The following is a 447542-nucleotide window of genomic DNA, read 5'->3' on the forward strand; positions in this document are numbered from 1 at the left end:
CGCTCGCCGCGACCCGCCCCGAGGACCGCATCTGGCTCTTCCCCACCGTCGGGGAGCCGGTCGCCGCGGGCGTCGGCGCGGCCCGTGCCGCGGCGGCCCTCGCGCAGATCGAACCGACGGACGGCGCGGCCGACCTCGCCGAAGTCGTGGCGCGGGCCGCCGCGGCGCTCCCCGCGGACGGCGACCGGCGGCGCGAAGTCCAGCTTCTCTCGGACCTCCAGGCGTCGGCGCTGCGCACATCCCCCACGGCGCGCGGTGACGCCACCCCGCTCGTGGCCTACGCGCCGCGCCCGCCGGCCGAACCGAACGGCGCGCTCGTCGGCGTCGAACTGACGGGCGGCACGACGGCGCCATCGGGAATCGGACACGGGGTCGTCGTGCGGAGTGCCCGCGCCGGGGGCGGAGTGGAGGAGGCGGCGGATTCGCTCGAGGGCGGCGAAGCGGACATCCGGCTCGAACTCGACGGAAGGCTCAGCGGGGCGGCCCGGGCGCCGTGGGGCACGAGCGCGGTCCTGGGGCTTCCCGAACTCGGGGTCGGGCTCCACGAAGGGCGGCTGGAAGTGAACCCGGCCGGGGCGCGCGCCGACGATCTCCGCTACTTCGCGATCCGCGTCGTGCCGCCCCCGGCGGTTCGTTTCCACGGCGACGAGACGAGCTTCGCCGGGCTCGGGATCGAGACGCTCCGCGAGGCCGGCCGCCTGGGTTCCGGAGCGGAAGGGGCGGTGGCGGTCGTGGACGGCGACGCGGCGCGCGGCGCCCCCTGGGCCGGGGCCTCGACCGTCGTGTTCGTTCCGCCGGGGGACCCGGTCGACCTCGCGGCGTTCAACCAGGGGCTGGCCGCGCTCGGGATCGGTTGGCAGGCGCGCATCGACCCGGCATTGGGAGACCTCGCCCTTGAGGAACCGCGGGCGGCGTTCTCGCTCTCGGGCGTTCGCGTTCGACAGCGATACCTGTTCCGTCCGGTGGGAGGCGGGTCGCCCGCCGACACGGCGCTGATCCGGACGGAGGACGGCGAACCCTGGCTCGTCCGCACCGAATCGGGCGACCGCATGGCCCTGATCCTCGCGTCGCCGCTGACCGCGGCGGCGAGCGACCTCCCGGCCCACCCGGCCATGATCCCGTTCCTCGAGGCGGTGCTGGTGCACTGGTCGCACCTCGCCACATGGCCGTTCTCCGATTTCGGCGCCGGAGAGCCGCTGTCGCTCCCGGAGTGGGCGAGCGAGGTGGTGTCGCCGGACGGGTCCGTGCGGAGCGTGGAAGGCGGATCGCCCTTCACGCCAGTGAGGGCCGGCGTATACACCGTCCGCGGCAACGGAGGCGATCCCGGACCGGCCGAGACCCAGTTCGCGGCGAACGTGCCGGAGCCCGAGGCCGACCCCACACCGATCGCGCGGGAGGATCTGGAGGAACTGTTCGCCGGCCGGCCGGTATTCACTGCGGGTCCGGAGGCGGCGGCCTGGGAGGAGGGTGTCTTCCGCGCGCGGCGAGGCCGCGACATCGCGCCCCTGGCTCATCGCGCTCGCGCTCGTTCTGATCGGGCTCGAGCTGTTCCTGGCGACGCCGGGCCGGTCGCGCCGCCCGAGACCGGACCGCGAGAGGAGCGAGGCCAAATCGGGCGTTTCGAGCTGATTCGAACGTCTTTCAGTCAGATCGTGCGAGCCGCCGGAATCCCCGGCGCGCTCTCGCGAAGTGGTGCGCGTGCGTCCATCCGCCACCTGCCGGGCGCGGCGCCGGCCGCGCTCGCCCTGGCGCTTGAAGACCTCGCGGTGGGCGCGCCGGTCGTCCTCGTGGCCGACACCCCCGAGAGAGCCGACGCGCTCCACGACGACTTGAGTACCCTCGGCGCTACGGGCGTCCGCTGCTACCCGCAGCGCGAGACGCTCCCGTACGAGGACGAGGACCCGCACGTCGAGATCGCGGCGCAGCGTGTCGACGCGCTGGGCGCCCTGCTGGCCGGGCGCTGCCGAATCCTCGTGACGACGGCCCGGGCGCTCGCTGAACGCGCCCCCATCCCGGTCGGCGCCGGGGCCACGCTGGCCCTGACGATCGCGAACGGGGACACGCACCCGCTGGCCGCGCTTGGCGACCGGCTCGAGGAGATGGGATTCACCCGCACCCCCACCGTGAGCGAGGTCGGCGACTACGCCGTCCGCGGCGGGATCGTCGACCTGTTTCCCTTCGGCCATCCGGCGCCGCTCCGGCTCGAACTCTGGGGCGACGAGGTCGCATCGCTGCGCCGCTTCGACGCGCTCACCCAGCGCTCGACGGAGACGCTGGAAGCCGTGGAGGTGCTGCCGGTCGCCCTGCGCGCGCCGGATGCGGCGGGCGACGTGGAGCGCCGTGCGCTGATCGAAACGCTGCCGCCGACCGCCGCGGCGCTCGTCCTCGACCCGCGCGCCGGCGTCGGGGCCCGCGCGCGCCTGTGGGAAGAAGTCCGGGACGCGCGGCGCAAGGCGGGTTCCCGGGCCGAGCCCGTCGAGTGGCTCGTCGTCCCGCCTGCCGAGGCGGAAGCGCGTCTGGCCGGACTCCGCCGCCTCGCGTTCGTGGACGGAGACGAAGGCGACCCGGCGCCGGGGGAGCCCGGAGAGCCGGGGGAGCCCGGAGAGCCCGGCGTGATCCGGCTCCCCGTGCAGCCCCCGCCCGCCATCGACCGCGACATGAAGCGCCTCGTGGCCGAGATCGGGACGGCCCGCGCGCGCGGCGAACGGATCCTCATCCTGTGCGACAACGACGGCCAGATCGAGCGGCTCGAGGAGATCCTCGAGGAACGCGGCGGGGCGGCGCTGCGCCGCGATGCGACCCTCGCGGTGGGTTCGCTCAGCGGCGGGTTCAGGGTGGGCATCCCCGGCACGCTGCTCGTGCTCACCGACCACGAGGTGTTCCGCCGGAGGTATCGCCGGCACCGCGTCCGCATGCGCGGCGCCGCCACGATCGAATCGATCGCGTCCGTCGAACCGGGCGACTACGTGGTCCACATGGACCACGGAATCGGCCGTTACGTGGGCATGGATCGGGTCGAAATCCAGGGGGAGACGATCGAGACGCTGGAGATCCGGTACGCCGATGGGGAGGTCCTTCGCCTCCCCCATTACCGGCTCGACCTCATCGAACGATGGAGCGCCGCCGGCTCGAACGCCCGTCCACCGGCGGTCCACAAGCTGGGGCGCCGGAAGTGGAAGCAACTGAAGAAGCGGACGGTCGCGGCGATCGAGGCCACCACCGTCGAACTCCTGCAGTTGTACGCCCGGCGGCAGATGGCCCCGGGCCGCGCCTTCCCGCTCGAGACGGCGTGGCAGCGAGAGATGGAGTCCGCCTTCCTGTACGAGGAGACGCCGGACCAGCTGAGCGCCTGGGAAGCCGTGCGAAACGACCTCGAGGCACCCGTCCCGATGGACCGTCTCGTGTGCGGCGATGTCGGGTTCGGGAAGACGGAGGTCGCGATCCGCGCCGCGTTCAAGGTCGTGCAGGAGAGCGCGCAGGTGGCCGTCCTGGCGCCCACGACGATCCTCGCCGACCAGCATCTCGGCACCTTCCGCGAGCGTCTGGCCGGTTTTCCCGTCCACATCGAGGCGTTGTCGCGCTTCCGCACGCCGAAGGAGCAGCGCGAGGTCGTCTCGGGCCTCCTCGACGGGACGATCGACATCGTCATCGGCACCCACCGGCTCCTGTCCCGGGACGTCCGCTTCAAGGATCTGGGGCTCCTCATGGTGGACGAGGAGCAGCGCTTCGGCGTCCGCCAGAAGGAGCGGCTCAAGGAGTATCGCGAATCGGTCGACGTGCTCACGCTCACGGCCACCCCGATCCCGCGCACCCTCCACCTCGCGCTCGGCGGTCTGCGCGACCTGTCGACGATCCGCACGGCGCCCCGCAACCGCATGCCGATCATCACCCACGTGTTGTCGTGGGAGGACGGGATTCTCGAGGAGGCGCTGCGGCGGGAGTTCGATCGCGGGGGGCAGGTCTTCTTCGTCCACGACCGGGTGGAGACGATCGAGGCGCTCGCGAGGCGGGTCCGGAAGCTGATGCCGGAGGCCCGGGCCGAGATCGCGCACGGCCAGATGCCGGAGCGCGAACTCGAGGACGTGATGCACCGCTTCGTCCGGGCCGAGGTCGACCTCCTCATCTGCACGTCGATCATCGAGAACGGTCTCGACGTGCCCTCCGCGAACACGATGGTCGTGCACGGGGCGCACAACTTCGGTCTCGCGCAGCTCTACCAGCTGCGGGGACGGGTCGGTCGCTCGCACCGCCGCGCCTACTGCTATCTCGTCGTCCCGGAGAACGTCGCCCCGGAGGCCGCCCAGAGGCTGCGCGTCCTCGAACATCACACCGATCTCGGGTCCGGCTACCAGGTGGCGCTCAGGGACCTCGAGCTGAGGGGCGCCGGGAACCTCCTGGGCGGAGAACAGAGCGGCTTCGCGACGGCGGTCGGGATCGAGACGTACCAGCGGCTCGTCGAGAGCACCCTCCGGAGGCTGAAGGGCGAGGCGGACGACGCCGGGCCGAGCGTGCGGGTCTCCGTGGACGGCGAGTCGTTCCTGCCCGACGCCTACGTCTCCGGATCGCAGCTGAAGATGCATCTCTATCGGCGGCTCGCGCGTCTCACGACGTGGGAAGAGGTGAAGGAATTCCGGGCGGAACTCGAGGACCGCTTCGGACGGCTGCCGGCGCCGGCGGAACGACTTCTGGGCGCGGCCGAACTCCGCATCCTGGGCGCGATGGTCGAGGCCGCGTGGATCCGGGTCTCGGGCGACGACGCGCGCATCTCGTTCGAAGCGAGCGCGGCGCCGAGGCTGGGTCTGCTCACGAACGCACTCGGAGACCGCCAGCTGAACGTTGAAGTGCGGCGGCTCGAGCCGTTATCCTTGGTCCTGCGACGGGCGGGAACCGAACCCCTCCTGCCGACGTTGGTGGAAGCCCTGGGGATCCTCGCGACCCCGGGTGGATCGGAGGCGGAGGGCGAGGGCGTGTCCGTGACCGCGGGAGGAGTCTTCAGGTGACCGAGATTCGTGGAGGAGGGAAGGCCGGGTGGGGTGCGGTTCCGCGGCGCGTGGCGAAGCGCCGGTTCGTTCGGACCTGCCTGCTGCCCGTCGCGATCGTCACGGCCGCCGCGCCGGCCTCCGGACTCCAGGAGGAGGCCGAGGCTCCGCCGGACACGACCGTGTCCATGGCGTTCCCCGAGGGCGTGGAGGAACTGGACCGCATCATTGCCGTGGTCGGCGACACGGCGATCCTCATGTCCGACCTCCGGGTCACGCTCTACCAGCTCCAGGCCCGGGGCGCGGGCATCCCGGCCGAGGGGTCGCCGGAGTGGACCCGGTTCGGGGGCGAGGTGCTCACCGCGATGGTCGATGACCTGATCTTCCTGCAGCAGGCGAAGATCGCGGGGATCACGGCCAGCGAGGACCGCGTGGAGGAGATGGCAGACCAGTACTTCGAGCAGACCCGGTCCAGGTTCTCGTCCGACGAGGAGATGATGCTCGCGGTGGAGGAGACGGGCATGAACATGCTCCAGTACCGCAACATGATCCGCGCCGATGCGCAGGCCGAGGCACTGCGGCAGACGTATCGAGTCCAACTCGAGGAACGCTCCGACCTGCCGCCGGTCATCGTCTCGGAGGAGGAGATCGTGGCGGCGTTCGACGAGTACGCGCAGAGCCAGCCGCCCCGCCCCGCGCTCGTCTCCTTCAACCGGCTCGTCGTCACGCCGTCCCCCAGCGGCGAGGCGCGCGACAGCGCCATCGCCCGCACGTTCGTGATCCAGAACGAGTTGGCGAATGGCCAGGAGTTCTCGGTCATCGCGCGCCGCCACTCCGACGACGACGGCACACGGGAGCAGGGTGGCGAACTGGGCTGGATGAGCCGCGACCTGCTCGTGAAACCGTTCGGCGATGCGGCCTGGGGAGCGGGGCCCGGCGCGACGGTCGGACCCGTGCAGACCCAGTTCGGCTTCCACTTCGTCAAGATCGAGCGCCAGCGCGGGAGCGAGCGTTTTCTGCGACACGTCCTCCTTCGCCCCGAGATCAAGCCGGAAGACCTCGAGGAAGCCCGGACGCTCGCGACCCAGATCGGCGACAGCCTGCGTGCCGGCGTCGACCCTGAACGAGTCGCGGCGTGGTTCCGGGGAGAAGTGGCCGACGAAGCCATCCGCTTCGACGAAGTGCCCCTCACCAATCTCCTGACCCAGTTCTCGGACACGGGCGACTCCGGTATCGGCAATCCGGTGCCGGGGACCGTTTACGGGCCGCTCCCGATGGAGCGCGGCGGCCCCACGGAGTTCGGTGTCGTGCACGTCCTCTCCTTCCGGTCCGAGGGTCCGGTCGAACTCGACGACGTGCGCGACGCGATCCGTCAGAGTGTTCGGACCCGCAAGCAGATCGACATCCTCCTCGAAGAAGTGCGGGCGAACACCTACATAGATGTAAGATTCGGATCGTGAGGCGCTGATCCGGTTGCGGTGGCGGGGAGTGGGAGGGCGATGAACAGGCCGCGCGTCGGGATAACGCTGGGAGACCCGCGCGGGATCGGGCCGGAGGTGACCGCGGCGGCGCTCGCCTCGGGCGAAGGCGTCGCGGACGGGGTCGAGGCCGTGCTCGTCGGCCCCCGGGGACTCGGCGAGATCGAGCGCCGGCTGGGACACCTCGCCCGGGAGACGGTGGGCGACTGGGATCCGGCGGGGGGCGAGAAGCTCGCGGGCGAGTTGTCGGGACGAGCCATCGAGCGGGCAGTCGAACTGGCGCGGGCCGGGGAGGTGGACGGGATCGTCACCGCTCCGATCAGCAAGGCCGCGTTGCGGGCGGGCGGCTACCCACACCCCGGGCACACCGAGTTCCTGCAGACGCTCACGGGCGTGGATGAGGTCACGATGATGATGGCCGCGGAGCGGACCCCGCTCGGCGGCCCGCTGCGACTCGCCCTCCTGACGGCCCACCTGCCGCTGCGGGAGGTCCCGTCGACCCTCGACGTCAGGCTCTTCACCCGGAGGACCTCGATCGCGATCGAGGCGCTGCGCACCTGGTGGGGCATCGGGCGGCCCCGCGTCGCCTTTGCCGGGCTCAACCCGCACGCGGGCGAAGGCGGGCTCTTCGGCACGGAGGAGATCGAGGTGTTCGGGCCGGCGCTCGAGCGCCTCGGCGCCGACCCCGACCTGGAACTCCTCGGCGTCTTCCCCGGAGATACGGTCTTCCTGAAGGCGCTCGGCGGGCAGGCGGACCTGATCGTGACCCCCTATCACGACGTCGGTCTCGCGGTGCTGAAGACGATCGCCATGAACGAGGGGGTCAACGTGACGGCGGGGCTTCCCTTCCCGCGCACCTCCCCGGACCACGGCACGGCCATGGACATCGCCGGCCGCGGGAAGGCCGATCCGGGCGCCATGCGGGCGGCGATCGACCTCTGCGCGCGCTTCTGCGCGGCCCGCGTCGCCGCATCATGATCCGGTTCCGGGACGTCTCGAAGGTGTACCCTCGGGGAGCCGCGGTGCGCGGGGTCTCGTTTCGCCTCCGGCGAGGGGAGTTCGCCTTCCTTACCGGGCCATCGGGGGCGGGCAAGTCGACGATCCTCGAACTCATCCACTTCCAGACGCTCCCGAGCGAAGGCGAAGTCCAGGTCTCGCGCTACAACTCGAGGCGGATTCGGAGGAGGGACGTACCCGCCCTGCGGCGGCGCGTGGGGTTCGTGTTCCAGGACTTCAAGTTGCTGGAACGGCTGACGGCCGCGGAGAACGTGGCGTTCGCGCTCGAGGTGATCCGGACGCCGCGGCGCGAGATCGACGGCCGGGTCCAGCGTCTCCTGAGCCACGTCGGGCTCGCCTCCCGGGCGCGGGCGCTGCCTTCGGAGCTGTCCGGCGGGGAACGCCAGCGGGTCGCGGTGGCGCGGGCGCTGGCCACGGAGCCGCTGATCCTCCTCGCCGACGAACCGACCGGCAACCTCGACCCGCGCGCGGCGCACGGGGTGTTCGAGCTGTTCCGGACGGTGAACGGGCTCGGTACGGCGGTCCTCATGGCCACCCATGACGCCGATTTCGTGCGGAATCACCCTGCGATCCGCGTGCTCGAACTCGAAGGGGGCCGGCTCGTCCGGGACTCGGCCGCCGACCTCGCGGTCGCGGGCGTGGCGGACGGCGCGGGCGTGGCGGACGCCTCCACCACGGGCGGCGCCGCGTGAGGCCGCTACGAGAGGCGCTGGCCAGCTATCGGCGCCACCCGCTGCTGTGCGGGCTGTCGATCGGCGCCGTCGGGCTCAGCCTCGTGATCCTCGGCCTGTTCGGTCTCGTCGCCTACAACATGGGCGCGGCGATCGGCGACGTGGAACGGGGGGTGGAGGTCGTCGGCTACCTGCTCGACGACGCGAGCCCGGAGCAGATCCGGGTCGCGAGGCGGGAGCTGACCGCGCTTCCCGCGGTGGAAGCAGTGCGCTACGTGTCGAAGGACGAAGCGCTCGCCAACGCGCGGCGCGATCTCGTGGAGTTCTCGAACGTGTACGGAGACCTCCGCGTGAACCCGCTTCCCGCCTCCCTGCACCTGAGGCTGCGGGAGGGGTTCCGCACGCCGGAAGCGGTGTCGGAGATCGCCGGGGGCCTCGAGGCGTATCCGTTCATCGAGGAGGCGCGCTTCGGCGAGGAGTGGGTCGAGCGCCTGTTCGCGCTGCGCCGGCTCGCGGCCGGCACCGCCGCCCTGGTGGGCGGGGGGTTCGCCCTCGTCGCCGTACTTCTGGTCGGGACGGCGGTTCGCACGGCGATCCTCGCGCGCGGCGAAGAGATCGAGATCATGCAGATCGTGGGCGCCCGGGAGGGCTACATCCAGCGCCCGTTCCTGCTCGAAGGCGCGATCACGGGGCTCACGGGCGGCCTGATCGCACTCGGCGTCACCAGGCTCGCGTACGCGCTCGTCCGGACGCGGTTCGACGGGTTGGGGTCGCTCGCCTGGCTGCCGGAGCGCTGGGTCATCGCGGGCGTACTGGCGGCCTCCATCCTCGGGCTGCTCGCCGCCGTCCACTCGGTGCACCGCGAGGTGGGACGCGCCTATGGCCCCTGGTAGCCGGGCCCGGGCGGCGATCCTGGGGGGTGTCGCGATCCTGGCGTCGGGCGCCGCCGGGCCGGCCTCGGCGCAGGAGCCGGCGGACATTCGCCGTCAGCTCGACGAGAGCCAGAGCCGCCTGGAACTCATCCGCGGGGAGCGCGAGCGGCTGCGGCGGGAACTCGAGGGGATCGCCGGCCGGGTGAGCGGCGATTCGGCGGAACTCGTGAACGTCGAGCGGCAGATCGACGCCTCCGCCAGCCTGCTGGCCGAACTCGATGTCCAGCTGGGCGTGCTGACGGGGCAGGTCACGGCCATGACGCGCGACGTGCTGCTGACCCGTGACGAACTCACGGCGCGTCGGGTCGTTCTCCACGAGCGGCTGCGCGACATCTACAAGCGGGGCCCCCTTCAGACGGTCCAGGTGCTCCTCACGTCGCGGTCGTTCTCGGATCTGCTCAACCGGTACAAGTACCTGCACGCGATCGCCCTCTTCGACCGCCTGCTCGTCGAGGAAGTCGAGGGTCTGGAGCGCCGGCTCGCCGGGCAGCGAGAGGCGCTGGGTCGCGAGACCGAGCGCATCGCGCGCGTGCGGGCCGAGAAGCTCGTCGAACACGACGAACTCGAGCGGCTCGAGCGACAGCGGCAGGAACGGCTGCTCGTGTTCTCCGATCAGCGCGCCGAGGCCCGGTCCGAGTTGGCGCGTCTCGCGACCGAGGAAGCGCAGTTGCGGGCCCTGATCGGGGGCCTCGAGGAGCGGCGCCGCGCGGCCGAGCGCGAGGCCGGCGCCGCGACGGTATCTTCGCTCACCACGTCGGACCTGGGCCGCCTCGCGTGGCCGGTGGAGGGCCGGATCCTCTGGGGCTTCGGACCCCAGCGGGAGGGCCGCACGACGATCCCGCGCGAGGGAATCGGGATCGGCGCGGGGCGTGGGACCCCGGTGAGCGCGGTGGATCGGGGCATCGTCGCATCCGTGGTCGCGCGGGCCTCCGGGCAGACCGTGATCGTCGACCACGGGGGCGGGTTCTACTCCTCCTATCAGAAACTGAGGGATGTGATCGTCGACGAGAGGCAGCGGATCGAGGCCGGCCAGGTCATCGGACAGGTGGGGGGAGACGCGACGAATCCTCACATCGAGTTCCAGATCTACGAGCCGGGCGCGGCGGGGCCGCGTGCCGTGGATCCGGTGCGCTGGCTGAGGGAGCGGCCGTGAGCGCGGAGGGCCGCGAAGCCGACGCCGGCCTCGCGGAGCCGTGGGGCCAGGAAGCACTGCTGCGGCACCTCGGGGGGGCGATCGCGGGGAGACGGCTCCCGCAGTCGCTGCTGCTCCACGGACCGGAAGGCGTCGGCAAACGGGCGCTGGCCCTGTGGACCGCCCGCGCGCTCCAGTGCGACGGCTCGGGGAGCGACGCGCAGGGAGACGGGGCCGGAGATGCGCCCTGTGGCACCTGCCGAAGCTGCCGCATGGCGGCCCGTCTCGAGCACCCGGACATCCACGTCCATTTCCCCATGCCGCGGCCGAAGGCGACCGCCTCGCGGGCGAAACTCCGGGAGGCGATCGAGGCCCAGCGGCACGAACGTCTGGCGCTCCTGCGCGAGGACCTGCACGCGCGGCTGGACCCGGAGGCGGTGACGGGACTCTACGTCGCGGCCGTGGAGAACATCCGCGAGCAGGCCTCGCGGCGCCCCTCGATGTCCCGGAAATCGGTGTTCGTGGTCGAGGAGGCGGACCGCATGGTGCCGCAGAGCGCGAGCCCGGAGGCCGCGAACGCGTTCCTCAAGCTGCTCGAGGAACCCCCGGCGTTCGCCTGGATCGTGCTCACGAGCAGCCGCCCCGCCGCGCTCCTCCCGACGATCCGGTCCCGCAGCGTGCCGCTCCGCGTCGCGCCTCTGCCGACGGACCGGGTGGCAGCGTACCTGACCGAGCGACTCGGCGCGGCACCGGACCGCGCCCTCGCCGTGGCCCGGCGCGCCGACGGCGCCGTGTACCGGGGCCGGCGCCTGCTCGACGAAGGCGCGCGGGAGTCCGAGACGGCCGCCGATGAACTGCTGGCGGCGGCACTCGACGGGACGCCCGGGGCGCGGTATCGCGCGGCGATCCGCTACACGGCACGGGGCGCGAGGGGCGAGCTGCAGCCCGCCCTCGAGGATCTGCGCGTGCGTTTGCGGGACCTCCTCTGCGTCGCCGCCGAAGCCGCCGGAGAGGCGCTCGATGCCCATGGCGTGGAGACGCTCGCGAGGGGACGCGGCGTGACGGATCTGGCGGTCCTCGACGCCCTCGCGTCCCTCGATGCGGCGCTGGAAGGGGTCGGCCGCAACATGAACCCGCAGGCCACGATCGCCCTTCTGCTCGAGGAGATGAGCGCCGCGTTCGCGGGCCGGCGGCCGGGAACCCCATCATTGGAGCCGACCGGGACTCCGAAGCGGGAGGCAGCTTCGTGGATCGATTAACACATCTGGACACGGACGGGCGGGTGCGCATGGTCGACGTCGGGGAGAAGCCGTTGACGCGCCGGGTGGCGGTCGCCGAGGGCAGGATCCGGATGCGGCGCGCGACGCTCGACGCGATCCGCGGGGGGGAGATCGAGAAGGGGGAGGCGCTCGCGGTCGCCCGCATCGCGGCGATCCAGGGGGCCAAGGCCGCGTCGACGCTCGTCCCGCTCTGCCACCCGATCCCGCTCGATGCGGTGGACATCGAGATCGAGGCCGTCGAGTCGCTGCCGGGCTACCGCCTCGGCGTCCGGGCAGCGGCTGAATGGCGGACCGGGGTCGAGATGGAGGCGCTGGCCGGCGTCGCGGCCGGTCTGCTCGCGCTGTACGACATGTGCAAGGCGATCGACCGCGGCATGTCGCTGGGCCCGATCCGGCTGCTCGAGAAGCGCGGCGGCCGCTCGGGCACATGGGCGGCCGAGCCGGAGTGAGGCGATGGCCCCGGTGAGTCGGCGAGAGGCGCTGCTCGAACGGATCGAGTCCGGCGCGGCCCGCGTGGGCGTGCTCGGGCTCGGGTACGTCGGCCTCCCGGTCGTCACGGCCTTTGCCGAGGCGGGTTTCAGGACGCTCGGTTTCGACATCGACGAGCGCGTCGTGCGCCGGGTGCGACGGGGCGAATCGCACGTCGGGGACGTCGCCCCGGAGACCGTGGCCGCCGTCGTCGGCGCGGGCCTGCTCGACGCGACGAGCGACTTCGGCCGTCTCGGCGAGGTGGACGCGGTCATCATCTGCGTCCCGACCCCGCTCGGGAAGACCGGGGACCCCGACGTCTCCCACATCCTCGACGCGCTCTCGCAGATCGGCGACGGGCTCCGGGCCGGGCAGCTCATCGTCCTCGAGTCGACCACGTACCCGGGGACGACCCGCGAGCTTCTGCAGCCGGAACTCGAGCGCGGCGGGCTCCGGGCCGGAGAGGATTTCTTCCTCGCCTTCAGTCCCGAGCGCGTCGACCCCGGCAACGCGACCTACACCTTCACCAACACCGCCAAGGTCGTGGGCGGGCTGACGGAGACCTGCGGGGAGCTCGCGGTCGCACTCTACGGACGGGTCATCGAGCAGGTCGTGCGCGTCGCTTCGCCGGAGGCCGCCGAACTGACCAAGCTGCTGGAGAACACCTTTCGCGCGGTGAACATCGGTCTGGTGAACGAGATGGCCGTCATCGCGGACCGCCTCGGTATCGACATCTGGGAGGTCGTCGAAGCCGCGGCGACCAAGCCGTACGGGTTCATGCGCTTCACGCCCGGTCCGGGCCTCGGCGGCCACTGCCTCCCCGTCGACCCGCACTATCTCGCGTGGAAGATGCGCACGCTGCAGTACCGGACGCGCTTCATCGAACTCGCGGCGGAGGTCAACGCGGAGATGCCGCGCTACGTCGTGGACCGCATCGCCCAGGCGCTGAACCGGCGCCGTCTCCCGGTCAACGGCAGCCGCGTCCTGCTGCTCGGCGTCGCCTACAAGCCGGATGTCGGCGATGTTCGCGAGAGTCCGGCACTCGACATCATCGAACTCCTGCGTCGCCGCGGCGCCGAGGTCGGCTACCACGACCCCTTCGTCCCGCGCCTCGCGCTGGAGGGGGGAGACCTCGCGTCCGTGCCGCTCGACGAACCACTCGTCGAAGCCGCCGACGCGGTCGTCGTCGTGACGGACCATCGGGAGGTGGATTACGACCTCGTGCTGGAGAAGGCGACCCTCGTGATCGATACGCGGAACGGCCTGCGGGGCCGGACGGGGGGCGGGGCCTTCTATCCCCTCGCCGGACCGCCGCGGAGCGGATCAGCGCCGAATCTCGAGCCGGTCTCCGGGGCGGATGAGGCTGGACGAGAGCCGGTTCCACTCGATGATCTGCCGCGTCGATACCGAGTATCGGCGGGCGATCAGCCATAGCGAGTCGCCCTCCCGGACGACGACCGTCATCGGTCCTGAGGGCATGTCGGCGCCGGGGATCACCAGTCGCTGACCGATCTGCAGGCGCCGCGGGTTCACGTTGCCGTTCGCGGCCCTGAGCGCCGCCACCGACACGCCGTACTGCTGCCCGATCACATCCAGCGTCTGGCCTCGCTGCACGGTGACCACCCGGGTCCCGTCGGCGTTCGTCCGGACCGCGGGGCGCGGGGCCGCGGGCGCCGGGCTCGGCGCGTTCGCGGTCCGGCTGGCGGACGTCCCCCCGGCCCTGGGGATCACGAGTTGCTGTCCGATCTGCAGGCGCCGCGGGTTGATGTTGCCGTTCGCGGCCTGGAGCGCCGCCACCGACACGCCGTACTGCTGTCCGATCCAGCCCAGCGTGTGGCCGTTCTGCACGGTGTGAAAGGTCCACGTCACCCGCTCGTCGGCGGGGACCGCGGCATAGCGAACCGCGAACTGCGCCGCGCCCCCGACCGGAACCCGGATCTCCACCTCCCGGTGCGGCGGGGTCACGCTGCGCGGGAACTGCGGGTTGAGCAGGTCGATCGTCTCCTCGTCCGTGCCCGCGACCTCTGCGAGCACATCGAAGCTCGTCGCGTCCGGCACCCGCACCGTCTCGTACTCCGGAAGCATCTCCCGTTCCGGGTACTCGAACCCGTAGCGGTCCGGATCGTGTCCGATCATGGCGGCCGCGATGATCTTCGGCACGTAGTCACGCGTCTCCCGGCGCAGCAGGCGACGTTCGGCGAGATCCCAGAAGGTCCCGTCCGGCACCGTTCGAAGGCCGCGGCGAACGCGATTCGGCCCCCCGTTGTAGGCGGCCGCCGCCAGATACCACGAGCCGAATTCCTCGTACAGGTCCTTGAGGTGGGCGACCGCCGCATCGGTGGCTTTCTCGGGGTCGCGCCGCTCGTCGAGCCAGTAGGAGATCTCGAGCCCGTAGCGCCGTCCCGTACCCGAGATGAACTGCCACAGGCCGACCGCGTGCGCCCGGCTGTAGGCATTCGGGTTCATGCCGCTCTCGATGACCGAGAGATAGATCAGGTCCTGCGGCAGGCCCGCCTCGCGCAGCTTCCGCCGGATCATGGGCTCGTAGCGGGTCTTGCGCGCGAGGTAGATCTCGAAACGCTCCTGGAGCTGGCTCTGGAAGTAATGGATCCAGGACTGGACGCGCTCGTTCATATCGAGCCGGAAGACGCGCGGATCCTCTCCTTCGTGGACCAGCCCCATCGGATCGCCGCCGAGCGTCTCTCGAAGCGCCCGGTCGATCTCCTCGGGGGTCGGCCCGTGGAATGCCTCGCCGGCCGGCTCCGGCACGCGGGGATCCTCCGGCATCAGGTCGTCGTCCGGGAGCGGCGCCTCCGCCGGCTCCCCCCCGGCGTCGGAGGGCGGGACCGGGGTCGTCCCGGGCGGACTCTCGGCGGGCATATCCGCTGCGGCCGGTCCGGATGCGGGCGGCTCGGGCGAGGGATCGGTACCGACGGCGCGCTGGACGAGGACACAGCCGGAAAGGAAAAAGGCCCCGAGCGCCGCCAGCGCCGCGAGCGGCGGACCCGGCCCGAACAGGCGTGTATGCGATCGTTCAGCGAAAAACGGCTCGGTCATTCGCGGCACCTCCCCCCTTCTGCAACCGATACTCCACACTCCACTCGCCGCTCCATCACCGCGTCGCGCCGGGCCCCGGAGGGGTCAGCGCACATGGATCGTACCGAACCATACGGAGGCTGTCGAGAATGGAGGCTGTCGAGACGTCAGCGCCCAGGGCTAGACGTGGTAGTTGGGGGACTCGCGCGTGATCACCACATCGTGCGGATGGGACTCGCGCAAGCCGCCGGAGGTGATGCGGAGGAAGCGGGCCTCGCGCCGCAGTTCGTCGATCGTGGCTGCGCCGCAGTAGCCCATCCCGCTCCGGAGCCCGCCCACGAGCTGGAACACTGTGTCCGCCACCGGCCCCTTGTAGGGGACGCGGCCCTCGATCCCCTCCGGCACCAGCTTCTGGACGGCCGAACCCTCCTGGAAATAGCGGTCCGCCGACCCCGCCTTCATGGCCGCGAGCGAACCCATCCCGCGGATGATCTTGAACCGGCGGCCCTCGAGGAGGAAGGTCTCGCCCGGGCTCTCATCCGTGCCGGCGAACATGGAACCGAGCATGCACGTCTCGGCGCCCGCCGCGATCGCCTTGACGAGATCTCCGGAGTACTTGATGCCGCCATCCCCGATCACGGGCACGCGGCCCGCCACGCCGGCCACGCTGTCTTCGATCGCGGTGATCTGCGGCACCCCGACCCCCGTCACGACGCGCGTCGTGCAGATGGAACCCGGGCCCACGCCCACCTTGACCGCGTTCACCCCGCGCGCGACCAGCGCCGCCGCCCCCTCGCGCGTGGCGACGTTGCCCGCGATGAGGTCGATGTCCGGGAGCGCCTCCCGCACCCGGGCCACGGCCTCGAGCACGCCCTCTGAGTGTCCGTGCGCCGTGTCCACGACGATGACGTCCGCACCCGCCCCGGCGAGTTCGCGCGCCCGATCGAGCTCCACCGGGCTCGCACCCACCGCCGCACCCACGCGCAGGCGACCGTGGTCGTCCTTGGTCGCGTTCGGAAACCGCCGTCGCTTGAAGATGTCCTTGACCGTGATGAGCCCGGCCAGCCGTCCGTCCTCCCCCACCACCGGGAGCTTCTCGATCTTGTGACGGCGGAGCAGTTCCTCGGCTTCCTCGAGAGAGGTTCCGACGGGGGCCGTGATCAGGTTCTCGCTCGTCATCGCCTCCCGCACCGGCCGCGAGAGATCGCTCTCGAACACGAGGTCCCGGTTCGTGAGGATGCCGATGAGCGCGCCGCCTTCGTCCACGATCGGAACGCCGCTGATCGAGAACTCGCGCATGCGGTACCGCGCCTCCCCGAGCGTGGCCTCGGGTCCGAGCGTGATCGGGTCCAGGATCATCCCGCTCTCGGATCGCTTGACTCGGTCGACCTGCTGGGCCTGGGCCTCGATCGACATGTTCTTGTGGATGATCCCGAGGCCGCCTTCGCGGGCGACCGCGATGGCCATCCGGGACTCCGTGACCGTGTCCATGGCCGCGGAAAGCAGCGGGATCTGGAGCCGGATCCGTTCGGTGAGACGGGTCGAGACATCGACGTCCGCCGGATGCACCAGCGCGTGGCCGGGAGCGAGCAGTACGTCGTCGAAGGTGAGCGCTTCGCGCGCCGAGCGGGCTGTTCGAGGTTCCATGCGCCATCGTAGGCGCCTTGCGGGATCGCGTCAACGAATGCGGCGGCGTTCGGCCGCTCGGACTAGTCGACGACGATCTCGCGCGTCTCGGGCGGCGGGCGATCGTCCTTCGGCGGCGGCTCCGGGGTACCGGCCTCGAGTTCGGCCAGGAACCCGCGCCCCGCTTCACGAAACGACTCGATCACGCGGTCGGCGGCGCCGAGAACCTTCATCGTCCCCTTCACGGCCGTCGTCGAGGCCTTCGTGCGCCGTAACCCTCGATGCACGGACTCGGCGAAATGCTGGAAGGGATCGGCGCCCGGGGCCGGCCGCGAGGCGTACTTCGACGACAGGTAGTCGACGAAATCGGCGACCTCGTACTGCTTCTCCTCGGGAAGCGCCTGGAGCTTCCTCCAGATCTTCTTCCTGAGAATCTCGTTCATGCCTTCTTCGGTCATATTCTCTTCGGCCATCGTGCTCGTCCGTCCTCGGTTGCCGCCGGGGCCACCGGCGTCGTCCTCCCCATACTCCGTTCGGCGGGAGACAGGTTTCAGGGTCCGGGCCCTGGAGGGGTTCCGCCGTCCGGCCCCGGAAGCATAACATGTACGCTCGTGGAAACAGAGTACGATCGCGCCTGCGCGAAGCTGCGGGCGGACCCCCGGCGCTGGCTGGTCACCGGGGCCGCCGGCTTCATCGGATCCAACCTCGTCGAACGACTCCTGGCTCTCGGTCAGGAGGTCGTGGCGCTCGACAACCTTGCGACCGGACGCCGGCGCAACGTCTTGGAGGCGGTGGCCGCGTCGGGCGCTCCCGCGGACCGGTGCCGTTTCATCGAGGCGGACGTCGCCGACCGCGAGGCGGCCGCGTCGGCGTGCCGGGACGTGGATGTCGTCCTGCACCAGGCCGCGCTGGCCTCGGTGCCCCGCTCGATCAAGGAGCCGCGCGCGACCTACGCCTGCAACGTCAACGGCTTCATCAGCGTACTGGACGCGGCCCGCGACGCCGGCGGCCGCCGTCTCGTCTACGCCTCGTCGAGCTCGGTGTACGGAGATTCTCCCGAACTTCCCAAGGTGGAGGCCCGCATCGGGATCCCGTTGTCGCCCTACGCGGCGACCAAGCGCGTGAACGAACTGTACGCCGCCATGTATCGCCGCAGCTACGGCATCGAGATCGTCGGTCTCCGCTATTTCAACGTGTTCGGGCGGCGTCAGGACCCCGACGGACCGTACGCCGCCGTCATCCCCCGCTGGATCGGCCTCCTGCTTGAGGGCGAGCCGTGCCGGATCTACGGGGACGGCCGGACGAGCCGCGACTTCTGTTACATCGAGAACGTGGTCCAGGCCAACCTGCTCGCCGCGACGGCGGAGGCGGGGGCGACGGGGAGGGTCTACAACGTGGCCTCCGGGGATCGGACGACGCTGAGCCGGCTGTTCGAGATGATCCGTGACGGGCTGGCGGAAACGCGACCTGGGCTCGAGGGCGTGGAGCCGGTGTACGAGGACTTTCGGGCGGGGGATATCCGGCATTCCTACGCGGACATCTCCCTGGCGTGCGAGCGGCTCGGTTACGCGCCCACCCACACCCTCGTCCCGGGTCTCGGGGAGACTCTCGACTGGTACGCGACCCTCTGAACGCGCGGGAATGGCCCCGGGCGCCCCACCACGCGGGGCCTCCGGGGGCGGACCTTCACGTATGGCGAGTCGACCTCGCCGCCTGCGACGAGGGGGACGGGGTCGCGCTCCTGAGTCCCGGCGAGCGTGCGCGAGCCGCGCGACTCGTCTCGGCCGGCGCCCGGACCCGCTTCAGCCGCGCCCGCATCGCGATGCGGCAGCTCCTGGCCGAGTACGTCCGACTCTCCCCCGGGGAACTCGCACTCGAGTACGGAGAACACGGGAAGCCGCGCCTCGCCGGGGAGACGGAACGCGATCGGACGCCGCTCTTCTTCAATCTCAGCCACTCCGGCGACCTGGCCCTTTTCGCGGTGGGCGAGGCGGGCGAGATCGGCGTCGACATCGAGCGCATACGGCCGCTGCGCCATCCGGAGGGACTCGCCCGCGACCATCTCTCGGCGGGGGAACGGGAGCTGCGTCCGGACTGGAGCGCCATCGAGGCGAGGCCGGAGTTCTTCCGGGTCTGGACCCGGAAGGAAGCCATGCTGAAGGCCGCCGGGCTGGGGCTGTCACGCCCGCTCAGTCGCGTTGACACGATCCGCGGCCTCCTCGAAGGTCGGCCCTACTGGCTCCTCGATCTCCTTCCCGGAGACGGGTTTGCCGGCGCAGTGGCGTGCAGGCACGCGCCCGCTGACGTGCGCCGGTGGAGTTGGCCTTGATCCGGCGGAGCCGCGCGCAGGTCCGCGCCCCCCTGAAAGAGGTTGACGATAGCGTACCTGCTCCCGATAATGCCCCGCGACATTGCGGGTCGTGCTCGACCGCCCGGCGCGGAACCGAACGTACGGACCCCCCCCTGCAGCCTGCCCAAATGACCCGGAGGTCGCACCATGTCCGACGCCGTTTTTGCGGCACCCAGTGAGCACTCCTCGCAGGTCCGATACGACGACTACGGGAGCACCGTCGCCTCGGCCGACCGCGACGCGCTCCTGAGACTCTGCGAAGAGCGGAACGTCCGCTTCCTTCGCCTCGTCTTCATCGACATCAACGGCTTTCCGAAGAACGTCGAAGTCCCGGCGAGCAAGTTCGGCGAAGCGTTCGACGCGAAGATCATGTTCGACGGCTCTTCGATCGCGGGCTACGTCCGCATCGAGGAGAGCGACATGCTCCTGAGACCGGATCTGGACACGTTTCGGATCTTCCCGTGGGGGAATCCGGAGGCCCGCGTGGCCCAGATGTACTGCGAGGTGCGCCGGCCCTACAACAAGCCGTTCGGCGGCTGCCCGCGCGCGGCGCTCAAGCGCGTCGTCGGCAGGGCCGAGTCGATGGGCTTCAAGATGTACGCCGGCGTGGAGGCCGAGTTCTTCCTCTTCAACAAGAACGAGGACGGAAGCTGCAACATGGTCACGCACGACAACGGGGCGTATTTCGACCTCACGCCGTCGGACCTCGCGGAGCGCGCGCGACGCGAGATGGTCACCGGCATGGAGGCGATGGGCATCGATATCGAGGCCGCGCACCATGAGGTCGCCGAGGGCCAGCACGAGATCGACTACAAGTACGGCGAGGCGCTGCGGACGGCCGACGACCTGATCACGTTCAAGTTCGTCGTCAAGAACATCGCGCTCGCGCACGGGCTCCACGCGACGTTCATGCCGAAGCCCATTTTCGGCGCCAACGGGTCGGGCATGCACACGCACCAGTCGCTGTTCAGGGACGGGAGGAACGTCTTCCACGACCCAGACGCCGACTACGAGCTGGCGGACGTGATGCTCCACTACATCGGCGGACTCAAGAAGCACGCGCGGGCGATCGCGGCCGTCTCGAACCCGATCGTGAACAGCTACAAGCGGCTCGTGCCGGGCTACGAGGCGCCCATCTCGATCGCATGGTCACAGCGCAACCGGTCGCCGCTGATCCGCATTCCGGACCAGCGGGGCATGGGGACGCGGGCGGAGTTCCGGATGCCGGATCCTGCGTGCAACGGCTACCTGGCGCTCGCCTGCCAGCTCGCCGCCGGCCTCGACGGGATCGAGAACGAGATCGATCCGGGCCCGCCGCTCGACACGAACGTGTGGAAGCTGTCGGACGAGGAGCGCGAGCGGATCGGGCTCGAGGTGCTGCCCGCGAACCTCGGCGAGGCGGTGGAGCAACTGGAGGCGAGCGAGGTCATGCATGATGCCCTCGGCGACCACATCTTCGAGCAGTTCGTCAGCCGCAAGAAGGCGGAGTGGAGCGACTACGTGGCGTCGGTCTCCGAGTGGGAAATCGAGCAGTACATCGACTACTAACTAGTCGCGGCCCGGGGCGAACGCCGCCCCGCCGCCTGAGCCGGTCAGCGGTCCGGGGGTCCCAGGATCCCCGGATCGTTGACGGCGTCGACGGCCACCACGAGGCCGGCGAGGTGCGTCTCCCCGGCGCTCCGCATGTCGGAGATCACGTTACGGATGCGGCTCAGCCCGACGGCGTGCCGGCGCCGGAAGGCCCGCATCGCCCGGTTGACCGTCGAGTCTTCCGCATCCGCGATGACCTGCGCCGCCATCCGCGAGCGCGCCCGTTCGAGCCGCGTGACGAGGATGCGCGAGGCGCGCTGGTCCCACGGATCATCCGTGGCCAATTCGTAGATGCTGCTCCTCAGCCACGGGAAGTCGATGTCGTCGGCGAGCCCGAAGTAGACCTCTCCCACCCGCATCGTGTCCGCCCCGGTCTCGCGGACCAGGCGGGCGACCGGCAACAACTCTTCCACGTAGCGGAAGGTCGCCAGCGACAGCGCGGCCTCGGGATCGAGCCCGTCCATCTCGTACAATGAACAGGTGGACCGGAAGCGCTCGAGCCGCTCGGCCCTGAGGAACTCCGGCAGGGTGGCGCGGATCGCGTCCACGGGCTCGTGGAGCCACTCGATCGCGTCCGAGATCGGCTGCGCCGGATCCACATGCTGGAGGAGCCAGCGCGTCGCGCGCGTGAGCGCGTCGCCCATCGCCAGGTAGCACTGGGACTGGGCTCCGCTCCGCATCGTGACGTCGGCCACGCGGAGTCGCTCGTACAGGTCCTCGGCATCCGCGATGCGTGAGGCGACGTACCAGGTGCGCGCCACCGTCGCGGCGGCCCGCCCCGTCTCGTCCATGAGCTGGATGTGGCTCGTGGCCCCCATGCGGTCGACGTAGCGGTTCGTCAGCAGCATGCTCGAGATGTGCGCCCGCAGCCGGTGCCCCTCGAGATCCGCGTCCTCGACCTCCTTCAGCGCGCCGAAGGGGAAGTAGTCCTCCACCAGCTCCATCATCGCGGGGTCCCTGGACGACGCTCGACCCGGTGATCGAGTGCTTGAGGTGGAGCTTGGAGTAGGCGAGGAGCGTCGCGAGTTCCGGTCTCGTGAGATGCGCACCGATGTTCTCCCGCTCGAGGAGTTCGTCGCCGGTGGGCAGGTATTCGAGCGCCGCGTCCAGGATCCCTTCCCGCTCGAAGCGCTGGATCACCTCCCGGAACACGGCCGGCTTCCGCCTGGCGCGGATGTAGTCGAGGCTGAGCGCCATGCTCTGGCTGTAACAGTTGCGGAGAACCTTGTACGAGACCTCGTTCGTGCACTCCCTGAGGAGGTCGTTCCGTGCCGTCGGGTCGATGGCTCCGCGCGAGAGCGGCGCCCCGAGCAGGATCTTGAGGTTGACCTCGTGGTCGGACATGTCGACGCCGGCGGAGTTGTCGACCGCGTCCGTGTTGATCCGCCCGCCGGCGAGCGCGAACTGCACCCGCGCGCGCTGGGTAAAGCCGAGGTTGCCCCCTTCGCCGACCACCCGGGCCCGGACCTCCGTGGCGTCCACCCGGGCCGCGTCGCCGCTCGGATCGCCCACGTCGGCGTCGCGCTCCGAGCCGGCCTTCACGTAGGTGCCGATGCCGCCGTTCCAGAGCAGATCGACCGGCGCGGTGAGGATGGCGCGGATGAGTTCGTTCCCGTTCACCGTCTCGCGGTCGATGCCCAGCCGCTCGCGAACCGGCGGGGAGAGGTGGATCTGCTTCTCCGTGCGCTCGTGGACGCCGCCCCCCTCGCTCAGGAGAGCCGCGTCGTAGTCCGCCCACGACGAGGCCGGCAGGTCGAACAGCCGCTTGCGCTCGGTCCACGACGTCTCGGGGTCCGGGTCGGGATCCAGGAAGACGTGCCGGTGATCGAACGCCGCCACGAGCTTGACCTGCTTGCTCAGCAGTATCCCGTTGCCGAACACGTCGCCGCTCATGTCGCCGACGCCGACCGCCGTGAAGGGCTCGTTCTCGTAGTCGATGTCCGCCTCGCGGAAGTGGCGCTTCACGCACTCCCAGGCGCCGCGGGCCGTGATCCCCTCCTTCTTGTGGTCGTACCCCTGCGATCCGCCGGAGGCGAAGGCGTCGCCGAGCCAGAACCCCGCTTCCGCGGCGAGTTCGTTGGCCGTGTCGGAGTTCTTCGCCGTGCCCTTGTCCGCCGCGACGACCAGGTAGGGATCGGGCTCGTCGTGGATGACGACCCCGGCGGTGCGCGTCACCTCGCCGTCGACCACGTTGTCGGAGATCTCGAGCAGCCCGCGGATGAAGTCCCGGTAGCTGTCGAGTCCCGCGGCGAGCCGCGCCTCCCGGTCGTCCGGCAGCCTCTTCACGATGAAGGCGCCCTTCGCGCCCCCCGGCACGATGACCGCGTTCTTGACCCGCTGCGTCTTGACGAGCCCCAGCACCTCGACCCGGAAGTCCCCGTAACGGTCGCTCCAGCGGATCCCGCCGCGCGCCACGTCGTCCATGCGCAGGTGGGTGGCTTCCGTGCGGGGCCCTCGCAGGTAGACCTCGTGCTTCGGCTTCGGTTCCGGGATGAAGTCGACCGAACGGCTCGCGATCTTGAGGGCGAGGAGCGGAGAACGGCGCAGTTCGCCCCGGTAATGGTTCGTGCGCACCGTCGCGTGGACGAGTTCCATCATGCGCCGCAGGGTGCGGTCGTCCTCGATTCCCCGCACCGAGGCCAGCCCCCGGTTGAACTCGCGCCCGAGACGCCGCAGGGTCCCGTCGGAGTCCTCGCGCGCGGCCGGATCGAAGCGCGCCTCGAAGACCTTGAACAGGCAGCGCGCGATGGCGGGGTACAGGGCGAGGGGGAACTGGCCGCCCGTCGGACTCGCGACGGCCCCGACCCGGAAGGTGTAGCCGGCGTAGGCGCGGAGGACCGCGACTTCTTCCCACGAGAGCCCGGCGGTCACGATGAGTTCGTTCAGGCGGTCGTCCTCGGCGGCCCCCTGCTGGATCGCCCGCAGCGCGTCCGAGATTCGGTCTTCCACCGCCTCGATGTCGAGGTCGTAATCGCGTCGCGCCTCGGCCTCGAAGATCTGGAGCTTCGCGGGGAGCGTCTCGTCGCGGGCGGCGAGCGCCTCGTCCTGCAGGTCCACCGTGAAGCGGACCGAATCAAGGACCCTCAGCCCCAGGTTCTCGAGCGTGGGAATCACGTCGCTGAGCACGTACTGGCCCTGCTCGGCGTACAGGCGGAGCTGGTAACGGCGGCTCGTCTCCAAGGTCGACAGCCTGAGCCGAAGCTGGCTCTCGCGCGTCTCGGCCAGCCGTGCGAGCCGGGCGACGTCCTCGACCGCCGTGTCGATGTCCATCGCCGCCTGGTATCCCGACGAGAACTGCACGAGGTGCGTCGCGAGGTGATGGCCGCGTGTGGGGCCGTGCACCGTGGAGAGGGCGTCCTCCAGCCGCTCCTCCCACGTGCGGACGATCGAGCGGACCTGCTTCTCGACCGCGTCGAGGTCGACCGGACCCGCTTCGTCCGGGTCGTGCTCCAGATAGAAGTGCAGCCGCGCCTGGTCGCCCTGCCCGAGGGCAAGGTGGTAGTTGAGGAGACCTCCCTGATACGCCTCGATCAGCGCCGCCTGCAGCTTCCTCCGCACCTGCCCCGAGAAGTGGCTCTTGGGAAGGATGACCATGATCTGCACGCCGCGCCCGAGCTGGTCCGGGCGCGCCGTGACCCGGACGTCGTCCGCCCCGGCCGTCGTCATCACCGCGTCGATGACCGAGCGGATCTCCTCCACCGAGGCGAGGAACAACTCCTCCTTCGGCATCGAGTTGAACGTCTGGAGGATGACGTTGTAGTCGTGCGATCCCGGAGGCGCGGCCTCGAGCTGGAGGATCTCGCGCAGCTTGCGGCGCAGGATCGGGATCGAGGAGGCTTCCTGCGAGAACGCCTTCGCGGTGAAGAGTCCCAGGAACCGGTGTTCGCCCCGCACCGTCCCGTCCGGGCGGAGCCGTTTGATGCCGACGTAGTCCATGCGAACGTAGCGCCGGATCGGGCTCTCGGCGTTGGTCTTGGAGATGATGAGCAGGGGCCCGCCCAGCACCCGCGCGCGGAGGTCGGCCGGGAGTCCGTCGAGCGGCCTGGGTTCGCGATACCTGGACCTGGTGTCGTCCCGCAGGATCCCGAGCCCGCTCCCTTCGTCCACATGGATCCAGTCGCGCCCCGCCTCGTCCTCCTCGATGCGATACGCGCGGTAGCCGAGGAAGACGAAACCCGGATCCACCAGCCACCGCAGCAACTCCTGGATCTCCTCCAGTTCGCCGGAGCGCCAGGGAATCTCGAGCCGCTTCGCTTCGAGTTCGCCGACGAGCGTCCCGGCCTGCTCGATCATGGCCGGGAAGTCCTCCGTGACGGCCTTCACCAGCTCGAGACGCTGCCGGATCTCGGCCTCGAGCGTCTCCCGGGTCGGCGCGTGGTGCGCCCCGTCGAGCACCATGTGGGTGACGGAGGCTCGAGGGCCATCGGCGGAACGGTCGCGGATGTCGACCACGCGCCCCGACGCGTCGCGGTCGACGACGACCACCGGGTGCAGGAGATGGGGGACCTCGAGTCCCACCGAATGCAGATATTCGCGCAGCGTATCGACGATGAAGGGCCGGTCCTCCATCACCGTCTGGAGCACCCCGCGGGAGGCGTCCTCCGGGTCCCAGTCGATCCGGATCGCGATGGTGCCGCCGGTGGCGCTCTCTACGAGCCGGTAAAGGGCGGCGACGTCGTGCGCGAGGCCGCCGTTCGGGCGTCCGTCCGCGATGGCCGCGTAGCCGCGGCTGAACAGGCGCCGCGAGAGTCCGCGCACCGCCGACGCGGGCGCTTCGGGGACGCGCGCCTCGACCTCGCGGATCAGCGGGGCCAGGTCCGGCTGCTGCCCAGGCTTGTGTCTCATGCCCGTAGATACCCCCTTGTTCCCGCGTGGGTCAACGGCGAACGTGCCGGACCCCGGATCGCGCCCCGCGGCGGGCGCGCCACGCACCGATGGAACCGCGACAAGGACGATAACGATGCACATATCGATCGAGTACTGCACGGCCTGAAACTACGAACCGAAGGCCGTCAGTCTGGCGGCTACCCTCAGAGGACGGTTCGACAACCTCGATATCGAGATGATCCCGTCCGGCGGCGGCCGGTTCGAGGTCGTAGCCGATGGGAAGCTCATCTACTCGAAGGTCGCCACGGGCCGACACCCGTCCCATTCGGAGATCCTCGACGCGCTGGGCTAGCGGCTGACGCGTGTGACGTTCCCGCGGGAGCGGTGGGGTTTGGATATGGTTGTGATCGTTTTGTTTAGGGGGTTCGGCGGGCCCGGATTACCGCCGATTGATTCCCGCTGATCGGGACTTGAGGTGCGAACCCTCCGCCGACTCTCCAGCGCCTTCCTGAGCTGTCCCTCATCGGCCTTCTGATAGCATCTGAGCACCGTTTGCGCGTTCTTCCAGCCGCCGAGTTCGCACAGGACCTTGAGCGGCAGGTCCATGAGGTCGGTTGCGAACTTGCGCCTGAGCGAGTGCCAACCACGGCCCCGCTTCGGCTCCAGTCCGGCGATCGCCTCGGCCCGCACCCACCAGTCGCGCGCCAGAGAGCGGCTTACGCACACTGACGGCTCCCTCCGCGCGGGGAGCAGCGGGGCGTCCCCGGTCCCCTGGCTTATCCTCCGCGCCTCTTCCAAGCCAGCGAGCGCCTCGGCGGTCAGCGGCGTGGTGTGTTCGTAGCCCGTCTTCTCGTGCCTCGCGCGCCACCGCACCACTCCGGATTCGAGGTCGATATCCGACCACCGGAGCTGGCGGATAGCGTCGATGCGGTGTCCGGTCTCGTGCGCGAGCACGAGCGCGACGCGGAACCGCCGGTTGACTCGTCGGGACACGCGGAGCAGCGCCTGGTACTCTTCTTCGTCGAGGACGATCCGGTATTGGCCCAGCGAGCGATTTGATTAAGGTTGTTCCCGATGCGCGCCGCCTCCCGGGTGCGCTCGCGCTCGACCTGGGCCGCCGGAGCAGTCCATGTCCGCGTGCGCGCCATGGCCCGCCGGATCAGCGCCGACAGGGGCACGCCCGCGGCTGCGGCCTTGGCCCGCCAAGCGGCGAACTCGGCCGCCGATACGCGGGCGGTGACGACGGCGGTGCGGCGCTCAGGAACACGAGGCGAAATCAACAACAGAGGGAGATGGAGTAGCGTGGAACGCGGAGCTGCAGTCACCCAACACAAGGAGCGGTTAGAATGAAGATTCGCGGCAAGCTGGTCACCGGGGCGCTCGCCATCGTGGCGCTGATGGCGGTGTATTTGGGCGCTGCTCCCTTCGCGGCCAAGGCGCAGGACGAGCCCCAGGGGCTACTCAGCTTCGAGGACTTCGAGTGCCCCGACGAGTGCGCACCCAGCGCGCCCGTCTGCTGCTTTCATGCGCCCCCCATCATCGTCATCATTGATTGACGGTTAGGGGGGCAGTAGTGGGCTGGTCCCGTCGTGTCGGCGTCGCGTTGTTCGCCGGCGGGATGTTCCTAATCCCAGGCTGCGGCTCCGAGTCCGGCGAACCCGTGGCCGCAGACACGGCGGGGCCGACTCTCACTCCCGTCGACAGTATTCTACTGCCGGAAGCCGACACGCTGTACATCGGCAATCCATACGCTCTGGTCGTCGACCCCTTCGACGGGTCCTTCTACATATCGGACATCTTTTCGGGACGGCTCCTCAGGTTCCGTAGAGACGGCAGTCTGATGCTGGTGTACGGACGGCCGGGAGAGGGGCCGGGAGAGTTTCGCGGCGGGCCCGGAGCTCCGATGGTGCTCGACGATTCGACCGTAGCCGCACAGACCACAAGGTCGCGGCGAGTGAACATCTTCGACCGAAACACCGCAGAGACCATTCGGGTCGTGAACTTCCCCGCGCTGGCCGGAATCACTCCCCCGGTGGTGATCGGCCAAGAGGTTTGGATGACCGATTTCGAGATCCGGCGCGAAACATCACTGACTCGTTGGCACCCATCCACAGACGAATTCAGGAGCATGGGCAGACTCCCTGAGGAATACGTCGCGTCGCTCAGCAGTGACAACTGGTCTTATGCGAGTCTCTTTCGGATCGGTTCTCTTGCGTACGCCGACGGACGGTTCGTGCAGGGCTGGTCCGGACTGGACGAGATGTTCGTCTTGAACCTGCGAGGCGAGGTGGTGGACACGGCGAACATCCCGGTGGCGAGGAGAAAGGGCGTCCCGGCCGACCTCCGGGAACGCATCGACATCGAGAATATCCCGTTCCGCGAGCAGTTGGAGGGCAGTTCGCGACTCCGTCAACTATTCCCACTTCCGGGCGGCGGGTTCGTGTTCACCCACCACGATCAGACGGCCCTCCAGCTGCAGCCGATGCCAGTGCTCACCGCCAAAGTGTGGCTCGGAGTCCTTTCGCCAGACCTCTCACAAGCGTGTGTGGACACCCTCGTGCCGCACGACTTCGAGATCCGACCGATGGAGACCTTCCGGGGCGATACGCTATTCGTCCTGGACCGGCGAATCGACGATTTGCAGAAACTTCAGACTTGGGTTTTGATGTACCTGGTCTCGGACGAGGAGTGCGACTGGATGAGCACACGGCCCGGAGCTTAAGGATACGGACTTCGAAAAGCGGTTGATTCTCTCTGCCATTCTTGGGTAAACGCCAGCTTGGCTTTTGGGACTCCGTCACTGCGATCTGGACCGGAGCGGGTGCCCGCGACGAGACGCGGGATTCCCGCCGATTCACACTGATTCTCCCGCTTTCGGGACACGGTCCAGCAGGGTCCAGCCCAACGGCAGAAAACGCAGATCGTGCAGTCCTGTATGACTTTAGACGATTTCCTGCCGGGATTCACGCTGCGGACGGCGTGCCGTTCCCGCAGGAACGTTCGGGTGCGGCGCAAGGGCTCACGGTCCGCGACGTGCGCACGGCTCAGGGGGCCCGCCCGTAGCGGTCCTCGAGACGCACGAGGTCGTCGAGTTCCGGCGTGCTCACCTCCAGGATGACGCTGTCCTCGAGCGCTTCCATGCGGTGCACGTTCCCCGGCGGGATCGAGATGACCTCGCCCGGCGCCCACTCGAACACCTCGTCGTTGAGCGTGAAACGCATGCGCCCCGACTGGAGCAGCATCGTCTCGTGCTTCACGAGATGCTTCTGCAGCGAGAGGACGTGCCCCTTCTCGACCTCGAGGATCTTCCCCGCGTAGCGGCCGGTGTGCGCGTACCACACCTCGCGCCCCCAGGGCTTGTCCACGATCGTGGGTTCGCCGCGGCCCGCCTGCTCCCGCCCGCCTGCCTGCTCGGTGTGCCGTTCCATGGTGGCACATGATACACCGGGGGGGGCCGGGACGCCGGGCCCGGAATCAGACAGGAATCAATTGAGCGTCCGGGCCACACGGAACCCGTAGTAGATGTCCCGGCTGTCCGGGACATTCCTGAACCGGTTGGCGGAGCGGAGGAACCACGCGCTGATGTTCCAGGAACCGCCGCGGAGCACGCGACGGCTACAGTCTCCCGACTCCCGGGCGCGTCCATCCGTCGGGGCGCCCGAGTAGCTGTCGTTCCAGCAGTCCTGAGTCCACTCCGACACGTTCCCCAGCATGTCGTACAACCCGAACGGGTTCGGCGCGCCGTCATGGTGTCGGCCCGCGCCACGTATTCCCACTCCGCCTCGCTCAGGAGCCGGTACCGTTGTCCCGTCACCCCGGAAAGCCAGGACACGTACGCCTGCGCGTCCTCCCAGCCGACATTGATCACCGGACGGCGCCCCCGGCCCCAGCGGCGATCGGCCGGCGTGTAGCCGCAGCCGCCCATCCGCACGCACGCGTCCCACTCCACGAACGTGACCTCGTACACCCCCACCGCGAACGGGGCCCCGATCGACACCGAGCGTTGCGGGCCTTCGACCTCTCCCCGGAACTCCTCCGACTCCGGGGAGCCCATCGTGAACGTCCCCGGCGGTACCACGACCATCTGCGGACAAAACGCGCAGTCGCGGAACACCTCAAACACCTCGAGCACCTCTTCCGGCCGGTCCGCCGTCCCGGGCGCCACACCGCTTTCCCCGGCGCCCCAGCTCTCGCGGGCGAGGACTTCGTAGCCGCCCCCGTCGTAGTAGCTCGCAAACCGGTCGTTGCCGGTCGTCGCGTTCGTCTCGGCCGCCTCCGCGCTTGCCCCGAACCCCACGGCGAAACGCTGGAACGCCGAGATGTCCGGATCCGACGCCGGGGCGAGACGGATCGTCGACGTGTACCTGATGATCACGGCATGATGGTCCCCCCGGTTCGACCAGACACACGAAACTTCCGCGTGGCCGCCGAGTTCCGAGCGCACGGCCCGTTCCACGTCTTGCCGGTCATCGAGCGGGACGCCGACCCGGTAGGCCACCGCTACATCCGACCGGTGGACCACCGTGATGCCCTCCCAGCCGAAGCGGCGGCCGGGATCCGGGGTTCGCGGCGTGCCCAGTTCGCTCCCCACGCACACCACCGCCCCCACCCCGGACTGCGCGGCGGCCGGAACACCCCCCGAGAGTAGCATGAGGCCCGCTGACGCGTGCGCGACGGTCGCGCTAACGAAGCTTCGGTGTGGCAGACCCATTTTCAGCGTCTCCGTATGTGCAGCGGCATCCGGCAGTCCCGCACTTCAAGGGCTACGTACACGCGTCCGTCACATGAGTTTCCGACTGCCTGACGGCAGCCCCTGCGGGAGCGGACGTGCGGGAGGTGGTGGGACCTTCGGGGGGCCGATGGGTACGTTTCGGAGTAGAGCCATCCGAGCCTGTTGCGATGCAAAGCGGGACGCGGGGTGGCGGCGGCAGCCGTACCGAAGGAGAACTCCAGTGCGCACCAGAAGCTCCGCTCCCTTTTTCCTGCTGACCCTGGTCTTTGCCGGCTGTGGCCGCTCGATGGAGCCGGACACGTCCGCATACCTCGAGATACGGGAGGTGATCGTCGGCCCCACCCTGGCCAAGTGCTACGGCGTGGGCCCGCAGTCGTGCATGGTGGTCAACGGCGGACTCTTCTACGACGGAATCGAAGGATTCGAATACGAGGCCGGCTACGACTATCTCCTGCGGATCGGAGAGTACGATCCCTGGGATGGGAGGGAACCGCCGCAGGATGCCGGCCGGTATGCGTACCGTCTGCTGGAGCAACTGGAGAAGACCCTGGCGCCATCCACGCGGGCAACCCTGTCGGTGGGTCCGGCGCGGGTCATATGCCACCGGAGTGACGACTTCTGCCCGGTGGTGGACCGCGCGCCGTACGACGACCTGATCGCCAGCTTCGAATACGAGGCCGGCTACCACTACAGCCTCGGAGCCAACAGGTATAGGGATGGCCGGTACGTGTTGAGTGAAGTCGTCTCGAAAATCAGGGCCGCGGGCACGGAAGAGGAGATCACCATCGATCGCCACAGGGTCGAGTGCGACGATGGCTATCCCGGGTACTGCAAGCTCGTCAACGATGCCCCCTTCCGTGGCGAGATCGTGGGCTTCCAGCCCGCCCACGACTACGACTACCGCCTGCGCGTCGAGCGGTTCGACATGTTTCCCGACGGGTTGACCGGGGCACCCCGGGTCCCGGCCTACGGTTTTCGGTGGCTAGAGACGCTCGAGCGTACTCAAAGCGGTTAATTCCCTCCTGACGAAGGGTCGTGGACCGCTACCGGCGGCCCTCGCCGCGGCCCCGGCTCGACCTCTCCACGCTGGAAGCCGAAGCCCTGCCGCTGCGATCGTATCGCATCGCCTGACGTTGTGCCGTAGCGCGACGTGTGCGGGTCTGCGCGCGCGTTCTACCTACAGCGAGGCCAGCCGGTCGAGCGTGTCGGGGTATTTCCGGGCCATCAGAATGAGCGCCGCGGCGGCGTGAGGTGGTCTGGACCTCCCCTGCTCCCAACCCTCGAGGGTCCGAACAGGCACGCGGAGCAATCGTGCGAATACCGCCCTCGACACGTTGAACTCCTCGCGAACCTCCCTGATCTGTTTGGCCGAAAGTCCGGGCAACGGCGCCGGGAGCCGTATGGTCCGAAGACTGAGCTTTCGCGCCCGGTGCTCGCGGACCTCCCGGAGCCCCTCGAGGACTTCGGCTGCGATATTCCGTTCATTCATGATTTCCTCCACGGCACGGCGCCAGACGGCCCGGCCGGCCGGAGTCACGTCGTCACGTACTCCCTTGCTGTACAAGTGAGCAAGTAGATCCGGCCTTCTGGAGCGCGCCAGTAGTAGATGACCCCCCCCGATCCGCGAATGACCGGCCCGGCGTGCGGCCGTACGGCGAGCAACACCTGTAGGGCGGCGTAGTTGTCGTCATCGAGATGCGCTGGCAGGTGCTTCGTGAACACCGATGTCTCAACGAACAGCATTCGCAAAACTATACGTGATCCGCGTTGTCATGTGAAGGTGTCTCCCCATCCGGCGATCCGCGCGAGCTGCGACGAGACCGATCACGACGTGGCATTCCTGATAGACATCGGGTTTCGCGATCGAGTTCGTGGACCCGGATTCCTCCTCCATAGCGCTAGCGGCAGCCCCCGCCGCGGCCCCAGCTCATAGCGGGGGGCGGGTCGCGTCTGAGCGCTTCCAGATACGCGAACGGATCGGGACCGGCGAGCCGATTGGCTGCGGCGGCGATCCGGTTCGGGCTACGGTCGGCCGGGGGGGCCGGGTCCGGGGACGACGCTTCGGGGACGTCCAGCTGGACCGGGACGGCCGCGGTGTCCGCTTCTCCCTCGACCGGGGGGACCGTCTCGTGGCCCAGCCGGAGTTCGGGGCTCAGGCGCAGCGGATACACGCCCTCGGCGATCACATTGTGCGTCGCGCCGTCCTTCTGGAGCGTGCCGTCGATATAGAGGAAGGGCTCCAGCCGGATCGCGACGCGGCATTCCTGATAGACGTCGGGCTTCACGATCGCGTTGATGGGCCCGGACTCGTCCTCCATGAGGATGAAGATGTATCCCTTCGCCGTGTGCGGGCGCTGGCGGGCCACCACGATCCCCGCCACCCGCACCTCGCTCCCGTTCGGGAGATCGGGGAAGCGCGCCGAGGAGACCGTGCGCTCCGGCAGGTGGTCGCCCACGAGCGCGAACGGATGGTGCTGTGAGGCGGCGAAGGAGAGGATGCGGTACTCCGCGATCATCTTCTCCATGTCGTGCGTGCCCCCGAAGCGGAGATCGGCATAGGGATCGTCGAGCGCGAGTTCGATCTGGCCCCGGTCCGAGCGGTCGGTACTCCGCCGGCCCCGCACCGGCGGCGCGTCTCCGCCCAGCCCCGCGGCGCTCGTCGCGAGTTCCCGGCGGCGGCGCTCCGTTTCCGTCTCGGCCTCCGGGCCCAGCCACAGCCCCGTCTGCCACAGCAGGTCGCGGCGCTCGATCCCCAGCGAATCGAGCCCGCCGACCCAGATCAGGTTCTCGATCGCGGCCCGCTTGAGCGCGGCCGGGGTCCGGCGCAGAAAATCGGGCAGTGACGTGAACGGACCGCCGCGCGCTCGCTCGGCCACGACGAGTTCGGCCACCTCGGTCCCCAGATCGCGGACCATGCCGAGCCCGATGCGGACATCGTCCCCCTCGGCGGTGCACGCGACCTCGCTCGCGTTCAGGTCCGGTAGCCGGACGCCGACCCCGTGCCGGCGCGCGTCGCGGCCGATCGCGTCGAGCGAGTAGAACCCCATCGGCTGGTTGTTGAACAGCCCCACGTAGTACTCGGTCGGATAGCGGTCGCGGAGCCACGCGGACTGGAAGGCGAGGAGCCCGAACGCCACCGCGTGCGACTTCGGGAACCCGAACTCCGAGAAGGCGACGACCTGCTCGAACACCTTCTTCGCGGTCGGGCCGTCGACCCCCTTCCCCATCGCGCCGTCGCGGAACGCCTCCCAGTACTCGAGCAACGCCTCGCGCGAGCGCTTGCGGCTCATGGCGCGGCGCAGACCCTCCGCCTGCCCGTCGCTGAAGCCCGCCAGCGCCCTGCACACCTGGAGCACCTGGTCCTGGAAGATGATCACGCCCAGCGTCTCCCCGAGCGCCTCCTCGAGCAGCGGATGGTCGTAGGGGACGACGTAGCCCGGGTCCGCCCGCAGCTTCTCGCGCCGCCGGACGTAGGGGTTCACCGCCCCGCCGACGATCGGGCCCGGCCGGACGATCGCGACCTGGACGGCGAGGTCGGCCAGATTCCGGGGCCGCACCCGCCGCAGCATCTGGATCTGGGCACGACTTTCGACCTGAAAGAGGCCCACCGTATCTCCCGAACAGATGCGGTCGTAGATCTTCCCGTCCTCATAGTCGATGCGGGAGAGATCCGGGATCTCGCCGTGGCGCACGTGAATCGTCTCCACCGCCTCCTCGACGAGCGACATCATCCCCAGCGCGAGAAAGTCGATCTTGATGAAGCGCGCGTCGTCGCAGGAGTCCTTGTCCCACTGGCAGAGGACGCGCCCCTCCCAGGCGGCGGGTTCGAGCGGGACGATCTCCACCAGCGGCCGGCTCGAGATGATCATCCCGCCCACATGCTGGGAGATGTGCCGCGGCAGCCCCTTGATCTCCTCGGCCAGTTCGGCGAATACCTGCCAGATCCTCGCGTTCGCGCGCGCTTCGAGACCCGGAATTCGCTCGAGTTCGGCCATGAACCCGTCCGGGCCCGGCTCGGCGAGCTTGGCCAGCTTCTCGATGTCGCCGGCCGGGAGGCTGAGCGCCTTGCCGAGTTCGCGCACGATCGAGCGCGTGCGGTAGGTGGGAAAAGTGCACACGAGCCCGACGTGATCGTACCCGTAGCGTTCATAGACCGCGAGGATCAGTTCCTCACGAATATCGCGCGCAAAGTCGATGTCTATATCCGGGACACTCTCCATGGCGTCATTCAGGAACCGGCCCAGAAAAAGGTTCGTCTGTACCGGGTCCACATGGGAGAGCCCGATCAGATAACAGATGATGGAGGAGACGGAAGACCCCCGTCCGCGACCGGGCGGGAGCAACTGGCGCGGCATCGAGTCGCCCCGTACGCGGCGGGCGACCTCACGGGCCAGTTCGAGGATGTCGTGGTAGACGAGAAAAAATCCGGCCAGTCCGTGGCGGTCGACGAGCGCGAGTTCGGTGGCGAGCCGCTCTTCGGCTTCTTTCCGGTATCTGCTGCCGGGAGGATATCGGGTTTCGAATGCCCTGTGGCACACATGGTGGAGCACGCGCATGGCGGGAGCGAAGCCGCTCCCCTTGAAGTCGGGGAACCGGTAGCCGAGGTCGGCCGTGAGATCGAACGCCCGGCAGCGCTCGGCGATCGCCCGCGTGTTCCGGAGCGCGTCGGGCCGCGACGCGAAGCGCCACTGCATCTCCCGCGGCGAGGCGAGGTGGAAGCAGGCGTTGGGACGGCGGAGCGCGTGCGAATCGTCGACCGTCGTCCGGTTCCGGATCGCGACCAGGATGTCCTGGAGACGGTGCCGGTCCGCGATGTGATAGTGGACGTTGCCCGTGGCCACGACGGGGATGCGGAGGCGGTCGGCCAGCGCGCCCAGCGCCCGGCCGCGCGCGAGGTCGCCGTGGACCGCGTTGTGCTGCAGTTCGACGAAGAGGTTGCCGGGGCCGAACGCGTTGCGCAGGCGCCCAGCCAGCCGCTCGGCCTCGTCCCTCCCCCGCTCGAGCGCCGCCAGAAGCGGACTCCGGCGGCACCCGGTGAGGAGGATGAGCCCCTCGGACCGCTCGAGAAGCGCGTCGAGGTCGAGCCGGGGCTCCCCGCGCGGGTTCTCCATGTGCGCCTGCGTGATGAGCCGGCACAGGTTCGCGTATCCCCGCGCGTTCTCCGCCAGCACCGTGACGTGGCAGTCGCCCGTTTCCACCGCCCGTTCAGCCATCGCGCGGCCTCTGGACGTTCCCGCGGGAACGTCTCCGGCGCCTCCACCATGTCCTTCGGTACGTTCGGCGGCGGCGAACGGCGGGGCGAGGGTGAGTTCGGCGCCCGTGATCGGCTGCAGTCCGTGGGCCCGGGCGAAGCGCGCGAACTCCATCGAGCCGTACAGCCCGTCATGGTCGGTGAGCGCCAGCGCGGGATATCCCAGTTCGAGCGCGCGCGCCGCGAGTTCTTCGGGCCGCGACGCCCCATCGAGAAAGGAGTAGGCCGAGTGCGCATGCAGTTCGACGTAGTCGACGGTGCGCCGGGGAGCCGCGGGCGGCAGCGAGGCCAAGCGCGATGAGGCGTCCAGGGGCGGCCGGGCGTCCACGGACGACTATTCCGGCTGCAGGAACCAGCGATCCAGCATCAGATCGTGGTAGGCCGTGAGCTGCGCGCCGGTCTCGAGCACGATCGAGAAGTAGGCGCGCGAGATCGGTTCCCTCCACCACTCGTCATCGATCCGCCACTGGTCGAGTACCGCGCCGATCCGACGCCAGCGACCCCGGATCTCGAGGCTCACGGGCACGCCGGCGCCGCCGAGCCGGACCCGCACCGGACGCGGCCGGTTGAGCGGACGCAGCTTCCCCGCGGGCGGCTTCGGCTTCGTCGGTCGCGGGTTGGCCACGGGCTGCTCAGGCCAGTTCCATGAGCGCGTGACGCCGCTCGGGCAGACGTGACTCCGGCTCGAGTTCGAGCACCCGGTACAGCGCCGCGCCCCCCAGCCGCAGCCGCAGCAGGCGCGCCGCGTGCCGAAGGGGTGGCAGAAGCTCGCCGCTCCGCGTCTCCAGCGAACCGAGGGCACGGGGAGCGCCTTCCCTCGGGTCGAAGAGCCCGGTCTGCGTGCTCGCCGGGCCGAAGCGGAAGAACTCGAGCCGCAGCGTCTCGACCGCGCGGCGGGGCCGGTCGAGCGCGATCCGCGAGCGCAGAAACGCCCCGAGCCGCTCAGGCTCGCTCGTGGGTTCCCGGGCAATCGCGCGAATCGACCAGGAGCCGCCATCCTCGAGGCTCGCCGACACCCTGAGCCCGCGGACGCTCTTGCCCCGCCGCCGCGGATGCTCGAGCGCGCGGGCGATGAGCCGATCGAGCGCGGCGTGCAGCAGTTCGACCTGCCCGATCGGGCTCGGGAAGTCGAGCGCGACGCGGATCGGCCGGGCCGGCGCCTCCGGCCGCACATGGTCGATGCGCAACCCCCGCGCCCAGGCGAGCGCCCGGCGCCCATCGGCCCCGAACTGCGACACGAGCGCCGGCTCGGGCATGCGGACCAGCTGCCCGAGCCGCTTGACCCCGAGCCGCTTCAGCCGCTCGACCATGCGCGGCGACACCGGCAGCACCTCGACTGGCTGCGGCCCGAGAAACGCGGCGAGATCGGTCGACGCCGCGCAAGCGATCGCAGCCGGCCGCGCGGAACTCGCCGACTCTGCGAGCCCTGCAGATCGGGCCGCGACCCAAGCCGCGAACTTCCCCGGCGCGTAGCCGATCCGGGCGCTCGACGCGAGCCACGGCGACAGCGCTTCGAGCCTCGCCCGGAGCCCCGCGATCTGACGCTCCGGCGGACCGTACAACCGTTCGAGTCCGTCGACCCCCACGAAGAACCGCCCCCGATCCACCGACCGCTCGACGACCGGACTCCACATGCGGAGAATCTCCAGAAACCGGTCGCACACCGCGTCATGGAAATCCGGGTCCGGCTCGCAGAGGACGAGCGAGGGGCAGAGCGCGATCGCCTGCGAGACGATCATCCCCGGCTCGACTCCGAATGAGGCCGCGAGCGCGCACCCCATCTCGATGCGGCGGCGGTTCCCCACCGTCGGCAGCGCGAGCGGCTGGTCCGCGAGCGACGGCGTCCGGACCCGCTCCAGTTCCAGCTCGAACCCCGGCCACCAGAGGCAGAGCGCCATCCGGCTCCCGCGACCTGCGTCCATGCGATCCTTTCCAAACCCAAAAACCGAAGAAAAACCGAAAATCGAACCGGCCAATCTAGGCGGTGCGAAACGAGATGCAAGAGGAGTGAAGCTGCTCTCAACCGTCGAATCCGAGCTGCGGGATAGTGCCGGTCGCGCGACACGCTGTCCGACATCATTCTTGTTGCTCGATCCCGAGTGGGAGAAAGGCAACGCATGGACGACATCGAGCACGGCGTAAACGACGGCGGGCTGGAGGAGCTTCTCCTCTCGATCGACCGCCCCGGCGACTACTGCGTCGGCGGGCGGCTTTACGCGTCGATGCCGAAACTCACCGTGGAAGGCGTCGGTGACCTGTCGTTTCCGGTCCCCGAATCGCAGATGGCGGCGTTGATCGCCGCCGCGCAGACCGCGCCGTACGGCAAGGGAACGAAGACGTTGGTGGACAGATCGGTCCGGGACTGTCGGCAGATCGATGCGGAGCGGGTCCGTTTGGCCGGCCGCGGATGGCCGGACTCGTTTGACGAGATCATGGACCGCGTCGCGCGCGGCCTCGGGCTCTCCCGCGATCTCCTCGACGTGGAGCTCTACAAGCTGCTCGTCTACGAGCCGGGAGGCTTCTTTTCGGCGCACCGCGACACGGAGAAGAGCGACGGCATGGTCGCGACGCTGTCGGTCGCGCTGCCGGCGCAGGGCGCGGGGGGCGAGCTGGTCGTACGCCACGGCGACCGCGAAACCGTCTTCGACATGACCGCGGAGGAGCCGTCGGAGGTGGCCTTCGCGGCGTTCTACGCCGACTGCCCGCACGAGGTGCGGCCCGTGACCGACGGATACCGGGTGTCGCTCGTCTTCAACCTGTGTCTCCGTTCTCCCGGCGAGACGCCGCCTGCGGCGCCCGACTACGCCGTGCTGGCGGACCGGGTCGCCGAAAGTCTGTCGGCCTGGCGGAGGGAGGGAGCGACCGAGAAGCTCGCGTGGGTCCTCGACCACCAGTACAGCGAGGAGGGGCTGTCCTTCGGCGCGCTGAAGGGGATCGACGCGGCCCGGGCGCGCGTTCTGTCGTCCGCCGCAGACCGCGCGGGCTGCGAGCTGCACGCGGCGATCCTTCACATCGAGGAGTACGGCATGCCGACACTGGAGGTATACGACGGCGGGTGGGGCAGCTCATGGGATGCCGAATACAGCGACTCGGAATTCGAGGAGGTGATCGACGGCTGGCGGTGGCTGGACGGCTGGGCGAGTCGCGACGCCGGGCGGGCGGGTCGCGACGCCGGGCGGCCACCCTTCGGACGCGTGCCGCTCAACGACCGCGAACTCCATCCGCGTGGGGCGCTCGACGACGCCGAGCCGGATGAGCGGCGGCTGGAGGAGTCGACCGGCAACGAGGGGGCCACGCTTGCGCTTTCATACCGTCTGGCCGCGTTCGTCGTTTGGCCACGCTCCAAGACGGTGGACATCGTGGCGAGCGGCCACCTCGATGGGGCCGGGCGGGCCGAAATGCTCCGCTTCCTCTCGGCGGCGGGCGATGAGGAGGGTCTCGCGCGCTTCGTGCGCCGCGTCATCGTTCCGGAGTACGACGGAAGCGAGAACGAGGCGCTGGCCGGCGTCATCGACATGCTCGGATCCGATGTCGCCGCCGAGGTGGTGTCCGCCCTCGTGCGGGAACACCTCGCCCGCCGGCCGAAGGCGATCCCGTCGCTCCTCACCTTGATCGGCGAGACGCCGGCCGAGGCTTCGGCGGCGGCGTGGCGAGAGGTGGCGCGGGAAGGCGCCAGGGCGGCGCTGCTTGGTCTGTCCGCGGTGCTGGATTCCCCCGTCCCGGACGTTCGGCTGCAGCTGGATTTCGACGAACCGCCCGACGAGTCGCTCGACCACGAGGCCGTGCGCGATTTGTTGATCATGGCCTATCGCTTCGGGCTCACGGACGAAGCCGAAGCCGCGGCGCGGGAGATCGCCGGCCATCCGGAGTGGGTAGCCCCCGAGCGCGTGCTCCCGGCGGCGCTGGCCGACCTGCGCGGGCACGAAGGCGTGGCCGGGGCCGGCGCCTGCGCATACCTGTGGCGCGTGTCGGCGGACGCCCTCGTGGCGCGCAGTTCCGCACCGCCCGAGGCGCCCGCGGACTGGACGATCGCCGCGAACCTTCCGTGCGATTGCGAGCACTGCGCGGCCGTGCGGGCCTTCTGCCGCGACCCGGCCGCCCGCTCGGCGCGCTTCCCGCTGCGGAAGGATCTGCGCCGACACCTGCACCGGGAGATCGACCGCTACGGTCTCGACCTGACCCACGTGACCGAGCGCCGCGGCAGGCCCTTTACTCTGATCTGCACCAAAACCCGGGCCAGCCACGACCGGCGCCTCGCCGAGTACGCCGAAGACGTGGCCTGCATGAGCTCCCTGCTGCGGTCGGCGCCGGACGGCGAGCGGGATGAGGCGCCCTCCTCCCGCGCCGCGCGGCTGGCGGCGGCGGTCGCGGCGGCCCCGGACAAGGCGAGATGACCCCGCGCCGGTCTCCACCCGAGCCGCCCCTCGAGGCCGGAGCGAGCGGCGAACCCGAAACCGGCGCGCTCACCCCGAGGGCTTGGGCGGCGTTCGTGTCCCGCACGATCCTCGGCCTCATCTTCTTCATGGCCGGGTTCTGGAAGGTGTTCGAACTCGGGCCCCTCCAGCACGCGCGCGGCATGTTCGTCGAGTCCTACGCCGACACGCTCCTCCCGGACTGGTCGCTATGGGCCACCGGAGTCGCGGTCCCGTTCGTCGAACTGGTCGCAGGCGCGCTGATGCTGGCCGGCTGGCAGCGGCGGATCGCCGCGCTGGCGCTGGGCAGCGTCCTTATCCTCGTCACCTTCGGCCACCTGCTCGCCGAACCGCTCTACGCCTTCGACGCGCACGTGATCCCGCGGGCGCTGCTCCTCGTCCTCGTCCTCATCCTGTTCGAGGACGACCGCCTGAGCCTCGACGACTGGCTCGCGCGCCGCATTGTTCCCCGCTGATCGACCCCGGCCGGTGAGCACCGTGCGGCACCGTTACCTTATCTTGGATGCGTTGACCAAGCCCGTGTGCTTCCGGGTGGCCCGGGAGAGGTGAGGATGCCCGACGCAAACGAATCGACAGGGACGCGCGGTTCAGTACTCGATGAGACGACGCTGGACGACATCGTGCGGCGAGTGGTTGCGGCCTCCCGACCGGAGAAAGTCATCCTCTTCGGCTCCGCCGCCCGCGGCGAGATGGGCCGTCACAGCGATGTCGATCTTCTCGTCGTCAAGCAGTGCGACAACAACTGGGATGTGCTGGAAGAGATCTACGACGAGTTGTACGGCGTCCCGGCCGCGGTCGACGTCATCGTGGTGACTCCGGGCGACGTGGAGCGCTACCGAGACGCGCACGCCCTCGTCATCAAGCCGGCGCTGCAAGAGGGCCGGGTGGTCTATGACGCCGCCTGAGCATCTTCCCGCGAATGACCCCCGCGAGTGGCTGAACCGCGCGCGGAGCAATCTGACGCGAGCTGAAAACCGCCTCCCGGGCGTCTACCTTGAGGATCTTTGCTTCGACGCGCACCAGGCGGCCGAGAAAGCCATCAAGGCCGTGTTGATCCTGCGCGGCATCGAGTTTCCGTACGTGCATGACCTGGCGCGTCTGCTGTTGTCCCTCGAATCGCATGGAGAACGTATTCCAAGCGACGTTCACCGCGCGCGCAGTCTCACCCGATATGCCGTGGCGACCCGCTATCCCGGGCCGGGAGCGGCCGTCTCCGAGGCGCAATACACCGAAGCTGCCGAGATCGCCGGGATCGTCGTGAGCTGGGCCGACAAGTTATTGCGGGGCACCGGCACCAACCTTTAGAACGGTCCGCGTTGGGCGGAGTGAGATGCTCGTTGATACGGCGTTGACACGACGCAACACCGTGGGGCATGATCAAGCTCCGGAGGCACCCGAAGAAGGATATCGAGAAGGCGCTGGCCGTCGCGCGAAAAAGCCGGGTGGACGGTCATCCCGAAATCCTCCGGGCATAGCTGGGGCGTGATGTACTGCCCGGCGATCTGGACTCGCGCCTGCAGCAAATCCATTGCGTCCACGCCGCGCAACCCCGGCGATCATGCCAGAAGACTCCGACAGGTTGTGCGCCGATGTCATCGCGGAGAGAGACGAGAAGTCGAGAAATGACGACCCACAGCTTCACGTTGATCGTTGAAGGGGTGGACATCGACGATCCACAGGTCTTCGATGCCCTCTGCGAAGCCGGGTGCGATGACGCGACCATAGGAATCACAAACGGTATCCCGGTCATGGATTTCGACCGCGAAGCTGCGAGCTTCTGCGAAGCAATCTCCTCCGCGATCGCCAATGCCGAATCGGTCGACGGTCTCCGGGTGGTTCGGATCGCGGATCTCGATCTCGTGTCGATGTCCGAGATCGCGGCCCGCATCGGGCGCTCGCGCGAGTGCATCCGGCTGTGGGTGAACGGAAAGCGCGGGCCGGGCGGATTTCCGGCGCCCCTCAACAGTCCTCACCACCGGTACCGGTTCTGGCGCTGGCCCGACGTGGAGGGCTGGCTGAGGGGAGTTCTCGGAGGCGAACCCTGGTCATCCCAAGATCACCTGCGGGCGGCGATCAACGCGACGCTCGAACTCCGCCACCACCTCCGCCAACTCGATCCGCGGGACCGTCCCGACCTGCGCACACTGGTCGGCCCCGTCCTCGGCGGCTGACCCGTTCGGCCTCCGGTCGAAGAGGGTCGGTTCACAACCCGTACCGTCGGCGCATCACATGCCATGCGTTGATATGGTGTTGACACGACGCAACACCGTGGAGCATGATCAGGCTCCGGAGGCATCCGAAGAAGGATATCGAGAAAGCGCTGGCCATCGCCCGCAAAGCCGGGTGGACGGTCATACCGAAATCCTCCGGGCACAACTGGGGCGTGATGTACTGCTCGGCGACCCGGACGCGCCGCTGCCGGATGTCTATCGCGTCGACACCACGCAATCCAGGCGATCTTGTCAGCAGGATCCGGAGAATTGTGCGCCAGTGTCCTCACGGAAAGCAACAAGAAGTCGAGCGATGAAGATTCAAAGTTTCACCTTGATCATCGAAGGCGTGGACATCCATGAGCCGGACGTGTTCGACGCTCTCTACGAAGCCGGCTGCGATGACGCCCTGATTGCAACAACGAACGGAGTCCAGGTCATGGACTTCGGACGCGAAGCGGCGAGCCTCTACGAGGCGATCTCCTCGGCGATCGCCGATGCCGAATCGGTCGTTGGTCTCCGGGTGGTCCGGATCGCGGACCCCGACCTCGTATCGATGTCCGAAATCGCGGCCCGCATCGGACGCTCGCGCGAGTGCGTCCGGCTGTGGGTGAACGGAAAGCGCGGGCCGGGCGGATTTCCGGCGCCCCTCAACGACCCTCACGACCGGTACCGGTTCTGGCGCTGGTCGGACGTGGAGGGCTGGCTGAGCGGAGTCCTCGGAGGCGAACCGTGGTCTTCCCAGGATCACCTTCGGGCGGCGATCAACGCGGCGCTCGAACTGCGGCACCACCTCCGCCAACTCGATCCGCAGGACCGCCCCGACCTGCGCACACTGGCCGGCCCCGTCCTCGGCGGCTGACCCGCTCCGTCCCCGGCGCCTGACCCGCCTTCTTGCCTCCTTCGTGCTATCCCGTTGATACGGCGTTGACACGACGCAACACCGTGAGGCATGATCAGGCTTCGGAGGCATCCGAAGAAGGATATCGAGAAAGCGCTGGCCATCGCCCGCAAAACCGGGTGGACGGTCATACCGAAATCCTCCGGGCACAACTGGGGCGTGATGTACTGCCCGGCGACCGGCAGGAGTGTCTGTCGGAGGTCTATCGCTTCCACGCCACGGAACCCCGGCGATCATGCCCGCGACGTCCTGCAGGCCGTGCGCCGATGCACTCATCGAAGGACAGGAGAGGTCGATCAATGACGACCCACAGATTCACGTTGATCGTCGACGGAGTGGACATCAACGACCCGGACGTTTTCGACGCCCTCTACGAAGCGGGCTGCGACGATGCGACCATCGGCACCACGGACGGAATCCAGGTCATGGATTTTGCCCGCGAGGCGCCGAGGCTCGACGCGGCGATTCTATCCGCGATCCTGCATGCCGAGTCGGTTGAAGGCCTCCGGGTAGTTCGGGTCGACGATCTGGATCTGCTCTCGATGTCCGAGATCGCGGCGCGTATCGGGCGGTCCCGCGAGTGTGTCCGGCTGTGGGTGACCGGCGCCCGCGGACCGGGCGGGTTTCCGCCGCCGGTGAATGACCCCGGCAGCCGGTACAGGTTCTGGCGCTGGTCCGATGTGAAAGACTGGCTCAGCGCGGCGCTGAACGGGACCACCTGGTCTTCCGACGGCCATGTACGGGGGGCGATAAACGCAACGCTCGAGCTCCGCCAGCATCTCCGCCAACTTGATCCGCAGCACCGTCAGGACCTGCGCGCACTGGCCGGCCCCGTCTTCGGCGTCTGATCCCCCGTCCCAAGCGCCTGACCCGCCTTTCCCGGGCCCACGCGGGGAACCAAAACGCGGCTCGTCGGTCATACTTTCCGAGACCCTCACCGAGGAGCGGGGGATTGGCCGGAACGGCACGGAGAACGAGAAGAATCCGGAACGCGCTGGTGTCGGCCGCGACCGCGGGCCTGACGCTCGTCGCGACCGCCTGCGAGCAACAGCGACCCACGAGTATCGGCCGGGCCGCGACCAGAGAGACGTTGCCCTCGGGCATCGAGCGCGTCACGAACACGCTTCCCGACGATCCGACGCCGACCTGGACGCTCATCGAAGAGCTTCGGGTCGGATCCGCGGACGGAGACGGCCCCGACGTCTTCGGCGAACTGAGGGGACTGGTCGTGCTGCCCGATGGCGGATTCGCGGTGCTGGACTCGCAGGCGCAGGAAGTCCGCGTGTTCGCGGAGGACGGCTCGCATCGCGCCACCTACGGCGGTGAGGGAGAAGGCCCCGGCGAACTCCGCGGCGCCCACGGGCTCATGCTCGATCCGCACGGCCGCCTCTGGATCACGGACCCGGCCAACGGCCGCCTGTCGGTGTTCGATCCGGAGACCGGGTTCGTGGAGTCCTTCCGCCACAACTTCGCCTTCTACGCCTACATCTGGCAGGGTACCATGACGGCGGATGGCAGGATCGTGCGTCCTACCCTGCGCCCGCAGGGCTTTGAGATCTACGACCTGAACATGGAACTCGTGGAGTCGTTCTCCCAGCCCGACGACGGAAGCAGGGGGCTCTCGGCCCGGGAGGCCGCACAGCAGGGGGAAGACGCCACTCCCTCCAGTTTCGCCTGGCAGTCCCGCGACGGGAGCCGTTCCGGCTTCATGGGTGTCCCCTACTATCCCCGAAGCGTCCGGTACTACGATCGCGAGGGGACGGTCTGGATCGGCGCTCACGAGACTGACCCGGCCGGCTACCGCATCGCGCGGCGGCACCTCGCCGGGGACACGGCGCTGATCGTGGAAATTCGGAAACCTCACATCCCCGTCTCGCGCGAAGAGCGGGACGCGGCGATCGAGGGGATCCGGGAACGCCTCCGGGAGCAGGGTGCCGACACCGACCGCGACTGGTCGAAGATCCCCGACGTCAAGCCCTCCATCGTCAACCTCTTCACCTCGGCGGAAGGCGATATCTGGGTCCGCGTCCCTTCGACGGGCGAGGAGGCGACCTGGGATGTCTTCTCGGCGGACGGGACCTATGCCGGGACGGCGACCTCTACGGCACTCAATGCCCTGCCCTTCCTGCCGCCCTTAGTGCGCGACGACAAGTTCTGGGCCATCGTCACCGACGCGTTCGGTGTCCAGTACGTCGCACGGGCGATGATCACGCCCTCCGGCTGAAACGGGCCGCGCGTCGCCGGCTTCCGATTGGGGGTGGTCTCCGTCCCCCCGACATGCCTCATGCGACGAACGACATCGTCCTTCATCGAGGTAAACCCAGATAACTTTGACATAAATGGGCCGTATCTCTCTCCCTCAACAGGCGGTGCCGCTTCCCGGGAGTTGCAAGGAGACAGGCATGGTTCACAGACTCCGGCGTCGCACGCGGGCCAAGCGGACCACGCTGAACGATCCGCGACGACACGAATAGAGTGTGGGGACACATATGCTATTTCGCGACGTAGAGCAGATCCCGGATGGCCACGACGCCTACATCCGTCCGGGCGAGACCACGTTCCGGTGGATCGAATCCCACGAGCGCGCGGCGAGTGTCCGCGAGGAGCTGGAGATGCTCTTTGCGCTATTCCCGCCCCGGGGACAAGAAGCGTTGCGCGGCCGCCTTCGCAGCAAGCACCGAGGACAGTTCGAGGGTGCCCGGTTCGAGATGCAGATGTTCGGAATGCTGCACCGCATGGGACTGGAGCCACGCTACGAGGCCCCGGAGGGTGGGGCCGACTTCCTGTGCGAACGCTTCCAGGTGGAGGCCACCCATGTCCGGGGTTACGATTCCGGGAAGACCGACGCCGAGGAGGACGTCATTCTGCGGCTTCGGCTACACTTCGACACCAGCGAGACTCCCCTGGGCCTGTGGATCGGGCTGGAATCGCGCGGCAAGCTGGGCGACACACCGTCCGTCAAACGTCTGGTGCCGGGGATACACGACGCAATCAGTCATTTTCGTGCTGCCGGCATCCGCTCGCACTATTTCGATATCCATGGCATACGGGGCCTGTACGGGTTGCAAGATCGGCGACCAAACTGGGATGAGAATGGCTACGGATTGCCCGTATACCGACACCCAACGGAGGATTGGACGCTGTTCGTGAGCAGCATCCGCCACGCCTCGGAGGGCCATCGAGGAGGCATCCGCAGCTTCCCCTCATCCGCGATCCGCGACGACACAGCCGACCGAGTGCTGAACGCGCTCCGCGGCAAGGCGAAACAGATCCGCCAAACGTTCTCGCCGCTATACGTCGCGGTGCAGGTCGGTGGCTTGGGCTGGGATACGCGGGACACCGAGCGCGTCCATGCCTATCTCTCGCGCGACCAGTCCGTTGCAGGTGTGCTGTTGGTCCTGCACAACGCGCTCGGGGGACACGGCATGGTACAGCTCGTATCCCCCTTGCGGACGGATTCGCCATTCGAGGCGCTGCGCGAACCCCATTCCCTGGAACAGCTCCTCTCATTTTGAGGGACGCCCTCAGGTGATCGCGTTACCGCGCCAAGGCGGGCCGATCGTGACCTCGCGCGCGGGGCCTCAAGAGGCCATCGGCGTACACCACGCGCAGGACGGCACCGATTCGTAGCGGTTCTCCGCCGTTCCAGCGACGCGAACCCGTAGACCCGGCCCCGCGGAAGAGGCGCGCCGCACCGCCGTTCAACCCCAGCACGAAATCGAGCCAGCCGTCGCCATCGATGTTCCGCGGCCGCCGCGCCGCGCTGGTCTCCGTAGGCGGCGACCCCCGACTTCTGTCCCGAGACCGGGCGGCATCCGCCGCGGCCGTCCCCCTCCAGCCACAGCCCGCGGCCCGCGTCGTAGCGCGGCGCTTCCTCGTCCGTGGCGTAGAAGTTCTGGGACAGGAACAGATCCTCCCGTCCGTCTCCGTCGGCATCGGCCACGAGAAGCTCAAGGGAAGGCGCACGCACTGGTCGCGCGGAACGCTTACCTTGTTGCGACAAGCAAGGCAATACTGCACAATGTAAGGTAGGTGGATGTATCGTAAGGTAAATAGAGGTGCGGCCATGCTCGAATCCGCGGTAACGAAAAAGGGACAGACCACGCTCCCCAAGCCCGTCCGGGACACCCTGGGCGTACAGGCCGGTGACCGCGTGCGTTACATCGTTCTTGACGGCGAGGTGCGCATACTGCCCGTACGGCCTATTCATCGGCTGTTCGGCGTACTGAAGCACGATGGCCCACCCGTCACCGTGGAGGAAATGGAGCAAGCCGTAGCCGACGGAGCGTCTGAGGAATGATCGCCCTCGACACCAACGTCCTCGCCCGCTACCTGGTGCGCGACGACCCGCGGCAGGCGGAGTCCGCTCGCTCGTTGTTGGAATCGCTCACGACCGAACGCCCAGGCTATGCCTGCCGCGAGGTTGTCCTCGAACTCGTCTGGGTCTTGGAACGGGCCTACGGGGTTTCCCGCGAACGCATTGCGACGATCCTGCAGGAACTCGTGGCGACGCAGAATCTCGTTATCGAGGCCGCGGACGATGTGGCCCGAGCCGCCTTTCGCTACCAAGCGGGTGGCCCGGGATTCTCGGATCTGATGATCCTTGCCGCGGCGGAGCGGTCCGGAGCGCGGCCGCTCTATACTTTCGATCGGAAGGCGGCGCGACTAGAGGGTGTCGAATTGCTGCGATGAGGACCGACAGCGTCCAACTCGACGCTGGCCCCTCCCCGCCGACGCCGCATAACGTGTCGCCCCTCAACCGGCGCGGTCCGGGCAACTTGGATGGCACTGCGATGTCGCGAGCCATGCTCGGATCATTGGTAGGCAGCCCGTCGGACAGATCACCGTGCATGCGCCAAGACCCGAGACCGCGCAACAACAGAGCTTCACCGGTGATAGGCCAAGTCGTTAAGCGATTGCCCCGTCACGGCGGGCCGATCCTGACCTCGCGCGCGCCGGGGGGAATCTCGACGCGTTCGACCGCGCCGCCCGGCCACCGGACCTCCACGGCCACCGGATCGCCCGAGAGGCCCATGATCTGCACCGGGTCGTCGTGCGAGCCCGTCCCGGACCCCGCCCTCACCTCGCGGGCCGGGCCCAACCCGTCGGCGTACACCACGCGCAGGACGGCCCCGATTCCGTAGCGGTTCTCTCCGCTTCCAGCAACGCGGACCCGTAGTCCCGGCGAGTTGCCGCGGCCGCGGAAGAGGCGCGCCGCTCCGCCGTTGATTCCCAGCACGAAATCGACGCGGCCGTCGCTATCGATGTCCGCCGACGCAACACCCCGCTGGTCCCCGTAGGCGGCGACCCCTGACTCCTGCCCCGGCACGGGACGGAAGCCGCCGTGCCCGTCGCCCTCGAGCCACAGCCCCCGGCCCGCGTCGTAGCGCGGCGTGTCCTCGTCTGTGGCGTAGAAGTTCTGGGACAGGAAGAGGTCCTCGCGTCCGTCCCCATTGGCATCGGCCACGAGAAGCCCCAGGGACGGCGCGCGCTGCGCCTCGCGCGGGAGCGGCAATGCCTCGAAGCCGTCGCCTCGGTTCAGGAACAGCATGTGCCGGAGTTCCGTCGCCTCCAGCCGTCCCTCCGGCCGGGAGCCCAGCGCCTCCTCCAGATCCGCCTCCGCGTAGAGGGCGCGGGTCGGCATCCGCTCGGCGACGGGCGGGATGTGTTCGGCGAGGCGGCCCAGCGAGGCCAGCGGCGCCACCGCGCCGAGACGGTCGTCGCGCTGTGCCTCGATCAGGTCCAGGGTGCCGTTCAGATCCACGTCTCCGAAGTGGAGTTCGAGCGGCGCCCCAGGTGTCGGGCGGTATTCCGTGTTGTCCCCCCAGGCGATGGCCACGAGGTCCGGCCGGCCGTCCCCGTCGAAGTCGCCGGTCGAGATCCCGTTCCAGCGGCCGACATGCTCCCCGAGCCCGACCTCCGAGGTCACCTCCGTGAACCGCCCCCGGTCGTTCCGGAGCAGCCGGACGGGGCCCCAGTCGATGGAGAGTGCGAGATCCGGATCCCCGTCGATGTCGTAGTCCGTGAACACGGCCCCGGTCACCATGCCCAGGCGCTCGAAGACGGCGGCGTCTCGCCGGTCCGCCTCGAAGCCGCCTCCCGGACGGCCCCGGAAGACCCGCGAGGGGCCGGAGAGCGGATATCCGCCGGGCACGACTCGCGCGCCCGTGAAGAGATCCAGCCGCCCGTCCAGGTCATAGTCGGCGACCGCCAGGGCCCCCACGGACGCCGAGCCTCCCGGCACCACGCCGCGGTTGACCGGGGTCACGGCCACGCCACGCATGGCATCGGCGGGCCATTCGATCGACACCACGCCGGGCACGGCGGTCACTTCGGCGGGCGGAGCCTCGTAGCTCGACAGACCCAGCAGCACCCTCGCGACGCTCTCGCCCGGCAGCGGCACGAGCCCGGTCTGGTCCACGGGCGCCCGCGGCCCGGCCAGCGTCACGCGGGCCAGCGCTCCGCCGTCGTTCCGGAACAGCACGGGGGGCGCGCCCGCCCCCGAGCCCAGCAGCAGGTCGGGATCGCCGTCGCCGTCCAGGTCGTGCCACGCGACGCTCGGCCCCATGCGCGCCAAACGCAGGGGGAGCAGCGGCTGCCGCGTCACCTCGGGGAACGGCGGCTCGTCGTGGAGCGGGCCGAAGCTCTCGTCCAACTCGAACCACGGCGCCGCGCCGGCTGCCTCGGCCGACCCGGCTTCCCCCGCGACCGGCGCCACGGACGCCTCCGTCTGGAACACTTCGTACAGCCGGTCGGCGCCATCCACGCGGACGACCGACCGGCCGCCCCCGGGCCAGTCCACGCCGAGCGTGCCTTCGGCCGCCTCGGCCATCGCGAAGGAGACCAGTTCCTCCGACCCCGAGAGATATCCGCCCCCGGCCGCGATCTCCTTCGTTTGTCGCGGAAGTCCGAGCGTTTCCAGCCACACCGTGGCCCCGACCCCGGCCGTATTGGGCGGTGCCCCGACGAGACGGACAGCCAGCCGGGGCGCGGAGGCGTCGTTTCGGAGCAGCAGTGCCGGTCGGTCGAGGCGGTTGATGACCGCGTCCAGATCCCCGTCACCGTCCAGGTCCGCCAGAGCCGCGCCGTGCGAGACATCCGCTTCGGGCGCCACGCCCCACTCGCGCCCCACCTCCTCGAACCCCGCACCGGCCAGGTTCCGGAACGCCACGTTCGCCAGCGGGAGCGGACGGTAGAGGAGCGTCGACTCGCGCTGGCCGGAGAGGCCGGCCTCCCGGATCCGGATCTGCGTGTCCGCGTCCATCAAATCCCGGATGTGGCCGTTCGGGATCAGGAGGTCCTCGAAGCCGTCCAGATCCACGTCCAGAAACAGGGCCGACCACGACCATCCGGAAGCCTCGACCCCCGCCTGGCGCCCGATCTCCGCCCACGTCCCGTCCCCGCGGTTCGCGAGCAGGGTGTTCCGGTTCACCTGCTGGGCGTGGGAGGCCTCGCCCGGCGGCGTCTGCTCCACCCTCGACACCGGATCCTGTGTCTTCCGCGACCTCGAGTCCCGGGCCAGCATGTCGAGCACGAACACGTCGGCGTCCCCGTCCCTGTCGAAGTCGGAGAAGTCCACGGCCATCGAGGACGCACTCGTGGTCGGGAGCGCGTGGGAAGCCGGCAGCCGGAAGGTCCCATCTCCCCGGTTGATCCACAGTCGATCAGGACTGTGGAGATCGTTCGCCACGTAGAGGTCGGGGTCTCCGTCCGCATCCAGATCTCCGAAGCGGGCCGCCAACCCCCACTCCGCCGGGGCCTCCGCCAGCGGCTTGCCGTCCGCGTCGAGGAAGGCGCCGGAGGTGAACGGGACGTGCCGGAAAGCTCCGCCGCCCTCGTTCAGTTCGTTGAGGTAGAGTTCGTCCGGCTCACCCCGCTCGAGCCGGGCGACGCCGTCCGCCCGCCAGAAGAGGTCGTAGTGCTCGGTGAAGGGCTCCACGACTTCGAATCCCGTCTCCGTGCGCCGCACCGTATTGGGGAAGGCGACCTCCTCCGGGGTGAAGCGGTCGAGGACCGAGCGGCTCTTGTACCGGGTGAGATAGAGATCCAGATCTCCGTCGCCGTCGATGTCCGCCAACGCGGTGGACATGCCCCCGGGCGAGTCCAGCAACCCCGCGCCGGCGACCTCCGTGAAGCTTCCCGTTCCGTCGTTCACGAACAGGGACTTCGGACCCTCGATCGAAGTGAGGATGAGATCGCGGTCTTCGTCGCCGTCCACATCGACGAGCGTCACGCCGGTCGAGAACCGGTCCGCGGCCGCCATTCCGCCTGCGGCGGCCGCCTCCCGGAACCGCCAGTCCCCGAGATTGAGGTACAGGGCGTTGGGGCCCTCGAGCCGAGCCAGGTAAAGGTCGGGGCGTCCGTCCCCGTTTACGTCTCCCGTCGCGACCCCGGCGCCGTTCCCCCGCATCTGGTTCTCGATGAAGCTCGCGTCCAAAAGCCCGTTGGCGAAGTCCACGCCGGACCAGGAGAAAGGCACTGCGGTGAACCCGGCAGCGCCTCCCTCCACCGCGAGATCCCGCCACCGCGCGCCGGGCACCTCGCTCCACTCCGCAGGCTGTGCGGGGGCGGAGAAGTCGGCCGGCCCGCAGGCGGCGAAACCGGCCAGCGTCGTCATTGCGCGCAGATTTCGTCGGCTCACGAGGCGGGGAGGTCCCTCAGAAGCCGGAGAGGATGGCATCCGCGCGGCCCACGAGGGCGCGGTTCAGTGAGAGCCAACTCTCCACGGTGGCGGGATCGGTCCACGGCGAGGCGCCGGCCGGCGCGAGGCCCGAACCCTCGGGCCAGGGGTGGCGCCCGGCGAACTCCATGACGGCTTCGAAGGCGGCGAGCACAGTGGGGTCCACCTCGGCGCCGATGGAAGCGAGCCGCTCCGAGACGGCCCGCCACTCGCGCCGCGTCGCCGCGTCGACGGCCAACTGGGGCAGGCGGATCGCGCCCGCGAGCGAACCCGAGAGCGGACTCGTGCCCGCTTCGGCGGAAGCCCCGGGGACGACCCAGGTCACGATCTGGCCTTCAAGCCCGAAGCGCCGGAATTCCTGCAGACGGTAGAAGAGCGCCAGCGCGAGTTCGCGCTGCAGCTGGGCCGACTGGTCCGCGACCTGTGTGAGCCGCTCCAACTCTTCGTCGTGCCGCTCGGCCATGCCCGCGAGGATGTCCGCGGCCTCGCCATCCGCGCCCGGAGACCGCGCGTCGCCGCCCCACAGCAGGAATCCCGCGGCGGCGCCGACGAGAAGACCCGGAAGGAGGCCAAGACCCGCGGCCTGGACCGATTTCATATCTCGCAAGCCAAATCCACTCACAAGGGTTCAACCGCCACGAGATCACCGCGTCGCCGGCGGCCGGCGTCAGCGGCTTCGGGCACAACGTAACCGCCGTCTATGGCGGCGGCCATCTGAATTGTCTCACCTTCCCCGGCAGTTCCGACGCAGATTGCAACGCCGGCTCTCACGGCAGGAGGTACCCGATGTTCAGCCCCGTCCGTCCCGCCGCCGCGGTCGCGTGCCTCATCACCCTCTCCTTCCCGCCGAGCGCGTGGGCCCAGGACGGGACGCCGGCACGGGAAACCGCCCCCGCCATCGAATCCATCGCGGCGGCCGACCTCCGCGCGGACCTCTTCTTCCTGGCGGGAGACGAGATGCGGGGCCGCCTCGCCGGCTCGCCCGAAGGACGCCTCGCGAGCGCCTTCATCAAGTCGCGCTTCGAGCGGCTGGGGCTCACGCCGGCCGCTCCGGGCGGGTCGTACTACCACAACTTCAACGTCGTCCAGACCGAGGTCGGCGAAGACAACGGCCTCGTCGTCCAGTACGCCGATGGCCTCAGGATCTCGAAGGAGCGCGGCCAGGAGTTCTACCCCCTGCGCGAGAGCGGGAGCGGCGCGGCCGGGGGCCAGGTCGTGTTCGCCGGTTTCGGGATCTCCGCGCCTGAGCTGGGCCACGATGACTACGGCGGCGGGGTCGCAGGCAAGGTCGTGCTCATCCTCGATCACGAACCGGAAGAGACGGACCCCGAGAGCGCCTTCGACGGCCTCGTCACTTCGGAGGCCTCCGCCGCCTACCGGAAGCTCACCGCCGCGCAGAAGGCCGGGGCGGTCGCCGCCCTTCTGGTGACGGACGTCCACAACCACCCCGACCCCGGCAATTTCACCGCCGACGCCGCCGGATACTGGCCGGAGACCCCGCGCCGCGGGGGGCGCTACACGCTCGAGAGCCGCCTGAACCGGATCCGGATCCCCGCTGTCCGCATCTCGACGGCGCTGGCGGAGAACCTCGTCGCGGGCACCGGCCGCACGCTGGCGGAGTTGGCGCGTGGCGCGGAGGCCGAGGGCGGCACCGCACCCGTTTCCCTCCCCGGTCTCGAGGTGATGGTCTCGGCGGACGTGCGACGGGAGGTCCATACTGCCCGTAACGTGGTCGGCCTCATCGAAGGCTCGGACCCCGAGCTGAAAGACGAGTGGGTCATCATCTGCGCGCACTTCGACCACGACGGCGCCGAGGGCGGCGTGATCTACAACGGCGCGGACGACGACGGCTCCGGCACCGTGGCGCTGATCGAGATCGCGGAAGCCTACGTCGAGGCCGCGCGCATGGGTCGCGGACCCCGCCGCTCCGTCCTGCTCGCGGCGTGGGATTTCGAGGAGAAGGGACTGCTGGGCGCGTGGGCCTACGCCGAGAACCCGCTCCAGCCTCTCGAACAGACCGTGGCCGTCCTCAACATGGACATGATCGGGCGCAACGAGGAGGTCGTCGTGGGAGGCGGCCGCCGCTTCCGGGGGCTCGACATCCAGTCCTCCGAATCCAACGACAACGCGATCAACATCCTCGGGACCACCCGGAGCGACGACCTGCTGTCCGAGGTCCAGCGGGCGAACGGGGAGATCGGACTCGATCTGCGCTTCCGCTACGACAACCACCCGATCCAGCTCCTGCGCCGCAGCGACCACTGGCCATTCATGCAGGTGGGCGTCCCCGCGCTCTTCTATCACACGGGGCTGCACCCGGACTACCACCGCCAGGACGATATCCCCGAGCGCATCAACTACGAGAAGCTGGAGAGGGTGGTCCGGCTCGTGTACCAGACGAGCTGGAGCCTGGCCCAGCGCCCAAGCGGGCCGGCGACGATCAGCATGCGGTAGCGACAGGTGCCTGCGCGGAGTCAGGCGCCCCGCAGTCACGGCGACAGGCCAAGCAGGAACAGGAGAGGAAAAATGGTACGGAGAATCGGAGTCCGCGTCATGTTGTTCGCGACGTTGGCATGCCTTCCACGGGCCCTCGCCGCGCAGGGGACGCTGGAAGGGACGGTGCGGGACGGCGCCGGCCAGCCCGTGGCGGGGGTCGGCATCACGCTCTCGGCGCTAGACCTCACGGGCGTCACCGGGGCTGGCGGTGCGTACCGGATCGCCGGGGTTCCAGCGGGTGCCCGCGAGGTGCGGTTCGCCCGCATCGGCTACGAGACCCAGACGCTCGAGGTCGTGATGCGCGCGGAGGGGACGCTACGTGTCAACGTGACGCTGATCGAAGCGGCGATAGCGCTGGAAAGGCTCGTCGTCATCGGCTCGCGCGCCCGGCCCCGGACCGCGACGCAGTCGATGGTGCCGCTCGACGTCGTCCCGGTATCCGAACTCGCCAGCCAGGGGACGCCCGATCTCAGCTCGCAGCTGAGGAGGGTCCTGCCCTCCTACAACGTGGCCGATGAACCAATCAGCGATGCGGCCACGATCGCGCGCCCGGTACACATCCGGAACCTCGCGCCGGACCAGACGCTGGTGATGGTCGACGGCAAGCGCCGCCACCGCTCCGCCGTCATCGTCCTCTGGAATGGCAACGGCGTCGCGGACGGCGCCCAGGGGCCCGACATCTCTACGCTTCCGAGCATCGCGATGAGCCGGGTCGAGGTCCTCCGGGACGGCGCCTCCGCGCAGTACGGTTCGGACGCCATCGCGGGCGTGATCAACGTCGTGCCGAAGAACAACCGTTCAGGCGGCAGCGTGGAGGTGCGGGGCGGTCGTTACCAGGAGGGCGACGGCGACATGTTCACGACTGCCGCCAACGTCGGCCTCCCTCTGGGCGAGACCGGATTCCTCAGCTTGAGCGGCGAATTCGGCCAGTCCGATCCCACCAGCCGCAGCATTCAGCGGAATGATGCCGCCGCCCTGGCGGCTGCGGGCTTCCCCGTGCGCGACCCGGCCCAGATCTGGGGATCCCCGGAGGTGGACGACAACGTCAAGCTGTTCGCGAATACGGGCTACACCTTCGGCGGCGGCGTGGAACTGTACGGATTCGGCAGCTACCACACGAAAAGGGTCGAGGGTGGCTTCTACTTCCGGAACCCCAACACCCGCGATGCCGTGTTCAGTATCGACGGCGGAGAGACTCTCCTCATCGGCGATGTCCTCGACGCGCAGGATGGGGTCGTCGACGGCTCGGCGAACTGCCCCGTCGTGCGCATCGTGAACCACGTGCCGGACCCCGTGGCGATGGAGCGCGTCCGCAGCGACCCCAACTGCTTCTCCTTCCAGGAGCGGTTCCCGGGCGGCTTCACGCCGCAGTTCGGCGGGGACGCGTTCGACGCTTCCGCGGTCGGTGGGATCAAGGGCACGACCGCGGGCGTGGAGTGGGACCTGAGCGCCGGCTGGGGCACGCACAGGATCGACTTCTTCATGATGAACACGGTCAACGCCTCCCTCGGCCCGGACACGCCCACGGACTTCAAGCCCGGCATCAACCAGCAGCGGGAGTTCAACCTCAACCTCGACCTGCACTACGCGCTCGGCGAGCGGACCCACGTCGCCGGTGGCTTCGAACGCCGCGTGGAGAGCTTCGAGATCGTGCCGGGGGACACGGCGTCATGGGAACTGGGACCCTATCTGGAGCAGGGGTTCAGCGCCGCGTCCAACGGGTTCCCGGGGTTCGGCCCGCTCTCCGAGGGACGCTGGGACCGGCGCAACGTGGCGGTCTACGGGGATGCGCACCACGACGGAGCGGACGACCGGTGGCAGGCCGGCCTGGCGCTCCGCCTCGAAGATTTCGAGGACTTCGGGACGACGTTCAACGGCAAGCTGTCGGGACGTCTGCGGGTCGCGGAAGGGTTCGCGCTCCGCTCCAGCGCGAGCACGGGGTTCCGGGCCCCGACTCCAGGGCAACAGAACCTCCAGCACATCGGGACGATCTACGACATCACACTCATGGATCTGGTGAACAGCGGCACGATCCCGCCGACATCGGCCGTCGCGCAGCGCCGGGGCGGCATGCAGCTGCAACCCGAGACCTCGGTGAACCTGGCGCTGGGCGCCGCGCTGACCCAGGGGCCGCTGATCGTGACGGCAGATTACTTCCGGGTCTCGGTCTCCGACCGGATCAACCTGAGCCCCGACTACACACTCGAGCCGCATGAGATCGAGGAACTCATCGCCGAGGGCGTGGAGGGCGCGCGCAACCTGGCCAGGTTCCGCTACTACAACAACGACTTCTCCACCCGCAGCCAGGGCATAGACGTGGTCGCCAGCTACTCGCCGCCGGCCCTGAACGGGAATACGACCTTCAGCCTGCTGTTCAACTACACCGGCACGGAAGTCACGGAATACGCCGGAGAGGATCCGAACCGGCTGTCCGCCGGGGAGCTTCCGCTGCGCGTCCGGCAGCTGCGGGAGGCTCTTCCCACGACGCGGGGCAGCCTCTCAGCGACCCACCGGGCGGGCCGCCTGCGTTTCTTCGGCAAGGTGGGCTACTTCTCGGGCTGGTACGACTGGCTCGACGACCACACCTACGGGGGCAAGGCCCTCGTGGACGCCGAAGTGGCGTACACGCTCGCCAATTCCGTGACCCTCACGGTGGGCGCCGAGAACCTCTTCAACACGTTCACGGACATGAATCCGGGCGCCGCGGCGAACGTGGGGAATCTGTACAGCCAGCAGTCGCCGTTCGGGTTCAACGGCGGTCTGTACTACGTCCGCGCCAGCTACGCCTTCGACTGGTGATCCCGCGCGCTACGGCCTCGAATCCCCCTCCGACGTGGCGCGGGGTTCGGGGCCTGTCCCCCTTCACGTAGCGGTCGAACCAGTCGATCCAGCGCGCCCACATGTCGAGGTTGTTCTCGATCGCGCGCGGCGTGTGCGACTCGAACGGATACTCGAACAGGGCGGCGGTCTTCCCGAGCCCGGTAAGAGCCTGGATCATTCGCCTCGACTGTATGGGATACGTGCCCGAGTTGTTGTCATCCGCCCCGTGGTACATGAGCAGCGGCGTGTTGATCTGGTCCGCCTTGAAGAACGGGGACATCTCCATGTACACGTGCGGCGCCGCCCAGATGTCGCGCGGCTCGGCCTGGAACCCCATCGGCGTGAGCGACCGGTTGTAGGCGCCGTCCCCCGCGATCCCCGCCTTGAAGAAGGGCGTGTGCGCGAGGAAGTTCGCCGTCGCGAAGGCGCCGTAGCTGTGGCCCCCGTGCCCGATCCGGTCCATGTCGATCACCTCGAGCGCATCGACGGCGCGGATCGCGGCGTACATCCCGTCGACCATGTTCGAGATGTAGTAGTCGTTGTAGTTCTCCCCGACGATCGGGATGTCGGGATAGACCAGCGCGTACCCCTGGGTCAGCCAGATGTCGGACCAGCGCAGCCAGGTCAGGTGCGTGTGCGCGTTGTAATTGCGCGCGCGGATCGTCGCGTTCTCGAAATCGTCCTCGCTCCGGTACTCGCGTGGATAGGTCCAGAAGATGGCGGGCACCCGCGTGCCCTCGACGTAGTCGGCAGGCAGCGACACCCGCCCCTGAATCTCCAGGCCGTCGCGACGCGCGAACTCGAAGTCGATGCGGCGCGCGGCGGTCAACCGAGGGAACGGATCCACGTTCCGGGTCAGATTCTCCATCCCGCCGTCTCGCGTCCACATGTAGCTGTCCGGGAAGGTGTTCCTCCCCTCCCGGCCCACGATCATGCGCTCCAGATCGGCGTCGAGCGGCACCAGCGGCTGGTCGAAGCTGTCGCGCGAACCCTCGAACAACCGCTCCGTGGCCCCATCCGCGATGGACAGGCGGTCGACGAAAGGCTGCGGCCGGAAGTCCTCCTTCCACCCGTCCCCGCGCAGGTAGACGCTCCCCCCGCCGGAGGACATCCACGCGTACTCGATCCCGTTCCCGGTCCGGGCCGTGAGGAGGTCGCCCGGCAGTTCGACCGCGTCGCCGGGGTCGTGGAACGGGACGAGGGCGCTTCCCTCCGCGTCCCCGACTCCCAGCGCGTAGTGCACCAGCGCGGCCTCGTCGTCCCGGCGCACCGAGGCGAAGGCGTGGCCGCCGTCCGCGGAATAGGTGACGCCCGAGATCCGGTCGTTGCTCGTCGCCACCATCTCCGAATCTCCGTCGCCGAACGGGGCGCGCAGCAGCATGATGCGGTCGGGGCGTTCGTCCTCCCCCTCGTCGCCGTCCTCGCCGTCCTCGGCTTCCGCGCGGTGCAGGTAGGAGATCCCGCTTCCGTCCGGACGCCACGCCCGGTCTCGCGGTCCGTTGTCCGGGCCGCCGCCGGAGCCTTCCCGCAGTTCGCGCTCCTCGAGCGTGGCGAGTACGTCACCGCTGCCCACCTCCATCACCTCGGTCACGCGCGGGAATCCGGTGTAGCTCGCGATGTAGGAGAAGGGACGCGCGAGGCGCAGCGCCATCACGTGACGTCCGTCGGGACTCAGCGACAGCGACTCGTACATGCCCGGCTCGCCGATCGTCCGCGCGGGCCGGCCGGGCGCCAGCTCGACGATCCGGCTCCGCGTGTAGTACTCGAACAGATCGCCGCCGTGCTCGTCCTCGAGCAGAAAGGGCATCGTGCGCGTCGGCGTGGCCGTCCCGCGCGTGTGACGGATGGTGGGCCCCGAGGGCAGCGCCGGAGCCGGCGGGGCGGCTCCGCGGTCCGCCGGCGCCGCGAGCGCGAGGATCGAGCCCGAGGGCGTCCACTGCAGCATGCGCGATGGCCCTGATCCCTGTCCCCGCGACGATGTCCCGATCGTCGCGATCACGCGCGCGTCGCCGGCCGGCGTCACGCTGCCGTCGCTCGTGTCGGCGATCCAGACTTCGGTGCGTTCCTCGAGGTGCGCGAGGAATGCGAGCCGGGAGCCGTCCGGCGACCACATGAGGTCGCTCACGAAGCTGCCTTCGGGCAGTTGCACGTCGGTGAAGGCGCGCTCGCTCAGCGAGTAGAAGCGAAAGCCGTACAGGCCGTAGATGTCGAGGTGCCATGGGCGGTCGGTGCGCGCCCGGATCTCCAGCATCCCGAGGCGCAGCGTCTCCTCCCCCACCTCCGCGAGCGTCGAGAGTTCCGTCGAGAGCGGGACGACGAAGTGGTCGCCGTCCGGACTGATGTGGTCCAGCGTGGCGTGATTGGGGTCGGTCGCGAACAGATCCTGCACGGTCTGGTCCGGGAGGATGTACCCGGACGGAATGTCCAGCTCCTGCACCTCGTCGGGCGCATTCTGGGCGGCGAGCGGGGGCGCCGATGACACTGCGATCGTCAGGGAGAGCGCCGGCAGGGCGCAACGAAGACGACGGAAGACCCTCATGGTCTGGCTCCTGGGCGGGGTGGGAGGCCTGTAAGCCCAAGCTGGACCGCCCGAACGACCCTCCGCAAGCGGCTGCGGCCCGATGTCGATGGCGTCGTGGGCAAGCCGCAGGTGTCAGCGGTCTTCGGCTTCCTGATGCGCACGCTGGAGGATCGCCCGGTCGAGCACCGACTGGACCGATGGGCCCACACCTCGCAGGCGGATCGCGCTCATGAATCGCAGGGCCCCTATTCGTACGAAGAGTTTGCCCAGGAACTCATCGGCAAAGCTGCTCGAAACCACGGATATGCCGTCGAAATCAACGTTGGCCGGGTATCCCGGGTACATCGACATGAGGTTCTCGAGCTTGGCCCGGGCCAGTCTCCCGGCGGACCTCGACCCGACCGAACCGGCTTCGTGCCTCACGACGAAGTTGAGCACGTCGTCTGTCTTGTCTTCGTAGCGATTCTCCACATAATCGCCTGTGTCCAGCCGATCACCTGCCCCAAGAGCGCGCCATAGCGCTTCCGGATCCGAGTAGTCCAGCCGGACAACCACGAGCGTGCCGACGACGGGGATCGTCTCCTCACGGGTGCCGAAATCGGAACCGATACTCGCGTAACCGGAGTGGATCGCGAAGCGCCCGGTACCCACCCGTGACACCTGATGAGTGCCGAACAGGCCGTTCCCCTGCCCGAGATCCTTGTCTCTTGTGATACCGCGCTCGATGGAGAGGTCGAGAGCCTCCGCGTCGGACATCCCGGCCCTCGTCGTCCTCATGGTTTCGGGGATTCCTTGCCCCGCATCGGCGACAACGAACTCCACCTGCTGCTTCTTGGGGTACTGGCTCAGTTGCACAACTCCGCCCTGCGCCGAGTCGGCATGCTGAAGCACGTTGTCGGTGATCTCGTTCACCGTCCACTCGAACGCTGCCAGATTCGGACGCGTCAGGTCCGCGGGAGAGGAGAGCACCGCATCAACGATTCGGTTCACGATGTCGTCCTGCTCGGCAGGCGAGGTAAACCGCCGCGCCGGCATGACGTGGGTCGGTTCCCACGTCGATCTCTCGAACTTCTGCGGAGCCGCCATGTGCGCCCAGTTGGCGTTGAAGAACAGCCGTCGCAAGCGACGATCCGCCGGGCGAATCAGAGAGAAATTCGCGTCCTGTTCGTCCCGCAGGCGGGCACACGCCGCCAGCACTGCGAGCATCGGACCGGGGAAAGCGCTGGTCGTCCCGGAAAAATCCAGCGTGATGTCCGTGAACCCCTTGTCGCTCGTAACCTGGTGTACCGCCGCGAGAACGCGCCGGAACGAACCCAGGTTCAGGTCGCCCGCGATCCGAACCCGGCCGCCGTCACGATCCACCTGTAGACTGCTCGGATTCATGGCACCAATGTGGGAGGATGACCGGTCAACCCTGTGGCGGATTGGAACCGGCTGCGAATTTTGGGATTACCCGGGCCCGGGTCAACCTGCTGAGTCGAACTATGACAGGACGGACATGAAGAACCTGGTGAAGCTCTGCGCATCTCTCGGCGTCTGGTTGTGCCTCGGGTGCCAGCCGGAGGCTGCGCCGCTCACTGAAACGCATGCCTCGGCAATCCGCGACAGCGTGGCGGGCGCGCTGGATCGTTTCCGGGACCTCGGGGCGGCGGCGGACTGGGAAGCCGTCGGTGACTTCTATTCGGAGTCGCCGGCGTTCCGCTTCCATGAGAACGGGGAGTTGCGCTACCCGACATCCGCCGACGTGCGCGCGGCCCTCGCCGAATTTCCGCCGGGGATGCGCGCGGAGACGACGTACCGGGACACGGAGATCGAGGCGCTGGCGCCGGGACTCGCCCTCGTTCACGCCCTGTTCGAGAGCACTTTTTCGGGGGACGGCGGGTTCGGATTCAGTTTCGGCGGGGCCGTGACGATGCTGTGGGCGCACGAAACCGGTGGGTGGCGGATCCTCAACGGCCACTCTTCGGCGCCCGTGCCCCGCGAGGGGTGGTAACTGGTGGCGAGCCGCTAGACATGGTCGCTGCCGAAGCGACCGATGGTCCCCGGGAAGCCGTCGAGTCGCTGGTCCAGCGGGGGATGGCCGCACGGCGAACGCGCCGTCCCGGTGAGGCGATGCGGCACATGAAGACGGCGGTCGCGCTGGCCCGGCGGCACGACGATCCCGTGGCGCTCGCCCGCGCCCTGCACGGCCGGGCAAACGTCGAACGCGACCGGGGACGGCGCGACATCGCCCTCCGGCTCTACCGGGAGGCGGTCCCCCTCTGCCGGCGGGGGGACGACCCGCTCGTCCTCGCCCACACCGTGCGCCATCTGGGCGACGTGTTGCGGGAGATGGGCGATCTCGAGGGGGCGGAGCCGTGTTACACCGAGGCACTGGTCCTTTACCGGGCGCACCCATCGCCCCCGTTGCTCGACGTCGCCAATGCGATCCGACGTATGGCCATCCTCAGGGAGACGCGCGACGAGCGCGAGCAAGCGCGGGCACTGTGGCGGGAGGCCCGCGACCTGTACCGCAAGGTCGGCATCGAGGCCGGCGTGTCGGAGAGCTCGGCCCACCTCGAGCATCTCGGCTGAGCCGCGCCGGCGTCCGCCCCCCCGCCGCCTTGCCAGATCGGCACGTTTCGCCCACCCTGATTCGGAAACAATCGGGACAACGGGTCGCAACGCCGCCACCGGGAAAGTCGAAGGAGGACTCGCAAATGCTGCGGAATCACGGGCTGAACCGTCGGGCGTTTCTGAGGAGCACCGGAGCCACCGCCGTACTGGGCGCCGTCGGCGCGCGTTCGGCGCTCGCGAGCGAGGTGGCCGCGACCGCTGTCGCCCCGACCGGGCTCGGCGCCGCCCGCGAGGACTTCGACTTCGACGAGATCTACGACCGCCGCGGCAGCGACTGCGTCAAGTGGGACCGCGCGATCGAGCAGTACGGCCCGGAGATCGAGGTCGGCATGGGCATCGCCGACATGGACTTTCGCGCCGCGCCGTGCATCACGCAGGCGATCGCCGAGCGCTGCAGCCATGAGAACTGGGGCTACCAGCACCGCGACAGTTCCTTCACGGACGCGGTCGTGGCCTGGAACCAGCGCCGCTACGACCTCGACATCGACCCCTCGACCATCGTCTGGACGTCGGGCGTCCACCCCGGGATCATCGCCGGACTTCACACCTTCGCCCCTCCCGGCAGCCGGGTCCTCCTGACGACCCCCACCTACAACGGCTTCTACTCGGACCTGCGCTTCACGCGCACGATCGCCGAAGACAGCGAGATGAAGGTGGTCGGCGGCCGCTACGAGATCGACTGGGAGGACTTCGAGCGCCGGGTGCAGCGGGTGCACGCCTTCATCCTCTGCAATCCCCAGAACCCGACGGGGAACTGCTGGTCGGCGGAAGACATGACGCGGATGGGCGAGATCTGTCTCGAGCACCGCGTGCCGGTGCTCTCCGACGAAATCCACTGCGATTTCGTGACGAAGGGACAGAAATACACGCCGTTCGCCAGCCTCGACCGGAGGATCGCCGACAACAGCGTCACCTTCAAATCCAACAGCAAGACCTTCAGCCTCGCCGCCAACAAGGTCGCCTGGTACTTCTCGACGAACCCCGCCTTCATGGAGCGCCTGCGCCCGTACACGCGAGCGGATCTGAGCACGATCGGGATGGTGGCCGCCCGCGCCGCCAACAACGAGGGCGAGGAATGGCTCGACCAGCTCCTCGTCTACCTCGACGGCAACCACGACCTCACGGAGTCCTACATCGGCGAGAAGATCCCCGGCGTAGAGTACACGAAGGCGCAGGGCACCTTCCTCGCGTGGCTCGACATGAGCGGGCTGATGGACCGCATCGACGCGCAGGGGCAGGCGGACTACGAGAATCGCACCGCCGCGCAGCCGGTCGATCCCGAGACGATCCTCCAGCGCTGGCTGGCCGGGAACGCCCGCATCTATCTCAACAACGGGCCCAGCTACGGGACCGGCGGCGAGGGGCACATGCGGATGAACATCGCGACCTCGCGGCAACTCGTGCAGCGCGCCCTCGACAACCTGTCCGGCGCCATCGCGGCTCTGTAGACCGCGGCGCCATAGACGGGTTCGGAGCCTGACATGACGCGCGCCGCCGCCTCGTTCGACGTCACGGGCTGGGACCAGGGCGAACCCGAGTCGGAAGCCGGAGGTCCCACCCTCTCGAGTGCGGTGGTCCGCAAGCACTTCGACGGGGACCTGGTCGCCGAGAGCGAAGCCCGGCTGATGATGTGCCAGGCCGACACGAGCGACATTTCGGCGGGCGCGGGCTACATCGCGAGCGAAGTCGTGCGGGGGTCGCTCGCGGGGAAACAGGGCACGTTCGTGATGCAGCACTGGGGCCTGAGCGCGGGCGGGCGCGAGCAGACGGGCGGGCACGTCGTGCCCGGCTCCGGAACCGGCGATCTGAAGGGGCTGACGGGCTCCGTGGAGATCTCGGTCGACGGCGCCGGCGCGCACACGCTGACGATTGACTACGAACTCCCGGACGGATGAACGGCATGTCGAGCGCCATGCGCGACGCCTTGCCGACGGCTCCGGGTTTCGGCACCGTAACTTCCATGCCGGTCGAGGTGGGCCGGCGTTTCTTCCTGAGAGGGATAGTACGATGAAAAGATGGTCCATGGTCCTGACGGCGTTCCTCCTCGTGGCGACGCTTTCGATCGTTCCCGGGAGTGTCGAAGCGCAGTTCGACGAGGTCGGGTCGATCGATTTTCCAACCTCCGCCACCGGCGAGGCGCAGCAGCACTTTCTCCGCGGCGTGGCCATCCTCCACAGCTTCGGGTGGAAGCAGGCGAGGGAGCAGTTCCACGCGGCGCAGGAACTGGATCCCGACTTCGCGATGGCCTACTGGGGCGAGTCGCTGGCGTACAACCACCCGCTCGTCTCGCAGATGGACGCGACGGATCCGCGCAAGGCGCTGCAGCGGTTGGGGGCGACCCCGGAGGAGCGCATGACGAAGGCGCCGACGGATCGCGAAAAAGGGTTCCTGAAGGCAGTCGAGATCCTGTGGGGCGAGGCGGACCACACGGAGCGGCGCGTCGGCTACATGGAGGCGATGCGCGATCTGTACGAGGCCTATCCCGAGGACTCGGAGATCGCGGCCTTCTACGCGCTGTCCCTGCTCGGGGCGACCGCGGCGACGCGCGATCTGAGCCAGCGCTGGAACGTCATGGCGGGCACGATCGCGCTCAAGCTGTTCAACAGGAACCCGATGCACCCGGGCGCGGCGCACTACACGATTCACTCGTTCGACAACCCGATCATGGCGCCGCTGGCGCTGGACGCGGCCTACGCGTTCGCGGACATCGCGCCCGCCGTCTCGCACGCGCGGCACATGCCGACACACATCTTCATCCAGCACGGGATGTGGGATCGCGTGTCCGGCAACAACCAGTCGGCCTATGGCGTCGCGCAGGAGCTGTGGCAGCCGGGCGACCCGGTGGGTGATGCCGTGCACGCGCTCGACTGGGGCCAGTACGGCGATCTGCAGCGCGGTGACTACGAGAAGGCGCAGCTCTGGATGGACCGTCTCGGCGACATGGTCGACAACGAGGGGTTCGGGACGGCAAGCGGGGCGCGGGGCGCGGCGGGGATCGCGCGAGCGCAGGGCGCGGTCTCGCTCCTCAAGGCACGCTACATCGTCGACACCGAGGAGTGGGAGGTGCAGCCGGTCACGGAGGACTCGCCGGCGCACGAACTCCTGGCGACCGGGCTCAGCGCCGCCCGCACGGGTGACCAGTTGATCGTCGCCGACGCGGAAGCCGCGCTGGCCGAGCTGTCGGACGGCAGCGGCTATACGCACGTCATGCACAAGCAGATCGGGGCGCTTCGCCACGCCGCGATGGGCCACCCGGACGTGGCGACCGGCCTCATGGATGAAGCCGAAGCCGAGGTCATGACCATGGCGCCGCCGCGGGGCTCGGCGAGTCCGGTCAAGCCGTTGCATGAATTGTACGGCGAGCTGCTGCTCGACCTCGACATGCCCGACAAGGCGGTCGAGAAGTTCGAGACCTCGCTGCTGCGCATGCCGAACCGTCCGCGTTCCCTGCTCGGTCTGGCCCGGGCGCACGCCGCCAACGGTGATGCGGCGATGGCCGCCGAAGCCTACGCGAAGGTCGCCGATCTGTGGCAGGGTCGGGCACACGCCGGCCTGCAGGAGGCGGAGGACTTCCTGGAGCAGTCCATGAACGAGGGCGAGGGGAACCGCTAGCCGCTCCCCGCCGCCAGCGACGGCGAATACACGGCCCCGGGACGCGAGCTGCGGCTGCGCGTCCCGGGGCCGCGTTCATTAGAAGATCGCGAGCAGATCCAGCACCGGGACGCCCATCAGGGCCGAACGACCCGTCCTGACCTGTACCAGGATGTCGAGGGCCTGGAGGGGCCGGAGTTCCCCGGCCGCCGCCAGGAGTTGTGCGGGGACCGCCACGTAGACGAGACCATCCCCGGGATCGGGCGCCCTCGCGAGCAGGAACGGTTCCCCCTCGTAGAAATCGATTCGCTCCGGCTCGGCCCGCTCCAGAGACAGAAACTGGACCGCCCAGCGGAGCCTCGCTCCCGCGTAGTCATCCGGGTTCGCGCGCAGGGCGGCGGCCGAGACCCCGGCCACGACCGAGTCCGGATCCGCCGTCACCAACTGCTCGGAGGGGACCCAGCCTTCGACGCGCACCCGCGTCCAGCCGCTCCGGCGCTCCACGACCGTGACGGGAGTGCCCGTCTCCACCGTCACGATCGTCCGTCCCTCCGGCGCCGCGTACAGGACGAGCGCGGCTTCGCCCGCCGTGAGTTCGCTCCCGGGGGCGACGAGGGGGGACGCTCGGCCGGCCTCGCTCTCCGGAGGAGCGAAGGATGTCGCCGGGGCCCCGAGCGCGGCGTCCCGCACCCAGCCCGTTCGACGGACGCGGCTCCATTCCTCCCGGTCTTCCACGCGGTCCACCAGGAAACCCTCGAGGAGCAGCCCGGTCACCGGCCCGGCAGGCTCGGCCCTGAGCGGTTCGCCGCCCCGCGTGGCGATGACCCCGTTGTGACCCTCGCGCGTGGACGCGGCGATCGCGGCGGATGGAACCCAGCCTTCGACGTCGACTTCCGCCCAGGACCCGTCGGTGCGGCGGACCACGACCCGCGTGCCCCGATTCAGCTCGGCGAGCCGCAGGCCGTCGGCCGTCTTCCGGAACGTCTCGCCCTCGAGGACAACCTCACGCACCTGCCCGGACATCTGAAACGGCAGGCAGAGCAGCGCCGCCGGGAGGAGGATTCCCGGCCGCAAGCGATTGCGATGAGACGTTTTTCTGGTAAGGACCCTGTCCGCCACCTACATTCCCCGCGCCGCGACCCCGTCGTGAGATCGAGATCTCTTTGATCCAGGAAACTGCTCCTCGAATATATGGAAGCCGCGTCAAACCAGTGTCAAACAGACTGAACCCTCGCCGGCGCGGCTGCCCGGTCGCGAGCCTCTTCGTCATCGGACTGGCAGCGCTCGCCTCGTACCCCGCGGCCCTGGAAGCTCAGGCCGAACGCATCGACTCGCCGTTCCGCTGGCGCGAGAAGGGCTTCCGCGTCGGTCTCTTCGGGGGCTACCACGCCGCGAACCGGGGTCGGCTCGAATTCGCGCAGGGGCCCACGAGCGTGGCCGGCGCCAAGATGCGCGTGCGCGCATCGAGCCCTCTGTCGCTCGAACTCGGCGCCACCTACGGCGCCGCGAGCCGCTGGACGCTGGACGTCAGCGGGGAGGGCGGGCCCGCGATCGTGGACACGGTCGCGGCGGGGTGGCTGCGGGCCGACGCCGGGGCGCAGATCGGCCTCACCGGAGCACGGACCTGGAACGGCATCCACCCCTACGGGATGATCGGAGGGGGGTTCGTGTTCGGCATCAACGAGGGCGCTTCGGAGGCCCTCGCCGATCAGGCACTCGAGCCGTTCCGCTACGACATCTCCACGGCGCCCCACATCTACGTCGGGCTCGGGTTCGAGATCTTTCCCTCGGAAAAGATCGGCATCGGGTTCGAGATCCGGGACTACCTCGTCCGCGTCGCCGCCCCGGACGGGTATCTCTTCCCCGCGACCCTCGATCTGTTCGAGGCGTCGGGCGCCCCCGCACCGGAGGGGACGGTGTGGGGCCACAACCCGGAGTTCGGCATCTCCATCTGGTACTACTTCTAACCTTCCGGCGCCGAGGCCCGGCGGGAAGGCACCCGCCGTCGAGACGCGTCGGACCCGGGAGCGGGCGAGCATGAGCGACGCGGACTGGATCTCGTTCGAAGAGGCGCGTGGTCGCGTCCTCGCGGCCGTCTCGCCTCTCGGGACCGAGCGCGTGACGCTGCCCGATGCGTTGGGCCGCGCCCTCGGCCGTCGCGTCTCCGCCCTCGTCGCGCATCCTCCGTGGGACAACAGCGCCATGGACGGGTTCGCCGTGCGATCGGGCGACGTCCGGGGCGCGAGTTCGGAGCGGCCGGTCGTCCTCCCCATCTCCGACGATATCCCGGCCGGGGCCTTCCCTCGAGGGCCGCTCGAGCCCGGCTCGGCCGCGCGGGTGATGACGGGCGCACCGGTCCCCGCCGGCGCGACGGGAGTGGTTCGTGTCGAGCACACGGATGGAGGCCCCGGACGGAGCGTGCGGATCTTCGACGACGCGGACGCTGCGCGGCACATCCGCTTGCTCGGTGAGGATGTGGAGGCGGGCGACACGCTCGTGGATCGGGGCGAAGAGGTCGGACCGGCGGCGCTCGCGCTACTGGCCACGGCCGGTCTTCGAGAGGTTGAAGTGGGACGCCGCCCCCGCGTCGCGGTGCTCGCCAACGGAGACGAACTGGCGGACCTGGACGAATTCGAGGAGGTACTCGCCAGCCGCCGGATCCTGAACTCGAACAGCTACGCGCTGGCGGCCCAACTCGCAGCCTCGGGGGCCGAACCGGTATCACTCGGCATCGCGCGCGACGATCCTGCTGACCTGCGGCGATGCCTGGAGCGGGCCGGCGATTGCGACGGGATCGTCTCCGCCGCGGGAGTAAGCGTCGGTGACCACGATTACGTGAAGCAGGTGCTCGACGAACTGGGCTTCGAGCGCTCGTTCTGGCGCCTCCGGATGCGGCCCGGCAGCGCGATGGTCTTCGGGACGCTGGGCGGGCGGCCCTTCTGGGGGGTCCCGGGCAACCCGGCCTCCGCGCTCGTCACCTTCGAGACGCTGGTGCGTCCGGCCGTGCGGAAGATGGCCGGGTTCGCGCGGCCCTGCCGCCGGCCGATCGCGTGCGTCGCGGCGCGGGACGTCCGCGGCCCGAGAGATGTGGTCTCGTTCCTGCGCGTGCTCGTCGAGGCGACCCCGTCCGGCGACCTCGTCGCTCGCCCGAGCGGACCGCAGGGGTCGGGCAACCTGAGTTCGATGCTGGCCGACGGACTGCTAGCGCTGCCGCTCGGAACGGACGTGGTCCGAGCAGGCGAACGGGCGCTGGTGATTCCCCTGCGGGAGTGGGCGAGCCCGCCCGGCTGAGGCGGTCTGTAGCGGGGCCGTCGGGGCGCCGGGTCAGACCCGGATGACCGCCGCCGCCATCGTGTAGCCTCCACCGATCGACGTGAGCAGAATCGTGGCCGGATCGGGCACAGGCCCGTGCTTGCCGCGGAGGACCTCGTCGAGCGTGATGGCCACGGTCGAAGCCGACATGTTGCCGTAATCGGCGATGTTGTGGACGACCCGCCCCTTCGGAAGTTCGAGCTTCTGCTCGAGCCCGCGTGTGATCCGCATGTTCGCCTGGTGCGGAATCACGAAGTCCACGGCCGACCAGTCCAGGCCCGCCCTCTCGAGCGCCTGCTCGCCGACTTCGGCCATCTTCATGATCGCGTTTCTCACGATGCGAGGACCGCCGTCCATATGGAGGATCGGGATCCGGTCATCGTCCCGCCGCCAGCCCTGTCCCGCGAGATACAGCGGATCGCGGGCGAACTCGCCCGCTGAGGCCGGAGGCCCGAGGACGCCCCGGTCGCCTTCGCAGCGCTCGAGCACGGCCGCCCCCGCCCCATCGCCGAAGAGCACCGCAGTTCGCACGTCGGTGTAATTCACGAGGCGGGTGAGGGCATCGCCCGAAATGACGAGAACCCGCTCCGCCATGCCGCTCACGATGGCCGACCAGCCCGCGCCGACGCCGTACACGAAGCCGGCGCAGGCGGCATTGATCGTGAACCCGCCCAACTGCGGGTTCCCCATCTTCGTCGCCACCGTGCACGCCATGTTCGGCACCTCGTCGGACGGCGACACGGTCGCGACGTACAGCAGGTCGATCTCGTCCGGTTCGCGTCCAGCCGCCTCCAGCGCGGCGAGTCCCGCGCGGGCGCACATGTCTTCGGTTGTCACGTCGCTCTCCGGCGGGATCCACCGGCGTGACCTGATTCCGGTCACCTGGCGCGCCCACTGATCGAACACCTCGGGAGCCGAGAGCCCGTTGGCCCCTTCGATGCCTCGGAGCGCGGATCGGGCCTGCTCGACATCGAACGACGCGCACAGGGTTCCCATCTCGAAGAGCTGGAAGTTGTTCACGGCGTCGGGCGGCAGGTAACTCCCGGTCCCCGTTACCGCGGCAGTGACTCTGGCTGCCAAGGGCACACCTTCAACATTGGATTGGAGAGTCCGGGAGTATAGGCGGGGACGGGGAGCGTTGCCAAGCCGCCCGGCCGGCCCCCGAGTTGCCAGGGGACGGACCCGGCCATGAGGAATCGTTCGGCTGCCGAGCGGGCGGCCTCGGTCAGCGCTTCCGTCGGGCACCGGCGGGCCGGCAGCGCCCGCGCGCACTCGCGGACGGCCGCGCGGGACCAGCAATCCGCCGGCTGGCCGCCGCCGCACTCTCGCACGAGGAGCTTCACGCTGGCAGGCAGGCGGAGCACCGCGTCGCTGTCCAGTTCCTCCGACAGGGCGTAACGGACCAGGTCCTCGGCGGGGCCCAGTTCGACCCCGGCGTCGAGCATCTCCTCGAGAGAGACGACGACGATCGCGAAGTCGTCCGGGCGATCGCGCCCGAGCGTGGTCAGGAGCCCGCGCGCCACCCCGCGGCGCAGCGCATCGGCCGCCTTCTCGAGCGCGATCGGCTCGGCGCCGGGACCCACGACTGCCGCCGCGGCCCGTAGTTCTTCGGCGAAGGTGTCCACCGCGGCGAGGACGACCTCCGGGGCCATCCGCTTGGCGACGCCCTCCATGGCCTTGTCGATGAGGAGGCTGCGGGGGAGCCCGTCGCGCACGCCGGCCTCGATGACGGAGAGGGTACGGGCCGCGTAGACCGCGCCGAGGTGCTGGCTGAAGCGGGCTCGCGCGTCCTGCCCCGCCAGCGGGCCCGCCACCAGCATCGCCGCGACGAGGAGCAGGGCCCTGGCCACGAGCTGCTAGGGAGCCAGCGAGCGGGCGCCCGCGCCGCCCGTGATGGCGATGACGGCGTTCTGGTTGCCGTATCCGTCTTCCACATAGCGTTCCGCGTGTGGATCGGTCATCCAGGTCTCGCCGTCCACGAGGAACATGTACTTGTGCACCCCCGGCGGAAGCCGGACACGGCCGGACCACACGCCGGTCCCGTAGGGGTCGGCCAGCGCGATCTCGGGCTGCCATTCGTTGAAATCACCGGCCACGTAAACCGACTTCGCCCCCGGCGCCTCGAGGCGGAACTGCACGTAGTGCACCTCTTCGCTGACGAGCGTCGCGGCCGCGCCCGCGGGCTCCGAGAGCACGTTCTCGCGCGGCAGGAAGAGGAAGGTGGCCAGCGCGGCGGCAGCCGCGAGCCCGAGCCACGGTCGCACCCGTACGGAACGGGGATGGACCCACCAGTCGACGAGACCGGACCAGGGACGCCGGTCCTCGGCCCGGATCGCGTCGAGCACCCTCGACTCGAGCCCGACCGGGGCACCTTCAACTCCCGAATCGCGGACGTCCGAGAGGAAGAGGTCCCAGCGCTCGGCCTCCCGCGCAACATCGGGCGGGAGTTCCGAACGCTCCATTTCCCCGTCCAGATACAGATTCAGATCGTCTCTCATCGGTAATCCTCTAACAGCACCTGTAACTGATCCCGCGCCCGGTGCACGCGCATCTTCAGCGCGGACACGGAGACTTCCAGTTTCTCAGCCATCTCATCGTACGACCAGCCCTCGACGTGCTTCAGGACGAAGGCTTCGCGCTGTTCATCGCTCAGCGACTGCAACGCCCGGTAGATCTGTTCCCGGATCTCCGCCCGTTCGGCTCTCGCCTCCGGGAGACCCCGCGTCGCGGTCAGGGGACCGACCGATTCCAGGGAGACTTCCCTCTTCGCCCGACCCTTCAACTGATCCTTGCACAGGTTCACGGTGATTCGAAACAGCCAGCCTCCCACGCGCTCCGGATCCCGGCACCGGTCGAGCCGACGGAAGCCCCGGATGAAAGTGCGCTGCACGACATCCGCGGCGTCGTCCGCACGGCCGGTCATCCGCTCCGCGTAGCGGTACAACACATCCTTGTACCGCCGGACGAGAATCCCGTAGGCCTCGCGGTCGCCTGCCAGGACGGCCGACACCGTTTCCGCGTCGCTCGGCTCCTCGCGGACAATCCGACCCTCCGGCCCGACCCGAAAGATCTTCTCTTCGGGAATAAGACGACCTCTACCTCGTTACGGTCACTCGCTTCGATCATCGGCCCCGGGGCAGCATCCCCTCGAGACCCTGAACCTGTAGCGAGAACTTAGCGGAAGCGGGGTTCCCCAACTACCTTGCGCGCGTGAACGCCGGGAACCATGCCACCCACGAGAGCCGCGATGCCGCGACGCGGGCGGCACCGCATCTTTCCGGTCTCCCCACCCCGGCGCTCGTCCTCGACCTCGATGTTCTCGAGAACAATCTCCGGGTCATGCAGGAGCGGGCGGACGCACTCGGCGTCCGGCTTCGCCCCCATGTGAAGACGCACAAGTGCGTGGAGATCGCCGAACGGCAGCGCGGCGGGGGGGCGAGGGGAATCACCGTGTCCACGCTGGCGGAGGCCCGGGTCTTCGCGGAGGCGGGGTTCGACGACATCCTCTGGGCCTTCCCGCTCAACCTGTCCCGGGTCGGCGAGGCGGCGGAACTCTCCCGTGAGATCGAACTGGGCGTCACGGTGGACTCGCACGCGGCGGTGGCCGCGCTCGAGACGGCCGCCGCGCGCTTCTCCGTCTGGCTCGAGATCGACTGCGGCTACGGCCGTTCGGGAGTCCCCCACGACAGCGACCGGGTCGTGGAGGTGGCGGCACGGATCGCGCGCGCGAACAGGCTCACGCTGCGCGGTTGCCTGACCCACGCGGGCCACACGTACGCGGCGGACTCACCCGCCGCGATCGCGGCGGTGGCGGAAGAGGAGCGGCAAACCATGGTCGACGCGGGCCGGGTACTCCGCGCGGCGGGGATCGAACCCGGCACGCTGTCGCTCGGATCCACGCCCGGGATGAGCCGGGTCGAGACGCTGGCGGGGGTCGACGAGGCACGGCCGGGCAACTACGCCCTCTACGACTATTCGCAGACGCGCCTGGGCTCGTGCTCGGTGCGGGACTGCGCGGTCACGATACTGTCGACCGTCGTCTCCGCCGGGGACGGAGCGATCGGAGCGATCGCCGACTGCGGGGCGCTCGCGCTCTCGAAGGATCTCGGACCCGACGACCCGCCGCACTACGGGCGGCTCTTTCCCGACCTCGCGGGAGGCGAACTCGGGGACGACCGCGTGACGTCGGTGAGCCAGGAACACGGGCGCATCTCCGGCCGGTACGCGGTGGGGGAGAAGATCCGGGTGCTGCCGAATCACGCCTGCCTGACCGTCGCGCAATTCGATCACTTCGAGGTCGTGCTCGGGCGTCGGGTGGTCGACCGCTGGAAGATCAGGCGAACGCGCGACTGAGCGCGTCGGGCCGGGATCGCGGGTGGAGGGGGTCCGGATCAGGGCGCGCGGCCAAGCGCGATGAGCTGCGCGAGGATCGAGACCGCGATCTGCTCGGGTGTGCGGGCACCGATGTCCAGCCCCACGGGGCCATGTATGCGGTCGCACGCGGGCTCGTCCAGCCCGCGCGCGCGCAGCGCTTCCCGGCGCTTGCGCTGGGTCCGTCGTCCCCCGAGCAGACCGACGTAGCCGCAGCGCGAGGCGAGCGCGGCCTCGAGCGCGGGCTCGTCCAGCTTGTCGTCGTGCGTGATGACGACCACGCTGGTGCGGGGGTCGAGATCGAGCGCCTCCAGCGCCTCGTCCGGCCAGCGGGCGTCGAGCGCGGCGGCCCCGGGGAAGCGCTCCGGCCGCAGGAACGCCTCACGCGGGTCGACCACCAGGACCTGGAAGCCGGTTCGGGCGGCCATGGCGCAGAGCGCGTGAGCGATGGGCGTCGCCCCCACGATGACGAGGCGCGGCGGCGGGACGAAGGACTCCACGAAGACGGCGCTCTCCGGGTCGCCGCGGACGAGTTCGACGACCTGCGCGTCCGACCGGTCGAGCCATTCGTCGACGCGGGAGCGGGCCCGTCGGTCCAACTCCGCGGACCCCAGCGTTCCCAGCGACCTGTCGGCTTCGAGGAGGAGGTGCCGCGAGCGCGTCGACGCCGCGGCGCCGCTGAGGAGGACGCTCGGCGCGCCGGCCTCCTGGAGCTGCCACAGCCGGTGCCAGACGGGGTCACCGGGATCGTACGGGTCGAGGAGCACGTCGATCTCCCCGCCGCAGGAGAGGCCGACGCCCGCGGCCATCTCGTCGGTGATCCCGTAGGTGACGGTGGCCGGCGCGCCGCCGCCCAGCAGCGCGGTGAGCCGTTCGTGAAGGTCGCCCTCGACACAGCCGCTGGAGATCGAGCCGGCGAGTTCCCCCGTCCCGGAGATGGCGAACCGCGCGCCCGGTGGCCGCGGGGCCGACCGGCGCACCGCGATCAGCGTCGCGATGGCGATCGGATCGCCCCGCCCGGCCCAGCGCGTGATGTCCTCGCGTACGTCCCGTAGACTCATGACGACCGAAGGCGGGTGGCTACCCGCCCCGACGGACCTCGCGAACCGCCTCGGTGAGCGCGGGCAGAACCTCGAACACGTCGCCCACCAATCCGTAGTCGGCCACGCCGAAGATGGGGGCGTCGGCATCGCGATTGATCGCGACGATGATCTTCGCGGTGCGCATGCCCGCGAGGTGCTGGATCGCCCCGCTGATCCCGACCGCGAAATAGAGATTGGGGGAGACGGTCTTCCCGGTCTGCCCCACCTGCTCGCCGTGCGGCCGCCACCCCGCGTCCACGACCGCCCGGCTGGCTCCGAGCGCCGCCTCGTCGCCCAGCGCGTCCACGAGTCCCTCGAGGAGCGGCCAGTTCTCGGGGCCCTGCATGCCGCGCCCGCCCGAGACGATGATCGTCGCTTCGCTCACATCGAGGCGGTCGCGATCGCCCTGCTCAGCGGCGACGGTGCGCACGCGCCCCTCGATCCCGACGAGATCGAGCGTGGAGATCTCCCCCGCCGCAGCCTGCTCGGCGGGGGGGAATACGTTGGCCCGAATCGTCATCACGGCCGGTCCCTCGCCGAACCTGAGGGTGGCGATCGCCTTCCCCGCGTACATCGGGCGCCGGACGACGATCTCGCCGCCTTCCAGCCGACAGTCGATGACCTCCGACGCGACCCCCCGCCCGAGGCGGGCGCCGACCCGGGGAGCGACATCCTTTCCCTGGGCGGTGGCGGCGAAGATGACCGCCCCGTAGCTACCGGCCTCCACGAGGCACGCCACGACCTTCGCGGCGACGTCCGGCTGGCAGAGCGCGAGATCGTCCGATTCCCCGACGAAGATGCGGTCGGCGCCCAAGCCGGCGAGCGGCGCCGCCGCCGCCGCCGTGCCCTCGGGGCCGAGAGCGACCGCGTGCGCTTCACCGCCGAGTTCGTCGGCGAGCCTGCGTGCCAGCGCCACCGCCTCCTGCGACGGGCGGCCGGCCGCCCCTTCCCGGATCTCGGCGTAGGCGAGCACATCCGACATCAGAGCACCCCGGCTTCCTCGCGCAGCGCGCGCACGAGTTCGGGCACCGCGTCCGCCCCTTCGCCCACGATGCGGCCGGCCGCCGGGGCCGGCGGCTCCTCCAGACGCACGAAGTCGATCGTGGGCGCGCAGAGCGTGACCTCCCGCTCATCGAGCGGCTTCCGCTTCGCCGCCATGATCCCCTTGAGGCTCGGATAGCGCGGCTCGTTCAGCCCCTTCTGCGTCGACACGACGGCGGGCAGCGTGAACTCGAGGACCTCGTGTCCGCCCTCGACCTCGCGGCGGGCCCTCGCCTCCCGTCCCTCGATCTCGAGACCGACGACGACGGTCGCGCACGGGAGTTCGAGGAATTCGGCCACCATCTGGGGGACCTGCATGTTGTCGTCGTCGATCGCCTGCTTCCCGAACAGGACCAGATCGTACTCGCGGCCGTGGATCTCGTCGGCCAGCGCGCGCGCCACCGGCAGCGCGTCGTGCGAGCCCTCGCAGGTCAGGAGCACCCCTTCATCGGCTCCCATGGCGAGCGCCTGTCGGATCGACTCGGCGCTCCGCGGCGGCCCGAGCGCGATGACGGTCACCCTGCCCTCCCCCGCCTCTTCCCTGCGACGGATGGCATCCTCGAGCGCGAACTCATCGTAGGGGTTCACGACGTACTTGACGGCGGCGGGGTCCAGCCCCGCCCCATCCGGGGTCACGCGCACCCGGGTGGCCGAATCCGGGACGCGCTTCATGCAGACGATCGTGTTCATCGCGTCTCTGTCGTTTCGCGTCAGGCGCTCTGGTAGGTCTCGATTTCTTCGTTGCGGAGGGAACAGACGCGAAACGCGATGATGTCGACGAGGGCGTCGGTGACGTCCCGCTGGCGGCGGATCCTGGCCCGTTCGTGCTCCGACTCCGGCCGCGCCTCGCGAAGCTTCACGAGCCGCGTACCCAGCCAGTCGAGGAAGTCGTGCGCCACGTCGCGGCGTTCACGGTCGCGATCCGGTTCCCCGTTCGGGGCCCTCGGAAGGAAGGCGTCGATGAGTGCGAGCAGTCCGGGAAAGATCATCTCGGTGAGTTCCTCGTCTCCGACGAGTTCCTCCTCGGTGATCTCCTCCCAGCTCATCTCGTTCCAGTACAGCTCGCAGGCTTCCTCGAACAGATGCCGGCGCACCTCGGGGGCCGTTCTTCGCAGGACGAGGTCGCCCGGCCCGAGCCTTCGGCCGACGACCTTGCGAATCCCGCGGATGCGTTCCCGGACGAGGGTCCGGCCGGCCAGGGCGAGGGCGTCGTCCCCTGGATCCTCGGGCGAGGTTCGGGCTTGCGTTGCGTTGTTCACGGGGCCGAAGATGCGATGGCCACGGTGAAGGAACAAGCGCCGCGCCGAACGATGCGGGGGGCGGTTGCAACGGCCGGTATCGAGGGAGTGTTACCCAAGCGATGGTGACGCCTTTGGCGGAGGACACGCGAACGCGGACACAGCGACCGGCCACCGCGACCCGCTCCGGCTCCGGGCCCGATGAGCAGACGGACCCCGGGGCGGACGAGCCCGGCCTCGTTGAGGCCGTGCAGGCGGGCGATGTGGAGGCGTTCTCGCGGTTCGTGACGCGGTATATGGACCCGGCGTACGCCGTGGCGCTTTCGATCCTGCGTCAGGAACAGGACGCGGAAGACGCGGTGCAGGCCGCGTTCATCCGCGCGCTGGAGAGAATCGGGCAGTTGCGGCCGGGGAGTCGCTTCGGCCCGTGGTTTTATCGTGTGCTGCGGAGTACGTGTCTTAATCTCCGGCGGCGCGAGTTGCTGCGGACGCACTCGGAACTCACGGACACCGCGGCGTCGCGGGACGATCCGCACCGGGAGTTCGAACGAAGTCACGCCCGGGGCCGAGTGCTCGGGGCGCTGGAACGGCTTCCGGAGCGGCAGCGGACGGCGGTCATGATGTACGACCTGGAGGGATACGATCACGCCGAGATCGCCGGGATCCTCGGGATCGCGGTGGGCACGTCGAGGGCGAACCTTCATCACGGGAGGCACGCGCTGCGCCGAATTCTGGTCGAGAGTGCGGAGTCTCCCACCGAAGGAGCAGAAGATGAGTAGCACGAATCACGGGCGATCCGGCGGGCGGCGACCCGCCTGGCCCGAATACCTCGGGCCGCTGCGGCCCGACCAGCTCACGCGGCGCCGGCTGCGCCGGAACGTGATGGCCGCGGCGGGGGCACTGCTGGAGCGACGGCCGCTCTCGTGGATCGACGTCACCGCCAGTTGGTCGGCGGCGCTGACTCCGATCGCGGCGGGGCTGCTGGTCGCCGCCGGGGTGCTGGTCTATCGCCTCTCGGGGCCGGCCGCGCCCGATCTTGCCGTAGAGCCGGAGACGGAGCCGGTCGAACTCGTGCGCTCTCTCGCGCCGGACGTGGAGGCTCCGCCGGCGCTGCTCATCGACCTCGTCGAGCCGAGCCGGGACGCGGTGCTCACGGCCGCGCTCGTCAACCCTCCAGCACGCTGAAACGCGATCACGGCCGGGTGCGTATGGACACATCAAGATTCCGGGCGATGCTGCTGCTGGGCGTCATCTTCGCGGCGGGCGCCGTGGTCGGTGTCGCGGTCGACCGGCTCGATCTCTTCGCTGGCGTGGCCGCAGTCGACGAGCCGACGGACACCACCGATTCCGAGTCGGAGGACCGTGACGGGGAGCGGCGCGGACGGCAGACGACGATCGAGGCGTTCGCGGACGAACTCGGCCTCACGGCCGATCAGCGGACGCAGATCGAGGCTTACCTGGACCATTTCCGGGGGGGTGCGAGGATGCTGCAGCAGGAGGTCCGCCCGCGGTACCGCGCGCTCATGGATTCGGTCCGGACGGAGATCGAGTCGGTGCTCACCGACGAGCAGGTCGAGGGGTACCGGGAACTGCTGAGGGAGCGCTACGGCGGTGGACGGGAGCGAGAGTCAGGTCGGTCGGGCAACAACAACCCGGAGTCGGACAACTGAGAGACGGCTGACACTGCGAAAACCAGCCCTCCGGGGGCGAGGAAAACGATGATCACTCTACATAGATCGGGACGCGAAGGCCGGCTCTGCGCCGGTCTTCGTCGATGGGGGTTCGCCCTCCTGCCGGGGATTCTGTTCGCCTCGGCCATGCCAACCGGGACGGCCGTCGCGCAGGTACAGGCGACCGACGACGTCCGCGCGATCACGGTCGACGAGGCCGTGGAGATCGCGCTCCGCCGCAACCCCACGCTGCTTCAGGCCTACTCGTCGATCGAGATGGCGGAGCACAACCGGCTGAGCGCCTTTGGTTCGTTGCTGCCGTCGCTCAACATGAGCTTCGGCTATCAGAATTCGTCCACGGGCCGCCTCGATCCGCTCGGCGAGGGGATCGTGGCGACGAGCTACTCCACGCGGCTCAACGCCTCCTACAACCTGTTCAACGGCTGGAGCCGTTTCACGGACCTCAAGGGCGCGCGGCTCGGCGTCGTCGAGCAGAACGCCCGCTACCGCGAGGTCGAGTTTCAGGTCATCCAGCAGGTAAAGCAGGAATACGCGGCGACCGTGGCCGCGCGCGAACTCGTCGCGGTCGAGGAGCGCCGGGTCCAGCGGGCCGCCGACCAGCTCGAATTCGTGCGACAGCAGCTGGAACTGGGACGGGCGACGCGCTCGGACTCCCTTCGCTCTCAAGTCGATCTCAACAACGCGCGACTCGCGCTCCTCAACGCGGAGAACGACGTGCGCACGACGACCTTCCGGCTCACGGGGGTCGTGGGGTCGGAGACCCTGATCGGACCGACCGCCGAGGCGGAACTCGCCGTGACCCCGATCCCCTACACGCGCGACGAGCTGTTCGCGATGGCGGATGTGACGGCGCCCGCGCTGCAGGCCGCCTCCGCGGCCGTCGAGGCGGCCGAGGCCGCGGTGTCCAGCGCGCGCTCGAGCTACCTGCCCTCGATCTCCGTCGGCGGCGGCTGGGGGTGGTCGAACCAGGAGTTCCCCCCGAGCAACCGATCGTGGCAGTTCTCGTTGAGCGGCTCCTACCCGCTCTTCAACGGCTTCCAGCGCGAGACCCAGGTCTTCCGGGCGCGGTCGCAGGCGGACCAGGCCCAACAGTCGGAGCGGGCGGCCCGGCTCAACCTGAGTTCGCAGCTCGACGGGGCGTACGCGACAGGCCAGTCCGCACTCGCGGGCGTGGACCTCGCGGTACAGAACGTCGAACTCAGCGAGGAGAGCCTGCGGGTGGTCCAGGAACGGTACCGGCTCGGTCTCGCCACCATCCTCGAACTGCAGGATGCGCAGATCACGCTCACGCAGTCCGAGGTCGACCTCGTCACGCGGCGCTTCGAGTATGAGGTCGCGGTCTCGGCGATCGAAGCCCTTCTCGGCCGGAGACTCGACCAGCCGTAACGAGCGGTCCGGCCGAACGGACCGCGGACGGCCGAACTGTTCAACGTCCCGGTGGCTCCGGGTGTCGTGTCAAGCGTGTTCGCCGGCACCCGCAGCCGCCGGATTGTCTTGAAGTTTACCTGACGCGAGACGAGATCCCGATGTCCATAACGCAACGCTGCTTCCGGCGCTCCGCGCCCCTTGCCGCGGTCTTCGGCGCCCTGGCCGTGGTGGCCTCGGGTTGCGCGATCGGCGAGGCCAACGAGCCCGAGCAGACGCTCCAGACGCTGACCGCGGCCCGCCAGACCATCGTGTCGAGCGTCGAGGCGACGGGCACGATCGAGCCGATCCGCGTGATCGAGGTCAAGTCGCAGGCGGGTGGCGAGGTGCTCGAACTTCCCGTCGAACTTGGTGACAACGTCGAGCAGGGGACGCTCCTCGTGCGGATCGATCCACGCGACGTGAACAACGCGTTCGCCCAGGCGGAAGCGGACCTCGACGTGGCTCTGGCGCAGAACGAGGTCGCGCAGCTGCAGCTGGGACGCATCACCACGCTGCACGATTCGGACATCGTCACGGCGGAGGAACTCGAGAACGCGACGCTCTCGGCGGCCAACGCGAGAGCCTCGCTCGTGCGCGCCCGGACGAACCTCGAGCTCGCGGAGGACAAGCTCGACGACGTCACGCTGCGGGCACCGATCACCGGGACGATCGTGGAACGGACGCTCGAAGAGGGTCAGGTCATCACGGGGACGCGTGATCTGACGGGTGGCACGGTGCTCATGCGCATGGCCGACCTCAACGAGGTGCAGGTGCGCACGCTCGTGGATGAGACGGACATCGGGCGCCTCGATCAGGGACTCCCGGCCAACATCACGGTCGAAGCCTACCCCAACCGGACGTTCCGGGGGTCGGTCCTCAAGATCGAGCCGCAAGCCGTCGTCGAGCAGAACGTGACCATGTTCGCGGTGTTGACGCGGATCTCGAACGATGAGGATCTGCTGCGGCCGGGGATGAACGCGGATGTCGAGGTCGTGATCGGGCGCCAGGAAGATGTGCTGGCCGTCGCGAACAGCGGGATCAAGTCGCAGCAGGAAGCGGCCCAGATCGTCCGCGCCCTCGAGATCGACGCCGATGTGAACGCCCTCATCAGCGATCTCCGCGAGCGGAATCGGCCGCCGGAGCCCCTGACGGCGGACGGAACGACGGCCGAGGCGGGCGGCGAGGCCGAGGAGGAACCCGAGATCGGCGGCGTGCCGATGTCCGAGTTCCAGTCGATGTCGCAGCAGGAGCGGATGCGGGTGATCCAGAACCTGTCCGCGGAAGAGCGCGGCCGCCTCATGCAGCAGTTCCGCGGCGGCGGGCGCGGCGGGGCCGGCGGCGGGGCCGGCGGCCCACGGCGACGGCCGGATGAGCCGCGGCCCGCGTTCGTGTTCAGGTACGACGAGATGGGCGCCCTCGGCGTCAAGGCCGTCATGATCGGGCTCAGCGACTTCGACCACACGCAGATCGTGCAGGGGCTCGAGGAGGGCGAGGAGATCGTGGCGGTTCCCCTCTCCCTCATCCAGCAGCAGGAGTTCCTGAACCGGATCCGCAGCAGGTCGGCGCTGCCGGGCGTCGGCGGAAGGTGACGAGGACCGCATGATCTTCTTCGAGGTGCTTCGCGTGGCCATGGACGCGATCCGGGCCAACAAGCTCCGCTCGTTCCTGACGATGCTCGGGATCGTCATCGGCGTGGGGGCCGTCATCACGATGGTGGCGCTCGGCGAGGGCGCGCAGCGGCAGGTCGAGCAGCAGATCGCCTCCCTGGGGACGAATGTGCTCACGGTTCGCGCCGGACAGGGGATGTTCCGCGGCGTACGGGGCGGCTCGAGCTCGCGCCTCACGGTCGATGACGTGGACGCGGTGCGCAACGGGGCCCCCGCGCTGGTCCAGATCGCGCCCGAGATGCAGGGGCAGCTGCAGGTTCAATTCGGGCGCAACAACGCGAACGTCCGCATCCTCGGGACGACGCCGAACTATGCCGAAGTCGGAAACTATACGGTCGCCGTGGGCAGGTTCTTCAACGAATCGGAGAACCAGGGACGGCGGAGGGTCGCGGTGCTCGGGGGGGCGGTTCCGGCAGTCCTGGGCACGGACCCGGCCGAACTCGTCGGCCGCTCGATCTCGATCCGGAACATCACGTTCGAGGTCGTGGGCGTCCTGGAGGAGAAGGGCGGGCAGAGCTGGTTCAACGAAGACGAGCAGATCTTCGTCCCGCTCCAGACGGCGCAGTTCCGGCTCCTCGGGACGGACAGGGTGAACCAGTTCAAGGTCGTCGTCGAGAGCGAGACCGCGATTCCCATCGCGATGGTGCAGATCGAGGACGTCCTCCGGCGGGAACACCGCCTTCCCCTCGGGCGGGAGAACGACTTCTGGATCTCCGACAGCGCGCAGTTCCTGCAGACGGCGCAGGAGACGACGCAGACCTTCACCATGCTGCTGGCGGGTATCGCGGCGGTGAGCCTCCTCGTCGGCGGGATCGGGATCATGAACATCATGCTGGTGTCGGTCACCGAGCGGACGAAGGAGATCGGCGTCCGCAAGGCGCTCGGCGCCACGCGGAGCGCGGTCATGCTCCAGTTCCTGTTCGAAGCCACCACGCTCTGCGTGACGGGCGGGATCCTTGGCGTCGGCTTCGCATACGGCGCGGCGGAGATCCTCTCGCGCTCGGCCGGCTGGACGATGGCGATCGCTCCGGAGGCGATCGGGCTCGCGGTGGTGTTCGCGGCCGTGGTCGGCGTGTTCTTCGGCATCTGGCCGGCTCGCCGCGCCGCGCGACTCGATCCGATCGTGGCGCTGCGGTACGAATAGCCCGCTTCTCGCGCCGCTTCTCCCGGCAACCTCTCCCCGGGGCGGGATTGGCGGTACGTTGCGGGCGGACGTATGGTCCCGGCGTGAGCCCTGACACCCGCGCGGGCCTTGCCCCGGGGTGTTTATTCAACCCGGTCCCGGACGCGATCGAATGAGCGTTCCGCTGAGAGAACTGCCCGACACCGCCCGTCTCTGGATCTACGGGACGGACCGTCCGCTGTCGGACGGGGAGCGCGAAGCGCTCGTGGGCGACCTGCGCGCGTTCGTCGACGCGTGGACGGCCCACGGGGCGGCGCTCCGCGCCGGCGTGGAGTGGGTCGAGGGGCGCTTCGCGGTCATCGCCGTGGACGAGGCTTCGGCGCCGGCCTCGGGGTGCTCGATCGATGCCATGGTGCGCCGGCTCGCCGCGCTCGAGGCGCGGCTCGGCTGCTCGCTGCTCGACGGCACGCGCGTGTTTTATCGCGGCGAGTCCGGCGAGATCGTGGGCTGCGCCCGGGCCGCGTTCCGGGCCCGGGCGGCGGCCGGCCAGGTCGACGATTCGACCGCGGTCTTCGATCCCACCATCGAGACGCTCGCGGAACTGCGGGCGGGCGACCTGGAGCGGCCGGCCTCCCGCTCCTGGCACCGACGGCTCGTGGCCCGGCCGGCCGGACGGTCCTGATCCGGGGACCGGTGTGACGGGAGGTCCGGGGGGGGGCGCATCGGGCTCGGCGGAGGGGAAGCTGGCCTTCGCCCTCTCCGGGGGGGGCGCCCGGGCCGCCTACCAGACCGGAGTCCTGTGCCACATCGGCGAGCGGCTGCCGAAGCTCCGGATCCCCCTGCTCACAGGTGTCTCTGCGGGCGCGATCAACGTGGGGTTCCTCGCCTCCTATCGTGGCGACTTCCGGCAGGCGACGCGGGCCCTGAGGCGGCGCTGGCTGTCGCTGACGACCGAGGAAGTACTGCGGACGAACCCGACTTCGCTCCTGAAGGTGGGGGTCCGGCTCGGCGGTTCGCTTCTCGGGGGCGGGGTCGGACTGAGTCCGCAGTTCCGGAGCCTCGTGGACACCGCGCCGCTGCGCGAGTTCATCGACCGCAACCTCGGCGTCGGAGCCATCGGGGAGCGGATCGAGGCGGGCTACCTCGAGGCGATCGGTCTCACGGCGATGTCCTACCAGACGGGGCGTACCGTGCTCTTCCTCCAAGGGGAATCGAGCGCGCGGCCGTGGCCCGCCACGGCGCGCAACCGGCTGGTGCGGACCGACATCTCGGTCGACCACATCCTCGCCTCCGCGTCGATCCCGCTCGTGTTCCCGGCCGTCAAACTGGGGCAGCAGCACTACGGGGACGGCAGCTTTCGCACCGCGGCGCCGCTGGCGCCCGCGATCCACATGGGCGCGGATCGCATCTTCACGATTTCGGCCCGTTATCGGCGCTCCGAACTGGAGGCGAGGCGACCGGACACGGCCGGCTACCCGCCCCCGGCACGCGTGCTCGGCCTGCTTCTCAACTCGGTCTTTCTCGACACGCTCGACTGGGACGCGGCGTCGTTGCGGAGGATCAACCATCTCATCGACAGCCTCCCGCCCGAAGTGGCGTCGGAGCAGGGTCTGCGCCACGTCGACCTGCTCATCCTCAGACCCTCCCGCGACATCGGGAGACTCGCACGCGAGTTCGAAATCGAACTGCCTCCGGCGCTGAGGTTCCTGGTGCGCGGTCTCGGCACGCCGGGGGTCAGGAACGCGGATTTCCTCAGCTATCTCCTCTTCGAGAGCGAATACGTGCGGACGCTCGTCGAACTCGGGGAAGCCGACGCGGAATCGAACTGGGACCGTATCGCGTCGTTTCTCACCTGACCGTGCACGTGAAGATCGTCCATTTCGCCGACCTTCACCTCGACTCTCCCTTCGCCTGGTGCGAGGCGAGCGGAGACGTGGCCCGTCGCCGGCGCGAGGCGCTGCGCGAGACGCTCCTCGCGATCACGGCTCTTGCGAGGGATACGGATGCGGACGCGCTCCTCTGCGGCGGCGATCTCTACGAGCACGACCGCGTGACCCTGGACACGGAGAAATTCCTCCGGCAGACGTTCGCCGGTCTCGACCCGATGCCCGTCTACATCGCTCCGGGCAATCACGACTGGTACGGGCCGACGAGCCTCTATGCGACGGAGGAGTGGAGCAGCAACGTCCACATCTTCCGCGAAGCGGTTCTGCGCCCCGTCCCGGTCGCATCCGGGATCACGCTCTGGGGCGGCGCGCACTGCGCGCCCGCGAATACGGACAACTTTCTCGGCGGCGGCGTCCGGGTGGAGGGCCCGGGCGTCCATCTCGCGCTCTTCCACGGCGCGGAACAGTCGTGGCTCGCCGCGCAGGGAGAGGGGAAGGTGCCGCACGCCCCCTTCGACACGGCGGACATCCGGACGGCGGGCCTCGACCACGCGTTCCTCGGCCACTATCACCGGCCCGCGGACGGCGCTCACCACACCTATCCGGGCAATCCCGATCCCCTGCAGTTCGGAGAGGACGGGGAGCGCGGGGCCGTCGTGGCGACGATCACGGCGGAGGGCGCGGTGGAGTGCGAACGTCGTGTCGTCGCGGTGACGCAGGTCCACGACCTCACACTCGACGTCACGGAGTTCACGAGCCGACAGCAGATTCGAGACACCCTGCGCGAGGTCGCCGAGGGCCGCAGCGGTCTCGCGCGCCTTACGGTGACCGGGGACCTCGAACCCTCGCTCGATCTTCAGGAGGAAACGATCCGGGAACAGTTGCTTGACACTTTCGAGGCCGTCCAGATCCGGAAATCGGGTCTTCACCTGGCGTACGACCTCGATCGGATCCGCGAGGAACCCACCGTGCGGGGCCAGTTCGCGAGAGACGTGATGGGGGCGGATCTGCCGGAGGACGAACGACGCCGCGTGTTGAGGATGGGACTCCGAGCCCTCGACGGGCGGGACGATCTGGAGGTGCTCTGAGCCGTGCGTTTCGAGTCTGTCGTAGCGTACGCCTTCGGCCCCCTGCGGGACGAGAGCCTCGAGTTCGCACCGGGCATGAACGTCGTCTACGGTCCCAACGAGGCGGGGAAATCCTCCTGGCACGCCGCGGTCTACGCCGGCCTGTGCGGGATGCGCCGCCGCCGGGGAATGCCGCGCAAGGACGAGAAGGTCTTCGCGGAACGGCACAGGCCCTGGGGGAGCGACGAATGGGAGGTGGGGGCCGTCATCGCGCTGGAGGACGGACGGCGCGTCGAGTTGCGGCACGATCTCGCGGGCAGGGTCGACAGCAGCGCGCGGGATGCGGGCGTCGCGGGTCGCGACTACTCGAGCGAGATCATCCACGAGGGCGCGCCCGATGGCTCGCACTGGCTGGGACTCAACCGCCGCTCGTTCCTTCACACGGCCTGTGTACGGCAGGCGAACATCCTCAGGGTGCGGGACGACCCCCTGTCCCTTCAGGAGGACATGCAGCGCGCCGCTGCCACGGCCGGGGCGGATGCGACGGCCGCCGCGGCGCTTCAGCGGCTCGATGACTACCTGAGGGACCGGGTCGGCTCGACACGGGCGCCGACGAAGCCGCTGGTGAGGACCGAACGGGAAACCGACGACGCGCGCGCGGCGCTCGAGACCGCGCAAGAAGCCCACCGCGACTACCTGCGGCGGCGTGTGCAGGTGGAGGATCAGGAGCAAGCGGCCAGGGAGGCGGAGCTGCGGGTCGATGCCATGCAAGCCGCGCTCGCCGATGTTGAAGCGAACGCGCTCGCCGAACGGCTGGGAGACGCGCGAGCGCTCGTTGAACAGTTTCCGGAAGGCGCGCCTCACCCGCTGCCCGATGGCGGCGAACTGCACAGGAAAGTCATTGAAACGCTGACGACGTGGAGCAACCGGCCGGTATTGCAGGAGTTGACGGGGCCCTCGGCGCAGGAACTGGCGGAGAGGATCGACCGGGCCCACCGCGGGGTCCTCGCAGCACGCGCCGTCGTGGCGGAAGCCGGGGCGCTCGACGTCGAACGCCGCGTCGCGCGGGCACGCGAGCTGGGGGCTCTCTTCCCGGCGGGCGCTCCGCGCACCTCCGCCGCCGAGGAAGCGCACGCGAGCCAGGTTCGGGACGCTCTCAACGCCTGGGAGTCGCTCCCACCCCTCCGGGAGCCGGACGGGCCGGACGTCGAGCAACTCGAACTGCGTCTGGCGGATTTTGACAGGAAGCGTCGGGGGGGCCGCGCCGCATCGGGGACGCGACGATCCGGATCACATCTCCTCGCCTGCGGTGTCGCTGTAGTGGCGGGGATCGCCGCTGCCCTGCTGCTGCCCGATTTGCGGGTCGTGGGTCTGACCGTGGCCGCCACCGGGGCCGCGGCGTTCCTCTGGCTTCGGTTCATGGACTCGCGGCCCGGCGGGGCGGACATCGCTCTCGTGCTCGAGACGCAACGCGACGCCATGGCTCGCAGCCTCGCGGTGCGCCGCACCGAACAGGCTCGCTACGAAGCCGCACTCGAGCGCAGAGCCGCGCTGATCGAGCAACTGGTCGACCTCGCCGCGCTCGACAACGGCGCGGGATCGGAGCCGGAGACGGTCCTCCGAAGGCTGCGCGAGTGGGAGGCGTCGTGGCGCGATGCGAAGCTGGCGCGTGCCCAGTTGGGCCTCGAATGGGACGAGCTTCAGGGACTGCTGGGCGGGTCGTCGCTGGAGGAACTCGTCGCGGAGGCCGGACGACTCCGGGAAGAAGCCGCTGGCCTCGGCGCATCCGCGGACGAATCCCGGCTGGACGAACTGCGGGCACGAAGCGTATCCGCGCGTGAACTCGCCGAGATGGAGCAGCACGTCGACGACGAACTCCGCGGGTGGCAGGAAGAACGAGCCGAGCGCCTCGCGGCGGAAGCCCGGCACCGCCTGGACACCGAGCGGATCGCCGCCGCCACGGAGACGCTGCGAGCGACGGCCGCGCGGATCGACGTGACCGGCGACGACGGGGAAGAGCTGGCCGAGGCGCTCGAGGCGTGGCGGGCGGGCCGGGAACGAGCCCTCGGGGAAGCCGGACGGCGCAGCGAATCGTGGGACCGGCTACAGCAGCTGCTCGGCGACCGAACGCTGGATGAGTTCGCCGCGGAGGCGGAGCGGCTCCGCGCCCGCGCGGACCGGCTGGCGCACGAGGTGGGGCCGCGCGCGCTTGCGATGGCCCGCGACAGCGGGCCCACGGCCGAGAGACTGGAAGCTCTTCGCTCGACAGCGGAGTCCGCGCGCTCGGAGGTGGACAGGGCGCACGGCCAGCTCACGGAACGCGAGCAGAACCTCCCCCGCGTGGCGGACGCCGAAGACGCTCTGGCGGCGGCCGAGCGCGAACAGGCCCGCGTTGGGCGACTCAAGCGCACACTGGACAGCACGATCGCCTTCCTGCGGGAGGCGGAGGAACGCGTCCTCCGTGACATCGCGCCGATCCTCACGAGCACGATTCTCGAATGGCTTCCCGGGGTGATGGACGGACGCTATACGGGCTGTCGCATCGACCCCGAGTCCCTGCTCGTGGAAGTCCGCACGAACCGGGGACGCTGGCGTGCCGCCGAGCTGCTGTCGCACGGGACGGCCGAGCAGATCTATCTGCTCCTCAGGTTCGCACTCTCCCGCCATCTCACCGGGAAGGGTGAGACCTGTCCTCTGATCCTCGACGATGTCGTGGGCGCGTCGGACGCGGAACGCAAGGAGGCGATGCTCCGGACGCTGCGCGCGGTCGGGGAATCGACCCAGGTCATCCTCTTCACCCATGAGGACGATGTCCGGGACTGGGCCAGGCGGAACCTCCACGCCCCCCGCAACCGTCTGATCGAACTCGCGGGACCCCGGCCGCACGCCGAGGAGCGGCCGGCTACCTGAACGCTTCGGAGCTCGTGGAGTGGCCCGGGTCCACCTTCGCACTCGGGTCCATGTAGTGCACCGCGTTGTTGACGGCGATGGCGGCCTCGCCGAAGCCGGTGGAGATCAGTTCCAGCTTGCCCTCGTAGGTGGCGATGTCTCCCGCCGCGTACACCCCCGGGATGTTCGTCCGCATGCGCGAGTCGACCAGGATCGCATTCTTTTCGAGTTCGAGTCCCCATTCGGCGATCGGACCGATGTTGGGAACGAACCCGATGAGGGCGATGATCTCGTCCACCTCGAGCCGGACCGTTTCCTTCGTCTTCGTGTGCTGGAGCGTCGCGGCCTCGACCCGGCCGCTCCCGTGGATCTCCGTGACGGTGTGGAAGGTCCGGAGCTCCAGCTCGCCCCTCTCGTGCGCGCCCTCGACCTGCGCCACTGTACGCTCGTGCGCGCGATACCGGTCCGAGCGGTGAATGTGGGTCAGCTCGCCGGCGATCTCGCGCAACGCCCAACTCCAGTCGAAGGCGGAATCGCCCCCGCCCACGAGGAGGACCCTCTTCCCGCGGCATGATTCGGGGTCCTTCACGTGGGTGGTCAGCCCCCGCTTCCAGAACTCGTCCCAGCCCGGCGCGGCCAGGGTCCGGCTCTTGAAGGCGCCCTTCCCCCCGGCGATCACGACGGTCCGCGTTGGACGCGGTCCTTCATCCGTGCGAAGGTCGAACGATTCGTTTCCGGGATTCAGGGTGAGCACGCGTTCTTCGAGGCAGACTTCCGCGTTGAACTGCGTCGCCTGCGTCACGAGATCCCGCGCCAGATCCTTGGCCAGGATCCGTGGGAACCCGGCCACGTCGAAGACGTTCTTCTCGGGATAGAGAGCGGTCAACTGGCCGCCGAGTTCGGGCAGAACGTCGATGATACGGGCCGACACACCCCGCATTCCGGCGTAGAACAACCCGTAGAGACCGGTCGGGCCCCCTCCGATGATTGTGATATCGACCGTTTCGTTGCGCACGCCGTCGTTGTCCCCGCCATCCGGAACCGGTCACGCCACGCTCTTCCATTTGCGGCGCAGACAGTGCGTCCCGTAATCGATGATCGCCCACACGGAGGTGACCCCGACGAGGAGCACGAGTGCCGGAACATATCGGGGGTCGAAGATCAGAGCGAGAAGCGTAAGGAACTGCAGTCCCGTGGCGATCTTGCCCGGCCAGCGCGGTCTGAAGGGGATGATGAGAGACACCAGGCGAGCGAGAAAGTACGACCCGGCGGTGTACAGGTCCCTCAGGATCAGGATGAGGAACGACGCCCCGTCGAGTCCGCCCGAGGCGAGGAAACCGGCAAGCGCGAGGAGGACGAACAGCTTGTCGCAGAGCGGATCGAGCAGGCGTCCGATCTGCGAGCGCGTCCCGCTGACGCGGGCGATGAACCCATCCAGGACATCGGTCGCGCCGGCCGTGCCCACGAGCACGGCCATGAGCCCGGGGTCCGCCACCACGGTGAACGCGAGTCCGAGCGGAATGCGACTCAGCGACAGGAGATTGGAGAGGGTCAGGAACCCCGGGTCGTGCGTCTGTATCGGATCCTCCGCTTCCGTCTGGTCTCCAAGCCTTCCGGGTCACCGGGAAGATGCACGTTGCGGGAGCGCGTCTCCAGTACTCGCGCAACTGTACCCGCCACCTCCCCGGGCACCCGGCGGCGAATTCGATTACGCCGGGAGTTCCGCGTTCTCGGCCTCGAGTTCCGACCCGACCGGTCGCGGGTCGAGCATGACGAGATCCTCGACGACGACGTCCACGGTCGGAATCGCGATCCCGTCTCGTTCGAAGGATCCGTATTCGAGGTGGCCTTCGACGTACAGCCGCGATCCCTTGCGAACGTATTCCCCGACCGTCTCCGCCTGCTTGCGCCAGAAGGTGAGACGGTGCCAGTCGGTGCGACGCCGGGTCTCCCCGTTCGTTCGAAAGACACGGTTCGTCGCGAGTGAGAGGTGTGCGACCGGGGTGCCGGAGGTCGTCTCGCGGACATCGGGGTCGCTCCCGGCGTTGCCTACCAGGATGACCCGGTTCACGGTTCTCGACATGCCTGCCTTCTCCCTTCGTGTTCATGGACGGGTGTTGGGGGACGTGCCAGTATCCGGTCTGGACGACGGGCTCCCAAGGCCGACCCCTCCACCGGACGAGGTGGCGGATCGGATCTTGACGTCATCGTCGCAAGTGGATCTGCTCAGGGATGGTCGACATCGATTCTCGTTCCAGATTGGCGCGGGGCCGGGCCCGGACGGGCTTCCTCCTGATCGCCGGCGGCGCGCTGCTGGCGGGAGCCGTCTTCTCCAGCGACCTCATCGTTCGCTGGAGTCTCGAAGGGTCGCGCATCACCGTGCTGGCGCACTCGGCGGCGGGACTCTCGCCAGGTTCGACCGTCTGGGTGGCGGGGCGACCGGTGGGGCGGGTCTCATCCATCTCCTTCCGCCCGCTCGACGCGAGCCCCCGTGAGCCGACGCAGGCGCACGTCGTGGTCGAGGCCGTGATCGCACGGGTGGCCGAGCCGATCCTTCGAGAGGACGCCACGGCCGAGGTGCGGACGTCCGACCCTCTCGCGGCGGCGATCGTGGCCATCGATCCGGGAAGCGGATCCGCGCCGCCCTGGAACTTCTCCGATACGCTCCGCGCGGCGGGACCGCCGCTCGACCCCGAAGCCGTCCTCGCACGCGCGGACACGCTGGCGATGGCGGTGCGATCGCTCGAGGCTCTCGCGGCGGAGGCCGGTAAAGCGATCACGTCGGGTCGCGGCTCACTCGCGCGCCTGCGCGAGGAGCCCGAGACGCTGGAGGGGCTGAGGCGCGAGTTCGGAACGCTGCGAGAACTTCTCGAAGGCGACCTCTCGCGGTCTTCTCTGGCTCGGTTCGTGACGGACACGCTCGTGGGGGCGGCAGCCGACCGGGTCGCCGAACGGTTCGCGGCGTTGGACGCGTCCCCGGAGCGTCGGGCTTCGCGCCGCAGCATGGAGACGGCCACGGCGGCCGTCGAGGCGATGGGAACCCGTCTTGCGTCGCTCGCTCAGCGGATCGAGCGGGGGGAAGGCACGGTGGGTCGCGCGCTGATGGACGGCGAAATCCATCGGCAGCTCGACGCCCTGCGCGTCACGGTCGCCGCCCTCGCCGAGGAGTTGAAGTACAGCCCGTCGCGGTGGCTGCGCGTCCGGGTCTTCTAGCTCTAGCGGCCCGTCAGCTTCTCCGGCTCGGCAGCGCGCCGTGCACGGCGAACTTCAGGAGTTCGGTCGTACGGCCACGCCTTCGCCGGACGGCTATGACGATGTGATCGACGACCTGGTCGCGGTCCTCGAGCGACACGGCGACATCGACGGATCCATCCGCCGCCGTGATCCGCGTACGGATGGCGCGACCCGGCTCGGCGTCCGCCGCGCGGGCCGGGTTCCGGCACAGCGTGCGGGAGGAGCGGCGTCCCCCCGGTACCGGGCACGACAACTTCAACAGCCGGAACCAGTCCGGCTGATAGCTTATACGCCACAGATTGCCGAGCTGGTCGAGTCCTCTTCCCTCGCGATTGTGTCTGGCCATCGGGCGCTCGACGGTGAGAGTTGACTTGCGGGCGGTCGCTTGACCCTGTCGGGCGGCCCCATTATGGTCGTCGGGTCCGCCCCGGACCACATCCCCCGGCTGTAGCTGCTGGCATTACCTCACGACCGCAACCCGGCTCACTCACGCTCCCACTCCCTCTTCCGGAGGATGGCGTTGGATATCGCCGAACTCAAATCGAAGTCGATCGGCGAGCTTCATGACCTGGCCGAAGAACTCGACATTCTCAACTTCTCGGGTCTTCGCAAGCAGGACCTGATCTTCCGAATCGAGCAGAACCTGCTCGATTCCGACGTGGTCCTCCGCGGCGAGGGCGTACTCGAGATCCTGCCGGAAGGCTACGGATTCCTCCGGAGCCAGGACTGGAACTATCTGTACGGGCCCGATGACATCTACGTCTCCCCCTCGCAGATCAAGCGTTTCGACATGCGGACGGGAGACACGATCCAGGGCCGGGTCCGGCCGCCGAAGGAGGGGGAGAGGTATCTCGCCCTCCTCAAGGTCGAGACCCTGAACGGCGTGGACCCGGACAAGGCGAAACACCGCATCGCATTCGACAACCTGCGGCCCCGCTATCCGGAGGAGAGGCTCGTTCTCGAGAGCGAGGACGGCGATGTGTCGATGCGGATTCTCGATCTCATCGCGCCCATCGGGAGGGGGCAGCGGAGCCTGATCGTGTCTCCGCCGAAGGCCGGGAAAACGATCCTCCTCCAGAAGATCGCGAACGCCATAGTCGAGAACCAGCCGGACGCGAAGGTGATCGTGCTTCTCATCGACGAGAGGCCCGAAGAGGTCACGGACATGGAGGAAAACGTCCCGGCCGAGATCATCTCCTCGACCTTCGACGAGCCGGCCGACCGCCATACGCAGGTCGCGGAGATGGTGATCGAGAAGGCCAAGCGGCTGGTCGAGTACCAGCACGACGTCGTGATCCTGCTCGATTCGATCACGCGGCTGGCCCGCGCCTACAACACGACGGTACCCCACTCCGGGAAGATCCTCTCGGGCGGCGTGGACGCGAACGCGCTCCACAAACCGAAGCGCTTCTTCGGAGCGGCACGGAACATCGAGGAAGGCGGGAGCCTCACGATCATCGCGACCGCCCTCATCGAGACGGGCAGCCGGATGGACGAGGTCATCTTCGAGGAGTTCAAGGGCACCGGCAACAGCGAGGTGCTGCTGGACCGTCAGATATCGGACAAGCGCATCTATCCGGCCATCGACCTCAACCGCTCGAGCACCCGCAAGGAGGAACTCCTCCTCAACGAGGTCGAACTCAATCGCATGTACCTGCTGCGGAACTTCCTGTCGGACATGCCGCCGGCCGAGGCGATTCAGTTCATGATCGAACGGATGCGGCGCACGGAGACGAACCAGGAGTTCCTCGACTCGATGGCCGCCGGCAGCTAGTGTCGCGTCCCAGAAATATCTCGGCTATTCGAGCACCGATGCATCCGTCCCTGCGGCGTTACGGGGCCCTCAGCCAGCGGTCCTCCAGCACCTCGACGAGGACGGTGTGTGTCGCACCTCCCGCCGTCAGCGTCACCCGGTAGGTGCCGGGATCGACCGGCGGTCCGAGCGTCTGCACCGGGCTCTCGGGGGCCGGGTTCGTGCGCAGGTTCCATTGCACGCGGTTGAGGCCGGCGTTTCCGGTCCCCGCGAGTTCCCGCACGACCTCTCCCGACGTGACTTCCGAGATCTCGATCGAGACGTCGGCCGGTGCGGACAGGTAGTACTGGATCGCCGTTCCGGCCGGTGCGTTCTCTCCCACCCAGTTCTTGTTACCCGTGACCGAGCGGCTGCGCTGGATCTCGTTCTTCCAGCGCACGGCCGGGCGCGGCTCGAAGAGGTGCGCGTCCTTCGCCAGCACGTCGTCGCCCAGCGCCTGCAGGGCCGTGACATCATCGAGCACATGGATGCTGCGGCCGTGCGTCGCGAGGACGAGGTCGTTCTCCCGCGGGTGGACGAGCACGTCATCGATCCGCACCACCGGCAGGTCGGGCATGAAGTCGTGCCACGTCCCGCCTTCATCCAGAGAGACGAAGAAGCCGAACTCCGTCCCGGCGTAGAGCAGCCGCGGGTTGCGCGGATCCTGCCGGATCGTGTTCACGTTGCCGAACGACGGCAGGTTGGAGCTGATGCTGGTCCACGAGCGGCCGTAGTCCCGCGTCACGTAGACATGGGGACGGAGGTCGTCGTTCTTGTGTCCGTCGATCGAGACGTAGGCGGTCGCGGGATCCACATGCGAGGCCTCGACGCGGGATACGTAGTGGCGCGTCGTCCCGCCGGGGAGGTTCCGGCTCACCTCGGTCCAGGTCGCGCCGCCGTCCCGGCTCACCTGGATGTTCCCGTCATCGCCCCCGGCCCAGAGAATTCCCGGCACGATCGGCGACTCGGTGATCGACGTGAGGCTGCTCCACATGGAGACGCCGTCGTTCCGCGACGGATTGCATTCCACCCCTCGGTCGAACTGCGAGCAGCGGGGGACCGTGTTCGCCACGCCCATCACGACCTCGGCGTCCCGGTCGATGTCCTTCGTGAGGTCCGGGCTCATCGTCCACGTCTCGCCGCGGTCGCGTGAGGTGAAGAAGCGGTTGCCTCCGGCGTGCAGGGTCCGCGGGTTGTGCGGTGAGAGGAGGAACGGAGTGTTCCAGTTCCAGCGAATTTCGGTGTCCACCGGCGGCGCAGGGACGATGTTCGTGTTGTCCGGATTTTCTTCGCTGGGGGCGCGCGGCGTGATCGACCGGGACTCCCCGGTGCGCAGGTCGACCCGTCGGATACGGCCGTTCTGCGATTCCGCGAACACGATCGCGGCGTCGGTCGGGTCAACCTGGGTGTAGAATCCGTCTCCGCCCCCGACGCGATACCAGTCCTGCGCCAGGATCGGCCCCGAGCGCACCGAACTCGGTCCGCACCAGCTTCCGTTGTCCTGCAGACCCGTGCATACGTGGTAGGGCCGACGCATGTCGACCGAAGCGTGGTAGGGCTGGCCGACGGCCCACGGACGCAGCGACTCCCACGTCTCCCCCTGGTCCCGGCTCACGTCGACGGAGCCGTCGTTGCCGATGAGGAGATGATCGTGGTCGTCGGGATTGACCCAGACCGCGTGCTGGTCGACGTGCCCGAACCCGCTCAGCGTCTCCCACGTTCGGCCGCCGTCGCGCGACTTCGCCACCCGCTGGTCCACTGTATAGACGATGTCCGGGTCCTCGGTCGAGACGCGGATCTGGCTGAAATACATGGGGCGCCCGTTCTCGTTGCTGCGGAACTCCCATGAGCGGCCATTGTCCCCGGAGCGCCATACCCCCGACCACTGCGGGTCGGGCGGCAGCGAGTCCGCTCTCGCGAGCCGCTGCCACTCTTCGCGCTCCTCCTCGGCGAGCGGCGTCTCCCGGTCGGCGGCCACTTCGATCTGCGCGTAGACGACATCCGGGTCGGCCGGCGTCATGGCGAGCGCGATGCGCCCCATGATCCCGTTGGGGAGCCCCGAGCCCTCGACGCGCGACCAGTTCTCACCGCCGTCCTCCGACCGCCAGATCCCGCTGCCCGCCCCGCCTCCGACGAAGCAGCAGACGGTGCGCCGGCGCTCATAGGTCGCGGCCAGCAGGAGGTCGGGGTTCGTCGGGTCCATGACGAGGTCCGTGGCGCCGGTGTCCTCGTCGACCGCGAGGACGTGCCGCCACGTCCCGCCGCCATCCGTCGACTTGAAGACGCCCCGCTCGGGGTTCGGCCCGAACAGACGGCCGACCGCGGCCACCCACACGATGTCCGGATTCGACGGGTGCACGAGCACCCGCGCGATGGTCTGGGTCTCGCGCAGCCCGACGTGGGTGAACGAGGCGCCGCCGTCGCTGCTCCTGTACACCCCGTCCCCGAACGAAGAACTCTGCCGGTTGTTGGGCTCGCCCGTTCCGAGGTAGAGGATGTCGGGATCGGACGGCGCGATCGCGATATCCCCGACCGAGTGCGTCCCGTAGCTGTCGAAGACGGACTCGAACGTGGTTCCGTTGTTCGTGGTCTTCCACAGGCCGCCGGTCGCGAACCCCACGTAGAAGATCCGGGTGTCCGTGGGATGGACCGCGAGATCGTCGACGCGGCCGCCCTGCCCCGTGGGGCCGATCGATCTCCAGCGGAAGCCCTGGAGGAGCGGGTGCGCGGGGGCGTTGCTGACAGCCTCGGCGGCACCTTCCTGCGCGTGGGCGGGCGACGCGGGGATTGAGGGCGCGGTGAGCGCCAGCGTGATCGTTACAAGGAGGCGCGTGCCGAAGGCGTCGGGCATGTGATCCTTCTCTCTGTCCGTGATCGATTGGCAGTCCGCCATTATCCCACGCGGGATCGGACTCTGTCAAAACGAGACCGGCTCGCGCGGGGCGACTTGCCCGGGGGGAGCCGGAAGAGCATGCTGCTTTCGTCGGCTGAACCGGAGGATGCATGCCCATATACGAGTACAGGTGCCGCGGCTGTATGCGTGAGTTCGAGCTCCTCGTCCTGGGGCGGCGGACGCCGGCCTGTACGTCGTGCGAGAGCGAGGATCTCGAGAAGCTCATCTCCCTGCCGCGGGTCCACTCCGAGTCCCGGAAGGGGAGATCGCTCGCGGCCGCGAAGAAGCGCGATGCGAAACTCGGGAGCGAGCGCACGCGTGCCCAGCGGGAGTACGAGCTCAGCCACAACGATTGAAGACCCGGCCCAACGACGCGAGCGTCAAGGATTTCCTCGCGAAGGCAGGGAACGAGCGAAGGCGAGGGGACGCGCTCGCGCTGCTCGAGTTGATGAAGGGGGTGACCGGCGAGGAGCCGGTGATGTGGGGGGATTCGATCGTCGGTTTCGGCAGCTACCACTACCGGTACGCCAGCGGGCGGGAGGGCGACTGGCCGCTCGCCGGATTCTCGCCGCGGAAGCACGCGCTCACGCTCTACATCATGTCGGGGTTCGCGAAGCACGGTGAACTGCTGTCGCGGCTGGGCCGGCACAGGACCGGCAAGTCCTGCCTCTACATCAAGCGACTCGAGGATGTCGATCTGAACGTGCTCCGCGAACTCGTGGAGCGTTCGGTGGAAGAGGTCTCGACTCGCTACGCCGGCGGCGGTTCGTGAGCGTGGGGGGGAGGGGATGACGAATTCCTACACCGAGGCGCTGGCCGCTCACGGGCTGGAGGATGTGCAGCCCCGGTACCGGCGGCTTCTCCTCGAGCTGAAGGCGCGGGACGCCGCGGCCTACGAACGCGCCGTCGCGCGATACCGTTCGGAGGTCGAAGGGGTGACCCCGGGAGCCGACGCGCTGACGGCCTGGCTTTCCTACGGGGCGTGGCTGGCTTCCCGGATCGAACCCGGCAGACTCGTCAGTATTTCGTCCGAGGGACTCGCGACCCCGGCTCCGGATCCGGCCCCGTCGGATCCCATGCTGATCCATCTGCCCGAGGCGCCGAACCGAAAAGCGCTGGTGGTCGCGATGCCCGCCGACCCAACGGACGCACAGCGCGCCACGGCCGACCTGTTGTGCGAGTAGAGGCCGCCCCGGCCCATGGATGAGGTGGAAGAGGAGGAACGGCGGTGACATCAGGCACCCTGCGGCACGAGCGGATCGAGCCGCGCGCCCTCGAACAGGAGATGCGCGAGTCCTTCATCGACTACTCGATGAGCGTCATCGTGCAGCGAGCGCTCCCCGATGCGCGCGACGGTCTCAAACCGGTCCATCGCCGGATCCTCTACGCGATGCGGGAAGAGGGACTGCACCCGTCGCGCCCGCACAAGAAGAGCGCGACGGTCGTGGGCGACGTACTCGGCCGGTACCACCCGCACGGAGACGGCGCTGTCTACGATACGATGGTGCGGATGGTGCAGGACTTCTCGCTGCGCTACCCGCTCATCGACGGGCAGGGCAATTTCGGCTCGATCGATGGCGATTCGGCCGCCGCCTACCGCTACACGGAAGTACGGCTGACGCCTCTGGCCGTCGATCTGCTCGAGGACATCGATCGCGACACGGTCGACATGCGGCCCAATTTCGACGGGCGCCTGACAGAGCCCAAGGTACTCCCCTGCCGGTTGCCTCACCTCCTGATCAACGGAAGCGATGGGATCGCGGTCGGGATGGCGACCAAGATTCCGCCGCACAACGCGGTGGAACTCCTCGACGCGGTCGACCACCTCATCGCGAACCCGAAGTGCAGCGTGGACGAACTGCTCGCCCGCGTGCCCGGGCCCGACTTCCCGACCGGCGGCTACATCCGGGGCCGGGCCGGCATCGAGTCCGCCTACCGGACGGGGCGCGGTCGGATCGACATGCGCGCCCGGATCCATATTGAGGAGGGGAGGTTCGGAAAGAACTCGCTCATCGTCACCGAACTCCCCTACCAGGTGAACAAGACGCGCGTCATCGAACAGATCACGCGGCTGGTACGGGCCGGGCAGACCGACGCGATCACGGACCTCCGAGACGAGTCCGACCGGGACGGCATCCGGCTCGTGATCGAGCTCAAGCGTGACGCGGAACCGGACAAGGTCGTCGCCACCCTGTTCAAGAAGACACAGCTCCGATACACGTTCGGCGTCATCATCCTCGCCCTCGTCGACGGCCGGCCCGAGGAACTGGATCTCCAGACGGCCCTCGGGATCTGGATCGAACACCGGCTCTCCGTGATCCGCCGCGGCGCGGCGCACGATCTCGGCCGCGCCCGCGATCGCGCGCACGTCGTTGAAGGCCTTCGAGTGGCGCTGGACGACATCGACCGCGTGATCGAGATCATCCGCGGATCGAAGACCGCGGAGTCCGCGCGAAGCGGGCTGCTGGCGGAGTTCGCGCTGAGTGAGCGGCAGGCCGACGCGATCCTGGCCATGCGACTCGTCCAGCTGACCGGCCTCGAACGCACGAAGCTGGCGGAAGAGCTCCTGGCGCTGCAGGAGGAGATCGTGCGCCTCTCCGCGCTCGTGGAGGATGAGGACACGCGGCGGAGCTTTCTGCGCGAGGAGCTTCGGGAGCTCGCGAGACGCTACCAGGACCCCAGGCGGACCGAGATCCTCGACGATGGGACGACTTTCCGAGTCTCCCGGGGCGGCGGCGGCGAGATGAAACTCGTGCTCGTCAGCCGGGGCGGCTACGTGAAAGCCCAGCCGGCGGCGACGGGCGGGGGGCTGGCGGGGGCCGAGGCCCTGTCGAACCGGGCGGGCGATTTCGCGCGCCACGCGTTCCTGGCCGGCGGAGGGCAAACCATCCTGCCGGTCACGGCGCGCGGGCACGCGCACGCCCTGCCCGTCTCCGCGCTGCCGCGGGGCACCCGAAGCTCTCGTGGCAGGCACCTGTCGGAGTTCCTGGACCTTGAGCTGGGCGACGAGATCGTCGTCGTCCTGCCGGTCGAAGACTTCGCTCAGGACCGGTTTCTTGTCGTCGTCACGCGACAGGGGCAGGTCAAGCGCTCCGCCCTGTCCGACTATGCCAATGCGCGCGCCGCAGGCATCATCGGGGTCCGGATCGCACGCGGCGACGAGGTCGTGGCGGCCTTCATCACCGAGGGCGGCGGCGACCTCCTCCTGGCGACCCGGTCCGGCCAGGCGATCCGCTTTCCGGAGTCCACGATCCGCGTCATGGGCCGCACGACCCGTGGCGTGAAGGCGATCGAACTCACCCGCGGCGACGTCGTCGTGGCCGCCGCGGCCCCGCGGCCGGACGCCGATCTGCTGGTCGCCACGTCGGCGGGCTACGCCAAGCGGATCCCCTTCACCGAGTTCCGGGTGCAAGGGCGGGCGGGGAAGGGATTCACGATTCTCCCGGAACGGAAACGGACCGGCCATCTGGTGGGATTCCTCGAGGCGCACGCCGCGGACGAGGTCGCGTGGGAGCTGTCGGATGGCTCGGTGGCGACGACCTCGGCGAGGGCCGCGATCCGGCGCGCCCCGCGGGAGGCGGGCCGTCCGGCGGTCAGCCTGCGCCCGGGCGTCGCGGTCGAAGCCGTGCACCCAATGCACTCCGGCCGGCGGGGGCAGACCGATTCCCCGCCCGCGGACGAGCCGCGGACGCCGCCCTCCCCTGAAGGGACAGCGCCGGATGGCGCGCCACAGGCGGAGTTCGAGTTCTGAACACATCTCGGGTGCGTTATCGACACCCGTTTTCGGCGCGCGTACGTTCCGGTCGCGTCGACGCACCACGGCGGGAGGGACGGATGGACAGACCTGTTGAGGCGGTTCGCGCGCGGCCCTTCCTCGGGCTCGCGTGGCTGGCGATCGCGTCGCCGTTGCTGGGCGGCTGCGACGGAGCGTCGTCCGGCGGCGGTCCCCGGAGCGAGGCGGCACCCGGCGACACGGCCGCCATGTATGCCGCGCAGCTGACGGAAAGTCTCGGTGGACGGGACGCGTGGGATCGAACGCGCTATCTCTCGTTCCGCTGGATCGTCGAGCGGGACGGACAGGTGGTGGCCAACCGGGAACACGCCTGGGACCGGTACGACGGGAGATATCGCGTCGCCTACGAACAGGAAGGCGCCGCGTACGTCCTGCTGTTCAACGTCACCGAGGTCGAGGAGCACCCCGAACTCGGCAAGGTTCCCGCCGGCCGCGCCTGGGTCGGCGGTACGGAGTTGACCGGTGTCGCGCGCGACTCCGCTCTGCGGCGGGGGTACGGAGCCTTCATCAACGATACGTACTGGGCCGTGATGCCCTTCAAGTGGGAGGACCCCGGCGTGCACCTCGCTTATGAGGGGACCCGGACGCTCTCCGATGGAGGCGAATACGCGGCGGTCCACCTCAGCTTCGATCAGGGCCTGGGCACCACCGAGGATCGGTACTGGGGCTTTCTCGACGAGTCCGGGCGCATGGCGGCCTGGCAGTATCACCTCGGACGGTCCGAAGCCCCCGGCGACGTCATCTGGTGGTCCGATTGGCGTCAGGTGGGCGACATCCAGTTCGCCATGACGCGAGCCAGGGGCGACGGAGAGCGCTTCATCTACTTCGAAGATGTCGCCGCGAGCGAGGCGGTACCCGAAGGACGCTTCGACCCGCCGACGCCTTGAACGAACCCGGTTCCGGTTCCGCACCGCCCGATTCGATCGCGTCCAGCGAAGACGAGGGACGCCGCTACAGGGAGGGCGTCTACGAACCGCTCGACGAGAGCAAGCTGCCGGACGCACCCGACGGCGGGGCCTTCCCGCGGCGGGGCCACGGGCCGCCCTTCAAGCTCGTGCGGGAGATGTCCCGGGTTCCCCGTCTCAGGTACATCATCGGTCCCTCCGTCATCGCGCTCGGCATGGGGCTCGGCAGCGGAGAATTTCTGCTGTGGCCCAACCTTGTGGCCGCGAACGGATTCTCCATCTGGTGGCTGTTCTGGATCGGGGTGGTCACGCAGTTCGTCGTCATCGGCGAGATCGAGCGCTGGACGATCGCCACGGGCGAGTCGACCTTCAACGGGATGGCGCGGCTCGACCGGCTCGGGTTCTGGCCGTGGCTGTTCCTTGTCGCGACGCTGGTGAGCTTCTTCTGGCCCGGCTGGGCGTCGCAGTCCGCCGAGTTCGTGGGCCAGATCGTCGTGATCAGCGGCGGGCCGGACATTGCGTGGCAGCCGATGGCGCTCCTCATGCTCGCCTGTATCTGGTTCGGGCTCGCGGTCTCCCGGATCGTGTACAACGTGCTCGAGCGCCTGGAGATCGCGCTCGTGGCGGGGTTCTTTCCGCTGCTCCTGATCACGCTGCTCGTCGTCGGCCTCGTCCCGTCGCACCTGCTCGAACTCGCGGTCGGCGCGGTCTCGTTCGGGCGCGCACCGGCGGAACTGTTCACGGGGGACCAGTTTCCGACGCTGATTCTCGCGGTGGCGTACGCGGGAACGGGAGGCACGCTGCTCCTCGCCCAGTCGCTGTGGCTGCGCGACAAGGGCTTCGGGATGGCGAGGTTCCAGGGGCGGATCGCCGGAATACGGGGCCGGAACGAGGAGATCAGCACGACCGGTTTCGTCTTCGACGCGGCCGATCCGACCGCCCTCGGGCGCTTCCGGGGGTGGATGAGGACCGTACATCACGAACTGCTCGTCTCGTTCGTGCTCCTCACGCTCCTGAGCGTCGTCATCACGTGCATGCTGGTCGTCGCCACGCTAGGTACGGACAATCCCGGTCTGGCGGGAGACCTGACCGGGATGGTGACGCTTCAGGGGGAGGCGATCCAGCGCGTCGGAGGGCTGTGGCTGAGGGTCGCGTTCCTGTTGGGAGGGTCGCTCGTCATCTTCTCGACACAGCTCGCGATCCTCGACACGGTGACCCGGATCACGGGCTGCATCTTCTACGAACGCTTCGGGCATCGCACGCGCTTCTTCACCCAGAAGCGCACCTTCCTCGTATTCCTGACGATCTTCGTGCTGGCCGCGATGGGGATCATCACCGCGTCGTGGATCGGCGGCGAGGGGCTGGACGTGCTTCAGCCCGATTTCCTGCTCCTCATTGCCGGGCCGTTCACGATGACCAGCATGTTCCTGTTCACGCTCGTGGTCGGCTACATGAACGTGCGGCGCCTGCCGGCCCAACTGGGCCCACCGGCCTGGAAGCGGTGGAGCCTGCTGTGGGCCGCCGTCCTCTGGGGGTGGTTCACCGCCGAACAGCTATCCCGGACGGCGATGTCCGTCGCGGCCGTCGACCCGCGATTCATGGAGTCGCTGGCCCTGCACCCGATCCGGATCCTGTTCTACGCGTTGTGGCTGGCGGCCCTGGGCTGGTTCGCGGTCCGTACGCTCCCGAGTGGGGAGAAACGGGGGTCTCGAGCGTAGGACCCGGCGCCGAAGGGCGCGGACTCAGGGCACGGGATCAGGTCGCGGGATCAGGCGTAGCCTCGGCCATTCTCCGGGCCATTTGCTCCGCGGTGTGCATCCGTGACAGGTCGAGCGAGAAGTCGGGCCGCTCCACCGGCGACAGCTTGTCCATGAGTTCGCGGATTTCCCGCGGGGCAAGACCCGCCGCCTTGAGGTCGTCGCGGGTCGCCATCCCGCCGGCATGGATGGACCCCGCTTCGGCATCCGCGCGAAGCAGGTGGCGCAGGATCGAGAGTTCTCCCGCGCTCAGGCGCGCGCCCATGACTTCGTAGTCGATCCAGGCTTCGTAGCTGAGCGGCGCGACCCGCTCGAGCATCCCCGCCATCACCCGGCCGTACTCCTGGATCTCCCACTGCGCATGGGCGTCCACCCTGAGCCGAAGGAAGTGAAGCAGGTTGTGCAGGTCGATCTTCCAGTACCACTGCGTGTACGTGGAGAGCGGCAAGTCGATGCGCGCCAGCTCCCGGGCGACATCTTCGGAGAGCAGCCACCCGTACGCGTCGGCCGCTTCGGTCCGCAGCCGCTCCCACCGATCGATCGCGCCTCGGTACAGGGCCCGAGGGGCGGGATCTCCCTGCCGCCCCTGGTTGTTCAGACTGCTCTGATAGGCGAACTGCGCCTGGTCCGGCTCGTAGAAGAGCAGCGGCAGGAGGCTGTACCGGGCACTGAGTTCATTGACGGAGGCGGTGCGGTGCCGGATCCACTGGCGCGCCACGAAGATCGGCATCGAGCAGTGGAACTTGAACTCGACCATCTCGCTCGGCGTCGTATGGGCGTGCCTGCGCAGGTAGCGGACGAGGCCGCGCGTCTGGCTGACCCGGCGGGTGCCGGCACCGTAGCTCACGCGGGCGGCTGCCTCTACGTCGGCGTCCGAACCCATGTAGTCGACAAGCGCGACGAACCCGTGGTCGAGCACGGGGAAGTACCAGCCGAGGATCTCCTCGGCCGCGGCGACCGTCGGTCTCTTCGTCTCCATGGGGCTACCCCGCGCGCCTCGAACCAGGTGGTTTCCGGCAGAATATCAGTTCGGCAGCACACGGGCGACCGCGCGCTGCCAGCCGGCATACAGCCCTTCGCGCACCCCGGGTTCCATGGCCGGGGTCCAGGCGCGGTCGTGCCGCCACAGAGCGGCGACCTCCGGCAGGTCCGCGAACAGGCCGGCGCCGAGCCCGGCCAGCATCGCCGCTCCGAGCGCGGTCGTCTCCGTGACGGGCGGGCGGACGATCTCGAGGTCGAGCATGTCGGCCAGGAACTGCATGGCCCAGGCGTTCCGGGTGAAGCCTCCGTCCACGCGCAGCCTCCGCGGGCGTGGCGCCCCGTCCGCCCGCATTGCATCGATCAGCTCCCGCGACTGGTAGGCCACCGCTTCGAGGGCCGCGCGGGCGATCTCGGCCCTGCCCGTATCGCGCGTCATGCCGAGCAGCGCCGCGCGCGCCCCGGGGTCCCAGTGGATGCCGCCCAGTCCGACGAAGGCCGGCACGAGCACCACCCCCCCGGTCGAGTCGGCGGAGCGGGCGAGCGCCTCCGTCTCCGCCGCATCGGAGATGATGCCCAGCCCATCCCGCAGCCACTGAACCGAGGCGCCCGCAACGAAGATGCTCCCCTCCAGCGCGTAGGTGCGCTTACCCCCGAGTTGCCAGGCCACCGTGGTCAGCAGGCCGTGCTGCGAGGTCAGCCGCTCGGACCCGGTGTTGAGGAGCGCGAAGGCCCCCGTGCCGTACGTGAACTTCATTCCGCCCGGTTCGAACGCGGCTTGGCCGAACGTCGCCGCCTGCTGGTCTCCGGCGATACCCCGCACCGGGATCGGACGGCCGAACAGGTCGGCGCGCGTCTCGCCGAAATCGCCCGCGGAGTCCCGAACCTCGGGCAGTACCGCGGCGGGCACTCGCAACAGTTCGAGCAGTTCGCCGCGCCACTCACCTTCGCCAATGTCGTACAGGAGCGTGCGCGACGCGTTCGTCGCGTCCGTCGCGTGCACTCGCCCTCCGGTAAGGCACCAAAGCAGCCAGCTGTCGATCGTTCCGAACGCGAGTTCGCCCCGCCCCGCCGCCTCGCGCGCTCCGGGGATCCGGTCCAGGATCCACGCGAGCTTCGTCCCGGAGAAGTACGGATCGAGTCGCAGCCCGGTGTGGCGCGCGACCCACCCCTCATGACCCGCCTCGCGCAGTTCGGCGCAGGCGTCCGCCGTCCGCCGGTCCTGCCACACGATCGCGGGGTGGATCGGCCTCCCGCTCGCGCGCTCCCACACCACCGTCGTTTCGCGCTGGTTGGTGAGGCCGATCGTTTCCACATGGTACCCGAGCGCCTCGGCCTCCCCGATGACCTCCCGCGTCACGTCGATCGCGTCGTCCCGGATGCGCTCGGGATCGTGCTCCACCCAGCCCGGCGCGGGATAGCTCTGCGGGAGCTCGCGTTGCGCGGTCGCGACCGGCTTCCCCGCGAGGTCGAACGCGATGGCGCGGCTCGAGGTCGTGCCCTGGTCGATCGCGACGAGCGCGGACGCGGCGTTCACGGCGGCGAGAACCGCTCGGATTCCACCCGGTCCAGCTCGTAGAACCGAACTTCGGTCTCACACAGAACCACGAGCCGTTCGCCGAGGACGGCGACGTCCATCAGACAGTCGATCGCCGTCTCGGGTGGCAGCACGATCGAAGCCGAATCACCCTCGACGAGCGGGATCGAAGCGGCGAGGACATCATCGATGAGCCCGGTGACGAGCCACAACTCGTCGTCAACGACGCGAACGCTGTTGAACGGCACCATCTCGGAGATCCGGGTGCGCTCGCCCTGTTGTTCGACCTCGATCACCCCTCCCCGGGACTCGGTCTCGGCGACGATCCAGTCAGGAAGCGGCCACGTGGCCACCTCCGTGACCCGCGTTCCCGGCGGATCGAGCTCGATGCGCCAGGCCCCGAACAACTCCGCGTTCCTGTTCTGGAACATGAGCACGGTGTTTGGTTCGAGGGGGAAGAATTGCAGGGCACCGCTCATCAGTCGCTCCATCGGATGAGCACTGATTCCATCGGGGATGACCGCTGGGTCGATTTCCATCTCCCGGTGCTCTGCACCCGACTGGACCGCCAGAAGCGTAGTCTGCTCCACCGTGGGATAGATCGACACGCCATCCCGCAGGATTCCAAAGTTCGTAACGGGCCACGGCGTGGACAACTCATCCCGGAGGTCACCGCCGGCGCCAAAGCGCGACAACCGGCTCAGTCGTGCATCGGAAACCCACACATCACCCCCAGGATCGAGCTGTATCGAAACGGGCGCTTCGAACTCTCCGGGCCCTCCGCCGGGGCGGCCGAACGCGGCGCGGAGGTTCGCATCCCGGTCGAGATGGAACACCCGCCTGCCTCGCCGGTCAAGCACGAACACACCGTCCTGCTCCGGTCCGACCGCCATGCCGTAGGCTCCTTCGATCAGGATCTCGGCTTCCGGGTCGAACGGGTTGGGGGGGAAGCGCCCGACGAACGCCCCGGGTACCGACAAGCGGTACCCGGGGGCGTCAGCGCGATCGGTTGCTGAACAGGCGGCAAGGAGGACCGCCAGAGACAGACCTGCCACCGCGCGGGGCATCACTACGCCCTCACGCCGAGGGCCCGGGAGCCGCAGTCCCACCAACTGGAGCGCCAGAGGAAACCGTCCTCGACCCAGGTGCATTCGCAGAGATCACAGTATACCCTGATTCCGATCCCGGTGAACGGAATCGTGGCCGAGACATCCAGGACGGTGACGCAGAACCCGGCGCCCCCGCAGATCTGGACGGCCGAGGCGGCCGCCGTAGCGTTTGTCGCGGCCGAGGCCGTCGCGACCGGCTCGACTCCGAACTCGACCGGATCGGCCATGTGCGTTCCTGTCGCGGGCGGGTTCGGGGGCTCGGCTCCCAGCGGATCCGCGACACCGCCGGCGATGGCCCACCCCGCGACGAGCACCCATGCCACGCCGCGTCTGCTTCTTCTCGTCCTCATCATCCTCCACCTCCCCGGATTGAGTTGCGAGGGCGACGCCCTGCCGCCCTCTCTGAACCGAGGATCGGGAGGGGTATCAACGGGGCGTCAACCGGGGAGATGTCGGTGAGACGAGAGATCCTGCGAATCAGACTCAGACGTCGAGGTTGCGGACGTATCGGGCGTGCCGTTCGATGAATTCGCGGCGCGGTTCCACGTTCTCGCCCATGAGCGTGTCGAACAGCCTGTCGGCGTCGACGGCCTCCTCGATCCTGACCTGAAGCAGCGTCCGCCGGTCGGGGTTCATCGTCGTCTGCCACAGCTGGTCGGCGTTCATCTCGCCGAGACCCTTGTACCGCTGCAGCGAAGCCCTGCCCCTGCCGTTGTCCAGCCTCGTCTGGGCGGCGACGCGCTCCGCCTCGTCGTAGCAGTAGAACTCCGTCTTTCCCTTCCACACGCGGTAGAGGGGAGGCTGGGCGATGTAGATGTAGCCGGCGTTGATGAGTTCCCTCATCTGACGGAAGAAGAAGGTCAGGAGCAGCGTCCGAATGTGGGCGCCGTCGACATCCGCGTCCGTCATGATCACGACCTTGCGGTATCGTGCCCGGGAGAGATCGAACTCGTCGCCGATCCCCGTGCCGATCGCCGTGATCATGGCCCGGATTTCCTCGTTCGAGAGGATCCTGTCGATCCGCGCCTTCTCGACGTTGAGGATCTTCCCGCGCAGGGGGAGGATCGCCTGGTAGTTCCGGTCGCGCCCCATCTTCGCGCTCCCGCCCGCGCTGTCTCCCTCCACGAGATACAACTCCGCAATCTCCGGGTCCGTGATCGAGCAGTCCGCCAGCTTGCCGGGCAGGATGCCGGTCTCGAGCGCCGATTTCTTGCGGGTCAGGTCCCGCGCCTTGCGCGCCGCTTCCCGCGCCCGCGACGCCTGGAGGGCCTTCTCGATGATCTTCTTCGACGGGCCGGGATTCTCCTCCATCCACGTCCCGAGCCCCTCGTTCACGAGGCTCTCGACGATCCCGCGCACCTCGCTGTTCCCCAGCTTCGTCTTGGTCTGCCCCTCGAACTGCGGCTCCATGACCTTGACCGAGAGGACGGCCACGAGCCCCTCGCGCACGTCGTCGCCGCTCAGTGCCGCATCCGCCTTCTTGAGGATGTTGTTCCGCTGCGCGTAGCTGTTGATCGTGCGGGTGAGGGCGCCCTTGAACCCCGAGAGGTGGGTGCCGCCCTCGTGCGTGCTGATGTTGTTGACGAAGGTGAACGTGTTCTCGCTGTAGGCGTCCGTGTACTGCATGGCGAGTTCGATTTCCGTGTCGTCCTGGTCGCCGGACACGAAGATCACGTCGGAATGAAGCGGCTGCCTGTTCCCCAGAAGATACTTCACGAACTGGGCGATCCCGCCCTCGAAGTGGAAGTCGCGCCGAAGTCCCTCCTTACGCTCGTCGACGAGGGTGATCCGTACGCCCCGGTTCAGATACGCGAGTTCGCGGAGCCGGTTGGCGAGCGTCTCGAAGCTGTATTCGAGATTCGCGCCGAGTCCGGTGAAGATGTCGGGGTCCGGCCGGAAGGTGACCGTGGTCCCCGTCTCCTTCGTCTTCCGCCCCTTCCCGAGCTTGCCCTGGCTGACACCCCGTTCGTATCGCTGCGACCACACATGGCCGTCGCGGCGGACCTCGACCTCCAGCCATTCGGAGAGCGCGTTCACGACGGAGACCCCCACGCCGTGCAGCCCGCCCGAGACCTTGTAGCTCGACTTGTCGAACTTCCCGCCGGCGTGAAGCGTCGTCAGCGCGAGTTCGACGCCGGGCACCTTCTCGGTCGGGTGAAGGTCGACCGGGATGCCGCGCCCGTCGTCCGCCACGCGGATCGACTGGTCCTCGCCGATCCTTACGTCGATCCCGGAGCAGTAGCCCGCCATCGCCTCGTCGATCGAGTTGTCGACGACCTCGTAGACGAGATGATGCAGTCCGCGCCCCGACGTGGACCCGATGTACATGCCGGGGCGCTTGCGGACGGCGTCCAGCCCCTTGAGGACATGGATCTTTCGCGCCGTGTAGTCCGAGTTGCCCTGGTCGTTGCCCGCGGGTTTCCTCCCGGTCTTCGACTCCGTCATCAACCCCTCCCGCTCCTGTTTCGGCCGCGTCGCGCGGCGACCGTCGGCGATTCGCCGGACTGCACGAACATGATCTGGTCGATCCTGCCGCGGTCCCGGCCCTCGTTCAGGCGGGCCAGCAGCGTCCGCCGCATCATGCTCAACTCCGTCATCCAGGCCGCACCCGAGACCTCGATGAACAACGTCCCGGCTCTCAGCCCGCCGACCCTCGTCACGCGGGCGATATGCGGCCCCACGACGCGCTCCCAGCGCGCGGCGGTGGCGCTGCGCTCCACCCGTTCGCGGATGCCCATCCGGTCGAGCATCTCCGTGAGCACGCCGCCCACGCGTTGTGGGCGCCGCCGGGCGGCCGCGGTGTCACCGGGGCGGCGGGCGACCCGATCCGCCCCGCTCATGCGATCAGCCGTCCATTCCGGAGATGCCAGCGCGCCAGTTCCCCGCCCCGCAGGCCGACATCGCCGGGCTTGGGCGCGGTGAGGATCACCTGCCCATCCCGTTCGGCTTCGAAGAGCCGCAACAGCCGGCCCGAGCGGTCCTCGTCGAGTTCCGCGAACACATCATCCAGCAGATACACGGGCTCCCTGCCGAGGCGCTCTCTGAGCCGGTCGGCCTCGAGCAGACGCAGCGCGAGAGCCGCGGTCCGCTGCTGACCGCTCGATCCGTAGTTCCGCAGGTCGCGGACGCCCTCCGGCGCCTCGACGTCGAACCGGATCTCGTCGCGGTGCGGACCGATCACCGTCATGCCCCGCCGTCGCTCGCGTTCCCGGGTCGCCTCCAGCGCCCTCCGGAACCGCTCCGTCCATGCCCCGTCTCCGCCGGACTCTCCCCCCGGATCGCCGGAAACGATGGAAGCGGCATAGCGCAGCCGCGCCGCGTCACCTCCCGAGATCCGCGCATGGAAGTCGCCGTATCGCTCCGCCCCCTCCGACACCCACGTCGCCCGCCTCTCCGCGAGGAATGCCCCGACCTCGATCAACCCGCCCGTCCAGGCGTCGATCTCCCGACTCGACCAGCCGCGCCTGAGCGCCTCGTTCCGCTGCGCCAGGAGACCCCGGTAGCGCTGCAGCGCCGCGAGGTAGCCCGGCACACCCACGGAGAGCGCCACGTCGAGGAACCGACGCCGCAGCGCCGGCCCCCCCCGCACGATCTCGGCGTCTTCGAGCCGGAAGGCGACGACCCCGACCGAACCGACCCCGGCCGAAACGCGGTCCACTTCAAGCGCATCGACCTCGACCTTCTTGATCCGCCGGGACCGGTCGTAGGCCGCGGCCACGGAAGTCGCCCCCTCGACCACGCCCTCCACCCGGAACACCGTCTGCCCGAACCGCACGAGTTCACGATCCCGGACTCCGCGGAAGGACCGGAACACCTCGAGGTAATGGATCGCCTCGAGCAGGTTCGTCTTGCCCGATCCGTTGGGCCCGATGATCGCGACGCCCTCCTCCGGGAACTCGCACTCGAGTCGCTCGAAGTTGCGATAATCACTCAGGGTCAGGCGCCTGAGGAAAGGCGCAGAGGACGCCTCGGGCCGACGGACGGACGGTGCCTCCGGTGTCTTCATCACGTATCCCGAAAATACCGCGAAAACCCTTATGCCGCAAGGAAATCTAGGGATTCGCGGTCGCGTCCTCCGTCTCCCGCAAACGGTTGCCCGGCAGGTCTCGCGAGGTCAGCTTCGAGAACGTTCATGACGCCATTCCGCCACCGCGGCCGACGCCGCCCGATCGTGCGAACGAAACGCTCCCGAGGGGCCGTGCTGCCGCTCGGAGCCGTGCTGTCGCTCGCACCGCTTCACGCCGTCGCCCAGGCCGGGGAGATGATCCCGGACGCGGAGGCGGTCGCGGACCGGACGGGTCGGATGTGGCGGGATGTCGCACTCGGAGCGGGCGTCCTGGGCGCGGCGTTCCTCCTCGATGAGCCCGGGCGCGACATCGCCAGGGAACTGCAGGGCACTCCGGGGGACGACCTGGCCGGGATCGGCCATGACTACGGCGACTGGAAGCGGACGGCCCCCTTCCTCGCGGGAGGCGGACTTCTTCTCGGAGTGACGCTGGATGGAAGCCGGGGAGTTCGGAAGGCGACATCGGCGTTCTTCGGCGTATTCGCCGGATCGATGTCCAACACCCTCCTCAACTGGACGCTGGGCCGAAGCCGCCCACGGGAGGAGAGGGGGTCGCTGCACTTCGACCCGTTTCGGGACAACGCCTCGCTGGGGTCGGGCCACACCGCCTACGCGTTCGCGATCGCGGCCGCGGTCGACGAAGTGACCGACGGCGGATGGGCGATCCCCTTCTACGCCGTGGCCGCCGGCACCGGCCTCGCCCGGATCTACGGAGACCGGCACTGGCTGTCCGACGTCGTGGCGGGGGGCTTCGTAGGGCTGTGGGTCGGGCGTCGAGCGACCCGCGCCGCCGCAGGGTGGCTGCGCGTGGCCGGTGCACCCCGCGACGACGACGAGGGGCCCGCTTCCGGGGTTCGGATCGAACCACTCGTTCTCGTGGACGGCGTCGGGGTCCGGCTGCGCTTCTAGCTCGCGCTACGCTGCAGGCGGCAGCCACCGGGGCGGGTCCGGCCCTCCCCGGAGCGCCCTGGATTCGCGCCCCGTATGTTGGGGTCCGGCCTCACGTTTCGCGGCGAGCGGGTGCCGCGGATCCCCCGGACGCTTCGTACAGCAGGGAGTCGCAAAATGGTTCACGTGCCCAGCCTCTGGATCCCGATCCTCCTGGCCGCCGCGCTCGTGTTCGTCGCGAGTTCGGCGATCCACATGGTTCTCGGCTACCATCGGAAGGACTTCAAGGGGGTTGCCGACGAGGATGGCCTCATGGATGCGCTGCGCGGCTTCGGGATCCCGCCCGGGGACTACTCCTTCCCCCACGCGGTCGGCAAGGAGGTCATGGGTAGCGAGGAATTCCGGGAGAAGTGGACGCGGGGACCGACCGGGTTCATGACGCTGCTGCCCTCGCGAGGCCCTTCCGATATGGGCACGCAGCTCGTGCAGTGGCTCGTCTACTGCCTCGTCGTGAGCGCGTTCGCAGGGTACGTGACCGGTCTCGCCCTCGGACCGGGCACCGGCTACATGGAGGTCTTCCGCATGTCGTCCACGGTGGCCTTCGGGGGATACGGGCTCGCGCACCTGCAGAGGTCGATCTGGTACTCCCAGGCGTGGGGGACGACCGCCCGCAACGTGTTCGACAGCCTCGTCTACGGCCTGCTCACGGGCGGCGCCTTCGGGTGGCTGTGGCCGACCTGACCGGTGGGTCCGCGCAGGTAGACGTCACGTGAGGTCCTTCATCCGAAGGGTTGTGCGCCAAGCCGCCACGTGAACTCTCGGTATGACGACCTGCCGCTGGCCGGTGATGGCATTCCAGCACCCGGTGTCGACCGCTTCGATAACGATCATGGTGTCCACGAGGATGATACCGGGCCGGGCGACCGTGAATACGTCAGGCCTCGAAGTATGTCTCGTGGCCATAGTCCCGGAGGAGAGAAGCCAGGTCCGGCACCGCCAGATCGAGCAGGGAAGCCGTCCGCCTCACCGAGAGACGACCAGTATCGAGAGCTGTGGCGATTCGATCGATGAACGGCTGGCTGAACGGAGTCGCCTCTCGAGCGGCCGGCGGTATTCGTCCGTTTGTGGCGAAGCGCCGGTCTTCGATGCGGTCCAGTTCGGCCCTCGAGAGCCAGGCGAGGTTATGGAGACGCCACTTGCACGCGGTGCCGGAAACTCGCAGGGCGTCGGCGACTTCGTCGATGCGCTCGTGTACGTCTGCCTGCGTCGACTGCCGCTCCCAATGCTCCCTGAGGATACTCTCCGGCATGAGGAGCGCGGCGGCGAAGTTCTCCGCCAAGCGCTCGACACGCCAGCCGTTCCCGTTCCTGGGAACATCGACAACGTCCGTCCGGTCCGGCGGCATCGCGTCCCATGTGAACAGATGAAACAGTTCGTGTGCCAGGTCGAAGTGCCGATGTCGCTCGGAATCGTGCCGATTCACCAGAACGCAATTCAATCCCGATACGCGAGATGCCGCCCCTGAGATGCCAGGTGGAGTATCGACGTTCAGAACCAGTATTGAAGCGTGGTTCTCCATCGCCGATCGCAACGACTCGGCAGGGGGCTCCCCCAGTTGCCACCGGTCGGCTACCCACTCGCCCGCCGCCTGCGCGTCCTCGAAGGACGACTGGGGCGTCAACGGGAGCCTGGACTGGAGCCACGGTTGTTCTCGACCCTGCTCGATCGACAACTCGCGATACAGCGCAAGCCAGCGTCCGGCGCTGTACTCGAAGTCGTCAAGAACCGCATTTCCTACATCCGCGGTCGTCCGAAATGAGAACTCGCCTTCGCCGGCGAGCTGGAAGGGATCCGTGAAGTAGTCGAGGTCGACACGGAGAATCTTCATCGCCTCAATGAGTTCCTGGGCGCTAAAGCCACGCTGCCCCGATTCGATGCGGGCGAGCGTCTGTCGATGCGCCATACCCAAGGCGTCGGCGAGTTGTTGCTGGGTCAGCCGGGCGCGTTTTCGAGCAACCTTCAGCCGCAGCCCCATGCGTACTTCCTGATTCATTAGCATGAATGCATGCTATCGTTGCATCTATTGGTTTGCAATGCGCTCTTTCCGGCCAAGCGGCGGTTCAGCCGACGCACCGCCTGGGAGGCAGGGGGCCTGCCGGACGGAGGGCGAGCATGACGCGGACACTCGCGCCCGGGACGAGTTCCACGTCCTGCGCGATGGACTCGAAACCCTCACAGATGGCGCGGAGGCGGTAGGCACCCGGCGGGAGCCCCTCGACGGAGAAACGCCCCGCGGTGTTCGTCACGGCGCGGAAGTCAGTGCCCACGAGCACCACCGGCACGTTCCGGAAGGGGCGCCCCGTACCCTCGTTGACGACCAGGCCGCTGATCACTCCCGGGACCGTCACCTGGACGGTGAGCCGTACCTCCTCGCCGGACGCGGCCTCGACAACATCCCGCCGACCCGTCTCCGGGCCGTAGGCGGCCTCCAGTTCCACCGCCGCTCCGGCCGGCACGTCGCACAGACGATACCGCCCGAGCGAATCCGTCCGGACCGCGAGATCGCGGCGTACGGCGCCGTCCGACGTCGGGTAGGAGCCGAAGACGTGCGCCGCCGGCAGTCGCACCTCGGTGATTTCGTCCTCCACGAACCCCTCCAGGGCCACCTCGCCCGGACGGCCGGCGGGCTCGCACAGCTTCACCTCGATCTGCGGGATCTCCGCCGTTCGAGCCATCCAGTCGGACCACAGGATGATCGCGCCGCAGGCGGCCGTGGTGTCGTTGAGCGCGAAGAGGGGGATCGGTGCGGGGGGCGTGTACAGTTCGGCCGCGCCGAGATCCGTCACGGACAGTGCGTCGAGGATCCGGGGGGCCGGCCCGACCGCGGATCTGTGCAGGCCCGCCGCGTTGATGGACACCGGCTTGCTCGTCCCCCACCCCGCCGCGTGGCCGATGAACCTCTCGTCGTAGTAGACCCGGACCTGGGAACAGCGCGACAGCGGCGCGCGACGCTGGAGGTTCGACACGAAGTGCGACAGTCGGATGAAGCCCGCGCTTCGCGTCCGGATCCATTCGGGTTCGAAATACGTGCCCCAGCCTTCCTCGAGCCGGTCGTAGAAGCCCGTTTCCGCCAGGCGGGGGGCCCGCCCCTCGACGACGACGTTCAGCGGCTCCAGCGGGATCGCCCGCGGCGTCAGCCGCAGGTTCAGCGTCGCCTGCGCGCCGGGGCCGATCTCGAGCGGCGTGCTCAGACCCTCGTAGCCGATGCGCCGCACGCCGAGTACGTACTCGCCCGGCGCGACGCCGTCAAAGGCGAAGCCGCCCGCCGAGCCGCTGAGCGCCTCCCGGACCGAACCGGCCAAGTCGGCGAGACGGACCAACGCGCCCTCGACCGGTTGGCCCGTCGTCTCGTCCGTCACGGTGCCCGCCACCCGAACCGCCTCCTGGGCCGCCAGCGCCCGAGACCCGGGAACAATCCACACAACGGCCGCCAATGCCAGCAGCAGCGGTGCGCGCGCTGTCGCGATCATCTTCCTCCGTAATCGGGCGGCACGAGTACTGTTCCGCAGACGTCACGAAGCGAGCGCACGTCAGACCCGGCGCGCTGTCCGCGAGGGGCGGCTACTTCACGAAATCCGACACCACGGGCTCGGGGCCGCTGTAGTCGTAGAACCCCTTCCCCGTCTTCCGGCCGTGGTAGCCAGCCAGGAACATGCGGCGCAGCAGCGGCGGGGAGGCGAAGCGCGCCTCCTTGTACTCGTCGTACATGATCTCCGTGACGTGGTACAGCGTGTCGAGGCCCACGAAGTCGCCCAGCGTGAAGGGGCCCATGGGATACCCGCAGCCCAGGCGAAGCCCCTTGTCGATGTCCGGGATCGATGCGATGCCGGACTCGTAGGCGCGAATCGCGTCGAGCATGTACGGGACGAGCAGCCGGTTCACGACGAACCCCGTGTTGTCCCCGCACGCGATCGGGCTCTTGCCGACCGACTTCGCGAATGCGAAGGCGACGTCGAACGTCTCCTCCGATGTCTGCCCGCAGCGGACGACCTCGACCAGCGGCATCACCGGGACGGGGTTGAAGAAGTGGAGGCCGACGAAGCGGTCCGGTCGATCGGTCCCGGCCGCCAGTTCCGTGATCGAGAGACTCGACGTATTCGAGGCGAAGATCGCGCCAGGCCCACACGCGCCGCCGAGGGCGCCGAACAGTTCGTGCTTCGCCTCGAGGCTCTCCGTGATCGCCTCGATGACGAGGTCGCAGCCGGCGAGATCCGCCAGATCCACGGTCGGGTGCAGGCGACCCGCGATCGCGTCCCGTTCCCCGGGCCCCAGCTTTTCCTTCGCCACCGCGCGGTCGAGATTCTTCGCGATGCGGGCCATGCCGTGGTCGAGGAACCCCTGCTCCACCTCGCGCACCACCGTCTCGTAGCCGGCCGCCGCGCTGACCTGCGCGATCCCGCTCCCCATCAGCCCGGCGCCCACCACCCCGACCTTCCGAATCTCAGTCAATGTCGACTCCCCTTCCGAATATTCCCTTGAAGAAATGCCCCCCTCACCAGGGGAGTTTCTGGTGCCACGGCTCTCGGGCGCCGGCGAGATCCTCGCCGCTCTCGAGGCGATCGAGGAGACCCTGGAGCGAGAGTTCCATCCGCTGCCTGAACTTCGCCATCGTCGACCGGGCAGAGACCGTCGCCACCCCGATGCAGCCCGAGAAGATCGCGACCCCCCCGAGGATGGGCAGGATCCCGCCGCCGGTCGCCAACGTCAGTCCGAGCCCGCCGGCGATGCCGCCAACGGTCATCCCCCCGAACCATCCCCCGAGGTGTTCCGTGCGGACGTTCGTCATATCGGCCGTCAGGGTGACCAGCGACCAGCCGTTCTCCAGAGGTTCGGTCACGACCTGGAGGCTGCGTGCCTTGGCGAGGGTGTAACCCCGGCCGCCGAAATCCAGCCCGCGGCGCATCTGGGGGACGAGCCCGGCTGCCGGCTCCCACAGCGACCGACCCGGTCGCGAACGAACCCGCCGCAGGAGTTCCTTCTCCGAGAGGTACGGCTCGAGATTCACGTCGATGTCGTCCGGACTCCCGGGCGCGACCCGACTCGCGCTCACGATCGCCGGCCCGCACAGTCTGCGCGCGAGACCGGTGTCCGCCGGGGTCGCGGGAAGGAGCGAGGCAGCCTCCACCTCGGCCAGCGCCTGCCGGACGTGGCGTTCCTCGAGACCGACCTCCGCCCCGATCTGGACCACGTCGCGCGAGCCGATCGAGCCGTCTACCGCCGTCGAACTCCTGAACTGGAGGTCCGAGGCCCGGCGGATCACGCGTTCGAGTTGCTCCCGCGTGATCGTGGCGGGGACGGAGGGACGGCTTTCCGCGGGAGCGGGCGGCCTGCCTTCCGCGGGAGCGGGCGGCCTGCCTTCCGCGGGACCGGAGTCAGCCGGCGGCATCGCGTTCTCCGGCCACGCCCTCCGGCTGGCCGGCAGCCTCCTCGGCCTCGCCGGCCGCCTTGGCGCCGGGCAGTCTCGGCGCGCCTTCCGCGCTTTCGAGCGCCCGTTCCGCATCCTCCGCCGTCTCCGGAGCCGAGAAAGCACGCTCCGCGGCCCGCGGCCGGGCCTTGAACAGACCGGAGAGCGACCCGAGGTCGACCGGGAGCGGGAAGATCGTCGTCGAGTTGTTCTCCGCCGCGATCTCGGTCGCCGTCTGCAGGAAGCGCAGCTGCAGCGAGGCCGGGTATTCGCTCAGCTGCCGCGCCGCGTCCCGAAGGTTCGCCGCCGCCTGCAGTTCGCCCTTCGCGTTGATCACCTTGGCGCGGCGTTCCCGTTCCGCCTCGGCCTGGCGCGCGATGGCCCGCTTCATCTCGTTCGGCAGATCTACATCCTTGACCTCGACGCCGGTGACGTCGATCCCCCACGCGTCGGTACCCTGGTCGATGATGTCGCGCAGGATCTGGTTGAACTTCTCCCGCTCCGCGAGGACCTCGTCCAGTTCGGCCTGGCCGATGACCGACCGCAGCGTCGTCTGGGCGAGTTGAGAGGTGGCGAAGAGGAAGTCCTCGATCTCGAGGATGGCGCGCTCCGGGAGCCTGACGCGGAAGTAGAGCACCGCGTTGACCTTAACGGACACGTTGTCGCGGGTGATGACGTCCTGAGGCGGGATGTCCATCGCGATGATGCGCAGGCTCACCCGTTCCATGCGCTCGACCCCGAACGGGACGAGAAAGATCAGCCCGGGTCCACGGGTCGGACGCACACGACCGAGCCGGAAGACGACGGCCCGCTCGTATTCCTTGAGGATCCTGAGACTCGTGGCCAGCGCCAGCGCTCCCGCGCCGGCGAGTATGAAGAAGAGGGGATCCATGTTCAGCACCTCCAACAGCTGGGGAGAGCCGGGGTCAGGCGTCGACCTCCACGATCACGGCCGCCCCCTGTCCACCGCCGATGCAGGCCGCCCCGAGTCCGAGCCCGCCGCCCCGGCGGCGCAACTCGTGGAGGAGGTGGCCTGTGATTCGCGCCCCGGTCATGCCGAGCGGATGGCTGAGCGCGATCGCTCCGCCGTCCACGTTGACCTTCTCCCGGTCGAGGCCCAGTTCGCGCTCGACGGCCAGGTATTGCGGGGCGAAGGCCTCGTTCACCTCGACGAGATCCATGTCCTCCAGCGACAGGCCGGCCTTGTCGAGGGCGATGCGGGACGCCGGCGCGGGTCCGATGCCCATGATGTGGGGCGGCACCCCGGCCACGGCGTACGAGACGAGGCGCCCGAGCGGCTCGAGGCCGTGCGCGGCCGCATACTCGGCCCCGGCGAGAACGAGCGCCGCGGCTCCATCACCGATTCCGCTCGCGTTGCCGGCGGTCACGAGGCCGTCCTGCTTGAAGTACGGCCGCAGCTTCGCCAGTCCCTCGGTCGTCGTCTCCGGGCGCAGGTGTTCGTCCCGCTCGAAGGTCGTCTCCCTTCCCTTCCGCCCGACCGTCATCGGAACGACCTCGTCCGCGTATCGGCCCGCCTCCCAGGCCTCCGCCGCAAGCCGCTGGCTCCGCACGGCCACCTCGTCGGCCTCCGAGCGCGAGATCCCGTATTCCTCGGCCAGATTCTCCGCCGTCTGAGCCATGGAGAAGCCGCAGTAGGGGTCCGTGAGCGCCTCCCACAGCGAGTCCTCCAACTTCGGCGCCGGGCCCAGGCGCAGGCCCCAGCGCGCGCCGCGCACGATGTGCGGCGCCTGGCTCATCGACTCCGCGCCCCCCACGAGGCACACGTCGCTCTCGCCGAGTTCGATCTCCTGCGATCCGTCGATGACCGCCTGGAACCCCGACCCGCAGAGGCGGTTTACCGACACGGCCGGCGTCTCGATCGGCAGTCCCGCGCGCAGCCCCACATGCCGCGCGAGGTAGATCGCGTCGGCCGAGGTCTGCATCACGTTGCCCATCACCACATGGCCGAACTCGGCGGCTTCGACGCCCGAGCGTTCGACCGCCGCGGTCGACGCGACAACGCCGAGATCGACCGCCGAGTACTCCTTCAGGCTGCCGCCGAAAGCCCCCATGGCCGTCCTGGCCGCGGAGAGAAAGACCGTCCCGTTTCCGTTCGTGCCGCTCATCTCTGCTTCCCCCTGGTCGATGTCCGCGGCGGGTCGGGCTCCGTCCATCCGGTGAAGACGCACCGCCCCGCGGGTGCAACGTAGCGAAGGAGATCAGGCCGCGCCCGAGGCCACCCGTCCCGCGATCCAGGCACCCACCTCGGCGGTCGTAGCGGCGCCTCCGATGTCCGGCGTGCGGACCCCGCGCGCCAGAGCCGCGTCGACCGCCCCCTCGAGTGCATCCGCCGCCTCTTCGGCCCCATGATCGCGCAGGAGGAGCGCCGCGCTGAGCACGGCCGCCATCGGATTGGCCCGTCCGGTCCCGACGATGTCGGGCGCGCTGCCGTGCACGGGCTCGTACAGGCCGTGCACGCCCGGGTTCACGTTGGCCGAGGGCGCGAGCCCCGGGCCCCCGACGATCTCGGCCCCCAGATCCGACAGGATGTCCCCCAGGAGGTTCGAGGTGACGATGACGCCGAACCTGGCGGGCACCCGAATCATCTCCATCGCCAGCGCATCCACATAGCGCATCTCGGACGCCACGCGGGGGTACTCGGCGGCGACCTCCGAGAAGACCCGGCGCCAGAGGCCGAACATGTGCGGGACCGCGTTCGCCTTGTCGGCGAGCGTCACCCGGAGCCCCCGGGGGGCCGCGTGCTCGAACGCCCGGCGCACGATGCGCTCGACCGCGAAGCGGCTCGCGACCGACTCCGACACGGCGGTCTCCTCCGGCGTCCCCGCGTTCTCGATCCGGCCCACGCCCACGTAGAGACCTTCGGTGTTCTCGCGGAAGATCTCGAAGTCGATCGGCGCGGCAGCCGCCGACTTCAGGGGCGACAGTTCCGGGGCGCGCAGTCGCAGGGGTCGCCGGTTGATGAACAGGTCCAGCCGCACCCGCAGGCCGAGCAGGAGCTCTCGCGCGTGCTCCCCGTCCGGCACGCGGGGGTCGCCGACCGCGCCGAACAGGATCGCGTCGAAGTCGTCCCTCAGCGTCGCGAAGGTCGCCGGGGCAAGGGTCTCGCCCGTGGAGAGGTAGTGATCCGCCCCGTGCGGGAATTCCGTCAATTCGAGATCGGCGAGGCCGGCGGAAGCCGCGGCGTTCAGCGCGCGACACGCCTCGCGGGTGACCTCCGGACCGATCCCGTCCCCGCCGATGACCGCGATTCTCAGCGCCGGGGGGCCGACCGCTCTCGCCACGAGTTGCTAGCGTTCGATCTCGAGCGCGCCGACTCGGGCCGAATCCTCCAGAAAGGCGCGCGCCGTCTGCCACGACACGGGGAGGCCGGTCAGGGCCTGCAGCCGCATCGCTTCGTCCCTCATGAAGTCGGAGAGCGATGCGCCCGGCCGGTCCGAGCCGTTCCGCATGGCCCGGACGATGCCGTCCCAGTCGCCCTCGTACACGATCCCGTTGGCCACTCGCACACGGTGCACTTCCCCTTCCGCGGCCGCGGGGGGGCGCCCGAACAGATCGAGCTGACCCGCGCCCGGCCAGGGCGACAGTCCGTTCGCGCCCGCCTCCATCTCGGCCAGCAGGCGCTCCTCCGGCGTCGGGTCGGGCGTGAGTTCCTCCAGCGCCAGCAGGTAGGGACCCAGTTCCTCGGCGTCTGCGGGAAGGTCCCGGAGTCGGCGCTTGAGTTCGATGATCCGCCAGGCCACCGCCGGGTCCGCGACGTCCGGTGCCGGGATCGTCTCGAGTTGCGCGAGGGCGGCACGGAAGTCGCCGCGCTCGTAAAGGACGTTTCCGAAGAGTGCGCGGGCTTCGCCGAACCCGGGATCGCGCCGGACGGCTTCGCGGCTCCAGTACAACGCCCCCTCCGAGTCCCCTTCCCGGTAGAAGGTGAACGCGAGATCGAGCGCCGCGTCGGCGCTCTCCGGGTCCGCCGCGAGCGCGAGCCGGAAGAAACGTTCGGCCCGCCGCAGGAGGCCCTCGCGCAGGAGGCTTCGCCCCACGCAGAGCATGAGTTCGACGTCCCGGTCGTATCCGAGTTCGACCAGCGCCTCGAAGAGCAGAAAGGCGGACGCCCGCTCTCCCAGCTTGAGGAGGACATCGCCCTGCCCGGCCAACGCCTCCTCGTGCTCGGGGTCGAGCCGGAGGACTTCCTCGAACGCGGCCCGCGCCCACGCGTACTCCTCGCGCGCCAGCCTCGTATATCCGAGGGAAACGAGGAGTTCGATCGAGGCCGGATAGCGGGCGAGCGCCTCCTTGAGGAGGCCGAGGGCCTGGTCGAAGTCGCCTGCCTCGTACAGCCGTTGCGCTTCGGCGTCGAAGTGTTCGTAGTTCCAGGAATCGGGCTGGTTCAAGCGAAGAACCTCAAGCCTGGTACCTTCTTGACGTTGGTTCGGCGTTCCGGAGCGGAGCCTTTCGTCGGGGGGCCATGCTGAATCTCGGGCTCGTCTGGCCGCCTGGCAAGTTGCTTCCGCTCCGTCACGGTCCGAACGCCTCGCGCAGTTCACGGACCCCCGCCTCGTCGATGCCGTGCAGGGTGAGCCGCGTGATCCGGCGGTCTGCCAGCTCCGCGACCTCCAGCTCGGCGTCTCCCAGCGGGACGCGGTCCCCCGGCTCCGGAATCCGCCCCAGCGCAGCGATCACGAAGCCCGCCACCGTATCGTATTCCTCCGCGTCCTCGAGGTCGTCGATCCGGAGGCCGGAGAGGAGATCGGCGAAAGAGACGCCACCCCCCACCGCGACGGCCCCATCGGCGCCCACCTCCAGCCCCTCCTCCGCCTCGTCGTGCTCATCGTAGATCTCCCCCACGATCTCCTCGAGCAGATCCTCGAGCGTCGCGATGCCGTCGGTCCCGCCGAACTCGTCGACCACGACGGCCATGTGCGTCTTGCGGGCCCGCATCTCCGCCAGCAGATCGTCGATCGGCTTCGACTCCGGCACGAACAGGGCTTCGCGCATCATATCCCGCGCGCGGAGCCCCGATGGCCGTTCGGCGACCACTTCGGCGAGCAGATCCTTCAGCACGACGACGCCCACGATCTCATCGAGGGAATCTTCCGCTACGGGGAGCCGCGAGAAGCCCGATTCGGCCGCGACTTCGAGGATGACCTTCGTCGGGTCGGCGGCGCTGACGGAGACGATGTCGAGCCTGGGCGTCATCACCTCGCGCACGACCGTGTGCGTGAGGTCGAACACGCCCTCGATCATCGCCTGCTCGTCCTTCTCCACCACGCCCTCGCGAAGACTCTGCCGGAGGAGCAACTCGATCTCGCCGGGGCTGTGGGCGTGCTCGAGGCCGTGCATGTCGCCGACCGGGGCCCGGATCAACCGCAGGAAGAGCCTCGCTGATCCGTCGAGCAGCCGGATCGCGGGTGACATGACCCGGTTGAAGGTGAGGAGCGGACCCGCGAGGTGGCGGCTCACGCTTTCCGGACGGAGCAGCGCCACCGTCTTCGGCGCCAGTTCACCGAGCACGATATGGAGATACGTGATGAGGATGAAGGCGACGGCGATCGCACTCGCGTGGACCGCGGCGGGGCTGGCGGCGAAGCCCAGCGCGGCGAACACCGGTTCGAGCGAACGGGCGAGGGCGGGCTCTCCGATCCAGCCCAGGCCGAGGGAGGCGAGCGTGATCCCGAGTTGCGTGCCGGAGATCGCTCGGTCGAGATCGTCCTGCGCCCTCCGGACCACTCCGGCTCGTCGGTCGCCAGCGTCCGCAAGCTCGCCGATCCGGGTTCGGCGGGCGCTGACGAGGGCAAACTCCGCGGCTACGAAGAAGGCGTTCGCCGCCACCAGCGCGAGGACCGCGCCGAGCCTCAGAACGAGTCCGAGGTCCATTCAGCGGCTGGTGCTGCTAGACCCCGGCCTCCTCCACCTTCCGGCCCGCACCGCCATGCGGAATCGCCGGGGCGCAGTACCTCTCGCCGATCTCGCGCAGGGTCGACAGTTCGACCGGCGTCAATTCGGGGTATCGCTCCCCCAGGTATTCGATCGTGTCGTCGAACCACTCCTGGCGTTGATCGTCCGCGGCGTCGAGCACGCCGCAGCGTCGGATGTGGCTGAAGAGTTCGTCGCGGGCCCGGTCACTCGACTTCGGCACGTAGCTTCCTTTGCTCAAGGCACCTCCTGGCTGGTCGTCCGTCGCTACGCCGGCTTCGACACTAACCTAGGATGAAGCAGCGCAGAAAGGGAGACCGCCGGATCCGGCCGGCACGTCAGCGGTCGGCATCCTCGGCGCCGGAGGCGAAGTCGCGGAGGTACATGTTGACTGCCCCTCTTCGCATGCGGCTCTTGATCTGCACCACGAGCCGCCGGTCGTCATCGGAGATGAAGACCTCCGCCTCCCCATCTTCCGCGAACAGGCCGTCGGTCTGAATGATCGGACGGACGACGATCGTCTCGAACGTGCCGGCGGGAACGCGGATCCGCTCTCGCCGGAGAACCTCGACGATGACCGGATTGCCGTCCTCCTCGAAGTGACGGTTGAACTCGTAGGTCCGGCCGACCTCGAGGGGCAGCGCCCGGATCAGGAAGAGGTAGGAGATCTCGTCCAGCGCTCCGGGCGGCATCGGGAGGTCGCGCTGCCGCCGGTGCGGACGGTAGGCTCCCGCCTCCTCATTCCAGTCCTCTCGCGTCGCGGTCAGGCTCTCGTGATCCAGTTCCCAGCGGCGGTGCCGACGATAGCTGCCCTGCCGGAGGACTTCCTCGAATCGGAGTGACCGATACGGCTCGGTGGCGAGCCAGCTCACGGTGCGGTCGTCCACCCGATAGAGGGGTACGCCCCCCTTCATTTCCATCGTGAGCCGATAGGCGGGCGTACTCCGGATCGTGTCCTGCGCCTCGACGCGCAGGTACATGCGGCCGAAGCTGACGGGACCCAACAGCATGCTGTACTCGGCCTCGTCTCCGATCCGGAACGGCACCGCCTCGGGAAACCCACCGTCGTCCACCATTCCCTCTCCCGCCTGACCCGAGAGCGGGGGTGCTCCGGCGGCGGAGGCGACCAGGACCGCGAGCAAGACGGCCGCGCGACGGAAGAAGGGTCCCGACATGTCAGGCTGCCTCGTCGGTCCGGCGGCCGAGTTCGCGCAGTGAACGGTCACGGCCGGCGGCGAACAGCTGGCGGAGTTCCTCTCCAGCCCGAAAACGGGGCGCGCGATAGCGGCGAACGGGGTGCGGTGCATGGGACATCTCCTCGAATCGGCGAACAAAGGGCCGGACTTGCAGCAACAGGCCGGCGTTGGCGGCCCAGCCCTCGAAGCGAAGCAGCTTCCCGTCCGCGGCGGCGACGGCGCGTTCGAGGGTGAACAATCGATACAGGCGGAAGGTGGCGTAGGGGTCTGTCACTTCCGGGGACACCCGCAGGCCGCGCGCGAACAGACGCCCGCCGCAGCGCGTGAGCCGCCGCCCGTACGGCTCGTCGTCCGCGCGCGCGACGGTCACGAGATCGGCCCCGCTCTCGAAGTGACGCAGCATCTCCGGCAGACGCTCGGGAGGATCGGAGAAGTCGCCCTGCATCGAGACGAAGGCATCCCGCCGCGGGTACGCCGAACGCCGCAGCGTGGCGCGCACCAGCCGGTCGAGGCTCGCGGCGTAGCCGCGGCGCGTCTCGTTCCGGAGCACGGTCAGGGGGACTACCCGCGGATACCGCTCCAGCGCCTCGAGGGTACCGTCGTCCGAGGCATCGTCGCAGACGAATACGTGGAACTGTCGCCGCCCTTCGTGGAGCAATTCGCGGATCCGCCACAGGAGCGGACCGATCGTGTCGCGCTCGTTGCGAACGGGTATGCCGATGTGGATCACGCGTCCTCACCCCCGGGCGCTGCCCGCTTCCACCGTCTGTGGAACCAGAAGTATTGCTCCGGCCGCGCCTCGATCTGCTTCTCGAGGGCGCGGACCCAGCGTTTCGTGATCTCGGCCGCGCCGGTGCCGGTTCGGGACCGGCCGCGGTCGATCTCTTCATGGACGATCCTATACCCGGATCGGTCTCGCACCAACGCGGCGAAGAAGAGAGGGACATCGGCGGCGAGACACAAACGCGCGGGTCCGAGCGACATCCAGGCGGTACGGCGGAGGAACTCGACGGGTGCGCTCCCGCGTCCCGCGTGCTGATCGGCCACAAGGGCCAGGGTACGGCCCGAGTGCAGCGCGCCGAGGGCGGGCCGGGCCGCGGCGTCCCGGTACAGCACATCCAGACCCAGGCGCGAGCGCATGTCGTGGAGGCGTCGGCCGAAGGCGCCCCTCTGCCGCTGTACGATGGCCGTGACGCCGACCCCGGAAGCCCGGACCGCGGCGGCACCCAACTCCCAGTTGCCGAGGTGCCCGGAGACGATCACGGCGCCACCGTGCTCCGCCACCGCGGTGCGGAGCCGCGGGCCGAGCCCCGCCTCGTCGACGACGCGCGCGAGCATCCGCTCGATCCGCGGCGGGCCGCCCATGAGCAGCGCGACCTCCTGGCCGAAATGTCGGTAGCAGGCGCGGGCGGTGGCCCGGACCCAACGCGGCCCGGCACCCGGGAAGCTGGCCGCGAGCTGGGCCTCCACGACGCGGCGGCGCACGCGAAGGGGCGCGCGGGAGAGCGTTCCGAGCGCGCGGCCCGCCGCCAGCGCCAGCGGCTCCGGAGCCGCCCGCAGCCCGAGATGCAGCCCGGTCAGCGCGCCGTCCGCGAGCGCGCCGCCCAGCCGCGCGCCGGCGCTCCGCCGGCCCGGGTCCGCCACGCCGGCCGCGGGCGTCACGGCCGGGCCGCCATGGCGGGCCCCATCTGGTGGCCGAACAGGCGGCGATAGGGCCCATCGCGCGACACCAGCTCCTCGTGGTGCCCCGCGTCGACGAGCCGCCCGCGCTCGAGGACGAAGATGCGATCCGCCTCGCGCACCGTGGAGAGCCGGTGGGCGACGACGATGACCGTCCGGTCCCGGAGCAGGTCGGCCGCGGCCTCCCTGATCACGGACTCCGTCCCGGCGTCGACGGCCGACGTCGCCTCGTCGAGGATGAGGATCGGCGGATCCCGAAGCACCGCCCGGGCGATCCCGATCCTCTGCCGCTGCCCCGCCGACAGGCGCACGCCCCGGTCGCCGAGCACGGTGTCGTAGCCACCCGGCAGGCGTTCGATGAACTCGTGCGCGTGCGCCGCCCGCGCCGCCGCCTCCACGTCCGCGAAGGCCGCCGCGTCCTCCCCGTAGGCGATGTTCGCCGCGACCGTGTCGTGAAACAGAAACGCCTCCTGGCCGACGAAACCGATGAGGCGGCGCAGCGCGTCGAGCGGGAACTCGCGGATGTCCGTCCCGTCCATCGTGACCCGTCCGCTCTGCGGATCCGCGAACCGTGGCAGGAGGTCGACGAGCGTGCTCTTCCCGCTACCGGACGGTCCGACGAGGGCGACGACCGACCCGCACGGGATGAAGAAGTCGACGTCCCGGAGGACGGCCCGTCCGGGCTCATACGCGAAACTCACGCCCCCGTAGCGGATCCCGGTCTCCGGCGCCGCCGCCCTCCGCGAGCCGCCGGCGGGCTCGGGCTCCTGGTCGAGGATCTCCAGGAAGCGGTCCGCAGCGGCGAGTCCCTGCGCGGCGACGGCCGGATACTGCGCGAGACCCTTCACGGGCGAGACGGCGCGCAGCGCGATGGTCACGAAGGCGACGAACTGCTCGGGCGCCAGCGACCCGTCGCCCGCGACGAAGCCGGCTCCGATCCACACGAGGCCCAGAGCCACGATCGAAGCGAGCACCTCCGACAGCGGCGAGGCCAGGTATCGGGTCGTAGCCGCGGCGATCCGCTTGCGGCTGAAGGCGTCGGACCTGCGCTGGAAGCGACGCTCCTCGAAGCGTTCCGCGGCCCGCGACTTCACGAGCCTCACCGCGCCGAGCGACTCCTGCAGCGCGGCGACGAGTTCTCCCTGGTCATGCCAGGTGCGCCGGAACCTGTCGCGGAGCCGGCGGAGCAGCGGCCGCAGGCCGAGCATCACGAGCGGCACCAGGACGACGGCGAGCAGCGCCAGCCGCCAGGAGAGCGCGAACAGCGCCAGCGCGTAGGCGGCGAGCGTCGCCAGTTGGCGCACGGCCAGCGCGAGCGCGTCCGTCACGACCGGCTTCGCCTCCCCGGTGTCCGAGATCACCCGGGCGATCATCTGCCCGACCTTCCCCCGCTCGAAGAAGGCGAGCGGCAGACGCTGCAGGTGGGCGTGCACCGCGTCCCGCGCGTCCCGGACCAGGAACTCCTGCGTGCGGATCGACAGGGCCCGCCCCCCGAAGCTGCACAGATTCTTGAGGAGGAGCGCCGCCAGCACCACGACGCACACCGCGCGCAGGGCGTCGAGCCCCTCTCCCGCGCCGAGCCACCCGCCCGCGACATTGTCGATGAAGCGTTCCGCCGCGTTGCGCCCGCCGCCGGGAAGGAGCGGGCCCATGCCGAACAGCGAGCGGAGGAACGGGATGAGCAGGAGGAGACTGAACGCCTCGAGTCCCGCCGCGAGTACCCCGAGCGCCAGGCTGGCGACGAACATCGAGCGGTACGGTCGCAGAAACCCCAGCAGGCGCCGGTACGACGATCCGCCCCCGCTCCCGGGCCGCGGCGTCAACGCGGCGTCAGCAGGGCCACGGGAAGCACCATCTCGTCGGGGCTCACCCCACCGTGCAGGAAGCTGTCCCGGTAGCGGTTCTGGTATTCGCGCAGCCGGGTCGGATAGACGAAGAAATAGTCCTCGCGGCAGAGCGCGTAGGTCCGGTTCAATCCGCCGGGCGGCAGGCGCCACTCGTCGGCATCCGATGTCGTCATGACGGCGCCGGGGTTCTCCACCTTCATGTCGTGGCCGAACTTGTAGCGCAGGTTCGTCGACGCGTCGCGCCCCGCGTAGATCGTCGCCGAGCGCCGGCAGTGGATCGAGCCGTGGTCCGTCGTGAGGAGGACGCGCACGCCCCGTTGCGCCGCCAGCTGCAGCGCCTTCAGGGCCGGCGAACGCTCGAACCAGGTAACCGTGAGCGAGCGCAGCGCACTCGTGTCCTGCGCCATCTCCCAGATGAGGCGCGACCGGGCGCGGCCGTGCGTGAGCATGTCCACGAAACCGAACACGAGCGCCGTAGCCGACGGACTCGAGAGGTAGCCGCCCAGCCGCGTCAGGAGCGGGTCCCCCTCCTGCGCCGTGAAGATCTTCTCGTAGTGAACGGGGATTCGTGAGGCGGTCAACCGGTGGATCTGACGCTCGAACAGCTCGTCCTCGAACGAGTTGTACCCGATCTCGTCTCCCCGCTCCCACCACGCGGGGCGGAACTCGGCCAGTTCATCCGGAAAGAGGCCACCGAAGAGGGCGTTGCGGGCGAACGGGGTCGCCGTCGGCAGGATCCCGGCGTAGAGCGCCTCCTCGATCTCGAAGTGCTCGCTGATGATCGGGAGGATGGCTCGCCACTGGTCGAGTCGCATGCAATCCATGATGACGAGGAGGGCGGCGGGATCCTCGTCGAGGATGGGACGGAAGAAGCGCGGCAGCACATCCACCGACAGCGTAGGACCGGTCTCGCCGCCTTCGTGCACCCAGTCCGCGTAGCGGTCGGCTACGAGATCGCAGAAGCCGCGGTTGAGATCGCTCATCAGACCCTTGAGGATCTCTCCCAGACCCGCCTCGCCCGCCTCTTCGAGCTTGAGTTCCCAGTCGACAAGCTCCGAGTACAGCTCGGCCCAGTCCCGCCACGAGGCCGCGATCGAGAGCTGTTCCTGGAGTTCGCCGAAGCGGCGGGAGAAGTCCCGCGTGATGTGTTCGTGGCGCAGCGCGGGGCCCGCGAGGAGGCGGGTCACGACGGACAGCACCTGCCGGGGGCTCGTCGGCTTGACGATGTAGTCGTCGGCTCGCCGCCCGATCGCCTCGTGCATGGTCGATTCCTCCTCGCTCTTCGTGATCATGACCACGGGGAGGCGCGGCGCGGAGCTCCGGATGCGGTCGAGCACCTCGATGCCGCGGAGCCCCGGCATGCGTTCGTCGAGCAACACGAGGTCGTAGGAGGAACCGGTCAGCAGTTCGAGGGCGTCCTGGCCGTTCATCACCGCGTCGACGTGGTAGCCGGAGGACCGCAGCAGCATGAGGTGCGGCCGCAGGAAGTCGACCTCGTCGTCCACCCACAGGACCCGGCCCGCCACGGTCTTGGTCGCCTCCGTCATGCGCTGCCTTTCACAGATACCGGTCCATGGCTCGTTCCAGCTTCCGTACCACCTCTTCCACGCGGATCTTCGCCATGCGGCCGGGACGGGTGCGCCGCGACGGCCGCCGCTCGCCGTCGCGGCTGTGGCGATCCACGATGAGATCGAGAAAACGGTCGTACGGACCGCTCCGCTTCGGGTCCGTGTAACCATAAAGTCCGATCGTCGGCGTCCCCAGCGCCACCGCCATGTGAAGGGGACCCGTGTCGGGCGCCAGCACCACGTCGCTCGCCTGGAGGCGGCCCGCGAGTTGCCGCAGCGTCCCGCCCAGTTCCTCGCGCGGCGGAATGGAACAGAGTTCCCGGAGACGGCGTCCGTCCCGCAGTTCGGCTTCCGAGTCGCCGCCGACCAGGACCGGCTGCAGGCCGAAGTCACCGCCCGCCACGTCGATTACCCGGGCGATCCCCTCCAGGGTCCAGTTCCTCCGGGGGTTCGAACTCCGCGGGACGACGGCGAGCACCGGACGGGAGAACCTCTCCCGCCACCGCCTGTGCTCCCGGCGCTCCTCGTCCGTGAAGTGGAAGTCCCACTCATGGCGCCGGGGCACCTCGATGTGGTCGAGGAACTCGAACAGTTCATCCTGAACGTGCGCCACCGGACGGGGCGGGATTCGGTGATTCGTCGCGAGCCAGCTCAGGTCGCGGGCGCGCCGGCGATCGTAGCCGAGCCGCGCCGGGGCCGGAAGGAGGCGCGTCACCATCCCGCCCTTGAAGTTCGGCTGCAGGCAGATGACGAGGTCGAACGCTTCGGACGAGACCTCGCGGCGGAAGCGGAGGTAGGCGCGGGCGCCCAGTCCGCGGTGAAACGGGAGGAAGCGGTCGACGTCCGGGTGCCCGGCCATGAGCGCCGCGGGGCCGGGTTGCACGACCCAGGTGATGTGCGCCCGCGGCCAGGCTCTCCGCAGCGAGGCGACGACCGGCAACCCCTGAACCGTGCTCCCCACCGCACTCATGAGCACGATGGCCACGCGGCGCGGCGCGCCGGAGTCGAGGGGCAGCGTCAAGCGGCGCCTCCCCGCGAACCAAGGCGGATGGACCTCCGGGCCGCCTTTTCGGTACACGACTCTGTGCGTCCGGGCTGACAACGGCCGCGAAACACCGTAATCTCGGGGCGATGCGAACTCTTACCCGCTACATTCTGCGCCTTCACTTGGCGCCGTTTCTGTTCGCCGCCAGCGGCCTCACGGTTCTGCTCCTCCTCGACCAGGTGAGCAAGCGGTTCGAAAGGCTCATAGGCAAGGGTCTCCACTGGTCGGTCATCGTCGAGGTCTTCGTCTATTCGATCCCCTTCATCATCGCCCAGACGCTGCCCATGGCCGTGCTCATCGCCGTGCTCTACGTCTTCAGCCGGCTGGAGGGCGATTTCGAGGTGACGGCCATCAAGGCCAGCGGCATCCCGCTCACGCGCGTGATGGCGCCGCTCCTCGTCTGTGCGGTCATTCTGGCAGGTGCGATGACGTGGTTCAACAACGCCATCCTGCCACAGTCGAACCACCACCTTCAGGTGCTCCTCACCGGCATCGGCCGCAAGAAGCCGACGTTCAACCTGCGCGAACAGACGATCAACGAGGTCATCCCCTCCCGGCTCTACGTGCATCCGGGCACCATCGATCAGGAGCGGAGCGAGATCGAGGATGTCCGAATCTACGACGAACGGGACGGACAGCAGAGCCACACCATCTACGCGGCCCGCGGGAAGATGGCCTTCGAGGAAGGGGGCGAGGACCTCTACTTCGACCTCGAGGACGGCGTCATGCAGATCCGGCCCAACCAGCGGCCGTACGCCTTTCGCCGCGTCGCCTTCGAGCACATGACGCTGAGAATCCCCGACGTGGGGAACGCCCTCGAGCGCGACACCATGGGGGCCGTGCGCGGAGACCGCGAGATGAACATCGCCGAAATGCGCGAGGAGGCGCATCGGGGCTTCCTGATGGCGGACGCGGCGCGGGCGGAGAGCGAGACCTACGCCCGCGCGATCACGCGCCAGCTCCTCGATTTCCGGCAACCGGTGGAGGACGGATCGCCTCCGGGGACGGCGACGGGAGCAACGGCCGGACCGGAGGTCGAAGCCCCGGGGGAGCCGGGATCGAGCCTGGAACCCGCAACGGAAAAGGGGTCGCGCGCGGTGGACGAGATCCAACTGGATTCGGGAGGTGACCCCGACTCCAAGGCTGCCGCGACCGGAGAAGATGCGGCACCCGATTCCGCGGCGCTCGTCGCGGAGAGTGCGGCGCGCCGTTTCTACACCGCCTTCGATGCCGCGAATCAGTTCGAGCAGTACGCCGACCGCGAACTCACCGGCCTCCGGAGGGTCAACCAGTTCTGGGTCGAGATTCACAAGAAGGGGACGATCCCCGCCGCGTGCATCGTGTTCGTCCTCATCGGCGCGACCATCGCGGTCCGCTTCCCGCGAGGGGGCGTCGCCCTCGTCGTGGGCGTGAGCCTCGTCTGCTTCGGGGCGTATTACGTCTTCCTCATCGTTGGCGAGGACCTCTCCGACCGCCTGTGGGTTTCGCCCCTGTGGGCCATGTGGGCTCCGAACATCCTGTTCGGGCTCTTCGGCATGGCGGCGCTGTGGCGTTCCACGCGGGTCACGCGCTGACCCGATGAGGCTGCTCGACCGCTACGTGGCGCTGCAGTTCCTCAGGATCTTCCTGGTCTGCGTGCTCGGCGTGCCGCTGATCTTCATGCTCATCGATCTCGCCGACAACATCAACGTCTTCGTGGATCAGGATGTGACCCGCCTTCAGGTGGCTCTCCATTACATCTTTCAGTTCCCCTACCAGTCGCTCCTCGGGTTTCCGATCGCCGCCCTCCTCGGCTCCGTGTTCACCGTGGCGGCCATGACGCGGCATTCCGAGGTCACGGCGATGAAGGCGGGAGGGGTGTCGTTCTACAGGCTCAGCGTCCCGATTCTGATCTCCGCCTCCCTCCTCAGCTTCGTCGCGCTCGGTCTGACCGAGGTGGTCGCGGTGACGAACCGGAAATCGATCGAGGCCCTCGAACCCGAGGAGGCGCGGAGCGAGACGATCCGGCAGTTCTTCGTCTACCGCGGAGACGACGGGTTCGTGTACAAGGCGCGCCAACTCGATACCCGGGCCGGGCAGATGGAGGACGTACAGATCGAGCGGTTGGGTACCGGCCCCGACTTCCCCACCATGCATGTGACGGCGAACACCGCCCGGTACGACTCGATCTCGTCGCGCTGGCTGCTCCGGGACGGATGGGCCCGGCGCTTCTACGGGCCGGACCGGGAGCGCGCCTACGAGTTCCGCGAGATGTTGATCCCGCACCTGGATGAATCTCCCGAGGAACTGCAGGCCCGGCCCAAGGAGCCGGATGAGATGCGCTACTCGGAACTCGGCCGCCTCATCGAGGCGACGGAGAGATCGGGCGGCAACACGAACCAGCTGCGGACACAGCGCGCCTTCCGGGTCGCGTTCCCCTTCGCCTGCGTGGTGATCGTCATCTTCGGGATGCCGCTGGCGCACAGCAACCGGCGCGGTGGCGCGCCGACCTCGATCGGGATCGCGCTCGGCACCACCATTCTCCTGCTGATTTTCACGCGCATCACGGAGGCGATGGGCGCCGGCGGCGCGCTCTCTCCGGCCATGGCGGCCTGGCTGCCGAATGCCGTCTTCCTGGCGGCCGCGCTTCTCCTCTTCGCGCGTCTCCGCACCTGATCCCGAGCCAGGCTCAGGCCCTCGTTCCTCTCCCCACTCGTTCGATGTCGGCGCGGACCATGAGGCGGATCAACTCCTCGAACGACATGCGCGGGCGCCAGCCCAGCTGTCGGCGCGCCTTCGACGGATCGGCGCAGAGCCGTTCGACCTCGGCGGGCCGGAGGAACGCGGGGTCCTGCTCCACGTAGTCGCGCCAGTCGCGCCCGATCTCATCGAAGGCGATCTCGATCAGCCGCTGGACGGAGTGCGTCACGCCGGTCCCGATCACGTAGTCCTCCGGCGTCTCCGTCTGCAGCATGAGCCACATCGCCTCGACGTAGTCGCCCGCGAACCCCCAGTCGCGCTCCGCCGCCAGGTTGCCCATCGGGAGCCGGTCGGCGAGCCCGTGGTGGATGCGCGCCGTCTCCCAGCTCACCTTCCGCGTGACGAACTCCCGCCCCCGCCGGGGACTCTCGTGGTTGAAGAGGATGCCGCTCGCCGCGAACAGGTCGTAGCTCTCCCGGTAGTTCACCGTGATGAAGTGTCCGTACACCTTCGCGACGCCGTACGGGCTGCGGGGATAAAACGGCGTGTCCTCGGTCTGCGGCGTCTCCCGCACCTTCCCGAACATCTCCGAGGACGAGGCCTGGTAGAAGCGCATCGTGTCGTCGACGGCGCGTATCCCCTCGAGCATGCGCGCGACGCCCAGCGCCGTGAACTCGCCCGTGAGCAGCGGCTGCTCCCAGGAGGTGGGGACGAACGACTGCGCGGCGAGGTTGTACACCTCGCGCGGGCCGACCCGTTCGAGCACCCGGATGAGCGACAACTGGTCGAGCAGGTCCGCCTGGTGAAGCGTGACCCGATCCTTGAGGTGCGAGATGCGGTCGAACTTCTCCACGGAGGAGCGACGGACGACGCCGTGCACATCGTACCCCTTCTCGAGTAGCGCCTCCGCGAGATAGGAGCCGTCCTGTCCCGTGATTCCGGTGATGAGTGCGATCATGCCGCGAATATGCGCGGCCGCCCCGCCCCGGCCAAATCGAGACTCTCGCCGGGACTTGACCGAATACAACCCGAAGCAGACATTCTCGCTCCCGCTGCCCGTCAGGTCCCGGAGGGAGAGGAGGCTTCGCGATTCCCCGCGCCACGCCGGTTCCGCAATGGGTACCCGATCTCCCGGCGAGCCCCGGCGTCTACGTGTTCGTGGACGCGTACGGCCACCCGCTGTACGTGGGCAAGAGCGTCAACCTGCGGCGGCGCGTGCGCGGCTATTTCTACTCCGGCGGCCCCTCGAACGAGCGGCTCGCCGAGATGCTGCGGATCGCCCGGGGCGTCGAAGCGCATCCCGCGGGGAGCGACCTCGAGGCGCGCCTGGTGGAGGCGGAACGGATCCTGGGCCAGCGCCCGCCCTACAACAAGGCCCTCAAGCGCCGCGGCGCCGGCTGGTACCTCGAACTGCACTGGAACGAGCCCTTCCCCCGGTTGCGGGTGGTCCGTCGCCCGCGCCGCGCCGGGGCCCGGTACGTCGGCCCCTTCTGGAGCCGGCAGTTGCCCGAACGCATTCGCCGTCTCGTCGAGAAGGTCTTCCGGCTGCGGAACTGCGCCGAACCGGTCCGCCCCGACTTGGGCCGGAGCCCCTGCATGCAGTTCGACATGGGACTCTGCAGCGCCCCGTGCGCGCGCCGCGTGGGACTCAACGCGTACCGCCGGCAGGCGGGTGCGGCGGGCCGCCTGCTGGTGGACCGCGAGTTCGCGTGGGACCTCATGGACCGCTTCACGGCCGCACGCGACGCCGCCTCGGAGAGGCTGGAGTTCGAGCGGGCCGCCGAAGCCCAGTTGCGGCTCGACTGGCTGGAGGAACTCGAGAACCTGCGGTTCGCACTGGAACCGGAGGGGGAGCCGCACTCGTGGTTGATCGTGCTCCCCGGGGTCGACGACACGCACCGGACGCTCCAGCCGGTGGCGCGCGGCCAGGTGCTCCGGCGGCGGCGCGTGACGTGGGTCGACGGCGTGTGGCAGGAGGCCGTCGAGGACGCGTGCTACGCGGTGCGCGTGGCCGAGTTGCGGGCGCCGGTCGTGCTTTCGCCGCGAGAATCCGTGCCCAGCGCGATGGTCGGCCGCTGGCTGGAGGAGGGGGGCGCGGACAGACACGCGATCGACCTCACCCGTCTCGACGCCGCCGGCGCTATCGACCGACTACAGCGACTCAGTTCCTGATCTCATCCGATATCGACCGGCCGCGCGCCCTCGTGCCGCGGCTATTCTCATCCCTCGTCATGCAGGAGTTCGTACACCGTGACGGTCTGGACATCCATGGCGTCCGGGAGGACGCCCAGCAGACGCCCCCCAGCTACGTCGAGCAGGCGAAAGCCGGCGGGAACCTCGACGACGCCGAGTGGTCCCCCATCCCGGGATAGCACCGTATACCGGGGGACGCTCACGGCTCCTTTCATGGTGTATTCGCCCAACCATACGCGCCCCGCGCGGTCTCCGAAGAGCAGCCTGTACAGCGGCAGCGGTTCATCAGGCACATGTTCGTACCGGGCCAGATCCATGCGCACGTATTCCTCGACCGAGGATCGCTCCAGATGGGCGTTGTACCGCAGGAACCGCGCACGGGCGTAGGCCTCGAATCGCGCCCAGTACTCATCCGTGGGCCACGTCCGCTGGGGCACCCACCGCACGATCTGGCTCACCGCTCCATCGGGTCGCCGCCATACGAGTTCCGGTGTATCCGAACGGCCGTAGACGAATACTCCACCTGCAACCGTCACGTCCCCTTGCGGCTCGAAGGGGTTGCCGCGATCCGGCGATGGGCCTCCGGGCGGGATCCAGTCGTAGGATGCGATCGTGTCGACCGCGCCCGTATCCGGATCCAGGCGGGTCATATGACCCGGTTGCCAAGGCGTATTCACACCCGTCCTCAGACGGGCGCTTGAAGCGAGGAGTTGCCCCATCGAGTCAACCCCCTTGATTGCGAGGCGGCCGGCGTGTTCGCGAAGATCCACCGTTCGGACAAGAGAGCCACCTCTGAGCAGCAACAGTCGACTCCGATCAGGATCATCCACGAGAACCGTGTCCTGCCCGAGTACCAGCAGCCGCCTGACATCGCCCAGTTCCGCCGGTCCGGGACCGGATGCCGCGAGGACAGCGCGGAATGAGCCGTTGGGCCCGAGCAGGACGATTTCCCCCGAACCTCCGTCCGCGATGGCCGCGCTTCCATCGGAGAGGAGAACGCCGCTGTGCGGGTAGGTGAACGGATACTCGCCGTCGCGTGTGCCGTGCTGATAGAGTGGGGATGGCGAGAGCGTGAGAACGCCGGTCGAGACGGGGGTTCCCGGGTATTCGACGATCCAGACGCCAGCGCTGTCCCGAACCGCGATGTCCGCAGGCGGGCTCGCCTGCTCGACACAACCGCCGGAGCCCAGCGCCAGGAGGAACAGCCCAAATCGCTTCACGCGAGGCCAACCCGCCACGGAGGAGCATCGGCAAGATCCGGAACCCGTTTCGGGCAGAGGTGTTCGAAAGATCGTTGCGTCCACTGGGCTCCCGGCCTTGTCTTCTTCCCGCCGCCATGGAGGAAGATCTACCGCCTAAACTGAGCGGTGGCCACGTCCTCCCGATCCGCCACCCGTAGCCGGGGTCTCGGCTCCATGCTCGCTTCCTGTGACATCCTCGCCGCGCGCGAACGCATCCGGGCCGGGGTGGTGGAGACCGGGTGTCCGCCGTCCTTCGCCCTCGCGGCGCGGGCCAGCGGCCGGTTCCACCTCAAGGCCGAGTTCCGGCAGCGGACCGGTTCGTTCAAGGACCGCGGCTCGCTCAACAAGCTCCTGCGCCTCGACCCGGCGGCGCGCGAGGCGGGCGTCGTCGCGGCCAGCGCCGGGAATCACGCCCAGGCGCTCGCCTACCACGCGGCCCGGCTGGGGATCTCCTGCACGATCGTGATGCCCAACCACGCCCCCCTGGTCAAGGTCGCGAACACGCGCGGCTACGGCGCCCGTGTCATCCAGACCGGCGAGACCATGTCCGACGGGATGGCGCTCGTCGACCGCCTGGCCGCCGAGGAAGGGTTGACGCCGGTTCACGCCTTCGACGACCTCGACGTGATGGCGGGCCAGGGGACGATCGGGCTGGAGATCCTCGAACAGGTGCCCGACCTCACGACGGTCATCGTCCCGATCGGGGGCGGGGGCATGATCTCCGGCATCGCGACCGCCGTGAAGGCGCGCCGGCCCGGCGTGCGGGTGATCGGCGCGGAGGCCGCCGCCTCACCCGGCGCCCGTGAGTCGCTGGCGGCGGGAAAACCCGTTCACCTCGAGCGCTCCGACACGCTTGCCGACGGGATCGCGGTCAAGCGGATCGGCGACCTCACCTTCCCTCACCTCCAGGCGCTGGTCGACGATGTCGTCCTCATCGACGAGGAACAGATCACCCGCGCGATCTTCTTCCTGCTCGAATCGGAGAAGGTGGTGGTCGAAGGCGGAGGAGTGGTCTCCGTCGCGGCCGTCCTCGAGGGGCAGGTCGACCTCCGCCCCTCCGATGTCACCGTCTGCATCCTGTCGGGCGGCAACATCGACATGAACCTGGTGTCGCGCGTCATCGACCGTGCGCTGTGGGCCGACGGCCGCCTCGCCCGCCTCGCGGTCGTGGTCCGCGACCGGCCGGGCTACCTGAACGAGGTGACGGCCCTCGTCGCGATCGAGGGCGCGAACGTCCTCCACATCGAACACACGCGCGCCTTCGGGGACATCTCGGTGGGCAAGGTGGGGATCGAACTCACGATCGAGACGCGCGGCCCCGAGCACATCGCGACGATCGTGGCCCGGCTCCGGGAACTCGGCCACCGGGTGGACGAGTTGTCCTGACGCCGGCCGGGCGCTCCCCAAGGGTCAAGCGGTCTTCGGGTCCTTCCGCCGACGAACGAATCCCTCGAACAGCCCTTCCATGCGGGCCAGACGTGAATCCGGCGCGCGGGCGCCACTCTCACGGACTCGCCAACACCACCCTCATCGAAGGGGAGGAACTCGAACGGGCCGGGATCGAGTACGTGGCCGACGCCCTCCGCTTCGCCTCGGGACTGATGGTCGCCCGCAACGGATCGTTCGGCGCCATCACCTCCCTGTTCCTGCGCGGCGGCGAGTCGGACTACGTGCAGGTGCTCGTGGACGGCGGGCGCGTGAACCAGCCCGGAGGGTCGTTCGACTTCTCCTCCCTGACCACCGACAACGTGGAGCGGATCGAGATCGTCAGGGGGCCCGCTTCCGCGCTTTACGGCTCCGACGCGGTGAGCGGCGTGATTCAGGTCTTCACGCGGCGCGGCGAGGGCCGACCCCGCGGGAGCCTCTCCTTCCAGGGCGGGAGCTTCGGGACGAGCCGGTGGCAGGGCGACCTCTCCGGCGGCACCGGCGGGCTCTCCTACGCGTTCTCCCTGGATGGGAACACCACCGACGGGACGGACCCTCGCCTTCAACAACGAGTACCGGCAGACGACGGCCTCGGGACGCGTCCAAGGCTATCTGGACGCCGATACCGACGCGGCGCTCGCCATGCGCTACAACGACTCTCGTTGCCATTATCCCACGGACGGCACGGGTGCGGTGGCGGACCGAAACGCGTACTCGTTCGGCGACGCGCTCACCGTCACATCGACGCGGGGCGCCGCTGGACGGATGCGCTCGAGACGCGGCTCTTCGTCAACGTGTGGGAGGCGGACAGCGGCACGGACGACCAGCCGGACAGCCCGGCGGACAGCCTCGGCTTCTTCGGCTTCAAGAGCCTGACCGACACGCGGCGGGTGACGGCCGGGGGCGGTGGACGTCCGGGCCTCACGCTGACGGTGCGCGCCGAGAACCTCCTCGATTCCGCGTACGAGGAGGTGTGGGGGTTCGCGGCGCCCGGCCGCGGGCTCTACGTCGGCGGCCGCGTCGTCCTCGGCGGATAGCGTCGTCCCGGGCGCCGTTTCTTCGGTGCGATGCCTGCTACGGCGCCGTCGAGTCGGGGGCGGTCTCGGTCTCCACCTCCGCGAGGGCCTTCTCGAGTTCGCGGCGGGCGACGCGCGTGACGAGGACGACCACGGCGGCCGTCGCGAGCAGCCCCGCCACGAGCAGGGTCGTCTGCCCCCAGCTCGCGGCGCCGCCGGAAGCCTCCGCCACTTCCGCCCCGGCCGCCCCGATGTAGACGTAGAGGATCGTCCCGGGGAGCATGCCGACCAGAGAAGCCGCGACGTACTGGTAGAACGTCACGCCGGTGAGGCCGTAGAAGCAGTTCTGCGCGCTGAACGGAAACACGGGGGAGAGGCGGGTCAGGAAGACGATCCGCCAGCCCTGTGTTTCCACCGCGCGATCGATCGCCCGTAGCGCCGGGCGGCCGGCGAGCAGCTTCTCCACGCGATCTCGAAGCACGTAGCGGGCGATCAGGAAGGAGAGCGCGGCCCCGATGTTCGCGCCGACGAACACGGTGAGCGTTCCAAGCCCAAGTCCGAACGTGATGCCCGCCGCGATGGTCAGCGCCGAACCCGGCACGAACAGCACGACGGCGAGCGCGTACACGAGCCCGTAGAAGAAGGGGCCCAGCCACCCCAGGCCCGCGGCGGTATCCCGCAGCCACGTGACGAGCCGCGCCACGAAGCCCAGCTCCTCCTCCGAATCCGGCTGCGGGACGAGCGAGGCCGCCACGAAGACATGTTCCGCGGAGTGGTCGAAGCTCCCCGCCCCGCTGTCCAGTGCCCGTTCGACGGCCTCCGCCACGGCGCCCGTCGCGCGCTGGGCCGATGGCGCCGCGCCCGTCGCCGCCCCCAGCGCCGCGGCCCCCAGCAGGACCGCGGCCACGGGGCCCGAAGTTCGCGTCACGCTGCGCCCGAAAGCCATCAGCGGCTCTCCAGTCGGTTGTGGGCCGCGAGGATCCGCCGCACTTCGTCGTGCGGCAGCCCCGGCACCATGTTCCCGTCGCGGCCCACCATCGTGCGGCCCGCGACCATCGCGTTCGTGATCGCCTCCTCCGTGGCCTGGGCCGTCGCGAGGAGGAGCGGCGATATGGCGTCGTTCGGCATCATCTCTACTGTCGAGTTCCCACCCCGGTTCCACGCCCCGCTGTTGGCCGTCGAGAAGGCGATGAAGATGTCGCCCGAGCTGTTGGACCCGTATCCGCCCATGCGCCCGATCCCGATCGGGGCGCGCCGCGCCAGGCGCTTGAGCTGGTGCGGCAGCAGGGGTGCGTCGGTGGCGACGACGACGATGATCGAACCGAGGCCGTCGAATTCGGACCCGCCCGCCGATCCTCCGGCGGCGCCCGCCGGGGTCCCGTCGAGGAGTTCCCGCCCCACCGGCACGCCGGCGATGAGCAGTTCGGGACGGCGACCGTAGTTGCACTGCACGAGCACGCCGACCGTGTAGTCGCCCACGAGCCGGGAGGAGGTCCCGATCCCGCCCTTGAACGAGTTGCACACCATCCCCGTCCCGCCCCCCACCGAGCCTTCGGTGACGGGGCCGGACGACGCGCTCTCGATGGCGGCGAAGACGTGCTCCTTCCGCACGTGGAAGCCGTTGATGTCGTTGAGACGCCCGTCCCACGTCTCCGCGACGACGGGAAGACTCCACCAGATGCCGGGCGCGATGGGGTGGTTCGCCTCCGCGTCCCGCGACCACTCGATGACGGCCTGGTGCACGTCCCCCACGCTGTGCGTATTCGTGATCATCACCGGACCTTCGAGGAACCCCGATTCCTCGACCCAGGTCGTCCCCGTCATCTCCCCGTTTCCGTTCAGCGAGTACCAGCCGGCGAAGACCGGCTCATATCCCCCGGTGCGAGGGATCACGGCCGTGACTCCGGTGCGCACCGGGCCCTCGCCGACGACGAGTTCGCCTTCGCCTTCGATGATCGTCGTGTGCCCGACCCGGACGCCGGCTACATCCGTGATCGCATTCAGGCTGCCGGGGTCGCCGGGAAAGGGGATCCCGAGATCCCGGGCCCTCGGCGCCTCCTGGGCGACGAGCGGACTCCCGGCCAGGCTCACGGCAAGGAGCAGGAGTGACGAGAAACGCATGGGCATCTCCGCGTGAGGGAACTGCACTACCTGAACGTGCCCTGAAGCCCGACAGTGAATATGGCGTCCGGCCGCAGACCGAAGCCCTGGATCGGGAGAAGGGCGCTCGCGGCCAGGACCATGTCGTTGCGGACCTGATACCTGATCCCCATGGCGAGGTCCAGGAGGTAGCGACCCGGCTCCGGGATGGACGACGCCTCGACGGTGAGGGGTGCGGCGCCCACGAAGGTGACGGGGCCGGGCAACGGGGGGTCCGGATCCGCCAGTTCCAATTGCGCGATCATCTCCGCGGCCACGGTGACCTCGTCCGTCACCATGACGTCGAAGCCGACCGAACCGAGCACCGCGTCGCGGTCGAAGTTCCCCTCGCGCGCATTCTGCTCCCGCAGGAGATATCCCCCGTTCACGTGGGAAGAAAAGTCGCCCCACCTCCGGGTGATGACCGCCAGCGCGCGCCCGCGGCCTTCGCCCGTGCCGAGCAGGTCTTCTTCCTGCCCGGTCGGGAAGGTGTAGTCGGCCAGCAGGGCGATCCCGAGTTCGGGCGGCGCGACGCCCACCTCGGTCCCCCCGGAGAGGTTCACCTTGACCCGGGCCGTGACGTCGCCGACACCCGTCGCCGAACCCCTCACCGACTTCCGCGCCTGGAGGACCGGGACCGTCTCGCTTCCGCCCAACCGGTGCGAGGAGGACGGGTCGAACGGAAGGATCTGGGCATCGGCCGTGCCCTCCAGCCTCGCCCGCACGACCGGAATGAGAAAGCCGACGTCCATGAACGGCGTCAGCCCGGCGCTCACGACGCCGGTCGCGACGACGTAGTCCACGGCCAGGTTCGTGCGCACCTGGAGCACGTCCCGCTCGAACGCGGGCACCCCGAGCCCGGGATTCCGGCCCAGAGCGGGGCTGGTGTCATGGTGGAAGAAGTTGAGGAGGAGGGCGTCGGTCGGCGCCCCCCCGAAGTTCGTGGTCCGGAAGGCGGTCGCCTCGAGACCCATGAAGAAACGGCCCATCCCGAGCGTCTCGGCCCGCTCGGCGAAGACCGGCCCCAGCGAGGCGCTGCGTTCACCGTCGGACCAGATGCGCCCCGCCGCCATGGGGGTCCTTGGAAGGCCGCCGACGATCCCGGCGATCCCGTCCTCGAGGAAGAGGAGCAGCGCGTCGTTCCGGGGCACCAGGCCGCGGCGGAAATGGACGCCGTGCGTGGCGCCCGTCTGCCCGGCCGACATGGCCGCCGGGTCCATGCAGAGGGGGACGCCGCACTCGCCGAACACGAACAGGTCCGACAGGAGTTCGGTCAACGTCTGCGCCGCGACCGGCCGGGCCGTGATCAACGTCAGCGCCAGGACAGCCAGCGCTCGCGCAGCGGCTCGTCTGTGCATCTCGCCTCCCCTGAAGTTCCCATGGAGTTCCCATGGTGGACCGGCTGAAGGTTCGCCGCCTCGTCGGGCGCGGCAAGGAGAGCGGCGCGCAACGATCCGTCGGGCGTGGCGATTGCCATCCCGGGGGATTGACCACCGGTGGCCCTCGCGCCCATCGTCGCCCATGTCCTCAGCCCATCGCACCATCGGAACGCCCCGCGCCGCGCCGACGTTGACCCGACAGAGCAGCGACGCGCGCGACGTGATCGTCGTGGGCTCCGGCGCCGGGGGCGGCATGGCCGCCTACGTACTCGCGTGTCACGGCGTCCGCGTACTGCTCCTCGAAGCGGGGCGGGACTACGATCCCGTGTCGGAGACCCCGATGTTCCAGACCCCCGCGGACGCGCCGCTGCGGGCCGCGGGGACCGCCGACAAGCCGTTCGGCTTCTACGACGCGACGGTCGACGGCGGCTGGCGCGTGCCCGGCGAGCCCTACACCAGCGCCGAGGGCGTGAACTTCATGTGGTGGCGGTCACGCATGCTCGGGGGGCGGACGAACCACTGGGGCCGGATCTCTCTCCGCATGGGCCCCTACGACTTCAAGCCCTACAGCCGGGACGGGCTCGGCCTCGACTGGCCGATGACGTACGAGGACCTCTCGCCGTGGTACGACCGCACCGAGGCGCTGGTCGGCGTCTACGGCTCCAACGAGGGGCTCGAGAACACGCCCGACTCCTCCGACGGGATCCTCCAGCCCGCGCCCGCGCCGCGTGCCTACGAACTGCTCACGAAGAAGACGTGCGACGGGCTCGGGATCCCCGTCATCCCCGCGCACCTCGCGATCCTCACGCAGCCGCAGGACGCGGACCGGCTGTCGAGCATGCTGTGGCCGAACAACGCGACCGCCCGCCGGGTGACGCGCGACTCCATGCGAAGCCGGGCGGCCTGCTACTGGGCGACCCCGTGCGGGCGCGGCTGCTCGATCAAGGCCAACTTCCAGTCGACGACCGTCTGCCTGCCGCCGGCTCAGGCGACCGGCAACCTTACGACGATCACCGACGCGATGGTGCGCGAGGTGACGATCGATGAGCGAGGCCGGGCCACGGGCGTCCATTACATCGACAAGAAGCTGCGCGCCGACCGCCACGTCTCGGCACCCGTGGTCGTACTCGCCGCCAGCGCCTGCGAGTCGGCGCGGATTCTCCTCAACTCCCGCACCTCCCTCTTCCCCGATGGCCTCGCCAACGGGAGCGGGCTCGTCGGCAAGTACGTGATGGACACGGTGGGCGCGGGCGTCTCCGGGCAGATCCCGGCGCTCGAGAACCTGCCTCGCCACGCCGAGGAGGGGGCCTCGGCCATGCACATGTACATGCCGTGGTGGCTGTACGGCGACCAGGCGGCCGGACGCCTGGATTTCGCCCGCGGCTACCACGTCGAGTTCGGGGGAGGGCAACGGATGCCGGGCTACGGCGCCTTCAGCGGCATCGAGCCGCTCACGGCGGGAGCCTACGGCCAGCGCTTCAAGGAGGAGTGCCGTCGCTACTACGGGTCGTTCATGAACTTCGACGGCCGCGGGGAGATGATCCCCAACGAGGACAGCTACTGCGAGATCGATCCCGACATCGTGGATCAGTGGGGCATCCCCGTGCTCCGGTTCCATTGGAAGTGGTCGGACCACGAACTCAATCAGGCCCTGCACATGCAGCGGACGTTCGCCGGGATCATCGAGGAGATGGGCGGGCGCGTGCTGTCGACCGTGCAGACCGACGGGGCCCGCGCCATCGCGGCGCCCGGACAGATCATTCACGAGGTGGGCGGGGTCCGCATGGGAGACCGGCCGGAAAATTCCGTGCTCAACCAGTACTGCCAGGCGTGGGAGGTCCCCAACCTGTTCGTGATGGACGGCGGGCCGTTCGTCTCCAACGCGGACAAGAACCCGACGCTCTCCATCATGGCGGTCGCGTGGAGGTCGTCGGAGTACCTCGTGGAGCAGCTCCGGCAGGGAAGCCTCTGATGTCCGGGCGCGTGGACGAGCGAGACCGGGACGCGACCGAGGGGCTGACCCGCCGCCGGGCGCTTCAGGTACTGGCCGCGGGGGCGGCGGGCGCGGCCGCGCTCCCGGCCGTGGCGTGCCGGGACGGCAGCGAGTCCGGATCGCCCTCCGCGCAGGATGCGGCCGCTCTCACCGGCGCTACTAGCGGCGGCAACCCCCGGGCCGCCGGCACGCCCACGGACCCGGATCTCGTCTCGCCCGCGGTGTGGTGGGATCTCCTGCTCACCGAGGAGGAACTCGCGACGCTCGCGGCGCTGTCCGACATCATCATCCCCGAGGATGAGCGCTCCCCCGGCGCGTCGACGCTCGGCGCCCACGACTTCATCGACGAGTGGGTGAGCGCGCCTTACGATGGGAACCGGAACGATCTCACGCTCGTGCGCGGCGGGCTCGTGTGGCTTGACGTCGAGTCCGCCGGGCGCTTCGGCGGACGGTTCACCGACCTGACGCTCGATCAGAAGCACGCCATCTGCGACGACATCTGCTGGGTGGAGAACGCGGCCCCGGAATACCGGGTCGCGGCGCGTTTCTTCGATCGGGTGCGAGACCTGACGTCGACCGCCTTCTGGACCACGGCGGAAGGGATGGCCGACCTCGGCTTCGTGGGCAATCGCCCTATGCCCCGCTTTGACGGCCCACCCCCGGAGGTTCTCGAACGCCTGGGGCTGGCCTAGCCGTCGCCGGCGCGAGACCATTCAGTAGTTTGCCAGGTTCCCCCGCACCAAGGTTTCCCCGGAGGCGCAGCATGACGTCGAAGACCAACTTCTCGCGACGTGACTTCGTTCGGGCGTCGGGCACGGCCGGCCTCGGTCTGTCCATCGTTCCCCGCCACGTCCTCGGCGGCCCCCGTCATCGCGCCCCCAGCGACACGTTGAACGTCGCGCACATCGGCGTCGGAGGCATGGGCGGCGGCGATGTTCGGGGCATGGCGGGTGTCGGCGAGAACATCTACGCCCTCTGCGATGTCGACGAGCGGCAGGCGTCCGGCTCCTGGAGCGCCTTCCCGCGCGCGAAGCGGTACCGCGACTTCCGAACCATGCTCCGGGACGAGGCCGGGAACATCGACGCGGTCGTGATCTCGACGCCGGACCATACGCATACCGCGGCGGGCATGATGTCGCTCTCGCTGGGGAAACCGACCCGCATCCAGAAGCCTCTCGCGACCACCATCTGGGAGGTGCGCCAGCTGATGGAGGCCGCCGAGCGGGCGAGGGTCGCGACCCAGATGGGAAACCAGGGCCACGCCCAGGATGGCACGCGCCAGGTCCGCGAATGGTACGAGGCCGGCGCCATCGGCGAGATCCGGCGCGTCGAGTACTGGACCAACCGCCCCATCTGGCCGCAGGCCATTCGCCGGCCGACGGAAGCCCATCACGCGCCCCCGACGCTGGACTGGGATCTCTGGCTCGGGCCCGCCGCCGACCGCCCCTACCACCCGGCCTACGCTCCGTTCAACTGGCGCGGCTGGTGGGACTTCGGGACCGGCGCGCTGGGCGACATCGCGTGTCACGCCATGGACGCCGCATTCTGGACCTTCGACCTCGGCACGCCCGAGCGGATCTCTGCGGAATCGACGCCGCTCTTCCCCGAGACGGCGCCGGCCGCGTCGCGGATCGAATACGATTTTCCGGCGCGTGGCGACCGACCCGCCGTGAAGGTCGTGTGGCGCGATGGCAACCTCTCGCCGCCGCGGCCGGAGGAAGTACCGGACGACGCGAGGTGGCCGTTCGAGGCGAGCGGGCAGCTGTGGATCGGGACGGACGGCACGCTGTTCGCAGGCATCTACGGCGAGAACCCGCGGCTCCTGGACGCTGCTCGGGATGCCGAGATCCGGGCCGACCCGCCGGCGGAGAAGTACCCGCGGACGGACGGGGTGTACGCGGAGTTCGCGGCCGCCTGCAAGGACGGGCCGCCCGCCGGGTCGAACTTCGTCGAGCACGCGGGGCCGCTCACCGAGATGGTGCTGTTCGGCAACCTCTCCGTGCGCAGCGGCCGGGAGATCCGCATCGACCCCGACACGGGCGAGATCCTCGACGGCGTGTCGATCCCAGAGCGCTATGTGAAGGCCAACTACCGTTCGGGTTGGGGGTGGTAGGACTCTCGTGCAGCTGAACGGTCTCGACTGGATCGTTCTCGCGGCCTACGGCGCCGTGGCCCTCGCGGTCGGGCTCTGGTTCGCCCGCCGCGCCGGCGCGGGCACCGACGAGTTCTTCCTCGCGGGCCGCAACCTCCCCTGGTGGCTCCTCGGGACATCGATGGTCGCCACCACCTTCTCGACGGATACCCCCAACCTCGTCGCGGACCTCGTCCGTAACGGAGGCGTGAGCGGGAACTGGGTCTGGTGGGCGTTCCTGATCACCGCGATGTGCACGACGTTCTTCTACGCCAAACTGTGGCGGCGGTCGGGCGTCTTCACCGACGTCGGCTTCTACGAACTCCGCTATTCGGGGCGCCCCGCCTCGTTCCTGCGCGGCTTCCGGGCCCTCTATCTGGGCGTCTTCTTCAACGTCGTCATCATGGCCACGGTCACGCTGGCGGCGATCAAGATCTCCGGCGTGCTGCTGGGGGCCGACAAATACACGACCGTCCTCGTCGCGGGCACCGTGGCCGCCCTCTACTCGGCCACTTCCGGTTTGTGGGGCGTCGTCGTCACCGACCTCCTGCTCTTCGCGATCGCGATGACGGGGGCCGTCGCCGCGGCGTACTACGCGCTGTCGCAGCCCGCGGTCGGAGGTCTGGCGGGACTCGTCACACACCCCGGGATCGCGCCCAACCTGTCGATGCTGCCCGACTTCTCCGACTGGCGGACGGCGGCGATGGTGTTCGTCATCCCGATCGCCGTGCAGTGGTGGGCGAGCTGGTATCCCGGCGCCGAACCCGGCGGCGGCGGGTATGCCGCGCAGCGGATGCTCGCGGCCCGCGACGAGCGCGATGCCATGCGCGCCACGCTGTGGTTCAACATCGCGCACTACGCGCTCAGGCCGTGGCCGTGGATTCTCGTCGGCCTTGCCTCGATCGCCGTGTATCCCACGCTCGAATCGATCGGCGCGGCCTTCCCCAACCTCGATCCGAGCATCATCGGTCACGACCTCGCCTACCCGGCGATGCTCGTCTTCCTGCCGCACGGCCTGCTCGGGCTGGTCGTCGCCTCCCTCGCGGCGGCCTATATGTCGACCATCTCCACGCACCTGAACTGGGGCTCGTCCTATATCGTCGACGATTTCTACCGCCGGTTCGTGGCCCGCGACCGGGACGAGGCCCACTACGTCCGCGTGGGCCGGATCTCCACAGGGGCGCTCATCGCCCTCTCCGCCGCCCTCGCCCTCTTCCTCGACAGCGCGAAGCAGGCGTTCGAGTTGATCCTGCTGCTGCACGCCGGGAGCGGGCTGATCTTCCTGCTCCGCTGGTTCTGGTGGCGGGTGAACGCGTGGTCGGAGATCTCGGGCATGGCGGTGTCTGCGGCCATCGCGCTCTGGTTCCCGCTCGTCCACGAGCGGGTGGGGCTCCCGGCGCTGGAGCCCTCCGTGCGCCTGCTGCTCGGCGTCGGGGTGACGACGGCGGTGTGGCTGCTCGTGACGTTCCTCACCCGACCCACGGAGACCCGGACGCTCCAGGCGTTCTACGACCGAATCCGCCCATTCCCCCGTGGGTGGCGGAAGGCCGTTGACACCCGTCCCGGCACGCCCGGGAGCCTCGCAGCGGGGGTCGCGGCGTGGGGTCTGGGCTGCGCGACGGTGTATGCGGCTCTCTTCGCCACCGGGATGGCCTTGTATGGCCAGACCGCCGAGGCGATCGGTTTCGGCCTTGTCGCCGTCGCCGCCGGCGTGGGCCTGTTTCGAACCCTGCCCCGCGTCGGCTTCGACTGACCGGACTCGGGGAACGCCCCACCTTCCGCGTCCCCCATGAGCCGTCCCCGCGCGTCACGGACCGCGCACCTGGTTCGTCTATGGGACAGGTGCAGGTCCAACTCCCGGGAGGCAGAGATGACGGCGAACCGGCTCAGGCGCTTGGCTGTGGGCACCATCCTGGCGGCTTGCCCCGCCTTCGCGGGACAGGCGGCGGCACAGCTGATTCCGATCCGCACCGTACCGGTCGCAACCGGGGACCAGTTCCTGACGACGCCTGCGGCGAACTTCGGGATGGCCGGGCTCACCTACGCGGTGGACGACTCCATCGCCGACGGATGGTCGAACCCGGCCAAGGGCGCGCTCCTCTCCGAGTCCTCGCTCCTCAGCGCTCCCGTCTACTACGGGATTTCCGACGGGGGCGGAGGCGGGTTCACCTTCCCGATCGCGGGATTGATCAAGGGCGACAGGTGGTTCGGCGGGGCCACGGCCGCACTCCAGGAGATCGACAACGCCACGAACTTCCGGGGGTGGCCGGGCGACGGCGAAAGGCTGTCCGATGCGTCGACGCGCAATCTGTACGCGGGCGGCTTCGTCGGCCGGCGGCTTGGATCGGGCGGCTGGTCTCTCGGAATCGGCGTGCGCACCGCGCGTCTCCAAGCCCTGGATGGCGTGGACCTGCTCTACGCCGGCGCGGACCGCATAGATCAGTCCGGCTCGATACACGACCTCAGGCTCGGCGTTTACCGCGAGTCAGGCCGCGATCGCGCTTCGGCAGTCCTCGTTCGCAACTCGGTCTCGATGACGCATGACGTAACCTACGCCGACGTGGCGTGGGTACAGCCGAACCTTTTTTCCCCTCCCGAGCGCGTGGTCTCCCTGACCACCGAGACGAACCTGGACCGCACCCGCACGTGGGGGCTGCAGCTGGCCTGGGACCGCCGCCTGCGCGCGCCCGGCTGGCGCATCGGCACTTCCCTGACGGCCAACCGCAAGTCGCACCCCAAGATCCCCAACTACAACATCCAGAACATTCCGCGGGACCCGGGCAACAGCACGGCCTGGGAGCTGGGCTTCGGCATCGCCCGCTCACTGGACGGTACCACGGCGGGGCTGGACGTGGCGCTTCAGCCGATCCGGAGCGACACCTGGCAGGAGGCGGAGGACCCGGTCGAGACGACGAACGGGACCACGATCCCGTCGGGCGGCAGGACGATCGAGAACGACTTCTCGTTCCTGAACGTGCGGCTGCGGGTCGGAGTGGCGCACGAGTTCGAGAAGGTGGGAGTGAGGTTGGGGCTCGAGGGCCGGTCCTACGACTACACGCTCGAGCAGACGAACAACGTGAACGGCGAATACAGGACGCAGGACGAGTCCTGGATCGAGTGGACTCCCGCGGTGGCGGCGGTCTTCCGGCTGCGGGGCGTGGATCTGCATTACGGGGTGCGTCTGACCACGGGCACCGGCCACCCGGGCGTGGATCGCGGAATCGTGGTGAACTCCCCGGACAGCGGAGGCGACTTCGTCGTCGCCCCGGAGGGGCCGCTGACGCTGGCGGACGCCACCGTGCATACACACCAGTTCTGGGTGCGCATCCCGATCCGCTGAGTCAGGGGACGATCTCGAGGTGGTCCACGAGGAGGACGTGACCCGGCGGACCCCAACCGTCGAGGGAGATGCGCTCGATCCCTGCGGCGACCTCCACCACGACGCGTTCGGCCCGGAAACGGGCGCGCCCGCCCGGGCTGTACGTCGCCTTGCCCGACCCGGAACGCCCTTCCATCGCGTACCTCATGTCGGGTGAGTGCGCCGCGGCGCCCGCCGGCAGGCGCTCGCCCCCACTCCAGACGATCACCAGGAAGCTCTCGATGAGGTCGGGGCCGAACAGGGTGAAGGCCACCCTTCGCGGACGCCCGGGGAAGTCGAGATGCGTCATCCCGACTTCGAGTCCCTGCTCTCCGGACAGCGGGGGACCGAGCGCGCGCATCGAAGCGGTCGGCGGGAGGTATCCGCGGGCGTCGAGCACATGGGGTCTGGTGGCGTCGGCCGTGTACGATTGGAAGGAGAGCACGAGACCCTGCTCGCGCCACTCCTCCGCCACCGCGGAGTTGGATTCCACCGGACGGCCATCGCCGTAGGTCTCGAACTCGATCCGCGCGGGCTCGTAAGGAGCGGCCCGACCGCCCTCCGAAGGCGACGGGTCGCCTTCCCCGCCCGCTCCGGGCCCGTCCGGGGCGACGCCTTGCGGTGAAAGCGGCGGGGGCATGCGGCTCTCAAGCTCCGGCGGCGGGCTCGCGGCCGGAGCCGCAACCTCCCAGCGGGGGCGCAACCCCAGGGACCGCAACCCCATGTACGCGGCCGCGACGGCCAGCCCGGTCAGGGTGAGGGCGGCCACGCCGCGCAGCGCGCGCACGACGAGAGGCCGGCGGCGGCGGCGCGCAATCAGGCCTCGACCACGCCGAGCTGCGGCCACGTCTCCCACCGTCCGCGGGTGAAGTCCGGGAAGTCCACCGGCCGGCTCCGGTCCGACACGGACGACTCGCTCACGGCGCAAACCGCCGACAGCGCCGCCGCGTCGTACACGTTCATGTCCGTGGGCAGGCCCTCGCGCAAACACTTGATGAGCCGGTAGTCCTCAAGGTAGTCCATGCTCCCGTGCCCTCGCCCCTCGCCCACCCCCGCCATCTCTCGCCACAGCGGGTGCTCGAACTCCTCCAGGTAGTCCTCCGCGGCGTCCCACCGGTGCCCTTCGCTGCGGCCCTCGATGTACACGCGCTCGGGATAGCCCTGGAAGATGCCTTGCGTGCCCTGCACGAGGTGGATCCGCGAGTACGGGCGCGGGAGGTTCGTGTCGTGCGAGACGTAGATCGTTCGCCCGAGGGCAGTCTTGATCAGCGTGACGTTCACGTCTCCGAGCACGAAGGTCTCCCGGCGTTCCGGCGCATCCTCCGGGAAGTGCTCGCGCGCGAAATCATGCAGCCCGCGCGAGGGGCCGCTCATCGAGACCGCGTAGTCGAAGCGGTCTCCGCGGTTGATGTCCATGCAGTTCGCGATCGGCCCCAGGCCGTGCGTCGGATAGAGGTTCCCGTTCCTCGTCTTCGAGTGCTCGCGCCGCCACAGCCCCTCACCGCTGTCGGCGAACTTGATCCCGCGCAGATCGTGCAGGTAGCCGCCCTCCCCGTGCAGGATCTCACCGAAGAGGCCCCGCCGCACCATGTGGAAGACCAACATCTCCCAGCGACCGTAGTTCACGTTCTCCATCATCACGCAGTGGCGCGCGGTGTTCTCGGCGGTCTCCACGAGCCGCCAGCAGTCCTCCATCGTGTACGCCGCCGGGACCTCGGTCGCCGCGTGCTTCCCGTGTTCCATCGCCGCCACGCAGACGGGGACGTGCCACCGCCACGGCGTCGCCGTATAGACGAGGTCGAGATCCTCGGCCTCGCACATGCGGATGAAGTCCGTCTCCCCGCGCGTATACAGCGTGGGCTCGGGCCCTCCGGCCTCGACCACCCAGTCGCGCGCGCGCTCCGCGTGCTCGGGGCGGACGTCGCAGAGCGCCGTCAACTCGACGCCCTCGATGTCGAGGAGGTTCCGGACGTGGACCGAACCCATGCCGCCGATCCCGACGAAGCCGATGCGGACCGTTTCCATCGGCGGCGCCGCGAAGAGCGCCTCCGGGGCCGGGTCACCGTCGTAGGAGCCCCGCGGCGTCGATTTGCCGTCACCACGCCCCCGGCACCCGGACAGGATGGCCGCACCGGCACCCAGGGCGCCCAGCTTGAGGAGCGTACGCCGGTCCACAGCCGCGGACGGCGATCCGCGGCCGCCAGTCTTCTCATCTCTCATCGTGACCCCCGTGGCGGGCGGCCTCCAACGGCACAGACGTTCCCCGGCGTCGCCTCCGGGCTTCGGATCACGTTCCACCCGGGCCGCAGCCGCAGCCAGCCGCCGGCATCCCGCACCCCCGGCGGTTGTAGGAGACGCTGCAGCAGTACGCCTCGGAGGTACTCGCGGTGCCACGCCGTGGGCGGATGCAGGCAGACCACGCGTATCGCCACCTCGTCCCCCCGCTTCCGCTCGTGTTCGAACACCTCCGGCGGCTCGGCCGGCGGGGTCGGCCCGGAGGGGAACTCCACCCGGAGCGGCACCGGCGTATAGTCGTCCGACCACGCGCGGGCGAAGTGCGCCAAGCACTCGCCGCTCTCCAATTCCTCGGCCACATCGACGACCGAGGGCAGAGCCTCGCTCACCTGCAAGATCGGATCGTCCCTGCCGGCCGAAGGCAGCTGCTCGGTATAGGCCGCGGAACGCAGGGCCGGGGCGTAAGGCCGCGGATCCGGCGGTTTGCCCCCGAGAAGGTCCGTCGCCAGCGTCTGCAGGTTCCCGGAGGACCCCTCGGGCAGATCCTCCGTTACGCCCAGCTGCCGCGCCGCCACGACGTCCGACGCGATCTGCTCCATGCGCGCCCGCAGCCCCGGGTCGTCGAGCACCGCCGCCAGGCCCAGGGCCCTGCGCACCACCATGCCGTTGCGCCAGGTCGCGCTCGACGTCACTCTCGGGTATCGTTCCCCCGGCCCGTCCAGATACAGCGTCGCCGCGTCCACGAGGAGCGCGTACACTTCCGGGGGGAGGGCCGCCGCTCCGCCCCACAGTTCGACCATGATGCGGAGCGCAAACAGACCGTTCGGCGTTCGATCTCCGCCCCATGTGGCCATCTCCAGTGCCGCCTCCAGCGCTGCCACCTGCCCCCCGCAGCCGATTTCGGCCACCGCCACGGCCTCGAGGCTGCCGAAGTCCGGAGACCACAGGAGCGCCGGGATCGCCGCCGGATCCTCCATCGCGCGCACTTCCTCCAAGAGGACATTCACATGATCGGCCAGCGCCTCGTAGCCCGGGGCTGGCTGCGCCCCTTCGTCCGGTCGCCGTCCGTGCGCCGCCAGCGCCTCCACCAGCGCGCTCCTGAGCTCCGCGCCGCGTTCCTGCCGAGAAATCCGCAGCGCCGCCCGCAGGGCAACCACCGCGGTCGCCCCGTCTTCACTCGCCATATCCGCCGCGAGCGCTGCCTGCGCCGCCGCCGCGGGGCGCTGCGCTGCCGACGACGATGGCCACCCTGCGAGGACCAGAACCACCAACCCCACGGCGCGCGCGGTTCTCCTGCTCATGGTAGCCACCTCCCCTGTCGTTACACGCGACCGTGCCACAGACCGACGAGTCTCGGTACGGATGTACGGACATGTGTATCCTGATTGCCGGCGACCCGCGGCAAAAGCCCCGTTGCGTTCGAGCGGTCACCCGCGCCGGCGGCATGCTCGTTCCCGCCTTCCCCCTCCACTATCTTCGGCCCGTGGTTGGGAAGACGGAATCCTGCATGCCGGGGCGCGGGGGCCGCTCGGACCGGAGCGGCGAGGAGAAGATCGCAATCATGATGTCCTGTAACCTGTGGCGTGCGCGGAAGATCATGGTCGCGGGCATTGCGGTGACGCTGTGCGCCGCCTGCGCGGAGGTGCCGACGGCGCGGGACCGACTGCTCGCCTCCGCCGAGGCCATCCAGCGGCTCGAGAGCCTCATCTACGACTACTCGTACGAGGGGTCGGGGAGCGCCGCCGGCTCCTTCACCGGCCTGGTCCGGCTCGTGCGCCCTGCGCGCGGGCCGTCGCTCTACCGGGCCGAACTTCGGCCCTCGCCGTCGTGGGACCCCGCCGAGGCCGGGGACGACCCCGCGCCCGCCCTGATCCTGTCGGGAGGCGGCGATCCTGTCGCCGCACGCGACGAAGCGCTGGCGCGTTTCAGCTACGGCACAATCTCGGGCGGCTCCGGACATCTCGTCGCGAACGCCGCCTTCGCGGTGCTCGCCGAGTTCACGGAAGCAACCCCCTTCGAGGCGGAACTCGCGGGCGAGTTCGAACTCGTCAGCCAGGAGACGGTCGGCGGCGTCCTCTGCGACGTCCTGCGGGGCACGAGCGACGAGTTCGGGCCTGCGCGCGTGTGGTGGCACATCGGGGTCGTGGGCGACCTGCCCCGCGCCTTCCGCTGGGAGTCGGAGGACGGGAGCGGGGCCCTCGCGTTCGAGATTCGGCGACTGGAGATCGATCCGCCCACCTCGCCCGAGCAACTCGCGATCCAGGTGGACCTGACGGGTCCCGACGCCGAGCAAGTCTTCGAGGAGGACGAGCGGGCGCTCGTCCCCGGCGTACCGGCGCCCGACTGGCGTCTCCCCGCGGCGGAAGGCGCGTCGCTTCGCCTCTCGGAACTCCGGGGAGAGATCGTGGTGCTGAACTTCTGGTCGAGTTGGTGCATCCCCTGCCGAGACCTCGCGACCGAGTACGGCGCCGTGTCACAGCGGTTCGCCGACGCCGGGGTTCGTTTCCTGGCTCTCAACGGGTGGGAGAGCGCGGAAGCCGACGCGTCCCGGACGCTGCGGGAATGGGGACTCGACGTCCCGATCCTGCTCCACGCGGAGCGGATCGCCGCCGACTACAAGCTGATCTCGCCGCCCGCGCTGTATGTCGTCGACGCCCGCGGCGACCTGGCGCTGGTCGGGAACCCCGCGCAGGACGATCCGGCATCCGAGGCGCGTGAGCTGGAACGGGTGATCCGGTCGCTTCTCGACGGGGGCGGCTGACCTCGGGAGCCGCCGCCGAAAGCCGACCCGCCCGGCGCCCGGCTATCTGTCAATGGGCAGCCCGCTCGGGACGCTGGCGGGCGCGAGGTGCGAGAGGTCGCGCGCCGCCTCATCCGTCAGCGACTCCAGGAAGGCGACGAGATCGTCCGCCCCCGCGTCGTCGAAGGCGATGGGGATCAGGATCGTGTCCCGCGTGGCCAGAATCTCGTCAAAGTTGTTGAGCAGCGTGGGCTGGAGAGCGGGCTCCACCTGCGACACGTCGTAGTCCTTGAGGCGGTTGTCGATGCTGTCGTAGTGCACGACGATCGCCCTCAGCGTGGCGAACTGTCCCCCATGCCCGTAGGGCGCGGTCAACTCGACGTTGCGCATGGGGGGCGTCTTGAAGAGTCGCCGGTGCGCGGGATCTCCCGTGACCCGCTCGCGCCCGAAGTCGTCGTTCCCGCCCGGCCCGTCTCCCAGCCCCGGCCCGATCTGCGGGATGGCCGCGTTGTGGTGCTCGTTGTTCCGGTCGTCGAACTGGTCCGTGTCGTGACACTGCATGCAGCGGATCGTCATGAAGCTCTTGGCGCCGCGCAGCGCCGAGTCGCCGAGTCGGTCGTCGTCCCCCTTCAGGAAACGGTCCCAGGGCGTGTCGATGAACGTGAGGTCGGAGACGTAGAAGCCCGCGATCGCGTTGGCCGCGTGCGCGAACGTCATGTCGTCGAAGGGGGTGCCGGGATAGGCGGCCTCGAACATGTCCCGGTATGCCTCGATCTCCCCCAGCCGCGCCATGAGCCCCGCCCACACACCGGTGAAATCGTCGTCGTCCAGCGCGGACAGTTCGTTCCCGCCGCCCGAGCCCCGCATCTCCTTGCGCCGCAGCACCGGGATCATGGGCTGCGCCGAGAGCGCGCCGAACTCGAACACCGCCCGCATCTCCGGCGTCATCTGGTCTCCGGCCTCCGTCGAGATCGATCCATCCTCCAACTCCTCCACGAACCCGTCCCAGAAGAACTGCGTCGAGAGGTGAAGGTTGAAGAGGGCGGGCGAGTTCCGGGGGATGAACTCGCCGTCGGGGTGGGTTCGGCCGGGTCCCAGCCCGCTCCCGCCGACCCCGATGGAGAGGGACCGGCCATCCCCGGTGGCGAAGCTCGGCAGGTGACACGTCATGCACGAGAGGTCGCGATTCCCGCTCAGGATCCGGTCGAACGCCAGGTTCCGTCCGAGTTCCACGAGTTCGGGGCGCACGGGCGGCGGCGGTTCGAGCGGATCGAGGTTCCGGTGATCCACGAGGAGGCGCACGGTGTCGATGAGCATGGCGCGCACCTCCGCGGGAGAGGGCGGCGGCGGCTCCGGCGGGGGCCCGGGGGGCGGGTTCGGCGGGCCGACGGAATTGTCGCCGCAGGCGCCGATCCCGAGGAGGATTCCCGCGACCGCAATCGCCAGTGACAGCCGGGTGCGATTCAGCACGTGAGCGACTCCCCGCAAGGCCTGGACGAAGCTCCGGTCAGGGCGTTGCCACGGTGATTCGCGCATCCATCATGTATTCGTGATAGCGGCAGAAGAAGACGTACTCTCCCTCGACCTTGGGACGGAACTCCCAGATCTGTCCCGGCCGCAGGTCGGTGCTGTCGGGCGACTTCGAACCCTTGGGGACCTTGCTGAACTCCACGCGGTGGATGTTGCCCCCGTTCTGCGTCCATGTGATCGTCGCGTTCCGCTTCACCTCCACATGGCCTTCCTGGTCGTGATTCCCATCGGGATCGACGAACGTGTCGTCCTGGATGTCGAAGTTGGCGTCCGAGCCGAACGGCGGCTCGACGCGCGACGGCGGAGGTGGGGGCGGGGTCGGAGGCCTGGGAGCCGGCGCCGGACCCGGCGGCGGCGGATCAACGGGCGTAGCGACGATATCGGCGCCGGAGCCCCCGCCTCCGCAGTTGAGGGCAACGACCGTCGCGAACAACAGGACTGGCCAACGACCCTTCATCCGAGTCCCTCCTGGGGTACAGCCACTTCTCACATGACGCCGCGCCGGACCCTGGGGCGCGGTCCGACCTGAAAAAATGAGGCCGCCTGCGTGCCTGAGGCAAGCTCTCGCCGCGTGCAGGGGTTACACGTCCCCCGCGACGGAGGTTGCGAGACGCGGGCGCACGGGCGCCCTGGCCGGTCACGTTGCTGTCGCGGGACCGGTGCCCGAGATTCGCCGATATGCGAACGACGCCCACCATCCGTCCCGTCACGCCGGTGATCGGCGCCGAAGTCGAAGGCGTGGACCTGGGAGCCCTCGACGACGCCGGGTTCGAGGCGATCCGCGACGCGCTCATGGCGCACTGCGTCCTCTTCTTCCGGGACCAGGACATCTCGATCGAGAGCCAGAAGGCGCTGGGGGCGCGCTTCGGGGAACTCGTCGTCCACCCCAACGATCCGGGGCTGGAGGGACACCCCGAAGTGATGCGGATCCATGCCGACGAGCACTCCGTGCGCGCGACCGGCGAGCGCTGGCATTCGGACGTGTCGTGCGATCCCACGCCGCCCATGGGCTCGATCCTGCGCATGCACACCGTGCCCGAGGCCGGGGGCGATACGCTGTTCGCGAACATGTACGCCGCGCATGAGGCGCTGTCCGACCGCATGAAGGCGTTGCTGGACGGCCTCACCGCGATCCACGACGGCGGCCCCTACTACCGGGAAGTGAACCGGTTGATCGGGCGTGATGACGGAGGCCGGGAGTATCCGTCGTCGGAGCATCCCGTCGTCCGGACTCACCCCGTGACGGGGCGGAAGGCGCTGTTCGTGAACCAGATGTTCACGGTCCGCATCGCGGGCCTCCCGCCGGGCGAGAGCGAGGCGGTGCTCGATTTCCTCTTCCGCCACGTGCAGCGCCCGGACTTCCACTGCCGGTTCCGGTGGCGCGAGAACTCCATCGCGTTCTGGGACAACCGCTGCACGCAGCACCACGCGATCTGGGACTACTTCCCCCACGTGCGCTCCGGCTACCGCGTCACGATCCGGGGCGAACCCGCCGCGTAGACGACGGTTCTGTTTCTCCGGGCGCATGGAGAGATCTATCTGCCTCTGTAGTGAGGGCTACCGTGCCCAGAGTTCGCTGAAGGGAACGGCCAGCATCCTCTCCTCCGCGAGCGGAAGGATATCGTTGCCGTTGTAGACTACGATGCCGGCCTCGAAGTCATCCCCACAGAGAGCGGCGAGGCGTCTCAGTCCCGGCCCGGCCGACCGTCCCGGAGTGCTCGTCGCCTTCACCTCGACGCCCCAGGTCCGCGACCCGAGCGTGACCACCAGGTCCACCTCGTGTCCATCTCTGTCCCGGTAGTGCCGGAAACGGACATCGGGATGCGTCCAGCCGGCCTGCGCCACGAACTGCTCCACGACGAAGGACTCAAGGAGGTGCCCCATACGCTGCCGTTTCGTGAGCCAGTCAGACGCGGACAACTGGGCCAGCGTGGCGGCGAGACCGCTGTCGATGAGATGAATCTTCGGTGCCTTGACGAGTCGTTTTCCGAGGTTCCGGTGCCACGCACGCAATCGGCGAACGAGAAAGACCCGCTCGAGCACCGAGACGTACTCGGCCACCGTGTCGCGGTTCAGGCCCAGGTCGCGCGCCAGGCCGCTTGCGTTGAACAGTTCGCCGTTTCGGACGGCGAGTAGCTCCAGGAGATGGCCGACCTGATCGGCAACCCGGACCTTCGACACTTCGAGGACATCCCGATCCACGATGCTTCGCACATACTGACGGTGCCACTGGCGGGCGCGCGTCGGAGTTCGCGTGAGAGGCTCGGGGTAGCCGCCTGCGACCAGCCGCGCAGCGAGTTCTGGTGCGGCCGGCGCCGCCCGGGTGCGAAGCGAAGACCTTCACACGTTCGCAGGTTTACCTTACGATGATGGTCCCGCCCGGCGAGGCGCAGCGAGCAACCGCCAGAGGAGTTTGGACCATGTCGAAGTCGACCCCGTTGCCGGCAATCCTGCTTCTCGTGACGGGCACCGTTGCGGCCTGTGGCACCGGTGCCGAGGAGACCTCGGTGTTGGACGCGGGGACGCCGGCCTTCGCGATCGTCGGCGCGACCGTCATCGACGGCTCGGGTGCTGAACCCGTCTCCGACGCGACCGTGGTGGTCCGCGACGGGCGGATCGAGTCCGTCGGGGCTTCGGCGGAGGTCGAGATCCCGGTCGACGCCGAGGTTCTCGACGCGGCCGGGAAGTACGTCGTCCCCGGCCTCATCAACGCACACGGCCACGTCGGCGCCACGCTCGGCCTCGAGGGCGGACACTACTCGCGGGAGAACGTCCTCCGTCACCTTCAGTTGTACGCGAGCTACGGCGTGACGACCGTCGTGAGCCTCGGAGGGGACGAGCCGGCCGGAGTCGAGGTGCGGGACGAGCAGGACACCTCGTCCCTCGACCGCGCGCGGCTCTTCGTGGCGGGGGCGGTGGTGACAGGGGACACGCCGGGGGCCGCGATCGAGATGGTGAACGGAAACGCGGCCATGGGCGTCGACTTCATCAAGATCCGGGTCGACGACAATCTCGGCGCGACGCGCAAGATGCCGCCGGACGTGTACGGGGCCGTGATCGAGCGGGCGCACGAACTCGAACTCCCGGTGGCGGCGCACCTGTTCTACCTGGAGGACGCCCACGGGCTGCTCGACGCGGGTGCCGACTTCATCGTGCACAGCGTCCGCGACCGGGATGTGGACGAGGGGCTCGCCGAACGGCTGGTCGAGGCCGATGTCTGCTACTCGCCGACGCTCACGCGCGAGGTCTCGACCTTCGTGTACGAGAGCGAGCCGGAGTTCTTCGCGGACGAATTCTTCCTCGCGTCGGCGGAGCCGGGGGTGCTGGAGGCACTGCGCGCCCCGGAGAGCATGGCGCGCTATCGCGAGAGCGAGTCGGCCCAGCGCTACAAGGAGGCCCTCGTGCAGGCGCAACGGAACCTCGGCGCGCTATCCGACGCGGGCGTCACGATCGCCATGGGGACGGACACGGGTCCGCCGGCGCGCTTCCAGGGCTACTTCGAACACATGGAACTCGCCCTCATGGCGGAGTCGGGCATGTCGCCGATGGAGATCCTCGTGGCCGCCACCGGCGACGCGGCGCGCTGCGCGGGGCTCGCGGGCGTCGGCACGATCGAGGCCGGCAACTGGGCCGACCTTATCTTCCTCTCCGCGGACCCGCTGGAGGGCGTCGAGAACCTGCGCGCGATCGAGTCCGTGTGGATCGCCGGAAACGAAGTCCCCCCGGTCTCCGATATCCCATGACACTCATTCCGGCCCGGCACGCCCCCGGAAGTCCAATACTGTACTGCCGCCGTTGACTCGCCTTGGTCGACGCCCCTACCCTCTGCGCCGAGATTCACGCTCCTCCGCGACGACGCGACTATCCGTCGTGCTGACACGCCAAAGCCAATCTCCATGACCGCCACTCTCGTCGACAAGGGCGACAGCTTCGAGGCAAACATCGTCGACACGGAACTCGAGCCAGCTGAAATCAATCGGATCCCTATCCCCGCCACCTTCGTAACCGCCGACACTGGCTATGAAGTTGATCTGATCTTGGAAGTCGTTGTTGCCAAGAAAGCTGACCGATTGGTCGAGTATCTTCGCCTCGTCAACCCTCGTGTCCACCAGATTACAGCGGCTGACAATATTGCTTATGTCGACATTGGGTTGGAACGAATGCTGCCGCTCAACATGTTCGGGCGCGGCATGGTTCGAGCGGCGCAACTACTGGCTGTTTGTATCGCCGAGAACCACCGGATTCTGTTATCCCGGATCCTGCGTTGGCGCATAGTCGGGCGGCCTGAGGGCGATTATGACCGGCGGTTGTGGCGACTTGGCGCGGGCGGTGGCGTTTTCGGGGCCGGACCGGGCCTCGGCGGAGGGCCGGCGGGGCTCGGGAGGGGTCCCGAACGGCTCGCGGAGACACGGGGAGTGGGCGCCGCCGCGCGGCGCCTTCGGAAAGCCGGGGTTCGGACCGGTCAGGCGGGCGCGGGCGGCGGGAGACCCCGCTCGATGGCCCGGAGCGCCCGCCGCGGGAGGCCGAGGGCCGGTTCGGCGCGCGCGAACCCGAGCGAGGTTCGGCGGGCGCGGGAGGTGATCCTCGCGGGCGCAGCAGGCGCAGCCGGATGCCGCGCGGCTGCACGGCGCGCCAGCGGCCGCCGAGGCCGAGGAAGTTCGCGCGCGGGATGTGGACGACGATTGGGAACAATGTTGGAAGATATTGCAACCCTCCGCATACGGCAGCACGACCGACCGGCCGGGGCCAACTGTTTGGTCTTATCGAGCCCGCGCACGTTGGCAACTATACGTACATGATGTGCCTGGTCATGGCATCCCAACTGGCTGCTAGCCGAGGGAGATCGAACAATGAGGATGACGCGATCATTGATCCTCGCGCTGATCTGGTTTTCTGTTCCGCTATCGCTGAACGGCCAGCAACGTGAGGTCCGGTCGATTGAAGAACGACAGAGCGAGAAGCCGCCTCAGATAGGTTTAGTAATGGACGCGGCTGGCGGCTGGCGCACACCTACCATGGATGAAGTACTCGCCGTGCTGCGCGGCGAGTCGACGAATCTGCTGGGGAGCAGTTTCCCATCGGACGCTGGTGTTGCATTCATTCGCCAGATACATGAGACACGCACGCAATCTGAGCTGGAGGAATTCTCTAGTGTAGTGCCGCTAAAGAGCGATGTACATAACGTTGAGGGGGTGCTATCTTTCATGCATGCCCAAGATACGAAGGATCCGATTGCGACCCGGGGACCGCAAGGAGCTCGAGAGCTGGGTTCGGGCCCGCACGACCCCGCAGCGGCGCGTCGAGCGCGCCCGGATCATCCTCGGCTCGGCCGACGGCCTGTCGGCCCGGGCTCTACGCCGGGAGGTGGGCGTCTCGCCGCCGACGGTGAAGCGCTGGCTGGACCGGTATGAGGCGGACGGTCCGGCGGGACTGGAGGACCGGCCCCGCGCGGGGCGTCCGCGAACGAGCATCACGCCGGAGGTGGAGGCTGAGATCGTGCGCCGGACGCTGGAGGAGAAGCCTCCGCGGGGGACGCACTGGAGCACGCGCCTGATGGCGGAGGCGGCCGGGGTGCACCACAGCCAGGTGGGGCGGGTGTGGCGCGCGCACGGGCTGAAGCCCCACCTCACGCGCACCTTCAAGCTCTCGACCGACCCGGAGTTCGTGGAGAAGCTCCGCGACGTGGTGGGGCTGTACGTGGACCCGCCGGAGCGGGCGGTCGTGTTCGCCTTCGACGAGAAGAGCCAAATCCAGGCGCTGGACCGCACGCAGCCGGGGCTTCCGTGGAAGAAGGGCCGGTGCGGCACGATGACGCACGACTACAAGCGCCACGGGACGACGACCCTGTTCGCGGCGCTGGACGTGGCGACCGGGGAGGTGATCCACAAGTGCATGCCCCGCCACCGGCACCGGGAGTTCCTCCGCTTCATGGCCGAGGTGGAGACGCGGGTCGATCCGGAGCTGGACCTTCACGTCATCCTCGACAACTACTCGACGCACAAGCACGGGAAGGTGGAGGCGTGGCTGGAGAAGCACCCCCGGGTGAAGTTCCACTTCATCCCCACGTCGTCCTCGTGGCTCAACCTCGTCGAGCGCTTCTTCTCGGAGCTGACGCAGCGCCGGCTCAAGCGGCTCGCCGTGACCAGCGTGAAGCAGCTGACCGACACGATCACGGCCTACATCGACGACCGGAACCGGGACCCGGCGCCGTTCAAGTGGACCGCCGCCGCGGAGGACATCCTGGCGAAAGTGAGCCGTGCGAACGCCACTTTAGCGGCACTACACTAGCAAGCTGGGCGATATCCTGCTGGTGAACTCGGAATACCTTTCGCCGGAAAACGAAACCCAGGTCCGTGCAGTTGGAGTGCTGACGGCCGCAATGAATCGTCGCGAGAATGGAACACCGTATCCCCAGGCATTCGACGTGTTCACGCGGGTCTTCGAAGCACGTGTGCGGGAAATACTGGGCGATGGTAGCGGAGATCCCGTACACGAGGCATACCAACAGAGTAAGCGTCTCCATGATCTCCTGACTAGCGCACTATCGCGCATCTACCGAGCAGAGCCAGGCGGTCGCGGTCGCGAGTACGTGGCCGAAGTAGCGCAATCAAGCACGCAGCCGGCGGTGGAGTGCCGATCTCGCGCCCTGCATATCTATCCGCCGGGAGAAGGACCAGATTTGTCGAAGCCATTGTGCCCGACCAAATCAATGTGGTGCAGTGCCTGGGGTATGCTCATGTTCCGCGAAGTGGGTCGGTCATTCGGTAGTCCTATACGCCAGCTCGATATACGTGACGCACCCGAACCGGAAACATTCATGCGGTTGTGTGAAGGTCGATGAATCGGTGGGGTCAGCGCTTCAGGCTGCGGTCTGCATCTCCTTTTTCGCTGACTTCTTCCGGCTCCTGGGCTCGCGGATCCCTTTCATGCAGACCTGATACGGCGTTCGCCCCTCCAAGCCGCGGCCCGCGATGGGGACGGTTCCGGTTGTAGGTCTCGATGTACGCGTCAAGATCCTTCTGTATCTGCTTCACGGACTCGTACCAGGTGGCGCGCCCCTTCACCCTCAGGTGCTCGTCCAGGAGCATGCGGTGGAAGCGCCCTGGTGTCCTGTATCACTAACGCGTGTACAGTAGCCCTTCAGTGATTCCAGGATGTCGTCCGCGGACTTCGTCCAGATGAAGGGCTTGGGGTTCTCGTTGTAGACGGCCAGGTAGTCCTCGATGGCTTGCTCGAGTTCCCGGGTGCTTCGGTGGCTTCCGCGCCGGATCCGCTTGTTCGTGATCTCGGCGAACCAGCGTTCGACCTGATTGATCCATGATGCGCTGGTCGGGGTGAAGTGCAGGTGGTAGCGAGGGTGCCTGAGAAGCCATTTGTGGATCATCGCGGTCTTGTGGGTGCCGTAGTTGTCGAGAACCACATGGACATCCAGTTCCTTGGGGACCGCCTTCTCGATGACCGTGAGGAACTTCCTGAATTCGGTGGACCGGTGGCGCGGGTAGCATCTCCCGATGACTTCGCCCGCGGCGATGTCGAGGGCGGCGAAGGGCGAGGTCACGCCGTTGCGCTTGTAGTCATGGGTCTGCCGGGCCGGTGTCCCCGGACGCGGCGGGAGCATCGGCTGGGCGCGGTCGAGCGCCTGGATCTGCGACTTCTCGTCCACGCAGAGCACGACCGCCCGCTCCGGCGGGGCCATGTAGAGCCCGACGATGTCACGCACCTTCTCGATGAACACGGGGTCGGCCGAGAGCTTGAAGGTCTCCGTGCGGTGCGGCTGCAGGCCGAAGGCCCGCCAGATCCGGTTCACCGTCGCGGAACTCAGCCCGCACGCCCTCGCCATCGAGCGGGTGCTCCACTGCGTGGCTCCCCGCGGCATCGACTCGAGCGTGGTCGTCACCACCCGTTCGACATCCGCGTCGCCGACCGTGCGCGGGGCACCCGGCCTCGGCTCGTCCAGAAGGCCATCGCATCCCTTCTCGATGAACCGCCGGCGCCACTTGCCGACCGTCGCGCGGGTCGTGCCCAGGCGGGCCGCCACGCTCACGTCGCTCCCGCCCTCGGCGGACGCCAGTACAATCCGGGCACGCAGAGCAAGGGCCTGCCCGGTCCTGGACCGCCGAAGCCAGCGCTCCAGCTCCTCTCGTTGTCCGTCGTCGATCTCCGGTACCACTCGCGTGTGGTGGTTCGCCATGGCGTCGCAGTCTCCCCCTTGGAGTGTCCCCTGAAAGCCTGCGGGGGAAGGATACCACGCGGCCATCCACTGGGCAATAACTTATGATACAGAACACTAGCGCAAGTCGACCAGCGGGGGGGCGTCTTCGGCGATCGTCCCCGGTTCCACGGCCCGCACCGCGGGGCGGAGCCGGGTCGCCTCTCGCAGACGGGCATCGAGTCCGTCCAGATCGAGCTCCCGACCGGGCTCGGCTTCGACCAGGACCGTCAGAATATCCCGATAGCCCGTTGCGGTGACCGCGACCTGATACCGCGCCACGCCGGGCTGGCCGGCGAGCGCTTCGGCGAGTTGGCGCGGGTGGACGAACATGCCGCGCACCTTCACGCCCTCGCCCACCCGCCCGAGGAAGCCCGCGAGGCGCGCCGAGGTCCGTCCGCAGTCGCACGCATCCGGCATGAACGCGGACAGGTCTCCGGTGCCGAAGCGGACGAGCGGATAGACCGGGTTGGGGCTCGTGACGACGATCTGGCCCGGGGTGCCCGGGCCACACGGCTCGCGGGTGCCGGGGTCCAACACCTCCACAACCACGCCGGGCGCCACGTGCCACCCGTCCCTGGCGGCACACTCGTAGCCGATCGCGCCCGCGTCGGCGATCCCGTACGCCTGGAACACTGAGACGCCGTGCCGCCCTTCCAGCTCCTTGCGCAGTTCCGGCGGCAGGGGCGCCCCGCTGACCAGCGCGCGGCGGAAGCTCAGCGGCACGCCCTCCGCCGCCGCCCGCTCGAGCAGAGCGAGGAGGAACTGCGGCGTTCCCACGTAGCCGGTCGCCTCGATCTGCGACGCAAAGGCGGCCTGGCCCGAGGTGTTTCCCACCCCGCCGGAGACGACTACGCAGCCCACCTCGCGCAGTCCGGCGTCCATCATGTGCCCGCCCGGCGTCAGGTGGTACGAGAAGGTGTTGAGCACGATGTCGCGGGCGCGGAAACCGGCGGCCGCGAACGCGGCGGCCATGCGCCAGAAGTCCGCCCTCCGGCCCTCGGGGTCATTGATCGGGCCGGGCGACCGATGAAGACGGCGCAGCGCGCTCACATCCACACCCAGCATGCCGGCGAAGGGCGGGTCGCCCGCCTGGAGGTCCGGCAGATCGTCCTTCGCGAGGACCGCGACCCGACGCAGCCCCGCCACGCCCCGTGGCTCCGGCCGCAAGATACCGGCCTCCCCCAGCCGTCCGCTCGCTTCACGGCTGCGTTCGAGCGCGAGGCGGACGGCCCGGTCGGCGAGCGCGTCCTGCGCGGCACCCCAATCCGCCGGCGCTTCCGCGGCGGGGTCCCAGAGGCGCGGCTTCGGAGCCTCCGGATTCATGACAGCCACCGCTTGCGACGTCGGTAATGCTTCACGTCCCGATACGAACGGCGGCCGATCTCGCTCAGCCCGAGGTAGAACTCGCGAACGTCCTCGTTTTCTCTCAGAACTTCGGCCGACCCTTCGAGCACTACACGCCCCCCCTCCATGACGTAGCCGTAGTCGGCGATCGAGAGTGCGATGCGCGCGTTCTGTTCGACGAGCAGGATCGTCGTCCCCTCTTCCTCGTTGATCCGCCGGATGATCTCGAAGATCTCCCGCACGAGGAGCGGCGCGAGCCCGAGCGAGGGTTCGTCGAGCAGCATGAGCCGCGGGCGCGCCATCAGCGCGCGCCCCAGGGCCAGCATCTGCTGCTCGCCCCCGGACAGGTATCCCGCCTGCTGCTGCCGGCGCTCCCCGAGCCGGGAAAAGTACTCGTACACGCGGTCGAGATCCGCCGGCACCCGGCCACGCTCCGAACGCGTGTGCGCCCCCGCGAGGAGGTTCTCGTGCACCGTGAGGTGCTCGAACACGCGCCGGCCCTCCAGGACCTGGAAGATCCCCTCACGGACGATTCGGTCGGGGGACCGGCCGTGTATCTCGTGCCCGTCGAAACGAATCGAGCCGTCGGTCACTTCGCCGTCCTCGACATCGAGCAGCCCCGAGATCGCCTTCAGCGTCGTCGTCTTGCCGGCTCCGTTGGAGCCGAGCAACGCGACGATGTGTCCCTCGCCCACTTCGAGCGAGAGCCCTCGCAGCACGAGGATGACGTCGTCGTAGAGGACCTCGACGCTGTTGAGTTCCAGCAGAGGGCTCAAGGGCGTCTCCGGGGCTAGTTCGGCGCGGTGAGGAACTCGGTCAGCGGCGACCAGACGCCGTCCTCGACGCGGAAGAGTCGGAGTCCCTTCGAACCCCGGTGATCCGTGGCGGTGAAGGTGAGCGGGGGACCCGCGCCGCCCGTGTCGAACCCGTCCAGCGTCTCCAGGGCCCGCTTGATGTTCTCCCCGTTCAATTCCTGTCCCGCTTCGACGACGCGGCGCAGGCCCTCCACGAACACGCCCAGCGTCCACCACCCCTGCGTGTACGCGTTCGTCTTCTCCCGGTAGTCCTCGCCCCGCGACTCCAAGTAGGCGCGAATGTCCTCGACCCCCGGGATGTCGTCCGTCAGAGGGGCGTACGGGATCGCCCCGATCACGCCTTCCGCGTCGACCCCGGCCAGCCTCATCAGCAGGGCGTTGGCGCACCAGTTGAGACATACGAAGGTCGCGTCGACTCCCAGGCTGCGGCCGTTCCGAAGGGCGACCGCCGCCGGGGCCGAGGTGTTCTGGAACACGACGTAGCCCGCGCCCGACTGGCTGATCCGGGAGAACTCCGCCGTATAGTCGGTCGCGGCCCGCGGCATCTCGTAGGGAGTGACGTCGACCCCGATTTCGCGCGCGTAGTCCTCGCCACCCTGCGCCCACGGAGAATAGCCGAACGCGCTCGCGCTGTGCATGAAGGCGACGCGGGCGTTCCCCTCCCCGCCCTTCGCCCGGTGGTCTGCGGCGATCCAGCGGAGCACGATCTTGAACTGATCGCTGTAGCTCGTCGCCACGAGAAAGTTGTAGGGCGACGCCCCGGCGTCTCCCAGCACATGGGAGAGGGAGGCCGACGCGAACGGGATGCGATCCTCCGCGATCTTCAGCTGCAGGGCCTCGGTGTCGCCGGTACCCCAGCCCATGAAGATGAGGGCGCCCTCCTGCACGAACTGGGTGTACAGCTGCTCCGCGCGAGGGACCTGGTAGCCGTAGTCCTGATAGATGAGGCGCACAGGCCGGCCGCCGATGCCCCCCTGCTCGTTCAGCCACTGTACGTGCCCCTGCACCGCCGCGGCGTAGTCGAGGCCGACGTCGGCCGTCGGACCCGTGAGGTCGAAGATCGCGCCGATCACGATCGCGTCATCCGCGATGCCCCCCGTGCCTCCGCACGCGGAGAGCGCGAAGGCGAGGGCCAGGATCGGGGATCGGGTGGAACGCATGTCCGGGCACCCCCCCTGCTTCGTGTTCAGCGGCCCTCCCCGCGACGATACGCGAACGGCCACACGGAGAAGTAGTCTTTCACGTTACGCCACAATTTGGACAGACCCTCGGGCTCGAAGATGAGGAAGAGGATGATGACGAGCCCGAAGGCGGCCTGCTGAACGTTGGGCAGCTGGGCGGCGATGGCGGGCGTGGAATCCTGCAGCCCCCGGCCGAGGGTCGTGATCATCGCGGGCAGGAGCGTGATGAGCGCCGCCCCGAACAGCGACCCGCGAATCGTCCCCAGGCCTCCGACGATGATCATGGCCAGATACAGGATGCTCGTCTCGAGCGTGAACCGTTCCCAGGAGAGGATGTTGCGGTAGTACGCGGTCAGGGCCCCGGCCAGCCCGACGAAGAACGAGGAGGTGGCGAACGCGAGGAGTTTCGTCCGGAACACGTTGACCCCGATGACGCTCGCCGCGATGTCCTGGTCGCGCACCGCGACGAAGGAGCGACCGATGCGCGAGCGGAAGAGGTTCGCGGTGAAGAGGGCGGTCCCGCCCGCCAGCACGATGCCGAGCCAGTAGAAGCCGAAGTCGGTGTTCAACCGCTGGCCGAAGAGCCGCGGTGCGGGGACCACGAGCGCCTCGACGCCGCCCGTGAGCCCCGGCCAGTGCGTGACCACCCACTCCACGATCTCCTGCGCCGCCAGCGTCGAGATCGCCAGGTAGAGCCCCTTCAGCCGCAGCGAGGGGAGTCCGAAGAAGACGCCCACGGCCGCCGTCGCGAAGCATGCGGCGACGATGCTAGCGCCCCACGGCAGACCCAGTCTGAGCGTGAGCAGCGCGGACGTGTACGCCCCCACGGCCATGAAGGCGCCCTGCCCGAGCGAGATCTGCCCCGTATAGCCGACGAGGATGTTCAGCCCCAGCGCGCCGATCGTCGCGATCGCGATCTGGTTCGCGAGGTTCAGCCAGTACGGCGAGGCGAGGAACGGGAACACGAGCAGCGCCCCCACGAACAGGCCGAGCCGGACGCGTTCCGTCGGCCGGCGCCGGAGCCCCATGTCGCTCCGGTAGTCCGTGTGAAAGACACCGCACTCGGTGCTCAACATCGCGGCCGCCCGCAGCGGGGTTCCGTCGGGGGGCCGCTCATACCCGTTCGATGATTTCCTTGCCGAACAGTCCGTACGGACGGACCATCAGCACCACGATCAATGCGACGTAGGGGACGATGAGGCTGAGGCCGTGGCCGATGTAGCCCCCGGCGTAGATCTCCAGGAGCCCGATGATCGCCCCGCCCACGACCGCGCCCCGGATCGAGTCGAGGCCGCCCAGGATGACGACGGGGAAGACGCGCAGGCCGATCTGGGCCACGTTCGAACTCACCCCGACGATGCTGCCGAGCATCATCCCCCCGATCGCGGCGGTCACCGCCGCCAGGGCCCAGGCCGTCGCGAACACCCGCGGGATACTGATCCCCATGCTGAGCGCGGCCTGCTGGTCATCGGCGATCGCGCGCATCGCGATCCCGCCCCGCGTGCGGCGGAAGAAGATCGCCAGTCCCCCCAGCATGGCGAGCGCGAGCGGGATCGCCACGAGCCGGTCCGCGCTCACGATGGCGGGGCCGAGCATGATCTCGCCCTGCGGGAGGAACGACGGGAAGGTGCGGGGCTGCGGACCCCAGATCGCCCCCACGACGGCGCGCAGGACGCTCGAGAGCCCGATCGTCACCATGATCATCGAGATCACCGGTTCGCCGATGAGAGGCCGGAGGACGAGACGCTCGACGACGAGGCCGATCCCCGCCGCGATCAGCACCGTCAGGAGAACACCCAGCGTCCACGGCAGCCCCAGTTGGACGAGCGCGAAGAAGATCAGGTACGTTCCGAACAGGAGGAGGTCCCCCTGCGAGAAGTTGATCACGTCGCTCGCCTTGTAGATGATGACGAAGCCGACGGCCGCGAGGGCGTAGATCATCCCCGTCCCCAGGCCCGTGACCGTGAGCTGCAGGAACTGGTCCACGGCTACGCGGCCCCGTCCAGACGCTCGATCCTCAGATCGTGTTTCACCTTCGCCGTGCGTCCATCCTGATAGGTGATCTCCATGTCCACCGTCACCGCCTCGGCGTTCCCGTACAGCGCCTCGATCAGACTCCTGAAGCGGTCGGCGATGAAACGACGGCGGACCTTCCTCGTGCGCGTAAGCTCGGCGTCGTCGGCGTGCAGTTCCCTGTGGAGGAGGAGGAAACGGCGAATCCGGGCCGCCTCCGGCACATCCTCGTTGACCGACTTCACATGGGCCCGGATCAGCTCGTACACCTCCGGCTTCTGCGACAGATCCGTGAAGGTCGTGTAGGCGAGCTGGCGGCGCTCCGCCCACTGGCCCGCGTTCTCGAAGTCGATCGCGATGATCCCCGCCACGTACGGGTGCTCCCCGCCGAAGACCACCGCCTCGCTCACGTAGGGGCTGAACTTGAGCAGGTTCTCGATGAACTGGGGCGAGAAGCTGGTCCCGTCCGCGAGCAACATCACGTCCTTCAGGCGATCGATGACGACGAGATGGCCCTCGTCATCGAAGTACCCGGCGTCACCGGAGTGCAGCCAGCCCCCCTCCAGCGTCTCGCTCGTCGCGTCGGCGTTCCGGAAGTAGCCCTGGAACACGGCCGGGCCGCGGGTGAGGATCTCCCCGTCCTCGGCGACGCGGACCTCCATCCCGCGTAGCGGCCGGCCGACGGTCTGGTATCGGATATCTCCGTCGCGGTGGAGCACCGAGATGCCCGCGACTTCGGTCTGTCCGTAGATCTGCTTGAGGTTGACCCCGAGGGCGTGGAAGAAGCGGAACACGTCCGGTCCGAGCGCGGCACCTCCCGTATACGCGTCGCGCAGGCGCCTGAGTCCGAGCTGGTCCTTGATCGCACGCAGCGCGATCCACTCCGCGATTCGGCGGCGGGTGCGCTGCGCCGCCGTCGGCGGGTGTCCCCCGAACCGGGCGTCCGCGAGTTCGCGACCCACGCCCATCGCCCAGCCGTAGGCGCGACGCTTGAGCGGGGTCGTGTCCTCGACCATGACCTGGACCTCGGAGACGAGATTCTCCCAGATCCGCGGCGGCGAGAACATCACGCGCGGTCCGATCTCGCGCAGGTCCTGCCGCACCGTACCCGGCTCCTCCGGGAAGTTCAGGGGGAAGCCGACGATGAGCTGGCGCGAGAGCGTCATCATCTGCTCGCCGATCCAGGCCAGCGGGAGGAATGACACGAACTCGTCAGCGGCGGACATCGGGTCGACGTCCTGCAGCTGCTCGGCCATGCTGAGGAGGTTCTCGTGCGAGAGCATGGCGAGCTTGGGCTTGCTCGTCGTCCCCGAGGTCGTGCACAGGAGCGCGGTGTCTTCGGGCCGGATGGCCGCGAGGACGCTGTCGTACTCGTGCGGCAGCGCGCGCTCGATGTCGGTTCCGCGCCGTTCCACCTCGTGGAACGAGAGCAGCCCCGCCGCCTCGTAGCCGCCCAGGCCGCGCGGATCGTAGTACACGATGTGCTCGAGGTCGGGGAGCGCACCCCGGATCTCGAGCACCTTGTCGACCTGTTCCTGGTCCTCGGCGACCACGAGGCGCGCCCTGGAAGCGGCGAGCAGATACTCGATTTCGGTGGCGACGGCATCCTGGTACAGACCGAGCGGCAGCGCCCCCAGCGACTGGGCTGCGAGTTCGGCGATGACCCATTCGGGCCGGTTGTCTCCGACGATCGCGATGCGGTCGCCCTTCGCGAGGCCACGATCGCGCAGTCCCAGCGTGAATCGGCGTACGCGACGCGCGTACTCGAACCATGTGATGCTCTGCCAGATCCCGTATTCCTTCTCGCGCAGGGCGACGCGTTCCCCGCGCCTTACGGCCTGAAGGTGCAGGCGGCCGGGCAGGCTGCCTTCGAGGAATCCGACCTTCACCGGAGACTCACCGGATCGTGCCGGCCGCGGCGTCATGCCGGCCGAGGTAGGCCTCGACCACCCGGGGATCGTCGCGCACCTCGGCCGGAGAACCCTGAGCGATCACCCGCCCGAAGTCGAGGGCGACGACGCGCTCCGAGATGTCCATGATCACGTCCATGTCGTGGTCGATCACGACCTGCGTGACGCCCCACTCCTCGTGCACATCGAGGATGAAGCGGGCCATCGATTCCTTCTCCTCCGAATTCATCCCCGCCATCGGTTCGTCGAGGAGCAGGATCTCCGGGTCGAGCGCCAGCGCGCGGCCCAGTTCCACCAGCTTCTGCCGTCCGTAGGGCAGGTTGCCGACGGTCGCGTGCCGGATCGGCTCCAGGTTCAGGAAGTCGATCACTTCCTCGACCCGGATGCGGTTCTCGATCTCTTCCCGGCGCTGGCGCCCCCGGAACAGTCCGCCCGAGAGCACGCCGCCGCGCATGTGGACGTGACGGCCCAGCATCATGTTCTCGAGCGCGGTCATGTGCTTGAACAGTTCGATGCCCTGGAACGTGCGCGCGACCCCGAGCCGGGCGATCCGGTGCGGCGGGAGGCGATGGAGCGGGTGCGTCCTGCCGGAGGCCTCCACGAGGGTGATGGTGCCCACCCCGGGACGGTACAGCCCGGAGATGCAGTTGAGGATGCTCGTCTTTCCCGCGCCGTTGGGGCCGATGAGCGCAAGCAGTTCACCGCCGCGGATGTCGAGACACACGTCGGTCAGCGCCGTCACGCCCCCGAACCTGAGGGTGACGCCGTCCACACGTACGCTGGGTCGGCCGTCGGGGTCGCTCATTCCGGAGCACTTCTTGCTGGGTCGGGAAAGGGGGGGAGGAGTGTACGCCCGCACCCGCAGCCGGGAAAGTCGGCCCCCCGGCGGAAGTCGGCCCCCGGTGGGGCGGCGGTGTTGACGAACGGCCGCCGGGCGATCCTTATCAGCGTATGACTCGTCCTCGTCTGGCAGCCGCCTCCGCCGTCGTCTCCGTGCTGGCCGCGATCGCGGTGGCGGGAGCGACCGGGTCGCTGGCCCCCGACCGGAGCGGAGTCGGGCCGCGCGACGCGCTGCTCGAGCGCGAGCCGGCGCTGGCCCAGGCGTTGGCCGAATGGGGCCGCGACTTCTACTTCACGCGCGCCATCTACTCGGGGTCGAGAGGCTACTGGCGCGGTCGCGGGAGCTGGTCGACCGATTTTCCGAAGGCGGACCGCCAGTTCCTCTTCATCCTCCATCGCCTGCTCACGCTGCTGGACCTGTACGAATGGGAGAATCCGGTGTCGCTGGCCGACCCCGAACTGCGCCGCTTCCCGTTCCTGTACATGCTCGAGGTCGGCCGCATGCGGCTCACCGAGCCGGAGATCCTCGGGCTCAGGAACTACCTGGAGGCGGGCGGGTTCCTCGTGGTGGACGATTTCTGGGGACCCGACGAGTGGGCCAACTTCGCGTATCACATGTCCATCGTCCTGCCCAACCGCGAGATCCGGCCGATCCCGGACGACCACCCGATCTTCCACCAGTTCTACGACATCGAGCAGATCCTGACCGTCCCGAGCATCAACAACGCCATGAGGGGCCGGTACGAGGAATGCCGGGGCCCATGCGAACCCAGGATCTACGGGATCCTCGATGATCGGGGCGAGGTCATGGTCGTGATCAACCACAACACGGACCTCGGTGACGCGTGGGAGTGGTCGGAGAACCCGTACTACCCGATCGACCGCTCGACGTACGCGTACGAACTCGCGATCAACTACATCATCTACGGCCTGAGCCACTGAGCCGCATGGCCGGTAGCCCGAGGCGACCCGGGAGCCCAGCGGGACCCGGGAGCCCGGCGGGACCCATCTCCCGGCGGCGGTTCGGGACGCTCGCCCTCGGCGCCCTGGGCGCGGCGGCCACCCCCTGGCCCGTCAGTGGCGCAGCGCGTGGCAGCCCGGGCCGCGTCGCGCCCCAGCCTCTGCTCGTGGACGGCGACCGGATCAACCGCCGCATGGGCGAACTCGCCCGCTTCAGCGCCGCCGCGGAAGGCACGACGCGGCTCGCGTACAGCGACGAGGACCGGGCGGCCCGCGACTGGCTCTCGGACATCGCGTCCGGACTCGGACTCGACGTGCACATCGACCGGGCCGCCAACCTCATCGGCCGGCGGCCCGGAACCGACCCCTCGCTCCCGCCGATCCTCGTCGGCTCCCACATCGACTCCGTTCCGGCGGGCGGGAGCTACGACGGCCAGGTGGGCTCGATGGGCGCGCTCGAAGCGCTCGCGACGCTGTCCGACGCGGGCCATGAGACGCGGCACCCGCTGGAACTCGTCATCTGGGCCAACGAGGAAGGCGGCAAGACCGGCAGCCGCGCCATCGCGGGCGAGGTTCGGCCGGAGGAACTCGACATCGTCACCGCGAGCGGGTTCTCGATCGGCGAGGGCACGCGGCGGCTCGGGGGCGACCTCGGCGATCTGGCCGCGGCCCGGCGGGGGGCCGGCAGCCTGACGGCCTACCTCGAACTGCACATCGAGCAGGGGTTCGTGCTCGACCGGGGCGCGATCGACATCGGTGTCGTGCGGGGGATCGTCGGGATCCGCCGCTGGACGGCGACGGTCGACGGGTTCGCGAACCACGCCGGTACGACGCCCATGGACCTCCGGCAGGACGCCATGGTGACGGCGGCGAGGATCGTCGACGCGGTGCAGGTGATCGCGCTCGAACTGCCCGGGCGGCACGTGGCCACCGTGGGCCGGCTGACCGCCGAACCGGGCGCGCCGAACGTCATCCCGGGGCGGGTCACCTTCAGCCTCGAGATCCGCGACCTCGCCATGGACGGGATCGACGCCGTGTTTCGGACGATCCGCGGGCGGGCGGAGGAGATCGCGGCGGCGGACGGCACGACGGTGTCCCTCGAGCAGTTCTACGAGAGCCGCGCCGCGCCCACCGACCCGCGACTCAGGGACCGGATCGAAGCGGAGGCGCGGGACCTCGGGCTCACGACCCTCCGCATGCCGAGCGGCGCGGGGCACGACGCGCAGAGCGTCGCGCTCCTGGGACCGGTGGGGATGATCTTCGTGCCGAGCCGCGATGGCATCAGCCACTCGCCGCTCGAATTCACGGCGCCCGATCAGATCACGGCGGGTGCCAACGTCCTCCTGCGCACCCTGCTCGCGATCGACGAACAGGGGCTCTAGCTCTGCTTTGCCTCGGCGCTTGCCTCGGCCCCGTGAGGGTCACAACGGGCATGGTCGCCGCGGCCCGTCCGAGCAACGGCGCCAGATCCGGAGCGATCATGGGAGGAGCCGACGCCCCTGCATCGGATTAAGCCAATTGAAAGTTTGATTTTGGATTGGCATAAGGCTTCACAGGGACGTCCAACAACAACCATCGGGCTGGAACCTCGGGTCGCGCACCCTCGGGTGGCCCCTCGCGATGGCCATCGGACTCTGTACTCCCTTCCAGCGCCGCGTGGTGCCACGGGTCACCAACGTCCTCGTTACGCACAGCTGGCGGCTCCGGCACTACCCGGCCCTACCCGGCCCTAGTTGCCGAACACGTCCTTCGAGATGCGCATGGCGACGAGCATGTTCGGCACGTCGACCACCTCGGAGATCTTCAGGTCCCCCGCCATCGAGGCCAGCGCGTAGGCGTCCGCGCGCGACAGGTCCCGCGAGTTCACGAGATAGTCGATCATCGCTTCCACGGCGTTCCGCGCCGCCTCGTCGATCGTGGGCGCGAACCCGGTCACGGCGTAGAACTCGTCCGTCTCGTAGTGGGGCGACGGGATGGGCCCGGCGCCCTTGATGACCTCGAGTTCATACACGACGCGGAGCGGACCCTCGATCGCTGTCCCGCCCACCTCGCCGTCCCCCTGCGCGATGTGCGGGTCGCCGAGCGAGAAGAGGGCACCCTCGACCAGCACCGGGAAGTACACCGTCGTCCCCTCGACCAAGTCCCGGTCGTCCATGTTGCCGCCGTTCTGGCGGGGAGGGATCGTCACCAGCATCGAGTCGGTGTCCGGCGCGACGCCCATGACGCCGGGGAACGGGCGGAGCGGGATGCGGATGCCCGGCGCGAAGCCCACGCTCGTATCCCCCGGTTCGAACTCGAAGATCCGGAGGTAGGGATCGGGGAAGCGGTCGGCGAGGAACCCGAACCCGGGGACGTTCGCCACCCAGCCCCAGTCGCCGAGTTCGATCTCGTGCAGCGTGACCGCCAGGAGGTCGCCCGGCTCGGCGCCCTCCACGTACACCGGTCCGGTCAGGGGATGGATCGGGTCGAAGCTCAGCGTGGCGAGATCCTCGACCGTGGATTCGCGGGTCAGCTGCTGATCCGACGCTTCCTCGAGCCAAGCCTCGATCACGGCGCCGGACTGTACCGTGCGGATCGGCGGGATCGCGCGGCTCCAGCGGTTGTGCGTCTGGTCGGCGGTCAGCGTGTGCTGCGGCGCCGGGGTCTCCGAACCACTCTCGCCCGCGGCGTCCGCCGTCGCCGGGTCACCCCCGCCGCCCGGTGCGTCGCCGGGGGTGCAGCCTGTCGTGAAGGCGAGCGTCGTGAAGGCGAGCGCGAGGACGGGGATCCCGCCGACCGTCCCGGCCGCCGCCCTCATTGCTGGTTCGCGACGGTGAAGTGGAGCGTGTCGACGATCGGCGGATCGATCGGGATGTGCGCCGGGTTGGCCACGACCGCGATGATTCGATGCTCTCCGGGCGCGAGTCCCTCGAGCATGATCTCGCTGCTCCCGTCCCCCTTGTGGATGATCCGGGGGTCGTTCTGCGGGATCATCTCGTTGAGCGGCGTGAGATCCACATCCACATACAGGTGATGGTGGCCGGTGCCGACGACCGGCGGCGTGATCGAGACGATCTCGACCCCCTCGGTCTCGAGGAGGACCATTACGTCCGGGCCCACCGTCGCACCCTCCTCCGGCTGAACGATCCGTACCGTGGGCATCGGCTCCGGGGCGATCTCGGGTGCGGCGTCCGCCTCGGCCTGCTCTCCACCCCCGCACGCGACGGCGAGGAAGGCGAGGGCGAGAGGGGCGGCGGCAATGCGACTCGGGAGCGGGAAACGCATGGGACCTCCATCGGCGAGCGATCCTTCGGTGCGACACGGCTTCTACGGCAGATTACGCAAACCCGTTGGTCGGCGCGAGATGTGCCGCCGGATACAACGTTTCGACCGGACGGATGTTCTGAAAAAGCGTGAATATCGCGCCGACCCCACCCCCGAGAGCCCCTTTAGCCGGCGACCCCTGGCCGGCGCGCCGCATCCCCGCGCGGACGCTGGCGTTGGGCGCCCTGCTGCTCTCTCCGGACGAGGGCGGCGCACAGGACTCGCGGACGCCGACGTTTCCGGAAATGCCGCCCTCCGGCGCGGCGTGCGTGGTTCCGGACTCGATCGGCGAAGGGCTCCGGCGCATCTCCCGGCGCGTGGGTGGCGAGGTGGGCGTCTCCGCGCTTCACGTGGAATCGGGAGCGCGAGTGTCGTTCAACGGCGACCGCCGCTTCCCCGGCTAGAGTACCGGGACCGCGGGGCCGCGGTCGCCGTCGCGAGGCGCTTCGGCTCCGCGTGCGTCGTCTGACGGCGCCGGGTCAGGGGGTCAGGCGTCGCTTCCGCCGCCGTTCGCGCAGATCCGGTACACCGCCGCCCAGCCCACCGCGAGGTACACGATGCGGGCGAGGGGTCCGAGCGTCGCGGCCACCAGATTGAAACCGAAGAGGCCGATCAGCCCCCAGTTCAGGGCGCCAACCAGCAGCAGCGCATTGGCCCACATGCTCCACTTCTTGCCGTTCATCGTCTTCCTCCCGAAATCTCTCTCTCGGAATGTCCATCCGCCGGTATTGTACCGGCGGCGATCACATGGAACCTTCTTCTCGAACGGGACATAGTACGGACGACCCGCGTCCGGGTTTCGGGCGGCCCCGGCGGGGGCCCAATCAGGCAACGGGAGGAGTGTGATGCATGAGACGTCGTGAGTTCCTGACCGCCGTGCCCGCCTTGCTGGCCCTGGCATCCTGCGGCGACAGCGGCGGACCGGCCGCGGCGCCTCCTCCGCCGCCGCCGCCTCCTCCTCCATCGCCCACCGATGTGCCGGGCGCCAACGTGACGGTCCTGATCGAAGACAACGCCTTCGTCGACCCGGACGGGCGCCGCAACGCCGACGCCGAAGTCACGATCCGCAGCGGCGAGACCGTTGGCTGGCGGCACGTGGGCGCCAATCCGCACACCGTGACCTCGACCAGCGTGCCGTCCGGCGCGCGGGCCTTCGACAGCCCGACGATGAGCAGCGACGACACGTTCACGGTGACGCCGACGACGGCGGGCACCTACACGTACCACTGCGCCACCCACCCCGGCATCATGTTGGACGCCCGCGTGATCGTGACCTAGCAGTCCGGATTCGGCAGCCCGGATTCAACTCTCCCTGAGCGCCGGTTGTCTGTATTTCTGGCGTCGCCCGCGTCGGGCGCCCGTCCATCGCCGGCCCGGAGAGAGGACTCGGCCATCACGCTGATATCTGTGGGATGTCTGCGTCCCCACCGGCTCGTCCGCGTCGCCGGTGCTCTCGCGCTCCTTCTTCTGTCCGGGTCCCCGGAGAGTGCGCGGGCCCAGGAGGGTACCGGCCCGCCCATCCGGGCGATGCTCCTGGCGGAAGACGAGCGCATCGACCTCGACGGCCGCGTGGAGGAGTCCGCCTGGGAGCGGGCCACGGCGATCCGCGACTTCACCCAGCAGGAGCCCGTCGAGGGCGGCCCCCCGTCGCGGGAGACCGAGGTCCGGGTAGCCTACGACCGGAACAACCTCTACATCGCGGCGATCCTGTTCGACGATCCCGACCGGATCCTCGCGCGGCAGCGGGCGCGCGACGCCTTCCTGTTCACGGACGACCGTTTCGCCTGGGTGCTCGACACGTTCCGCGACGGCCGCACCGGCTACTACTTCGAGACGAACGCGGCCGGCGTGCTCAGCGACGGCCTCGTATCGGGTGGGGGCAGGGGCGGCGGAGGCGGGGGCGGCGGTTTCGGCGGCTTCAACCGCTCCTGGGACGGGATCTGGGACGTAAGGACCGCCCGCCGGGACGACGGCTGGTCGGCGGAGATCCGGATCCCCTTTCGGACGCTGAACTTCAACCCGGAAGACAGCAGCTGGGGGATCAACTTCCAGCGCTCCATCCGGCGCAACAACGAGGAAGTCCTGTGGCGCGGCTACCGCCGGAATGAAGGCCTCAACCGTCTCGTGTTCGCCGGAGAGCTGGCGGGACTCGAGGGCCTGTCCCAGGGGATCGGCCTCGAAGCGGTGGCCTCCGGGATCGGCAGCTGGCGCCATACCCCCGGCGACGCCGACCCCACCACCTTCCCGCGCGACCTCAGCCTGGACCTCAACTACAGCGTGACACCCAGCCTGCGCGCCTCCTTCAGCGTGAACACGGACTTCGCCGAGGTCGAGAGCGACCAGAGGCGGGTCAACCTGACGCGGTTCCCGCTCCGTTTCCCCGAGCGACGGGACTTCTTCCTCGAAGGGTCCAGCGTGTTCACGTTCGCGCCGCGGAGCGGTCCGCAGCCCTTCTTCTCGCGACGCATCGGAATCGAGGGCGGCCAGCAGGTTCCCATCGACTACGGACTGCGCCTCACCGGCCAGTTCGCCGGCGTCGACCTCGGCTTCTACCGGATGGGTACGGGCACTCACTCCTACCTCTCCGAGACTGAACTCGAGGATCCGGCCTCGCCGCGGCCGGAGGATTTCCTTCGGTTCGAGCGCGAGTCCTTCACGGTGGCCCGGGCCCGGGTCCCGCTCCTCGAGCAGTCCTCGATCGGAGCGATCTACAGCCAGCGCACGACCGCCGCCGATTCGCTGGGCTTCGCGCCCGTGGACCGGCACACGCTCGGCGCGGACCTCGACTACCGGACCCGGAGTTTCCTGGGGCGGAACAACTTCGAGGTCGAGGCCTTCGTCGTCTGGAACTCGAACCCCGACCCGACGACGACCCGGTCGTTTCAGGATCTCTCCGCCTGGGGCGGCCGGATCAATTTCCCGAACGACATCTGGTCGGGACACGTCTCCTACCGCGAGTTCGGCGACGACTACAGTCCCGCCGTGGGGTTCGTGCAGCGGAACGATTTCCGCCGGGTAGAGCCCCGGATCGGCTGGTCTCCGCGGCCCGCCATCGACTGGATCCGGCAACTGCAGTTCTCCGTCCAGCTCCGAAACCTGTGGGAACTCGGGACCGGGATCCTCGAAGAGCAGGAAATCCAGCTCAACGCGCTGGACATCGACTTCGAGAGCGGCGACAACCTCAGCCTCGAGGCGGTGCGGACGTACGAGTTTCTCGACAGGAGCTTCGAGATCAGCGACGGCATCGACATCGCCGCCGGTGATTACACGAACTGGGAGTACCGTTTCCGCGGGCGCACGACGAGCCGCCGCCCCGTGTCGGTGCGCGGCGGTGTGAACTACGGCGGGTTCTGGAGCGGGGAGCGCGCGCGGGTCGACGTGAACGCGAACTTCCGGCCGAACCCCGGCATCAACTTCGAGACCGGCTTCGAGCGCAACGCGGTCGCCCTGCCTGAAGGGACCTTCGTCACCAACCTCTACCGCCTCGAGGGAAACTGGGACCCGACGCCGTGGATCGGCTTCACGAACCAGTTCCAGTACGACGATGTGAGCCGCGTGCTGGGCCTGTTCATGCGGTTTCGCTGGATCCTCAAGCCCGGCAACGATCTCTTCCTCGTCTATACGCACAACTGGCGGAATCTCGAGTCGGGGCTGCTCGACCGGCCGACCGACCCGGAGTGGCTGCAGCTGCAGACGCTTTCACGCGGGGGCGCCGTGAAGCTGAACTACACCTACCGCTTCTGACGGCGGCGCTCCCGGCGGCGGCCGCTTCCGGCATCTTGGTACGCCGGTTTGGTCGGGGCGCTCAAGTCGCTGCCCAGGGATCCACGATTTCGATACCCATGCCCTCGAAATCACGAACGTTGCGCGTCGCCACCGTCATGCGGCGAGATGCCGCGATCGCCGCGATCTGGCAGTCCGCCGGCGAAACAGGACGCCCGGAGGAGCGGCGCTTGGCCGCAATGTGGCCGTACGCGCGAGCGGCATCGCTGTCGAAGGGGAGCACCCGGTCCTCGAAAGCGTCCCGGAGCATGGCCTCGATCTCGAACAACAGCGTGTCGCGGCGGCGGCCCAGCGGGAGGATCGCCACGCCGTAGCGCAACTCCGCCTCGCTCACCGCCGAAAAGAACAAGTCCTCCACGAGATGGCCCGAGGCCCAAGCCGCGACGGCGGGCTCGGGCAACCTGCGGATCAGTTCGGAGACGACGTTCGTGTCGAGCAGCGTGGCCATGGCCCGCGAACTCACTCGAAGGAAGGCGGCTCGCGCCCTGACTCCCGCGGCGGCAACTCCAGGTCCACTCCGTTCGCCGGCCCGAAGTGGGAGCGGATGATGCTCGTGAGATCTCGGGACCTCCCCGCGCGCCCCACGGCCTTGCGAAGGATCTGCCTCACTTCCTCCTCCATCGAATGGCCGTTGCCCGCCGCCCGCACTCGCAGGCGGGTTCGAATATCGTCGTCGAGGTTGCGGATCGTGATGTTCGCCATGCGTCATGCCTCCTGGTTGCGACAAGAGTAATGACTTGCTAGCGTTGCTAGCAAGCCGAGGAATGAGCGGCGAGAACCTTCGGGCCTCTAACCCGAACTTCCGCAGCCCGGAACGCGGCAAGTTGTTGCGACGTGGTCACATGACTCGATTTCGGGGGTGGGTGCTACTGGGTACGGGTCACGGTTTGACGCCGAGGAGCCGGAAGGCCTCGGCCTGAAGGGGGGTGGGACGGGCGAGGATGTCGGCGGCCGGGGCTCCGGGCGCGACGGGTCGGACGCGGTTTTTGGTGAGGGTGGCGAGGTCGGCCAGGAGTGTCCGGAAGCTGTGGACGGGCAGCCCCTCGGGAGTGCGCTTGCGGGCGGCCTTGGCGCGCGCGGCGGGCGAGGGTCTCGCGGGCGCGACGGGCGAGGCGCGTTGGGCCTCGGCGGCGTCGGGGTCGTCGTCGTCGAAGAGCAGCGGGGCGAGGGCGCGTCTCATGTGCCACTCGACGTAATAGGCGAGCATGCAGAGGAAGACGTGGGCCCGCACGCGCCCCTCGAGGCGGTGGTGGACGGGACGGACCTTGAGGTCGACGCTCTTGAAGCTTCGGAAGGCGCGCTCCACGCGGCTGAGGCTCTTGTAGGAGCGGACCACGTCCCCGGCCGGCAGTTCGTCGGCGGGCACGTTGGTGCGGATGACGTAGATGCCGTCCAGGGCCGCCTCGGCGGCGATGCGCTCCTCGTTGCGCGCGTACGCGAAGCGGCCGTCCCCGGCGACCTCGGTGTCGAAGTGCTTGCCGACCTTGCGGGATCGCAGGGCGCGGTCGGCGCGCACGGCGATCTTCTCGGGGTCGGTGAGCGGGCTCCGCTCGCGCCGCGTGGCCGCGGCGACCTTCTCCAGCTCGCGTTCGGTGGCCTCGAGGAGTTCCTCGCGCTTGCGGGCGCGCTCGGCGGCCAGGAGCGGGTTGCGGCACGCGACCAGCCGCTCCCCGGGATAGTCGGGCGACTCGATCTCGGCGAGGTTCCGCTCGTCGAAGAGCGACAGCTGGAGGTCGCCGCCGCCGGCGAGCTTGCGGATCGCGTCGGCGCGCAGGGCGGTGATCCACCCCAGCCCCGCGGGCCGCAGCTCCTCCCGGATGCGGGCGCCGGTGATGAGCCCCCGGTCGCCGACCAAGACGATCCGGGACAGGGAGAAGCGCTCGCGCAGCTTCGCCACCTGCGCGCCGACGACACCCGGATCGGCGGTGTTGCCCTCGAACACCTCGACGGCCACCGGACACCCCTCTCCGTCGCACAGCAGCGCGAACACGATCTGGAGCTTGCCGCGTTTGCCGTCGCGGGAGTAGCCCCGCCTGGCGAGCGGACACTTGCGGCCCTCGAAGTAGGTCGAGGTCACGTCGCACAGCACCAGCGAGCCGTCCGCCAGGCGTCTCCCCGCCAGATGCCGCTCGATGCGGTCCCGGCGCCTCAGCAGCCAGTCCATGGCCCGGTACAGCTCGTCCGCGTCCGCGTCCCCGACGCCGAGCTCCCCGCCCAGCGTGTGGCTCATGGTCTCCCCGCCAAGCGAGCGCGCGGTGGCCAGCTTCGAGCGGGGGTCGAGGACGCGGGCGACGATCATGGCGACGGCGAGCGCCCGCTCCCGGGACGGACGGCGGTCCAGCAGCTTCTCGAGCCCCAGGGCGCGAAGGGTGCCCAGGACGGCGGCGACGTGGCCGTGGGGCCGGGAGCGAAGGATCTCGAACGCGTCGTCCATCGAGGGAAGCGCGACGCCCCCCTTCAGGAGGATGCGGAGCCCCTCGACGAGTTCGTCGGGCCACTTCGAGAGGTTGGCCAGCGTGCGCTTCCTGACCTTGCCGCCCTCGCGGTAGGACTCGCGCAGAAGGACGGCGGGCGGGGAGTTCCGGTTGGGGACGCGCTCGACGTACATGGACATAAACATAACGCATACAACACATCGTGGCAACGCTATGCATCTTACGCTACATGGGTACCGAGAACCGCGCATGAAGCCGCGTATGCGGTTCCCCGTTAACGAGTTACGGCCTGCAGCGGCCCCGATTCACGCGGAAGTTCGGTCTAACCGTCGGCGAAGGCCTCGAAGAAGGCGAGTTCGTGGCGCATCGCCTCGGCGTAGGCGGCCTCGGCCGGCGCGGGGATGTCGGCGGCCAGTTCGTCCAGCAGTCCCTCGAGTTCCGCGGCGAGGACCTCGAACTCGTCGGAAGCGTAGGTCTCGATCCACTCCCGGTACGGATTCCCCTCGTGGTCGCCCCGCGAGAGGCGCCGCCCGAGCCAGGCGTACAGCCGCATGCAGGGGGTCATGGCGGCGAGGATCTCGCCCACCCCCGCATGCCACGCCGTCCTCGCGAGGAAGTCCGTGTAGCCCTTCGCGGCGGCGTTCGGCGTCACGTCCTCGAGGTCGATCTCCAGACGCTCGGCGTACGCGCGGTGAAGCTCGAGTTCATCGAGCACGCCCTGCATGAGGGCGTGCAGGCGGCGGGCGACCTCGATGCGTTCGGAGGCGCGGGCGGCGGCCAGCGCATAAGCGCTGAAGAAGGCGCGCAGGAAGAAGGCGTCCTGTGCCACGTAGCGCCTGAACGCCTCGGGGGCGAGCGTCCCATCGGCGAGGCCGCGCACGAATCGGGAGCGGAGGCAGGCCTCGGCGAGGCCGGCGTTCCGGGCCCAGAGCGCCCGGTGCATCGGTTCTGCCATGCGCCTCGGCGCCCTCGCTAGCTGAACAGGGTGCCCACGGCCTCGGGGGGCGCGTGGAAGTGGAAGCGCGGGATCGGGGCGCGAAACTCGGACCCGTCGCGCCGCCGGAAGTGGTAGAACCCCTCCATGTGACCCGTCGGGCCGCGCAGGACGCAGAAGCTGTGGTACCGGTGCGAGTCGCCCGGCCCAAGCACCGGGGACTCGCCGACGACGCCTTCCCCCTCGACTTCGTGGTCACCCGCGACGAGGTCGTGGATCAGCCAGTGACGCCAGAACAGTTGCGCGGTATCGCCGCCCACGTTCTCGATCGTGACGTGGTACACGAAGACGTACTGCCAGACGCGGGGATCGGAGTGCTCGCTCGCGTAAACCGGCTCTACCGCAATTGCCATCGCGTCCGGTTCGATCGGCGGACCGCCCGCGTCGGGCTTTGTGTGATTGGAGGACATGCCGTCTTTCCGGTGAAGTGGGGCAACCGCCATGGCGGAGGAGGTGTAAACCTAGGAATCACAAGACGCTTCGGGCCACCCCGACGACGCGGGGTTCGCCGCTCCGCCGGGTGCCGGGCCCGGCACCGGACGCAGGGCCGATGCGCGGCCGCCGTTGCGTCCACCCCGTCCCGTGTCCCACAGTATGCATGGCGCGGTTCGTCCGGGTCGCGCACACGCTCGGTGACACGCAGGGACACGAAACGGAGGCAGCGATGAAACCAGAGTCTACCGTATCACGCCGACACTTCATGGGCGGCACCGCCGCGGCGCTGGGCGTCCTCGGCCTGAGCCCGCGAACGGCGCTGGGGAGCGGGCTGCGGCCTCCCCCGAAGGGTCTGGCCCCGCTCGATCCCTACGACGACCTCGCCAAGCTCTCCTCCAACGAGAACCCGTACGGGCCCTCGGAGAAGATGATGGAGGCGATGCAGGGGGCCTGGAAGTACTCGAACCGGTACGGCTACCCCGATGGCGACATCCTCGAGAAGATCGCGGAGCACCACGGGGTCCCGACCGATCACGTCATGATCAACGCCGGCTCCGGCGAGACGCTGCGCGTGGCGGGCCTCGCGTTCCTGCGCCACGAGGAGAAGGTCGTCGGCGTGTCCCCGACCTATCTCACGGTCTACCGGGTCGCCTCCGGGATCGACGCGGACGTGATCGAGCGCCCGCTCCTGCCCGACTACACCCAGGACATCGACGACCTCATCAAGGTCACGAACCGCAACTATCGCGACGTGGGGATGGTGTATATCTGCAACCCCAACAACCCCACCGGCGTCATCGTGCCCGCGGACGACATCCGCCGGCTGCTGGACGGAATTCCGGAGGACATCCCGGTCCTCATCGACGAGGCGTACCACCACTTCATCGAGGATCCCGCATACGCCACGGCCATCCCCTACATCAAGGAAGGCCGCAAGGTGCTGGTGACGCGCACCTTCTCGAAGATCTACGGGATGGCGGGCATGCGCCTCGGCTACGGGGTCGCCCCGCCCGACATGATCGACCAGATGCGCAACTACGCGACGGGCAGCGTGAACGCACTCGTGAAGTGGGGCGGCGTCGCGGCGCTCGAGGACAAGGAGTCGGAAGCCTGGGTCAAGGAGACCTCGAACACGCTTCGGAACCAGACCACGGACGCCCTCAAGGCGCAGGGGTTCGACATACTCCCGTCGGAGACGAACTTCTTCATGGTCCACACCGGGCGTCCGTCGTCGGAGGTCAGGGCCGCGTTCCGCGAGCACGACGTCGCCGTGGGCCGCGACTTTCCGCCCATGCTCGACTGGCTGCGGGTCTCGGTAGGGACGGAAGACGAGATGAAGCGCTTCATGACGGCGTGGAACCAAATCTTCCCCGACGGCATGACCGCAGCGGACAGCAACAGCCGCTCGTAGCGTTCAGCATTGGGAGCCGCCGGCCGGCGTCGAGCCGGCCGGAAGCCGTAGCGACTCGGGGGGCGCGACCGAAGGGTCGCCCCCCCGTCTGCCGTTCCCCCTGAAGTTTCGCTAGGGGACGAGGACGCGCTCCCGCTTTCTGAGCAGGAAGAGGCCCTCGTTCCAGCTCGAGATCGCGATCACGCCGCTCTCGAAGTACGGGTAGTTGCTCCAGGTACCGCCGAAGGCGGTCGCGTCATCGTCCGTGGGGACGGTGTCGAAGAAGGCCACCTCGACGGGATTCTCCGGGTCGCCGACGTCGAGGATGCGAAGTCCGCCCAGCAGGTTCGACTGGTAGAGGAAGTCGCCGCGCACGTACTGGTTGTGGTCGATCGAGCGCGTCTCCGCAAAGTACTCCGTCGCCAGCACCGGATCGTCGAGTTCCACCACGTCCCACACGAGCGTCCGCGTGTTCGGAACCGTGCCCGACTCCTCGTCCAGTTCGTCGCCGAGGAAGAAGTAGCGGTGGTCCTCCGTGAGCCACCCCTGGTGGGCGGCCACCGCGCCGGGGTAGCCGGCGTTCGCCAGCGCGACGGGATTCTCCTTGTCGGTGATGTCGGAGATCCCGAGCGCGTCGATGGAGGCGTGGAAGCAGATCTCCCGTCCGACGTATTCCTCGTCGGGTCCCTCGTAGATCACGCACTGGGCGTCGTGCGTGTATCCGGCGCCCAGGGTGCCGCCGATGTTCGGGTCGGCGAAGCAGCCGGCGAAGCGGGGATTCCCGGGATCGCGGATGTCGATCATGTGGAGCCCGCCGCCGCACGCCTCGCCGCCGCCGCTGCTCCCGACGGCGTGCGCAAATCCCGTCTCCTCGTTGATCACGATGTTGTGCGAGCTGAACACGCCGTCGTAGACCGCCGTCTCCTCGAATATCGCCGGGGGATCGCGAACGTCCCTGAGCTGCGTGAGGTCGAAGATCTGGACGCCGTGCGCGTCGGCGTTGTCCGCCACGATGAAGGCGTGGTCGGCGTAGGTCTTGATGTCGCGCCACAGGTTCTCCACGCCCCCCTGGGTGAGCGGGAGTTCGCCCACGTAGACCGGCGCGTTGGGGTCGGTGATGTCGACGAAGGAGGTGCCGTTGGACTTCCCGAGGAGGACGTATTCGCGTCCCGTCTGCGGGTCGGTCCAGCCCCAGATGTCGTTCGCGATCGACGTGGGGCCGGCGCCGAGTTCGGCGAGCGGTAGGAAGGCCACGAGATCCACGTCCGTGCAGGCGTAGTCGAGGGCGGTTCCCTCCTCGCAACTCACGGTCTCGCCCGACACGGCGGTCATGCTCGGTCGCTCCGGATCGCGCAGCGTGGACGACATCTCCCAGTCGGCGGCCGGGGAGGAACGCTCGAACACCGCGGCCGCACCGAGCCGGAGGTCCGCCTGTCCCGCCCCGATGACGGCGAGGTCGCCAGCCACGGCAAGGCTGGAGCCGAACGACGCGCCCGGACCGAAGGGCGGCTCGTCGAAGGTCTGGACGAGTTGAAACGACGCGGCATCGAAGGCGTAGGCGGCTCCGGCGGCCGAGGCCGTGCGAGGCGCACCGACCCACAGTGTCCCGTCGGCCACGGTTAGCGCGGCCCCGAAGCCCGCGGCCTCCGATCCCGCCGGGGGGGTCAGAACTCGGGCCGGGGACGACGTGCCATCGGGGTCGAACACGGCCACCGCGCCACCGCCGGCGCGACCAGACGCGCCCACGAAGAGCGTCGTCCCGTCGAACGCGAGCGAGGCACCCAGCCGATCGCCCGGGAGGCCGTCGTCCAACGTGAAGGGTCCGGTATGCCGCCAGTCGTCGCCCGCCTCTTCGTAGAGATGGACGGCGCCCCGGTTTTCGTTCGTACCGGGGGCCCCCACGAACAGCCTGCCCTCGGCGGCGGCCAGAGCGGCACCGAATCTGTCGGAACCTTCCGCTTCAGGAGCTGTCGACACGCCCCGAAACAGCCGCGCTTCGGCCCGCACCGTCGAAGAGATATGGACGCCGCCGGGCTGCGGCGGCGCGGGCTGACCGAAGCGCGTCAGGTCGCCCAGTCCGCCGGGAGCGCCGATAAAGACGGTTTCGCCGGCGATCGCGATCGCGCTTCCAGCACCCGCACGTTGTCCCTCCGCGATGAAGAACCTGCTTCGCTCGACCCAGGAGTCGGAATAACGTTGGAAGAAGTGGGCTGCGCCCTGCATGCCGATCGCGCCAGGCGCCCCGATGACCAACCAGTCGCCGGACCAGGCGATGCTGGCCCCGAACTGGTCACCCACTTCGCTGACCATCGGCCTCAGGACGTTCGCGATGCTCCAGTCCCCCGCTTCGTCGCGGCGGTAGACGTACACACCGCCCGGCTCGGGGTAGGTGGCGAGCCGGAGTTCGGCGCCGGTGCGCGACACGAGAACGTCCTCGCCGACGAGGGCGATCGAAGCCGCGAAGCCCGAGGCCGGAAGTGCCGCCGCGCCCGCTGCCGGCGGCAACGTCTGCGCCGGGACAACCTGGGGTGCGGCAAGCAAACCGCAGATCAAGAGCGGGAGCCTTCTCTTACGCATCGTTACCTCCAAGGAATGATCGGCGATCAACCGGCGCGGGCGCCCGCCAGCGGGTTCACGCCGGCCAGCGCCGCCCCGGCGAAGGGGAGCGCCAGCACCCACAGTCTGAGGCCGAGCGGCCCGGCGCCCTCCGCCGCGATGCCGCCGAGGGCGAGTAGCGCCAGCCCGGCGCACGCCACGACCGCGCCGCCCGCGAGGAGCCAGCCCGGACGGGACCGTCCCGCGCTCCCGCTGCGCTCCAGGCGCCCGAAGGCGAGCACGCACGGGATCAGTGCCAGCGCGTACACGGCGAGCCACAGCGGCCGGACGGTCCACCAGCCTCCGGTGGCGGGGTCGACGCCGAGACCCACGTCCCCCAGCAGCAACGCGACCCCGATGACCAGCGTCGCCGCCGTGAGGTGCCACAGGAAGATCGTCATGATCATCCCGTTGACGAGCACGGTCGCCGTCCACGGCACGGCCCGGTCGAGCCAGCGCCGCATCGGACCCTCGATCGAGAGCAGGAGTCCGGTGTGCACGAGCGCCAGCGCCAACATGGGCAGCTTCGGCGGCAGCGAGTTGCTGATCTCGTCGCCGGGGACGCTCACCATGCTGACCGGATACGGGCCGAGCGTCACCATCGCCACCAGCGCCGCGCCTCCGAGGGCGGCCCACGCCGCACCCCTGCGCAGGCCCGCCGTGTACCCGTCGCGCCACGCGTAGCCCAGTTGATGGACGGCGACCCAGATGAAGGCGTAGTTGGCCCAGCCCACAACGGTGAGGTCGGCGGCCAGGAAGAGGACGTCATCGATGATCGCCGCGGCGACGAGCGCCCAGAACGACCACAGCCCAAAGCGCCGCCAGGCCGCGTACGTCAGAGGCACGACGAGCACGACCATGATGTAGACGGCGAGGAACCACGTCGGGATCAGCGCCATCCGCGACAGCCCGCCCACGAGCCCCGCGTCGACACCGCCCAGTCCCATGCCGGCGCCGAGCAGCACCCACACAGCGAGCAGCGCGAGCACCGGACCGAGCAGGCGCCGGAGCCGCGCCTCCAGCCACTCCGCGTAACTCTTCCCTTTCTGGCTGGCCGACTGCCACGACACGCCGTTCGAGTAGCCGCCGACGAGGAAGAAGACCGGCATCACCTGAAAGACCCACGTGAGCCAGCGCGTCCACGGCTGGTACTCGAGCGCGTTCGAGAGCGTGATTTCCGCACCGCCCGTATACGGCGCCGCCTGTATCCAGTGGCCGAGCACCACGGCCCCGATCGAGAGGGCGCGCAGGAAGTCCACGTAGCGGTTGCGCGAGGCCGGCGTCTGCGCCGCCACCGCCGCCGCCCGCGACCACAGGCCGGTCACGGCACGCACACCCCGGCGCGGCCCACGACTCGGCTCACGGCAGACCCAGCGCGACGTACTCGGCGGGATGCTCGCTGCCCCCGACCGCGACCACGATGTACTGCTTCCCCTCGTGCAGGTACGTCATGGGCCCGCCCGTCGTCCCCGACGGGAGTTCCGTCTCCCACACCACCTCGCCCGTCGCCTTGTCGTAGGCGCGGAAGGTCGTCCCCCAGTGCGTGCCCGGCGTCCCGATCACGGCGTCGCTCCCTTCACCGATGAAGAGCAGCGACCCCGTGACGAGCGGCGCCGGCCGGTTCGCGTTCCCGAGCGGGGGAAGATCCAGACCCTCCAAGAGCGGATGGTCGTTGGGACCGTCACCGTTGGCCGCCATCCAGAGGTGCTCGCCCCGGTTCATGTCGATCGCCGTGATCCGCCCCCACGGAGGCTTCACCAGCGGCAGGCCCTCGATCTCGGCCCTCGGCCACCCTCCCTGCGTCCCGTACTCCATCTCATCGGGTTCCGAGATCTCGGACAGACTCCAGACGTTCGGCAGCGTATGGGACACCGCGTAGTAGACGCCCGACTCGGGGTCGAAGGCGCCGGTGTTCCAGTTCCCCGCCCCCCACGCGCCCGGGATGACGTAGGTCCCGATCTTCCCGTCCATCGTCCCCTTCTGGACCGGAGGCGTGAACAGCGGCCCCATGACCAGCGAGTCCGCCAGCGCGAGCGCCCGCTCGCGGATCTCCGGCGTGAAATCGATGAGGTCTTCCGGCGTGACTCCCTGGCGGTCGAACGCGGGCGGCCGGGCCGGAATCGGCTGCGTCGGCGAGGTGGCCTCACCGGGCACGGTCGACTGCGGCACCTCCATCTCCTCGATCGGCCACACCGGCTCCCCCGTCCGGCGGTCGAAGGTGTAGAGGAAAGCCGTCTTGCTCGCCTGCATCACCGCGTCGATCGGGCGCCCGTCTACGTGGATCCGGCCCAGCACGGGCGGACCCACCGTGTCGTACTCCCAGATGTCGTGGTGCACCATCTGGTAGTGCCACACGCGCTCGCCCGTCGCCGCGTCCAGCGCCACCAGACTGTTCGAGAACAGGTTGTCGCCGGGCCGGTGTCCCCCGTAGTAGGCGGAGGTCGGCGCCGAGAGCGGCACGTAGACGTAGCCGAGATCATCGTCCGCGCTGAGACAGCACCACGAGCCGAGGTCGCCGGATTCCGCGAGCGACCCGTCGCCCCAGGTGTCCGCCCCGAACTCCCCCTCTTCCGGAATCACGTGGAAGGTCCAGACGAGCCGGCCGGTCCTGGCGTCGAACCCGCGCACGTCCTCCCGAACGCTCCCCCGCCACTCCGTCCCCCCGTCCCCCGCCCCGTCCACGGTCCCCGCCACGACGATGACGTCCCCGACCACGATCGGGCCCGGAACTCCAGCCGAACCGCCCCCCGGCCGGAAGCTGCAGGTCCACCCGTCCTCCGTCTCCGAACGACGCGATGGGTTCCCCGGTCCGCGCATCGAGCGCGTACATCGAGGGCCCGCGCACCGAGATGATCCGCCCGGCGGATTCACCGTCTCCGCCATCGGCGCCACCGTCCCCGCCGCCCGGGCCGGAGCCGCCCCAGTAGACGACGCCGCGGAAGCTCCGTCCGCGCGCGTCCTCCTCCGACTCCGGCCGCTGGATCCAGCGCGTCTCGCCCGTCCCGGGATCGAAGGCCTCCACGAGACCGATGGCATTGGGCGCGTACAGCGTCCCGTCGACGAGGACGGGCGTCCCGCGCAGGTAGCTGTTGACGTTCAGGTCCGGGAACTCGGCCGTCAGCGCCGCGTCGACGGCCGGCCGCCGCCACAGGATCTGCACCGCATCGACGTTCTCGCGGTCGATCTGCGTGAGGGGGAATACCGGTTGAAGGAGTTCTGCCCCCCGTAGTACGTCCACTCATCGCTCGGCGGCGGCAGCCAGTCGGAGCCCCCGTCATCGCCGACGCAAGCCACGAGCGCGAACGCCGCAGCCAACCCCACGAACGCCAACGGCCGGAAGGCGACGTTCCTCACATGAAGCGCGCTTGCCGGGTCGTCTGGCCGTCGCCGTGCGTTCATGGACTCCTCCGTATTCCGCGCGCCCCGATCCCCGGCCCTCACTCGCTCCTGTGCGTACGTGTCTTTCAAGATTGTCCCGGAACTCGCCCGGCGGGAGGGGTCGCGTGAGCACGACGCACAATGCCCCCGTAGTCTTCACGTGAGGAAGCGGCCATCGTCGAAGTTTGACCTCCCATCCGTCCTCCGGGTATTCTTGGGGCATGGACCCCTTGGATCGCATCACGCTCGAACCGGGCAAGAGAGGCGGGAAGCCGTGCATTCGGGGACTCCGGATCACGGTGCACGATGTTCTTGAATACCTGGCCTCCGGGATGACGGAAGCGGAGATCCTGGCGGATTTTCCGGACTTGGAACCCGAAGACATCCGGGCAGCGCTGGCGTTCGCGGCGGCGCGTGAGCGCAGTTTCGTGTCGATCCCGCCCGGGTGAAGCTCCTCTTCGACGAGAACATCTCTCCGCGTCTCGTCGCCGCCCTCTCGGACGTGTTTCCCGGGTCCGTCCACGTTCGCGATGTCGGTTTGGCCCGAGCGACCGACGCCGCGATCTGGGCTTACGCCCGGGACCGAGGTCTCACGATTCTCTCGAAGGACTCGGACTTCCACCAGGTGAGCTTCCTGCGGGGTCCGCCTCCAAAGGTCATCTGGATTCGCCGGGGCAACTGCTCCACGGTGGACATCGAGGCATTGCTGCGATCCAACCGAACCGAGATCCTCGCCTTCGGGGCCGATGAGGAAGCAGCGTTCCTGGCGCTTTCCTAGCAGCACAGGAGGAACCGGGCGGGCACGGCGCCCGACACTCCCGTAGTCTTCCCTTGAATGCTGCGGATGCCACCATGAAATGATGAGGTCGGACCAGATGAGGGAGATCAGCTATTCCAAGGCACGCCGTAACCTCGCGGCGTTGATGGACGAGGTCGTCGACGATTGCGAGCCGATTCTGATACGTCGGCGCGGCAAGGAACCGGTCGCCCTGGTCGCGGCCGACGAACTCACGTCATGGATGGAGACGGCCTACGTTCTCCGCTCCCCGGCGAACGCCCGGCACCTTCGCGAGTCCATCGCCTCCGTTGAACATGGTGAGGGCGAAGTCATCGATGTCGACGAACTCGCCAAGCGACTCGGCCTGGAGTGATGGCCGGCTGAACGACGTTCCCGCGGGAACGCTCACACTCGTGAAAGAAGGAGAGTCTGCGACCGGTCAGGGCTTACCATCGCGAGATGCGGTATCGGTAGAGACCGGGTGTCCCGAACTCGCCTTCTCGAACACCCCACACGTATTCCCTGCCAACGTAGCGTAAGCTCAAGTCTTCCGGCGCACCCACCTTGGCCAGTTCCTGCGTCATTGGATCGAAGACTCGCCATCTCATTCCATCAGAGTCCTGCTGCGCGACCCACGTCGTTCCGTCTGCAGCCATCAGGACCCCTCCGCCCGACCAGTTGCGGGCGTCGGATCTGACGCCTGGAAGGTACTCGGGCGTGTACAAGGCGTCCGCAATCGTTCTTCTCACGGACTCTGCATCTCCCCTGGACCTTGCGGCGAATCCTTCGCTCACTCCATCAAGAAACGACTTGATTTCGCTCTTCCGCAGGTCGGCCGCGACAAACTCAACCGATCTGGCACCCTTTGTCCTGCCATCCGTATCGAACCACTGGAGCAGGTAGCGCCCTGCCCGGCGCTCCGTCCCACGACCCCTGACGACGACGAACCCATCACCGTTCGGTGAGACCGCCAACAGGTCAATCGTTGACCACGGTTGCGGCGTCGCGGCGACGATCCCGCCGGGCAGCTCGAATTGGAGCCACAGGGTTGAGGCATCCAGTGCGACAACGTCGACGACCCCGCCGGTCTCCGCCAAGAGCAGCGCGAGCTCTCGCTCGAACCGCCCCTCGGGTTCCGCTTCGGCCACTTGGGTGCTCCCCGCCGATTCCAGCAACAGGAACCGTTCACCATCCAGGAGCGCGATCGGCATCATCCCCAGATCCCGCGCCGATGAGGCGTCGGGAACGCGCCTTGCACCGACGATACGCCCTGCCAGGTGGAAGTAGTGTACGAGCCGCTGTGCGCTGTCTATCGCCCATAGGGTGTCGTTCCGGATGCCGATCGATGGTGTTGTCCTGAATTCACCGGGCCCGTCACCCTCCCGGCCGACTGTTCCTCTGTAATCTCCATCTGGTCCCAAGAGGTGGACTGCCACGTCGCCTGTCCCCGTGACGAACACGGATCGGTCCGGTCCGATGGCCACCGAGAGAATCCTGCCGAACGGCAACGAGTCCGATCCCGACAATCGCATCTCATCGACCAGACTCCAGGACTCAACCTGCCCGTTCAGTGCCTTGGCTGGCATGCCCCACATCAGACTCAGGAAGCTGCTCAGGACCCCAAGGCGAGTCCATCGTCCCCTCCGAAACGTCGGCCGAGTCACGGTCTCACCCTCCTGCGGATCGGGTATCATGCCATCGGATGTCCGTGGCGCTCCGCTGCCGTCGCGGGTTGCCTACGGGCCGTGCGGGCATCGTGGCGACAAGCGCTGCGATGTAACCGGCTACCGCTATCAACTAAATATATAGTAGAACATCCGACCGCGCGAACCTGAGCAGAATCGAGATCCCGAGTGAAGGCTGATGACCGGCCTCTAGAACCAGGCGTCCCCGCGGAAGTGCAGCTTCAGGACGGGATCGGCGCCGTCCCTTCCGTTCGACCCCAGGCCCCGGGCCACATCCACCCGCAGGATGCCGTCCATGAAGACGAGTCCCGCGCCCACGGCGTAGAAGTCCTCGCCTCCGGCGGACGCCCAGTCGCCGAACACGGAGAGGCGGAGGAAGCGGATCGGTCGCTGCAGATCGATTCTGGCCATGTGGACTCGCGCCCCCCGGACCGATTCCGCGTGGCCCCGGAGCCAGCGCCCGCTCGCACCGATGCGCCACAGGTCGTGCGGGGCCGGATCCCCCCAGACCCGGGCCGTTCCGGCCTGCAGCCCGAGGAACAGCCGGGAAAACAGGGGGATCACCAGCGTTCCCTCGACCACGGCCCGCACGTGGGGATTGTCTCCCGCCGATGCACGGACGCTCGCTCGACCGCCCCCGCCGAACGATCCAGGCTTCAGGGTGCCCCACCAGGGCGCCCATGCGACGGCGGCCCCGGCCCGGTTCCGTTTGGCGTCGCTCGGGATGGCGGCGTCCTGCTCGGCGAACAGGCGGAGAGAGAGCCAACTCCTTTCGCCGAGGGGTGGCAGGAATCGAACCGCGGCGCCGTGCGACCAATGGAAGTCCTCTGTGTCCCCGGTCACGTAGATGCCGGGCGTGCTGCCGCCTTCGCCCGGCTCGCCGTCCCGCAACGACCGGTAGAAGGAGACGAGCATCGTGTGACCGGGATGGTTGCGCTGCAGGGTAAGGTCGATGTCCGGCGCCACGCGCGCAGTCCCGACCCTCGCCGTCAACGCGGCGCGCCCCCATCCAAGGTCACGTTGCAGGCGGGTTCCCAGGGACACGCGTTCCACGGGATTGTAGCGCAGCAGCCTCAGCGTCTTGCCGGGGGCGTCGAAGAGCCAGGGGCTCGGGGCCTCGGCCCGGTCGCCTCCTTCGCCCGTACCGATACCCGCGAGTTCCGCCGCGATCCGCTCGATGATAGCGTCGTCGACTCCGCCCTCCTCCTCCCACACGGTCGGGGGCAGCAGGTCGCTCGCGACCAGGGCCTGCCGGTCCGCAGGCGTGATCGTGACCGTCTCGCCGGGTTCCGCCTCCGCCAGCGCCCCGCTGATGATGTCCCCTTCCTGGCGCCAGAGCCGAAGCGCCGCTGCGGCCGTGGCCGGCGTCCCCGCAGTGGCCTCCGCGCCGCGTTCACGGATGTCCTCGATTTCAAGGGTCCAGTCGATCATCGCCGGAACGGCGAGAGGCGCGAGGCCGGCGGCGGTGACACCCTCCATCGCGCTCATGTCCCCCCTCCATGTCACGCTGCGGGGCAACCAGTGGCGCATCTCCCAGAGTTCGTACTCCGCGACCACCGTCGAGATGTCCAGCCGAAGGCGTGGAAACACGCTGTTGAACGCTCCGTTGACGAGCCGGTCGAAGAAGCCGGGCCGATCGGGAGTTGAATCGGGTGCGGGTGCCCTGTCGGCGGGATCAGGGGGACTGATGTCGATATGCAGTCCCGGACTCCAGCGCCCGCCGCTCTGGAGCCGCCAGGTCATCTCACGGTCGACCGGTTTGGCCAGTCGGTAGGCGACGCGCGCGAGCCCGAAAGACTCCGCGTCGATCCACATGATCGCGGAGACGAGGCGGATGCTGGAGTAGCGAGGGATCACCGTGACGGCGACCGCCCGCAGGGTGCTCCCGTTGCTCAACCGAACGGCGATCGTGTCCCCGGAACGGAACTGGTAGTAGCGCTCGGAAACCGGCCCCAGTGGGCTGCGAGTGGTGATCTCGGCCTCCGTGGACGGCGCGAAGACCGTGAAGCCGAACGTGAAGGGGTCGCCCAGCGGGTCGGCCGCGAATCGTTCCGTCCGCAGCCCGGTGAAGAACTCCGAATCTTCGGGATCGACGAGTGCAACCCGGAACCGTGCCGCGCGAACATGCACGACGGCGGGCTCGTCACGTGACACCGCACGCGGGCCGTGCGTTCGCCGTGTACCCAGGGCCGATTGCGCCGCGGTGAGGGCCACTCGAAACCCAGCCGCTCGCGGATCAGCGCCGTGTAGGTGTCGATGGTCAGGCGCGCGGTGTCGCGGGCGGCCTTCAGCCCGAGCACGAGTCGGCGTGCGGTGTCGTCCAGGTAGGCGTCCCCATCAAGATCGGGACGAAGGGTGCCCGTGGGGACGGAGTTGCGTGTTTGAGCGGCGACCGTTCCTTGCACCGTAGCGGCCAGCAGGATGGCCAAGGTGGCAGCGACCCTCAATGGCGGGCTCGGCCACTCTCGTTCACGCATCAGGGGCCCTGTGGTTCAGAGCTTCCCGCATTGGTCCAGCAAGTGCTCGGCGTCGGAGATCGTTTCACGGGCTGGCGCGCTGTCTCGATGCTCCCCGACCTTCGCGACCTTCACCTGGATCACGTTGTCCAAGCTGTCGTCCACTGTACCCGTGCTGATGTAGTTCACGACCAGCACATCGGTGATCAGATGACCAGTCGGGAACGCTTCGCGCGTACGCATGCGTTCCGCTCTCACGAACCCGAGTGAACGATCACCGGCGGTGATCATGTATCCGAGACGCTGCACCGTCACGCGAACGCAGTCGAGCCCACCAGCTTGCACACTTGCCGGACGTGTCATGATAAGGGGTTGTACTGCACAGGCCATCGTTGCCGTCACGGCCATGAACAGCGCGGCAAAGCGTCTCATCGATGCCCTCCAGGAGTCAGGAGCCCGGTTTTCTCCGAAGCCGGAGGCCTGTCCGTCATGCGGATGACGCGAGAAAGTCCTGCACGGTCACATCCTTGGGAGCATTGAAGACGTCGGCCGTGCGCGAATTCGATCCGCTTCCCGCGGACCGTGGCCGTTGCCGTTGCCGGCCAGATCATCTGGATGCCGGAGTCCCTGTCGCGTCGGCTAGATGATCGACCAGCCGTTATACTCTGAGGAGTTCATCGGCTAGTTCGGCGTTGGTGAAGGTATGGTGCACGACATCTCCCGAAGGCAAGGTATTGAATCGGTCGATATAGCCGGTGCGAGCAAGGTCGGTGGTCCACCGCTCGCCCTCACGCGCGTCCCAAAAATGAAGGGCACGATAGTCCGAGGGCGTGAGAGGAGCGTCGGGCGTGCCGACGTAGATCAAGAGAAACGGGCCGACCAGGTGGGGTTGTGAACTGTCTCCATCCCGATGGAAGCAGACTGCGATCTCCCTGTCTTCGGAACACAGGCTGAAACCTCGTGCGGGCACCCTAGCGGGACATTCAACTTCCTCAAGCCGAACGGCGTCAGATCTGATCCGTCTGCGAGTCTCCTCGACGAGAGCCTCAAAGCACTTGGTTGCCAGTTCCCTGTCCATGGTCTCGGGTCTCCTCCGGTTAGCGAACGCCGCGTGGTGTTTGAACCGTCACGGGTCGGCGCGGCAGCACGACGTTGATGAACAAGGTATCACTACGGAGCAGCACATTCGCCTGCGGATCAGGAAAACCGTGGACGTGGATCCGCATGCTGTCGATTCGAGACGGACTGCAGTCTGGATCCCTCGGGTGGCAGGAACTCGTTCGGCTCTCGGTCAAAGCTGCCGGGTGGCGATGAAGGGGCGGGCGCGGCTTCGGGGGAAGATGTTGCAGTGCGCGGGTGCGGAGTGCGAACCTTCGTCCGCCACCGCGACTGATCGGAGTTAGTTTACGAGGTATTCGGCGAAACCACGGATGACGAACGGCGGACCGAGGAAAATCGGGTGACCGACTCGAAGAACGGGAGCGACCGGAGAAGAGACGACGATGCCGGGGCGGACGACGCCTCCTCGGTAGAGCGGTTCTTCGAGCGGCCGATCCTTAACTCGCCGTACGAATACCCCTCGCAGCACTGGGAGTTGGACGCGGCCGGACAGCCCACGCACAAGATACTCGGATACCGGCGGCCCGCTTCGTTCATCTCGCCGATTCCCAAGCCGAAGCAGCGAAAGGCGAAGAAGGGTCCGAAGGTCGAACAGGTCGGGATGGTGCTCGACGAGGGCAAGGGGCTCTCGACGGAGGAGCAGCAATACCTGGCCGCGATCATCAACCGCGTGCGCGAGCGGGTGGACGAGTGGCGCCTCATCCCGGATTCCGCGAAGTGGCGCGTGACCCCCGAGACGGCGCGCCTCCTCAAGCACTGGCGGTCGCACCGGTTCTCCAGCATCCGGCCCTTCTTCTGCCAGGTCGAAGCGGTGGAGACCGCCATCTGGCTCACGGAGGTCGCGACCCACTCGAAGGCCGGCCGAGATCTGCTGAAGCACATGGAGGATGTGAGCGAGGGTGCCAACCCCGGTCTCTCGCGGCTGGCGCTCAAGATGGCGACGGGCACCGGCAAGACCACCGTCATGGCCATGCTCATCGCGTGGCAGACGATCAACGCGGTGCGCCGGCCCCGGAGCCAGCGGTTCACGAAGGGCTTCCTCGTCGTGACGCCGGGTATCACGATTCGGGACCGGCTACGGGTGCTTCAGCCGAACGATCCCGACAGCTACTACAAGGATCGCGAGCTGGTCCCCGGGGACATGCTGCCCGACCTGGGGCAGGCGAGGATCGTCATCAGCAACTACCACGCCTTCAAGCACCGCGAGCGCGTGAAGCTCGCCAAGGGCAGCCGGGCCCTACTCCAGGGGCGAGGCCCCGCGCCGGACACCACGGAGAGCACCGGCCAGATGCTGCGGCGGGTCATGCCCGAACTCATAGGCATGAAGCGGATCATGGTGCTGAACGACGAGGCGCACCATTGCTACCGGGAGAACCCTGGCGAGGACGACGAGGGATCGCTCAAGGGCGACGACCGAAAGGAGGCCAAGGAGAACGCGGAGGCGGCGCGGCTCTGGATCTCCGGCCTCGAATCCGTGCAGAGGAAGCTCGGCATCAACCGGGTGATCGACCTCTCGGCCACACCGTTCTTCCTGCGCGGGTCCGGCTACGCCGAGGGTACCCTGTTTCCGTGGACGATGAGCGACTTCTCGCTCATGGATGCGATCGAGTGCGGGATCGTGAAGCTGCCCCGGGTTCCGGTGGCGGACAACATCCCCGGCGCCGAGATGCCCCGGTTCCGCAACCTGTGGAAGCACATTCGTCCCAAGATGCCGAAGAAGGGCCGAGGCAAGGCCGGGACGCTGGATCCGCTGAGTCTTCCGCTCGATCTGAAGTCGGCGCTCGATGCCCTCTACGGACATTACGCGAGAACGTTCGAGGAATGGGAGAAGGCGGGCATCAGCGTGCCGCCGTGCTTCATCATCGTGTGCAACAACACCTCCACGTCGAAGCTCGTCTACGACTATGTCTCCGGTTTCGAGCGCGCGGCGGAGAATGGCGGACGGGGTGTGGAAAACGGACGGCTGGCCCTGTTCCGGAACTTTGACGAAAACCACGAGCGGATTCCGCGGCCCCGCACCCTCCTCATCGACAGCCGCCAGCTCGAATCCGGGGACGCCCTCGATCGGAAGTTCCGCAAGATGGCGGCCGCCGAGATCGACCGCTTTCGGCGCGAGAGGATCGCCCGCACGGGCGATCGGCACGCGGGCGAGAACATCACGGACCAGGATCTACTCCGCGAGGTGATGAACACCGTCGGGAAACGCGACCGGCTCGGTGGTTCGATCCGCTGCGTCGTCTCCGTCTCGATGCTGACGGAGGGCTGGGACGCGAACACGGTGACGCACGTGCTCGGGGTGCGGGCGTTCGGCACCCAGCTCTTGTGCGAGCAGGCGGTGGGTCGCGCGCTACGCCGACAATCCTACGATTTGAACGAGGATGGCCGGTTCGACGTTGAGTACGCCGACGTGCTCGGGATCCCGTTCGACTTCACCGCCAAGCCCGTCGTCGTGCGCCCGACGCCGCCCAAGGAGACGATCACGGTGCGCGCGATGCGGCCGGAGCGCGACAAGCTTGAGATCCGCTTCCCGCGCGTCATCGGATACCGGGTGGAACTACCGGAGGAGCGGCTGACAGCGAACTTCAACGAGGACTCCCGCCTCGAGCTGACGCCAGACCTCGTGGGACCGTCGCTCACGAAGAACGAAGGAATCGTGGGCGAGGGCGTCGACCTCACCATTGAACACCTCAACGGGCGTTTGAACACCGTCAACTATCACCTCACGAAGCACCTTCTCTACACGAAATGGCGGGATGCTTGGGCGGCTCCCCCGCTTCACCTGTTCGGGCAGGTCAAGCAGATCTCACGGCGGTGGCTCGATTCGTGCCTCGTATGCAAGGGCGGAACGCATCCCGGCCAGCTTCTGTACCGCGAACTCGCGGACATCGCGTGCGACCGCATCACGGCAGCGATTCTGCGATCGGAGGGAGGGCGGCATGTGAGAGCCCTGCTCGACCCCTACAATCCGGAGGGCTCCACCGCACACGTCCGCTTCGAGACGACGAAGACGCACCGCCACGAGACGGACCCGCGCCGCTGCCATGTCAACTGGGCCATCCTCGACAGCTCGTGGGAGGGAGAGTTCTGCCGGGTAGTAGAGGCGCATTCGCAGGTTCTCTCCTACGTGAAGAACCACAACCTTGGACTCGAGGTGCCGTACCGTCACAAGTCGGAGCACCGAACCTACATACCCGATTTCATCGTGTTGATCGACGATGGACGGGGCGCGAACGATCCGCTACGCCTCGTCGTCGAGATCAAGGGTTTCCGAAAGGAAGACGCGAAGGACAAGAAGGTGACGATGGAGAACTACTGAGGTGGTCTTACTTCGTTGGACAGTCCGAGGGCAAAGTTAAGGTGGATTCCGAGTGGTTGTGAGAGCCCTCGGGAGCCTTCTCCGTGTGTTCTCTCGGGGTGGATGCTCCACCCATGGGTCCTCCCCCGGCAGGGGAGGGACAGGTTCCAAAATGAACCCCGGCCGGCGGGAGGGGAACCCGGTCGGCGACGGGGGCTTGGCCGCGGGCGGAACGAGGTGCGCGGCATGGGGAGATCCCAGGCTTCTCCCGCGCCCCGCTGCTGCTTTGCGAAGGCGACCGTCGGCGCACGCCGAGATCCGCCGTTCACACCGCCCCCGTGCCGTTGCGGTAGGCCTCGCCCGGCGTCCGTCCGCCGAGGGACGAATGCGGACGCACCTCGTTGTAGAAGTCGAACCACGAGCCGATGATCCGTTCGGCGTCCAGCCCGTCGCGGAGTTCGTGAAGGTACACCGCCTCGTACTTCAGCGACCGCCACAGCCGCTCGATGAAGATGTTGTCGAGGAAGCGGCCCCGGCCGTCCATCGAGAATGCCACGCCCGCGCCCAGCACCCGGTCGGCGAACGCCTCGCTGGTGAACTGGGCGCCTTGATCCGTGTTCAGGATCTCCGGAGCCCTCCAGCCCAGCGCGTGGTCCAGGGCTTCGACGCAGAACGACGCGTCCATCGTGTTCGACAGCCGCCACGCGAGCACGTGCCGGGTCGCCCAGTCCATCACGGCCACGAGGTAGAAAAAGCCTTGCGTCACCGGAACATAGGTGATGTCCGCGCACCACACGTGGTCCGCCCGCGAGATCGTGAGGCCGCGCAGCAGATAGGGGAAGACCCGGTGCTCCGGACCCGCCACGCTAGTGCGCGGCCGCCGGTAGGTTGCCTCCACCCCCATCAGGCGCATGAGCCGCCGGATCCGGTGCCGGCCCGCGGCAACGCCCTCGCGACGCAGATGCCGCACCAGCTGCCGGCTTCCGTAGAACGGATACGCCATGTGCAGCTCGTCAATGCGACGCATGAGCGCCAGGTTCTCCGCGCTCTCCCCCCTCGGCCGGTAGTACAGCGACGACCGGCTCACGCCCACCAGCGCGCACTGCCTCGAAAGACTCAGCGGTCCGTCCCGCTCGATCATCCGCCCCCGCTCCGCCCGGCTCAGCGCTTGAGCCCGCGCCGAAAAAAATCCCGCTCGACCGTGAGCTCCCCGATCTTGGCGTGCAGCTCCCGGACCTTCGCCTCGTGCTCCTTGGCGAGCTTGCGGCCCGCGCCCCCGGCGAACACCTCCGGCAGCCCCTCGAGCAGCTGCCGCTTCCATGTGCTCACCTGGTTCGGATGAAGCTCGTGCCGCCTCGCGATCGCCTGCACGCTGTCGTGCTCGCGCAGCGCCTCCAGCGCCACCCGCGCCTTGAACTCCGGCGTGAACCGCCGTCTCTTCCCAGCCATCTCGGTGCCTCCCGTTCCGTCCTGGAATCCACCTTAACGACCTGTCCAAAAAACTGGGACCACCTCACTACTGGGTCCCCGGCGTCAACCGTCACGCCCGCTACGGACGCTGGGCCTTCGCGGAGTTCAGGGAGGTGCTCGAACTCGAAGCGGACCTCGATGCCGTGATTGAGAACCGGTTCAGCCACGTCGTCCGCGTCGCCACGGGAGATCCCGTCGCCATCGCGGGCGAGGCCTTAATCCAAGCGGGCGGCTCCGACCCGGACGCGAGGGCCGGCCCGCGGCGACGGCCCTGGGAATAATCCAGGAGAAGGTCCAACCCAAGGTTCTCATCGACGATCTGGCCCGGCACTCCAAGGCGGCCGCCCCGCCCGACGAAGTCATCGATCTTTTCGCCGACTTCAACGGTCTGCCCGAGGAAGCGACCGAGACGGAGTTCTACGAGCACGACGCCAACTGGTCCAACCGGATGATCCTGGGAGACAGCCTCCAGGTGATGGCTTCGCTCGCCGAGCGGGAGGATCTGCGCGGGAAAGTCCAGTGCATATACTTGGACCCACCGTACGGAATCAAGTTCAACTCCAACTTCCAGTGGTCCACCACCAGCCGTGACGTCAGGGACGGCAGCCGCAACCACATGACACGCGAGCCGGAGCAGGTCAAAGCGTTCCGCGACACCTGGCGCGACGGCATTCACTCCTACCTGGCGCACCTTCGGGACCGCCTCACGGCCGTCCGCGACCTCCTGTCCCAGAGCGGGTCCATCTTCGTGCAGATCGGCGACGAGAACGTGTGAGGTGGTCTTACTTCGTTGGACAGTCCGAGGGCAAAGTTAAGGTGGATTCCGAGTGGTTGTGAGAGCCCTCGGGAGCCTTCTCCGTGTGTTCTCTCGGGGTGGATGCTCCACCCATGGGTCCTCCCCCGGCAGGGGAGGGACAGGTTCCAAAATGAACCCCGGCCGGCGGGAGGGGAACCCGGTCGGCGACGGGGGCTTGGCCGCGGGCGGAACGAGGTGCGCGGCATGGGGAGATCCCAGGCTTCTCCCGCGCCCCGCTGCTGCTTTGCGAAGGCGACCGTCGGCGCACGCCGAGATCCGCCGTTCACACCGCCCCCGTGCCGTTGCGGTAGGCCTCGCCCGGCGTCCGTCCGCCGAGGGACGAATGCGGGCGCACCTCGTTGTAGAAGTCGATCCACGAGCCGATGATGCGTTCGGCGTCCAGACCGTTCCGGAGCTCGTGGAGGTACACCGCCTCGTACTTCAGCGACCGCCACAGCCGCTCGATGAAGATGTTGTCGAGGAAGCGGCCCCGGCCGTCCATCGAGAACGCCACGCCCGCGCCCAGCACCCGGTCGGCGAACGCCTCGCTGGTGAACTGGGCGCCTTGATCCGTGTTCAGGATCTCCGGAGCCCTCCAGCCCAGAGCGTGGTCCAAGGCTTCAACGCAGAACGACGCGTCCATCGTGTTCGACAGCCGCCACGCGAGCACGTGCCGGCTCGCCCAGTCCATCACGGCCACGAGGTAGAAAAACCCTTGCGTCACCGGGACATAGGTGATGTCCGCGCACCACACGTGGTCCGCCCGCGAGATCGCCAGGCCGCGCAGCAGATAGGGGAAGACCCGGTGCTCCGGACCCGCCACGCTCGTGCGCGGCCGCCGGTACGTCGCCTCCACCCCCATCAGGCGCATGAGCCGCCGGATCCGGTGCCGGCCCGCGGCAACGCCCTCGCGACGCAGATGCCGCACCATCTGCCGGCTCCCGTAGAACGGGTACGCCATGTGCAGCTCGTCCATGCGCCGCATGAGCGCCAGGTTCTCCGCGCTCTCCCCCCTCGGCCGGTAGTACAGCGACGACCGGCTCACGCCCACCAGCGCGCACTGCCTCGAAAGACTCAGCGGTCCGTCCCGCTCGATCATCCGCCCCCGCTCCGACCGGCTCAGCGCTTGAGCCCGCGCCGAAAAAAATCCCGCTCGACCGTGAGCTCCCCGATCTTGGCGTGCAGCTCCCGGACCTTCGCCTCGTGCTCCTTGGCGAGCTTGCGCCCCGCACCCCCGGCGAACACCTTCGGCAGCCCCTCGAGCAGCTGCCGCTTCCACGTGCTCACCTGGTTGGGATGAAGCTCGTGCCGCCTGGCGATCGCCTGCACGCTGTCGTGCTCGCGCAGCGCCTCCAGCGCTACCCGCGCCTTGAACTCCGGCGTGAACCGCCGTCTCTTCCTGGCCATCTCGGTGCCTCCCGTTCCTTCCTGGAATCCACCTTAACGACCTGTCCAAAAAACTGGGACCACCTCAGTGCACCGGGTGAGGGCGTTGATGGACGAGGTGTTCGGGGAGGACAATTATGTGGCGTTGATCTCGTTCAAGAAAACCACCTCTCTAACGTCCGAATTCCTGTCCAACAACTATGATTACCTGGTGTGGTATGCAAAGTCCCGTAAGGACTTGAAGTACCGATCCCCGTTGGTAGCTAAGGGCTACGAGAGTGATCTGTCGTTCTATGGTTACTGGGAAGACGATGCGGGTGTCCGAAGGAGGATCACGAATGGGGACGATGTGCCATTCGATCGACGGTACTCGGTTGGCGACCTCACGAGCAGCCACGAGTACAGCGAAGGCAAAACTCCCGTTCCGTTTCACGGACGGCGGTTTGAGCCAGGTCGTCGCTTCTGGACTACTTCGCCGGATGGTATGCGACGGCTGAATCGCGCCAATCGACTGCATGAGAGTCGAGCATCGATTAGGTACGTACGGTTTTTTGACGACTACCCCGTACAACCGCTGGGTTCGACGTGGGTGGACACCGTCACAGGCCAGTACAGCGATCCGCGCCTTTACGTTGTACAAACCGCTACGAAGGTCATCCAACGTTGTCTCCTCATGACCACCGATCCCGGCGACCTCGTCCTCGATCCGACCTGCGGATCCGGGACCACCGCTTACGTCTCGGAACTGTGGGGCCGACGCTGGATCACCATCGACACCTCCCGGGTGGCCCTTGCCCTTGCACGAGCCCGCGTCATGGGTGCCCGCTACCCCTACTACCTCCTCGCCGACAGCCCGGAGGGCCAGCGCAAGGAAGCCCAGATCACGCGCAAGGCACCGTCCGACCATCCCACCTACGGGCGCGTCCGGCAGGGATTCGTCTACGAACGGGTTCCACACATCACCTTGAAGCAGATCGCAAACAACGCCGAGATCGACGTCATCTGGGAACAATACCAGGAGACACTTGAACCCCTTCGCGAGAAGCTGAACGCCCTGGTCGGCACCGAGTGGGAAGAATGGGAGATTCCCCGCCGCCCGAATGACTCCTGGGATCCCGAGACCCACAAGGTCCACGCTGAGTGGTGGAAGGCTCGCATCGCCCGGCAGAAGGAAATCGACGCGTCCATCGCCGCGAACGCGCCGTTCGAGAACCTGTACGACAAACCTTACGAGGACAAGAAGATCGTGCGCGTCGCCGGCCCATTCACGGTCGAGAGCCTGTCGCCGCATCGTGTGCTCGGAGTGGACGCGGAGAATCAGCTACTCGACCGGGCGGCGGAGAGACCGCCCTCCGACTACGGCGACCGGCAGGACTTCGCGAGCATGATTCTCGACCAACTGCGCACGGCGGGCGTCCAGCAGGCTCACAAGGAGGATCGGATCGACTTCACGTCAGTGACGGGGTGGCCGGGGGATTACGTGTGCGCGATGGGACAGTACATGGAGGCGGGTCGCGCCCGGCGGGCGGGCATCCTGATCGGGCCCGAGTTCGGGACGGTGTCACGTCCCGACTTGGTGGCGGCGGCGAAGGAGGCCGCGGAGGCCGGCTTCGACTCCGTGATCGCCTGCGCGTTCAACTACGACGCCCGCTCTGCGGATTTTGTCAAAGTCGGCCGCGTGCCCATCCTCAAGGCCCGCATGAACGCCGACCTTCATATGGCCGATGAACTCAAGAACACGGGTGCGGGCAACCTGTTCGTGATCTTCGGGGAGCCGGATATCGACATTCAGAGCGTGGACGACGAGCAGATTCAGGTGGAGATCAAGGGCGTCGATGTCTTCCACCCCGGTACCGGAGAGCTTCGCTCCGACGACACCGACGGCATCGCCTGCTGGTTCATCGATACGGACTACAACGAGGAGAGCTTCTTCGTACGCCACGCATACTTCCTCGGCGCGAACGATCCCTACAAGGCGCTCAAGACCACGCTCAAGGCCGAGATCGACCCGGACGCCTGGAGCACGCTGCGGAGCAACGTTTCCCGCCCGTTCCCCAAGCCCGAATCCGGCCGCATCGCAGTCAAGGTGATCAACCACCTCGGCGACGAAGTCATGAAGGTCTTTCGGGTGTGACGAATCGTCGCAACCGAGAACTTCTGGAATCCAATGGACATCTTCGTTAGCTGGGCGGGGCGTGACAGTCATGCCGCCGCTCGGATCCTTCGAGAGTGGCTACCCGAGGTTCTGCCGTTCGTCAGGCCTTGGGTGTCATCGGAGGACATCCGGAAGGGCACGCGGTGGAGCGATGAACTGTGGGGTCGCTTACAGCGGACATCATACTGCATCGTCTGCTTGACGCCCAGCGCTATCCGCAGCCCCTGGGTGAACTTCGAGGCCGGCGCAGTCGCGAGAGCGGTTCGCGGGCCGTCCTACGTCAGTCCCCTTTTGTTGGGCATATCACCTACCGACTTAGCTGGCTCTCCGCTGGCGATGTTTCAATGCACGGAATTCACCGAACGAGACGTTGAACGGCTCCTCAAAGCCGTAAACACCCTGGCGACGGCGCCGATACCGGAGTCGCAGGTCTCCGTGGGCTTGGGTCGAACTTGGGCGAGTCTTCGCGACGAGATTGGGCGGATCGACCTCCACAACACTGAGGATTCGGAGGAAGAGGAGGACGCTATCGACGACGACACTTTAGACGGCTGGTTGCACGAAACCGAGGAGAAGATACTTGCGTGCGTCGCATGGTCAGGTGATGATCGGCCCTTGACCGCGAAGTTGATCGCGCATTTGGTCAACCAAAACCACGTCGTCACGCGGCATTACGTAGATCAGCTCGTCCACCGCGGGTTCCTGCATGAACAACGGATCGTGGGCCACCACTCGACCTACGTTATAACTTCGGAGGGCCGCGCCTACGCAGTCGAGGAGGACCTAACATGAAGGACTGGACTTACCCCGTTTTGCCACCTCGTGGACACGTGCAACGTCGCCAGCACCAGCGAGCCGTCCGCCAGGCGTCTCCCCGCCAGATGCCGCTCGATGCGGTCCCGGCGCCTCAGCAGCCAGTCCATGGCCCGGTACAGCTCGTCCGCGTCCGCGTCCCCGACGCCGAGCTCCCCGCCCAGCGTGTGGCTCATGGTCTCCCCGCCAAGCGAGCGCGCGGTGGCCAGCTTCGAGCGGGGGTCGAGGACGCGGGCGACGATCATGGCGACGGCGAGTGGTGGTTTCCTCCTTTCTCGCCACCTCGCGGGAGAGCAGAGCGGTCGCCGCGCCGAAGGCGTGGCGGACCGTGGGAGAGGGACGCGGGCCCGGGGGTCGACGACGAACGCGAGTTCCGCCAACAACTGGAGGTCGCGGGGAGGGTACACTGCGAGGCGCGTTGCCCACCTGCCCGGTGACTCGTCAACAGCCGTTCGGGCATCTCTCCCAAAATGGCGATCCGCCTGGACAAGGCGTTTGGAGGTGGGGCTGAGACCTGGTATCGCTTTCAATCGGCCTACGACCTTGCGCAGGCCATGAAGCATGCCAGCCGGATCGACGTGGAGCGGATGCCGACTCTCGCCTGATGCTCAATTCCGACACCAGGCAGCTGGGCCGGGGTTCGGGACCAGGGGCTGGAGGCGGCCGAACTCGTACTCCGGGGGCGGCTCGGCGCCGGGGAAGTGGCGGACGAAGTAATCCCAGCGGCGGCGCATCATGTAGGGCTCGTTGCCGAAGCCCTGGCCGCGGGTTCAAAGAGTAAGATCGGATCGCTGCTCGAGTTGGCGAGGTTACTCCGTGCCTACGTAAACGAACGCGTCTAAGAGCCCAGCCCTAAGGCCCCATGCCTCCTTGAGGTCATCCGCGACCGGTTCTTCGTCCGCATACCACGGTTGGTCGTAGAGCCATTCCAGCAACTTGCCGTATTTGGCTGGTTTCCTCAGCGTCGTTGGTGCCAGTCCCGATAGAGTAGCTAGTCCTCTTACCGAGCCTTGTTCGGCCCCTGGCGTGGACTCGCCATTCACCGAGAGCAGTCGATCTGGACGCGTTAACATTAGGAGTAATGTCGCGGTTCCGCCGCGACGCAAACCCTTACCGAGGCCGCGTATCTCGTCGAGACCCCAAACGCCGATTGCTGGGAAATCCTCGGGACTGGCGTCTCGAACTCTCTTGAGGATGTCCCGTATCGCCATCTCGTGCTTCTCGACTGCGTACCAGTTTCGACTCATGCGTCCACCCAGCCCCCACCAAGCGCCCGCTCGGGCTCGCGTACTGCCCTTCAAAGCTTCTAACCGATGCGGGGGGAGCTCACGCCAAGGCGGAGGACACGACAGCAGCTTGCGGCGCTCGGTCAACGCTCTCACATAACCCTTGCGGCTGAAGACCCTCCATCCTCTCGTTGCCAGCATTTGGTCGCAGGTCTTCAAAGCGTCAAAATAAGCCTCGAAGTTCGGCGGCTGGCTTTCCCTGAGGAGTTCGACGCGAGTGGACACCCCTGAAGCCAGCCTCATGATACCTCTGCGAGGCGGATTTCGTTTCCATCTTTCGCGATAGCGCTTGATTTCTGCCGACACTGGGGTCTGAGTAGAACACTGGTTCCACCGATCTTCGAACCAACTTGCCAACTCCTCAAATTCCTTCTCACCCCCCAATTCAAGCATGACTTCTTCGTTGCGCCAGAATCCTCCGTCTGTGAAGTTCGCGCTCCCGATCCATGCACGGCCGGCAACTCGTCTCTCTCCGTAGTGGAAGACATAGACCTTCGGGTGGAAGAGTCGCCCCTCGTCGCGGACGATCCTTAGGTGGCCGATCTCAAACAGTTCGTCGAGGGCATCCGGGTGGGTTGCGTTACCCGATATTCCCACGATCGCCCTGATCTTGACGTTCCGGCCAGCCGCACTCTCCAGCAGCCTCAGGTGCTCTCCGCCGGTAGTCCAAGCCGTGGCTATGTCTACATGCGTCGCCGACTTCAGCATCGTCGCGAGTTTACGGTTGAACTCGCCGGGCTTGATTATCATTTCGTACTCTCGCGTTGGCGGTATCGGCGGGGCACCATCATACCCCCTCTCAACAGGCCAAATACTACGGCACTTCCTACGAAGCGGGCCCGCCGCAGTTGATCGCCAGATAACCGAGGACCGGAGTGTCGGCACATCACGGCACGAGCGGCTGGAGCCGGCCGAACTCGTACTCGGGGGGCGGCTCGGCGCCGAGGAGGTGGCGGACGAAGTAGTCCCAGCGGCGGCGCATCATGTAGGGCTCGTTGCCGAAGCCGTGGCCGCGGTTCGGGAAGAGCAGCAGGTCGAAGTCCTTGTTCGCGGCGATGAGGGCGTCCACGACGAGCATCGTGTTCGAGTGCGGGACGTTCGTGTCCATCGTGCCGTGCGCGATGAGGAGCCTGCCCCTGAGGTTCTCCGCCACGATCTGGTTCGCCTGGTTGTCGTAGCTCGTGGCGCCGTCGGCGTACGTCTCGAGCAGCCCCTGGTACTTCTCGCCCCAGTCGTCCTCGTAGTTGCGGTTGTCGTGGTTCCCCGCCTGGGAGACGGCGACCTTGTAGAAGTCGGGGTAGCGCAGGATCCCGGACGTGGAGGCGAAGCCGCCGCCGGAGTGGCCGTAGATCCCCACCCGGTCGATGTCGATCCACGGATGGCGCTCGGCGAGTTGGCGGATGCCGGCGATCTGATCCGGGAGCCCGTTGTCGCCCATGTTCCCGTAGTAGGCGTCCTGGAACGTCTTCGAGCGCCTCGGCGTGCCCATCGCGTCGAGTTCGATGACGACGAACCCGAGTTCGGCGAGCGACTGCAGGTCGCGGTGCGCGGCACGGAAGCTCCGGCTCCCCACGCTCCCGCTCTGCGGCCCCGGATACAGGTAGTTGATCACGGGATACGTCGCGTCCGGATCGAAGTTCGAGGGACGGAACATCAGTCCGTACAGATCGGTCTCGCCTTCCCGCGCCTTCACCGTGAAGGGGATGGGCGGCTGCCAGCCGCTGCGTTCCAGACGCGAGATGTCGGCCTGTTCGACCGTCTGCAGAAGTTCGCCGTCCATGTCCCGGACGACGGTCACGGGCGGGATCGCGGGCGTGGAGTACTGGTCGACGAACGTCTCGCCGTCGGGCGCCAGCCACACCGCGTGGTTCGCGCTGTCCGGCGTGAGCAGCGCGACATCGCCCCCGGCCAGCGGCGCGCGGTAGAGATACGCGAAATAGGGATCGCCCGGCTCACGCCCGTTCCCCATGAAGAGGATGTCCCCCGCCTCCTCGTCGACGCGGAGAACGCGTTCCACGTTCCAGGCGCCCGAGGTCATCTGGCGTTTCAGTTCCCCGGTGTCGGCGTCGTAGAGGTAGAGGTGCCCCCAGTCGTCGCGTTGCGAGTACCAGAGGATCTCGTCGGAGGCGGAGAGGTAGCGCCAGTTGCCGTGCGACTCGAAGAACGTCTCGACCACCTCCTCGAACAGGTCGCGCACTTCGCCCGTGGCCGCGTCGGCGATGCGGACCAAAGCCCGCTTGTGGTCGCGTGAACTCGACACGAAGGCGAGACGTGTGCCGTCAGCGCTCCACTCGACGTCGGAGAAGCCCCCGCGGCACGCTACGTGGTCGCACACGGTCGAGCGGTGCTGGTCCGGGGGCATGTCCAGGCGGACGACGCGGCTTCCCGCCGGCGCCTCCGTATCGATCACCAGCCGGTGGATCCGGAAGATGACGGAGTCCTCCGGGAGCGGGTAGCGCCACGCCTCGAGTTCGGGGTGCCCGACCTCGGTCGTGACCATGTACATCATCCCCACGCCGCGCGCGTCGTGCTGGAAGGTCGCGATGCGGCGCGAGTCGGGAGACCACTTGAGCACGGGACGGTCGCTCTTCACCCAGCCCGCGTTGTTCGTCGCATAGCCGAAGTCCTCGACCCCGTCCTCGGTGAGCTGCGTCGTCTCGCCCGTCGCCAGGTCGCGCAGCCACAGGTTGTGTTCGCGAATGAACGCCGCCTTCGTCCCATCGGGCGACACGATGTCGAAGCGACCGGCCGGCGTGGCGTCGGGCGATGTGACCGCCCCGCAGCGGTCGGGGTCGAGCCCGCAGGAGTACGTCTCCCCTTCTACCTCGACCTCGAAGCGGACCGTCACGGCCTCCGGAGCGAGATCTCCCAATGGGAGCGCGAAGGCGGTGTGCTCCTCGCCGCTCGCCGCGGTGAGCGCGGCGGCCATGCGCGCATGGTCGAAGGCGCGCTCCCGCGTCCCCGCGGCCGGATCGGTGATGACGTACTCGGTGCCACCCTCGAACCGGTTCCGATACCAGAACCGTCCATCGTCCAGCCACACGGGGAGGACGGAAGCCCCGAGCACGAGCGGGTTCGTGTGGTTCCCGAGCCGCCCTTCCGCCCGTTCGTAGTCCGCCTCCGTCAGCGCGTCGGGAACCTCCTGGGATGCCCCGGGCGAGGCAAAGGCAATGAGCACGAGCGAGGCGGCGAGGCCGGGAGCTAGCGAAGGGAGGAAGGAACGCGGCTTCGTTTCGAAACGCAAACTTGAGATGTTGGGCATGGTTCCGTGGACGAAGATCGGAGTTTACGGCCGGAGTCGGTCGCGGTCGCCGTGATCGTAGCGAATGCCCGGGCGTCATGGTAGAAAGGAGGGTGCACAGCGTAGGTAGGACTTGGTCAGCTCGAGGTCGTGCCATGGACAACGCACCAAACAAGCCCCCAGGACCGCATCCAGCGCGCGGCTCGGATCGGGACGCGCTTCCGCTTCGCGCGGCAGACGAAGTGATCCGCCGATATCAGGAACTCGCCAAGCGCAAGAAGCGAACCGCAGGAAGCGTAGTGGATTCCTTCATCGCGGCTCGGCGAACCGAGGACCCGGAAGATGGTTGATCGGCGAGCACAGGGGCTGCGCCTGAGAAGCGGATGCGAGCCATTCCGCTCGGTCGACACCGCAACGGACTTCACGTTGCGGGACCTACTGGAGCTGGTCCGGTTCCGACCTACTCAGCAACACGCAGAGGGGCGTCATGGCCGAGTTCCTGGTCGCCCGCGCACTCGGAACAGCGGAGACACCCCGGCTCGAATGGGGCGCCTACGACGTCAGGACGCGCGAAGGTCACGGGGTCGAGGTGAAGAGCGCGGCCTACTGGCAGAGCTGGCCACAAACGAAGCCATCGGTCATCGAGTTCGACATCGCGCCGCGCAAGGAGGTATGGGATCCGTTGACCAACGAGACGGAGAACTATGACCCGCCACGTCGTACGGCGAGCGCATACGTCTTCAGTCTCCTTGGTGATCCCGCCCGCCGGGATCCCGATCCCCTCGACATTGACCAGTGGCGGTTTCTTGTCCTCGCCACCTTCAGGCTCGACTCCGAGAGACCTGCGCAGAAGACCATCAGGCTCAACCCCCTCCTGTCACTCGACCCTGGGGACGTGTCCTACGCCGGTCTGCGCGGGGCTATCGAGACAGTGATCAGACTCGGCTCGTAGGCCCTCCCGTATCCCCGGTTTCCTCTCGCACGCTGGCCACCGCCCTGCCGCGAGGTGTCCCGTGGCGCGCCGGGCGGGTATTTTCAGGGGTAATCTCCGGCCGGATCGGCGTACGGCTGGCCGTGCGTGGACGAGGGAAGGAAGGCGGGAGGAGGGCATGTGTTGCAGCCTCGACTAGACGCTCTTCCGCCGCCGCAGCGGCAACTGTGGCCCGAGTTGCGCTCGACGCCCTCCGGGTTCGTCCTCTACGGCGGCACGGCGCTGGCATTGCGGCTGGCGCATCGCGAGTCGGAGGACTTCGACTTCTTTTCATCGGACCCGCTGGACGCTGAGCGTCTGCTCGCCGACGTATCCTACCTCGACCCGGCCGAGGTGGTGCGAAGAGCGGAGAACACGCTGACGTGCCTGGTCGATCGTGGCGGACCGGTCCGCGTGTCCTTCTTCGGCGGTCTCGCGTTGAGTCGCGTCCGCGATCCCGAGCGGGCGGCCGGTGCGGGGATCCTCGTCGCCTCTCTTCTCGATCTCGCGGCGACCAAGGTACAGGTCGTGCAGAGTCGGGCGAGCGCGAGGGACTACCTGGATGTGGATGCGCTGGTTCACCTCTCGGGCATCGGCCTGAGCCAGGCGCTGGGCGCCGCTGCGGCGGTCCACGGCGAGCGTTTCAACCCAGTCCTGACGCTCAAGGCGCTGACCTTCTTCGGCGACGGCGATCTCGCGGCGGTCCCGGGCGCGGTCCGCGCGCGCTTGGCCGATGTCGTCCGGGAAGTCGACTTGGAGAGCGTCCCGAATCTCTCCGCTCAGCCGGGTCTTCAGGCGTCCGGGGCGTCGTCGTGATGAACCCGCTCCACTCCCCCGACCTTCTTCGCGTGGCCAAACGGATGGTCTGGTTCAAGCCGCCAGAGGAGACGCTGCGCGATCCCGTGCTCTTCCTCAACCACATCATGACCTGGGGTACGGCGGACGACATCGGGATCGCCCGGTCGCATTTCCACGAGGACGATTTCCGCGCCGCGCTGAGGCAGGCTCATCCGGGGATTTTCGATCCTCGCTCGTGGGCGTATTGGCATCTGGTGCTGGGGATCGACCCCGCGCCGCCGCTGCCGGAGCGCCGCCTGTCCGAATAGGGGACCGCCGCCATGACGGAAGAGGCGAACGGCCCGCCGGGCGGAAGCGGGGCCTATCTCCTCTCCTCACCGAGCGCGCGATAGGTCACGACGTCGAGACCGCCGACCCGCCCAAGCGCCGCCGGAAGATCACCGTTCCAGTCGTCCAGGATGCTCCGAACTCGTCCACTCGACGGATCGCGAACGACCGAAACCGTACGTTGATCGTCCACACCGATCGTGGCCGTCCCCTCCGGTCCCGTAAACGTGATCCGATCCGGGGCTTCGGCCGAGATCATGAAGAAGAAATACTTGTTTCCGAACTGATCCTCCTCCGGCCTGAACGAGATGGAGAATTCCGGGACACCGTCCTCGAACCCTTCGAGGCGGTATGGACCGGGCCCGTCCGGAAGACGCTCCGTGGCCGGCACCCGGAATGCCGGCTCGATCCGCAGCTCCCCATCAACGACACCGCCCCACAGAACGAGCACCTCGGATCTCGGCTGCGGCGCCGCGGGCCGGGCGTCAGCCTCGACGCTATCCCGGTGGCTGATCACCTTCTCGAAGTTGTAATCGCTGAGCCAACCCTGCGCGTAGCAGTATCCCATTATGTCTCGGCGGGTCTCGGGAACGACGACGCTGCCGTCTCGGAAGTCGTACCCCCACCCTCCGATGCCCCCGTCCCGGTGCGGAAAGCCGGGATCGACTTGGAGCGGATTCCCACAGGGAGCATGATCCAGGTTCAGGTTGTGACCCACTTCGTGGGCGATTTCGGCGATCGTCGGCTTGCCCATGCTCACGGGGCCACCCAACCTCGCGATGCCGCGCACGTAGCCGTTGACGCTCGAGGCCGCTCCATACCAGTAGCCCGTACCTCGCTCGATGGCCCGAACCCCCTCGAGTTCGAGAACCAGGCGCCACTGCCCCGCCGACGTCGTCAAGTCTCGGGACGTCACATACGTGTCCCGGCTGCGGGCTCGGAACTCGCCGAACGGGAACGCATGCCGGACGAGGCCCACCTGCCAGCTGTCATCCCCGATACCGTCAGTCCAGCCGTAGATCGAGGAGTCAGGTGCCGCAGCTTCGACCACTGGAACCACGGTCAGCTCCATCGGGGGCACCTCCACCACATCCACCAGCGCGAGACCGGAGGCGGGATAGCGCGTCTGGCTGCCTTCAGTCAACGGAACCGCCCCCTCAGGATCCGCTTCGACCACGAATTCGAGACCCGGCTGGATAAGGTCGCCAGGAATGACCGCATTGTAGGATCCGCGGAGGTCACCCTGATCAGCGAAGGTTGGCAATATGGGATCCGGCAGAGCCATCGTGACTCGGTGCACCTCCTCTCCGCCCCGGCTGAACTTCGCCACGACCTCCGGCTTGTAGAACGCGTTCGGCACGGCGCTCGTAGGAAACACGCGGAGCAGCGCATCGCGACCGGCAATGAGCGGAACATCGCCTGTCGGCCTCTGGATGGCCTGCGTGAGATAGATCATCGGAAGTGTCAACTTCACCCCCTCCACGTTTTCGCACCGGGGACCCTCCACGACAGCGACGCCTTCAAGCCACGTATCGAAGCCCCGCGTTGGAGGAATACAGAGGCCTGTGTTCTCGTACTGCAGGACTTCGAGCTGCGTCAGGTTTCCTATCGTGAACGGAATGAATCCCTCCAGGCCCTCGTTGCCATTGAGCCGTAGCGTCCTCAGCGCGGCCATGGATCCGATGTCCTCCGGGAGTTGTCCGGTGAGTTCGTTGTCAGTGAGATCGATGCCGTCCAGCTCGGTCAGACCCGCTATGACCCCCGGCAGCCGTCCGGTCAAACCGTTATTCGTCATCGACAAGGACCGCACACGTCCACCCTCGGCCGTGATACCGTACCAGTCTCCCACATCCATATCGGTATTCCAGCCACTTGCGTCGTTCCAGGACTCGCCGCCCGTGAGATCGAAGAACTCCGACAACACAAAGCTTTCGACGTCAGCCGGATTGCATTCATTCAGCTCTTTTTCGGCAATGCCGTCCAGCCACTGTCTGAATGCATCGTCCAGGGGCGGACAGAGAGCGGTTTCGTATGCCCAAAACCGGGTCAGTTCCTTCAGGTTCAGGAGGCTGTGTGGGAAGAGTCCACTAAGACCTGCATTCCACGTCAGGCCAAGGCGCTTCAACCGGACGAGATTTCCGATCTCCCAGGGCAACGGCCCCGAGAGATCATTCTCGTCGAGAACCAGGGTCTGCAAGGACCGTAGTCCGCCCAGTTCCGGCGGGAGAGGGCCGCTCAGTTGGTTCCGTAACGCCCCCAGACGCTCCAGCAGCGAGAGCTTGCCCAATTCGGGGGGGATGGGACCTGTGAGCTGATTGTCGTGGAGCAGCAGAATCGTCAGATTATCCAGGTCACCCAGTTCGCGAGGCAGGGAGCCTTTCAGTCCGTTGTTCACAAGCGTGAGACCATCGACCCGGCCGTTCGGACCGACCCTTACACCGAACCACTCCGACAGAGGCGCCCCCGTCAGCCAATTCGTGTTGCGCCTCCAGTCATCGCCTCCGGCGTCGCGATACAGACGTTCCAGAGCCTCCCGATCCCTGGATGGGTCGGAGACAGCGACGGATATCGTTACGGCGTTGGAATCCGATACCATGATGACTGCCGTAGACCCGTTGTCGACGGCCGTCACCAGCCCTGTCGAGTCCACAATGGCGACAGACGGGTCAACGCTTGTCCAGGTCGCTGCGACGTCGACACCAGTGATGGCATGGCCATTGGCATCCGCGTGGGAGGCGGTCAGCCGCGCCGTGCTGCCGATCCTGTCGAACTCCAGCCGGGATGGCGTCACAGTGATGCCGGCCGGAACCTGCATCACTGTAACGAGCGCGTTTGCCGATGCGCGCGCCACACGGGCCGTGATCATCGTCGTACCGTTGTTCAGGGCTGTCACCAGCCCCGAACCATCCACGCCCGCGACCGAGCGAGCGCTGCTCGACCAGGTCACGGACGCCCCGCCGATCGGCTGTCCAGCCGGGTCGCGCACGTCGGCGGTGAGCCGAACCGTATCGTCCAGCGCAGCCAACGTCGCCTCGGGTGGACTTACCGAGACCGTCAGAGGCGGTGCCGTCGGCGGCGGTGGCGGTGAAGGGTCGGGACGTGTCGCGGAGTCTCCACAGGAGACCAGCAGAAGCAGCACACCGGCACAGCCGATCGGTCTTGCGTGAGCAGTCTTCGCCGCTACCTGCTCCTGTTTCTGAGGTAGGGGGGCGCGGCGGCGGAGGGCGGGTCGACCGTTCATCTTCAATGAGGTGGGGCCTAACGCTGTTCCGGTGGTGACTCGGGGAGACCCCGGCTAGTGCCCGGGATCAGCCCGCAGACGGCACCGTTCTCGTTACGATTCGAGGCGGGGACACGCAAGTACGAACTGGCCCGCTGGGCGGTGGTAATCCTACGAAAGGCCGAAAGCGTTTCACACCCCCATAATTGAGGGGGTGCCGCAGACGGTCTATCCGACAACCTCCACGAGTTCGTAGACGGCCACGGTGGGGATATCGAACGCGTCGCGTTGCAGGATGAGGACCCAGTCCGAGCCGGCGTCGAGGAGGACGGAGCCGCCGGGCATCGTGAGGCGCCGCTGCCAGGCGCCGTCTCGGTCCAGCAGGTGCAGTTCCTCCCCGGGGGCCTGCCAGCGATAGGTCCTGATCCACACGCGGCCGTCGGGCAGGGCGAGGATGGACTCGTAGGCGGGGAAGCGCTCGGGCAGGTAGGCCCGCCTCTCCGGCCAGACTTCTCGCTCGAAGCGATCCCCGTAGTCGGCATAGTAGTCATGGGCCGAGAGGTATTCGCGGTACCGCTGCACCTGCTCGTCGGTGACGGCGAGGTCGGGACCGGCCCAGCGGGCCGTGCGCGTGACCCGGCCCGTCCAGTCCAGATGCTCCACCTCGTAGTTGTCGGCCGTCCCGAACCACACGCCCGTATCCACGGCGGCGTAGATCACATCCCGTCCCCAGTAGCTAGGTCGGGAGCTGGTCGCGGAAACACGGGTGCGCTCAGCCCCCGGAATCCCGGAGCGCAGGACGGTCACACCGTCGCCCAGGGCATACCTCAGCGACATGCGCCAGCGCCACTGCTCGCCTACGGTCCGCTCCAGGACGCTTCGCCGATCCTCCGGCCACGGCGTGAAGACGAGGTGACCATCGGCCGAGCAGGCGGGTTCCCCGTAGGGACGCACGCCGCTCGCGTGGAGGGCGCGCGTGTCGACGACGTTGCCGTCGAGATCCAGTTGGGTGATCCGGTCCTGGACCCAGTCGAAGACGGTGATCGCCGCACCCGGGCAGTTCCGCAGGAGGCGCAGGCCCCGGTATTCTCCGGGCCCGTCCCCTTCCCGCCCGCTCGTCCACAGGTGTTGTCCGTCCGCGTCGTACCTGCGGACGTTGTGGCTCTGCTCGTCCACGACGACGATGCTGCCGTCATCCAGACGAACGGCGCCCGCCACGTCCCCGAAGATGTATTCGAGTGGACCATCGAGCGCGCCGATGCGGACCAGCGGCTCCCCGGCGATCGTCAGGTCCGGGGCCCGCGGCGCCGCGCTCTCGACCGCTTCCTGGGCCCCGATGGGTGCTGCGACCCCGATGGGCGCGACCGCCAGCGCTGCGATGGCGAGCGTCGAGATCATCGGCCGTTGTCCCGGGCGCCGCGCCGGAATCGCTGGGCGGTGCCTGGCTCGAGGGGTGTATCGGCGGCTCTCAAGGCGAAGCCGTCGCGTCGGCCGTAGTGCGCAGGGCGTCGATGCGGCGGGCGGCGCCTTCTTCGTAGCCGGATTCCTCGAAGCCTTCGCGCTTGAACTGGATGAACCCCGCCTGATCCAGGTAGAACGTCGTCGGATAGCCGAGGATCTCGTAATCCAGGGCGAGCCCCTGCTCGTCGAACAGGACGGGGAACGTGAAGCCGCCCTCCTCGATCTGCCGCGCGACCTGTTCGCGGGGAGACCCCGCCGTGGCAACGGTGAGGAACACGACATCCTCGTCGTCTTCGTACGTCTTCAGGAGTTCGACGAAGTGCGGGAACTCCTCGATGCACGGGCCGCACCAGGTCGCCCAGAACTTGAGCACGACGATCTTCCCCTCGAGGTCGCTCAGCCGCCACTCGATTCCGGTCTGGTCCGCGAACGCGAACGCCGGGGCCTCGCGCTCGAGTCGATTGCCCAGTTCGCGCCGCTCCATCTCCTCCTCAACGACGGGGCGCCGCACGGCGAGCCGCTCCTCGACCGTCTCGGGAGACAGGTCAGCCGCCGCGGCAGCTTCATCCGCGAGCGGGCGGAACCGGGATCCGCCGAACGCCAACGCCTCCACGAACGCGTCCAGAGCCTCCGCCGGCCGGTCCGTGCGCAGGAGATGACGCCCGTATTCTCCCAGCGTGGTCTCATCTCTGGATTCTGTCGCTACCTGCTCGAACAACTCGCCCGCCGATTGACTATCGCCGAGTTGCGTGAGGGCGCGGGCCTGGAGGATGCGGGCCATGTCGATCAGGTTCTGTCGCGACCGCTCCCGCTCGTCGCCCTGGAGGCCGGGGTACAGGTATCCCGGGCTGTGGGCTCGCAAGTCTTCCTCGATCGCGGTCGCCGCATCGAGCACGGCCCGCGGCTCGATCCCGAAATAGAGCAGGCCGCGGAGTGCGGAGAACACGCCCTCACGCCAGCGGACCACGGCCATCGAAGCATCGAACAGCTGCCCGGCCACCTCCGGTTCGAGCGGCGCATGCGGGGGTTCCGCCACGACGGTCGCCGCCCCCCACACCGTCCTGCTGCTCGGCGCATCACCGGTGATTGAAGCGAGCGCACGCTGCGTCACCACCGTGTGGTTGCGGTCCACCCACGCGCCGCGGCGCCCGAGATCCCGTGACTTCAACCCCTCGGCGGCGAGGCGCGCCATGTCGACCGTACTATCCGCATACCCGCGCCGCGCCATCTCGAAGTCGCTGGTCAGGTCCCAGTACCGCAGGTCGTCCGCCAACACTCCCCGGTCGGGCGCCGCCTCGAGTCGTTCCAGCCAGCGGTCCGCGTCGTCTTCCCGCCGGAGGATCCCGAAGTCGTCGTATCCCGCCGCGAGCCGGTACAGGACCGGGGCCGCGACGTCCGCATCGTCTTCGGCCTCGGCCGCGAGCGCGTCGAGCGCGGCCCCGATCGAATCCCTCACGACCTGTGCCCGTTCGCCCTCCTCCTGATCGGCGAGCGCGGCGCGGAGCGCATCCGCCGCGTGGAGCAGGATCTGGTCATCGGGCCGCATCGCCCGCACCTCGGCGAGGATCGCGCCGTACGCGTCGAGCTGTCCGAGGTCCTCCGCCGCGTCCTGTGCTTCGTTGTAGATGACGGGCCGGTCCGGCGCGCGGCGGAGTGCCTCGGGGAGGATCCGGAGGATTTTCTCCCCGTACCTCCGATCGGTCTCGAAGATGCCGGCCCAGCGAAGATCGTGGACGTAGCCTTCCCAGGCAGCGGGATCGCCGGGTTCCAGTTCGAGCACCCGCTCCCAGGCCTGCGCGGCTGCCGCATGCAGACTGAAGTAGCTGGCCAGCGTGGCGTACTGCCGGTGTGCATCGGCGTCATCGGGTGATGCGGCGCGCGCCGAGTCGTAGCGGGCCTTGGCGCGCTCGAATTCGATCGCTTCCATGTCGGCTGCCGCGTCGGCCATCAGTTCGGCGTGCGGGCGGGCGTCGCCGCAACCCGCGAGGACCGATAGACAGACCCCCGTGAGGGTCAGATGCCATCTCATGGATTCGCTCCTGTGGACGTTGAGTCGCCATGCCCTGACGATGCCGGGACGGGTTGCGAAGTGCCTGGTCACATGGGATCGATCTTTGGGGTCACGATCAGGATGAGCACGGGCGCATCCGCAGAGCGGCGCGCCGATCCCACAACCACCCTCTGACCGTCGCGGATCGTGACGGAGGCTTCGAGAAGGGGTAGCGGCACCAGATCCGTAAGGGTCACCGTGGCGCGGACGGTCCTTGTGGCACGGCGCGCACGGACCTCCGTGCTGATCGCCAACGGAGTCCGGGCGTCGTCCAGGACGATTCTCTGCGACCCGCTACCGCTGACGGTGCTGCTATTGAGATGTGACAGGCCGACATTCAGCATCGACGTCGACAGGAGCCGGTATCCCCGGAAGCTGAAGAGCTTCCTGAGTTCGGCCACGACATCGCTGATCTCGGGGGCCTCATCGGTGAAACCATCCGCCTCGACCAGGTGAAACACGAGCTGGACGTTCTGGATGGTCTCCGCGGCCTCCTCAGGCTCCTGCGCGCTCCCGACGCCCGGAAGCGAGCCGAGGGCCAACAGCGTGATCAACGCGTATCGGATACTCGTTCCTCTCGCACCGCACCTCTTCTCCTTCTCAAACATCAGTCACTCTCCTCCGGGGCTGAGCAGCCATACAACGGCGATGTCGGGATCATTCGTGGGGAAGACCACGAACGGCCTGTCGGCCTCCACATCCATTTCGCTCACCATGCTCCGTGCGGGCGACGCGGGGGGGCCGTCGACTTCTTCGATGGCTCCGTCGGGCAACAGGATCAGGGCCGCCACGACCGCGGCCGCCGCGAGCGGCCCCACGGTCCACCTGCGCCGCAGGCCACGCCGCTCCACGGGCGTGGCGGACTGGTACGGTACGGGGGGCAGGCCTTCGCTCAGCTGGTTCGCCATTGCCGACAGGACGGCGTGCATGTTCCGCTCGTCCCGGGATATCCGCTCGGCGTCCCGACGCCCCCGAGCGTTCGAGCCGCTGGTCGCCTCGATGCCGTCCTCCGGACGTTTCGGCCTGTCATCACGCTCAGCCATCGTTCTCCCTGGTTTCCGTCCCCCCGGGTTGCGCCAACATCTCTTTCCGCATCCGGCGCCGCGCGCGAAGCAGATGTACGCGCAGCGTGTTCGGGTTCATCTCCAGCAGTCGCGCCGCTTCCGCAGGTCTCAGTCCCTGCAGATCCACCAGATCGAAGACCTCACGCTGCGTCATGGGCAGCCCCCGCAGCAGGGTCCGGATCAGGTGCAGCGTCCGCGTCATCTCGATTTCGTCCAGCGGATCCGCCAGTTGCGGCGTCCGGGCCTCGGCCCACCACCCCGCCTTCTGAGCCAGCCGCTGCTCCTGCCGCTTCGCTCGCTGGTAATCCAGACTCGTGTTCCGCGTAATCCGGTAGACCCAACTCGTAACCCTGGCGCGACCATCGAAGCTCTCGATCGAGTTCAGCGTCTTCATCAGGACGAGTTGTGCGACATCCTCCGCGTCATCCGGATCGCCGGTCATGACCAGAGCCCACCGGCATACGAGGGGACGGAGAGCGCCGGCCAGCCTCTCGAGCGCCCTTCGCTCTCCCTTCCCGGCCCGTCGGGCCAGATCCAGGATCTCTCGGTCGGAGAGCATGGCGCCCCCGGTCCCTTCCCCCGTGCGTGGTTTCGAAAGTGAGACGCGGGCAGCGGTCGGAGCGTTTACCTGGCGCGCCGTCGCGAGAACTCCGCCGCGTTCAGGTAAGGTCGGATGGATCGGTCTCGCGGCAAGACAGGAGAGGGAGCGAACAGTAGCTACGGCGTCGTTTCGTCGTCAGCCGCCGGTTTCGAGTTGTAGAGGGCCACGGTCGGGACGCCCAGTTCGTCGCGCTGGCGCAGGAGCACCCAGTCCCGGCCCGCGTCCAGGACGACGCCGCTCGGGAGCGTAAGGCGGCGAAGCCAGACGCCGCTTGCATCGAGGAGGTGCAGTTCCTCGCCCGCAGCCAGCCAGGCGTGGGTCTTGACCCAGAAGGCGCCGTCCGGCAGCGCGATCAGAGCTTCGTACGCGGGGAAGCGCTCCGGAAGCTGATCCCGGATGTCCGGCCAGACCTCCCGCTCGAAGTTCCGCCGGGCTTCCGGGTCGTCGTACTGTGCCAGCCAGCCTTCCCGATAGCTTTCGACGCGCTCGTCCGTCACCGTGAGGTCGGGGCCGGTCCAGCGGGCGACCCGGATGACCCGGCCCGTCCAGTCCAGGTGCTCGAGTTCGTAATCGTCGGCCGTCCCGTACCACACGCCGGCGCCTGCGGGCGCGAACACCATGTCGCGCCCCCACCAGCGCGGACCGCTGGCTCCAGCCTGGATGAAGAACCGTTCGGCGCCCGGGATCCCCGCCCGGAGGGTGACGACGCTATCGCCCTCGACGGATTCGAGGGTCGTGTGCCACCGGTAGAGGTCCCCCTCGGCCAGGTCTTCCTCGTAGCTCTCACCCATGTCGTCGGGCCACGGCGTGTACACCAGGCGACCGTCAGGCGCACAGAGGGGATCGTTGTAAGGGCGGACGCCGGCCGCAAGGAGCGAACGCGTCCCGAGTACGTTGCCATCGAGATCCAGCTCGGTGATGCGGGCCAGGCTCCAGTCGAAGACGGTGAGCGGCGCCCCGGGGCAGTTCCTGAGGAGCCGGAGCCCCTTGTACTCCCCCGGTCCCTCACCCGACCGGCCGCTGGTCCACAGGTGACGACCGTTCGAGTCGTATCTGCGGATGTTGCCGCTCTGCTCGTCCGCGACGACGATGCTCCCGTCCTCGAGACGCACAGCGCCCGTCACGTTGCCGAAGATGTATTCCAGCGGACCGTCGACGATGCCGACGCGCACCAGCGGTTCGTCGGCCAGCCTCAGGTCCGGATCCCGCGGAGCCGCACTCTCGACCACATCCTGGCCGGCGAGTGTCGGCGGCGGCACAAGGATCGAGACGGTGAGGAGCAGCACGGCGGCGCCTGGTACGCGGAGCCTGGGTCGGTTCATTATCGCCCCCGGGGAAACGTGGACAGGCAACGTCGATTTCTCCCACCGGGGACACAACTCCCATGCGGCGGGTTGCGTCGCGCATATCTCACGTACGACGGGGCTCGATCCGCGAGCGGAACCATTCGGCGATCGCTTCCTCATCCAGCTTGCCGGCGGCCAGAACCCACATCCTCTCCACCACCTCCTCGTCCGGCGCGACGAGGTCCAGGCCGTTGAGGCCGAGAAAGATGACCGCGGTGAGGAACGAGATGCGCTTGTTCCCGTCCCGGAACGGGTGGCCGGAGCAGATGCCAAAGGTGTAGGCAGCCGCAAGACGCGCGAGATCCGACCCGGGATCATAGGCCCATCTCTGCCGCGCCCGGGCCAGGGCCGCCTCGAGGGCGTCCTCGTCGCGAAGGCCGATCAGGCCGCCGTGCTCGCGCACCTGGTCGAGCTGCACGGCCTCGACAACGAGCCGGGGAACCCGGCGCGGCTTCGGCCGGGTCACTGCGCGAGTTCTCTCAGCGCCTTCCGATACCGCTTCTGAGCCTCGGCCGCGATGGCCAGCCCCTCCTCAACCTCCGGATCGTAGGGGCTCAGCAAGATCCCGTTTGCCGTCTCGACCGCCAACAACTCGTCGCCTGCCTCGAGGTGGAGGCGTTGCGCCATATCCCTTGGTAGCGTGGCCCCGACGGACCCGCCCATTCGCCTCAGTTTCACGCTTCGAACCATGAATCCCTCCAAGTAGCACCTCAATGCTACGCTATTCCGGGCCGCTCGTTCCTGCAAGGCGAAGGTCGTATGATGAGACGGACTCCAGTTCACCCTTGGTACCGAGGTTCAGATGCGCTCCCTTCCCGTCGCCCTCGTCCTTCCCGTGGCGGTGCTCGCGCTGCCGCTGGACGCGCCGCTCGCCGCCCAGCAGCGGCCGCTCACGTTCATGGATGTTCAGGAGATGAGACGCGCCGGCTCGTGGACGCCGAGCCCGGACGGGGCGTGGATGCTCTACACCGTCACCACCCCCGACTGGGAGGAAGCCGAGTCCCAGACCGACATCCACCTCGTGTCTCTGGACGAGGGCGTCCCGTCGAGCCGGCAACTCACCTACACCGAGGACAAGAACGAGACGAGTCCGACGTGGGGTCCTGACGGATCGTTCTTCCTCTTCTCCTCCAACCGGGACGGGGACGAGAACCAGCTCTACATGATGCGGCACGATGGGGGCGAGGCCCGGAAGATCACCGACGCGGAGGAAGGCGTCTCGGGGTTCGCCTTCAGTCCGGACGGGCGCTGGCTCGTCTACCGCTCCGGAGAGTCGAACCAGGAGCAGCTGTACCGGCTGCCGGCCGATGACCTCGCGGGGGCCGAGCCGGAGCAGATCACCGACGGCGAGGCCGGTGTCGACCAGTGGGACTTCACGCCCGACGGGAGCCGCGTCTACTTCGCGCGTCCCGACGCGTTCGATGAGGACGAGCAGAAGCGGCGCGAGGAGGGATTCACGGTCGACGTGCGGAACGCGATCACGCCCCTCTCGAGCCTGTGGAGCCTCGAGATCGAGTCGGCCACCGAGCGGCGCGAGACGGACGACCCGACGTACAGCATCAACGGCTTCACGATCTCCGATGACGGGCGCTGGATCGGGATCACCGGCGGGTCGACGAAGCGCTACGAGCGCAACATCACGGGACAGCGGCTGTACGCGGACCTCTACCTCATGGAGGTCGCGACGGGCGAGATCGAGCGCCTGACCGACAACTACGAGGTCGGCGAGGGCGGGCTCGGCTTCTCTCCCGACGGCCGCTGGATCGCCTTCTCGGCGCCGGATGAGATGGAACGCTACTCCATGACCGACAACCGCGTGTACATCCGCGAGGTCGGCGATCGCGGGGGCGCCTTCCGGAAGCTGGGCGCGGACTTCGACCAGAGTTCGAGCGTCGGGTTCTGGTCGGAGGATTCGAACACGATCTACTTCAACGCCGGCGTGAAGGTGACGACGCAGTTGCACGCGCTCGACGTGGAGACGGGCGCGGTGCGGCAGCTCACCGACGAGCGGGCCGCGCTCTCGGTGTCCCGGGATGATGACACCGGCACCCTCCTCCTCAACTACAGCGATCCGAAGACGCCGCCCACCGTGTTCACAGTGGCGGGCGTGGACGACGTCCCGGACCGCTCGGCGTGGACGCAACTGGTGGACGTGAACCCGCATGTGCGGGAGATCGCCCTCGGAGAGGAAATCGAGATCGACTGGCGTTCGTCTGACGGAAAGATGGTCGGGGGCGTCCTCGTCTATCCTGTAGGCTACGAGGAGGGGACGCGCTATCCGCTCATCGTCGCGATCCACGGGGGGCCGGCGTCGGCGGATGTCCTGCGCTTCAACGGCGGCTACAGCGCGCAGGTGTACGCGGGCGCGGGCTACGCCGTGCTCAAGCCCAACTACCGGGGCTCCCGCAACTACGGGAACGCGCACCGCACGGACATCGTGGGCGACTACTTCACGATGGGCTACGAAGACATCATGGCCGGCGTCGACTACCTGATCGACGAGGGCATCGTGGACGGCGACCGCATGGGCGCTCTCGGCTGGAGCGCGGGCGGCCACTGGTCCAACTGGATCCTCACGCAGACGGACCGCTTCAAGGCGATCAGCTCGGGCGCGGGGACGATGAACTGGATCAGCATGTACGCGCAGAGCGATGTGCAGCGGAACCGCCAGTTCTACGTGGGCGACGGCTTCCTGTACGAGGACTTCGACACCTACTTCGACCAGTCCCCGCTCAAGTACATCGCGAACGCGAAGACGCCGACAATGATCCACGTCGTGGAGGGCGACCCGCGCGTGCCGAGCCCGCAGTCGGTCGAACTCCACATGGCGCTCAAGAAGCTGGGCGTACCGACGGAACTGTTCATGTACCCGGGGCGCAGCCACGGCATCCCGGACCCTCGCAACCGGCTCGTCAAGGCGGTGAGCGAGATGGCGTGGATGGACTACTACGTCCGCGGGATCGGCAAGAACTTCCAGTGGCGGCAGGTCCTCGAGACGCTCGACGGCGAGGAGGGCCCCGTGGTGGTCTCGGAGCGGTAGCGCTCCCCGAGGGCGGTTTCGTTAGGCGGAACCTCGCGGGAGCCGAGTCCCTCCGCTATTACGAAACGCGGCCACACACGGATCACGCCGGGAGGTGACTTGAGCAACGAAGGCGAACTCCGCCTCATTGAGATCAAGGGGCTGGCGGCGGCGATGGGTACGATCCTGCTTACGCCCAACGAACGGCGCGTGGCCGAGGACCGCCGGGATTGCTACTGGCTGTATGCGGTGACCAACTGCGCGACCGACCCGAAGCTCGAAGATCCCATCTTCGATCCGGCCGGCCGACCCTGGCATGAGGTGAGGAAGGTGCAGCACTACTACCTTACCGTGGACGCCCTGAAGAAACCGATGAAGGTCCGCGAACGCAGCGAGGAGACGTAGCCATGCCGGAAGCCGCGCACCAGGCGGTGCTGGACGAAGTGGTCCGCCGCGTCGTCGAAGTGGCCAGCCCGGAGAAGATCATCCTGTTCGGCTCCGCCGCCCGCGGCCAGATGGATCCGGACAGCGACCTCGATCTGTTGATCATCGCCGAGACCGAGAATCCGCGCCATCTCATGGGGGACATCTACCGGAGGCTCTACGGTGTCGGCATCGCGGTCGACGCTCTGGTCGCCACGCCGGAACACGTTGAGCGTCACAGGGACACCAACGGACTCGTCTTCAAGTCCGCTCTGGACGAAGGCAGGGTGGTGTACGACACCGCCGCGCCCGACCCATGGCGCCCACTCCAGGTTCGGAGAAGGCCGCAATTCGACGGAGCGGTGGATCCGGCCCTGCTGGCCGAGGTTGTCCGCCGCGTCGTCGAGGCGGCCGGGCCCGAGAAGATCGTCCTGTTCGGCCCCGCCGCCCGCAGCCGGATGGCACCCAACGCCGATATCGGACTGCTCATCATCGCCGAAACCGAGGATCCGCGCCGCACCACGACGACAATCTACAGAAAGCTGTGCGGCGTCGGGGTCGGGGTCACCGCCGTGGTCTCGACCCCGGCGCATGTGGAGCAGCACAAGGACATTCCGGGGCTTGTGTTCCAGCACGCCCTCGAGCGCGGGAAGGTCGTGTATGACACCGCGTGATCGCCCTCCAGCCGCCGAACCTCAGGCATGCCGAACCTCAGGCATGGATGGACCACGCCCGTAGCAATCTCGCGCTGGCCAGCAAGCGTGCCCCGGCGGTTCGCCTGGGGGACTTGTGCTTCAATGCGCAACAGGCGGTGGAGAAAGCGCTCAAGGGGTTGCTGGTATCCCGCAAGATGCAGATCCCGATGACACATGACCTGTCCCACTTGTTGACTTTGCTGGAGGACACCGGACTCCAGGTGCCTACCCATGTCTTCGACGCACTGGCCTTGTCACCCTACGCCGTGGCCGCACGGTATCCCGGCACCGTAATAAGGGGCCCGTCCGTTTCCGTGGACGACTACGAGAGTGCCATCGAGATCGCCGCGCGCGTCGTCGAGTGGGCCGAGTCCGTTCTGTGATCCGGCGTTCGCGGCCGAAGCCAACGCCTCCGCCAGCGCTAACGAGCCGGGGTCGCGGGCTCGCCGCTCGAAGCATGGAATCGCGGAGGGGTAACCGTGACGGCTGAGGGCGAGCTTCTCGGCCGAATCACGGTTCGGCCGGACATTTTCGGCGGCAAGCCGATCATCCGCGACATGCTTCTACCGGACGCTGGTCGGCATCCAACTGATCCTCTCGGCGGGTTGGGCGCTCGTGTTGTTCGCGGCGCTGATGACATCCATCGATCCGAAGCTCGCCCGGATCGCGCGGCGACACGCGGAGGAAGACGCCGACTGACCAACGTTGCTTCAGGCGTCGGTGTTTCAGGGCCGGCGGAAGCCGCCAAGCCTTGCTGTGTCGGGGCGCGGCGGGACAGTTTTTTGCGATGACATTGGTTTCTCCCCGGGAGATGAGATGAGCAAGCGGACCCCTCTGGCGATGTTCGCCGCCGGGCTTCTTCTGTCGACCGCGACTCCGGCGCTGGGCCAGGAGGTGGTGCAGTCGGCGTACCACGACTACCGGCTCGTCCCCGTGGTGGAGGACCTTGTCCGCCCGTGGTCGATCGCGTTCCTCCCCGACGGCGAGATGCTGGTCACCGAGAAGGCCGGCACGCTCCGCGTCGTGCGCGACGGGATGCTCCTTCCCGAGCCCGTGAAGGGCGTGCCGGAGGTAATCTCGGCCGGACAGGGCGGCCTCCTCGATGTCGTGCCACATCCGGGTTTCGAGGACAACCGGCTCCTCTACCTCAGCTTCTCGAAGCCGAACCAGACGGAGCGCGGGACCACGGCGGTCATCCGCGGGCGGTACGAGAACGGGGCCCTCACCGACATCGAGGAGATCTTCCTCGCGGTCTCCGAGGGGCGGGGGCACTACGGTTCGCGCCTCGTCTTCGACGGGCAGGGACACCTCTTCATCACGGTGGGAGAGCGCCAGGCTTCGACGCGCGGCGATCTCTACGCCCACCCGGCGCAGGATCCCTCCAACCATCACGGCACCGTCAACCGGGTGTACGAGGACGGCGGGATCCCGGAGGACAACCCCTTCGTCGGCGACCCGAACATCCGCCCGGAGATCTGGAGCTACGGGCACCGTAACCAGCAGGGGATGGTCATCAACCCGGAGACGGGCGACATCTGGGCCACGGAACACGGGCCGCAGGGCGGCGACGAACTAAACCTCGTCCAGCCGGGACTCAACTACGGCTGGCCGGTCGTGGGTTACGGGGTGAACTACGGCTCGGGCACCGCGATCCACGAGGGGACCCACAAGGAGGGGATGGAGCCCCCGGTCCACTTCTGGGTGCCGTCGATCGCGGTTTCCGGACTCCTCCTCTACACGGGCGACCGCTTCCCGAATTGGAAGGGGAACCTGTTCGCGGGCGGGATGGCCGGCGAGCAGTTGGCCCGCCTCACGCTCGACGGGCAGCAGGTCGTGCGCGAGGAGACGCTCGTCCAGGGTCTCGGACGCATCCGCGATGTCCGGCAGGGTCCGGACGGGCTGATCTACATCGCCATCGATGGCCGGCGGGGCGAAGCGACCGCGATCCTGCGCATGGAGCCGGTCGAGACGCGCTAGGCGTCGGGCGGCTGCCGGATACGCGGTAAGCCGCTACGCGGCGGGGCTTCAGCCGGGGGCGACGGCTCGCCGGTAGGCTTCCGACAACGCCCGGGTGATCTCGCCCGGGCGCCCGATCCCCACGCGCCGGCCATCCAGTTCGACCGTGGGGCGTACCTCCGTCGTCGTTCCGGTGAAGAAGATCTCCTCGGCTCCCCGGAGTTCGTCCACCGTGAAGGCGCGCTCCCGGGCCGGGATGCCCAAGTCCTCGCACAGTTCGAGCGCGAAGGCGCGCGTCACGCCGTGCAGGATGTGGTTCGTGGCCGGGGCCGTCGTCACCTCGCCGCCGATCACCGCGAACACGTTGTTGTGCGTCCCCTCCTGCACCATCCCCTCGCGGATGAAGATCGCGTCCTCGACCTCGGCCTCCATCGCCGCCTGCTGCGCCAGGACGTTGGGCAGGAGTCCGGTGGTCTTGATGTCGGCGCGGGCCCAGCGCTGGTCGGGGACGGTGATGGCGGCGAACCCCCGCTCCCAGCGTTCGGGCGTGGTGCGGACGAGTTCCTTGGCGAAGGCGTAGACCGTGGGGGGAACCGGCGCCTTCGGGAAGGCGTGCGTGCGCGGCGCGGCGCCCCGCGTCACCTGCATGTAGTAGACGGAGAACTCCGCCCCGAGGAGATCATTTCGCGCCATGAGTTCGTCGCCCACGCGGGCAAGCGGAGTCACGTCGGCCTCGATGCGGAGCGTGCGCAGGCCCCAGGCGACCCTGGTCAGGTGGCGCTCGAAGAGGAAGCAGTGGCCGCTGTAGGCCGGCACCGCCTCGTACACGGCGTCCGCGAACAGGAATCCGCGGTCCTCCACGGAAACGACAGCCTCGCCGATGGGGAGGTAGTCCCCGTTCAGGTAGACGATGATGTGGGCACCGATGTGGGCAACGCCTCCGTGCGCAGGAATCGTCGACGCGTCGGCCTCGCGCCGACCGCCCGGCCCATTAGATGTCCGCACCGGACGCCGGGGGCAAGGTCAGTCCGATCTGGTTCGCGCTCTCCAGCCGGGTTAGGGTTCCAGCAGGGGCCCCGGCCCACTCTTTTCTTCCGCACCCGGAGGAGGACTGATGCAGTATTCCCGGCGCTTCAGCGGCGTTCGCGCCGTCGCGTGGCTCGCAGTCGCGGTCATCCTGCCGCTGGCGGTGCTTTCGGCGCCGACGGTGGCGGCGCAGGAGGCGAAGACCCTCTCCTACGGCGAGCCGGAGGACGTGGGCATGTCGCGCGCGGTCCTTGAGGGGGCGCTCGGCCTGTACCACGAGGCCGTCGAACGCGGCGATCTCGTGGGAGCCGTCGTCCTCGTCGCCCGGAAGGGCCGGATCGTCCTCCACGAAGCGGTCGGGATGCGCGACAAGGAGCGCGGCCTGCCCATGGAACGGAACACCCTGTTCCGCATGGCGTCGAACACCAAGCCGCTGGTCGCCACCGCGGTAGCCCAGCTCGTGGAAGAAGGCGAACTCTCGTACGACGACCTCGTCCGCGAATACATCCCCGAGTGGGACAACTATCGGTCGGGCTTCATCACCATCGGCCACCTCCTGTCCCACAGCAGCGGTCTCCGGATCCCCACTCTCTTCCTGCAGCCGCTGGGCGAGAATCCGACCCTCCGGAGCGAATCGGCCCGCTTCGGCGCGATCGGGGCGGAGGTCACTCCCGGGGAGTCCTACGCCTACAACAACCCCGGCTACAACACCCTCGGGGCGCTGGTCGAGATCGCCTCCGCCCAGCTGCTCGAGGACCGGTTGATGGCGAAGGTCTACGGGCCGCTGGGGATGGAGGATTCCTTCAACCACCGGGCGGGGCACCCGGTGGGCGGCAAGCTCGACCGCATGGGCGCCGTCTACTACCAGCGTGGGCCCGACGGTGACTGGGCTCCCGGCGGTACGCCCGGAGGACCTGTGGCCTTTCCGTTCGCGCGCGCATCAGGCGGCATGATCTCGACGACCTGGGACTATGCGGTCTTCTCGCAGATGTTCCTCAACGGAGGCACCTACGACGGTGCCCGGATCCTCGACCTCGAGTCGGTCGAGATGATGACCTCGCCGAAGGTCCACATCGCCGGAGAGGGTGAGGACGCGAGCTACTACGGCTACGGCTGGCGGCTTGCGGACGGCAACTTCGGCCATGGCGGCTCAGACGGCACCAACGCGTGGCTCGATCCCGAGCGCGAGATCATCGGACTCGTGTTCACGCAGACCCCGCGGGGGGACAACCCGCTCCAGCGTTTCCGGGAACTGGTGAACCTCTCGATCGACGGAAACTGACCGGCGGCGCTGCCCGCAGCCCGCTGGATGCTAGATGTCGCGGTAGCCGACCTCGCCGTGCTGGGTGACGTCGAGACCCTCGACCTCCTCGTGTTCCTCGACCCTCAGGCCGACCAGGAGATCCACGACCTTCAGGATCACCACACTGACGATGGCGGTGTAGACGACCGTGAATAGTCCGCCGAGGAACTGGACGCCCAGCTGCCGTGGCATGTCGAGGTTCGCCATCGATCCGCCGAACGTGGTGGAGGAGAACACCGCGAGCATCACGATCCCGACGAAGCCTCCCACGCCGTGCACCCCCACGACATCCAGCGCGTCATCGTACCGGAACCTGAACTTCAGGGAGGTCGCCGCGACGTAGCCCAGCGTGCCCGCGACGAGGCCTATCGCTATGGCCCCGACCGGTCCCACCGTGCCGGCGGCGGGGGTGATGCCGGCCAGGCCCGCGATCGCTCCCGTCGCGAACCCGAGGGCGCTGGGCTTCCCCACCCTGATCGTCTCGATCAACATCCACGTGAGGGCGGCCACGGAGGGAGAGATCTGGGTGACGACAACGGCCATCGCCGCCTGTCCGCCCGCGGCCAGAGCGCTGCCCCCGTTGAACCCGAACCAGCCCACCCAGAGCATCGCGGTGCCGATCAGCGTCAGCGTGAGGTTGTGCGGAGGCTCGATTGCATGCGGAAATCCCCGCCTCGCGCCGACCATGACCGCCGCCACGAGGGCGGCCGTACCCGCCGTGATGTGGACGACGGCGCCCCCGGCGAAGTCGATGACCCCCAGGTCTCCCAGGAAGGACCCTTCTCCGGCCCAGACCATGTGCGCGATCGGGACGTAGCAGAATACGGCCCACATACCGGAGAAGAGGAGCATGGCGGAGAACTTCATCCTCTCGGCGAAGGCTCCGATGATGAGACCGGGCGTGATGATCGCGAACGTGAGCTGAAACGCGAAGAAGAGCACCTCGGGGATCGTTCCCGTCACGCTGTCGGCGCTCACGCCTCTCAGGAACGCCTTGGAGAAGGTCCCCACGAAGGCGTGCAGGCCCGAGTCTCCGGCCGCCATGCCCGTGGTGTCGAAGGCGAGACTGTAGCCGAAGGCGGTCCATATCAGCGTGACGACCCCGGTGATCGCGAAACACTGGAGGAGCACCGACACGACGTTCTTCCTGCGCACGAGGCCGCCATAGAAGAGGGCCAGCCCCGGGAGGGTCATGAACAGGATGAGCGCGGTGGACGTCAGCAGCCACGCGGTATCGCCGGAATCCGCCGTCTGCGCGGCGAGGGGTTCGGCGGCGACGAGCAGCAGCAGGCAGCAACAGAGAAAGACGGAAAGCGGGAGCGACAGCGGACGGGCGAAACTCAACATGTTCCCTCCCCATGGGTCGACGTATCAGGTCACCTTATCGGGTCGGGGTACTATCCTAATCGCGGACTACGCCCAAGAACCAGAGGGGGGACTTCGTCGAACCGTTTTCACGCCGACGCCCGACGCCGCAGCCATTCGACGGTGAGGAGGAGCGCGAGCGCGAACACGACGAGGAACGTGGCCACCGCGAGGATCGCGGGGCTGATCTGTTCGCGGATCCCGGCCCACATCTGGCGCGGGATCGTCCGCTGCTCCAGCCCGCCCATGAACAGCACGACGACCACCTCGTCGAAAGACGTGGCGAAGGCGAACAGCGCGCCGGAGATCACTCCCGGCGCGATCAGCGGTAGTTGCACCGTCCGGAAGGTGTGGACGGGGCCCGCTCCGAGGCTGGCGGCGGCCCGCGTGAGGTTGCGGTCGAAGGCGGACAGCGTGGCCACGACCGTGATGACGACGAAGGGCATGCCCAGCGTCGCGTGGGCCAGGATCAGGCCGAGGTGGGTCTGGGCCAGCCCGAGGTTGGTATAGAAGAAGAACATCCCCGCCGCGGAGATGATCACCGGGGTGACCATCGGCGAGATCAGGAGGCCGGTGACGAAGCGGCGGGCGGGCATGGCGGGACTTGACAGCCCCAGCGCCGCCAGCGTGCCCAGGGCCGTGGCCAGCACCGTGGCGGAGACCCCGATCACGATGCTGTTCACGAGACTCCGCGTCCATGCTTCGTTCTCGACGATCTCCCGGTACCAGCGCAGCGACCAGGCCTCGGGGTCGAGGCGGAGCATCCCCTCCGTGAAGGTGAAGTAGGGCTCCGCGTTGAAGCTGAGCGGCACGATCACGATGATCGGCATCACGAGGAAGACGAATACGAAGACGCAGAAGGCAAGATAGGCGAAGCGGCCGAGGCGGGATCCGGTCACGGTCTCTTTCGCCTCTTCAGCCCAGGCTCATACGCTCGACGCCCACCAGCCGGTCGTAGAGCAGGTAGAGACCGAGCACGCCCACCAGGAGAAGCGCGCCCAACGCGGCAGCCAGCCCCCAGTTCAGCGATGTCTGCATATGGTAGGCGACCATGTTCGAGATCAGTTGGCCGCTGCTCCCGCCCACGAGGGCCGGCGTGATGTAGTAGCCGATCGCGAGGATGAAGACGAGCAGCGAGCCCGCGCCCACACCCGGCAGAGTCTGCGGCCAGTACACCCGCCGGAACGCCTGCGCGGCCGTGGCGCCCATGGAGGCCGCGGCCCTCATGTGGAGGGGCGGGATCGAGCGCATGACGGAGTAGAGCGGCAGGACCATGAAGGGCAGCAGCACATGGGTCATGGCGACGAGCGTCCCCGTCATGTTGTAGACCATCGAGAGCCGGCCATCGTCCCCGATCAGCCCGATCGCCACGAGCACGTCGTTGATCACCCCCTGCGTCTGGAGAAGGACGATCCAGGAGGTGGTCCGGACGAGGAGCGAAGTCCAGAAGGGGACGAGAACCAGGGCGAGGAGCAGGTTGGCGCGCCGGGGCGGCGCGTGCGCGATCAGGTGGGCGATCGGATAGCCGAGGATGAGACAGAGGACGGTGATCGCCAGGCTCACGAGCAACGTGCGCCACAGGAGCGGCAGGTAGATGCGGCGCTCCTCAGGCTGCCGTGCGACCGAGCCATCCGGCAGCCGCCGCATATCGACGGCGTTGAGGTAGTGCCGGGCCGTGAAGCGCTCGCCCGTGGCGCGGATCGCGTGCCAGGTCGCCGGCTCGACCCAGGCCGAGTCGATGCCGGCCATGACGTCGCGCCAGGGGCCCCCGGTAACGTCCCCAAGATCCCGTGCGGTCCGTGTGAACACGCTGCGCAGACCGCTCTCCACGCGGTTCACGCGGCCGGCGACCTGGCCCAGGGTACGGGCCTCGCGCGCCAGCCCGAGTTCCCGGGCGGCCGCGTCGTACACCGCCTCCGGAGGCAGTCCCTCCCCGTCCCAGGCGCGTAGCGCGGTGATCGTCTCCGGCAGGGCGTCGGCCACCACGGGATCGTAGACGCTCCTGAGCAGCATCGTCCCCAGCGGGGCGAGGAAGGTGACGCCGGCGAAGGCCAGCAGCGGCAGTACGAGTGCCAGGGCTCGCCATCGCTCGCGACCGCCCGGACCGGTCGCCAGGGTCCGCCGGCGCGGCGGCGTGCCCTCGGGTGCGTTCATCTGGCTCCGCGCGTCAGCCAGGCGCTGAAGCGCTCATTCAACTCGTCCTGGTTGTCCACCCACCAGGCCCAGTCGTTGCGCAGGGCACGCGCGATGTTCCGAGGGCTGGTGGGCAGGTGCGGCGCCATCTCCACGCCGGTCGCGAGGTGCGTCGTGACGAGCGGCTCTCCCGACCGGCGGGCCGGGCCGTACGAGATGCGGCTCGCGATCTCGGCGAGGGATTGAGCCGATGTCGCGAAGCTCACGAAGCGGAGGGCGTCCTCGAGTCGGGGCGTCCCCGCCACGATGCCCAGCTGGCCATAGTCGAGCAACTGGCCGTCCCAGACGATCACGAACGGCTGGTCCTCCAGGACCTGTGCGTTGAAGATGCGGCCGTTGTAAGCCGTGCTCATCCCGACCTCCCCGTCCGCCAGCATCTGGGGCGGCTGCGCGCCCGCCTCCCACCAGATCACTTCGTCCCTGATCGAGTCCAGCTTGTCGAAGGCCCTGTCCAGCCCCTCCGGCGTGTCCAGGGTGGCGTACACCTCCTCCAGCGGCACGCCGTCCCCGATGAGCGCGAACTCGAGGTTGACCTGCGGTACGCGGCGCATGCCGCGGCGTCCGGGGAACCTCTCCAGGTCGAAGAAGTCCGCCATGGTCGTGGGCTTCTCATCCGGGAAGAGGTCGGCGTTGTACGCGTACACCGTGGAGTAGAACAACATCCCGGCCCCGCATTCCCCCCGCATCTCGGGATAGAAGTCCTCCCGGGCGGGAGTCCCATCGGGGGCGGGCGGCAGCCTGTCGATGTCGATCGGCTCCAGCAGGCCCTCGTCGCAGCCGCGCATCGCGTCGGCCATCTCGAGGTCGACGACGTCCCAGTAGACGCTGCCGACATCGACCTGGGCCCTTATCTGCGCCAAGCCGCCGTTGTAGTCCTCCATGCCGACGTTGATTCCCGTCTCCTCGGCGAACGGGACCTGGATTCCGTCCCGGTATGCCCGACCGTAGGAACCGCCCCACGAGACGGCCGTGATCGACGGTCCCTCGGGCGCCTGGGTGGGCCCGCGGGAGAGGATCAGGACGAGCGCCGCCGCCCCGACAGCGGCGAGCATGGCGTCGCGCAGCCAGTGGATCGGGCGTCTCTTCCTCATGCGTGGTTCTCCTCTTCCCCTTCGTAGTCCAGGGCACGGCAGTCGTTGACGGTCCAGCCGATCCGGAGGGTGTCGCCCACCATCATCGCTCCGTGGCCCACGATGTTGGGAATCTTCGCCACGACATCGCGGCGTCCGCACGTCGCCAGCCGGAGGCGCAGGTGGTCGCCGAGAAAGGTGATGTCTTCGACCGCGGCGTCGACCTCGTTGTAGTACAGATCCTCGCGGGGCCCGATCGCGATCCGCTCCGGCCGGATCGAGAGCGTGACCATGTCTCCCGACTCGCAGGGAGCGACCCGGAAGGCCCGGATTCGTTCGCCGCCGGAGTCCACTTCACAGAGGTCGTCTTCGACGCGGACGACACGGCCGTCGAGCCGGTTGTTTTCGCCGATGAAGCGGGCGACGAACGCGCGCTCGGGCTCCTCGTAGAGTCCCTCGGGTCCGGCGATCTGCTCTATCTTCCCCCGGTTCAGGACGGCGATCCGGTCCGACATCACCATCGCCTCCTGCTGGTCGTGGGTCACGTATACGACGGTCACGCCCAGCCGCTGGTGGATGGAGCGGATCTCGTACTGCATCTCCTCGCGCAGACTGCGGTCGAGGGCGCCGAGCGGTTCGTCCATCAGCACGAGGTCGGGTTCGAAGACGAGCGCTCGCGCGATCGCCACGCGCTGCTGCTGCCCGCCGGAGAGTTGGCCGGGCCGGCGGTCCTCAAACCCCGTCAGACGGACCAGCTCCAGAGCCCTCACCACCCGCTCCCGCCGCTGCTCCTCGGGGATGCCGCGCACCTCCAGCGGGAAGGCGAGGTTCGTGCCGACGGTCATGTGCGGAAAGAGCGCGTAGTTCTGGAAGACCATCCCGATCCCGCGCTTTCGGGGCGGAAGGTCCTGGACGGAGCGGCCTCCGATACGGATCGTGCCGGACGTCGGGGTCTGGAACCCGGCGAGCATCATCAGGATCGTCGTCTTCCCCGATCCGGACGGACCGAGGAGGGTCACGAACTCGCCCTTCCCGATTCCGAGGTTCAGATCCTCCACCACGAGCGTGCGCCCATCGTAGCTCTTGCTCACGCCATTGAACTCGACGTGTGTGGCGTGGCCGGCGCCCTCGGCGCCGTTCGGACCCGCTGTCATCTGGCGATCCCGCCTTTCGACCCGGAATATGAGGGGTGGTCAAGTCCGTCTTCGGGGTTGCCAACTTGAAGCCGCCGACAGCAAACCGCGAGTGCGCCCGCCGTGCGCAGGAGGAAGAGATGGCGAACAGGAAAGCGACAATCGGGCGGATGACGTGGGCCGCGTGTCTCATGGTTCCCGCGGCGCTGCTAGCGATTGCCAGCGGCGAAGAACCGGACCGGGAACGGGCTGCCCCCCCCGTGGCGGCCCTGGACGCCGCTTCAGCCGCCCAGGCGTTCATGGCCACGCTCGATGCGGCGGCGCGGGAGAAGGCGCTCTATCCGCTGGCGGATGAAGAACGCTTCGACTGGCATTTCATCCCCCGGGAACGGAACGGCCTGCCGCTGGCGGGCATGACGGTGGAACAGCGTGCCGCCGCGCACGATCTCCTCCAGTCGGCGTTGAGCAGCCAGGGCTATCACAAGGCCAACGCGATCATCGAACTGGAGCGGGTCCTGGGCGTCCTGGAGGGTCGGCCCGAACGTCGCGACCCGGAGAACTACTACGTCACCATCTTCGGCGAACCGTCCGCCGGGGGCGCCTGGGCGTGGCGTTTCGAAGGACACCACCTGTCGCTCAACTTCTCCTCGCCATCGGATCTGCTCACCGTGACGGGACCTGCCTTCATGGGCGCGAACCCGGCGCGCGTCCCGTCGGGACCCAAAGCCGGCTGGCGACCGCTGGGGCGGGAGGAGGACCTGGCCCGGGCGCTCCTCCTCAGCCTCTCCGCGGAGCAGCGAGCGCGGGCGATGATCGACGCCGAGGCGCCGAGCGACATCCTCACCGGCAACGACCGCGAGGCGCGGCTGGACGCCTTCGAGGGCCTGCCCGCCGACGCGATGGACGAGGCGCAGCGCGCGATCCTCTTCGACATCGTGCACGAGTACGCCGGAAACATGACGAACGACTTCGACTGGATGGTGAGGGTCCGGACCGAGATCCCGGCGAGCAACATCCATTTCGCCTGGGCGGGGTCCCCGGAGCCGGAAGAAGGGCACTACTTCCGCGTCCACAGCCCCGCCTTCCTCATCGAGTACGACAACACGCAGAACGACGCGAACCACGTCCACTCGGTGTGGCGGGATCTGGAGAACGACTTCGGGGGCGACGCCCTCGCGCGGCACTACGAGGAGTCCGACCACCACTAGCAGTCCGGGGCCGCCAGCCGCCCCGGGCGCCGGGACGCTAGCGGCCGACGATCCTCAGGAAGCGGGGATCGTCGCGCACGCCCTCGAAGGCGTTGTCCCGCGGGAGGGTGCGCCGGCGGCCCGGATTGAGTTCCACCGCCCGCTCCAGCGCGGCGAAGGCGTCCTCCTCGCGTCCCAACTCGAGCAGGATGGAGGCCAGCGAGACCCAGACGTTGTCGTTCCCGGGCGACGCCCGGGACGCCTCCCGGGCGCGGGCCTCGGCACCCTCGAGGTCGCCATCGCGCCGCATCTGGCCCGCTTCGCGCAGCATCTGACCCGACCGGTACACGTTCAGCACGCGGCGCATCTCGACGAGCGGTTCGTCGTGGTCGTCGACGCGGATGTCGACCACGCGGTCGCTGTAGCCGCCGTTGACGCGGGGGGCCACGACGAGGATCGCGCCGGACTGCATGCCGCGGGCGTCGCCACCCGCCGTCTGGGCCGCGTCGAGCGCGTCCATGAGCCGCTCGGCCAGCGTCCCGGTCGAGGATTCGAACGACGCGGCCATCGCGGCCACGACCTCGGGGCCGGTGAGGATGTTCCCCTGCGCGCAGTAGTTCACGCCGCACCGGTGGCCCTTCCAGTCGCTCGCGCCGGTGCCGGTCCAGGCCGCCGTGCGCCCCTCCTGGTCGAGGATCGAGACCTGCCGGCGATCCCGACCCTCGTCGCTCGCCACCATGATCTCGAGCGCCTCCTCGGGCGAGTAGCCGGCCTGCAGGAGTTCGATTCCGATGGCGCCGTACATCGGGTTCGCGGCCGCCTGGTGGGCGATGATGACGAGCCCGCCCTTCGCGTGCATGGCCCGGTTCCCGGCTCCGAACGCCTTGGACTGGACGCCCATGCCGAGTTGGCCAGTGTCCGGGTCGCGCCCGATGATCGAGTACGTCCCGAGGTAGTTCGGATCGTGGATCCCCGCCGAATTCGCCTCCTGGCAAAGCGCGATCCCGGGCGTCACGGTCAAGGTGGCCAGCGCGACAAGGACGCTGCGTCTCATGGCTTCATCGGCTTTCGTCGGTCATTTGTTGGCTCCCCCCGCACCCGCCTCGCCGGAAGCCGGGACCATGCGGGGTTCGGCGAGCGGACCCGAGGCGACCCACGCGCCGCCCAGCGCCCTGTGCACGGCGAGCCGCGCCAGCGCGAGATCGCGGCTCGCCCCCGCGAGCGCAGCCTCCACGTTCAGGAGCGTGCGCAGCGCGTCCAGGTAATCCGTATAACCCACGACCCCGGACTCGTACCTCTGGGACTGGAGATCAAGGGACGCCTGAGCTTCCTCGCGCTGAGAGAGGAAGAAGACGTGGCGCCGGTCTTCGTTCTCCAGGCCGGCGAGGGCGGCCTCGACCTCGTTCACGGCCGTCACCACCGTGCGCCCGTAGATCGCCGCGGCCTGGTTGAAGCGGCCCCGGGCGAGTTCGACGTTGTTCCTGCGGCGTCCGCCCTGGAAGATGGGCCCGAGCAGGTTCGCGCCGAGGTTGGTGAACCACTGCTGCACGTTGAACAGGTCCGAACTCTCCGCGCTCGCGAGGCCGATCGAGCCCGACAGCGAGATGGACGGCAGAAGTTCGGCGCGGCGGGCGCCCACGCTGTAGCGGGCCGCATCCAGCCTCTGCCCCGCAGCTCGGACATCGGGCCGCTGGTACAGGAGGTCGGCCGGGATCCCGGCCGGCACGGGCGTCGCCGCCTGCGCGGGCGCGAGAGAATCGGGCAGAATCTCCTCCAGGTCCGCCCGGTATCCGCCCAGCAGCACCGCGAGGCGCCCCTCGGCGCCGGTCAACTGTGTCTCCAGTTGCGGGAGCCCGGCCTGGGTATTCCTCAGATCCTGGCGCACCTGGTAGAGGGTGTAGGAGTCGATCAGGCCGCGGTCGTAACGGGTCGAGGCCAGCGCCTCGCGCTCCAGCAGGACATCCACGGTCTCCCGGGCGAGCGCGGTCTGCCGCCGGAGGCTGACGATATCGAAGTACGTCGCGATCGTCTCGGCCAGGATCCCGATACGCGCCGACTGGAAGTCCGATTCCGAGGCGAGGTACTCCGCCCCCGCCGCGCGCGCGTCGTTCCGGGCCCGCCCCCAGAAGTCGAGTTCGTACGCCAGGTCCGCGCTCACCGAGTAGGTCGTCACCTCCAGGCGCTCCGGCAGCACGAAGCCGGCGATCGTGTCTCCCGCTTCGCCACCCAGCCCGAGGGCCTGGATCTGGGCGCCGATGCCCGCGTCGGTCGGTATGTCCAGATCCTGGACGGACCCGCTCACGCCGACGCTGGGGAAGAAGGCCGCCCTCGCCATGCGCGCCCTGGCCCTGGCCTGCTGCACCCGCGCGACGGCCTCGGCCAGGTCGAAGTTGGAGGAGAGCACGGAATCGACGACCGTGTCGAGGGCCGGATCGCGGAAGGCACGCCACCATTCGAGCGGCTCGTACTCCCCCGTGGCCAGCCTCACGGCGAAGTCCCCGGGCATTTCCGCGACCGGCTCGGGGAGCGACGGCGGGGGCGCGAGCGAGCACGCCGATGCGAACAGGAGCGGGACGATCCGCGGGGCTCTCATCCGTAAAGCTTACGGCGCGATGCTGAAGCCGAACACCAGGTACGCACGGTCCTGGTCCGGATTCAGGATGTAGGCGACACTCACCGGCACTTCGAATGTCTCCGTGATCCGCAGGGCCTTGCTCGCCGTCACGCCCACGTTGATGAGAGCCGCACCCTCCGTGCCGTAGAAGACGCTCTCGCCGCCCACGAAACCCATGTGGAGCGCCACATCGACGGCGCTGACCGTAAACGGAACGCCCGCCTCCACATACAGATCGCCGCCCCCGGTGAGCACCCCACCGAGGAGCGTGACCGGGAACGTCTCCGGGCCCGAGAAGGCGAGCGACGCCTCCAGCGTATGAGCGTCTCCGGCACTGAACCCGGCTTCCGCGTCGGGCGACGGGAAGTAGTAATCGGTGAACCCGAACGACACGGACAGCCCGGACGATGCCGCCACGGTGTAGGTGGCCCAGAGGTCGTTCTCGTTTGCGTCGGCGCCCGAGCGGGAGATGGAGTACGAACCCCACGCCCCGAACTCGAGCCCCCCGGCGCCGAAGGTGATCGCCGGCTGCACGGCCATGGATTCCCCGAAGTCGGCGCCGCGCCAGACGTAGCGGCTGACCACGTCGGCGCCGACCGAGACGGACTGTCCCCAGGCCGGCGAGGCGAAGGCAAGGAGCGCGACGAAGGCGGCGGGGAGCCGAAGACGCCGGATCGGACAACCATGTGAACGGGTCGTGAACACAATTCCCTCCTCTGTAGGACGGTTGGCGCAGCGCGCCCGAGCGAGCCGCCTCAGCGCGAACTCGTCTCCCGGACGATGCGAACCTGAGTACTCAGCACGGACTCCGCGGATCCGCGAAACACACCGCGGGTGGGGGGAACATCCGCGTAGTCCCGACCCAGCGCTACCCGGACGTGTCGTTCGTCACACTGGACATCGTTGGTCGGGTCGAGACCGATCCAACCCCGCCCGGGGAACCACCCCTCGACCCACGCGTGGCTCTCCCCGGTCGTCGCCCCCTCCCCATCGCCGCGATCCGGCCCCAGATATCCGGACACGTAGCGGGTCGGGACGCCCCAACCCCGGAGGATGGAGGCCATCACGTGTGCGTAGTCCTGACAGACCCCCTCGCGGGTCTCGACCTCGTGGAATTCGGTGTCCTCGAGCCAGAGAAAGCCCTGGTTGAGGCATACCCAGACTCGGAGCGGGAGCCGGGGCCGGATCTCGCGCGCGTTCTCCCGCGCCATTGCCCAGCAGGAGATGAGCGAAGCCGGGTTCGTGGAGTCCTCCACCAGCCCTCCGGCGAGCGTATACGCGTCCGCGACAAGGTAGGCCTCCGCCTCGTCGACGTCGGCCGGCGCCTCCGGAGGGGGCTGGCTCAGCGCCCGGTACAGGACGCGCCACCCGATGGCCAGGTCGTCGGCGGCCGTGTCGACCAGGCGCTCCAGCTGATGCTCGAGCAGACGGGCCGTGTTCTCGGTCCGCTCCACGTACCGGCCCAGCCAGTAGAAGTTCGACGCCATGCGGGCTAGCATCGGGCGTTCGTCCCTCGCAACGCGCTACTCACGAAGAATCCAGAGGTCCTTGCAACCTCCGCCCTGGCTGGAGTTCACCACCAGGCTCCCCTTGCGCAGCGCGACGCGGCACAGGCCGCCCGGCACCACATGCTGTCTGTCCCGGCCCTGCAGGACGAATGGCCGGAGGTCGACGTGGCGCGGCTCGAGACGCCCGTCGACGAAACAGCCCGCGCGGGAGAGCGGCAGCACCGGCTGGGAGATGTAGTTGGCCGGGTTCTCTCGAAGCTGCGCGGCGAACTCCTCCCGCTCCGCCGCGGAGGCATGGGGACCCACGAGCATCCCGTACCCCCCCGACCCCCCGACCTCCTTCACGACGAGTTCGTCCAGGTGCTCGAGCGTGTAGGCGAGGCCGTCGGGTTCCCGGCAGAGGTGGGTCTCCACGCTGGCCAGAATCGGATCTTCGTCCAGGAAGTAGCGGATGATGCGGGGGACGTAGGCGTACAGCCCCTTGTCGTCCGCCACCCCCGTCCCCGGGGCGTTGGCGAGCACGAGGTTCCCGGCCCGGTAGGCGTGGAAGAGGCCGGCGGCCCCGAGCACGGAGTCTTCGCGGAAGGTCACCGGGTCCAGGAAATCATCGTCGATGCGTCGGTAGAGCACATCGATCCGCCGCAGACCCGCGGCCGTCCGCGCGTACAGCACCTGGTCGTGCACGACCAGGTCCCGACCCTCGACCAGGTCGACCCCCATTTCTCCGGCCAGGAAGGCGTGCTCGTAGTAGGCCGAGTTGTAGCGGCCCGGCGTCAGCACCGCCATCCGCGGCGTCCCGGAACTCAGGGCGAGCGAGGCGAGCGTCGAGTAGAGCCGCTCCGGATACTCCGCCACTTCCCGCACGCCATACGCGCGATACAGATACGGAAACGCCCACTTCATCGCCGTGCGGCGGGCAAGCATGTAAGAGACGCCCGACGGCACGCGCAGATTGTCCTCCAGAACCGCGAACGTGCCGCCGGTACGCACGATGTCGGTCCCGCACACCGCGACGTAGATGTCGTGCGGCACCTTCATTTCCCGCATCTCGAGCCGGTACGCGGGACAGCCCAGCACGAGGTCGATCGGAACCACGCCGTCCCGAAGCGACTTTCCGTCGTGGTAGACATCGTGCGGGAAGAGGTTGAGGGCGGTGATACGCTGTCCGTGACAAGGCCGTCCCGAGGCGGCGGGCGCGTTCCCGCGGCGTCCCGTCCTCCTGGAACAACTCGTCGTGGAACGACTCAGCCAGCTCGTAGTGGCGGAACGCCCCGGACCCCGCCGCGAGACCGGGGTCCAGGTCGTCGTATCCGCGATCGCTGAACTTTATCGGCGACAAGGACCGATCTCTCCCCGGACGTCAGTCCGCGTCGCGGAAGTCGTCCCCCATGTCCGGGTCCGCCATGAGGATGAACTCGGGATAGGCGTCGATGCCGAGTTCCGCCGCGTCCTGGCCGATCTCCTCGACGCTCCGCGAGACGCGGACGCCCATCAGCTTGTCCAGCACGGTCCAGAGAAGCCACGCCGCCGAGAAGGTGAAGGCGCCTACGCTCACAACGCCGATCAGCTGCGTGACGAAGTCGCCGCCGGCCGCGATGCAGGTCGCCAGCGTGCCCCAGATCCCGGCGAAAAGGTGCGCGGGGACCGCGCCGACCACGTCGTCGATCCTCCGCACCTCCAGCATTTTCAGGCCGAACATGCAGAGGAGGGAGCCGACGGCGCCGATGAGGAGCGCCCACAGGGGGTTGGCGATGTTCGGCCCGGCGGTGATCGCGACCATCCCCGAGATGGCCCCGTTGAGCGTGGCGAACAGGTCGACGCGTCCGAGGATGGGCCGCGAGAGGCAGAGCGCGGTGATGACGCCGGCCGCGGCGGCGAGGTTCGTGTTCACGAGGACGTTGCTCATGGCGACCGCGTCAAAGACGCCGGCGAGGGCTAGCTGGGAGCCGCCGTTGAAGCCGAACCACCCCATCCACAGGATGAAGACGCCCAGCGTGACCGCCGGGATGTTCGACGGAGGCGTCGACTTCACGGAGCCGTCCTTGCGGAACTTGCCCCACCGCGGCCCCACGACCAGCGCGCCGGCGAGAGCGGCCCAGCCGCCCGTCGAGTGCACGATCGTGGACCCGGCGAAGTCGGTGAAGCCCATCGCAGCGAGCCAGCCGCCACCCCACGTCCAGGCACCGACGATGGGGTAGATGATCGCGGTGAGGACGGCCGTGAAGACCAGGAAGGTCCACAGCTTGACGCGCTCGGCCAGCGCCCCGGAGACGATCGAGGCGGTCGTGGCGACGAACACCATCTGGAAGAACCAGTCCGACATCACGGCATAGCCGTTCTCGGCGACGGCACCGGCCACACCCTCGTCACCGCCGAGGAGCGCGACTTCCTCGGCGGACGGGCCGTAGAAGAAGCTCAGGGAGCCGATCACGCTCCCGACATCCACGTACATCAGGTTGTAGCCGATGATGTAGTAGGTGAGGCCCGCGACTGCGTACAGTCCGATGTTCTTCATGCAGATCATCGACGCGCTCTTGGACCGCACCGACCCGGCCTCGAGCATCGTGAAGCCGGCGCACATCCACATCACGAGCACGCCCCAGATGAGGAACGAGAACGTGTTGAGGACGAAGCCGAGGTCGCCGGCGCCGTCCTGCGCCGCCAGAGCGGACGGTACCAGAAGGAAACTCGCGCCCGAGAGGAGCGCGGCGGTCGCTAGGTGTCGTCCCGCGGCGAACCGGCGGGCCCGGCGTGGCTGGTGCGTGCTCACGGGTGCTCCTTCCTCGACAGGTTGAGGTGCTGCCATGATCCCGTTGTGATGATGGAGCCGGAGTGTGTCCTGACGCGTTCTAGGTTGTGTGTCGGATCGGCATCGCGCAACGGGTTCTCGGCCCGCCGGTAGCCTCGCGACCGGAGCCCGTTATCTTCGGGTGGGGCCGGGGTGCACCCGAATCTTCGACGAGAGGCATACCACCATGAGGAAACGCTTCATCGGAGTGGCCGCCGGACTCGGGCTGGGGCTGGCGCTCTGCGTTGTCCAGGCTGCCATGGCCCAGGAGATCCGGGCCCGCGGCGGGTCCGCGGTTACCCTTGGCGCCCGGATCCAGGCCCAGTACGAGGCGTCGAGCTCCGATGACACCCCATCGTCCTTTTTCATCCGGCGGGCGTGGGTCACCATGGACGGAAGGCTCAACGATCTCGTATCGGCGCGCGCCCAGTTCAACATCGATGGGGCGTCGGTGCTCGAGGCCTATCTCGAACTCACCCCGAGCGACGCCCTGCAGGTCCAACTCGGCCAGTTCAAGAAGGGTATGTCGTACTTCTGGCTGGTGCCCAACGCCTGGCTCCCCATCATCGAACGGGACGCGCGGGTCACCGGCGTGGACCACTGTCCCGGCGTCGGCAGCGTCTGTTCCTTCGGTCGCCTGACCGGGGCGCTGGGCCTCGACAACTACGAGCCGGGAATCCTCGCGCAGGGTCGCCTGGGGGAGCGTTTCGGGTACCGCTTCACGCTCACCAACGGCGAGGGCATCGGGAACAAGGACGTGAACGACGGCAAATCGGCATCGGGACAGCTGTCCGTTTTCCCGGCCGGAAACACGCGCGTGTCCGCCTATTTCGCCCTGGACGAGACGCTGAACATGCAGGGCGAGACGATGGGCGTGCCGGCCTACGGCGCGGAGGTGGAGGTCGGCACATGGCTCGATGGCCCGCACCTGATCGCGAACGGCCTGCGGGGTCGCAACTGGAAGCTGAACGACGACGCGAAGTTCTCGGCCTTTCAGTTGATGGCCTTCTGGTACCTGCCCTTCGCGCCGGAGTCCCGGTTCGCGGCGATCGAGCCGATGCTCCGCGTTAGCTGGGTCGATTCCGGGGCCGAGAACCCGGACAAGGTGACGGGAACCGTCATCACGCCCGGCGTCATGGTCTACTTCGTGGGCCGGAACGGAATCTCCACGAACGTGGATTTCTACACTTCCGGCGAGCGTTCCGACTGGTCCCTGAAGGTCCAGGCGTTCGCTTTCTTCTGATCCCGCATTCGGGCGGGCCCGAAAGGAGTGGCGGGCAGCGCCGGGCGTCCAGCCGGCGCCACCGGATTACGCGAAGCTGGCCTGAGCGTCTTCGACCGTGTCGAAGACCTTCGTCAGCCGGACGAAGCCGCTGACCTCCAGAACCTCGAGGATGTTCTCGGGCACCTGGCACAGGGCCAGTCCCCCGCCGGCCTGATTGGTCTTGCGGATGGCGATGAGCAGCGCCCGAAGCCCGGCGCTGGAGATGTAGCGGAGCCCTTCGCAATCCAGCACGAGGTTCGTTGCCCCCCCGTCGATGATGCTCGAGAGCTCACCGTCGAAGTCCTTGGCGTTGCTGGAGTCGACCCGGCCGCTGATCACCCCCACGGCGGTAGCCCCGGAATAGCTGGTCTCAATGTTCATCTGGCGGTTTCCTCTGGTGGTTCCTCTGGTAATTCCTCGGTGTTGGCGGCAGCCAGCGGCTGCGTCAGGGTAAGGCAGTTGAAACCATCCACCCGCTCGTACGCAAGCTTGTCAATAAAAGCCTTCGTCAAGTGAATGCCAAGTCCCCCGATCGGGCGGTCCTCGGCGTCAAGACTCAGATCAGGCTCCGCCGCATCCTCGAGCGGGTTGAAAGGTCGGCCGTTGTCCCGGATGACGACGTCAATCTCGGCATCGTCAACGCGGATGTCCACCGTGATGACCGGAGCTTGCGTCACCCCCTCGAACCCGTACGAGATGACGTTGGTCAGCAGTTCGTCCATCGAGAGCTGGAACTTGAAGATGATGTCCTGCGAGAGCCCGCGTTCGAGACACACGCGTTCGACCTCGTCCGCCACCCGTCTGGGCTCGCTCGGGTCCCGCTTCACGGCTATCCGCAACCTTGTCCGCTCCTTTGTTCGCTGCCCGGTGTCCGGCTCCAACATATTGCGCGCCCGGTCCCGGTTTGTGGAGATTCACGCCTCGCGAATCGACACGGACGATGACGACTCGACTCGGTCCCAGACAAGACCGGCGCTCCCCAAACTGAGATTCTGATGCCGAAGATTCTGGTCGTAGACGACGAACCCGATCTGGAGCTGCTGCTGCGGCAGAAATTCCGGCGCCGGATCCGCAAGGGCGAGTACACCTTGATCTTCGCCCAGAACGGCGTCCAGGCGCTCGAGCAACTCGACCGGCATCCCGATGTGGACATGGTGCTCTCGGACATCAACATGCCCGAGATGGACGGCTTGACCCTCCTCGGCCAACTCGACCAGCTCAACCTCGACATCCGGGCCGTCATCGTCACCGCCTATGGGGACATGAGGAACATTCGGACCGCGATGAACCGGGGCGCGTTCGATTTCGTGACGAAGCCCATCGATTTCGAGGATCTGGATACGACGATCCACAAGACACTCGATCACCTGCAGGTGATGAGGGACGCGCTCCGCTCCCGGGACGAGCTGGTGGCCCTGCGTCAGGAACTCGGGGTCGCGGCGCGAATGCAGGAGACGATCCTTCCGACCGCCTTCCCCACGGACCCCCGTTTCGAGTTGCACGCCTGGATGACCCCCGCCCGCGAGGTCGGGGGCGACTTCTACGATTTCTTCCGGTTGGAAGATGATCGGACCGGGATCGTGATAGCGGACGTTTCCGGCAAGGGCGTCCCTGCCGCCTTCTTCATGATGGTGAGCCGGACGTTGCTGAAAGGGACCGCGATCGGGGAGAGCGACCCGGCGAAGTGTCTCGGCGAGGTCAACGACCTGCTCGTCAAGGAGAATGAAGAGTCGATGTTCGTGACCGCGTTCTACGCGCAGTTCGACCCCGCCTCCGGCCGGGTCGATTTCTCGAACGCCGGCCACAACCTTCCCTTCATCGTCAAGCCGTCGGGAGAGGTCAAGCAGATCGAGTGCGAACCGGGGCTCGTCCTGGGAATCATGCCGACCTTCGACTACCCGAAAGGGTTCGTGCAGCTGGAACCGGGCGACACCTTCTTCTTCTACACGGACGGCATCTCGGAAGCGATGGACGAGGAGGGCAACGAGCTGGGGGAGGGGGAACTCGCAGACGTCCTCGCGGAATGCGGCGGACTGACCGCGTCGGACGTCAACCGCCACGTGGTGCAGACGACCCAGGCCCACGCGGGCGAGGCGCCGCAGTCCGACGACATCACCTGTCTCGCACTCCGGTACCTGGGGGACACCTCCTGATGGCCGGCTGGCGCCTCGCCCCGCACGTCGCCGTCGCGGCGGCGGGCGCCATTCTGCCCGCCGGCGGCTGGGCCGCTCAGGAGGCCGGGGACGGCGTGTTCCCCGATTCCATCGTCTTCGGCCAGTCGGCCGCGCTGAACGGTCCCGCCGGAGAGCTGGGCCGCAACATGAACCTCGGCATCCGGGCCGCGTTCGAGGAAGTGAATCGCCAGGGCGGCGTGCACGGCCGGGGCCTCCGGCTCGTCGTCCGCGACGACGGATACGAACCCGAAGCCGCCGTCGCCAACACGCACGAACTCATCAGGCACGGGGTGTTCGGACTCATCGGCGCCGTCGGCACCCCGACCTCCAACGTCGCGGCGCCCATCGCCAGCGACTCCCTGGTACCGTACATCGGCGCCTTCACGGGCGCCGGCCTGCTGAGGGGCGAGGACCAGAACTACGTCGTCAACCTGCGCGCCTCCTACGACCAGGAAACCGAGGAGATGGTGGACCGACTCGTCGGGGATCTGGGATTCCGGCGGATCGCGGTCTTCTACCAGGACGACAACTACGGGCTGGCGGGGCTCACGGGCGTGCGGAACGCCATTCAGGAGCACCGCATGCAGCTCGTCGGCGAGGCCGCGTACATGCGGAACACGCGGGCCGTGAAGCGGGGACTCCTCGACATCCGGGCCGGCGACCCGGAGGCCGTCATCATCATCGGGGCCTACGCGCCCGTGGCGCACTTCATCAGATGGGCCCGGAAGATCGGGCTCGACGCGGTGTTCGTGAACATCTCCTTCGTCGGCAGCAACGCCCTCCTCAACGAACTGGGGCGTCAGGGAGATGGGGTCGTCGTGACGCAGGTCGTGCCCTTCCCCCTCGATACCGGCGTGCCGGCCGTGGCACGGTACCAGGCCGCCCTGCGCGCCGTGGACTCATCGGCTCAACCGGGGTTCGTGTCGCTCGAGGGTTACCTGGCCGGACGCCTCGTCGTCGAGACGCTGGCGGCAGGCGACCCCGGGACCCGGCCCACGCGGGAGTCCTTCCTTCGCACCCTGGTGGAATCGGGCCCGCTCGACCTCGGCGGATTCGTCGTCGAGTACGGGGAGGGCGACAACCAGGGCTCGGATCTCGTCTTCCTGACCGTGATTCGGGGGAGTGAGTTCGTCCCCGTGACCCGGCTTTCCCGCTGAAGACGCGGCGCGCCCGATGACCACCGGTGACGACCGCATCTACCGCGCCTTCGAATGGATCCTGACCCGGATCCCGGGCGGACTCGGCGAGCGGGCTCGAAAGGCGACGGGCGGTCGTTTCGGGATCGGGAGCCAGATCGTCGTCGGGCTGGGCGGCGGCGTACTCCTCACGATCGGCGCCATCCTCCTCGCCCTCGTGCTGATGAGCATCGTGCAGCGCGGGCAGAGCGAGGTCGCGGACGAACAGATCCCGGCATTGGTCGCCGGCCACCAGGTGACCAAGCACAGCGAGGCGCTCGTGCGGGCGTCGCCGCAGCTTCTGGCCGCCGCCGACCCGGCGGCTCTGGAGGAGGTCGGGGCCGGCGTGCTGCTTGAACAGGACAGCCTCCAGCTCTGGGTCCGGCAGGTTGCGAGCGAGGCCGGAGCGGACGAGGGGGTCGAGGATCTCGCCGAGGATCTGGTCGCGAGCATCAACCAGATCCACGAGTCGGTCGGGAACCGGATGACCTACCAGGCGCAACTCGGGGAGATGCAGGCCACCGTCGAGGCGTCGGGTCTGCGGCTGCGATCGAGGCTCGAGGAGGCGATCGACGACCAGTATTTCTTCATGCACACCGGACTGCGTGAGCTGGAGGACGTTCCGGCTCCCGTCTCACGGCGCCAGGCGCTCGACGAAATCGAGCAACTTACGGGCCTCCTCAGCTTCAAGGCGTCCGAGAACGAGGCGACGACGCTGATCCAGCAGGCGTTCACGCAGACGGACGCGGCGCTGCTGCGCGCCAATCGCGAACGCGTGGAGACGGCGCTGAGCGATGTCCAGGAGTCGCTCCCGGAGATCCGCCCCCCGCTGAGGGACACGCTGGCTATCGAGGTGAGCGCCCTCGAGGAGCTGTGGGGAGGCCCCACCGGCATCTTCCAGACGCGGCGGCGCGAACTGGAGGAGATCGGCCGCGCGCAGGAGCTGCTGACGCGCAACCGGCTGACGACCGCGGAACTCGACATCGGGGTCGCAGCGCTCATGGAGCGCGTCCAGATGACCGCCCGGGAGGCGGCCAATCGCTCCCAGTTCCTCGTGCGGCTGGGGTTCTGGTTCCTGCTCGGCGTGATCCTGCTGACCGTCGGCGCGGCTCGCATCGCCTGGAAGGCGTTCGGCCAACCCCTCATCCTGCGCCTGAGCAGCCTGTTCGAAACCACCCGGCGCATGTCCGAGGGCGACCTCGAGGCAAAGGTGCGGATCGAGGGCAACGACGAGGTGGGCGACATGGCGGGGGCGCTGGAGGTCTTCCGCCAGCACGCCCTCGAGGTGCAGCGGCTCAATCTGGTGGAGAAGCTCGCCAGGGAAGTCCAGGCCAAGAACGATGCCCTCGAGGAGACGCTCGAACGGCTCCGTCGCACGCAGCAGCAGGTCGTCATGCAGGAAAAGCTCGCGTCGCTGGGGGCGCTCACGGCGGGGATCGCACACGAGATCCGCAATCCGCTCAACTTCGTGAACAACTTCGCCGTCCTCTCACGGGAGCTGATCGAGGAGCTGAAGGAGGAGGTTGCCGAGTCGGTCGGCGAGAACGGTGAACTGGACCGGGAGCTGGTGGACGAGATTCTCGGCGACCTCGACATGAACGTGAGCAAGGTTCGGGAGCACGGCGGCCGCGCCGACCGCATCGTCGAGGGTATGCTGGCCCACTCGCGAGATGAGGCGGGGCGGGCCGAGCCCATCGACGTCAACCAGGTCGTCGATGAGTACGCGAAGCTCGCCTACCACGGCCTCCGCGGCACCGATTCCGCCTTCAACGTCACGCTGGTTCGGGAATTCGATGAGAACGCGGGGGAGATTACGGGGATCTCGCGCGACCTCAGTCGCGTCTTCCTGAACATCGTGACCAACGCGTGTCACGCCACGGCGGCCCGGCGAGAGGAAGCCGACGCTTCCTATTCGCCCACCGTTCTGCTCAGGACCGAGGACCGCGGGGACGAGGTGATCGTGACGATACGCGACAACGGAACCGGGATCCCCGATTCCATCATCCGGAAGATATTTGAACCTTTCTTCACGACGAAGTCCGGTACGCAGGGGACGGGCCTCGGACTGTCGATCTCCCGCGATATCGTCGTCGGGCATGGCGGCGAACTCGAAGTCGAGAGCGAAGCGGGAGAATTCACCGAGTTCCGGATAAGACTGCCCCGGGAAAGCAACATCGCCGAGGTGACGGCGACTTCCTGACCCCCGGGGGCCAACCGATGGAGAGATCATGAGGACCACTTGGAAATGCCGGAGCTCCCTCTTCGCCGCGGCGATCCTCCTGCTGGCGGGACCGGGGTTCGCCCTGCACGCCCAGGACGACGAGCGTCCCGAAACGACGCCTCGCGGCGCTGACGAAGGCGACGGACCGTACGACCGTCTGATCCTGCGAGGGGTCACGGTGATCGACGGTACCGGAGCGCCGCCGCAGGGTCCGGTCGACATCGTCATCGAGGGCGACCGCATCGCATCCGTGCGCAGCGTCGGGTTCCCGGGGCTGGACATCAATGAGGATCGCCGCCCCGACGTCGAGGTCGAAGACCGGCCGGACGCGAACGTGCACGAGATCGACCTGTCCGGGCACTACGTCATGCCGGGGTTTATCGACATGCACGCGCACACCGGCGGCGTGCCCAAGGCGCCCCAGCCCGAGTACGTGTACAAGCTCTGGATGGGGCACGGGATCACGACCTCCCGGGGCGTCGGCCACGGGCCGATGATGTGGGCGCTGGAAGAGAAGGCGAAGGCCGCCCGTAACGAGATCGTCGCCCCGCGCATGTACACCTACGTGCGACCCGGCGAAGCCTGGGATGAGGGGCCGGTGGATTCTGCGGAGAAGGCGCGGGAATGGGTGCGGTGGGCCGCGGCACAGGAGGTCGAGGGTCAGAAGATCGACGGCCTGAAGCTGGGCTCCTACGACCCCCCGATCATGGAGGCGCTCATCGACGAGGCGCACCAGCACGGGCTCGGCACCGTGGCCCACCTCGGCCAGATGGGGGTGGGGCGGATGACCGCGCTCGACGCGGCGGAGGTCGGACTGGACATGATGACGCACTACTACGGGCTGTTCGAGTCGATGCTGTCGGACTACAGCATCCAGGACTGGCCGCTCGACTACAACTACCAGAACGAGCAGCACCGCTTCGGCGGCGTGGCCCGGCTCTGGGATCAGATCGGCGGTCCGGGCTCCGAGAGCTGGAACGCGCTCCAGGAGCGCTTTCTCGAACTCGGGTTCGGACTCGACCCGACGATGACGATCTACGAGGCGAGCCGCGACGTGATGCGCGCCCGCAACGCGGACTGGCACGAGGAGTACACGCTCCCCAGCCAGATGGACTTCTACCAGCCCAGCCGCGCGGCGCACGGCTCGTACTGGTTCTACTGGACCTCGGAGGACGAGGTCGCGTGGCGGAACTTCTACAAGGTGTGGATGGAGTTCCTGAACGAGTACAAGAACCGCGGCGGACGGGTGACGACGGGCTCGGACTCGGGCTTCATCTACAAGCTGTACGGCTTCGACTACATCCGGGAGTTCGAGCTGCTGCGCGAGGCGGGCTTCCACCCCGTCGAGGTCATCCGTTCCGCCACGCTGTACGGGGCACAGGAACTGAACGACCCGAAGGGACTCCCGCCCGAGTTCGGCCTCATCCGACCCGGCCTGAAAGCCGACTTCGTCGTCGTCGAGGAGAACCCGCTCGAGAATCTGAAGGTCCTGTACGGGACCGGCGCGGTGAAGCTGAACGACGAGACCGGCGAGGTGGAGCGGGTCGGCGGCATCAAGTTCACGATCAAGGACGGGATCGTCTACGACGCGAAGCAGCTGCTGGCCGATGTGCGCGAGATGGTGCGCGCGGCCAGGGCCGAACTCGCCACGCAGGACGACAGTTAACGGTCCGCCGGGTGGAGGGCTCCGGAATGAAGTTCAGGCACGGGATCGGGGTCCTGCTCCTTGCGCTCGCGGCGTGCCGTTCCGCCGCGAGCGACGGCGAGGTGCGGACGGTCCAGCCCGGCGCCCCCGGCGAGGCCTCGCGCGTCCTCAGCGTCGCGGAAGCCGCAGCGCTCGAGCACGTCACGCACACGCCGGCGGACGTGCGCTTCATGCAGGGGATGATTCCGCATCACGCCCAGGCGCTGGAGATGGCCGCCCTGATCCCGGAGCGGACGGATCACGAGGGTTTGCACCTGCTGGGGCTCCGGATCGAGATCTCCCAGCGAGACGAGATCGCCTGGATGACGCGCTGGCTCGAACGGAGGGGGGAGGCGGCCCCCATGATGGGCGCCGGGCACGCGCACGGGCTCGGCGAGGGCGAACTCATGCCGGGCATGCTGTCGCGCGCGGAGATGACCGCGCTCGCCGCGGCCCGCGGCTCCGGGTTCGACCGGCTCTTCCTGGAAGGAATGATCAAGCATCATGCGGGCGCGCTGACCATGGTGGCCGAGTTGTTCGGGAGTCCGGGCGGAGGTCAGGAGACCGAGATTTTTCGGTTCGCGGCTGATGTGGACGCGGACCAGGACATGGAGATCCTGCGCATGCGCGACATGTTGAACAGGATCCCCTGACCATTCATTGGCGTTTCACGGGAGGTAGGAAGATGTCACGCAGAGAGATCTTGATGGCGCCGCGGCGGATCGGCCTGGCGGCGCTCCCGTCGGCTCTGGCGTTCGCCTGGGTGGCGAGCGTGGAGGCCCTCGCGGCTCAGGACCCGCCGCCGCCGCCCCCGGAGGCCGTCTGGGAATGGGATCCCGACGACCCCCGCATCGGGCTCGCCCCGGGCCTGCACGATGCCGGCATGGCGATCGGCAACCTCGAGCGGCTGATCAGCCTCCCGAAGCCCGATCCCTTCCTCACCGACGAGGCCGGCGGACGCGGCCCGACGAACTCGGACCTGGCTTTCCAGGACAACTTCGTCTTCCAGGGCAGCTACTGGGGTTTCCAGGTGTTCGACGCCTCGGATCCCGCGCAACCCGAACTCGTCGTCGCGGTCGTGTGCCCCGGCGGGCAGGGTGACGTCAGCGTACACGAGAACCTCCTCTTCATGTCGGTCCAGCAGACGTCGGCGCGACTCGACTGCGGCACGGAAGGGGTACAGGACAGCGTCAGCACCGTACGCCTTCAGGGGATCCGGATCTTCGACATCTCCGACATCGGGAATCCGCGGCAGGTGAAGACCGTGCAGACGTGCCGCGGTTCCCACACGCACACGCTGGTCACCGATCCGAACGACGACTCACACGTCTACATCTACGTCTCGGGCACGGGCCGCGTGCGTTCGGGCACTGAACTCGAGGGCTGCTCCGGCCTGCCGGCGGAGGAGGACGAGCGCACGGCGCTGTTCAGGATCGAAATCATCGAGGTGCCGGTGGACGCGCCGGAGAACGCCGAAGTCGTGAACATGCCGCGCATCTTCGCGGATCCCGAGACGGGGGAAATCGCGGGCCTGTGGGCGGGAGGCGACCACGGCGAAGGCACGCAGTCGTCACGTCTCACGAACCAGTGCCACGACATCACGGTGCGCTCCGATCTGGGCCTCGCCGCCGGGGCCTGCTCGGGGAACGGCATCCTGCTGGACATCTCCGACCCCGAGAATCCGGTGCGCATCGACCAGGTGGTCGATCCGAACTTCGCCTACTGGCACTCGGCCACCTTCAACAACGACGGGACCGCGATCGTCTTCACGGACGAATGGGGAGGCGGCGGAGCCCCCCGGTGCCGCGGCTCCGACCCGGAGACGTGGGGCGCGAACGCGATCTTCACGATCCGCGACCGCAAGATGGAACTGGCGGGCTACTACAAGCTGCCGGTGCCGCAGACGGAGCAGGAGAACTGCGTCGCCCACAACGGCTCCATGATCCCGGTGCCGGGCCGCGACATCATGGTGCAGGGGTGGTACCAGGGCGGCCTCTCGATCTTCGATTTCACCGACCCGGCGAATCCGTTCGAGATCGCCTACTTCGACCGCGGTCCGCTCGACGCCGTAGAGATGCTGAGCGGCGGCTACTGGTCGGCCTACTGGCACAACGGATCGATCTACGGCGCCGAGATCGCGCGTGGCGTGGACGTGTTCCAGCTGGCGGCGAGCGAGCACCTCTCACAGGCCGAGGTCGACGCGGCGATGTCGGTGATGGTCGGCGACTCCAACGTGCAGAACCAGGAAGTCTATGCCTGGCCCGCCAGCTTCGCGGTGGCACGCTCCTACCTCATCCAGATGCAGCGCGGCAACGGGATCCAGGTCGAGCGCGGAGAGCGCGTCGCGGCGCTGCTCGACCAGGCCGAGAGCCAGTCGGGCACGGAGCGCGGCGCCACGCTCGACGAACTGAACGCGGTGGCCGACGAACTCGACGTGGACGCGCGACGCGCCGCCAACGCCCAGGGGCCGGGAGATGCCCGGCGTCTGGCGCTCCTCGCCGACGCGATCCGCGACCTGACGGCTTCGCTGCGCTGACCTCCATCTCTCGCGGGAAGCTCCGGGGGTCGCACGCGGCCCCCGGGGCAGTGTCATACCTTCAGTAACCATGCTCTCGAAACGACCCGTCCGGATCCTCGCATCGGGCCTCGCCCTCCTGGCCGTGCTCTCGTGCGGAGACAACCCGACCGATCCGGTGACTCCACCCGACCCCCCGGAGCCGCCGCGACCCGCTTCGATTTCGATCAGTCCGGCCACCGTGGAGTTGTCGGCGCTCGGCGAGACGGTCCGCCTCACGGCGGAGATCCGCGACCAGTTCGGAAGCCCCTTCCAAGGTGCGCAGGTGACGTGGTCCTCCAGCGACACCGCCGTCGCCACGGTGGACGCGGGCGGGCTCGTCACCGCCGTTGCCAACGGCGAGGCCGCCGTCACCGCCACGTCGGACGAGGCGAACGCGACGGTGCAGGTTTCCGTCCGTCAGTTCGCCGCCTCGGTCGCCGTTTCTCCCGAAACGTTGAGTCTGGCGGCTCTCGGCGACACCGCCCGACTCGTAGCAATGCTTCGCGACACCGGCGGCAACGACGTCCCGGGGGCAGAGGTTGCATGGTCTACGAGCGACCCCACCATCGCCACGGTGGATGCGACCGGGCTCGTCACGGCCATTGCCAACGGCGAGACGCGTGTTACGGCCACCTCCGGCGAGGTCGACGGGACCATCCCCGTGTCTGTTCGCCAATCCGCCGCCTCTCTGGCCGTCTCGCCGGATCCGCTGACGCTCGCGGCCCCCGGGGACACGACGCGGCTCTCGGCCACTGTGCGCGACGCCGGGGGCAGCCTGATCGAGAGCCCGGGAGTGGCTTGGTCCTCCAGCGATGCCACCATCGTCGCAGTCGACGGGACGGGTCTCGTCACCGCAGCCGGGAAAGGCGAAGCGACCGTGACCGCCACGTCCGGCGAGGCCGGCGGAACCGTCGCGGTCTCCGTCCGTCAGTCCGCCCGCGCGGTGAGGTGCGTGGATGGCAGAGCCGATAGCTACCCCTGTGAGGGCGTGGATCTTGTGGGCCAGGTGTCCCCCAGTGGACTCCGGCCCGGCCGGCCCGCCGACGATCTGAACGACGTATGGGGCTGGACGGATCCCCTCACCGGAACGGAGTACGCGCTCGTGGGGCGGAACGACGGACTGTCGATCGTCGATCTTTCCGATCCGTCGGATCCGCGGCCCGTCGCCTTCCTCTCTTCCTCAACGGCTCCGAGTCTCTGGCGCGATGTGAAGGTGTACGCGGATCACGCCTATATCGTGGCCGACGCCGCGAGGGGGCATGGCGTTCACATCCTCGACCTCACCCGGCTGCGGGGCCTCGACGAGTTCACCGAACTCCGGCGGGACGCGCGTTACACCCGGGTGAGTTCCGTCCACAACATCGCCATCAACGAGGAGACGGGGTTCGCCTACCTGGTCGGGAGTGCGGACGGCGGGGAAACCTGCGGGGGCGGCCTGCACATGGTCGACGTCTCGAACCCGACGGCGCCCAGGTTCGCGGGTTGTCACGCCGCCGCCGGCACCGGCTTCCGTGGTACCGGCTACACGCACGATGTCCAGTGCGTCGTCTACCGCGGTCCGGACGCGACGTACGCGGGACGTGAGATCTGCGTCGGGTCGAACGAAACCCACGTGGTCGTGTCGGACGTTACCGACAAGTCGAATCCGAAGACGCTTTCCACGGGCGCGTATCCACGCGTCGGGTACGCCCACCAGGGCTGGCTCGACGAAGCACACCGCTTCTTCTACCAGAACGACGAACTCGACGAGTACTACAACATGGTCCCGGCAGCCCGCACGCTGGTCTGGGACCTGGCGGATCTCGAGGATCCCGTCCTCGTCCGAGAGCACTACGGGCCCAACAGCGCCACCGACCACAACCTCTACGTCCGCGGCAACCTCATCTATCACTCGAACTACAACTTCGGGATCAGGATCCTCGACATCTCCATCAGGGACAATCCTGTGGAACTCGGCTTCTTCGACACGGTGCCGGAAACTGACAGCTCGGAGCTCTGGGGCTCGTGGTCGAACTACCCGTACTTCGAGAGCGGCATCCTGGTCGTCACCAGCATGCGTGAGGGTCTGTTCGTGCTGCGCCTCCAGCGTTAGCGGCCCACTGACGAGTCGTCGCGGGTGGGGCCTGTGGCTCCTGTGGGTCGTTGCGAGCGCCATCGGCGGCGCGGTGGGCGTGATTCCGGCGCGGGTGGTGGGAACGGCGATGGGCGAGGCCGTACTCGGGGCCGTCGCCGCAGGTGGGGTGCTGGGTGCGATCGCGACGGGGCAGTGGCTCGTTCTGCGGCGGCGGTCGCCCTGGGCCGACTGGTGGGTGCCGGCGACCCTTGCTGCCGGACTCGTCGGCGGCGCCATCGCCCTGGGTGTGCTGGATCTCCTCTCCGCAAACGGGCGCGAGGCCCTGGGGGGGATCGTGGGGAGCCTCGCGGGCCTGAGCGCGTTCGGGATTGTCCAATGGCTGATTCTGCGGCGCGTCACCCAGGCCGGCTGGTGGACGCTGGCAAGCGTCGTGGGCCTCGTCGCGGCGGGGCCGCTCGGCGTGGGCGTGCTCGGCTTTCTCGTCGGAGACGGCGCCGGCTTCGGGGCCGTGTACGGGGCGATCACGGGCGCACGGTTCGTCACCGCCAACCGCCGGCGCCCGGCCACCGCTCCGGGAGCCCGAGCGCGCCCAGGGCAAGGGCCGAGGGAACCCAGGCACGGGGGTCGCCGTATCATGGCGAGAACCGCCGCGCCGGGAGGCCGGCCGCCACCGCCTCAACCCCGACGCGAGCCCGAGACCAGCCAGGCATGAAGCACGACGCCCCGACCGATTCGACCTCTTTTGCCGGCGGACTTACCCGGGGCATTGTCCCCGGCGGCACCTTCCTCGCGGACTTCCTCTACCCGGCCCCCGCGGAGCGTCGGGTCGGGGCGATCATCCGCTGGTGGGAGAAGCGCCGCCTCCCCTACAACCTCGTCGTCGGCGTAACCGGACTCGTGACGATGACGTTCGGCATGGTGGTCTCGGCGGTGGTGGCCGGACTTCAACCGATCGACATGTTCCGCGGGGCCATTTGGTGGGCCGTGATGGCAAACCTGTGCTATTCGCTGGGTCCCGTGGCCGAGATCGCGCTCGAGAAGATGTTCGGCGGACGCCTCCTCCCCGCCGGTCCCCTCCTCTTCCGCGCGGGCGTGACCCTCGCCGTTGGCGTCACCCTGCTCCCCATCCTCCTGTTCATGATCGGAACCGTCGCGATGATTCTGGGCTTGTGATGGAGCGCGAAACCACGACCGATTTCGCTCTGCCATCCGGCCCCTCGTCCGGGGGCATCGTCCCCGGAGGCACCGCGCTCGGTGATTTCCTCTATCCGGCTCCTGCCAGGCGTCGCGTCGGGGCGATCATCGGCTGGTGGGAGAAGCGCCGTCTGCCCTACAACCTGACCATCGGCGGAACCGGGTTCGTGACGGTGACCATCGGTTCGCTGATCATGGGCCTGAACGGCGATTTCGAGCCCCTGTTCTGGGTCCGCTCCGGCATATTCTGGCTGGTCGCGGCGAACGTATCCTACACGCTGGGCCCCATAGCCGAGATCGCACTCCAGAAGCTCTTCGGCCGCAAACTCTTCCCCGCCGGCCCCCTGCTCTTCCGGGCCGCCGTGACCGTCGCGGTTGGCGTCACGCTGCTCCCCATCATCTTCATCGCGCTGGGGTACCTCGCGATGAGTCTTGGCATCGGCCCCTGAAGCAGTCGTTTCACGTTCCCGCGGGAACGTTCTCTCGTCAGTCGACGCCGATGGAGTGGGGGCCGATGTCGGCGAGGGACGGGGTACCGACCGCACCCATCGTGATGCGCAGTTCCTCGATCAGGATCTCGAGCACGCGCTCGACGCCGGTCTGGCCGAAGGCGCCGAGCCCCCACAGATAGGGACGCCCGATCGCGACCGCGGTAGCCCCGCGCGCGATGCCCTTGAAGATGTCCGTCCCGCGGCGGAAGCCCCCGTCGACGATGATCGGGATCTCGCCCGCTACCGCTTCGACGACTTCCGGGAGCGCGTCGATCGTCGCGCGCCCGCTCCCCTCCGCGCGGCCGCCGTGGTTCGAGACCCAGATCCCGTCCACGCCGTGTTCGAGCGCGAGTTCCGCGTCCTCGCGCGTGACGAGGCCCTTGACGACGATCCGCTGGTCGGTGATGTCGCGCAGACGGTGGACGTAGTCCCACGTCATCGTCGGCCCGCCACTGTCCGGCGGACCCTGGGGCAGCCCTTCGTACATCGGCTTCACGGGGTCCGCCCGCCCCCCGCTCCGGTGGCAGCTGTCGCAGTTGCGATCGTCGATCCGCCCGTAGCGCTGTAGGGTGAGGCGGTTGCTCCCGCCGAGGAGGTCGACGGTAAGCACGATCACGGGGCAGCCGGCCTCGCGGACCCGTTCGATGAGGGCGACGGTGGCCGTCCAGTAGCGGGGCGCGTAGAGCTGATACCACACGGGTTCGCCCCTCGCCTCGTTCACCGCCTCGACCCCCGTCGAACTGACGGATGAGAGCGTCTGCAGGTGGTTGCGGGCCGCCGCGGCCCGAGCCGTGGCCAGTTCGCCGTCGCGGTGGAAGGCGCCCTGGCTCCCCGCCGGCGCGATCATGAGCGGCGTCGGCCACTCGCGGCCGAAGATCGACACGCGCATGTCGATGTTCGAGACGTCCACCAGGCGGCGCGCGCGGAGGTAGATTCGCTCCAGCGAGGCCCGGTTGTTCGCCTGCGTCCCCTCCCCGTCGACGCCCGTCTTGATATAGCCCCAGTGCGCCGTGGGCACCGTCTGCGCGGCGACCTTCTCGAGGTCGAACACATCGAGCGCCTCCTGCGCCGACGCGACGAGGTCGTCGAGCGACCGGGACGGCGCCTCCTGCGCGAGCGCGCGACCGATGAGGCTCAGGTCGCCGCAGGCCCCCAGCGCCCCCAGGAGCGGGCTTGCCGCGAGCCAGCGGAGGAGGTCACGGCGGTGAACGGCTCTCGATTCCGGGCTCGATTCCAGGGTGTCCTGCATGCCGGCGCTCCTCGCGAAGGGTCCATCTCAGGGTGTCCGCCGCGACGGCTCGCGTCAACGCAGGGACGTCCGGCGGCCGACCCGCCGGGCAACGCGAGAATTCGATAAGATGTCCATCCAAACGCCCGCTCCGGTCACCGGCGCTCGGAGCGCCGTCACGCATTCGACACACATCCGACGCACATTTGCGAGGAGAGGAAACAGCCGACGTGAGTCACGACATCGAAGCGATCCAGGAGAAGATCCGCGAGGAGAGCGCCTTCGTCGAACGGCTGGTCGACGAGGTCGGGCGCGTCATCGTGGGCCAGAGATACCATGGTCGAGCGGCTGCTGATCGGCCTCCTCGCGGACGGTCACGTGCTGATGGAAGGCGTGCCGGGCCTGGCGAAGACCCTCACCGTGCGCACGCTCGCGCAGGCGATCGACACCGGCTTCCAGCGGATCCAGTTCACGCCGGACCTCCTCCCCGCAGACCTCATCGGGACGCTGATCTTCGACCCCAAGCGGAGCGAGTTCCAGACCCGCAGGGGTCCCATCTTCTCCAACATCATCCTCGCCGACGAGATCAACCGCTCTCCCGCCAAGGTGCAGTCGGCGCTGCTGGAGGCGATGCAGGAGCGCACCGTGACGATCGGGGATGAGACCTTCCCCCTCGACGACCCCTTCCTCGTGCTCGCCACGCAGAACCCGATCGAGCAGGAGGGCACCTACCCGCTCCCCGAGGCCCAGGTCGACCGGTTCATGCTCAAGCTCTCCGTCGGCTATCCGGACAAGGACGAAGAACTCGAGATCATGCGGCGCATGGGCGTCGGCTCCGCTCCCGAGACGCGGCCGGTCGTCACACCGGAGGAGATCCTCCGGGCCCGCGGCGCCGTCGACCTCATCTACATGGACCGGCAGGTCGAGCGGTATATCGTGGAACTCGTTTTCGCCTCGCGCGCGCCGGCCGAGCACGGGCTCGAGGATCTGGCGGACCTCATCGCCTACGGAGCCTCGCCCCGGGCCAGCATCTGCCTCTCGCGGACGGCCCGGGCGCACGCCTTCCTGCGGCACCGCGGCTACGTGACGCCCGAGGATGTGCGCTCGGTCGCCCTCGATGTCCTGCGCCACCGCGTCCTCATCACGTACGAGGCGGAGGCCGAGGAGGTCACGAGCGAGGATGTCGTGAACCGCATCCTCGACAGCGTCGAGGTCCCCTAGCCGGGCCGCGGGTCGCTGGCGGGCAGGCCGAGGACGACGGAGAGCGACGGATGATTCCGAGGGAGATCCTCAGGAAGGTGCGCCGGATCGAGATCACGACCCGGGGCCTCGTGGACCAGGTGTTCTCGGGCGAATACCACTCCGTGTTCAAGGGACGCGGGATCAACTTCGCCGAGGTGCGCGAGTACGACTACGGCGACGACATCCGCACCATCGACTGGAACGTCACCGCGCGCACGGGGACCCCGCACGTCAAGATCTTCGAGGAAGAGCGCGAACTGACGGTCATGCTGCTCGTCGACGTGAGCGCCTCCGGCGACTTCGGCACGCGGGAGCGCATGAAGGGAGATCTCGCGGTGGAGGTGTGCTCGCTGCTCGCCTTCAGCGCGATCAAGAACAACGACAAGGTGGGGCTCATCATCTTCAGCGACCGCGTGGAGAAGTTCGTCCCGCCCCGCAAGGGACGGCGACACGTGCTGCGCGTGCTGCGGGAGATGCTGTACCACGAGCCGGAAGGGCGGACGACGGATCTCGCCGCGGCACTCGAGTACCTGTCGCGCATCATCCGGCGGCGGGCCGTCGTCTTCGTCGTGTCCGACTTCGTGTCGAAGCCGTTCGAGAAGGCCCTCGGCGTGGCCGGCCGCCGGCACGACGTGATCGCGCTCCGCGTCCGGGACCGGCGCGAGGCGGAGCTTCCCCCCATCGGTCTCATGGAACTCGAGGACGCGGAGACCGGCGAGCGGCTCATCGTCGACACCTCGGACCGGGAGTTCCGCGCGGCCCTCGATACTCAGGGGGCGGAGGAGCGCGCGAGGCAGGATCGAACCTTCCGGCGCGGCAAGGTGGATGTCGTGGACCTGAGCCCCGGGTGCCCGTACCTGCGGCCGCTGATGAGGTTCTTCGAGGAACGGGGGCGGCGGGCATGACGCGCGGGTCGGTTCCTCGCGCGTGGCGGACCGCGGTCGTGGGGGCCGGGCTGGCCCTCTCGGGCCTCGCGGCGGCGGTCGAGGACGGGCGCGGGCAGACGCCGCGGGTCACGATCGAGGCGGACACGACGGAGATCCACGTCGGCGACCCGCTCTCGCTGCGGCTGTCGGTGGAACACCCGGCCGACCTGTCCGTGCGCTGGCCGGATTCCCTGCCGCTGGGACCGTTCGAGGCGCTCGTCCTGGAGGTGGGCAAGCCGGTGGCGGAGGGAGCCGGTGCGCGCACACCCGCAGTCCTCCGCGTGACCGCGTTCGAACTCGGCGAACTCGAGCTTCCATCGTTCGACCTCGAACTCTCGGACGGGGCGGAGCGACGCGTGACCGTCTCCACCGATCCGGTCGAGATCGGCGTGACGACGATCGGACTCGATGAGGGCGGGGACATCCGCGACGTGAAGGGCCCGCGCGCGATGGCCCTCAACTGGCTGCTCCTGTGGCCGTGGATACTCCTCGCCCTGGCGCTCGCCGGCCTCGGCTACTGGTGGTTCCGACGTCGGCGGGCCGGGCCCGACGTCGACCGGGCCGTGCCCCCCGAGCCCGAGCGCCCGCCGCACGAGGTCGCCCTCGAGGCGCTGGACCTGCTCGCGGCGTCCCCCCTCCTGGAGCGGGGTGAGATCAAGCGGTACCACATCGCGATGTCCCGGATCCTCCGTGCCTATCTGGAGGGACGGTACCGAATCTGGGCGCTCGAGATGATCACGCCGGACGTGATCTCGAGCCTGGGACGCGCCGGCGTCGATCCCGCGACGCGGACCGACTTCCAGCGCTTCCTCGAGGCATGCGATCTGGTGAAGTTCGCCAAACAGCGGCCGGACGCCGGCACGTGCCGCCGCACCCTCGCGGACGCGCGGGAACTGGTGGAGCGGACGAAGTTCGTACCGCCCGCCGCCGCCGAGCCCGAGCCGGTGGAGGCGGCGGTCCCATGATCTACCGCTTCGAGGACCCCGCCTTTCTCCTGCTCCTGCTCCTCGTCCCGGCGCTCGCGTACCGTCATCTCGCGAAGGGCGGCCGGAAGGCGGGGGCGCTGCGATTCCCCGATCTCGCGCTCCTGCGCCGCGCGGGGGCCGAGCGCACGGGCCGGGCGCGGCATGTGCCGCTGGCGCTGCGACTTCTCGCCCTTGCCGCGCTCATCGTCGCTTTCGCCCGCCCGCAGTCCGCCTCCACGGTCGAGAACGTGTCGACGGAGGGGATCGACATCGTCATGGTCCTCGACATCTCCAGTTCGATGCTCGCACAGGATCTGACACCCGACCGGCTGGAAGCCGCCAAGGAAGTGGCGGCGGAATTCGTGGCCCGGCGCCCCAACGATCGCATCGGGCTCGTCGTGTTCGCCGGGCAGGCGTTCACCCAGGCCCCGCTCACGATCGACCACCCCGCGGTCTCCTCGGTGATGGCCGAACTCGAGGTGGGGATGGTCGAGGACGGCACCGCGGTCGGCCTCGGGCTCGCGACCGCCCTCAAGCGGCTGGAGTCGAGCGAGGCGGAGTCGCGGATCATCGTCCTCCTCACGGACGGTCGGAACAACCGGGGCGAGATCGACCCGGCCACGGCCGCCCGCATGGCCCGGGCGCTGGGGGTGAGGGTCTACACGATCGGGGCCGGCTCGCGGGGCACGGCGCCCGTCCCCGTCGACGACCCCGTATTCGGGCGGCGGCTCGTCTCGATCCCGGTGGACGTGGACGAACCTACGTTGACGGAGGTCGCCGAGGTCACCGGCGGGCGGTACTTCCGCGCCACGGACCGCGAGAGCCTCGAGCGGATCTACGAGGAGATCGACGCACTCGAGATGACCGAGATCGACGTCGAGAGCTTCACGAGCTACGGCGAACTGTTCCTTTTCCCGCTCGCCGCCGGACTCGGCCTGCTGCTGCTCGAGATCGGGCTCGCGCAGACCGTCCTCAGAAGATTGCCCTAGACAGGAGGTGGTGTAGGTCGTGTTCCGGTTCGGTTTCGTGACGGCTCTCGTGGCGCTGGCGCTGATCCCGCTGGCGGTCGCGCTGCTGTGGCGGGGGGCGGCGCTGCGACGCCGGGCGCTGGCCCGCTTCGGAGACGTGGAGCTGGTGCGGCAGCTGAGCCGAACCGTGAACCCGCGGGCCCGCTTCTGGAAGGCTGTGCTCGTGCTCGCGGCGGTGGGGTTCGCGGTCGTGGCCATGGCGCGACCGCAGTTCGGCTCGCGCGTGGAGACCGTCCGCCGCGAGGGCATGGACATCGTGGTCGCGCTCGATCTGTCCACCTCGATGCTGGCGGAGGACATCGCCCCCAACCGTCTGCAGCGCTCGAAGCTCGAGATCCAGCGCCTCATCGAGCGGCTGGACGGGGACCGCATCGGCCTCATCGCCTTCGCCGGACAGGCGTTCGTCCAGAGCCCCCTCACCTCCGACTACGGGGCGGCGCGCCTCTTCCTCAACGCGATGGACACGGACCTCGTGCCGATACAGGGGACCGACCTCGGGGCCGCGCTCGAACTCGCGCTCGACGCCTTCTCCGACGCGCCGGTCGAGGAGCGGCTCATCATCGCGGTCACGGACGGCGAGGACCACGAGGGAGGGATCGAGGCCGCGGTCGAGCGGGCCCTCGACGCCGGGGTCATCATTCACACGGTGGGTGTGGGTTCGACGGACGGCGTGCCGATCCCCGAGTTCGACGCGGCCGGCCGGCCGAGCGGGTTCAAGCGGGACGAAACGGGAGCCGTGATCACCACACGACTCGACGAGACGACGCTGCGGCAGATCGCGGCGCGGACGGGCGGACAGTTGTTCCGCAGCACCCCCGAAGCAAGCGAACTCACGGCCCTCATCGAGGAAATCGCGTCGCTTGGCGGGCGGGAGATTGACGCCCGCGAGGTCACGCAGTTCGAGGAACAGTTTCAGATCTTCCTGGGCGCCGCGATTCTCCTATTGTTCCTGGAGAGTCTGTGGACGGACCGGAAGAAGACGGTACGAGCCTGGAGAGGGAGGTTTTCGTGAGCACGAAGCGTGGCGGCATCGACATCCGGCGGCCTCCGTCGCTCCCCGTCACCGCGGCTCGGGCGGCTCGCGCGGCTCGGGCGGCCCTGACGGCTTTCACTGCCCTCGTCGCCCTCCTGGTCGCGGGGGCGGCCGAACTCCGGGGCCAGGCGGGGCGCGGCGAGACGCGCGAGGGGAACCGCCTCTACGAGGAGGGACGGTACGCGGAGGCGCACGAGAAGTATCTCGAGGCGCTGCTCGAGGCTCCCGACTCCCCCATCATCCGGTTCAACGACGGGAACGCGCTCTACCGGGGCGAGAACTACGAGTCCGCGCTGGAGTCCTTCCGCGCCGCCGTGGAGAGCGGGAACCCGCAACTCGCCGCGGCCGCCTGGTACAACCTCGGGAACACGCTCTACCGGCAGGGCGCCCTGCCCGAGAGCCTCGAGGCGTTCAAGCAGGCGCTGCGCGCGGACCCGGCGGACGTCGACGCCAAGCACAACCTCGAGCGCGTACTCGAACTGATGCGGGAGCAACAGCAACAGCAACAGGGTGACGGCGAGAACGAACCGGAAGACGAACAGGAGAACGAGGGACAACCGCCGCCCGAGGGGGGAGAACGGAACCGGGAGGAGCAGCAGGACCCGGAGGAGCAGCAGGACCAGGAGCGGAACCCGGACGACGCCGAGCCACCGCCCGAGGGCGGACCTCCGCCGCCGGGGGAGATGACGAGGGAAGAGGCGGAGCGTCTGCTGGACGCGATTCAGGAGGATCAGGACGAAGTGAATCGGAAGCCGCGAACCGCCGCGCGCGGGACGAGGCCGCGCAGGGACTGGTGATGAGGGTCCTTTCGTTCGCGCTCCGCCGGGCGCCCGCCGCGCCGGCGTGGCTCCTGGCCTGCGCCCTGGCCCCGTCCGTTCTGGCGGGGCAGGACGTCACGGCCTCCGCGCATCTCGACCGGGGGGAGGTCGGCATCGGGCAGACCTTCACGCTCAACGTCGTGCTGGAGGGCGTGCAGCGGTTCGACCAGGACCCGGTGCTCCCCGACATGAGCGCCTTCGCCGCCTTCCTGAGCAGCGGGACGCAGACTTCGGTCCGGATCGTGAACGGACGGACGACGGTCTCGCTCACCGTGCAGTACCGCTTTCAGGCGACGGCGGAGGGGACGTTCGAGATCGGGCCCGTGGCGGTGGCGGCGAGCGGGCGGACGCTGAGCACGGAGCCGCTCAGCCTGCGGGTGTCGCCGACCCCGCCGCCGGGACCGGGCTCGGGGGGCGCACCTGCGCAACGGCCCGCCGACTCGGGGACGATCGGCCCGGACGACCTGTTCGTCGTCGCCGAGCCGAACAAGCGCCAGGTACGCGAGAACGAGCCCGTCATCGTCGAGTACCGGCTCTACACGCGCGTCAACGTGAGTTCGTACGGGGTGACGCGTCTTCCGCCGACGCCGGGGTTCTGGGTCGAGGAGTTCGAACTGCCGCAACAGCCGCGGGTCGAGCAGGTGGTGCGGGACGGCGAGGCGTACGCCACGGCGCTCATCCGCAAGGTAGCGCTGTACCCGACCGGACCGGGCACCAAGACGCTCGAGCCGCTCGCGATCGAGGCCCAGGTGCGCGTGCAGCGGCGGTCGCGGGACCGCTTTGACGAGATCTTCGGTGGCTTCTTCGACCGGAGTTCCCTGTTCGGAGCAGTCGTATCGACGGGAGCCGCTTCGCGCCCGATAGAGATCGAGGTGCTTCCGCTCCCGGCGGAGGGCCGGCCCGCCGGGTTCACCGGACTCGTGGGGGACCTCGCGGTCGAGAGTTCGGTCGACCGCGACAGCCTCGCCGCGAACGAGGCGGTGACGCTGCGCGTGGAGGTATCCGGTTCCGGCAACCTGAAGGCGCTGGCGCCGCCGGAACTCGCCTTTCCGCCCACGGTCGAGGCCTTTCCGCCCGAGGTGACGGACCGCCTCGGCACCACGGACGCGGGCGTGTCGGGGACCCGCACGTGGGAATACGTGCTGATCCCGCGCGCGCCGGGGACGCTGACCGTCCCGGGCGTCGACCTGGGGTACTTCGACGCGGCGGCGGGCCGGTACGAGACGGCATCGGCGGACCCGGTCGAACTGAGGGTGACGGGCCGGGCGGTCGTGGACGCGCTGCCCGGGGCACGCGCGCGCGGCTCGGTCGAGGCGCTGCGCTCGGACATCCGCTTCATCCGGATCGACACGCCGCGCTTCCGCCGCCGGGGCGAGACGCTGTTCGACCAGGCCTGGTTCTGGGTCGTCGCGCTGGCGCCGCTCGGCATGATCGCCGGCGCGGCCGGGGTGCGGCGCCGGCGCGACCGGCTCGCGGGCGACCAGGCGTACGCGCGCGACCGCCGGGCGGCCCGCGTGGCCCGGAAGCGCCTGGCCCGGGCGGCCCGGCTCGCGGGCGGCGAAGATGCCCGGGCCTTCTACGCCGAGACGGCCCGGGCGCTCGAGGGCTACGCGGCCGACAAGCTCGACACCTCGGCCGCCGGCATCATCCGCGACGATCTGCGCCCTGCCCTGGCCGGCCGCGGCGCCCGCGCCACCACGGCCGACGAGTTCTTCGCCGTCCTCGACGCGTGCGACCGGCAGCGCTTCGCCCCGGTCGGCGCGGAGATCGGGGAGCGGCGCGCCTTCCTCGCCCGCGCCGAGTCGGTGCTGTCGGCGCTCGCCCGGGAGATCGGCTGATGCCGCGCCGAACCACCCAACGCACGCGTGCGGGCCGGCGGCCTCGGCCGCGCCGGCTACTGCTGGCGGCACTCCCGTTGGGGTTTGCGGCCAGCGCCTTCGCGGCCGGCACCTCCGCGGCCGGGCTCGCCAGCCTGCAGGAAGCTCCGGCCCTGTCGGACGCGGCGTCGGCCGCCGACCGGTTCCAGGAGGGGAACCGGCTCTACCAGGCGGGGGACTACGAGGGCGCCCTCGACGCCTGGCTCGGGCTGTTCGAGGAGGGGCTGGACAGCGCCGACCTCCACTACAACATCGGAAACGCATACTTCAAGCTCGGCGAGTTGGGCCGCGCGATCCTCTTCTACGAGCGGGCCCGGGTCGAACTTCCGGGCGACGAGAGCGTGCGCGCCAACCTGGAACTCGCGCGCTCCCTCACGGCCGACCAGATCACGCCCCTCCCCGGCTTCTGGGTGCCGCGCGTCGTGAGCTGGGCCGTGCGCCTCGTGCCTCGTGGCTGGCTGATCGCGATCGTCACGGTGGGCTATCTCGCCCTCGCCTCCGCCCTCCTCCATCAACTGCTCGCGAGGGAGCCGCGTCCGTGGACAGGGCGCGTCGCCGCGACGGCCACCGTCCTCACACTCGTCTTCGGGGCGAATCTCCTCATCCGCGAGTTCGATATCGGACGGGCCGAGCGCGGCGTGATCCTCCGGACCGAGACCGCGGTCCAGAGCGCGCCCTCCGATGATCCGTCGCTGCAGCTGTTCACCATCCACGAGGGGGCCGTCGTCCGCATCGACCGGCGATCCGACGAGTGGATCGAGATCGTGCTCGAGGATGGCAAGGTCGGGTGGGTGCGAGCCGGAGACCTCGAAACGATATAGCTGCACGTGCCCAACCCGGGAGTGCCGGAACCCGAAGTCCGGATCGATGAGCGGCTGGTGGCGGATCTGCTGCGGGCCCAGCATCCCGATTTGGCGGATCTGCCCATCCACGAGCGCCACTCGGGGTGGGACAACGTCACCTACCGGCTCGGCGACGACCTTGCGGCGCGGCTGCCGCGCCGGCGCGCGGCCGCCGAACTCGCGATCAAGGAACAGACGTGCCTTCCGTCGCTCGCCCGCCAGCTGCCGGTGGCGGTCCCTGTCCCGCTTCGGGTCGGGGGGGCCGGGGCGGAGTTCCCCTGGCCGTGGAGCGTCGTCCCGTGGATTCCCGGCACGACGGCGAACGTCGAGCCACTCGGAGTCGCCGAGGGGGCGCGCGTCGCGGACTTCCTGGCGGCACTGCACGCCATCGCGTCGCCCGGAGCGCCGACGAACCCCTTCCGCGGGGGGCCGCTGAGGGATCGGGCCGGGGACGTCGAAGGCCGGCTCGCGAAGCTGAGCGACCGGACCGACCTCGTGACTCCGGAGCTCCTCCGCGCGTGGCGGCGCGCCGTCGCCGCACCGACCCACGGGGCGCGCCGCTGGCTGCACGGAGACCTGCACCCTTCCAATCTCATCGTCCGGGGGGGGATCCTCACCGGGGTCATCGACTGGGGAGACCTCGCGGCGGGCGACGTGGCGACGGATCTCGCCGCCGTGTGGATGTTGTTCGAGGACCGCCAGGCGCGGAGCGCGTGCCTGGCTTCGTACGGCGCGCCCGAAGCCCTGGTCGTACGCGCGATGGGCTGGGCGATCTTCTTCGGCTCCGCGTTCGGGGCTCTTCCGAATCCCGCCGGCGACCCCGCGCCCGCCCCCGGCCGACCGCCGGACAAGGTCGCCGCGGCCGCCCTTCGCCGTCTCGCCGAAGACCTGTAGCGCTGTCCGACATCCGACGGCGCGTCTGGCCGATCGGGGTGGCTCGCGCCAGTTTTTGCGGGCACAGCCGCAGCGGCGCAGGGGAAGGCGAGGCCGAGTGAACCGTCGGACGCTGATCAAGACCGTAGGGGCGGCCGCCCTGAGTGGTGGGCTCGGGGGCTGCTCCGGCGTCTGGCGTCGCTATCCTCCGGCCTCGGCCGCGCCGGCCTTCCCCCTCCTCCGCGTCTCACCCGATCGCGTCATCCGGACCACGGTGGGGCTTCGACCCTTCCGTCCCGCGGGCTTCCGCGTGGCCGCCGAGCGGCTGGACGACAAGACCGTGATCCACAACTACGGGCACGGCGGGGCGGGGATCTCGCTCTCGTGGGGGACGGGCCTGCTCGTGGCCGACCTGGCCGAGCCTCACGCCTCGCGGCAGGCGGCCGTCATCGGAGCCGGCGCCGTCGGCCTCGCCACCGCGCGTCAGCTCCAGCGGCGCGGCTTCGACGTGACCATCTACGCCCGCGCGCTGCCGCCCGACACGACCTCGAACATGGCCTACGCGGGGTTTTCACCCCTCTCGAACCTCGTGTCGGCCCCGGAGCGGACCCCGTCCTTCGACGCACAGTTCGACCGCGCGGTCCGCGCGTCGTACCGGCAACTCCAGCTGCTCGCGGGGGCGGGACGCGGCGTGTCGTGGCTGACGACGTACACGTGGAGGAACCGTCTCGCGGGTCCGGCGAGCGAAGATTCGGGCCTGGCGGAGGTCGAGAGCGGCCTCGACCCCGGTCTCGATGTGGAGGCGACGGTGCTGCAGCCGGGAGAACATCCCTTCCCCGGCACGTACGCGCTCCGCCGGCCGACGCTCCGCATCGAACCCTCGATCTACCTCGACCGGCTGATGGAGGAGTTCCTCCTCTTCGGCGGGCGGGTGCGGATCCGCGACTTCGGCACGCCTCGCGACCTCATGTCGCTCGACGAACCGCTCATCGCCAACTGCACGGGGCTGGGCTCGCGGGCCCTGTTCGGGGACGAGACGATGACGCCCATCAAGGGCCAGCTCACCTTCCTCCCCCCCCAGCCCGAACTCGACTACAGCCTCGAGGGGAGCCCGCCGGGCGGCGGCCGGATCGGGATCCTCCCCCGCGCCGACGGCATCGCCCTCGGGCACGTGATGGAGCGAGGCGACTGGAGTCTCGAGCCGATCCAGGAGGAGATCGCCGAACGCCTCGACCGCGCGACCCGGCTCGTCGCGGCCATGACGGAACGCGCTTCGGGCCTGCGCCGGTTCGCCGCCGCCCGGTGGGGGCCGGGGATGCGCGAGACCCTCGAATCCGATCCCGTCCCCGCGACCCCGCCCCCGGTCGAGAGCTTCTACGACATCGAGTCCTGACCACGCCGGAGCACTCGGCGGAGCCTCCGTCCCAAGGTCTCGAGCAACTCCGCCGCCTCCTCCACGGTGGCGAGCAACTCGGCAAGTTCGGGGTCGTCGCGGGGCCCTGCCTCCCGCCGCTGGCTGTACGCCCGCGGTTCGCGCTCGCGGAGTACGTCGGAAGGGGGCGCAAAAGACGCGAGGGAGTCCGCACCGTATCGCTCCAACGGGTCGCTCGCCCGGGCACGCGCATAGGGAGCCGACGCCTCCCGGACCTCGCGCACGTCCAGGCGGTCCTGCAGCGCATCGCGGCGCCGCGAGGGGGCTGAGAATCGGGGGCCGGGTGGCGAGAAGATCTCCGGAGTCACCGGCGTTCGTCCGGCGGCGACGCCTGAGATCAGTTCCGGCGGGGCACGGTCGAAGACGTCCCCGATGTCGCTGAGCGAGACGGGGGGCACCTCCCCGGCCGCCTGCGCCTCCCGCACCCGCCGGATGAAGCGCAGGCGGTCCCGGACCTGCTCGGGATAGCGGGTCTTCGGCCCCAGCCGCCCGACTCTGGGCAGCAGTCCCAACTGCACGTAGTAGGCGATGGTCCTGCGACTGAACCCCGTGTCGCGTTCCAGTTCCCCGACCGTGTAGCCGCCCATGGTGCCGGTCCCTTCGTTGCGTGACAACTCATGTCGTGTACATGTGACTACTGTTGACTTATCCGGGAATCCGCGTTACTGTCAACATCGTATCATCACTGACAATATACGAGGAGTCGACCCATGGACCAAGTCAAGACCGCCATTTCGAATCTGAGCATCGGAGATCCGGCCTTCCACGGGGGGCTCTCCGTCTTCCCTCTCACGGCGAAGGAGCGCCCTTCCCTCGACTACCAGCTGCTCGCGGACGGGCTGAAGGAGGGACTCGTGTCGGTGCGCGAGGTCTCGCAGGGCGGGAGCGTGCCCGACCTCGCGGTCGAGAACCGCGCGGACCGTCCCGTGCTCATCGTCGACGGCGAGGAACTGGTCGGCGCCAAGCAAAACCGGGTTGCCAACCTCACCCTGCTCGTGGCGGCCGGGAAGACGACGATCATCCCCGTCTCGTGCGTGGAGGCCGGCCGGTGGTCGTACGACCGCCGGGACTTCGCGGTGTCCGAGCGCATGCACTACGCGAGCGGGCGGGCGGAGCGATACCGGAGCGTGCAGGCGTCGATGCGCACGACGGGCACGCGGCGTTCCGATCAGGGCCGGGTCTGGAGTTCCATCGATGAGACGGCCGCAGCGATGTCCGCCCCCTCCGAGACCGGAGCGATGAGCGAGATCTTCGATCGCCACGAGAGGACGCTGAACGACTACGTGCGGGACGTGACCCCCGCCCCGGACCAGGTCGGCGCCATCTTCGCCGTGGGCGAGCGGCGCTACGGGCTCGACCTGTTCGACCGGCCGGGGACGCTGGCCGCGTTCCTCCCCAAGCTCGTCCGCAGCTACGCGGTCGATGCGCTAGGACCGCGGGCGGACGCCGCGAAAGCGGCGCCCCTCTCCGGAGCCCGTGACTTCCTCGACCGGCTGAGCGAGGGATCGTTCGACGACTACCCCGCCGTGGGCCTCGGCCGCGACGTGGGGATCAGGGCGGACGGCGCGATCGGAGGCGCCCTCGTGGCGGACGAGGTCACCCTGCACCTGACGGGGTTCTCGGACCCGCGCAGCCACAGCCGCGGCGGCGACGACGACCGCGTCTACGCCCCCTACCGCCAGCGCCGCGACGCCCTCCGCCGGCGGCACGACCGCTGAGGCCGGCGTGACCCTCGAGCCCCGTCCACTCAGGTCTGGCGCCGTGTGGGGATTGCCGTAGGGTGAGACCCATGCATACGACGAACAGCAGGGTTCAAATCTGGTCGCTGAGTGACACGGATGACGTGCGGGAGTTGCCAAGTCTCTCAGGTCACGCTGCCCACGGATGCCGGTAAGCTGGAGACCAAGACGTACTTCGGCGTGTACGCGGGGTATCCGAAGCCGACGCTCTTCAGCGTCAGCATCGGCGACCAATCATGCAAGCTGGCCCGAGAAGCGTTGGAGACGCTTGGCGAGTCGGCGGATCTCCGGGATTGGGCACACGGTGGTAGGGCGCTGTCGTTCGAATCCGCCCACGAATGGGCTCGGATCCGGCCCGCCTTGCTCGGATTCGTCGACTCGGTCATGGAAAAGCTCGTCATCGAGGAGATCTGAGAACGCCCGCGCGTACGGGAGACCGAAGCCGGCCTGACGCGGGGATCCCGCCCCGCGCGTTTCTCCACCGGTGGTGGCCGCCGTGGCGGTTGCCACGAGCGATGGCGAGGAGATCTGCTTGAACGGACGCGGACGGGGCCCCGAGTCGGCGATGGTCTTCATCCTCATCACCGTCTTCATCGACGTGCTGGGAATCGGGATCATCATCCCCATCCTCCCCGAACTGATCTAGGAGTTCACGGGAGGAAGCACCGCGCTCGCGGGGCGCTGGTTCGGAGTCCTGGCGGCGACCTACGCCGTCGCCCAGTTCTTCTTCGCGCCCATCCTGGGGGCGCTGTCGGACCGGGTCGGGCGGCGGCCGGTCATCCTGATCGCCCTCTTCGGCCTCGGGATCGACTACATCGTTATGGGGCTCGCGCCCTCCATCGGCTGGCTCTTCGCGGGCCGGCTCATCGCTGGCGTGATGGGCGCGAGCATCACCACGGCGAACGCCTACATCGCCGACGTGTCGGAGCCCGAAGTGCGAGCCAGAAACTTCGGCTTCGTCGGCGTGGCCTTCGGCCTCGGATTCATCTTCGGTCCCGCCATCGGTGGACTCCTGGGCGGCATCGACCTGCGGCTTCCCTTCTTCGCGGCGGCGGGACTCGCCTTGGTGAACGCGCTGTACGGCATCTTCGTCCTCCCCGAATCGCTGCCGCCCGAGAAGCGCGACGCCTTCAGCTGGGAGAAGGCCAACCCGGCCGGGAGCCTCCTCGTGCTGCGCTCATATCCGCTGGTGGCGGGCCTCGCCGTGTCCTTCGTGTTCGTAATCATGGCCCAGCGCGGCCTCGAGACCGTGTGGGTGCTCTACACCGGACACAAGTTCGGGTGGGAAGAACTCGCCAACGGCCTGTCGCTGGCGCTCGTGGGACTCATGGCGGTCCTCGTCCAGGGGGGACTCGTCCAGCCCGTGATCAAGCGAATCGGCGAGCGCCGCGCCGTGCTCGGCGGACTGGTCACGGCCGTGATCACCTGCGGCTCATCCCCTTCGTCGAGCGCAACTACAACCTCGTGGAACTCGGACCGCGCGGAACCGGTAGAGTCGAGGGCTGGCGCGCCGGCCGTAGGGTCCGGTGGCTATTCCGTCGCTTTCGCTCCGGGCCGCAGACCGGCTCCCGTAGTCACGTTTCCAGCCCCCGCTCATCGAACCGGACGTGCGGATCTCCCGCATCCGGCTCTCAGCCGGGATCATGCCTTCGCCCACGGAAGGTGTCGTGTCGTCAGCGCAAGGCGCGTGAGGCCGCATTCCTCCCACAGCCGTCGGTTGGAAAATCGCACGTATTTTCCTGATTTCACCTTGTGCTTCCGGCAGAACCACTGTCGCAGCCGCAGGGCCGCGTACGCATCCACAGCCGCGTAGGCCGGACTGACCTGGCCGAGTGTGAAGTAGTTTGCCCATCCGGACAGCATCCGATTGAGGCGCCCTACAACCTCCTCTGCTGGACAGCCCTCGTAACGTGGCTCCGTTTGCGCCCTGATCCTGCGGCGTATGCTTTGAATGCTCGCCTTGCTGGGCCTGGTGCCGATGTACCGGCTTCCGTCCGTCGGGCGATAGTTCCAGCCGATGCGGTATCCAAGGAACTCGATCGGCTCCTCGGGGCATCGGAGGCATCGGGTCTTCCGGGCGTTGACCGGTAGCTTCAGTCGTTCCATGAGCCGGTTGACCGCCGCCAGCATCTCCGCCGCCGGGGCCCTTCCGAGCACGCAGAAGTCATCCGCATAGTTCACGATCTCCGCACCGAAGCGCCGGGCATGACCCAGCGCCTTCCAGCCAAGGATGAACCGCCGCATGTAGATGTTGCTCAACAGCGGCGAGATCGGAGCCCCTTGCGGAGTCCCCTTTCTCTCCTTCCGCGCCCGGTTCGTGCGGCGCGTGCCGCCCTCCCCGTCCTCCTCGACCACCGGCATCTCCAGCCACGCCTTGATGAGTCCGAGCATCCGTCCGTCGCTAACGCGCCGGGCAACACTCTTCATCAATTCGGCGTGCGGTATCTCGCCGAAGTAGTTCGAGAGGTCCGCATCGATCACCTCGTTGCGGCCCCCGCGCAGCAGGCGGTGGACCCGCCTGACCGCGTCCTTGGCGCTTCGTCCCGGCCGGTATCCGTACTGCTCCGGCTCCAGGTCCGCCTCGAAGATCGGCGACAGCACCAGCATTGCCGACGTCTGCGCAACCCGGTCCCTCAGGCAGGGGATGCCCAGGGGACGGAACTTCCCCGGCTGCTTCTTCGGAATGAGCACCTGTCTCACCGGGTTCGGCTTGTAGGTGCCATCCTTCAGGTCCCGCGACAGTTCCCCGATCCAGCTCTCCACTCCGTGCGCCCCGATGTCCGCGACCGTCACACCATCGACGCCAGCCGCTCCGCCGTTGCGCCGGACCATCCCCCATGCCGCCAGCAGGAAGTCCTCCCGCCATACCTTGTCGACAAGGGCGTGAAAGCGCCGTCCGGGTTCTTCCTTCGCTTTCGCATGTAGCACGGTCTGGAGTCTCCGAACGCTCACCGACCCTGTTAGGCTCGCGCCAGTGGTCATGTCCCTGCCTCCTTTCCGTACCGCTCCCAACTCAGGGCCCCTTCCCTCGACGGGCATTACCCCGCGTCCCCGGTACTACGGGCCCATCCGCCACCCCGCCGGCCCGGCCTGCCCCTCGCGGGGTTCCGGTTGCCGCGTGCCACGGCACCGACGGGGCTTCCCGCGTTGCCACACTCTCCATCTTCCACACGTGCCGACGCCACTACCCCGGCGGAAACCAGCCGATTGTCCCGTCGCTCTTCTTTTCCCGGCCAGTCGGCGGCCTTCCCCTTTCTTGCGGAGGGTCGGCTCCCGCGTTTGATGTTTCGAGGCCTGCTCGGCGTTCACTCGCGTTTCGGCCCGCGTGGTCGCTGAACCGCCTTCCGACTTAGCTCCTCCCTTGGCCGTCTCCACCGTTTCCGACTTCGTGCCCGTGTAGGGTGTCGCGTATCGTGCGCGGCCCGTACCGAAGTGCTTCAACCCATGTCGTTACCTCCATGAGCCGCTCCGGTTGCTACCGGCTGGAGCGACAGTTGCCGGGCGGGATTTGCACCCGCAAGGAAGGCGCGCCTTTCCACGGCGCACGCAAGAGCCACGTCTACCAGCAGCTCTCCCCCTTCTCGCACCTGATCTCGGGCGGGCGGGCGACGGTCGCCAAGATGTTCGTCAACATGGCCAGCGGGCAGCGCGGCCTCGTGTGCCACTACGATGTCGTGTGCTTCGACGAGATCGCCGGCGTCTCCTTCGACCAGAAGGACGGCGTCAACATCATGAAGGGCTACATGGCGTCCGGCGAGTTCAGCCGCGGCAAGGAGAGCATCCGCGCCGAGGGCGGCATGGTGATGGTCGGCAACTTCAACGTCTCGGTCGAACAGCAGCAGCGCGTCGGACACCTCCTCAGCCCGCTCCCCAAGCAGATGCGCGACGACACCGCGTTCCACGACCGAATCCACGCCTACGCTCCGGGCTGGGACTTCCCGAAGCTCGACCCCAGAGAACACCTCACGGACCACTTCGGCCTCGTCAACGACTTCCTGAGCGCCTGCTGGACCAGCCTGCGCGCCCAGCCGCGCCTCTCCGTCCTTCAGAACCGCGTCTTCTGGGGCGGCGCGCTCTCCGGCCGGGACATCGAGGCGGTCCACAAGACGGTCTCCGGACTTCTCAAGCTCCTCTTCCCCGACCCCGACATGGATGTCGCGGACGAGGATCTGGAATGGATGGTGCGGCTCGCACTCGAGTCACGCCGCCGCGTGAAGGAGCAGCAGAAGCGCTGCCTAAAGGCCGAGTTCCGCAACACGCACTTCTCGTTCACCCTCGGCGTGGACGGCACCGAACAGTTCGTCGCCACCCCGGAACTCCACAGCGACGAGGCGATCGACCCCGATCCCCTCCCGCCCGGCCAGGTGTGGGCCATCGGACCCGGGCTCCCGGAGACCGGGCCCGGCCTGTACCGGATCGAGGTCACCGAGGGACCAGGCGGCGGAACGAAGATCCTGAACCAGCCCGTCCCGCCCCCCTTCCGCGAGAGCGTGAAGGTGGCATCACCGGCCCCCTCAATCTCGGCGGATCCCTCGACCGCATGGCCGACCCCGTCGCGATCGCCGAACTGGCCGTGGACAAGCAGGCCTCGGTCCTCCTCCTCCCGGTCACCGCCCGCCGAGAACTGATGAACCTTCCAGACGATATCTGGACCAAGCTCAACATCGAGTTCTACAGCGCCGCCGCCGACGCCGTCTTCAAGCTGCTTGAATGACCGGGGTTGAAGGCCAGGTGCTAGGCGCCTTCGCTGAGTCGTTGGAGAACCCAATCCATCAGGCGATCCGCGCGATCAGCGTCTCCACTCCGCCGAATCCGGGATGCCCCGGCTGAACAGGACCTCGAGTCCCGGCTCAAGCGATACGCCCGCCGCCGCTCCCCGTGCCAGGTCGGCCGGAGCCATGTCGCGCAGGATGCCCCGCACCTCGCCGGTGTCGCGGTCGCGCAGAATGACCACCGGAAGGTCCGTCTCTCCGTCGAGAGTGAAGGCACCGTCGGGCCCCGACAGGGTGATCTCCGCCAGGCTGTCGGCCCACTCCGGCTCGACCGGGAGCGCGAACACGAAGCTCGAGCCGTCCTCGCTGTCCGCCAACTCCGGCATGTCGAAGCGAAGCGAAAACAGCTCGGCGCCGGCTGCGGTCCGTCCCGAGACCACGTACTCTCCGCCCGGCCGCGGGAGCGTCGGCGCAGCCCGAACGACCAGTGCGGGGTCAAGGTACGGAGTGCCGTCGCCGTCCACTCCGCCCCACAGCAGAAGGGTTTTCGTCTTAGCGGCCGCGACGGCTGCGTCAGCCGTCCCCTCATCTCTCAGCCGGTAGCGGAGCGCCTCGGTGAAGTGATAGTCGCTGATCCACTGCGGCCTGCAGTACGACATCAGGTCGTTCACATGCGGCGCGACCAGTCCGTAACCGGGGCGAGAATCATACCCCCACGCACCTATCGAGCCTCGCTCGTGGGGGAAAGCCGGATCGAGAAAGCTGTTCGCCCCGCAGGGAGCGTGTTGGAGGTTCATGTTGTGCCCGAGTTCATGAGCCATGACCCCGGCGTCCGCCCGCGCATAGCTGGCCCGGCCCGGGCGCTGAGCGACTCCGGCGAAACCGGGGGCGCGGCCCGTGATCGTGCCCATGTAGTGCCCGGTCGCTCCTTCCATGGTCCGGATCGCTGCCGTCTGGTGGAGCAGGTCACGGCCTCGCGTGGTCGACGTCACTACGGGCGCGTGGCCCTTCACGTCGAGGTCGCCCACCGGCAGCAACGTCCGTATGCCCCACAGGAGTTCGTGTCCTTCGGGATCCTCGACCATGCCCTGGACCATGTCCATGATCGTCGAATCAGGCGTCTGATCCCAGATGAAGGGAACGAGCGTGAGGTCCAGAGTCGGCATCGCTCGCACGTCGACCCGCAGCCGACCCGTCTCCGGGATCCGCCCGGCAACCCCGAGGGCCGGATCGAGCGTCCCGTCAGGATCGACTTCGACGACCAGTTCCAGTCCCGCTTGCACCACATCTCCAGGAATCAGTGCGTTTGCGGACGCCCGCAGGTCGCCCTCGGTCACCTCGGCGGGTATGGGAGCGGACGATGGCGGAATATCGGCGGAGTGGATCTCCGTGCCCCCCACGAAGAATCCGGCCCTGACCGGTGGGAAATTCGCTCCGGCGGCGCGCTCGCTCGTCACGAACACGCGCAGCAGGGCCTCGTCCCCCGCCACGAGCGGTACCGGGAACTCACGCGACTGCACAGCCTGCGTGAGGTAGGCGGAGACCCGCGCGCATAGCGCCACGCGTCGGATCGAAATCCCCTCCAGCCAGGAGATGAAGCGCTCCTCGGAGGGCACGCAAAGCTCCGTTCCCCCGGCTCGGAAGGTATCGAGTTCGCGCAGGGCCGTGAGTTCGGCGGGGAGGACCCCCGAAAGCCCCGCATTGTTGGCCAGACCCAGCAATCGCAGGCTCGTCAATCGACCGAGTTCCGGCGGCACCGGACCCGACAGGTTGTTCCAGTCGAGGGAAAGTTCCCGCAGGCCGTGGAGATCGCCGAACTTCGGCGGGATCGGTCCTGTAAAGTGGTTTCTGCGCAGAGACAGAGCGTTCAACTCCGAGAGACGGCTCAGTTCCGATGGAAGTAAGCCCGTCAGTGAGTTCTCCGAGAGATCCAGGTTCTCCAGGTTGGAGAGGTCAGCTATCTCGGGTGGTATCGAACCCGTCAGGGCGTTTGCCGCGAGATCCAGCCGCTCCAGACTCGAGAGGTTCCCCAGTTCCGGTGGAATCGAGCCGGTCAGCGTGTTGGAGGAGAGTTGCAGCGATTCCAGTCTGGAGAGGTTCCCCAGTTCCGGAGGGATCGAGCCGGTCAGACGGTTCCCAAGGAGCGCGAGCAAGTTCAGGTTGCCGAGGTTGCCCAGTTCAGGCAAAATCGGGCCGCTCAGACCGTTCTCGACGAGCCACAGCGTCTCCAGCTTCGAGAGCTCGCCGAGTTCAGGCGGAATGAGACCCGTAAGCCGGTTGCCCCCGAGGTAGAGCCCGATGACTCGCCCCTCGTCATCCGTGTTGACGCCATCCCAGTCCTCGAGTGGTGCGTCCGTCAGCCAGTTCCCCCGGCGGATCCAGTTGTGTCCACCCGTCGCATCGTACAGCGACTCGAGAGCATCGCGATCCGAACGCGGTTCGCACTCGAGACCCGTCCCGTCGTGGGAGGGCACCGCAGCGAGCCAGTCACGAAATGCGGCGTCCGTCGGGGCGCATATTTCCGTGCCGGCGTAGGCGAGTTCCCGGAGAGCCAGTTCCGTCAGGGAGAGTGGCAGTCGGCCGGAGAGGGCGTTACCGCCGATCCGTAGTTCCGTCAGCTCCGTCAGGAGGCCGAGATTCTGAGGAAGACGTCCAGCCAGGCCATTGCCGCTCAGGTCCAGCACCTGCACGCGCCCCAGAGAATCGGCCCGAACACCGTGCCATTCGCTCGTCGCCGCGTTGGCGAGCCAACCGTCGGAGTTTGTCCAGTCCGCGCCGCCGGTGGCTTCATGCAGCGACCCCAGTACCGCCACGTCGGACTCGTTACAGAACGGTCCCGGGAAGAAGAACCCCTCCAGCCACGACACGAAGTCGGTCGTACCGGGGGCGCACAGGCCGGAATTGGACCGGAAACGAAATGCCGTGAGTTGCCCCAGTTGGAGAAAGCTCCGGGGGATCGGGCCGGTCAGACGGTTGGACTCCAGGCTGAGAACTCTCAGAAGGGAGAGGTCACCAAGGGCCGGCGGGAGCCGCCCGCTGAGGTTGTTTCCTCCGAGGTCCAGCTGGTCGAGCTCGGCGAGCTTCCCGAGCTCCGGCGGAATGGGACTGGAGAGATTGTTCGACGCGAGCGTGATTCTTCTGAGTGCGACCAGGTCGCCGAGTTCCGACGGGATGGAACCCTCGATCCTGTTTTGTGACAGCGTCAGGGTTTCCAGGCTTGCGAGGCGGCCCAGAGCGGGCGGGAGCGGACCGGTCAGGCCGTTCGCGTAGATATTCAGGCCCGTCAGGCTGGACAGGTTGCCCAACTCGGGCGGAATGGGGCCCGTCAGCCTGTTGTTGCTGAGATCCAGGGTCTCCAGGTCGCGAAGATTCCCCACCTCCGGCGGGATCGGGCCGGTAATCCCGTTTATCCTGAGGTTCACCGCCGTAAGGTTGACGAGGTTGCCGATTTCCGCCGGAAGCGGGCCGGTCATTTGGTTGCCGTGGAGATTCAGGATTGCGAGATGTTCGAGGTTGCCCACCTCCGGGGGAATCGAGCCGGTCAGCGCATTTCCCCAGAGAGTGAGGTCTTCAAGTTCCGTGAGATTACCGATCTCCGCGGGAAGGGGACCTCGGAGGTTGTTCGGGCCGAAGTTCAGACCCGAGACGCGAGATCCCTTGACCCGGACGCCGGCCCAGGCCGCGACCGGCGCATCGGTCAGCCAGTTCCGGCTGTCGTTCCAGTTCGGACCACCGGTTGATTCGTACAGCGCGATGAGCGCCGCCCGGTCCGGGTTGAGTACCGTGATCTCCGAGCTTCCCGACGCCGCGCCCGTGGTCGCGGTGATCGTGGCGGCACCCTCGAGGATGCCCAGAACGAGGCCCGAAGCGTCCACCCGCGCGGCCGACTCGTTGTCCGAACTCCAGGTGAAGGACGCCCCGGGCAAGGGCTGCCCGTCGCCGTCGAACGCTTCGGCCGCCAGACGCAGCGTGTCTCCGGGGGCGATGGTATCCGCCGCCGGCGTCACCACGACCGTCGCGGGCTCCGGCGGCAAGACGCGCAGTTCCGCCCGCCCCGCGACCCCGGCGGAAACAGCGGTGACAACCGCCGCTCCTTCCGCCACCGCCGTGGCAAGGCCCGTGGAGTCGACCGAGATCACCGAGGTGTCGCTGGACGCCCATGTGAGCTCCGCACCTGCCACTGCGTGGCCGTTCGCATCCCGGGCCTCCGCCTCCAGTTGCCGCGTCTCGCCCCTGAGCAGAGTGTCGGCAGCTGGCGAAACGGCGACCTCGCTCACCTCCTGCGCTACCGTCACCGAGGCGCTCCCCGACGCCGAACCCGACGCCGCGGTGATCGTCGCCACTCCGTCGGCCACGGCCGTCACCCGCCCGGACGCGTTTACGGTCGCGACCCCGGCGCTGCTGCTTGCCCAGGTCACCGAAACGCCGGACATGACCTGACCGTTCTGGTCGCGCACCTCCGCGGTGAGATGGAGGGTGTCGCCGAAGGCGGTCAACTCCGCCGCGGTCGGATTCACGGACAGCGTGGCAGGCCGCGGCGAGGGCGGAGGCGGGGGAGGCACGGTCGTGGGAGACTCGCCGCAGGAGAGGATCGCGAGGAGCGCCAAGCTGATCGCAGCGCGCCAACCAACGGGGGTGAAGCGGACGGTTCTCAGCATGGATTCGATCCGGTTCCCGCGGAACAATCGACGCGCAAGCGATGGAATAATAGCCGCTGGCGCGTAACTTCGCACGAGGCCGGATACCCCGCTCTTCAGTTCGCGTTCAACTGACAGGCAAGCCGGCGGAAGACGTTCTGACGGCGCTTCGAGCGCAAGCGCCAAGTGCCTGAAGTCAGTCGATTCTACGGCATCGTCATCCGCATGTATTTCCGGGAACATGGTCCGCCCCATTTCCACGCGGAATACGGTGGCACAGGCCGTTGTGGGCATTGACGATCTCGCAGTGCTCAAGGGACGGATTCCGCCAAGGGCGCCGGGCTTCGTAGTCGAGTGGGCCTCACTTCACCAAGCGGAGTTGCACTCGGCGTGGGCGCGGGCACAACGCCACGAAGCGCCGGGGACGACGAGCAGGTGGTGCGGGAGCTGCGCGCCGAACGCGAGACCTTCGTGTGCGAGGGCCAGTTCGGCGACGCGTTGCAGCGGATTCTGGAGCGCCACCTGACGAACCTCGACGGATCGCGCCAGGATTCGGTGTGGGTGAGCGGGTTCTTCGGGAGCGGCAAGTCGCACCTGCTCAAGATGCTGGCCCACCTGTGGGCCAATACTCAATTGGAGGATGGGGCCACCACGCGGGGGCTCGTGCCGAGAGGGCTGCCGTCCGGGGTCGAGGCCGCGCTTCGGGAGCTTGATGGTCGGGCGAAACGGACGGGCATCTCCGCGGTCGCCGCGGCGGGTTCTCTCCTCGGCGGGAACGTCGACCATGTACGGCAGACCGTGCTCTCCGTGCTGCTGGGGGCGTGTGGATGGCCGACCCAGTATCTCGAGGTCGAAGTCGCGGTGCACCGGGAGCGGCTGCTGAGCACCGCCGTACAGGAAATCGTGTCGAGGATCCGGCTCCCCCACGGGGAGGCGAAGCAGCGCCGCAAGCTGGCGCTGCATACGAACACGGACCCGGACGGGGGAGACGGCGACGCGGTGCGGGTGTGGCTTCGCGACGAGTGGTCCTGCTCGTGGAAGGAAGTGCTGGGGGAGGCGAGAGGGCGCGGAATGGAGGACCCCGTGCTACAGGGGGGCGGAGGCGAACTCCACGGCGACGATCTTCAGGCCCGCATCGAGACCGGCGCTGAAGCATCGCTGGCGCGCCTGTCCCCACGCTTCCCTGACGGGGACCACCGGGCGTGGGGGGTCGCCCTCAAACGGGCGCGCGACGGGTCCGACGCGCCGCTCGTCGTCGTCGGGTGGGACCAGTCGGTGGCGGACCACCCCGTCGCCCGCGAGGTGCTCGGCGCGATGTCGGACTGACCCTCCCCCAGCCGCTCCAGGTCCAGACAACCGACGCCCTGAGCAAGGCCCTTGATGCCCGCAGCCTATCGGCCTGGCAGTCGGGTATCGACGCCGTGCCCGGCCGGGCCGGCAAAGCAATGACCGAGGCTGTCCGACACCTCCCGCCCGACGATCCACCGGTCACGACAGTCGATGTCCGTCGCGGAACGCTGGATGACGAAACAGCCGTCCAGGACTGGTTGGCGGAACACCAACGGAAGCTGACGGAGGCGGTCCGACACGGACCGGTGATCGTGCGCTGAACGGTGCTTCCGCTATCACGGGTTGTTCGAAAACGATCGGTCGGCACGTTATCTTCATGGTCGGGAGTGTACCACTCGGCTCGAAATAGAGGAGCGGACATGACGATGCTGCGGGAAGGGATTCTGCTCAGAGAATACCTGATGGAGGGTCGCGGCGGGACATTCTCAAGTTCTCGTGACCGCGCCGGGAAGATTCGTTGCCCGAAATGCGACGGCCAACTCCTGGAATCGTACAGCGACGGACGCCATACTTGCGCCGTGTGCAACTCATTTTTGTGTACGGTGTGAGGTATGGTCTCACGCCAAGAGAAGAACGCAGTCTCGCCAAGCGGATAGCCTTCGATAACAAGGCGGCGAGGCGTTCCAAGGAGGCGAAGCCATGACGGATCAGATCACCGTGTCGGTGGACCCGGACGTAGCGGAAGCGTATCGCTCGGTTTCCGATATGGACCGCCGCAAGCTGGATCTGTTGGTGAACCTACGCTTGCGTGATGCTACGCAGGACCGGCAATCGCTTCGCGAGATCATGCGTGACATCAGCCGGGACGCGCAGCGACGGGGACTCACGCCGGAGACCCTGCAGACAATCCTGGATGGGCGTTGAGGAGAGATGTCTTCCCACGACCTCATTCTGGAGTTGGCCGTCAACGGCGACGCATCCTGCATCGTGACCGGAGACGCGGATCTGCTCGCCCTGCATCCCTTCTCTGGTGTGCAGATCGTCACTCCCTCCGAATATCTACGATCTCCAGTTTGACGGGCACGCCCGCGGCCAATTGTAGCGGACGAGCCGGGGATCCATGGTCTTCAGCTGGATTCGATGGACGTCACGGCGGACACGGCGTTCCCGGGCTACCTGGTGCGCAAGGATCTGGTGCGGCGCTATGCCCGCGAGTACCCGGTGCCGACCTACGTCGTCGAGTTCCTCCTCGGCCGATACTGCGCAAGCGTGGACGAGGCGGAGATCGAGGAGGGCCTGGCCATCGTGCAGAAGCAACTCGATGGCCGCACGATCCGCGCCGCCGAGCAGGAGATCTTCAAGTCCAGGGCTCGGGAGGAAGGCACCGTCCGACTCATCGACATCATCCGGGCCCGCCTCGATGCGAAGAACGACTGCTACCTCGCCGAGCTGCCGAGTCTCGCACTACGGGACGCGCGGATCGGCACCCGGCTCGTCACCCGGCTCGTCACGGAGAATCAGCGCATGCTCGCCGACGGCTTCTACGCGGAGGTGACGCTCGAATACGACCCTGTCATCGCGTTGGAGCGGAACTGGCGCCCCTTCGGCATCCAGACGCTGCGCCCCATCCAGATGTCGAGCCCGAACGTGCTCGACGTGCTGTCCCGCGGCCGGCGCCACTTCACGACGAAGGAATGGATCGACTTCCTCCTCCGCTCGACCGGCCTCGAGCCTGACACGCTGGACGACCGCGCCAAACGGGTTGTCCTTCTGCGGCTCATCCCGTTTGTCGAGCGCAACTACAACCTTGTGGAACTTGGGCCGCGCGGAACCGGGAAGAGCCACGTCTACCAGCAGCTCTCCCCCTTCTCCCACCTCAACTCGGGCGGGAAGGCGACCGTTGCCAAGATGTTCGTCAACATGGCCAACGGTCAGCGCGGTCTCGTGTGCCACTACGACGTCGTGTGCTTCGACGAGATCGCCGGCGTCTCCTTCGACCAGAAGGACGGCGTCAACATCATGAAGGGCTACATGGCGTCGAGGGAGTTGAGCCGCGGCAAGGAGAGCATTCGCGCCGAGGGCTGCATGGTGATGGTCGGCAACTTCAACGTGTCGGTCGACCAGCAGCAGCGCATCGGACACCTCCTGAGCCCGCTCCCGAAGCAGATGCGCGACGACACCGCGTTCCACGACCGGATCCACTCGTACGCTCCGGGCTGGGACTTCCCGAAGCTCGACCCCAGAGAACACCTCACGGACCACTTCGGCCTCGTCAACGACTTCCTGAGCGCCTGCTGGACCAGCCTGCGCGCGCAGTCGCGGCTCCCCAAGATCCAGAACCGCGTCTTCTGGGGCGGCGCCCTCTCCGGCCGCGACATCGAAGCAGTCCACAAGACCGTCTCGGGACTCCTCAAGTTGATCTTCCCCGACCCAGACATGGAGATCGAGGACGAGGATCTGGAATGGATGGTGCGGCTCGCACTCGAGTCACGCCGCCGCGTGAAGGAGCAGCAGAAGCGCTGCCTCAAGGCCGAGTTCCGGAACACGCACTTCTCGTTCACCCTCGGCGTGGACGGCACCGAGCAGTTCGTCGCCACCCCGGAACTCCACAGCGACGAGGCGATCGACCCCGATCCCCTCCCCCCGGGCCAGGTGTGGGCGATAGGCCCAGGCCTCGCCGAGACCGGGCCGGGTCTCTACCGGATCGAGGTCACCGAGGGTCCCGCAGCGGCACAAAGATCCTGAACCATCCCGTCCCACCCGCCTTCCGCGAGAGCGTGAAGGTGGCCGAACAGAATCTCTACGCCGGCGCCGCAAGCCTTATCGGTGACCGGGATGCCCGCGCCCACGAGTACACGGTACAACTCCGACCCTTCGACGCGGACACCTCCGGGACTCGCCTCGGCGTACCGGTCTTGGCCGCGTTCGTCGGAGCCCTCCTCGACCGCGGCACCCGCGGCGGCGCGATCATCACGGGTCCCCTAAACCTCGGCGGCTCCCTCGACCAACTCGCAGACCCAGTCGCCATCGCCGAACTCGCCGTGGACAAGGGAGCTTCTGTTCTACTCCTCCCTGTCACCGCCCGCCGCGAGCTGATGAGCCTTCCCGACGATATCTGGACCAAGCTCAACATCGAGTTCTACAGCGACGCCGCCGACGGCGTCTTCAAGCTCCTCGAGTAGACCGCTCTCTCCCGGCTTCGCTCGTCACAGGCCGGTTCGTGATCGCTGTCGCATAGCACGATCGACCAACTCCGACACGATCCGCGACATCCCTTGGAGAGTGATGGTTTGCATGAATTGAAGCGGACCTACTTCCACGAGCAGCTTTCCGAACACCTCATCCGCAAAGCTGCTCGAAACAAGCGGCACATCCGAGAAGTCGACGACCACCCTTCGCCCGCCGCTCATCTTCACGATGTTTCTTAGCTTCGCCCGCAGGGGAGCCCCGGCACGCCGGGCTCCGAACGAGTCTGCTTCTTCCGCCAACTTCACGAGAAGGACATCGCTGTCGTCCAGCTCAAAATGGGCTCTTCGCTGTTCGGGGTGGATGAGGGGCGGTAGAGTGGCGGCACCGGCGGCGTTGGCCGCCGGTGCCCGAGCGGGTCCGTGACGTGCCCGGTGGTCTCCGGGGCCGGCCGGGGCGGTGGAGGGATGCGGAGCGGCCGGGCGGGACGGCGGCATGGCGGAGAGGGGACTGTTCGAGCGGGCGCTGGGGCTGGAGTGGCCGTGGCGGGTGGAGCGGACGGAGTTCGACGCGGCGGAACGCCGCCTGGACCTGCATCTGGACTTCGAGCCGGGCGGAACGTTCGACTGCCCCTCGTGCGGGCGGAAGGGCTGCAAGGCGCACGACGCGAGCCCGAAGCGATGGCGGCACCTGGACTTCTTTCAGCACCGGGCCTACCTGCACGCGCGGGTGCCGCGGGTGAGGTGTCCGGCGTGCGGGGTGAGGCAGGCGAAGGTGCCGTGGGCGGAGCCGGGCTCGGGCTTCACGCTGTGGTTCGAGGCGCTGGCGGTGGCCCTGGCGCGGGAGATGCCGGTGCGGGCGGTGGCCCGGCTGGTGGGCGAGCACGACACGCGGCTGTGGCGGCTTCTGAAGCGCCGCGTGGGGGAGGCCCGGGCGGAGGCGGACTTCTCCGCGGTGCGCGCGGTGGCGGTGGACGAGACGGCGTGCCGGCGGGGCCACGACTACATCACGCTGTTCGCGGATCTGGACCGTTCGCGGCTTCTGTACGCGACGCCGGGGCGCGACGCCTCGGTCGTGAGCCTGTTCCGGGAGGATCTCGAGGCGCGCGGGGGCCGGGCCGGGAGCGTCCGGGACCTCTGCATGGACATGTCGGCGGCCTACATGAAGGGGGCGCGGGAGGCGTTCCCGGAGGCCGGCGTCACCTTCGACCGCTTCCACGTCCAGCGGGTCATGAACCGGGCGGTGGATGAGGTGAGGCGCGCCGAGCGCAAGGAGCGCCCCGAGCTGAACCGCACCCGCTACCTGTGGCTCAAGAGGCGCGGCGGGCTCACCGCCTCCCAGCGCGAGTGGATCGGCGAACTGCTCGATCCGTCGCGGCGGAGCCTGAAGACGGCCCTCGCCTACCGGTTCAAGCTCGCCTTCGAGGCGTTCCGGACCCTCCCGCCCCGGCTGGCCGAGGTCTACCTCGAGAGATGGTGTCTTTGGGCCGGCAAAAGCGGTCTCCAGCCCGTCATCGACGCGGCGAAGACGATCGAGAAGCACTGGGACGGCATCCTCCTCTGGTTCCGCTCGAGGATCAGCAACGGCATGATCGAGGGCATCAACTCGCTCGTCCAGGCCGCCAAGGCCAGGGCCCGAGGCTACCGGACCACCGAGAACTTCATCACTGTCGCCTATCTCGTGTGCGGCAAACTCAACTTCAACCTACCCACATGAAACAGCGAGGAACCTCAAAATGTGACTCTATGTAGTCCAATGGTTCGTGTCGCCGCCCGCCGAACCGCAGACCCTCGCCAAGGGCGTCCGTATCCGAAACGTCCAAGGCGGCAATGACCAACGTGCCCCGGAATGGAACCTGCTCGCTGAGGGTGCGTTGGTCGCCGGATCTGTACGCGAAGCGAGCGTAGCTCGAATGAACCTGCAGATAGCCCGAGCCCACTTGGCACAACTCCAAGGTCCCAAACAACCCGTTGCCTTGACCTAAGGAGCTATTGCCTGTGACGCCTTCACGAATGGCTCGATCAAGGGCTTCCGGATCGGAACGAAGCTCGGGGTGGCCAACGCGAAGCGACTGAGGGATTCCGATCCCCGGATCGGCCACAACGAACTCGACACGTCCGGACTGCTTGTAGTTCACGAGCTGCGCCAAACCGCCGATCGGTGAATCCGCGTGATTCATCACGTTGTCAGTAATCTCGTTCAACGCCCATTCGATCGCACCTAAGTCCCCGCGCGAGAATTCTGTTTGGGAGCACAGGATTGCGTCGACCATTCGATCAACCAGCGATTGTTGTTGACTTGGCGTCTCGAACTGAGTCATCGGCACCCGGACATAGCCCCGGTAACCTGACTCGGCATAGCGCTCCGGCTGAATGTGGTGAGCCCAATTCGAGTTGATGAACATCCTTCCGAGCCATTCGTGCGTCGGCACACGTAGGTCGAAATCGACTCCGGTTGCGCGCCGCCGCGAGACTTCAGAGCATAACGCCAGCATTGGCCCTGGGAAGGCTGCGGTGCACTCGGTGAAATCCAGAACGATGTCCGCAAAACCTCGCTTCGTTATGGTCCGGTGCAGCATGGCCAGAAGCCGTCGATAGTCGGTCGCGGTTAACCCGCCGGCCACCGAAACGACGTTGTTGGAACGACTCAGCTGTAACGGTTTGGTTCTGGTCAATGTTCGTGAGCTTCCGGTAAGGGTCAGGGGCGCGGGCCGTCGCGTCGACCGCGGGGCGTCAGGCTGTTCTCAGCGGACCCGGAACCAAGTGGTTGACGCGGCCGACCCGGAATGGGGGTAGGATCGCAATGGCCGATCCATCGCTCCACGTCGAGTACCACGCGTGGACAGCAGCACCGAGCACAGCAAGCGGTTCGTAGTAGCCCGGGTCATGAGGGCGTTGCTACCGCTGCAAGGAGGCAACTTCGGTGATCGGCGGGATCTGTTCAAGACTCCGAATCGCCGATTCGCCTTGGAACAGCGTGAAGAAAACCGAAGTCCGATTGTGCGATCGCGGCGCCGGTGTAGAGATGCCTGGCTCCCCGAAGGGACACATGACCGACCTTTCGGCCACCCGCCCTTCCCGGCGTCTACCGCGTGTCGACGCGGTACTTCACGATGCGGGGGAGGTCGAAGGCTCCCGGCTCCAGCAGCCAGACATATCCATCGCCCGCGGCCAGGGGACGCTGGTAGTCGGCGAGCGTGGTCCGGGCCAGCGGGCCCACACCTTCCTGCGCGATCAGCCACTTCCGCTGTGAGGCTGCGGCTTCGCGGCCGATCCAGATGTTGCCTCCGGAGCCTTGCACCAGATCCGTGAGCGCCGGGTGAAACTCCGGAGTCCTTATCTGGCGCCTCAGTTCCCTCGCGATTTCCGGACGCGGACGCGATGTCGGGTCCCGGGTTCCGGGTGGGTTCGAAAGCATGCCGCCCAACTCGTCCACCACGCGGTCCACATCCTCGGATGTGATTCGCCTCGGCCCATATCGGACCGCGACCGCCGTGTCGACAGCCCCATCGAACTGGACCCGCTCCACGACGATGAATCCGTCGTCGTCTTCCGCGGAGGCGCGCGCCGCCAGCGCGTAGGACTCCGGCCCTCCGAACGCGACCGGCTCCCACTCGACGAAGGGCTGCGGCCGCGGGACCACCATGCCCCCGGTGCTGACCTGCAGCATGTCGTCACGGACTTCGGTGGCGATGAGCGTATCCACCACCCCCGCGCCCGACCCTTCCTCCGCGCGCCACCGCCACCAGACCGCGAGACGTGATCCGGCCGGTGCCCCTGGACTCACCAATGACAGCGGGTTTCCAACGATGGATCCGTCGGCCGCGAGGGTCAGGAAACTCGGCACGCCGCGAACCGATGGAGGCGGCGTGATGATCTCCAGCAGCGACCCGTCCGACAGAAACCGGGTGACGCGCCCGGACATCGCATCCCCCGTCCATAGCGTGTCTCCGTGCATGCCCAGACCGGTCAGCGACCGGAACTCGCCCGGGCCGTCCCCCTGCCGGCCGATCTCACCCCGATACGCACCGTCCGGATCGAACACCAGCACTTCGGTCGAGCCGCCGACAAAGACGGTCCCGTCGGGTGACTCCACTAGGCTCGAGACTCGCCCGGCAATCGGCGCTTCCGACAGATCGAGTTCGAGAACCTCCACCAGCGTCGCCACCGGCAGGTCGTCCTCGTGACGGATCTCCCTGCCCTCCTGGCAGACGGCGGCCGCCGGGAGGAGCATCGCAAGCGTGAAGGGCGCCGTAACCACGGTCACGGGTGTCGCGTCCAGACCCGCTCGCTACCCGCAATCTTCTCCATGGTGTCCCGCATCTCCGGCGCCGGGTCGTTCGAAGCTCCCTGTCCCGCGTTCGACCCGCGGGTCCCGCAGCAGGTTGCCCCCCATTCGCCCCAACTCGACCGACTCACGGCCTCCCGGCGTCCTTCAGGCGTCGAAGGTTGTCTTCGCTCAGATCGACGGGCCCGAGCGTCTCGGACCGGAGTTGTATTCGATGCAGCAGCGCTTCGACATCGATGGCCCTCGGACGCACCGGATCTGCCGGAGGGGTGCTGGTTTCTTCGTTCAAATCGCCGTGTTTGCGCATGGCCGTCCCCCGGATTCCTCTGGGACTTCGCGATTCAAGATAGGCGAAGGAGGGCGACCGAGCCTGGTTTGGGCGTCAGGGGGCGCCGAGTTGCTGCAGCAGGAAGGCGAGTTCCATCGCCGTGTTGCGCACGTTGCGACTGAAGGCGCGGCCCCCCGCGTGGCCGGCGCGCGGGTCGTAGTCGAGGATCACCGGCAGACCCGACGTCGAGGCGGCCTGGAGGCGGGCCGTCATTTTGCGCGCCTGCAGCGGGGGCACCCGCGTGTCGAGATCTCCCTGGGTGAGCATGACCGCCGGATAGTCGACTCCGTCGCGCACGTTCTGGTACGGGGAGAAGGTGCGCAGGACCTCGAACTCCTCCGCCACGGCCGCGTTCCCGTACTCGAGCAGGGCCGGCATGTTGTTCGCGTCGGTGAACTGGTAGAAGCGGACCATGTCGAGGTCGGGGAAGCCGCAGAAGACGGCGCGGAAGAGGTCCGGCCGCTTGGTGAGCGCGCTGCCGACGAGCAGGCCGCCGTTGCTGCCGCCCCGGATCGCGAGCCGGTTCGGATTCGTGTAGCCGTTGTCGACGAGCCACTCGGCGGCGGCGATGAAATCGGCGAAGACATTCGGCTTGTTCTCCAGCATGCCGTCCCGGTGCCACTCCTCGCCGAACTCGCCCCCGCCCCGCAGCGTCGCGATGGCGTACACGCCGCCCCGCTCCATCCACGCAGCGGCCCGGGCGTCGAAACGGGGCAGCAGGTTCACGTTGAAGCCGCCGTACCCGTACAGGAGGGCGGGTCTTCGCCCGTCTAGCGCCAGTCCCGCGCGGTGCGCGATGTACATCGGAGCCCGGGTTCCATCCTCCGAGGTGTACCAGACCTGCTTCAACTCATACTCCGAACCGTCGAAGGGGACGGACGACGGCAACCAGTCCTCCGTCTCCATCGTCTCCAGGTCCAGCTTCACGACGGTGGAGGGAGTGAGGAGCGAGGTCAGCGTGAGGAGGGCCTCGTCCCCGTCCTCTCCGTGTGAACGCAGCGTCGCCACATGGTGCGCCGGGATCGGGATCTCGCCCTTCACCGCCCCGTTGGGGCCGTAGCGCACGATCCGGCTGCTCACGTTGCGCAGGTAGTCGGCGTACAGATCGTCGCCGATGAATCGGTAGCCGGTCAGGAGGTCGTCGGCCTCGGGCAGCACCTCCCGCCACGCGGCCGGGTCCGGGTCGGGATTCGCGGGGTCCACCGCGAGCAGGCGGTTCCTCGGTGCATCCAGGTTCGTGAGCAGGAAGAGTTCGTCCTCGACGAAGCGGGTGCTGAAGCGCGCGGGCGCTCCGACGACCAGCGGCGCCGGGGCAGCCCCGGAGCGCCGGTCGTGCAGGTAGACGTCGGTCCGCGCCCAACCGTGCTGCACGGTGTACACGAGCCACCGGCCATCGCCGCCCAGTGAGAAGTTGACGAACCGCTCCGGTCCGTGCCCCTCTCCGAACAACTCCTCGTCCTCCTCGATGTCGGTCCCCAGCCGGTGATACCGGATCCGGGCGCCCGTCTCCCGCGACCGGCGGCTGTAGTAGAAGCCGTCGCCTTCCGGGTCGAAGGCGATGTTGCCGTACAGGTAGGGCGGCAGGCGGTCGGGCAGATCCTCGCCGGAAGCCAGGTCGCGGATCCGGACCTCCCGCTCGTCGCGGCCGCCATCGCGGATCGCGTACAGCATGAGACGGCCATCGGGAGAGAAGTCCAGGATGCTCACGCTGGTGGTGCCATCGGGGTGGAGATCCAGCGGGTCGATCACGACCTCGAACTCGCCGGTGGGATCCACCGGACCCTCGTCGGGTTCCTCCGGCGCCGGCCGGCGGTAGATCGCTCCGACTTCCCCGCCCGGCTTCCGAAACGAGAAGTACTCGTACTCGCCCGCCCGGCGCGGGAAGATCGCCCCGGGCACGTCCATCAACTCGCGGAGGCGCCCCTCCAGCTCCGTCCGCAGCGGCGTGTCGCCCACGATCTGCTGCGCGTAGGCGTTCTGCTCGGCGATCCAGGCGCGCGTCTCGGCGCTCTCCTGGTCCTCCAGCCACCGGTAGTCGTCCGTGAACGCGACCGCGTGCAGCGTGTCGACCACCGGAACGCGAGCGGTCTCCGGCGGAGCCGGGTAGGTGGGACCGCACGCGGCCACGCAGACTGCGAGCGCGGCCAGCGGGAGCAGCGGGAGCAGCGGGAACGGGCGGCTGCTGGGCGCGGCAATGGCACGGCGCATCGAATCCGCCATGGCGCCTCCTTGTGGGGGTTCGCGCGACCGCTTACCGGGACACGGCCGGCGTCAGGGGGTGACGGTCACCCGGACGTAGGCGTTTGACCAGCAACACTGGTCGCCCCCGGTGCTGTCGTTCGCGTTCCAGTTGTCGACGCGCGCCCGCAGCACGTATTCGCCCGGCTCGGTGAACACGGCGGCCGTCGTCGTCTCGCCGGTCCCCCCCGCGACCGTGATCTGCCACGGTTCGAACGACACTTCCCCGGCGGGTCCCTGGTGCTTGAACCAGGTCACCTCGACGTCGACTTCCTGGTTCACCAAGTCTTCGGGGTCCCGGACCGAGACCTCCTCGGTCCACAGCTGCAGCGTGAGCGGCTCCCCGACCCTCGCGCTACGCGGCTCGGACCAGACGCCCTGCACATGCTGGCCCGGCGGGCCCTCGTCAGAGAAGCGAACGAGCGGCGGCACGGACCCCATCGCCCGGGGCCCGTAGTCGAGCTGCAGCGCGGAGACCCCCACGCGCCCCGGCACGGAGTAGGTCACGCCGTTCGCCGTGATCGTCCACACCACGCGCTGCTCCCCGTCCTCGTAGGAGGCGGGCACGGTGACCGAAAACACGCCCCGGTCCCGGCGCGGCCGCACCGGGAAGTGCGTCGGCTGCACCCCGTCGAACTCGGCCGGCTCGATGGAGTTCTCCGCGCCGATGGGGACTTCGAGAATCTGTTCGGTGTTCAGGTTGAAGAAGCCGAACGAGAGCGTGAACGTGCCGTCGTCGTTCCGGTACCAGCCCTCGAAGAAGGGCGCCACCGGCTCGCCCTGCGGCGGGATGGGCGCGAGCGGCAGCCGCTGTACCTGCTGCGCGGCCGACGGCGCGACCGCCCCCAGCTGCGCGGCGAGCAGGGCGGCCGCGAGACGTCCGGTACGCATGGTTCGGCTCAGTTGTCGCTGTTGCCGTCGTTGTTGCTGTCGTCGGCGTCGTCGTCGCTGGTGAGCGTCTCCCGCTCCTCCACCAGCCGCTCGAAACCGTCTTCCGAGAGGTGCGTTACGGCGAGCCACGCGTGGGACATCTCGTCCCCGGTGCGCGAGCCGCGCGCGTACCAGATCTCCGGGTCCGGCGTCAGATCGTTCTCCTCCGTGTTGTCGTACCACCCCGTCATGACGAGCACCGTCCCGGTCGGGAGCAGCGGCGCCGCATCGTCTTCATAGATGTAGCTGTGGTGCCAGCGCGCGTCGAAGTCCGTGACCATGCTGACGAGTTCGACCTTGCCGTCGGGATAGATCGCCTGGATCGACATCGCATGCAGGTGCACGTGCCCGTGCGGCTGGAAGCTGTCGAGTCTCACCGGATGGTCCCAGCGGTGGAACCCCTGCGTCATGGCCGTACCTCCCGGCGCCAGCGCGATGTCGCCGCGGAGAGGATACAGGCTCAGATCCTGTGTGAACTCCGGCTCGAACCCTTCCCGGTGGAACCAGATCCCGAGTTCGACCTGATCGTCGTCGACTTCATATCCCATGGGATAGTAGTGGGCATCCCACTCGATCATGTCGTTCGCCTTCAACAGCCGTCCGGCGTCGGTCGGCACGATCTCGCCGATCTTGCCCATCGCGTACTCCGACAGGCTCTGGATGCGCTGGTACTCGCCCTCTTCGTCGAGCCGCAGCAGACGGGGGATGGCGTGATGGACGACCTGGCGTCCGGCCGGGAACGAAGGCCGCGTCTCGAAGGCCGTGATCCAGCGGTCCTCCTCGAGTCCGGTCGGGACCCGCGGGCGCCACCAGGTGTCGCCGCCCTCGGCGGGCACGTCGAAGGGCTTCGACTTGATGACATGATCCGGGGGGCCGAGCACGTCCTCGAGCTGCCATTTCTGCTCGTTCGGCCACTCGATCGGGGTCGGCATGTCGGCCGGGTCCCCCTCCGGCGCCCCGGCGTCCGCCCACGCCACGACCGTCTCGATCTCCTCGTCGCTCAGCCGCCAGTCACCCTTGATGTCCTGGATGCCGACGCCCGTGTCGAGGTGGTAGGGCGGCATCAGCCGCTGGGAGACCAGTTCCTTCATGCGGGAGGCCCAGCGCCGCGTGTCGCGGTAGTCGAGGAGCGGCATGGGACCGACGGAGCCCGGCCGGTGGCAGATCTGGCAGTTCGCCTGGAGGATGGGTGCCACATCCTTCGAAAAGGTGACGTCGGCCTCCGCCCCGTTGGCGCCGTTGGCGGTCGGCCCCTGCGCCGCCAATCCGCCGAACGCGAGGCCGAGGGCCAAGGGGGTGATGAATACGGCCGGGGCCGCCGCACGCGACCAGCCATGGCTTGAGCGATCACACAATCCACGCATGAGACGTCCTCCTCTGGAGCGCTGGGACTCGTCCCGTTTCCAACCCGGATAGAGTGCGAAGAAAGGCCCCGTGCCTGCAAGACGGCCCCGCACTCCGATACAGCGAGCGTCCCAGGCCCTTGCGCACCGGTTTCTTGATGCTGTACTAGGCCCAAGACAAGCGCGATTCGTCTCGGACCCCTGTTAAGAAGTACCGGAAAGGCCTATCTTGATTGTAGATAGCGGATTCGGGCGCGGACGCCCGGTCCCAACCAAGGAGGCCTTTCCGGTGAAGAGAATATCGCATCGCAAGAGCAGGAAGAACAGTGCCCGGCGGAAGCGGAAGGTTCGGGCCCGGCACGCGAGGGCGAGGCGGCGGGGCTGCCGGCCGAAGCCGGTGTTCGGGGCGGGCATGGTGCATTACGAGATCGGGGCGCGGACGAGCGCGATGAGCTTCGGGGGCATCGGCGCGGTGCGGCGGCTGGTGGCGAAGCTGGGGCTGGCGCGGGAGATCGACCGGCACCTGGAGCTTCTGCAGCGGCACCTGCCGTACCACGAGTCGGACCACGTGCCGGACATCGCCTACAACCTGCTGTGCGGGGGCGCGCGGCTGGAGGATCTGAACGGCCTGCGCCACGACGCGGCGTACATGGACGCCTTGGGCGCGGAGCTGATCCCGAGTCCGACGGCGGCGGGCGACTTCACGCGACGCTTCTCCGAGTCCGGCGTGATCGAGCTCATGGAGTGCGTCAACGCGGCCGGGCCCAAGCTGTGGCGGGGCCGGGGCCGGGATCTGCCGGGGCCGGTGGCCTACGTGGACGTGGACGGGACGCCGGCGCCCACGCTGGGCCGCAAGAAGGCGGGCATGGACATGTCCCACAAGAAGGTGTGGGGCTACCACCCGCTGGTCGTGTCGCTGGCCAACACGGCCGAGGTGCTCTACGTGGTGAACCGGCCGGGCAACGCGGTGAGCCACTCCGGCGCGGCGGAGTGGATCGACAAGGCCCTCGCACTTGTCTCGCCGCATGTTCCCGGGGTGTGCGTGCGGGGGGACACGGACTTCTCGCTGACCGTCAACTTCGACCGCTGGAGCGAGCGGGCGGACTTCATCTTCGGCTATGACGCGCAGCCAGCGATCATCGAGCGGGCCGAGGCGCTGGAAGAGGAGGACTGGAAGCCTCTGAAGCGCAAGCCGCGCCACACGTCCCGGACGGGGAAGACGCGGAGCAAGCGGGAGGACGTGAAGGGACGGATCGTGCGCGAGCGCGGTTACGTGAACAAGCGGCTCAACTTCGAGGACGTGGCCGAGTACGACTACCGGCCGGGGAAGTGCCGCGGGACGTACCGGATGGTGGTCGTGCGCAAGAACACCGGCAAGATGAAGGGCGAGCTCGCCCTGGTCGACGAGATCCGCTACTTCTTCCACATCACCACCCGGAGGGACCTGGGCGCGGCGGAGGTCGTCCGGCTGGCCAACGCCCGCTGCGACCGGGAGAACGTGATCGAGCAGCTCAAGAACGGGGTGAACGCGCTCCGGGTGCCGGTCTACGACCTGGTGAGCAACTGGGCCTACATGGTGATGGCGGCGCTGGCGTGGAACCTGAAGAGCTTCCTGGCCATGATGATGCACCTAAAGGCCGACCGCCGGAAGTACGTCGCCATGGAGTTCAGGCGCTTCGTCCGCGAGATGATCCTCGTGCCCTGCCAGGTCATCCGCCGGGCCCGGCGGACCACGCTCCGGATCATCGGCTGGCGGCCCACCACAGACCGGCTGTTCAGCGTCTGGCGCACCATCGAGAGGACCGCGTTCCAGACCGGCTTCGGCTGACGCCGCCCCCGGTTCTCCCGCTCGTCCCACGCCTCCACCCGAATCCGCCGGGACCGGTGTCTCCCGGCGCCGAATCACGCCCCCCAAAGCCCCGGCCGACGAGCGAAAAACCCCGCATCCCCGCCCCGGCGCCACCCAAAACCGGCTTCCCGGCACACTCTTCGGCCCATAATCCGCAGCCCAACGTCATAATGACGCCTCGCCAGCGCTACTCGCTTGTTTTAGGCCTAGAGGGCTCGTGGTACAGGCTGTGTCCGTACTCAGTGAGGAGCTGCTTCCACGGCGGGGGCGGGACTTGGCTGCGGTTGTCTTCGAATTTGCGCGCGGGCTCGAAGGAGACCACGAGGGGCTCAAGGTAGACGACGCGGATCACGGACCCGGCCATCGGTCGAGGCCGAGTTGACGCCTATCTTCCAGGCGGTGGCCGTCCTGTCGTGCCGGATCGAAGCCGGATCACGTCGTAGCTCGTCGCTCGCCACGCTCCTCGCCGAGGCCTCCCAGCCCTTGCGCAGACGCGACTACCAGGCGCTCCGGTGCCCGTGCGGAGTGGCTCCCGTCACGCGGCGCTCCGGCAAGTCGGCCATCGTCGTGCGCCGCCTCGCCACCCACCCCCGTCTGCGCGACGCACTGTACCACTGGGCCCGAGCCGCCGTCCGGCACGACCCCGCGAGCAAAGCCAAATCACGCGCGGGTTCGGCATGCGGCCCGATCGATCCTCGGTGTTCGCCCCCGTTCGCAGACCCGGGAAGGCGTCGCCATCGCCGGACTCGAGCCTCTTGACAAACGGTGGGGAGTCCCCCCTCGCGCCCCCAAACCGGAGGGGACCGCCGCTATTGCTGCCGGCGCAGGACGAAGAGGCCTTCGCGCCAACTGGTGGCGACGAAAAGGCCGCTTTCGAAGTAGGGGTAGGTTGACCAGGATCCGAAGCCTTCAGGCTCGGGCACGGTGTCGAAGAACCCCCATTCCAAGGGGTTCGCAGGATCCGTGATGTCGATGACCCGGACACCGAAGTCGTAGTTGGAGTGATAGATCACGTCGCCGTGGACGTACAGGTTGTGGTCGACCGCGGCGGTGGGACCCAGATGCTCTTTCGCAAGGACCGGGTCATCGAGGTCGGTGAGGTCCCACACGAGCATGCGCGTACGCGGTGTCAGCCCTTCAGCCTCGTCCCCTTCATCGTTCTGGTAGAAGTAGCCCTGGTCGGAGCTGAGCCAGCCCTGGTGAATGTAGCTGTGGTCCGCGTAGCCGGCGGTCGACAGGGTGATCGGATTCGTCTTGTCGGTCACGTCCGACACCACAATAACGGTCTCGTTCGAGCCGATGCAGATCTCTTTGCCCGCGTGCTCCGTATCAGGACCCCGATACACGACGCACTGGACATCGTGGGTGTAACCCCTGCCGGCATATCCGGTGCCCTCTACGGCGTGGCAACCCACGAAGGTCGGATTCTTCGGGTCCGACAGGTCGATCATGTGCAGTCCACCCGCACAGGTGTCGCCGCCGCCGTTGCTGCCTACGGCGTAGGCGAAGCCCGTCTCTTCGTTGATCGCGAGGTTGTGGACCGCACTCACGCGCGTGTACCGCCCGTCCGCCCGCAGCTCCGTGAACTCCGTCAGGCCGCGGAGCCGCGTAAGGTCGAGAATCTGCATGCCGTGGCCGGCGATGCCGTCAGCGACGACGTACATGTGATCCGCATACACCTTCATGTCGCGCCACGTACTCGAACCGTGCGGTGCAGCGAGGTACGCGATCGGCCGCGGTACGACCGGGTTGGAGAGATCGACGATCGAGACTCCCTCCCGGCGCCCGACGAGTGCGTATTCGACGCCCGTCTCCGGGTCGGTCCATCCCCAAATGTCGTTCAGGCCAGCGGTCGGCCGCCCCGGTCTCAAGGCGCTCGGCGACACGCGTGCCACCAGATCTACGCCATCGCACGGGAAGATGCCGGCAAGGCCACCGACACATGGCGTCACCTCTGTGGCGGGAGGCGGCAGAGGGGGAGGAGGCGGTGGGGGGGGCGGGGGAGGCGGCGCGGGGGGAGGCGGCGGCGGCGCGGGCGCGGCGACCGGATCCGGGGTCACCGGGCGCGCAGCGTTTTCTCCGCATGCGCCGAGGGCCACGCTCAACGCAAGAACCGGACTCGCGGGCCGGACGGGCACGAAGATACGACTGGGGAACATGCTACTCTACTCCTGGGCTGCGGATCTTAAGTAATATCCGCCTGCGCAAGGTAGGTTCCCTTCTTTCCCGCCGCGCGAGGGTCTCCGCACACACGTCCGCTCGCGCGCGTATGCAGGTGGTCGGGAGGGCCCCGCCCCCCGCGTGGCCGGGGCAGGACGCTGTCGCACAACGCGAAGGTGGCATGTGACAGTTGGGCCGTTTGCCCCCGCCGGGCGGGCGTACAGCCCCGTCCCCGAAGAATGTGACCGCCGGGTGTGACCGGCGTGACAGTGCGCCCGTTTCTTGTTTTCGAAGGGGTGACTTCGCGCCGCACGGATGCGCCGAGAATCGCGCGAACCGTGGTCGGCGCACCCACATAGGTCGAGTGCGGCGCGATAGTTACGACCCGATCACATCAGCATCTCCGGAACATCCCGAACCGTACTGAGTATGCCTCACCAGACGATTGCGCAGCGGTCGGCGTTGCCGCGTTCGGTGCTCGTCGTTCCGGCAGCACCACGCAATGGAGAGATGAGTAATGAGGGGCATCGATCGTATCAGCCCGAAATCGCCGCAGGCGCCGTCGAGACTCCTCCCGGCCATCGCCGTCGCGGTTTCGGCCCTGGCCGTGGTTTCGTGCGGTGATGAGACCGTGGCTCCCCCCGAGCCGCCCAAGCCCCCCGAGGCCCCCGAGCCCCCCAAGCCCCCCGAGCCCCCCGAGCCCCCCGACCCGGGCGGCGATCCGGACCGGGCGGCTTTGGTGGCGTTCTACAACGCCGCCGGGGGAACCGGCTGGCTGTGCAACAGCGGCTGGCTCACGGACGCTCCGCTGGACCGGTGGTGCGGTGTGGAGGTCGATGCGGGGGGACGTGTCACCAGTCTGAAATTGTCGTGGAATCAGATGGAAGGGCGGCTCTCACCCGCGCTTCACCGGCTCGAGTTTCTCAGGGTGCTCGACCTCGCGTATAACCGCCTGGACGGGCCGATACCACCCGAATTCGGCCAGCTCGAGATGCTTGAAGTGCTTGACCTCACCTACAACGGCGCGGACAGGATTCCATCGGAACTCACCACCCTTCCGCGCCTGCGCAGGCTGATTCTGAAGGGGACCTCTCTGGCGGGCCCGTTGCCCCGGGAGCTGGTGAACCTCCCCGAACTCCGCGACCTGGATCTCGCACTGAACGACATCTCCGGATCGCTCCCGCCCGGGCTCACCGGCATGAGACACCTCTCCAGCCTGAGTCTTGCCGACAATCCGGTCACGGGCCCCGTACCCGAGGACATCGGCCGACTCTCGACCCTCACCGCCCTCAACCTGACGAACACCAACATGTCGGGAACCCTCCCGCACAGCCTCACCCGGATTGAAGGACTGGACCTGCTCCTGACCGGGGGCACGGAGCTGTGCGGGCCCGATGATGAGCGATTCTGGGGATGGCTAAGGGTTGTGCAAACTCAGCGGGTCCAGCCTTGCGAGGCATTGGCGTCCGGTTCGACCGCGTATCTGACGCAGGCGGTGCAGTCGCGCCGGTTCCCGGTCCCGCTCGTCGCGGACGAGGAGGCGCTGCTGCGCGTATTCGCGGTCGCGCCGCAGGCCGCGGGGCAACCCATGCCCCCGGTCCGGGCGACCTTCTACCTGGACGGAGCGGAGGCGGAGGTGGTGGAGATCAGCTCCGACGCGTCGTTCATCCGCGATCGGGTCGATGAGAGTTCGCTGACCTCGTCGGCGAACGCCGTGATTCCCGCCTCGGTGATCCGTCCCGGGCTCGAGATGGCGGTGGAGATCGACCCCGACGGCACGCTGGACGCGGCGCTGGGCGTGGCCAGGCGCATACCCGAGACGGGGCGGATCGACGTGGACGTGCGGGAGATGCCCGTCCTGGCCCTTACGCTGATCCCGCTGCTCTACGCTCCGGCCCCCGATTCGTCCCTCCTCGACATTACCGACGGGCTCGAGGCGGAAGACCCGCTGCTGTGGGCCATACGAACGCTCATGCCGGTGCGTGAGCTGGACCTGACGGTCCACGAGCCCGTGACGACGAATTCGACCCACCCCCACGCGTTGGTGCAGGAGACGGAAGCGATCCGGGTCGCGGAACGGGGGCAGGGGTACTACATGGCGACCCTCCCGGAGAGCCAGGCGGACTTCCCCGGCATATCCATCGGTGAGCCGGGCCGGTCGACCTTCGCGATACCCGACGCCTGGGTCATGGTTCATGAACTCGGACACAACCTGGGCCTGCGCCATGCTCCCTGCGGTCCCAATCAGACCAACATCGATTTCGCCTATCCCCATCGCGACGGCTCGATCGGCGCGTGGGGGTACGACTTCGAGGACGGCGCGCTCGTCCCGCCGACCAAACCCGACTTCATGTCGTACTGCGGCCCCGACGTGTGGGTCAGCGAGTACTTCCATGCGAACATGCTGCGCTACCGCTTCGAAGTGGAGGGTAGCGAGAGTGCGGCGGCGACCGCGGCGGGCCCGTCGCTCCTCGTCTGGGGCGGGACCGAACCGAACGGCGCGCCTTTCCTCGAACCCGCGTTCGTGCTGGATGCGCCGGCCGCCTTGCCGTCGTCGTCCGGCCCGTACCGCGTCACGGGCGTCGCTTCCGATGGAGCCACGCTCTTCTCGTTGAGCTTCGACATGCCCCGGAGCTTCGACGGCGAGGGAGGCGCATCGTTTGCCTTCGCCGTCCCCGCGCAGACCTCGTGGGCGGGGCGGCTCCGGCGCATAACGCTTACGGGACCCGACGGCTCCGTTTCGCTGGACGCGCAGACCGAGCGTCCGGCAGCCATGATCCGGAATCCGCGTACCGGCCAGATCCGGGCGATCTACCGTGACCTCCCGTCCACCATGACGCGGGCCGAAGCCGCCGCGCTGTCACCCGAGCCCGGACTTGAGATCCTGTTCAGCCGCGGCCTCCCGGACGCCACGGAGTGGCTGCCGTAAGGAAGCTGTCCCGAGGGGCGACGCCGATGCGCGCGCGAACGTTCGGCGGCGTCCCCTAGCACAGCTAGTCCTAAAACAAGCGAGTAGGGCTGGCGAGGCGTCACTATGACGTTGGATGGCGGATTATGGACCGAAGCGCCTGCCGGGAAGCCATGTTTTGGTGGCGCCGGGGCGGAGGAGCGGGGTGCTTCGCTCGGGCTGGTGGGGCTTTCGGGGGCGTGATTTGGCGCCGGGAGACACCGGTCCCGGCGGCGGAGTCGGAGTCGGCGTCGGCGTCTAAGGAGCGGGAGAGCCGGGGGGGCGGCGTTAGCCGAAGCGGGTCCGTTCGATGGTGCGCCAAGTGCTGAACAGCCGGTCGGTGGTGGGCTGCCAGCCGATGATCCTGAGCGTGGTCCGCCGGGAGCGGCGGATGACCTGGCAGGGCACGAGGATCATCTCGCGGATGAAGCGCTTGAACTCCATGGCGACGTACTTCCGGCGGTCGGCCTTGAGGTGCATCATCATGGCCAGGAAGCTCTTCAGGTTCCACGCCAGCGCCGCCATCACCATGTAGGCCCAGTTGCTGACCAGGTCGTAGACCGGCACCCGCAGCGCGTTCACCCCGTTCTTGAGTTGCGCGATCACGTTCTCCCGGTCGCAGCGGGCGTTGGCCAGCCGGACGACCTCGGCCGCGCTCAGGTCCCTCCGGGTGGTGATGTGGAAGAAGTAGCGGATCTCGTCGACCAGCGTGAGTTCGCCCTTCATCTTGCCGGTGTTCTTGCGCACCACCACCATCCGGTACGTCCCGCGGCACTTCCCCGGCCGGTAGTCGTACTCGGCCACGTCCTCGAAGTTGAGCCGTTTGTTCACGTAACCGCGCTCGCGCACGATCCGTCCCTTCACGTCCTCCCGCTTGCTCCGCGTCTTCCCCGTCGGCGACACATGGCGCGGCTCGCGCTCCAGGCGCGTCCACGCGTCCGCCTCCAGCGCCTCGGCGCGCGCCACGATCGCCGGCTGGGCGTCGTAGCCGAAGATGAAGTCCGCCTTCTCGCTCCAGCGGTCGAAGTTCACCGTCAGAGAGAAGTCGGTGTCCCCGCGCACGCACACCCGCTCGGCATACGGGGCCACGAGGCCGATGGCCCGGTCGATCCACTCCGCCGCGCCGGAGTGGCTCACGGCGTTGCCCGGCCGGTTCACCACGTAGAGCACCTCGTCCGTGTTGGCCAGCGACACGACCAGCGGGTGGTAGCCCCACACCCCCTTGTAGGACTGGTCCATGCCCGCCTTCTTCTTCCCCAGCGTGGGCGCCGGCGTCCCGTCCACATCGATATAGGCCACCGGCCCCGGCAGATCCCGGCCCCGGCCCCGCCACAGCCGCGGCCTGACCGCGTTGACGCACTCCATGAGTTCGATCACGTCGGACTCGGAGAAGCGCCGCGTGAAGTCGCCCGCCGCCGTCGGACTCGGGATCAACTCCGCGCCCAGGGCGTCCATGTAGGCCGCGTCGTGGCGCAGGCCGTTCAGATCCTCCAGCCGCGCGCCCCCGCACAGCAGGTTGTACGCGATGTCCGGCACGTGGTCCGACTCGTGGTACGGCAGGCGTCTCTTCAAGAGGTCAGCCGGGCGTCGATCTCCCGCGCCAGCCCCAGCTTCGCCACCAGCCGCCGCACGGCGCCGATGCCCCCGAAGCTCATCGCGCTCGTCCGCGCCCCGATCTCGTAGTGGACCGCGCCCGCCGAGAACACGGGCTTCGCCCGCGCCCGCCGGCGTCCCGCCTTACAGTGCCGCGCCCGAACCTTCCGCTTCCGCCGGGCACTGTTCTTCCTGCTCTTGCGATGCGATATTCTCTTCACCGGAAAGGCCTCCTGGTTGGGACCGGGCGTCCGCGCCCGAATCCTCTATCTACAATCAGGATAGGCCTTTCCGGTACTCTTTAACAGGGGTCCGCGACGAATCACGCTTGTCTTGGGGCTAGTTCCCTCACGACTGATGTCCACTGATGTCCACGCCCGCGCGCGCTCACGTGCCCGGGAAGTGACCTGGTCGAGGACCTCGTCGGCCGTATCCACGTTCACCTCGATCCAGAGTGGCAGGTGGTCGGACGGCCGACAGGTGGCCTCGTCCTTGGTAATCTCGATACCTGGGAAGAGCGGACCGAAGTTGCCCTTGAAGAAATCGACAACCCCGCCACGGTCGGTGAAGGACTTCGTCTCACGCGGGCAATGCAGGTTCTGATCGTACCGCTTGTTCCGTCGCAGATTGGTGCCCCGCGCGCCCCCGGGGCGCTGCGGGTACGCGTAGCCCCTTGCTCGTAATCGCCCGGAAGGTCGCGTCGTTGACGCTCGGGATGTTGAAATCCCCCAGGACGACGATGTCCTTGTCGTTGTTGAGTTGTTTGAGCACTCCTCAACTAACCGGCGGCGGAGGCCGGGTGGCCACCGTCCCCCTTTTCGGGGGCAGCTGTCAGGTGATTACCGTGCAGATACCGTCGGGCAGGCATCTGTTTGTAACCGTTGGGCTTAGCAGCTTTGCTGGCCGGATTCCCGCCGAATGATTCCCGCCGAATGGGATCTCAGGGGCGAACCCTGTGGCGGTTTTCCAGGGCCTTCCTGAGCTGTCCCTCGTTGGGTCGCTGGTAGCAGGTAAGCACTGTCCGGGCGTTCTTCCAGCCGCCCAGCTCGCAGAGCACCTTCAGCGGCTGGTCCATGAGGTCGGACGCAAACTTGCGCCTTAAAGAGTGCCAGCCCCGGCGGTGCTTCGGCTCCAGCTCCGCGAGCGTTTCCGCCCGGTTCCACATGCGGTGTGCCGACATGTGGCCCAAGCACCTCGACGGATCCCTCGGGGCGGGCAGCACCGGCGCGTCCGCGGTGCCATTGCTCATGCGTCGCGCCTCTTCCAAGGCGGCGATCGCCTCGGTCGTCACCGGCGTCCGGTGTTCGTATCCGGTTTTTTCGTACTTCGCGCGCCACCGGACCACTCCGCCCTCGAAGTCAACATCAGCCCACCTGAGCTTGCGGATGGCCCCGATCCGGTGTCCGGTCTCATGCGCGAGCACGAGCGCGACGTGGAATCGCCAGCCGACCTGCCGAGAAACCCGGAGAAGCGCTTGGTACTCCTCCTCGGAAAGGACGACCCTGGTGGGGTTCTTCTCCTTGGGCTTCCTGAGGCCCTTCAGCGGGTTCCGGTCGAGGAGCAGGCGGCCTCGCTCGTCCCTCGACCTCTCGGCCCAGTTGAGGACCGCGAGCAGGAACGTCAGGTCCCACTCGATCGTCCGGTTGCCCACGGGCTTGCCTGAGACGCCGATCCTTCCCGCGCGGCGCTGCCGGATGAAGCGGTCCCAGTCGCGCTGCGAAAGCGTCGCCGGGTCGCGGTCCCTGCTGAAAAAGCGAAGGAACATCGCCGTCGCGACTCGGTCACGCTGCTGGGTCCGCTCGCCCTTGGTGGGCGTCACCTCCTCACCGTAAATGTCAAAAAGCATCTCCAGGGTGAGCGGCTCGGGCTCGGAGTCGGCTTTGCCGTTGGGCTCGTGGACCGTCAAGCCAGCGGCAACCTCATCCGCCTGCCTCTTGGCCCTCGCCCAGTCGCGGTGTTTGAGCGACCGGGTGAGCCTGCGCCCGTTATCGCGCCACTCGATCTGGTACAAGCCGGTCTTGGGATCGGGAAACACCCTCACCCGGTTCCGGCCCCATTCGCCGGCGCCGTAACTGCGCCGACTTCGTTTCGTGCGTGCCATCATTCGATTCCTCTCGTGATGGACTGCACGATCTGCGCGCCTCAAAGCTCGCTGCGCGGGGCCGTCCACGCCAGATTTCCCGTTCATCACCGGCTCGGACCATGATCGCGGTCCGGCCCGCGCTGGCGTATCACCGTCACCATCAGCACAAGGTCGCGGCGAGCGTCCCGTAGCACTCGGCCAAGCGTTTCACTTGCCCGTCGAGCCGCTCGATTCGCATCCGCAAGGCTTCGTTCTCCCCGCTTTGCCGCTCGACGCGCCGCCGCAAGGCTTCGACCTGCCCGGAGTGCCGCCGCTGCTCCGTCTCGTACTGCGCGGACAACCTCTTCAAGGCCGCCGTCAACTGCCGTTCCAACTCGCTCATACAGTTCCCTCACTCTCTCGACAGCTTCACGGCAGGCCGATCGCGCCAGGTCCAGCCCGTATTGTCCAGCGTCCCCGCTGGCAGCACCACGACCCGCTCTCCCTCGATCTCCAGCAGGACGACCCCCCAGGTGTCCACCTCCATCTGCGCGAGCGTCCGCCGGGCTTCGTTGATGTCGTAGTCCAGTTCCGCGACCCTCTCGATCCGGGCCTGGATGCTCCTCGACAACCACCGCATCGTCGCCCAGCTTCCGCCGAAGATGCCGAGCCAGAGACCCAGGCCGACGACGAAGGGCCGGAGCCACGCCTTCATGAGCAGCCCGCGCATCCGCCCGGTCGCCTCCTCCGTATCGCGCTCGATTGTACGCAGCGCGTTCCTCGCGACGCGCCGCGAGTTCTCGCCGAGCCGCCCGAGCTCGCTCGCGGTCAATTCCTCGATCTCCCGGCGCTCGCTCTCCAGCCGTCTCCGCAGCCGCTCGGTCAAATCGTTCGCGCTCGAAGTTCTCTCCATACAGTTCTCCTTTCAGCCGCCACCGGACCCCGCTCTCGGGGTCCAGCGCGGTGAGGTAATCCTTGCCCTGGCGCGGCACCTCAAGGCCCGCTTCCCGCAGTGCGGAGACGACATCGGCACGGTCCCGCACCGTGCCGTGCTCGACGCGCTGGAGCAGGTAGTCCCGGATCAGGTCGCGGGGGGAGGCTTCGAGCCGGAGGCCGGCCCGCAGCCGTGCCGCCTCGACATAGGCGCGGTGCCCGGGTTGCTCCACCCTGGCCCGCGCCGGGTCGTCCGGGCGTGCCCAGCCGTGTTCGTGATTGAATGCGTCCCGAAGGGGACCAAAGGTCTTCTCCCAGCCCGGCGGCGCGATGTTGAGGCTCCGCCCGGTTTCCAGGTCGCACCGCGCGGCCAGGACATGCACGTGAGCGCCTCCGCCGCGCTCGCGGTGCAGCACGGCGGCCCAGGCGTATCGGTCGGGCTCCAGTCCCGCCCAGGCCGTCTTCTCGAAGGCGTCCAGGACCGCCTCGATCTGCTCGTCGGTGGGTCCGTCCTCCGGGGCCCAGGCGATCACGCCGGAGGTGTACTTGTGCTCGAACGCCAGCGTGTCGGCCACGGCGGCCACCATGTCCGGGTTCCCGCGCAGCACCTCGACGCCCTCGCGCGGCTTCCCGGCCGCGTCCCGCTCCCCGAGGAGGTAGCCAGCGGCGTCCCGTGCCGAGCCGGTCCCGCGGGCCAGAAACCTAATGTGCATCGGAGTCCGAACTCTCGAAGCGAGCCAGCGCGGCGAGCGCCCGCTCGATGGCGATGAGGTGGCCGATCACCTCGACGGCCTCGACCGCCCCCTTGTGCGTATTGGCCCACCGAGCGATCTGGTTGAGGTTGTTGCCGACGCGCGCCACCTCCCGCGTGCGCTCGCGCTCCACCTCGGCGTGCGCCACGGTCCAGGTGTGCGCCCGGCCAATCGAGCGGCGAATCAGATCCGACAGCGTCAGGCCCGCGGCGCGGGCCTTGGCGTGCCACGCGGCACGCTCCGCCTCGCTGGAGCGGATCTTCACCCACACGGCGCGTCCGGCGCTCACGGCGCGCCGTTGCCGTTGCGGGGGTCAGAGGGGGCACAGCCCCCCGCCAGCCCCTCCGGGAGACACACGGAGTGTGGCCACGGAGGGTAAGCTGGCTCCCCGACCTTAGCGGCGTCCGACAAGCCCGTGCGCCGCCGCCGCGGGTGCCCGGACTCGACGCGGCGGACGGGCCTCCTCCGCGTGCTCACGCGGCCCGAGGATCCCGGGCCGGGCTTACCCTCGCACACGCTGCCGCCTATGCGCCCGCACACCGGAGCTCCGCGCGATCCGCTCGCGGATCCAGTCCTCCACCTCGGCCTCGACCCAGCGCACCACGCGCTCGCTCAGCCGGATCGCCTGGGGGAAGCGACCCTCGGCCGACCACCGGTAGATCGTGCTCCGCGACAGGCCCGTCCGGGCCTCCACCTCCGATACCCGCAGGAAGCGGGTCGGCGGTCTCGTTCTCCGTTCCATCGCGTTCTCGGTCTCCGCTCCGCTCTTCCGCGTTCTCCTCGACCGCGCCCCGGGCCTCGACCTCCGGGTTCGGCCGGGAGGAGCCTGCGCCCTGCCCGGGTCCTGGTCGAAGCCTGCGATGAACGCCAGAACCCGGTCCGCCGTCCTGAGCGACGGCGAGCGGCCGCCCGCGATCTGGCGCATCAGGTTGGGGTCGCCCACGGCCCTCATTCCGAGCGTCGTCGGACTCATGCCCGTCTCTTCCGGGAACGCATTCACCCGTGTGTTGAATTGATCCTCCAGCGTCTGCATGACTGCCGTTCCAACCGTGTCAGGACCCCTAACGGTGAAAGGGCCTTTTCGAGGAAGTCAATTCTTAGGAAATCTCCTAAGTGTCTGTCCTGTCCGATGTTGTCCGACGTGTCCCTCCTGTCCGGGAGGCCGCCGCCAATGCGGTGGCGGAGCGCCCCCGCGAGCACTTTGGGGGAACCCGTTGAACAGGTGTCGCGAAGCGCGGCCGGCGGCGGATGGGAGCCGCCGCGGGAAGGGGAGTGCCGGGGCCTCCGTCGCGGGCAGGCCCCGACCGGCGTGGGACCGGGTTTCAGGGGTCCGTGGGGCCCGGACCGTCCTCGAGGACCGGATCGGGGGCCGCGGGCGAGGCGGGGCGAGCCGGGTTCCTCGGGAACACCAGACGGAAAGAGGGGCGCGCCGGCCGGCACACCCCTCTCACACCATCCTTCCCTCTCGGGCGTCCCGCGCGCTACCGCCCGATGGCGACCGCGTAGTCCTCCGGGTCCCCAAGCGTGAAGTCCTCGGCCGCGACCTGGAGAAGGCTGACGCGGTAGCGTGCCTCATCGCCCCGGTGGGGCACCCAGACCCGCAGCACCGGCGCGTCCGGCGGGAGCGCTCCGGCGATGACGACCTCGCGCCGCATGGAGGACGATTCGTCCGTCTCGAAGATCTCGAGGCCCGGCGCCTGCACCGAGTCGATGGCCGGACCCTCGATCACCAGCATGGCTCCGATGTCGCGGGCCCGCGGCGGGGCCGTCAACCGGACCTGCAGAGGGCCGGGATCCGTGAACGCCGCGCCCACTGCGTCATGGCCGGGCGTGTCAGCCCGCGGGCCGACGATGCCGTCCCCGCAGCCCCAGGCCAAGGTTACGACGGCCAGCAGCGCCGTCCGCAACCACCCGGACCGCCGGGTCCGGGAACCGGCGGTGGGCGGGTCCGCAGCCGCTCGGCGGCGGCGGGCGGGGCCGCGCGCGCCCTTTCGCCGCTGGCTGGCCTCTCGCGCCGGCTGCGACGCCGGCATCGCGGGGGGAGCGGAAGGCGGTGGTCCCGCGCCGTCAGCCGACCCGGATCCCGGCCGGCAGCGGTTGATCCAGGCAAGCAGATCACCGAGGTCATACGTTCCGTTCCCGTTCCCCATATCGTCCAGGGCGGCGAGCTGGTCACTGTCCATATCTCCGTCCCTCCACAACGCCGCCGCCGCCCTGCCCGGGGCCAGACCGTCTCCGCCGGCCAGCGCCGAGCAGGCGCGCGCGGCCAGGTCTTCCCTCATGGGGGCACTGGCCGCCGGGGCGCGCGAGCCGTCCACCTTGTGGTCGCGCTCGGTCCCCCGCACCGACGAGGAGAGGTCCGCGTCCACGCCGCCCCCCAACGCCGCGATCGCCTCCCCCGCGTCCAGCGCCACCGGACCGGCACGGCCCAGCGCGTCGCCGTCGACCAGGAAGATCCCGTTGTTGTCCTCGTCGCCTTCCTGAACCACGTAGCCGAAGACCAGCGCCGCCGTGCCGCTCCCCGACTCGTACGGCGCGTCCACCCGCCGCGTCGCGCTCCGGTTGCCCAGCGAGAACGTGAAGTGCGGCCTCCCCGTCACCTCCACCTGCTCGCTGAAAGACACCGTGAACCGGATCGTCTCCCCGAGCCCGTAGGTGTCCCGCTCCAGCTTCGGTACCGACGTCACCTGCACCGCCGTGATCCGCGGCACCGTCGTGTTCACCGGACCCTCCACCGTCGCCGAGATCGTCTCCGACAGCGCCCGGCCGTCCTTCGTGCAGACCGCCGCCGGGGTACCGCAGGCCGCCCCCGCCGCGACCGTCACCGTCACGTCCGACGGCGAATCCGGCTCGAGCGTCAACTCCCACAGGTCCCTGCGTCGGTTCACCCGACTGGCCGACGTCGCCCGGCCACCGGCCACCGCCACCACGTCCTCCCGCAACCGCCGGCCGTTCATCCAGCTCAGCGGCTCGCTGAACGCGATCCTGAACGTGAACGCGCTCTCCCCGTCGTGCGTCTCCGGCATGTCCCGGAACTCCGCCGTCAACGGCGGCGGCGGACCCGGCTCCGGACCCGGGATCGTCGACGCCGCCGGCACCTGCGTCAGCACCTTCCCGCCGGCCGTGCAGATGCCGCCCGAGGCGCACGCCGCGTCCGCCACCAGCGCGAACGTCACGTCGCCGCCCCCGTCGGGGACCAGGAAGAACACCCACGCGTTCTCCAAGCCGTCCTCCGCGTGCGGCTGGACCGAGGCCACCGTGCCGCCCGTCACCGACACCGACCGCGTGTCCGCCCCGAACTCCGCCACCGGCTCGCTGAATGCGACCACCACCTGCGGCCGGTCGTCCGCGCCGCTGTGCGACGCCGACGCGAACGCGCTCGCCGGGAAGCTCGCCGACAGCGCCGCCGGGTCGCTGTTGCGGATCGTGCCCCTGGCCGCGCGGTCGCCGTCCCTGAGCCTCGCGCCGTCCGGGTTCGACAGCCTCAGCGTGAACGTCTCGCCGTCGTCCTCCTCGTCGTCGTCGATGATCGGCACCGTCACCGTCCGCTCGGTCTCCAGCGGATTGAACCGCAGCGTGCCGCTCGTCTCCGTGTAGTCCAGGCCCGCCTTCGCGCCCGTGTCCCCCGAGCCGTCGCGCGTCGCGTATTCGACCGTCACGATGCCCAGGCCGTGCGGCTCCAGGCGCACCGTGAACGCCATCTCGCCGTCGGCCTCGTGCGCCTCGGCGTCCTCCACCGACAAGTACGGCGCCGCCTGCCGCGTCCCGTCCACCCTGTGGCCGCTCTTCGTGCCCTCCCTCCTGTAGGAAAGGCGCGCCTCCTGGTCCCAGTCGTTGCGGATGCTGAAGCCGTCGAATTTGTCGATCGACTCGCCTATCGGGTTGGCGGGGATCGCGACGCCGTTGCGGTCGAGGTCGACCACCAGCACCAGGTACGCGAACACCAGCGTGTTGGTGCCGCTCCCCGACTCGTAGCGGGCCTCGCACACCGACCCGCAGGGGTCGCCCACCTCGAGCGCCATCGCCGGCTCGCCCTCGACGTGCACCGTCTGGTCGAACCGCACCTCGATGCGGATGTTCTCGCCCTCGCCGTAGGTGTCCTCCTCCCTGCTGTTCCGCCACCGCAGCCGCGGCGTCGAGACCACCTCGATGTCTTCGATCACCGGCGCCGTCGGCCCGTCGTCGTCCACCACCGTCACGGTGGCGGTAGACGGGTCGCCCACCGTGTACCCGGCCCCGGCCCGCACCGCCGCGGTCAGGTCGCCGTCCGGCTCGGTGAGATCGTCGTTCTCCAGCTCCACCGTCAGCGCCGCCGTGGAGGAGCCGCGCGCGAACGTTACCGTCCGCTGCGTCGCGGCCCCGTCCGGCAGCACGTCGCGGTCCGCCTGCTCCGTCAGCGCCACCGTCACGGTCAGCGCCGACCCCGTGGCACCGGTGCGGCTCAGGGTGAATACCGCGGGCTGCTCCTCCAGGACCGTCGGGTTGGCCGCCGCAATGCTCACCGCCGGCGGCGTGTCGTCGTCGCGGATGACGATAGTTTGCTCGGTCCCGCGGTTGTCGCTGATAATGTAGATTTCGAACACGATGGTCTCGTCCGCCTCGGCTTCCCCGTCGTCGACGATGCCGATCTCGAAGGAGTGCCGCGCCACCCAGGCCGTGCCGTCGGCGTTGGCCGAGAACTCCGAGACCGGCACGATGGCGATACGGTTGCCCAGGCCCTGCGGCCTGGTGTAGTCGTCGCCGCGCGTTGCCGTTCCCGGGCGCTGCCGATAGAACAGTTGCGCGTCGATCACCGGCGCGGTGTTCTGCCGGGTCGTGAGCGTCACGGTCACATTCGCCGTCCCCGCGCCCTCGTCCACGGCCGCCGGCGCGTCGATCGCGATGTCCTGGGGAAGGTCCGCATCGTCGTTCAGGATGGTCAGCCTCACGTCGTCCGGGTTCGGTATGGCCGGGTTCGACACGACGCCGGACACCTTCACCACGTCGTTCGGCTCGGGGTCTTCGTCGCTAACCGGACTGATCCTCACCGTCCCGGTGCTCCCGGTCGCGTTCGCCGCGAAGCTCAGCGTCCGGTTCGTGCTCAGCTCGAAGTCGTCGTCGGTCGCCGGCGCCACCGGGCTCGCCGAGATCTCCACCGTGAAGGCCACGGGCGAGGCGGGCGAGGCCGTCGCCGTCACCGTGACCGCCAGGAGGTCCTCGTGGGGCTCGTTGTCGCTCAGATGCAGCGTCACTTCCAGCCCCGTCGGGATCACCACCGTGCCGCGGACCTCCATCCTCAGTTTGGTGTTGTTGTCCTCCAGCCAACTGCCTGGTGTCCCCCCGTGACGCGAATCCCGGATGCTGAATCCGTGTGCGGTTGTCTCATTGTTCGAATTAGTCACGGAAATATCGAAGTAAGAATTGTCAGTCGTGGTATTCGATACCACGACCCAGTATTCCGTATCGGCGTTGAGCGAGAGCGCGCTTGGGGCCGCAAACGTCCGGTTTCCCGCCGTGCCCGAGTTGTCTCCAATGGGGTCGGCAGGACTGTCGAGCACGGCCAGCAGGGTCCCCGGATTGCCGGAACTGCCGTCGTCGTGGATCGCTACCCGCACCACCTGCCCCGTGCCACTACCTTCGAGCAGGTTCAGCACGACGCTCTGGAGCGTGTATCCCGCCGGATTCGATCCGGTCGTGAACCGCTGGGCATTTCTTTTCTCGCCGAGTTCAATAGTCCCAATTGTATAATCCGGGGGAAATACGTTCTGCAGGCCGGTGTGCGACTCCGTGATGTTCGAGACCAGCGAGATCTCCTGCGCCTGGGCCACCCCCGGCGGCAGCAGCAGGGCGAGGGTAACGAGCAACGCGTGCACGAGCGGCTGCGGACCGCCCCTGCCGGGACCGGTGGCGGCGGATGCCCCCTGCGGCTTTGAACGCGTCGGTCGAGGCGGGCCACAGCGCTGCCGCGGAGCAGGAGAGGTGCTGGCGGCGCGAATCTGGACATGGTGGCCGCTGCCGCCGGGTGGTGTGTAAGGAGAGGGACGGCCGCCCCGGCGGGGCGGCAGGTGCTCAGGCCGTGGAGGCGGGCAGCCGTGTTCCCTCGCGCTTGAGACGCTCGGCAAGATGGTACCCGTGCGGCGCTCGCGGCCGCGTCCGTCAGGTGTCCTAGTCATCGCGATGTCTCCTTCGCTGGTTCCCCTGGCGGTTTCCGCGGGCGGATTTAGCTCTCGATAATTGTAGTTATCGAGAGCAAACCGTTTTGCTGTATGTCATTGTGCAGGGGGCACTTATGCGGATTTCGGCGCCAGGAGGCGTGTCCGACCGTCCCGACCCGGCCACTTCGCGGTCACAGCTCGGCGAGCGACTGACCGCCTACCTGGAAGCCGCCGATGGCGCCCTGAGCGGCCATACCGTGCGAGCGGTGCGAGCGGACCTGGAACGGTTCGCGGCGTGGTGCGCCGAGCGGGGGCGTTCTCCGCTGCCCGCGCGCGCGGGCACGATGGTGGCCTACGTCGAGGCGATGGCGAGCGAGCGAGCGCCGGCCACCGTGCGACGCTACGTGTCGAGCGTCGCCACCGTGCACAAGGCGGCCGGGGAGCGGAGCCCTCTCGAGCACGTGACCGTGAGGCGGGCGCTTAAGCGGATGCACCGGCGGAGGGGGTGCCGGCAGAGGCAGGTGCGGGGACTGACCTGGACGCTCCGCCGGCGCCTGATGGAGGCCGCGGGCGACCGGGCGATCGACGTCAGGAACCGAGCGATTCTGGCCGTGGCCTACGACGCCATGCTCCGCCGCTCCGAGCTGGTCGCGCTGCAAGTCGTTGACGTGACGATGGATAGGGGCGGCTCGGCCTCGCTCCTCGTGCGCCGCGCGAAGACCGATCCGGAGGGCGGCGGCGCGATGCTCTACCTGCACCGAGACAGCGTGAGGCTGCTCTCGGAGTGGCTGAGCGCGAGCGGGATCGGTGGCGGGCCGCTCTTCCGTTCGATGCGCAAGGACGGCACGCTGGGCGGCCGGCTGCATGAGAGCCAAGTGCCGCGCATCTACAAGGCGATGGCCGAACGGGCCGGGCTCCCGGCGCGGATCGTGCGGCGGCTCTCCGGGCACAGCCCCCGCGTGGGCGCGGCTCAGGACATGATCGCCAAGGGGATCGGGATCCCCGCGATCATGCAGGCCGGACGCTGGAAGAGCGCCCGGATGGTGCAGCGCTACGGCGAGCGGCTGCTCGCCAAGCGCAACGGCGCCGCACAGCTGGCACGGCTTCAGAAACGCAGATGAGCCCCGAAGAACACGGGGGGCTCTCTGGTCACAAGAGTTGCCGCAGTTTACTCTCGATAACTACAATTATCGAGAGCTATCCGGAAAGCTACGCGCTATTTGGTGACTGAGTTGTGATTTACAGACAAAGTCTGGTGATCTGTTAGTGACTTCTTGCGCGGAACGCGCTATCCTCCACTCCCGTCTGGTCCGGCGGAACCTGGCCGGACCGATCGGTCGGAGCCTCTAGCGGGCTTCGCCTCACCCTTCTGCGGGAAGTGGAGCATTGAACGATCCAGACCCGGCCGGTCCCGGGAGCGGTGTGTCCGATGAGCGCATCTCGCGGCTGAGCGCGGCGATCCTGCGCATCAGCGCGAGCCTCGACCTGGCCACCGTGCTCGAGGAGGTGGTCGAGAGCGCCCGGGCTCTCACCGGTGCCCGGACCGGCGTGATCACGACGATCGACGGACGGGGACGGGTCGAGGACTTCGTCACCTCCGGCCTTGCCGAGGAGGAGCGCCGGAAGATGGACGAGTGGCCCGACGGCGAACGGCTCTTCCGGCACCTCCGCGACCTTCCGGCCCCTCTCCGGGTGGCGGACGTTGACGACTACCTCCGCTCGCTCGGCCTCTCCCCGAACCCCTGGGGCTCGAAGACGATGCAGGGGACGCCGATGCGCCGCGGCGGCGGGCATCTCGGCAGCTTCTTCCTCGCCGACAAGGAGGACGGCGGGGCGTTCACCGACGCGGACGAGGAGGTCCTGGTCCTGTTCGCCTCGCAGGCGGCCACCGCGATCGCCAACGCGCGCACGCACCGGGACGTGGAGCGGGCGCGGACCGACCTGGCGGCACTCATCGAGACCTCGCCGGTGGGCGTCGCGGTGTTCGACGCCGCAACCGGCCATCCGGTGTCGTTCAACCGCGAGGCCAGGCGCATCGTCGAGGCGCTCCGCACCCCGGGCCGTCCGCCCGAGCAACTGCTCGAAGTGATCACGTGCACGCACCCGGACGGGCGGGAGGTCTCCCTCGAGAAGCTCCCCCTGTCCCGGCAGCTCGGGCACGCGGAGACGATGCGGGCCGAGGAGGTCGAGCTCTCGGTGCCCGACGGGCGGAGCGTCCGGACGCTCGTCAACGTCACGCCGATCCGTTCGCCGGACGGACGGGTCGTGTCGGTCGTCGTCACCATGCAGGACCTGGAGCCGCTCGAGGAGCTGGAGCGGCAGCGCGCGGAGTTCCTCGGCATGGTGAGTCATGAGCTCCGCGCCCCGCTGACCTCGATCAAGGGCTCGGCGGCGACCGTGCTCGACGCCGCCACGCTCCCCTCCCAGGCCGAGATGGTGCAGTTCTTCCGCATCATCGGCGGGCAGGCCGACCACATGCGGGGCCTGATCGCGGACCTGCTGGACGCGGGCAGCATCGAGGCGGGCACGCTCACCGTCCAGCCCGAGTCCTCCGACGTGGCGGTCCTCGTGGACCGGGCCCGCAACACGTTCCTGAGCGGCGGAGGCCGGCAGGCGGTCCTCATCGACCTCCCGCCGGACCTGCCGCGGGCGATGGCCGACCGCGAGCGCATCGTGCAGGTGCTCAACAACCTGCTGTCGAACGCGGCCCGTCACGCTCCGCCCTCCTCGCCGATCCGCCTCGAAGCGGCGGGCGAGGACGGCCATATCGCGATCTCGGTCTCGGACGAGGGCCGCGGCATCCCGCCGGACCGGCTGCCGCACCTGTTCCGCAAGCGCGCCAGCCCGGCCGGAGGCACCGGCCTTGGGCTCGCGATCTGCAAGGGACTCGTCGAGGCGCACGGCGGCCGCATCCGCGCCGAGAGCGGGGGGACGGGGCAGGGCGCGCGGTTCACGTTCACCATCCCCGCGGCCGGGGAGACCGCACCCGCAGCGACCCCGCTCCGCGGCCCGACGCGCACGCCGGGGGCGGGGCGGGAGAAAACGCGCATCCTGGTCGTGGACGACGACCCGCAGACGCTCCGCTACGTGCGGGCCGTCCTCTCCGATGCGCGATACGCCCCCCTCGTCACGGGCGATCCGGACGGGCTGGGCCGCCTGATCCGCGCCGAGAAGCCCCGCCTCGTGCTGCTTGACCTCATGCTGCCGGGGACGGACGGGATCGAGCTGATGCGGCGGGTCCCCGAGTTGTCCGATCTTCCGGTCATCTTCATCTCCGGCTACGGCCGGGACGAGACCATCGCCGCGGCGCTCCAGAGCGGCGCGGCCGACTACATCGTCAAGCCGTTCTCGCCGACCGAGCTCGTCGCCCGGGTCCAGGCGGCGCTACGGAACAAAGCCGTGCCCGAGACGTTCGTGCACGGGGAACTCGCCGTCGATTACGGCCTGCGACGCGTGAGCGTCGCAGGCCGCGAGGTTCCGCTCACGACCACGGAATACGAGCTGCTGCGCGTCCTGTCGGCAGGCGGGGGACGGGTCGTGAGCACGGAGGCGCTCCTCCGGCAGGTGTGGGGACGCCGGGGCTCGGACGACACCGATCGCGTGCGCACCGTCGTCAAGAAGCTCCGCAAGAAGCTCGGCGACGACGCGGCCAACCCCACCTACATCTTCAACGCGCACGGCGTCGGATACCGCTTCGCCGCGGGCCTCGGGCCTCCGTTGCGGTAGCGGGCAGCATCCACTGTCGGGTGTCGGGTTACGCGCCACCAGCCTTGCCCTGGTTAGGTCTTGAAGGGTTACTCTACGGGGAGGAATCATCAAATAGGGCCATCGGTGCGCTACAGCGCCTCAGGGACGACGGGCGGGACTATTGGAAGTCAAGCTCCCAAGCTCGGCGATGTCGGCGAAGACGAGACTGACGCGACCGATTCCCGCCAATCGATCCCGTTCTTCCAGCTATAGTGACACGGAGGAGTCAGATCTCGTCAAACGGCAAGAATGGCAGATCGTGCAGTCCTGTTTGAACTTACGTGGTTTCTCGCCGTGATTTGAGCCTCGGGTATTCCGCTTACCGTTCTAGAACACACCTGGAAGTTCCTTCGGATCTCGTAGAACTGCTGCCGGCCGTAACCCACGATCCGGCCCGCCTTCGACACGCTGCCGAGTTCCTGGGCCAGTTCTGCAGTGACAGCTTCCGCCGCGCTATCTTCGCGGCTTGGACGGTGGTCATTCTTCTCTCCTCCGCGGTACGGGGCCGAGGGACTGCTGGATCGCATGCCCGGGGCGAGAGGACCGCACCCGAACCGCGTGGCGTCGGAGGTGGAGGAGGCGATCCCGGCCCATGCGCTGGCGCACCCGACGCACGGAGCGCAGCGGGTGGCCGACGAACTCATGCTGAGGCGATGTCCGGGGAGAAAGCCGTCGGTGCGGAAGTCCGCACGTCCGTGCGTGGGAATGCCCGCGAGCCCATTCCCAACGTTGGGGCTGGGTCTCCGCCGCCCGCCGTTACCTTACTCCTCGCGCGGTGCGGGCATGCGGTAGCCGACCCCGCGCTCGTTGAGGATGTAGGCCGCCCGGGCCGCGTCCTCGCCCAGCTTGCGGCGTAGCCTCTTCACGACGGCGTGCACGAGCTTCGGGTCGCCGTGGCCTTCAGCCCGTCCCCACGCCTGGCGGAGCAGCGAGCGGTGCGTCGAGACCCGTCCCGCGTTGGCCGACAGGACGCGGAGCACCTCGTACTCGGTGGCCGTCAGCGCCACCGGGCGGTCGGCCAAGGTCACCCGGCGCCGTTCGTAGTCGATGGCGAGTTCTCCCAGCACGAAGGGTTCGAGTTGGGTGTGCCTCCTTAGCGCCGACCGGATCCTCGCCGTCAGCTCCGTCGGCGAGAACGGCTTGACGATGTAGTCGGCGGCCCCGGCTTCAAGCGCCCTCGCGATCGTCTCGTCCCGTCCGTAGGCGGAGATGAAGATGACCGGCAGATCGGCCAGCTCGGGAACGTGTTCCATCAGCTGGATGCCGTCGGTGCCGGACAACATCAGGTCGAGCAGGACCAGATGGGGTTTCTCCGCCCGGATGACCCGGTCAAGGTCATGGTGGTCGCCCGTGACCAGCGCGGCGTAGCCCGCCTCGGTGAGCGCGTCGCGCACGTGGAGCAGCGCCTGCGGGTCGTCGTCCACCACGAGGATGCGCGCCGGCTCCCGGCCCTGCCGTCGCGCCACCGCTCGACCCCGGGCGGAGGCAGGTGCTACCGGGTCGCCGCCGGCTTCATCGGCCACCGGGACCGTGAAGGTGAACCGGGCACCCCGGCCCTCCCCGCCGCTCGTGGCCCAGATGCGGCCGCCGTGTGCCTCGACCAGCCCCTTGCAGATGGCCAGGCCCAGACCGGCCCCGAGACCGCGCTCCCCGGCGCCGGCGCCGGCGTACTTCTGGAACAGGTGCGCGAGCTGTTCCGGTGGAATGCCTCCGCCCCGGTCGGAAACCGAGATCGCGACGTAAACGCCATCGCGCTCCGCGGTGACCCGGATGGGCGAGGACTCTGGAGCGTGCCTGGCCGCGTTGGAGAAGAGGTTGTTCAGAACCTGTACGCAGCGCTGCCGGTCCACCATCACGCGAGGCAGGTCCGATGGAAGGTCGACGAGGACCGTGTGCCGGCCGCCGCCGCTCAGGAACGTGTTCCTCGCCCGGTCCACCAGCGCCACCGCCTCCGACGGTTCCGGCGCGACCGACAGCGTGCCCGTCGCGATGCGCCCCGCATCCAGCAGGTCGCCGATGAGACCGCTCATGTGATCGGCCTGCGTGTCGATGATGCGGAGGAACTGCAGCATTTCGGCCGGAGCGAAGCCCGGCGAGGCGGCGAGCACCGTGGCCGCCGAGCCCTTGATGGAGGTGAGCGGCGTGCGCAACTCGTGACTCACGATCGCCAGGAACTCGGCCCGCATCCGCTCGAGCTCCTCGAATGGCGCCAGATCCTGCATCGTGACCACGACCGACTCGACCCCGCCCTCCGGCGCATGGATCGGCGTGGCGTTGACCAGCGTCTTCACGCTCCGGCCGTCGGGGACCGAGAGCACGATCTCCTCGGTGCGCAGCGTCTCGGCGGTGCTTAGCCGCAGCGCCAGCGTGAAGTCCGCGAGGGCGACCTCGCGCCCGTCGGCGCGCCGGCACGTGATCACCTCAAGCAGCTGCTCCAGGGACTGGTCCGGCATCCGCAGGCCCTCGACAATCCGCGCCGCCTCCCGGTTCACCGACAGGGCATCGCCGCTCCCGGCGTCGAAGACCACCACGCCGACCGGCGAGGTCTCGACCAGCGCCTCCATGTTCGCCCGCGCGCGCCGCTCGTCCCGGTAGGCGCGGGCGTTGCCGATCGCCGCGCCCGCCTGCGACGCAAACAGCACGAGCATCTCTTCGTCCTCGCTCGTGAACTCCCGCCCCCCTTCCTTCTCGGTCAGAAAAAGGCTGCCCAAGTGCACGCCCCGATGACGGATCGGCGTGCCCTGCAGCGTCTTGCCCGGAAGCACGGGCGCGCTCAAGCCGAGCGACCGGACGTAGCCGGGCAGATCCGCGACTCTCAACGGGCGCGGAAGGTCCCGAAGGTGCTCGAACAGCCGCTGCCCGTCGGCCCAGTTCGCCAGTTGCCGGTGCTCGTCCGGCGGGATGCCGGAGCTGAGGAACCGCTGCGCCCTGCCCAGCTCATCGACCATCGTGATCACGCCGCGGCGGGCGCCCGTCAACGCGCGGGCGCCGTCGACGACCTCCCGCAGCACGGTGTCGAGATCGAGGCTCGCGCTGATCCGCAGGAGGGCCCCGCACAGCCTGGCGATGCGCGCCCGCAGCACCTCGACCCGCCGCAGCAGCGCGTCAGTATCGGTCGTCACCGGTCACCCCTTCCCGGAATATCGCCAGATTATCGTCGATGTATCGTTTCCTGTCGCCCCGCAATCATACGACAACCCCTAGAATAGTAGTAGGGGTGCGGGTCGCGACCAGGAGAAGAAGATGTCCGCCGCATACACAATGAGGTCTTGGCGCGCCGACAAGACGGCGAACGGCCTCTTCATGGGGATCGACGGGCTGGACGAGTGGGCGATCGTCATCTCCTTCGGCGATTCCACGGAACGCGAAGGCTGGGGGCACGATCAGATTCGGGCCATCAAGCGTCTCGCGTCTCGCATGCGCCAGTCCGCGCGCGTCCGGCGTGCGATGGCCGATGCCGAGGCGTTGGGCGCGGCGCTGGCCAAACCGCTGGAGAACAGGCGGTTGGGGATTATCCAGCTGGATCGCCAGGGGCGCATACTCGAGGCGAACGACCGCGCCCGGGACATTCTGTCGCAACACGACGGGCTCTGCGACGCGGGGGGCGTGCCGAGTGCCCGGCACCATGGGGAGAACGAAGAGCTGGAGCGCTTGCTGGCGCAGGTGCCGCCCCGTGTAGGGGGTGCGGGTCGGTTTGCGAACGTGCATTCCGGTACGCGCGGCAGCTTCGCGGGATTCCAGGCGGCCTATTTGAACCGTCGTGCAGGTCTTCGGGCAGAGCGGGACTCGTGAAAAAGCCGCGGGCGGGGTCGCGTACCCGCAAGGATCGGCAGCGTGAGTGGGGGGCCCACGGCCCCGGCGCCGGCTGCGGTACGGCGGAGATTGCATCGGTCCGCGGGACGCCTGCGAGACTTGTGCGCGGGAGCGTATCCGCGTGGCTCCCACCCTCGGACCCGTTCCACCGCGCCGGTGAATGACCGACGACGCGAAGAAGGTCCTCGCCGCGTTCGCCGATGGATCCCTGTTCGGTCCTACCGCGGTGCAGCGGGTTCTCGGCTGTCCGGCGCGGCGAGCAAGTCGGGCGATTCGTTCCCTCGAGGACGACGGGATGGCGCGGATCGCCGACCGCGGCCGGAGACGGATCTACCGTCTGACGCCACGGGGCCGCGACCTCGGCCACGCGGCGGCCGAACTAACCGCAATAGAGGAGCGGCCAGCATGAACAGTTGGCGATTCGCTCCTGCAACGCCGCAGTGAGACGGCGGCGGCGCGGGACCCCGCAAGAACAGGAACATGCACAAGGTTTGATCCCTCGATCTACCGACCGGGCCAGGGGCGGTGGCGCGGTGTCCGCAAGGCCCGCGGCGGGGCCATGCCCGGCCGCGCGGATGGTGTCCAGACCCGACTCCATCCAATAGCCACGCCAACGACGCCGGGAGGAAACGCACATGTCACACTTGCAGCGCGACAAGCGGTCGCCACGCCGTGCGAACGCGAACAGTCCACTCCGTTCGCCGGCCGCACTCCTGCTGGCTCTGGCGCCCATGCAGGCCTGCACGGACGACGTCGTCGATCCGCTCGATCCGGTCGGGCCGGACGATCCCGTGCAAACCGGTCTGGTCGCGACGGTGCGCGAGTTGGCGCGGGAGCAGGACCTCCGTCCGGTCACGTTGCCCGCTCCGGTTCGAGGTGAGTTGGTCACGCTCGGCCGCGCGTTGGCCTTCGACAAGATCCTGAGCGGGAACCGCGACGTCTCCTGCATGACCTGTCACCTGCCCACGTTCGCAACGGGGGACGGCAAGTCGCTTCCGGTCGGGCAGGGGGGAGAGGGGCTGGGACCCGACCGCACGCACCCCGATGGGCAGTTTACCCTGCGCCACTCGCTCGCCCTCTTCAATCTTCACCGCGTGCGCAAGTTTTTCTGGGATGGCCGGCTTGAAGAACTGGACGATGGCTCGATCGGGTCTCCGGCCGGGGAGCACTTGACGTCCGAGATGGAAGCCGTACTCGAGTTTGGCGCCGTATCGGCCGCCGGACTCTTCCCGGTGAGTTCCCGCGAAGAGATGCTCGGGCCCGGCAACGAGTTGGCGGAGGTTCCGGACGGCAACTTCACGGAACTGTGGTCCCGGATCATGGCGAGGCTGGGCACGATCGACGAGTACCGCGAACTGTTCGAGTCGGCCTATCCGGGCACTTCCTTCGATGATATGACCTTCGCGCACGCCTCCAACGCCATCGGCGGATTCTTCGCCTCGTCGTTCTCGTTCTCGGACTCGCCCTGGGACCGCTTCCTCGGAGGCGATGACGACCAGCTCGCCGAGGCGCAGTTGCGGGGAGCCAGGAACTTCATGACGGTGGGCTGCACGAAGTGCCATCAAACGGATGTCCTGGACGCCCGCCCCGGAAACGAGTTCCACAATGACGCCCTCGCGCAGTTCGGGCCCGGACAGGGCGACGGGCCGACGGGAACGGATGACTTCGGCCGTGAACGCGCGACCGGGGACCCCGAGGATCGCCGCCGGTTCAAGACGCCTCCGCTGCGCAACGTCGAGTTGACGGCTCCCTACGGCCACGTGGGCCAGTTCGTCACGCTGAGGGGCTTCGTGGAGCACTACAACAACGTGGACAGCACGCTCGTCGCCTACGACGTCTCCCAGGTCGAAGCGCTGCTCCGGCCCACGCTGCTGCACAACTACGACGAGATCCTCGCGACGCGCGACACGATGCTGCTGCCGATTCGTCTGGAGGAGGCCGAGGTCGACGACCTGATCGAGTTCCTCAAGGCGCTGACGGACGACGCGGCGCGGGACCTGTCGGCGGTCACGCCGGCCAGCGTGCCGAGCGGGCTCCCCATCGATCGATCACGATGACCCCCTGAGGGGCTGAAACCCGCACTCTCGCCGGGGATGAGGCAGCGGCTGGCCACCGTCCTGTTGACCGGGAACCACGGAGCCCGCGGGCCTGGAAGGCGAACCGGCTCCGCAAGACTCCTGAGCGCGTGCCGGAGGGGTCGCGCCACCAGACTGGCATGAACAGTTGGCGATTCGCTCCCGAAACGCCTCGATCTGCTTGCGCGGCGTCAGTATCGTTCGTCACCGGCCACCCCTCCCGGGATGATCGCCGGAATATCGTCGAACGATCGTTTCCTGTCGCCCCGGGATCACATGCAATCCGCTATGTTAAGAGACGGCGGCGGCGCAGGGGACCCCGCAAGAACAGGACATGCACAAGGTTTGATCCCTCGATCTACTGACCCGGCTAGGGCGGTGGCGCGGTGTCCGCAAGGCCCGCGGGCGGGGCCTGCCCGGCCTCGTCCCCATCCACCGTCCGCAGTCGTGCTATCGGCCATCGTCCGCGGCCCGGTCGCGCTGGACTTCCGGATCTTCTTATGAATCCCGGTGCGCGCCCGCGCGGGCCAAGACGACCGGCGGCATCGAGATCACCATGTCGCGGGGCCGGGGCACGCCATGAGGGCCGGGGCACGCCATGAGGGCCGGGGCACGCCATGAGGGCCGGGGCACGCCATGAGGGCCGGGGCACGCCATGAGGGCCGGGGCACGCCATGAGGGCCGGGGCACGCCATGAGGGCCGGGGCACGCCATGAGGGCCGGGGCACGCCATGAGGGCCGGGGCACGCCATGAGGGCCGGGGCACGCCATGAGGGCCGGGGCACGCCATGAGGTCGCTGGCTCGTGTCTCGCTCACGCTGGCAACGGCGGCCGCGGCGATCCTTCTCTCCTGTGGCGAGAGCCCATCAGAGCCCGCTACAACCGCCGCCTCCCCCGTCAACGCCACGACCTCCCCCGGATCGGCCGCGCTGTCGGCCCTTGGGGACACGGTTCGGCTTGCGGCGGAAGTTCGGGATCAGACCGGACGTCCAATGCCCGGCGAGACGGTCGTTGGACCGAGCTCCGACCAGCCGGCGGTAACGGTCACACTCAGCGGGCCGACGGAAGTCAACGAAGACGCCGGCGCCTGGCACTATTCGCTGACGGCAACCACCGCTAGCCCCAAAACAAGCGCGATTCGTCGCGGACCCCTGTTAAGAAGTACCGGAAAGGCCTATCTTGATTGTAGATAGCGGATTCGGGCGCGGACGCCCGGTCCCAACCAAGGAGGCCTTTCCGGTGAAGAGAATATCGCATCGCAAGAGCAGGAAGAACAGTGCCCGGCGGAAGCGGAAGGTTCGGGCCCGGCACGCGAGGGCGAGGCGGCGGGGCTGCCGGCCGAAGCCGGTGTTCGGGGCGGGCATGGTGCATTACGAGATCGGGGCGCGGACGAGCGCGATGAGCTTCGGGGGCATCGGCGCCGTGCGGCGGCTGGTGGCGAAGCTGGGGCTGGCGCGGGAGATCGACCGGCACCTGGAGCTTCTGCAGCGGCACCTGCCGTACCACGAGTCGGACCACGTGCCGGACATCGCCTACAACCTGCTGTGCGGGGGCGCGCGGCTGGAGGATCTGAACGGCCTGCGCCACGACGCGGCGTACATGGACGCCCTGGGCGCGGAGCTGATCCCGAGTCCGACGGCGGCGGGCGACTTCACGCGGCGCTTCTCCGAGTCCGGCGTGATCGAGCTCATGGAGTGCGTCAACGCGGCCGGGCCCAAGCTGTGGCGGGGCCGGGGCCGGGATCTGCCGGGGCCGGTGGCCTACGTGGACATGGACGGGACGCTGGCGCCCACGCTGGGCCGGAAGAAGGCGGGCATGGACATGTCCTACAAGAAGGTGTGGGGCTACCACCCGCTGGTCGTGTCGCTGGCCAACACGGACGAGGTGCTCTACGTGGTGAACCGGCCGGGCAACGCCGTGAGCCACTCCGGCGCGGCGGAGTGGATCGACCGGGCCATCGGCCTCGTGGCCCCGTATGCCGAGCGGGTGTGCGTGCGCGGGGACACCGACTTCTCTCTGACGGTGAACTTCGACCGCTGGAGCGAGAAGGCGGACTTCATCTTCGGCTACGACGCCCAGCCGGCGATCGTGGCGCGCGCCGAGGCGCTGGAGGCGGACGCGTGGACGCGCCTGGAGCGCGAGCCGCGCCATGTGTCGCCGACGGGGGCGACGCGGAGCAAGCGGCCCGACGAGAAGGGACGGATCGTGCGCGAGCGCGGTTACGTGAACAAGCGGCTCAACCACGAGGACGTGGCCGAGTACGACTACCGGCCGGGGAAGTGCCGCGGGACGTACCGGATGGTGGTGGTGCGCAAGAACACCGGCAAGATGAAGGGCGAGCTCGCCCTGGTCGACGAGATCCGCTACTTCTTCCACATCACCACCCGGAGGGACCTGGGCGCGGCGGAGGTCGTCCGGCTGGCCAACGCCCGCTGCGACCGGGAGAACGTGATCGAGCAGCTCAAGAACGGGGTGAACGCGCTCCGGGTGCCGGTCTACGACCTGGTGAGCAACTGGGCCTACATGGTGATGGCGGCGCTGGCGTGGAACCTGAAGAGCTTCCTGGCCATGATGATGCACCTGAAGGCCGACCGCCGAAGGTACGTCGCCATGGAGTTCAGGCGCTTCGTCCGCGAGATGATCCTCGTGCCCTGCCAGGTCATCCGCCGGGCCCGGCGGACCACGCTCCGGATCATCGGCTGGCGGCCCACCACCGACCGGCTGTTCAGCGCTTGGCGCACCATCGAGAGGACCGCGTTCCAGACCGGCTTCGGCTGACGCTGTGCGACATCACCTCGGTCTACTTCGAGGGCTCGAAGTGCCCGCTGGCCAAGCGCGGCTACTCCCGCGACGGCAAGCGCGGCAAGCTCCAGATCGTCTTCGCCCTGCTCTGCGACCGCGAGGGCTGTCCGGTCGCCGTGGAGGTCTTCCGTGGCAACACCGCCGACCCCGGCACCCTGGGCGCCCAGATCGAGAAGCTGCGCAAGCGCTTCTCCCTGTCGCGCGTCGTGCTGGTCGGCGACCGGGGACTCCTGACCAACGCCCGCATCCGCGAAGAGGTCCGGCCCGCGGGCCGCCCCCGGCTCTCCCGCTCGTCCCACGCCTCCACCCGAATCCCCCGGGACCGGTGTCTCCCGGCGCCGAATCACGCCCCCCAAAGCCCCGGCCGGCAAGCGAAAAAACGAGGGCCGCATCCCCGCCCCGGCACCACCCAAAACCGGCTTCCCGGCACACTCTTCGGCCCATAATCCGCAGCTCAACGTCATAATGACGCCTCGCCAGCGCTACTCGCTTGTTTTAGGACTAGGTTGGGAGCGAGTCCCGGGAGCGAGTCCCGGGAGCGAGTCCCGGGAGCGAGTCCCGGGAGCGAGTCCTTCGCCTGTTAGACCCGGGAGGAACCTCATGTACCGCCGCAACCCCGTCCGCTTCGTCTCGTTCCTCAAGCCCTTCACGCGCGACGGCGTCCGTCGAGTTGTGGCGACCGCCCTCCTCCTCTCCATCACGTCCGCGCTTGCCCCCTTCACGCCGCTCGGACATGTCCACGCGGAGGAGGACGAGTACGAGGTCAGCGATGTGCCCGCGACCGAAGCGGATGCCGCACCGGGCGTGGACGGAGCGGCGGCGGTTCAGGGCGGCTGTGCCCCGTACATCTCGGGCGGCCCCAATAACCCCGATCGTGGCGTCCGCGTATCCGGATTTTGTGTGGATGTTCCCTTGGACCCCTGGGGCTTCGTCACCTGCGAGGTCTGTGTCTGCTTTTAGAGGATGGCCGATGGTCGAATCGAGAACTTTTCAACCAGCGGCGGTTGCGGTTCGACGATTACCATTTTTGGTCCCGCTCCTGATCCCTGTAATACGTTGAACATGTGTTGAGTGACAGCCGAGGAAGAAATGCACCGCTGCTCCACTGTCGGCTTCGCCTGGTCGCGGCAGTCGCGGTGGCGACGTGGGCGTGCGGCGAGGGTGGCGCCGGCGCTCGACCCGATGTCGGTTCGAGCAGGAAGGTCGTGGTGAAGGAGTTGGTGCGGGAACTGCCGCCCGGCGGCGTCCTTTCGGACGACCTCTTCCTGGAGTCGGCTGACGGGTTCGATCTGTTCGGGGACACGGTCGCGATCGCGGACCGCTTGGCGGGTCGGGTCCAATTGTTCCGCTCCGAGGGGGAGCATATCGCGACCCTGGGCGGGCCCTCGGGACCGGGGGATCCCGACGTTCTTCAATCCCCGTGGCGCGTCGAGTTCGCACCGGACGGCGCGTTGTGGGTGGGCGACCTCGGCCGCGGAGCGCTGGTGCGGTTCCCTCCCGGAGATGGCGAGCCGCGAACCGTGCGGCTTCCGGTGATCTCGACCGCAGCCGGATTCGGCGTCGATCATGTCCTCGGTCCGGTCGGACCGAGTGTTGAACCGGGCTTCCTGCTCACGGCGTACGCGGTCGCGGACCGGCCCCTGAACATCCCGAACGAGGTTCCGCTTCCGGCGGAGCTGGCGTCCGAGACGTCCCGGATGAACCGAATACTCCCCCTGAATCTGGTGGTGTCGGGCGGGCGGAAGGGCGAGGTCATCCTCCTCGACGGGATGCGGACGATCCTGTGGCGAATCGAGCTGGAGTACGATCCGCCCAGGATCGTTCGCATCTCCCGCATCGCGGTACCCGATTGGCTGGTCGAGAGCACGCGCGCCGAGATGGAGCGGCGCGTCACGGGCCGCCCCGGCGTCAGCGCGCCGGGGTTTAAGGACATGCGGGCCGGCGAGCGGGGGGTGTGGCTCGTCCCGGCGATTGATCCGGTGGACGGGGTATTCCTGCCCTACGAGGAGGATGGCCGGGCCACCGTGCTGTGGCGCGACCCGCAGCGCCAAGAGGCGTGGAGCAGCCGCATCTTGGACGACGACACGGCCTGGCTAATGTTCCCGGGAAGTCTCATGCGGTTCACGGTCGCGGACGAACGCTGAACGCAATCGACCGGACTGCCCCCCCAACTCCATGAGGGGCGGGTTCGCCCGCAAGGCTGATGTCCGGTATCCACCGGTGACGGGATAAGCCGACCGGTTCCGTCCCTCCAACGCCCGAAGCCGCCTCAGCCGCAGCACACCCGCCCACCGCATACGGCCCGTTGCGTATCGGGAAACGCGCGTCCACCATGGAGTGTTATCCTTGCCGGACACCGGACGGCGAACTGCGGAAGAGAGAACAGCGAGAGCGGACGGATGATCAAGAACCATTGGAGTTGGCGGTCGAGCAGCGCGCTTCTTCTTCCCCTTCTCTTCGGAGCCGTCGCGGTCGGCCCGCTTGCGGCCCAGCGCCCGGGCCCCGGCGTCGAGGGGGCTGCGTGGACCTACCTGGGTGGCGACGCCTGGCACACCCGCTATACGCCGGCGACCCAGATCGACGCCTCGAACTTCGAGAGCCTGGAGGTCGCCTGGCGCTGGGACGCCTCGAGCTTCGGGCCGAGCACGGCGCGGGCCACACCGTCTTACGTCGACGGGATGATGATCACGGTTACGGGCGAGAACCGGCATGTCATCGCCCTCGATCCCTCCACCGGCAGACTCCTGTGGAGTTTCGCGGAACCGATGACCTGGCGGCACGAGTACTCGATGCGGAAGGCGTACGGCAAAGGCGTCGCCTACACCGAGATCGATGGACGCGGCGTCGTCTACATCATCAGTCCCGGGTTCTTCCTCTACGCGCTTGACGCGGTCACCGGCCAGCCGCTGGAGAACTGGGGCGAGGCGGTGCCGCTGCCGGGCTTCCCGTCCACGGGGACGGTGGACATGGTGGCGGACCTCATCGAGGGATGGGGGCCGTGGGAAAACCTGAACCAGGAGTACGACCCGGATCAGGGGATGCCGCTCGAGATCGGCTACATCACCGCCTCCTCCCCTCCCATCGTCGTCAACGACGTGGTCGTGATCGGGAACTCCGCGCAGCAGGGCTACAACCAGACGCGTAAGGAGATGGTCCCGGGAGACATCCTCGGTTATGACGCGCGCACGGGTGAGCTCAAGTGGAAATTCCACATCATCCCGCGGCCGGGTGAGTTCGGGCACGAGACGTGGGAGAACGACGCCTGGCAGTGGACCGGCGACGTCTCCGCCTGGGCGCCGCTGTCGGCGGACCCGGAACTCGGACTCGTCTACGTCGTCACGAACGGCGCCACGATCGACTACTACGGCGGCTTCCACCCGGGCGACAACCTGTTCAGCACGAGCATGATCGCGCTCGATGTGGAGACGGGAGAGCGCCGCTGGCATTACCAGTTCGTGCACCACGACATCTGGAACTACGACACGCCGACCGCCCCGATCCTCATGGACGTGGTCGTCGACGGACGGCCGGTCAAGGGCGTCTTCCAGGCGACGAAGCAGTCGTGGCTGTACGCGCTCGACCGCGAGACGGGTGAGCCGATCTGGCCCATCGAGGAGCGGCCGGTGCCGGCCTCGAAGGTGCCGGGCGAGAAGCTGTCGCCGACACAGCCGCACCCGACGTGGCCGCTGCCGTACGACCTGCAGGGGCGCACCGAGCAGGATCTCATCGACTACACGCCCGAACTGCGCGAGATGGCGCTCGAGTACGCGCGGGAGAACGACCTCTTCGCGCCGCTGTTCAATCCGCCCACGCACCTCGGGAACCCCGACGGCGACGGCCCGGCGCTCATCTGCCCGGGTGGAGGCGGTGGGGCCAACATCACGGGTCCGCCCGTGGCCGATCCGGTGGACGGCGTCGTCTTCGTCACCTCCACCAGCGGGTGCTCTCCGGTGATGGTGGCTCCCGGCATCGAGTCGGAGCTGGATGGCCCCGACCAGACGGGGGTGACCCACTCGGAGTTCTCGCGCGCGACGGGCGTCGTGACCGAGAACACGGCGGACCAGGCAACGGTCGAGGGCCTGCGGATCTGGAAGGGGCCCGTGGGGCGGATCACGGCGATCGACGTCAACACGGGTGAGCACCTGTGGATGATCCCGCACGGGGACGCGCCCGAGCGGCAGCAGGCGGTGATCCGCGACCATCCCATGCTGCAGGGCGTGGACGTGAATCCGAACCAGGGCCGGCGCGGCCATTCCGCCATGGTTGCAACTCCAACGCTCCTTCTTGCGTCTGGACAGACGAGCGACGGAACGCCGCACCTGTTCGCGATCGACAAGCGGACGGGCGAGCGCGTGGGCCAGGTGGAGCTTCCCGGCAACACCCGCTACGGGATGTCGAGCTGGGTCCACGAGGGGAAGCAGTACGTCATGATCCAGTTGACGGATGGTCTCGCGGCGATGACGCTGCCGTGACTCTCGCGGCGAACGTTGGGCGGGACTGAACCCCTCAAGACAGGAAGACGAGAAAAACAATGGTACGTAACAATCTGCGTTTTGGAAGAGTATGGGCCTGCACCGCGGCGGCCTTCTGCGTCATGGCGGTGGCCGCATGCGTCGAGAGCGAGGACGGGCCGATGGAACCCGCGACGCTCAACGAGGCGCCCGTGCCGGTCGGGATGGTGCCGCTGATCACCATCGCGGCCGGCGACCACGTCACGGTGGACGTGTCCGCCTTCTTCCAGGATCCCGACGGCGATCCTCTCGCGTACGGAGCCTTCACGACGAACGCGCTCGTGGCGGGCGCGTCGGTGGCGGGCAACATCATGACGGTGGTCGCGGTGTCCACGGGCCGGGCCGCCGGCGCCATCGTGGCGCGCGATACGGCCGGCGGGGAGGCCGTGCAGAACTTCGCGGTGAACGTGCCGAATCAGCCGCCGCTCGTCGTCCGGTCGCTCCCGGCCCTGAACCTTACGGCGGGGCAGGCGCAGCGGATCGACCTGTCGCAGTACTTCTCCGACCCCGAGGGTGATGAGCTGGAATTCGACGCGGCGACCGCGAACATCCTCGTGGCGGCCGCCCAGGCTTCGGGCAGCACTCTGACCGTGGTCGCCGTCGCCGCGGGGACCACTACGCTCACGGTCACGGCGCGTGATTCGGGCGGGGGCGAAGTCCAGCAGGAAGCTTCCGTGATCGTCCGAAGCGGGTAGCCGAGGCCGTCCCGCAGGGTTCAGGCCGCCGGAGACAGTTCCGTCCCCGGGCACGCGCTCCCGGTCGCTCGTGCCGCCATCGGGCGATGTGACCTGAAGGCCGGTTGCCTCGTGTTAGGAGTGGATGATCGAAAAACCGGCCCGGCGCCCGAGGGGTGCCGTTTGAAGGGGGGAGCGTGACGTACCAAGCCAGACGGTTCTCGATGGCGGTCGGCCTCGCGGTGCTGGCGGGGGTCTGGGCCGCGGACATCGCCCTCGCGCAGGACTTTCTCCTCCGCCGCCCGAACGTGACGCTGGGAGTGCGGTTCGGATACGCCATGCCGCGCGCGGAGGGCGAGATCTTCGACTTCACGCGTGACGAACTCACGGTCGAGCAGGGCGACTTCAACGCGGCCGCCATCGCGGGCGATCTGGGCATCCGGCTCGCGGACCGCATCGACCTTTCGCTGGGGCTCGGATACGAGAACAGCGAGATCGATTCCGAATCCCGCGATTTCATCGGCGATGACGACCTGCCGATCCTGCAGACGACGAATTTCCGACGCGTCCCCTTTACCGTCGGGTTGAAAGCCTACCTGACGGAGCGGGGTCGCCGCATCAGCGATCTCGCCTGGATCCCCGCCAAGTGGGCCCCCTTCGTGGGCGGCGGCGTCGGCTTTGTCTGGTACGAATTCAAGCAGACGGGCGAGTTCGTCGACTACGAGACCCTGGACATCTTCCGCGACCATTTCACGTCGAGCGACGGTTCGCCGCTCGCCTACGCGACGGCCGGTTTCGACTACTCGCTCGGGCTGCGGTGGATTTTCACCGCCGAAGCCCGCTATTCTTGGGCCAGTGCGGACATGGGCAACGATTTCGTCGGGTTCGATCCGATCGACCTGACGGGTCTGCGCGCCGCGCTCGGCTTCTCGCTGCGGCTGTAAACACCGAGGTCAAGTCTCATGAGTGAACAGCGAACTGCTGGAATCGGCTCCGCCCTCTGCATCGCCGCCGTCGCGATGCTCACCGCCGGGCCACTGGCGAACGTGACGGCACAGGAGATGGACGAGCGCTGGCTCGCCTGGATGGGGTGTTGGCAGCCCGTCCGCACCTCGACGACCGCCGACGCACCCGAGTCGCTGCTCTGCTTCCGGCCGAGCGAGGGCGAGGCCGGCGTCGAGATGGTCTGGGTGGAAGACGGCGAGATCACGTCGCGAGAGATCGTGCGGGCGGACGGACAGCCCCGCGAGTCGAGCCTCGAGGGATGCCGCGGCTCGCGGCTCGCAGCCTTCGCTTCGCGACCCGGCCGGGTCTTCATGCAGGTGGACCAGACCTGCGACGGTGGCGTGGAACGCGCGTCGAGCGGGATGTTCGCGATGATCTCGCCCGAGGTCTGGATCGATACGCGCGTCGTCGCGGTGGACGACGAGAAGCTGACCTGGGTGACCCGCTATCGGCTCGCGATGCAGAGCGAGGCGGACGCCGTCGGCCTGGGCGAGATCGCGGCCGACCGCAGCCTGGCGGTGCGCTCGATGCGGCTCGCGGCCTCCGGCAGCTACTCGGTCGAGGATGTGGTCGAGGCCGCGCGGCATGTCGATCCGGAGGCGGTCGAGGCCTGGGTCGTCGAACACGAGAGCCCCCTCGAGGTCGACGCGGACCGGCTCATCCAGCTTGCCGATGCCGGCGTCCCGGAGGCCGTCATCGACATGATGATCGCGCGGAGCTATCCGGAGCACTTCGCCCTCTCCTCCGACCCTGACGCGGGTCCCCGACCCCGGCTCGGCGGCGGGCTCTACGATCCGTACTTCGGCGGCCTGTCCCCTTGGGGGTATCCCTACTACGGTTTCCGGTCCGGCTACTACTCGCCGTATTACGGCTATGGTTACGGGTACGGCTACGGCTACGGGTATGGCTACGGATACGGACCCGGGATCATCCGGGTCGGCGACACCGACAGCGGCGGCCGGGTGATCGCCGGGCGGGGCTACAGCAGCGGGCGCAGTTCCGGCGGCGCTACCCGATTCATCGGCAGTTCGCGGGGCACGCCGTCGATCGGCCGCTCCAGCGGCTCCTCCGGCGGCAGCTCCACCGGCCGCACCGCCCGGCGCCGTGGCGGCGGTGGATACAACCTGCAGATCTCCTCCACCCCAACGGTTTCGAGTGCGGCCAAGCCGGCCAAGAGCACGCCAACGGTGGCTCGTCGCGTCGGCACCTCTTCAGGCGCCAGGTCGACGGGTCGGACAGCGCGGCGCCGCGGGGGCGGTTTCTGATCCCGCCGTAACGCGGTTCAAGTATCCGAAAGGGCCCGGGTGACCGGGCCCTTTCGCGTTCCACGTCTCGCGCCGGTGAGTCGCGGAGGACAGATTGGCCGTGAGGCCGAACTTCCCGCCGGCACGAAGGAGGAACGATGAGTGCGGATCACTGCGGCGCCCGCCCGTCCAGGTACGTCGCAATCGGCGTGCTCGTCCTCGGGGCCGCCGCGGCCCTGCTCCTGCCCGACATGGCCCGAACCCAGACCGCCTCGGCCGACTGGGAGCCCCCGCTGACCCCGTATGGGCACCCGGACCTGCAGGGCAACTGGACCAACCAGACCCTCACCCCCTTCGAACGCCCCGAGGGCCGGGAGCCGGTACTGACGTGGGAGGAGGTGGCCGCAATCGAGGGGGGGCAGGCCGAGACCGTCGCCGACCGTACGGCCCCGGTCGATCCCGATCGAGCGCTGCCGCCCGGCGGAGACCACACCGTGTGCATCGACGGGGCGACCACCTGCTACGACGAATTCTACCGCGAGCCGGGCGACCGCGTGGCGATCGTGAACGGCGAGCCGCGGAGCTCACTCGTGACGCACCCGCCGGACGGCAGAGTCCCGGAACTCACGCCGGAGGCGCGTCGCCGGCTGGAGGAGGCCGCGGAATTCCGCAGCCGATTCGGCCAGTTCGACCACCCCGAGCTTCGGCCTCTCGCCGAGCGATGCATCGTCTCGTTCGGTTCGAGCGCCGGACCTCCGATGCTGCCCAACTACTGGTATAACAACAGCTACACGATCGCGCAGAACGAGGACTACATCGTGATCATGGCCGAGATGGTCCACGATGCCCGGATCATCGAGTTGCGCGACCCGCCCGGGGAGCCGGCGGAGCGCCGGGCCGACCTTCGTCCGTGGTTCGGGAGCTCGTGGGGTTACTGGGAGGACGGAACGCTCGTCGTCGAGACGACGCACCTCAATCCGGAACACGCCTTCAGGGGCGTGCCGCCGTCGAAGGACAGGAAGGTCGTCGAGCGATTCACGCGCGTGGATGAAGAGACGATCCTGTACGAGTTCACGATCGACGACCCCGGGACCTACACGAGCACCTGGGGCGGACAGGTCCCCTTCGAGCGCTTCGACCATCTGCTCTACGAGTACGCCTGCCACGAAGGCAACTACGCGATCTCCAACGTGCTGAGCGGCGCCCGGTACCAGGAGCGGACCGGGGGGGATCGGTAGCGCGCCCTCCGGGGAGTCGGCCGTGGCGCGGGCGCCCGCGAACTCGCCAGACCGGGCATCGCGTCGCGTGCGCATCGCTGGCCGGGCTCGCACTTGGGGGTTGCCGGGCGGATCGACCGCCGGAGAGCGCGGTGGACGCCCCGGGCACGTCGGCCGGGGGGCTCGGCCTGCGCCCGGGCCCCTCGCCCGATCGTTCCTCTCCTGACTGGGAAGCTCCGGTGAAGGTCGTCGCAGTCGACCTGTGGCCCGGACGCACGGCCGAACTGGCGGAGGTCGCCCCGGGCGTGAACCTCGTCGTCGTCGAGAACTCCCGGGCCGCGGCGGCCGAGGCGCACGACGCCGACGCGGTCCTCGGGGCGCTGAACGCGGACATCCTCGCGGCCGGCGACCGGCTCCGCTGGGTGCAACTCGCCTCGGCGGGCGTCGAGCGCTACCTGGCGATCCCCGGGTTCGCCGAGGCCGAGGATCTCGTCCTCACCAACGCCCAGCGCATCTTCGCGCCCGGCGGGGCGGAACACGCACTCGGCATGGCGCTCGCGCTGGCGCGGCGACTCCACATCGCCCGCGACCTGCAGCACGAGCGAAGCTGGGACATCACCCCCCTCACCGGTCCCTCCCCCTACGTCGGCGAAGGCAGCGAACTGCTCGAACTTCGCGGCCGTACCATGCTCGTCATAGGCCTCGGCGGCATCGGCACGGAGACGGCCCGCATCGCGAACGGGATCGGGATGCGCGTCATCGCGACCCGCAGCAGCAGCCGGGAGGGACCCGATTTCGTGGAACGCGTCGGCCTGGCCTCGGAACTCCTGGAACTGGTGCCGGAGGCCGACGTGATCGTCAACGCCCTGCCCCTCACGCCGGAGACCGACGGACTCATCGACGACGTGTTCTTCCGACTGACGCGTCCGAACGCCTTCTACATCACGCTGGGCCGCGGTCGCACGACGGACACGGAGGCCCTCGTCGCGGCGCTCGAAGAGGGACGGATCGCCGCCGCGGGTCTCGACGTCGTCGACCCCGAGCCGCTCCCGCCGGACCACCCGCTCTGGTCGATGGCGAACGTGGTCATCACGCCACACCTGGGCGGTGACTCCGACGGACACATGGAGCGGATGTGGGTCCTCTTCCGAGAGAACCTGCGGCGCTTCGTGGCCGGGGAACCGCTTCTGGCCGTGGTCGACCGGGAGCGCGGCTACTAGGACCGCGCCGCCCGGTCGGACCTTCCGCTAGCGGATCTGGAACGTCAGCGTGGCCCAGTTCGACTCGTAGTCCACGTCGGGCTCCGAGGTCGTCTCGACCATGTGGATCGCCCGGACGAACCACCGCCCACCTGCCATCAGGGGAATCGTCGCGACGCCGTTCCCGTCCGTGCGGGTCTCCACGGCGTCGACGTGTTCGCCCGTGTCGTCGTGCTCGTGATTGAACTCGTGGTTCGCGTACACGACCTGGTTCGCCACCGGCTCGCCGGCGCGGAGGAAACGCACCTCGAGTTCGTCGCCGACATCGAGATCGTACGGGTTCTGCAGGGGGATGAACTCCACAGGGTAGCCGAGTTCCTCGGCCCACTCCCCGCTCTGCGCCTCTCCGACCTGGACGATCGCCTTCACGTGCTTGCTGTAACGCTCGGTGGCCTCGTCGTTCGTCTTCCCGGTCGCTTCGCGCTCGGCGATCGCGTCAACGACGCCATCGTGGACAAGGTAGTCGTTGAACGCCTGCGCCGTGAGCGTGAACACCCGGGCCGCAGTCGACACACCGATCGTATAGGTGCCGGCGGAGCCCGTCTCGAAGGTGAGGAGCGCGGTGTCGACGCTGTCGGCGTGCCAGTGGAACATCGCCGTGTCGCGCCACGCCGATGTCGGCGGCTGTACGACCCCATCCGGACCTACGACCCGCACGTCCAGCATGCGGTCGCGCGTGATCGTGTTCTCGCTGTTGTCGAAGTCCCCGTTCAGCAGGGCGACGACATTCGTCGAGTGCGGCTCCAGGAAGAAGCTCTCGAGCTTCAGGAACATCGTGTGTGCCTGCGCCGTCGCGACGATGGCGACGGTGAGCAGGGCGGTGGTCGGCAGGACGCGGCGGCCGATCTTCATTCTCAACTCTCTCCAGGTTGTACGGCCTACGGTTCTTCGAGCGCATCGACGAAGGGCGATCAACATGAAGGGATCGGCGACGTTTCGGCCATAGGTGAAGTCCGGCGCGCGCCGGCGTTGTCCCGGTCGCCGGAAGGGCCGATCATTGGCCGTGGCCGCCAGCGGCGGACTTGACGAGACCAACCAAGACCCGGGAGTACCGATGACGCTCCGCATCAACGACACCGCGCCGGATTTCACCGCCGAGACGACCCAGGGGACGATCCACTTCCACGATTGGATCGGGGACGGCTGGGCCCTGCTCTTCTCTCATCCGAAGGACTTCACGCCCGTGTGTACGACGGAACTGGGCGCCGTCGCCGCGCTCCAGGACGCGTTCGCGGCGCGGAACTGCAGGATCATCGGGATCAGCGTGGACGGCGTGAGCGACCACAAGGCCTGGTCGAAGGACATCGAGTCGCTCCACGGCCATGCCGTCGGCTACCCCCTGATCGGCGATCCAGGCCTCGAGATCGTGAAGGCTTACGACATGCTGCCCGCGGACGCGGGCGACACGTCGGAGGGCCGGACGCCGATGGACAACGCGACGGCGCGTTCGGTGTTCGTCATCGGCCCGGACAGGAAGATCAAGGCCACGCTCACCTATCCGATGAGCACGGGGAGGAACTTCGCCGAGCTCCTGCGGCTCCTCGATTCGTGCCAGCTTACCGCCGAGAAACAACTCGCCACACCGGCGAACTGGGAGCAGGGCGACGACGTGATCATCGCGCCGGCGGTCTCGGACGACGAGGCGCGGGAGCGGTTCCCCGACGGCTGGGAGCAGCCGCTCCCCTACATCCGGATCGTCCCGCAACCAAGGGACGGCTAGGCGATCAACGGGCGTTCAGACACAGCTCTGATAACGATTGGACGCAACTTCAATAACGATAAGACGTAGCACTGATAACGATCAGACGCCATCCTGGTAACGATCAGACGCCGTTCCCAAGCTGGCCCGGTGCTGTTACCGTAGCCTCTGCGCCATTCCCGGCCCCGCCGTCCGAGACCCGGCAACGCACAAGGTTCCAGCCAATGTACCGACGCTTCGCCACCCGCTTCGTTGAAGAGGCGCTCGCCGACACGCCCGTCGTATTCCTCATGGGGGCGCGGCAGGTGGGGAAGACGACTCTGGTGCAGATGATGATCGACGACCGTTGGGAGTACATCACCTTCGATGACCGGGCGCAGCTGGAGATCGCCCGGGCGGATCCGGTGGGCTTCATACGCAACCTGCCCCCAAAGAGAATCGCTCTCGACGAGGTGCAGCGCGTGCCCGATACGCTGCTCGCTATCAAGCAGGCCGTGGACGAGGATCGCACCCCCGGCCGGTTCCTGCTGACGGGATCCGCGAACGCCATGCTGCTGCCCAAGCTCTCCGGCGCGCTGGTTGGCAGGATGGAAGCCGTCCGTCTGGCCACGCTGTCCGAGTGCGAACTTACGGGGCGAGAGCCCACTTTCCTGGGCAGGATGCTGCGGCTGGAAATGCCGGTGGCCACCGATCTGCGAGTGCGGGATCATCTGGCGCGGCGCATCGTGGCAGGCGGTTTCCCCGAGCCTTTGGCCCGCGCGAGCGAATGGCGGGCCCGAGCGTGGCACCAACAGTACGTCGGCACGCTGGTCCAGCGGGATCTGGCTGAACTCGCCCGGATCGAGCACCTGGACGCGATGACGAAGCTGCTCGAGCTGACCTCGCTCTATTCCGGACGGCTCGTCAATCTCACCGAGTTGGGGGGGAGGCTGGGCCTGAACCGGGTCACCGTCGGCAAGTACCTCGCTCTCCTGGAGCAACTCTTCCTGGTGGAGCGCCTGCCAGCGTGGCACACCAGTGAATTCAAGCGACTCGTCAAAGCCCCGAAGATCCACGCCGCCGACACCGGCATGATCTGCGCTCTGCGCGGGATCACCCGGCAGGGACTGGTGAAGCGCCCCGGCGACCTCGGGTCTCTGCTGGAATCCTTCGTGTACAACGAACTGCGCAAGCAGGCGTTGTGGGTCGGCGAGCCGCTGACGTTCCACCACTACCGCGACAAGGACAAGCTGGAAATCGATATCATCATCGAGACTCTCTCGGGTCGATGCTTTGCGATCGAGGTCAAGGCAGCGGCGGGGCTTGCCGCGAAGGATTTTCACGCCTTGAGGCGATTCCGCAGCGTTGCCGGCGATCGTTTCGGGGCGGGCATTCTGCTTTACGACGGAGACCACTCAACCGCTTTCGGCGACCGACTGTTCGCCGTGCCGGTCGGGGCGTTGTGGGCAGGGGCGACCGGGCCCGGACCGTGAACGGAACCGACGTCACGGAACGAGCTTGCACCCCGGGAGACCGCGAAGCGAGTCCGCGAGTTCTCGTCGCCTGCCTCCTGCTGGCGGCCTGTTCCGCAGGGTTCGAGGCGGGGGGGGGGGACGGCCTCCTCCTCATCGACGGGGGCACGGTCGTCGTAGTGGACGAGGCCGGCACCGTGCTCGAGGGCGGCGCGGTGCTCGTGGAGGGGGACCGCATCGTCGACCTGCTGGACAGGGCGGCGCTCCGCCCCCCCGGCGTCCCGGTCCTCGACGCGACCGGCCACCTGGTCATCCCCGGCCTCGTCAACACCCACGGCCACGCCGCGATGTCGCTCTTCCGGGGACTCGCCGACGACATGCCCCTGATGACATGGCTGGACGATCACATCTTCCCGGCCGAGGCCGAACTGGTCGATCCCGAGTTCGTCTACTGGGGCACGCTCCTCTCATCGATCGAGATGCTGAAGAGCGGGACGACGACCTTCGCGGACATGTACTACTTCCGGGACGACGCGGCGCGGGCGGTGATCGATGCCGGCATCCGCGCCGTCCTCGGCCCGCACGTCATCGGCTTCCCGGCCCCGGACTTCGGGTCACCGGAGGCGACTCTCCGGGACGCGGCGCAGTTCCTTGAGAGGTATCGCGACCATCCCACACTGGTTCCGGGGATGGCCGCTCATTCGCTCTACACAACCTCCCTCGACGATGTCCGCGAGACGGCCCGGCTGGCCATCGACTTCGGTGCTCCGTTTCAGATCCATGCCGCGGAAGACGCCAGCGAGTTTGCGACGGCGAACGAACGGACCGGAATGGGGGTCGTGGAGGCCCTCGCATCCATCCGGGCCCTGCGCCCGGGCACCGTGCTCGCACACGCCATCTACCTCTCCGAGGAGGACATCGCGCGGATCGCCGCCGGGGGCGCCGGGATCTCGCACAACCCCGAGAGCAACCTCAAGCTGGGGATTCAGCGGGCGGCGCCGGTCGTGGAGGCGCTGGCGGCCGGGATCCCGGTGGGACTCGGCACGGACGGCGCGGCGAGCAACAACAACCTCGACCTGTTCGACGAGATGGACACCGCCGCCAAGCTCCACAAGTTCACGAACGCGGACCCGACCGCGCTGCCGGCCGAGACCGTGTTCCGGATGGCCACCATGGGCGGCGCCCGCGTGCTCAACCTGCACGACCGCATCGGCTCGCTCGAGCCGGGGAAGCGGGCGGACATCGCGCTGCTCGACACGCGCCGCGCCGGACTCACGCCGCTGTACCACGTCTACTCGCACCTGGTCTACGCGGCCCGGGGGAGCGATGTCTCCACCGTGCTCGTGAACGGTCGCATCGTGGTACGGGACGGACGGATCCTGACGGTGGATGAAGCGGAGGCGATGGCACGCGCGCGCGGCTTTCGCGACCGGGTCCGGGAAGTGGTGGAACGTGTGGCGGCCGAAGCCGCGCCGTCGACGGAGGATTCTCCGCCGTAGCCTAGGCGGCGCCCATGTGCCCCGGCATGGGGGGCGGGGTCCAGCCCGTCGCGGCACGCCGCTCCTGCACGCAGCGCCTGAAGCGGAACGCGTTCTCCGGCAGGGCGAAGTCCATCCCGTAGTTGTCCGGGCCCACGGCGTCGACTCTGGCGACGATCACGCTCAGATCCTCGCGCTCCATCGCTTCGACAAACGCCTCGCCAAACGCCATCGGCGAATCGACGGCGACCGCGTGCGCGATGCCGGCCCCGCGCGCGATCGCAGCGAGATCGGTGATTCCCGAGGTGGTGTGCGACTCGAACCCGCCCGTCGAGAGCAGGCTCCCGTTGTCGAAGATGATGTGGAGGAGGTTCCGGGGCCGGTAGCGCGCGAGCGTGGTGAAGGTGCCCAGGTTCATGAGCGCGGAGCCGTCCCCGTCCAGAACGATCACCTTCTCGTGCGGCAGATGGCTCGCGAGGCCGAGCCCGATCGAGGAGGCGAGTCCCATCGCGTGCTGCAGGTAGAAGAAGTTCTCCCGGTGCCCGAGGTCGTACAGTTCCTGCGCGCACGCGCCCATGATCGTGACGACGAGCTTGTCCTCGATCTCGGGATAGATCAGCTCCAGACACTGCACTCGCTCCAACGCGGCCCTCCCCCGGTCAGACTTCCATGAGGTCGCGGGTGAGGAGCAGCGCGACGGGCGAGAGCGAACTCTGCGACAGCGTGTACGCCTCGGCGATCTCCTTCGCGACGAGGGCGGGGTCGCGGGCGTGGTGATAGGGGATGTTCAGCGCCTGGAGGAGGCCCTCGGTCACGATCCCTCCCCGCGTGTGCCACGGATACGGCTCCCCCCAGTGGCCGCGGACCGCGATCAGCATGCACAGCGGGACGGAGTAGAGTTGGGCGAGGGAGATGATCCCGTTCATCGCCGCGAAGAACCCGTGGTTCTGCATGAGCAGGATGTGGGGTTCGCCGGCGAAGTAGGCCCCCGCCGCCACCCCGATCGCCTCTTCCTCCTTGGCGACCTGGATGAGTTCGACGTCGGGGTCGTCCTCGGCGCGCTGGAGTAGGAGCCCGAGCCACGTCTCCGGGAGGGCCGAGATGCTGCGTATGCCGGCGGCCCTGATCCCGTCGAAGACGGCCTTCGAGTTCTCGTACGAGACGGTCATGCGCGAAGGGTGCGCGCGCGTCTCTGGCCGCGCAATCCCGCTGCCGCCGCAACCCGCTGCGCCAAAGAGGGGCGCAGGTTGCGCGGTTCCGGGCCTGCGGACACGATGAAGGCACAGGGGGAGCCTATGGACGAATCGGAAGGGCGGCCGGTAGACCGGCGTGAATTCATCAAGGATGCGGCGGTCGGAGCGGCCGCGTTCGCCGCCCCGGGGAAGCTGATGGCCGAAGAGACGGACGCTCACGCCCACGAGGCCGGGCACGGGCACGACCACGGGCACGACCACGATCACGACCATCAGGACGTGCCGCCGGACATCGCCCTCCGCGTGCGGGCGCTGGAGTCCGTCCTCGTCGAGAAGGGGATGGTGGACTCCGCGGCGCTGGATGAGGTCGTCGACACCTACGAGAACCGCGTCGGCCCCCGGAACGGCGCCGAGGTCGTCGCGCGGGCCTGGGTCGACCCCGCGTACCGCGAGCGCCTCCTCGCCGATGGAACGGCCGCGATCGGAGAATTCGGCTATCTCGGCGGGCAGGGCGAGCACATGAAGGTGGTCGAGAACACGCCCGCAGTGCACAACCTCGTCGTGTGCACGCTCTGTTCGTGCTACCCGTGGCCGACCCTGGGCCTGCCTCCCGTGTGGTACAAGTCCGCCCCCTACCGGGCGCGGGCGGTGATCGAGCCGCGCGAGGTCCTGAGCGAGTTCGGCCTCAACGTGCCCGGGGATGTCGAGATCCGGGTCTGGGACAGCACCGCCGAGATCCGCTATCTCGTGCTGCCCGAGCGACCCGCCGGCACCGAGGACATGACCGAGGAGGAGTTGGCCGGGATCGTCACCCGGGACTCGATGATCGGCGTGGCCCGGGTCGAGACGCCGTCCGGAGGCGACCAGTGAACACGATCCACGACATGGGCGGCATGGACGGCTTCGGCCCGATCGAGCCCGAAGAGAACGAGCCCGTCTTCCACCACCGCTGGGAGGGGCGCGTGTACGCCCTCACGAGGGCGGTCGGCCCGTGGGGCCGGGGTCGCGAGTGGCCCCCCTTCCGCTTCACGCTCGAGACTATCCCGCCGGTCGAATACCTCAGCCTGTCCTACTACGAGCGCTGGTTCCGGATGATGACCACCCGGCTGCTGGTGAGCGGTCTCATCTCGGAGACGGAACTGGAGACAGGCTATCCGGATCCGGGGGCGCCCCGGCCGGAGCTGCTCCCGGGGTCGAACAGTGGTTCGTTGGGAGCCGGACTCCTCGACAGGGACGTACCCGCCCGCTTCGGACCGAACGACCGGGTGCGCGCGCGCAACCTGCACCCGCGCGGCCACACCCGGCAGCCGCGTTACGTCCGCGGCCGGCAGGGAACCGTGGTCGAGGACCACGGCGTCTACGCGCTGCAGGACACCGACGAGGACGGGAGGCGCCCACCCGACCGCCGACCGCAGCACGTGTACTCGGTGCGCTTCGAGGCGCAGGAGCTGTGGGGCGAGCGGGCCGCCGCGGGCGACGCGATCTACGTGGACCTGTGGGAAGACTACCTGGAGCCGGCGTGATGGCCGGGACCGAGCGGGTCGACGCCGAGCGCCTCGCGGCACTCCCTCCCCTGCCCGCGGACGAGGACGGCCCGGTGTTCGAGGCGCCGTGGCAGGCGCAGGCCTTCGCGCTCGCCGTGAAGCTCTCCGAGGAGGGACACTTCACCTGGAAGGAATGGGCCGGGACGCTCGCCGACGAACTCGGCGAAGCGGAGGCGCGCGGCGAACCGGACGACGGCACCCGCTACTACCACCACTGGGTCGCCGCGCTCGAACGGCTCGTCGTCGACCGCCGGCTGAGCACGTCCGCGGCCCTCGACGACTGCAGGGAAGCGTGGGCGGACGCCTACCGCCACACGCCCCACGGCCAACCGGTGGAGCTGCGCCGGGCCGACTGAGGCACGATCCATCGGTCGCTCGACGCCGCGACGACTTAGGGCCTTCGCGCGAGTTGTGACTTGATTGGTCTTTTTACCGAGACTAGATTGGTCCTATGACTACCGTGTCGATTTCGGCCCTCAAGGCCAATCTCTCGCGTTACCTTCGCCACGTCCGGCGGGGCGGCGAGGTTCAGATCCTCGACCGCGGCGTGCCGGTCGCCAGGTTGATGGCGCCCAAACCGGGCGGCGACGACGCCGTCCGCGACCGGCTGATTGGCGATGGTCTCCTCCGGCCCCGCGCGGGACCGGCCACCTCGATTCTCGACGACCCTCCCGTGAAACTGTCGACGAGCATTTCGCAGGCCCTGGCGGAGGACCGGATCGACCGGCTATGAGGTATTGGGACGTATCGGCGCTTGTCCCGCTGATCGTCTCCGAGCCCGGTAGCCGGTTGGCTCGAACGTGGCTTCTGGAAGACGATCACATCGTCACATGGGCCTGGACGAGGACGGAGATCACGAGCGCGATTGAGAGGCGCACGCGCGAAGGGGCGCTGACCCGGCGGCAGCGGCGGACGGTTCTCGGCCGCCTTCGTGGTTTCGCCGCCGGCTGGGACGAAGTGATCGATGTGCTTTCCGTGCGCGCCCGGGCGAACGCGGTGCTGGCGCGGCACCCGCTCCGGGCCGCCGATGCCGGCCAACTTGGCGCCGCCCTGCTGGTGAGCGAGCAGCTCTCGGACCCGCTGGTGTTTCTTTGCCTCGATCAGCGCCTTAGCGACGCCGCCGAGCGGGAAGGCCTCGGCGTGGCCGACACCGGCGATTGACGGCGCTGGGCCCGGACCGCAGCTAGCGCCGCCAGACCCCGACGCCGTTCTCGCAGACGATCTGCGCCGCACCGACTGAACACAAACCAAATCGAACTGGTTGACAACGCCTGTCCGAACTTGCGATACTATGGCATCTCATTCAAGATGGTTATGTATCATGGCGTTGGCGACGGAAGAACGAATCCTGGAGGGGGCGGTCAGGGCCCTGTCGGAGAGCTTGAACGCGACCGTGGACCAGATCGCGGCTGAAGCGCGGGTCGGACGAGCCACGGTGTTCCGCCATTTCGAGAGCCGTGCAGGGTTGCTGAAGGCGCTGGCGAGCCGAGCCATCGCCGAAACGGACAGGGTGACCCGGCAGGCCACAGCCCAGGCTTGCACGGCGGCCGACGCCCTGAGATTAGCTACGAAGGCCGTCGTTGGCGCGGGCGAGTCCTATCGATTCCTCGAGGCGGCCGCTGAGCTCCGCGACGAGCCGGAGATCGTCAGGGCCTATGAACGGCAGATGTCGGAGTTGGCGGATCTGGTCAGAGGTGCCAGGGAGGAGGGTTTCATTCGTCCGGATGTCCCGCTGGCCTGGGTCGTGGCAAGCATCGACAGCTTGATATGGGCGGCGTCTCGGGCCGTCGGCGAGGGCGAGTTGGGCCGGGTTCAGGCGCAGGACCTCGTCTGGGACACCATCGCGAGCGGGCTTTCGACCATTGCAGCGAAGGAGTCTTGACATGTCGAACCGCAAACCGAATCGACTCTCTTTCTCGGCGCAGATCCTGACGACGGGGATCATCGTGGGCACCATGGTCTGGGCCCCCACGTTGGCGAGCTCGGAGGAGGATTCCAGCGCGTTCGACGAGGCGGCGGAGCAAACACGGTTTCAGCTTGAAGGAGCAGCTCGAGGAATCGACCGAGTGGACGATTCAGGTGACGAGGCCAGGGAACGGGTGGAGCGCCGAGACCCATGAGCGACGCGATCACGAGAGCGCTGAACTGGGTCACCATCGTCACTTGTGTCCTGCTGGCCGATCTCATGTATTACTGGGATCACCGCCTGATGCACAGGATCGGGGTCGGGTGGGCCACTCACACGGTGCATCACAGCTCACGCCACTTCAACATGTCGGTGGCCTACCGTTTTGGTCCCCTCGACGCGGTGTTCCCGCTCCTGTTCTCTTTTCCGATCGTCATGCTGGGATACCACCCGATCCTGGTGCTCCTCGCCGAGGTCTGAGGTGGTCCCAGTTTTTTGGACAGGTCGTTAAGGTGGATTCCAGGAAGGAACGGGAGGCACCGAGATGGCCGGGAAGAGACGGCGGTTCACGCCGGAGTTCAAGGCGCGGGTGGCGCTGGAGGCGCTGCGCGAGCGCGACAGCGTGCAGGCGATCGCGAGGCGGCACGAGCTTCATCCGAACCAGGTGAGCACATGGAAGCGGCAGTTGCTCGAGGGGCTGCCGGAGGTGTTCGCCGGGGGCGCGGGCCGCAGGCTCGCCAAGGAGCACGAGGCGAAGGTCCGGGAGCTGCACGCCAAGATCGGGGAGCTCACGGTCGAGCGGGATTTTTTTCGGCGCGGGCTCAAGCGCTGAGCCGGGCGGAGCGGGTGCGGATGATCGAGCGGGACGGGCCGCCGAGTCTTTCAAGGCAGTGTGCGCTGGTGGGCGTGAGCCGGTCGTCGCGGTACTACCGGCCGAAGGGGGAGAGCGCGGAGAACCTGGCGCTCATGCGGCGCATGGACGAGCTCCACATGGACTACCCGTTCTACGGGAGCAGGCAGATGATGCGCCATCTCCGCCGCGAGGGCGTCGTCGTGGGCCGGCACCGGATCCGGCGGCTCATGCGGCTGATGGGAATGGAGGCGACCTACCGGCGGCCGCGCACGAGCGTGGCGAACTCGGAGCACCGGGTCTTTCCCTACCTGCTGCGCGGCCTCGAGATCTCGCGGGCGGACCACGTGTGGTGCGCGGACATCACCCATGTCCCCGTGACGCAAGGGTTTTTCCACCTTGTGGCGGTGATGGACCGGGCGACCCGGCACGTGCTCGCGTGGCGGCTGTCGAACACCATGGACGCGTCGTTCCGCGTGGACGCGCTGGACGACGCGCTGGGCCGGCGGGCTCCGGAGATCCTGAACACAGCGTCCAAGGCGCCCAGTTCACCAGCGAGGCGTTCGCCGAGCGCGGGCTGGGTGCGGGCGTGGCGTTCTCGATGGACGGCCGGGGCCGCTTCCTCGACAACATCTTCATCGAGCGGCCGTGGCGGTCGCTGAAGTACGAGGCCGTGTACCTCCACGAGCTCCGCGACGGGCTGGACGCCGAGCGCATCATCGGCTCGTGGATCGACTTATACAACGAGGTGCGCCCGCATTCGTCCCTCGGCGGGCGGACGCCGGGCGAGGCCTACCGCAACGGCGCGGGGGCGGTGTGAACGGCGGATCTCCGCACCTGCCGGAGCGCGCCCTCCCGAGTCGCCGCGGCCGAGCAGAAACCCGGGATCCGCCCGTCCCGGACGCCTCGCGCCATCGGCGGCCAAGCCCCGGTCACCGGCCGGGTTCCCCTCCCGGCCACCGGGGCCCATGTTGGAACCTGTCCTTCCCCCGCCGGGGGAGGACCCGCGGGTGGAGCATCCACCCCCAACGAAATAGGACCACCTCAGTCCTGATCCAGCAGTTCCAGACGATACTGCACACGGAGGGCATCCGGAAGCTTCCGCGACCGATCGAGTTTCTGTTCAACACGCCCTCTCACCACAGAGTGCACCATGGCTCGAATCGGCAGTATTGGGACAGGAACTACGCGGGCATGCTCATCATCTGGGATCGCATGTTCGGCACCTTCGAACCGGAAGTCGAGCCGGTTGTGTACGGCATCGACCAACCGCTCAACTCGAACAACCCCATCAAGGTGTTCCTGCACGGCCTTGGGTGCGTCGCGGCTTGCCGCCGGGCACTAATTGTTCGGCGCGACGCTCTCCCATCGGCAATAGTCAGTATGGCAGATGCCGCTCCGCCGACAGTGCGAAACCCTCCAATTCGGCTTCCACATGCACCCTTCCGCGCCCCGAGTACCCCCGCAGGATGTCGACAGGTAGGGTCTCTTCGTATTCGTAGAGCGGCTGGCGCCGGACGAAGTCGTCCGGGGCGAGCACGCCCTTGGGGAAGTATTGGCGGAGCAGGCCGTTGGTGTTCTCGCTGGTCCCGCGTTGCCAGGGGCTCCGCGGATCGCAGAAGTAGACCGATACGCCGCTCTCGATGCCGAGCGGACGTGTTCGGCCATCTCCTTGCCCTGGTCCCAGGTGAGCGAGCGCCTGAGCTGGTCCGGCAGCGTGACCATCCACTCGACCGGCGCGCGGCGCACATGCGGAGCGGTCCGCCCGCCGGGAAGGTGCGGAAGGAGCACGTAGCGGCTGCGGCGCTCGACGAGGACTCCGATCGCGGAGCGTCCCGGCTTGCCGAGGATCAGGTCCCCTTCCCAGTGGCCCGGTACGGCCCGGTCCGCGGCCTCGGCGGGCCGCTCGGAGATGGAGACCATGTCCTCGGCCGCCCCTCTCCGGGCCTGTGCCTCGGGGATCGTCGTCGCGTCCGGCCGGTGCGCAGACAGGCCGTGAGTTCCTTTCCGAGCGCGCCTCGAGTCTGCACGTACAGCGACTGGTGGATCGTCTCGCGAGACACGCGCATCCCGGGATCCGAGGGATGATCGATCCGAAGGCGATGGGCAATCTGCCGCGGAGACCGGCGCGCGGCGAGCAGACGCTCCACCTTCCGCCGCAACCGAGGGCGCCGGGCGAGCTTCGCCACCTTCGGGCGCCGGGCCTTCCCGACCGCCCGTCGCTCCGCCCTCCAGGCCCGGTATCGTTCTCTCGAGCCGTTGGCGGCGACCTCGCGCGAGATCGTCGACGGCGCCCTGCCCAGACGCCCGGCGATCGCCCGGCACGAGTCTCCCGCCGTCAGGCCCCGCGAGATCTCCTCCCGCTCGGCGACGGTAAGGTGGTGCGGCGAACGATTTCGGCCCCGGGGCGCGAGTCCGCCGGTGCGTATCAACAGCCGTTGGACCGACTTGGTCGAACACCCGACCGCCGCGGCGACCTCGGCGTGTGTTTGCCCGTTCCTGATTCGGTCCCCGATCTCAAGCCGGTCCGCTTCGCTCAGCCTCCCGTACTTCTCCCGTTGGCGCATCGCATACCTTCCGGCAAGTGAACAGCCACTGCCAAGATGTTGCGTTCACCGGTTGAGACCGCCCTTTCCATTGGGCGTGGGATCACGACGTGGGGGCGCCGACCGTCACCGTGAAAGTCTGGCTTGCCGTCAGGCCGGTCGGGTCGGTCGCCGTCACAGTTACGTCCGCCGTGCCGACCGTGCGGGCAAAAAGATGAACCAAAGGACCGTTTCCCATTCTGGCGAGAACCACGGCGGCATCAGCTGAAGAGGCGTCAAACGTGAGCTCACCCCCCTCCGGATCGGCAAAATAGTTATGCAGGCTATACACATACGTTTCGCTGCCGACCGACACGGACCGGTTACTTATGCGACGCGTTATCGTCGGGGGGCGCGGCGCAACGACCGTCACCGTGAAAGTCTGGCTTGCCGTCAGGGCGGTCGGGTCGGTCGCCGTCACAGTTACGTCCGCCGTGCCGACCGTGCGGGCGGAAAGAACAACGTAAGGGCCGTGGGTGGACACTCTGGCGAGAACCACGGCGGCATTATCTGAAGAGGCGTCAAACGTGAGCTCACCCCCGTCTGGATCGGCAAAATAGTTATGCAGGGCCCACACATACGTTTCGCTGTCGGCCGACACCGACCGGTCACTGATACGACGTGTAACCCTCGGAGGGCGCGTCCCGACGATGACAGTAAACCGCTCTTCTACCGACAGGCCCTCCCAATCGGTCGCTACCACCGTGGCCCTCGTCTGCCCGGCGCTGACCCCTTTGATGACCAATCGGGCGTATCCATGTCCGGTCTTGTGATCTCGTTTGTCCGATACCCGAACAAGAGCTATATCATTGTCAGCGGAGGAGGCTCCGTAGTTCAGCTGGAAGAAGCTCCCGTACAGATCTTCATCCCTGAAGTGGTCCCGCAAGCGTAGCGAATCCGGCACACCCACATGGACCCGCTGAGTTGCGATCGGCCACTGGACCACGGGGCGGCGATTGGGTATCGGTGGTCTGACGTTGACATCGAACACATAGTTCGCACTCAAGCCTTCCGAATCGGTAGCCGTAAGCGTTATGGTCGCCTGCCCCACTGCTACCGGGTTAACGTCTAAGACATAGTGGTCGAGGGCGGCAATGATGATTAGCTCTACCGTGGCGTACCGTAGGTCTGAGGATGAGGCCTCATATCGCAGGGGATCCCCGTCGGGATCACTGAAGTAGTTGGGAAGACCTCGTACCCTGACGCGATTCTTCGAAGAAGTCAGTACCTGCAGCTCGCTCCGCACATGGATCGTTTGGTCAGGGATGGTTTGGGTGGCGACCGGCGGCCGGTTCGGCGCCTCCGCCACCGTCACCGCGATGCGCTGCTCCGCCGCCAGGCCCCCCGGATCGGAGGCCGTCACCGTCACCACCGCCTCGCCCGCCGCCACCGCCGCCACCGTCACCGCGCTCCCGGACACCGAGGCCGTCGCGACCGACTCGTCCGAGGACGACGCCGAGTAGGTCAGCTCGTCGCCGTCCGGGTCGCCGAAGTACCCCGCCACGTCCAGCTTCTCCGCACCGCCCGCCTCCAGCGTCCGCGGCGTGATCCGCCCCACGGGCTCCGGGCCCCGGTTGGGGGGCGGAGGCGCCTCCGCCACCGCCACCGCGATGCGCTGCTCCGCCGCCAGGCCCCCCGGATCGGAGGCCGTCACCGTCACCACCGCCTCGCCCGCCGCCACCGCCGCCACCGTCACCGCGCTCCCGGACACCGAGGCCGTCGCGACCGACTCGTCCGAGGACGACGCCGAGTAGGTCAGCTCGTCGCCGTCCGGGTCGCCGAAGTACCCCGCCACGTCCAGCTTCTCCGCACCGCCCGCCTCCAGCGTCCGCGGCGTGATCCGCCCCACGGGCTCCGGGCCCCGGTTGGGGGGCGGAGGCGCCTCCGCCACCGCCACCGCGATGCGCTGCTCCGCCGCCAGGCCCCCCGGATCGGAGGCCGTCACCGTCACCACCGCCTCGCCCGCCGCCACCGCCGCCACCGTCACCGCGCTCCCGGACACCGAGGCCGTCGCGACCGACTCGTCCGAGGACGACGCCGAGTAGGTCAGCTCGTCGCCGTCCGGGTCGCCGAAGTACCCCGCCACGTCCAGCTTCTCCGCACCGCCCGCCTCCAGCGTCCGCGGCGTGATCCGCCCCACGGGCTCCGGGCCCCGGTTGGGGGGCGGAGGCGCCTCCGCCACCGCCACCGCGATGCGCTGCTCCGCCGCCAGGCCCCCCGGATCGGAGGCCGTCACCGTCACCACCGCCTCGCCCGCCGCCACCGCCGCCACCGTCACCGCGCTCCCGGACACCGAGGCCGTCGCGACCGACTCGTCCGAGGACGACGCCGAGTAGGTCAGCTCGTCGCCGTCCGGGTCGCCGAAGTACCCCGCCACGTCCAGCTTCTCCGCACCGCCCGCCTCCAGCGTCCGCGGCGTGATCCGCCCCACGGGCTCCGGGCCCCGGTTGGGGGGCGGAGGCGCCTCCGCCACCGCCACCGCGATGCGCTGCTCCGCCGCCAGGCCCCCCGGATCGGAGGCCGTCACCGTCACCACCGCCTCGCCCGCCGCCACCGCCGCCACCGTCACCGCGCTCCCGGACACCGAGGCCGTCGCGACCGACTCGTCCGAGGACGACGCCGAGTAGGTCAGCTCGTCGCCGTCCGGGTCGCCGAAGTACCCCGCCACGTCCAGCTTCTCCGCACCGCCCGCCTCCAGCGTCCGCGGCGTGATCCGCCCCACGGGCTCCGGGCCCCGGTTGGGGGGCGGAGGCGCCTCCGCCACCGCCACCGCGATGCGCTGCTCCGCCGCCAGGCCCCCCGGATCGGAGGCCGTCACCGTCACCACCGCCTCGCCCGCCGCCACCGCCGCCACCGTCACCGCGCTCCCGGACACCGAGGCCGTCGCGACCGACTCGTCCGAGGACGACGCCGAGTAGGTCAGCTCGTCGCCGTCCGGGTCGCCGAAGTACCCCGCCACGTCCAGCTTCTCCGCACCGCCCGCCTCCAGCGTCCGCGGCGTGATCCGCCCCACGGGCTCCGGGCCCCGGTTGGGGGGCGGAGGCGCCTCCGCCACCGCCACCGCGATGCGCTGCTCCGCCGCCAGGCCCCCCGGATCGGAGGCCGTCACCGTCACCACCGCCTCGCCCGCCGCCACCGCCGCCACCGTCACCGCGCTCCCGGACACCGAGGCCGTCGCGACCGACTCGTCCGAGGACGACGCCGAGTAGGTCAGCTCGTCGCCGTCCGGGTCGCCGAAGTACCCCGCCACGTCCAGCTTCTCCGCACCGCCCGCCTCCAGCGTCCGCGGCGTGATCCGCCCCACGGGCTCCGGGCCCCGGTTGGGGGGCGGAGGCGCCTCCGCCACCGCCACCGCGATGCGCTGCTCCGCCGCCAGGCCCCCCGGATCGGAGGCCGTCACCGTCACCACCGCCTCGCCCGCCGCCACCGCCGCCACCGTCACCGCGCTCCCGGACACCGAGGCCGTCGCGACCGACTCGTCCGAGGACGACGCCGAGTAGGTCAGCTCGTCGCCGTCCGGGTCGCCGAAGTACCCCGCCACGTCCAGCTTCTCCGCACCGCCCGCCTCCAGCGTCCGCGGCGTGATCCGCCCCACGGGCTCCGGGCCCCGGTTGGGGGGCGGAGGCGCCTCCGCCACCGCCACCGCGATGCGCTGCTCCGCCGCCAGGCCCCCCGGATCGGAGGCCGTCACCGTCACCACCGCCTCGCCCGCCGCCACCGCCGCCACCGTCACCGCGCTCCCGGACACCGAGGCCGTCGCGACCGACTCGTCCGAGGACGACGCCGAGTAGGTCAGCTCGTCGCCGTCCGGGTCGCCGAAGTACCCCGCCACGTCCAGCGTCTCCGCACCGCCCGCCTCCAGCGTCCGCGGCGTGATCCGCCCCACGGGCTCCGGGCCCCGGTTGGGGGGCGGAGGCGCCTCCGCCACCGCCACCGCGATGCGCTGCTCCGCCGCCAGGCCCCCCGGATCGGAGGCCGTCACCGTCACCACCGCCTCGCCCGCCGCCACCGCCGCCACCGTCACCGCGCTCCCGGACACCGAGGCCGTCGCGACCGACTCGTCCGAGGACGACGCCGAGTAGGTCAGCTCGTCGCCGTCCGGGTCGCCGAAGTACCCCGCCACGTCCAGCTTCTCCGCACCGCCCGCCTCCAGCGTCCGCGGCGTGATCCGCCCCACGGGCTCCGGGCCCCGGTTGGGGGGCGGAGGCGCCTCCGCCACCGCCACCGCGATGCGCTGCTCCGCCGCCAGGCCCCCCGGATCGGAGGCCGTCACCGTCACCACCGCCTCGCCCGCCGCCACCGCCGCCACCGTCACCGCGCTCCCGGACACCGAGGCCGTCGCGACCGACTCGTCCGAGGACGACGCCGAGTAGGTCAGCTCGTCGCCGTCCGGGTCGCCGAAGTACCCCGCCACGTCCAGCGTCTCCGCACCGCCCGCCTCCAGCGTCCGCGGCGTGATCCGCCCCACGGGCTCCGGGCCCCGGTTGGGGGGCGGAGGCGCCTCCGCCACCGCCACCGCGATGCGCTGCTCCGCCGCCAGACCCCCCGGATCGGAGGCCGTCACCGTCACCACCGCCTCGCCCGCCGCCACCGCCGCCACCGTCACCGCGCTCCCGGACACCGAGGCCGTCGCGACCGACTCGTCCGAGGACGACGCCGAGTAGGTCAGCTCGTCGCCGTCCGGGTCGCCGAAGTACCCCGCCACGTCCAGCTTCTCCGCACCGCCCGCCTCCAGCGTCCGCGGCGTGATCCGCCCCACGGGCTCCGGGCCCCGGTTGGGGGGCGGAGGCGCCTCCGCCACCGCCACCGCGATGCGCTGCTCCGCCGCCAGGCCCCCCGGATCGGAGGCCGTCACCGTCACCACCGCCTCGCCCGCCGCCACCGCCGCCACCGTCACCGCGCTCCCGGACACCGAGGCCGTCGCGACCGACTCGTCCGAGGACGACGCCGAGTAGGTCAGCTCGTCGCCGTCCGGGTCGCCGAAGTACCCCGCCACGTCCAGCGTCTCCGCACCGCCCGCCTCCAGCGTCCGCGGCGTGATCCGCCCCACGGGCTCCGGGCCCCGGTTGGGGGGCGGAGGCGCCTCCGCCACCGCCACCGCGATGCGCTGCTCCGCCGCCAGGCCCCCCGGATCGGAGGCCGTCACCGTCACCACCGCCTCGCCCGCCGCCACCGCCGCCACCGTCACCGCGCTCCCGGACACCGAGGCCGTCGCGACCGACTCGTCCGAGGACGACGCCGAGTAGGTCAGCTCGTCGCCGTCCGGGTCGCCGAAGTACCCCGCCACGTCCAGCGTCTCCGCACCGCCCGCCTCCAGCGTCCGCGGCGTGATCCGGGCTCCGGGCCCCGGTTGGGGGCAACGTCGACTGGCATCGGGACCGCCGGTGACGTCCCATCTCCGCAACTCGACGCCCAGAGCAGACCAACCAATGTCAGGCCGTAGTGGACCACATGGCGGACGGACCCGCCCACCGTGAGACCACACCGGAGTTCGGCCAAGGTATGCCTCCCGTTCTGAGACTATTACGTCGAGTCTGGTGCTGCCGGACCGTATCGCCGGGCAACATCCGACTAGAGGTATATTTAGACGTCACAACGTGTCCGGTAAATAACAAGAAGTCATTATGTCTAGGACATAGCTATCCCATGTCATAAAACGGCTTAGACTACGGCCACGAGCCCTCGGATTATTCCCGGAAACGTCTTGCCGGAGCGGGACACGGCGAGGTTTTCCGCCCCACGTCCAAGCGGTTGCGACCCACGTCCGACACCACGCCAAGACCCTCGACCGTGGCGTGGGTCACATGTTGCCGATCGGCGAGTCCTGACTGATTCGTGGAGAAAGTGCTTGGCTAGGATCCGGGCAGGCGCAGTGGATGAACTTCCCCGGATAGAACGCACTTCGGCCGACCGCGATCGAGGTTCTCCTCAGCCGCTCCAGGCGCAGCTCGAGGGCATCCGCTGGCGGGGTTCCCAGCGTCGGTCGCCGAGTTGGTTAGCGGACGGCAGTCCGGCTACGCAACGTTGGACATTGCGCTCTGGCGAGGGGTGGCTCCTGCCCCCCCTTCGATCCCCGGGAGGCTCCGCGCTCGGGCCGACTTCGCGGACGAGCGACTCCTTCCCCGTCCCGTTGCCACGGCGGGGGCAAGGGCATCGAACTCAGGGGGTTCGGCACCTTCAAGGTGCAACGCCGCAAGCCGCGCACGGCCCGCAACCCCGGACAGGGGAACCGGTCGACGTTCCGCTCCGCCGTGCGCCGGTCTCCAACGCCTCGAGACTCCTTCGCGACCGGGTGAACCGGCGGTAGGACTCTCCGTGGCAGATGGATCTCCGGCGGGAAGCCGACAAGTCGTAGCGGGCCGACACGGCAACGAAGCGGCCAGCCGTTCCCCGGAAGGGAACACGGGCCGGGATCGTTCGTCGGGACACCACCGATCCCTTGCCCGGCGCATCGACGTCTACCAAAGGCGCTTGACGGCCTTCCCGCGAGGGATTGCTGGTGGGGAGCGACCCGCGAGCGGGGGGTGGCATGGCTGTGCACATGCCGACCCTCCGCGGTGCTGATCGGGGCATGCCGATCGGGTGGGTCGCTCCGTCTTATCCCCGAGACCCTCGGGAACGGGCTGCCGCGCAAGCGGCCCACCCGTAACCGTAAGACGGCCCACGACATAAGAAGGAGCGCATGTTTGCCGGGGAACCGCCTCCCGGCGCACATGCACCCATTTGTCAGATGTGCACTCCCCGTACGGCACGGACCCTCGCCGAGCGGTATTCACGACCAGCCTCCGGGGAGGCGGGTCGAGAGCCAGGTGGCGAAGCAATCGATCGCCGCTCGGTGTCAATGGCCATGTATAATGTCACACTTTGCGGCGTGTCCCGCTCCGGTCGCGCCGCTCCCTCCGCAGGACACGGCGAGGGGAAGCGCCTGGCCGTCATGACGCCGCCTCGACCTGGTTACGGACCTTGTGTGCCAGCGCCGCCTCCACGACCTCGCGGGGATGATCCGTCTCTTCGGCCGCCCAGTCGCGGAAACTCGACCGGGACCCGTGCGGCAACGCCCGCATGTGCCGCACGCCGTTTCCCTGTGAACCGAGCACCGGGCCGATCCGGTCGCAGGGATTGTCCGGCCTGAGATCCATCGCCACGGACATTCCATGACCGCGCCCATTCCGTATGCGCTGGCGCAGCTTCCGGGCCGTCGGCGGCATGTCATGCCAGATCGGAGCGAGGATCCCGATCACGTCGGCGCTCGTGACCTCCGAGATCGGCATCTTTCCGATGCGAGGGACCGCGTAGCGCTCCAGACTGCTCAGCCAGAGCTGCGCATGCTCGGGGGAGCGCCAGCCCGGCCGCAGCTGCTTCCAGACCTGCCGGACCGCGTCCGCGAAGGTAGGCGTCGACTCGACCCGGCGCTTCTCCGAGAGGGGATCGCCTCCCTCGCGGGCCAGCTTCCGGTTGGCGAACATTATAGAACTCGCGTGGATGATATAGCCTTGTCTTACTAGGAGTCCCTACGGGAACGTCTTCTCGAAGCCGGGAGCCGACGATGCGCCACCACAATCACTCACCGTCGCCGGGGATCGTTTTCTCGATCATCCTCGTTTCCGCCCTCGCCTGTGCGGGTCCGGAAGACGTGCCGGACCGGGACGCGGCCGCCGGGCTGGCGGGCGGTTCGGCCGATGCAGCCGTGATCGAAGTGCTCGAGTGGCGTCCGATCGGACCCTGGCGGGGCGGCAAGTCCATCGCCGGGGCCGGGCATCCGACGGAGCCCGGCGTCTTCTACATGGGGAGCACGAACGGGGGCGGCGTCTGGCGCACCGACGACGCCGGGGTGAGCTGGCACAACCTCTCCGACGGCTACTTCGGGACGACCACGGTGTCATCGCTGGCCATTTCCCAGTCCAACCCGGACATCCTCTACGTCGGGACAGGGGATGTCTCCTTCCGCACCAACATCTCGCGCGGGGACGGCATCTACCGGACTTCCGACGGCGGACGCGGTTGGCGGAACATGGGACTGGTCGAGACGAGGAACCTGTCCGCGATCGAGGTCCATCCCCGAAACCCCGATCTGGTCTACGCCGCGTCGCACGGGCACGGCTTTGTGCCGGACGAGAATCGCGGCTTGTATCGGTCTCGCGACGGCGGTGAGACCTGGGAGCGCATCCTCTACGTCGACGACGAAACCGGCGTGATCGATCTCGTCATGGATCGGAGCGCGCCCGGAACCCTGTACGCCGCGTCCTGGAACGGGCGCCGCTTCCCGTGGACGATTCGCGACGCGGGCCCCGGAAACGGAATCTGGAAGTCGACGGACGGGGGCGACAGCTGGGAGGATCTCTCGGCGGCCGCAGGGCTTCCGGCGGGACTCAAGGGACGTATCTCGCTCGACGTGTCCCAGTCGCGGCCGAACCGGGTGTGGGCGTTGATGACGGCGGAAGGGGATGGCACAGGGGGGCTCTACACAGCCGACGCCCCCGGCCAGGCGGACTGGGAGCCGTGCCGCGACTACTACTGCTCCGGCAACGGCCTCTACCGCTCGGACGATGGCGGCGGAAGCTGGGAGCGCGTCGCCGACAATCCCAACTTCTTCCAGCGCCCGTGGTACTACACGCACGTCGTGGCCGACCCCACCGACCCGGATGTCGTGTACGTCCTCAACACTTCGATCTGGAAGTCGACGGACGGCGGCGAGAGCTTCGCCGCGCTCACGACGCTTCCCCACGGCGACCACCACGCGCTGTGGATCGACCCCGCGGAACCGCGCCGCATGCTGGGCGGGGGAGACGGCGGCGCCACGGTCACCCTCAACGGCGGCCGTACGTGGTCGTCGGTCGAGAACCAGCCCACGGGCCAGATGTACAACGCGTCGGTGGACGACGATTTCCCCTACAACGTCTGCGCGCCCCAGCAGGACAATACGAGCATCTGCGTGCCCAGCCGATCCGATGAAGGACGGATCTTCGACTACCAGCGCTGGACGACCGCGGCCGCCGAGAACGGCGGGATCGCGGTCCACCCCGACCGACTCGACGTGAGCTACGGCGGCGACCACCACTGGATCTCGCGTGTCGACCGATCGACCGGTGAGCGCCGCTGGATCTCGGTCTGGGGGGAGAACTACTACGGCACCGGCGAGGCCCAGCTCCGCTACCGCCAGGTGTGGGACGTCAAGCTCTTCCTCTCGCTCCACAACCCCGACGTGCTGTACACGGCGACCCAGTTCGTCCACCGCTCGACGGACGAGGGGGATAGTTGGGAGGACATCTCCCCCGACCTCACGCGGGCCGACGAGACCCGGTTCGAAGCGACGCTACCCTCCGATCGTGGCGAGTTCTGGGGTCTCACGCGGGAGAACGTGGGAATCGAGTGGTACGCCGCGATCGCCAGCATCGCCGAGTCGCCCCTGCGGGAAGGCGTCCTGTGGACAGGGTCGAACGACGGCCTCGTGTACCTCTCACGCGATGGCGGCGGGAACTGGGAGGACGTGACACCTCCCGACATGGAGGCCGACACCTGGGTGAGCGTAGTCGAGCCTTCGCGCCACGATCCGGCGGTGGCCTACGTCTCCGCCAACCGCCACATGATGGGGGACGACGCGCCGTCCGTGTGGGCGACGGCCGACTATGGGGCCACCTGGCGCCGTATCGATGCGGGGTTCCCGGAGGACGACTTCGTGTGGGTCGTGCGCGAGGACGCGGAGCGACCCGGGCTGCTGTACGCAGGCGCTGAGTGGAGCGGCGTGTGGGTGAGCCTGGACGACGGGGAGATCTGGCACTCGCTGAGGCTCAACCTGCCGGTCACGCCCGTCCGCGACCTCAAACTGAAGGACGGCGACGTGGTGGCGGCCACGCATGGGCGTTCGCACTGGATCCTGGATGACATTTCGCCGCTGCGGCAGCTCGCGGCCGCGGGTGCGACGCTCCGCGCCGACGGTGGCGGACCGAGAGTCGAGGACGGAATTCGCCCGTTCACGCCGCGACCCACGATCCGGTTCCGGGAGATGGTGACCCAGGCGACCTTCGGCGGCCTCTCGATGCCGAACCCGCCGAGCGGCGTCGTGCTGCGCTACTACCTGCCCCGGGCCCCCGAGGGCGAGGTCCGGCTGTCGATCCACGAGTCGGGCGACGAGGGCGAGGGGGAGGAGATCCGCACGTTCTCTAGCAGGGGCGTCGCCCCCGAGCCGGGACCCGATCTGATCGATCCAGCGGAGCTGGTGGAGCCGGGGCTCCCCGCGGAGGCCGGCGCCAACGTCTTCGAGTGGGATATGCGCTATCCGGAGCCGGTCGACTGGGTTCCGAAGACGCTATATCGCCACCGGGACCCGTACGGGCCGCTGGCGCCTCCGGGGCGCTACGAGGCGCGGCTGACGGTGGACGGCGAAACGTTCTCGGTCCCGTTCGAGATCGTGCCGGATCCGCGCGTGTCCACGCCGCAGGCCGAGTTCGACGAGCAGTTCGGGTTCCTGATCGCGATCCGGGAGAAGATCGGCGAGAACCACCGCGCGGTGGCGCGCATCCACAGCCTGCGGCAGAGGATCGTGGAAGCGACCGAGGCCGCCGCGGGGACCGAGGGCGCCGCCGACGTCGCCCGCGCCGGGGCCGAACTGGACGCCCGGCTGTGGGAGATCGAGGACCAGTTGCGCCAGTTCCGGCCCTCCCGCGAGCACCGGGCCAAGCAGGAACTCATCAACTGGCCGGTCCGCCTCGACGACAAGTTCGCGAAGCTGCTCGAACACGCCGAAGCCTCGGACGCGGCGCCGACCTCACGCGACCGTATGCTGTTCGACGATTTGTCGGAACGTCAGGAAGAGCAGATCGAGGAACTCGGCTTCATCGAGGAAGGCGAGGCAGCACGCTTCTTTGATGCGGCCGAGCGGGGCGGCCCGTGAACCGCCCCGCTCCACCCACGGGAGCTACCGCCGCCAGATTCCGACGCCGTTCTCGTAGCGGATCTCGGTGCCGTAGGGGCGTGACAGCTCGGCGAGGTGCTCGATGATCTTGGGGCCCAGTTCCTCCGGCGCGATGCGCGGGGTGCCTCGCCGGCCCCGGGGCGCCTTCCATTCGAGTTCGATCGGGTAGAACACGATCTCGACTACCTCGTCGCCCTCGAACGTCGCAACCGGAACCACGCTCTCGTACCACTCGGCCCCGGTGGGAAATCCCGTCGTGGGGTTCCCGTCCTCGTCCACCTGAAAGCGCGTGTCGTATATCTCCGACGCGAGCCGGTCGAGCGGGATCCCGTAGCGGTCCCGCTGGTCGGAGGGCATGGGGTCGATCGTTTCGTTCTGGAAGATGAAGTTGGCCAGCGAATAGAAGATCGGCCGGCCCTTGTAGATTTCGACCCCGCGGAGCTGGTGCGGCCCGTGGATGATGAAGGTGTTCGCCCCCGCGTCGATCGTCTGCCGCGCGAACTCCTCCATCCACGCCGGCGCGGTCACGAAGGCGTTGCCGGGTTCGTGCGAGTGGCTGTTGACGACGACGTAGTCGGCCTGGTCGGTCGCGTTTCGCACTTCGTGGAGGACTCGTTCACGGTCCACGTCGTTCAGGGACACCACGGAACGGTCCTGGTCGCCCGGGAACACGGTGGAGCCCAACACGCGCACCGGCGCGCCCTCGTTGTCCGACACGTTCGCGCCCTGCCTGCGGGCCACGTCCCGCAGCGCGGCCATGGTCTCCGGCGATCCCTCGTAGCGGGTACTCAGCCGCAGAGGGTTCAGCCCCGGCCTCCCCTGCACGGTGGGCCCGGTCCGCCCCGCGCGCGACATCGGCGTGTGGGTGGACGCCATCCCGATCAGCGCGATCCGTCCCTTCGCCGTCTCCAGATACCCGGGACGGCTGGCCCAGCCCAGGTTCTCGCCCGTCCCCGAGTGGATGAGTCCCCACTCGTCCATCAGCCGGTTGGTGAGCCGCATGCCTTCGACGCCGTAGTCCGTCGTGTGGTTGTTCGCCCGGTTGAAGAGATTGAAGCCCATGTCGACGAGATCCTTCAGCGTCTCGGGCGAGCCCACCTCGTAGTTGCCGCCGTTCTCGGCCGCGGGCCAGCCGGTGAACTCCTGCAGCCGGAAGACCGACTGCTCGAGGTTCAGGAAGGCGGCATCGGTCGCGCGGATGATGTTGGCGAGTTCGTGGAAGCCCGGATCGCCGGGGTGATCCAGCGGCGCCGTGCGGCGGTTCATGATCACGTCGCCCACCGCGGCCAGCGTCCAGCGGGTGTCCGAGCCGATGGGCGAACGGGTCTGCGCCCGGGCCTCGGACCAGAGGGCCGGCGCGAGGACGGCGAGGCAGAGGGCCAGGAGAGCAGGGCGGCGCATGGGGTCCTCCTTCTGACGGGCTGGGTCATCCTTGCCTTTCGCCAAGGTATGCCGACGACCGGGACAGGCGCATGGCGGCTGACTGAGCGCCGTGGCGGACGCGTCCCACTATGGTGGTGGCGCGCCACTCTTCGACTCGGGTATCTCCGGTTCAGTGTGTGAGGACATGCGACCACCTGCCTACATGTTGTCAACACGCCGGTTAAGGCGCATAACTGCTCGAAAACATGATTTCGCGCCATATATGACGGTCTGGACATGACCATCTCTCGTACCTACGTTCGCTTCGTTCGGGCAGGCTCCGCAGGTCGCGCAGGCCGAGCTTCGAGGGAACTGGACGGGAGAACCGGGAAATGGGAACGATCATCCCCACGAGCCGGACGCCGGACGTGTTGCGGGAAGTGGGCGCACGGCTGAAGACGCTGAGACTACGGCAGAACCTCCGCGTGAAGGATCTCGCCTCCCGCGCCGGGGTGGGTGCGCGCACCATCGACCGGGCGGAGGCCGGGCACAGCGTGGGCACCGACACGCTGGTGCGGATCATGCGCGGTCTGGGCCGGCTCCAGGCGTTCGAGGCCCTGATTCCTCCTCCCGAACCTTCCCCCTATGAGATCGAGCAGCTGAGAGGCAAGCCGCGCCAACGCGCGTCGAGACGGACCCGGCCCCCGGAGCGGCTGTCGTGAACGGATACACGACGGTCCGCGTGCGGCTGTGGGGGCGCGAGGTCGGTCTCCTCCTCGAGTCGGAGGGCGGGCGGATCACGTTCGAGTACGACCGCGGGTTCCGGGACTCGGGACTCGAGATCTCGCCGATCCACCTGCCGCTGGCGCGTCCCGGACCGGTTTCCTTCCCGGAACTCGCCCGCAAGCCCGCTTTCATCGGACTGCCCGGCGTGTTCGCCGACGCGCTGCCGGACCGGTTCGGCAACGCCGTGATCCGCCGCTATTTCGAGGCGCGGGGGCGCCCCGGGGACGCGTGGTCGCCGCTCCAGCGGATGCTCTACATCGGAGATCGCGCGATGGGGGGCCTGGAGTTCCTTCCCCCGCACGACCCCGGCCCCGGGACGGAGGAGCCCCTCGAAGTGCGGGCGCTCGTCGAGCAGGCACGGCGCGTCATCGAGGGCGATGTCTCGGTCGCGGTGCCGGAGATGATGCAGGTGGGAGGAAGCGCGGGCGGCGCCCGTCCCAAGGCGCTGATTCTCTGGGATCGCGCGACGCGGAGTGTGCGCTCGGGGTTCGCCCGCCCACGGCCCGGGGAGGAGTTGTGGCTCATCAAGTTCGATGGAGCCAGCCGCGACGCGTCGGGGCTGGACATGCGCGCCGCCCGCCGCCCCGGTCCGTGGGGCCGCATCGAATTCGCGTATTCCCGTCTGGCGCGGGATGCCGGCATCGATATGGCGGAGACACATCTGCTCCGCGACGGCGATCTGGCTCACTTCATGACGCGACGCTTCGACCGAGCCCCCGCTCCGGCTGCGGATGTGCGCGGAGGTACGGTCTTCGAGCGGCTCCACCTGCACAGCCTCGGCGGCCTGCGGCACATCGACTTCAACGACCAGTTCGTGTTCAGCTACGAGGGCTGGTTCGACACGATCCGGGCCCTCGGGCTGGACCAGCCGTCAGTGAACGAGGCGTTCCGGCGCCTGGTGTTCAGCGTGGCGACCGTCAACTTCGACGACCACGTCAAGAACTTCGCCTTTCTCATGGATCGCGGAGGCCGCTGGCGTCTCGCGCCCGCCTACGACGTGACCTACGCGGAGAACGAGGCGTGGACGCGGCAGCACCAGCTCTCGGTGAACGGCCGCTTCCGCGACATCACGCGGGCGGACCTTCTGCGGGTGGGACGAGCGTTCGATGTGCCCGCCGCGGGGAGACGCATCATCGAGCAGGTGCTGGAGGCTCTGGGCGGCTGGCCCGCGCACGCCCAAGCGGCGGGCGTCCCGGAGGGCATGGCGGCGTTCCTCGAAGACCGCTTCGAGCGGGAGATCGGCGTCAGCCGCTCATGACGAGGTCGCCGCCGGCGCGGCGCGGGCGCGGTCGAGCAGAGCCCGGTAGCGGGCGTCCGCCTCCCGCACGCGCGGTTCGAGGCGGAGACGCTGCTGCTCCCACTCCTCCTCGAGGATCCGGGTCGTCTCCCAGTATTCGAGGTCGCCGGCAGGCTGGATCGGCTCCGTGAGCAGTTCCTGCAGCTTCGCCCGGTGACGGGCGACGAGGTCCGGCACGGCCTCCAGCTTCCACCACGGTTCGTCATCCACGACGACGAACACCGGGGCGCTGTGCGCGACGGTCATGTCGCGTTCCCCGTCCCGGTCGCCGAAGGCTCGGACGGCGACCCACAGGCTCTCGCCGGCCTCGATCCGGGTCTCGAGTCGTATGCGGTCGCTGCCGACCGCGGCTTCCGTCGCGACGACCTCGCCGTGGACGACGAGTTCCAGCCGGTTCAGGCGATCGATATCGGGATTGAGGGAAGCTTCTGCCACGATCTCCAGGCTCACCCCGCGCTCGACGCGAAGCTCTGAACCCATCTCCTGGCCGTTCACGCGGAACTCCAGGAACGGTCCGTTGCTCACGTACGTGTGGCCGCGGCGGTAGGCGTTGTACCACTCGTTCGGCGCGAACGGCCCGTCCAGCTTCACGTAGGTGCGTTCTACGCCCGGGAGCGTGGGTCCGAAGTACGGGTAATCGGCGCCGGCGATGGGGCGGACGTTGAAGCCCAGATTGAGGAAGCTGTACCAGATGTCGTCGTACACACGTCCGCCCTGCAGCACCTCGATGAAGTCGACGAGGTCGAAGGGCACGTCCAGCGCCAGCCCTCGTTCCCCGTTGAAGAGCTGGCCCATGTGCGCGTAGCCGGAGATCCCGCCCTGGGCGTGCGACTCCTCGAACACCCGGTGGTAGAGGAAGTAGGACTCCGGATCCTGGCGGATGGGACGCTGCAGGTTGTGATGGATCGTGTGTCCGCGCTGCACGGTGCGCGGGTCCTCCTGCCCGGATACGAGCGCGTGGCCTTCGCGCACGTACTGTCCCGCCTCCCCCCACGCCGGCTGCTTGAAGTGGGTGACGGCGATGTTTCCCATCTCCAGCAGGTTTGCGACGTGGATGTCCTCGGCGGCGATCTGCGCCCATACGGCGTCGTCTTCCGTATGGTCGCGCGCGATGTGGACGTGGGAGTCGCCGGAATACCAGCCCTCCGCGGGCAGGTCCGCGTAGCGCTCGAGGGAGACGGTGAGATCCGTCGTCTCGTCGGCGCGGACCTCGACGGTACGCTGGTAGCCGCGGTATTCGGGGCCCCGCGTCGCGACGAACTCGTAGCTCCCGGCCGGCAGGCGGGCCTCGTAGTCCCCGTCCACGTAGAAGGCGAGGCGGTGCTCGGACGGCCACCAGGTGCGCGGGTTCACCCACAGGAGCCGCACCTCGTCCGCGAACCGGTGCACGAGGACGGAGCGCTCGGAGGGGAGCGGGGCCCGGCCCGTCCCATCGTAGAGGCCGAGCCGGGCGGGCACCGCGCGTCCCGTGGCGGCGTCCTCCACCGACAGGCGAAGCGTACCGAATCCCGCGGGGACCGGGGTGGCGTGGCTCCGCACGACTTCGATGTCGCAGAGAGCGATGCCGTCGGATCCACCGATGGCGAGATCCGTGTCGCGGATCCCGTGCGCGGCGAAACGGGCGCGGTCGAGTGTCACCCGGGCGGTCGCGAGTGTGGCCCCGGACTCGGGTTCGACGGGCTCCGACTCGCCGATCCCGTCGCCACCGTTGTCGTTGAACCCGACGCTGAACGTCCCGGTGAGTTCCGGCGCGTAAGTGATCAGGAGGTCGACCGGCTCATCGATATCGAACGCGAACGCGTCCTCGATATCCAGCGCGAAGAGGGGGCCGACGACGCAGGTCCGGCCGCCGATGTCGCGGGTCTGGAATGGGTTCCCGCGGCTGTACATGAGCAGTTCCGAGCGCGCGACCCCGAGCGTGCGCGCGATGTGTTCGCGCGGCCACTCGAGTTCCACGACGTAGCGGGCGTCGCTGCCGTGCACCGCTCCCACCGGCCGTCCCGGAGCGGGGCCGGCTGCGCCGGCGATGAAGCCCCCAACCACCGCGAGCAGAGACGCCCGCCGGACGCGGCCCCTCACCGCTCGTACACGATCCGGCCTCCGACCACGGTGAGATCGACTTCCATCGACTCCAGACATGGGTCCTCACATTCCAGCACGTGGTCCGCGGTCACCACGAGATCGGCGGCCATGCCGACCTCGAGCGTCCCCTTCTCGGCCTCCTCGAAGGTCAGGTACGCGTACCCGTGCGTCGCAGCGCGCAGCGCCTCCTCGCGCGTGATGCCCTGAGATTCGTCCAGCACGCCGGCGCTGATCGTGCCACGCGTCGTGAAGTGGTGGAGCATCCACCACGGGTCCCAGGGGACGACGGGGGAATCCGTTCCCAGCGAGACCGGGATCCCGGCGTCGAGATAGGCGCGCACCGGCGTGGTCCAGGCGGCGCGCTCCTCGCCCCAGTACTTCACAAGGCTCGGAGCGGCGACGTAGAGGTGATTCTGCGCCGTCACGGAGAGCCCGAGAGCCCGCATGCGCGGGAAGTGGTCCTCGCGCGGAATGAACCCGTGCTCGATCACCCAACGGAGACCTTCGATCCGGGCGTCCGCGTTCGCGGCCTCGTAGCCGTCGAGGACGAGGTCGATGGCGGCGTCCCCCACCGCGTGCGTCGCCACCCGCCAGCCCTGCCGGTGGAGTTCGCGGACGGTCTCGATGTAGCGGTCTGTCGGTACGGTCTGGAGGCCGTGGAAGGTGCCGCCCTCGCCCCACGGTTCCTCGTACGGCTCGCGCATGAGGCCGCCCTCGAAGCCGCCATCCACGCCGAGTTTCACGCCGCCGACACGGAGCCAGTCGTCGCCCTCGTCCATGGCGGGCCAGGACGCGAGCGCCTCCTCCAGCGGCTGGGCGCCGGCGCCGCGCGGGGCCCTGAGCACGTAGTTCACCCGTAGCGTGAGCCGGCCCTCGCCGCGGAGGCGCTCGATGGCCCGGTACTGCTCGGGGGGGCCGCCCGGGTAACGGATGCTGGTCAGGCCCCGCGCTTTGAGCGCGGCGTACTCCTCGGCCAGCGCGTCGAGGACGGCCTCCGGGTCGGGCGGCGCGGCTTCCGGCAGCGACACGAGATCCTTGGCCCGGTCGACGAGTTCGCCGTTCAGCCGCCCGTCCGGATAGCGGCCGATCCGGCCGCCCGGCACCTCCGCCGTCGACTCGTCGATGCCCCAGCGGGCGAGCGCCGCGCTGTTCAGCACGTATTCGTGACCGCCGCGGACGACGACGACCGGCTGTTCGGCCGCGCGGTCCAGATCGTCGCGGTACGGCAGCCGGTGCTCCGCGAGTTGCCCCTCGTGCCAGTCGCGGTTGGTCACGATCAGCTCCCCGGGGCCCGTTTCCAGCGCGAAAGCGGCGATCGCGTCGATCACATCCGCAAGCGACCGGGCCCCCGTGAGATCGACGCCGGGACCGCCCCCGATGCCGTGATAGTGGTTGTCGGTGAGCCCCGGGATCACCGTACGGCCGCCGAGTTCGACGACGCGCGTATCCGGCCCGGCCAGCGCGCGGATCTCCTCCGAGGTCCCCGCCGCGAGCACGCGACCGTCGCCGACCGCGAGCGCCTCCACGACGCCCGGCGATCCCAGCGTCAGGATCTCCCCATCGACGAGGACGAGATCCGCCATCTCGCCCGGGGGCGCGGCGCAGGCCGCGAGGTACAGCGCCGCCAGCGCGGCGGCGGGGCGCAAAGGCCTCATCTTCGTCATCACGGGGTCCCTCCCGTCTCCCGGCGCAGGAGCCTGCCCGGCCGCGCCTCCGTCAGTGCGCCGTCATCGATCACCGGCACGCCGTTCACGAACACGAAATCCATCCCCTCGGCGTAGCGCATCGGATCCCCGAACCGGGCCACGTCCCGCACCTCATCCGGGTCGAACAGGACGAGGTCCGCCGCCATTCCCGGCGCGATGAGGCCCCGATCCGCCAGTCCCAACCGACGCGCGGCAAGCGAGGTCATGCGCCGGACCGCGTCCTCGAGGCTGAGGATTCCGTCCTCTCTCACATACTTGGCGATGACCCGCGGAAAGGCCCCGAACGCGCGCGGATGCGAACTCGCCGTCGTGGCCGGGTTCACGGGCGAGGCATCCGTATCGATCATCACGAACTCGGCCCGCAGCGCCTGCCACTTCTGTTCCTCGTTCATGCTCCGGGGATTCACGCTCACGCCCCCGGCCTGCACGAGATCGAAGAACGCGTCCCACGCGTCGGTCCCGAGGACCTCCGCCGCCTCGCTGATGGAGAGGTTGATCACCCGCGCGTCCACCTCGTCCGGGGCGGAGACGATGAGGACGTTCTCCCACTCCATCCCCACGTGGCGGTACCAGTTCTCCCAGTCGGACGTCGTCTCGACCTCGCGTCGCAGTTCGGCCCGGACCTCGGGATCGGAGAGCGTCGCCAGGAAGGGGGCCGTCCCCTCCGCGTAGTGCCGGGGATGGAGAAACGAGCCGAGGCCGATCCCGTTGCGGATGTAGGGATATATGTCCGCCGTCACATCGATCCCGGCCACCCGCGCCGAGTCGATGAGGGCGAGCGCCTCCGCCATCAGTGGCCAGTTCTCCTGCCCGGCCGCCTTGAGGTGGTAGATGTGGACCGGCGTGCCGGCGCCGACGCCGATCTCGATCGCCTCGCGGATCGCCTCGAGCACGGAGTGCGACTCGTTGCGCATGTGGGTGAAGTAGGTGCCGCCGTACTCGCCGGCCACGCGCGTCAGTTCGACGAGTTCCTCCGTCGTCGCGTACACGGCGGGCGGATAGATGAGCGAGGTCGAAGCCCCGACGGCGCCGTCCTCCATCGCCTGCCGGACGAGCGCCTTCATCTCCTCGAGTTGCTCGGGCGTCGGCTGCACATCCCCGTCGCCGAGGACGACGCGCCGCACCTGCGTGAGCCCGACATCGTGCACCACGTTGATCGGGATCTCGATGCGTTCGAGGTGCGCGAAGTACTCCGCGTACGTCCGCCAGCGCAGTTCCTCGCCGTCGACGACCGGGCCTTCGGGCTGTGTCGCGTCACTCTGCGGCGCCGCGGACCCGCCTTCCCCGGAGAGGTAGGTCGTGATCCCCTGCCGGAGCTTGCTCTCGGCGCTGGCGGGATCGGTGACGAGGACGAGGCTCGACTGGCCCATCATGTCGATGAAGCCGGGACTGACGACGCGGTCGGCCGCGTCGATGGTGCGCGCGGCCGCGTGGCCGGTGAGGTCGCCGACGGCCGCGATCCGGTCGCCGCGTAGACCGATGTCGCCCCGCACCCAGGGGTTCCCGGCCCCGTCCACGATCCGCGCCCCGGTGATGAGCACGTCGAACGGCCCCGCCACCTCCGATTCGGAGCCGGGCGCACATGCCGAGAGGACCGCTCCCAGGAATGTCACTCCCAGTGGCACCCGTCGGAGATTCACGCCGGAGGTCACCCGGGTCCGTTCCTTCATCTCACAGCCTTTCTCGGCGATCGACACCTGCCCCGGCGAACGGGACCGCCTTCGGATCTAGTCTCCCGAGCCTTCTTCGGTCAAACCTCCCTGCTTCCCTGGTTGGCGCCACGTTCACGGCCCGACGTAAGGTGTGGAACGAACGTGGGACCGCAGTGCGACACTCGTGGCACACAAATCCGGTCATGCGCCACAGCAGTCGAGATGTGGCGCACAACCACCCCAGTCGAGCGCTTCCTGGCCGTTCCGGAGGATGAAATGGGTCGAACCGCACGAATCGCAGGCCACCTGCTGATCATCTCGAGTCTTTCGAGCCCCCCCACTCTCGCCGGGCAGGACGTGGCCGCGTATCCGGGGCCGTTCCCCGGCGGGTATCCGGCGATGAGCGGGATCGGCGGGTCGGGCAAGATGTACATGGAGAGCTACTTCCCGCCCCCGGTCACGGCGTCTCCGACCTATCCCGCGTGGGCGCCCGATGGAGGTTCGATCGCCTTCGCCTACCAGGGGCGGATCTGGGCGGTTTCGGCCGAAGGGGGCGTGGCCCGGCAGCTCACGTCCGGGGCCGGGTACCACTCGCAGCCGAGCTGGTCCTCGGACGGCCGCCACATCGCCTACGCGGCCGACGTCGACCTCAATCTCGACATCTTCCTGCTCGACATCGAGAGCGGCGAATCCCGAAGGTTGACGGAAGATCCCGCCATCGACATGCGCCCGCGGTTCTCTCCCGACGGTTCCAGGATCCTGTTCACGACCGGACGGGACGGAACGTTCGACCTCTGGGGGTACGACCTCGGGGCGGGAGCGCTGGAGGCCGTCATCGCCCACCCAAGGGCGAACGACATGGCCGGCGACTGGATCGGCGATACCGGGGACATCGTCTTCGTCTCCAAGCGCGGGGAGGCGGCGCTCGGCTCGGGCTCCCTGTGGCGCTGGAGCGCGGGAACCGGCGAGGCGGAGCTTCTCATCCGCATCGAGACCAACTACCAGGCGTCACCCGTCGTAGCCCCGCACGGAGGTTCGGTCGCCTACGTCACGGACGCTTCGGGGAACAACGACATCTACCAGGTGCCGACGTACCGGGCGGGCGCCGCGCAGGACCGTTCCAGCCCCGGGATCCAGCAGGTGCGGCTCACGCACACCCGCACGGACGAGTACTTCCCATCCTGGTCTCCCGACGGGGAGCGCCTCGTCTACTCCCGGAACGGCGGCAGCGCGGGTACGGAGCGGACGACTGACGGCGGCATGGGGTTCGGGCTCTACACGACGGGACGTGGTGGCGGGGAGCCGGTCCCGGTCCGGATCGAGGACTACGCCTGGTCGGAACCCACTGGCCGGGTACAGGTGCGCGTGAGCGACGCGAACGGGCGGCGGCTCCCGTCGCGCATCTATCTCGAGGCGTCGGACGGACGCAGCTACTTCCCCGACGGCAGCTTCCCGCGCGTCCTCAGCGGCCCCGAGGACTACTACTTCCACACGGACGGCAGCTTCTCGCTCACGCTTCCCGTCGGCACGGCCGAACTCGAGGTGTGGCGCGGCTTCGAGTACGAGCCCGTGACGCGAACGGTCGAGGTTGGCGCGGGCGAGTGGACGAATGTCTATGTCCAGCTCGAGCGCTGGATCGACATGGCCGCGGAGGGCTGGTATTCGGGCGACAATCATATTCACCCGAACTACGGGGGACACTACTTCGTCACCCCGCTCGACCTCGGGAACAAGGCCCTGGCGGAAGACCTGAACGTGGCGAACGGGATGATCGCCAACTACTGGGCGAACAGCCGGGTCGAAGACCTGGAGCACTTCCTCGGCCACCCGCACCCGCATCCGGATCCGCGGACGATCGTCTACTACAACGAGGAGTACCGGCCGAACTTCTTCGCCCACATGTCGCTGCTGAACCTCGTGCAACTCATCACGCCGTTCTACATCGGCTACGAGGGGACGGCGTACCGAGAACTGTATCCCGACAACGCGGCGGTGCTGCGGCGCGTGCACGAGCAGGGCGGCATCGGCGGCTACGTTCATCCGTTCGGGCTCAGCCACCGCGGGCCGGACCCGGCGCCCGGCGGGGCGCGCGAGCTACCCGTCGACGCGATCCTCGGGCTGGCCGACTTCGTGGACGTCTCCTGCATCTGGAGCGACGAACTGGGGACGGCCGCAATCTGGTATCGTCTTCTCAACACCGGATCCCGGATCCCGGCTACCGCGGGGACGGATGTGATGACCGACATGTGGCGGCACCCGGCCGTCGGGACGACGCGGTCCTACGTCTACACGGCGGAGGAGGAACTCGACTACGACGAGTGGGCCGACGCGATGGCCGCGGGCCACGCCTTCGTGACGAGCGGACCCCTCCTCACGCTCGATGTAGAAGGGATGGGAATGGGCGAGGAACTCGCGGTCGCCGGCGGGGAGACGGTGACGGTGGCGGTCAGCGCTCGCTCGCTGTTCGAGATGGAGCACCTCGACATCATCCGAAACGGCGAGATCATCCACACTGTCGAGGCGACGGGCGACGGCAAGTCGATCGAGGCGGAGATCGACGTGCGCATGGACGGCAGCGGTTGGATCGCGGCCCGGGTTCTCGGCCCCCCGCAGCACGGGGCCATGGACAGCTACCTGTTCGCGCACACGAACCCGGTGTTCGTGATCGCCGACGGCGAGCCGGTCCGGTCGCAGGAGGACGCCGCGTTTTTCGTGCGCTGGATCGAGCGGACGCTCGAGGACCTCCACTCCATGGACCGCTGGGACGACCCGGCTCACAAAGCCGAAGTTATCGCGACCTTCGAGGAGGGCCTCCGGCTATACCAGGACCAGGCAGTGGGACGTTGACCGCTACCGGCCCTTGAAGTTCGGGTCTCGCTTCTCTGTGAAGGCTCGGGGGCCTTCCTCGTGGTCCTCCGAGACGAGCATGCGTTCGTAGGTCGGGAACCGGCCGTCGTAGATCGCCTGGAAGGCATCGCGGACCGACAGGCCTTCAATCCCGTGGACGACTTCCTTGATGGCTCGCAGGGAGAGGGGGGCACTGCGGGCCAGCTTCTCGGCGACTTCACGGGCCTTCGCGAGCACCTGATCCGGCGGGACGACCCAGTTCACGAGCCCCCAGTCGCGCGCCTCGGCGGCCTCCATGCGGCGCCCTGTCAGTAACATCTCCATCGCGACGTTGTGCGGGATCTTCCGCGGCAGGCGCTGCACCGCTCCCGCGTCGGCCAGGTTTCCAAGGCGGGTCTCGGGGAACCAGAACTCTGCCTTCTCGCTGGCGACGACGAGGTCCGCCGCGAGCATCACCTCGCATCCCCCCCCCACCGCCAGGCCGTTCACCGCCGCGATCACGGGTTTCGTGAGGTCCCACAGTGCCGTGATCCCGCCGAAGCCGCCCGCGCCGTAGTCCATCCGCTCGTGTTCGCCCCCGGCCGCGGCCTTTAGGTCCCAGCCGGCCGAGAAGATGCGCTCGCCGTCCCCGGTGAGGATCGCCACCCAGAGATCGTCGTCGTCCCGAAAGTCGCAGAACACTTCTCCCATGCGGACGCTCGTCGCCACGTCGATCGCGTTCGCCGGCGGCCGGTCGAGGATTACCTCGAGGACGCGGCCTCGGCGTTCGGTCTTCACGGGGTCGGACATGTTCAGCGACTCCTTTCGCGGAAGCTGCGGAGGAGGGTCAGATTCCGGATGTCGGCGTCGGCGCCGTCGTCCCCCTTGGGGGTCTCGAGGATCTTGGGGACGTGACGCAGGCGAGGGTCGAGTATGAGCCGCCGGAACGGGGCCTCGCCGAGGGTTCCCCGCCCGATCTCCTCGTGCCGGTCCCTGCGGGAGCCGAAGGGGTGCTTCGAATCGTTCATGTGGATGAGGCCGAGCCGGTCCAGTCCGAGGACTGCGTCGAACGCGGTCCACACGCCATCGTAGTCGTCCACGAGGTCGTACCCGGCGGAGAACCCGTGGCAGGTATCGAAGCAGATGCCCACCCGGTCGCGCTGGGAGACAGGGATCTGATCGATGATGCTGCGGAGGTTCTCGAAGCTCGCCCCCACGGTCGTCCCGGCGCCGGCGGTCAACTCCAGCAGCACGCGGGTAGGTCCCTCGACGGCCTCCAATGATTCGGTCACGCCCCGGGCGTTGCGCCTGAGTCCCTCCTCGATGTCGCCGTCGGTCGCGTTGCCGGGATGCGTGACCAGGAAATCGAGACCGAGGGCCGTGCAGCGCTGAAGCTCGCCCTGGAAGCAGCGTTGCGACATCCGCCACAGGCGCCGGTCCGGGGTCGAGAGGTTGATGAGATAGGAGTCGTGGGCCCCGGCTATCGCCACGCCGTGCTCGGCGCGCGCTTCGCTGAACGCCGCCGCGGTTTCGTGGTCGATCTTCGGCTCGGCCCAACGGTTGGGCTGCTTCGTGAACAGCTGGAAGTTCGCCGCACCGATCTCCGCCGCCCGCCCGGGGGCGTTCTGTACTCCGCCCGCCACCGAGACGTGAGCGCCGAGTTCGTCCCGGCAGGCGTCGGAGCTCACGCGTTCCGCGGCGGTTGCGAAGGCCGGAGTTCGATGCGGCTCACGTGGGCTTCCGGCGGATAGGAGAGGAGCTGCATGACGGCCGCCGCGCAGTCGTCAACGTGCAGCCGCCAGGTCCGCTCCGGCACCTGCTCCCGGCCGTCGAAGTACGTGTCCACGCTCCCCGGCATCACGACGCTGGCGCGCACGCCGTCGTAGCGCACGTCGAGCATCATCGCCTCGGTGAGGCCGAGCAGCCCGTACTTGCTCGCGTTGTACCCGGTTCCTCCGTGAAACGGATGGCGGCTGGCCAGAGACGCGATGTTCACGATGAACCCGTCTCCGCTCGCCACGAGGTGTGGGAGCGCCGCCTTCGAGCAGTAGAAGACGCCGCCCAGGTTCACGTCGATCTGGAGCTGCCACTCCTCGACGGTCATCTCCGCCAGCGGTTTGAAGACGCCGAGCCCCGCGTTGTTCACGAGGATGTCGAGCCGCCCGAAGTGAGCCACCGTCCGCTCGACCATGCCCGCGCAGGCGGCGGGGTCGGCCACGTCGCATGCGATCCCGAGCGCCCGGCCGCCGAGTTCGGCCGCAACCGCCCGAACCTCGGATTCGGTCCTCGCGCAGAGGGCGACGGACCCGCCCGCCTCGAGCAGATGCTCCGCGATCGAGCGGCCGATCCCCTTCGTTCCGCCGGTCACCAGCGCGACCCGGTCGGTCAGATCGAGTGCGGGCGTCACAGCGGGAGCCAGTAGGCGATCTTGAGCAGGAAGACGTGCTGGCCACCCGTGCGCAGGCTGTCGACGAGACGGCCCGGGTCGACGAGTTCGCCGGAGGTGCGCATGTCGGAGCGGTCCTGCTGCCACACCAGGAAGAGCGTGCTCCCCGGCTGCAGTTCCCAGCGCAGGACCACGTTGCTGCGGAGGGAAAGGACGTTGAAGTCACTGGCCGGGAGCGCGAACGCGCCGCCGCCCTCGGTCACGCTCCAGGAGCCGTCGGCGACCCGGTCGATCGTCGACCCCCGCTCGCCGTACACGAGCAGGTCGCGGCTGCGGGGCGCGAGGAGTTCGCCGAGCCCGTAGCGGCGTCCGCTGGCCGCGAAGGGTTCGAAGTACGCCTCGAGCGTGAGGTCGGGCGTGAACGCGTAGCCGCCCCGGACCCGCACCGCGACGGTGCTGCGCTCAATGGCGGAGAAGACGTAACGCCGGCCGAACGTCTCCACGCGCCCTCCATCCAGCGTCGTGAGGTACTGCCTCGACTCCACTTCGCGACGGTAGCCGGGCTCGATCTGGAGCTGGAGCGCCGGCCCCGGACGGAGGGTGAGCGAGCCCCTCACGTCGTACGCCCAGCCCCCGACCTCGTCCTGCCCGTAGGCTCCGGTGAGACTGAATCCCGTCCGGAACGAACGGTCGTTCGCGATCCTGAGGCCGCCGCGCCAGCGCGCCAACATCCCCATGAGGGGGCCGCCGCGCGTGAGATGATCGCTCAGCGTGCGGGGCTGGTACTCGTAGTCGAGCGTCGTGCGCAGGTAGTTGTGCCAGGTAGCCGTGGCCTCGGCCCCCAGAATCGTCTCGGTACGGACGCGGTTGAAGTTCCAGGCGCTCGACGACGTCAGCCCGAGCCGCCAGGAGCGCGCGAGGGCGGTCGGCAGCGTCTCGCGAATCGCGACGTCCGCCTCGGCCGTGAGCCGGTCCGCGTTGAACATCTGGCCCACATCGTTGATCTCGAAGCCCGGCGATATCGCGTCGCCCCGCACGCGCCACAACCAGCGCCGGCCGCCGGTCTTCTCCATCGCGAGCGCGGCGGCGTAGCCGGAGAGGGAGGTGCGCGACGGGTCGAGTCGAGCGGTCTTCGCGTCCGGACGCTGAAAGAACCGGGCACTGGAGCGCTGCACCCGCAGGATCGCTTCGGGACTGCCGCTGATGCTCGAGAAGCCGGCGTGGCCGGTGAATTCGTATTCGCCGCCACCGAACCGGAGGTTCCAGTCCCCGCCCCCTGCGACCGCGCGCCACACGAGCAGTTCCGAGAGCCCGGGCTGCGCCTCGCGGCTGAGCGCGGTCCCCGCCAACCCGACCGTCGAACCGCTCTCGCCGAGTTCCTGCTCGAGCCGGGCCACGCCGAACGCGCTCAGCGGTTCGACCGGCACCAACGTCTCGCCCGGCACCATCGCCTGTCCCGGGGTCGGCGTCTCGCCGGGAAGCGGCGCCTCGCCTTCGGGGAAGTCGAACGTCCGCGCCTCCTCCCGGCCCGTGACGGCGAACATGGCGCCCACGGCGGTCCCGCCGGGCATCCGTCCCGTCACCTTCGCGGCCCCGAGGATCGTCGTCTGGTCGGGCATCTCCACGCTGTCGGCCCGCGCGCGGCCGTGCGGCGGGGCACCGATGCGGCGTGAATAGAAGTAGCGCGGCCCCAGCCCCTCCATGAGCTGGCGGCCCTCCGTGAAGAACGGCCGGCGCTCCTCGAACACCTCCTCGAACGCCGTCAGGTTCACGACGGCTGGATCCGCCTCGACCTGTCCGAAGTCGGGGTTCACGGCCGCGTCCAGCGTCAGACTCGAACCCAGACCGAGCTTGAGGTCGGCCCCCACGCGCGCCTCGCTGTGCGTAACCAGCCCGCTCGAAGGACCTCCCGTCGGCGTACGCATGTCCCCGGCGATGTAGGGGAGGAACTCGGGCCCGCGACGCCCGCGCATCCCCTGGAGTCCGGTCAGGTCACCCAGCCTCGAGGACCACCCCGGCTCGCTCCGCACCACGAGTTCCCACAGGAGGTTCTCCTGGATGTCGGGCATGTAGCGGTTGATGTTCACCCCCCAGGCCGGCTCGTCACCGTTGAAGCGCAGCTGGGAAAACGGCATCCGCATCTCGGCCGTCCACCCGAGCGAATCCCGCTGCACCCGGGCCGACCATACCGGATCCCAGGTGTAGTCGCGGTTGGAGACGTTGTCTTCGGGATGAAACCAGTCCGTGCGGCTGCCCGCGGCGTTCACCCCGAACGAGACGGCGGTGCGGCGGTTCAGGTACGGATCGAGAGATACGAGAAGCCGCTCCGAACCCGTGTTCCGGTCGCGCCTGGTGCGGTACGCCTGAAGGCTCGCGGGGTCGTCGGTGTACATGCGGCCGCCGATCCACAGCGCCTCGTCGTCGAACACGAACGCGACCTCGGTGCGCCGCGTGGCGGGCTCGCCCTCGTCGGGCTCGCGCTGCCAGAAGGAGGTCACGAACTCCGCCTCCGCCCACACCGCGTCGTCCAGGCGACCGTCCAGGCGCAGCGTCCCTCCCGTGTCGCGGATGGCCCGCATCTGCTGCCGGTCCTCGATGCCCCTCCCCTGCCCCTGGACATCCCCACCGGGCAGAGCCAGCACCATCGCGACAACGGAAGCCAACGCCAGGTGGCGCTGCGTCATGGGCATCGGCAGACCCCGCTCCTCATTCGTTGAGGAAGATGTCCTTCGGGATGAACCCGGTCACGACCTGGGTCAGGTCGACGACCTCACTCACGCGAAAGTCGACGGCGATGCTGGCGAGGGAAAGCGCCTTGTCGGGGGCCAACCCCTTCTCCTCGACGAGGAACTCCACGACGAGGCGCGTCGCCTCGCGCGCTGCGCGGTCCAGGTCGAGATCGATCCCCATGATCAGGTAGTGGGTCGCCGTCTCGGCGCGGGGGGCGGAGATCGTCACCCCCTTGTGCAGGACGAATTGGAAGACGCCGGTGAGCGACTGCTCGATCGCGGTGCCGCTGACCTCCCCGTCGCCCTGGGCCCCGTGCGGATCACCGGTGTAGAAGAGCGCCCCCGGATGGAAGACGGGGAGATACACCGTCGTCCCGGCCGTGAGGTCCTTCACGTCGAGGTTGCCGCCGAAGGGGCCCGGCGGGCGGGACCCCTGAACGCCCGGCACCGTCACTCCCGGCTCGCCGACGACCGGAGCGGGGGCCACGGCGAGGATCCCCATGAACGGCGCCAGCGGCACCTGAATGTCGGGGGAGAAGAACGCGACTTCCCGGCCTTCGACCTCTCCGGTCCGGATCAGGTGGCGGACGGACGGGATATCCAGCGCCGTGTCGTCGGCGCGCGCGCCGGGATAGCTCGGAGAGAAGACGCCGCCCCGGCCGCTGGTGGAGTTCACGCCCCACGGCACCCGCGTCTCGATGTCGAGGATCCCGATCTCCAGCATGTCGCCGGGCTCGGCCCCGTCGATATGGATCGGGCCGGCGATCACATGCCCGCTTCGGCCCTCGCGGGGACGACCGTCGCGCGAGGCCCAGAAGTCGATGACGTCGTCGAGGATCTCTTCCCGCGGAACCCCGAGTCCGGTAAGGAACTCGACGGGGTCTTCGTTCTGCGTGGCCCCGACGTGGGTGAGCGTGTGGATCCGGACGGTCTCCCCGGACGCGATCCGGAGCACGGGCTCCTTGTCGAGCGGATACCAGCCCCAGTTCAGCGACTCGGGTCTCGACGGCAGGAAGTGGTCCGCTTCGACCGGCGGCGCGCCGCACGCAACGACCAGGAGCGTCGGAAAGACCCAGCCACCGAGGGTACGTCTCTTCGGGTTCGACACGGACACCTCCGATGCTGGGAATCCGGGAATGACCCGTTACACTGAGGATGCGACGGGCGAGAGGCAACGAGCGACGACAGCGACCGGGGACGGCGTCATGAAGCGGATCGAGCAAGAGCGGCGGCACGGAGGGGTAGCCGGGTTGGCGGCTTGCGTCCTCGCCTTGGCGTGTTCGGGCGCGGGGGATCCCGATCACGCGGCGGTTGGCGGCTCGGGCGAGGCCGGCGGCGTGCCCGTGTTCGCGGTCGATCCCGGCTGGCCCCGCGAGATGCCCGACCAGTGGATCATGGGGTCGGTCACCGGCGTGTTCGTCGACGGCGGGGACCATGTGTGGGTCACGCACCTGCCCGAGACGCTGACCCCCGAGGAGACGTCCGCCGTGCAGGACCCGCCGATCGGAACCTGCTGCGTTCCGGCTCCCGTCGTGATCGAGTTCGACCCCGAGGGCAACGTGGTTCAGGGATGGGGCGATCCTGCGACCCAGGACGTGTCCCAGTTCCCGCGCAACGCGCACGGCATCTTCGTCGACCATAACGACTACGTGTGGGTGGGCACGTACCGGCACCATCGCGTGATGAAGTTCACGCGATCCGGCGACCTCGTCATGACGATCGGCCGCTACGACGAGAACGGGGGCAGCGACGACCCCGCACTCCTCGGTGGCCCCGCCGGCATCTGGGTCGACCCGGAGGACAACGAGGTTTTCATCGCGGACGGCTACCGGAACCGCCGCGTCGTCGTCTTCGATGGCGAGACCGGAGCCCATCTGCGCCACTGGGGCGCCTACGGCGACTCGCCGGACGACGAGTACCCATACGACTACGCCAACCTCGACCCGGACCGCTCGCCGCCACGCCAGTTCTCTACCGTCCACGGTCTCGCCGGATCGAACGACGGCCTCATCTACGTCGCCGACCGCCGCGGGAACCGGATTCAGGTGTTCGACCAGAGCGGCGCGTTCCAGGCCGAGAAGATCGTGGCCCCGGGAACCCTGGCGTCGGGCTCCGCTTTCGTGATCGCGTTCTCACCCGACGCGGAGCAGCGCTGGCTGTACCTCGCCGACGGCACCAACCACAAGGTGTGGATCCTGAGCCGCACCGACCTCGAGATCGTGGGCGAGTTCGGCCGGGGCGGACGCCAGCTGGGCCAGTTCCTGCGCCCGCACGGGATGAGCGTGGACTCTTGGGGAAACATCTACGTGGGCGAGGCCTCCACCGGCCGGCGCGTGCAGCGCTTCACCCTCCGCTAGCGTTTGGCTCGACACAGTCTCAAGGCAGGCCAAGCGGGCCAGCGAAGCCTATCTTACAATGGGCTCGTCCAGAGACAGACCGTGACCTCGTGGCTTGCAACTGCGCCCGACCGCGTGCAGCGGGGTTACGATCTTCGCGACGGATGGAAAAGAGCACATGCCAGGAACTGACCGAGCAGCACCCGACCACCGGAAGCGACCGTGTCTTTGATCGCGCGTGAACTGCGCGAGATATGGGACGCGTTGCGAGCCAAGAGCGGAGAGCGCAACGACACGCTGGAGGAGATCCGGATCAAGCAGCTCCGGAACGTGCGGGATCTCCGGGTTCCGTTCTCCTATCCCGTGTCGGTGCTTGCCGGGCCCAACGGGTGTGGAAAGTCAACTGTGCTCTTCTCGTGCGCCTGCGCCTACCGTCCGCCGGGCCGCGGCGCGCGTGAGTTCGTCCCCAGCAGCCTGTTCCCAAACTTCACCAGTAGACAGTTCGCCGTGTCGTCGGATGCGGTGCAGCGCACGGAACTTGAGTTCTATTACTTACACGGGGGCGAGCGTCTCTCGATGGCCTGGCGTCGGGGGAAGCGCTGGAACAGGAGCTTCATGGGCCGAAAGGGAGGCCGTCAGCCGGAGCGCGACGTCTACCTGCGCACATTGGCCAACCTTACGAACCCCTCGGAGGTCCGCAGCGTCCTCCAGCTCGGCAGAGAGCGGGTTCAGTCCGAGACCCTGACGCCGGACTTTCTGGTCTTCGCGCACCGGATTCTCCCGTGGCGCTACCGGAGCCTCGCCCTGATCAGCGACCGTCCGACGCGAGACCTCCTCTTCGCCGAGCTCGAGACCACCGAGGAAACGAGCTACTCCGAGTTCCACATGTCCTCGGGCGAGCGCACCATCCTGCGCATCTCGAAGGATATTTCCGAGCTGCGGAACGCCCTCGTTCTTATCGACGAGATCGACACGGGACTGCACCCGTACACGCAGCAGCAGGTCATGCTCGAACTCCAGCGTAGCGCCCTGCGGCAGGACCTCCAGATCGTCGTCGCCTCCCACAGCTCGGTCGTTCTCGAGAGCGTACCCCCCGAGGCGCGACTCTTCTTCGAGCGAGACGACCAGACGGGCGAGGTGCGGCGCGCCCCCCTCTACCGGGACATCTTCCAGAAGGCGTTGTACGGACAGTCGCGAGACCAGCTGTCGATCCTGTGTGAGGACGCCGTCGCGGAAGGCATAATCCGCGGGATTCTGGACTGGCTGAACATCGAAATCGGGTTGCGTCACGAAGATGTCGTTGTGGGAAGAGACACCGGGAAAGACGAGTTCGCAGGTCACATCCGCACGCTCGGCATGTTCAACAAACTCGCCGACTTCATCTTCGTGCTCGACGGCGACGCCCGTAACCTGGAACACGAACTGAGGGCGGCAGCGGACAAGTTTGGACATACCGTGCGACTGTTGTTCCTGCCGGGCGGAGGAACGCCCGAGCAGTGGCTGTGGGACGCGATTCGGCTGCGCCCCGCGGAATACACCCCCCACCTCGGCGTCGCGCAGAGCGACCTCGTTCCGCGGATGGAGCACCTGGAGCGATCGATCGAGGGTGCGGTGCAGCAAAAGGATGAAGCGAGGGTCACCCTATCGGGCCTGGCACAGGCTCTCGGTCGGACGCCGCCGGAGATCGCCCGCATCGCCGGGCGCGTTGAAGCGGAGCGGGGGGCGGTTCCGGAACTCGTAGAAGCGCTGCGAGACCGGATCGAGACCTGGCGACGGCTCTGACCGGCCGGCCACATACGTGATGGAGATTTGGATGATCCTGCCCTGCGTCTGACCGAGAATCGGGAGCCAGGACCTTGAGATACGTCCTGAGTACGAGATGTTTGCCGCGCGAGTGCTCACCGAATTCCCAAACCGTCTCTCGCGGTGCTGACATCAGTGGACTGCGGAGACGGTCGACACGAGGTCCATGGCCTCATGCATATTCGTTCCACTCACGACCGTCCAGAAGTCGTCCGCCCGCCTTCGGCGTCCGCCCGCCCCATTGCTTTCCCACGATCACCCAATGGATGCCTTCGAGGTCCAGTTCGAGCGGGCCCAGTAACGGTTCGCATGACAGGAATCGAACGCAAGCAGGGACCTGAACCAGGTGATGGCGTCGATAAGCGGGACCAGCGTTCGGGTTGCCCCAGACGTTCGGGCCACAACCTCACTGCGAAGGGATCCCGTTCATTCTCCCCTGATTCAATGGCGGGTCGACGCGCGAGATAGGTATGCCTGAGTCGCCGGCGGGCGAAGGCCGCTGCGTAGCAGTTGTCGCAGCCCGCGCTGACCTTGGTGCATCCGGTGACCGGATTCCACGTAGCGTCGGTCCACTCGATGGCCGTCTGTTCACCCATGCGGCGAGTACCTGTGCATGCGAAACTGTCAGATCAACGATACCGAATAGAAACCGAACAGCGCCCCGTTGCAACCCTCAGCCGCGGTTTCCTTCGCCCCATGCGGAGGTGAGGGGCTCCCCGTCGATGAAGCGGCCGGGCCGGAAGGGTGAGAGGTCGATGGCCGGCGTCTCGCCGCAGATGACATCGGCCAGCGCTTCGCCGATGGGCGGTCCCAGCTTGAATCCGTGGCCGCTCCCGCCAAAAAAAGCGTAGTAGCCCTCGATGCCCGGCTCCGGGCCCACGATGGGGTGCCAGTCGTCCGTGATCGTGTAGATCGAGGCGTAGCCGCCGAGGTGTCTTGCGTTCGCCAGCGCGGGAATCCGCTCGAACAGCGGGCGCTCGATGCGCTCGCGCGTCGCCGGATCGAGGCCCGGATCGCAGTCGTCGGGATCCACCGGCTCGATCTCCTTGGGCGCCCCCAGTCCGACGATGATTCGATCTTCGCCGCAGGGTCGCAGGTAGAAGCGCAGGCCCGGATCGGACACCACGGGGAGATCTCCGAAGCCAGCCGGCATTTCCACGAACAGATCGCTCTCCCGGCTCCAGCGCAGCGAGTACCCGAGGCCAAGCCACGAGCCGACGCGACCGGCCCAGGGGCCCGCAGCGTTCACCGCGACGTTCGTCTCGATCATCCCTTGCTCGGATTCAACCGCGACGACGCGGTCCCCCCGCAGGCGGACGCCCGTGGCCGCGACGCCGGCGCGGGGCTCGAGTCCCCATGGGCGGGCCGCGGCCACGAGGTTCTCCACGGTCCGGGTCGGATCGGCGTAACCCGAGCGGGGCTCCAGGATGCCGCGTGCCACACCGTCCAGGGAGAGTTGAGGCGCGAACTCGCCGATGTCTTCCGGCGAGAGATCCTCGACGTGGAGTCCGTGCCGCCGCTCCGACTCGAGGATGTGCTCCCCAGTAGCGCGCAGACGCTCGCCAATCAGGAGCAGGAAGCCGATGGACCGGAATCCGCAGTCGCCGCCAAGCAGTTCCCGATCGTTCTCGAACATGTGAAGGGCCCGCTTCGCCAGTTCGAGGGTGATCGGATTCGAGTAGTACGTGCGCACGATCGCGGCGGAATGCCCGGTGCTCACGCCGGCCAGGCGTCCTCTCTCGAGCAGGACGACGCGGCCGAACCCTTTCCGGGCGAGGAAGTGCGCGGCGCTGGCCCCCATGATCCCGCCCCCGATGACGACGGCATCGGCGGTCTTCATCCGTGGAGTCGTCCGCGCAGCCTTTCCGTCCCGGCCACGTCAACGGCCCACGCGTCCGGCTGGATCTCCACGCCGTAGGCCTCCCGGGCCCGGGCCCGGGTGATCTTGCCTTCGCGGACATCCCGGAGCACGGCCTCCGGATCCCGTTCGTGCGCGGGCCCGAACCCGCCGCCGCCCGCCGTCTCGATGCGCACGCGGTCTCCCCTCGCAAGCTGCACCGTCGCTTTCGAGCCGAGATCCCGCGTTTCCCCGGCCGAGATCAACAGATACCGCGCGAGCCGCCCCTCACCGCCACGGTGCAGGCCGTGGGCCGGGAACCGCGCCCGGTCCGCCAGCGTCGTGAAGGTCGGCTCGTGCCCCACGAACTCATACTCCCGGCACAGCGCGAGCCCACCGCGGTGGCGCCCCGCGCCCTCGGAGTCGGGGACCAGACTGTACTCGTGGATGCGGACCGGGTAGTTGAGTTCCGTCTCCTCGACCGGCGCGTTCTGGGTGTTCTGGATGTGCGTCTGGACCGCGTCCGGACCATCGGAGTCGTGGCGTCCGCCGTATCCGCCGGCGAGCGTCTCGAGAAAGCAGTAGTACTCTCCGCTCGCGGGATCCTCGCCCCCGAACCCCACATGGCAGATCATCCCTTTCGTTCCCGCGGGAACGCAGTCGGGCATGGGATCCGAGAGAGCCCGGAACATGATGTCGCAGAGCCGCATGGCGACTTCCCACCCGCCGACCACCCCGGCGGGCGGCTTCACGTTGACCGCCGATCCTTCGGGCGCGACCACCTCGATCGGACGATAGAAGCCCTCGTTCAGCGGGATGTCGGGGTCGACCAGACACTTGAGCACGTAGACGCAGGCCGTGAAGCACTGCGTGAGGTTGCAGTTCATCGGGGCCGCCCGCTGCGGGTCCGTGCCCGTGAAGTCGAAGCGAGCCGACGAACCGTCAAAGCGGATCCGGACCTTGAGGTGAACCGGCTCTCCCGTGATTCCGTCGTCGTCCAGCCACCCCTCCGCCGCGAACTCGCCGCGCGGGAGGCCCGCCAACTCGGCGAGAAGCCGCCGTTCGCTGTACGCGATCATGCGCGCGATGTAGAAGCGCAGGGTCTTCGCGCCGTAGCGCTCCCACAGCGCGGACAGCCGCCGCAGCCCGATTTCGTTCGCGGCGGACTGCGCCCTCAGGTCGCCCGCCACCTCCTTCCTGGCGCGCACGTTGGCGAGGAAGAGTTTGTGCACGTCCTCCGCCAGTTCCCCGCCGGCGAAGAGTCTGACGACGGGAAGGATGATCCCCTCCTGGTAGATCTCGCGGAACGCTCCGATGCTGGCGGGCGCCCCGCCTCCCACGTCGACGTGATGGCAGCAGTTGGCCACGTAGCCGACCAGTTCGCCCTCGTGGAAGAAGGGGGAGATGAGGAAGACGTCGTTGAGATGGCTCGCCTGCCGGTGCGGATCGTTGACCAGCAGAGCGTCTCCCGGAGCGAGCGTCGCGCCTCCGTGCTCGTCCGCGTACTCCGCCACCGCGCGCGGGACGAGCCGCCCGATCGTCACCAGGTGGGCGGGCTGACAGAACGCCTGCGCGACCATGCGGCCCTCGGCGTCCACGAAGGCGCACGAATAGTCCAGCCGTGTCTTGATGTTGGTCGAATACGCCGTCCGCTGCAGCGTGACGGACATCTCCTCCGTCGCCTCGGCCAGCGCGTTCCGGATGACCTCGAACAGCACCGGGTCCGCGGTCCGGCCCTCACTCGGCGGCACGTGGACCTCCCGCTCGAGTCTCGAGGCGCGTTCCAAGCCACAGGATGAGGATCGTGAGAGGCAATCCGACCAGGATCGGGTCCAGCTCCCAGATGATGACGACCGCCCCCACCTCGCGAATCGCTCCGAACGTCTGCCAGGCGGCCTGGACTCCGCCGCCGATGAGCATCGCCGCCATGACGGTCCGGGGGGCCTCCCGGACGGATCCGAACAGGACGAGGCCGACCAGGGCGGGCGCGACCGAGGCTCCCATGATCCGTCCCCCGATCCAGAACAGCTCGATGAGGAGCGGCAGCGCCAGATAGAGGACCGCGGCCAGGGCGCCCACGATGAGGACGTTGATGCGGTACACCCACAGTTGCCTGGCGGCGCTCGCCGCGGGCGCGAAGAACCGCACGTACAGATCCAGCGTGAAGTTCGAGGCGATCGTGTTGATCGTGCTCGAGAGCGTGGACATGCTCGCCGCGAGCACGCACACGACGACCAGGCTCGCCAGCTCGTCTCCCGCCGCTCCGAACGCGAGCGTGACGAAGGCGTCTTCGGCCGCCATGCCGGGTCCGTAGATCGTGCGGGCGACGATCCCGGTGAGCGGCGGCGTCATGTACCAGATCGATGCGATGACTCCGCCGTACAGGAACCCCTTGCGCGCCACCTCCGCGCTCGAGGCGGCGAAGCCGCGCTGGATGAGCCCCTGGTACGCCCCGGTGATCGCCAGCCCGATGACCATCCAGGCGAGAACCTGGGTGACACCCGCCCGCCCGAAGATGTCGAGCAGAGCAGGATCGAGGTCGGCCCTCAGCTCGCCGAGCCCGCCGGCCGCTGCCAGCCCCCCCACGAGCACCCCGATCGAACCGGCCAGGATGATGAAGAACTGGATCGCGTCCGTCGCCATCACCGCCCACATGCCGCCCAGGACCACGTAGACCGACGTCACGCCGAGCCAGAGCAGGAGCGACTCGCCCACCGACATCCCGAGCACCGCCGTGGTCACCAGAGTCAGCGCCCCGATCGTCCCGGCGGTGACGCCCATGTCACGCAGGATCACGAGGACGAGCGACACGACGCGGTGCCGGGGCCCGAAGTAGCGGCCGAAGAGTTCGGGGATGGTGATGACGCCCGTCCCCCACAGCCGCGGGATGATGAAGTACCCGATCCAGATCGTCCCCAGCATGAACGAGCCGCCGCTCCAGTACGCGTCGAGGCCGAAGTCCGCCCCCAGCGCGGAAATCCCGATCAGCGTGGTCCCGTTGATCCACGTCGCGGCGACGGAGAACGCGATGAGCCACACGCCCGAGTGGCGCCCCGCCACCGCCATGTCCTCGACGGATCGCACCCGACCCCGGAACCAGACGCCAACCCCCAGCATGAGGGCGAGGTACGCCCCGATGAGCCACCACGAGAGCCGGATCCCCTCCGTCATCGGCTACCCCCGCAGCAGCCAACCCCAGAGCCCGACGTAGCCGAAGCCCAGGAGTACCAGGATGAGAAGCGCGAGCCAGGGGTTGAGCCTGGGGAGGCGGCTTCCCTCGCCGCGCGGGGCGCGCCCGCTCATCCCGGACGCCTCGCGGCGATCAGGAGGTGGCCGAAGTCGTCCACCGCGGCGCGGTATCCCGGCTGCACGACCGTAGTGGAGTCGACCTCCTCTATGACGGCGGGTCCGACGACGACGTGGCCCGGGCGTAGCCGCACCCGGTCGTAGATCGCCGTCTCGACGAAGCCGCCGGCGTCGGGGAAGAACACACGTCTCGTATCGGTTCGCGCGTCCTCCACGCTCGTCCCGTTCGAGCCGATCCTCTGCAAACGCGGCCGGGGGATCCTGCCGATGGCCGTGACGGTGAAGTTCACCAACTCCACCGGCTGTTCCGGATATCCGTGCCCGTAGGCCCGCTCGTGTTCCAGGTGGAACCTCCGCACCGCGTCGGCCAGCGCCCCGGCGTCCAGCCCCTCCCCGGGACAGGTGACCGCCACCTCGGAGGACTGGCCGACATAGCGCAGCTCGATCCCGCGCCGGAACTCCACCTGCTCGTGAGCCGCGCCTTCGTGCCGGAGCGTGCGCCGGCCCTCTTCCTCCATGGTCTCGAACAGCGCCCGGACTCCGCCCAGGTCCGCGGCCTCGGCGGACATGAGCCGCGTGCGCGAGAACTCGTGCCGGAGGTCGGTGACGAGGAGGCCGAGGGCGGACGCCGTCCCCGGGCTCGGTGGAACGATGAGCGCCGGAATCCGCATCTCCTCGCACAGCCGGTTCGCGTGCAGGGGTCCGGCGCCTCCGAAGGCGACCATCGTCAGATCCCGCGGGTCGTTGCCCCGGCGCACCGTCACGAGCCTGAGGGCGTTGATCATGGTGGCGTTCGCGATCTCGATGATCCCGTGGGCCGCCGCGGTGAGGTCGAGTCCGAGCGGTTTCGCGCAGCGTTCGCGTATCCCCGCGGCGGCCGCGTCGAGGTCGAGCGCCATCTCGCCGCCCAGGAAGTAGTCCGGGTTCAGGCGGCCGAGCACGAGGTTGGCATCCGTGATCGTCGGCTCCGTCCCGCCCTTTCCGTAGCACATCGGCCCGGGATCGGCACCCGCGCTCCGGGGACCCACGCGGAGCCCTCCGCCGGGGTCCACCCAGGCGAGACTGCCCCCGCCGGCCCCCACTTCCACGAGGTCGATGACCGGCGTGCGGATCGGGTACCCGGCGGCCCGCGTCATCCCCTGCCCCGGCTGCGCCTGCGCTCCGACCTCGTATTCCTTCGTGACTCTCGGCCGGCCATCGAGGATCAGGCCGGCCTTGGCCGTCGTCCCCCCCATGTCGAACGAAATCAGATCCGTGTGGCCGAGCCGGCCCGCGATGAAGTTGGCGGAGACCACGCCCGCCGCGGGCCCGGACTCGACCATGAACACCGGCTTGCTCGCCGCCTGGGGCGCCGTCAGCACGCCGCCGTTGGACTGCATCACCAGAAGCTCGGCGCCGACCCCGGCGCGGCTCAGGCCGGCTTCGATGCCGGCGAGATAGCGCCCCACCACGGGAATGATGCAGGCGTTGATCACACAGGTGCTGGCCCGGAAGTACTCCCGGAATTCCGGACACACGGTAGACGAGAGGGAGATGAGGAGGTCCGGATCCTCCTCCCGAAGGATCTCCGCCACCCGCTCCTCGTGCGCCGGATTCGCGTATCCGTGCAGGAGGCAGACCGCTACGGACCGAACGTCCCGCGTCCGGAGCGCGTCCGAAATCTCCCGAACCGCATCCTCATCGAGAGGCTTCAGGACGCCGCCCCTCGCATCGAGCCGCTCCGGCACCTCGTAGCACAGGTCTCGCGGAACGAGCGGCCGCAGCTTCTCGAAGTGGATGTCGTAGAGGGAAGGCCGGACCTGGCGGGCGATCTCCAGCATGTCCCCGAAGCCCTCGGTCGTCACGAAGGCCGTCTTCGGCGTCTTGCCTTCGATCAGCGAGTTGGTGGCGACGGTCGTGCCGTGGACGAGGTGCGCGATGTCCCGGGGGTCGGCCCCGCTCTGTTCAAGCGCGCGCTCCAGCGCCGCCATGAAGCCGATGGAGGGGTCGGCGGGCGTGGACGGGACCTTCGCCGTCTCGATACGCCCCGTATCGCCGTCGATGAGGACCGCATCCGTGAAGGTGCCGCCCACGTCTATCCCGAGGTGGAACTGGTTGCCCGTCATCGCGGCGTTCTCCCGGAGCGAGGTCGGTCCAACCTTCGACGCGGGCGCTTTGCCACACAAGACGGACGAAGGCTGGACGGCCACACCCGGCGTCTGGACGCGGCGGACGGGCTTCGTAGGTTGAGCGAAAGGTCGAGCGGCGCGGGGCTGCCGCCGTCGACCCTCCCCTCTCACACCACCCGAGGAGGCCGGGATGGACCGCAGAACGTTCGTTCAAGCCGGGATGGCCGGCGCGGGGATGGCCGGGCTGGGCGCCGCGTTCGATCTGGAGGCCTCGACCGGTGACCCCGAGGCACCCGATCCGCGCCTCTCCGCCGCCGCCGAAGGGGATGTCGTCGTCGTCAAGGACGTGCCGGTTCCCATGCGCGACGGCCTCGAACTCATGACCGACTTCTACCTGCCCGCCGAGAACGGCGTCCCGCTCGAGCGGCAACTTCCCGCCGTCCTCGCGAGGACCCCCTACGACAAGATGCGTCCGATCTCGATCGAGCACGCGATGTTCTTCGCGCGCAACGGATACGTGTCGGTCGTCCAGGACTGCCGGGGGCGATTCAACTCGCCGGGGGATTTCTTCCCCTTCGTGCAGGAGCCGGAGGACGGCTACGACGCGGTCGAGTGGGTCGCCCGGCACCCCTCCTGCGACGGTCAGGTCGGCACCTACGGCGTGTCGTACCAGGCGTGGGTCCAGTTCGAGACCGCGACGCTGAACCCGCCCAGCCTCAAGACGATGATCCCGTACGAGGGGCCGACGAACGCCTACACCTACAGCATGAAGTGCGGCGGCGCCCTGGGTCTGGGGCTGCTGCAGTGGATTCTGTCCGTCGCGTCGAACGGGAACGAGGCGCGGGCGAACCCGCAGATCACCGAGGCGATCAATGAGATGCGCACGGGTCAGACGTTCCTCGACTGGGCCTCGCGCATCCCGTGGCGGCGGGGCGAGACGCCGCTCAGCCTCGCACCCACCTACGAGGAGGCCGCCTTCCAGCTCTACTTCGAGAACTACGACTACAGCGACTTCTGGCGGCAGCCGGGGCTGGGGATGAACGAGCACTTCGAGTCGTTCCCGGACATGCCCATCCTGTGGGTCGTGGGCTGGTTCGACTGGTATCCGCGCACGATCAGCGACGGCTACCAGGCGATGGTGCGCATGGGGCGGGAGAACCAGCACATCCTCATCGGTCCGTGGACGCACAACAACTTCGAGTCATCGATCGGGGACGTGAACTTCGGCGAGCAGGGCGCGCGGATCCGTGTCTACGACGACTACCTGAACCTCGAACTGCGCTGGTTCGACCGCTGGCTGAAGGGCGACGAGAGCGCCGATGTGTGGGCCCCCGCAAAGTACTTCATCATGGGCGGGGGCGACGGGCGGCGAGCCGAGAACGGCCGCATCAACCAGGGCGGCGAGTGGCGCTACGAGGAGAGTTGGCCCCCGGCCTCGGTACGGGAGACGGCGTTCTATCTTCACGAGGGAGGCGCGCTCTCGGCGGAGCAGCCTGCCGCGCGCACGTCATCGACGACCTACACGTACGACCCGCGCAACACGGTCTCGAGCAACGGTCGCTGCATCGTGGCCTACGGGCCGGCGCTCGAGTTCGGCTTCCAGGGGATGGGCCCGCGCGACCAGATCGAGATGGAGACGCTGCCCGGCCACGGGATCCCCGGCATGCCCATCGCCTCCCGCCCGGACGTGCTCGTGTTCCAGAGCGCCCCGCTCGCTGCAGAGCTGACGATCGCGGGGAATATCACCGCCGTCCTCCACGTCTCATCCGACGCGCCGGACACCGACTTCTACGTGAAGCTGCTCGACGTCCATCCGAGCAGTCCCGACTATCCGGGCGGCTACGCGTTTCCGGTCTCCGAGGGCATCCTTCGGGCGCGCTACCGGGAGGGGTTCGAACAGTCGCGGCTCATGGAGGAGGGGGAGGTGTATCGGCTCGAGTTCCCCCTCGAGCCCTCGGCGAACCTGTTCAGGGCAGGGCACCGGATTCGCGTGGATGTCTACAGCAGCAGCTTCCCCAACTTCGACATCAACCGGAATACGGGGGATCCGCGGGACCGGAAGTGGCGCGTCGCGAACAACACGGTTCACCATGACGCAGCGCGGGCGTCCTACGTGTCGCTACCGCTCCTGCCCTGACGAAGCCGGCGCCCGCAAGGGCGCCTCAGATGCGGATCGCGCCGCGGTGGTCGCTGCGTCGCATGCCTTCCTCCCCGGATCGAAGCCCGACTCCTGCGGTGCGCTCGTGGCGCCGACCGCGCTCTCGGTGGGCATATGTCTCGGGGCCGCAACACCTTTACAGGCATGGGTCCGCATCTTCCGGATCCGTCCGCCGGCCGAGCCGTGCTCCGCACGTAACTGCAAACACAACAATGGAATAGGAGGGACACCAGCTTCACCCCGCCAATATTAGGGGGAATCGCCGCCGTTCAGGGCACCCGCGGCCCAGTCGAGCGCGACCGGGTTCGTGGGAAGCGCGTCGATGTCGATGATTCGATCGCCCTTGATGACCATCGACGACCTACACCTACGACCCGCGCAACACGGTCTCCAGCAACAGCCGCTGCATCGTCGCCTACGGGCTGGCGCTCCGGTTCGGGTTCCAGGGGATGGGCCCGCGCGACCAGATCGAGATGGAGACGCTGCCCGGCCACGGGATCCCCGGCAGGCCGATCGCCTCCCGACCGGACGCGCTCGTCTTCCAGACGGATCCGCTCCCGGAGGACCTGACGATCGCGGGGGACATCCGCTCCTGGTCTCCGAGGGGATCCTCCGGGCGCGGTATCGGGACGGGTTCGAGCAGTCGGTGCTCATGACGGAGGGGGAGAAGCGTCGGATCTTGCCATCCCGCGCGCTCCTCTCCGCTCGCTGGCAAGCCCCGGTCGCCGACCGGGTTCTCCTCCCAGCGGCCGGGGCTCATATTGGAACCCGAACTTCCCCTGCCGGCGGAGGACAGCCGGGTGGAGGACCCACCCCAGGAGAACAGGATCCCCCATCCAGGCGGCCCCGGCTCCCTGCTGCCGCAGTCGTCATGCGCGATTTCCATGTCGTTCTCAACGACCTGCTGATTCCGACGCATGTCGTCCACGCATTCCGACGGATGCCGTCCACTGATTCCGATTCATGCCGTCCACCCGTTCCGACGCATGTCGTCCACCCATTCCGACGCATGCCGTCCACCTCGACGCGCCGTCATTGTGTCGAGCGTGGGGCGCCAGCGCGCGGGAGTAGGGCGGGCGAGGAGGGTGCTGGATGACCTGATCCAGGGAGCCGTTCTTCCAACCTCGCGAGAGATCCTTGAGCGAGGAGGAAGACGGTGGCCCGGAAGAGGTTGTCCATGCGCAAGATTCGAGATGTTCTCCGGCTGAAGTACGGACTCGGCCGGAGCCACGGGGAGATCGCCGCGATTCTCCGGATCTCCCACAGCACGGTCGGCAGCTACGTCCGGCGGGCGCGGGAGGCGGGAGTCTCGTGGCCGCTGCCGGACGAGTTGGACGACCGGAGGCTGGAAGCGGCGCTGTATCCGCCGACGCCGCCGTCGCGGGTTCGGCGGCCGGAGCCGGACTGGGCGTGGGTGCACCGGGAGCTGGCGCGGCACAAGGGCGTGACGCTTCAGCTTCTGTGGCTGGAGTACCGCGAGGCCCACCCGGACGGGTATCGGTACAGCCGTTTCCGCGACCGCTACCGGCAGTGGCGCGGACGCCTCGACGTGGTGCTGCGCCAGGTGTACCGGGCGGGCGAGAAGGCGTTCGTGGACTACGCGGGATCGACGGTCGAGGTGACGGACCGGCGCACCGGCGAGGTCCGGGACGCGAAGGTGTTCGTCGGGGTGCTGGCGGCGTCGAACCATACGTTCGTCGATGTGACGCTGACCCGGTCGCTGCCGGACTGGACGGCGTCGCACGTACGGATGTTCGAGTTCTGGGGCGGAGTACCGGAGCTCGTCATCCCGGACAACGAGAAGGCGGCGGTGCGGCGGGCGAGCCGCTACGAACCCGACGTCAACCGGACATACCACGACCTGGCGGTCCATTACGGGACGGCGGTGCTGCCCGCCCGCCCGAGATCGCCGCGGGACAAGGCGAAGGTGGAGGCGGCGGTCCAGAACGTGGGGCGGTGGGTTCCGGCACCGTTGCGCAACCACCGGTTCTTCTCGCTTTCGGAGGTCCGCGAGGCGATCGCGCCCCTGCTGGCGGCGCTCAACGAGCGGCCGTTCCAGAAGACCGAGGGCAGCCGCCGCAGCCTCTTCGAGGATCTGGACCGTCCGGCGCTCAAGCCGCTCCCGGCCGATCGCTACGAGTACGCCGAGTGGCGCAAGGCCCGCGTGAACATCGACTATCACATCCAGGTCGACGGCCGCTTCCACAGCGTCCCCCACGCGCTTGCCCGCCGGGAGGTCGAGGTCCGGCTCGGCACGACCACGGTCGAGATCTTTCACAAGCACCGGCGCGTGGCGGCCCACATCCGCGGCCGCGGGAAGGGCGGATATACCACCGATCCGGGCCATATGCCCGCAGCTCACCGCGCCCACCTCCAGTGGACCCCGTCGCGCCTCGTCCGCTGGGCGCGAAAGACCGGACCCGAGACCGCCGCCTTCGCGAGGAAGCTCCTCGAGAGCCGGCCCCACCCGGAGCAGGGCTGCCGAAAGCTGCCTCGGCCTCATGCGGCTCGCCCGCGCCTACCCCGCCGAACGCCTGGAAGCCGCCTGCCGCCGCGCGCTGGACATCGGCGCCCACAGCTACAAGTCCGTGAAGACCATCCTGTCCGCCGGCCTCGACCAGGCCGATGACGACGACCGGCAGGCGCTGTCCCCGCCCGCCGATCACGCTCACGTCCGCGGACCGAACTACTACGCCAACTCCCACAACGGAAAGGAGTCGTGACCATCATGCTTCGACAACCCACCCTCGACCTGCTCCACGAACTGCGCCTGGCCGGCATGGCCCAGGCCTTCGAGGAGCAACTCGCCATGCCCGACATCGGCGAACTCGCCTTCGACGACCGCCTCTCCCCGCTCCTCGAGCGCGAGAAGACCGAACGGGAACAACGCCGCTACCGGCGCCTCAAGGGAATCGCCAAGCTCCATCTCGACGCCACCATCGAGGACCTCAACTTCAAAACCAACCGGGGTCTCGACCGTTCCCTCATCCTCCGCCTCGCCTCGGGGCAGTGGATCAAGGATGGACAGACCGTGCTCGTCACCGGCGCAACGGGGTCGGGAAAGTCGTATCTCGCCTGCGCCCTCGGCCACCAAGCCTGCCGCAACGGCATCTCGACGCGCTACTACCGCGTCTCCCGCCTGCTCGACCAACTCACCCTTGCCCGCGCCGACGGTTCCTACCCCAAGCTCGTCCAGCGGCTCGCCAAGACCTGGCTCCTCGTCCTCGATGACTGGGGGCTCGCTTCCCTGTCAGGTCAGGGCCGCCTCGATCTGCTCGAGGTCCTCGACGACCGCTACGCCCGCCGCGGAACCATCCTCGCCTCCCAGCTCCCCGTCGAGCACTGGCACGATGTCGTCGGCGACCCCACCTTCGGGGACGCCATCCTCGACAGGGTCCTCAACAACGCCCACCGGATCACCCTCAAGGGCGGTTCCATGAGGCGGTTCTACGACTCGACCAAGGAGGTCCACACCCCTCACGACCAGACCTGATCCACCCGTGTCCAGCACCCCCTCGGGATCACCGCTCCAAACCGGACGGCTTCGCTCGGAATCGGTGGACGGCTTCGCCCGGAACAGGTGGACGGCTTCGCTCGGAATGGGTGGTCGACTTCGTCGGAATACGCAACGACCTCAACGTCGCCACGCGTCGGGCCATGAAGAAGCGTGCCTACGAGCCGGAGCAGACGGAGCTGTTCACCGGATGACTCTTGAGTCACCGGGCGAGGGCCGTATGCCCGAGCGGCGGTATCGTAGCGATACCAATCACGTCGTTCGGGGCGTTATCTCCCCAAAATCCTCACCACCCAGAACCGTGTCGACGAGTAGCGGCGATTCCGGATCCCAGTTTTCTCGTCTCGTCCGACTCTTCAGCGCACGGGCGTGATAGATAAACCGACGATCATAGTTGGCTCTTCGCTGTTCGGGGTGGATGAGGGGCGGTAGAGTGGCGGGGCCGGCGGCGGTGGCCGCCGGTGCCCGAGCGGGTCCGTGACGTGCCCGGTGGTCTCCGGGGCCGGCCGGGGCGGTGGAGGGATGCGGAGCGGCCGGGCGGGACGGCGGCATGGCGGAGAGGGGACTGTTCGAGCGGGCGCTGGGGCTGGAGTGGCCGTGGCGGGTGGAGCGGACGGAGTTCGACGCGGCGGAGCGCCGCCTGGACCTGCATCTGGACTTCGAGCCGGGCGGGACGTTCGACTGCCCCTCGTGCGGGCGGGGGGGCTGCAAGGCGCACGACGCGAGCGGGAAGCGCTGGCGGCACCTGGACTTCTTCCAGCACCGCGCCTACCCGCACGCGCGGGTGCCGAGGGTGAGGTGTCCGGCGTGCGGGGTGAAGCAGGCGAGGGTGCCGTGGGCGGAGCCGGGCTCGGGCTTCACGCTGTGGTTCGAGGCGCTGGCGGTGGCCCTGGCGCGGGAGATGCCGGTCAGGGCGGTGGCCCGCCTGGTGGGCGAGCACGACACGCGGCTGTGGCGGCTTCTGAAGCGCCACGTGGGAGAGTCCCGGGCGGAGGCGGACTTCTCCGGGGGGCGCGCCGGGGGGATCCGGGACCTCTGCATGGACATGTCCGCGGCCTACATGAAGGGGGCGCGGGAGGCGTTCCCGGAGGCCGGGATCACCTTTGACCGTTTCCACGTCCAGCGGCTCATGAACCGGGCGGTCGACGAGGTGAGGCGCCAAGAGCGCAAGGAGCGTCCCGAGCTGAACCGCACCCGGCTATCTGTGGCTCAAGAGGCGGAGCAAGCTCACCGCCTCTCAGCGGCGGTGGATCGGCGAACTGCTCGATCCGTCGCGGCGGGGACTGAGACGGCCCTCGTCTACCGGATCAAGCTCGCCTTCGAGGCGTTCCGGGACCTCCCGCCCCGGCTGGCGGAGGCCTACCTTCAGAAGTGGTGCTCGTGGGCCGGCGAAAGCGGCCTCCAGCCCGTCATCGACGCGGCGAAGACCATCGCCAAGCACTGGGACGGGCATCCTCCTCTGGTTCCGCTCAAGGATCAGCAACGGCATGATCGAGGGCATCAACTCGCTCGTCCAAGCCGCCAAGGCCAGGGCCCGCGGCTACCGGCCCACCGAGAACTTCATCACCATCGCCTATCTCGTGTGCGGCAAACTGAACTTCAAACTACCCACCTGAAACAACGAGGAACCTCCTCTTCCTCGTTCCATCCTTCATCTCTCTGCCTCGCCCTACTCTAAGCATTTGCTCCCTTCGTGTCTCGCCCTTGTTGGCAGAGAGGGGAGAAAAATGAGCCATGCCGAGTCGCATTGCGCATTTATGCGGGTGTTGTTATCCATGAGTTGACCTTTGAGTGGCAGTAACGTAGAATGAAAGGGGGTGAAGAAGGATATACATACGTAACCCCCTACTAGCTTGCGGCAGGTATGAACCACATCTTCACGATGCTCTCGTAGCGAGCATCGACAGGAGGTTGTTCCAGTGGCCGAACTAACTCCAGAACGCATTGCGCAGCTTGACCGCATCGTTCAAGACATGCTTGAAGACAATCATATTGAAATCGATTCACAACAATCGATTGATCTCGATATGTCCGTGCCGCTCCAAGGCGAAGTAGCGGTTGATACTTCCAACGGATTGGCGTTCGTGATGGTGCGAACGGATCACGGGCAGCCGCCCAAAGCCGTCGTCATCATGAACGCGATACAGGCTATCGAGACGGGATATATTCTACGTGAACTAGCAAAGCATATGCCTGAGCTACCTGACTTACCGTCTAGTGGTAGCGTAGATTACCCGATTGAGATTAGAGTTGTTCCGGTGGAGAAGAAGTGATTTGGCAACTTAGCGAGCTTTCGTTATCGTTTCTTACAGTAATTACGACGCGATAATGACCGGGTGTTGTTGATCTGAGTCGAATTGTGGAGCAGTTCATGTTTCTATATTTGACCCCGGATCCTGCGATCGTCGGCGCGGGGCTGGCCCGGAGAGGGTGGCCGCGGCCGGGGCCGGGATAGTGGAAACATAGTGCCGGACTATGGAAAAGCACCGCCCGGGGCCCTACGTTCAAGGGGACTTGAGCAGAGTTCACCCCGGAACGGAGGACACCCGAATGGTGCATGGAAACGACTATACCGGACCGCGCCCGCACGTGCAAGGATCGGCGGCCGCGCTGAGGGTCCGCGGGGGCGGCGGGCGGATCACCGACGCGGGCGGCCTCGTCGTGGTGCGGAAGCTGTGGGACGCGCTGGGGCTGGGCGGCTGGATCGACGGGCGGGCGGGGGAGGTCCCCGGCCGCTACCGGCCGTCGCTGATGGTCGAGTCGTGGGTGGTGCTGCTCCTGTACGGCGGCGGGGCGATGGACGACCTGCCGCTTCTGGAGCGGCGGGGCGTGCGCCGCATCTTCGGCTGGGCGCGGGTGCCGCACCCGGCCACGTTCGGGCGCTGGCTGCGGTGCTCGGCCGCGGTGATGTCCCCCCTGCTCGACGATCTGCCGTGGCGGATGGTGCGGCGGCGCTGGGAGCTGGCCGACCGGGGCGCCCCGGTCGGCGACGATCGTGATGGACTCGACGGTCGTGGTGCGCTACGGGCTGAAGCGGGCGGGGGCGGAGCGGGGCTACAACCCGAAGAAGCCGGGCCGTCCCTCGCACCACCCCCTGCTGGCCTACGTCCTGGAGACGGGCGACTGCCTCGGGGTGCGCTGGCGGCCGGGGGGCGCGCACACGGCCCGGGGGGCGGAGACGTGGCTGGCCGGGCTGGTGGCCCGCCTGAGGGGGGCGGGGGTGCGGCGGATCACCGTGCGGCTGGACAAGGGGTTCTTCTCGAAGTCCATCGTCGCGCGCATGGAGGCGCTCGGCGTGTCCTACCTGCTCAAGGTGCCGCGGCACGCCTGGCTCGGCGGCTTCCGGGGCGCCTGGGAGACCGCCGCCGCGGACGAGGCGGAGGGCCGGGAGCTGAGGACCGCCTCCGGCGAGCTGTGGGGGACGCGGCTTCTCTCGGTCGAGAGGCGGAGACGGGTCGGCCCCGTGGAGGGGGAGCTCGATCTCGCGGCGTGGGAGACCACGATGAGCGCCGACGTGCTGACCGACATCGAGGACATCGGCCCCGTCGAGGCGTGGCGCGCCTACAACGCGGGGGCGGTCGTCGAGCAGCGGATCGGCGAGCTGGGCCAGCTCTCGGCCGGGCGCACCGCGGTGGACGACCTCGGCGGCAACGCCCTCCCGTGGGGCCTCGCCGCGCTCGCCTACCAGCTTCTTCACGTCCTGCGCGCGAACTGCCTCGGCGGCGGCTGGCGCGCCGTGCAGCCGCGCGGCATCCGGCTGCGCCTGCTGCGCGCCCCCGCCAAGATCACCTCCCACGCCCGCCGAACCTCGCTCCGGTTCACGCGCGGCGAACCGGCCCTCGGCCTCCTCCGGCGGGTCCTCCGGACCATCGAGGGCGGTCTCCCGCCGCCCGTACCGGCCTGAACGGTCCCGGCCCCGGCCTTCCCGAAGGCGCCGCGCGGCGGCGCCCACTCCCCGTGTCTCCGCGAGCCGCCCGGGACGCTCCGGGAGCGCCCCCGGGACGTCCCCGACGCCCGGCGCCGCCTCGAAAACGCCCCTCCCGGCACCGAACCGCCGCCCCCGCGGGTCATAATCACGCCCCCGGCCCACGACTATCCGCCAATGCAGGATCCGGGTTGACCTTTTAGGGAGAGTAGTGTATTATTGGGGGGTACAACAGATGTACGTATCCCTTCAATAATACGATGGAACGAGAAATGGCGACTAATAGCGAACGAGACAACACCCGCGATCCAGCGCCGACGAAGGACGAGCTACACGTGAACCCGGATCCTGCGATCGTCGGCGCGGGGCTGGCCCGGAGAGGGTGGCCGCGGCCGGGGACGGGATAGTGGAAACATAGTGCCGGACTATGGAAAAGCACCGCCCGGGGCCCTACGTTCAAGGGGACTTGAGCAGAGTTCACCCCGGAACGGAGGACACCCGAATGGTGCGTGGAAACGACTATACCGGACCGCGCCCGCACGTGCAAGGATCGCGGGCCGCGCTGAGGGTCCGCGGGGGCGGCGGACGGATCACCGACGCGGGCGGCCTCGTCGTGGTTCGGAAGCTGTGGGACGCGCTGGGGCTGGGCCGGTGGATCGACGCGCGGGCGGGGGAGGTCCCCGGCCGCTACCGGCCGTCGCTGATGGTCGAGTTGTGGGTGGTGCTGCTCCTGTACGGCGGCGGGGCGATGGACGACCTGCCGCTTCTGGAGCGGCGGGGCGTGCGCCGCATCTTCGGCTGGGCGCGGGTGCCGCACCCGGCCACGTTCGGGCGCTGGCTGCGGTGCTCGGCCGCGGTGATGTCCCCCCTGCTCGACGATCTGCTGTGGCGGATGGTGCGGCGGCGCTGGGAGATGGCCGGCGGGGCGCCCCGGTCGGCGACGATCGTGATGGACTCGACGGTCGTGGTGCGCTACGGGCTGAAGCGGGCGGGGGCGGAGCGGGGCTACAACCCGAAGAAGCCGGGCCGTCCCTCGCACCACCCGCTTCCGGCCTACGTCCTGGAGACGGGCGACTGCCTCGGGGTGCGCTGGCGGCCGGGCAACGCGCACACGGCCCGGGGGGCGGAGGCGTGGCTGGCCGGGCTGGTGGCCCGCCTGAGGGGGGCGGGGGTGCGGCGGATCGCCGTGCGGCTGGACAAGGGGTTCTTCTCCAAGTCCATCGCGCGGCGCATGGAGGCGCTCGGCGTGTCCTATCTGCTCAAGGTGCCGCGGCACGCCTGGCTCGGCGGCTTCCGGGGCGCCTGGGAGACCGCCGCCGCGGACGAGGCGGAGGGCCGGGAGCTGAGGACCGCCTCCGGCGAGCTGTGGGGGACCAGGCTTCTCTCGGTCGAGAGGCGGAGACGGGTCGGGCCGGACGAGGGAGAACTCGATCTCGCGGCGTGGGAGACCACGATGAGCGCCGACGTTCCGGCCAACATCGGGAGCATCGGCCCCGTCGAGGCGTGGCGCGCCTACAACGCGGGCGCGGTCGTCGAGCAGCGGATCGGCGAGCTGGGCCAGCTCTCGGCCGGCCGCACCGCGGTGGACGACCTCGGCGGCAACGCCCTGCTGTGGGGCCTCGCCGCGCTCGCCTACCAGCTTCTTCACGTCCTGCGCGCGAACTGCCTCGGCGGCGGCTGGCGCGCCGTGCAGCCGCGCGGCATCCGGCTGCGCCTGCTGCGCGCCCCCGCCAGGATCACCTCCCACGCCCGCCGAACCTCGCTCCGGTTCGCGCGCGGCGAACCGGCCCTCGGCCTCCTCCGGCGGGTCCTCCGGACCATCGAGGGCGGTCTCCCGCCGCCCGTACCGGCCTGAACGGTCCCGGCCCCGGCCTTCCCGAAGGCGCCGCGCGGCGGCGCCCACTCCCCGTGTCTCCGCGAGCCGCCCGGGACGCTCCGGGAGCGCCCCCGGGACGTCCCCGACGCCCGGCGCCGCCTCGAAAACGCCCCTCCCGGCACCGAACCGCCGCCCCCGCGGGTCATAATCACGCCCCCGGCCCACGACTATCCGCCAATGCAGGATCCGGGGTGAAGTACGACGTGCCGTCCGAAGTACCGGGCTTCGAGGGCGCGACACCGCAGGCGCTGGCCAAGGCGCTGTTCAGGACGATAGCAGCGAGGAAACCGCAGTGAGTTGGTTAGCCGCTATAGGGTTGCTGTTGGATATCGCAGGCGTATGTCTGCTGTTCAAATTTGCGCCTGAAAAGTATCCTGATCCGCAAACACGAGCGTTTTTCGCTCTTGAAGGTGAAGACGTTGTGAAGCGTGAAGAATGGAGGCGGCGACAGCCGTTACGTGTTCGGATGTCGAGGCTTAGCCTTGTACTTATTGTGACGGGTTTCGTGTTGCAGTTGATCGCTGAGGTGTGGCCAGTTTAGCAGGGCTTCGCCTCGTACACCTTTCTTTGTAATCCCCTTCGAAATAGAGGTCATTCGGAGATTGTGTACGTGTTCGTTGCGTCCACGACGTGCGCGAGGATCAACGATCCGCGACTTGAGGACGCGTTGCTTGCCGCGAGACGGTATTTGGAAGATTATGCCAGAGAGGACGAGTATGGGTTTGTGACAGTTGGTGTGTCCATTGAGGCGGCTCTCGATAGAGGAGCCGAGCTGCTGGAGCGATTCGGACCGTTCGATGAAATTCACATTGGACGGGGATACCTAAACGCAGCGGCACAGCGATATATGAGAACGTTCCTGGGGGTGGAGGCGGTGCCGCAGATCGTGATCTTGCAGCGCGATGTATGGGCTTACCCCGTTTCAGTGGACAGGTGAAAGTGGTGGTTTCCTCCTTTCTCGCCACCTCGCGGGAGAGAAGAGCGGTCGCCGCGCCGAAGGCGTGGCGGACCGTGGGAGAGGGACGCGGCCCGGGGGTCACGCCGCCTCCCCTTTCTCGCGCGCCTCGAAGCTGGCGGGCGACTCGTAGCCGAGGCTCGAGTGCCGCCGGCGCGGATTGTACCAGCCCTCGATGAACCGGAACACCTCCCGGCGGGCCTCGCCGGGCGTCCGGAACGAGCGCCGCCAGATGAGTTCACACTCCAGCGTGGCGAAGAACGACTCGCACATGGCGTTGTCGTAGGCGTCGCCCACCGAGCCCATCGAGGGCCTGACCCCGGCCCTCCGGCAGCGGCCGCCGAAGGCGTGGGACGTGTACTGGCCGCCTTGGTCGCTGTGGTGGATCACCTCCTCGGGGCGCCGCCGCGCCAGCGCCATGTCGAAGGCGTCCAGCACCGGGGACGTCCTCAGGTGCGTCGCCATCGACCAGCCCACGATGCGGCGGCTCCAGGCGTCGAGCACGACGGCCAGATAGAGGAAGCCCGCCCAGGTGGGCACGTACGTGATGTCGGCCACCCAGAGTTCGTCCGGTCCGGAGGCCGAGAAGTCTCGGTCCACGAGATCCGGCGCGGGCCTGGACTTCGCGGCCCGCTTCGTCGTACTGCCCTTGCGGCGCCGGCTCACGCCCTCGACCCCGGCCGCCCGCATCAGCCGGGCGACCCGGTTCACGCCCGCCTCGCGGCCCCGGGCCCTCAGCTCGGCGTGGATCCGCGGCGCCCCGTACGTCCCGTCGCTCATGGCGTGAATCTCAAGGATCTCCCCGGTGAGCGCCGCGTTCGCACGCGCCCGCTCCGACGGCTCCCGCTTCCGCCACGCGTAGTACCCGCTCGGGGAGAGTCCCAGCAGGCGGCACATCACGCGCACCGGATAGGCGGCCTGGTGATCGCTCACGAACCGGAACCCCCCCGGGGGATCGATCCGCTCTCCTTGGCGAACCAGGCCGTGGCTTTTGCCAATATGTCGCGCTCGATCTTCACACGGCGCAGTTCGCGCTTCAGTTCCCGGACTTCCTTGCGCTCAGCCGTCGTCAGACCGTTGGTGCGACGCCCCTCGTCCAGATCGGCCTGTTCCACCCAGCGCCGGATCGCCGTCGCCGAGGGCTCGAACTCGCGAGCCAACTGGTCCGCGCTCTGCCCCGCACGGACCAGATCCACCATCCGCGCCTTGTACTCCGGCGCGTATCTCCGTCCCGACATGCGACACCTCCTCGTTGTGACCAACGCTCAAAGGTGTCCACCAACTCGGGGTAACTCCAGTTCGTGTGCGCCTGGCCGTTCACGTACTCCTTCACGCTGTGCTTCACCGTCTCATGGTTCTCAAGGCTCCCGTACACCTTCGAGTCGTCGGTGTAGACCTTCGCGCCGTCCTTGCGGTGCGACTCCACGAACGGAACCAGCGTAGCCGCGTTCGTGCGCTCTGAGGTGGTCTTACTTCGTTGGACAGTCCGAGGGCAAAGTTAAGGTGGATTCCGAGTGGTTGTGAGAGCCCTCGGGAGCCTTCTCCGTGTGTTCTCTCGGGGTGGATGCTCCACCCATGGGTCCTCCCCCGGCAGGGGAGGGACAGGTTCCAAAATGAACCCCGGCCGGCGGGAGGGGAACCCGGTCGGCGACGGGGGCTTGGCCGCGGGCGGAACGAGGTGCGCGGCATGGGGAGATCCCAGGCTTCTCCCGCGCCCCGCTGCTGCTTTGCGAAGGCGACCGTCGGCGCACGCCGAGATCCGCCGTTCACACCGCCCCCGTGCCGTTGCGGTAGGCCTCGCCCGGCGTCCGTCCGCCGAGGGACGAATGCGGACGCACCTCGTTGTAGAAGTCGAACCACGAGCCGATGATCCGTTCGGCGTCCAGCCCGTCGCGGAGTTCGTGAAGGTACACCGCCTCGTACTTCAGCGACCGCCACAGCCGCTCGATGAAGATGTTGTCGAGGAAGCGGCCCCGGCCGTCCATCGAGAATGCCACGCCCGCGCCCAGCACCCGGTCGGCGAACGCCTCGCTGGTGAACTGGGCGCCTTGATCCGTGTTCAGGATCTCCGGAGCCCTCCAGCCCAGCGCGTGGTCCAGGGCTTCGACGCAGAACGACGCGTCCATCGTGTTCGACAGCCGCCACGCGAGCACGTGCCGGGTCGCCCAGTCCATCACGGCCACGAGGTAGAAAAAGCCTTGCGTCACCGGAACATAGGTGATGTCCGCGCACCACACGTGGTCCGCCCGCGAGATCGTGAGGCCGCGCAGCAGATAGGGGAAGACCCGGTGCTCCGGACCCGCCACGCTAGTGCGCGGCCGCCGGTAGGTTGCCTCCACCCCCATCAGGCGCATGAGCCGCCGGATCCGGTGCCGGCCCGCGGCAACGCCCTCGCGACGCAGATGCCGCACCAGCTGCCGGCTTCCGTAGAACGGATACGCCATGTGCAGCTCGTCAATGCGACGCATGAGCGCCAGGTTCTCCGCGCTCTCCCCCCTCGGCCGGTAGTACAGCGACGACCGGCTCACGCCCACCAGCGCGCACTGCCTCGAAAGACTCAGCGGTCCGTCCCGCTCGATCATCCGCCCCCGCTCCGCCCGGCTCAGCGCTTGAGCCCGCGCCGAAAAAAATCCCGCTCGACCGTGAGCTCCCCGATCTTGGCGTGCAGCTCCCGGACCTTCGCCTCGTGCTCCTTGGCGAGCTTGCGGCCCGCGCCCCCGGCGAACACCTCCGGCAGCCCCTCGAGCAGCTGCCGCTTCCATGTGCTCACCTGGTTCGGATGAAGCTCGTGCCGCCTCGCGATCGCCTGCACGCTGTCGTGCTCGCGCAGCGCCTCCAGCGCCACCCGCGCCTTGAACTCCGGCGTGAACCGCCGTCTCTTCCCAGCCATCTCGGTGCCTCCCGTTCCGTCCTGGAATCCACCTTAACGACCTGTCCAAAAAACTGGGACCACCTCACTCCACAACCTTCGCCTGAACGCGGTTCGTCGCCCGGTCCTTCGCGCCCACCACAGCCGTCTTGCCGACCGGACCCCGCCCGGCATTCTGCTTCTTGCTGGCGTGCTTGTTCTTCTCCAACCCGCCGAAATACGCCTCGTCAACCTCTACCGGACCCTCGAACGCCTCCGGCGCGTAGCCCCACGCCTCGCGGATGCGATGCAGCATGAACCACGCCGTCGGCTGGCTCACGCCAAGGTCGCGATGCAACTTCATGCTGGAAACTCCCCTCAGGTTCGTCAGGCACATGTAGATGGCGAACACCCACTTCCGGTAGCCGATCTTCGAGCCCTCAAGCGCCGTGCCCATCTTGGCGGAGAAGTACCGCTTACAATCGCGGCACCGGTACGGCATCTTCTGGTTCGTCACCGCGTACGTGTCCAGCCCGCCACAGCGCGTGCAGCACCGCTCGCCGTTCGGCCAGATAAGCGACTCGAACCACTTCCGCGATGTATCCTCGTCGGGGAACATGCTGGCCAACTCCAGCAGCGTGATTCCCTCCCTGTGCGCCTTCCCCGGCGCGTTGTTAATGTCCGTTTGACTTCCTTGCCCTTGCCATCGTACCTTCGTCTCGTCTCGCTTGTTTCGGGTAGTTGTGCGCTCTTTTGTTCGCACAATTACAAAACTAGCGAAACACTAACGAATAACAATAACAATAAGGAGTAAGCAATGAAGTTGGATGATCTCGGCAAAACACCAAAGTTGGAGCGGCTTAACACAAAGCTGAGGGAGCGCATTGATAAGCCACATATCTCGGGACTGAACCTCCACTTCACGGATGACGGTAACGTTCAGGCGAACCTTACGGTATCCATTGGCCGAGGAGGCATTGGATACGGGAACGTTACCATGACTACCAACGACTCACGGCTGGATGGCATCTACGAGCTAATCGAAGATTTGCTGCCATCATCTTAGGCCGGTAGCATGGATGGTTTCATTATACAAAAGAAAGAGTCAGGGTCCAACGTTTTAGAGTTTCGATGGAATGTGCCGGGCTTGTTACGGGGGTTGACGGTAATGGCTTATGTCGATCTGACGCCGTGTCACACCTGCTATTGGCAAGGAGGAACGCCGGGTGGGCTTGGCATCATAGATGAAGACCTCTATCGATCCGTTCTGTCACCGGAACAAGTGCTAGAGGCCAAGAAACGTCAAAACCACCATCATCATACATCTATCGCGAAATGTGTGGAACTATTTGCGCCCCCTCTTCCGTTACAGTCTTTTCCGCTGGCCCCGGCAAGCGACGCGCTGGATGAAGAGCCAGAAAATAGTACAGCGCCCGTAACAACCATTTGGGAGCCGCTGCACGGCGACACACTTGAAGGATATGATCCAGCAACTCTAGTAACGCGAACAGAACTATTGCAGGCACTAAGAACGCCAGAAACATCGCCGCATGCACGGGCAATAGCACCCCGAGACCCACGACGTGGTGTTCATCGAGTAATCGATTGGGCCTCTCGGCAGTGGGATTGGATCGACGAGAACGTTGCTCCGTTGGCGAACCGTGTAAGCGGCACTCTGAATCAGATAAAGAGGGGAAGGCCCTCTCAAGACCGAACCTCACGTAGGAATGACAGCACCGGTTATCTGTCATTGTAGCCTCCCCCATTACACCTTTCTTTGTAATTCCCATTTCGCAACACGTGCACCAATACCGCACTCTCGGCGAAGACGATTCCGGGGCTGTCGTACGTTCTAACCTGTCTACCGTCTTTCAGTCGCAAGATGCGAACTTGATCGGTACCCTCATACGTACTCGGTCCCGTCTGGTTCCTGATAGTTTGGACTTACCCCGTTTTCAGTGGACAGGTGAAAGTGGTGGTTTCCTCCTTTCTCGCCACCTCGCGGGAGAGAAGAGCGGTCGCCGCGCCGAAGGCGTGGCGGACCGTGGGAGAGGGACGCGGCCCGGGGGTCACGCCGCCTCTCCCTTCTCGCGCGCCTCGAAGCTGGCGGGCGACTCGTAGCCGAGGCTCGAGTGCCGCCGGCGCGGGTTGTACCAGCCCTCGATGAACCGGAACACCTCCCGGCGGGCCTCGCCGGGCGTCCGGAACGAGCGCCGCCAGATGAGTTCGCACTCCAGCGTGGCGAAGAACGACTCGCACATGGCGTTGTCGTAGGCGTCGCCCACCGAGCCCATCGAGGGCCTGACCCCGGCCCTCCGGCAGCGGCCGCCGAAGGCGTAGGACGTGTACTGGCTGCCTTGGTCGCTGTGGTGGATCACCTCCTCGGGGCGCCGCCGCGCCAGCGCCATGTCGAAGGCGTCCAGCACCGGGGACGTCCTCAGGTGCGTCGCCATCGACCAGCCCACGATGCGGCGGCTCCAGGCGTCGAGCACGACGGCCAGATAGAGGAAGCCCGCCCAGGTCGGCACGTACGTGATGTCGGCCACCCAGAGTTCGTCCGGTCCGGAGGCCGAGAAGTCTCGGTCCACGAGATCCGGCGCGGGCCTGGACTTCGCGGCCCGCTTCGTCGTACTGCCCTTGCGGCGCCGGCTCACGCCCTCGACCCCGGCCGCCCGCATCAGCCGGGCGACCCGGTTCACGCCCGCCTCGCGGCCCCGGGCCCTCAGCTCGGCGTGGATCCGCGGCGCCCCGTACGTCCCGTCGCTCATGGCGTGGATATCGAGGATCTCCCCGGTGAGCGCCGCGTTCTCCCGCGCCCGCCGAGACGGCTCCCGCTTCCGCCACGCGTAGTACCCGCTCGGGGAGAGACCCGGCAGGCGGCACATCACGCGCACCGGATAGGCGGCCCGGTGATCAACCGCGAACCGGAACCCCCCCGGGGGATCGATCCGCTCTCCCTCGCGGGGCACCGCCGCGCAGCGGTGGTCGGGCCGTGGCTTTCGCCAATATGTCGCGCTCGATCCTCACCCGGCGCAGTTCGCGCTTCAGTTCCCGGACTTCCTTGCGCTCAGCCGTCGTCAGACCGTTGGTGCGAAGCCCCTCGTCCAGGTCGGCCTGCTCCACCCAGCGCCGGATCGCCGTCGCCGAGGGCTCGAACTCGCGAGCCAGCTGGTCCGCGCCGCGGCCCGCACGGACCAGTTCCACCATCCGCGCCTTGTACTCCGGCGCGCATCTCCGTCCCGACATGCGACACCTCCTCGTTGTGACCAACGCTCAAGGGTGTCCACCAACTCGGGGGCGGTCTCAACCGGTCAACGCAACATCTTGGCAGCGGCTGTTCAACTGCCGGGAGGTATGCGATGCGCCAACGGGAGAAGTACGGGAGGCTGAGCGAAGCGGACCGGCTTGAGATCGGGGACCGGATCAAGAACGGGCAAACACACGCCGAGATCGCCGCGGCGGTCGGGTGTTCGACCAAGTCGGTCCAACGGCTATTGATACGCACCGGCGGACTGGCGCCCCGGGGTCGAAATCGTTCGCCGCACCACCTTACCGTCGCCGAGCGGGAGGAGATCTCGCGCGGCTTGAAGGCGGGAGACTCGTACCGGCTGATCGCCGGGCGCCTGGGCAGAGCGCCATCGACGATCTCGCGCGAAGTAGCGGCCAACGGCTCGAGAGAACGATACCGGGCCTGGAGGGCGGAGCGACGGGCGTCCGGGAAGGCCCGGCGCCCGAAGGTGGCGAAGCTCGCCCGGTGCCCCCGGTTGCGGCGGAAGGTGGAGCGCCTGCTCGCCGAGCGCTGGTCTCCGCGGCAGATTGCCCATCGCCTTCGGCTCGATCACCCCTCGGATCCCGAGATGCGCGTGTCTCACGAGACGATCTATCAGTCGCTGTACGTGCAGACGCGAGGCGCGCTCAGAAAGGAACTCACGGCGTACCTGCGCACCGGCCGGACGCGACGACGATCACCAAGGCACAGACCCGGAGAGGGGCGGCTGAAGGGCATGGTCTCCATCTCCGAGCGGCCCGCCGAGGCCGCGGACCGGGCCGTGCCGGGCCACTGGGAAGGGGACCTGATCCTGGGCAAGCTGGGACGCTCCGCCCTCGGGGTCCTCGTCGAGCGCCGCAGCCGCTACGTGCTCCTCCTGCACCTTCCCGGCGGGCGGACGGCCCCGCATGTGCGGCGCGCGCTGGTCGAACAGATGGTCACGCTGCCCGACCAGCTCAAGCGCTCGCTCACGTGGGACCAGGGCAAGGAGATGGCCGAGCACGTCCGCTTCAGCATCGAGAGCGGCGTGTCCGTCTATTTCTGCGATCCGCGCAGCCCCTGGCAGCGCGGGACCAGCGAGAACACCAACGGCCTGCTCCGCCAATACTTCCCCAAGGGTACCGATCTCTCCGCCCACTCACAGGATGACCTCAATGCCGTCGCCCGACAGCTCAACGGCCGCCCTCGACAAACCCTCGACTGGCTGAAACCATGTGAAGTCTTCGCCGGGACCGTTGCGTTGACCGCTTGAGACCGCCGGGGTAACTCCAAGTTATTGCCGCATGGTTCGGATCTACAATTGCAGCATAGAACGTTTCGTGCGCACTGGCAGATCCGGATTGCAGAAACGAACGAACGTCGACGCCGCCGCCGGAACTGGTCACTTCCCACCGTCGGGCGTCGTATTCTCTGATCGTCGCCCGCCATCGTTCTCCGTCCTGTCCGACTGCTGGCAACGAAATCACTTCTGGATAATACGCTAGAGTTTGGGGGGAACGGGAGCCCAAACCACGGAGGCCGACGTACCAGATGGCAGAGCCTCGAAAATGGGAACAGACCAAGGGTGGAAGGGAGGGTAGCATGGACAAGCTCGTCCGCGCCGCTCGCAGCTACGCGGCTCGCACGTATCTACCTCTCAATTACTTCCAGGATCCCCCATCCAGGCGGCCACAGCTACCTGACGCCGTGGTCGTCTTGCGTGACTTCCGTGTCGTCCTCAACGACCTCGGCGTCGCCACCCATCGAGTCATGAAGAAGCATGCCTACGAGCCGGAACAGACGGAACTGTTCACCGGGTGACCCTTGAGTCACCGGGCGAGGGCCATGTGCCCAAGCGGCGGGATCGCGGCGATACCGATCACGTTGTGCGGGGCGTTATCTCCCCAAAGTCTTCACCACCCAGAACCGTGTCGACGAGTAGCGGCGATTCCGGGTCCCAGTTTTCTCGTCTCGTCCGACTCTTCAGTGCAGGGGCGTGGTAGATAAACCGACGATCATAGCTCGCGTACAGTTTGCTAAAAAACTCATTGAAGTCCAGCTCCGCTTCCGAAGGCGGGAACTCTGAGTAGACAGCCGTCTCATCTCGCCCGCTCCGACATTTAACCAGCGTAAGCGAGCACGCTTCATAGGTCGATGGGGGCTCGCGGAGATCGTTCCGGCCGGACAATCGCCGCAACGCCTCGGAGTAACGCTCGACTGCTTCCAATGGCCGACCGCCGCGGAGAATCGCCACATCCTGTCGGTCGTAGGTTCCATCCTTCAATCGAAGATTCCCTCCTTCGGTAGGGTAATCCTCCTCATTGGCTCGGAGGACATGCCAGAATCCGTAGACCAAGGCGGGATAAGCCATGTGGATGTTCGTGCAGTCGCCCGCAGCCTCCTCCATGCGATTCGTCAGATTACGGAATGCGTTGTTGGTGCCCTTCAGCGACACAGCCAGTACCGGTCCTACAGCCGGAATCGTTACGGTCACGTCGAGTTGCTTCGTCTTGAGGCCACCGAGGATGGTGCGCTCACCGCCTTTCGCCGCCTCCGGTGCGTGGTGGAGAATACGGCGTTTGCCCTTGCGCTCAACCAGAATCGGCGGACGCGGCAGGATATTGCGCGGATTGAAGCCGCCTTCGATCACGAGGCGGCACGAGACGTACCAGTGGAGCCGCCTGATGTGCCGGCTGCTTTGTACGCTATGGACGGGGAAGGCGAAGTCCATCAACGCCCGTTGGAGCGTCGTGAGTTCCGGGGCGTCAGGTGGCATCTGCGTTACGCCATCTTCGAAGCTCCCGCACCCCGTTGGCCATGAGGTCCGCTTCTTCGTCGGACAAATCAACATCCAACGCAAGCATGACTCTGCGTGCCTCGGCAGGTTCGATCTTTAGGAGGCCGCCACCCAAGGCGTGGCCCTCCAACTCGCACGAGAAAGCCGTCAGCGGGCCGTTCCAGCGAGTCGTCACTCGACCAAGATCCAGTCCGTTGGTCAAGGACACGGCATGCACCGAGTTGGTGCACGAAACCCCCGCCGAGTTGCGGACCAGCCGTGGCGTTCCGCCCGCCATGATCGAGAGAAAGGCATCCGGAACGCGTACTTGAGGTACGACAAACCAGGGTCGTCGAGTACGGCACTTATATGCTCGCCGTGCAACCCGTCCGCCGGGCGACTCCAGATAGTCAGTGACGGCGCGCGGGAGATCGTCGACATCCCTTAGGTCGAGCAGAAGCACCGGACGGTCATCACGCAGCCACGAGGCGACGAGTTCCTCATCAACGTCATCAACAGCCAAGTCGCGATTCGAGCGCACCGAGACGCGTAACAGATCATCCGGGATGCCCAGCTGGGCGGCAGTACTGGGCCGGAGATGAAAGAAGTCGTTCGCCCCCGTCACATACCCTATTCCAATATTGCCGACGTCGCCCAACCGAATGGTTCCTGGCTGATCGGCAAGCGCCCCGTAGGCATCGCGCACGGCTCGATCCACCAGGAAGGGACGCAACCGGTAATGCCAGCGTTCGATTTCGGCGATGGGCACGGGCTCGAAGACCCACCGATCATCGCGCGGATCGAAGGAGTCCAGTTTGGCGAAGTAGGCCGCCTCGCCGCGGCGACCGAATCCGCTTGCCCGCAGTAGCCAGCAATCCTCAGACAGCTCCGGGAAGAGCTTCTCGCGCACCGCGATGATCTCCACGCGTTCGAAGGAGGAGAGCAGATGACGGAGGACCGGCTTGGCATAGACCGCGTGCCCGATCTCGGCGGGCACCACGAACGCAATTCGGCCGCCCTTATGGAGCAGGCTTGTCGCGCCCACGATGAAGGGTGCCCAGGACGAGCACAGCCCCGATAGCCGTACACCCTGCGTAGCGCAATACTGGAGAGCCCTCCTTCTCCTGTCGCCGTTGAAACGGTGATAGCGGATGAAGGGAGGATTGCCTACGGCACCGGCGAAGCGCCGGTTCGAGCGCCGCACCCAAGAGAAGAAGTCCTCTCGGACGATCGTGGCGCGTGTGCCCTGCGCCGCAGCCTTGGCGGCCGCAGGGTCGATGTCGACGCCCACGGCATTTTCCATTCCTTCAAGGAAACGTCCATCGCCGCAGGATGGATCGAGGATGCTCCCGTCACCGATTCCCGCCGAAACCCATGACACGAGACAGCGCACGACCTCGGGCGGCGTGTAGTAGGCACCGAGTTGCTTGGAGTCCCGCCGCGGCATACCGGCCGCGGCCTCGGACCTTGAAGGCACGTTGTGGTTCGCTCCCATTGTTTTTGCCTGGTGGAATCCTCCGCCGTGGCACCACGAGGACGTTCGCGGCTTCCACTTCGGATGTTGCCGAATAAACGCCGAATCGACCTGCCGCGCAACCCCGAGAACTGTCTTCGACCGCCCTTCGGAGGGCACTCGTAGTCACCGAGGATCCGTCGCGAATTGATGGCGACGAACCTGAAGTTTCGACCTTGCGGGCGGTTAGCGCGATCCCTTGAGCGTTCTGGCGGCCCGGTCGAGGGCGGTCGGGTTCGTGGGCAGGTCGTCGATGTCGATGATCCAACCGCCCTTGATGACCATCGAGAGCTTCCGAATGTTCGCGATGTCGGCGAGCGGGTTCGCGTCGAAGACGACGGTGTCCGCCGCCTTCCCCGCCGCGAGCGTGCCGTATTCTTCCAGCGCCTTGCCCACGATGGCGCCGTTCTTCGTCGCCGCGACGACTGCCTCGGACGGGGTCATGCCCAGTTCGCCGAGGCCTTCGATCGCAAGGCCCGTACCCAGGCGTCACCCGACCATCGGCTCCAGCAAGAAGGCCCGCAGGTCCGCTAAGCTCTGCAAGGCGGACTTGATCCGTCGGTCAACGGTGGCTTTGTCTGCTAGCTGGTCCGGGCGACATACACGAAGTGATGTCGATCGCCCGCGTTCGAAGGAAGTGCCCCAGAAGGCATCGGTATCTTTGCCAGGCTAGCAGGACCGCTCGAGGGTACCGGCGGCCCAGTCGAGCGCGATCGGGTTCGCGGGAAGGGCGTCGGTGTCGATGATCCGGCCGCCCTTGATCACCATCGAGAGGCGCCGGATGTTGGAGATGTCGGCGAGCGGGTCCACGTCGAGGACGACGATGTCCGCCGCCTTCCCCACCTCGAGGGTCCCGTATTCGTCGAGCGCCTTGCTCGCGATGGCGCCATTCTTCGTGGCCGCGACGATCGCTTCCGAGGGCGTCATCCCGAGTTCGACCAGCCCCTCGATCGCGAAGATCGTGCCCAGGCCGGGCAGCTGGTGCTCCATGTTCTCGGGCTCCTCGCGCAGGAAATCCGCCGCCACGCCGCCGCGCCCGAACAGCGTGTTGTCCGTCCCGACGGTGACGATGCAGCCCGCCTCGATGAGCTTCTTTGCGTTGGTCCGCTTGGTGGTCCAGCGTCCCTCCATCACGGATCCCGGCTGCGGGAGTCCGGTGTCCTGCACGCGACGGCGGATCTCGGCCGTCGTCGGGGGGATGCGCCGCTGGCGCTCCCCGGCCTCGGCCTCGGCGAGGTCCTCGCGCGCGCGCTCCATGTTGCGGACGTGGAACTGCCAGCTGGGGCCCGTGAACTGGTTGATGAGCATCGAGCACACGATCCCGCGCTCGACGATGAGGTCGAGGAGTTCATCGGTGATCGTGCGGTTCCCGACGTTGTCCGGATGCTGGATGAGGTCGATCCCCGCGAGGACGGAGAGACGGAGGCCTTCCAGGCTCGTGGCGTGGGTCTCGGCCACGAGGCCGCGCCTGTGCGTCTCCTCCACGATCACGCGCTGGGCGCGCGGCGAGAAGGCGATCGGCGCCGGGACCGCCCCAGCCCACGATGTTGCCGGCGAGATAGGTGCGGGGGCCGATCTCCTCGCCGGCGTCGATCTTCTTCTTGACCCGCTGCATGGGCCGCAGCACGCCGTAGCTGTCCCGCACGGTCGTCACCCCGTGCTTGAGGTGGAGCTGGAGTCCCTGGAGGATGATCTGCTCGTGGTGCGGCCAGTACGCCGCGTGCTCCTCGACGCGCGCCCCGCGCCCGAACGCGAGCGACATGTGGACGTTGGTGTCGACGAAGCCCGGCGTGACGAACTTGCCGCTCCCGTCGATGACCTCGGCGCCGGCGGGAACGGCGACTGAAGCGGCGGGACCCACGGCGAGGATCCGGTCGCCTTCGATGACGAGGGTCCCGTCAATGATCGGAGCACCGCCGTTTCCGTCGATGATCGTCGCCCCGACGATCGCGAGCGGTACGGAAGTCTCCTGGGCGACGACGGGCAACGGCCAGAGCAGGAGGGACGCCGCCACGAGGACGCCCGCATGAACGAGCGCGTCCGCCGGTCGCCGGCCGTCCCGGTCTCGATTCGATCGTGAGTCCATGGTTCCGACTCCGCAGCAGGAGGACGTGATCAAAGGCGCGCGAGGGCGCCTGTGATCGTAAGAGGAGGGAGCCGGAGGGTCGATGACCCTGGCCGAATCGTGCTGCGGTGAAAATCGGGGCGGCGAGATTCGAACTCGCGACCTCCTGAACCCCATTCAGGCGCGCTACCGGGCTGCGCCACGCCCCGGCGTGGACCGAGAAGCTAGCCGATCCCGTGACCGGGGCAAGCGCGGAACGGTGGTGCGCACCGCGGTTCTCCCCACGTCTTTCCGTGTTGCCGCCCTTGAGTATGGTAGTATGTACTCATATGAGTCGTGGTGGAGTGGTCCCACCCGTGGGAGGAGGATGAGGGTGGCGAGCTACCGGTTACAGGTGCTGATCTCCGGATCTCTCGAGAACCGCCTCGCAAAGGCGGCGCGGCGGGCGCGCAGCTCCAGGGGCGCCTGGGTGCGCCGGGCGATCGAAGAGCGCCTCGAGCGGGAATCGGGAGGCCTGCCCCCCGATCCTCTCGCGGCCCTGCGGCAACTCGGCGCTCCCACCGCCGACATCGATGTGATGATCGCCGAGATCGAAGCCGGTCGGTCGTGAAGGTCTTTGTCGACTCCAACATCCCGATGTACGTCGCGGGGACGGATCATCCCCACCGGGATCCCTGCGTCCGGTTCCTGGAGAACGCACAGGATGATGGACACGAACTATGCACGAGCACCGAAGTCCTGCAGGAGATTCTGTACCGCTATTCCGGGCTGGGCAGGCGCGAGTTGGGCGCCAGAGTGTACGAGCTCTTCGTCGCCCTCATGCCCGAGGTGTTCGACGTCACGCTGGCCGACACCGACCTGGCGAAGACGATCCTGCTCTCGCACGCGGGGATATCGGCCCGGGATGCCGTCCACGCGGGCGTCATGATCAATCGGGAAGTCCGGGCCATCGCGACCTTCGACCGGGGCTTCGACATCGACGGGATTACGCGCCTCGAACCCGGACGCTTCTGAGACGCCCTGATCGCAGGCCTCGAACCAATTCTGGCCCCATCGCACTCGCATCCATATATTTGGATTTATGGATACGATGGTGGTGGGTGCGACGACGCGGGAGATGCTCTCGCGGTTCGAGTCCCTCGGGGACGAGAACCGGTTGCGGATCCTCACGCTGTTGGAGCGGCACGAGTTCACGGTATCCGAACTGGTATCCGTCCTCCAGCTTCCCCAGTCGACCGTCTCACGGCACCTGCGGGTGCTCGCGGACGACCGCTGGGTGCGGCGACGGCAGGACGGGAAGACGCGCTACTACCGCCTGGAGGGGGCGCTCGAACCGGGGGCCCGGGAGCTGTGGAGGCTGACGGCGGAGAGCCTCTCGGACGCCGTCTGGATCGCGGAGGATGGCGAGCGCGCGGCGAGTGTGCTCGCCCGGCGCCGGGAACGCGCGGCGGCGTTCTTCTCGGAGACCGCCGGAGGCTGGGATGCGCTTCGCGACGACCTGTTCGGCCGCGACGCCCGGTTCGCGCCGCTGTTCGGCCTGCTCGATCCGGAGTGGACGGTCGGAGACCTCGGCGCGGGGACGGGCACGCTCGCCGAGACGATCGCGCCGTTCGTGAAGCGGGTCATCGCGGTCGACCGGTCGCCGGAGATGCTGGGGGCGGCGGGCGCGCGGCTGGCCGCGCACGAGAACGTCGACCTGCGGGAAGGAGAACTGGAGACACTCCCGCTCGCCGACGACGAACTCGACGTCGCGGTGCTGATGCTCGTCCTCCACTTCGCGGTGGACCCCGGACGGGTGCTGGCCGAGGCGGCCCGGGCCCTCGCCCCGGGCGGAAGACTCGTCGTGCTCGACATGCGGGCGCATGGACGGGAGGAATACCGGGAGACGATGGGCCACCTGTGGCCCGGCTTCAGCGAAGGTCGGATGGGCGGGTGGATGGCGGCTGCGGGGCTGGACGGCTACCGCCACATTCCGCTCGCGCCCGACCCGAACGCCTCGGGCCCCATGCTGTTCGCGGGTACCGCCCGCAAGCCGGGCGAGCCGAGAACTACCACGGGCAGACTCTACATCTGAGACTGCAGACCCGAAGGAGATAGACGATGGAAGGCGCCGTACTGCACGACATGATCGAGACCGCGGCGACGGCCGCTTCCGGGCCCGTCTCGGACCGTCCCCCGTTCAAGGTCGCGGACCTGCGCCTGGCGGAGTGGGGCCGCAAGGAGATCCGCCTCGCCGAACACGAGATGCCCGGGCTGATGTCGGTGCGGGCCGAGTACCGCGACGCGCAGCCGCTGGCGGGCCGGAAGGTGATGGGCTCGCTGCACATGACCGTGCAGACGGCCGTCCTCATCGAGACGCTGGCCGATCTGGGGGCGGATGTGCGCTGGGTCTCGTGCAACATCTTCTCGACGCAGGATCACGCCGCCGCGGCGGTCGCCGTGGGTCCGGACGGGACGACGGAGGACCCGCGCGGGATCCCGGTCTTCGCCTGGAAGGGGGAGACCCTCGAGGAGTACTGGTGGTGCACGCAGGAGGCGCTCCTGTGGCCGGACGGATCCGGCCCCGGCCTCATCGTGGACGATGGCGGCGACGCCACGCTTCTCATCCACCGGGGTCTCGAGTTCGAGGAGGCGGGGGAGATTCCGGCCTTCGCTCCCGAGACCGAGCCGGAGGAGTGGGGCGTCATCCTGCAGACGCTGCGCGACATCGCGACGAGCGACCCGGATCGCTGGCGGCGCACCGTGCCCTCGATCCTCGGGGTGTCCGAGGAGACGACGACGGGGGTGCACCGCCTGTACGAGATGGCGGAGGCCGGGACGCTTCTCTTCCCCGCCATCAACGTGAACGACTCGGTGACGAAGTCGAAGTTCGACAACATCTACGGGTGCCGTCATTCGGTCATCGACGGGCTGAACCGGGCGTCCGACGTCATGATCTCGGGCAAGACCGCCGTCGTGTGCGGGTACGGAGAGGTCGGAAAGGGGTGCGCGCAGGCGCTCAAGGGTCAGGGCGCGCACGTCGTGGTGACCGAGATCGATCCCATCTGCGCGCTTCAGGCCGCGATGGAGGGCTTCCAGGTGCGGACCCTCGAGGACGTGATCGACACGGCGGACATCTTCATCACGGCGACGGGGAACCGCGACGTGATCACCTTCGATCACATGGCGCGCATGAAGGACAAGGCGATCGTCGGCAACATCGGCCACTTCGACAACGAGATCGACATGGCCGGGCTCGCGAAGGCCGGCGTGACGCGGAACAACATCAAGCCGCAGTACGACGAGTTCGTGTTCGGGGACGGGCACTCGGTGCTCATCCTCTCCGAGGGGCGCCTGCTCAACCTGGGGAACGCGACGGGGCATCCGAGCTTCGTGATGAGCGCGAGCTTCACCAACCAGGTGCTGGCACAGATCGAACTGGCGCGGAACCATGGCGCCTACGAGCGGCAGGTCTACATGCTGCCGAAGCACCTGGACGAGAAGGTGGCGCGCCTGCACCTGGATCACCTGGGGGCGCGGCTGACGGAACTGACGGAGACGCAGGCGGACTACATCGGCGTGCCGAAGGGCGGTCCGTTCAAGCCTGAGCACTACCGCTATTAGGGGAAGGAAGTAGCACGACCCCGGGGCCCGGCGGGCGGATCTTCTTGCGGCTGACGCGACACCGGTCCTCGACGACCTCAGCATGCGGCATGAACTTGAGGCAGGAAGGGAAGGTGGCTCTCAGGCGATAGAGGCGGTTACCCTCTTCCCGGTAGACAGGCATCCGGCCGCTCCTGACCCCGATGGCGGCTAGCAGCTCGTCACCGTTCGTCCAGCGGATCGACCACCCGGCTGCGGCCATCGCCTATCGCCTCGCTTTCTTCCCGAGGTACTTCCTGAACCAGTCCTCCCAATCGCGGATGGCCTCTTCGTCCTCGATGTCGAGCTCCATGTACCGATCCCAGGGCTCACTGTCCCCGAGGTCGATCGCCATGCTCAGCGCCTCGGCGGCAGGTGGTAGCGGCTCATCAGCAGCTAGAACCTCAGGCAGGATGGTCGCGAGACGTGTAGCGAAGAGCGCCTCGACATGTCCAGTGAAGTCGTCGGTTCGGCTCTCCCGAATGGTAGCGGAGTCCCAAGGTCCGCGAAAGACGGGGAGTGGAGGATAGCGGGTTTCGCGCGCGAAGTCACTAACAGGTCACGAGCTTTCGCCCGTAAGCCACAACTCGCTCACAAAACATGGCTTACATTCCAAGATAACTCCCGATAACTGTAGTTATCGCGAGCTATCCGCGGCAAGTCTTGTGACCGGCGAGCCCTTGGGGCGTTTCCGGCCTCATCCGCGTTTCTGAAGCCGCGCCAGCTGGGCGGCGCCGTTCCGCTTGGCGAGCAGCCGCTCGCCGTAGCGCTGCACCATCCGGGCGCTCTTCCAGCGCCCGGCCTGCATGATGGCCGCGATGCCGATCCCCTTGGCGATCATGTCCTGAGCCGCGCCCACGCGGGGGCTGTGCCCGGAGAGCCGCCGCACGATCTTCGCCGGCAGCCCGGCCCGTTCGGCCATCGCCCTGTAAATGCGCGGCACCTGGCTTGCGTCGAGCTTTCCGCCCACCGTGCCGTCCTTGCGCACGGAACGGAAGAGCGGCCCGCCGGCGATCCCGCTCGCGCTCAGCCACGCCGAGAGCAGCCTGACGCTGTCGCGGTGCAGGTAGAGCACCGCCCCGCCGCCCTCCGGATCGTTCTTCGCCCGGCGCACGAGAAGCGAGGCCGAACCGCCCCTTTCCATCGTCACATCAACGACTTGCAGCGCAACCAGCTCGGAGCGGCGGAGCATGGCGTCGTAGGCCACGGCCAGGATCGCGCGGTTCCTGACGTCGATCACCCGGTCGCCGGTGGCCTCCATCAGGCGCCGGCGGAGCGTCCAGGTCAGGCCCTTGACCTGCCTCTGCCGGCATCCCTTCCGCCGCCGCATTCGCTGTAGGGCCCGCCGCACCGCGGCGTGCTCCGCCGGGCTGCGCTCCCCGGCCGCCCTGTGCACGGTGGCGATGCTCGACACGTAGCGGCGCACGGTGGCCGGCGCACGCTCGCTCGCCATCGCCTCGATGTAGGCGACCACCGTGCCCGCGCGCGCGGGGAGCGGACGGAGACCCCGCTCGGCGCACCACGCCGCGAACCGTTCCAGGTCCGCTCTCAGCGCCCGCACGGTATTGCCGCTGAGGGCGCCATCGGCGTCGTCCAGGTAGGCGGTCAGGCGCTCGCCGAGTTGTGACCGCGAAGTGGCCGGGCCGGGAAGGCCGGTCACGTCTCCTGTGGGCTTAATCGTCATAAGTGACTCCGGTACAAGGGTATACGTCCGGAGAACTTTGCTCCCGATAACTACAGTTATCAGGAGCTATCGAGCACGAGCCCACCGTGGAAGTCAGGCGGGCGGCCGAGTCAGCGGGTCGTCCGACATCCTCGCCCGACTCTCGTCCATCACGGAGCACAACAAATGAACGGTCGAACGGACACTATCGGGTGCGGCGTGCGACGGGGTGCGGTCGCGGCCGGCATACTCGCGGCAACGATGGGGTTTCTGGCCGCCTGCCGGGATGGAGGCCGGGACCCCGCCACCGGGCCGGAGCCCGAACGGCCGGAGCCCGGAGAGATTGTGTCCACTCCGCCCATTCCCGCGCGCGTCGAGTACACCAAGGCCTTCGTCGGCAACGCCATCGGCCGGTACGAAAGCCAGGGGCTCGATGCCACCCTTGCCCATTACAACGGTGAGGAAAGCATGGAAGGCGAGTGGTACCTGTTCATCATCAACGAGGACGACCTGGTGATCGGACATCCACACCCCCATCGCCGGGGGCAGGATCTGCTGGGATGGGTCGGGACCGATGCCAACGGGTATGACTTCGGCCCGGAGATGCTATCGGCCGACGAGGACGGCACTTGGGTCTCCTACGTCTACACGAACCCCGGGAAAGGCCGCATCGACTCACCGGATCCCGGGGACGTGGAACTCAAGAGCGCCTGGGTGATGCGGCACGACGGACTACTCTTCGGCTCCGGCTGGTATATCGACGCCGACGAGTTCACCCAGTACCTGGTGGCCACCGCGGTCCGCATCTTCCGTTCGGCGGGACTGCAAGCGACCGTGGAAGCCTTCAATGGCCCGGAGAGCGTCACGGCGGGACTGGCAACGACCATCGAATACTACAACAACGCCCCGCACATCGACGGGGTATGGGTCGCGTTCATAGCCCACGAAAGCGGCAACATCGTAGATAGCTACCACCCCGCAATGCTGGGAAGGGATCTGTATGACATCCTGGGCACGGATGTGCTCAGTCTCACGGAAGGCGGCAACTGGATCGCCTCGGAATCCGCGCGCGTCTGGGTGGTCAGCCGGGATGGGTTCGTGTTCGGCGCGGGCTGGCTCCGAGACTAACACTAACCGGCAGCTGAGGGAGGCGACCACTACTCCGGCTGCGCCCAATCACTCACGCACGGACGGGAGCCCGGGCGTCCCGGCCCATCGCACGAAACACAAAGAGGAGCCCTGATGACACGCACCGACAGACAACGGCCAACCAGCCTGTTCGACACCATCGTCGCTCTGGCCATGGCGGGCGCCGTGCCCACCCTGCTCTTCGCCCCACTCCAGGCGCAAGAGGACACTGTTGCCCCGGAGTTTGTGAGCGCGAGGACCGACGGGGGGTATGTGATCGTTACGTTCAGCGAGGATATCACCGTCAGTCCGCAGGTTGCATACGCCGTACGATCGTTGAACGTGCCCATATACCGTTTTTTCAAGGCGGTCATGGACGTATCCGTGGACGGCCATGACGACGTTCTATCGGACAATGACTACATCTCCAGCAACGAGCTCTGGCTGCAACTGTCATTCGCCGTATCCGGCCACCAGGAAGTGCGCGTGGCTTACGACAACATGTTCGCCGCGGCCGGGGAGGGCATTCTGGTCGACGCCGCCGGGAATGCCGTTCCGCTCTTTTCCCACCAGACGGTCCGGAACGACGCTCGAAATTATCCTCGTCCGGACAGAGCGCCCGTGTTCGATTTGTCCACGGAAGATATCAGGATACCGGAAGGGGACAGCGCCACGTACACCGTCTCCCTCGTCTCGCAGCCGTCCGAGGACGTTACGATCAACGTAAGTCCTTTCCAAACCGTGCAATCCACGCCCTCCAGCTTGACATTCACTCCAGATAACTGGAACGTGCCCCAAACAGTGACGGTATCCACCTACGACGATAATGACTCATTCGATGTCTGGGGAATCGTAGGGCACTATGACCGAGACGACTATTCCACCTATTGGCGTGACCTACGCGTCCTCGTAGAAGACCGGGACGCTAGAGTCGGAGGAGTCCAACAGCTATCGTGCTGACCCCTCGCGCAGGGCGAGACTAGGGAAACCGTCTCGATCCGGGCCTGCATTCGCGTCCAGAACCACCGCATCGTCGCCCAGCTTCCGCCGCAGATACCGATCCAGAGGCTCATTCCGCGTGCGTTCCGCACGCCCGTCTCCTTTCGGGCAGAAAGCATGATCCTCCGCCCCTCTGGAGCACTGCGCTCACGTTCAGTGTGCCTGTCTTGGATCTCGGGTCCAGTTCGTCGAAGATCAACAACTCAATGCCGTCGGTCGAAACGGAGACCTCATGCCCGATTCCTTCGCGGCTACCCCGTGAACGGCCGGGAAGATCCGGCGGACGTGTGGAGAGGGCGCGTGGCTGTGGGAGCATGCATGTCCGCGGCGACCTTGAACGTGCGAGTCACGAAGTCCGCAATTCCGGCTGGTATCGGCGTTGATCCTGGCCGCCGCATGTGGCGGGGGCGACAGCCCCGGCGTCATGCGGCCTCCGCCAGGTCCCCCTCCGCCTCCGGCGCCCGTTCCCGCCACGATTTCGGTCACTCCCTCGACGGCGACCCTCACGGCGCTGGGCCGCACGGTGCAGTTGAACGCCGAGGCGCGCGATCAGGACGGCCAGGTTCTGAGCGGCGTGACGGTCGCGTGGTCGTCTTCCAGCCCGGCTGTGGCGACGGTGGCCGCGAATGGTCTGGTGACGGCGGTCCGTGGGGGGATCGCGACGATCACCGCGGCGGCGGGAAACGCGACGGGGTCGGCGCGGGTGACGGTGGAGCAGTCCGCCGCGAACGTCACGGTCGAGCCTCCTTCGCACAGCTTCGAGGCGCTGGGGGACACGATCCGGGCGGCGGCGACGGCATCCGACGAGGATGGCCATTCCATCCCGATGCCGGCGGTGACCTGGACATCGGATTACCCGGAGTTCGCGGCAGTGGACTCGACCGGACTGATCACGGCGGTCGGCAACGGCAGCGCGACGATCACGGCCTCAGTGGGAACGGCCCGCGGCACCGCCGAGGTCACCGTAGAGCAGGTGCCGCATTCCATGCGGGTCACCAGTCCCGGGAGCGCGCTCGCCGTCGGCGACTCGATGCAGTTCACGGCGACGGTCTTCGACCGGAACGGGCACCCGATTGATGGCCTCACTCTCACGTGGTCGTCGAGCGATACAACCGTCGCGGCGGTGGATCAGGAGGGTCGGGTGCTGGGCGTCTCGGAGGGATCCGTCGAGATCACCGCTGCCTCGGGCGCGCTCAGCGCCTCGAAGACCCTCGCCGTCCAGGGCGAGGCGGACCTGATGCGCGGCGCGCTCATCGCGCTCTACGAGAGCACCGACGGTCCGAACTGGAAGCAGAACGAGGACTGGCTCTCGGACGCACCGCTGGCCGACTGGCATGGCGTTTCGACCGATGCCGAGGGACGCGTGACCCAACTGGCGCTGGTCGACAACGGACTTCGAGGGACGATCCCGCCCCAGATCGAGAACCTCAAGACGCTGCGGAGGCTGTGGCTCTATTCAAATGAACTGAGCGGGCCGATTCCTCCGCAACTCGGAAACCTGCCGGAACTGACCCACCTGGGACTCTCGTCGAACGATCTCAGCGGACCGATCCCGCCGGAACTCGGCCAGCTGACGAGCCTGACCACACTCTGGCTGACTTTCAACGACCTCAGCGGGCCGATTCCGTCCGAACTCGGGAGCCTCGCGAGCCTCGAGGTGGCGTGGATCTACAACAACCGGCTGAGCGGACCGATCCCGCCGGAACTGGGACAATTGACGCAGCTGACCGACCTCCAGTTGCAGGCGAACGCGTTGACCGGGGTCATTCCGCCGGAACTCGGCGACCTCAGCGAACTCACGAAGCTGTGGCTGTACCAGAACCGGTTGAGCGGCTCCATTCCGCCCGAACTGGGGAAGCTCGGGAAGCTGACGGAGCTGGCGCTCCACGATAACCAGCTGAGGGGTCCCATCCCGTTGGAACTCGGCAGGCTGACGCGTTTGACGCGGCTGGCGCTAAGCAGTAACGCCGGCCTCTCGGGACCGATGCCGCTCGAACTCTCGGCGCTCACCGAACTCGCGGACCTGCGGTTGTACGGCACGGGCGTGTGCGCGCTCAACGATGCCGACTTCCGGGAATGGCTCGCGGGTGTGCCCACGGCGGAGGTGGCGCTCTGCCGGCAGGGAGGCGCGACGTTCTATCTGATTCAGGCCATCCAGTCACTCGAGAATCCGGTCCCGCTGATCGCGGGCGAGGATGCCCTCCTGCGGGTGTTTCCGATAGCGGTCCAGGAGACCGAGGAACGGATCCCGCCGGTGCGCGCCACGTTCTACGAGGACGGATCGCTGGTCCACACCCTGGACATCCCGGTGGGATCGGCGGCGCTCCCGACGGAGTTCAGTGACGGAGCGCTGGATCAGTCCGCGAACGGGATGGTCCCGGGGTCGGTGCTCCAGCCGGGGGTGGAGTTGGTGATCGAGGTCGATCCCGACACGACCGTCGCGCTCAGCCTCGGCGTGCACGAGCGGATCCCCGAGAGCGGACGGCTGTCGATCGAAACCTATGAACTGCAGCCCTTGAAGCTGACGGTGGTCCCGTACCTGCAGCGAGCTCAGCCGGACACCGCGTTCGCGCGGCAGGTAGGCGAGCTGACCGCGGAGCACGACACGTTGTGGGCCACGCGGGATCTTCTCCCGATCGGCGCTTTCGAGTTGGAGGTTCACGACCCGGTATGGACGGACCTGGATCCGATCTATGACAACAGCATCGCGCTGTTGCAGGAGGTCGACGCGCTGCGGCTGCTGGAGGGCTCATCGGCCCACTACATGGGGATGCTCCGTGACGGGGGCGGCAGGGCGTACGTCCCCGGCCAAGCGAGCGTTTCGGAACTCGAACCGGTCACGATGGGGCACGAGGTGGGACACAACCTGTCCCTCCGCCACGCGCCGTGCGCCGTGACGGACGACGTCGACCCCAGGTACCCGTACGAGCGCGGCGCGATCGGGGTGCGCGGCTACGACGTCCGCGATGGCTCCCTGGTCAATCCCGTTCTCGCGGACCTGATGGCCTACTGCCGGCCCCGCTGGATCAGCGACTACCACTTCACGAAGGCGGCGGAGCACCGGCTGAGGGCGAGCGCTTCGGTCGTTCCGGGTGTCGCAGGGAGGACGCGGACGCTGCTGCTCTGGGGTCGCGTGGAAGATGGGAGACCCGTTCTGGACCCGTCGTTCGTGGTGGACGCCGTACCGCAACTTCCCGTGGAGGGCGACGCCTATCGGTTGGAAGGACGTGCGTCGAACGGTGGAACGCTCTTTTCGATGAACTTCGACATGCCGTTGCTGCCGGATGGAGATCCTGGCGACCGGGGGTTCGTGTTCACGCTGCCGGTTTCGGCAGGCTGGGAGACGCTGGCGCGCATCACTTTGGGCGGGCCGGAGGGGACGGTGGCCCTCGATCGCGAGGGGGAGCGCTCGATGGGACTTCTGCTCGACGAGTTCAGCGGCGAGGTGCGCGGCTTCCTGCGAGACCTGCCGGCGGCGGATGGGGCGGCGGCGATGGACCCGCCGGAGCCGGGCCTCCGGCTGCAGGTCAGCCGAGGCGTGCCGGTTCGCGAAACCTGGGAGCGGCGGTAACTTGCGGGGTTGGGCCGGGCCCCTGCACGGTAGCGGCGAGGCCACGAGTGAAGTGAGAGGCGAGGAGCTGTAATCATGGCGGCAAACCCGAAGCATCTGCTGGTTTTCGCTCCGCTCTTCCTGTTCGGGGCCTGCGGCGACGCCGGGCAGGACGGGGCGATCGGCGCCCTGGGAACCCTCGAGGGTCCGGACGTGATGCTGGACGCCGTCACCGAAGAGGTCTTCACCGTCGGGTCGGTTGTCGGTGACGCGTGGGACACCTTCGGCAGCGTGAGTTCGGTGGCCTTCGACCGCGAGGGCAACCTGCACATCTTCGACTCCCAGGCCGAGCACATCCTGGTGGTCGGACGGGACGGATCGCTGCTGCGCACGGTGGGAGGACAGGGAGAGGGGCCGGGCGAGTTCGGCAACGTCGGCTCGGCCATCGTCGCCCGCGACGGCTCTTACACGGTGCTGGGCTTCTCGCAGGTCGATCTCTTCGGCCCCGGTGGAACCTTCGTGCGGCGCGTCCAGATGGATGCGATCCTCTTTTCCGGTTTGGCCCTCCCCGACGGCCGCCTGGTCGCCTCGAGCTACGTTTCGATGGAGGCGTCGTCGCGGGCGGCGAGTTCCCCCGACGAGGAGGGTCGGCCGATTCACCTCATCCCGCTGGACGGGACGGAGCCCGAGATCCTCTACACTGCCTGGGTTCTCCCCGAGGATGACGACGACGACGATTTCGACCTTGATTCGTCCAGGACTCTCCGCATGTCGGCGGGGCGCGCCTTCGAGCCGGGACTCTACTACGACGTGCTGACCGACGGCCGGCTCGCCCTTGCCGACTCGATCGGCTACCGCGTGAAGCTGATCGGACTCGACGGGAGCGTAACCGGAGTCATCGAGCGGCCGATTGCGCCGCTGGCCGTCGACGACGCGATCATGGAGGCGGAGCGCGAGCGCTACCGCGAATCCACCGCTCAGCTCCAAAATCTGCAAACGTCGTTCCAGGTAGAACGCGAAGGCGTGGAAGAGCTTGCCTTCGCAGACGAGGTGCCGGTCATCGGGGATGTCGAGGTCGACTGGGAGGACCGGATCTGGGTGACCCGAAGGGGAGCGGACGGCGCGCGCGATGGCCCCATCGACATCGTGACGCCGGACGGACGCTACGTCGGCACTCTGGCCGCGGATGGACTGCGGACCCCAGGTGCCTTCGGCCCGGACGGCCTGCTGGCCTACATCGAACGGGACGAGCTGGATGTGCCCACCGTCCGCGTGATTCGGCTGGTGTCGCTCGAACCGGAGGGCTGACGGAGCTCTATCGAGGGAGTCGGAAGCGGAAGGCGACGACCGTGTGCACCTCGAAGGTCGGGTCCATGACGACGCCGACGATGACGTCTTCGCCGAAGAACGGCGGCGGATCCGCCAGCAATGGCGCCGGCACGACGACGGTGCCCGCGTAGCTTCCGTCGTATTCCAGAACATCGTAGTGCCGCAACGAGGCCATGCCTTCCGCCGGCCAGCGCTCGACCCACATGCGGTCGGAGGCTCCCACGTGGATGGAGTTGAAGGCCGGCAGCGAGTCCGGGATCTCGCCCCGAAGGATCTCCGGCGCAACGTGAACGACTTCGTCCAGCGGGACAGGAAGTGAATCGATGCGCGCGTCGAGCGCTCTCATGCTGTCCGCGCGTTCGGCCCGCGGCACTGCGCGGCGTTTCATCTCCGGGCCCTCGATCGTCCTGAGAGGTTCGCGGCCCAGGGCAAACTCGTGGAGCCGGTACGTCTCCCCATCGCCCACGATGATCGTCCCGTGCCCGGTCATGTCCCAATCCGCGCGGGGAGCGAAGGGGGCGCTGTTCAGTCCGTCGACCATTCGGCCGCCGCCACCCGGGCCGACCCTGTAGTAGGCCGTCGGCGATCTCGAAAGGTCCCCCATCTCGGGCACGTGGACCGTGTCGCTCATGAGCCCGCCTGCACCGTATGTCATATAAAAGTACTCCGTAGATTCATGCCTCCAGCTGTAGTGCGGGTAGTAGTAGATGTCGTCGACCAGCCGAGCCCGCCAAGAGTCGGCGTTGGCGTACGGCGGGATGCTCCACGTCTCGGCCACGGAGTCCGGATACGCCGACAGAGCACTCGTGGCGAAAGTGGTGATCCGGGAGCCCCGCACGAAGAGCTTTCCATCGGCGGCGGGCAGGATGTCGACCGGCCATGTGAACTCGCCGGGGCCCTCGCCTTCCCGTCCGATCCAGGCCATGAACTCGCCATCGGGGTCGAACACACGAACCGATGGCGTGAGGCGGTCAGCGACGTATATCCGCCCTTGCCGATCGGCGGCAACAGACGTGACGTCGCCGAAGATGTACTCGTCGCTCTCGGCTCCGATGCCGGAACTCCCGATGCGGGCGCTGACGACCGCCGTGACGGTGTCGGCCGGGACGCTCCGGACCGGACGGGCGACGGCGGCGGACATGCCCGCAATGCTGATTGCCACGGCAACCAGCCCGGCCGCCATGGTGCTCCGATGTCGGGGATGCGCGTTGAGGATCGCCAGGACTCTCTTTTCCAACGGGGGGTGCGCGCGCTGGCCCATCGGTAGAGACAGCGCCGGACGCTCGGTGTGCGCGTCCGCCGCCAGAGCGAGCAGGTGGGTCGCGTAGTCCGACGGGCGCGTGCCGAGGGCCAGCACCTTCTCGTCGCAGGCCTCTTCGCGCGCCACCGCCGCGAAGCGTGCCGCCAACCAGGTCAGCGGATGGATCCAGTAGATGGCGACCACGACCCGGGCCATGAACTGCCGGAGCACATCGCGCCGGTGCACGTGGGTCATCTCATGCGTCAGCACGACGCTCCACCGCTCGCGGGACCATTCTGCCGAGGATGTCGGAAGCAGAACGACAGGCCTCCATATGCCGCCCGTCATCGGGGTGGTGGCCGTCGGGCTGACGAGGAGCCGGACGTCGCCCCGAATCCCCAGCCGGCGGCGGACCGCTTCCGCCTGTCGAAGCCCGCTGGGATCGCGGAGCGGACTCGCTCCGCGAACAAGTCGCGCGCACCGCACGGCGCCCACTCCCAGCGAGACCAGCGCGGCGGTGCAGCCGATGCCCCAGAGCAGAAGTGCAAGCGGGATCGAGCGCGGTGGCGACACCGGATCCGCCACTGCGACCGCCGCGGATCCGGCCTTCGGCAACGGTGTGTCGGGGGCAGGAAGCGTGACGCGCGCATCTGTGGCGACATCGAGCGCGGGGGCCTCCACCAACGGCGACGGGCGCTGCGGGGCCGGGCTGCCGGAGGAGGGCAGGATGGGCACGTCCCACGAGGGGCCGAGGAGGCTCAGGGCGGGCAGTCCCAGGAGGAGGGCGAAGGTCATCGTCCACAGCAGATGACGCACGCCGGCGGAACCCTTTCGAGCGAGCCAGGCAAGAGCCAGCGCCGCCGACAGCAGGATCGTGGCCCTGATGACGAGGCCGGGCATGCCCAGGGAGTCCGGAGCGAGCAGCGAGTCCATCATCGTCCTGCCTCGGACGCCTGGTCGATCAGCGCCTTGATGCGGGCTCGCTCAGCCGGGGTGAGCCTGGTCTCCTCCAGCTCGAGCAGCGAGGCGACGGCGCCTTCCACCGAGCCGCCGAAGAACGTCTTGAGTACGTGCCGCATGGCCGAACTTCGCGCCCTTTGTGCGGACACCGTGGGTGAGTAGACGTACCGAGGCCCGTTCCACTCCGCTGACAGGTGTCCCTTCTCGACGAGAATCCTCAGCACCGAGCGAACGGCCGAGTCGCCGGGCGGGTCGGTCATTCGCTCGCGGATGTGGGCGGCGGTGACAGCGCCCGACTCGTGGACGATGTCCATGGCTTCGCGCTCGCGTCTGCTGAGCTGCGGCAGCTCGGTCAATTCGGCCTCACCTGTCCGGGCGGTGGAGGCGAGCAACGGGGTCCGGCGCCCGCCGGGACCCTCATGGTAAACCGATGATGCGGAAAAATCAACGGCACGTTGAAATTTCCGCGTAGAGTGAGGGCGTGACGAAACGAGACTGCGATTGCGGGACAACCCTCGCGTTGGCCGAAACGTCGGATCGGTGGCCCCACACCCAACGCCACGCGAGAGATTGCAATGAATGCCACCAGACTCGCCCCGATCATCTCGTCTCTGCTCATGGTCACCCTGGGCGCGGTCCCTGCCCTCCAGTCCCAGGAGGTGATCGAACTTCCGGGGCGGGACCAGCGGATCGACGCCGAGTTTGAGGAGGTCTACCGAGTCGGGGTCCTCGACGGCGAATCCTGGGAGATGTTCGCCCGGATCACCAAGGTGGCTTTCGATGCGGCGGGGAATCTGTACGTCTTTGATGGGACTCCCGGCCGGCTCGGTTCAGGAGAGGTGCGGGTCCTGGTGTTTGACGGCGGGGGAGGCTTTCTGCGCGAGTTCGGTTCATCGGGTGGCGGGCCCGGCGAGTTCAACCGGCCAGTCGACTTCGCGGTGCTTAGGGATGGAACCGTGGTGGTGAGCGACGCCGGCCACCGCGCGTACCAACTCTTTGACGCATCCGGCAGCTTCCATCGCTTTGTCCGCGCCGGGAGCGAGCCCGACGGTGTGCCGGTGTTGGGGCAGAGGATTCACCCCGATCCTCGCGGTGGAGCCGTCTTCGCTTTCGCCGGGGACAGGCCAGGCATCGCTGCCAGCAGTCTGATGGGAGGACTCCGAAGTCTCATGGGCGGAGATCCAACGGTCCCGCCCATGTCCCGTCCCGTCCTGCGGGTTGAACTCGACGGTGAGGTCGTGCACACGGACACGGTGGTCAAGGGATGGCTGCCTCGGCGAGGCGATCTGGATGACCAGGTGCCGAATGACGCCCCCGCCCAGGTTCGAGACATGCTGGGAACCATGCAGATGCCCGCCATATTCGAGCCAGCGCTCCTGGTGGGCGTCCTCCCGGATGGCGGCATCGTTCATTCGGATTCTTCCGCGTACGCACTGAAGGTCACGCCGCCGGATGCGCGGGGAATCGCACGCATCCTCCGGAGGCCCCTGCGGCCCCAACCCGTGACGCCGGCGATCGAGAGGGACTACCGACAACGCACCGCCGCCGCCCGGGAGGGACTCGGCAGAGCGACGACGGGTCTCAGGATGCTGGAATTCCGCCAGCGCGGTGACGGCAACAGGCCCCAGGGCACGATCAATGTCGAGATCGAAGAGTCGTACTACCACGAAATCCCGGTCCTCCGCAGCCTGGTTACTACATGGGACGGCCGCATCTGGGTGCAGCGCAGGGGAGAGGAGCCGGGAAGCGACGGGCCGATCGATGTCTTGACGGCCGGAGGGGAGTACGTCGGCACCTATCCCGCCAGCGCGACCGAGCTGCCTGATGCCTTCGGCCCGGACGGACTGGCAGCATTCATCGAGCTTGACGAATTCGACGTGGCCCGTGTGGTCGTGCGGAGGCTGCCAGCCGAGGTTCGGTGAGCCGCGCGCGTATCGAGGAGTTTCCACACTTCGTCGAACTCCTGAAGACCTACGAGGACGGCTTCGTAACCGGAGAACTGGAAGCCTTGAGGCTTTCAGGGACTGCTGGTTCGGCGAGATGGCGAGACCGTGTACCAGATGAATCTCGCGGATGGCAACTGACGCGGGCAGCATCTGCCGGTTCGATCGTCAGAGGGGCGCCTCGATGCCGATCTCGCGTGCCACCGCGGCGAAGTGGCGGACGTTCCAGGTGATGATCGTCGAGGCGCGGGCCTTCAGCGCGCATGCCGCGATGAGCATGTCGTACGTCTGTCCGCCGATCACTCCGCTTCGCTGTGCTCTGCGCAGCGCGCGCCAGGTCTCGGCCGCCGTAAGGTGCACGACCGGCGTTTCGCCCCAGTTCGCCTCCAGCAGCGCGAGGGCGTCCGCGGATCGCAGACGATTCGGTCCGGGTAGCCGGGTGAGGACCGCGTACGTTTCCGCCAGCGAATGAGCGGCAAGCACAAGCTCTTCGCCGGCGCGCTCGCGTCGCTCGATCTCGGCGCGGGTTCGCGCGTGGTGTTCATGCCAGGAGCAGACGGTCGCGACGAGGGCGCTTGTGTCGCAGAGATAACGGGTCACCCGGCCCCTTGAGTCCCGCCCGCCGAGGGTGCGCCGGAGCGGAGGCCGGCGGTCGTCTCCTCGACCTCCGCCGCCGTCAGGACGGGCCGTCCCTCTCGCGGCACCGCGACCACGGCGGAGCCATGCCGTTCAAGCGAGACGTCCAGCGGTACGGGTTCGATCTCGACGCGGCCGTCCCGAACCCGGAATCGGACGCGGGTTCCGGGGCGTAACCGGCTCGCCTCCCGAACCGCCTTGGGCACAACCAGGCGGCCAGCTTTGTCGATGGTAGTTTCCATGGTAATAACCATGCCATACTTGGTGCCATCGATCAAGGTCTTGAGCGGGCGGACGGGACAGCAGATCCGGTGGTTTGCGAGGATGCGCGATAGTGTGTAATCTTTACACACTGCCCGACGTACTTGGGAGGAGAACGACATGGCTCGACGGGTCAACATCATGATGGACGATGACTCGTGGCGTGTGCTGCAGAGGCTGCCGCGCGGTACCCGAAGCCGCGCCGTCAACGCTGCCATCCGCGAGTGGTCGGGCGCTTCCAGGAAGCGGGACGCCTCCGCCCGGATGGACGCATTGCGAGCGCGATTGCCCGCAGTCGAGACCGACCGGATCGTCCGATGGATACGGGAGGAGCGGGAGCAACGGCTGCCGTGATCGTAACGCCGGACGCGTCGGTTCTTCTCAAGTGGGTTCTTCCGGGCGACGACGAGCAGGACACGGATGCGGCGCTCGCGCTGCGTGAGGAGGCGGTGGCGGGGACCCTCGATCTGGTCGTTCCGCAACTCTGGATCTACGAGGTGGGCAACACGCTGGCGAGGCGGTTTCCCGACGACGCCGAGGCGCTCCTGGCATCGCTGGCCGACTTCGGCCTGACGGAGGCGCGGCTCGACGCAAACTGGAGAATGCGCGCCGTGTCTCTGTCTGTGACGTACGGAGTCGCATTCTACGACGCGGCGTACCATGCCGTGGCGCTTGGCCTCGGGGGTGTGTTTGTGACGGCGGACGAACGATATGTGCGTCGCGCCTCGAGAGCCGGGAGCATCTCGTCGCTACGGCTTTGGCGAACCCGCTGAGGTAACGTTCATGACGTCTCGGCTCCGAAGCTGGTGGAGAGGCCGGAGCACATCGTGGCGCCATGGCGGCCTGAACGCAGCCGAGGTTGACCGGCCCCCCACCGATGGCGAGAATATATCTCAATTGCGATACAGGAGGCCCGGATGACGACACATAGTTCGATGCTCCACGTGCGGATGGACACCGAGACGAAGCGGAAGGCGACGACCGCACTGGCGGCCATGGGGCTGACGGCCTCGGAGGCCGTGCGGCTGTTCTTCCACCGAATCGCGGTCGATCAGGCCTTCCCTCTCGAACTCAAGGTGCCGAACGCCGAGACCCGCAGGGCCATGGCCGAGTCGGAAGAGATGATGAGGCGGGGGACGGCCCGATTCGCGAGCGCAGACGAGATGTTTGCGGAGCTTGAAGAAGCCGGCGACCAGTAAGCGGACGCGCCCGCCTCGGCGGGTGGATTTCACGCGTGGCTTCCTGAAGGACTGGGAACGCCTTTCGCGTTCCGGCGGATACGACATGAACCGGCTCAAGTCGGTTATGCTCCACCTCATCGCCAACGAGACTCCGCTCGGTTCTGAACGGCGAGATCACGCGCTGAAGGGCGCATGGGCGAATCACCGGGAGTGCCATGTCGGCGGGGACTTCCTCAAGAAGGACATCTGTCCGGCAACTGGCTGCCGCAAGCCATCTTTCCCGACCCGTGCCGCGAGCCGTAGCTTCCGACTTCAGCACCAACCCTTCCTGACGCTCCTGCCCAGCGTGCTGATGCTCGCCTGGTTTCACGGCGGACCCGGGCGGCAAGATGTGCCGCGGAGCGAAAGATCGGCATCGGGACCAATCTGGTGCTGTGCGCGTCCGTGTTGTGCGCGCACTTCGGAAACTCGGGCACCTGGACGAGGCCGAATCGGAGCTGACGGAAGCGCTCCGGCTGTACCCCGGGGATCCGCACAGCCACTTCGAGATGGCGCTGGTGCTCGAGGCCCGCGAGACGGCGGACGTGGATTTCGAGCCGACTCGGGAGGCGCGGGAGAAGCTGGGGGACTTGGAGCGGTGAATGAGTAGGGGTTTGTTGCCTCGGACGGACTCGCTACTCGGGACGAACCGCTGGGTCTGACCGTGACGCGGGCGGCCGAGGGCCTGGGCGTTATTCGGCAGGCGCTTTCGGAGTTGTTGAACGGGCGCACGGGGGTATCGGCCGAGATGGCGATCCGGCTGTCGAAGGCCTTCGGCTCGGCGCCCGAGACCCGGCTGGGGATGCAGATGGCGTACGATCTCTGGCAGGCACGCGGTCACGCCGGGGAGATCACGGTGGAACGCTTTGTGGCGGTCTGATCGATCTCGTGGTTGCAGAGTCAGCCTGCGGCCGTTCTCGCGCCACTCGATCTGGTAAAGGTGGAACCCGTTGCTGCAACTACAATCTATATGTATAATTGGTCGATGGAAGTCGAGTGGGACGAGACCAGGAACCAGACGAACATCCGCAAGCACGGCATCGGGTTCGACACCGCCAGGCGAATCTTCGAGGGGACCGTCGCGACGTCGCCCGACCGTCGCCGGGACTACGGCGAGGACCGCCACATCAGCATTGGCCGGGTGGAGAGCATCGATTTCAGCGACATACCGGAACTGGACGAGGAATTCTGGGAGCGGGCGAAACTCGTCGAGCCCGATCGCACCGACCAGATCACCATGCGCGTCAAACGCTCCGTGCTGGCCTATTTCAAGGCTCCGGGAAAGGGCTACCAGACGCGAATGAACCGCGTACTGGAGAGCTACGTGCGGCACAGGACGGGGGAATCCGCCGACACCGGGGAGGGCGCGGGCCACTGACGGAGTGTGGCCACGGGGGGTCGGCGGACCGCAGGTGGCGCGAATCACGGCAAGGAATGACGTAAGTTCAAACAGGACTGCACGATCTGCCATTCTTGCCGTTTGACGAGATCTGACTCCTCCGTGTCACTATAGCTGGAAGAACGGGATCGATTGGCGGGAATCGGTCGCGTCAGTCTCGTCTTCGCCGACATCGCCGAGCTTGGGAGCTTGACTTCCAATAGTCCCGCCCGTCGTCCCTGAGGCGCTGTAGCGCACCGATGGCCCTATTTGATGATTCCTCCCCGTAGAGTAACCCTTCAAGACCTAACCAGGGCAAGGCTGGTGGCGCGTAACCCGACACCCGACAGTGGATGCTGCCCGCTACCGCAGCGGAGGCCCGAGGCCCGCGGCGAAGCGGTAGCCGATGCCGTGCGCGTTGAAGATGTAGGCCGGGTCGGCCGCGTCGTCGCCGAGCTTCTTGCGGAGCTTCTTGAGGGCGGTGCGCACGCGGTCGGTGTCGCCGGAGCCCCGGCGCCCCCACACCTTCCGGAGTAGCGCCTCCGTGGTCACGACCCGTCCCCCGCCTGCCGACAGGACGCGCAGCAGGTCGAACTCCGTGGCCGTGAGCCGGATCTCTCGGCCGGCCACGGTGACGCGGCGCCGGCCGAAGTCGACGGCGAGTTCCCCGCACGCGAACGTCTCGGGCCGGGCGTGTGCGCGCAGCGCCGCCTGGACGCGCGCCAGCAGTTCGGTATGGGAGAACGGCTTGACGATGTAGTCGGCCGCGCCGCTCGCGAGCGCTTTGGCGATCGTCTCGTCCCGGCCGTAGCCGGAGATGAAGATGACCGGGAGGTCGGCGAGCGCGGGGATGTGCTTCATCAGCTCGATCCCGTCGGTCCCGGGGAGGATGAGGTCGAGCAGCACGAGGCGGGGCTTCTCGGCGCGGATGATGCGGGCGACCTCGTCCGGGCTCGCCCGTCGCGACCGGGGCGTAGCCCGCGTCGGAGAGGATGTCGCGCACGTAGCGGAGCGTGTGCGGATCGTCGTCCACGACGAGGATGCGACCCTTGTCCCCCTGCCTCCCGGCCCGGCCGGACGGCGCGCTCGGATGGGGCCGCCTCGGGTGCGGCCGCCCCGGCCGCGGGGATCGTGAACGTGAAGCGTGCGCCCTGGCCCGTCCCCCCGCTCTCGGCGCGGATGCGGCCGCCGTGCGCCTCGACGAGTCCCTTGCAGATCGCGAGCCCAAGGCCGGTGCCTCCGGCCGGGCTGGCGCGCTTGCGGAACAGGTGCGGCAGCCGGTCCGGCGGGATGCCGCGGCCCTCGTCCGAGACCGAGATCGCGATATGGCCGTCCTCGCGCGCCGCTTCGAGGCGGATCGGCGAGGAGGGCGGAGCGTGACGGGCCGCGTTCGACAGCAGGTTGTTCAGCACCTGCACGATGCGTTCGCGGTCGGCCATCGCCCGCGGCAGGTCGGGCGGCAGGTCGATCATGACGGCATGGCGGCCTCCGCCGCTCAGGAACGTGTTGCGTGCCCGGTCCACCAGGGCCGCCACGTCCGAGGACTCGGGCTGGACGGTGAGCGTGCCCGCCTCGATGCTGCCGGCGTCCAGCAGGTCCGCGATCAGGCCCCGCATGTGGTCGGCCTGCCCGCCGATGATGCGGAAGAACTGCACCATCTCGGCCTGGGACGGGAGCGTGGCGGCGTCCAGCACGGTCGCCGCCGAGCCCTTGATCGAGGTGAGCGGGGCGCGCAGTTCATGGCTCACCATGCCGAGGAACTCCGCCCGCTGCCGCTCCAGCTCCTCGAGCGGCTCCAGGTCCTGCATGGTGACGACGACCGACACGACGCCTCCGTCCGGCGAACGGATCGGCGTGACGTTCAAGAGCGTCCGGACGCTCCGCCCGTCGGGCACCGAGAGCTCGACCTCCTCGGCGCGCATCGTCTCCGCGCTCCCGAGCTGCCGGGACAGGGGGAGCTCTTCGAGGGAGACCTCCCGTCCATCCGCGTGCCGGCACGTGATCACGTCGAGCAGTTGCTCCGGTGGGCGGCCCGGGGTGCGGAGGTGCTCGACGATGCGCCGCGCCTCGCGGTTGAACGAAACCGCATGGCCTGTTGCGGCGTCGAACACCGCCACGCCGACCGGCGAGGTCTCGACCAGGGCCTCGAGGTCGGCACGCGCCCGCTCCACCTCGCGGTGCGTGCGCGCGTTGGCGATCGCCGTCGCCGCCTGCGAGGCGAACAGGACCAGCATCTCCTCGTCCGCGTCGGTGAACGTCTCGCCGTCCTCCTTGTCGGCCAGGAAGAAGCTGCCGAGATGCTCGCCCCCTCGGCGCATCGGGGTCCCCTGCATCGTCCGCGAGCCCCAGGGGTTCGGGGAGAGGCCGAGCGAGCGGAGGTAGTCGTCAACGTCCGCCACCCGGAGAGGGGCGGGAAGGTCGCGGAGGTGCCGGAAGAGCCGTTCGCCGTCGGGCCACTCGTCCATCTTCCGGCGCTCCTCGGGAGAAAGCCCGGAGGTGACGAAGTCCTCGACCCGGCCCCGGCCGTCGATCGTCGTGATCACGCCGGCGCGGGCGCCGGTCAGAGCCCGCGCGCTATCGACCACCTCTTCAAGCACGGTGGCGAGGTCGAGGCTCGCGCTGATGCGCAGGATCGCCGCGCTCAGCCGCGATGTGCGGTCACCGGACGCTCCGTTTCCGGGGCCGGCAGGGACTGGATCGCTCAATGCTCCACTCGCTTCCGAAGGGTGGGCCGGAGCCGAAAAAGGCTCCGGCCGGTCGGTCCGGCAGCGTTCCGCCGAATCGGGAGGGAAGTGGAGGATAGCGGGTTTTGCGAAAAAAGCCACTAACGGGCCACGACCTGCACCCGCGTAGTCACGATCTGCTCACCACTTATCGGCTATCTTTGAAAAATAGCTCGCGATAACTGGTAGTTATCGAGCGCTATCCTGCCGGTGACAACGATAATCATTCGGAGTCATCGGCACCAAGGGTTCTGCCCGGCGGGCCTCTCACCGGCGCTTCTGCAGCCGCGCCAGCTGGGCGGCGCCGTTGCGCTTCGCGAGCAGCCGCTCGCCGTAGCGCTGCACCATCCGGGGACTCCTCCAGCGCCCGGCCTGCATGATGGCCGCGATGCCGATTCCCGAGGCGATCATGTCCTGGGCCGCGCCCACCCGGGGGCTGTGCCCGGAGAGCCTCCGCACGACCTTCGCCGGGAGCCCGGCGCGCTCGGCCATGGCCTTGTAGATGCGCGGCACCTGGCTCCCGTGGAGCGCCCCGCCGACGCTCCCGTCCTTGCGCATCGAGCGGAAGAGCGGCCCCTCGCCGATCCCGCTCGCGCCGAGCCACTCCTTGAGCATCCTCACGCTGTCGCGGTGCAGGTACAGCACCGCCCCGCCGCCCTCCGGATCGGTCTTCGCGCGGCGCACGAGCAGCGAGGCCGAACCGCCCCTATCCATCGTCACGTCAACGACTTGCAGCGCCACGAGCTCGGAGCGCCGCAGCATGGCGTCGTAGGCCACGGCCAGGATCGCGCGGTTCCTGATGTCGATCAGGCGCTCCCCGCCGCCGGCGGCCTCGATCAGGCGCCGCCGGAGCGCCCAGGTCAGGCCCTCCACCTGTTCCTGCCGGCTCCCCTTGCGCCGGCGCATTCGGCTCAGGGCGCGCCGCACCGTGGCGTGCTCCGCCGGGCTCCGTTTCCCGGCCGCCTTGTGCACGGCGGCGATGCTCGAGACGTAGCGCCGCACGGTGGCGGGCGCGCGCACGCTCTCCATCGCCTCGACGTAGGCCACGACCGTGGCCGCGCGCGCGGGCAGCGGACTCGAGCCCCGCTCGGCGCACCACGCCGCGAACCGTTCCAGGTCGGCTCTCAGCGCCCGCACGGTGTTGCCGCTGAGGTAGCCGTCGTCGGCGGCTTCCAGGACCTCGACCAGGCGCTCGCCCATTTGTGACCACGAAGTGGCCGGGTCGGGAAGGGGGGTCACGATTCCGGTGCTGAAACGGACATAAACGACTCCGGTACAAGGATATACGCGCAGAGCACTTTGCGCTCGATAACTACCAGTTATCGCGAGCTATCGAGCACGAGCGGTGGGAGGGTCCAAATGGAAGTTAGGTAGGCAGGCGAGTCAGCGGGGCGCCCGACATCCTTGCCCGGCTGTCATTCATCGAGGAGAGAGGCGAATGAGCGGTCGAACGGGGATAGCCGGGTGCGGCGTGCGACGGGATGCGGTCGCGAGCGCGGAGCGCCCACCGCCATGACTGCGCCTCGCGCGCGCGGGCCTGTCCGCTCCGCCCCTGCGCTGGCCGCCGCAGCGCTGCTCGCGCTCACCGGCGCGCTCGCCCTCCCCGCCGCGGCCCAGGACCAGACCGCCGTGCTGGTCAGCAATACGGAGCAACGCAGCTTGGTGACGCAGCCTCTTCGTGACGGCGTCGCGTACGGCCAGACCTTCACGGTCGGCGCTGATGGTGGCAACTACACGCTGAGCTCGATCGAGATCGTGAAGGGTAACGCTGGTATTTCGTCGGCGGACATGGATTTGCTGACTGTCGCCATCTGGTCTACCCATGCGTCGGGGGCAAGCGCAGGGCACCCGGATAGTCCGCTTTACACGCTGACCAAGCCGGCGAGCATCGTAGCAAGGCTTGAGCACCTGGTGAGGTTTGACGCTCCCCCCAACTCAACGCTGGGGGCGGGCAAGACGTATGCCGTGGTCATGATCTACAACGAAGTCGATCGCCAATGCCGGCAGCTCACCCGGCTGGGATTGGGTGAACGACCACCGCTGAAGATGCGAACCCGGCGTCCGGTTGGTCTATCGGCAATACGGGACACACGCCGTGCGGCCGGGTCTACAAGCTGGCGTCGCCAGCTCGGGGGACTGTTAGCAAGGCGCTACGCGATCCGCGTCAACGGCACCGCTGGCGGCGGCGAGCCGGTCTGGTCCGCGACCATGACGGCGGGCGACACTCCGGCGGGGCACGGCTACGACGACGACCGGCACGCCCGCGATCGGGACGCTCGACGACGACGATTTCGATTACGGGTCCACCCCGGCGACCACCCTTTTCTATAGGGTCCTTGCCATCGACGTGGCGACGAATGTCGTCAGATTCGTCGTCGACGGCGCAGCCTTCCGACAGGACGACGCCCTGACGCTGGAGTTGGGCGGGCACGCGCTCGCATCCTCGGATCGAATCCCTATCGGCATCGGCATTGGCGGAAGGACGTCGGTATTGGATCCGTTCCGGCCGCACTGGACGATCTGGCGGCCGAGTTTCCGCTCGGGAGCACGGCGACGGTGTGCCTGCGCACGGACACGCAGGTGTGTCCGTTGGGGCGCATCGTGGCGTCGGAGCTGCGGGTGGCGGATGACGTCTCGGCGGAGGAAGGCGAGAACCTGACCTTCACGGTGGAGCTGTCGCCGGCGAGCGAGGTGTTCGCGGGGACGGTGACGGTGGACTGGGCCACCTCGGAGGGCACGGCCACCTCGGGCACGGACTTCTCGGCGGGTTCGGGGACGCTGACCTTCGCGCCGGGCGTCACGGAGCAGACGTTCACGGTGGCGACGATCGAGGACATGACGGACGAGGACCACGAGACCTTCACGGTGACGTTGTCGAACGCGACCAGCGCGGCGATTTCGGGCGCGACGGCGACGGGCACGATCGAGAACGACGACTGGCCGCCATTGGCCTGGTCCACGACCCTGACGGTGGGAAATGACTTTTTGGCTGTTGAACACTACGGCTACCACGCCTCGACCGGTTCGCTCTCCACCGACGAGGACTTTGAGGTACAGGTCGGCCACCTATGTGGTGGAGCAGGTCACGGTGACCACGGGCCGGGAGGTGTTTTTCAATCTCGACAGGAGCGGACTTCCGACAGAAGACGTCATGACGCTGGAGATCGACGGGCACGAGTTCCCGTTCGGGGACAGAAAGTCTGAATCTACCGATAAGACTTGGGTGTGGGATGCTCCGGCGGATCTGCACGACCCGGCGACCAATTTTCCGGTCGGCTCCACGGTGCTCGTGTGTCTGCGCACCGAGGGGGAGGTGTGTCGGACCCCGACGCCGATGCTGAGCGTGGCGGACGTCTCGGCGGCGGAAGGCGAGGACCTGACCTTCACGGCGAGGCTGTCGCTGCCGAGCACGGAGACGGTGACGGTGGACTGGGCGACCTCGGGCGGCACGGCGGTCTCGGGCACGGACTTCACGGAGGGCATGGGGACGCTGACCTTCGAGCCGGGCGCCAGGGAGCAGACGTTCACGGTATCGACGACCGAGGACATGACGGTGGAGGAAGACGAGACCTTCACGGTGATGTTGTCGAACGCGACTGTCGCGATTTCGGTCGCGACGGCGACGGGCACGATCAAGAACGACGACTATCCGCCATTGGCCTGGTCGACGACCCTGACGGTGGGAAATTTCAGCAACGTTCTGTTCGGCTACCGCCCCGGCACTGGTTCGCTCTCCGACGACGATTTTGAGTTCGGGTCGGCCACCTATGAGGTAACCAACGTCGGGGTGTACATTGACGGGCGAGAACCTGATGTCACCTATGTGCGGTTGAATGTCAACCTGGCCGGACTTCCTAACATCCTGACGCTGGAGATCGATGGGCACCAGTTCCCGTTCGACAAAACGGTTCGCAGCACCGGTACCTTTTGGCTGTGGCTTGCTCCGACGGCTCTGCACGACCCGGCGACCAATTTTCCGGTCGGCTCCACGGCGACCGTGTGCCTGTACACCGAGGGGAACGCGTGTCCGACGGACGGCAACGCGGCGCCGACGTTCAGCTCGGATGCGACGTTCGACGCGGCGGAGAACCAGACGGTGGCCGGCGCGGTGCTGGCGACGGACTCCGACGCGGGCGACGACGTGACGGGCTACGAGATCACCGGCGGGGCGGATGACGCGTTCTTCTCGATCGGGGCGACGGACGGGGCGCTGACGTTCGACGCGGCGCCCAACTACGAGGACGCGAAGGACCAGGACACCGGCAACACCTACGTGGTGGTAGTGACGGCGACGAGCGGCGCGGGGGAGCGGGAGAAGACGGCGACGCAGACGATCACGGTGACGGTGACCGACGTGGACACGGAGGCGCCGGGCAAGCCGGACGCGCCGGCGGTGTCGGCGGCGTCGGTGACGAGCCTGACCGTGACGTGGACGGCGCCGGCCAACGCGGGCCCGGCGATCACCGACTACGACTACCGCCACCGGACGACCTCGCCGGAGGGCGCGTGGACGGAGGTGACCGGCACGACGATCACGACGCTGTCGGCGACGATCGGGAGCCTGGCCGAGAACACGTCCTACGACGTGCAGGTGCGGGCGACCAACGACGAGGGCACGGGCTCGTGGTCGGACTCGGGCTCGGGCCGGACGGACGCGAACGCGGCGCCGACGTTCAGCTCGGATGCGACGTTCGACGCGGCGGAGAACCAGACGGTGGCCGGCACGGTGCTGGCGACGGACAGCGACACGGGCGACGACGTGACGGGCTACGAGATCACCGGCGGGGCGGATGACGCGTTCTTCTCGATCGGGGCGACGGACGGGGCGCTGACGTTCGACGCGGCGCCCAACTACGAGGACGCGAAGGACCAGGACACCGGCAACACCTACGTGGTGGTAGTGACGGCGACGAGCGGCGCGGGGGAGCGGGAGAAGACGGCGACGCAGACGATCACGGTGACGGTGACCGACGTGGACACGGAGGCGCCGGGCAAGCCGGACGCGCCGGCGGTGTCGGCGGCGTCGGTGACGAGCCTGACCGTGACGTGGACGGCGCCGGCCAACGCGGGCCCGGCGATCACGGACTACGACTACCGCCACCGGACGACCTCGCCGGAGGGCGCGTGGACGGAGGTGACCGGCACGACGATCACGACGCTGTCGGCGACGATCGGGAGCCTGGCCGAGAACACGTCCTACGACGTGCAGGTGCGGGCCACGAACGACGAGGGCACGGGCTCGTGGTCGGACTCGGGCTCGGGCCGGACGGACGCGAACGCGGCGCCGACGTTCAGCTCGGATGCGACGTTCGACGCGGCGGAGAACCAGACGGTGGCCGGCGCGGTGCTGGCGACGGACAGCGACGCGGGCGACGACGTGACGGGCTACGAGATCACCGGCGGGGCGGATGACGCGTTCTTCTCGATCGGGGCGACGGACGGGGCGCTGACGTTCGACGCGGCGCCCAACTACGAGGACGCGAAGGACCAGGACACCGGCAACACCTACGTGGTGGTAGTGACGGCGACGAGCGGCGCGGGGGAGCGGGAGAAGACGGCGACGCAGACGATCACGGTGACGGTGACCGACGTGGACACGGAGGCGCCGGGCAAGCCGGACGCGCCGGCGGTGTCGGCGGCGTCGGTGACGAGCCTGACCGTGACGTGGACGGCGCCGGCCAACGCGGGCCCGGCGATCACCGACTACGACTACCGCCACCGGACGACCTCGCCGGAGGGCGCGTGGACGGAGGTGACCGGCACGACGATCACGACGCTGTCGGCGACGATCGGGAGCCTGGCCGAGAACACGTCCTACGACGTGCAGGTGCGGGCGACCAACGACGAGGGCACGGGCTCGTGGTCGGACTCGGGCTCGGGCCGGACGGACGCGAACGCGGCGCCGACGTTCAGCTCGGATGCGACGTTCGACGCGGCGGAGAACCAGACGGTGGCCGGCGCGGTGCTGGCGACGGACAGCGACGCGGGCGACGACGTGACGGGCTACGAGATCACCGGCGGGGCGGATGACGCGTTCTTCTCGATCGGGGCGACGGACGGGGCGCTGACGTTCGACGCGGCGCCCAACTACGAGGACGCGAAGGACCAGGACACCGGCAACACCTACGTGGTGGTAGTGACGGCGACGAGCGGCGCGGGGGAGCGGGAGAAGACGGCGACGCAGACGATCACGGTGACGGTGACCGACGTGGACACGGAGGCGCCGGGCAAGCCGGACGCGCCGGCGGTGTCGGCGGCGTCGGTGACGAGCCTGACCGTGACGTGGACGGCGCCGGCCAACGCGGGCCCGGCGATCACGGACTACGACTACCGCCACCGGACGACCTCGCCGGAGGGCGCGTGGACGGAGGTGACCGGCACGACGATCACGACGCTGTCGGCGACGATCGGGAGCCTGGCCGAGAACACGTCCTACGACGTGCAGGTGCGGGCGACCAACGACGAGGGCACGGGCTCGTGGTCGGACTCGGGCTCGGGCCGGACGGACGCGAACGCGGCGCCGACGTTCAGCTCGGATGCGACGTTCGACGCGGCGGAGAACCAGACGGTGGCCGGCGCGGTGCTGGCGACGGACAGCGACGCGGGCGACGACGTGACGGGCTACGAGATCACCGGCGGGGCGGATGACGCGTTCTTCTCGATCGGGGCGACGGACGGGGCGCTGACGTTCGACGCGGCGCCCAACTACGAGGACGCGAAGGACCAGGACACCGGCAACACCTACGTGGTGGTAGTGACGGCGACGAGCGGCGCGGGGGAGCGGGAGAAGACGGCGACGCAGACGATCACGGTGACGGTGACCGACGTGGACACGGAGGCGCCGGGCAAGCCGGACGCGCCGGCGGTGTCGGCGGCGTCGGTGACGAGCCTGACCGTGACGTGGACGGCGCCGGCCAACGCGGGCCCGGCGATCACGGACTACGACTACCGCCACCGGACGACCTCGCCGGAGGGCGCGTGGACGGAGGTGACCGGCACGACGATCACGACGCTGTCGGCGACGATCGGGAGCCTGGCCGAGAACACGTCCTACGACGTGCAGGTGCGGGCGACCAACGACGAGGGCACGGGCTCGTGGTCGGACTCGGGCTCGGGCCGGACGGACGCGAACGCGGCGCCGACGTTCAGCTCGGATGCGACGTTCGACGCGGCGGAGAACCAGACGGTGGCCGGCGCGGTGCTGGCGACGGACAGCGACGCGGGCGACGACGTGACGGGCTACGAGATCACCGGCGGGGCGGATGACGCGTTCTTCTCGATCGGGGCGACGGACGGGGCGCTGACGTTCGACGCGGCGCCCAACTACGAGGACGCGAAGGACCAGGACACCGGCAACACCTACGTGGTGGTAGTGACGGCGACGAGCGGCGCGGGGGAGCGGGAGAAGACGGCGACGCAGACGATCACGGTGACGGTGACCGACGTGGACACGGAGGCGCCGGGCAAGCCGGACGCGCCGGCGGTGTCGGCGGCGTCGGTGACGAGCCTGACCGTGACGTGGACGGCGCCGGCCAACGCGGGCCCGGCGATCACCGACTACGACTACCGCCACCGGACGACCTCGCCGGAGGGCGCGTGGACGGAGGTGACCGGCACGACGATCACGACGCTGTCGGCGACGATCGGGAGCCTGGCCGAGAACACGTCCTACGACGTGCAGGTGCGGGCGACCAACGACGAGGGCACGGGCTCGTGGTCGGACTCGGGCTCGGGCCGGACGGACGCGAACGCGGCGCCGACGTTCAGCTCGGATGCGACGTTCGACGCGGCGGAGAACCAGACGGTGGCCGGCGCGGTGCTGGCGACGGACAGCGACGCGGGCGACGACGTGACGGGCTACGAGATCACCGGCGGGGCGGATGACGCGTTCTTCTCGATCGGGGCGACGGACGGGGCGCTGACGTTCGACGCGGCGCCCAACTACGAGGACGCGAAGGACCAGGACACCGGCAACACCTACGTGGTGGTAGTGACGGCGACGAGCGGCGCGGGGGAGCGGGAGAAGACGGCGACGCAGACGATCACGGTGACGGTGACCGACGTGGACACGGAGGCGCCGGGCAAGCCGGACGCGCCGGCGGTGTCGGCGGCGTCGGTGACGAGCCTGACCGTGACGTGGACGGCGCCGGCCAACGCGGGCCCGGCGATCACGGACTACGACTACCGCCACCGGACGACCTCGCCGAGGGCGCGTGGACGGAGGTGACCGGCACGACGATCACGACGCTGTCGGCGACGATCGGGAGCCTGGCCGAGAACACGTCCTACGACGTGCAGGTGCGGGCGACCAACGACGAGGGCACGGGCTCGTGGTCGGACTCGGGCTCGGGCCGGACGGACGCGAACGCGGCGCCGACGTTCAGCTCGGATGCGACGTTCGACGCGGCGGAGAACCAGACGGTGGCCGGCGCGGTGCTGGCGACGGACAGCGACGCGGGCGACGACGTGACGGGCTACGAGATCACCGGCGGGGCGGATGACGCGTTCTTCTCGATCGGGGCGACGGACGGGGCGCTGACGTTCGACGCGGCGCCCAACTACGAGGACGCGAAGGACCAGGACACCGCCGGCAACACCTACGTGGTGGTAGTGACGGCGACGAGCGGCGCGGGGGAGCGGGAGAAGACGGCGACGCAGACGATCACGGTGACGGTGACCGACGTGGACACGGAGGCGCCGGGCAAGCCGGACGCGCCGGCGGTGTCGGCGGCGTCGGTGACGAGCCTGACCGTGACGTGGACGGCGCCGGCCAACGCGGGCCCGGCGATCACCGACTACGACTACCGCCACCGGACGACCTCGCCGGAGGGCGCGTGGACTGGAGGTGACCGGCACGACGATCACGACGCTGTCGGCGACGATCGGGAGCCTGGCCGAGAACACGTCCTACGACGTGCAGGTGCGGGCGACCAACGACGAGGGCACGGGCTCGTGGTCGGACTCGGGCTCGGGCCGGACGGACGCGAACGCGGCGCCGACGTTCAGCTCGGATGCGACGTTCGACGCGGCGGAGAACCAGACGGTGGCCGGCGCGGTGCTGGCGACGGACAGCGACGCGGGCGACGACGTGACGGGCTACGAGATCACCGGCGGGGCGGATGACGCGTTCTTCTCGATCGGGGCGACGGACGGGGCGCTGACGTTCGACGCGGCGCCCAACTACGAGGACGCGAAGGACCAGGACACCGGCAACACCTACGTGGTGGTAGTGACGGCGACGAGCGGCGCGGGGGAGCGGGAGAAGACGGCGACGCAGACG

352 protein-coding genes, 1 tRNA gene and 30 pseudogenes are annotated in these 447542 nt (G+C 68.4%); 200 read left to right on the forward strand and 183 right to left on the reverse strand.

All coding sequences use genetic code 11. From position 1 onward, the window contains the following. From mfd to ACOQPP_RS08775, 9 genes are all read left to right on the forward strand, one after another. The coding region (gene mfd, locus ACOQPP_RS08735) for a transcription-repair coupling factor (protein ID WP_420636332.1) at positions 1-5000 on the forward strand (5000 nt) is incomplete at its 5' end. Next, positions 4997-6439, forward strand: coding sequence for a foldase protein PrsA (locus ACOQPP_RS08740; protein WP_419166779.1), 1443 nt, complete (start codon positions 4997-4999; stop codon positions 6437-6439). The genes mfd and ACOQPP_RS08740, both read left to right, overlap by 4 nt. 39 nt (positions 6440-6478) lie before the next feature. Further along, the gene (locus ACOQPP_RS08745) at positions 6479-7435 is read left to right on the forward strand and encodes a PdxA family dehydrogenase (protein ID WP_419166778.1); all 957 of its coding nucleotides are present in this window, start codon (positions 6479-6481) and stop codon (positions 7433-7435) included. Positions 7436-7458: 23 nt separating this feature from the next. Further along, the gene (locus tag ACOQPP_RS08750) at positions 7459-8166 is read left to right on the forward strand and encodes a cell division ATP-binding protein FtsE (RefSeq protein WP_419166777.1); all 708 of its coding nucleotides are present in this window, start codon (positions 7459-7461) and stop codon (positions 8164-8166) included. Continuing rightward, entirely contained in the window at positions 8163-9038 is an 876-nt protein-coding gene (locus ACOQPP_RS08755; RefSeq protein WP_419166776.1) for a cell division protein FtsX, read from the forward strand. Before ACOQPP_RS08750 ends, ACOQPP_RS08755 begins: the two co-directional genes overlap by 4 nt. Further along, complete coding sequence (locus tag ACOQPP_RS08760) at positions 9025-10230, forward strand: murein hydrolase activator EnvC family protein (RefSeq protein WP_419166775.1); 1206 nt, start codon at positions 9025-9027, stop codon at positions 10228-10230. The genes ACOQPP_RS08755 and ACOQPP_RS08760 overlap by 14 nt, the downstream gene beginning before the upstream one ends. Beyond that, the gene (locus ACOQPP_RS08765) at positions 10227-11468 is read left to right on the forward strand and encodes an ATP-binding protein (RefSeq protein WP_419166774.1); all 1242 of its coding nucleotides are present in this window, start codon (positions 10227-10229) and stop codon (positions 11466-11468) included. The genes ACOQPP_RS08760 and ACOQPP_RS08765 overlap by 4 nt, the downstream gene beginning before the upstream one ends. Next, complete coding sequence (gene moaC, locus ACOQPP_RS08770; RefSeq protein ID WP_419166773.1) at positions 11456-11938, forward strand: cyclic pyranopterin monophosphate synthase MoaC; 483 nt, start codon at positions 11456-11458, stop codon at positions 11936-11938. Before ACOQPP_RS08765 ends, moaC begins: the two co-directional genes overlap by 13 nt. Positions 11939-11942: 4 nt before the next feature. After that, positions 11943-13391: a nucleotide sugar dehydrogenase gene (locus ACOQPP_RS08775; protein WP_419166772.1), complete on the forward strand. Its 1449-nt coding sequence runs from the start codon at positions 11943-11945 to the stop codon at positions 13389-13391. Here ACOQPP_RS08775 and ACOQPP_RS08780 read toward each other — a convergent pair. From ACOQPP_RS08780 to ACOQPP_RS08790, 3 genes are all read right to left on the reverse strand, one after another. Next, a complete protein-coding gene (locus ACOQPP_RS08780) occupies positions 13281-15014 on the reverse strand; it encodes a LysM peptidoglycan-binding domain-containing protein (RefSeq protein WP_420636333.1) in 1734 nt (577 codons plus the stop codon). The two genes, ACOQPP_RS08775 and ACOQPP_RS08780, sit on opposite strands and share 111 nt — an antisense overlap. Before the next feature lie 159 nt (positions 15015-15173). Next, positions 15174-16640 (reverse strand): IMP dehydrogenase, encoded by a 1467-nt coding sequence (gene guaB, locus ACOQPP_RS08785; RefSeq protein WP_419166770.1) that lies wholly within the window; start codon positions 16638-16640, stop codon positions 15174-15176. A 62-nt stretch (positions 16641-16702) separates the two neighbouring features. Further along, complete coding sequence (locus ACOQPP_RS08790) at positions 16703-17092, reverse strand: hypothetical protein (RefSeq protein ID WP_419166769.1); 390 nt, start codon at positions 17090-17092, stop codon at positions 16703-16705. A gap of 138 nt (positions 17093-17230) precedes the next feature. On the opposite strand from ACOQPP_RS08790, the gene ACOQPP_RS08795 reads away from it, so the two are divergent. The 3 genes from ACOQPP_RS08795 (at position 17231) to glnA (ending at position 20517) form a co-directional block, all read left to right on the forward strand. Continuing rightward, positions 17231-18250: an SDR family oxidoreductase gene (locus ACOQPP_RS08795; RefSeq protein WP_419166768.1), complete on the forward strand. Its 1020-nt coding sequence runs from the start codon at positions 17231-17233 to the stop codon at positions 18248-18250. Beyond that, complete coding sequence (locus tag ACOQPP_RS08800) at positions 18169-18948, forward strand: 4'-phosphopantetheinyl transferase superfamily protein (RefSeq protein WP_420636334.1); 780 nt, start codon at positions 18169-18171, stop codon at positions 18946-18948. The genes ACOQPP_RS08795 and ACOQPP_RS08800 overlap by 82 nt, the downstream gene beginning before the upstream one ends. A gap of 168 nt (positions 18949-19116) precedes the next feature. Then, a complete protein-coding gene (gene glnA, locus ACOQPP_RS08805) occupies positions 19117-20517 on the forward strand; it encodes a type I glutamate--ammonia ligase (protein WP_419166766.1) in 1401 nt (466 codons plus the stop codon). A gap of 44 nt (positions 20518-20561) precedes the next feature. Here the strand turns inward: glnA and ACOQPP_RS08810 are convergent, their stop codons facing one another. Both ACOQPP_RS08810 and ACOQPP_RS08815 read right to left on the reverse strand, forming a co-directional pair. Next, on the reverse strand, positions 20562-21506 hold the full coding sequence (locus ACOQPP_RS08810) for a hypothetical protein (RefSeq protein WP_420636496.1): 945 nt from the start codon (positions 21504-21506) through the stop codon (positions 20562-20564). Between the two features lie 247 nt (positions 21507-21753). Further along, positions 21754-25527 (reverse strand): annotated as a pseudogene (locus ACOQPP_RS08815) (NAD-glutamate dehydrogenase domain-containing protein); the annotation flags it as partial. Positions 25528-25564: 37 nt separating this feature from the next. On the opposite strand from ACOQPP_RS08815, the pseudogene ACOQPP_RS08820 reads away from it, so the two are divergent. Then, a pseudogene (locus ACOQPP_RS08820) lies at positions 25565-25738 on the forward strand (SelT/SelW/SelH family protein); the annotation flags it as partial. Here the strand turns inward: ACOQPP_RS08820 and ACOQPP_RS08825 are convergent. Continuing rightward, a complete protein-coding gene (locus ACOQPP_RS08825; RefSeq protein ID WP_420636497.1) occupies positions 25735-26433 on the reverse strand; it encodes a tyrosine-type recombinase/integrase in 699 nt (232 codons plus the stop codon). The pseudogene ACOQPP_RS08820 and the gene ACOQPP_RS08825 sit on opposite strands and share 4 nt — an antisense overlap. Continuing rightward, positions 26415-26711: pseudogene (locus ACOQPP_RS08830) on the reverse strand (MobC family plasmid mobilization relaxosome protein); the annotation flags it as partial. The gene ACOQPP_RS08825 and the pseudogene ACOQPP_RS08830, both read right to left, overlap by 19 nt. A 21-nt stretch (positions 26712-26732) precedes the next feature. Between ACOQPP_RS08830 and ACOQPP_RS08835 the strand changes: the two are divergent. Continuing rightward, positions 26733-26942, forward strand: coding sequence for a hypothetical protein (locus tag ACOQPP_RS08835; RefSeq protein WP_420636335.1), 210 nt, complete (start codon positions 26733-26735; stop codon positions 26940-26942). Then, the gene (locus tag ACOQPP_RS08840; RefSeq protein ID WP_420636336.1) at positions 26939-28108 is read left to right on the forward strand and encodes a hypothetical protein; all 1170 of its coding nucleotides are present in this window, start codon (positions 26939-26941) and stop codon (positions 28106-28108) included. Before ACOQPP_RS08835 ends, ACOQPP_RS08840 begins: the two co-directional genes overlap by 4 nt. A gap of 322 nt (positions 28109-28430) precedes the next feature. Here ACOQPP_RS08840 and ACOQPP_RS08845 read toward each other — a convergent pair whose 3' ends face one another. Both ACOQPP_RS08845 and ACOQPP_RS08850 read right to left on the reverse strand, forming a co-directional pair. Then, positions 28431-28814 (reverse strand): cupin domain-containing protein, encoded by a 384-nt coding sequence (locus tag ACOQPP_RS08845; RefSeq protein ID WP_420636337.1) that lies wholly within the window; start codon positions 28812-28814, stop codon positions 28431-28433. Between the two features lie 57 nt (positions 28815-28871). After that, positions 28872-29470: pseudogene (locus tag ACOQPP_RS08850) on the reverse strand (formylglycine-generating enzyme family protein). 160 nt (positions 29471-29630) lie between these two features. On the opposite strand from ACOQPP_RS08850, the gene ACOQPP_RS08855 reads away from it, so the two are divergent. After that, positions 29631-29768 (forward strand): hypothetical protein, encoded by a 138-nt coding sequence (locus ACOQPP_RS08855; protein ID WP_419167181.1) that lies wholly within the window; start codon positions 29631-29633, stop codon positions 29766-29768. 570 nt (positions 29769-30338) lie between these two features. Beyond that, positions 30339-31133, forward strand: a complete 795-nt coding sequence (locus ACOQPP_RS08860) for a DUF4377 domain-containing protein (RefSeq protein ID WP_420636338.1) — start codon at positions 30339-30341, stop codon at positions 31131-31133. 162 nt (positions 31134-31295) lie between these two features. Here ACOQPP_RS08860 and ACOQPP_RS08865 read toward each other — a convergent pair whose 3' ends face one another. The 5 genes from ACOQPP_RS08865 to ACOQPP_RS08885 form a co-directional block, all read right to left on the reverse strand. After that, positions 31296-31607 carry a helix-turn-helix domain-containing protein gene (locus ACOQPP_RS08865; RefSeq protein WP_420636339.1) on the reverse strand — a complete coding sequence of 104 codons (312 nt, stop codon included), beginning with the start codon at positions 31605-31607 and terminating at the stop codon, positions 31296-31298. A 44-nt stretch (positions 31608-31651) separates the two neighbouring features. Further along, positions 31652-31861 (reverse strand): hypothetical protein, encoded by a 210-nt coding sequence (locus ACOQPP_RS08870; protein ID WP_420636340.1) that lies wholly within the window; start codon positions 31859-31861, stop codon positions 31652-31654. 155 nt (positions 31862-32016) lie between these two features. Further along, positions 32017-35697, reverse strand: a complete 3681-nt coding sequence (locus ACOQPP_RS08875) for a DNA polymerase III subunit alpha (protein WP_420636341.1) — start codon at positions 35695-35697, stop codon at positions 32017-32019. A gap of 6 nt (positions 35698-35703) precedes the next feature. Next, positions 35704-35994, reverse strand: a complete 291-nt coding sequence (locus ACOQPP_RS08880; RefSeq protein ID WP_420636342.1) for a hypothetical protein — start codon at positions 35992-35994, stop codon at positions 35704-35706. A gap of 7 nt (positions 35995-36001) precedes the next feature. Beyond that, on the reverse strand, positions 36002-37291 hold the full coding sequence (locus ACOQPP_RS08885) for a DNA polymerase Y family protein (protein WP_420636343.1): 1290 nt from the start codon (positions 37289-37291) through the stop codon (positions 36002-36004). A gap of 195 nt (positions 37292-37486) precedes the next feature. Here ACOQPP_RS08885 and ACOQPP_RS08890 point away from each other — a divergent pair, with 195 nt between their 5' ends. The 11 genes from ACOQPP_RS08890 to ACOQPP_RS08940 all read left to right on the forward strand — a co-directional run bounded on the left by ACOQPP_RS08890 (position 37487) and on the right by ACOQPP_RS08940 (position 47605). Then, positions 37487-39763: a 2OG-Fe(II) oxygenase gene (locus ACOQPP_RS08890; protein ID WP_420636344.1), complete on the forward strand. Its 2277-nt coding sequence runs from the start codon at positions 37487-37489 to the stop codon at positions 39761-39763. Then, the gene (locus tag ACOQPP_RS08895; protein WP_420636345.1) at positions 39760-40257 is read left to right on the forward strand and encodes a DoxX family protein; all 498 of its coding nucleotides are present in this window, start codon (positions 39760-39762) and stop codon (positions 40255-40257) included. Before ACOQPP_RS08890 ends, ACOQPP_RS08895 begins: the two co-directional genes overlap by 4 nt. A 96-nt stretch (positions 40258-40353) precedes the next feature. Beyond that, on the forward strand, positions 40354-40707 hold the full coding sequence (locus tag ACOQPP_RS08900) for a nucleotidyltransferase domain-containing protein (RefSeq protein ID WP_420636346.1): 354 nt from the start codon (positions 40354-40356) through the stop codon (positions 40705-40707). Further along, positions 40694-41107 (forward strand): HEPN domain-containing protein, encoded by a 414-nt coding sequence (locus ACOQPP_RS08905; protein WP_419166753.1) that lies wholly within the window; start codon positions 40694-40696, stop codon positions 41105-41107. The genes ACOQPP_RS08900 and ACOQPP_RS08905 overlap by 14 nt, the downstream gene beginning before the upstream one ends. A 317-nt stretch (positions 41108-41424) precedes the next feature. Continuing rightward, positions 41425-41973, forward strand: coding sequence for a helix-turn-helix transcriptional regulator (locus ACOQPP_RS08910; protein ID WP_420636347.1), 549 nt, complete (start codon positions 41425-41427; stop codon positions 41971-41973). A gap of 352 nt (positions 41974-42325) precedes the next feature. After that, complete coding sequence (locus ACOQPP_RS08915) at positions 42326-42874, forward strand: helix-turn-helix transcriptional regulator (RefSeq protein ID WP_420636348.1); 549 nt, start codon at positions 42326-42328, stop codon at positions 42872-42874. 338 nt (positions 42875-43212) lie between these two features. Further along, positions 43213-43761, forward strand: coding sequence for a helix-turn-helix transcriptional regulator (locus tag ACOQPP_RS08920; RefSeq protein ID WP_419166750.1), 549 nt, complete (start codon positions 43213-43215; stop codon positions 43759-43761). A gap of 149 nt (positions 43762-43910) precedes the next feature. Next, complete coding sequence (locus ACOQPP_RS08925) at positions 43911-45137, forward strand: hypothetical protein (protein WP_420636349.1); 1227 nt, start codon at positions 43911-43913, stop codon at positions 45135-45137. Between the two features lie 265 nt (positions 45138-45402). Continuing rightward, positions 45403-46428 carry a hypothetical protein gene (locus ACOQPP_RS08930; protein WP_420636350.1) on the forward strand — a complete coding sequence of 342 codons (1026 nt, stop codon included), beginning with the start codon at positions 45403-45405 and terminating at the stop codon, positions 46426-46428. Between the two features lie 551 nt (positions 46429-46979). Beyond that, positions 46980-47213 carry an AbrB/MazE/SpoVT family DNA-binding domain-containing protein gene (locus ACOQPP_RS08935; protein WP_419161353.1) on the forward strand — a complete coding sequence of 78 codons (234 nt, stop codon included), beginning with the start codon at positions 46980-46982 and terminating at the stop codon, positions 47211-47213. Next, positions 47210-47605: a PIN domain-containing protein gene (locus ACOQPP_RS08940; protein ID WP_420636351.1), complete on the forward strand. Its 396-nt coding sequence runs from the start codon at positions 47210-47212 to the stop codon at positions 47603-47605. The genes ACOQPP_RS08935 and ACOQPP_RS08940 overlap by 4 nt, the downstream gene beginning before the upstream one ends. 232 nt (positions 47606-47837) lie before the next feature. Here the strand turns inward: ACOQPP_RS08940 and ACOQPP_RS08945 are convergent, their stop codons facing one another. Continuing rightward, positions 47838-51554 (reverse strand): FG-GAP-like repeat-containing protein, encoded by a 3717-nt coding sequence (locus ACOQPP_RS08945; protein ID WP_419165253.1) that lies wholly within the window; start codon positions 51552-51554, stop codon positions 47838-47840. Between the two features lie 16 nt (positions 51555-51570). Beyond that, a complete protein-coding gene (locus ACOQPP_RS08950; RefSeq protein WP_420636352.1) occupies positions 51571-52191 on the reverse strand; it encodes a hypothetical protein in 621 nt (206 codons plus the stop codon). Positions 52192-52379: 188 nt separating this feature from the next. Between ACOQPP_RS08950 and ACOQPP_RS08955 the strand changes: the two genes are divergently transcribed. After that, the gene (locus ACOQPP_RS08955; protein ID WP_419165255.1) at positions 52380-54047 is read left to right on the forward strand and encodes a M28 family peptidase; all 1668 of its coding nucleotides are present in this window, start codon (positions 52380-52382) and stop codon (positions 54045-54047) included. 72 nt (positions 54048-54119) lie between these two features. Further along, positions 54120-56888, forward strand: a complete 2769-nt coding sequence (locus ACOQPP_RS08960; RefSeq protein ID WP_419165256.1) for a TonB-dependent receptor — start codon at positions 54120-54122, stop codon at positions 56886-56888. Here ACOQPP_RS08960 and ACOQPP_RS08965 read toward each other — a convergent pair. Together ACOQPP_RS08965 and ACOQPP_RS08970 are read right to left on the reverse strand one after the other, a co-directional pair. Beyond that, a complete protein-coding gene (locus tag ACOQPP_RS08965) occupies positions 56839-59448 on the reverse strand; it encodes a prolyl oligopeptidase family serine peptidase (RefSeq protein WP_420636353.1) in 2610 nt (869 codons plus the stop codon). The genes ACOQPP_RS08960 and ACOQPP_RS08965 overlap by 50 nt on opposite strands. A gap of 114 nt (positions 59449-59562) precedes the next feature. After that, positions 59563-60792, reverse strand: a complete 1230-nt coding sequence (locus ACOQPP_RS08970; RefSeq protein ID WP_419165258.1) for an STAS-like domain-containing protein — start codon at positions 60790-60792, stop codon at positions 59563-59565. A gap of 136 nt (positions 60793-60928) precedes the next feature. On the opposite strand from ACOQPP_RS08970, the gene ACOQPP_RS08975 reads away from it, so the two are divergent. The 5 genes from ACOQPP_RS08975 (at position 60929) to ACOQPP_RS08995 (ending at position 65658) form a co-directional block, all read left to right on the forward strand. Further along, positions 60929-61423, forward strand: coding sequence for a nuclear transport factor 2 family protein (locus ACOQPP_RS08975; protein WP_419165259.1), 495 nt, complete (start codon positions 60929-60931; stop codon positions 61421-61423). A 20-nt stretch (positions 61424-61443) separates the two neighbouring features. Next, positions 61444-62004 (forward strand): tetratricopeptide repeat protein, encoded by a 561-nt coding sequence (locus ACOQPP_RS08980; RefSeq protein ID WP_419165260.1) that lies wholly within the window; start codon positions 61444-61446, stop codon positions 62002-62004. 125 nt (positions 62005-62129) lie between these two features. Continuing rightward, a complete protein-coding gene (locus ACOQPP_RS08985; protein ID WP_419165261.1) occupies positions 62130-63494 on the forward strand; it encodes an aminotransferase class I/II-fold pyridoxal phosphate-dependent enzyme in 1365 nt (454 codons plus the stop codon). 33 nt (positions 63495-63527) lie between these two features. Further along, positions 63528-63941, forward strand: a complete 414-nt coding sequence (locus ACOQPP_RS08990; RefSeq protein WP_420636354.1) for a DUF3224 domain-containing protein — start codon at positions 63528-63530, stop codon at positions 63939-63941. A 112-nt stretch (positions 63942-64053) separates the two neighbouring features. Next, positions 64054-65658, forward strand: a complete 1605-nt coding sequence (locus tag ACOQPP_RS08995) for a hypothetical protein (RefSeq protein ID WP_419165263.1) — start codon at positions 64054-64056, stop codon at positions 65656-65658. A gap of 78 nt (positions 65659-65736) precedes the next feature. Here the strand turns inward: ACOQPP_RS08995 and ACOQPP_RS09000 are convergent, their stop codons facing one another. Further along, the gene (locus ACOQPP_RS09000; protein WP_419165264.1) at positions 65737-66711 is read right to left on the reverse strand and encodes an SH3 domain-containing protein; all 975 of its coding nucleotides are present in this window, start codon (positions 66709-66711) and stop codon (positions 65737-65739) included. A gap of 137 nt (positions 66712-66848) precedes the next feature. On the opposite strand from ACOQPP_RS09000, the gene ACOQPP_RS09005 reads away from it, so the two are divergent. Then, positions 66849-67604: a hypothetical protein gene (locus tag ACOQPP_RS09005; protein ID WP_419165265.1), complete on the forward strand. Its 756-nt coding sequence runs from the start codon at positions 66849-66851 to the stop codon at positions 67602-67604. 70 nt (positions 67605-67674) lie between these two features. Then, positions 67675-68928 carry a gephyrin-like molybdotransferase Glp gene (glp, locus tag ACOQPP_RS09010; protein WP_419165266.1) on the forward strand — a complete coding sequence of 418 codons (1254 nt, stop codon included), beginning with the start codon at positions 67675-67677 and terminating at the stop codon, positions 68926-68928. Positions 68929-68961: 33 nt separating this feature from the next. On the opposite strand, the gene ACOQPP_RS09015 is transcribed toward glp, so the two are convergent. From ACOQPP_RS09015 to ACOQPP_RS09030, 4 genes are read right to left on the reverse strand one after another with little or no spacing between them, the layout of a single operon-like run. Then, positions 68962-70029 (reverse strand): 3-oxoacyl-ACP synthase III family protein, encoded by a 1068-nt coding sequence (locus ACOQPP_RS09015; RefSeq protein ID WP_419165267.1) that lies wholly within the window; start codon positions 70027-70029, stop codon positions 68962-68964. Beyond that, the gene (locus tag ACOQPP_RS09020) at positions 70002-70799 is read right to left on the reverse strand and encodes a hypothetical protein (protein WP_419165268.1); all 798 of its coding nucleotides are present in this window, start codon (positions 70797-70799) and stop codon (positions 70002-70004) included. The genes ACOQPP_RS09015 and ACOQPP_RS09020 overlap by 28 nt, the downstream gene beginning before the upstream one ends. 6 nt (positions 70800-70805) lie before the next feature. Beyond that, positions 70806-71447 (reverse strand): hypothetical protein, encoded by a 642-nt coding sequence (locus ACOQPP_RS09025; RefSeq protein ID WP_419165269.1) that lies wholly within the window; start codon positions 71445-71447, stop codon positions 70806-70808. Further along, positions 71444-71959: an RNA polymerase sigma factor gene (locus tag ACOQPP_RS09030; protein ID WP_419165270.1), complete on the reverse strand. Its 516-nt coding sequence runs from the start codon at positions 71957-71959 to the stop codon at positions 71444-71446. Before ACOQPP_RS09030 ends, ACOQPP_RS09025 begins: the two co-directional genes overlap by 4 nt. 200 nt (positions 71960-72159) lie before the next feature. Between ACOQPP_RS09030 and ACOQPP_RS09035 the strand changes: the two genes are divergently transcribed. Continuing rightward, positions 72160-73302 (forward strand): alanine racemase, encoded by a 1143-nt coding sequence (locus ACOQPP_RS09035; protein WP_420636355.1) that lies wholly within the window; start codon positions 72160-72162, stop codon positions 73300-73302. 38 nt (positions 73303-73340) lie between these two features. Here the strand turns inward: ACOQPP_RS09035 and ACOQPP_RS09040 are convergent, their stop codons facing one another. Genes ACOQPP_RS09040 through ACOQPP_RS09055 form a run of 4 tightly spaced genes read right to left on the reverse strand, consistent with a single transcriptional unit; the run spans position 73341 to position 76738 of the window. After that, on the reverse strand, positions 73341-74381 hold the full coding sequence (locus ACOQPP_RS09040; protein WP_420636356.1) for an XdhC family protein: 1041 nt from the start codon (positions 74379-74381) through the stop codon (positions 73341-73343). A gap of 19 nt (positions 74382-74400) precedes the next feature. After that, on the reverse strand, positions 74401-75384 hold the full coding sequence (locus tag ACOQPP_RS09045) for an electron transfer flavoprotein subunit alpha/FixB family protein (protein WP_420636357.1): 984 nt from the start codon (positions 75382-75384) through the stop codon (positions 74401-74403). Further along, the gene (locus tag ACOQPP_RS09050; protein ID WP_419165274.1) at positions 75384-76133 is read right to left on the reverse strand and encodes an electron transfer flavoprotein subunit beta/FixA family protein; all 750 of its coding nucleotides are present in this window, start codon (positions 76131-76133) and stop codon (positions 75384-75386) included. The genes ACOQPP_RS09045 and ACOQPP_RS09050 overlap by 1 nt, the downstream gene beginning before the upstream one ends. 20 nt (positions 76134-76153) lie before the next feature. Next, entirely contained in the window at positions 76154-76738 is a 585-nt protein-coding gene (locus ACOQPP_RS09055; protein WP_419165275.1) for a hypothetical protein, read from the reverse strand. 65 nt (positions 76739-76803) lie between these two features. Between ACOQPP_RS09055 and ACOQPP_RS09060 the strand changes: the two genes are divergently transcribed. The 10 genes from ACOQPP_RS09060 to ACOQPP_RS09105 all read left to right on the forward strand — a co-directional run bounded on the left by ACOQPP_RS09060 (position 76804) and on the right by ACOQPP_RS09105 (position 88432). Then, entirely contained in the window at positions 76804-77460 is a 657-nt protein-coding gene (locus ACOQPP_RS09060) for an RNA polymerase sigma factor (protein WP_419165276.1), read from the forward strand. Continuing rightward, positions 77453-77866, forward strand: a complete 414-nt coding sequence (locus tag ACOQPP_RS09065) for a hypothetical protein (RefSeq protein WP_419165277.1) — start codon at positions 77453-77455, stop codon at positions 77864-77866. The genes ACOQPP_RS09060 and ACOQPP_RS09065 overlap by 8 nt, the downstream gene beginning before the upstream one ends. A 23-nt stretch (positions 77867-77889) precedes the next feature. Then, the gene (locus ACOQPP_RS09070) at positions 77890-78351 is read left to right on the forward strand and encodes a hypothetical protein (protein WP_419165278.1); all 462 of its coding nucleotides are present in this window, start codon (positions 77890-77892) and stop codon (positions 78349-78351) included. Between the two features lie 48 nt (positions 78352-78399). After that, entirely contained in the window at positions 78400-79758 is a 1359-nt protein-coding gene (locus ACOQPP_RS09075) for a TolC family protein (protein ID WP_419165279.1), read from the forward strand. Positions 79759-79898: 140 nt separating this feature from the next. Further along, entirely contained in the window at positions 79899-81368 is a 1470-nt protein-coding gene (locus tag ACOQPP_RS09080) for an efflux RND transporter periplasmic adaptor subunit (RefSeq protein WP_419165280.1), read from the forward strand. 10 nt (positions 81369-81378) lie between these two features. Then, a complete protein-coding gene (locus ACOQPP_RS09085) occupies positions 81379-82590 on the forward strand; it encodes an ABC transporter permease (protein WP_420636358.1) in 1212 nt (403 codons plus the stop codon). A gap of 151 nt (positions 82591-82741) precedes the next feature. Next, entirely contained in the window at positions 82742-83251 is a 510-nt protein-coding gene (locus tag ACOQPP_RS09090) for a hypothetical protein (RefSeq protein ID WP_419165282.1), read from the forward strand. Positions 83252-83264: 13 nt separating this feature from the next. Further along, positions 83265-84425 (forward strand): patatin-like phospholipase family protein, encoded by a 1161-nt coding sequence (locus ACOQPP_RS09095; protein ID WP_419165283.1) that lies wholly within the window; start codon positions 83265-83267, stop codon positions 84423-84425. 8 nt (positions 84426-84433) lie between these two features. After that, positions 84434-85543 (forward strand): metallophosphoesterase family protein, encoded by a 1110-nt coding sequence (locus ACOQPP_RS09100; protein ID WP_419165284.1) that lies wholly within the window; start codon positions 84434-84436, stop codon positions 85541-85543. 3 nt (positions 85544-85546) lie between these two features. Continuing rightward, complete coding sequence (locus tag ACOQPP_RS09105) at positions 85547-88432, forward strand: AAA family ATPase (protein WP_420636359.1); 2886 nt, start codon at positions 85547-85549, stop codon at positions 88430-88432. On the opposite strand, the gene ACOQPP_RS09110 is transcribed toward ACOQPP_RS09105, so the two are convergent. From ACOQPP_RS09110 to ACOQPP_RS09120, 3 genes are all read right to left on the reverse strand, one after another. Beyond that, positions 88425-89426, reverse strand: coding sequence for an NAD(P)/FAD-dependent oxidoreductase (locus ACOQPP_RS09110; protein WP_419165286.1), 1002 nt, complete (start codon positions 89424-89426; stop codon positions 88425-88427). The two genes, ACOQPP_RS09105 and ACOQPP_RS09110, sit on opposite strands and share 8 nt — an antisense overlap. A 30-nt stretch (positions 89427-89456) precedes the next feature. Continuing rightward, a complete protein-coding gene (locus ACOQPP_RS09115; protein ID WP_419165460.1) occupies positions 89457-89990 on the reverse strand; it encodes a CDP-alcohol phosphatidyltransferase family protein in 534 nt (177 codons plus the stop codon). A 129-nt stretch (positions 89991-90119) separates the two neighbouring features. After that, positions 90120-90494: a single-stranded DNA-binding protein gene (locus ACOQPP_RS09120; protein WP_419165287.1), complete on the reverse strand. Its 375-nt coding sequence runs from the start codon at positions 90492-90494 to the stop codon at positions 90120-90122. Between the two features lie 149 nt (positions 90495-90643). Here ACOQPP_RS09120 and ACOQPP_RS09125 point away from each other — a divergent pair, with 149 nt between their 5' ends. Then, positions 90644-91624 (forward strand): MlaD family protein, encoded by a 981-nt coding sequence (locus ACOQPP_RS09125; protein ID WP_420636360.1) that lies wholly within the window; start codon positions 90644-90646, stop codon positions 91622-91624. A 13-nt stretch (positions 91625-91637) separates the two neighbouring features. Here ACOQPP_RS09125 and ACOQPP_RS09130 read toward each other — a convergent pair whose 3' ends face one another. Next, on the reverse strand, positions 91638-91991 hold the full coding sequence (locus tag ACOQPP_RS09130; RefSeq protein WP_419165289.1) for a hypothetical protein: 354 nt from the start codon (positions 91989-91991) through the stop codon (positions 91638-91640). Between the two features lie 168 nt (positions 91992-92159). Here ACOQPP_RS09130 and rho point away from each other — a divergent pair, with 168 nt between their 5' ends. Next, positions 92160-93419 carry a transcription termination factor Rho gene (gene rho / locus ACOQPP_RS09135; RefSeq protein ID WP_419165290.1) on the forward strand — a complete coding sequence of 420 codons (1260 nt, stop codon included), beginning with the start codon at positions 92160-92162 and terminating at the stop codon, positions 93417-93419. Between the two features lie 58 nt (positions 93420-93477). Here rho and ACOQPP_RS09140 read toward each other — a convergent pair whose 3' ends face one another. Further along, entirely contained in the window at positions 93478-96288 is a 2811-nt protein-coding gene (locus ACOQPP_RS09140; protein ID WP_419165291.1) for a VPS10 domain-containing protein, read from the reverse strand. 152 nt (positions 96289-96440) lie between these two features. Between ACOQPP_RS09140 and ACOQPP_RS09145 the strand changes: the two genes are divergently transcribed. The 6 genes from ACOQPP_RS09145 to ACOQPP_RS09170 all read left to right on the forward strand — a co-directional run bounded on the left by ACOQPP_RS09145 (position 96441) and on the right by ACOQPP_RS09170 (position 102746). Further along, positions 96441-96686, forward strand: coding sequence for an FmdB family zinc ribbon protein (locus tag ACOQPP_RS09145; protein ID WP_419165292.1), 246 nt, complete (start codon positions 96441-96443; stop codon positions 96684-96686). Further along, the gene (locus tag ACOQPP_RS09150; RefSeq protein ID WP_419165293.1) at positions 96683-97102 is read left to right on the forward strand and encodes a DUF1801 domain-containing protein; all 420 of its coding nucleotides are present in this window, start codon (positions 96683-96685) and stop codon (positions 97100-97102) included. The genes ACOQPP_RS09145 and ACOQPP_RS09150 overlap by 4 nt, the downstream gene beginning before the upstream one ends. A 16-nt stretch (positions 97103-97118) precedes the next feature. Then, positions 97119-97514 carry a hypothetical protein gene (locus tag ACOQPP_RS09155; protein ID WP_419165294.1) on the forward strand — a complete coding sequence of 132 codons (396 nt, stop codon included), beginning with the start codon at positions 97119-97121 and terminating at the stop codon, positions 97512-97514. Positions 97515-97558: 44 nt separating this feature from the next. Beyond that, a complete protein-coding gene (gyrA, locus tag ACOQPP_RS09160; protein WP_419165295.1) occupies positions 97559-100081 on the forward strand; it encodes a DNA gyrase subunit A in 2523 nt (840 codons plus the stop codon). 83 nt (positions 100082-100164) lie between these two features. After that, the gene (locus ACOQPP_RS09165; RefSeq protein WP_419165296.1) at positions 100165-101010 is read left to right on the forward strand and encodes a hypothetical protein; all 846 of its coding nucleotides are present in this window, start codon (positions 100165-100167) and stop codon (positions 101008-101010) included. Further along, entirely contained in the window at positions 101007-102746 is a 1740-nt protein-coding gene (locus tag ACOQPP_RS09170; protein ID WP_419165297.1) for an Nramp family divalent metal transporter, read from the forward strand. Before ACOQPP_RS09165 ends, ACOQPP_RS09170 begins: the two co-directional genes overlap by 4 nt. A 37-nt stretch (positions 102747-102783) precedes the next feature. Here ACOQPP_RS09170 and thyX read toward each other — a convergent pair whose 3' ends face one another. The 7 genes from thyX to recF all read right to left on the reverse strand — a co-directional run bounded on the left by thyX (position 102784) and on the right by recF (position 110415). Next, positions 102784-103764 carry an FAD-dependent thymidylate synthase gene (gene thyX / locus ACOQPP_RS09175; RefSeq protein WP_419165298.1) on the reverse strand — a complete coding sequence of 327 codons (981 nt, stop codon included), beginning with the start codon at positions 103762-103764 and terminating at the stop codon, positions 102784-102786. A gap of 45 nt (positions 103765-103809) precedes the next feature. Then, the gene (gene glpK / locus ACOQPP_RS09180; protein ID WP_419165299.1) at positions 103810-105300 is read right to left on the reverse strand and encodes a glycerol kinase GlpK; all 1491 of its coding nucleotides are present in this window, start codon (positions 105298-105300) and stop codon (positions 103810-103812) included. Next, on the reverse strand, positions 105297-106280 hold the full coding sequence (locus ACOQPP_RS09185; RefSeq protein WP_419165300.1) for a hypothetical protein: 984 nt from the start codon (positions 106278-106280) through the stop codon (positions 105297-105299). Before ACOQPP_RS09185 ends, glpK begins: the two co-directional genes overlap by 4 nt. A gap of 89 nt (positions 106281-106369) precedes the next feature. Continuing rightward, the gene (locus tag ACOQPP_RS09190; RefSeq protein ID WP_419165301.1) at positions 106370-106759 is read right to left on the reverse strand and encodes a hypothetical protein; all 390 of its coding nucleotides are present in this window, start codon (positions 106757-106759) and stop codon (positions 106370-106372) included. Positions 106760-106892: 133 nt separating this feature from the next. Beyond that, complete coding sequence (gene gyrB / locus ACOQPP_RS09195; protein WP_419165302.1) at positions 106893-108854, reverse strand: DNA topoisomerase (ATP-hydrolyzing) subunit B; 1962 nt, start codon at positions 108852-108854, stop codon at positions 106893-106895. After that, positions 108854-109249: a DUF721 domain-containing protein gene (locus tag ACOQPP_RS09200; RefSeq protein WP_419165303.1), complete on the reverse strand. Its 396-nt coding sequence runs from the start codon at positions 109247-109249 to the stop codon at positions 108854-108856. The genes gyrB and ACOQPP_RS09200 overlap by 1 nt, the downstream gene beginning before the upstream one ends. Further along, the gene (gene recF, locus ACOQPP_RS09205) at positions 109246-110415 is read right to left on the reverse strand and encodes a DNA replication/repair protein RecF (protein ID WP_419165304.1); all 1170 of its coding nucleotides are present in this window, start codon (positions 110413-110415) and stop codon (positions 109246-109248) included. The genes ACOQPP_RS09200 and recF overlap by 4 nt, the downstream gene beginning before the upstream one ends. A gap of 192 nt (positions 110416-110607) precedes the next feature. On the opposite strand from recF, the gene ACOQPP_RS09210 reads away from it, so the two are divergent. Together ACOQPP_RS09210 and ACOQPP_RS09215 are read left to right on the forward strand one after the other, a co-directional pair. Beyond that, the gene (locus ACOQPP_RS09210) at positions 110608-111384 is read left to right on the forward strand and encodes a phosphatase PAP2 family protein (protein ID WP_419165305.1); all 777 of its coding nucleotides are present in this window, start codon (positions 110608-110610) and stop codon (positions 111382-111384) included. A 156-nt stretch (positions 111385-111540) separates the two neighbouring features. After that, complete coding sequence (locus ACOQPP_RS09215) at positions 111541-112104, forward strand: hypothetical protein (RefSeq protein ID WP_419165306.1); 564 nt, start codon at positions 111541-111543, stop codon at positions 112102-112104. A 193-nt stretch (positions 112105-112297) separates the two neighbouring features. Here the strand turns inward: ACOQPP_RS09215 and ACOQPP_RS09220 are convergent, their stop codons facing one another. The 16 genes and pseudogenes from ACOQPP_RS09220 to ACOQPP_RS09295 form a co-directional block, all read right to left on the reverse strand. Beyond that, entirely contained in the window at positions 112298-113422 is a 1125-nt protein-coding gene (locus tag ACOQPP_RS09220; RefSeq protein ID WP_419165307.1) for an ImmA/IrrE family metallo-endopeptidase, read from the reverse strand. Positions 113423-113483: 61 nt separating this feature from the next. Continuing rightward, positions 113484-114893 carry a carboxypeptidase regulatory-like domain-containing protein gene (locus tag ACOQPP_RS09225; protein WP_420636361.1) on the reverse strand — a complete coding sequence of 470 codons (1410 nt, stop codon included), beginning with the start codon at positions 114891-114893 and terminating at the stop codon, positions 113484-113486. Positions 114894-114984: 91 nt separating this feature from the next. Next, positions 114985-115872, reverse strand: a complete 888-nt coding sequence (locus ACOQPP_RS09230; RefSeq protein ID WP_419165310.1) for a 3-hydroxyacyl-CoA dehydrogenase family protein — start codon at positions 115870-115872, stop codon at positions 114985-114987. A gap of 43 nt (positions 115873-115915) precedes the next feature. Next, on the reverse strand, positions 115916-116809 hold the full coding sequence (locus ACOQPP_RS09235) for a hypothetical protein (protein WP_420636362.1): 894 nt from the start codon (positions 116807-116809) through the stop codon (positions 115916-115918). Between the two features lie 190 nt (positions 116810-116999). Beyond that, positions 117000-117737, reverse strand: a pseudogene (locus tag ACOQPP_RS09240) (slipin family protein); the annotation flags it as partial. Between the two features lie 16 nt (positions 117738-117753). Then, positions 117754-118953 carry an acetyl-CoA C-acetyltransferase gene (locus tag ACOQPP_RS09245; protein WP_419165312.1) on the reverse strand — a complete coding sequence of 400 codons (1200 nt, stop codon included), beginning with the start codon at positions 118951-118953 and terminating at the stop codon, positions 117754-117756. 93 nt (positions 118954-119046) lie between these two features. Further along, positions 119047-120129 carry an isocitrate/isopropylmalate dehydrogenase family protein gene (locus ACOQPP_RS09250; RefSeq protein ID WP_419165313.1) on the reverse strand — a complete coding sequence of 361 codons (1083 nt, stop codon included), beginning with the start codon at positions 120127-120129 and terminating at the stop codon, positions 119047-119049. Between the two features lie 6 nt (positions 120130-120135). Further along, positions 120136-121233 carry a tetratricopeptide repeat protein gene (locus ACOQPP_RS09255; RefSeq protein WP_419165314.1) on the reverse strand — a complete coding sequence of 366 codons (1098 nt, stop codon included), beginning with the start codon at positions 121231-121233 and terminating at the stop codon, positions 120136-120138. A 124-nt stretch (positions 121234-121357) separates the two neighbouring features. Beyond that, positions 121358-122716 (reverse strand): hemolysin family protein, encoded by a 1359-nt coding sequence (locus tag ACOQPP_RS09260; protein ID WP_419165315.1) that lies wholly within the window; start codon positions 122714-122716, stop codon positions 121358-121360. Positions 122717-122732: 16 nt separating this feature from the next. Continuing rightward, positions 122733-122996 carry a hypothetical protein gene (locus ACOQPP_RS09265; protein ID WP_419165316.1) on the reverse strand — a complete coding sequence of 88 codons (264 nt, stop codon included), beginning with the start codon at positions 122994-122996 and terminating at the stop codon, positions 122733-122735. A 97-nt stretch (positions 122997-123093) separates the two neighbouring features. Then, positions 123094-123930 (reverse strand): DUF3108 domain-containing protein, encoded by an 837-nt coding sequence (locus tag ACOQPP_RS09270; protein WP_419165317.1) that lies wholly within the window; start codon positions 123928-123930, stop codon positions 123094-123096. 1 nt (position 123931) lies between these two features. Continuing rightward, positions 123932-124681 carry a glycosyltransferase family 2 protein gene (locus ACOQPP_RS09275; RefSeq protein ID WP_419165318.1) on the reverse strand — a complete coding sequence of 250 codons (750 nt, stop codon included), beginning with the start codon at positions 124679-124681 and terminating at the stop codon, positions 123932-123934. Further along, positions 124678-125613, reverse strand: coding sequence for a lysophospholipid acyltransferase family protein (locus tag ACOQPP_RS09280; RefSeq protein WP_419165319.1), 936 nt, complete (start codon positions 125611-125613; stop codon positions 124678-124680). The genes ACOQPP_RS09275 and ACOQPP_RS09280 overlap by 4 nt, the downstream gene beginning before the upstream one ends. Then, positions 125610-127454 (reverse strand): ABC transporter ATP-binding protein, encoded by a 1845-nt coding sequence (locus ACOQPP_RS09285; protein WP_419165320.1) that lies wholly within the window; start codon positions 127452-127454, stop codon positions 125610-125612. The genes ACOQPP_RS09280 and ACOQPP_RS09285 overlap by 4 nt, the downstream gene beginning before the upstream one ends. After that, positions 127451-129025: a response regulator gene (locus tag ACOQPP_RS09290; RefSeq protein WP_419165321.1), complete on the reverse strand. Its 1575-nt coding sequence runs from the start codon at positions 129023-129025 to the stop codon at positions 127451-127453. The genes ACOQPP_RS09285 and ACOQPP_RS09290 overlap by 4 nt, the downstream gene beginning before the upstream one ends. Before the next feature lie 10 nt (positions 129026-129035). Then, positions 129036-130067: a glycosyltransferase family 9 protein gene (locus ACOQPP_RS09295; protein WP_419165322.1), complete on the reverse strand. Its 1032-nt coding sequence runs from the start codon at positions 130065-130067 to the stop codon at positions 129036-129038. Positions 130068-130177: 110 nt separating this feature from the next. Here ACOQPP_RS09295 and ACOQPP_RS09300 point away from each other — a divergent pair, with 110 nt between their 5' ends. Continuing rightward, positions 130178-131665: an LptF/LptG family permease gene (locus ACOQPP_RS09300; protein WP_419165323.1), complete on the forward strand. Its 1488-nt coding sequence runs from the start codon at positions 130178-130180 to the stop codon at positions 131663-131665. 4 nt (positions 131666-131669) lie between these two features. Continuing rightward, positions 131670-132746, forward strand: coding sequence for an LptF/LptG family permease (locus tag ACOQPP_RS09305; protein ID WP_419165324.1), 1077 nt, complete (start codon positions 131670-131672; stop codon positions 132744-132746). A gap of 13 nt (positions 132747-132759) precedes the next feature. On the opposite strand, the gene gmd is transcribed toward ACOQPP_RS09305, so the two are convergent. Then, positions 132760-133728 (reverse strand): GDP-mannose 4,6-dehydratase, encoded by a 969-nt coding sequence (gene gmd / locus ACOQPP_RS09310; RefSeq protein WP_419165325.1) that lies wholly within the window; start codon positions 133726-133728, stop codon positions 132760-132762. A 194-nt stretch (positions 133729-133922) separates the two neighbouring features. Between gmd and ACOQPP_RS09315 the strand changes: the two genes are divergently transcribed. Then, positions 133923-134942, forward strand: coding sequence for a hypothetical protein (locus ACOQPP_RS09315; protein WP_420636363.1), 1020 nt, complete (start codon positions 133923-133925; stop codon positions 134940-134942). 47 nt (positions 134943-134989) lie between these two features. Here the strand turns inward: ACOQPP_RS09315 and ACOQPP_RS09320 are convergent, their stop codons facing one another. Continuing rightward, positions 134990-136183, reverse strand: coding sequence for a hypothetical protein (locus tag ACOQPP_RS09320; protein ID WP_420636364.1), 1194 nt, complete (start codon positions 136181-136183; stop codon positions 134990-134992). Between the two features lie 195 nt (positions 136184-136378). Here ACOQPP_RS09320 and ilvA point away from each other — a divergent pair, with 195 nt between their 5' ends. Both ilvA and ACOQPP_RS09330 read left to right on the forward strand, forming a co-directional pair. Next, the gene (ilvA, locus tag ACOQPP_RS09325) at positions 136379-137590 is read left to right on the forward strand and encodes a threonine ammonia-lyase (protein WP_419165328.1); all 1212 of its coding nucleotides are present in this window, start codon (positions 136379-136381) and stop codon (positions 137588-137590) included. Positions 137591-137682: 92 nt separating this feature from the next. After that, positions 137683-138666 carry a TonB-dependent receptor gene (locus ACOQPP_RS09330; RefSeq protein ID WP_420636365.1) on the forward strand — a complete coding sequence of 328 codons (984 nt, stop codon included), beginning with the start codon at positions 137683-137685 and terminating at the stop codon, positions 138664-138666. Between the two features lie 37 nt (positions 138667-138703). Here ACOQPP_RS09330 and ACOQPP_RS09335 read toward each other — a convergent pair whose 3' ends face one another. The 3 genes from ACOQPP_RS09335 to ACOQPP_RS09345 are packed head-to-tail and all read right to left on the reverse strand — an operon-like array spanning position 138704 to position 142142. Further along, positions 138704-139591: a TVP38/TMEM64 family protein gene (locus ACOQPP_RS09335; protein ID WP_419165330.1), complete on the reverse strand. Its 888-nt coding sequence runs from the start codon at positions 139589-139591 to the stop codon at positions 138704-138706. Continuing rightward, positions 139591-140766: a P1 family peptidase gene (locus tag ACOQPP_RS09340; protein ID WP_419165331.1), complete on the reverse strand. Its 1176-nt coding sequence runs from the start codon at positions 140764-140766 to the stop codon at positions 139591-139593. The genes ACOQPP_RS09335 and ACOQPP_RS09340 overlap by 1 nt, the downstream gene beginning before the upstream one ends. A 26-nt stretch (positions 140767-140792) precedes the next feature. Beyond that, positions 140793-142142, reverse strand: coding sequence for a hypothetical protein (locus ACOQPP_RS09345; RefSeq protein ID WP_419165332.1), 1350 nt, complete (start codon positions 142140-142142; stop codon positions 140793-140795). A 274-nt stretch (positions 142143-142416) separates the two neighbouring features. Here ACOQPP_RS09345 and ACOQPP_RS09350 point away from each other — a divergent pair, with 274 nt between their 5' ends. The 5 genes from ACOQPP_RS09350 to ACOQPP_RS09370 all read left to right on the forward strand — a co-directional run bounded on the left by ACOQPP_RS09350 (position 142417) and on the right by ACOQPP_RS09370 (position 149627). Further along, positions 142417-144135: a GMC oxidoreductase gene (locus ACOQPP_RS09350; RefSeq protein WP_420636498.1), complete on the forward strand. Its 1719-nt coding sequence runs from the start codon at positions 142417-142419 to the stop codon at positions 144133-144135. Further along, a complete protein-coding gene (locus tag ACOQPP_RS09355; protein ID WP_420636366.1) occupies positions 144135-144848 on the forward strand; it encodes a gluconate 2-dehydrogenase subunit 3 family protein in 714 nt (237 codons plus the stop codon). Before ACOQPP_RS09350 ends, ACOQPP_RS09355 begins: the two co-directional genes overlap by 1 nt. 71 nt (positions 144849-144919) lie before the next feature. Then, positions 144920-146269: a Gfo/Idh/MocA family protein gene (locus ACOQPP_RS09360; RefSeq protein WP_420636367.1), complete on the forward strand. Its 1350-nt coding sequence runs from the start codon at positions 144920-144922 to the stop codon at positions 146267-146269. Positions 146270-146276: 7 nt separating this feature from the next. After that, positions 146277-148040, forward strand: a complete 1764-nt coding sequence (locus tag ACOQPP_RS09365; protein WP_420636368.1) for a sodium:solute symporter family protein — start codon at positions 146277-146279, stop codon at positions 148038-148040. A 117-nt stretch (positions 148041-148157) separates the two neighbouring features. After that, positions 148158-149627, forward strand: coding sequence for a hypothetical protein (locus ACOQPP_RS09370; RefSeq protein ID WP_419165335.1), 1470 nt, complete (start codon positions 148158-148160; stop codon positions 149625-149627). Position 149628: 1 nt separating this feature from the next. Here the strand turns inward: ACOQPP_RS09370 and ACOQPP_RS09375 are convergent, their stop codons facing one another. Genes ACOQPP_RS09375 through ACOQPP_RS09385 form a run of 3 tightly spaced genes read right to left on the reverse strand, consistent with a single transcriptional unit; the run spans position 149629 to position 153181 of the window. Then, positions 149629-150492 (reverse strand): hypothetical protein, encoded by an 864-nt coding sequence (locus ACOQPP_RS09375; RefSeq protein ID WP_420636369.1) that lies wholly within the window; start codon positions 150490-150492, stop codon positions 149629-149631. Beyond that, positions 150462-151820, reverse strand: coding sequence for a Gfo/Idh/MocA family protein (locus tag ACOQPP_RS09380; protein ID WP_420636370.1), 1359 nt, complete (start codon positions 151818-151820; stop codon positions 150462-150464). Before ACOQPP_RS09380 ends, ACOQPP_RS09375 begins: the two co-directional genes overlap by 31 nt. Before the next feature lie 41 nt (positions 151821-151861). After that, positions 151862-153181, reverse strand: coding sequence for a hypothetical protein (locus ACOQPP_RS09385; RefSeq protein WP_420636371.1), 1320 nt, complete (start codon positions 153179-153181; stop codon positions 151862-151864). A gap of 206 nt (positions 153182-153387) precedes the next feature. Here ACOQPP_RS09385 and ACOQPP_RS09390 point away from each other — a divergent pair, with 206 nt between their 5' ends. Further along, on the forward strand, positions 153388-154641 hold the full coding sequence (locus ACOQPP_RS09390; protein WP_420636372.1) for a TlpA family protein disulfide reductase: 1254 nt from the start codon (positions 153388-153390) through the stop codon (positions 154639-154641). Between the two features lie 42 nt (positions 154642-154683). Here ACOQPP_RS09390 and ACOQPP_RS09395 read toward each other — a convergent pair whose 3' ends face one another. Both ACOQPP_RS09395 and ACOQPP_RS09400 read right to left on the reverse strand, forming a co-directional pair. After that, positions 154684-156090, reverse strand: a complete 1407-nt coding sequence (locus ACOQPP_RS09395) for a cytochrome-c peroxidase (protein WP_419165340.1) — start codon at positions 156088-156090, stop codon at positions 154684-154686. Positions 156091-156127: 37 nt separating this feature from the next. Continuing rightward, entirely contained in the window at positions 156128-156607 is a 480-nt protein-coding gene (locus ACOQPP_RS09400) for a cupredoxin domain-containing protein (RefSeq protein ID WP_420636373.1), read from the reverse strand. Positions 156608-156828: 221 nt separating this feature from the next. On the opposite strand from ACOQPP_RS09400, the gene ACOQPP_RS09405 reads away from it, so the two are divergent. Continuing rightward, complete coding sequence (locus ACOQPP_RS09405; protein ID WP_420636374.1) at positions 156829-157650, forward strand: TauD/TfdA dioxygenase family protein; 822 nt, start codon at positions 156829-156831, stop codon at positions 157648-157650. Positions 157651-157707: 57 nt separating this feature from the next. On the opposite strand, the gene ACOQPP_RS09410 is transcribed toward ACOQPP_RS09405, so the two are convergent. Continuing rightward, the gene (locus ACOQPP_RS09410; protein WP_420636375.1) at positions 157708-158364 is read right to left on the reverse strand and encodes an ATP-binding protein; all 657 of its coding nucleotides are present in this window, start codon (positions 158362-158364) and stop codon (positions 157708-157710) included. Between the two features lie 206 nt (positions 158365-158570). On the opposite strand from ACOQPP_RS09410, the gene ACOQPP_RS09415 reads away from it, so the two are divergent. Continuing rightward, positions 158571-159893, forward strand: coding sequence for an amidohydrolase family protein (locus tag ACOQPP_RS09415; RefSeq protein ID WP_420636376.1), 1323 nt, complete (start codon positions 158571-158573; stop codon positions 159891-159893). Between the two features lie 75 nt (positions 159894-159968). Here the strand turns inward: ACOQPP_RS09415 and ACOQPP_RS09420 are convergent, their stop codons facing one another. Further along, entirely contained in the window at positions 159969-160358 is a 390-nt protein-coding gene (locus ACOQPP_RS09420; RefSeq protein ID WP_420636377.1) for a hypothetical protein, read from the reverse strand. 1000 nt (positions 160359-161358) lie between these two features. Between ACOQPP_RS09420 and ACOQPP_RS09425 the strand changes: the two genes are divergently transcribed. Next, complete coding sequence (locus ACOQPP_RS09425) at positions 161359-162438, forward strand: IS630 family transposase (protein WP_420636378.1); 1080 nt, start codon at positions 161359-161361, stop codon at positions 162436-162438. A 571-nt stretch (positions 162439-163009) separates the two neighbouring features. On the opposite strand, the pseudogene ACOQPP_RS09430 reads toward ACOQPP_RS09425, so the two are convergent. The 9 genes and pseudogenes from ACOQPP_RS09430 to ACOQPP_RS09470 form a co-directional block, all read right to left on the reverse strand. Further along, positions 163010-163250 (reverse strand): annotated as a pseudogene (locus tag ACOQPP_RS09430) (integrase core domain-containing protein); the annotation flags it as partial. Then, the gene (locus ACOQPP_RS09435) at positions 163217-164341 is read right to left on the reverse strand and encodes an IS630 family transposase (RefSeq protein WP_420636379.1); all 1125 of its coding nucleotides are present in this window, start codon (positions 164339-164341) and stop codon (positions 163217-163219) included. The pseudogene ACOQPP_RS09430 and the gene ACOQPP_RS09435, both read right to left, overlap by 34 nt. A gap of 96 nt (positions 164342-164437) precedes the next feature. Continuing rightward, the gene (locus ACOQPP_RS09440; RefSeq protein ID WP_420636380.1) at positions 164438-165685 is read right to left on the reverse strand and encodes a phenylacetate--CoA ligase family protein; all 1248 of its coding nucleotides are present in this window, start codon (positions 165683-165685) and stop codon (positions 164438-164440) included. Further along, positions 165682-166473 (reverse strand): ABC transporter ATP-binding protein, encoded by a 792-nt coding sequence (locus ACOQPP_RS09445; protein WP_419165462.1) that lies wholly within the window; start codon positions 166471-166473, stop codon positions 165682-165684. The genes ACOQPP_RS09440 and ACOQPP_RS09445 overlap by 4 nt, the downstream gene beginning before the upstream one ends. A gap of 23 nt (positions 166474-166496) precedes the next feature. Beyond that, entirely contained in the window at positions 166497-167681 is a 1185-nt protein-coding gene (locus tag ACOQPP_RS09450) for an ABC transporter substrate-binding protein (protein WP_419165347.1), read from the reverse strand. Between the two features lie 26 nt (positions 167682-167707). Then, positions 167708-168778, reverse strand: coding sequence for a branched-chain amino acid ABC transporter permease (locus tag ACOQPP_RS09455; RefSeq protein ID WP_420636381.1), 1071 nt, complete (start codon positions 168776-168778; stop codon positions 167708-167710). A gap of 37 nt (positions 168779-168815) precedes the next feature. Further along, on the reverse strand, positions 168816-169688 hold the full coding sequence (locus ACOQPP_RS09460; protein WP_419165349.1) for a branched-chain amino acid ABC transporter permease: 873 nt from the start codon (positions 169686-169688) through the stop codon (positions 168816-168818). 2 nt (positions 169689-169690) lie between these two features. Then, complete coding sequence (locus ACOQPP_RS09465) at positions 169691-171604, reverse strand: AMP-binding protein (RefSeq protein WP_420636382.1); 1914 nt, start codon at positions 171602-171604, stop codon at positions 169691-169693. A gap of 7 nt (positions 171605-171611) precedes the next feature. Continuing rightward, positions 171612-172430: an ABC transporter ATP-binding protein gene (locus ACOQPP_RS09470; RefSeq protein WP_419165351.1), complete on the reverse strand. Its 819-nt coding sequence runs from the start codon at positions 172428-172430 to the stop codon at positions 171612-171614. A gap of 146 nt (positions 172431-172576) precedes the next feature. Between ACOQPP_RS09470 and ACOQPP_RS09475 the strand changes: the two genes are divergently transcribed. Both ACOQPP_RS09475 and ACOQPP_RS09480 read left to right on the forward strand, forming a co-directional pair. Further along, positions 172577-173407 carry a DUF4159 domain-containing protein gene (locus ACOQPP_RS09475; protein ID WP_419165352.1) on the forward strand — a complete coding sequence of 277 codons (831 nt, stop codon included), beginning with the start codon at positions 172577-172579 and terminating at the stop codon, positions 173405-173407. A 5-nt stretch (positions 173408-173412) separates the two neighbouring features. After that, the gene (locus ACOQPP_RS09480; protein WP_419165353.1) at positions 173413-174807 is read left to right on the forward strand and encodes a Zn-dependent hydrolase; all 1395 of its coding nucleotides are present in this window, start codon (positions 173413-173415) and stop codon (positions 174805-174807) included. A gap of 347 nt (positions 174808-175154) precedes the next feature. Here the strand turns inward: ACOQPP_RS09480 and ACOQPP_RS09485 are convergent, their stop codons facing one another. Together ACOQPP_RS09485 and ACOQPP_RS09490 are read right to left on the reverse strand one after the other, a co-directional pair. After that, complete coding sequence (locus ACOQPP_RS09485) at positions 175155-176222, reverse strand: acetamidase/formamidase family protein (protein WP_419165354.1); 1068 nt, start codon at positions 176220-176222, stop codon at positions 175155-175157. After that, a complete protein-coding gene (locus tag ACOQPP_RS09490) occupies positions 176219-176689 on the reverse strand; it encodes a DUF4399 domain-containing protein (RefSeq protein WP_419165355.1) in 471 nt (156 codons plus the stop codon). Before ACOQPP_RS09490 ends, ACOQPP_RS09485 begins: the two co-directional genes overlap by 4 nt. A 128-nt stretch (positions 176690-176817) precedes the next feature. On the opposite strand from ACOQPP_RS09490, the gene ACOQPP_RS09495 reads away from it, so the two are divergent. Next, a complete protein-coding gene (locus tag ACOQPP_RS09495; protein WP_420636383.1) occupies positions 176818-177132 on the forward strand; it encodes a hypothetical protein in 315 nt (104 codons plus the stop codon). An 83-nt stretch (positions 177133-177215) separates the two neighbouring features. On the opposite strand, the gene ACOQPP_RS09500 is transcribed toward ACOQPP_RS09495, so the two are convergent. Then, on the reverse strand, positions 177216-177410 hold the full coding sequence (locus tag ACOQPP_RS09500) for a DUF378 domain-containing protein (RefSeq protein WP_419165357.1): 195 nt from the start codon (positions 177408-177410) through the stop codon (positions 177216-177218). A gap of 167 nt (positions 177411-177577) precedes the next feature. Here ACOQPP_RS09500 and ACOQPP_RS09505 point away from each other — a divergent pair, with 167 nt between their 5' ends. Together ACOQPP_RS09505 and ACOQPP_RS09510 are read left to right on the forward strand one after the other, a co-directional pair. Beyond that, positions 177578-178006, forward strand: coding sequence for a cupredoxin domain-containing protein (locus ACOQPP_RS09505; protein ID WP_419165358.1), 429 nt, complete (start codon positions 177578-177580; stop codon positions 178004-178006). A 45-nt stretch (positions 178007-178051) separates the two neighbouring features. After that, the gene (locus ACOQPP_RS09510; RefSeq protein ID WP_420636384.1) at positions 178052-180472 is read left to right on the forward strand and encodes a DUF5916 domain-containing protein; all 2421 of its coding nucleotides are present in this window, start codon (positions 178052-178054) and stop codon (positions 180470-180472) included. Positions 180473-180533: 61 nt separating this feature from the next. Here the strand turns inward: ACOQPP_RS09510 and ACOQPP_RS09515 are convergent, their stop codons facing one another. From ACOQPP_RS09515 to apaG, 5 genes are all read right to left on the reverse strand, one after another. After that, a complete protein-coding gene (locus ACOQPP_RS09515) occupies positions 180534-180974 on the reverse strand; it encodes a type II toxin-antitoxin system VapC family toxin (protein WP_420636385.1) in 441 nt (146 codons plus the stop codon). After that, on the reverse strand, positions 180971-181213 hold the full coding sequence (locus tag ACOQPP_RS09520) for a FitA-like ribbon-helix-helix domain-containing protein (RefSeq protein WP_419165361.1): 243 nt from the start codon (positions 181211-181213) through the stop codon (positions 180971-180973). The genes ACOQPP_RS09515 and ACOQPP_RS09520 overlap by 4 nt, the downstream gene beginning before the upstream one ends. Positions 181214-181391: 178 nt before the next feature. Then, complete coding sequence (locus ACOQPP_RS09525; RefSeq protein ID WP_419164016.1) at positions 181392-183119, reverse strand: IS1634 family transposase; 1728 nt, start codon at positions 183117-183119, stop codon at positions 181392-181394. Positions 183120-183268: 149 nt separating this feature from the next. Next, on the reverse strand, positions 183269-183901 hold the full coding sequence (locus ACOQPP_RS09530) for a TenA family protein (protein WP_420636386.1): 633 nt from the start codon (positions 183899-183901) through the stop codon (positions 183269-183271). 17 nt (positions 183902-183918) lie between these two features. After that, a complete protein-coding gene (apaG, locus tag ACOQPP_RS09535; RefSeq protein ID WP_420636387.1) occupies positions 183919-184350 on the reverse strand; it encodes a Co2+/Mg2+ efflux protein ApaG in 432 nt (143 codons plus the stop codon). 254 nt (positions 184351-184604) lie between these two features. Between apaG and ACOQPP_RS09540 the strand changes: the two genes are divergently transcribed. Next, positions 184605-185786, forward strand: a complete 1182-nt coding sequence (locus tag ACOQPP_RS09540) for a pyridoxal phosphate-dependent aminotransferase (protein ID WP_419165363.1) — start codon at positions 184605-184607, stop codon at positions 185784-185786. A 111-nt stretch (positions 185787-185897) separates the two neighbouring features. Here ACOQPP_RS09540 and ACOQPP_RS09545 read toward each other — a convergent pair whose 3' ends face one another. From ACOQPP_RS09545 to ACOQPP_RS09560, 4 genes are read right to left on the reverse strand one after another with little or no spacing between them, the layout of a single operon-like run. Beyond that, a complete protein-coding gene (locus ACOQPP_RS09545; RefSeq protein WP_420636388.1) occupies positions 185898-188342 on the reverse strand; it encodes a choice-of-anchor B family protein in 2445 nt (814 codons plus the stop codon). A gap of 26 nt (positions 188343-188368) precedes the next feature. Beyond that, positions 188369-189685: an acyltransferase family protein gene (locus ACOQPP_RS09550; RefSeq protein ID WP_420636389.1), complete on the reverse strand. Its 1317-nt coding sequence runs from the start codon at positions 189683-189685 to the stop codon at positions 188369-188371. A 34-nt stretch (positions 189686-189719) separates the two neighbouring features. Further along, positions 189720-190940 carry a PQQ-binding-like beta-propeller repeat protein gene (locus ACOQPP_RS09555; protein WP_420636390.1) on the reverse strand — a complete coding sequence of 407 codons (1221 nt, stop codon included), beginning with the start codon at positions 190938-190940 and terminating at the stop codon, positions 189720-189722. Then, entirely contained in the window at positions 190837-191598 is a 762-nt protein-coding gene (locus tag ACOQPP_RS09560; protein ID WP_420636391.1) for a hypothetical protein, read from the reverse strand. The genes ACOQPP_RS09555 and ACOQPP_RS09560 overlap by 104 nt, the downstream gene beginning before the upstream one ends. 361 nt (positions 191599-191959) lie before the next feature. On the opposite strand from ACOQPP_RS09560, the gene ACOQPP_RS09565 reads away from it, so the two are divergent. The 3 genes from ACOQPP_RS09565 to ACOQPP_RS09575 all read left to right on the forward strand — a co-directional run bounded on the left by ACOQPP_RS09565 (position 191960) and on the right by ACOQPP_RS09575 (position 192889). Continuing rightward, on the forward strand, positions 191960-192187 hold the full coding sequence (locus tag ACOQPP_RS09565; RefSeq protein ID WP_419165368.1) for a DUF433 domain-containing protein: 228 nt from the start codon (positions 191960-191962) through the stop codon (positions 192185-192187). After that, positions 192184-192516, forward strand: a complete 333-nt coding sequence (locus ACOQPP_RS09570; RefSeq protein ID WP_419165369.1) for a DUF5615 family PIN-like protein — start codon at positions 192184-192186, stop codon at positions 192514-192516. The genes ACOQPP_RS09565 and ACOQPP_RS09570 overlap by 4 nt, the downstream gene beginning before the upstream one ends. 79 nt (positions 192517-192595) lie before the next feature. Further along, positions 192596-192889: a type II toxin-antitoxin system Phd/YefM family antitoxin gene (locus ACOQPP_RS09575; protein WP_420636392.1), complete on the forward strand. Its 294-nt coding sequence runs from the start codon at positions 192596-192598 to the stop codon at positions 192887-192889. A 73-nt stretch (positions 192890-192962) separates the two neighbouring features. Here the strand turns inward: ACOQPP_RS09575 and ACOQPP_RS09580 are convergent, their stop codons facing one another. The 3 genes from ACOQPP_RS09580 to ACOQPP_RS09590 all read right to left on the reverse strand — a co-directional run bounded on the left by ACOQPP_RS09580 (position 192963) and on the right by ACOQPP_RS09590 (position 197089). Then, positions 192963-194102, reverse strand: a complete 1140-nt coding sequence (locus ACOQPP_RS09580) for a 6-bladed beta-propeller (protein ID WP_420636393.1) — start codon at positions 194100-194102, stop codon at positions 192963-192965. A 288-nt stretch (positions 194103-194390) separates the two neighbouring features. Continuing rightward, on the reverse strand, positions 194391-196331 hold the full coding sequence (locus ACOQPP_RS09585) for a hypothetical protein (RefSeq protein ID WP_420636394.1): 1941 nt from the start codon (positions 196329-196331) through the stop codon (positions 194391-194393). 362 nt (positions 196332-196693) lie between these two features. Further along, positions 196694-197089, reverse strand: coding sequence for a hypothetical protein (locus tag ACOQPP_RS09590; protein ID WP_420636395.1), 396 nt, complete (start codon positions 197087-197089; stop codon positions 196694-196696). Positions 197090-198209: 1120 nt separating this feature from the next. Between ACOQPP_RS09590 and ACOQPP_RS09595 the strand changes: the two are divergent. Then, positions 198210-201089: pseudogene (locus tag ACOQPP_RS09595) on the forward strand (BPTD_3080 family restriction endonuclease); the annotation flags it as partial. Positions 201090-201396: 307 nt separating this feature from the next. Here ACOQPP_RS09595 and ACOQPP_RS09600 read toward each other — a convergent pair. Then, positions 201397-202520, reverse strand: a protein-coding gene (locus tag ACOQPP_RS09600; protein WP_420635870.1) for an IS3 family transposase whose coding sequence is annotated in 2 segments (ribosomal slippage) — positions 201397-202244 and positions 202244-202520 — 1125 coding nt in all. Because the reading frame shifts where the segments join, the coding sequence is not laid out codon by codon here. 134 nt (positions 202521-202654) lie between these two features. Here ACOQPP_RS09600 and ACOQPP_RS09605 point away from each other — a divergent pair. Next, positions 202655-202822 (forward strand): hypothetical protein, encoded by a 168-nt coding sequence (locus ACOQPP_RS09605; protein WP_420636396.1) that lies wholly within the window; start codon positions 202655-202657, stop codon positions 202820-202822. Next, positions 202822-203313: pseudogene (locus ACOQPP_RS09610) on the forward strand (DNA methyltransferase); the annotation flags it as partial. The gene ACOQPP_RS09605 and the pseudogene ACOQPP_RS09610, both read left to right, overlap by 1 nt. A 307-nt stretch (positions 203314-203620) precedes the next feature. Here ACOQPP_RS09610 and ACOQPP_RS09615 read toward each other — a convergent pair. Continuing rightward, positions 203621-204744, reverse strand: a protein-coding gene (locus ACOQPP_RS09615) for an IS3 family transposase (protein WP_420636397.1) whose coding sequence is annotated in 2 segments (ribosomal slippage) — positions 203621-204468 and positions 204468-204744 — 1125 coding nt in all. Because the reading frame shifts where the segments join, the coding sequence is not laid out codon by codon here. 55 nt (positions 204745-204799) lie between these two features. Between ACOQPP_RS09615 and ACOQPP_RS09620 the strand changes: the two are divergent. Next, positions 204800-206857: pseudogene (locus ACOQPP_RS09620) on the forward strand (DNA methyltransferase); the annotation flags it as partial. A 33-nt stretch (positions 206858-206890) separates the two neighbouring features. After that, positions 206891-207670 carry a toll/interleukin-1 receptor domain-containing protein gene (locus ACOQPP_RS09625; RefSeq protein ID WP_420636398.1) on the forward strand — a complete coding sequence of 260 codons (780 nt, stop codon included), beginning with the start codon at positions 206891-206893 and terminating at the stop codon, positions 207668-207670. Here ACOQPP_RS09625 and ACOQPP_RS09630 read toward each other — a convergent pair. From ACOQPP_RS09630 to ACOQPP_RS09640, 3 genes are all read right to left on the reverse strand, one after another. After that, on the reverse strand, positions 207643-207936 hold the full coding sequence (locus tag ACOQPP_RS09630) for a hypothetical protein (protein ID WP_420636399.1): 294 nt from the start codon (positions 207934-207936) through the stop codon (positions 207643-207645). The two genes, ACOQPP_RS09625 and ACOQPP_RS09630, sit on opposite strands and share 28 nt — an antisense overlap. A 564-nt stretch (positions 207937-208500) precedes the next feature. Beyond that, positions 208501-209727, reverse strand: coding sequence for a phospholipase D-like domain-containing protein (locus tag ACOQPP_RS09635; protein ID WP_420636400.1), 1227 nt, complete (start codon positions 209725-209727; stop codon positions 208501-208503). A 136-nt stretch (positions 209728-209863) separates the two neighbouring features. Beyond that, on the reverse strand, positions 209864-212221 hold the full coding sequence (locus tag ACOQPP_RS09640; RefSeq protein WP_420636401.1) for a DPP IV N-terminal domain-containing protein: 2358 nt from the start codon (positions 212219-212221) through the stop codon (positions 209864-209866). Positions 212222-212705: 484 nt separating this feature from the next. On the opposite strand from ACOQPP_RS09640, the gene ACOQPP_RS09645 reads away from it, so the two are divergent. From ACOQPP_RS09645 to ACOQPP_RS09655, 3 genes are all read left to right on the forward strand, one after another. Then, entirely contained in the window at positions 212706-213170 is a 465-nt protein-coding gene (locus ACOQPP_RS09645) for a hypothetical protein (RefSeq protein WP_420636402.1), read from the forward strand. A gap of 159 nt (positions 213171-213329) precedes the next feature. Beyond that, positions 213330-214004, forward strand: coding sequence for a nucleotidyl transferase AbiEii/AbiGii toxin family protein (locus tag ACOQPP_RS09650; protein ID WP_420636403.1), 675 nt, complete (start codon positions 213330-213332; stop codon positions 214002-214004). Further along, the gene (locus ACOQPP_RS09655) at positions 214004-214294 is read left to right on the forward strand and encodes a hypothetical protein (RefSeq protein ID WP_420636499.1); all 291 of its coding nucleotides are present in this window, start codon (positions 214004-214006) and stop codon (positions 214292-214294) included. The genes ACOQPP_RS09650 and ACOQPP_RS09655 overlap by 1 nt, the downstream gene beginning before the upstream one ends. A gap of 53 nt (positions 214295-214347) precedes the next feature. On the opposite strand, the gene ACOQPP_RS09660 is transcribed toward ACOQPP_RS09655, so the two are convergent. The 9 genes from ACOQPP_RS09660 to ACOQPP_RS09700 all read right to left on the reverse strand — a co-directional run bounded on the left by ACOQPP_RS09660 (position 214348) and on the right by ACOQPP_RS09700 (position 224745). After that, positions 214348-217554: an Ig-like domain-containing protein gene (locus ACOQPP_RS09660; RefSeq protein ID WP_420636404.1), complete on the reverse strand. Its 3207-nt coding sequence runs from the start codon at positions 217552-217554 to the stop codon at positions 214348-214350. 207 nt (positions 217555-217761) lie between these two features. After that, a complete protein-coding gene (locus tag ACOQPP_RS09665; protein WP_420636405.1) occupies positions 217762-218931 on the reverse strand; it encodes a hypothetical protein in 1170 nt (389 codons plus the stop codon). 70 nt (positions 218932-219001) lie between these two features. Beyond that, the gene (locus tag ACOQPP_RS09670) at positions 219002-221023 is read right to left on the reverse strand and encodes a redoxin domain-containing protein (protein WP_420636406.1); all 2022 of its coding nucleotides are present in this window, start codon (positions 221021-221023) and stop codon (positions 219002-219004) included. A gap of 68 nt (positions 221024-221091) precedes the next feature. Next, on the reverse strand, positions 221092-221652 hold the full coding sequence (locus ACOQPP_RS09675; RefSeq protein WP_419165388.1) for a hypothetical protein: 561 nt from the start codon (positions 221650-221652) through the stop codon (positions 221092-221094). A 3-nt stretch (positions 221653-221655) separates the two neighbouring features. Continuing rightward, positions 221656-222087 carry a hypothetical protein gene (locus ACOQPP_RS09680; RefSeq protein ID WP_420636407.1) on the reverse strand — a complete coding sequence of 144 codons (432 nt, stop codon included), beginning with the start codon at positions 222085-222087 and terminating at the stop codon, positions 221656-221658. After that, positions 222080-222667 (reverse strand): RNA polymerase sigma factor, encoded by a 588-nt coding sequence (locus ACOQPP_RS09685; RefSeq protein ID WP_419165390.1) that lies wholly within the window; start codon positions 222665-222667, stop codon positions 222080-222082. The genes ACOQPP_RS09680 and ACOQPP_RS09685 overlap by 8 nt, the downstream gene beginning before the upstream one ends. A gap of 158 nt (positions 222668-222825) precedes the next feature. Then, entirely contained in the window at positions 222826-224031 is a 1206-nt protein-coding gene (locus tag ACOQPP_RS09690; RefSeq protein WP_420636408.1) for a hypothetical protein, read from the reverse strand. Positions 224032-224119: 88 nt separating this feature from the next. Continuing rightward, on the reverse strand, positions 224120-224521 hold the full coding sequence (locus ACOQPP_RS09695; RefSeq protein WP_419165392.1) for a type II toxin-antitoxin system death-on-curing family toxin: 402 nt from the start codon (positions 224519-224521) through the stop codon (positions 224120-224122). Further along, on the reverse strand, positions 224518-224745 hold the full coding sequence (locus tag ACOQPP_RS09700; RefSeq protein ID WP_419165393.1) for an AbrB/MazE/SpoVT family DNA-binding domain-containing protein: 228 nt from the start codon (positions 224743-224745) through the stop codon (positions 224518-224520). Before ACOQPP_RS09700 ends, ACOQPP_RS09695 begins: the two co-directional genes overlap by 4 nt. Before the next feature lie 112 nt (positions 224746-224857). Between ACOQPP_RS09700 and ACOQPP_RS09705 the strand changes: the two genes are divergently transcribed. The 5 genes from ACOQPP_RS09705 (at position 224858) to ACOQPP_RS09725 (ending at position 230169) form a co-directional block, all read left to right on the forward strand. Next, on the forward strand, positions 224858-227095 hold the full coding sequence (locus tag ACOQPP_RS09705) for a S9 family peptidase (RefSeq protein ID WP_420636409.1): 2238 nt from the start codon (positions 224858-224860) through the stop codon (positions 227093-227095). Positions 227096-227194: 99 nt separating this feature from the next. Continuing rightward, the gene (locus ACOQPP_RS09710; protein ID WP_419165395.1) at positions 227195-227479 is read left to right on the forward strand and encodes a DUF3883 domain-containing protein; all 285 of its coding nucleotides are present in this window, start codon (positions 227195-227197) and stop codon (positions 227477-227479) included. Between the two features lie 2 nt (positions 227480-227481). Continuing rightward, a complete protein-coding gene (locus tag ACOQPP_RS09715; protein WP_419165396.1) occupies positions 227482-228171 on the forward strand; it encodes a nucleotidyltransferase domain-containing protein in 690 nt (229 codons plus the stop codon). Beyond that, the gene (locus ACOQPP_RS09720) at positions 228168-228575 is read left to right on the forward strand and encodes a HEPN domain-containing protein (RefSeq protein WP_420636410.1); all 408 of its coding nucleotides are present in this window, start codon (positions 228168-228170) and stop codon (positions 228573-228575) included. Before ACOQPP_RS09715 ends, ACOQPP_RS09720 begins: the two co-directional genes overlap by 4 nt. Before the next feature lie 433 nt (positions 228576-229008). Continuing rightward, positions 229009-230169 (forward strand): PQQ-dependent sugar dehydrogenase, encoded by a 1161-nt coding sequence (locus ACOQPP_RS09725; protein WP_419165398.1) that lies wholly within the window; start codon positions 229009-229011, stop codon positions 230167-230169. A gap of 48 nt (positions 230170-230217) precedes the next feature. Here the strand turns inward: ACOQPP_RS09725 and ACOQPP_RS09730 are convergent, their stop codons facing one another. Beyond that, a complete protein-coding gene (locus ACOQPP_RS09730) occupies positions 230218-231153 on the reverse strand; it encodes an aminotransferase class IV (protein ID WP_419165399.1) in 936 nt (311 codons plus the stop codon). A 109-nt stretch (positions 231154-231262) separates the two neighbouring features. Here ACOQPP_RS09730 and ACOQPP_RS09735 point away from each other — a divergent pair, with 109 nt between their 5' ends. After that, positions 231263-232456, forward strand: coding sequence for a serine hydrolase domain-containing protein (locus ACOQPP_RS09735; protein ID WP_419165400.1), 1194 nt, complete (start codon positions 231263-231265; stop codon positions 232454-232456). 30 nt (positions 232457-232486) lie between these two features. Here the strand turns inward: ACOQPP_RS09735 and ACOQPP_RS09740 are convergent, their stop codons facing one another. The 5 genes from ACOQPP_RS09740 to ACOQPP_RS09760 form a co-directional block, all read right to left on the reverse strand. Next, a complete protein-coding gene (locus ACOQPP_RS09740; RefSeq protein WP_419165401.1) occupies positions 232487-233824 on the reverse strand; it encodes an ammonium transporter in 1338 nt (445 codons plus the stop codon). 107 nt (positions 233825-233931) lie between these two features. Next, positions 233932-234741 carry an ABC transporter permease gene (locus ACOQPP_RS09745; protein ID WP_419165402.1) on the reverse strand — a complete coding sequence of 270 codons (810 nt, stop codon included), beginning with the start codon at positions 234739-234741 and terminating at the stop codon, positions 233932-233934. A gap of 16 nt (positions 234742-234757) precedes the next feature. Then, positions 234758-235996, reverse strand: a complete 1239-nt coding sequence (locus tag ACOQPP_RS09750; RefSeq protein ID WP_419165403.1) for an ABC transporter permease — start codon at positions 235994-235996, stop codon at positions 234758-234760. Next, on the reverse strand, positions 235993-237126 hold the full coding sequence (locus ACOQPP_RS09755; protein WP_419165404.1) for an ABC transporter substrate-binding protein: 1134 nt from the start codon (positions 237124-237126) through the stop codon (positions 235993-235995). Before ACOQPP_RS09755 ends, ACOQPP_RS09750 begins: the two co-directional genes overlap by 4 nt. Beyond that, a complete protein-coding gene (locus tag ACOQPP_RS09760) occupies positions 237123-238259 on the reverse strand; it encodes an ABC transporter ATP-binding protein (RefSeq protein WP_419165405.1) in 1137 nt (378 codons plus the stop codon). The genes ACOQPP_RS09755 and ACOQPP_RS09760 overlap by 4 nt, the downstream gene beginning before the upstream one ends. Positions 238260-238378: 119 nt before the next feature. Here ACOQPP_RS09760 and ACOQPP_RS09765 point away from each other — a divergent pair, with 119 nt between their 5' ends. Further along, positions 238379-239446 carry a DUF3500 domain-containing protein gene (locus tag ACOQPP_RS09765; protein WP_419165406.1) on the forward strand — a complete coding sequence of 356 codons (1068 nt, stop codon included), beginning with the start codon at positions 238379-238381 and terminating at the stop codon, positions 239444-239446. Positions 239447-239483: 37 nt separating this feature from the next. Here the strand turns inward: ACOQPP_RS09765 and ACOQPP_RS09770 are convergent, their stop codons facing one another. The 6 genes and pseudogenes from ACOQPP_RS09770 to ACOQPP_RS09795 form a co-directional block, all read right to left on the reverse strand. Further along, complete coding sequence (locus ACOQPP_RS09770) at positions 239484-240479, reverse strand: DUF1028 domain-containing protein (RefSeq protein ID WP_419165407.1); 996 nt, start codon at positions 240477-240479, stop codon at positions 239484-239486. Between the two features lie 21 nt (positions 240480-240500). After that, positions 240501-242018 carry an efflux transporter outer membrane subunit gene (locus ACOQPP_RS09775; RefSeq protein WP_420636411.1) on the reverse strand — a complete coding sequence of 506 codons (1518 nt, stop codon included), beginning with the start codon at positions 242016-242018 and terminating at the stop codon, positions 240501-240503. Between the two features lie 9 nt (positions 242019-242027). After that, on the reverse strand, positions 242028-242744 hold the full coding sequence (locus tag ACOQPP_RS09780) for a TorF family putative porin (RefSeq protein WP_419165409.1): 717 nt from the start codon (positions 242742-242744) through the stop codon (positions 242028-242030). 50 nt (positions 242745-242794) lie between these two features. After that, positions 242795-243538, reverse strand: coding sequence for an alpha-E domain-containing protein (locus ACOQPP_RS09785; RefSeq protein WP_419165410.1), 744 nt, complete (start codon positions 243536-243538; stop codon positions 242795-242797). 24 nt (positions 243539-243562) lie between these two features. Further along, positions 243563-244711: pseudogene (locus ACOQPP_RS09790) on the reverse strand (circularly permuted type 2 ATP-grasp protein); the annotation flags it as partial. A gap of 196 nt (positions 244712-244907) precedes the next feature. Beyond that, complete coding sequence (locus ACOQPP_RS09795) at positions 244908-246317, reverse strand: ammonium transporter (protein WP_420636412.1); 1410 nt, start codon at positions 246315-246317, stop codon at positions 244908-244910. Positions 246318-246522: 205 nt separating this feature from the next. Here ACOQPP_RS09795 and ACOQPP_RS09800 point away from each other — a divergent pair, with 205 nt between their 5' ends. Further along, the gene (locus tag ACOQPP_RS09800; protein ID WP_419165412.1) at positions 246523-247578 is read left to right on the forward strand and encodes a porin; all 1056 of its coding nucleotides are present in this window, start codon (positions 246523-246525) and stop codon (positions 247576-247578) included. Between the two features lie 66 nt (positions 247579-247644). On the opposite strand, the gene ACOQPP_RS09805 is transcribed toward ACOQPP_RS09800, so the two are convergent. Together ACOQPP_RS09805 and ACOQPP_RS09810 are read right to left on the reverse strand one after the other, a co-directional pair. After that, on the reverse strand, positions 247645-247980 hold the full coding sequence (locus tag ACOQPP_RS09805; protein WP_419165413.1) for an STAS domain-containing protein: 336 nt from the start codon (positions 247978-247980) through the stop codon (positions 247645-247647). Beyond that, complete coding sequence (locus ACOQPP_RS09810; protein WP_419165414.1) at positions 247977-248483, reverse strand: ATP-binding protein; 507 nt, start codon at positions 248481-248483, stop codon at positions 247977-247979. The genes ACOQPP_RS09805 and ACOQPP_RS09810 overlap by 4 nt, the downstream gene beginning before the upstream one ends. A 111-nt stretch (positions 248484-248594) precedes the next feature. On the opposite strand from ACOQPP_RS09810, the gene ACOQPP_RS09815 reads away from it, so the two are divergent. The 10 genes from ACOQPP_RS09815 to ACOQPP_RS09860 all read left to right on the forward strand — a co-directional run bounded on the left by ACOQPP_RS09815 (position 248595) and on the right by ACOQPP_RS09860 (position 261127). Then, the gene (locus ACOQPP_RS09815) at positions 248595-249752 is read left to right on the forward strand and encodes a PP2C family protein-serine/threonine phosphatase (RefSeq protein WP_419165415.1); all 1158 of its coding nucleotides are present in this window, start codon (positions 248595-248597) and stop codon (positions 249750-249752) included. Beyond that, positions 249752-250930, forward strand: coding sequence for an ABC transporter substrate-binding protein (locus tag ACOQPP_RS09820; protein WP_420636413.1), 1179 nt, complete (start codon positions 249752-249754; stop codon positions 250928-250930). The genes ACOQPP_RS09815 and ACOQPP_RS09820 overlap by 1 nt, the downstream gene beginning before the upstream one ends. Positions 250931-250946: 16 nt before the next feature. Continuing rightward, on the forward strand, positions 250947-253148 hold the full coding sequence (locus ACOQPP_RS09825; RefSeq protein WP_420636414.1) for a sensor histidine kinase: 2202 nt from the start codon (positions 250947-250949) through the stop codon (positions 253146-253148). A 28-nt stretch (positions 253149-253176) separates the two neighbouring features. After that, positions 253177-254835: an amidohydrolase family protein gene (locus ACOQPP_RS09830; protein WP_419165418.1), complete on the forward strand. Its 1659-nt coding sequence runs from the start codon at positions 253177-253179 to the stop codon at positions 254833-254835. Positions 254836-254861: 26 nt separating this feature from the next. Further along, positions 254862-255506 carry a DUF305 domain-containing protein gene (locus ACOQPP_RS09835; protein ID WP_419165419.1) on the forward strand — a complete coding sequence of 215 codons (645 nt, stop codon included), beginning with the start codon at positions 254862-254864 and terminating at the stop codon, positions 255504-255506. A gap of 32 nt (positions 255507-255538) precedes the next feature. Next, positions 255539-257389 (forward strand): LVIVD repeat-containing protein, encoded by a 1851-nt coding sequence (locus ACOQPP_RS09840; protein WP_419165420.1) that lies wholly within the window; start codon positions 255539-255541, stop codon positions 257387-257389. Between the two features lie 70 nt (positions 257390-257459). Next, a complete protein-coding gene (locus ACOQPP_RS09845) occupies positions 257460-259502 on the forward strand; it encodes a choice-of-anchor B family protein (RefSeq protein ID WP_420636415.1) in 2043 nt (680 codons plus the stop codon). Between the two features lie 79 nt (positions 259503-259581). Then, positions 259582-260196, forward strand: a complete 615-nt coding sequence (locus ACOQPP_RS09850) for a hypothetical protein (protein WP_420636416.1) — start codon at positions 259582-259584, stop codon at positions 260194-260196. Next, the gene (locus ACOQPP_RS09855) at positions 260193-260657 is read left to right on the forward strand and encodes a hypothetical protein (protein WP_420636417.1); all 465 of its coding nucleotides are present in this window, start codon (positions 260193-260195) and stop codon (positions 260655-260657) included. The genes ACOQPP_RS09850 and ACOQPP_RS09855 overlap by 4 nt, the downstream gene beginning before the upstream one ends. After that, the gene (locus ACOQPP_RS09860) at positions 260657-261127 is read left to right on the forward strand and encodes a hypothetical protein (protein ID WP_420636418.1); all 471 of its coding nucleotides are present in this window, start codon (positions 260657-260659) and stop codon (positions 261125-261127) included. The genes ACOQPP_RS09855 and ACOQPP_RS09860 overlap by 1 nt, the downstream gene beginning before the upstream one ends. A 37-nt stretch (positions 261128-261164) precedes the next feature. On the opposite strand, the gene ACOQPP_RS09865 is transcribed toward ACOQPP_RS09860, so the two are convergent. Beyond that, positions 261165-262418 (reverse strand): alpha-hydroxy acid oxidase, encoded by a 1254-nt coding sequence (locus ACOQPP_RS09865; RefSeq protein WP_419165426.1) that lies wholly within the window; start codon positions 262416-262418, stop codon positions 261165-261167. A gap of 209 nt (positions 262419-262627) precedes the next feature. Between ACOQPP_RS09865 and ACOQPP_RS09870 the strand changes: the two are divergent. From ACOQPP_RS09870 to ACOQPP_RS09915, 10 genes and pseudogenes are all read left to right on the forward strand, one after another. Beyond that, a pseudogene (locus ACOQPP_RS09870) lies at positions 262628-263618 on the forward strand (AAA family ATPase). Positions 263619-263668: 50 nt separating this feature from the next. After that, positions 263669-264544 (forward strand): DUF58 domain-containing protein, encoded by an 876-nt coding sequence (locus ACOQPP_RS09875; RefSeq protein WP_419165428.1) that lies wholly within the window; start codon positions 263669-263671, stop codon positions 264542-264544. Next, entirely contained in the window at positions 264541-265530 is a 990-nt protein-coding gene (locus tag ACOQPP_RS09880; RefSeq protein ID WP_420636419.1) for a hypothetical protein, read from the forward strand. Before ACOQPP_RS09875 ends, ACOQPP_RS09880 begins: the two co-directional genes overlap by 4 nt. Continuing rightward, the gene (locus tag ACOQPP_RS09885; protein WP_420636420.1) at positions 265527-266519 is read left to right on the forward strand and encodes a vWA domain-containing protein; all 993 of its coding nucleotides are present in this window, start codon (positions 265527-265529) and stop codon (positions 266517-266519) included. Before ACOQPP_RS09880 ends, ACOQPP_RS09885 begins: the two co-directional genes overlap by 4 nt. A gap of 19 nt (positions 266520-266538) precedes the next feature. Next, positions 266539-267570 (forward strand): VWA domain-containing protein, encoded by a 1032-nt coding sequence (locus ACOQPP_RS09890; protein ID WP_419165431.1) that lies wholly within the window; start codon positions 266539-266541, stop codon positions 267568-267570. Beyond that, positions 267567-268388, forward strand: coding sequence for a tetratricopeptide repeat protein (locus ACOQPP_RS09895; protein WP_419165432.1), 822 nt, complete (start codon positions 267567-267569; stop codon positions 268386-268388). Before ACOQPP_RS09890 ends, ACOQPP_RS09895 begins: the two co-directional genes overlap by 4 nt. Beyond that, a complete protein-coding gene (locus ACOQPP_RS09900) occupies positions 268388-270247 on the forward strand; it encodes a BatD family protein (protein WP_420636421.1) in 1860 nt (619 codons plus the stop codon). Before ACOQPP_RS09895 ends, ACOQPP_RS09900 begins: the two co-directional genes overlap by 1 nt. Then, on the forward strand, positions 270247-271107 hold the full coding sequence (locus ACOQPP_RS09905) for a tetratricopeptide repeat protein (RefSeq protein WP_419165434.1): 861 nt from the start codon (positions 270247-270249) through the stop codon (positions 271105-271107). The genes ACOQPP_RS09900 and ACOQPP_RS09905 overlap by 1 nt, the downstream gene beginning before the upstream one ends. Before the next feature lie 6 nt (positions 271108-271113). Then, positions 271114-272022: an aminoglycoside phosphotransferase family protein gene (locus ACOQPP_RS09910; protein ID WP_419165435.1), complete on the forward strand. Its 909-nt coding sequence runs from the start codon at positions 271114-271116 to the stop codon at positions 272020-272022. Positions 272023-272119: 97 nt separating this feature from the next. Further along, positions 272120-273394: an FAD-dependent oxidoreductase gene (locus ACOQPP_RS09915; protein WP_419165436.1), complete on the forward strand. Its 1275-nt coding sequence runs from the start codon at positions 272120-272122 to the stop codon at positions 273392-273394. Here the strand turns inward: ACOQPP_RS09915 and ACOQPP_RS09920 are convergent. Continuing rightward, a complete protein-coding gene (locus tag ACOQPP_RS09920; protein ID WP_420636422.1) occupies positions 273376-274047 on the reverse strand; it encodes a MerR family transcriptional regulator in 672 nt (223 codons plus the stop codon). The genes ACOQPP_RS09915 and ACOQPP_RS09920 overlap by 19 nt on opposite strands. Positions 274048-274143: 96 nt before the next feature. Between ACOQPP_RS09920 and ACOQPP_RS09925 the strand changes: the two genes are divergently transcribed. The 4 genes and pseudogenes from ACOQPP_RS09925 to ACOQPP_RS09940 all read left to right on the forward strand — a co-directional run bounded on the left by ACOQPP_RS09925 (position 274144) and on the right by ACOQPP_RS09940 (position 276915). Then, on the forward strand, positions 274144-275151 hold the full coding sequence (locus ACOQPP_RS09925; protein ID WP_420636423.1) for an ARPP-1 family domain-containing protein: 1008 nt from the start codon (positions 274144-274146) through the stop codon (positions 275149-275151). A 120-nt stretch (positions 275152-275271) separates the two neighbouring features. Next, positions 275272-275586, forward strand: a complete 315-nt coding sequence (locus ACOQPP_RS09930) for a hypothetical protein (RefSeq protein WP_420636424.1) — start codon at positions 275272-275274, stop codon at positions 275584-275586. Positions 275587-275866: 280 nt separating this feature from the next. After that, positions 275867-276580 (forward strand): annotated as a pseudogene (locus ACOQPP_RS09935) (MFS transporter); the annotation flags it as partial. A gap of 26 nt (positions 276581-276606) precedes the next feature. Next, complete coding sequence (locus ACOQPP_RS09940; protein WP_420636500.1) at positions 276607-276915, forward strand: BREX system Lon protease-like protein BrxL; 309 nt, start codon at positions 276607-276609, stop codon at positions 276913-276915. Here ACOQPP_RS09940 and ltrA read toward each other — a convergent pair. Further along, positions 276814-278100, reverse strand: coding sequence for a group II intron reverse transcriptase/maturase (gene ltrA / locus ACOQPP_RS09945; protein WP_420636425.1), 1287 nt, complete (start codon positions 278098-278100; stop codon positions 276814-276816). The genes ACOQPP_RS09940 and ltrA overlap by 102 nt on opposite strands. 611 nt (positions 278101-278711) lie before the next feature. On the opposite strand from ltrA, the pseudogene ACOQPP_RS09950 reads away from it, so the two are divergent. Next, positions 278712-279886: pseudogene (locus tag ACOQPP_RS09950) on the forward strand (BREX system Lon protease-like protein BrxL); the annotation flags it as partial. Between the two features lie 75 nt (positions 279887-279961). Here the strand turns inward: ACOQPP_RS09950 and ACOQPP_RS09955 are convergent. After that, a complete protein-coding gene (locus tag ACOQPP_RS09955) occupies positions 279962-284542 on the reverse strand; it encodes a leucine-rich repeat domain-containing protein (RefSeq protein WP_420636426.1) in 4581 nt (1526 codons plus the stop codon). A 204-nt stretch (positions 284543-284746) separates the two neighbouring features. Between ACOQPP_RS09955 and ACOQPP_RS09960 the strand changes: the two genes are divergently transcribed. The 4 genes and pseudogenes from ACOQPP_RS09960 (at position 284747) to brxL (ending at position 288993) form a co-directional block, all read left to right on the forward strand. Next, positions 284747-284818, forward strand: a complete 72-nt coding sequence (locus ACOQPP_RS09960; protein WP_419165464.1) for a DUF4160 domain-containing protein — start codon at positions 284747-284749, stop codon at positions 284816-284818. Positions 284819-284911: 93 nt separating this feature from the next. Further along, positions 284912-285847, forward strand: coding sequence for a hypothetical protein (locus tag ACOQPP_RS09965; RefSeq protein ID WP_420636508.1), 936 nt, complete (start codon positions 284912-284914; stop codon positions 285845-285847). A 663-nt stretch (positions 285848-286510) separates the two neighbouring features. Further along, a complete protein-coding gene (locus ACOQPP_RS09970) occupies positions 286511-286735 on the forward strand; it encodes a hypothetical protein (protein WP_420636427.1) in 225 nt (74 codons plus the stop codon). Positions 286736-286951: 216 nt separating this feature from the next. Beyond that, positions 286952-288993 (forward strand): annotated as a pseudogene (gene brxL / locus ACOQPP_RS09975) (BREX system Lon protease-like protein BrxL). Between the two features lie 24 nt (positions 288994-289017). Here brxL and ACOQPP_RS09980 read toward each other — a convergent pair. Beyond that, the gene (locus ACOQPP_RS09980) at positions 289018-289305 is read right to left on the reverse strand and encodes an STAS-like domain-containing protein (RefSeq protein WP_420636428.1); all 288 of its coding nucleotides are present in this window, start codon (positions 289303-289305) and stop codon (positions 289018-289020) included. 187 nt (positions 289306-289492) lie between these two features. Here ACOQPP_RS09980 and ACOQPP_RS09985 point away from each other — a divergent pair, with 187 nt between their 5' ends. Continuing rightward, complete coding sequence (locus ACOQPP_RS09985) at positions 289493-290713, forward strand: ISL3 family transposase (RefSeq protein ID WP_420636429.1); 1221 nt, start codon at positions 289493-289495, stop codon at positions 290711-290713. On the opposite strand, the gene ACOQPP_RS09990 is transcribed toward ACOQPP_RS09985, so the two are convergent. The 5 genes from ACOQPP_RS09990 to ACOQPP_RS10010 all read right to left on the reverse strand — a co-directional run bounded on the left by ACOQPP_RS09990 (position 290697) and on the right by ACOQPP_RS10010 (position 298144). Further along, complete coding sequence (locus ACOQPP_RS09990) at positions 290697-291671, reverse strand: hypothetical protein (RefSeq protein ID WP_420636430.1); 975 nt, start codon at positions 291669-291671, stop codon at positions 290697-290699. The genes ACOQPP_RS09985 and ACOQPP_RS09990 overlap by 17 nt on opposite strands. Positions 291672-292081: 410 nt before the next feature. Further along, the gene (locus ACOQPP_RS09995) at positions 292082-293263 is read right to left on the reverse strand and encodes a 6-bladed beta-propeller (protein ID WP_420636431.1); all 1182 of its coding nucleotides are present in this window, start codon (positions 293261-293263) and stop codon (positions 292082-292084) included. Between the two features lie 403 nt (positions 293264-293666). Beyond that, a complete protein-coding gene (locus ACOQPP_RS10000; protein ID WP_420636432.1) occupies positions 293667-295832 on the reverse strand; it encodes a prolyl oligopeptidase family serine peptidase in 2166 nt (721 codons plus the stop codon). A 51-nt stretch (positions 295833-295883) separates the two neighbouring features. Beyond that, positions 295884-296741: a hypothetical protein gene (locus ACOQPP_RS10005; RefSeq protein ID WP_420636433.1), complete on the reverse strand. Its 858-nt coding sequence runs from the start codon at positions 296739-296741 to the stop codon at positions 295884-295886. A gap of 8 nt (positions 296742-296749) precedes the next feature. Beyond that, positions 296750-298144, reverse strand: coding sequence for a c-type cytochrome (locus tag ACOQPP_RS10010; protein ID WP_420636434.1), 1395 nt, complete (start codon positions 298142-298144; stop codon positions 296750-296752). A gap of 268 nt (positions 298145-298412) precedes the next feature. Between ACOQPP_RS10010 and ACOQPP_RS10015 the strand changes: the two genes are divergently transcribed. Next, positions 298413-299951 (forward strand): IS1380 family transposase, encoded by a 1539-nt coding sequence (locus ACOQPP_RS10015; RefSeq protein ID WP_419165450.1) that lies wholly within the window; start codon positions 298413-298415, stop codon positions 299949-299951. A gap of 420 nt (positions 299952-300371) precedes the next feature. Further along, a complete protein-coding gene (locus ACOQPP_RS10020; RefSeq protein ID WP_419165465.1) occupies positions 300372-300731 on the forward strand; it encodes a transposase in 360 nt (119 codons plus the stop codon). Positions 300732-300781: 50 nt separating this feature from the next. Here ACOQPP_RS10020 and ACOQPP_RS10025 read toward each other — a convergent pair whose 3' ends face one another. Then, a complete protein-coding gene (locus ACOQPP_RS10025) occupies positions 300782-302131 on the reverse strand; it encodes a choice-of-anchor B family protein (RefSeq protein WP_419165451.1) in 1350 nt (449 codons plus the stop codon). A gap of 518 nt (positions 302132-302649) precedes the next feature. On the opposite strand from ACOQPP_RS10025, the gene ACOQPP_RS10030 reads away from it, so the two are divergent. Next, positions 302650-305061 carry a M66 family metalloprotease gene (locus tag ACOQPP_RS10030; protein WP_420636435.1) on the forward strand — a complete coding sequence of 804 codons (2412 nt, stop codon included), beginning with the start codon at positions 302650-302652 and terminating at the stop codon, positions 305059-305061. Between the two features lie 306 nt (positions 305062-305367). Here ACOQPP_RS10030 and ACOQPP_RS10035 read toward each other — a convergent pair. The 8 genes and pseudogenes from ACOQPP_RS10035 to ACOQPP_RS10070 all read right to left on the reverse strand — a co-directional run bounded on the left by ACOQPP_RS10035 (position 305368) and on the right by ACOQPP_RS10070 (position 316271). After that, positions 305368-306893: pseudogene (locus tag ACOQPP_RS10035) on the reverse strand (IS1380 family transposase). Between the two features lie 719 nt (positions 306894-307612). Continuing rightward, positions 307613-308713 (reverse strand): tyrosine-type recombinase/integrase, encoded by a 1101-nt coding sequence (locus ACOQPP_RS10040; protein WP_420636436.1) that lies wholly within the window; start codon positions 308711-308713, stop codon positions 307613-307615. A 202-nt stretch (positions 308714-308915) separates the two neighbouring features. Then, positions 308916-309137 (reverse strand): MbeD/MobD family mobilization/exclusion protein, encoded by a 222-nt coding sequence (locus tag ACOQPP_RS10045; RefSeq protein ID WP_419165455.1) that lies wholly within the window; start codon positions 309135-309137, stop codon positions 308916-308918. Between the two features lie 9 nt (positions 309138-309146). Continuing rightward, entirely contained in the window at positions 309147-309647 is a 501-nt protein-coding gene (locus tag ACOQPP_RS10050; protein ID WP_420636437.1) for a hypothetical protein, read from the reverse strand. A gap of 295 nt (positions 309648-309942) precedes the next feature. Continuing rightward, a pseudogene (locus tag ACOQPP_RS10055) lies at positions 309943-310380 on the reverse strand (relaxase/mobilization nuclease domain-containing protein); the annotation flags it as partial. Further along, a complete protein-coding gene (locus ACOQPP_RS10060; protein ID WP_419165457.1) occupies positions 310370-310708 on the reverse strand; it encodes a MobC family plasmid mobilization relaxosome protein in 339 nt (112 codons plus the stop codon). The gene ACOQPP_RS10060 and the pseudogene ACOQPP_RS10055, both read right to left, overlap by 11 nt. 213 nt (positions 310709-310921) lie before the next feature. Further along, the gene (locus ACOQPP_RS10065; RefSeq protein ID WP_420636438.1) at positions 310922-311392 is read right to left on the reverse strand and encodes a helix-turn-helix transcriptional regulator; all 471 of its coding nucleotides are present in this window, start codon (positions 311390-311392) and stop codon (positions 310922-310924) included. A 508-nt stretch (positions 311393-311900) separates the two neighbouring features. Next, positions 311901-316271 carry a choice-of-anchor R domain-containing protein gene (locus tag ACOQPP_RS10070; RefSeq protein ID WP_420636439.1) on the reverse strand — a complete coding sequence of 1457 codons (4371 nt, stop codon included), beginning with the start codon at positions 316269-316271 and terminating at the stop codon, positions 311901-311903. A gap of 440 nt (positions 316272-316711) precedes the next feature. Between ACOQPP_RS10070 and ACOQPP_RS10075 the strand changes: the two genes are divergently transcribed. Both ACOQPP_RS10075 and ACOQPP_RS10080 read left to right on the forward strand, forming a co-directional pair. Continuing rightward, positions 316712-317674 carry a tyrosine-type recombinase/integrase gene (locus ACOQPP_RS10075; RefSeq protein WP_420636440.1) on the forward strand — a complete coding sequence of 321 codons (963 nt, stop codon included), beginning with the start codon at positions 316712-316714 and terminating at the stop codon, positions 317672-317674. 265 nt (positions 317675-317939) lie between these two features. Continuing rightward, complete coding sequence (locus tag ACOQPP_RS10080) at positions 317940-320279, forward strand: ATP-binding protein (RefSeq protein WP_420636441.1); 2340 nt, start codon at positions 317940-317942, stop codon at positions 320277-320279. 359 nt (positions 320280-320638) lie between these two features. Here ACOQPP_RS10080 and ACOQPP_RS10085 read toward each other — a convergent pair. Further along, positions 320639-320781, reverse strand: a pseudogene (locus ACOQPP_RS10085) (IS481 family transposase); the annotation flags it as partial. Between the two features lie 17 nt (positions 320782-320798). Between ACOQPP_RS10085 and ACOQPP_RS10090 the strand changes: the two are divergent. Next, positions 320799-320951, forward strand: a pseudogene (locus ACOQPP_RS10090) (helix-turn-helix domain-containing protein); the annotation flags it as partial. A gap of 110 nt (positions 320952-321061) precedes the next feature. Here ACOQPP_RS10090 and ACOQPP_RS10095 read toward each other — a convergent pair. Beyond that, the gene (locus ACOQPP_RS10095) at positions 321062-323422 is read right to left on the reverse strand and encodes an ATP-binding protein (RefSeq protein ID WP_419166734.1); all 2361 of its coding nucleotides are present in this window, start codon (positions 323420-323422) and stop codon (positions 321062-321064) included. 121 nt (positions 323423-323543) lie between these two features. Between ACOQPP_RS10095 and ACOQPP_RS10100 the strand changes: the two genes are divergently transcribed. The 13 genes and pseudogenes from ACOQPP_RS10100 to ACOQPP_RS10160 all read left to right on the forward strand — a co-directional run bounded on the left by ACOQPP_RS10100 (position 323544) and on the right by ACOQPP_RS10160 (position 338861). Then, complete coding sequence (locus ACOQPP_RS10100; RefSeq protein ID WP_419166733.1) at positions 323544-324092, forward strand: hypothetical protein; 549 nt, start codon at positions 323544-323546, stop codon at positions 324090-324092. A 181-nt stretch (positions 324093-324273) separates the two neighbouring features. After that, complete coding sequence (locus ACOQPP_RS10105; protein WP_419166732.1) at positions 324274-324522, forward strand: hypothetical protein; 249 nt, start codon at positions 324274-324276, stop codon at positions 324520-324522. A gap of 226 nt (positions 324523-324748) precedes the next feature. Continuing rightward, complete coding sequence (locus tag ACOQPP_RS10110; protein ID WP_419166731.1) at positions 324749-326170, forward strand: cytochrome-c peroxidase; 1422 nt, start codon at positions 324749-324751, stop codon at positions 326168-326170. 1257 nt (positions 326171-327427) lie between these two features. Continuing rightward, positions 327428-328966: an IS1380 family transposase gene (locus ACOQPP_RS10115; protein ID WP_420636442.1), complete on the forward strand. Its 1539-nt coding sequence runs from the start codon at positions 327428-327430 to the stop codon at positions 328964-328966. Then, positions 328903-329259 (forward strand): annotated as a pseudogene (locus ACOQPP_RS10120) (IS1634 family transposase); the annotation flags it as partial. The gene ACOQPP_RS10115 and the pseudogene ACOQPP_RS10120, both read left to right, overlap by 64 nt. Before the next feature lie 331 nt (positions 329260-329590). After that, positions 329591-329950 carry a hypothetical protein gene (locus ACOQPP_RS10125; RefSeq protein WP_419166729.1) on the forward strand — a complete coding sequence of 120 codons (360 nt, stop codon included), beginning with the start codon at positions 329591-329593 and terminating at the stop codon, positions 329948-329950. 107 nt (positions 329951-330057) lie between these two features. Beyond that, a complete protein-coding gene (locus tag ACOQPP_RS10130) occupies positions 330058-331134 on the forward strand; it encodes a hypothetical protein (protein WP_419166728.1) in 1077 nt (358 codons plus the stop codon). A 255-nt stretch (positions 331135-331389) separates the two neighbouring features. Beyond that, positions 331390-333462: a PQQ-binding-like beta-propeller repeat protein gene (locus tag ACOQPP_RS10135; protein WP_419166727.1), complete on the forward strand. Its 2073-nt coding sequence runs from the start codon at positions 331390-331392 to the stop codon at positions 333460-333462. Between the two features lie 161 nt (positions 333463-333623). Continuing rightward, positions 333624-334196: a hypothetical protein gene (locus tag ACOQPP_RS10140; protein WP_420636443.1), complete on the forward strand. Its 573-nt coding sequence runs from the start codon at positions 333624-333626 to the stop codon at positions 334194-334196. A 176-nt stretch (positions 334197-334372) separates the two neighbouring features. After that, positions 334373-335119 carry a hypothetical protein gene (locus tag ACOQPP_RS10145; protein ID WP_419166725.1) on the forward strand — a complete coding sequence of 249 codons (747 nt, stop codon included), beginning with the start codon at positions 334373-334375 and terminating at the stop codon, positions 335117-335119. 18 nt (positions 335120-335137) lie between these two features. Next, positions 335138-336445 carry a hypothetical protein gene (locus ACOQPP_RS10150; RefSeq protein WP_420636444.1) on the forward strand — a complete coding sequence of 436 codons (1308 nt, stop codon included), beginning with the start codon at positions 335138-335140 and terminating at the stop codon, positions 336443-336445. A 137-nt stretch (positions 336446-336582) separates the two neighbouring features. Beyond that, positions 336583-337662, forward strand: coding sequence for a hypothetical protein (locus tag ACOQPP_RS10155; RefSeq protein WP_420636445.1), 1080 nt, complete (start codon positions 336583-336585; stop codon positions 337660-337662). Between the two features lie 218 nt (positions 337663-337880). Continuing rightward, the gene (locus tag ACOQPP_RS10160; RefSeq protein WP_420636446.1) at positions 337881-338861 is read left to right on the forward strand and encodes a D-2-hydroxyacid dehydrogenase; all 981 of its coding nucleotides are present in this window, start codon (positions 337881-337883) and stop codon (positions 338859-338861) included. 27 nt (positions 338862-338888) lie between these two features. Here the strand turns inward: ACOQPP_RS10160 and ACOQPP_RS10165 are convergent, their stop codons facing one another. Next, positions 338889-339752, reverse strand: a complete 864-nt coding sequence (locus ACOQPP_RS10165) for a DUF4198 domain-containing protein (RefSeq protein ID WP_420636447.1) — start codon at positions 339750-339752, stop codon at positions 338889-338891. 202 nt (positions 339753-339954) lie between these two features. On the opposite strand from ACOQPP_RS10165, the gene ACOQPP_RS10170 reads away from it, so the two are divergent. The 3 genes from ACOQPP_RS10170 to ACOQPP_RS10180 all read left to right on the forward strand — a co-directional run bounded on the left by ACOQPP_RS10170 (position 339955) and on the right by ACOQPP_RS10180 (position 343549). Further along, positions 339955-340620: a peroxiredoxin gene (locus ACOQPP_RS10170; RefSeq protein WP_420636448.1), complete on the forward strand. Its 666-nt coding sequence runs from the start codon at positions 339955-339957 to the stop codon at positions 340618-340620. Between the two features lie 203 nt (positions 340621-340823). Then, complete coding sequence (locus tag ACOQPP_RS10175; RefSeq protein WP_420636449.1) at positions 340824-342071, forward strand: ATP-binding protein; 1248 nt, start codon at positions 340824-340826, stop codon at positions 342069-342071. Then, positions 342068-343549 (forward strand): amidohydrolase family protein, encoded by a 1482-nt coding sequence (locus ACOQPP_RS10180; RefSeq protein ID WP_419166718.1) that lies wholly within the window; start codon positions 342068-342070, stop codon positions 343547-343549. The genes ACOQPP_RS10175 and ACOQPP_RS10180 overlap by 4 nt, the downstream gene beginning before the upstream one ends. A gap of 1 nt (position 343550) precedes the next feature. On the opposite strand, the gene ACOQPP_RS10185 is transcribed toward ACOQPP_RS10180, so the two are convergent. Further along, complete coding sequence (locus ACOQPP_RS10185; protein WP_419167159.1) at positions 343551-344162, reverse strand: thiamine pyrophosphate-dependent enzyme; 612 nt, start codon at positions 344160-344162, stop codon at positions 343551-343553. A gap of 25 nt (positions 344163-344187) precedes the next feature. Then, entirely contained in the window at positions 344188-344697 is a 510-nt protein-coding gene (locus ACOQPP_RS10190) for a thiamine pyrophosphate-binding protein (protein ID WP_419166717.1), read from the reverse strand. A 219-nt stretch (positions 344698-344916) separates the two neighbouring features. Between ACOQPP_RS10190 and nthA the strand changes: the two genes are divergently transcribed. The 10 genes and pseudogenes from nthA to ACOQPP_RS10240 form a co-directional block, all read left to right on the forward strand. Beyond that, a complete protein-coding gene (gene nthA, locus ACOQPP_RS10195; RefSeq protein ID WP_419167158.1) occupies positions 344917-345591 on the forward strand; it encodes a nitrile hydratase subunit alpha in 675 nt (224 codons plus the stop codon). Beyond that, positions 345588-346244: a nitrile hydratase subunit beta gene (gene nthB, locus ACOQPP_RS10200; protein WP_419166716.1), complete on the forward strand. Its 657-nt coding sequence runs from the start codon at positions 345588-345590 to the stop codon at positions 346242-346244. The genes nthA and nthB overlap by 4 nt, the downstream gene beginning before the upstream one ends. Then, the gene (locus ACOQPP_RS10205) at positions 346244-346621 is read left to right on the forward strand and encodes a nitrile hydratase accessory protein (RefSeq protein WP_419167157.1); all 378 of its coding nucleotides are present in this window, start codon (positions 346244-346246) and stop codon (positions 346619-346621) included. Before nthB ends, ACOQPP_RS10205 begins: the two co-directional genes overlap by 1 nt. A 95-nt stretch (positions 346622-346716) precedes the next feature. Further along, the gene (locus ACOQPP_RS10210) at positions 346717-346998 is read left to right on the forward strand and encodes a type II toxin-antitoxin system Phd/YefM family antitoxin (RefSeq protein ID WP_419166715.1); all 282 of its coding nucleotides are present in this window, start codon (positions 346717-346719) and stop codon (positions 346996-346998) included. Then, a complete protein-coding gene (locus tag ACOQPP_RS10215; RefSeq protein ID WP_419166714.1) occupies positions 346995-347426 on the forward strand; it encodes a type II toxin-antitoxin system VapC family toxin in 432 nt (143 codons plus the stop codon). The genes ACOQPP_RS10210 and ACOQPP_RS10215 overlap by 4 nt, the downstream gene beginning before the upstream one ends. A 160-nt stretch (positions 347427-347586) precedes the next feature. Then, positions 347587-348147: a TetR/AcrR family transcriptional regulator gene (locus ACOQPP_RS10220; RefSeq protein ID WP_420636450.1), complete on the forward strand. Its 561-nt coding sequence runs from the start codon at positions 347587-347589 to the stop codon at positions 348145-348147. A gap of 1 nt (position 348148) precedes the next feature. Further along, positions 348149-348385 carry a hypothetical protein gene (locus ACOQPP_RS10225; protein ID WP_419166712.1) on the forward strand — a complete coding sequence of 79 codons (237 nt, stop codon included), beginning with the start codon at positions 348149-348151 and terminating at the stop codon, positions 348383-348385. After that, a complete protein-coding gene (locus ACOQPP_RS10230; RefSeq protein ID WP_419166711.1) occupies positions 348382-348651 on the forward strand; it encodes a sterol desaturase family protein in 270 nt (89 codons plus the stop codon). Before ACOQPP_RS10225 ends, ACOQPP_RS10230 begins: the two co-directional genes overlap by 4 nt. A 64-nt stretch (positions 348652-348715) precedes the next feature. Further along, positions 348716-349841: pseudogene (locus tag ACOQPP_RS10235) on the forward strand (IS3 family transposase). Between the two features lie 233 nt (positions 349842-350074). After that, positions 350075-350332, forward strand: a pseudogene (locus tag ACOQPP_RS10240) (sterol desaturase family protein); the annotation flags it as partial. 229 nt (positions 350333-350561) lie between these two features. On the opposite strand, the pseudogene ACOQPP_RS10245 reads toward ACOQPP_RS10240, so the two are convergent. The 3 genes and pseudogenes from ACOQPP_RS10245 to ACOQPP_RS10255 form a co-directional block, all read right to left on the reverse strand. Beyond that, positions 350562-351336: pseudogene (locus ACOQPP_RS10245) on the reverse strand (IS30 family transposase); the annotation flags it as partial. A 6-nt stretch (positions 351337-351342) separates the two neighbouring features. After that, positions 351343-351588: pseudogene (locus tag ACOQPP_RS10250) on the reverse strand (helix-turn-helix domain-containing protein); the annotation flags it as partial. Between the two features lie 82 nt (positions 351589-351670). Continuing rightward, positions 351671-357010 carry an Ig-like domain-containing protein gene (locus ACOQPP_RS10255; RefSeq protein WP_420636451.1) on the reverse strand — a complete coding sequence of 1780 codons (5340 nt, stop codon included), beginning with the start codon at positions 357008-357010 and terminating at the stop codon, positions 351671-351673. Positions 357011-357758: 748 nt separating this feature from the next. Between ACOQPP_RS10255 and ACOQPP_RS10260 the strand changes: the two genes are divergently transcribed. Then, entirely contained in the window at positions 357759-357902 is a 144-nt protein-coding gene (locus tag ACOQPP_RS10260) for an HU family DNA-binding protein (RefSeq protein WP_420636501.1), read from the forward strand. 636 nt (positions 357903-358538) lie between these two features. On the opposite strand, the gene ACOQPP_RS10265 is transcribed toward ACOQPP_RS10260, so the two are convergent. Then, positions 358539-359072: a tyrosine-type recombinase/integrase gene (locus ACOQPP_RS10265; protein WP_420636452.1), complete on the reverse strand. Its 534-nt coding sequence runs from the start codon at positions 359070-359072 to the stop codon at positions 358539-358541. Positions 359073-359152: 80 nt separating this feature from the next. Between ACOQPP_RS10265 and ACOQPP_RS10270 the strand changes: the two genes are divergently transcribed. After that, complete coding sequence (locus tag ACOQPP_RS10270; protein ID WP_420636453.1) at positions 359153-362497, forward strand: VPS10 domain-containing protein; 3345 nt, start codon at positions 359153-359155, stop codon at positions 362495-362497. A gap of 24 nt (positions 362498-362521) precedes the next feature. Here the strand turns inward: ACOQPP_RS10270 and ACOQPP_RS10275 are convergent, their stop codons facing one another. Continuing rightward, a complete protein-coding gene (locus ACOQPP_RS10275; protein WP_420636454.1) occupies positions 362522-363919 on the reverse strand; it encodes a CapA family protein in 1398 nt (465 codons plus the stop codon). Between the two features lie 353 nt (positions 363920-364272). On the opposite strand from ACOQPP_RS10275, the gene ACOQPP_RS10280 reads away from it, so the two are divergent. Both ACOQPP_RS10280 and ACOQPP_RS10285 read left to right on the forward strand, forming a co-directional pair. After that, entirely contained in the window at positions 364273-364602 is a 330-nt protein-coding gene (locus tag ACOQPP_RS10280) for a helix-turn-helix domain-containing protein (protein WP_420636455.1), read from the forward strand. After that, positions 364599-365924 (forward strand): type II toxin-antitoxin system HipA family toxin, encoded by a 1326-nt coding sequence (locus tag ACOQPP_RS10285; RefSeq protein WP_420636456.1) that lies wholly within the window; start codon positions 364599-364601, stop codon positions 365922-365924. Before ACOQPP_RS10280 ends, ACOQPP_RS10285 begins: the two co-directional genes overlap by 4 nt. Here ACOQPP_RS10285 and ACOQPP_RS10290 read toward each other — a convergent pair. The 3 genes from ACOQPP_RS10290 to ACOQPP_RS10300 are packed head-to-tail and all read right to left on the reverse strand — an operon-like array spanning position 365919 to position 371421. After that, complete coding sequence (locus tag ACOQPP_RS10290; protein ID WP_420636457.1) at positions 365919-368042, reverse strand: CehA/McbA family metallohydrolase; 2124 nt, start codon at positions 368040-368042, stop codon at positions 365919-365921. The two genes, ACOQPP_RS10285 and ACOQPP_RS10290, sit on opposite strands and share 6 nt — an antisense overlap. After that, on the reverse strand, positions 368039-369709 hold the full coding sequence (locus ACOQPP_RS10295) for an amidohydrolase (protein ID WP_420636502.1): 1671 nt from the start codon (positions 369707-369709) through the stop codon (positions 368039-368041). Before ACOQPP_RS10295 ends, ACOQPP_RS10290 begins: the two co-directional genes overlap by 4 nt. After that, positions 369709-371421 (reverse strand): N-acyl-D-amino-acid deacylase family protein, encoded by a 1713-nt coding sequence (locus tag ACOQPP_RS10300; RefSeq protein ID WP_420636458.1) that lies wholly within the window; start codon positions 371419-371421, stop codon positions 369709-369711. The genes ACOQPP_RS10295 and ACOQPP_RS10300 overlap by 1 nt, the downstream gene beginning before the upstream one ends. Before the next feature lie 258 nt (positions 371422-371679). Here ACOQPP_RS10300 and ACOQPP_RS10305 point away from each other — a divergent pair, with 258 nt between their 5' ends. Beyond that, positions 371680-374250, forward strand: coding sequence for a CehA/McbA family metallohydrolase (locus tag ACOQPP_RS10305; RefSeq protein WP_420636459.1), 2571 nt, complete (start codon positions 371680-371682; stop codon positions 374248-374250). Positions 374251-374253: 3 nt separating this feature from the next. Here the strand turns inward: ACOQPP_RS10305 and ACOQPP_RS10310 are convergent, their stop codons facing one another. The 5 genes from ACOQPP_RS10310 to ACOQPP_RS10330 are packed head-to-tail and all read right to left on the reverse strand — an operon-like array spanning position 374254 to position 380452. Continuing rightward, on the reverse strand, positions 374254-375039 hold the full coding sequence (locus ACOQPP_RS10310) for an enoyl-CoA hydratase-related protein (protein WP_420636460.1): 786 nt from the start codon (positions 375037-375039) through the stop codon (positions 374254-374256). A 2-nt stretch (positions 375040-375041) separates the two neighbouring features. Then, entirely contained in the window at positions 375042-375917 is an 876-nt protein-coding gene (locus ACOQPP_RS10315; protein ID WP_420636461.1) for a deoxyribonuclease IV, read from the reverse strand. Continuing rightward, entirely contained in the window at positions 375914-376636 is a 723-nt protein-coding gene (locus tag ACOQPP_RS10320; RefSeq protein ID WP_420636462.1) for an SDR family oxidoreductase, read from the reverse strand. Before ACOQPP_RS10320 ends, ACOQPP_RS10315 begins: the two co-directional genes overlap by 4 nt. Then, positions 376633-379299, reverse strand: a complete 2667-nt coding sequence (locus tag ACOQPP_RS10325; protein WP_420636463.1) for a DUF5916 domain-containing protein — start codon at positions 379297-379299, stop codon at positions 376633-376635. Before ACOQPP_RS10325 ends, ACOQPP_RS10320 begins: the two co-directional genes overlap by 4 nt. A gap of 22 nt (positions 379300-379321) precedes the next feature. Continuing rightward, positions 379322-380452: an acetamidase/formamidase family protein gene (locus ACOQPP_RS10330; RefSeq protein ID WP_419166697.1), complete on the reverse strand. Its 1131-nt coding sequence runs from the start codon at positions 380450-380452 to the stop codon at positions 379322-379324. A gap of 28 nt (positions 380453-380480) precedes the next feature. On the opposite strand from ACOQPP_RS10330, the gene ACOQPP_RS10335 reads away from it, so the two are divergent. Both ACOQPP_RS10335 and ACOQPP_RS10340 read left to right on the forward strand, forming a co-directional pair. Next, entirely contained in the window at positions 380481-381701 is a 1221-nt protein-coding gene (locus tag ACOQPP_RS10335) for a hypothetical protein (protein WP_420636464.1), read from the forward strand. Between the two features lie 201 nt (positions 381702-381902). Further along, entirely contained in the window at positions 381903-383462 is a 1560-nt protein-coding gene (locus ACOQPP_RS10340; RefSeq protein WP_419166695.1) for an AAA family ATPase, read from the forward strand. Positions 383463-383655: 193 nt separating this feature from the next. On the opposite strand, the gene ACOQPP_RS10345 is transcribed toward ACOQPP_RS10340, so the two are convergent. The 7 genes and pseudogenes from ACOQPP_RS10345 to ACOQPP_RS10375 all read right to left on the reverse strand — a co-directional run bounded on the left by ACOQPP_RS10345 (position 383656) and on the right by ACOQPP_RS10375 (position 390731). Beyond that, positions 383656-383829, reverse strand: coding sequence for a DUF5131 family protein (locus ACOQPP_RS10345; protein WP_420636503.1), 174 nt, complete (start codon positions 383827-383829; stop codon positions 383656-383658). 76 nt (positions 383830-383905) lie between these two features. Continuing rightward, a pseudogene (locus ACOQPP_RS10350) lies at positions 383906-384079 on the reverse strand (DUF5131 family protein); the annotation flags it as partial. 77 nt (positions 384080-384156) lie between these two features. Further along, the gene (locus ACOQPP_RS10355; RefSeq protein WP_420636465.1) at positions 384157-385323 is read right to left on the reverse strand and encodes an NAD(P)/FAD-dependent oxidoreductase; all 1167 of its coding nucleotides are present in this window, start codon (positions 385321-385323) and stop codon (positions 384157-384159) included. Next, positions 385320-387071 carry a hydantoinase B/oxoprolinase family protein gene (locus ACOQPP_RS10360; protein WP_420636466.1) on the reverse strand — a complete coding sequence of 584 codons (1752 nt, stop codon included), beginning with the start codon at positions 387069-387071 and terminating at the stop codon, positions 385320-385322. The genes ACOQPP_RS10355 and ACOQPP_RS10360 overlap by 4 nt, the downstream gene beginning before the upstream one ends. After that, the gene (locus ACOQPP_RS10365) at positions 387058-388491 is read right to left on the reverse strand and encodes a sodium:solute symporter family protein (RefSeq protein WP_420636467.1); all 1434 of its coding nucleotides are present in this window, start codon (positions 388489-388491) and stop codon (positions 387058-387060) included. The genes ACOQPP_RS10360 and ACOQPP_RS10365 overlap by 14 nt, the downstream gene beginning before the upstream one ends. 3 nt (positions 388492-388494) lie before the next feature. Next, positions 388495-388623, reverse strand: coding sequence for a hypothetical protein (locus ACOQPP_RS10370; protein WP_419164217.1), 129 nt, complete (start codon positions 388621-388623; stop codon positions 388495-388497). Continuing rightward, on the reverse strand, positions 388620-390731 hold the full coding sequence (locus ACOQPP_RS10375) for a hydantoinase/oxoprolinase family protein (RefSeq protein WP_419166691.1): 2112 nt from the start codon (positions 390729-390731) through the stop codon (positions 388620-388622). The genes ACOQPP_RS10370 and ACOQPP_RS10375 overlap by 4 nt, the downstream gene beginning before the upstream one ends. A gap of 193 nt (positions 390732-390924) precedes the next feature. On the opposite strand from ACOQPP_RS10375, the gene ACOQPP_RS10380 reads away from it, so the two are divergent. Next, positions 390925-392871, forward strand: a complete 1947-nt coding sequence (locus tag ACOQPP_RS10380) for a CocE/NonD family hydrolase (protein ID WP_420636468.1) — start codon at positions 390925-390927, stop codon at positions 392869-392871. 436 nt (positions 392872-393307) lie between these two features. On the opposite strand, the gene ACOQPP_RS10385 is transcribed toward ACOQPP_RS10380, so the two are convergent. Continuing rightward, positions 393308-393811, reverse strand: a complete 504-nt coding sequence (locus ACOQPP_RS10385; protein WP_420636469.1) for a hypothetical protein — start codon at positions 393809-393811, stop codon at positions 393308-393310. A gap of 258 nt (positions 393812-394069) precedes the next feature. Here ACOQPP_RS10385 and istA point away from each other — a divergent pair. From istA to ACOQPP_RS10430, 9 genes and pseudogenes are all read left to right on the forward strand, one after another. Further along, positions 394070-395615 (forward strand): annotated as a pseudogene (istA, locus tag ACOQPP_RS10390) (IS21 family transposase). Positions 395616-395620: 5 nt separating this feature from the next. Continuing rightward, the gene (istB, locus tag ACOQPP_RS10395; RefSeq protein ID WP_420636470.1) at positions 395621-396385 is read left to right on the forward strand and encodes an IS21-like element helper ATPase IstB; all 765 of its coding nucleotides are present in this window, start codon (positions 395621-395623) and stop codon (positions 396383-396385) included. 745 nt (positions 396386-397130) lie between these two features. After that, positions 397131-397368, forward strand: a pseudogene (locus tag ACOQPP_RS10400) (helix-turn-helix domain-containing protein); the annotation flags it as partial. Beyond that, positions 397356-397790, forward strand: a pseudogene (locus ACOQPP_RS10405) (transposase); the annotation flags it as partial. The pseudogenes ACOQPP_RS10400 and ACOQPP_RS10405, both read left to right, overlap by 13 nt. Positions 397791-397893: 103 nt before the next feature. Further along, the gene (locus tag ACOQPP_RS10410; RefSeq protein ID WP_420636504.1) at positions 397894-398022 is read left to right on the forward strand and encodes a transposase; all 129 of its coding nucleotides are present in this window, start codon (positions 397894-397896) and stop codon (positions 398020-398022) included. A 303-nt stretch (positions 398023-398325) separates the two neighbouring features. Then, the gene (locus ACOQPP_RS10415; protein WP_420636471.1) at positions 398326-398679 is read left to right on the forward strand and encodes a hypothetical protein; all 354 of its coding nucleotides are present in this window, start codon (positions 398326-398328) and stop codon (positions 398677-398679) included. Positions 398680-399332: 653 nt separating this feature from the next. Next, positions 399333-400310: a transposase gene (locus tag ACOQPP_RS10420; RefSeq protein WP_420636505.1), complete on the forward strand. Its 978-nt coding sequence runs from the start codon at positions 399333-399335 to the stop codon at positions 400308-400310. Between the two features lie 523 nt (positions 400311-400833). Continuing rightward, the gene (locus ACOQPP_RS10425) at positions 400834-402186 is read left to right on the forward strand and encodes an IS1380 family transposase (protein ID WP_420636472.1); all 1353 of its coding nucleotides are present in this window, start codon (positions 400834-400836) and stop codon (positions 402184-402186) included. Positions 402187-402811: 625 nt separating this feature from the next. Next, a complete protein-coding gene (locus ACOQPP_RS10430) occupies positions 402812-403144 on the forward strand; it encodes a hypothetical protein (protein ID WP_420636473.1) in 333 nt (110 codons plus the stop codon). 99 nt (positions 403145-403243) lie between these two features. On the opposite strand, the gene ACOQPP_RS10435 is transcribed toward ACOQPP_RS10430, so the two are convergent. From ACOQPP_RS10435 to ACOQPP_RS10450, 4 genes and pseudogenes are all read right to left on the reverse strand, one after another. Further along, positions 403244-404400 (reverse strand): IS3 family transposase gene (locus tag ACOQPP_RS10435; RefSeq protein ID WP_420636474.1). Its coding sequence is split into 2 segments (ribosomal slippage): positions 403244-404151 and positions 404151-404400, totalling 1158 coding nucleotides; the frame shifts between segments, so codons are not numbered across the junction. 68 nt (positions 404401-404468) lie between these two features. Beyond that, a pseudogene (locus tag ACOQPP_RS10440) lies at positions 404469-404606 on the reverse strand (IS1595 family transposase); the annotation flags it as partial. A 322-nt stretch (positions 404607-404928) separates the two neighbouring features. Further along, positions 404929-406052 (reverse strand): IS3 family transposase gene (locus tag ACOQPP_RS10445; RefSeq protein WP_420635870.1). Its coding sequence is split into 2 segments (ribosomal slippage): positions 404929-405776 and positions 405776-406052, totalling 1125 coding nucleotides; the frame shifts between segments, so codons are not numbered across the junction. Positions 406053-406116: 64 nt separating this feature from the next. After that, entirely contained in the window at positions 406117-406629 is a 513-nt protein-coding gene (locus ACOQPP_RS10450; protein ID WP_420636475.1) for an IS1595 family transposase, read from the reverse strand. A gap of 198 nt (positions 406630-406827) precedes the next feature. On the opposite strand from ACOQPP_RS10450, the gene ACOQPP_RS10455 reads away from it, so the two are divergent. Continuing rightward, entirely contained in the window at positions 406828-407076 is a 249-nt protein-coding gene (locus ACOQPP_RS10455; protein WP_420636476.1) for a hypothetical protein, read from the forward strand. A 1003-nt stretch (positions 407077-408079) separates the two neighbouring features. Here ACOQPP_RS10455 and ACOQPP_RS10460 read toward each other — a convergent pair. Beyond that, positions 408080-409256, reverse strand: a pseudogene (locus ACOQPP_RS10460) (IS3 family transposase). A gap of 113 nt (positions 409257-409369) precedes the next feature. Here ACOQPP_RS10460 and ACOQPP_RS10465 point away from each other — a divergent pair. Together ACOQPP_RS10465 and ACOQPP_RS10470 are read left to right on the forward strand one after the other, a co-directional pair. After that, the gene (locus ACOQPP_RS10465; RefSeq protein ID WP_420636477.1) at positions 409370-410530 is read left to right on the forward strand and encodes an IS30 family transposase; all 1161 of its coding nucleotides are present in this window, start codon (positions 409370-409372) and stop codon (positions 410528-410530) included. 329 nt (positions 410531-410859) lie between these two features. Further along, a complete protein-coding gene (locus ACOQPP_RS10470; RefSeq protein WP_420636478.1) occupies positions 410860-411078 on the forward strand; it encodes a hypothetical protein in 219 nt (72 codons plus the stop codon). Positions 411079-411136: 58 nt separating this feature from the next. Here ACOQPP_RS10470 and ACOQPP_RS10475 read toward each other — a convergent pair whose 3' ends face one another. The 5 genes from ACOQPP_RS10475 to ACOQPP_RS10495 form a co-directional block, all read right to left on the reverse strand. Continuing rightward, positions 411137-412033 (reverse strand): hypothetical protein, encoded by an 897-nt coding sequence (locus ACOQPP_RS10475; protein ID WP_420636479.1) that lies wholly within the window; start codon positions 412031-412033, stop codon positions 411137-411139. Continuing rightward, a complete protein-coding gene (locus ACOQPP_RS10480; RefSeq protein ID WP_420636480.1) occupies positions 412023-413480 on the reverse strand; it encodes an N-6 DNA methylase in 1458 nt (485 codons plus the stop codon). Before ACOQPP_RS10480 ends, ACOQPP_RS10475 begins: the two co-directional genes overlap by 11 nt. A gap of 252 nt (positions 413481-413732) precedes the next feature. Then, on the reverse strand, positions 413733-413990 hold the full coding sequence (locus ACOQPP_RS10485) for an amidohydrolase family protein (protein WP_420636481.1): 258 nt from the start codon (positions 413988-413990) through the stop codon (positions 413733-413735). 225 nt (positions 413991-414215) lie between these two features. Continuing rightward, positions 414216-415037, reverse strand: coding sequence for an amidohydrolase family protein (locus ACOQPP_RS10490; protein ID WP_420636482.1), 822 nt, complete (start codon positions 415035-415037; stop codon positions 414216-414218). Between the two features lie 709 nt (positions 415038-415746). After that, a tRNA-Pro gene (locus ACOQPP_RS10495) sits at positions 415747-415820 on the reverse strand. A gap of 158 nt (positions 415821-415978) precedes the next feature. On the opposite strand from ACOQPP_RS10495, the gene ACOQPP_RS10500 reads away from it, so the two are divergent. The 4 genes from ACOQPP_RS10500 to ahcY all read left to right on the forward strand — a co-directional run bounded on the left by ACOQPP_RS10500 (position 415979) and on the right by ahcY (position 419214). Continuing rightward, entirely contained in the window at positions 415979-416221 is a 243-nt protein-coding gene (locus ACOQPP_RS10500) for an antitoxin (RefSeq protein ID WP_419166688.1), read from the forward strand. After that, positions 416218-416625: a type II toxin-antitoxin system VapC family toxin gene (locus tag ACOQPP_RS10505; protein ID WP_419166687.1), complete on the forward strand. Its 408-nt coding sequence runs from the start codon at positions 416218-416220 to the stop codon at positions 416623-416625. The genes ACOQPP_RS10500 and ACOQPP_RS10505 overlap by 4 nt, the downstream gene beginning before the upstream one ends. Before the next feature lie 82 nt (positions 416626-416707). Beyond that, positions 416708-417685 (forward strand): ArsR/SmtB family transcription factor, encoded by a 978-nt coding sequence (locus ACOQPP_RS10510; protein ID WP_420636483.1) that lies wholly within the window; start codon positions 416708-416710, stop codon positions 417683-417685. Positions 417686-417735: 50 nt separating this feature from the next. Then, complete coding sequence (ahcY, locus tag ACOQPP_RS10515; protein ID WP_420636506.1) at positions 417736-419214, forward strand: adenosylhomocysteinase; 1479 nt, start codon at positions 417736-417738, stop codon at positions 419212-419214. A 244-nt stretch (positions 419215-419458) separates the two neighbouring features. Here the strand turns inward: ahcY and ACOQPP_RS10520 are convergent, their stop codons facing one another. Then, a complete protein-coding gene (locus ACOQPP_RS10520) occupies positions 419459-419587 on the reverse strand; it encodes a hypothetical protein (protein ID WP_419166685.1) in 129 nt (42 codons plus the stop codon). Between the two features lie 342 nt (positions 419588-419929). Continuing rightward, complete coding sequence (locus ACOQPP_RS10525; RefSeq protein WP_419166684.1) at positions 419930-420916, reverse strand: tyrosine-type recombinase/integrase; 987 nt, start codon at positions 420914-420916, stop codon at positions 419930-419932. A 165-nt stretch (positions 420917-421081) separates the two neighbouring features. Between ACOQPP_RS10525 and ACOQPP_RS10530 the strand changes: the two genes are divergently transcribed. The 4 genes from ACOQPP_RS10530 (at position 421082) to ACOQPP_RS10545 (ending at position 427880) form a co-directional block, all read left to right on the forward strand. Continuing rightward, complete coding sequence (locus tag ACOQPP_RS10530; RefSeq protein ID WP_419166683.1) at positions 421082-422023, forward strand: cache domain-containing protein; 942 nt, start codon at positions 421082-421084, stop codon at positions 422021-422023. A gap of 114 nt (positions 422024-422137) precedes the next feature. Continuing rightward, positions 422138-422983: a hypothetical protein gene (locus ACOQPP_RS10535; protein WP_420636484.1), complete on the forward strand. Its 846-nt coding sequence runs from the start codon at positions 422138-422140 to the stop codon at positions 422981-422983. Between the two features lie 463 nt (positions 422984-423446). Continuing rightward, positions 423447-426593, forward strand: coding sequence for an Ig-like domain-containing protein (locus ACOQPP_RS10540; protein WP_420636485.1), 3147 nt, complete (start codon positions 423447-423449; stop codon positions 426591-426593). A 75-nt stretch (positions 426594-426668) separates the two neighbouring features. Next, positions 426669-427880, forward strand: coding sequence for a hypothetical protein (locus ACOQPP_RS10545; protein WP_419166679.1), 1212 nt, complete (start codon positions 426669-426671; stop codon positions 427878-427880). Between the two features lie 7 nt (positions 427881-427887). Here ACOQPP_RS10545 and ACOQPP_RS10550 read toward each other — a convergent pair whose 3' ends face one another. Both ACOQPP_RS10550 and ACOQPP_RS10555 read right to left on the reverse strand, forming a co-directional pair. Then, positions 427888-430077 carry a M56 family metallopeptidase gene (locus tag ACOQPP_RS10550; protein WP_420636486.1) on the reverse strand — a complete coding sequence of 730 codons (2190 nt, stop codon included), beginning with the start codon at positions 430075-430077 and terminating at the stop codon, positions 427888-427890. Then, on the reverse strand, positions 430074-430457 hold the full coding sequence (locus ACOQPP_RS10555; protein WP_419166677.1) for a BlaI/MecI/CopY family transcriptional regulator: 384 nt from the start codon (positions 430455-430457) through the stop codon (positions 430074-430076). Before ACOQPP_RS10555 ends, ACOQPP_RS10550 begins: the two co-directional genes overlap by 4 nt. A 219-nt stretch (positions 430458-430676) precedes the next feature. Here ACOQPP_RS10555 and ACOQPP_RS10560 point away from each other — a divergent pair, with 219 nt between their 5' ends. Next, positions 430677-432023: a hypothetical protein gene (locus ACOQPP_RS10560; RefSeq protein ID WP_420636487.1), complete on the forward strand. Its 1347-nt coding sequence runs from the start codon at positions 430677-430679 to the stop codon at positions 432021-432023. Positions 432024-432212: 189 nt separating this feature from the next. On the opposite strand, the gene ACOQPP_RS10565 is transcribed toward ACOQPP_RS10560, so the two are convergent. Together ACOQPP_RS10565 and ACOQPP_RS10570 are read right to left on the reverse strand one after the other, a co-directional pair. After that, positions 432213-432644, reverse strand: coding sequence for a PIN domain-containing protein (locus tag ACOQPP_RS10565; RefSeq protein WP_419166675.1), 432 nt, complete (start codon positions 432642-432644; stop codon positions 432213-432215). After that, on the reverse strand, positions 432641-432922 hold the full coding sequence (locus tag ACOQPP_RS10570; RefSeq protein WP_419166674.1) for an AbrB/MazE/SpoVT family DNA-binding domain-containing protein: 282 nt from the start codon (positions 432920-432922) through the stop codon (positions 432641-432643). The genes ACOQPP_RS10565 and ACOQPP_RS10570 overlap by 4 nt, the downstream gene beginning before the upstream one ends. 139 nt (positions 432923-433061) lie before the next feature. Between ACOQPP_RS10570 and ACOQPP_RS10575 the strand changes: the two genes are divergently transcribed. The 7 genes and pseudogenes from ACOQPP_RS10575 (at position 433062) to ACOQPP_RS10605 (ending at position 435539) form a co-directional block, all read left to right on the forward strand. After that, positions 433062-433295, forward strand: a complete 234-nt coding sequence (locus ACOQPP_RS10575; RefSeq protein WP_419166673.1) for a hypothetical protein — start codon at positions 433062-433064, stop codon at positions 433293-433295. Next, positions 433292-433714: a type II toxin-antitoxin system VapC family toxin gene (locus ACOQPP_RS10580; protein WP_419166672.1), complete on the forward strand. Its 423-nt coding sequence runs from the start codon at positions 433292-433294 to the stop codon at positions 433712-433714. The genes ACOQPP_RS10575 and ACOQPP_RS10580 overlap by 4 nt, the downstream gene beginning before the upstream one ends. A 162-nt stretch (positions 433715-433876) precedes the next feature. Further along, entirely contained in the window at positions 433877-434140 is a 264-nt protein-coding gene (locus ACOQPP_RS10585; RefSeq protein WP_419167152.1) for a type II toxin-antitoxin system RelB/DinJ family antitoxin, read from the forward strand. Beyond that, positions 434109-434357, forward strand: a pseudogene (locus ACOQPP_RS10590) (type II toxin-antitoxin system YafQ family toxin); the annotation flags it as partial. The gene ACOQPP_RS10585 and the pseudogene ACOQPP_RS10590, both read left to right, overlap by 32 nt. Positions 434358-434571: 214 nt before the next feature. Then, positions 434572-434763, forward strand: coding sequence for a hypothetical protein (locus ACOQPP_RS10595; RefSeq protein ID WP_419166671.1), 192 nt, complete (start codon positions 434572-434574; stop codon positions 434761-434763). Positions 434764-434819: 56 nt separating this feature from the next. Continuing rightward, on the forward strand, positions 434820-435041 hold the full coding sequence (locus tag ACOQPP_RS10600) for a HigA family addiction module antitoxin (RefSeq protein ID WP_420636507.1): 222 nt from the start codon (positions 434820-434822) through the stop codon (positions 435039-435041). Between the two features lie 105 nt (positions 435042-435146). Beyond that, positions 435147-435539, forward strand: coding sequence for a BrnA antitoxin family protein (locus ACOQPP_RS10605; RefSeq protein ID WP_419166670.1), 393 nt, complete (start codon positions 435147-435149; stop codon positions 435537-435539). A gap of 363 nt (positions 435540-435902) precedes the next feature. Here ACOQPP_RS10605 and ACOQPP_RS10610 read toward each other — a convergent pair whose 3' ends face one another. The 3 genes from ACOQPP_RS10610 to ACOQPP_RS10620 form a co-directional block, all read right to left on the reverse strand. Beyond that, complete coding sequence (locus ACOQPP_RS10610; protein WP_420636488.1) at positions 435903-436445, reverse strand: response regulator transcription factor; 543 nt, start codon at positions 436443-436445, stop codon at positions 435903-435905. Continuing rightward, on the reverse strand, positions 436400-438244 hold the full coding sequence (locus ACOQPP_RS10615; RefSeq protein ID WP_420636489.1) for an ATP-binding protein: 1845 nt from the start codon (positions 438242-438244) through the stop codon (positions 436400-436402). The genes ACOQPP_RS10610 and ACOQPP_RS10615 overlap by 46 nt, the downstream gene beginning before the upstream one ends. A gap of 285 nt (positions 438245-438529) precedes the next feature. After that, a complete protein-coding gene (locus ACOQPP_RS10620) occupies positions 438530-439462 on the reverse strand; it encodes a site-specific integrase (protein ID WP_420636490.1) in 933 nt (310 codons plus the stop codon). 312 nt (positions 439463-439774) lie between these two features. On the opposite strand from ACOQPP_RS10620, the gene ACOQPP_RS10625 reads away from it, so the two are divergent. The 5 genes from ACOQPP_RS10625 to ACOQPP_RS10645 all read left to right on the forward strand — a co-directional run. Then, positions 439775-440593, forward strand: coding sequence for a choice-of-anchor R domain-containing protein (locus ACOQPP_RS10625; RefSeq protein ID WP_420636491.1), 819 nt, complete (start codon positions 439775-439777; stop codon positions 440591-440593). A 225-nt stretch (positions 440594-440818) separates the two neighbouring features. After that, positions 440819-441466: a Calx-beta domain-containing protein gene (locus ACOQPP_RS10630; RefSeq protein WP_420636492.1), complete on the forward strand. Its 648-nt coding sequence runs from the start codon at positions 440819-440821 to the stop codon at positions 441464-441466. Beyond that, positions 441414-446489: a fibronectin type III domain-containing protein gene (locus tag ACOQPP_RS10635; protein WP_420636493.1), complete on the forward strand. Its 5076-nt coding sequence runs from the start codon at positions 441414-441416 to the stop codon at positions 446487-446489. The genes ACOQPP_RS10630 and ACOQPP_RS10635 overlap by 53 nt, the downstream gene beginning before the upstream one ends. Beyond that, on the forward strand, positions 446486-447385 hold the full coding sequence (locus ACOQPP_RS10640; protein ID WP_420636494.1) for a hypothetical protein: 900 nt from the start codon (positions 446486-446488) through the stop codon (positions 447383-447385). The genes ACOQPP_RS10635 and ACOQPP_RS10640 overlap by 4 nt, the downstream gene beginning before the upstream one ends. After that, positions 447351-447542 (forward strand): hypothetical protein (locus tag ACOQPP_RS10645; protein ID WP_420636495.1); only part of this gene is annotated, 192 nt, incomplete at its 3' end. The genes ACOQPP_RS10640 and ACOQPP_RS10645, both read left to right, overlap by 35 nt.

Source organism: Candidatus Palauibacter sp. (genome assembly GCF_965222475.1).
Taxonomy (GTDB): Bacteria; Gemmatimonadota; Gemmatimonadetes; order Palauibacterales; family Palauibacteraceae; genus Palauibacter.

Bases quoted from the DNA above. Each gene is read 5' to 3' on its own strand.
- ACOQPP_RS09090 (WP_419165282.1), top strand. From the start codon at position 82,742: ATGAGCGTTCCGCTGAGAGAACTGCCCGACACCGCCCGTCTCTGGATC.
- ACOQPP_RS08960 (WP_419165256.1), top strand. From the start codon at position 54,120: ATGGTACGGAGAATCGGAGTCCGCGTCATGTTGTTCGCGACGTTGGCA.
- ACOQPP_RS10225 (WP_419166712.1), top strand. From the start codon at position 348,149: ATGTCGAACCGCAAACCGAATCGACTCTCTTTCTCGGCGCAGATCCTG.
- ACOQPP_RS09760 (WP_419165405.1), bottom strand. From the start codon at position 238,259: ATGACAGCGGGTCCGAACGGCGCCGAGGGCGCCGGCCACGCCACACAC.
- ACOQPP_RS09360 (WP_420636367.1), top strand. From the start codon at position 144,920: ATGACGTCGAAGACCAACTTCTCGCGACGTGACTTCGTTCGGGCGTCG.
- istB (WP_420636470.1), top strand. From the start codon at position 395,621: ATGCTTCGACAACCCACCCTCGACCTGCTCCACGAACTGCGCCTGGCC.
- ACOQPP_RS09050 (WP_419165274.1), bottom strand. From the start codon at position 76,133: ATGAACACGATCGTCTGCATGAAGCGCGTCCCGGATTCGGCCACCCGG.
- ACOQPP_RS09590 (WP_420636395.1), bottom strand. From the start codon at position 197,089: ATGAGACGCTTTGCCGCGCTGTTCATGGCCGTGACGGCAACGATGGCC.
- ACOQPP_RS10280 (WP_420636455.1), top strand. From the start codon at position 364,273: ATGGGAACGATCATCCCCACGAGCCGGACGCCGGACGTGTTGCGGGAA.
- ACOQPP_RS09520 (WP_419165361.1), bottom strand. From the start codon at position 181,213: ATGGCGAACATCACGATCCGCAACCTCGACGACGATATTCGAACCCGC.
- ACOQPP_RS09785 (WP_419165410.1), bottom strand. From the start codon at position 243,538: ATGCTAGCCCGCATGGCGTCGAACTTCTACTGGCTGGGCCGGTACGTG.
- ACOQPP_RS09045 (WP_420636357.1), bottom strand. From the start codon at position 75,384: ATGTCGGATGTGCTCGCCTACGCCGAGATCCGGGAAGGGGCGGCCGGC.
- ACOQPP_RS09865 (WP_419165426.1), bottom strand. From the start codon at position 262,418: ATGCAGGACACCCTGGAATCGAGCCCGGAATCGAGAGCCGTTCACCGC.
- ACOQPP_RS10000 (WP_420636432.1), bottom strand. From the start codon at position 295,832: ATGGCGGATTCGATGCGCCGTGCCATTGCCGCGCCCAGCAGCCGCCCG.
- ACOQPP_RS09670 (WP_420636406.1), bottom strand. From the start codon at position 221,023: ATGAGATGGCATCTGACCCTCACGGGGGTCTGTCTATCGGTCCTCGCG.
- ACOQPP_RS09565 (WP_419165368.1), top strand. From the start codon at position 191,960: ATGGACCCCTTGGATCGCATCACGCTCGAACCGGGCAAGAGAGGCGGG.
- ACOQPP_RS09505 (WP_419165358.1), top strand. From the start codon at position 177,578: ATGAGACGTCGTGAGTTCCTGACCGCCGTGCCCGCCTTGCTGGCCCTG.
- ACOQPP_RS09970 (WP_420636427.1), top strand. From the start codon at position 286,511: ATGACGGATCAGATCACCGTGTCGGTGGACCCGGACGTAGCGGAAGCG.
- ACOQPP_RS10265 (WP_420636452.1), bottom strand. From the start codon at position 359,072: ATGTTCGCCAACCGGAAGCTGGCCCGCGAGGGAGGCGATCCCCTCTCG.
- ACOQPP_RS09425 (WP_420636378.1), top strand. From the start codon at position 161,359: ATGCCCAAGATACGAAGGATCCGATTGCGACCCGGGGACCGCAAGGAG.
- ACOQPP_RS08845 (WP_420636337.1), bottom strand. From the start codon at position 28,814: ATGGAACGGCACACCGAGCAGGCAGGCGGGCGGGAGCAGGCGGGCCGC.
- ACOQPP_RS09880 (WP_420636419.1), top strand. From the start codon at position 264,541: ATGACGCGCGGGTCGGTTCCTCGCGCGTGGCGGACCGCGGTCGTGGGG.
- ACOQPP_RS10465 (WP_420636477.1), top strand. From the start codon at position 409,370: ATGCGCCAACGGGAGAAGTACGGGAGGCTGAGCGAAGCGGACCGGCTT.
- glnA (WP_419166766.1), top strand. From the start codon at position 19,117: ATGTCCGACGCCGTTTTTGCGGCACCCAGTGAGCACTCCTCGCAGGTC.
- ACOQPP_RS09530 (WP_420636386.1), bottom strand. From the start codon at position 183,901: ATGGCAGAACCGATGCACCGGGCGCTCTGGGCCCGGAACGCCGGCCTC.
- ACOQPP_RS10010 (WP_420636434.1), bottom strand. From the start codon at position 298,144: ATGCGTGGATTGTGTGATCGCTCAAGCCATGGCTGGTCGCGTGCGGCG.
- ACOQPP_RS10155 (WP_420636445.1), top strand. From the start codon at position 336,583: ATGAGTGCGGATCACTGCGGCGCCCGCCCGTCCAGGTACGTCGCAATC.
- ACOQPP_RS09245 (WP_419165312.1), bottom strand. From the start codon at position 118,953: ATGAGCGGCACGAACGGAAACGGGACGGTCTTTCTCTCCGCGGCCAGG.
- ACOQPP_RS09665 (WP_420636405.1), bottom strand. From the start codon at position 218,931: ATGATCTCGACGCTCGCCATCGCAGCGCTGGCGGTCGCGCCCATCGGG.
- ACOQPP_RS09660 (WP_420636404.1), bottom strand. From the start codon at position 217,554: ATGAACGGTCGACCCGCCCTCCGCCGCCGCGCCCCCCTACCTCAGAAA.
- ACOQPP_RS10370 (WP_419164217.1), bottom strand. From the start codon at position 388,623: ATGAGCGGGCGCGCCCCGCGCGGCGAGGGAAGCCGCCTCCCCAGGCTC.
- ACOQPP_RS10410 (WP_420636504.1), top strand. From the start codon at position 397,894: ATGATCGAGGGCATCAACTCGCTCGTCCAAGCCGCCAAGGCCAGGGCC.
- ACOQPP_RS10305 (WP_420636459.1), top strand. From the start codon at position 371,680: ATGGGTCGAACCGCACGAATCGCAGGCCACCTGCTGATCATCTCGAGT.
- ACOQPP_RS09525 (WP_419164016.1), bottom strand. From the start codon at position 183,119: ATGTACGTCGAGCGCGTCCCCAACCGGAACTCCCCGCCCGCCGTCCTT.
- ilvA (WP_419165328.1), top strand. From the start codon at position 136,379: ATGCTCGCTTCCTGTGACATCCTCGCCGCGCGCGAACGCATCCGGGCC.
- ACOQPP_RS09755 (WP_419165404.1), bottom strand. From the start codon at position 237,126: ATGAGGAAGAGACGCCCGATCCACTGGCTGCGCGACGCCATGCTCGCC.
- ACOQPP_RS09630 (WP_420636399.1), bottom strand. From the start codon at position 207,936: ATGATCGTCGCCCGCGTCCTCGACCCCCGCTCGAAGCTGGCCACCGCG.
- ACOQPP_RS10450 (WP_420636475.1), bottom strand. From the start codon at position 406,629: ATGTTCCCCGACGAGGATACATCGCGGAAGTGGTTCGAGTCGCTTATC.
- ACOQPP_RS09675 (WP_419165388.1), bottom strand. From the start codon at position 221,652: ATGTTTGAGAAGGAGAAGAGGTGCGGTGCGAGAGGAACGAGTATCCGA.
- ACOQPP_RS10175 (WP_420636449.1), top strand. From the start codon at position 340,824: ATGTACCGACGCTTCGCCACCCGCTTCGTTGAAGAGGCGCTCGCCGAC.
- ACOQPP_RS10520 (WP_419166685.1), bottom strand. From the start codon at position 419,587: ATGGCGATCGACCTCGGGGACAGTGAGCCCTGGGATCGGTACATGGAG.
- ACOQPP_RS09350 (WP_420636498.1), top strand. From the start codon at position 142,417: ATGGCCGCCTACGTACTCGCGTGTCACGGCGTCCGCGTACTGCTCCTC.
- ACOQPP_RS08775 (WP_419166772.1), top strand. From the start codon at position 11,943: ATGGCCCCGGTGAGTCGGCGAGAGGCGCTGCTCGAACGGATCGAGTCC.
- ACOQPP_RS09625 (WP_420636398.1), top strand. From the start codon at position 206,891: ATGGACATCTTCGTTAGCTGGGCGGGGCGTGACAGTCATGCCGCCGCT.
- ACOQPP_RS08955 (WP_419165255.1), top strand. From the start codon at position 52,380: ATGTTCAGCCCCGTCCGTCCCGCCGCCGCGGTCGCGTGCCTCATCACC.
- ACOQPP_RS10455 (WP_420636476.1), top strand. From the start codon at position 406,828: ATGAAGTTGGATGATCTCGGCAAAACACCAAAGTTGGAGCGGCTTAAC.
- ACOQPP_RS09705 (WP_420636409.1), top strand. From the start codon at position 224,858: ATGCGCTCCCTTCCCGTCGCCCTCGTCCTTCCCGTGGCGGTGCTCGCG.
- ACOQPP_RS08870 (WP_420636340.1), bottom strand. From the start codon at position 31,861: ATGCTGTTCGTTGAGACATCGGTGTTCACGAAGCACCTGCCAGCGCAT.
- ACOQPP_RS09480 (WP_419165353.1), top strand. From the start codon at position 173,413: ATGGCCGGTAGCCCGAGGCGACCCGGGAGCCCAGCGGGACCCGGGAGC.
- ACOQPP_RS09435 (WP_420636379.1), bottom strand. From the start codon at position 164,341: ATGGCGAACCACCACACGCGAGTGGTACCGGAGATCGACGACGGACAA.
- ACOQPP_RS08930 (WP_420636350.1), top strand. From the start codon at position 45,403: ATGCTATTTCGCGACGTAGAGCAGATCCCGGATGGCCACGACGCCTAC.
- ACOQPP_RS10605 (WP_419166670.1), top strand. From the start codon at position 435,147: ATGGAAGTCGAGTGGGACGAGACCAGGAACCAGACGAACATCCGCAAG.
- ACOQPP_RS10300 (WP_420636458.1), bottom strand. From the start codon at position 371,421: ATGAAGGAACGGACCCGGGTGACCTCCGGCGTGAATCTCCGACGGGTG.
- ACOQPP_RS10425 (WP_420636472.1), top strand. From the start codon at position 400,834: ATGGTGCGTGGAAACGACTATACCGGACCGCGCCCGCACGTGCAAGGA.
- ACOQPP_RS10585 (WP_419167152.1), top strand. From the start codon at position 433,877: ATGCTCCACGTGCGGATGGACACCGAGACGAAGCGGAAGGCGACGACC.
- ACOQPP_RS10485 (WP_420636481.1), bottom strand. From the start codon at position 413,990: ATGACCCCGTCCGAGGCAGTCGTCGCGGCGACGAAGAACGGCGCCATC.
- ACOQPP_RS09645 (WP_420636402.1), top strand. From the start codon at position 212,706: ATGGCCGAGTTCCTGGTCGCCCGCGCACTCGGAACAGCGGAGACACCC.
- ACOQPP_RS08890 (WP_420636344.1), top strand. From the start codon at position 37,487: ATGGACGACATCGAGCACGGCGTAAACGACGGCGGGCTGGAGGAGCTT.
- ACOQPP_RS09830 (WP_419165418.1), top strand. From the start codon at position 253,177: ATGAGGACCACTTGGAAATGCCGGAGCTCCCTCTTCGCCGCGGCGATC.
- ACOQPP_RS10050 (WP_420636437.1), bottom strand. From the start codon at position 309,647: ATGGAGAGAACTTCGAGCGCGAACGATTTGACCGAGCGGCTGCGGAGA.
- ACOQPP_RS09925 (WP_420636423.1), top strand. From the start codon at position 274,144: ATGGACCAAGTCAAGACCGCCATTTCGAATCTGAGCATCGGAGATCCG.
- ACOQPP_RS09690 (WP_420636408.1), bottom strand. From the start codon at position 224,031: ATGAACCGACCCAGGCTCCGCGTACCAGGCGCCGCCGTGCTGCTCCTC.
- ACOQPP_RS09450 (WP_419165347.1), bottom strand. From the start codon at position 167,681: ATGCGTTCCACCCGATCCCCGATCCTGGCCCTCGCCTTCGCGCTCTCC.
- ACOQPP_RS09475 (WP_419165352.1), top strand. From the start codon at position 172,577: ATGACTCGTCCTCGTCTGGCAGCCGCCTCCGCCGTCGTCTCCGTGCTG.
- ACOQPP_RS08760 (WP_419166775.1), top strand. From the start codon at position 9,025: ATGGCCCCTGGTAGCCGGGCCCGGGCGGCGATCCTGGGGGGTGTCGCG.
- ACOQPP_RS09040 (WP_420636356.1), bottom strand. From the start codon at position 74,381: ATGAGTCTACGGGACGTACGCGAGGACATCACGCGCTGGGCCGGGCGG.
- ACOQPP_RS10030 (WP_420636435.1), top strand. From the start codon at position 302,650: ATGAGGGGCATCGATCGTATCAGCCCGAAATCGCCGCAGGCGCCGTCG.
- ACOQPP_RS09120 (WP_419165287.1), bottom strand. From the start codon at position 90,494: ATGTCGAGAACCGTGAACCGGGTCATCCTGGTAGGCAACGCCGGGAGC.
- ACOQPP_RS09125 (WP_420636360.1), top strand. From the start codon at position 90,644: ATGGTCGACATCGATTCTCGTTCCAGATTGGCGCGGGGCCGGGCCCGG.
- ACOQPP_RS09355 (WP_420636366.1), top strand. From the start codon at position 144,135: ATGTCCGGGCGCGTGGACGAGCGAGACCGGGACGCGACCGAGGGGCTG.
- ACOQPP_RS09085 (WP_420636358.1), top strand. From the start codon at position 81,379: ATGATCTTCTTCGAGGTGCTTCGCGTGGCCATGGACGCGATCCGGGCC.
- ACOQPP_RS10575 (WP_419166673.1), top strand. From the start codon at position 433,062: ATGGCTCGACGGGTCAACATCATGATGGACGATGACTCGTGGCGTGTG.
- gyrB (WP_419165302.1), bottom strand. From the start codon at position 108,854: ATGACGGAGTCGAAGACCGGGAGGAAACCCGCGGGCAACGACCAGGGC.
- ACOQPP_RS09955 (WP_420636426.1), bottom strand. From the start codon at position 284,542: ATGCTGAGAACCGTCCGCTTCACCCCCGTTGGTTGGCGCGCTGCGATC.
- ACOQPP_RS08885 (WP_420636343.1), bottom strand. From the start codon at position 37,291: ATGGACGCAGGTCGCGGGAGCCGGATGGCGCTCTGCCTCTGGTGGCCG.
- ACOQPP_RS09485 (WP_419165354.1), bottom strand. From the start codon at position 176,222: ATGAGGGCGGCGGCCGGGACGGTCGGCGGGATCCCCGTCCTCGCGCTC.
- ACOQPP_RS09775 (WP_420636411.1), bottom strand. From the start codon at position 242,018: ATGAGAGCCCCGCGGATCGTCCCGCTCCTGTTCGCATCGGCGTGCTCG.
- ACOQPP_RS10150 (WP_420636444.1), top strand. From the start codon at position 335,138: ATGAGTGAACAGCGAACTGCTGGAATCGGCTCCGCCCTCTGCATCGCC.
- ACOQPP_RS09905 (WP_419165434.1), top strand. From the start codon at position 270,247: ATGCCGCGCCGAACCACCCAACGCACGCGTGCGGGCCGGCGGCCTCGG.
- ACOQPP_RS09440 (WP_420636380.1), bottom strand. From the start codon at position 165,685: ATGAATCCGGAGGCTCCGAAGCCGCGCCTCTGGGACCCCGCCGCGGAA.
- ACOQPP_RS09885 (WP_420636420.1), top strand. From the start codon at position 265,527: ATGATCTACCGCTTCGAGGACCCCGCCTTTCTCCTGCTCCTGCTCCTC.
- ACOQPP_RS10475 (WP_420636479.1), bottom strand. From the start codon at position 412,033: ATGCCACCTGACGCCCCGGAACTCACGACGCTCCAACGGGCGTTGATG.
- ACOQPP_RS10385 (WP_420636469.1), bottom strand. From the start codon at position 393,811: ATGCGTCGGAATCAGCAGGTCGTTGAGAACGACATGGAAATCGCGCAT.
- ACOQPP_RS10275 (WP_420636454.1), bottom strand. From the start codon at position 363,919: ATGCGCCGCCCTGCTCTCCTGGCCCTCTGCCTCGCCGTCCTCGCGCCG.
- ACOQPP_RS10025 (WP_419165451.1), bottom strand. From the start codon at position 302,131: ATGTTCCCCAGTCGTATCTTCGTGCCCGTCCGGCCCGCGAGTCCGGTT.
- ACOQPP_RS08915 (WP_420636348.1), top strand. From the start codon at position 42,326: ATGAAGATTCAAAGTTTCACCTTGATCATCGAAGGCGTGGACATCCAT.
- ACOQPP_RS09370 (WP_419165335.1), top strand. From the start codon at position 148,158: ATGACGGCGAACCGGCTCAGGCGCTTGGCTGTGGGCACCATCCTGGCG.
- ACOQPP_RS08965 (WP_420636353.1), bottom strand. From the start codon at position 59,448: ATGAGGGTCTTCCGTCGTCTTCGTTGCGCCCTGCCGGCGCTCTCCCTG.
- ACOQPP_RS09215 (WP_419165306.1), top strand. From the start codon at position 111,541: ATGGTTCACGTGCCCAGCCTCTGGATCCCGATCCTCCTGGCCGCCGCG.
- ACOQPP_RS09235 (WP_420636362.1), bottom strand. From the start codon at position 116,809: ATGCCGCCGGCTGACTCCGGTCCCGCGGAAGGCAGGCCGCCCGCTCCC.
- ACOQPP_RS10535 (WP_420636484.1), top strand. From the start codon at position 422,138: ATGACACGCACCGACAGACAACGGCCAACCAGCCTGTTCGACACCATC.
- ACOQPP_RS09470 (WP_419165351.1), bottom strand. From the start codon at position 172,430: ATGAGCGACCCCGACGGCCGACCCAGCGTACGTGTGGACGGCGTCACC.
- ACOQPP_RS09335 (WP_419165330.1), bottom strand. From the start codon at position 139,591: ATGGCTTTCGGGCGCAGCGTGACGCGAACTTCGGGCCCCGTGGCCGCG.
- ACOQPP_RS10500 (WP_419166688.1), top strand. From the start codon at position 415,979: ATGAGGGTGGCGAGCTACCGGTTACAGGTGCTGATCTCCGGATCTCTC.
- ACOQPP_RS10110 (WP_419166731.1), top strand. From the start codon at position 324,749: ATGTCACACTTGCAGCGCGACAAGCGGTCGCCACGCCGTGCGAACGCG.
- ACOQPP_RS10480 (WP_420636480.1), bottom strand. From the start codon at position 413,480: ATGCCGCGGCGGGACTCCAAGCAACTCGGTGCCTACTACACGCCGCCC.
- ACOQPP_RS08940 (WP_420636351.1), top strand. From the start codon at position 47,210: ATGATCGCCCTCGACACCAACGTCCTCGCCCGCTACCTGGTGCGCGAC.
- ACOQPP_RS09740 (WP_419165401.1), bottom strand. From the start codon at position 233,824: ATGTTGAGTTTCGCCCGTCCGCTGTCGCTCCCGCTTTCCGTCTTTCTC.
- ACOQPP_RS08975 (WP_419165259.1), top strand. From the start codon at position 60,929: ATGAAGAACCTGGTGAAGCTCTGCGCATCTCTCGGCGTCTGGTTGTGC.
- ACOQPP_RS09340 (WP_419165331.1), bottom strand. From the start codon at position 140,766: ATGCGTTTCTCGTCACTCCTGCTCCTTGCCGTGAGCCTGGCCGGGAGT.
- ACOQPP_RS10100 (WP_419166733.1), top strand. From the start codon at position 323,544: ATGTCCGCCGCATACACAATGAGGTCTTGGCGCGCCGACAAGACGGCG.
- ACOQPP_RS09545 (WP_420636388.1), bottom strand. From the start codon at position 188,342: ATGCGTAAGAGAAGGCTCCCGCTCTTGATCTGCGGTTTGCTTGCCGCA.
- ACOQPP_RS10105 (WP_419166732.1), top strand. From the start codon at position 324,274: ATGACCGACGACGCGAAGAAGGTCCTCGCCGCGTTCGCCGATGGATCC.
- ACOQPP_RS10325 (WP_420636463.1), bottom strand. From the start codon at position 379,299: ATGACGCAGCGCCACCTGGCGTTGGCTTCCGTTGTCGCGATGGTGCTG.
- ACOQPP_RS10295 (WP_420636502.1), bottom strand. From the start codon at position 369,709: ATGACGAAGATGAGGCCTTTGCGCCCCGCCGCCGCGCTGGCGGCGCTG.
- ACOQPP_RS09770 (WP_419165407.1), bottom strand. From the start codon at position 240,479: ATGAGACGCAGCGTCCTTGTCGCGCTGGCCACCTTGACCGTGACGCCC.
- thyX (WP_419165298.1), bottom strand. From the start codon at position 103,764: ATGGAGACGAAGAGACCGACGGTCGCCGCGGCCGAGGAGATCCTCGGC.
- ACOQPP_RS08810 (WP_420636496.1), bottom strand. From the start codon at position 21,506: ATGATGGAGCTGGTGGAGGACTACTTCCCCTTCGGCGCGCTGAAGGAG.
- ACOQPP_RS09385 (WP_420636371.1), bottom strand. From the start codon at position 153,181: ATGAGCAGGAGAACCGCGCGCGCCGTGGGGTTGGTGGTTCTGGTCCTC.
- ACOQPP_RS08995 (WP_419165263.1), top strand. From the start codon at position 64,054: ATGAAAAGATGGTCCATGGTCCTGACGGCGTTCCTCCTCGTGGCGACG.
- ACOQPP_RS10190 (WP_419166717.1), bottom strand. From the start codon at position 344,697: ATGACCGTCTCGTACGAGAACTCGAAGGCCGTCTTCGACGGGATCAGG.
- ACOQPP_RS10125 (WP_419166729.1), top strand. From the start codon at position 329,591: ATGTACCGCCGCAACCCCGTCCGCTTCGTCTCGTTCCTCAAGCCCTTC.
- ACOQPP_RS08950 (WP_420636352.1), bottom strand. From the start codon at position 52,191: ATGAAATCGGTCCAGGCCGCGGGTCTTGGCCTCCTTCCGGGTCTTCTC.
- ACOQPP_RS10550 (WP_420636486.1), bottom strand. From the start codon at position 430,077: ATGATGGACTCGCTGCTCGCTCCGGACTCCCTGGGCATGCCCGGCCTC.
- ACOQPP_RS09900 (WP_420636421.1), top strand. From the start codon at position 268,388: ATGAGGGTCCTTTCGTTCGCGCTCCGCCGGGCGCCCGCCGCGCCGGCG.
- ACOQPP_RS09270 (WP_419165317.1), bottom strand. From the start codon at position 123,930: ATGTCGGGACCCTTCTTCCGTCGCGCGGCCGTCTTGCTCGCGGTCCTG.
- ACOQPP_RS09685 (WP_419165390.1), bottom strand. From the start codon at position 222,667: ATGCTCTCCGACCGAGAGATCCTGGATCTGGCCCGACGGGCCGGGAAG.
- ACOQPP_RS10170 (WP_420636448.1), top strand. From the start codon at position 339,955: ATGACGCTCCGCATCAACGACACCGCGCCGGATTTCACCGCCGAGACG.
- ACOQPP_RS09060 (WP_419165276.1), top strand. From the start codon at position 76,804: ATGGTGACGCCTTTGGCGGAGGACACGCGAACGCGGACACAGCGACCG.
- ACOQPP_RS09985 (WP_420636429.1), top strand. From the start codon at position 289,493: ATGGCGGAGAGGGGACTGTTCGAGCGGGCGCTGGGGCTGGAGTGGCCG.
- ACOQPP_RS10135 (WP_419166727.1), top strand. From the start codon at position 331,390: ATGATCAAGAACCATTGGAGTTGGCGGTCGAGCAGCGCGCTTCTTCTT.
- ACOQPP_RS08835 (WP_420636335.1), top strand. From the start codon at position 26,733: ATGAAGATTCGCGGCAAGCTGGTCACCGGGGCGCTCGCCATCGTGGCG.
- ACOQPP_RS09305 (WP_419165324.1), top strand. From the start codon at position 131,670: ATGAGGCTGCTCGACCGCTACGTGGCGCTGCAGTTCCTCAGGATCTTC.
- nthA (WP_419167158.1), top strand. From the start codon at position 344,917: ATGGCCGAAGAGACGGACGCTCACGCCCACGAGGCCGGGCACGGGCAC.
- ACOQPP_RS09875 (WP_419165428.1), top strand. From the start codon at position 263,669: ATGATTCCGAGGGAGATCCTCAGGAAGGTGCGCCGGATCGAGATCACG.
- ACOQPP_RS09225 (WP_420636361.1), bottom strand. From the start codon at position 114,893: ATGATCGCGACAGCGCGCGCACCGCTGCTGCTGGCATTGGCGGCCGTT.
- ACOQPP_RS09025 (WP_419165269.1), bottom strand. From the start codon at position 71,447: ATGAGAGACGATCTGAATCTGTATCTGGACGGGGAAATGGAGCGTTCG.
- ACOQPP_RS10470 (WP_420636478.1), top strand. From the start codon at position 410,860: ATGGACAAGCTCGTCCGCGCCGCTCGCAGCTACGCGGCTCGCACGTAT.
- ACOQPP_RS10380 (WP_420636468.1), top strand. From the start codon at position 390,925: ATGGACCGCAGAACGTTCGTTCAAGCCGGGATGGCCGGCGCGGGGATG.
- ACOQPP_RS09065 (WP_419165277.1), top strand. From the start codon at position 77,453: ATGAGTAGCACGAATCACGGGCGATCCGGCGGGCGGCGACCCGCCTGG.
- ACOQPP_RS09825 (WP_420636414.1), top strand. From the start codon at position 250,947: ATGACCACCGGTGACGACCGCATCTACCGCGCCTTCGAATGGATCCTG.
- ACOQPP_RS09140 (WP_419165291.1), bottom strand. From the start codon at position 96,288: ATGCCCGACGCCTTCGGCACGCGCCTCCTTGTAACGATCACGCTGGCG.
- ahcY (WP_420636506.1), top strand. From the start codon at position 417,736: ATGATCGAGACCGCGGCGACGGCCGCTTCCGGGCCCGTCTCGGACCGT.
- ACOQPP_RS09855 (WP_420636417.1), top strand. From the start codon at position 260,193: ATGAAGCACGACGCCCCGACCGATTCGACCTCTTTTGCCGGCGGACTT.
- ACOQPP_RS10230 (WP_419166711.1), top strand. From the start codon at position 348,382: ATGAGCGACGCGATCACGAGAGCGCTGAACTGGGTCACCATCGTCACT.
- ACOQPP_RS09190 (WP_419165301.1), bottom strand. From the start codon at position 106,759: ATGAGGACGAGAAGAAGCAGACGCGGCGTGGCATGGGTGCTCGTCGCG.
- ACOQPP_RS09750 (WP_419165403.1), bottom strand. From the start codon at position 235,996: ATGAACGCACCCGAGGGCACGCCGCCGCGCCGGCGGACCCTGGCGACC.
- ACOQPP_RS09680 (WP_420636407.1), bottom strand. From the start codon at position 222,087: ATGGCTGAGCGTGATGACAGGCCGAAACGTCCGGAGGACGGCATCGAG.
- ACOQPP_RS09145 (WP_419165292.1), top strand. From the start codon at position 96,441: ATGCCCATATACGAGTACAGGTGCCGCGGCTGTATGCGTGAGTTCGAG.
- ACOQPP_RS09075 (WP_419165279.1), top strand. From the start codon at position 78,400: ATGATCACTCTACATAGATCGGGACGCGAAGGCCGGCTCTGCGCCGGT.
- ACOQPP_RS08865 (WP_420636339.1), bottom strand. From the start codon at position 31,607: ATGAATGAACGGAATATCGCAGCCGAAGTCCTCGAGGGGCTCCGGGAG.
- ACOQPP_RS09800 (WP_419165412.1), top strand. From the start codon at position 246,523: ATGAGGAAACGCTTCATCGGAGTGGCCGCCGGACTCGGGCTGGGGCTG.
- ACOQPP_RS09200 (WP_419165303.1), bottom strand. From the start codon at position 109,249: ATGAGCGGGGCGGATCGGGTCGCCCGCCGCCCCGGTGACACCGCGGCC.
- ACOQPP_RS08985 (WP_419165261.1), top strand. From the start codon at position 62,130: ATGCTGCGGAATCACGGGCTGAACCGTCGGGCGTTTCTGAGGAGCACC.
- ACOQPP_RS09500 (WP_419165357.1), bottom strand. From the start codon at position 177,410: ATGAACGGCAAGAAGTGGAGCATGTGGGCCAATGCGCTGCTGCTGGTT.
- ACOQPP_RS09540 (WP_419165363.1), top strand. From the start codon at position 184,605: ATGAAACCAGAGTCTACCGTATCACGCCGACACTTCATGGGCGGCACC.
- ACOQPP_RS08790 (WP_419166769.1), bottom strand. From the start codon at position 17,092: ATGGCCGAAGAGAATATGACCGAAGAAGGCATGAACGAGATTCTCAGG.
- ACOQPP_RS09220 (WP_419165307.1), bottom strand. From the start codon at position 113,422: ATGCTAATGAATCAGGAAGTACGCATGGGGCTGCGGCTGAAGGTTGCT.
- ACOQPP_RS09390 (WP_420636372.1), top strand. From the start codon at position 153,388: ATGCCGGGGCGCGGGGGCCGCTCGGACCGGAGCGGCGAGGAGAAGATC.
- ACOQPP_RS09400 (WP_420636373.1), bottom strand. From the start codon at position 156,607: ATGAAGGGTCGTTGGCCAGTCCTGTTGTTCGCGACGGTCGTTGCCCTC.
- ACOQPP_RS10215 (WP_419166714.1), top strand. From the start codon at position 346,995: ATGAGGTATTGGGACGTATCGGCGCTTGTCCCGCTGATCGTCTCCGAG.
- ACOQPP_RS09155 (WP_419165294.1), top strand. From the start codon at position 97,119: ATGACGAATTCCTACACCGAGGCGCTGGCCGCTCACGGGCTGGAGGAT.
- ACOQPP_RS09130 (WP_419165289.1), bottom strand. From the start codon at position 91,991: ATGGCCAGACACAATCGCGAGGGAAGAGGACTCGACCAGCTCGGCAAT.
- ACOQPP_RS09820 (WP_420636413.1), top strand. From the start codon at position 249,752: ATGGCCGGCTGGCGCCTCGCCCCGCACGTCGCCGTCGCGGCGGCGGGC.
- ACOQPP_RS08920 (WP_419166750.1), top strand. From the start codon at position 43,213: ATGACGACCCACAGATTCACGTTGATCGTCGACGGAGTGGACATCAAC.
- ACOQPP_RS10570 (WP_419166674.1), bottom strand. From the start codon at position 432,922: ATGGAAACTACCATCGACAAAGCTGGCCGCCTGGTTGTGCCCAAGGCG.
- ACOQPP_RS09835 (WP_419165419.1), top strand. From the start codon at position 254,862: ATGAAGTTCAGGCACGGGATCGGGGTCCTGCTCCTTGCGCTCGCGGCG.
- ACOQPP_RS10065 (WP_420636438.1), bottom strand. From the start codon at position 311,392: ATGAGTCCGACGACGCTCGGAATGAGGGCCGTGGGCGACCCCAACCTG.
- ACOQPP_RS09300 (WP_419165323.1), top strand. From the start codon at position 130,178: ATGCGAACTCTTACCCGCTACATTCTGCGCCTTCACTTGGCGCCGTTT.
- ACOQPP_RS09655 (WP_420636499.1), top strand. From the start codon at position 214,004: ATGAACCCGCTCCACTCCCCCGACCTTCTTCGCGTGGCCAAACGGATG.
- ACOQPP_RS10635 (WP_420636493.1), top strand. From the start codon at position 441,414: ATGACGCTGGAGATCGACGGGCACGAGTTCCCGTTCGGGGACAGAAAG.
- ACOQPP_RS09725 (WP_419165398.1), top strand. From the start codon at position 229,009: ATGAGCAAGCGGACCCCTCTGGCGATGTTCGCCGCCGGGCTTCTTCTG.
- ACOQPP_RS10355 (WP_420636465.1), bottom strand. From the start codon at position 385,323: ATGAAGACCGCCGATGCCGTCGTCATCGGGGGCGGGATCATGGGGGCC.
- ACOQPP_RS08900 (WP_420636346.1), top strand. From the start codon at position 40,354: ATGCCCGACGCAAACGAATCGACAGGGACGCGCGGTTCAGTACTCGAT.
- ACOQPP_RS10365 (WP_420636467.1), bottom strand. From the start codon at position 388,491: ATGACGGAGGGGATCCGGCTCTCGTGGTGGCTCATCGGGGCGTACCTC.
- ACOQPP_RS09080 (WP_419165280.1), top strand. From the start codon at position 79,899: ATGTCCATAACGCAACGCTGCTTCCGGCGCTCCGCGCCCCTTGCCGCG.
- recF (WP_419165304.1), bottom strand. From the start codon at position 110,415: ATGAAGACACCGGAGGCACCGTCCGTCCGTCGGCCCGAGGCGTCCTCT.
- ACOQPP_RS10310 (WP_420636460.1), bottom strand. From the start codon at position 375,039: ATGTCCGACCCCGTGAAGACCGAACGCCGAGGCCGCGTCCTCGAGGTA.
- ACOQPP_RS08745 (WP_419166778.1), top strand. From the start codon at position 6,479: ATGAACAGGCCGCGCGTCGGGATAACGCTGGGAGACCCGCGCGGGATC.
- ACOQPP_RS10205 (WP_419167157.1), top strand. From the start codon at position 346,244: ATGGCCGGGACCGAGCGGGTCGACGCCGAGCGCCTCGCGGCACTCCCT.
- guaB (WP_419166770.1), bottom strand. From the start codon at position 16,640: ATGGAACCTCGAACAGCCCGCTCGGCGCGCGAAGCGCTCACCTTCGAC.
- ACOQPP_RS08990 (WP_420636354.1), top strand. From the start codon at position 63,528: ATGACGCGCGCCGCCGCCTCGTTCGACGTCACGGGCTGGGACCAGGGC.
- ACOQPP_RS09165 (WP_419165296.1), top strand. From the start codon at position 100,165: ATGGACAGACCTGTTGAGGCGGTTCGCGCGCGGCCCTTCCTCGGGCTC.
- ACOQPP_RS10210 (WP_419166715.1), top strand. From the start codon at position 346,717: ATGACTACCGTGTCGATTTCGGCCCTCAAGGCCAATCTCTCGCGTTAC.
- ACOQPP_RS09455 (WP_420636381.1), bottom strand. From the start codon at position 168,778: ATGTTGAGCACCGAGTGCGGTGTCTTTCACACGGACTACCGGAGCGAC.
- ACOQPP_RS09405 (WP_420636374.1), top strand. From the start codon at position 156,829: ATGCGAACGACGCCCACCATCCGTCCCGTCACGCCGGTGATCGGCGCC.
- ACOQPP_RS09290 (WP_419165321.1), bottom strand. From the start codon at position 129,025: ATGACGGAGGCGACCAAGACCGTGGCGGGCCGGGTCCTGTGGGTGGAC.
- ACOQPP_RS10045 (WP_419165455.1), bottom strand. From the start codon at position 309,137: ATGAGCGAGTTGGAACGGCAGTTGACGGCGGCCTTGAAGAGGTTGTCC.
- ACOQPP_RS10270 (WP_420636453.1), top strand. From the start codon at position 359,153: ATGCGCCACCACAATCACTCACCGTCGCCGGGGATCGTTTTCTCGATC.
- ACOQPP_RS09930 (WP_420636424.1), top strand. From the start codon at position 275,272: ATGACGTGCGGGAGTTGCCAAGTCTCTCAGGTCACGCTGCCCACGGAT.
- ACOQPP_RS09700 (WP_419165393.1), bottom strand. From the start codon at position 224,745: ATGGTTCGAAGCGTGAAACTGAGGCGAATGGGCGGGTCCGTCGGGGCC.
- ACOQPP_RS10530 (WP_419166683.1), top strand. From the start codon at position 421,082: ATGAACGGTCGAACGGACACTATCGGGTGCGGCGTGCGACGGGGTGCG.
- ACOQPP_RS08780 (WP_420636333.1), bottom strand. From the start codon at position 15,014: ATGACCGAGCCGTTTTTCGCTGAACGATCGCATACACGCCTGTTCGGG.
- ACOQPP_RS09490 (WP_419165355.1), bottom strand. From the start codon at position 176,689: ATGCGTTTCCCGCTCCCGAGTCGCATTGCCGCCGCCCCTCTCGCCCTC.
- ACOQPP_RS09810 (WP_419165414.1), bottom strand. From the start codon at position 248,483: ATGTTGGAGCCGGACACCGGGCAGCGAACAAAGGAGCGGACAAGGTTG.
- ACOQPP_RS10525 (WP_419166684.1), bottom strand. From the start codon at position 420,916: ATGACGATTAAGCCCACAGGAGACGTGACCGGCCTTCCCGGCCCGGCC.
- glp (WP_419165266.1), top strand. From the start codon at position 67,675: ATGAGCGACGCGGACTGGATCTCGTTCGAAGAGGCGCGTGGTCGCGTC.
- apaG (WP_420636387.1), bottom strand. From the start codon at position 184,350: ATGTCCTCCAATCACACAAAGCCCGACGCGGGCGGTCCGCCGATCGAA.
- ACOQPP_RS10140 (WP_420636443.1), top strand. From the start codon at position 333,624: ATGGAACCCGCGACGCTCAACGAGGCGCCCGTGCCGGTCGGGATGGTG.
- ACOQPP_RS09260 (WP_419165315.1), bottom strand. From the start codon at position 122,716: ATGGACCTCGGACTCGTTCTGAGGCTCGGCGCGGTCCTCGCGCTGGTG.
- ACOQPP_RS09845 (WP_420636415.1), top strand. From the start codon at position 257,460: ATGCTCTCGAAACGACCCGTCCGGATCCTCGCATCGGGCCTCGCCCTC.
- ACOQPP_RS08905 (WP_419166753.1), top strand. From the start codon at position 40,694: ATGACGCCGCCTGAGCATCTTCCCGCGAATGACCCCCGCGAGTGGCTG.
- ACOQPP_RS09765 (WP_419165406.1), top strand. From the start codon at position 238,379: ATGGCGAACAGGAAAGCGACAATCGGGCGGATGACGTGGGCCGCGTGT.
- ACOQPP_RS09070 (WP_419165278.1), top strand. From the start codon at position 77,890: ATGGACACATCAAGATTCCGGGCGATGCTGCTGCTGGGCGTCATCTTC.
- gmd (WP_419165325.1), bottom strand. From the start codon at position 133,728: ATGATCGCACTCATCACCGGAATCACGGGACAGGACGGCTCCTATCTC.
- ACOQPP_RS10540 (WP_420636485.1), top strand. From the start codon at position 423,447: ATGCGGCCTCCGCCAGGTCCCCCTCCGCCTCCGGCGCCCGTTCCCGCC.
- ACOQPP_RS09860 (WP_420636418.1), top strand. From the start codon at position 260,657: ATGGAGCGCGAAACCACGACCGATTTCGCTCTGCCATCCGGCCCCTCG.
- ACOQPP_RS10560 (WP_420636487.1), top strand. From the start codon at position 430,677: ATGAATGCCACCAGACTCGCCCCGATCATCTCGTCTCTGCTCATGGTC.
- ACOQPP_RS09805 (WP_419165413.1), bottom strand. From the start codon at position 247,980: ATGAACATTGAGACCAGCTATTCCGGGGCTACCGCCGTGGGGGTGATC.
- ACOQPP_RS09575 (WP_420636392.1), top strand. From the start codon at position 192,596: ATGATGAGGTCGGACCAGATGAGGGAGATCAGCTATTCCAAGGCACGC.
- ACOQPP_RS10625 (WP_420636491.1), top strand. From the start codon at position 439,775: ATGACTGCGCCTCGCGCGCGCGGGCCTGTCCGCTCCGCCCCTGCGCTG.
- ACOQPP_RS09735 (WP_419165400.1), top strand. From the start codon at position 231,263: ATGCAGTATTCCCGGCGCTTCAGCGGCGTTCGCGCCGTCGCGTGGCTC.
- ACOQPP_RS10335 (WP_420636464.1), top strand. From the start codon at position 380,481: ATGACCCGTTACACTGAGGATGCGACGGGCGAGAGGCAACGAGCGACG.
- ACOQPP_RS08980 (WP_419165260.1), top strand. From the start codon at position 61,444: ATGGTCGCTGCCGAAGCGACCGATGGTCCCCGGGAAGCCGTCGAGTCG.
- ACOQPP_RS10545 (WP_419166679.1), top strand. From the start codon at position 426,669: ATGGCGGCAAACCCGAAGCATCTGCTGGTTTTCGCTCCGCTCTTCCTG.
- ACOQPP_RS09415 (WP_420636376.1), top strand. From the start codon at position 158,571: ATGTCGAAGTCGACCCCGTTGCCGGCAATCCTGCTTCTCGTGACGGGC.
- ACOQPP_RS10005 (WP_420636433.1), bottom strand. From the start codon at position 296,741: ATGCGTACCGGACGTCTCGCGGCCGCCCTGCTCGCCGCGCAGCTGGGG.
- ACOQPP_RS08910 (WP_420636347.1), top strand. From the start codon at position 41,425: ATGACGACCCACAGCTTCACGTTGATCGTTGAAGGGGTGGACATCGAC.
- ACOQPP_RS09840 (WP_419165420.1), top strand. From the start codon at position 255,539: ATGTCACGCAGAGAGATCTTGATGGCGCCGCGGCGGATCGGCCTGGCG.
- ACOQPP_RS08935 (WP_419161353.1), top strand. From the start codon at position 46,980: ATGCTCGAATCCGCGGTAACGAAAAAGGGACAGACCACGCTCCCCAAG.
- ACOQPP_RS09345 (WP_419165332.1), bottom strand. From the start codon at position 142,142: ATGCACAGACGAGCCGCTGCGCGAGCGCTGGCTGTCCTGGCGCTGACG.
- ACOQPP_RS10375 (WP_419166691.1), bottom strand. From the start codon at position 390,731: ATGACGGGCAACCAGTTCCACCTCGGGATAGACGTGGGCGGCACCTTC.
- ACOQPP_RS09815 (WP_419165415.1), top strand. From the start codon at position 248,595: ATGCCGAAGATTCTGGTCGTAGACGACGAACCCGATCTGGAGCTGCTG.
- ACOQPP_RS10220 (WP_420636450.1), top strand. From the start codon at position 347,587: ATGGCGTTGGCGACGGAAGAACGAATCCTGGAGGGGGCGGTCAGGGCC.
- rho (WP_419165290.1), top strand. From the start codon at position 92,160: ATGGCGTTGGATATCGCCGAACTCAAATCGAAGTCGATCGGCGAGCTT.
- ACOQPP_RS10165 (WP_420636447.1), bottom strand. From the start codon at position 339,752: ATGAAGATCGGCCGCCGCGTCCTGCCGACCACCGCCCTGCTCACCGTC.
- ACOQPP_RS10620 (WP_420636490.1), bottom strand. From the start codon at position 439,462: ATGGGCGAGCGCCTGGTCGAGGTCCTGGAAGCCGCCGACGACGGCTAC.
- ACOQPP_RS09715 (WP_419165396.1), top strand. From the start codon at position 227,482: ATGCCGGAAGCCGCGCACCAGGCGGTGCTGGACGAAGTGGTCCGCCGC.
- ACOQPP_RS08895 (WP_420636345.1), top strand. From the start codon at position 39,760: ATGACCCCGCGCCGGTCTCCACCCGAGCCGCCCCTCGAGGCCGGAGCG.
- ACOQPP_RS09635 (WP_420636400.1), bottom strand. From the start codon at position 209,727: ATGATAATCAAGCCCGGCGAGTTCAACCGTAAACTCGCGACGATGCTG.
- ACOQPP_RS09580 (WP_420636393.1), bottom strand. From the start codon at position 194,102: ATGCCAGCCAAGGCACTGAACGGGCAGGTTGAGTCCTGGAGTCTGGTC.